At 67.0% G+C, this 455,211-nt stretch carries 403 protein-coding genes, 7 tRNA genes, 5 pseudogenes and 2 riboswitches (2 of these 417 running past the window's edge); of the genes and pseudogenes, 227 read left to right on the top strand and 188 right to left on the bottom strand.

Features of this window, described 5'->3' with window-relative positions:
- From tig to ACWPN8_RS10725, 7 genes are all read left to right on the top strand, one after another.
- Positions 1–896, top strand: the 3' portion of a protein-coding gene (gene tig / locus ACWPN8_RS10755) for a trigger factor (RefSeq protein WP_109449221.1). The gene continues 448 nt to the left of window position 1, outside the view; only the last 896 of its 1,344 coding nucleotides appear in the window; its start codon lies beyond the left edge, outside the window; its stop codon occupies positions 894–896.
- A gap of 112 nt (positions 897–1,008) precedes the next feature.
- Positions 1,009–1,635 (top strand): ATP-dependent Clp endopeptidase proteolytic subunit ClpP, encoded by a 627-nt coding sequence (gene clpP / locus ACWPN8_RS10750; protein WP_098739527.1) that lies wholly within the window; start codon positions 1,009–1,011, stop codon positions 1,633–1,635.
- A 286-nt stretch (positions 1,636–1,921) separates the two neighbouring features.
- On the top strand, positions 1,922–3,184 hold the full coding sequence (gene clpX, locus ACWPN8_RS10745; RefSeq protein WP_012974526.1) for an ATP-dependent Clp protease ATP-binding subunit ClpX: 1,263 nt from the start codon (positions 1,922–1,924) through the stop codon (positions 3,182–3,184).
- A gap of 331 nt (positions 3,185–3,515) precedes the next feature.
- On the top strand, positions 3,516–5,543 hold the full coding sequence (locus ACWPN8_RS10740) for a methyl-accepting chemotaxis protein (RefSeq protein ID WP_492240764.1): 2,028 nt from the start codon (positions 3,516–3,518) through the stop codon (positions 5,541–5,543).
- A gap of 206 nt (positions 5,544–5,749) precedes the next feature.
- Positions 5,750–8,164 (top strand): endopeptidase La, encoded by a 2,415-nt coding sequence (gene lon / locus ACWPN8_RS10735; RefSeq protein WP_492240763.1) that lies wholly within the window; start codon positions 5,750–5,752, stop codon positions 8,162–8,164.
- Positions 8,165–8,362: 198 nt separating this feature from the next.
- Entirely contained in the window at positions 8,363–8,635 is a 273-nt protein-coding gene (locus ACWPN8_RS10730) for an HU family DNA-binding protein (RefSeq protein WP_012974523.1), read from the top strand.
- Between the two features lie 103 nt (positions 8,636–8,738).
- Positions 8,739–8,813 (top strand) — tRNA-Val (locus tag ACWPN8_RS10725).
- Positions 8,814–8,911: 98 nt separating this feature from the next.
- Here the strand turns inward: ACWPN8_RS10725 and ACWPN8_RS10720 are convergent.
- On the bottom strand, positions 8,912–9,814 hold the full coding sequence (locus ACWPN8_RS10720) for a DMT family transporter (protein WP_492240762.1): 903 nt from the start codon (positions 9,812–9,814) through the stop codon (positions 8,912–8,914).
- 215 nt (positions 9,815–10,029) lie between these two features.
- Here ACWPN8_RS10720 and ACWPN8_RS10715 point away from each other — a divergent pair, with 215 nt between their 5' ends.
- The 4 genes from ACWPN8_RS10715 to ACWPN8_RS10700 all read left to right on the top strand — a co-directional run bounded on the left by ACWPN8_RS10715 (position 10,030) and on the right by ACWPN8_RS10700 (position 12,472).
- Complete coding sequence (locus ACWPN8_RS10715) at positions 10,030–11,043, top strand: helix-turn-helix transcriptional regulator (RefSeq protein WP_492240761.1); 1,014 nt, start codon at positions 10,030–10,032, stop codon at positions 11,041–11,043.
- 10 nt (positions 11,044–11,053) lie between these two features.
- Positions 11,054–11,524: a glycine-rich domain-containing protein gene (locus ACWPN8_RS10710; protein ID WP_492240760.1), complete on the top strand. Its 471-nt coding sequence runs from the start codon at positions 11,054–11,056 to the stop codon at positions 11,522–11,524.
- A gap of 97 nt (positions 11,525–11,621) precedes the next feature.
- Positions 11,622–12,152, top strand: a complete 531-nt coding sequence (locus ACWPN8_RS10705) for a hypothetical protein (protein ID WP_492240759.1) — start codon at positions 11,622–11,624, stop codon at positions 12,150–12,152.
- The gene (locus ACWPN8_RS10700; RefSeq protein WP_492240758.1) at positions 12,152–12,472 is read left to right on the top strand and encodes a response regulator transcription factor; all 321 of its coding nucleotides are present in this window, start codon (positions 12,152–12,154) and stop codon (positions 12,470–12,472) included. Before ACWPN8_RS10705 ends, ACWPN8_RS10700 begins: the two co-directional genes overlap by 1 nt.
- Positions 12,473–12,712: 240 nt before the next feature.
- Here the strand turns inward: ACWPN8_RS10700 and ACWPN8_RS10695 are convergent, their stop codons facing one another.
- On the bottom strand, positions 12,713–14,977 hold the full coding sequence (locus ACWPN8_RS10695) for a DNA topoisomerase (protein WP_109449238.1): 2,265 nt from the start codon (positions 14,975–14,977) through the stop codon (positions 12,713–12,715).
- Between the two features lie 87 nt (positions 14,978–15,064).
- Between ACWPN8_RS10695 and ACWPN8_RS10690 the strand changes: the two genes are divergently transcribed.
- From ACWPN8_RS10690 to ACWPN8_RS10650, 9 genes are all read left to right on the top strand, one after another.
- The gene (locus ACWPN8_RS10690; protein WP_247873139.1) at positions 15,065–15,838 is read left to right on the top strand and encodes a trypsin-like serine peptidase; all 774 of its coding nucleotides are present in this window, start codon (positions 15,065–15,067) and stop codon (positions 15,836–15,838) included.
- A gap of 95 nt (positions 15,839–15,933) precedes the next feature.
- Complete coding sequence (locus ACWPN8_RS10685; RefSeq protein ID WP_063634880.1) at positions 15,934–16,281, top strand: RidA family protein; 348 nt, start codon at positions 15,934–15,936, stop codon at positions 16,279–16,281.
- A 229-nt stretch (positions 16,282–16,510) separates the two neighbouring features.
- Positions 16,511–18,652 carry an elongation factor G gene (gene fusA, locus ACWPN8_RS10680; RefSeq protein WP_492240757.1) on the top strand — a complete coding sequence of 714 codons (2,142 nt, stop codon included), beginning with the start codon at positions 16,511–16,513 and terminating at the stop codon, positions 18,650–18,652.
- Between the two features lie 362 nt (positions 18,653–19,014).
- Positions 19,015–19,491 (top strand): tetratricopeptide repeat protein, encoded by a 477-nt coding sequence (locus ACWPN8_RS10675; RefSeq protein WP_492240756.1) that lies wholly within the window; start codon positions 19,015–19,017, stop codon positions 19,489–19,491.
- Between the two features lie 282 nt (positions 19,492–19,773).
- Positions 19,774–20,142, top strand: a complete 369-nt coding sequence (gene rpsM, locus ACWPN8_RS10670; RefSeq protein ID WP_012974491.1) for a 30S ribosomal protein S13 — start codon at positions 19,774–19,776, stop codon at positions 20,140–20,142.
- A gap of 15 nt (positions 20,143–20,157) precedes the next feature.
- On the top strand, positions 20,158–20,556 hold the full coding sequence (gene rpsK / locus ACWPN8_RS10665; RefSeq protein WP_012974490.1) for a 30S ribosomal protein S11: 399 nt from the start codon (positions 20,158–20,160) through the stop codon (positions 20,554–20,556).
- A 135-nt stretch (positions 20,557–20,691) separates the two neighbouring features.
- Positions 20,692–21,708 carry a DNA-directed RNA polymerase subunit alpha gene (locus tag ACWPN8_RS10660; protein ID WP_098739536.1) on the top strand — a complete coding sequence of 339 codons (1,017 nt, stop codon included), beginning with the start codon at positions 20,692–20,694 and terminating at the stop codon, positions 21,706–21,708.
- Positions 21,709–21,869: 161 nt separating this feature from the next.
- On the top strand, positions 21,870–22,298 hold the full coding sequence (gene rplQ, locus ACWPN8_RS10655; protein WP_109049822.1) for a 50S ribosomal protein L17: 429 nt from the start codon (positions 21,870–21,872) through the stop codon (positions 22,296–22,298).
- A gap of 151 nt (positions 22,299–22,449) precedes the next feature.
- Positions 22,450–23,028: a YqaA family protein gene (locus tag ACWPN8_RS10650; protein WP_098739538.1), complete on the top strand. Its 579-nt coding sequence runs from the start codon at positions 22,450–22,452 to the stop codon at positions 23,026–23,028.
- A gap of 28 nt (positions 23,029–23,056) precedes the next feature.
- On the opposite strand, the gene ACWPN8_RS10645 is transcribed toward ACWPN8_RS10650, so the two are convergent.
- Positions 23,057–23,329, bottom strand: coding sequence for a hypothetical protein (locus ACWPN8_RS10645; RefSeq protein ID WP_146208067.1), 273 nt, complete (start codon positions 23,327–23,329; stop codon positions 23,057–23,059).
- A gap of 124 nt (positions 23,330–23,453) precedes the next feature.
- Between ACWPN8_RS10645 and ACWPN8_RS10640 the strand changes: the two genes are divergently transcribed.
- Both ACWPN8_RS10640 and ACWPN8_RS10635 read left to right on the top strand, forming a co-directional pair.
- Positions 23,454–23,819, top strand: coding sequence for a hypothetical protein (locus ACWPN8_RS10640; RefSeq protein ID WP_146208068.1), 366 nt, complete (start codon positions 23,454–23,456; stop codon positions 23,817–23,819).
- 10 nt (positions 23,820–23,829) lie between these two features.
- Positions 23,830–25,149, top strand: coding sequence for a replication-associated recombination protein A (locus ACWPN8_RS10635; protein ID WP_492240755.1), 1,320 nt, complete (start codon positions 23,830–23,832; stop codon positions 25,147–25,149).
- A gap of 73 nt (positions 25,150–25,222) precedes the next feature.
- Here ACWPN8_RS10635 and ACWPN8_RS10630 read toward each other — a convergent pair whose 3' ends face one another.
- Together ACWPN8_RS10630 and ACWPN8_RS10625 are read right to left on the bottom strand one after the other, a co-directional pair.
- Positions 25,223–25,450: a hypothetical protein gene (locus ACWPN8_RS10630; RefSeq protein ID WP_109449252.1), complete on the bottom strand. Its 228-nt coding sequence runs from the start codon at positions 25,448–25,450 to the stop codon at positions 25,223–25,225.
- A 176-nt stretch (positions 25,451–25,626) separates the two neighbouring features.
- Positions 25,627–26,484, bottom strand: a complete 858-nt coding sequence (locus ACWPN8_RS10625; RefSeq protein ID WP_109453023.1) for a cell envelope integrity EipB family protein — start codon at positions 26,482–26,484, stop codon at positions 25,627–25,629.
- Positions 26,485–26,592: 108 nt separating this feature from the next.
- On the opposite strand from ACWPN8_RS10625, the gene ACWPN8_RS10620 reads away from it, so the two are divergent.
- From ACWPN8_RS10620 to ACWPN8_RS10580, 9 genes are all read left to right on the top strand, one after another.
- Positions 26,593–27,621 (top strand): 2-hydroxyacid dehydrogenase, encoded by a 1,029-nt coding sequence (locus ACWPN8_RS10620; RefSeq protein WP_492240754.1) that lies wholly within the window; start codon positions 26,593–26,595, stop codon positions 27,619–27,621.
- A gap of 297 nt (positions 27,622–27,918) precedes the next feature.
- The gene (locus ACWPN8_RS10615; RefSeq protein WP_109449254.1) at positions 27,919–28,635 is read left to right on the top strand and encodes a GGDEF domain-containing protein; all 717 of its coding nucleotides are present in this window, start codon (positions 27,919–27,921) and stop codon (positions 28,633–28,635) included.
- Between the two features lie 301 nt (positions 28,636–28,936).
- The gene (locus ACWPN8_RS10610) at positions 28,937–29,344 is read left to right on the top strand and encodes a response regulator (protein ID WP_098739544.1); all 408 of its coding nucleotides are present in this window, start codon (positions 28,937–28,939) and stop codon (positions 29,342–29,344) included.
- A gap of 41 nt (positions 29,345–29,385) precedes the next feature.
- Positions 29,386–30,780: a PleD family two-component system response regulator gene (locus tag ACWPN8_RS10605; protein ID WP_109449256.1), complete on the top strand. Its 1,395-nt coding sequence runs from the start codon at positions 29,386–29,388 to the stop codon at positions 30,778–30,780.
- A 106-nt stretch (positions 30,781–30,886) separates the two neighbouring features.
- Positions 30,887–31,552 carry a phosphatase PAP2 family protein gene (locus ACWPN8_RS10600; RefSeq protein WP_174472255.1) on the top strand — a complete coding sequence of 222 codons (666 nt, stop codon included), beginning with the start codon at positions 30,887–30,889 and terminating at the stop codon, positions 31,550–31,552.
- Between the two features lie 204 nt (positions 31,553–31,756).
- Positions 31,757–35,275: a DEAD/DEAH box helicase gene (locus tag ACWPN8_RS10595; RefSeq protein ID WP_492240753.1), complete on the top strand. Its 3,519-nt coding sequence runs from the start codon at positions 31,757–31,759 to the stop codon at positions 35,273–35,275.
- A gap of 224 nt (positions 35,276–35,499) precedes the next feature.
- Entirely contained in the window at positions 35,500–36,306 is an 807-nt protein-coding gene (locus tag ACWPN8_RS10590) for an enoyl-CoA hydratase (protein WP_492240752.1), read from the top strand.
- Positions 36,303–36,824: a CoA-binding protein gene (locus tag ACWPN8_RS10585; RefSeq protein WP_492240751.1), complete on the top strand. Its 522-nt coding sequence runs from the start codon at positions 36,303–36,305 to the stop codon at positions 36,822–36,824. The genes ACWPN8_RS10590 and ACWPN8_RS10585 overlap by 4 nt, the downstream gene beginning before the upstream one ends.
- 21 nt (positions 36,825–36,845) lie before the next feature.
- Entirely contained in the window at positions 36,846–38,141 is a 1,296-nt protein-coding gene (locus tag ACWPN8_RS10580) for an O-acetylhomoserine aminocarboxypropyltransferase (protein WP_492240750.1), read from the top strand.
- A gap of 21 nt (positions 38,142–38,162) precedes the next feature.
- On the opposite strand, the gene ACWPN8_RS10575 is transcribed toward ACWPN8_RS10580, so the two are convergent.
- From ACWPN8_RS10575 to dprA, 8 genes are all read right to left on the bottom strand, one after another.
- Positions 38,163–39,404, bottom strand: a complete 1,242-nt coding sequence (locus tag ACWPN8_RS10575) for an MFS transporter (RefSeq protein ID WP_492240749.1) — start codon at positions 39,402–39,404, stop codon at positions 38,163–38,165.
- Positions 39,405–39,537: 133 nt separating this feature from the next.
- Complete coding sequence (gene arfB, locus ACWPN8_RS10570) at positions 39,538–39,957, bottom strand: alternative ribosome rescue aminoacyl-tRNA hydrolase ArfB (protein ID WP_109049835.1); 420 nt, start codon at positions 39,955–39,957, stop codon at positions 39,538–39,540.
- Positions 39,954–40,850, bottom strand: coding sequence for a 16S rRNA (adenine(1518)-N(6)/adenine(1519)-N(6))-dimethyltransferase RsmA (rsmA, locus tag ACWPN8_RS10565; RefSeq protein WP_492240748.1), 897 nt, complete (start codon positions 40,848–40,850; stop codon positions 39,954–39,956). The genes arfB and rsmA overlap by 4 nt, the downstream gene beginning before the upstream one ends.
- A gap of 68 nt (positions 40,851–40,918) precedes the next feature.
- Positions 40,919–41,227: an AzlD family protein gene (locus tag ACWPN8_RS10560; RefSeq protein WP_492240747.1), complete on the bottom strand. Its 309-nt coding sequence runs from the start codon at positions 41,225–41,227 to the stop codon at positions 40,919–40,921.
- Positions 41,220–41,942 carry an AzlC family ABC transporter permease gene (locus ACWPN8_RS10555; RefSeq protein WP_492240746.1) on the bottom strand — a complete coding sequence of 241 codons (723 nt, stop codon included), beginning with the start codon at positions 41,940–41,942 and terminating at the stop codon, positions 41,220–41,222. Before ACWPN8_RS10555 ends, ACWPN8_RS10560 begins: the two co-directional genes overlap by 8 nt.
- Before the next feature lie 22 nt (positions 41,943–41,964).
- Complete coding sequence (locus ACWPN8_RS10550) at positions 41,965–42,831, bottom strand: helix-turn-helix domain-containing protein (RefSeq protein ID WP_492240744.1); 867 nt, start codon at positions 42,829–42,831, stop codon at positions 41,965–41,967.
- A gap of 217 nt (positions 42,832–43,048) precedes the next feature.
- The gene (gene topA, locus ACWPN8_RS10545) at positions 43,049–45,853 is read right to left on the bottom strand and encodes a type I DNA topoisomerase (protein WP_492240743.1); all 2,805 of its coding nucleotides are present in this window, start codon (positions 45,851–45,853) and stop codon (positions 43,049–43,051) included.
- Positions 45,854–45,899: 46 nt separating this feature from the next.
- On the bottom strand, positions 45,900–47,036 hold the full coding sequence (dprA, locus tag ACWPN8_RS10540) for a DNA-processing protein DprA (RefSeq protein WP_492240742.1): 1,137 nt from the start codon (positions 47,034–47,036) through the stop codon (positions 45,900–45,902).
- 384 nt (positions 47,037–47,420) lie between these two features.
- On the opposite strand from dprA, the gene ACWPN8_RS10535 reads away from it, so the two are divergent.
- Positions 47,421–48,899 carry a methyl-accepting chemotaxis protein gene (locus ACWPN8_RS10535; protein WP_492240740.1) on the top strand — a complete coding sequence of 493 codons (1,479 nt, stop codon included), beginning with the start codon at positions 47,421–47,423 and terminating at the stop codon, positions 48,897–48,899.
- A 68-nt stretch (positions 48,900–48,967) separates the two neighbouring features.
- Here the strand turns inward: ACWPN8_RS10535 and ACWPN8_RS10530 are convergent, their stop codons facing one another.
- Complete coding sequence (locus ACWPN8_RS10530; RefSeq protein ID WP_109096881.1) at positions 48,968–49,765, bottom strand: oxepin-CoA hydrolase, alternative type; 798 nt, start codon at positions 49,763–49,765, stop codon at positions 48,968–48,970.
- Positions 49,766–50,060: 295 nt separating this feature from the next.
- On the opposite strand from ACWPN8_RS10530, the gene ACWPN8_RS10525 reads away from it, so the two are divergent.
- Positions 50,061–50,687: a rhomboid family intramembrane serine protease gene (locus tag ACWPN8_RS10525; protein WP_492240739.1), complete on the top strand. Its 627-nt coding sequence runs from the start codon at positions 50,061–50,063 to the stop codon at positions 50,685–50,687.
- A 75-nt stretch (positions 50,688–50,762) separates the two neighbouring features.
- A complete protein-coding gene (locus ACWPN8_RS10520; RefSeq protein WP_109096879.1) occupies positions 50,763–51,650 on the top strand; it encodes an S-methyl-5'-thioadenosine phosphorylase in 888 nt (295 codons plus the stop codon).
- Between the two features lie 83 nt (positions 51,651–51,733).
- Here the strand turns inward: ACWPN8_RS10520 and ACWPN8_RS10515 are convergent, their stop codons facing one another.
- Positions 51,734–51,880, bottom strand: a complete 147-nt coding sequence (locus ACWPN8_RS10515; protein ID WP_158285369.1) for a hypothetical protein — start codon at positions 51,878–51,880, stop codon at positions 51,734–51,736.
- Between the two features lie 506 nt (positions 51,881–52,386).
- Here ACWPN8_RS10515 and ACWPN8_RS10510 point away from each other — a divergent pair.
- Positions 52,387–53,475 carry a TRAP transporter substrate-binding protein gene (locus ACWPN8_RS10510; RefSeq protein ID WP_109096878.1) on the top strand — a complete coding sequence of 363 codons (1,089 nt, stop codon included), beginning with the start codon at positions 52,387–52,389 and terminating at the stop codon, positions 53,473–53,475.
- An 85-nt stretch (positions 53,476–53,560) separates the two neighbouring features.
- Here the strand turns inward: ACWPN8_RS10510 and ACWPN8_RS10505 are convergent, their stop codons facing one another.
- A complete protein-coding gene (locus ACWPN8_RS10505; RefSeq protein WP_109452562.1) occupies positions 53,561–54,004 on the bottom strand; it encodes a MaoC family dehydratase in 444 nt (147 codons plus the stop codon).
- Between the two features lie 122 nt (positions 54,005–54,126).
- On the opposite strand from ACWPN8_RS10505, the gene ACWPN8_RS10500 reads away from it, so the two are divergent.
- Positions 54,127–54,714: a TetR/AcrR family transcriptional regulator gene (locus ACWPN8_RS10500; protein ID WP_492240738.1), complete on the top strand. Its 588-nt coding sequence runs from the start codon at positions 54,127–54,129 to the stop codon at positions 54,712–54,714.
- Positions 54,715–54,797: 83 nt separating this feature from the next.
- Here the strand turns inward: ACWPN8_RS10500 and sciP are convergent, their stop codons facing one another.
- From sciP to ACWPN8_RS10470, 6 genes are all read right to left on the bottom strand, one after another.
- Positions 54,798–55,124 (bottom strand): CtrA inhibitor SciP, encoded by a 327-nt coding sequence (sciP, locus tag ACWPN8_RS10495; RefSeq protein ID WP_492240737.1) that lies wholly within the window; start codon positions 55,122–55,124, stop codon positions 54,798–54,800.
- A gap of 189 nt (positions 55,125–55,313) precedes the next feature.
- A complete protein-coding gene (locus tag ACWPN8_RS10490; RefSeq protein WP_109096875.1) occupies positions 55,314–56,066 on the bottom strand; it encodes a flagellar hook assembly protein FlgD in 753 nt (250 codons plus the stop codon).
- A gap of 77 nt (positions 56,067–56,143) precedes the next feature.
- Entirely contained in the window at positions 56,144–58,030 is a 1,887-nt protein-coding gene (locus tag ACWPN8_RS10485) for a flagellar hook-length control protein FliK (RefSeq protein WP_492240736.1), read from the bottom strand.
- A gap of 271 nt (positions 58,031–58,301) precedes the next feature.
- Positions 58,302–58,811, bottom strand: coding sequence for a flagellar basal-body protein (locus tag ACWPN8_RS10480; protein ID WP_492240735.1), 510 nt, complete (start codon positions 58,809–58,811; stop codon positions 58,302–58,304).
- A complete protein-coding gene (locus ACWPN8_RS10475; protein WP_455177929.1) occupies positions 58,804–59,187 on the bottom strand; it encodes a rod-binding protein in 384 nt (127 codons plus the stop codon). Before ACWPN8_RS10475 ends, ACWPN8_RS10480 begins: the two co-directional genes overlap by 8 nt.
- Positions 59,188–59,192: 5 nt before the next feature.
- Positions 59,193–60,335: a flagellar basal body P-ring protein FlgI gene (locus ACWPN8_RS10470; protein ID WP_109096872.1), complete on the bottom strand. Its 1,143-nt coding sequence runs from the start codon at positions 60,333–60,335 to the stop codon at positions 59,193–59,195.
- A gap of 230 nt (positions 60,336–60,565) precedes the next feature.
- Here ACWPN8_RS10470 and ACWPN8_RS10465 point away from each other — a divergent pair, with 230 nt between their 5' ends.
- The 3 genes from ACWPN8_RS10465 to ACWPN8_RS10455 all read left to right on the top strand — a co-directional run bounded on the left by ACWPN8_RS10465 (position 60,566) and on the right by ACWPN8_RS10455 (position 62,163).
- Positions 60,566–60,991 carry a flagellar assembly protein FliX gene (locus ACWPN8_RS10465; protein ID WP_109096871.1) on the top strand — a complete coding sequence of 142 codons (426 nt, stop codon included), beginning with the start codon at positions 60,566–60,568 and terminating at the stop codon, positions 60,989–60,991.
- Between the two features lie 273 nt (positions 60,992–61,264).
- The gene (gene dksA / locus ACWPN8_RS10460; protein ID WP_012974451.1) at positions 61,265–61,684 is read left to right on the top strand and encodes an RNA polymerase-binding protein DksA; all 420 of its coding nucleotides are present in this window, start codon (positions 61,265–61,267) and stop codon (positions 61,682–61,684) included.
- Positions 61,685–61,944: 260 nt separating this feature from the next.
- Positions 61,945–62,163, top strand: coding sequence for a DUF6494 family protein (locus ACWPN8_RS10455; RefSeq protein WP_109096870.1), 219 nt, complete (start codon positions 61,945–61,947; stop codon positions 62,161–62,163).
- On the opposite strand, the gene ACWPN8_RS10450 is transcribed toward ACWPN8_RS10455, so the two are convergent.
- On the bottom strand, positions 62,126–63,235 hold the full coding sequence (locus ACWPN8_RS10450; RefSeq protein WP_492240734.1) for an ATP-grasp domain-containing protein: 1,110 nt from the start codon (positions 63,233–63,235) through the stop codon (positions 62,126–62,128). The two genes, ACWPN8_RS10455 and ACWPN8_RS10450, sit on opposite strands and share 38 nt — an antisense overlap.
- A gap of 276 nt (positions 63,236–63,511) precedes the next feature.
- Here ACWPN8_RS10450 and ACWPN8_RS10445 point away from each other — a divergent pair, with 276 nt between their 5' ends.
- The 3 genes from ACWPN8_RS10445 to ACWPN8_RS10435 all read left to right on the top strand — a co-directional run bounded on the left by ACWPN8_RS10445 (position 63,512) and on the right by ACWPN8_RS10435 (position 64,269).
- Positions 63,512–63,664, top strand: coding sequence for a DUF1289 domain-containing protein (locus tag ACWPN8_RS10445; RefSeq protein ID WP_492240733.1), 153 nt, complete (start codon positions 63,512–63,514; stop codon positions 63,662–63,664).
- Positions 63,665–63,748: 84 nt separating this feature from the next.
- Entirely contained in the window at positions 63,749–63,913 is a 165-nt protein-coding gene (locus ACWPN8_RS10440; RefSeq protein ID WP_158285367.1) for a hypothetical protein, read from the top strand.
- 164 nt (positions 63,914–64,077) lie between these two features.
- The gene (locus ACWPN8_RS10435) at positions 64,078–64,269 is read left to right on the top strand and encodes a hypothetical protein (RefSeq protein WP_492240732.1); all 192 of its coding nucleotides are present in this window, start codon (positions 64,078–64,080) and stop codon (positions 64,267–64,269) included.
- A gap of 196 nt (positions 64,270–64,465) precedes the next feature.
- On the opposite strand, the gene flgH is transcribed toward ACWPN8_RS10435, so the two are convergent.
- Genes flgH through flgF form a run of 4 tightly spaced genes read right to left on the bottom strand, consistent with a single transcriptional unit; the run spans position 64,466 to position 67,629 of the window.
- Positions 64,466–65,230 (bottom strand): flagellar basal body L-ring protein FlgH, encoded by a 765-nt coding sequence (flgH, locus tag ACWPN8_RS10430; protein ID WP_109096866.1) that lies wholly within the window; start codon positions 65,228–65,230, stop codon positions 64,466–64,468.
- A 13-nt stretch (positions 65,231–65,243) separates the two neighbouring features.
- Complete coding sequence (gene flgA / locus ACWPN8_RS10425; RefSeq protein WP_492240731.1) at positions 65,244–66,035, bottom strand: flagellar basal body P-ring formation chaperone FlgA; 792 nt, start codon at positions 66,033–66,035, stop codon at positions 65,244–65,246.
- Between the two features lie 54 nt (positions 66,036–66,089).
- Complete coding sequence (gene flgG, locus ACWPN8_RS10420; RefSeq protein ID WP_042700394.1) at positions 66,090–66,875, bottom strand: flagellar basal-body rod protein FlgG; 786 nt, start codon at positions 66,873–66,875, stop codon at positions 66,090–66,092.
- A gap of 31 nt (positions 66,876–66,906) precedes the next feature.
- Complete coding sequence (gene flgF, locus ACWPN8_RS10415; RefSeq protein ID WP_098739578.1) at positions 66,907–67,629, bottom strand: flagellar basal-body rod protein FlgF; 723 nt, start codon at positions 67,627–67,629, stop codon at positions 66,907–66,909.
- A 539-nt stretch (positions 67,630–68,168) separates the two neighbouring features.
- Here flgF and ACWPN8_RS10410 point away from each other — a divergent pair.
- Genes ACWPN8_RS10410 through ACWPN8_RS10395 form a run of 4 tightly spaced genes read left to right on the top strand, consistent with a single transcriptional unit; the run spans position 68,169 to position 71,485 of the window.
- Positions 68,169–68,723, top strand: a complete 555-nt coding sequence (locus ACWPN8_RS10410; protein ID WP_492240730.1) for a flagellar basal body-associated FliL family protein — start codon at positions 68,169–68,171, stop codon at positions 68,721–68,723.
- 28 nt (positions 68,724–68,751) lie between these two features.
- Entirely contained in the window at positions 68,752–69,825 is a 1,074-nt protein-coding gene (gene fliM, locus ACWPN8_RS10405; RefSeq protein ID WP_085089732.1) for a flagellar motor switch protein FliM, read from the top strand.
- Positions 69,822–70,490: a DUF6468 domain-containing protein gene (locus ACWPN8_RS10400; RefSeq protein WP_109096864.1), complete on the top strand. Its 669-nt coding sequence runs from the start codon at positions 69,822–69,824 to the stop codon at positions 70,488–70,490. Before fliM ends, ACWPN8_RS10400 begins: the two co-directional genes overlap by 4 nt.
- A complete protein-coding gene (locus ACWPN8_RS10395) occupies positions 70,487–71,485 on the top strand; it encodes a MotE family protein (RefSeq protein ID WP_492240729.1) in 999 nt (332 codons plus the stop codon). The genes ACWPN8_RS10400 and ACWPN8_RS10395 overlap by 4 nt, the downstream gene beginning before the upstream one ends.
- A gap of 56 nt (positions 71,486–71,541) precedes the next feature.
- Here the strand turns inward: ACWPN8_RS10395 and parC are convergent, their stop codons facing one another.
- Positions 71,542–73,767: a DNA topoisomerase IV subunit A gene (parC, locus tag ACWPN8_RS10390; protein WP_492240728.1), complete on the bottom strand. Its 2,226-nt coding sequence runs from the start codon at positions 73,765–73,767 to the stop codon at positions 71,542–71,544.
- 20 nt (positions 73,768–73,787) lie between these two features.
- The gene (gene recO / locus ACWPN8_RS10385; RefSeq protein WP_492240727.1) at positions 73,788–74,510 is read right to left on the bottom strand and encodes a DNA repair protein RecO; all 723 of its coding nucleotides are present in this window, start codon (positions 74,508–74,510) and stop codon (positions 73,788–73,790) included.
- 255 nt (positions 74,511–74,765) lie between these two features.
- Between recO and ACWPN8_RS10380 the strand changes: the two genes are divergently transcribed.
- Positions 74,766–77,243, top strand: coding sequence for a sensor domain-containing protein (locus tag ACWPN8_RS10380; protein WP_492240726.1), 2,478 nt, complete (start codon positions 74,766–74,768; stop codon positions 77,241–77,243).
- Between the two features lie 36 nt (positions 77,244–77,279).
- Positions 77,280–77,663: a hypothetical protein gene (locus ACWPN8_RS10375; protein ID WP_109096859.1), complete on the top strand. Its 384-nt coding sequence runs from the start codon at positions 77,280–77,282 to the stop codon at positions 77,661–77,663.
- A 39-nt stretch (positions 77,664–77,702) separates the two neighbouring features.
- Here the strand turns inward: ACWPN8_RS10375 and ACWPN8_RS10370 are convergent, their stop codons facing one another.
- From ACWPN8_RS10370 to ACWPN8_RS10360, 3 genes are read right to left on the bottom strand one after another with little or no spacing between them, the layout of a single operon-like run.
- Positions 77,703–78,515 (bottom strand): SGNH/GDSL hydrolase family protein, encoded by an 813-nt coding sequence (locus tag ACWPN8_RS10370; RefSeq protein ID WP_492240725.1) that lies wholly within the window; start codon positions 78,513–78,515, stop codon positions 77,703–77,705.
- Positions 78,512–79,330, bottom strand: a complete 819-nt coding sequence (locus ACWPN8_RS10365) for an SGNH/GDSL hydrolase family protein (protein WP_146208019.1) — start codon at positions 79,328–79,330, stop codon at positions 78,512–78,514. Before ACWPN8_RS10365 ends, ACWPN8_RS10370 begins: the two co-directional genes overlap by 4 nt.
- Positions 79,331–79,337: 7 nt before the next feature.
- Positions 79,338–80,510 carry an OpgC family protein gene (locus tag ACWPN8_RS10360; protein WP_492240724.1) on the bottom strand — a complete coding sequence of 391 codons (1,173 nt, stop codon included), beginning with the start codon at positions 80,508–80,510 and terminating at the stop codon, positions 79,338–79,340.
- Between the two features lie 610 nt (positions 80,511–81,120).
- Between ACWPN8_RS10360 and ACWPN8_RS10355 the strand changes: the two genes are divergently transcribed.
- Positions 81,121–82,218 (top strand): TRAP transporter substrate-binding protein, encoded by a 1,098-nt coding sequence (locus ACWPN8_RS10355; RefSeq protein ID WP_109047810.1) that lies wholly within the window; start codon positions 81,121–81,123, stop codon positions 82,216–82,218.
- A 45-nt stretch (positions 82,219–82,263) separates the two neighbouring features.
- Here ACWPN8_RS10355 and ACWPN8_RS10350 read toward each other — a convergent pair whose 3' ends face one another.
- The 12 genes from ACWPN8_RS10350 to abc-f all read right to left on the bottom strand — a co-directional run bounded on the left by ACWPN8_RS10350 (position 82,264) and on the right by abc-f (position 94,267).
- Positions 82,264–83,073 carry an MBL fold metallo-hydrolase gene (locus ACWPN8_RS10350; protein ID WP_492240723.1) on the bottom strand — a complete coding sequence of 270 codons (810 nt, stop codon included), beginning with the start codon at positions 83,071–83,073 and terminating at the stop codon, positions 82,264–82,266.
- Positions 83,070–83,864, bottom strand: a complete 795-nt coding sequence (locus ACWPN8_RS10345) for a TatD family hydrolase (protein ID WP_492240722.1) — start codon at positions 83,862–83,864, stop codon at positions 83,070–83,072. Before ACWPN8_RS10345 ends, ACWPN8_RS10350 begins: the two co-directional genes overlap by 4 nt.
- Positions 83,865–83,873: 9 nt before the next feature.
- A complete protein-coding gene (metG, locus tag ACWPN8_RS10340) occupies positions 83,874–85,424 on the bottom strand; it encodes a methionine--tRNA ligase (protein WP_492240721.1) in 1,551 nt (516 codons plus the stop codon).
- 51 nt (positions 85,425–85,475) lie between these two features.
- Positions 85,476–86,594 (bottom strand): DNA polymerase III subunit delta', encoded by a 1,119-nt coding sequence (locus ACWPN8_RS10335; RefSeq protein WP_492240720.1) that lies wholly within the window; start codon positions 86,592–86,594, stop codon positions 85,476–85,478.
- A complete protein-coding gene (tmk, locus tag ACWPN8_RS10330) occupies positions 86,591–87,274 on the bottom strand; it encodes a dTMP kinase (protein ID WP_109452556.1) in 684 nt (227 codons plus the stop codon). The genes ACWPN8_RS10335 and tmk overlap by 4 nt, the downstream gene beginning before the upstream one ends.
- An 11-nt stretch (positions 87,275–87,285) precedes the next feature.
- On the bottom strand, positions 87,286–88,488 hold the full coding sequence (locus tag ACWPN8_RS10325) for a D-alanyl-D-alanine carboxypeptidase family protein (RefSeq protein WP_492240719.1): 1,203 nt from the start codon (positions 88,486–88,488) through the stop codon (positions 87,286–87,288).
- Between the two features lie 86 nt (positions 88,489–88,574).
- Positions 88,575–89,549: a septal ring lytic transglycosylase RlpA family protein gene (locus tag ACWPN8_RS10320; protein ID WP_109096851.1), complete on the bottom strand. Its 975-nt coding sequence runs from the start codon at positions 89,547–89,549 to the stop codon at positions 88,575–88,577.
- Positions 89,550–89,703: 154 nt separating this feature from the next.
- Complete coding sequence (locus tag ACWPN8_RS10315) at positions 89,704–90,510, bottom strand: YdcF family protein (RefSeq protein WP_492240717.1); 807 nt, start codon at positions 90,508–90,510, stop codon at positions 89,704–89,706.
- Between the two features lie 70 nt (positions 90,511–90,580).
- A complete protein-coding gene (locus ACWPN8_RS10310; RefSeq protein ID WP_109096849.1) occupies positions 90,581–90,973 on the bottom strand; it encodes a VOC family protein in 393 nt (130 codons plus the stop codon).
- 42 nt (positions 90,974–91,015) lie between these two features.
- The gene (locus tag ACWPN8_RS10305; protein ID WP_492240715.1) at positions 91,016–91,603 is read right to left on the bottom strand and encodes a class I SAM-dependent methyltransferase; all 588 of its coding nucleotides are present in this window, start codon (positions 91,601–91,603) and stop codon (positions 91,016–91,018) included.
- Positions 91,604–91,655: 52 nt separating this feature from the next.
- Entirely contained in the window at positions 91,656–92,375 is a 720-nt protein-coding gene (locus ACWPN8_RS10300; RefSeq protein ID WP_247872889.1) for an exopolysaccharide biosynthesis protein, read from the bottom strand.
- A complete protein-coding gene (abc-f, locus tag ACWPN8_RS10295) occupies positions 92,372–94,267 on the bottom strand; it encodes a ribosomal protection-like ABC-F family protein (protein WP_109096847.1) in 1,896 nt (631 codons plus the stop codon). The genes ACWPN8_RS10300 and abc-f overlap by 4 nt, the downstream gene beginning before the upstream one ends.
- A gap of 280 nt (positions 94,268–94,547) precedes the next feature.
- Between abc-f and betB the strand changes: the two genes are divergently transcribed.
- The 5 genes from betB (at position 94,548) to ACWPN8_RS10270 (ending at position 100,216) form a co-directional block, all read left to right on the top strand.
- Positions 94,548–96,017 carry a betaine-aldehyde dehydrogenase gene (gene betB, locus ACWPN8_RS10290; protein ID WP_109096846.1) on the top strand — a complete coding sequence of 490 codons (1,470 nt, stop codon included), beginning with the start codon at positions 94,548–94,550 and terminating at the stop codon, positions 96,015–96,017.
- A gap of 107 nt (positions 96,018–96,124) precedes the next feature.
- Positions 96,125–97,837 (top strand): choline dehydrogenase, encoded by a 1,713-nt coding sequence (betA, locus tag ACWPN8_RS10285; protein WP_492241386.1) that lies wholly within the window; start codon positions 96,125–96,127, stop codon positions 97,835–97,837.
- 59 nt (positions 97,838–97,896) lie between these two features.
- Positions 97,897–98,904, top strand: coding sequence for a choline ABC transporter substrate-binding protein (locus tag ACWPN8_RS10280; protein WP_492240713.1), 1,008 nt, complete (start codon positions 97,897–97,899; stop codon positions 98,902–98,904).
- Positions 98,905–99,123: 219 nt separating this feature from the next.
- Positions 99,124–99,546 carry a nucleoside-diphosphate kinase gene (gene ndk / locus ACWPN8_RS10275; protein WP_012974418.1) on the top strand — a complete coding sequence of 141 codons (423 nt, stop codon included), beginning with the start codon at positions 99,124–99,126 and terminating at the stop codon, positions 99,544–99,546.
- 157 nt (positions 99,547–99,703) lie between these two features.
- Positions 99,704–100,216, top strand: coding sequence for a hypothetical protein (locus tag ACWPN8_RS10270; RefSeq protein WP_109096844.1), 513 nt, complete (start codon positions 99,704–99,706; stop codon positions 100,214–100,216).
- Positions 100,217–100,218: 2 nt separating this feature from the next.
- On the opposite strand, the gene ACWPN8_RS10265 is transcribed toward ACWPN8_RS10270, so the two are convergent.
- Positions 100,219–100,521 (bottom strand): cupin domain-containing protein, encoded by a 303-nt coding sequence (locus ACWPN8_RS10265; RefSeq protein ID WP_199237541.1) that lies wholly within the window; start codon positions 100,519–100,521, stop codon positions 100,219–100,221.
- Positions 100,522–100,804: 283 nt separating this feature from the next.
- On the opposite strand from ACWPN8_RS10265, the gene ACWPN8_RS10260 reads away from it, so the two are divergent.
- On the top strand, positions 100,805–103,396 hold the full coding sequence (locus ACWPN8_RS10260) for a response regulator (RefSeq protein WP_492240711.1): 2,592 nt from the start codon (positions 100,805–100,807) through the stop codon (positions 103,394–103,396).
- Between the two features lie 8 nt (positions 103,397–103,404).
- The gene (locus ACWPN8_RS10255; protein WP_109096842.1) at positions 103,405–105,291 is read left to right on the top strand and encodes a response regulator; all 1,887 of its coding nucleotides are present in this window, start codon (positions 103,405–103,407) and stop codon (positions 105,289–105,291) included.
- A 15-nt stretch (positions 105,292–105,306) separates the two neighbouring features.
- Here ACWPN8_RS10255 and ACWPN8_RS10250 read toward each other — a convergent pair whose 3' ends face one another.
- A complete protein-coding gene (locus ACWPN8_RS10250; protein WP_492240710.1) occupies positions 105,307–105,714 on the bottom strand; it encodes an RcnB family protein in 408 nt (135 codons plus the stop codon).
- A 184-nt stretch (positions 105,715–105,898) separates the two neighbouring features.
- On the opposite strand from ACWPN8_RS10250, the gene ACWPN8_RS10245 reads away from it, so the two are divergent.
- Positions 105,899–106,081, top strand: a complete 183-nt coding sequence (locus tag ACWPN8_RS10245; RefSeq protein ID WP_492240709.1) for a hypothetical protein — start codon at positions 105,899–105,901, stop codon at positions 106,079–106,081.
- A gap of 60 nt (positions 106,082–106,141) precedes the next feature.
- Here the strand turns inward: ACWPN8_RS10245 and ACWPN8_RS10240 are convergent, their stop codons facing one another.
- On the bottom strand, positions 106,142–106,327 hold the full coding sequence (locus ACWPN8_RS10240) for a hypothetical protein (RefSeq protein WP_143273396.1): 186 nt from the start codon (positions 106,325–106,327) through the stop codon (positions 106,142–106,144).
- A 379-nt stretch (positions 106,328–106,706) separates the two neighbouring features.
- Positions 106,707–107,138: an ATP-binding protein gene (locus ACWPN8_RS10235; RefSeq protein ID WP_492240708.1), complete on the bottom strand. Its 432-nt coding sequence runs from the start codon at positions 107,136–107,138 to the stop codon at positions 106,707–106,709.
- 258 nt (positions 107,139–107,396) lie between these two features.
- Here ACWPN8_RS10235 and ACWPN8_RS10230 point away from each other — a divergent pair, with 258 nt between their 5' ends.
- From ACWPN8_RS10230 to ACWPN8_RS10195, 8 genes are all read left to right on the top strand, one after another.
- On the top strand, positions 107,397–108,179 hold the full coding sequence (locus ACWPN8_RS10230) for a tetratricopeptide repeat protein (protein ID WP_492240707.1): 783 nt from the start codon (positions 107,397–107,399) through the stop codon (positions 108,177–108,179).
- Between the two features lie 242 nt (positions 108,180–108,421).
- Entirely contained in the window at positions 108,422–109,456 is a 1,035-nt protein-coding gene (locus tag ACWPN8_RS10225) for an ABC transporter substrate-binding protein (protein ID WP_492240706.1), read from the top strand.
- Between the two features lie 272 nt (positions 109,457–109,728).
- On the top strand, positions 109,729–110,067 hold the full coding sequence (locus ACWPN8_RS10220) for an STAS domain-containing protein (RefSeq protein WP_492240704.1): 339 nt from the start codon (positions 109,729–109,731) through the stop codon (positions 110,065–110,067).
- A 71-nt stretch (positions 110,068–110,138) separates the two neighbouring features.
- Entirely contained in the window at positions 110,139–110,540 is a 402-nt protein-coding gene (locus tag ACWPN8_RS10215; RefSeq protein ID WP_098739611.1) for a response regulator, read from the top strand.
- Positions 110,541–110,807: 267 nt separating this feature from the next.
- Positions 110,808–112,226 (top strand): BON domain-containing protein, encoded by a 1,419-nt coding sequence (locus tag ACWPN8_RS10210; protein WP_492240703.1) that lies wholly within the window; start codon positions 110,808–110,810, stop codon positions 112,224–112,226.
- 241 nt (positions 112,227–112,467) lie between these two features.
- On the top strand, positions 112,468–113,076 hold the full coding sequence (locus ACWPN8_RS10205; protein ID WP_098739613.1) for a TetR/AcrR family transcriptional regulator: 609 nt from the start codon (positions 112,468–112,470) through the stop codon (positions 113,074–113,076).
- A gap of 42 nt (positions 113,077–113,118) precedes the next feature.
- Positions 113,119–114,453, top strand: coding sequence for an efflux RND transporter periplasmic adaptor subunit (locus tag ACWPN8_RS10200; protein WP_492240701.1), 1,335 nt, complete (start codon positions 113,119–113,121; stop codon positions 114,451–114,453).
- Positions 114,450–117,569, top strand: coding sequence for an efflux RND transporter permease subunit (locus ACWPN8_RS10195; RefSeq protein WP_492240699.1), 3,120 nt, complete (start codon positions 114,450–114,452; stop codon positions 117,567–117,569). Before ACWPN8_RS10200 ends, ACWPN8_RS10195 begins: the two co-directional genes overlap by 4 nt.
- A gap of 42 nt (positions 117,570–117,611) precedes the next feature.
- On the opposite strand, the gene ACWPN8_RS10190 is transcribed toward ACWPN8_RS10195, so the two are convergent.
- The gene (locus tag ACWPN8_RS10190; RefSeq protein ID WP_492240698.1) at positions 117,612–118,037 is read right to left on the bottom strand and encodes a hypothetical protein; all 426 of its coding nucleotides are present in this window, start codon (positions 118,035–118,037) and stop codon (positions 117,612–117,614) included.
- A gap of 393 nt (positions 118,038–118,430) precedes the next feature.
- Here ACWPN8_RS10190 and ACWPN8_RS10185 point away from each other — a divergent pair, with 393 nt between their 5' ends.
- The gene (locus tag ACWPN8_RS10185; RefSeq protein ID WP_492240697.1) at positions 118,431–120,320 is read left to right on the top strand and encodes a PAS-domain containing protein; all 1,890 of its coding nucleotides are present in this window, start codon (positions 118,431–118,433) and stop codon (positions 120,318–120,320) included.
- Between the two features lie 396 nt (positions 120,321–120,716).
- Positions 120,717–122,246: a sensor domain-containing diguanylate cyclase gene (locus ACWPN8_RS10180; protein ID WP_492240696.1), complete on the top strand. Its 1,530-nt coding sequence runs from the start codon at positions 120,717–120,719 to the stop codon at positions 122,244–122,246.
- A gap of 13 nt (positions 122,247–122,259) precedes the next feature.
- Here ACWPN8_RS10180 and ACWPN8_RS10175 read toward each other — a convergent pair whose 3' ends face one another.
- The 4 genes from ACWPN8_RS10175 to ACWPN8_RS10160 all read right to left on the bottom strand — a co-directional run bounded on the left by ACWPN8_RS10175 (position 122,260) and on the right by ACWPN8_RS10160 (position 131,570).
- Positions 122,260–124,311 (bottom strand): ATP-binding protein, encoded by a 2,052-nt coding sequence (locus tag ACWPN8_RS10175; protein ID WP_492240695.1) that lies wholly within the window; start codon positions 124,309–124,311, stop codon positions 122,260–122,262.
- 360 nt (positions 124,312–124,671) lie between these two features.
- Complete coding sequence (locus tag ACWPN8_RS10170) at positions 124,672–126,363, bottom strand: methyl-accepting chemotaxis protein (RefSeq protein WP_492240693.1); 1,692 nt, start codon at positions 126,361–126,363, stop codon at positions 124,672–124,674.
- Between the two features lie 364 nt (positions 126,364–126,727).
- Positions 126,728–130,231, bottom strand: a complete 3,504-nt coding sequence (locus tag ACWPN8_RS10165) for an indolepyruvate ferredoxin oxidoreductase family protein (protein WP_492240692.1) — start codon at positions 130,229–130,231, stop codon at positions 126,728–126,730.
- A 259-nt stretch (positions 130,232–130,490) separates the two neighbouring features.
- A complete protein-coding gene (locus ACWPN8_RS10160) occupies positions 130,491–131,570 on the bottom strand; it encodes a response regulator (protein ID WP_492240690.1) in 1,080 nt (359 codons plus the stop codon).
- Positions 131,571–131,931: 361 nt separating this feature from the next.
- Between ACWPN8_RS10160 and ACWPN8_RS10155 the strand changes: the two genes are divergently transcribed.
- Complete coding sequence (locus tag ACWPN8_RS10155) at positions 131,932–132,486, top strand: hypothetical protein (protein WP_492240689.1); 555 nt, start codon at positions 131,932–131,934, stop codon at positions 132,484–132,486.
- A gap of 27 nt (positions 132,487–132,513) precedes the next feature.
- Here ACWPN8_RS10155 and ACWPN8_RS10150 read toward each other — a convergent pair whose 3' ends face one another.
- Positions 132,514–133,794, bottom strand: coding sequence for a lytic murein transglycosylase (locus ACWPN8_RS10150; RefSeq protein WP_492240688.1), 1,281 nt, complete (start codon positions 133,792–133,794; stop codon positions 132,514–132,516).
- A 359-nt stretch (positions 133,795–134,153) separates the two neighbouring features.
- Between ACWPN8_RS10150 and ACWPN8_RS10145 the strand changes: the two genes are divergently transcribed.
- On the top strand, positions 134,154–135,251 hold the full coding sequence (locus ACWPN8_RS10145) for a glycosyltransferase family protein (protein ID WP_492240687.1): 1,098 nt from the start codon (positions 134,154–134,156) through the stop codon (positions 135,249–135,251).
- A gap of 111 nt (positions 135,252–135,362) precedes the next feature.
- Positions 135,363–135,872, top strand: a complete 510-nt coding sequence (locus ACWPN8_RS10140) for a GNAT family N-acetyltransferase (protein ID WP_492240686.1) — start codon at positions 135,363–135,365, stop codon at positions 135,870–135,872.
- Positions 135,873–135,882: 10 nt separating this feature from the next.
- Here the strand turns inward: ACWPN8_RS10140 and ACWPN8_RS10135 are convergent, their stop codons facing one another.
- Both ACWPN8_RS10135 and ACWPN8_RS10130 read right to left on the bottom strand, forming a co-directional pair.
- Entirely contained in the window at positions 135,883–136,098 is a 216-nt protein-coding gene (locus ACWPN8_RS10135; protein ID WP_109048389.1) for a hypothetical protein, read from the bottom strand.
- A gap of 364 nt (positions 136,099–136,462) precedes the next feature.
- A complete protein-coding gene (locus ACWPN8_RS10130) occupies positions 136,463–136,711 on the bottom strand; it encodes a hypothetical protein (RefSeq protein ID WP_492240685.1) in 249 nt (82 codons plus the stop codon).
- 268 nt (positions 136,712–136,979) lie between these two features.
- Between ACWPN8_RS10130 and fumC the strand changes: the two genes are divergently transcribed.
- The 4 genes from fumC (at position 136,980) to ACWPN8_RS10110 (ending at position 139,837) form a co-directional block, all read left to right on the top strand.
- Positions 136,980–138,371, top strand: a complete 1,392-nt coding sequence (gene fumC, locus ACWPN8_RS10125; protein WP_492240684.1) for a class II fumarate hydratase — start codon at positions 136,980–136,982, stop codon at positions 138,369–138,371.
- 89 nt (positions 138,372–138,460) lie between these two features.
- On the top strand, positions 138,461–138,667 hold the full coding sequence (locus ACWPN8_RS10120) for a ribbon-helix-helix domain-containing protein (RefSeq protein ID WP_109096824.1): 207 nt from the start codon (positions 138,461–138,463) through the stop codon (positions 138,665–138,667).
- A gap of 94 nt (positions 138,668–138,761) precedes the next feature.
- Positions 138,762–139,484 (top strand): DUF599 domain-containing protein, encoded by a 723-nt coding sequence (locus ACWPN8_RS10115; RefSeq protein WP_492240683.1) that lies wholly within the window; start codon positions 138,762–138,764, stop codon positions 139,482–139,484.
- Between the two features lie 137 nt (positions 139,485–139,621).
- Positions 139,622–139,837, top strand: coding sequence for a hypothetical protein (locus ACWPN8_RS10110; protein WP_492240682.1), 216 nt, complete (start codon positions 139,622–139,624; stop codon positions 139,835–139,837).
- Between the two features lie 47 nt (positions 139,838–139,884).
- On the opposite strand, the gene ACWPN8_RS10105 is transcribed toward ACWPN8_RS10110, so the two are convergent.
- The 4 genes from ACWPN8_RS10105 to purE all read right to left on the bottom strand — a co-directional run bounded on the left by ACWPN8_RS10105 (position 139,885) and on the right by purE (position 145,423).
- Positions 139,885–141,636, bottom strand: a complete 1,752-nt coding sequence (locus ACWPN8_RS10105; RefSeq protein ID WP_492240681.1) for an EAL domain-containing protein — start codon at positions 141,634–141,636, stop codon at positions 139,885–139,887.
- A gap of 333 nt (positions 141,637–141,969) precedes the next feature.
- Positions 141,970–143,160, bottom strand: coding sequence for an acyltransferase family protein (locus ACWPN8_RS10100; protein ID WP_492240680.1), 1,191 nt, complete (start codon positions 143,158–143,160; stop codon positions 141,970–141,972).
- 555 nt (positions 143,161–143,715) lie between these two features.
- On the bottom strand, positions 143,716–144,840 hold the full coding sequence (locus ACWPN8_RS10095; protein ID WP_492240679.1) for a 5-(carboxyamino)imidazole ribonucleotide synthase: 1,125 nt from the start codon (positions 144,838–144,840) through the stop codon (positions 143,716–143,718).
- Between the two features lie 46 nt (positions 144,841–144,886).
- Positions 144,887–145,423 (bottom strand): 5-(carboxyamino)imidazole ribonucleotide mutase, encoded by a 537-nt coding sequence (gene purE, locus ACWPN8_RS10090; RefSeq protein WP_492240678.1) that lies wholly within the window; start codon positions 145,421–145,423, stop codon positions 144,887–144,889.
- A gap of 216 nt (positions 145,424–145,639) precedes the next feature.
- Between purE and ACWPN8_RS10085 the strand changes: the two genes are divergently transcribed.
- Positions 145,640–146,104 carry a group III truncated hemoglobin gene (locus tag ACWPN8_RS10085; protein WP_247872882.1) on the top strand — a complete coding sequence of 155 codons (465 nt, stop codon included), beginning with the start codon at positions 145,640–145,642 and terminating at the stop codon, positions 146,102–146,104.
- Positions 146,105–146,141: 37 nt separating this feature from the next.
- Here ACWPN8_RS10085 and ACWPN8_RS10080 read toward each other — a convergent pair whose 3' ends face one another.
- Positions 146,142–146,342, bottom strand: coding sequence for a YdcH family protein (locus ACWPN8_RS10080; RefSeq protein ID WP_085089646.1), 201 nt, complete (start codon positions 146,340–146,342; stop codon positions 146,142–146,144).
- A gap of 273 nt (positions 146,343–146,615) precedes the next feature.
- On the opposite strand from ACWPN8_RS10080, the gene ACWPN8_RS10075 reads away from it, so the two are divergent.
- Both ACWPN8_RS10075 and ACWPN8_RS10070 read left to right on the top strand, forming a co-directional pair.
- A complete protein-coding gene (locus ACWPN8_RS10075; protein WP_109096817.1) occupies positions 146,616–147,710 on the top strand; it encodes an ATP-dependent 6-phosphofructokinase in 1,095 nt (364 codons plus the stop codon).
- A 20-nt stretch (positions 147,711–147,730) separates the two neighbouring features.
- Positions 147,731–148,177: a TIGR02444 family protein gene (locus ACWPN8_RS10070; RefSeq protein ID WP_492240677.1), complete on the top strand. Its 447-nt coding sequence runs from the start codon at positions 147,731–147,733 to the stop codon at positions 148,175–148,177.
- A 1-nt stretch (position 148,178) separates the two neighbouring features.
- Here the strand turns inward: ACWPN8_RS10070 and ACWPN8_RS10065 are convergent, their stop codons facing one another.
- Positions 148,179–148,592, bottom strand: a complete 414-nt coding sequence (locus tag ACWPN8_RS10065; RefSeq protein WP_109452534.1) for a hypothetical protein — start codon at positions 148,590–148,592, stop codon at positions 148,179–148,181.
- Positions 148,593–148,775: 183 nt separating this feature from the next.
- Between ACWPN8_RS10065 and ACWPN8_RS10060 the strand changes: the two genes are divergently transcribed.
- Positions 148,776–150,551, top strand: a complete 1,776-nt coding sequence (locus ACWPN8_RS10060) for a tetratricopeptide repeat protein (protein WP_492240676.1) — start codon at positions 148,776–148,778, stop codon at positions 150,549–150,551.
- Here the strand turns inward: ACWPN8_RS10060 and ACWPN8_RS10055 are convergent.
- The 5 genes from ACWPN8_RS10055 to ACWPN8_RS10035 all read right to left on the bottom strand — a co-directional run bounded on the left by ACWPN8_RS10055 (position 150,527) and on the right by ACWPN8_RS10035 (position 154,297).
- Positions 150,527–150,787: a hypothetical protein gene (locus tag ACWPN8_RS10055; protein ID WP_098739639.1), complete on the bottom strand. Its 261-nt coding sequence runs from the start codon at positions 150,785–150,787 to the stop codon at positions 150,527–150,529. The genes ACWPN8_RS10060 and ACWPN8_RS10055 overlap by 25 nt on opposite strands.
- Before the next feature lie 131 nt (positions 150,788–150,918).
- Positions 150,919–151,599: a carbonic anhydrase gene (locus ACWPN8_RS10050; RefSeq protein ID WP_109452532.1), complete on the bottom strand. Its 681-nt coding sequence runs from the start codon at positions 151,597–151,599 to the stop codon at positions 150,919–150,921.
- A 135-nt stretch (positions 151,600–151,734) separates the two neighbouring features.
- Positions 151,735–152,316 (bottom strand): UbiX family flavin prenyltransferase, encoded by a 582-nt coding sequence (locus ACWPN8_RS10045; RefSeq protein ID WP_492240675.1) that lies wholly within the window; start codon positions 152,314–152,316, stop codon positions 151,735–151,737.
- Positions 152,317–152,380: 64 nt separating this feature from the next.
- On the bottom strand, positions 152,381–152,995 hold the full coding sequence (locus tag ACWPN8_RS10040; RefSeq protein ID WP_109452530.1) for a DUF1013 domain-containing protein: 615 nt from the start codon (positions 152,993–152,995) through the stop codon (positions 152,381–152,383).
- Positions 152,996–153,280: 285 nt separating this feature from the next.
- On the bottom strand, positions 153,281–154,297 hold the full coding sequence (locus ACWPN8_RS10035) for an NAD(P)H-quinone oxidoreductase (protein WP_109096814.1): 1,017 nt from the start codon (positions 154,295–154,297) through the stop codon (positions 153,281–153,283).
- Positions 154,298–154,417: 120 nt separating this feature from the next.
- Here ACWPN8_RS10035 and ACWPN8_RS10030 point away from each other — a divergent pair, with 120 nt between their 5' ends.
- Entirely contained in the window at positions 154,418–154,615 is a 198-nt protein-coding gene (locus ACWPN8_RS10030; protein ID WP_109096813.1) for a DUF1192 family protein, read from the top strand.
- Between the two features lie 63 nt (positions 154,616–154,678).
- Here ACWPN8_RS10030 and ACWPN8_RS10025 read toward each other — a convergent pair whose 3' ends face one another.
- Together ACWPN8_RS10025 and ACWPN8_RS10020 are read right to left on the bottom strand one after the other, a co-directional pair.
- On the bottom strand, positions 154,679–155,491 hold the full coding sequence (locus ACWPN8_RS10025) for a DUF2189 domain-containing protein (protein ID WP_109096812.1): 813 nt from the start codon (positions 155,489–155,491) through the stop codon (positions 154,679–154,681).
- 177 nt (positions 155,492–155,668) lie between these two features.
- Positions 155,669–155,851, bottom strand: coding sequence for a DUF4169 family protein (locus tag ACWPN8_RS10020; protein WP_109096811.1), 183 nt, complete (start codon positions 155,849–155,851; stop codon positions 155,669–155,671).
- Positions 155,852–156,127: 276 nt separating this feature from the next.
- Between ACWPN8_RS10020 and ACWPN8_RS10015 the strand changes: the two genes are divergently transcribed.
- The 10 genes from ACWPN8_RS10015 (at position 156,128) to ACWPN8_RS09970 (ending at position 166,105) form a co-directional block, all read left to right on the top strand.
- Positions 156,128–159,406, top strand: a complete 3,279-nt coding sequence (locus tag ACWPN8_RS10015; protein ID WP_492240674.1) for an AsmA family protein — start codon at positions 156,128–156,130, stop codon at positions 159,404–159,406.
- 115 nt (positions 159,407–159,521) lie between these two features.
- On the top strand, positions 159,522–159,899 hold the full coding sequence (locus ACWPN8_RS10010) for an accessory factor UbiK family protein (RefSeq protein ID WP_492240673.1): 378 nt from the start codon (positions 159,522–159,524) through the stop codon (positions 159,897–159,899).
- 223 nt (positions 159,900–160,122) lie between these two features.
- A complete protein-coding gene (locus ACWPN8_RS10005) occupies positions 160,123–160,626 on the top strand; it encodes a type III secretion system chaperone family protein (RefSeq protein WP_098739647.1) in 504 nt (167 codons plus the stop codon).
- Positions 160,627–160,681: 55 nt separating this feature from the next.
- Positions 160,682–161,506 (top strand): pyrroline-5-carboxylate reductase, encoded by an 825-nt coding sequence (proC, locus tag ACWPN8_RS10000; protein WP_492240672.1) that lies wholly within the window; start codon positions 160,682–160,684, stop codon positions 161,504–161,506.
- Between the two features lie 11 nt (positions 161,507–161,517).
- Complete coding sequence (locus ACWPN8_RS09995; protein ID WP_492240671.1) at positions 161,518–161,877, top strand: YbaK/EbsC family protein; 360 nt, start codon at positions 161,518–161,520, stop codon at positions 161,875–161,877.
- Positions 161,867–162,001 carry a hypothetical protein gene (locus tag ACWPN8_RS09990; protein WP_492240670.1) on the top strand — a complete coding sequence of 45 codons (135 nt, stop codon included), beginning with the start codon at positions 161,867–161,869 and terminating at the stop codon, positions 161,999–162,001. The genes ACWPN8_RS09995 and ACWPN8_RS09990 overlap by 11 nt, the downstream gene beginning before the upstream one ends.
- Positions 162,002–162,079: 78 nt before the next feature.
- Positions 162,080–162,778 (top strand): TetR family transcriptional regulator, encoded by a 699-nt coding sequence (locus tag ACWPN8_RS09985; protein ID WP_109096806.1) that lies wholly within the window; start codon positions 162,080–162,082, stop codon positions 162,776–162,778.
- Positions 162,779–162,951: 173 nt separating this feature from the next.
- Positions 162,952–163,386 carry a phasin family protein gene (locus ACWPN8_RS09980; protein WP_109096805.1) on the top strand — a complete coding sequence of 145 codons (435 nt, stop codon included), beginning with the start codon at positions 162,952–162,954 and terminating at the stop codon, positions 163,384–163,386.
- Positions 163,387–163,570: 184 nt separating this feature from the next.
- Positions 163,571–163,906, top strand: a complete 336-nt coding sequence (locus ACWPN8_RS09975) for a tRNA-binding protein (RefSeq protein WP_109452528.1) — start codon at positions 163,571–163,573, stop codon at positions 163,904–163,906.
- Between the two features lie 252 nt (positions 163,907–164,158).
- A complete protein-coding gene (locus ACWPN8_RS09970) occupies positions 164,159–166,105 on the top strand; it encodes a methyl-accepting chemotaxis protein (protein WP_492240669.1) in 1,947 nt (648 codons plus the stop codon).
- A 97-nt stretch (positions 166,106–166,202) separates the two neighbouring features.
- Here the strand turns inward: ACWPN8_RS09970 and ACWPN8_RS09965 are convergent, their stop codons facing one another.
- Positions 166,203–166,940 carry a response regulator transcription factor gene (locus tag ACWPN8_RS09965; RefSeq protein ID WP_247872880.1) on the bottom strand — a complete coding sequence of 246 codons (738 nt, stop codon included), beginning with the start codon at positions 166,938–166,940 and terminating at the stop codon, positions 166,203–166,205.
- Positions 166,941–167,891: 951 nt separating this feature from the next.
- Here ACWPN8_RS09965 and ACWPN8_RS09960 point away from each other — a divergent pair.
- From ACWPN8_RS09960 to ACWPN8_RS09935, 6 genes are all read left to right on the top strand, one after another.
- Entirely contained in the window at positions 167,892–168,533 is a 642-nt protein-coding gene (locus ACWPN8_RS09960; protein WP_109096802.1) for a response regulator transcription factor, read from the top strand.
- Positions 168,534–168,845: 312 nt separating this feature from the next.
- Complete coding sequence (locus ACWPN8_RS09955; RefSeq protein ID WP_492240668.1) at positions 168,846–169,490, top strand: tetratricopeptide repeat protein; 645 nt, start codon at positions 168,846–168,848, stop codon at positions 169,488–169,490.
- Positions 169,491–169,498: 8 nt separating this feature from the next.
- Positions 169,499–170,881: an outer membrane protein assembly factor BamB family protein gene (locus ACWPN8_RS09950; protein WP_492240667.1), complete on the top strand. Its 1,383-nt coding sequence runs from the start codon at positions 169,499–169,501 to the stop codon at positions 170,879–170,881.
- Positions 170,882–170,922: 41 nt separating this feature from the next.
- Positions 170,923–172,317, top strand: a complete 1,395-nt coding sequence (gene der, locus ACWPN8_RS09945; protein ID WP_109096799.1) for a ribosome biogenesis GTPase Der — start codon at positions 170,923–170,925, stop codon at positions 172,315–172,317.
- Between the two features lie 471 nt (positions 172,318–172,788).
- Positions 172,789–173,811, top strand: coding sequence for a Fe(3+) ABC transporter substrate-binding protein (locus ACWPN8_RS09940; protein WP_492240666.1), 1,023 nt, complete (start codon positions 172,789–172,791; stop codon positions 173,809–173,811).
- A gap of 1 nt (position 173,812) precedes the next feature.
- Positions 173,813–174,895, top strand: a complete 1,083-nt coding sequence (locus ACWPN8_RS09935) for an ABC transporter ATP-binding protein (protein WP_492240665.1) — start codon at positions 173,813–173,815, stop codon at positions 174,893–174,895.
- Between the two features lie 21 nt (positions 174,896–174,916).
- Here the strand turns inward: ACWPN8_RS09935 and ACWPN8_RS09930 are convergent, their stop codons facing one another.
- On the bottom strand, positions 174,917–176,704 hold the full coding sequence (locus tag ACWPN8_RS09930; protein ID WP_492240664.1) for an ABC transporter ATP-binding protein: 1,788 nt from the start codon (positions 176,702–176,704) through the stop codon (positions 174,917–174,919).
- Positions 176,705–176,881: 177 nt separating this feature from the next.
- Here ACWPN8_RS09930 and ACWPN8_RS09925 point away from each other — a divergent pair, with 177 nt between their 5' ends.
- Positions 176,882–177,919, top strand: coding sequence for a patatin-like phospholipase family protein (locus ACWPN8_RS09925; protein ID WP_492240663.1), 1,038 nt, complete (start codon positions 176,882–176,884; stop codon positions 177,917–177,919).
- Between the two features lie 19 nt (positions 177,920–177,938).
- Here the strand turns inward: ACWPN8_RS09925 and ACWPN8_RS09920 are convergent, their stop codons facing one another.
- Entirely contained in the window at positions 177,939–178,121 is a 183-nt protein-coding gene (locus ACWPN8_RS09920) for a hypothetical protein (RefSeq protein ID WP_085089555.1), read from the bottom strand.
- 170 nt (positions 178,122–178,291) lie between these two features.
- Between ACWPN8_RS09920 and ACWPN8_RS09915 the strand changes: the two genes are divergently transcribed.
- Positions 178,292–178,789 carry an RT0821/Lpp0805 family surface protein gene (locus tag ACWPN8_RS09915; protein ID WP_492240662.1) on the top strand — a complete coding sequence of 166 codons (498 nt, stop codon included), beginning with the start codon at positions 178,292–178,294 and terminating at the stop codon, positions 178,787–178,789.
- Positions 178,790–178,908: 119 nt separating this feature from the next.
- Positions 178,909–180,798, top strand: coding sequence for a potassium/proton antiporter (locus tag ACWPN8_RS09910; protein ID WP_492240661.1), 1,890 nt, complete (start codon positions 178,909–178,911; stop codon positions 180,796–180,798).
- 3 nt (positions 180,799–180,801) lie between these two features.
- Here the strand turns inward: ACWPN8_RS09910 and ACWPN8_RS09905 are convergent, their stop codons facing one another.
- Both ACWPN8_RS09905 and typA read right to left on the bottom strand, forming a co-directional pair.
- Positions 180,802–182,475, bottom strand: coding sequence for an ABC transporter permease (locus ACWPN8_RS09905; protein WP_492240660.1), 1,674 nt, complete (start codon positions 182,473–182,475; stop codon positions 180,802–180,804).
- A 112-nt stretch (positions 182,476–182,587) separates the two neighbouring features.
- Positions 182,588–184,414, bottom strand: a complete 1,827-nt coding sequence (gene typA, locus ACWPN8_RS09900) for a translational GTPase TypA (protein ID WP_109096791.1) — start codon at positions 184,412–184,414, stop codon at positions 182,588–182,590.
- A gap of 193 nt (positions 184,415–184,607) precedes the next feature.
- Between typA and ACWPN8_RS09895 the strand changes: the two genes are divergently transcribed.
- Positions 184,608–186,656: an autotransporter assembly complex protein TamA gene (locus ACWPN8_RS09895; protein WP_247872879.1), complete on the top strand. Its 2,049-nt coding sequence runs from the start codon at positions 184,608–184,610 to the stop codon at positions 186,654–186,656.
- A 98-nt stretch (positions 186,657–186,754) separates the two neighbouring features.
- On the opposite strand, the gene ACWPN8_RS09890 is transcribed toward ACWPN8_RS09895, so the two are convergent.
- A complete protein-coding gene (locus ACWPN8_RS09890; RefSeq protein WP_492240659.1) occupies positions 186,755–186,991 on the bottom strand; it encodes a hypothetical protein in 237 nt (78 codons plus the stop codon).
- 19 nt (positions 186,992–187,010) lie between these two features.
- On the opposite strand from ACWPN8_RS09890, the gene ACWPN8_RS09885 reads away from it, so the two are divergent.
- Positions 187,011–191,069, top strand: a complete 4,059-nt coding sequence (locus ACWPN8_RS09885; protein ID WP_492240658.1) for a translocation/assembly module TamB domain-containing protein — start codon at positions 187,011–187,013, stop codon at positions 191,067–191,069.
- Between the two features lie 15 nt (positions 191,070–191,084).
- Here the strand turns inward: ACWPN8_RS09885 and ACWPN8_RS09880 are convergent, their stop codons facing one another.
- The 4 genes from ACWPN8_RS09880 to ACWPN8_RS09865 form a co-directional block, all read right to left on the bottom strand.
- A complete protein-coding gene (locus ACWPN8_RS09880; protein WP_492240657.1) occupies positions 191,085–191,936 on the bottom strand; it encodes a methyltransferase domain-containing protein in 852 nt (283 codons plus the stop codon).
- On the bottom strand, positions 191,933–192,244 hold the full coding sequence (locus ACWPN8_RS09875) for a hypothetical protein (RefSeq protein ID WP_492240656.1): 312 nt from the start codon (positions 192,242–192,244) through the stop codon (positions 191,933–191,935). Before ACWPN8_RS09875 ends, ACWPN8_RS09880 begins: the two co-directional genes overlap by 4 nt.
- Positions 192,245–192,370: 126 nt before the next feature.
- Complete coding sequence (locus ACWPN8_RS09870) at positions 192,371–192,706, bottom strand: hypothetical protein (RefSeq protein ID WP_109096787.1); 336 nt, start codon at positions 192,704–192,706, stop codon at positions 192,371–192,373.
- 201 nt (positions 192,707–192,907) lie between these two features.
- The gene (locus ACWPN8_RS09865; protein ID WP_492240655.1) at positions 192,908–193,834 is read right to left on the bottom strand and encodes a lytic transglycosylase domain-containing protein; all 927 of its coding nucleotides are present in this window, start codon (positions 193,832–193,834) and stop codon (positions 192,908–192,910) included.
- Positions 193,835–194,500: 666 nt separating this feature from the next.
- On the opposite strand from ACWPN8_RS09865, the gene ACWPN8_RS09860 reads away from it, so the two are divergent.
- Entirely contained in the window at positions 194,501–195,316 is an 816-nt protein-coding gene (locus ACWPN8_RS09860) for an RNA polymerase sigma factor (protein WP_492240654.1), read from the top strand.
- Between the two features lie 356 nt (positions 195,317–195,672).
- On the opposite strand, the gene ACWPN8_RS09855 is transcribed toward ACWPN8_RS09860, so the two are convergent.
- Positions 195,673–195,837, bottom strand: coding sequence for a DUF1328 domain-containing protein (locus tag ACWPN8_RS09855; RefSeq protein ID WP_042689062.1), 165 nt, complete (start codon positions 195,835–195,837; stop codon positions 195,673–195,675).
- A 344-nt stretch (positions 195,838–196,181) separates the two neighbouring features.
- Here ACWPN8_RS09855 and ACWPN8_RS09850 point away from each other — a divergent pair, with 344 nt between their 5' ends.
- Positions 196,182–196,601 carry a hypothetical protein gene (locus tag ACWPN8_RS09850; RefSeq protein ID WP_492240653.1) on the top strand — a complete coding sequence of 140 codons (420 nt, stop codon included), beginning with the start codon at positions 196,182–196,184 and terminating at the stop codon, positions 196,599–196,601.
- Position 196,602: 1 nt separating this feature from the next.
- On the opposite strand, the gene ACWPN8_RS09845 is transcribed toward ACWPN8_RS09850, so the two are convergent.
- Both ACWPN8_RS09845 and ACWPN8_RS09840 read right to left on the bottom strand, forming a co-directional pair.
- The gene (locus tag ACWPN8_RS09845; RefSeq protein WP_492240652.1) at positions 196,603–198,642 is read right to left on the bottom strand and encodes a YjbH domain-containing protein; all 2,040 of its coding nucleotides are present in this window, start codon (positions 198,640–198,642) and stop codon (positions 196,603–196,605) included.
- 120 nt (positions 198,643–198,762) lie between these two features.
- Positions 198,763–199,182 (bottom strand): OsmC family protein, encoded by a 420-nt coding sequence (locus ACWPN8_RS09840; protein WP_492240651.1) that lies wholly within the window; start codon positions 199,180–199,182, stop codon positions 198,763–198,765.
- Between the two features lie 163 nt (positions 199,183–199,345).
- Here ACWPN8_RS09840 and ACWPN8_RS09835 point away from each other — a divergent pair, with 163 nt between their 5' ends.
- Entirely contained in the window at positions 199,346–200,368 is a 1,023-nt protein-coding gene (locus tag ACWPN8_RS09835) for a cation diffusion facilitator family transporter (protein ID WP_492240650.1), read from the top strand.
- A gap of 4 nt (positions 200,369–200,372) precedes the next feature.
- Here the strand turns inward: ACWPN8_RS09835 and ACWPN8_RS09830 are convergent, their stop codons facing one another.
- The 3 genes from ACWPN8_RS09830 to murJ all read right to left on the bottom strand — a co-directional run bounded on the left by ACWPN8_RS09830 (position 200,373) and on the right by murJ (position 203,962).
- A complete protein-coding gene (locus tag ACWPN8_RS09830) occupies positions 200,373–200,888 on the bottom strand; it encodes a phasin family protein (protein WP_109096783.1) in 516 nt (171 codons plus the stop codon).
- 84 nt (positions 200,889–200,972) lie between these two features.
- Complete coding sequence (gene metZ, locus ACWPN8_RS09825) at positions 200,973–202,181, bottom strand: O-succinylhomoserine sulfhydrylase (protein WP_109096782.1); 1,209 nt, start codon at positions 202,179–202,181, stop codon at positions 200,973–200,975.
- An 80-nt stretch (positions 202,182–202,261) separates the two neighbouring features.
- Positions 202,262–202,341, bottom strand: a riboswitch (SAM riboswitch).
- A 34-nt stretch (positions 202,342–202,375) separates the two neighbouring features.
- Positions 202,376–203,962, bottom strand: coding sequence for a murein biosynthesis integral membrane protein MurJ (murJ, locus tag ACWPN8_RS09820; protein WP_492240649.1), 1,587 nt, complete (start codon positions 203,960–203,962; stop codon positions 202,376–202,378).
- Between the two features lie 301 nt (positions 203,963–204,263).
- Here murJ and ACWPN8_RS09815 point away from each other — a divergent pair, with 301 nt between their 5' ends.
- Positions 204,264–206,753, top strand: a complete 2,490-nt coding sequence (locus ACWPN8_RS09815) for a hybrid sensor histidine kinase/response regulator (protein ID WP_492240648.1) — start codon at positions 204,264–204,266, stop codon at positions 206,751–206,753.
- 23 nt (positions 206,754–206,776) lie between these two features.
- On the opposite strand, the gene ACWPN8_RS09810 is transcribed toward ACWPN8_RS09815, so the two are convergent.
- From ACWPN8_RS09810 to ACWPN8_RS09780, 7 genes are all read right to left on the bottom strand, one after another.
- Positions 206,777–208,732, bottom strand: a complete 1,956-nt coding sequence (locus ACWPN8_RS09810) for a PAS domain-containing sensor histidine kinase (protein WP_492240647.1) — start codon at positions 208,730–208,732, stop codon at positions 206,777–206,779.
- Between the two features lie 107 nt (positions 208,733–208,839).
- The gene (locus ACWPN8_RS09805; RefSeq protein WP_492240646.1) at positions 208,840–209,730 is read right to left on the bottom strand and encodes a VOC family protein; all 891 of its coding nucleotides are present in this window, start codon (positions 209,728–209,730) and stop codon (positions 208,840–208,842) included.
- A 108-nt stretch (positions 209,731–209,838) separates the two neighbouring features.
- Positions 209,839–210,786, bottom strand: coding sequence for an electron transfer flavoprotein subunit alpha/FixB family protein (locus ACWPN8_RS09800; RefSeq protein WP_492240645.1), 948 nt, complete (start codon positions 210,784–210,786; stop codon positions 209,839–209,841).
- 16 nt (positions 210,787–210,802) lie between these two features.
- Complete coding sequence (locus ACWPN8_RS09795) at positions 210,803–211,552, bottom strand: electron transfer flavoprotein subunit beta/FixA family protein (RefSeq protein ID WP_492240644.1); 750 nt, start codon at positions 211,550–211,552, stop codon at positions 210,803–210,805.
- Positions 211,553–211,591: 39 nt separating this feature from the next.
- The gene (locus ACWPN8_RS09790) at positions 211,592–212,122 is read right to left on the bottom strand and encodes a thioesterase family protein (protein ID WP_492240643.1); all 531 of its coding nucleotides are present in this window, start codon (positions 212,120–212,122) and stop codon (positions 211,592–211,594) included.
- Between the two features lie 135 nt (positions 212,123–212,257).
- On the bottom strand, positions 212,258–212,650 hold the full coding sequence (locus ACWPN8_RS09785) for a MerR family transcriptional regulator (protein ID WP_109445348.1): 393 nt from the start codon (positions 212,648–212,650) through the stop codon (positions 212,258–212,260).
- Between the two features lie 126 nt (positions 212,651–212,776).
- Positions 212,777–214,522 (bottom strand): long-chain-fatty-acid--CoA ligase, encoded by a 1,746-nt coding sequence (locus ACWPN8_RS09780; RefSeq protein WP_492240642.1) that lies wholly within the window; start codon positions 214,520–214,522, stop codon positions 212,777–212,779.
- Between the two features lie 170 nt (positions 214,523–214,692).
- On the opposite strand from ACWPN8_RS09780, the gene ACWPN8_RS09775 reads away from it, so the two are divergent.
- Genes ACWPN8_RS09775 through ACWPN8_RS09765 form a run of 3 tightly spaced genes read left to right on the top strand, consistent with a single transcriptional unit; the run spans position 214,693 to position 216,007 of the window.
- Positions 214,693–214,995: an SCP2 sterol-binding domain-containing protein gene (locus tag ACWPN8_RS09775; protein ID WP_174471972.1), complete on the top strand. Its 303-nt coding sequence runs from the start codon at positions 214,693–214,695 to the stop codon at positions 214,993–214,995.
- 46 nt (positions 214,996–215,041) lie between these two features.
- Positions 215,042–215,701, top strand: coding sequence for a DUF6134 family protein (locus ACWPN8_RS09770; RefSeq protein ID WP_492240641.1), 660 nt, complete (start codon positions 215,042–215,044; stop codon positions 215,699–215,701).
- Between the two features lie 21 nt (positions 215,702–215,722).
- Complete coding sequence (locus ACWPN8_RS09765) at positions 215,723–216,007, top strand: DUF1488 family protein (protein WP_492240640.1); 285 nt, start codon at positions 215,723–215,725, stop codon at positions 216,005–216,007.
- Between the two features lie 24 nt (positions 216,008–216,031).
- On the opposite strand, the gene ACWPN8_RS09760 is transcribed toward ACWPN8_RS09765, so the two are convergent.
- Positions 216,032–216,523 (bottom strand): flavin reductase family protein, encoded by a 492-nt coding sequence (locus ACWPN8_RS09760; protein ID WP_109445343.1) that lies wholly within the window; start codon positions 216,521–216,523, stop codon positions 216,032–216,034.
- Between the two features lie 344 nt (positions 216,524–216,867).
- Here ACWPN8_RS09760 and ACWPN8_RS09755 point away from each other — a divergent pair, with 344 nt between their 5' ends.
- The 4 genes from ACWPN8_RS09755 to ACWPN8_RS09740 all read left to right on the top strand — a co-directional run bounded on the left by ACWPN8_RS09755 (position 216,868) and on the right by ACWPN8_RS09740 (position 221,460).
- Positions 216,868–218,004 carry a flagellar motor protein MotB gene (locus ACWPN8_RS09755; protein ID WP_109445342.1) on the top strand — a complete coding sequence of 379 codons (1,137 nt, stop codon included), beginning with the start codon at positions 216,868–216,870 and terminating at the stop codon, positions 218,002–218,004.
- A 288-nt stretch (positions 218,005–218,292) separates the two neighbouring features.
- Positions 218,293–219,675 (top strand): circularly permuted type 2 ATP-grasp protein, encoded by a 1,383-nt coding sequence (locus tag ACWPN8_RS09750; RefSeq protein ID WP_247872903.1) that lies wholly within the window; start codon positions 218,293–218,295, stop codon positions 219,673–219,675.
- A complete protein-coding gene (locus ACWPN8_RS09745; RefSeq protein WP_109445340.1) occupies positions 219,672–220,649 on the top strand; it encodes an alpha-E domain-containing protein in 978 nt (325 codons plus the stop codon). Before ACWPN8_RS09750 ends, ACWPN8_RS09745 begins: the two co-directional genes overlap by 4 nt.
- A gap of 70 nt (positions 220,650–220,719) precedes the next feature.
- A complete protein-coding gene (locus ACWPN8_RS09740) occupies positions 220,720–221,460 on the top strand; it encodes an arginyltransferase (RefSeq protein WP_492240639.1) in 741 nt (246 codons plus the stop codon).
- Between the two features lie 59 nt (positions 221,461–221,519).
- Here ACWPN8_RS09740 and ACWPN8_RS09735 read toward each other — a convergent pair whose 3' ends face one another.
- Positions 221,520–223,211, bottom strand: coding sequence for a methyl-accepting chemotaxis protein (locus ACWPN8_RS09735; protein ID WP_492240638.1), 1,692 nt, complete (start codon positions 223,209–223,211; stop codon positions 221,520–221,522).
- 511 nt (positions 223,212–223,722) lie between these two features.
- Here ACWPN8_RS09735 and ACWPN8_RS09730 point away from each other — a divergent pair.
- Complete coding sequence (locus tag ACWPN8_RS09730; protein WP_109446418.1) at positions 223,723–224,262, top strand: TRAP transporter small permease subunit; 540 nt, start codon at positions 223,723–223,725, stop codon at positions 224,260–224,262.
- Between the two features lie 20 nt (positions 224,263–224,282).
- Entirely contained in the window at positions 224,283–225,794 is a 1,512-nt protein-coding gene (locus ACWPN8_RS09725; RefSeq protein ID WP_109446416.1) for a TRAP transporter large permease, read from the top strand.
- Between the two features lie 101 nt (positions 225,795–225,895).
- On the opposite strand, the gene ACWPN8_RS09720 is transcribed toward ACWPN8_RS09725, so the two are convergent.
- From ACWPN8_RS09720 to metC, 4 genes are all read right to left on the bottom strand, one after another.
- A complete protein-coding gene (locus ACWPN8_RS09720) occupies positions 225,896–226,381 on the bottom strand; it encodes a PRC-barrel domain-containing protein (protein WP_109446414.1) in 486 nt (161 codons plus the stop codon).
- Positions 226,382–226,519: 138 nt separating this feature from the next.
- On the bottom strand, positions 226,520–227,203 hold the full coding sequence (locus tag ACWPN8_RS09715; protein WP_109446412.1) for a calcium-binding protein: 684 nt from the start codon (positions 227,201–227,203) through the stop codon (positions 226,520–226,522).
- Positions 227,204–227,779: 576 nt separating this feature from the next.
- Positions 227,780–228,214, bottom strand: a complete 435-nt coding sequence (gene hisI, locus ACWPN8_RS09710; protein ID WP_109446411.1) for a phosphoribosyl-AMP cyclohydrolase — start codon at positions 228,212–228,214, stop codon at positions 227,780–227,782.
- A 30-nt stretch (positions 228,215–228,244) separates the two neighbouring features.
- Positions 228,245–229,423, bottom strand: coding sequence for a cystathionine beta-lyase (metC, locus tag ACWPN8_RS09705; protein ID WP_109446409.1), 1,179 nt, complete (start codon positions 229,421–229,423; stop codon positions 228,245–228,247).
- Between the two features lie 403 nt (positions 229,424–229,826).
- Between metC and ACWPN8_RS09700 the strand changes: the two genes are divergently transcribed.
- The 5 genes from ACWPN8_RS09700 to ACWPN8_RS09680 all read left to right on the top strand — a co-directional run bounded on the left by ACWPN8_RS09700 (position 229,827) and on the right by ACWPN8_RS09680 (position 235,437).
- Positions 229,827–230,846: an amino acid ABC transporter substrate-binding protein gene (locus ACWPN8_RS09700; RefSeq protein WP_109047534.1), complete on the top strand. Its 1,020-nt coding sequence runs from the start codon at positions 229,827–229,829 to the stop codon at positions 230,844–230,846.
- A 215-nt stretch (positions 230,847–231,061) separates the two neighbouring features.
- Entirely contained in the window at positions 231,062–232,261 is a 1,200-nt protein-coding gene (locus ACWPN8_RS09695) for an amino acid ABC transporter permease (RefSeq protein ID WP_109446407.1), read from the top strand.
- 5 nt (positions 232,262–232,266) lie between these two features.
- Entirely contained in the window at positions 232,267–233,373 is a 1,107-nt protein-coding gene (locus tag ACWPN8_RS09690) for an amino acid ABC transporter permease (protein ID WP_098739766.1), read from the top strand.
- A gap of 30 nt (positions 233,374–233,403) precedes the next feature.
- On the top strand, positions 233,404–234,189 hold the full coding sequence (locus ACWPN8_RS09685; RefSeq protein ID WP_098739765.1) for an amino acid ABC transporter ATP-binding protein: 786 nt from the start codon (positions 233,404–233,406) through the stop codon (positions 234,187–234,189).
- Between the two features lie 162 nt (positions 234,190–234,351).
- Positions 234,352–235,437, top strand: a complete 1,086-nt coding sequence (locus ACWPN8_RS09680; RefSeq protein ID WP_492240637.1) for a pyridoxal phosphate-dependent aminotransferase — start codon at positions 234,352–234,354, stop codon at positions 235,435–235,437.
- A gap of 319 nt (positions 235,438–235,756) precedes the next feature.
- Here the strand turns inward: ACWPN8_RS09680 and ACWPN8_RS09675 are convergent, their stop codons facing one another.
- The 8 genes from ACWPN8_RS09675 to ACWPN8_RS09640 form a co-directional block, all read right to left on the bottom strand.
- Entirely contained in the window at positions 235,757–235,999 is a 243-nt protein-coding gene (locus ACWPN8_RS09675; protein ID WP_246307237.1) for a hypothetical protein, read from the bottom strand.
- Positions 236,000–236,145: 146 nt separating this feature from the next.
- Positions 236,146–236,763, bottom strand: a complete 618-nt coding sequence (locus tag ACWPN8_RS09670) for a GNAT family N-acetyltransferase (RefSeq protein ID WP_492240636.1) — start codon at positions 236,761–236,763, stop codon at positions 236,146–236,148.
- Positions 236,739–237,173, bottom strand: a complete 435-nt coding sequence (locus ACWPN8_RS09665; protein WP_492240635.1) for a GNAT family acetyltransferase — start codon at positions 237,171–237,173, stop codon at positions 236,739–236,741. The genes ACWPN8_RS09670 and ACWPN8_RS09665 overlap by 25 nt, the downstream gene beginning before the upstream one ends.
- Positions 237,170–238,057 carry a rhodanese-like domain-containing protein gene (locus ACWPN8_RS09660; protein ID WP_492240634.1) on the bottom strand — a complete coding sequence of 296 codons (888 nt, stop codon included), beginning with the start codon at positions 238,055–238,057 and terminating at the stop codon, positions 237,170–237,172. The genes ACWPN8_RS09665 and ACWPN8_RS09660 overlap by 4 nt, the downstream gene beginning before the upstream one ends.
- 52 nt (positions 238,058–238,109) lie before the next feature.
- Complete coding sequence (locus tag ACWPN8_RS09655) at positions 238,110–238,817, bottom strand: alanyl-tRNA editing protein (protein WP_109446395.1); 708 nt, start codon at positions 238,815–238,817, stop codon at positions 238,110–238,112.
- Positions 238,818–238,834: 17 nt separating this feature from the next.
- Complete coding sequence (locus tag ACWPN8_RS09650; protein WP_109446393.1) at positions 238,835–239,836, bottom strand: cysteine synthase A; 1,002 nt, start codon at positions 239,834–239,836, stop codon at positions 238,835–238,837.
- A gap of 152 nt (positions 239,837–239,988) precedes the next feature.
- On the bottom strand, positions 239,989–240,600 hold the full coding sequence (locus ACWPN8_RS09645) for an NUDIX domain-containing protein (protein WP_492240633.1): 612 nt from the start codon (positions 240,598–240,600) through the stop codon (positions 239,989–239,991).
- A 112-nt stretch (positions 240,601–240,712) separates the two neighbouring features.
- Positions 240,713–241,741 carry a S1C family serine protease gene (locus ACWPN8_RS09640; protein WP_492240632.1) on the bottom strand — a complete coding sequence of 343 codons (1,029 nt, stop codon included), beginning with the start codon at positions 241,739–241,741 and terminating at the stop codon, positions 240,713–240,715.
- Positions 241,742–241,968: 227 nt separating this feature from the next.
- Here ACWPN8_RS09640 and ACWPN8_RS09635 point away from each other — a divergent pair, with 227 nt between their 5' ends.
- Positions 241,969–242,148: a hypothetical protein gene (locus tag ACWPN8_RS09635; RefSeq protein ID WP_098739756.1), complete on the top strand. Its 180-nt coding sequence runs from the start codon at positions 241,969–241,971 to the stop codon at positions 242,146–242,148.
- Between the two features lie 69 nt (positions 242,149–242,217).
- On the top strand, positions 242,218–242,460 hold the full coding sequence (locus tag ACWPN8_RS09630) for a hypothetical protein (protein ID WP_492240631.1): 243 nt from the start codon (positions 242,218–242,220) through the stop codon (positions 242,458–242,460).
- A gap of 35 nt (positions 242,461–242,495) precedes the next feature.
- Here the strand turns inward: ACWPN8_RS09630 and ACWPN8_RS09625 are convergent, their stop codons facing one another.
- The 3 genes from ACWPN8_RS09625 to ACWPN8_RS09615 form a co-directional block, all read right to left on the bottom strand.
- The gene (locus tag ACWPN8_RS09625) at positions 242,496–242,747 is read right to left on the bottom strand and encodes a hypothetical protein (RefSeq protein WP_109446383.1); all 252 of its coding nucleotides are present in this window, start codon (positions 242,745–242,747) and stop codon (positions 242,496–242,498) included.
- Between the two features lie 263 nt (positions 242,748–243,010).
- Positions 243,011–243,086, bottom strand: a tRNA-Asn gene (locus tag ACWPN8_RS09620).
- 231 nt (positions 243,087–243,317) lie between these two features.
- A tRNA-Cys gene (locus ACWPN8_RS09615) sits at positions 243,318–243,391 on the bottom strand.
- A gap of 306 nt (positions 243,392–243,697) precedes the next feature.
- Here ACWPN8_RS09615 and ACWPN8_RS09610 point away from each other — a divergent pair.
- From ACWPN8_RS09610 to ACWPN8_RS09590, 5 genes and pseudogenes are all read left to right on the top strand, one after another.
- The gene (locus tag ACWPN8_RS09610) at positions 243,698–244,354 is read left to right on the top strand and encodes a protein-L-isoaspartate O-methyltransferase family protein (RefSeq protein WP_492240630.1); all 657 of its coding nucleotides are present in this window, start codon (positions 243,698–243,700) and stop codon (positions 244,352–244,354) included.
- A 102-nt stretch (positions 244,355–244,456) separates the two neighbouring features.
- On the top strand, positions 244,457–244,783 hold the full coding sequence (locus ACWPN8_RS09605; protein ID WP_492240629.1) for a rhodanese-like domain-containing protein: 327 nt from the start codon (positions 244,457–244,459) through the stop codon (positions 244,781–244,783).
- A gap of 2 nt (positions 244,784–244,785) precedes the next feature.
- Positions 244,786–246,189, top strand: coding sequence for a TolC family outer membrane protein (locus tag ACWPN8_RS09600; protein WP_109446377.1), 1,404 nt, complete (start codon positions 244,786–244,788; stop codon positions 246,187–246,189).
- A 96-nt stretch (positions 246,190–246,285) separates the two neighbouring features.
- Positions 246,286–246,978 carry a DUF2497 domain-containing protein gene (locus ACWPN8_RS09595; protein WP_109446375.1) on the top strand — a complete coding sequence of 231 codons (693 nt, stop codon included), beginning with the start codon at positions 246,286–246,288 and terminating at the stop codon, positions 246,976–246,978.
- A gap of 66 nt (positions 246,979–247,044) precedes the next feature.
- Positions 247,045–249,694, top strand: a pseudogene (locus ACWPN8_RS09590) (valine--tRNA ligase).
- Positions 249,695–249,741: 47 nt separating this feature from the next.
- Here the strand turns inward: ACWPN8_RS09590 and ACWPN8_RS09585 are convergent.
- The 3 genes from ACWPN8_RS09585 to purM form a co-directional block, all read right to left on the bottom strand.
- Positions 249,742–249,885 carry an aa3-type cytochrome c oxidase subunit IV gene (locus tag ACWPN8_RS09585; protein WP_109051686.1) on the bottom strand — a complete coding sequence of 48 codons (144 nt, stop codon included), beginning with the start codon at positions 249,883–249,885 and terminating at the stop codon, positions 249,742–249,744.
- A gap of 124 nt (positions 249,886–250,009) precedes the next feature.
- Positions 250,010–250,663, bottom strand: a complete 654-nt coding sequence (purN, locus tag ACWPN8_RS09580) for a phosphoribosylglycinamide formyltransferase (RefSeq protein ID WP_109446371.1) — start codon at positions 250,661–250,663, stop codon at positions 250,010–250,012.
- Positions 250,664–250,685: 22 nt separating this feature from the next.
- Positions 250,686–251,747 carry a phosphoribosylformylglycinamidine cyclo-ligase gene (purM, locus tag ACWPN8_RS09575; protein WP_492240628.1) on the bottom strand — a complete coding sequence of 354 codons (1,062 nt, stop codon included), beginning with the start codon at positions 251,745–251,747 and terminating at the stop codon, positions 250,686–250,688.
- Positions 251,748–251,844: 97 nt separating this feature from the next.
- Here purM and ACWPN8_RS09570 point away from each other — a divergent pair, with 97 nt between their 5' ends.
- The 7 genes from ACWPN8_RS09570 to ACWPN8_RS09540 all read left to right on the top strand — a co-directional run bounded on the left by ACWPN8_RS09570 (position 251,845) and on the right by ACWPN8_RS09540 (position 259,202).
- Positions 251,845–253,215 carry a DUF2066 domain-containing protein gene (locus tag ACWPN8_RS09570; protein WP_492240627.1) on the top strand — a complete coding sequence of 457 codons (1,371 nt, stop codon included), beginning with the start codon at positions 251,845–251,847 and terminating at the stop codon, positions 253,213–253,215.
- On the top strand, positions 253,212–253,772 hold the full coding sequence (locus tag ACWPN8_RS09565) for a CDP-alcohol phosphatidyltransferase family protein (protein ID WP_109446365.1): 561 nt from the start codon (positions 253,212–253,214) through the stop codon (positions 253,770–253,772). Before ACWPN8_RS09570 ends, ACWPN8_RS09565 begins: the two co-directional genes overlap by 4 nt.
- Positions 253,769–254,836, top strand: coding sequence for an AI-2E family transporter (locus ACWPN8_RS09560; RefSeq protein ID WP_492240626.1), 1,068 nt, complete (start codon positions 253,769–253,771; stop codon positions 254,834–254,836). Before ACWPN8_RS09565 ends, ACWPN8_RS09560 begins: the two co-directional genes overlap by 4 nt.
- Before the next feature lie 13 nt (positions 254,837–254,849).
- Positions 254,850–255,572 carry an HdaA/DnaA family protein gene (locus tag ACWPN8_RS09555; RefSeq protein ID WP_492240625.1) on the top strand — a complete coding sequence of 241 codons (723 nt, stop codon included), beginning with the start codon at positions 254,850–254,852 and terminating at the stop codon, positions 255,570–255,572.
- Between the two features lie 23 nt (positions 255,573–255,595).
- The gene (locus ACWPN8_RS09550; protein ID WP_109446359.1) at positions 255,596–256,375 is read left to right on the top strand and encodes an SDR family oxidoreductase; all 780 of its coding nucleotides are present in this window, start codon (positions 255,596–255,598) and stop codon (positions 256,373–256,375) included.
- Between the two features lie 223 nt (positions 256,376–256,598).
- Complete coding sequence (locus ACWPN8_RS09545) at positions 256,599–257,081, top strand: MarR family winged helix-turn-helix transcriptional regulator (RefSeq protein ID WP_492240624.1); 483 nt, start codon at positions 256,599–256,601, stop codon at positions 257,079–257,081.
- Between the two features lie 705 nt (positions 257,082–257,786).
- Positions 257,787–259,202 (top strand): ATP-binding protein, encoded by a 1,416-nt coding sequence (locus ACWPN8_RS09540; RefSeq protein ID WP_492240623.1) that lies wholly within the window; start codon positions 257,787–257,789, stop codon positions 259,200–259,202.
- Positions 259,203–259,310: 108 nt separating this feature from the next.
- Here the strand turns inward: ACWPN8_RS09540 and hutG are convergent, their stop codons facing one another.
- Positions 259,311–260,135, bottom strand: a complete 825-nt coding sequence (gene hutG, locus ACWPN8_RS09535) for an N-formylglutamate deformylase (RefSeq protein WP_109446355.1) — start codon at positions 260,133–260,135, stop codon at positions 259,311–259,313.
- Positions 260,136–260,515: 380 nt separating this feature from the next.
- On the opposite strand from hutG, the gene ACWPN8_RS09530 reads away from it, so the two are divergent.
- From ACWPN8_RS09530 to ACWPN8_RS09510, 5 genes are read left to right on the top strand one after another with little or no spacing between them, the layout of a single operon-like run.
- Entirely contained in the window at positions 260,516–261,019 is a 504-nt protein-coding gene (locus ACWPN8_RS09530) for a hypothetical protein (protein ID WP_492240622.1), read from the top strand.
- 31 nt (positions 261,020–261,050) lie between these two features.
- Entirely contained in the window at positions 261,051–262,289 is a 1,239-nt protein-coding gene (locus ACWPN8_RS09525) for a hypothetical protein (RefSeq protein WP_492240621.1), read from the top strand.
- Between the two features lie 28 nt (positions 262,290–262,317).
- Positions 262,318–263,589, top strand: a complete 1,272-nt coding sequence (locus ACWPN8_RS09520; RefSeq protein ID WP_492240620.1) for a glycosyltransferase family 4 protein — start codon at positions 262,318–262,320, stop codon at positions 263,587–263,589.
- Positions 263,582–264,583: a hypothetical protein gene (locus ACWPN8_RS09515; RefSeq protein ID WP_492240619.1), complete on the top strand. Its 1,002-nt coding sequence runs from the start codon at positions 263,582–263,584 to the stop codon at positions 264,581–264,583. The genes ACWPN8_RS09520 and ACWPN8_RS09515 overlap by 8 nt, the downstream gene beginning before the upstream one ends.
- 26 nt (positions 264,584–264,609) lie before the next feature.
- The gene (locus tag ACWPN8_RS09510) at positions 264,610–265,644 is read left to right on the top strand and encodes a glycosyltransferase family 2 protein (protein ID WP_492240618.1); all 1,035 of its coding nucleotides are present in this window, start codon (positions 264,610–264,612) and stop codon (positions 265,642–265,644) included.
- On the opposite strand, the gene ACWPN8_RS09505 is transcribed toward ACWPN8_RS09510, so the two are convergent.
- The 3 genes from ACWPN8_RS09505 to ACWPN8_RS09495 form a co-directional block, all read right to left on the bottom strand.
- On the bottom strand, positions 265,554–266,021 hold the full coding sequence (locus ACWPN8_RS09505) for a helix-turn-helix domain-containing protein (RefSeq protein WP_492240617.1): 468 nt from the start codon (positions 266,019–266,021) through the stop codon (positions 265,554–265,556). The genes ACWPN8_RS09510 and ACWPN8_RS09505 overlap by 91 nt on opposite strands.
- 134 nt (positions 266,022–266,155) lie before the next feature.
- Entirely contained in the window at positions 266,156–266,950 is a 795-nt protein-coding gene (locus ACWPN8_RS09500) for a glycosyltransferase (protein WP_109446345.1), read from the bottom strand.
- Positions 266,947–269,697: a polysaccharide biosynthesis/export family protein gene (locus tag ACWPN8_RS09495; protein ID WP_492240616.1), complete on the bottom strand. Its 2,751-nt coding sequence runs from the start codon at positions 269,695–269,697 to the stop codon at positions 266,947–266,949. Before ACWPN8_RS09495 ends, ACWPN8_RS09500 begins: the two co-directional genes overlap by 4 nt.
- 307 nt (positions 269,698–270,004) lie before the next feature.
- Between ACWPN8_RS09495 and ACWPN8_RS09490 the strand changes: the two are divergent.
- A pseudogene (locus ACWPN8_RS09490) lies at positions 270,005–271,122 on the top strand (histone deacetylase family protein).
- An 89-nt stretch (positions 271,123–271,211) separates the two neighbouring features.
- Positions 271,212–271,808 (top strand): putative metalloprotease CJM1_0395 family protein, encoded by a 597-nt coding sequence (locus ACWPN8_RS09485; RefSeq protein WP_492240615.1) that lies wholly within the window; start codon positions 271,212–271,214, stop codon positions 271,806–271,808.
- 50 nt (positions 271,809–271,858) lie between these two features.
- Here the strand turns inward: ACWPN8_RS09485 and aguB are convergent, their stop codons facing one another.
- The gene (gene aguB, locus ACWPN8_RS09480) at positions 271,859–272,767 is read right to left on the bottom strand and encodes an N-carbamoylputrescine amidase (RefSeq protein WP_492240614.1); all 909 of its coding nucleotides are present in this window, start codon (positions 272,765–272,767) and stop codon (positions 271,859–271,861) included.
- A 535-nt stretch (positions 272,768–273,302) separates the two neighbouring features.
- On the opposite strand from aguB, the gene ACWPN8_RS09475 reads away from it, so the two are divergent.
- On the top strand, positions 273,303–273,836 hold the full coding sequence (locus ACWPN8_RS09475) for a MarR family winged helix-turn-helix transcriptional regulator (RefSeq protein ID WP_109446337.1): 534 nt from the start codon (positions 273,303–273,305) through the stop codon (positions 273,834–273,836).
- 99 nt (positions 273,837–273,935) lie between these two features.
- On the opposite strand, the gene ACWPN8_RS09470 is transcribed toward ACWPN8_RS09475, so the two are convergent.
- On the bottom strand, positions 273,936–275,249 hold the full coding sequence (locus tag ACWPN8_RS09470; RefSeq protein ID WP_492240613.1) for a pentapeptide repeat-containing protein: 1,314 nt from the start codon (positions 275,247–275,249) through the stop codon (positions 273,936–273,938).
- 188 nt (positions 275,250–275,437) lie between these two features.
- On the opposite strand from ACWPN8_RS09470, the gene phoU reads away from it, so the two are divergent.
- Positions 275,438–276,157 carry a phosphate signaling complex protein PhoU gene (phoU, locus tag ACWPN8_RS09465; RefSeq protein WP_109452707.1) on the top strand — a complete coding sequence of 240 codons (720 nt, stop codon included), beginning with the start codon at positions 275,438–275,440 and terminating at the stop codon, positions 276,155–276,157.
- Between the two features lie 290 nt (positions 276,158–276,447).
- Complete coding sequence (locus tag ACWPN8_RS09460) at positions 276,448–278,685, top strand: anthranilate synthase (RefSeq protein WP_492240612.1); 2,238 nt, start codon at positions 276,448–276,450, stop codon at positions 278,683–278,685.
- A 52-nt stretch (positions 278,686–278,737) separates the two neighbouring features.
- Here ACWPN8_RS09460 and ACWPN8_RS09455 read toward each other — a convergent pair whose 3' ends face one another.
- Positions 278,738–278,986 carry a DUF2312 domain-containing protein gene (locus ACWPN8_RS09455; protein WP_012973951.1) on the bottom strand — a complete coding sequence of 83 codons (249 nt, stop codon included), beginning with the start codon at positions 278,984–278,986 and terminating at the stop codon, positions 278,738–278,740.
- Between the two features lie 385 nt (positions 278,987–279,371).
- On the opposite strand from ACWPN8_RS09455, the gene ACWPN8_RS09450 reads away from it, so the two are divergent.
- The 8 genes from ACWPN8_RS09450 (at position 279,372) to ACWPN8_RS09415 (ending at position 285,798) form a co-directional block, all read left to right on the top strand.
- The gene (locus ACWPN8_RS09450) at positions 279,372–280,520 is read left to right on the top strand and encodes a Re/Si-specific NAD(P)(+) transhydrogenase subunit alpha (RefSeq protein WP_492240611.1); all 1,149 of its coding nucleotides are present in this window, start codon (positions 279,372–279,374) and stop codon (positions 280,518–280,520) included.
- A 26-nt stretch (positions 280,521–280,546) separates the two neighbouring features.
- Positions 280,547–280,966, top strand: coding sequence for an NAD(P) transhydrogenase subunit alpha part 2 (locus tag ACWPN8_RS09445; protein WP_045582195.1), 420 nt, complete (start codon positions 280,547–280,549; stop codon positions 280,964–280,966).
- A 4-nt stretch (positions 280,967–280,970) separates the two neighbouring features.
- Positions 280,971–282,365: an NAD(P)(+) transhydrogenase (Re/Si-specific) subunit beta gene (locus ACWPN8_RS09440; protein ID WP_492240610.1), complete on the top strand. Its 1,395-nt coding sequence runs from the start codon at positions 280,971–280,973 to the stop codon at positions 282,363–282,365.
- Between the two features lie 99 nt (positions 282,366–282,464).
- Entirely contained in the window at positions 282,465–282,752 is a 288-nt protein-coding gene (locus ACWPN8_RS09435; RefSeq protein ID WP_109096623.1) for a DUF1330 domain-containing protein, read from the top strand.
- 155 nt (positions 282,753–282,907) lie between these two features.
- Positions 282,908–283,036 carry a hypothetical protein gene (locus ACWPN8_RS09430; protein WP_282188102.1) on the top strand — a complete coding sequence of 43 codons (129 nt, stop codon included), beginning with the start codon at positions 282,908–282,910 and terminating at the stop codon, positions 283,034–283,036.
- 183 nt (positions 283,037–283,219) lie between these two features.
- A complete protein-coding gene (locus ACWPN8_RS09425; protein WP_492240609.1) occupies positions 283,220–284,260 on the top strand; it encodes an ABC transporter substrate-binding protein in 1,041 nt (346 codons plus the stop codon).
- A 30-nt stretch (positions 284,261–284,290) separates the two neighbouring features.
- Positions 284,291–285,043 carry an ABC transporter permease gene (locus ACWPN8_RS09420; protein ID WP_492240608.1) on the top strand — a complete coding sequence of 251 codons (753 nt, stop codon included), beginning with the start codon at positions 284,291–284,293 and terminating at the stop codon, positions 285,041–285,043.
- Entirely contained in the window at positions 285,031–285,798 is a 768-nt protein-coding gene (locus ACWPN8_RS09415) for an ABC transporter ATP-binding protein (protein ID WP_109096620.1), read from the top strand. The genes ACWPN8_RS09420 and ACWPN8_RS09415 overlap by 13 nt, the downstream gene beginning before the upstream one ends.
- A gap of 12 nt (positions 285,799–285,810) precedes the next feature.
- Here ACWPN8_RS09415 and ACWPN8_RS09410 read toward each other — a convergent pair whose 3' ends face one another.
- The 3 genes from ACWPN8_RS09410 to ACWPN8_RS09400 form a co-directional block, all read right to left on the bottom strand.
- Positions 285,811–287,025 carry a threonine ammonia-lyase gene (locus ACWPN8_RS09410; RefSeq protein ID WP_492240607.1) on the bottom strand — a complete coding sequence of 405 codons (1,215 nt, stop codon included), beginning with the start codon at positions 287,023–287,025 and terminating at the stop codon, positions 285,811–285,813.
- The gene (locus ACWPN8_RS09405) at positions 287,022–289,853 is read right to left on the bottom strand and encodes a penicillin acylase family protein (RefSeq protein ID WP_492240606.1); all 2,832 of its coding nucleotides are present in this window, start codon (positions 289,851–289,853) and stop codon (positions 287,022–287,024) included. The genes ACWPN8_RS09410 and ACWPN8_RS09405 overlap by 4 nt, the downstream gene beginning before the upstream one ends.
- Before the next feature lie 167 nt (positions 289,854–290,020).
- The gene (locus tag ACWPN8_RS09400) at positions 290,021–292,348 is read right to left on the bottom strand and encodes a hybrid sensor histidine kinase/response regulator (protein WP_492240605.1); all 2,328 of its coding nucleotides are present in this window, start codon (positions 292,346–292,348) and stop codon (positions 290,021–290,023) included.
- Positions 292,349–292,547: 199 nt separating this feature from the next.
- On the opposite strand from ACWPN8_RS09400, the gene ACWPN8_RS09395 reads away from it, so the two are divergent.
- Complete coding sequence (locus ACWPN8_RS09395) at positions 292,548–293,159, top strand: hypothetical protein (RefSeq protein ID WP_492240604.1); 612 nt, start codon at positions 292,548–292,550, stop codon at positions 293,157–293,159.
- 4 nt (positions 293,160–293,163) lie between these two features.
- On the opposite strand, the gene cbiB is transcribed toward ACWPN8_RS09395, so the two are convergent.
- On the bottom strand, positions 293,164–294,126 hold the full coding sequence (cbiB, locus tag ACWPN8_RS09390) for an adenosylcobinamide-phosphate synthase CbiB (RefSeq protein ID WP_492240603.1): 963 nt from the start codon (positions 294,124–294,126) through the stop codon (positions 293,164–293,166).
- A 65-nt stretch (positions 294,127–294,191) separates the two neighbouring features.
- Here cbiB and cobD point away from each other — a divergent pair, with 65 nt between their 5' ends.
- From cobD to ACWPN8_RS09370, 4 genes are all read left to right on the top strand, one after another.
- Positions 294,192–295,310, top strand: coding sequence for a threonine-phosphate decarboxylase CobD (gene cobD, locus ACWPN8_RS09385; RefSeq protein WP_492240602.1), 1,119 nt, complete (start codon positions 294,192–294,194; stop codon positions 295,308–295,310).
- 310 nt (positions 295,311–295,620) lie between these two features.
- A complete protein-coding gene (locus ACWPN8_RS09380) occupies positions 295,621–296,901 on the top strand; it encodes a GGDEF domain-containing protein (RefSeq protein ID WP_492240601.1) in 1,281 nt (426 codons plus the stop codon).
- Positions 296,902–297,002: 101 nt separating this feature from the next.
- Positions 297,003–297,308 carry an STAS domain-containing protein gene (locus ACWPN8_RS09375; protein WP_109096612.1) on the top strand — a complete coding sequence of 102 codons (306 nt, stop codon included), beginning with the start codon at positions 297,003–297,005 and terminating at the stop codon, positions 297,306–297,308.
- A gap of 3 nt (positions 297,309–297,311) precedes the next feature.
- Entirely contained in the window at positions 297,312–298,508 is a 1,197-nt protein-coding gene (locus ACWPN8_RS09370; RefSeq protein ID WP_492240600.1) for a PP2C family protein-serine/threonine phosphatase, read from the top strand.
- Here the strand turns inward: ACWPN8_RS09370 and ACWPN8_RS09365 are convergent.
- The 3 genes and pseudogenes from ACWPN8_RS09365 to ACWPN8_RS09355 all read right to left on the bottom strand — a co-directional run.
- Positions 298,471–299,439 carry a response regulator gene (locus ACWPN8_RS09365; RefSeq protein ID WP_492240599.1) on the bottom strand — a complete coding sequence of 323 codons (969 nt, stop codon included), beginning with the start codon at positions 299,437–299,439 and terminating at the stop codon, positions 298,471–298,473. The genes ACWPN8_RS09370 and ACWPN8_RS09365 overlap by 38 nt on opposite strands.
- Before the next feature lie 73 nt (positions 299,440–299,512).
- Positions 299,513–301,549, bottom strand: coding sequence for a response regulator (locus ACWPN8_RS09360; RefSeq protein WP_492240598.1), 2,037 nt, complete (start codon positions 301,547–301,549; stop codon positions 299,513–299,515).
- A gap of 148 nt (positions 301,550–301,697) precedes the next feature.
- A pseudogene (locus ACWPN8_RS09355) lies at positions 301,698–302,420 on the bottom strand (PAS domain-containing protein); the annotation flags it as partial.
- A gap of 952 nt (positions 302,421–303,372) precedes the next feature.
- Here ACWPN8_RS09355 and ACWPN8_RS09350 point away from each other — a divergent pair.
- A complete protein-coding gene (locus ACWPN8_RS09350) occupies positions 303,373–304,182 on the top strand; it encodes a substrate-binding periplasmic protein (protein WP_492240597.1) in 810 nt (269 codons plus the stop codon).
- 118 nt (positions 304,183–304,300) lie between these two features.
- A complete protein-coding gene (locus ACWPN8_RS09345; protein WP_492240596.1) occupies positions 304,301–304,927 on the top strand; it encodes a glutathione S-transferase family protein in 627 nt (208 codons plus the stop codon).
- Between the two features lie 61 nt (positions 304,928–304,988).
- Here ACWPN8_RS09345 and ACWPN8_RS09340 read toward each other — a convergent pair whose 3' ends face one another.
- From ACWPN8_RS09340 to ACWPN8_RS09330, 3 genes are read right to left on the bottom strand one after another with little or no spacing between them, the layout of a single operon-like run.
- A complete protein-coding gene (locus ACWPN8_RS09340) occupies positions 304,989–305,315 on the bottom strand; it encodes a DUF1244 domain-containing protein (RefSeq protein ID WP_109096608.1) in 327 nt (108 codons plus the stop codon).
- Positions 305,316–305,347: 32 nt separating this feature from the next.
- Positions 305,348–306,598, bottom strand: coding sequence for a DUF2478 domain-containing protein (locus ACWPN8_RS09335; protein WP_109096607.1), 1,251 nt, complete (start codon positions 306,596–306,598; stop codon positions 305,348–305,350).
- 48 nt (positions 306,599–306,646) lie between these two features.
- Positions 306,647–306,889 (bottom strand): sulfurtransferase TusA family protein, encoded by a 243-nt coding sequence (locus tag ACWPN8_RS09330; RefSeq protein ID WP_109096606.1) that lies wholly within the window; start codon positions 306,887–306,889, stop codon positions 306,647–306,649.
- Between the two features lie 206 nt (positions 306,890–307,095).
- On the opposite strand from ACWPN8_RS09330, the gene ACWPN8_RS09325 reads away from it, so the two are divergent.
- On the top strand, positions 307,096–308,136 hold the full coding sequence (locus tag ACWPN8_RS09325) for an SDR family oxidoreductase (RefSeq protein ID WP_492240595.1): 1,041 nt from the start codon (positions 307,096–307,098) through the stop codon (positions 308,134–308,136).
- Between the two features lie 107 nt (positions 308,137–308,243).
- Entirely contained in the window at positions 308,244–309,494 is a 1,251-nt protein-coding gene (locus ACWPN8_RS09320) for an Hsp70 family protein (RefSeq protein WP_492240594.1), read from the top strand.
- Positions 309,495–309,533: 39 nt separating this feature from the next.
- On the opposite strand, the gene apbC is transcribed toward ACWPN8_RS09320, so the two are convergent.
- Entirely contained in the window at positions 309,534–310,706 is a 1,173-nt protein-coding gene (apbC, locus tag ACWPN8_RS09315) for an iron-sulfur cluster carrier protein ApbC (protein WP_492240593.1), read from the bottom strand.
- A 172-nt stretch (positions 310,707–310,878) separates the two neighbouring features.
- Here apbC and hflK point away from each other — a divergent pair.
- From hflK to ACWPN8_RS09300, 3 genes and pseudogenes are all read left to right on the top strand, one after another.
- Positions 310,879–311,919, top strand: a pseudogene (gene hflK, locus ACWPN8_RS09310) (FtsH protease activity modulator HflK); the annotation flags it as partial.
- A 213-nt stretch (positions 311,920–312,132) separates the two neighbouring features.
- Complete coding sequence (hflC, locus tag ACWPN8_RS09305; protein ID WP_492241385.1) at positions 312,133–313,068, top strand: protease modulator HflC; 936 nt, start codon at positions 312,133–312,135, stop codon at positions 313,066–313,068.
- Between the two features lie 200 nt (positions 313,069–313,268).
- A complete protein-coding gene (locus ACWPN8_RS09300; protein ID WP_247872838.1) occupies positions 313,269–314,918 on the top strand; it encodes a DegQ family serine endoprotease in 1,650 nt (549 codons plus the stop codon).
- 89 nt (positions 314,919–315,007) lie between these two features.
- Here ACWPN8_RS09300 and ACWPN8_RS09295 read toward each other — a convergent pair whose 3' ends face one another.
- On the bottom strand, positions 315,008–315,181 hold the full coding sequence (locus ACWPN8_RS09295) for a hypothetical protein (protein WP_492240592.1): 174 nt from the start codon (positions 315,179–315,181) through the stop codon (positions 315,008–315,010).
- A 524-nt stretch (positions 315,182–315,705) separates the two neighbouring features.
- Between ACWPN8_RS09295 and ACWPN8_RS09290 the strand changes: the two genes are divergently transcribed.
- Entirely contained in the window at positions 315,706–316,395 is a 690-nt protein-coding gene (locus tag ACWPN8_RS09290; protein WP_098739703.1) for a LuxR C-terminal-related transcriptional regulator, read from the top strand.
- 147 nt (positions 316,396–316,542) lie between these two features.
- Here ACWPN8_RS09290 and ACWPN8_RS09285 read toward each other — a convergent pair whose 3' ends face one another.
- Together ACWPN8_RS09285 and ACWPN8_RS09280 are read right to left on the bottom strand one after the other, a co-directional pair.
- Positions 316,543–317,955 (bottom strand): ATP-binding protein, encoded by a 1,413-nt coding sequence (locus ACWPN8_RS09285; protein ID WP_109449136.1) that lies wholly within the window; start codon positions 317,953–317,955, stop codon positions 316,543–316,545.
- Positions 317,952–318,653, bottom strand: coding sequence for a response regulator (locus tag ACWPN8_RS09280; protein ID WP_492240591.1), 702 nt, complete (start codon positions 318,651–318,653; stop codon positions 317,952–317,954). Before ACWPN8_RS09280 ends, ACWPN8_RS09285 begins: the two co-directional genes overlap by 4 nt.
- Positions 318,654–318,821: 168 nt before the next feature.
- On the opposite strand from ACWPN8_RS09280, the gene ACWPN8_RS09275 reads away from it, so the two are divergent.
- Positions 318,822–319,112 (top strand): hypothetical protein, encoded by a 291-nt coding sequence (locus tag ACWPN8_RS09275; RefSeq protein WP_247873134.1) that lies wholly within the window; start codon positions 318,822–318,824, stop codon positions 319,110–319,112.
- 21 nt (positions 319,113–319,133) lie between these two features.
- Here ACWPN8_RS09275 and ACWPN8_RS09270 read toward each other — a convergent pair whose 3' ends face one another.
- Positions 319,134–319,646 carry a MarR family winged helix-turn-helix transcriptional regulator gene (locus tag ACWPN8_RS09270; RefSeq protein ID WP_098739700.1) on the bottom strand — a complete coding sequence of 171 codons (513 nt, stop codon included), beginning with the start codon at positions 319,644–319,646 and terminating at the stop codon, positions 319,134–319,136.
- A gap of 113 nt (positions 319,647–319,759) precedes the next feature.
- Positions 319,760–320,716 (bottom strand): iron exporter MbfA, encoded by a 957-nt coding sequence (gene mbfA, locus ACWPN8_RS09265; RefSeq protein ID WP_492240590.1) that lies wholly within the window; start codon positions 320,714–320,716, stop codon positions 319,760–319,762.
- A 304-nt stretch (positions 320,717–321,020) separates the two neighbouring features.
- Between mbfA and tpiA the strand changes: the two genes are divergently transcribed.
- The 10 genes from tpiA (at position 321,021) to ACWPN8_RS09215 (ending at position 332,124) form a co-directional block, all read left to right on the top strand.
- Positions 321,021–321,776, top strand: a complete 756-nt coding sequence (gene tpiA / locus ACWPN8_RS09260; protein ID WP_492240589.1) for a triose-phosphate isomerase — start codon at positions 321,021–321,023, stop codon at positions 321,774–321,776.
- A gap of 188 nt (positions 321,777–321,964) precedes the next feature.
- Entirely contained in the window at positions 321,965–322,297 is a 333-nt protein-coding gene (gene secG / locus ACWPN8_RS09255; RefSeq protein ID WP_109449130.1) for a preprotein translocase subunit SecG, read from the top strand.
- Between the two features lie 222 nt (positions 322,298–322,519).
- Entirely contained in the window at positions 322,520–324,151 is a 1,632-nt protein-coding gene (gene pyrG / locus ACWPN8_RS09250; protein WP_109449128.1) for a CTP synthase, read from the top strand.
- A gap of 166 nt (positions 324,152–324,317) precedes the next feature.
- Entirely contained in the window at positions 324,318–326,147 is a 1,830-nt protein-coding gene (locus ACWPN8_RS09245; protein WP_492240588.1) for an autotransporter domain-containing protein, read from the top strand.
- 73 nt (positions 326,148–326,220) lie between these two features.
- Positions 326,221–326,916, top strand: a complete 696-nt coding sequence (locus ACWPN8_RS09240) for a dienelactone hydrolase family protein (RefSeq protein WP_109449124.1) — start codon at positions 326,221–326,223, stop codon at positions 326,914–326,916.
- A gap of 127 nt (positions 326,917–327,043) precedes the next feature.
- Positions 327,044–327,871 (top strand): 3-deoxy-8-phosphooctulonate synthase, encoded by an 828-nt coding sequence (kdsA, locus tag ACWPN8_RS09235; RefSeq protein ID WP_109449122.1) that lies wholly within the window; start codon positions 327,044–327,046, stop codon positions 327,869–327,871.
- Between the two features lie 114 nt (positions 327,872–327,985).
- On the top strand, positions 327,986–328,429 hold the full coding sequence (locus ACWPN8_RS09230; RefSeq protein WP_247873133.1) for a DUF192 domain-containing protein: 444 nt from the start codon (positions 327,986–327,988) through the stop codon (positions 328,427–328,429).
- A 98-nt stretch (positions 328,430–328,527) separates the two neighbouring features.
- The gene (locus tag ACWPN8_RS09225; protein ID WP_492240587.1) at positions 328,528–330,162 is read left to right on the top strand and encodes an efflux RND transporter periplasmic adaptor subunit; all 1,635 of its coding nucleotides are present in this window, start codon (positions 328,528–328,530) and stop codon (positions 330,160–330,162) included.
- Positions 330,163–330,181: 19 nt separating this feature from the next.
- Complete coding sequence (locus ACWPN8_RS09220) at positions 330,182–330,895, top strand: ABC transporter ATP-binding protein (protein ID WP_492240586.1); 714 nt, start codon at positions 330,182–330,184, stop codon at positions 330,893–330,895.
- Positions 330,892–332,124: an ABC transporter permease gene (locus ACWPN8_RS09215; RefSeq protein WP_492240585.1), complete on the top strand. Its 1,233-nt coding sequence runs from the start codon at positions 330,892–330,894 to the stop codon at positions 332,122–332,124. The genes ACWPN8_RS09220 and ACWPN8_RS09215 overlap by 4 nt, the downstream gene beginning before the upstream one ends.
- Here ACWPN8_RS09215 and ACWPN8_RS09210 read toward each other — a convergent pair.
- On the bottom strand, positions 332,093–332,497 hold the full coding sequence (locus tag ACWPN8_RS09210) for a hypothetical protein (RefSeq protein ID WP_492240584.1): 405 nt from the start codon (positions 332,495–332,497) through the stop codon (positions 332,093–332,095). The two genes, ACWPN8_RS09215 and ACWPN8_RS09210, sit on opposite strands and share 32 nt — an antisense overlap.
- A 154-nt stretch (positions 332,498–332,651) precedes the next feature.
- On the opposite strand from ACWPN8_RS09210, the gene ACWPN8_RS09205 reads away from it, so the two are divergent.
- From ACWPN8_RS09205 to ACWPN8_RS09195, 3 genes are all read left to right on the top strand, one after another.
- Positions 332,652–332,729, top strand: a tRNA-Pro gene (locus ACWPN8_RS09205).
- 75 nt (positions 332,730–332,804) lie between these two features.
- On the top strand, positions 332,805–333,101 hold the full coding sequence (locus tag ACWPN8_RS09200) for an ETC complex I subunit (RefSeq protein ID WP_492240583.1): 297 nt from the start codon (positions 332,805–332,807) through the stop codon (positions 333,099–333,101).
- A gap of 64 nt (positions 333,102–333,165) precedes the next feature.
- Positions 333,166–333,242: transfer RNA gene (locus ACWPN8_RS09195), tRNA-Arg, on the top strand.
- A 76-nt stretch (positions 333,243–333,318) separates the two neighbouring features.
- On the opposite strand, the gene ACWPN8_RS09190 is transcribed toward ACWPN8_RS09195, so the two are convergent.
- From ACWPN8_RS09190 to ACWPN8_RS09170, 5 genes are all read right to left on the bottom strand, one after another.
- Positions 333,319–335,010 carry a methyl-accepting chemotaxis protein gene (locus tag ACWPN8_RS09190; RefSeq protein ID WP_492240582.1) on the bottom strand — a complete coding sequence of 564 codons (1,692 nt, stop codon included), beginning with the start codon at positions 335,008–335,010 and terminating at the stop codon, positions 333,319–333,321.
- Positions 335,011–335,218: 208 nt separating this feature from the next.
- Positions 335,219–335,294 (bottom strand) — tRNA-Lys (locus ACWPN8_RS09185).
- Positions 335,295–335,422: 128 nt separating this feature from the next.
- The gene (coaD, locus tag ACWPN8_RS09180; RefSeq protein ID WP_109446331.1) at positions 335,423–336,001 is read right to left on the bottom strand and encodes a pantetheine-phosphate adenylyltransferase; all 579 of its coding nucleotides are present in this window, start codon (positions 335,999–336,001) and stop codon (positions 335,423–335,425) included.
- A 23-nt stretch (positions 336,002–336,024) separates the two neighbouring features.
- Positions 336,025–338,826, bottom strand: coding sequence for a DNA gyrase subunit A (gyrA, locus tag ACWPN8_RS09175; protein ID WP_492240581.1), 2,802 nt, complete (start codon positions 338,824–338,826; stop codon positions 336,025–336,027).
- A 137-nt stretch (positions 338,827–338,963) separates the two neighbouring features.
- Positions 338,964–340,322: an MATE family efflux transporter gene (locus tag ACWPN8_RS09170; protein WP_492240580.1), complete on the bottom strand. Its 1,359-nt coding sequence runs from the start codon at positions 340,320–340,322 to the stop codon at positions 338,964–338,966.
- A 304-nt stretch (positions 340,323–340,626) separates the two neighbouring features.
- On the opposite strand from ACWPN8_RS09170, the gene ACWPN8_RS09165 reads away from it, so the two are divergent.
- Both ACWPN8_RS09165 and ACWPN8_RS09160 read left to right on the top strand, forming a co-directional pair.
- Positions 340,627–340,812, top strand: a complete 186-nt coding sequence (locus tag ACWPN8_RS09165) for an entericidin A/B family lipoprotein (RefSeq protein ID WP_098739779.1) — start codon at positions 340,627–340,629, stop codon at positions 340,810–340,812.
- Positions 340,813–340,863: 51 nt separating this feature from the next.
- A complete protein-coding gene (locus tag ACWPN8_RS09160; RefSeq protein ID WP_014247578.1) occupies positions 340,864–341,052 on the top strand; it encodes a hypothetical protein in 189 nt (62 codons plus the stop codon).
- Positions 341,053–341,123: 71 nt separating this feature from the next.
- Here ACWPN8_RS09160 and ACWPN8_RS09155 read toward each other — a convergent pair whose 3' ends face one another.
- Complete coding sequence (locus ACWPN8_RS09155) at positions 341,124–343,109, bottom strand: lytic transglycosylase domain-containing protein (RefSeq protein ID WP_492240579.1); 1,986 nt, start codon at positions 343,107–343,109, stop codon at positions 341,124–341,126.
- A gap of 36 nt (positions 343,110–343,145) precedes the next feature.
- Between ACWPN8_RS09155 and dapA the strand changes: the two genes are divergently transcribed.
- The 3 genes from dapA to ACWPN8_RS09140 are packed head-to-tail and all read left to right on the top strand — an operon-like array spanning position 343,146 to position 345,552.
- Positions 343,146–344,021: a 4-hydroxy-tetrahydrodipicolinate synthase gene (gene dapA, locus ACWPN8_RS09150; protein WP_174472517.1), complete on the top strand. Its 876-nt coding sequence runs from the start codon at positions 343,146–343,148 to the stop codon at positions 344,019–344,021.
- 30 nt (positions 344,022–344,051) lie between these two features.
- Positions 344,052–344,525 (top strand): SsrA-binding protein SmpB, encoded by a 474-nt coding sequence (smpB, locus tag ACWPN8_RS09145; protein ID WP_042704640.1) that lies wholly within the window; start codon positions 344,052–344,054, stop codon positions 344,523–344,525.
- 4 nt (positions 344,526–344,529) lie between these two features.
- On the top strand, positions 344,530–345,552 hold the full coding sequence (locus ACWPN8_RS09140) for a class I SAM-dependent methyltransferase (protein ID WP_492240578.1): 1,023 nt from the start codon (positions 344,530–344,532) through the stop codon (positions 345,550–345,552).
- Between the two features lie 58 nt (positions 345,553–345,610).
- On the opposite strand, the gene ACWPN8_RS09135 is transcribed toward ACWPN8_RS09140, so the two are convergent.
- Positions 345,611–346,594, bottom strand: coding sequence for an aldo/keto reductase (locus tag ACWPN8_RS09135; RefSeq protein ID WP_492240577.1), 984 nt, complete (start codon positions 346,592–346,594; stop codon positions 345,611–345,613).
- A gap of 95 nt (positions 346,595–346,689) precedes the next feature.
- On the opposite strand from ACWPN8_RS09135, the gene ACWPN8_RS09130 reads away from it, so the two are divergent.
- Positions 346,690–347,340, top strand: coding sequence for a TetR/AcrR family transcriptional regulator (locus ACWPN8_RS09130; protein WP_109446317.1), 651 nt, complete (start codon positions 346,690–346,692; stop codon positions 347,338–347,340).
- Here ACWPN8_RS09130 and ACWPN8_RS09125 read toward each other — a convergent pair.
- The 5 genes from ACWPN8_RS09125 to ACWPN8_RS09105 form a co-directional block, all read right to left on the bottom strand.
- Positions 347,312–348,172 carry a helix-turn-helix transcriptional regulator gene (locus ACWPN8_RS09125; RefSeq protein ID WP_492240576.1) on the bottom strand — a complete coding sequence of 287 codons (861 nt, stop codon included), beginning with the start codon at positions 348,170–348,172 and terminating at the stop codon, positions 347,312–347,314. The two genes, ACWPN8_RS09130 and ACWPN8_RS09125, sit on opposite strands and share 29 nt — an antisense overlap.
- Positions 348,173–348,224: 52 nt before the next feature.
- The gene (locus ACWPN8_RS09120) at positions 348,225–348,782 is read right to left on the bottom strand and encodes a YbhB/YbcL family Raf kinase inhibitor-like protein (protein ID WP_492240575.1); all 558 of its coding nucleotides are present in this window, start codon (positions 348,780–348,782) and stop codon (positions 348,225–348,227) included.
- Positions 348,783–348,872: 90 nt separating this feature from the next.
- On the bottom strand, positions 348,873–349,877 hold the full coding sequence (gene hemB / locus ACWPN8_RS09115) for a porphobilinogen synthase (RefSeq protein WP_492240574.1): 1,005 nt from the start codon (positions 349,875–349,877) through the stop codon (positions 348,873–348,875).
- Positions 349,878–349,993: 116 nt separating this feature from the next.
- On the bottom strand, positions 349,994–350,920 hold the full coding sequence (locus tag ACWPN8_RS09110) for a metallophosphoesterase family protein (RefSeq protein WP_492240573.1): 927 nt from the start codon (positions 350,918–350,920) through the stop codon (positions 349,994–349,996).
- 19 nt (positions 350,921–350,939) lie between these two features.
- Complete coding sequence (locus ACWPN8_RS09105) at positions 350,940–351,833, bottom strand: diacylglycerol/lipid kinase family protein (protein ID WP_492240572.1); 894 nt, start codon at positions 351,831–351,833, stop codon at positions 350,940–350,942.
- Positions 351,834–352,140: 307 nt separating this feature from the next.
- On the opposite strand from ACWPN8_RS09105, the gene ACWPN8_RS09100 reads away from it, so the two are divergent.
- The 7 genes from ACWPN8_RS09100 to ACWPN8_RS09070 all read left to right on the top strand — a co-directional run bounded on the left by ACWPN8_RS09100 (position 352,141) and on the right by ACWPN8_RS09070 (position 359,831).
- Positions 352,141–353,202 carry an enoyl-CoA hydratase/isomerase family protein gene (locus ACWPN8_RS09100; RefSeq protein WP_492240571.1) on the top strand — a complete coding sequence of 354 codons (1,062 nt, stop codon included), beginning with the start codon at positions 352,141–352,143 and terminating at the stop codon, positions 353,200–353,202.
- Between the two features lie 257 nt (positions 353,203–353,459).
- Complete coding sequence (locus ACWPN8_RS09095) at positions 353,460–353,933, top strand: MarR family winged helix-turn-helix transcriptional regulator (protein ID WP_045580172.1); 474 nt, start codon at positions 353,460–353,462, stop codon at positions 353,931–353,933.
- Between the two features lie 244 nt (positions 353,934–354,177).
- Entirely contained in the window at positions 354,178–355,470 is a 1,293-nt protein-coding gene (locus tag ACWPN8_RS09090) for a cation:proton antiporter (RefSeq protein WP_492240570.1), read from the top strand.
- 224 nt (positions 355,471–355,694) lie between these two features.
- The gene (locus tag ACWPN8_RS09085) at positions 355,695–356,924 is read left to right on the top strand and encodes an ABC transporter substrate-binding protein (RefSeq protein ID WP_492240569.1); all 1,230 of its coding nucleotides are present in this window, start codon (positions 355,695–355,697) and stop codon (positions 356,922–356,924) included.
- Positions 356,925–357,043: 119 nt separating this feature from the next.
- Complete coding sequence (locus ACWPN8_RS09080) at positions 357,044–357,931, top strand: branched-chain amino acid ABC transporter permease (protein WP_109452701.1); 888 nt, start codon at positions 357,044–357,046, stop codon at positions 357,929–357,931.
- Positions 357,932–357,935: 4 nt separating this feature from the next.
- The gene (locus ACWPN8_RS09075) at positions 357,936–358,931 is read left to right on the top strand and encodes a branched-chain amino acid ABC transporter permease (RefSeq protein WP_109446298.1); all 996 of its coding nucleotides are present in this window, start codon (positions 357,936–357,938) and stop codon (positions 358,929–358,931) included.
- 237 nt (positions 358,932–359,168) lie between these two features.
- Positions 359,169–359,831 carry a phasin family protein gene (locus ACWPN8_RS09070; RefSeq protein WP_109446296.1) on the top strand — a complete coding sequence of 221 codons (663 nt, stop codon included), beginning with the start codon at positions 359,169–359,171 and terminating at the stop codon, positions 359,829–359,831.
- Between the two features lie 124 nt (positions 359,832–359,955).
- Here ACWPN8_RS09070 and ACWPN8_RS09065 read toward each other — a convergent pair whose 3' ends face one another.
- Positions 359,956–360,798, bottom strand: coding sequence for a 23S rRNA (adenine(2030)-N(6))-methyltransferase RlmJ (locus ACWPN8_RS09065; protein WP_109446294.1), 843 nt, complete (start codon positions 360,796–360,798; stop codon positions 359,956–359,958).
- Positions 360,799–360,883: 85 nt separating this feature from the next.
- Positions 360,884–361,495 (bottom strand): lytic transglycosylase domain-containing protein, encoded by a 612-nt coding sequence (locus ACWPN8_RS09060; RefSeq protein WP_247872968.1) that lies wholly within the window; start codon positions 361,493–361,495, stop codon positions 360,884–360,886.
- A gap of 666 nt (positions 361,496–362,161) precedes the next feature.
- Between ACWPN8_RS09060 and ACWPN8_RS09055 the strand changes: the two genes are divergently transcribed.
- Positions 362,162–363,508, top strand: a complete 1,347-nt coding sequence (locus ACWPN8_RS09055) for a tetratricopeptide repeat protein (protein ID WP_492240568.1) — start codon at positions 362,162–362,164, stop codon at positions 363,506–363,508.
- Positions 363,509–363,554: 46 nt separating this feature from the next.
- Here the strand turns inward: ACWPN8_RS09055 and ACWPN8_RS09050 are convergent, their stop codons facing one another.
- Both ACWPN8_RS09050 and ACWPN8_RS09045 read right to left on the bottom strand, forming a co-directional pair.
- On the bottom strand, positions 363,555–365,042 hold the full coding sequence (locus ACWPN8_RS09050; protein WP_492240567.1) for a hypothetical protein: 1,488 nt from the start codon (positions 365,040–365,042) through the stop codon (positions 363,555–363,557).
- A gap of 109 nt (positions 365,043–365,151) precedes the next feature.
- Positions 365,152–365,361, bottom strand: a complete 210-nt coding sequence (locus ACWPN8_RS09045) for an anti-sigma factor family protein (protein WP_247872967.1) — start codon at positions 365,359–365,361, stop codon at positions 365,152–365,154.
- 365 nt (positions 365,362–365,726) lie between these two features.
- Between ACWPN8_RS09045 and ACWPN8_RS09040 the strand changes: the two genes are divergently transcribed.
- A complete protein-coding gene (locus ACWPN8_RS09040; RefSeq protein WP_492240566.1) occupies positions 365,727–366,587 on the top strand; it encodes an SDR family oxidoreductase in 861 nt (286 codons plus the stop codon).
- A gap of 180 nt (positions 366,588–366,767) precedes the next feature.
- On the opposite strand, the gene ACWPN8_RS09035 is transcribed toward ACWPN8_RS09040, so the two are convergent.
- On the bottom strand, positions 366,768–367,241 hold the full coding sequence (locus ACWPN8_RS09035) for a sigma-70 family RNA polymerase sigma factor (RefSeq protein ID WP_085089358.1): 474 nt from the start codon (positions 367,239–367,241) through the stop codon (positions 366,768–366,770).
- Positions 367,242–367,722: 481 nt separating this feature from the next.
- Positions 367,723–368,262, bottom strand: a complete 540-nt coding sequence (locus ACWPN8_RS09030) for a GNAT family N-acetyltransferase (RefSeq protein WP_492240565.1) — start codon at positions 368,260–368,262, stop codon at positions 367,723–367,725.
- Between the two features lie 178 nt (positions 368,263–368,440).
- Here ACWPN8_RS09030 and ACWPN8_RS09025 point away from each other — a divergent pair, with 178 nt between their 5' ends.
- The 6 genes from ACWPN8_RS09025 to ACWPN8_RS09000 all read left to right on the top strand — a co-directional run bounded on the left by ACWPN8_RS09025 (position 368,441) and on the right by ACWPN8_RS09000 (position 377,002).
- Complete coding sequence (locus tag ACWPN8_RS09025) at positions 368,441–370,939, top strand: glycogen/starch/alpha-glucan phosphorylase (RefSeq protein WP_492240564.1); 2,499 nt, start codon at positions 368,441–368,443, stop codon at positions 370,937–370,939.
- 287 nt (positions 370,940–371,226) lie between these two features.
- Complete coding sequence (locus ACWPN8_RS09020) at positions 371,227–372,267, top strand: aspartate-semialdehyde dehydrogenase (RefSeq protein ID WP_492240563.1); 1,041 nt, start codon at positions 371,227–371,229, stop codon at positions 372,265–372,267.
- 160 nt (positions 372,268–372,427) lie between these two features.
- The gene (locus tag ACWPN8_RS09015) at positions 372,428–374,035 is read left to right on the top strand and encodes a peptide chain release factor 3 (protein WP_109051546.1); all 1,608 of its coding nucleotides are present in this window, start codon (positions 372,428–372,430) and stop codon (positions 374,033–374,035) included.
- A 194-nt stretch (positions 374,036–374,229) separates the two neighbouring features.
- Complete coding sequence (locus ACWPN8_RS09010) at positions 374,230–375,801, top strand: sensor histidine kinase (RefSeq protein ID WP_492240562.1); 1,572 nt, start codon at positions 374,230–374,232, stop codon at positions 375,799–375,801.
- Entirely contained in the window at positions 375,794–376,201 is a 408-nt protein-coding gene (locus ACWPN8_RS09005) for a response regulator (protein WP_492240561.1), read from the top strand. The genes ACWPN8_RS09010 and ACWPN8_RS09005 overlap by 8 nt, the downstream gene beginning before the upstream one ends.
- A 43-nt stretch (positions 376,202–376,244) precedes the next feature.
- Positions 376,245–377,002, top strand: a protein-coding gene (locus ACWPN8_RS09000; RefSeq protein WP_492241372.1) for an IS5 family transposase whose coding sequence is annotated in 2 segments (ribosomal slippage) — positions 376,245–376,569 and positions 376,569–377,002 — 759 coding nt in all. Because the reading frame shifts where the segments join, the coding sequence is not laid out codon by codon here.
- A gap of 36 nt (positions 377,003–377,038) precedes the next feature.
- On the opposite strand, the gene ACWPN8_RS08995 is transcribed toward ACWPN8_RS09000, so the two are convergent.
- The 3 genes from ACWPN8_RS08995 to ACWPN8_RS08985 form a co-directional block, all read right to left on the bottom strand.
- The gene (locus ACWPN8_RS08995; protein ID WP_492240560.1) at positions 377,039–377,971 is read right to left on the bottom strand and encodes a transglutaminase family protein; all 933 of its coding nucleotides are present in this window, start codon (positions 377,969–377,971) and stop codon (positions 377,039–377,041) included.
- Positions 377,972–377,975: 4 nt separating this feature from the next.
- Positions 377,976–380,534, bottom strand: coding sequence for a circularly permuted type 2 ATP-grasp protein (locus ACWPN8_RS08990; RefSeq protein WP_109446268.1), 2,559 nt, complete (start codon positions 380,532–380,534; stop codon positions 377,976–377,978).
- A 292-nt stretch (positions 380,535–380,826) separates the two neighbouring features.
- The gene (locus ACWPN8_RS08985; RefSeq protein WP_492240559.1) at positions 380,827–384,180 is read right to left on the bottom strand and encodes a transglutaminase family protein; all 3,354 of its coding nucleotides are present in this window, start codon (positions 384,178–384,180) and stop codon (positions 380,827–380,829) included.
- Between the two features lie 291 nt (positions 384,181–384,471).
- Between ACWPN8_RS08985 and ACWPN8_RS08980 the strand changes: the two genes are divergently transcribed.
- On the top strand, positions 384,472–385,359 hold the full coding sequence (locus tag ACWPN8_RS08980; protein ID WP_492240558.1) for a hypothetical protein: 888 nt from the start codon (positions 384,472–384,474) through the stop codon (positions 385,357–385,359).
- A 31-nt stretch (positions 385,360–385,390) separates the two neighbouring features.
- Positions 385,391–386,248, top strand: a complete 858-nt coding sequence (locus ACWPN8_RS08975) for a lysozyme inhibitor LprI family protein (protein WP_492240557.1) — start codon at positions 385,391–385,393, stop codon at positions 386,246–386,248.
- Here the strand turns inward: ACWPN8_RS08975 and ACWPN8_RS08970 are convergent.
- Entirely contained in the window at positions 386,245–387,141 is an 897-nt protein-coding gene (locus tag ACWPN8_RS08970; RefSeq protein ID WP_492240556.1) for an aldose 1-epimerase, read from the bottom strand. The two genes, ACWPN8_RS08975 and ACWPN8_RS08970, sit on opposite strands and share 4 nt — an antisense overlap.
- 298 nt (positions 387,142–387,439) lie before the next feature.
- On the opposite strand from ACWPN8_RS08970, the gene ACWPN8_RS08965 reads away from it, so the two are divergent.
- The gene (locus ACWPN8_RS08965) at positions 387,440–390,127 is read left to right on the top strand and encodes a serine/threonine-protein kinase (protein WP_492240555.1); all 2,688 of its coding nucleotides are present in this window, start codon (positions 387,440–387,442) and stop codon (positions 390,125–390,127) included.
- Between the two features lie 87 nt (positions 390,128–390,214).
- Here the strand turns inward: ACWPN8_RS08965 and ACWPN8_RS08960 are convergent, their stop codons facing one another.
- Positions 390,215–390,784 (bottom strand): peptidylprolyl isomerase, encoded by a 570-nt coding sequence (locus ACWPN8_RS08960; RefSeq protein WP_109446258.1) that lies wholly within the window; start codon positions 390,782–390,784, stop codon positions 390,215–390,217.
- Positions 390,785–390,980: 196 nt separating this feature from the next.
- Here ACWPN8_RS08960 and ACWPN8_RS08955 point away from each other — a divergent pair, with 196 nt between their 5' ends.
- The 4 genes from ACWPN8_RS08955 to ACWPN8_RS08940 are packed head-to-tail and all read left to right on the top strand — an operon-like array spanning position 390,981 to position 395,375.
- A complete protein-coding gene (locus tag ACWPN8_RS08955; RefSeq protein ID WP_492240554.1) occupies positions 390,981–392,690 on the top strand; it encodes an intermembrane phospholipid transport YdbH family protein in 1,710 nt (569 codons plus the stop codon).
- An 8-nt stretch (positions 392,691–392,698) separates the two neighbouring features.
- Positions 392,699–392,947 (top strand): YnbE family lipoprotein, encoded by a 249-nt coding sequence (locus ACWPN8_RS08950; protein ID WP_109446254.1) that lies wholly within the window; start codon positions 392,699–392,701, stop codon positions 392,945–392,947.
- Positions 392,947–393,315: a YdbL family probable chaperone protein gene (locus ACWPN8_RS08945; RefSeq protein ID WP_109446252.1), complete on the top strand. Its 369-nt coding sequence runs from the start codon at positions 392,947–392,949 to the stop codon at positions 393,313–393,315. The genes ACWPN8_RS08950 and ACWPN8_RS08945 overlap by 1 nt, the downstream gene beginning before the upstream one ends.
- Positions 393,312–395,375: an O-linked N-acetylglucosamine transferase, SPINDLY family protein gene (locus ACWPN8_RS08940; RefSeq protein WP_492240553.1), complete on the top strand. Its 2,064-nt coding sequence runs from the start codon at positions 393,312–393,314 to the stop codon at positions 395,373–395,375. Before ACWPN8_RS08945 ends, ACWPN8_RS08940 begins: the two co-directional genes overlap by 4 nt.
- Here ACWPN8_RS08940 and ACWPN8_RS08935 read toward each other — a convergent pair.
- The 6 genes from ACWPN8_RS08935 to ACWPN8_RS08910 form a co-directional block, all read right to left on the bottom strand.
- The gene (locus ACWPN8_RS08935) at positions 395,366–396,091 is read right to left on the bottom strand and encodes a hypothetical protein (protein ID WP_109446250.1); all 726 of its coding nucleotides are present in this window, start codon (positions 396,089–396,091) and stop codon (positions 395,366–395,368) included. The two genes, ACWPN8_RS08940 and ACWPN8_RS08935, sit on opposite strands and share 10 nt — an antisense overlap.
- A 107-nt stretch (positions 396,092–396,198) precedes the next feature.
- Positions 396,199–398,595 carry an LPS-assembly protein LptD gene (locus ACWPN8_RS08930; RefSeq protein WP_492240552.1) on the bottom strand — a complete coding sequence of 799 codons (2,397 nt, stop codon included), beginning with the start codon at positions 398,593–398,595 and terminating at the stop codon, positions 396,199–396,201.
- A 155-nt stretch (positions 398,596–398,750) separates the two neighbouring features.
- The gene (locus ACWPN8_RS08925; RefSeq protein ID WP_109446246.1) at positions 398,751–400,172 is read right to left on the bottom strand and encodes a homospermidine synthase; all 1,422 of its coding nucleotides are present in this window, start codon (positions 400,170–400,172) and stop codon (positions 398,751–398,753) included.
- Between the two features lie 143 nt (positions 400,173–400,315).
- Positions 400,316–401,599, bottom strand: a complete 1,284-nt coding sequence (locus ACWPN8_RS08920; RefSeq protein ID WP_492240551.1) for a type III PLP-dependent enzyme — start codon at positions 401,597–401,599, stop codon at positions 400,316–400,318.
- Between the two features lie 436 nt (positions 401,600–402,035).
- Positions 402,036–402,599, bottom strand: coding sequence for a 1,2-dihydroxy-3-keto-5-methylthiopentene dioxygenase (locus ACWPN8_RS08915; RefSeq protein WP_492240550.1), 564 nt, complete (start codon positions 402,597–402,599; stop codon positions 402,036–402,038).
- Between the two features lie 120 nt (positions 402,600–402,719).
- Entirely contained in the window at positions 402,720–403,928 is a 1,209-nt protein-coding gene (locus tag ACWPN8_RS08910; protein WP_109446240.1) for an MFS transporter, read from the bottom strand.
- Positions 403,929–404,167: 239 nt separating this feature from the next.
- On the opposite strand from ACWPN8_RS08910, the pseudogene serS reads away from it, so the two are divergent.
- From serS to ACWPN8_RS08890, 4 genes and pseudogenes are all read left to right on the top strand, one after another.
- Positions 404,168–405,440, top strand: a pseudogene (gene serS, locus ACWPN8_RS08905) (serine--tRNA ligase).
- Positions 405,440–406,222 (top strand): 5'/3'-nucleotidase SurE, encoded by a 783-nt coding sequence (gene surE / locus ACWPN8_RS08900; protein WP_109446236.1) that lies wholly within the window; start codon positions 405,440–405,442, stop codon positions 406,220–406,222. The pseudogene serS and the gene surE overlap by 1 nt, the downstream one beginning before the upstream one ends.
- Positions 406,219–406,872 carry a protein-L-isoaspartate(D-aspartate) O-methyltransferase gene (locus tag ACWPN8_RS08895; protein ID WP_109446234.1) on the top strand — a complete coding sequence of 218 codons (654 nt, stop codon included), beginning with the start codon at positions 406,219–406,221 and terminating at the stop codon, positions 406,870–406,872. The genes surE and ACWPN8_RS08895 overlap by 4 nt, the downstream gene beginning before the upstream one ends.
- Positions 406,869–408,116: a peptidoglycan DD-metalloendopeptidase family protein gene (locus tag ACWPN8_RS08890; RefSeq protein ID WP_492240549.1), complete on the top strand. Its 1,248-nt coding sequence runs from the start codon at positions 406,869–406,871 to the stop codon at positions 408,114–408,116. The genes ACWPN8_RS08895 and ACWPN8_RS08890 overlap by 4 nt, the downstream gene beginning before the upstream one ends.
- Here the strand turns inward: ACWPN8_RS08890 and ACWPN8_RS08885 are convergent.
- On the bottom strand, positions 408,073–408,954 hold the full coding sequence (locus tag ACWPN8_RS08885) for an ATP-binding protein (RefSeq protein WP_492240548.1): 882 nt from the start codon (positions 408,952–408,954) through the stop codon (positions 408,073–408,075). The genes ACWPN8_RS08890 and ACWPN8_RS08885 overlap by 44 nt on opposite strands.
- Before the next feature lie 225 nt (positions 408,955–409,179).
- On the opposite strand from ACWPN8_RS08885, the gene yajC reads away from it, so the two are divergent.
- The 4 genes from yajC to ACWPN8_RS08865 all read left to right on the top strand — a co-directional run bounded on the left by yajC (position 409,180) and on the right by ACWPN8_RS08865 (position 412,705).
- Positions 409,180–409,605: a preprotein translocase subunit YajC gene (yajC, locus tag ACWPN8_RS08880; protein WP_109446228.1), complete on the top strand. Its 426-nt coding sequence runs from the start codon at positions 409,180–409,182 to the stop codon at positions 409,603–409,605.
- Between the two features lie 125 nt (positions 409,606–409,730).
- Positions 409,731–411,329: a protein translocase subunit SecD gene (gene secD / locus ACWPN8_RS08875; RefSeq protein WP_109446226.1), complete on the top strand. Its 1,599-nt coding sequence runs from the start codon at positions 409,731–409,733 to the stop codon at positions 411,327–411,329.
- An 11-nt stretch (positions 411,330–411,340) separates the two neighbouring features.
- On the top strand, positions 411,341–412,297 hold the full coding sequence (gene secF / locus ACWPN8_RS08870; RefSeq protein WP_395459685.1) for a protein translocase subunit SecF: 957 nt from the start codon (positions 411,341–411,343) through the stop codon (positions 412,295–412,297).
- 30 nt (positions 412,298–412,327) lie between these two features.
- Positions 412,328–412,705, top strand: a complete 378-nt coding sequence (locus tag ACWPN8_RS08865; protein ID WP_109446222.1) for an Mth938-like domain-containing protein — start codon at positions 412,328–412,330, stop codon at positions 412,703–412,705.
- Between the two features lie 76 nt (positions 412,706–412,781).
- Here ACWPN8_RS08865 and ACWPN8_RS08860 read toward each other — a convergent pair whose 3' ends face one another.
- The 4 genes from ACWPN8_RS08860 to ACWPN8_RS08845 all read right to left on the bottom strand — a co-directional run bounded on the left by ACWPN8_RS08860 (position 412,782) and on the right by ACWPN8_RS08845 (position 416,650).
- Positions 412,782–413,375 carry a superoxide dismutase gene (locus ACWPN8_RS08860; protein WP_109446220.1) on the bottom strand — a complete coding sequence of 198 codons (594 nt, stop codon included), beginning with the start codon at positions 413,373–413,375 and terminating at the stop codon, positions 412,782–412,784.
- Between the two features lie 5 nt (positions 413,376–413,380).
- Positions 413,381–414,769, bottom strand: a complete 1,389-nt coding sequence (gene hpnE, locus ACWPN8_RS08855; RefSeq protein ID WP_492240547.1) for a hydroxysqualene dehydroxylase HpnE — start codon at positions 414,767–414,769, stop codon at positions 413,381–413,383.
- Complete coding sequence (hpnD, locus tag ACWPN8_RS08850) at positions 414,769–415,707, bottom strand: presqualene diphosphate synthase HpnD (protein ID WP_492240546.1); 939 nt, start codon at positions 415,705–415,707, stop codon at positions 414,769–414,771. Before hpnD ends, hpnE begins: the two co-directional genes overlap by 1 nt.
- Positions 415,708–415,777: 70 nt before the next feature.
- Entirely contained in the window at positions 415,778–416,650 is an 873-nt protein-coding gene (locus tag ACWPN8_RS08845) for a squalene/phytoene synthase family protein (RefSeq protein WP_492240545.1), read from the bottom strand.
- A 123-nt stretch (positions 416,651–416,773) separates the two neighbouring features.
- Here ACWPN8_RS08845 and ACWPN8_RS08840 point away from each other — a divergent pair, with 123 nt between their 5' ends.
- Positions 416,774–417,628: a phytoene/squalene synthase family protein gene (locus ACWPN8_RS08840; RefSeq protein WP_492240544.1), complete on the top strand. Its 855-nt coding sequence runs from the start codon at positions 416,774–416,776 to the stop codon at positions 417,626–417,628.
- Between the two features lie 27 nt (positions 417,629–417,655).
- Here the strand turns inward: ACWPN8_RS08840 and trmFO are convergent, their stop codons facing one another.
- The 5 genes from trmFO to ACWPN8_RS08815 form a co-directional block, all read right to left on the bottom strand.
- Positions 417,656–418,999, bottom strand: coding sequence for a methylenetetrahydrofolate--tRNA-(uracil(54)-C(5))-methyltransferase (FADH(2)-oxidizing) TrmFO (gene trmFO, locus ACWPN8_RS08835; RefSeq protein WP_492240543.1), 1,344 nt, complete (start codon positions 418,997–418,999; stop codon positions 417,656–417,658).
- Positions 419,000–419,204: 205 nt separating this feature from the next.
- Entirely contained in the window at positions 419,205–419,402 is a 198-nt protein-coding gene (locus ACWPN8_RS08830) for a hypothetical protein (protein ID WP_109446208.1), read from the bottom strand.
- Positions 419,403–419,464: 62 nt separating this feature from the next.
- Positions 419,465–422,332 carry an excinuclease ABC subunit UvrA gene (gene uvrA / locus ACWPN8_RS08825; protein WP_492240542.1) on the bottom strand — a complete coding sequence of 956 codons (2,868 nt, stop codon included), beginning with the start codon at positions 422,330–422,332 and terminating at the stop codon, positions 419,465–419,467.
- Between the two features lie 168 nt (positions 422,333–422,500).
- Complete coding sequence (locus ACWPN8_RS08820) at positions 422,501–424,117, bottom strand: CYTH and CHAD domain-containing protein (protein WP_492240541.1); 1,617 nt, start codon at positions 424,115–424,117, stop codon at positions 422,501–422,503.
- A 101-nt stretch (positions 424,118–424,218) separates the two neighbouring features.
- Positions 424,219–424,737, bottom strand: coding sequence for a SixA phosphatase family protein (locus ACWPN8_RS08815; protein WP_109446202.1), 519 nt, complete (start codon positions 424,735–424,737; stop codon positions 424,219–424,221).
- A 195-nt stretch (positions 424,738–424,932) separates the two neighbouring features.
- Here ACWPN8_RS08815 and ACWPN8_RS08810 point away from each other — a divergent pair, with 195 nt between their 5' ends.
- Both ACWPN8_RS08810 and ACWPN8_RS08805 read left to right on the top strand, forming a co-directional pair.
- Positions 424,933–427,080, top strand: coding sequence for an RNA degradosome polyphosphate kinase (locus ACWPN8_RS08810; protein WP_109446200.1), 2,148 nt, complete (start codon positions 424,933–424,935; stop codon positions 427,078–427,080).
- Between the two features lie 23 nt (positions 427,081–427,103).
- Positions 427,104–428,687 (top strand): Ppx/GppA phosphatase family protein, encoded by a 1,584-nt coding sequence (locus ACWPN8_RS08805; RefSeq protein ID WP_492240540.1) that lies wholly within the window; start codon positions 427,104–427,106, stop codon positions 428,685–428,687.
- A gap of 61 nt (positions 428,688–428,748) precedes the next feature.
- On the opposite strand, the gene ACWPN8_RS08800 is transcribed toward ACWPN8_RS08805, so the two are convergent.
- Complete coding sequence (locus ACWPN8_RS08800; RefSeq protein ID WP_492240539.1) at positions 428,749–429,513, bottom strand: SDR family oxidoreductase; 765 nt, start codon at positions 429,511–429,513, stop codon at positions 428,749–428,751.
- 502 nt (positions 429,514–430,015) lie between these two features.
- Here ACWPN8_RS08800 and ACWPN8_RS08795 point away from each other — a divergent pair.
- Complete coding sequence (locus ACWPN8_RS08795) at positions 430,016–431,230, top strand: DUF2252 family protein (protein ID WP_109446194.1); 1,215 nt, start codon at positions 430,016–430,018, stop codon at positions 431,228–431,230.
- Here ACWPN8_RS08795 and ACWPN8_RS08790 read toward each other — a convergent pair.
- The 3 genes from ACWPN8_RS08790 to ACWPN8_RS08780 all read right to left on the bottom strand — a co-directional run bounded on the left by ACWPN8_RS08790 (position 431,206) and on the right by ACWPN8_RS08780 (position 433,818).
- Positions 431,206–432,465 carry a CCA tRNA nucleotidyltransferase gene (locus ACWPN8_RS08790; RefSeq protein WP_492240538.1) on the bottom strand — a complete coding sequence of 420 codons (1,260 nt, stop codon included), beginning with the start codon at positions 432,463–432,465 and terminating at the stop codon, positions 431,206–431,208. The two genes, ACWPN8_RS08795 and ACWPN8_RS08790, sit on opposite strands and share 25 nt — an antisense overlap.
- An 85-nt stretch (positions 432,466–432,550) precedes the next feature.
- The gene (locus tag ACWPN8_RS08785; protein WP_109446190.1) at positions 432,551–433,189 is read right to left on the bottom strand and encodes a CoA pyrophosphatase; all 639 of its coding nucleotides are present in this window, start codon (positions 433,187–433,189) and stop codon (positions 432,551–432,553) included.
- Between the two features lie 32 nt (positions 433,190–433,221).
- Positions 433,222–433,818: a DUF1285 domain-containing protein gene (locus ACWPN8_RS08780; RefSeq protein WP_247872961.1), complete on the bottom strand. Its 597-nt coding sequence runs from the start codon at positions 433,816–433,818 to the stop codon at positions 433,222–433,224.
- 295 nt (positions 433,819–434,113) lie between these two features.
- On the opposite strand from ACWPN8_RS08780, the gene ACWPN8_RS08775 reads away from it, so the two are divergent.
- From ACWPN8_RS08775 to ACWPN8_RS08755, 5 genes are all read left to right on the top strand, one after another.
- Positions 434,114–435,079 (top strand): AAA family ATPase, encoded by a 966-nt coding sequence (locus ACWPN8_RS08775; protein ID WP_492241384.1) that lies wholly within the window; start codon positions 434,114–434,116, stop codon positions 435,077–435,079.
- Positions 435,080–435,099: 20 nt separating this feature from the next.
- Complete coding sequence (locus ACWPN8_RS08770) at positions 435,100–436,029, top strand: DUF58 domain-containing protein (RefSeq protein WP_109446186.1); 930 nt, start codon at positions 435,100–435,102, stop codon at positions 436,027–436,029.
- A 48-nt stretch (positions 436,030–436,077) separates the two neighbouring features.
- Positions 436,078–438,801, top strand: coding sequence for a DUF4159 domain-containing protein (locus tag ACWPN8_RS08765; RefSeq protein WP_492240537.1), 2,724 nt, complete (start codon positions 436,078–436,080; stop codon positions 438,799–438,801).
- Positions 438,801–440,906 (top strand): hypothetical protein, encoded by a 2,106-nt coding sequence (locus ACWPN8_RS08760; RefSeq protein WP_492240536.1) that lies wholly within the window; start codon positions 438,801–438,803, stop codon positions 440,904–440,906. Before ACWPN8_RS08765 ends, ACWPN8_RS08760 begins: the two co-directional genes overlap by 1 nt.
- Positions 440,907–441,025: 119 nt before the next feature.
- Positions 441,026–441,100, top strand: a tRNA-Gln gene (locus tag ACWPN8_RS08755).
- Positions 441,101–441,255: 155 nt separating this feature from the next.
- Here the strand turns inward: ACWPN8_RS08755 and ACWPN8_RS08750 are convergent.
- Both ACWPN8_RS08750 and ACWPN8_RS08745 read right to left on the bottom strand, forming a co-directional pair.
- Positions 441,256–442,515: a calcium-binding protein gene (locus tag ACWPN8_RS08750; protein ID WP_492240535.1), complete on the bottom strand. Its 1,260-nt coding sequence runs from the start codon at positions 442,513–442,515 to the stop codon at positions 441,256–441,258.
- A 157-nt stretch (positions 442,516–442,672) separates the two neighbouring features.
- Positions 442,673–443,524 (bottom strand): helix-turn-helix transcriptional regulator, encoded by an 852-nt coding sequence (locus ACWPN8_RS08745; RefSeq protein WP_492240534.1) that lies wholly within the window; start codon positions 443,522–443,524, stop codon positions 442,673–442,675.
- Between the two features lie 99 nt (positions 443,525–443,623).
- Between ACWPN8_RS08745 and ACWPN8_RS08740 the strand changes: the two genes are divergently transcribed.
- A complete protein-coding gene (locus tag ACWPN8_RS08740) occupies positions 443,624–444,388 on the top strand; it encodes a class I SAM-dependent methyltransferase (protein WP_492240533.1) in 765 nt (254 codons plus the stop codon).
- A 9-nt stretch (positions 444,389–444,397) separates the two neighbouring features.
- On the opposite strand, the gene ACWPN8_RS08735 is transcribed toward ACWPN8_RS08740, so the two are convergent.
- Positions 444,398–445,591, bottom strand: coding sequence for an MFS transporter (locus ACWPN8_RS08735; protein ID WP_492240532.1), 1,194 nt, complete (start codon positions 445,589–445,591; stop codon positions 444,398–444,400).
- A gap of 130 nt (positions 445,592–445,721) precedes the next feature.
- Between ACWPN8_RS08735 and ACWPN8_RS08730 the strand changes: the two genes are divergently transcribed.
- A complete protein-coding gene (locus tag ACWPN8_RS08730) occupies positions 445,722–446,624 on the top strand; it encodes a LysR family transcriptional regulator (RefSeq protein WP_109446172.1) in 903 nt (300 codons plus the stop codon).
- 90 nt (positions 446,625–446,714) lie between these two features.
- Here ACWPN8_RS08730 and ACWPN8_RS08725 read toward each other — a convergent pair whose 3' ends face one another.
- From ACWPN8_RS08725 to ACWPN8_RS08715, 3 genes are all read right to left on the bottom strand, one after another.
- On the bottom strand, positions 446,715–447,215 hold the full coding sequence (locus tag ACWPN8_RS08725) for a single-stranded DNA-binding protein (protein WP_423316209.1): 501 nt from the start codon (positions 447,213–447,215) through the stop codon (positions 446,715–446,717).
- Positions 447,216–447,535: 320 nt separating this feature from the next.
- Positions 447,536–447,964 (bottom strand): response regulator, encoded by a 429-nt coding sequence (locus tag ACWPN8_RS08720; RefSeq protein WP_109446168.1) that lies wholly within the window; start codon positions 447,962–447,964, stop codon positions 447,536–447,538.
- Positions 447,965–448,176: 212 nt separating this feature from the next.
- Positions 448,177–448,956, bottom strand: a complete 780-nt coding sequence (locus ACWPN8_RS08715) for a hypothetical protein (protein WP_492240531.1) — start codon at positions 448,954–448,956, stop codon at positions 448,177–448,179.
- A gap of 378 nt (positions 448,957–449,334) precedes the next feature.
- Here ACWPN8_RS08715 and ACWPN8_RS08710 point away from each other — a divergent pair, with 378 nt between their 5' ends.
- Positions 449,335–450,981: a hypothetical protein gene (locus ACWPN8_RS08710; RefSeq protein ID WP_492240530.1), complete on the top strand. Its 1,647-nt coding sequence runs from the start codon at positions 449,335–449,337 to the stop codon at positions 450,979–450,981.
- A 108-nt stretch (positions 450,982–451,089) separates the two neighbouring features.
- Here ACWPN8_RS08710 and ACWPN8_RS08705 read toward each other — a convergent pair whose 3' ends face one another.
- From ACWPN8_RS08705 to ACWPN8_RS08695, 3 genes are all read right to left on the bottom strand, one after another.
- Positions 451,090–451,644: a hypothetical protein gene (locus ACWPN8_RS08705; RefSeq protein WP_492240529.1), complete on the bottom strand. Its 555-nt coding sequence runs from the start codon at positions 451,642–451,644 to the stop codon at positions 451,090–451,092.
- Entirely contained in the window at positions 451,641–452,264 is a 624-nt protein-coding gene (locus ACWPN8_RS08700; protein WP_492240528.1) for a hypothetical protein, read from the bottom strand. Before ACWPN8_RS08700 ends, ACWPN8_RS08705 begins: the two co-directional genes overlap by 4 nt.
- A gap of 182 nt (positions 452,265–452,446) precedes the next feature.
- Positions 452,447–453,574 (bottom strand): acetoin utilization protein AcuC, encoded by a 1,128-nt coding sequence (locus ACWPN8_RS08695; protein ID WP_492240527.1) that lies wholly within the window; start codon positions 453,572–453,574, stop codon positions 452,447–452,449.
- 235 nt (positions 453,575–453,809) lie between these two features.
- Positions 453,810–453,916, top strand: a riboswitch (TPP riboswitch).
- A 47-nt stretch (positions 453,917–453,963) separates the two neighbouring features.
- Between ACWPN8_RS08695 and ACWPN8_RS08690 the strand changes: the two genes are divergently transcribed.
- Positions 453,964–454,695, top strand: coding sequence for an ABC transporter ATP-binding protein (locus ACWPN8_RS08690; RefSeq protein ID WP_492240526.1), 732 nt, complete (start codon positions 453,964–453,966; stop codon positions 454,693–454,695).
- Positions 454,692–455,211, top strand: the 5' portion of a protein-coding gene (locus ACWPN8_RS08685; RefSeq protein WP_492240525.1) for an ABC transporter permease. The gene runs 248 nt beyond the window's last position; 520 of the gene's 768 nt are visible here — the first part of the coding sequence; it begins with the start codon at positions 454,692–454,694; its stop codon lies off the right edge, out of view. Before ACWPN8_RS08690 ends, ACWPN8_RS08685 begins: the two co-directional genes overlap by 4 nt.

Here is a 455,211-nt window from a genome sequence, read left to right as displayed (position 1 = left end):
CCCAGGCCCCGGTCACCGAGGACCGCGCTGCCGAGACCGGCGACATCGCCGTGATCGACTTCGCCGGCACGGTCGACGGCGAGGCGCTGGAAGGCATGGACGGCAAGGACTACCCGCTGGAGCTGGGTGCCGGCCGCTTCGTTCCGGGCTTCGAGGAGCAGCTGGTCGGCGTCAAGGCCGGCGAGCACCGCACCGTCAACGTCACCTTCCCGGAAGACTACCCGCACGAGCGCCTGAAGGGTGCTGCGACCGTCTTCGAGGTCGACGTGAAGGAGCTGCGCAAGAACGTCCCGGCCGAGGTCAATGACGAACTCGCCAAGGAGTTCGGCATGGAGAGCCTGGAGAAGATGCGCGAAGCCATCCGCGACCGCATCAAGGGCGAGTATAACGGCCTGTCGCGCCTGCGCGTGAAGCGCCAGTTGCTCGACAAGCTGGCCGAGGCCCATTCCTTCGAGGTGCCGGCCGGCATGGTCGACATCGAGTTCGAGGGCATCTGGGCTCGCCTGCAGGAAGAGCTGAAGAACGGCACCGCCGGCGAGGACGCCGACAAGTCCGAGGACGAGCTGAAGGCCGAGTACCGCTCGATCGCCGAGCGCCGCGTCCGCCTGGGTCTGCTGCTGTCGGAAGTCGGCCGCCGCAACAACATCCAGGTCACCCAGGACGAGGTGAACCGTGCCCTGATCAACGAAGCCCGCCGCTTCCCCGGTCAGGAGCGTCAGGTGTTCGAGTTCTTCAAGCAGAACCAGCAGGCGCTCGAGAACCTCCGCGCCCCGATCTTCGAGGACAAGGTCGTCGACCACATCCTGGATCAGGCCAAGGTCACCGAGAAGACCGTCAGCGTCGAAGAGCTGACGAAGGACGAGGACGAGGCCGGCAACGAGTCTGCGGCCGCCTAACTCCCCAAAAGGAGTGGGGGCGGACTACCATCCGCCCCCAAAGGTTCCTATATGTGGTTCCGTGCCGGCAACGATCACCGGTTCAGCCAACTGCGGGGGCAGGGAAGAACACATGTACGACTTCGAGCCGAAGATGAATGCTCTGGTCCCGATGGTCATCGAACAGACCAACCGGGGTGAGCGCGCGTACGACATCTATTCGCGCCTGCTGAAGGAGCGGATCATCTTCCTGATCGGCGGAGTGAACGACGCCGTCGCCAGCCTGATCTGCTCGCAGCTGCTGTTCCTTGAGTCGGAAAATCCGAACAAGGACATCGCGATCTACATCAATTCGCCGGGCGGCTACGTATCGGCCGGCCTCGCCATCTACGACACCATGCAGTACATCCGTCCGCAGGTGTCGACGGTGTGCATGGGCCAGGCTGCCTCGATGGGCTCGCTTCTGCTGGCCGCCGGCGCGCCGGGCAAGCGCTTCTCGCTGCCCAACAGCCGCATCATGATCCACCAGCCGTCTGGCGGTGCCCAGGGCCAAGCCTCGGACATCGAAATCCAGGCCCAGGAAATCCTGAAGCTGCGCTCGCGTCTGAACGACATCTACGTCAAGCACACCGGGCAGGACCTCGACACCATCGAGACCGCCATGGAGCGCGACAAGTTCATGTCGCCGGAAGAGGCGAAGGCCTTCGGTCTGATCGACGAGGTGGTGGAGAAGCGCCCGGGCGTCGACCACCATTCGTGAGCCGCGGGTCCTCGGCCCTCCCAACAAAGGGTTGATCGGGTCGTGACGCTGTTGTTGAATGGCGGTGACGCGATCCGGTCATGGAGCGGTTCCGATAAGGAACCGGTCCCGAATGGGGAGAGTCTCGCAAGGGACCCGGCTATGCGGATCGTGATGCGTCGCCAAAACGGCGCATGACCTTGTCGCGGACGCCGTCCGCGATAACCTGAGTAGGACCGGCGTCGGGGGGCGCCGCGAACGGGCATGGCCCCAGGGGCCACGCCTCCCGCGAGATGACGGAGTACCGATGAGCAAGTCCAGCAGCGGCGATTCGAAGAATACGCTCTACTGCTCCTTCTGCGGCAAGAGCCAGCACGAGGTCCGCAAGCTGATTGCCGGTCCGACGGTGTTCATCTGCGATGAATGCGTCGAACTGTGCATGGACATCATTCGCGAGGAGAACAAGACGACCCTCGTGAAGTCCCGCGACGGGGTTCCGACTCCGCGCGACATTCATGCGGTGCTCGACGATTACGTCATCGGACAGTCCTACGCCAAGCGCGTGCTGTCGGTGGCGGTGCACAACCACTACAAGCGCCTCGCCCACGGGACGAAGCACAACGACGTCGAACTGGCGAAGTCGAACATCCTGCTGATCGGCCCGACCGGCTGCGGCAAGACGCTGCTGGCCCAGACGCTGGCCCGCATCATCGACGTTCCCTTCACCATGGCCGACGCCACGACGCTGACCGAAGCCGGTTACGTCGGCGAGGACGTCGAGAACATCATCCTCAAGCTGCTCCAGGCCGCCGACTACAATGTCGAGCGGGCGCAGCGCGGCATCGTCTACATCGACGAGGTCGACAAGATCAGCCGCAAGTCCGACAACCCGTCGATCACCCGTGACGTGTCGGGCGAGGGCGTGCAGCAGGCCCTGCTGAAGATCATGGAGGGCACCGTCGCCTCCGTGCCGCCGCAGGGCGGGCGCAAGCATCCGCAGCAGGAATTCCTGCAGGTCGACACCAGCAACATCCTGTTCATCTGCGGCGGCGCTTTTGCCGGCCTGGACAAGATCATCGCCCAGCGCGGCAAGGGCACCAGCATCGGCTTCGGCGCCGATGTGCGCTCCGCCGACGAGCGCGCCACCGGTGAGATCCTGCACGAGGTCGAGCCCGAGGATCTGCTGAAGTTCGGCCTGATCCCGGAATTCATCGGCCGTCTGCCGGTTCTGGCCACCCTGTCCGATCTGGACGAGGCGGCGCTGGTCGAGATCCTCAGCAAGCCGAAGAACGCCCTGGTCAAGCAGTACCAGCGCCTGTTCGAGATGGAGGACGTCCATCTGGAGTTCTCCGAGGACGCCATGCGCGCCATCGCCCACAAGGCGATTGCCCGCAAGACCGGCGCTCGCGGCCTGCGGTCGATCATGGAAGCCATCCTGCTCGATCCGATGTTCGATCTGCCGGGCCTGACCGGCATCGAGAGCATCCTGGTCAACAAGGAAGTGGTCGAAGGGCGGGCCAAGCCGCTTTACGTCCATGCGGAACGGCGCAGCGAAGCGCCTGGTGCATAACCGTCTGGGTTTTCCCGGTGCGGAAATCTAAAAAAGGGACGCTTCGGCGTCCCTTTTTCTTTTTCCGATTGTCGCCGCGGATCCCAATAAAACCATTCTCTGCATTGGTCTTATCGGATGTAAACCGTTGGAAAAGAGAATAACTTCAACAAATTTAACGAATATAAAAAGATAACGCCGTAATGTCGGTGCAGAGACATTGGGTAGGGTGGATGATCTGCCTTCATTCCGGGCTTGGCATCACCGCTATCCATTGTTTACGCACGAATATTGCGGTGAGCGGGAAATGAAAATACGCAGTTTCCTTTACGTTTGCTTGGCGTGCGTCGGAGTGGTCGCTTCGGTTCCGGCCACTTGGCTTGCGGTGCAGGAAATCAACTCGGCCGGCCGGGCATCCGCTGCCAGGGACGTGGTGGACGTGCTGGGCGCCGCCACCGCTGTGAACGAGGCGATGGCGCTCGAGCGCGGCGTCGTCAACCTGCCGCTGACGGCAGGAACGGCGATCGACGACGGTGGCCGGGACTCCCTCAAGAAAGCCCGTGCACAGTCCGACACTGCGCTCGCCCGCTACGTTGCCGCCGCCAAGGCGCTGGGCGACCCGAAGTCCGCCGACGAGACCGCCGCCCTGGGCAACAGTCTGGCGACCGTCCGCGCCCAGGTCGACGGCTGGCTGGTGAAGGACCGGTCCGGTCGCCCGACGGACGCCTCGGCGCAGTTCTTCGCCGGCATGGTCAAGGTCACGAGCCAGATCGGGGTGACGATGAACCGACTCGGCCATCGCTTGAACGACCTTGATGCCACCGTCGGCGACCGGGCCGACATCGCGGTTCGCGCCGCCCAATTGCGGGAGATGGCCGGCCAGCAGTCGGTCCTCTATCTGCGCGCACTGGGAACCGGCAAGCCGATGACCCCTGAGGCCGAAGCGGAGGCGATGACGCTGGAGGGGCGGATCTCGGCCAATTGGGAGTCGGTCGAGGACGATATCGTCACCGGCGAGATGGAGCCGGCCCTGCGGATGGCGCTGGAGACTGCCCGAAAAGGCTACATTCAGGGTTTCGGCGGCTTCAAGACCCGCGTTCTGACCGCATCGCGGGCGGGCAGGCCCTATGATTTGGACGGTGCGGAATGGCGCCGCTCGGCCTCGCCCCTGCTGCAGGACCTGCTGGTGATCCGCGACGCCGGCTTCGCCGTCGGGCGGGAACTGGCCGACAGCCATCAGGCCTCGGCTCTGCGTCATTTGATGCTGGCGGCTGGAATCATCGTCGCCGGGCTCGGCGCATTGCTGGGTGTGGCGGTTGCGATCACGCGCCGGGCCTCGCGCCCCATCGTCGAACTGGCCCGGATCGTCGGTGCGATTGCCGGCGGCCGGCGTGACCTCGACGTCCTCCACCGGAACCGCTCGGATGAAATCGGCGAGATGGCCGCGGCAATCGACGTGCTGCAAACCAGCGCCCGCGGGGCCGACGACGCCGAAGCCCGCCGCCGGACGGAACTGGAGCAGCGCGAGGAGAACCGGCGCGCCATGGAACGGGCGACCCAGGATTTCGTGGCGCAGCTCGAATCTGTGGTCGGACATCTGTCCGCCACGGCGGACTCCGTGCGCAGCAACTCCGAACGCCTGTCGTCCGCTGCGGAAAGCGCCTCGTCCCTCTCGTCCTCCGTGGCATCCGCCTCGGAACTGGCCAACGGCAACATCCAGACGGTCGCGGCCGCTGCGGAGCAGCTGCAATCCTCCATCGGGGAGATCAGCCGCCGGATCGACGACGCGTCCCGGATCGCCCAGGATGCGGTGCGCGAGGCCGGCAGCACGGCCGGGATCGTCGCGACCTTGGCCGACCGTGCCGCCGGCATCGGCTCGGTGGTCGATATGATCAGCTCCATCGCCTCCCAGACCAACCTTCTGGCGCTGAACGCCACCATCGAGGCCGCCCGTGCCGGTGAAGCCGGCAAGGGATTCGCCGTCGTCGCCAGCGAAGTGAAGAATCTGGCCGGCCAGACCGCGAAGGCCACCGACGACATCCAGCTTCGCGTCGGGGAGATTCGCGACGTCAGCGGCAGTGCGGTGACCGCCATCGACGCCATCAGCCGCACCGTCGCCGCGATCAGCGAGGCGGCGTCGGCCGTCGCCGCCGCGGTGGAGCAGCAGAATGCCGCCACCCGCGAGATCGCCCGGAACATCCAGGCGGCCGCCCAGGGCACCGTGGAGGTGTCCGGCAGCATCGGACAGGTCGCTTCCACCGCCGAAAGCACGCGCGTCGCGTCCGGAGAGCTGCTGACCGCATCGCGCGGCCTGTCGCATGAGGCCGGAACCCTGCGTACGACCGTCGATGGCTATGTGAACCGCCTCAAAACCGCTTGATCCGGCAAAAACGGGGAGGGAAGCGGCGGTTTCCTGCCAGGTTGCGGCTTGGAAACCGCCCTTGGGGGTTGTCAGCCCCTTGAAGGCCGCAGGGCCGTGTGCCACGTTAGTCGGGTGCCGTAGGCGATCTCCGCGCTCAACCCGAGGCGGGGGCTGTGTCAGGCCCATTCCGGGCTGGCGGCGATCCATTCATTGAGGCCCTGCCCATGATCGAACTCTCCCGTGGTGCCCTCTACCCGGTCCTGCCGCTGCGCGACATCGTGGTCTTCCCCCACATGATCGTGCCGCTGTTCGTCGGGCGCGAGAAGTCCGTGCGCGCGTTGGAAGACGTGATGAAGGATGACAAGCAGATCCTGCTCGTCACCCAGAAGAACGCTGCGCAGGACGATCCGACTCCGGCCGACATCTACAGCGTCGGCACCGTCGGCACCGTGTTGCAGCTGCTCAAGCTGCCGGACGGGACCGTCAAGGTGCTGGTGGAAGGCGGCCAGCGGGCCGCCATCACCAAGTTCGCCGACAATGAGGAGTTCTTCCAGGCCCAGGCCGAGCTGGTCGAGGAAAAGACCGGCGAGAACCAGGAGCTGGAGGCGCTGAGCCGCGCCGTCGTCTCCCAGTTCGAGCAGTACATCAAGCTGAACAAGAAGATCCCGCCGGAAGTGCTGGTCTCGATCAACCAGATCGAGGAAGCCGGCAAGCTGGCCGACACCGTCGCGTCGCATCTGGCGCTGAAGATTCCGGAAAAGCAGCAGCTGCTGGAATGCGCCACCGTGTCGGAGCGTCTGGAGCGGGTCTATGCCTTCATGGAAGGCGAGATCGGCGTGCTGCAGGTGGAAAAGCGCATCCGCAACCGCGTCAAGCGGCAGATGGAGAAGACTCAGCGCGAATACTACCTGAACGAGCAGCTGAAGGCGATCCAGAAGGAACTCGGCGAGACCGAGGACGGCCGCGACGAATCGGCGGAGCTGGAAGAGAAGATCAACAAGACCCGCTTCTCCAAGGAAGCCCGCGAGAAGGCGCTCGCCGAGCTGAAGAAGCTGCGGTCGATGAGCCCGATGTCGGCCGAGGCCACCGTGGTCCGCAACTACCTGGATTGGATGCTGTCCATTCCGTGGAAGAAGCGCACCAAGGTGAAGCGTGACCTGAAGCTGGCCCAAAAGGTGCTGGACGACGATCATTACGGTCTGGAGAAGGTCAAGGAGCGCATCCTCGAGTATCTCGCCGTCCAGAACCGCATGAACAAGGTCAAGGGACCGATCCTCTGCCTCGTCGGACCGCCCGGCGTCGGCAAGACCTCGCTCGGCAAGTCGATCGGCAAGGCCACCGGCCGCAACTTCGTCCGCATGTCGCTGGGCGGCGTTCGTGACGAGGCCGAGGTCCGCGGCCACCGCCGCACCTATATCGGTTCCATGCCCGGCAAGGTCATCCAGGGCATGAAGAAGGCGAAGTCGTCGAACCCGCTCTTCCTGCTCGACGAGATCGACAAGCTCGGCGCCGACTGGCGCGGCGACCCGTCGTCGGCCCTGCTGGAGGTCCTGGATCCGGAGCAGAACGGCACCTTCAACGACCATTACCTGGAGGTCGACTACGACCTGTCCGACGTGATGTTCGTCTGCACGGCCAACACGATGCGCATGCCGCAGCCGCTGCTGGACCGCATGGAGATCATCCGCGTCGCCGGTTACACCGAGGACGAGAAGGTCGAGATCTCCAAGCGCCACCTGATCGAGAAGCAGATCGAGGCGAACGGCCTGAAGAAGGGCGAGTTCACCATCTCCGATGACGCGCTGCGCGATCTGGTTCGCTACTACACGCGGGAAGCCGGTGTCCGTTCGCTGGAACGCGAGATCGCCAACCTTTGCCGCAAGGCGGTGAAGGAGATCCTGCTGAAGAGCGGCGGCAACGCCAAGGTCGCGGTCACCCGCCGCAACCTCGACAAGTATGCCGGCGTCCGCCGTTTCCATTATGGCGAGGCGGAGCTGGAGGATCTGGTGGGCGTCACCACCGGTCTGGCCTGGACCGAAGTCGGCGGCGAGCTGCTGTCGATCGAGGCCGTGGGCCTGCCCGGCAAGGGCCGCGTCACCACCACCGGCAAGCTGGGCGACGTGATGAAGGAATTGGTCCAGGCGGCCGAGAGCTACGTCAAGTCGCGCGCCACCGCCTTCGGCATCAAGCCGACGCTGTTCGAGAAGAAGGACATCCATGTCCACGTTCCCGAAGGCGCCACGCCGAAGGACGGCCCGTCGGCCGGTGTCGCCATGGCCACCTCCATCGTCTCGGTGCTGACCGGCATTCCGGTGCGCAAGGATGTGGCGATGACCGGCGAGATCACGCTGCGCGGCCGGGTGCTGCCGATCGGCGGCCTGAAGGAGAAGCTGCTGGCCGCCCTGCGCGGCGGCATCAAGCATGTGCTGATCCCGAAGGACAACGAGAAGGATCTTGCCGACATCCCGGACAACGTGAAGCGCGGGTTGGAGATCATGCCCGTCGGCACGGTGGACGAGGTGCTGCGCAACGCGCTCGTCCGTCCGCTGGAGCCCATCGAGTGGACCGAGCCGGAGGTCGAGGCGGCCGCGGCGAAGGCTCAGGAGAAGGGTGCCGACGGCGAGGCTCTGCGTCACTGATCCGGGACCGGCGGTCGCGATCCGATCGTGACCGCCGCCCTCGGGCGTGACTTTTGGGACAAGAGCCGCTTTGCCGCCCGTCGGGAATTGACGGGCGGCAAGCGCTGTGCTTATCCTTTGCTTCCAAAAAGTCGTGGACGAAAAGTCCTGGGGCGGCTTTTGTCTTTCAGTATTTGCTGAATTTCGAAGGGGGATTGCGTGAACAAGAACGATCTCGTGGCGCATGTTGCCGAAGCGTCCGGTTTGTCCAAGACCGACGCCACGAAGGCCGTCGACGCCGTGTTCGACAGCATTGCCGAATCCTTGAAGAACGGTGATGAGGTCCGTCTGGTCGGCTTCGGCACTTTCGCGGTCGCTGAGCGTCCCGCGACCGAAGGCCGCAATCCGCGCACCGGCGAGAAGATCGACATCCCGGCGTCCAAGCAGCCGAAGTTCAAGGCCGGCAAAACTCTGAAGGACGCCTTGAACTAAGCGCTTATCAGCGCTTGAAGTTTTTGGCCCGCTCAGGGCATAGTGCGGCCGGCCGGGCACCACCCGGCCGGCTTGCCTTTGAGTGCGAAGGCTTGTCCGGTTCGGGCGATTAGCTCAGCGGTAGAGCGTCTCGTTTACACCGAGAATGTCGGGGGTTCGATCCCCTCATCGCCCACCAATTTTTTCAATGACTTAGCGGTAATTCCAAGGCCCCTCCGAGGGGCCTTTGCCGTATCTAGGTGACAACTAGGTGGATCACCGCGAGATACATGAATGTCATGCTTTCGCGAGCTGCTCAACCGGACGGCGGAGGCCTGCGGCTTTCTCGGGGGTGATTGTCACTATCAGAGCCGCCAGCAGGACGAAGATCCCGCCGACCCCCGCCAGGACCCCCGGCACCTCGCCGAACAGAAGCCAGCCCATTATGGCCCCGACCGGCACGCCAAGCAGATCCAGAGGCGCCAGCACGCCGACGGGAGCCAGAGCGAAAGCGCGAGCGGCGAAAAGCTGCGCACCGGCGGCGCATAGCCCCAGTATTACAAGAGCCGGCCAGTCTGTGAGAGGCGGCGTCACCCATGACGGCAGGGCGACCGGCAGTGTGCCGATGACGGCGGCGGCGCTGTAGATCAGGACGATCAGTGGCGCCGAGTTGGTGCGGGTGAGCCTGCGGACGGTTGTCTGCGATCCGGCGGAGGCGACGGCGGCGGTCAGGGCGGCCAGGATACCCAAGCGCGAGTCAGGGGCTTGTATCTCCGGCCAGGACGATAGAAGGACGCCCGCGAAGCCCAGCACGACGGCGCTCCACACCAGTGGTCCCGATCTTTCCCCCAACATCCACCGACCGGCGATGGGCATCATCAACGTCCGGCTGATGTAGAGAACCATCGCCAGTGCCAATGGGAGAACGGTCACGGCATAGAGCAGGCCAAAGATCGCAATCACCCCCAACAGGCAGCGTATGGCATGTCCCGGCAGATCCCGCGCCATTTTGAGGTTGGCCAGAAGCCGCCATGTTCCGGCCACCATGACCGCGGCGACCAGAGACCGTATGAACGTCATTTCTATGGCCGGCAGCTTCGTTCCAAGCAGCTTCGCCGCAGCGCTGCCGGCACAGAATGCGACAACAGAGCCCACAGCCCATAAAGCGGCAGCGACACTGCCATTCGTCGCGATTCGCATGCCTGAAAACCTCATTTCACACCAAACGCGCATTGCCGGGTATGCAATTACCTGTTGCGGTACTGTTTGCCGCTTTCTACCCGTTGCGCGGCAGCAACAGTTCTGGTGTACAAGTCCCGAAAATTGCCGCTCGGTGGCAAAATTGCCATTTTGATGGTGCCACCCGTGAGTAGCGTTGGCAATGTGGATTTGCCACTTGAGAACTCCGGAATCCCATGGCCACAACCGAGATCCCGACAGAGCTTTGCGAATTGATTAGAACCGCTGCCGATGTTCGGGGAGCGATCCTGATTTATGAGCGTAACGTCGTCGTGTTCGCGAATTCGGAGGCTCGGGAGCTGCATCACCAGCACGACTGGTCCACACTCATCACGTTCGACGACATTTTTCAAGTCGGCGTCGAGCGCGGCCGGATCACCGAGCCGGCCATCCTTGCCGACCCGGAAGCACACCTCGCCTACGCAAAGATGGCGCGGGCGAGAGAACTGAGCTTCCAATTTCGCCGCAACTACGACGGCGTTCCGTATGACCGGTATCACACCGGGCTGAGCGCCGAGTGGAACGCACAGATCTGGGTGCCGGTTCGACCTTCCGTGTATGACGTCGACGACTCGTCCACGCCGAGTCTGCAAGCGCTTTCGATGCGCAACCGGGCTCAGGCGACGATGGCGGCGTTGCTGGAGCGGATGGGGGTGGCTGCGGCGGTCGTAACCGCCGATGCCCGGCTGATTGACAGCTCTTCGCTCATGGTGCGCCGTCTGCGCATCGGCGATGTGCTGGAGCGCGGACTTGGCAATCGGCTGACCTGCGGGGATGCGCAAAGTGCGGTGCGCCTGCACCAGGCCATCGCGTCGGTGGCGGCTGGCCACGGCGGTGAGGCCCTCGTCCCGATCTGCGACGGCGTCGCCGTCCAACTCGTCGCGGTGATGCCTGCGCGAGCGGGGCAGGCCATCGTCGTCATGCAGGACCTCGCCCGGCCGGAGCCTCTGCAGGAAATACTGATCTCCGCCTTCGGTTTGACGAAGACGCAGGCCGAGGTCGCCGTGCGTGTCGCGGCTGGGGAGTGCGCCGAGCAGATCGCGGTGGCGCTCGATCGGAAGCTGGGTACGGTCCGGCGGCAAATCGCCACGTCGAAGGAAAAGATTGCCGTCGGAGGACAACAGGATATCGCCCGTGTCGTAACACGGGCGGCAACGTTATTCGGTGGCATTCCGCCATTGAATTCATAGAGGAAGCAATATGGCGAACCTTGAATATGTGAAGAACTACGATTTCTCGCGCGTGATTGCTCACATGGTGCGTGATGGTCTTTCGGAGAACGAAGCGGCGCAGTCGGCCGATCACCTGCGGGCCTTCATGGTTCTGAATGCCATGCACCTCGACGCACCGACCTGCCTGGTGGCCTGGGAAGGCATGGAGCCGGCATGGCATGCCTTCATCCTCGATACCCGCGCCTATGCATCGTTCTGCGAGCGGGCTTTCGGGCGCATGCTTCACCACTGGCCGGATGCCTATGGCACTGACGAATTCCGTGCCGGCTGGTCGAAGACTGTCGAACTGGCTGCCAAGCATTTCGGAATCTTCCTGGATCGTGACCCGGAAGCCCGTGAAGCCAACCGTGGCAAGCAGTGGAACATGGCTGCGCTCTGCAACCGTCCCTTGGAGCAGGGCGAAGACCCCGAGGATCCCATCATCCGACAGGTCGCCTGATCGCGGCTGACGGGCGCCCGCTTGCGCCAACAAGCGGGCGCCCTCTCCGGGTCGGTCAGCCAGCCCAGACGATCAACCGAAGCCCTAGGAAGCAACGATGATCAACCGCCAGCATACCGCCGTAGGCGGCGGGTGCAAGGGTAAGAGCATGCCCGAAGCACAATTGCCGTATATCGATCACCTATCCATCGACCAGCTTCGACGGCGAGCGGCTGATGATCGGGCAGACGCGCTGGCGTTGATCGGCGGCTCCTCGCCCGGAACCCTTTCTATGCTGTTGGAAGATGCCGAGCGATGCGAGGCGAGGGCGACCATGCTCGAACAGCGGTGCAGCGACTCCATCCCCGGCGGCCCGGGTGACCTGACGATCGAAGTTGCCATCGCTCAGTTGATGCATGCGGCGCGTGGCCGCGTGGTCGGTGATCGCGCGGGGCGCCCGGGATCGCCCATCACCGCGATAAAGGCCGACATCCTGCGCAACGTGGAGCGCGGCACCGCTTATGCCTTTGTCGCCCATTGCGCCGACTCCACACGCTTCCGCCTGCAGTCCACCCCTCAGCCGACGCTGGAGGCTGCCTACGTCGCGGCCGTCCGCTCCCTGACATCCATGGCGGTGAGGCAATGCTGATGCCCTGCATCGAGCTTTCCACGCGGCTGCGCGCACCGGTCGGTACGGCCCTGGAGGCGGACGTGGGGGCGTCGCAATCCCGCGGACGGGATATGATGGCACGTCTTGGTCGGCTGACGGCGCGCGAGGTCGACGTGCTGGTGCGCCTCGTTGCCGGAAAAAGCTCCAAAGCCATCGCGGCCGATCTCGGCATCAGTTTCAAGACGGTGGAGTGCCATCGCGCCCGCGTCATGGAAAAGCTCGGATGTTCCGGTCTCTTCGAACTTGGCCGCGCCTGGGAGGCCGCCGTGTGGAGCAGCGGCCATAAGGTCCCGCGATAACGGCCGCGCTGCGAAGGCGCCGGGTGGGCGCCCCCTTGTTGCGGTCACTCTTCGCCGCAGGGGGTCGGCTGGTCCCTCATGCCGAAACAGCCTTGCCTGGCATCGTACGGGAACTGGTACTGCCGCAGGACATGGCGGCCGGTGTTGATGAAGGGTGCCCTCTTGAGGGGACGGCAATCTGGCTGAAACCACGCAAATCCAGCTGATCGCACAACCGTTCACGCGGCTATCAATAGGCGGTCAGCGGGCGTGCTGATCCAGGAAGCCGCGGCATTGATCGAAATCGCGCAGGCACGGGTCGGGCAGGGCGATGCCCTTGCGCTCGGCGAGACTGCGGGCGAAGGCGACCATGCGCTCGGTCGGTTCGCGCCGACGCCGGGCGTCGGAGTTGGGCGCGTCGGCAACCGGAGTGCTTTCCGAAATGGCGGCAGCCGGCGGGGCACTGCCATCGGCCTTTGCCTTGCGGGTGCGCCGCGGCTTCGGCGCCACAGCCTCTCCGTCGGTGGATGCCGTTGCCTTGCGCGTCCGTCGACGCACCGGCTTCGCTGCATCACCGGGTGCCGTAGGAACGCCGCGGACCGTCTTCCCCCTTGCGGTCGTGCCGCGGCGGGAGAATCGTGCCTTCGGGGCAGGCAGGCCGAGGTCGAGCGCGGTGCCGCGTTGTCCGACCAGCGCACCGATCAGCCGGTCGGCCTCGCTGGCGATGGCGTCGATCACGCGGCGGAAATCGGCGCGTCCGGTTACCACCTCGTCCAGCTTCATTTCCCACAGTGCTGTGGTGCCGGGATCGACCAGGGTCGGGGCGGCGGCGCGCAAGGTCTCGAACAGATGCAGGCCGGCCGGGGTCGGCACCAGCCATTTGCCGTCCGCCCCCAGCAGGTTCTGCTTGCGCAGACCCTTGATCACCTCGGCGCGGGTGGCCGGGGTGCCGATGCCCTTGGCCTCTTTCAACCGGTCGCGCAGAGCCGGGTCCTCGACGAACCTCCAGGCATTCTGCATGGCATCGACCAGCGTGCCTTCGTTGTAGCGTGGCGGCGCCTGGGTGCGCTTGGCCTCCACCTTGGGATCGCTGAGCGTCGCCGGTTCGCCGTCGGTCAGCGGCGGCAAGGTCTGTTCGGTCTCCTCCTCCGGCTTGCCGTCGGATTCGGCCGAACCGAAGGCGGCCTTCCAGCCCAGCTTCAGCGGGATGCGGCCGACGGCGCGGAAGGCGACCGGCTTGATGCCTCCGGGCGTCGGCACCGGCACCGGCATGGTCACGCTGGTCTGGCGATACTCGTAATCCGGCATCACCGCCGCAAGGTATGACCGGCAGATCAGCGCAAACAGCCGCTTCTCGTCATCGGTCAGCCGGAAGAGCCGCGATTCCAAATCGTCCAGCACATTGACATTGGGGATCACCGCATGGTGCGACACACCTTCCAGCGCCTTGTCGCAGAAATGGCCGGACTTGCCCTTGCGGATCACCGGGCGCCGAATATCCATGTGGTTGTCCAGATGCGCGAAGCCGCGCAGCCGGGTCAGCGCCCCGACGATGGCGGGCACATCGGCGATCTGGTTTTCCGACAGGTATCGCGCCTCGGCGCGCGGATAGGTGATGAGCTTCTTGCCGTCGCCGTCATACAGTTCCTGCGCCACTGCCAGCGTACGGTCGGCGGTCCAGCCCCAGCGCTGGCCACAGGTCTTCTGCAGCGACGGAAGGTCGTAGAGCTTGGGCGGTGCCTGCCGTTTCTCCTCCACCGTGACCGTCAACGGTCCGCGGTGGGTGTCGGCGGCACGCGCGATGGCCTCGGCGGCGGCGCGGTCCTTGATGCGGTCCTTCGGCGCCGGGGCATGGCGCATCTGGAAGCTGCCCTCGGCCACGGTGGCTGTCGCCACCACCTCGAAATAATCCTCCGGCTTGAAGTTGCGGATCTCCAGCTCGCGCAGGCAGACGATGGCCAGCGTCGGGGTCTTGACCCGGCCGATGCCGATGACGCCGCGGGTGCCGGGGGCCAGCAGGGTCTTGGTCGCCGTGCGGGTCAGCGACAGGTTGTAAATTTGGTCGGCCTGCTGGCGCGCCACCGCGGCCTCGTAGAGCGGCCGCATGCTGTCGTTCGGCTTCAGCGTGGCGAAGGCGTCGCGCAGGGTCTTGGGATCCTGGGCTGTGAAAAGCGCGCGCCGCACCTTGCCGCGATAGCCGACATGCTCCAGGATTTCCTGGCCGATCAATTGGCCTTCGCGGTCGCAGTCGGTGGCGAGGATCACCTCGTCGCAGCCGCGCAGCGCGGCGGTGATCGCCTGCAGCTTCGCCGCCTTGTTGCCGCCCTGGTCGGGCCGGGTCGGATAAAGACCGTCCGGCTTCAGCAGGGTCGACGACCAGCGCTTCCAGGCCGGGTCGACCTCGTCAGGCTCGGCAAGGCGCAGCAGATGGCCCTCGGCCGGCAGGATGCGGCCGTAGCGGTCGCCCAGGGCCGCGCGCAGGTCCTTCGCCTGGCTGGATTTCTCGGTGATGATCAGCGTCGCCATGCGCCGGAGGATACGGGATTGAAGGAAACGGAGCAAGAACATGCGCGCGGTCGGCGTGGCTTTCGGCACGGTGCTGTTGCCGCGGCCTTGGCCGGTCTGGCGATGCTGGCCGGCGTGCCTGCAGCCCATGCGGAGCGGCCGCTGCTGCCCGGCGTTGGCCCGGGCGACCGGCGGGTACCGGTCGACGCGGCCGCCGATCCCTGGCGCAGCGTGGTGCGGGTGCAGACCAACCTGGCCGGACGCTGCACCGGGGCGCTGGTCGGCCGGCGCACGGTGGTGACCGCCGGCCATTGCCTGTTCAATCCGCGTACCCGGCGCTTCCTCCAGGCGTCGTCGCTGCATGTCCTCTTCGGCTATGACCGCGGCGCATTCACCCGCCATGTCACGGTGGCGCGGGTGGCGACCGACCCGGCTTACGACCCGGCTGCGGCGGCGCCGATGCTCGCCGGCGACTGGGCGGTGCTGACCCTGGCGGAACCGGCGCCGGACCAGGTGCCGCCGCTCCCCGTCAGCGAGGCGCCGCTGCGGCCCGGCACGCCGCTGATGCTCGGCGGTTACAGCCAGGATCGGGCGCAGATCCTGATGGCCGACAGCGCCTGCCATCTGCTGGGGGAAAGCGGCGGGCTTCTTGTGCACGACTGCGATGCCACGCGCGGGACCAGCGGCGGGCCGCTGCTGGTGCGGACGGTGCGCGGCGCCGGGGCGAACGGCGGGGCAAGCGACGCGGCGAATGGCGGGGGGTGGGCGGTCGCTGGAGTCGGCGTCGCCGCCGGAAACGCACCGGCCGTGCGCAATTTTGCGGTCCCGTCGGCGCGTTTCGCCGCACTTTTGGCGAAGGATACCGCCGCGGGTCAGCCCTGAGCGGCGGAGGCGCATTTTTTTCTTCGCGCGCGGCCCCGAATGGCATAGACGTACCCGCATCTTTTTCAGCCCCCGGAACCCGGAGTCTTTCCGTCATGTCGATCCAGCGCTTCCACACCGGACCGCGCATGAGCCAGATGGTCGTCCACAAGGACACGGTCTATCTCGCCGGTCAGGTCGCCGACGAGCCGACGCCCGACGTCGAGCGTCAGACCATCCAGATCCTGGCCCAGATCGACGCCCTGCTGGCGGAAGCGGGCAGCGACAAGAGCAAGCTGTTGTCGACCACCATCTATCTGGCCGACATCGCCAGCTTCGGCGCGATGAACAAGGCTTGGGACGCCTGGGTCGATCCGGCGAATCCGCCGGCCCGCGCCACGGTGGAAGCCAAGCTGGCCGCACCCCAGTATCTCGTTGAAATTCAGGTCACCGCTGCTAAATAAGGCGGCGGAAACGGGGCGACCCGGCAGCCTCGGTTGGGGTGTGCCGGCGTGGCCCGAACGCTGTGAGGGCCGCGCGCTTCAATATTCCGACAAATTGCTTGTCGGTTTACGGAATGTTAATGACGCCTTAACAGATCGCCCGTAAAACCCCGACCAACCTCTGCCGCCGAAGCGGACGACCCCTGACGGTCGCGCTTCGGTTGTCGCGTTACTGCAATGGAACCGCAACATGCCGCGCCAAACGCCACTGTCTGACATTCGGAACATCGGCATCATCGCCCACGTCGACGCGGGCAAGACGACGACCACCGAGCGCATTCTGTACTACACCGGTCGCAAGCACACGATCATCGACGTCCACGAGACGAAGGATTTGAAGACGTCGACGACGACCGACTACATGGAGCAGGAGCAGAAGCGCGGCATCACCATCCAGTCGGCCGCGGTTTCGACCTTCTGGCGCGAGAAGAAGATCAACGTCATCGACACCCCGGGCCACGTGGATTTCACCATTGAGGTGAACCGCTCGCTCCGCGTGCTCGACGGCGCGGTGGTGGTGTTCGACGGCGTCGCCGGCGTGGAGCCGCAGTCGGAGACCAACTGGCGTCTGGCCGACAACTACAACGTGCCGCGCATCTGCTACGTCAACAAGATGGATCGTTCGGGCGCGAACTTCCAGCGTTGCGTCAGCATGATCAAGAGCCGCCTGAACGCGCGTCCGGTCTGCATCCAGGTTCCGCTCGGCTCGGAAGACAATTTCCGCGGCATGGTCGATCTGGTCGAGATGAAGGCCTATGTCTGGTTCTCGGACGACAAGGATGCCAAGTGGGAGATCTGGGAGATCACTGACGATCTCGCCCAGAAGCTCAACCTGAGCGTCAAGGAAGACCTCGACAACATCGCCAGCATCCCGGCGCTGCGCGCCGAGTTGGTCGACACTGCGCTCGAGCAGGACGACGCGGCGATGGAAGCCTATCTGGAGAGCGGTGAGGAGCCGTCGGCCGACGTGCTGCGCGCCTGCCTGCGCAAGGGCACCATCACCAGCGCCTTCACGCCGGTGCTCTGCGGCTCGTCCTACAAGAACAAGGGCGTCTGCCAGGTTCTGGACGCGGTCGTCGATCTGCTGCCGGCCCCGACCGACGTCGAGGCGATCAAGACGGTGGACGAGGACGGCAACCCGAACGGCGAGCGTCTCAGCTCCGACGACGCGCCCTTCTCGGCGCTGGCCTTCAAGGTGCTGAACGACACCTACGGCTCGATGACCTTCGTGCGCGTCTACTCGGGCGTGCTGACCAAGGGCATGTCGATCCTGAACTCGACCCGCGGCAAGCGCGAGAAGATCGGCCGCATGGTCGAGATGTACGCGAAGGACGCCAACCCGATCGAGGAAGCCCGCGCCGGCGACATCATCGCGCTCGTCTCCCTGCAGGAGACCGAGACCGGTGACACGCTGTGCGACGCCTCCGCGCCGGTCATCCTGGAGCGCATGCGCTTCCCGGACCCCGTCATCAGCGTCTCGGTCGAGCCGAAGACCAAGGGCGAGCAGGAGAAGTTCTCGATCGCGCTCGGCAAGATGGTCCGCGCCGATCCGTCGCTCCGCCTGGAGACCGACCGTGAAACCGGCCAGACCATCCTGCGCGGCATGGGCGAGCTGCACCTGGAAGTGACGCTCGACCGCATGCGCACGGAGTTCGGCGTGGAAGGCAACATGGGCAAGCCCCAGGTCGCCTACCGCGAGACGATCACCAAGCCGGTCGAATACACCTACACCCACAAGAAGCAGACCGGCGGTTCGGGCCAGTTCGCCGAGGTGAAGATCGTCTTCGCGCCGCGCGAGCGGGGCGAGGGCTTCGAGTTCCTCGACGAGACCGTCGGCGGCACGGTTCCGCGCGAATATGTGCCCTCGGTCAAGAAGGGTCTGGAGATGCAGAAGGAAGACGGCGTCCTCGCCGGCTACCCGACTGTGGACTTCAGCGCCCGCCTGGTGGACGGCAAGTACCACGACGTCAACTCGAACGCCCTGACGTTCGAAATCGCCGCCAAGGCCTGCTTCCGCGAGGCTCTGCCGAAGGCCGGCCCGATCCTGCTCGAGCCGGTCATGAAGGTCGAGATCGTCACCCCCGACGACTACCTGGGCGACGTCATCGGCGACGTGAACCGTCGTCGCGGCACCGTCCTGGGCCAGCTGGAGCGTGGGTCGAACATCGCCGTCGAGGCCAATGTCCCGCTGAACGAAATGTTCGGCTACATCGGCCAGCTGCGCGGCATGACCTCGGGCCGTGCGTCCTACACGATGGAGTTCAGCCACTACGAGCCGGTGCCGCGCAACGTCACCGACGAAATCGTGGCCGGCCGCAACAAGGCCGCCTGATCGCTTGGCTCCGACTTTTCGGGGCTGGCAATCGGGAGACATCCGGTAAAGCAGACGGCCGGCGGAGCAATCCGCCGGCCGTTCGCCGTTTCAAGGGGCGGAGGATGGAAACAGGGGCATAAGGCCTTCCGTTCCAGGCCGACCCTTCGCCTGCACCGACGGCATAAGGGACATAGGTCGGCAGCCTAACGCGCCGGGGCGGCGGCCAATGACCAATTCATTATCGTTTTGCAACCAAAAAATAGTTGGCAGTTTGTCGAATCCGTGCCCAAATTTGGAGCATGACGATTCGACGCTTCTTTTCCTTGACTGTGCTTTTGACGCTGACCCTCGGGGTACCGGCCGGGGCAGGGCAGGGGAACATGCGTCTGGACAGTCTTTTCCAGGCTTTGAACACCACCACCGACGCGACCTATGCCGAATTGGTGGAGGAGCATATCTGGGACTTCTGGCTCGATCATCCCGACCCGGTGATGGTGCGCGACATGCGTGCCGGGGTGAACAGCCTGAACGGCGACGACTATGATTCGGCCCTGCACGCCTTCGACGCCGTGGTCGCCCGCGACCCGTCCTATGCGGAAGGGTGGAACAAGCGCGCCGCCACCCACTACATGCTGGGCGACTACCGCGGCGCCATGTTGGACCTGCATCACGCGCTGTCGCTGGAGCCCCGCCATTTCGGAGCGCTGGTGGAGTTGGGGCTGGTGTATCTGGCGTTGGGCGATGAGAAGCCTGCTTTGCGCGCCTTCGACGCGGCGCTGAAGATCAATCCGCATCTGACGCGGGTTCGGGCGCAGGCCGATGCGATCCGCAATCGCCGGGCGGGAACCGATCTGTAGAACGACCGGGTCCGCCATCCGTCATTCCTGGTGCCGCTGCAAGCCCATCGCGGCTGCCGTTGATGCACGGGGCTGCGCCGCATGACGGGGTGTCCGGACGTTGCCCGCAATCGGTCTTGACAAGTTCCAGGGTTTTCCTATAGTCGCACCCTCTCGCCGCCCTGCGTGGGTGGCGGGTAACATTGTGCGTTCCCGGCCCCGGCCTTGTGTCGGGCGGGATTTGCTCGGTGTGTAGGCGGCCCGACGGGCTGCCGTTGAGATATCGAGACTGAGGAGAGTAGCGTGGCGCGTATTGCTGGCGTCAACATCCCCGCGCAGAAGCGCGTGGAGATCGGGTTGACCTACATCCATGGCATCGGCCCCTTCAAGGCCAAGGAAATCTGCGCGAAGCTGGAAATCCCGGCCGAGCGTCGCGTGAACGAGCTGACGGACGACGAAGTCCTGAAGATCCGCGAGACCATCGACGCCGACTACCGCGTCGAGGGCGATCTTCGTCGCGAAGTCGCCATGAACATCAAGCGTCTGATGGATCTGGGCTGCTACCGTGGCCTGCGTCACCGCAAGGGCCTGCCGGTCCGCGGCCAGCGCACCCACACGAACGCCCGCACCCGCAAGGGTCCGGCCAAGCCGATCGCCGGCAAGAAGAAGTAAGAGGACGAACGCAAAATGGCCAAGCCCTCCGCCGCTTCTCAGCGCCTGCGTCGTCGCGAGCGCAAGAACATCACCGCCGGCGTCGCTCATGTGAACGCCTCGTTCAACAACACGATGATCACCATCACCGACGCGCAGGGTAACACCATTGCCTGGTCGTCGTCGGGCACCATGGGCTTCAAGGGTTCGCGCAAGTCGACGCCCTACGCTGCCCAGGTCGCCGCCGAGGACGCTGGCCGCAAGGCCCAGGAACACGGCATGAAGACCCTGGAAGTCGAAGTGAAGGGTCCGGGTTCGGGGCGTGAGTCCGCGCTCCGCGCCCTGCAGTCGATCGGCTTCCAGATTACGTCGATCCGCGACGTCACGCCGATCCCGCACAACGGCGTTCGCCCGCCGAAGAAGCGTCGCGTCTGATTTAGTTCTGTTTCCGCACCCGCGGGGAACGACCGTTCCGGGACAGGGGGCCGCAGCCATCGCGGCCCCCTCAGCATGGGAACGGCTCGGGCCCCGCGGGTTCGTGTTCACCCGATGGCATCTTGAGGTCTATCCGTGCTTCAGAAGAACTGGCAGGAACTGATTAAGCCGAGCAAGCTGGACATCCAGCCCGGTGACGACGCCGACCGCTTCGCGACCGTGGTCGCCGAGCCGCTGGAGCGCGGCTTCGGTCTGACGCTCGGCAACGCGCTGCGCCGCATCCTGCTCTCCTCTCTGCAGGGTGCCGCCGTCACGTCGATCCACATCGACGGCGTGCTGCACGAGTTCTCGTCCATCCCCGGCGTCCGCGAGGACGTGACCGACATCGTCCTGAACATCAAGACGATGGGTCTGCGCATGGGCGGCGACGGCCCGAAGCGCATGCGCCTGCGTGCCGAAGGCCCGGGCGAGGTCAAGGCCGGCATGATCGAGACCGGTCCCGACATCCAGGTCATGGATCCGGAACTGATCATCTGCACGCTGGACAACGGCGCGCGGCTGAACATGGAACTGACGGTCGAGACCGGCAAGGGCTACGTCCCGGCCAGCCAGAACCGTCCGGAAGACGCGCCCATCGGCCTGATTCCGATCGACGCCCTGTTCTCGCCCGTGCGCAAGGTGTCCTACAAGGTCGACAATGCCCGCGTCGGGCAGGTCACCGACTATGACCGCCTGTCGATGACGGTGGAGACCAACGGTTCGGTCAAGCCGGACGACGCGGTGGCTCTCGCCGCCCGCATCCTGCAGGACCAGTTGCAGCTGTTCATCAACTTCGAGGAGCCGACGCACGCCGTCTCCGAGGAGAAGCACGAGGAGGTTCCGTTCAACAAGAACCTGCTCCGCAAGGTGGACGAGCTGGAACTGTCGGTCCGTTCGGCCAACTGCCTCAAGAACGACAACATCGTCTACATCGGCGATCTGGTGCAGAAGACGGAGGCGGAAATGCTCCGCACCCCGAACTTCGGCCGCAAGTCGCTGAACGAGATCAAGGAAGTGCTGTCCCAGATGGGCCTGCACCTCGGTATGGAAATCCCGAACTGGCCGCCGGAGAACATCGAAGAGCTGGCCAAGCGTCTGGAAGAGCCGTACTAAGCATCTCAGCATTTTGCCGCGCCCCGTCCGCCTCCGGGCGGGAGGGGCGCATTCCCCAGGGCCGCCACGGCCCGACCCGGCTGCCGTACCAGCATTACGACTGGGCGGCGGGGTTCACGATCGGCTCCCCGAGGGGGGCCATGCCATGAAGGAGGACCGCCATGCGTCACGGCGTTTCGGGACGTAAGTTCAGCAAGACCAGCAGCCACCGCAAGGCCATGTTCTCGAACATGGCGAACGCGGTGATCAAGCACGAGCAGATCACCACCACCCTGCCGAAGGCGAAGGACCTGCGTCCGATCGTCGACAAGCTGATCACGCTCGGCAAGAAGGGTGGCCTGGCCAACCGTCGTCTGGCTTTCGCCCAGCTGCGCGACAACGAGACGGTGACCAAGCTGTTCACCGTCCTGGCCGACCGCTACAAGGACCGTCAGGGTGGCTACAGCCGCGTCCTGAAGGCCGGCTTCCGCTACGGCGACGCCGCCGACATGGCGGTGTTCGAGCTGGTCGAGCGTGACGTTTCGGCCAAGGGTCAGAACTCCGGCCCGACGCAGGACGTCGCCGAGGCCGAAGGCGAGACCGCCGAGTAACATGACCGGCAATCGCGCCGGTCTCACGCCCTGTGCGGCATCGGGTCCCAGGGCCCCGTATCGCACAGGACGGGATCGCCGATATCGGTGATATATTAAGCCCTTCCTCCGGTTCGCCGGAGGAAGGGTTTTCTCATTTGTGGCCGGTCAAATGTTGCGTTCTCTTTACACACGCCTCCAGCGCCTGTCCGCCCGCGACGATGCCGTCTGGTGGATGTCGGCGATTTCCTTTGCCGAAAGCTCTTTCTTCCCATTGCCGCCGGACGTGATGCTGGTGCCGATGTGTCTGGAGAAGCCGAAGAGGCTGTGGTTCTACACCAACATCTGCGCCTTTGCGTCGCTGCTCGGCGGAATGCTGGGCTATGCGCTCGGCTTCTATCTGTTCGAGAGCGTCGGGCGGATGATCATCGACTTCTACAATGCGCAGGAGTCTTTCCAGCATTTCCAGGAGATGTTCTCCGAGTTCGGCCCCTGGTTCCTGATCCTGAAGGGGGTGACGCCGATCCCCTACAAGCTGCTGACGATCACCGCCGGCTTCGCCCATCTCGACCTGACGGTCTTCATCCTCTGTTCCATCGTCGCGCGCTTTTCCCGATTCTACATGATCGCCATCCTGCTGCACTTCTACGGTCCGCAGGTTCAGCACATCATCGAAAAGCGCCTGATGCTGGTGGCCACCGTCCTGCTGGTCGTGGTGGTCGGCGGCCTCCTCAGCTTCAAGTTCGTCTAACCGGGCCCTCCAGATCAGTCCAGGCCGATCAATCCGGCATGCCCTGGTCCTGGCGGTCCCGCCGGGACGGCGGCAGGGCGTCGCGGTCGGCACGGTCGCGGCGCACGATCAGCACGATGGCGACCGCCACGAACAGACCGCCCAGCAGCGGCACGATCATCTCGCCCATGCCGATGTTGGGCAGGGCCAGCACGCGCGAGGCCAGCATGACGAGGCCGAGGACGAGCAGCGCAAGCAGCAGCCGCAAGGACCGGTGGCGCGGCCGGTTGCGTGTCGGTCTGCCGTCCGATTCCGGTGTCATTTCAGTCATTCCCTTCTTGATGCCGATATCGGCATAGTGGGGACCGAATGGGGGATGGTCCAGAGGGGTGTGGCATTCCGTCATGCCAAAGGCCATTTCCACAACAAGAACAATAGGAGCCGTCGTGGCTATGTTCCGTCCGGTCCGTCTCGTTGCCCCGCTTGTGGCCGTGGCCCTGCTCGGTCTGTCGGCCTGCGCCGATCCGGCCTCGCGCCCCGCCGCCGGCCCGGCGCCCACCGTCACCGTGGTCCCGGGACCGTCCACCCCGCGTGCCGGCGCCGACGACCAGTCGCTGCGGATCGACGGGGGCACCGGTGCCGGTGCGTCCTGCCAAGCCCAGTGCGAGCGCAGCCACAATTCCTGCATGGATTCGGTCGCGGCCCGCAACCAGGGTGGCATCGACCGCACCGACTCGACTCCCTTCAGCCCGACCGACAATTGCAGCTATCAGTTGAGGCAGTGCTACCAGCGCTGCACCTCGGTGCGCTGAGGCGGCGGTCATGGCAAAACGCGGCGAGTCGGGCGGGGATGCCGGGCTGTTCTCGGCGGCGGCTCCCCGTCCGCTCGCCGACCGGCTGCGCCCGCGCACGCTGGACGAGGTCGTCGGGCAGGACCATCTGCTGAAGCCCGAGGGACCGCTGGGCCGCATGGTCGCGGCGCGGCGGCTGGCCTCCATGATCCTGTGGGGGCCGCCCGGCTGCGGCAAGACCACCATCGCCCGCCTGCTAGCCCACAGCACCGACCTGCATTTCGAGCCGCTGTCGGCGGTGTTCTCCGGCGTCGCCGATCTGCGCAAGGTCTTCGACGCCGCGCGGGCCCGCCGGGTGGCGGGGCAAGGGACGCTGCTGTTCATCGACGAGATCCATCGCTTCAACCGGTCGCAGCAGGATGGCTTCCTGCCCTTCGTCGAGGACGGCACCGTCACGCTGGTCGGCGCCACCACCGAGAACCCGTCCTTCGAGCTGAACGCCGCCTTGCTGTCGCGGGCACAGGTGTTTGTGCTCAACCGGCTGGACGACACCGCGCTGGAGAAGCTGCTGGCGCGGGCCGAGGTCGAGATGGGCCGGCCGCTGCCGCTGGACGCCGACGCGCGGGCCGCGGTGAAGGCGATGGCCGATGGCGACGGCCGTTTCTGCTTGAACCTGTGCGAGGAACTGTTCGCGTTGCCGGGCGAGACAATGCTCGACACCAACGCGCTCGCCGCCACCATCCAGCGCCGCGCCCCGCTCTACGACAAGTCGCAGGAAGGGCACTACAACCTCATCAGCGCCCTGCACAAGTCGCTGCGCGGATCCGACACCGACGCTGCGCTTTACTGGTACAGCCGCATGCTGGACGGTGGGGAGGACCCGCGCTACATCGCGCGGCGTCTGACCCGCTTCGCGGTGGAGGATATCGGGCTGGCCGACCCCAACGCCCTGACCCAGGCGGTTGCCGCGTGGGAGGCCTATGAACGGCTGGGCAGCCCAGAGGGCGAACTGGCCCTGGCACAGCTGGTCATCTATCTGGGGACGGCGCCGAAGTCGAACGCCGGCTATACCGCCTACAAGGCGTCGGTGCGGGCGGCGAAGGAGACCGGCTCGCTGATGCCGCCCAAGCATATCCTGAACGCGCCGACCAAGCTGATGAAGACCATCGGCTACGGCAAGGGGTACGAGTACGACCACGACACGGCGGAAGGCTTTTCCGGCCAGAATTATTTTCCCGACGGGATGGCGCGGCGCGAGTTCTACCAGCCGGTGGAGCGCGGTTTCGAGCGCGATCTGCGCAAGCGGCTGGACTATTGGGCCAAGCTGCGCGACCGGCGGGGAGAGGAATAGGCAAAGCGATTTCGCCCCGTCCTACGCCGACGCGCGGGACAGGGCGAATGACTTGCCCGAAAACAAGTGGTTCTTACGCCGCCATCCCATCGGCCGGGGCCGAGGCGATCAGGCGGTAATGGCTGGTGTCGGCGAGGACCGAACAGCTCAGGGTCTTCGAGACGCCCTCGTCCTCGGTGCTGACGACGCGGGCGTGGGGGATGCCCAGCAGGTTGACCGTTGCCGTCACCCGCCAACCGCGGCCGGCGGCGCTGCCGACCGGTTGGAAAACCTGCCCGATCTGGACATGCTTCTTGCTCATGACGGAAAACCCTCGGACGGCCGGTCGCCCATGGAGGCGCCGGCCTGTTGCGCAAAATTCAACCGACAGTTAAACGCAGCAACAAGTCGCGATCAACAGGGAAACCGTCGAATATCCCATAGGCCGGTAAATGCTGGGTGAAATGTCACGGCCGGCCCCCTCGGCCGACCGGCTTCTCAGCACCCCGATTTCGGCAGAGCCTCGATCTTTTCCAGCACGGCGTTGACGGTGAAATCGCCATAGTCGATCTGCATGGACTCGGCGATGCCGTTTTCCAGCAGATGCAGGCTCATCTCATATTCCGGCTGGGCCGAATCGCTCTGCACCGGGAAAAAGGCCATACGGACCGGCCAGGCCTTGCCCACCTTCAGCAACGGATCCTTGGCCGAATCCTTCGGCGCACCGGGCTTGCCGACGACGGTCGACACCTCGGTCGGGCCCTCCGCGTCGGAGCCGTCGAAGATTGTGCGGGTGAAGAAGGGCTCCTTGCGTTCGGCATGATCCAGGATCGCCAGCGTGTGGGCGGTCGGGAACATGGTTCCGGCCGGCAACTCCATCTCCTGCGGATCGGGCTTGGTGAACTGGGCGCTGCCGCCGCCGCCTTCGCCCAGGTTCGCCTCGCCGCGCACCTCCTCGTCGACCTCGCCGTTCACCAGCTTGCGGACGTTGAAGCGGTAGCGCAGGCCGTTCTTCGCCTCCCACGTCGTGTAGTTGGTGTTCATCGCCATGTCCTCGCCCTCGCTGTAGACGAAGCGCAGCTGAAAGCGCTGCTCCGTCGTCCAGCCGTCGCAGGCGTCGGCCCATTCGAACATCATGCGGCCGCGGACGTCGCTGACCTTCGAGCCGTTGCGTGCCGACCCCAGCGACATGGCGTAGATCGCCCGGTGGGGCTGGATCTTGGCCGCCACCGCCGCCAGCGAGGTCGCGGCCGGCTGAGCCAGGGCAGGGGAGGCCGCGAGAAGCGCACCGGCGGAAACGGCGGCTGCGAAGACCGCACCAACGGTTGCCGGGAGGGCAGAGAGACGGTCGAGCAAGACGGGATCCACAGGTGATTGACGGCTCTTGGTGGAGTATGGGTGTTTTTGCCGCGGTCCGAAAGGCCCGCCACCCGAATGTCCTATCAATGGAAGGGAACCGCCGGAATGACAAGCCCTGCCGAGGTGCAGCCCGTGACGCAGTCGGACAGTCCCGTCTCCCGCTCCGCTGGGCGCCCCGTGCTGCTGCTGACCCGCCGCCTTCCCGACGCGGTGGAGGCGCGGGCGTCGCGCGACTACCGGGCGGTGCTCAATCCGGAGGACCGCGCCTTCAGCGGCGAGGAGATCGCCGCCCGCGCCGCGGAGGCCGGGGCCGATGCCGTGCTCTGCTGTGCCGGCGACCGGCTGGATGCCGCCGCCATCGCCGCCCTGCCGCAGAGCGTTCGGGTGCTGGCGACCTTCTCGGTCGGGACCGACCACATCGACCTGGAGGCGGCGCGCGCCCGCGGCCTGACCGTCACCAACACGCCGGACGTGCTGACCGACGCCACCGCCGACATCGCCCTGCTTTTGCTGCTGGGGGCGGCGCGGCGCGCCTCGGAGGGCGAGCGGATGATCCGCGCCAATGCCTGGACCGGCTGGACACCGACCCAGCTGATGGGCACCCATGTCGGGGCCAAGCGGCTTGGCATCGTCGGCATGGGCCGCATCGGACAGGCGGTGGCGGCCCGCGCCCGCGCCTTCGGCATGGCCATCCATTACAGCAACCGCCGCCGCTTGGCCCCGGAGCTGGAACTGGGCGCCATCTATCATGCCGATTCCGAGGCGATGCTGCCGGTGTGCGATGTCCTGTCGCTTCATTTCCCGGCCACGGCGGAAACCCGACATTGGCTGAACGCCGACCGGATCGAGCGGCTGCCGCCCGGCGCCATCCTGATCAACACCGCGCGCGGCAGCGTGGTGGATGACGGCGCGGTGATCGACGCGCTGAAGCGTGGGCGCCTCGCGGCGGCCGGGCTCGACGTGTTCGAGAACGAGCCGAACCTGCATCCCGGCTACCGCGACCTGGCGAACGCCTTCCTACTGCCGCATCTGGGCAGCGCCACGGTGGAGACGCGGAACGCCATGGGGTTCAAGGCGCTGGACAATGTCGACGCGGTGACGGCCGGCCGGCCGGCGCCGGACCGGGTGGTGTGAAGGGAGGGTGGAGCCTTTTGCCGGTCGCCCTCCGCTGCCTGCCCTCCACTGGCTGCGATATCCTGCCAGCGATCCTTTGCCCGGCACTCCCGGCAGGGATTTCCTCCCCCGAACGATTGGAGTGGGCAGAAGATTCCGGTCTGGTGGGAAAGAGGCTCCACCCCTGCCGAATGATCCACCGGCGCAATCCGCCGGAAATGCATAAAATGCTTGGTATCTCCGGGGTGCGACGGGTTGGCACGGGGGTTGCTTGGAGAAAGGCGAAGTGTTCCGACCTTCATCTGAGGAGCCGACCCCATGAACGCCATCGTCGCCGCCCTGGACCTGAAGCATCATGCCGCCGACCGTTTCGACGTGCCGGCAGGCTGGTCACCGGTCGCGCTGGCCTCGCGCGTCGGGCTTCTGCGGGGGACAGAGCGCCAGACGCTGGACGAGACGATCGCGTTGCTCGCCGAGGCAAAGGAGACGATCGTCGAGTTGCAGGAGCGCATCGCCTACCTGGAAAGCCTGACGATGACGGACGAGCTGACCGGCCTCTTGAACCGGCGTGGCTTCTACAGCCACTTCCGGCGCGAACTGGCCTCGGCCCGGCGCACCGGCACCGCCGGCGGGCTGCTGGTCATGATCGACCTGGATGGCTTCAAGGCCATCAACGACACCCATGGCCATGTCGCCGGCGACGCCTATCTGCGGCAGGTGGCCCGCATGATCGTCGGCAATGTCCGGCAGGAGGATGTCGTCGCCCGGCTGGGTGGCGACGAGTTCGCCGTGCTGCTGACCAACACCGACACCGCCAACGGCCTCGCCCGCGCCCGCCAGCTGGCCGCCATCGCCGATGCCACCCATGTGGAGTGGGGTGGCCAGAGCCTGCCGGTCCGCTTCTCCGTCGGCACCCAGCCCTATGGCGCCGAGGACAGCGAGGACGAAGTGATGCGCCGCGCCGACGCCATGATGTATGGCGCCAAGGGAGCCCGCCGCCGCGACGCCAAGCGCAAGGCGAAGCGGGCGGCCTGAGAAGGCCGGCGCTGCCCGTCATTGCCGTTCCGGACAATCGAGACCGCCCGCGTCCGCCGCGGGCGGTTTTCCGTTTCCCGACAGGGTGATCGCAGTCCGATAAGGGATGCCGGCGAGCGGTTCGGTAACGACTATTTAACCGTCGCGACCTAATCAGAAAGGGGGTATACCGGATCTGCGGTCCCGCAACCGCGACTTCGGCCCGCCGGCCGGGGGGAGCGCGTCCGCGGTGCGCACGGTGCGGCATCGGACCGCGTGAACGGGACAGCGTGAACGCGGGGGTCACACCCAGGGAGGATGCATGCCAGCGGAGCCGTGCGGACCATTGGAGACCGGTGGTAAGCCGACCAAGACCGTCCTCATCGTCGAGGACAACGAGCTGAACATGAAGCTCTTTCATGACCTGCTCGAGGCCCACGGCTATGGCACGCTGCAGACCCGCGAAGGCATGGAGGCGATGCGTCTGGCCCGCCTGCATCGTCCCGACCTGATCCTGATGGACATCCAGCTTCCCGAAGTGTCGGGGCTGGAGGTCACCCGCTGGATCAAGGACGATCCGGAGTTGAAGAGCATTCCGGTCGTCGCCGTCACAGCCTTCGCCATGAAGGGCGACGAAGAGAAAATCCGTCAGGGCGGCTGCGAGGATTATGTGGCGAAGCCCATCTCGGTCGTGAAATTTCTTGAAACGGTCAAGAAGTTTCTCGGGTAAGTCGCTTTCATCTGTACCAATTCTGCAGGATTTCCCTTCCGATGTCCGCGCGTGTCCTTGTTGTCGATGACGTTTTGCCCAACGTGAAGCTGCTCGCGGCAAAGCTGACGCGCGAATACTTCAATGTGCTGACCGCCTTCAACGGACCCGACGCGCTGGAGATGGTGCGGACGGAATCGCCCGACATCGTCCTGCTGGACGTCATGATGCCAGGCATGGACGGGTTCGAGGTCTGCGAGAAGATCCGTTCCGACCCCGCCACCATGCACATCCCGGTGGTGATGGTCACGGCGCTGTCCGACATAGCCGACCGCGTCCGCGGGCTTGAGGCGGGAGCCGACGATTTCCTGACCAAGCCGGTGAACGACATCGCGCTGTTCGCGCGCGTCCGCTCGCTGGTGCGGCTGAAGATGATGATGGACGAGTGGCGCCTGCGCGAAACCACGTCGGGCCAGTTCGGGGTCATCGAGCGCAGCGGCACCATGCTGAGCGAGTCCTTCGAGCGCGCAAGCGTGCTGGTGCTGGAGGATTCCGCGCTCGACCTCGAAAAGATCACGGACACGCTGGAGCGCGACCACAACACGGTGACCTCCGCCGACACCTGCGCCAAGGCGTTGGAACGGGCGCTGGGCAGCCCGCTCGATCTGGTGGTGGTCAGCCTGACCCTGCTGAACGAGGACGGGCTGCGGCTCTGTTCGCAGCTGCGCTCGCACGAACGCACCCGGCAGGTGCCGATCCTGCTGATGGTCGACGACGGCGACCTTGGGCAGGTGGCGAAGGGGCTGGAACTCGGCGCCAACGATTACGTCATCAAGCCGGTCGACCGGAACGAACTGCTGGCCCGCGCCCGCACCCAGATCCGGCGCAAGCGCTATCAGGAACGGCTGCGCTCCAATTACGAGCAGAGCCTGTCGATGGCGCTGACCGACAGCCTGACCGGCGTCTTCAACCGCCGCTACGTCAACGCCCATCTGCCCCGGCTGCTGGAGCGCGCCATCGACAGCCACAAGCCGGTGTCGGTGCTGATGTTCGACATCGACCATTTCAAGGTGGTCAACGACACCTACGGCCACGCCATCGGCGACGAGGTGCTCCGCGAGGTTTCCGCACGCGCCAGCCGCAACCTGCGCACCTTCGACCTCGTCGCCCGGCTGGGCGGCGAGGAATTCATCGTCATCCTGCCGGACACCGACGGCGAAGCGGCGCTGATCGTCGCCGAGCGCCTGCGCTCGCGCATCGCCGACTTCCCCTTCGCCGTCTCGGCCGACCGCGGCGAAATCAACGTGACGGTGTCGATCGGCATCTCCATCGGCGGCCGGCTGGGCGATACCGCCGAGGGTCTGGTCCGCCGGGCCGACGAGGCGCTGTACGAGGCCAAGCGCTCTGGCCGCAACTGCGTGATCGCCGACGCCCGCGCCGACCAGCTGGAAGGTTGAGGGGCGGACCCAGGCGTCCGCACCCCTTTTTCGTCCCCTTGCTGTCCCTGCTGCGCCGCACCATGTGGCAAAGCCGTTCCTTTCCACCGGCATCATTGGGGATCCGATGCTCGCCACCGCCAGCGGCGCCATCACCCATCTGGGCAGCAGCAGCCTCCTCGTTCCACTGTCCGCCCTCTATGCGACCGCGCTGTGGCGGCACCACTCGGCGCCGCTGGCGCTGCGCTGGCTGCTGGCCCTGGCGCTCTGCCTTGGCGCGATGGTCGTGCTGAAGCTGATCGGGCATGGCTGCGGCCTGCCGGACTTTCCGCTGTTCCCCTCGCTGTTCGCCGGTGACCGCTTCATCAGCCCCAGCGGCCATGCTGCCTTTTCCGCCGTCTTCTACGGGTCGGTGTCGGCACTGGCCGCGCGCAATGCTGAATCGCGCTGGCTGCGCATCGGTCTGCCGCTGGCGGCGGTGGCGCTGGTGCTGGCCATCGGGGCCTCGCGCGTCGCCGTCTCTGCCCATTCCGGGGCGGAGGTGGTGGCCGGGCTGACCATCGGCGGGCTGTCGGCCCTGCTGTTCCTGTGGAGCAGCCGCAAGGACGGCGCCCCGCGGCTGCGTCCCTCTCCCTGGCTGGCGGGTGCGATGGTGCTCGGGCTCGCCCTGCTGGTCCATGCCGGCGACCCGTCCTTCGTCGAAGGGACCATCCGCTGGGCCGCCCATCAGCTCGGCAGCGGGGCCGGCCTGTGCGAGCTGGCCGGCCGCGTGTTTCCCGGCAGCCGCGGATAACTCACCAACCGGGGTGAAGCCGGCGGCGTCCTGTGTTATGACGGACGGCCGCGCACGGTCCCGGCAACACGGCGCCGTTCACGTCACTGCTCAAGCCAAAGGCTTGCGCTGCGCTGCGTAAGATCCTATACCGACGCCCCGTTTCCGTTCCGTTCCGTTTTCGCGCCCAACCCATCCAAACTGCCCTGGTCACCCCCGCACCGCATGTCGCTCTTCGATGCCTTGCCGCGTGGCCCTTCGTCGGGTGGCGCCGCCGTCCCCTTCGGTCAGGATGACCTGACGCGCGTCTTCGATGCCAAGACGCTGCAGCGCGGCCGCACGCTGATGATGACGGGTGCGGTGGCGCTGGGTGCGCCCGGCAGCGACCGGATCGAGGCGGAGGTCAGCGACCTCGGCCGCCGGCTGTCGGTGACGGTGACCCCGGTTCAGGGCAAGCGCGGCGTGGTGCTCGACCGCACCTGTTCCTGTGGCCGCAACGCCTGCGCCCATATGGCGGCGGCGGCGATGCTGGCGCTGGAAAGCCGTCCGGAATGGCGCCGCGCCTCCCTGTTCGACGTGGCCGACGTGAAGGCGCCGCTCGCCCCGCCGCCGCCACCTCCGGTTCCGCTCGCGTCCCCGCCGGCCGCTGCGGCCACCGTACAGCCATCGGCGCCGTCTCCCGCATCGCCTCCTGTGCCGCCGGCTGCTCCCAAGCCCCCGCTCACCCTGGTCCGTCCGCCGGTTCCGCCGCCGGTCCGCAGCGTGACGCCACCCCCACCGCCACCTCCGGCCCCGAAGCCGGAGCCGGTGCGCAGCCTGCGCTGGACGCTGGAGCCGGGGCAGGGCGATGTGGCCTGCTACATCCTGGCGGAGTTCGTGGCGGAGGGGGAGGCCGACGGCAGCCCCGCCACCCCGCGCGACGTGCTGGCCAAGGCGCCGCGCTCGCTGGACGGCGATGCCGACCGCGCCATCGCCCGGCTACTCGGCGGCGGCGGTACGGAGCGCACCCCCGTCGCCAAGAGCCGGGGCGAGGCGGTGGACCGCCTGCTGCGCCGTCTGCTCTCCACCGGCCGCCTGCGCTGGCGCGACGGCACCCCGCTGGCCGAGGCGCCGGGCCGCACCGTCCGCACCTTCCGCGACCCGGCCACGCGCAAGCTGCGCCCGACCGGTCTGCCTGAGCGCAGCGTGCTGGTGAAGGGCCAGTCCTACTGGTGCGTCGACAGCGCCACCGGCACCGTCTTCCCGGTCGATCTCCAGGTGGTGGAGGTGCCGAAGGCCAAGCCGGTACCGCCCGCCCCGCCGCCGCCGCCGGTGCCGTCGAAGGCCACCCCGTCGCGCCTGTTCGGTCCGTCGCGCGGTGGTGTCGCGTCGATGCCGCGCATCGCTCCGCCACCTCCGTCCATTTCCACGCCCAGCTTCCGCGACAGCGGCATTCCCGGCGTGCGCAGCGGAGCGGCGGATGCCGCGGCCATCGTCGAGCGCTCCCCCCGCATCATCGCCCGCCTTGGCCGCGTGGTGACGCCGGCCGATGGGCTGGTCGACGTGCTGCGCCTGTCCTTCGACTATGGCGAGCCCGGCAATGCGGTGGAGATCGAGCCCGACGACCAGCGCCAGTTCGCCCGCTACGAGGATGAGTTCAACGAGGTCACCTTCGTCCGCCGCGACAAGGCCGACGAGCAGGCGGCGCTGGACCGGCTGTCCGGCCTCGGATTCGCCCAGGCGCGCATCGAGCCGCCGAAAGGCGCCTTGAACGCCCGCGGCTCCCGCGTCCACTGGCTGACCGGCCGGGACGTCGAGGAGCGCTGGCAGCATTTCCTGACCAACGAGGTCCCCGCCCTGACCAAGGCCGGCTGGATCATGGAGGTCGGCGCCGATTTCGGCACCAAGGTGATCGAACCGGGCGCCGAGGTCGAGGTCGCCGTGCGCGATGCCGGCGATGGCTGGTTCGACCTGGATGTCGGTGTCGAGATCGACGGCGAGCGCCAGCCGCTGCTGCCGATCCTGGCCCGGCTGGTGGAGAAGGGCGGCCTGTCGACCACCCGCATCATCGACGGCCGCGCCCACATCGTTCTCGACGATGGCAACGTGCTGGCCCTGCCGGCGGAGCGGATCGAGCGGCTGCTCAGCGTGCTGGAAGCGATGCTGGACAGCGGGCGCAGCAGCGGCGACCGGCTGAAGGTGCCGCTGGCCGAGGCCGATTCGCTGCTGGACATCGACGACCTGATCGCCCGGCGCGGCGACGAGACGGCGCAGATCGACGGCTATCTCCAGCGCCTGCGCGCCGACGAGATGCCGGGCGACATGACCCCGCCGCCGGGCTTCAAGGGCGAGCTGCGCGACTACCAGCGCGGCGGCCTTGCCTGGATGCAGAGCCTGCGCGCCAACAACGTCGCCGGCATCCTGGCCGACGACATGGGTCTCGGCAAGACCGCCCAGACACTGGCCCACATCGCCATGGAAGAGCATGAGGGCCGGCTGACCGAGCCCTGCCTGGTGGTGGTGCCGACCAGCCTCGTGCCGAACTGGGTGGCGGAATCGGAGCGCTTCACCCCGCATCTGCGCGTCGTCGTGCTGCATGGCATCGACCGTCACGGCAAGCTGTCGGAAATCGACCGCGCCCACATTGTGGTGACCACCTATGGCGTGGTGGCGCGCGACGTCGATCTGCTGAAGCGGCTGACTTGGCACATGATCGTGCTGGACGAGGCGCAGGCGATCAAGAACCCCGACGGCAAGGCGACCCGCGCCGTGGCGGCGCTGCCGGCGCGGCATCGGCTCTGCCTGTCCGGCACGCCGGTGGAGAACAATCTGGGCGAGCTGTGGAGCCAGTTCGCCTTCCTGATGCCGGGCCTGCTGGGCGACCGCAAGGAGTTCGGCAAGCGCTACCGCGTGCCCATCGAGAAGCGCGGCGACAACACCCGCGCCAACCTGCTGATGCGCCGCATCCGCCCATTCCTGCTCCGCCGCACCAAGGAGGCGGTGGCGAAGGAGCTGCCGCCGAAGACCGAGGTGGTGGTGCGCATCGACCTGGAACGCGACCAGCGCGACCTCTACGAGACCATCCGCTTGTCGGTGAACGAGACGGTGCGTGCGGCGCTGGCCGCCAGCGGCAAGGGGCTGGGGCAGAACGCCATCGCGGTGATCGACGCGCTTTTGAAGCTGCGTCAAGTCTGCTGCGACCCGCGCCTGCTGAAATCCATCGCGGCGCTGGGCGGCAAGGCACGGCCGAGCGCCAAGCTGCACGCCCTGACCGAGATGGTGAAGGAGATGGTGCCGGAAGGCCGGCGCATCCTGATCTTCTCGCAGTTCACCACCATGCTCGACCTGATCAAGCTGGAGCTGGAGAAGGCCGCCATTCCCTATGTCGAGCTGACCGGCCGCACGCTGGACCGCGCCGAACCGGTGAACCGCTTCCAGAACCGGGAGGTCCCGGTCTTCCTGATCAGCCTCAAGGCCGGTGGCCGCGGCCTGAACCTGACCGCCGCCGACACGGTGATCCACTACGATCCCTGGTGGAACCCAGCCGCCGAGGATCAGGCGACCGACCGCGCCTATCGCATCGGCCAGGACAAGCCGGTCTTCGTCTACAAGCTGATCGCCGCCAACACGGTAGAGGAGCGCATTCTCGACCTCCAGCGCCGCAAGGGCAGCCTGTCCGACGCCACCATCGAGGGCAAGGGACTGGTCAGCGCACTGGATGGCGGCGACATCGACTATCTGCTCGGTGACGGCGACGAGGAGTAGTGGGTATTCGCTTTCCCGCCGGTATGTGTTGCTTCCGAAAACCTACTTCATAAGAAGACTTCAAAAGTTTTCTACAGAGATCCTTGTTGAAATCCTCTGCAGCATGTCGTCTCATCCTCCCTGCCTTGCAGGTTCCCCGTGTTGCCTGCAGGCTTGGCGCGTTAAGCTGCCCGCGGTGCGCAACCGAAATCCGGAAGCCGAAGACGCACGGGAGGACAACAACCATGAGCGCCGCAGTCACCACCCACGATCCCCATGCTCCGCTGGTCCTGCGCGAGGACCGCGACGGGGTCGCCACGCTGACGCTGAACCGGCCGAAGGCGCGCAATGCGCTGTCGGTCGGGCTGATGGCGGCGTTGCAGGATGCGCTAGACGCCATCGACGAGGATCGCTCCGTACGCGCCGTGGTGCTGGCCGGGGCCGGCGGGGCCTTCTGCGCCGGGCACGACCTGAAGGAGATGCGCGCCGCCCCGTCGCGTGACCTGTACGAGGCGCTGTTCACCCAGTGCTCGCGCCTGATGCTGACGATCAACCGCATCCGCCAGCCGGTGATCGCCAAGGTGCGCGGCGTGGCGACCGCCGCCGGCTGCCAGTTGGTGGCGACCTGCGATCTGGCCTATTGCGAGGAGGGCGCGCGCTTCGCGACTCCGGGCGTCAACATTGGGCTGTTCTGCTCGACGCCGATGGTGGCGCTGACCCGCGCTGTCGGGCGCAAGGCGGCGATGGAGATGCTGCTGCTGGGCGACCTGATTGATGCCGAGGAAGCGGAGCGCATCGGCCTCGTCAACCGCGCGGTGCCGGCCGACCAGCTGGACGAGGTGGTGGCCGGCGTCGCCGCCAAGATCGCGTCGAAGTCGCCCCTGACTCTCGCCACCGGCAAGGAGGCCTTCTATCGCCAGATCGATCTGGACGCGGGAAGCGCCTATGCCTACGCCGCCAAGGTGATGACCGAGAACATGATGGCGCAGGATGCCGCCGAGGGCATCGACGCCTTCCTCGGCAAGCGCACGCCGGTCTGGTGCGGGCAATGAGCGAATCCAGGATTACCGAGCCGGCCGACTACACCGACGCCTTCCTGCGCGGCGTCCTGGAAAGCGCGAAGAGCATCGCGGTGGTCGGCGCCAGTGCCGATCCGGTGAAGGCCAGCTTCTTCGTGATGAAGTACCTGCGCGACAAGGGCTACACCGTCATCCCGGTCAATCCGAAGATGGCGGGACAGACCATCCTCGGCTTGGCCGTCCATGCAAGCCTCAAGGATCTGCCGGAGCCGCCGGACATGGTGGACATCTTCCGCAACTCCGTTGCCGCCGGCGGGGTGACGGACGAGGCGATTGCCGCCGGGGCCAAGGTGGTGTGGATGCAGCTTGGCGTGCGCAACGACGAGGCGGCGGCACGGGCCCAGGCCGCCGGCCTGACCGTGGTGATGGACCGTTGCCCCAAGATGGAAATCCAGCGCCTCTATGGCGAGATCGGCCGGATCGGGGTCAATTCCAACGTGCTGGTGACGCGCCGCAGGGCGCCGACGAAATCGTTCAAAAAACTGATCTGAAAAAATGGGGGAATCACACAGATGACTGAGCAGAAGAGCTTCGGCTTCGAGACCCGCGCCATCCATGCCGGCGCCGCTCCCGACCCGGCGACCGGTGCCCGCCAGACGCCGATCTACCAGACCACCAGCTTCGTCTTCGAGAATGTCGACGATGCCGCCTCGCTGTTCAACCTGCAGAAGGTCGGCTTCATCTATTCCCGCCTGACCAACCCGACGGTGGCGGTGCTGGAAGAGCGTCTCGCCAATCTGGAAGGCGGCGCCGGCGCCACCGCGACCTCGTCGGGCCATGCCGCGCAGTTGCTGGCCCTGTTCCCGCTGATGGCGCCGGGCGACCACATCGTCGCCTCGAAGAAGCTCTATGGCGGCTCGCTGAACCAGCTCGGCATCAGCTTCCCGCGCGCCTTCGGCTGGCAGCCCAGCTTCGTCGACACCGATACGGTGGACAACGTCAAGGCGGCGCTGACCGAGAAGACCAAGGCGATCTTCGTCGAAAGCCTTGCCAACCCCGGCGGCGTGGTGACCGATATCGAGGCCATCGCCAGGATCGCCGACGAGGCCGGCATCCCGCTGATCGTCGACAACACGCTGGCGACTCCTTACCTGATCAACCCGATCCAGTGGGGCGCCACGCTGGTGGTGCATTCGACCACCAAGTTCCTGTCCGGCAACGGCACCTCGGTCGGCGGCGTGGTGGTGGACAGCGGCAAGTTCGACTGGAGCAAGTCCGGCAAGTTCCCGGCGCTGAGCGAGCCCGACCCCGGCTATCACGGCCTGCGCTTCCACGAGACCTTCGGCCATCTCGCCTTCACCATCCACGGCCATGCCGTTGGCCTGCGCGACCTCGGGCCGAGCCAGGCGCCGATGAACGCCTTCCTGACGCTGAACGGCATCGAGACGCTGCCGCTGCGCATGCAGCGCCATGCCGACAGCGCGCTGAAGGTGGCGCAGTTCCTGGAAAGCCATCCGGCGGTCGGCTGGGTCAGCTATGCCGGGCTGGAGTCGTCGAAGTACCGTGCGCTTGCGCAGAAGTACCTGCCGCGCGGCGCCGGTGCGGTGCTGACCTTCGGCGTCAAGGGAGGCTTCGAGGCCGGTGTGAAGGTGGTGGAGAGCGTCGAGCTGTTCAGCCACCTCGCCAACATCGGCGATGCCCGCTCGCTGATCATCCACCCGTCCTCGACCACCCACCGCCAGCTGTCGGCGGAGGCCCAGGCCTCGGCCGGCGCCGGTCCTGACGTGATCCGCCTGTCCATCGGGCTGGAGACGCCGGAGGACATCATCGCCGACCTCGATCGGGCGCTGAACAAGACGCTGGCGTAACCGGTCAAGTCCGGCGGCGGGTCACTCCGCCGCCGGCACCGGCTCCGCCACCGGTTCGGCCTTGCGGCGGTCGTCCGGCAGCAGCAGGGCTGCGGCGAAGGCCATGGCGGCCAGCACCGACAGGGTCAGATAGAGCATGGTGAAGTCGCCGGTACGCTCATAGACCCAGGCGACGAGCTGGACGGCCAGCGGGCCGGCGCCGAAGGACAGGATGTATTTTGCGCCATAGGCAAGCCCGCGGTGCTTGTCCGGGGTGTAGCGGGCCAGCAGCATGTTCTCCGCCGGGATCTGCGTCTGCGAGGCGATGACCACGAAGGCGGCGGCGGCCACCAGCGGCAGCTCGGCCAGGACGGCCACCGCGGCCATCAGCGGAATCTGGGCCAGCAGGCAAAGGACATAGACCCGCTTCAGCGAATGCCGGTCGGCCAGCACGCCGCCGATCATCTGCGGCAGGGCGGAGATCAGGTAGACCGCCGTCACCAGCCCGCCGACCCCCAGCGTGCCGCTGCCGAGCCAGCCGCCCAGCCGCGCCTCGAACAGCTTGGGCAGCACCACCTGCATGGCGTTGAAGATCAGCCCGGCGCAGACCATGGTCAGCGACAGCACGAAGAAGGCGCGCACAACGTCGCCGCGCGACGGCTTGGGCTGCGGCTTCACGTCGGCATGGCGGTCCTGAACCACGCCGGTCATCATCAGCAGGGCCAGCACGACGCCGAGCACGAGGCAGATCGCGCCGGGGATGATGAAGGCCATGCGCCAGTTCAGCCATTGCGTCAGGCTGCCGGCGACCACCGCGGCGGTGGCGACGCCGAAGGTCCCGAACAGGCCGAGCCAGCCCATCGCCTTGCCGCGGTTCTCGGCGTTCGCCATCATCCAGGCCATGCCGACGGGGTGGTAGATCGACGCCCCCAGCCCCAGCAGGGCCAGCGACCACATCAGCATCTCCGGCCCGTCCGACAGCCCGGCCAGCACCGCCCCGCCGCCGGTCATCAGGTAGAAGACGGCGATCATGCCGGCCGAACTCCAGCGGTCGCCCAGCCAGCCGGCCAGCGGCGCCCCGAGCCCGATCATGAAGGCGCCCAGCGTCCACAGCCGGATCAGCTCGTCATAGGACAGCTTCCACTCGGTCTCCAGCGCCAGCACGATGGTCAGGAACAGAGCCGAGACGATGTGCATCAGCGAATGCCCGACCCAGGCGAAGCCGACGGACAGCCGGGCCGAAGTCGGCGACGGCAGGGCGGCGCTGGCGGATGGATGACTCATCGAACGTCTCCGGCCCCGGATTTGTCCTCGCGGGGGAATGTTTTACAGGCAAGCGAAAGGCAAGGCTGGCACGGGATGGTTGAACCGTCCAATGCGCCTGTCTCATGGCGGGCATGCCGGGTGAGTGTCCGGCTCAGTCCTGCACGTTCCCGCGCATCTTCTTCACCTCCGACCGCTTGGCCTTGCCTTCCAGCCGCCGCTCCTTGGAACCCTTGGTCGGCTTGGTTGGGCGGCGGGGCGGCGGGGGAGGGGCAGCGGCTTCGCGGATCAGGTCGATCAGGCGCTCGCGCGCGTCCTCGCGGTTGCGCATCTGCGAGCGGTGACGGTCGGCCACCAGGATCAGCACGCCGTCCTGGGTCAGGCGCGATCCGGCCAGCCGCTCCAGCCGGTAGCGCACCGGATCGGGCAGGTTGGGGGAGTGGCGCACGTCGAAGCGCAGTTGGACCGCCGTCTCGGTCTTGTTGACGTGCTGGCCGCCGGGGCCGGAGGCGCGGACGAACTCCTCCTGCAACTCGCTTTCGTCCAGGCTGATGCGGGGGTTGACCCGGATCATGCCGGGCTCTCAAGTGGGTTGCGGGCGCGGAAGGCGCGGGCCAGCGCGGCGAAGCCGGCAACGTCGATCTCCTCTGCCCGTGCGGTCGGGGTGATGCCGGTCTCCTCCAGCAGCGCTTCGGCATTGCCCAGCGACTTCAGGCTCTGGCGCAGCATCTTGCGGCGCTGGCCGAAGGCGGCCGCGGTGACCTGCTCCAGGGCGCGCCAGTCGGCCGGCTCCGGGTTGGCGCGCGGAGTCAGGTGGACGACCGTCGATTCGACCTTGGGCGGCGGGGTGAAGGCGCGCGGCGGCAGGTTGAACAGCACGCGGGCGTCGGACCGCCATTGCGTGATCACCGACAGCCGGCCATAGGCCTTGCTGCCCGGCTTCGCCACCAGCCGGTCGGCGACCTCCTTCTGGAACATCAGCGTCAGGCTGACATAGGCCTCGATCCGCGCCAGCCAGCCGAGCAGGAGCGGAGTGGCGACATTGTAGGGCAGGTTGGCGACGATGGCGCGCGGGGCCGGTGCCAGATCCTCCGGATCGACCGTCAGGGCGTCGGCCTCGACGATGGTCAGGCGGCCCTGCGCGGCCTCGATGACGTCGGCCAGGGCTTCGATGAAGCGGCGGTCGCGTTCGATGGCGATGACCTTCACGGCATTGGTCGCCAGCAGCGCGCGGGTCAGGCCGCCGGGACCGGGACCGACCTCGATGGCAGTGGTGCCGGCCGGCAGGTTGGCCGAGCGTGCGATCCGCCCCGTCAGGTTCAGGTCGAGCAGGAAATTCTGCCCGAGCGACTTGCGCGCCTCCAGCCCGAAGCGCGCGATCACGTCGCGCAGCGGCGGCAGGGCGTGCGGGTCGAAAGCTGCCGGAGCGGGGGCGGGAGCGGCGGGGGCGGAGATCGGGTCGGTCATCCCCGATTTATAGGCAACCCCCGCGCGCTTCACCAGACGGCAGTTTGCAACAGGGGCCCATTGGGAGATCACATCAGGCGGCGCAGCACCACCACGGCCACCACGCCGGCCGCCACCGCGACCACCATCGGCACGCGCCGGGCGATCAGGCAGACGAAGGCGGCGGCCAGCGCGTCGGATGGGCGCGACAGGGCGGCCGGCGCCACAAGGGCGACCAGCACCGCGCCGGGCGTCGCCTCCAGCGCCGCATTCGCCGCCGGACCCAGCCGCACCCGCGCGATCAGCCACGGCCCGCCGATCCGCGTCATCCAGGTGACCAGCGCTCCTGCCAGCACGATGGCGAAGACGCTCCAGTCCAGGTTCAGGGCCTCAGGCATTGCGGGTCCTCCCTTGCCCCTTCGCTTGGAGGGCCGCAACCGCCCCGCCGGCCAGGGCGCCGGCCAGGATGTGCCAGGTTCCGCCGGTGGACAGCGCATGGACGGCCAGCGCCGCAGCGGCACTCGCCAGCCAGGGCGGCAGCGATCCGATACCGCGCCAGAACCCGGCCAGCAGGCAGAGGAAGACGGCGATGAAGGTGAAATCCAATCCCCAGGCGGTGGGGTCGGCGATCAGCGCGCCGGCCAGCGTCCCGGCCACCGTGCTGGACAGCCACGCAAGATAGAGCGTCGCCGCCACACCGTACCAATAGGCCAGCGACAACTCCGGTCCGCGGCGCAGCGCCAGCGCCCACTGCTCGTCGGTCATGAAGAACAGCGCCAGCCCCGCCCGTGCCCGGGGCACGCCGCGGAAGCGCGGCTCCAGCGTCGCCCCCATCAGCAGGTGGCGCAGATTGACCAGCAGGATGGCGCCGACCACCGCCAGCCCGGCGCTGCCCTTGTCCAAAAGCTCGACCGCGACGAACTGGGAACTGCCGGCGAAGACCAGGGCGCTCATCAGCCCCATGTCCAGCGCCGACAGGCCGGCCTTGGCGGCGAGGCTGCCCAGGAGGAAGCCGAAGGGAATGGCGCCCGCCACGATGGGCAGGCTATGGACGACACCCGACGCGAAGTCCTGCCGCGGGGATGCCGGTACGGCGAAGCTGCCCGTGCTCATGTCTGTGCTCATAGGGAGGAAGCTAGGCTGCGGCGGCGGGCGCGTCTTGGATCGGATTGCTGCCGCGCCGGTATTGGCCGGGGGAGACGCCGACCCGTCCCTTGAACACCCGGTTGAAATGCGCCTGATCGCAGAAACCGCAGGCCAGTGCCACGTCTGCCAGCGGCAATTGCCCCGCCAGCAGCCGCTTGGCCTGGGCGACCCGCCGGTCGGTCAGATAGCCGTGCGGGGTCGTGCCCACCGCAGCCCGGAAGACACGCAGCAGATGGAAGCGGCTGAGCCCGGCCGCCTCCGCCAGATCGGCCAGTTCGACCGCGCTGTCGAGATGGGCATCCAGATATTCCCGCGCGCGGCGGACCGCCGCCGGTTCCCGCCCCGCCTCGCGCGGCCGCGCCGTCAGATCGCCATGGCGCAACGCCAATGCTGTAAAGGCGCGCAGCGCGTCGGTGTCGGTGCGCAACGGTTCGCGGTACGGCCCCTCCAACCCATGGTGCAGGCCGCGCAGGATCTGGAACAACTCCGGGTCGTCCAGTTCCATGGCGGAGAAATGCGGCGCCGCAGGCCGGCCCAGCGCGTCGGCCATCGCCTGTTCAAACAGCGTCACCGAGGGATAGAACATGCGGTAGGCATAGCCGTCCGCCGCCGGGCGGCCGTCATGCAGGATCTCGGGATCCAGCACCACCACCTGTCCGGCCCGCGCCACCCGTTCGGTGCCGCGGCAGCGGTAAAGCTCGGTCCCGGCGGTGATCACGCCGACCACATAGGTCTCGTGCGTGTGCGGGGCGTAGCTGTGGCGCTGGAAGCGGGCGTTCAGGCATTCCATGCCGTCGAAACGCGCCTCCCGCCACAGCCGGGCGAAGTCGCCGCCGCCGGCTGCTGTCCGGTTCAATGAAGGATCTAACGCGGATTGCTGGTCCATGCCGCAGTCTAACAGGCGGGCGCCCCGGTCGTCTTGGACAGGATTGCTGGCAGGCGCCTCATGCGGGTGGCGCGTTACACACTGTTACACAGCGTCAGCTTGGCCGATATCGTCCGGTTACAGTCGCGCGCGATCATCCCCCTCTTCCCGATGGGAGGAGGGGGAACTGCCAGGGTGGCGAAGGCGGTTAGGACGCCTTCGCGGTCTTCTTCTTCGGCGCGGCGGCTTCGGCGGGTGCATCCTTCGCAGCCTTGGCCTTGGTCGCCTTCTTGGCGGCCGGCTTCTTGGCCGCAGCCTTCGCCGGTGCCTTCGCCTTGGCTGGCTTCTCCGTCTCGGCGCCGTCGGCCTTGGCCGGCTCGGCGTCCTTGGCCGCCTTTCCGCCCTTCTTGGCGGCATCCTTGGCGACCTTGGCGTCGATCAGTTCCAGCGCCTGCTCCAGCGTCACGCTGTCCGGCTCGGTCCCCTTGGGGATCGAGGCGTAGACGCTGGCGTGCTTCACATAAGGCCCGAAGCGGCCCGACCCCATGGTGATCGGCTTGCCGGTCTTCGGGTGGTCACCCAGCGTCTTGGCCGGGGCCGACGCCTTCTTGGCAGCGCCGGCCAGCAGGTCGACGGCGCGGTTGATGCCGATGGTCAGCACGTCGTCGTCGGGCGTCAGCGACTTATAGACGCTGCCATGCTTCAGGTAGGGACCGAAGCGGCCAATGCCGGCGCTGATCTCCTCGGCCGTTTCCGGATGGTTGCCGATGACGCGCGGCAGGGCCAGCAGCTTCAGCGCGGTGTCGAGATCGACGTCGGCCGCGGCCATGCCCTTGGGCAGCGACACCCGCTTGGGCTTCGGCGCCTCGTCCTTCTTCTTTTTCTTCGCCTTCGGCTTCTTGCCGTCCGCCGCAGGCTCCTCTGCGGGCGGCTCCTCCACCGGCGGGGCAGCGGCGGCGGGCGCCGGGCCGAGCTGGATGTAGGCGCCGTAGGGACCGCGGCGCACCGTCACCGGCAGGCCGGTCTCCGGATCGTTGCCCAGCTCGCGCGGGCCTTCCTGCGCCTCGCCGTTCTCGTCGTTGGCGACGGCCAGCGGCCGGGTGTAGCGGCATTCCGGATAGCGCGAGCAGCCGATGAAGGCGCCCATCTTGCCCAGCTTCAGCCCCAGCCGGCCCTCGCGGCAGACCGGGCAGACGCGCGGGTCATGGCCGTCCTCGGTGGCGGCCGGGAAGAAATGGGCGCCCAGCTCGTTGTCGAGCGTGGTCAGCACCTGGGTGATCGTCAGGTCCTTGGTGCCGTTCACCGCCACGTCGAAGGCGGTCCAGAAATCGCGCAGGACGGTCTTCCAGTCGATCTTGCCGTCGGAGATCTCGTCCAGCTGGTTCTCCAGCTCCGCCGTGAAGTTGTACTCCACATAGCGGTGGAAGAAGTTCTCCAGGAAGGCGGTGACCAGCCGGCCGCGGTCCTCAGGGATGAAGCGCCGTTTGTCCAGCCGCACGTAATTGCGGTCCTGCAGCACCTGGAGGATCGAGGCATAGGTGGACGGGCGGCCGATCCCCAGCTCCTCCAGCTTCTTGACGAGGCTGGCTTCGGAATAGCGCGGCGGCGGCTGGGTGAAGTGCTGTTCCGGGTCGATGTCGCCGCGGGAGAGATCATCGCCCTGGTCCATGGCCGGCAGCCGGCGTTCCTGCTGGTCATCCTCGGCCGCGTCGTCACGGTCCTCCTGATAGACCTTCAGGAAGCCGTCGAACACGACGATGGAGCCGGTGGCGCGCAGCACCACGTCCTTGGACGGGCTGGCGATGTCGACCGCCACCTGGTCCAGCACGGCACTTTCCATCTGGCTGGCCAGCGTGCGCTTCCAGATCAGTTCATAGAGCCGCAGCTCGTCACTTTCCAGATAGCCGGCCACCGAGTCGGGGCGGCGGTGCAGGTCGGTCGGCCGGATGGCCTCGTGGGCCTCCTGGGCGTTCTTGGCGGCGGTCTTGTAGACGCGCGGCTGGGCCGGGACGTAGCGCTCGCCATACTGCGTGCCGATCAGGCCGCGGGCGCCGTCGATGGCCTCCTGCGACAGGCTGACGCCGTCGGTTCGCATATAGGTGATGAGGCCGACCGTCTCGCCGCCGATGTCCACGCCTTCATACAGCTTCTGCGCCGTGCGCATGGTGCGGGTGGCGCCGAAGCCCAGCTTGCGCGAGGCCTCCTGCTGCAAAGTGGAGGTGGTGAAGGGCGGCGACGGGTTGCGGCGGCTCTGCTTGCGCTCCACCGTCGAGACGGCGAAGGCCTGCGGACGGATCCGCGCCACCGCGGCCTCGGCGGCCTCGCGGTTGGGCAGGGCGAACTTGTCGAGGCGCTTGCCGTCCAGCTGGGTCAGCGACGCGGTGAAGGCAGAGCCGGCCGGCGTGGTGAAGCCCACTGCGATCGACCAGTACTCCTGCGGCCTGAAGACCTCGATCTCCGACTCGCGCTCGCAGATCAGGCGCAGCGCCACCGACTGCACGCGGCCGGCGGACTTGGAGCCCGGCAGCTTGCGCCACAGCACCGGCGACAGGGTGAAGCCGACCAGATAGTCCAGGGCGCGGCGCGCCAGATAGGCGTCGACCAGCTCCTGCGACACGGCGCGGGGGTTGGCCATGGCGGTCTGGACGGCCGACTTGGTGATCTCGTTGAAGGTGACGCGCTGGACGTCGCGGTTGTCGGACAGGTGCTTTTCGCGAAGGAGTTCGGACAGATGCCAGGCGATGGCCTCTCCCTCGCGATCCGGATCGGTTGCGAGGTAGATGCGGTCGGCCGACTTCACCGCCTTGGCGATTTCGTCGATGTGGCGCTTTGAGCGGTCGCCCAGCTCCCATTCCATCGCGAAGTCTTCGTCCGGGCGCACCGAGCCGTCCCGGGCCGGTAGGTCGCGGACATGGCCGAAGCTGGCGATGACGGTGTAGTCGTCGCCCAGATACTTGTTGATGGTCTTCGCCTTGGCCGGCGATTCGACGATGACGACGTTGCTGCCCGGCAAGAAACCAGCCCTTCGCGTATGCCCACTCAAACCAAGGCGGCGCCGATCAGGCGAGAGAGACCTGATGACCGGGAAGACGCTGGACTCGGCCGGCAAGCTCAAGTTCCAGAACCACGGTCAGCACCACCGGAGCGGACAATTGGCACCCGCGAACGAGTTCGTCAATGGTGACGGGCGAGGGGCCGAGGTTTTCCAGCACCACGGCACGCGCCTTGGCAAGGTCGGATTCGTCGGGTTCCATCGCTCGGCCATGGGTGAGGGCGGGTGCGCTGAACAGGTTGGGCTGCCGTTCGGCCAGCGTCGGCGGGCGCAGGGTTTCGATGGCGCGCAGCACGTCGTCGGTGCGCTCCACCAGCGTGGCGCCCTGGCGCAGCAGGTTGTTGGTGCCATGGCAGCGGGGGTCGAGCGGGGAGCCCGGCACCGCCATCACCTCGCGTCCCTGCTCCAGCGCCATCCGCGCGGTGATCAGCGAGCCGGAGCGCAAGGCCGCCTCCACCACCAGCACCCCCAGCGACAGGCCGGAGATCAGGCGGTTGCGGCGGGGGAAGTGGCGGGCCTGCGGCTGGGTGCCGATGGCGCTTTCCGCCACCGCCACGCCCTGCGCCAGGATGTCGCGGTACAGCCCCTCATTCTCCGGCGGATAGACGACGTCGATGCCGCCTGCCAGCACCGCGGCTGTGCCGCTGGCCAGCGAACCGGCATGGGCTGCGGTGTCGATGCCGCGGGCCAGGCCGGAGACCACCAGCAGCCCGGCCGCCCCAAGCTCCCGCGCCAGAGACTCGGCGAATTTCTTGCCGTTCAGCGAGGCGTTCCGCGCTCCGACGATGGCGACCGCGCGCCGTTGCAGCAAATGGGCATGCCCCATGATCGAGATCACCGGCGGCGCGTCGTCCACCGCGGCCAGGGGTTCCGGGTAGTCCGGTTCGCAGGCGCAGAGCAGCCGGGCACCGAAGCGGCGGTTGGCCTGCATCTCCCGCTCCGCCTCCGCCTTGGCGGCGATGCGCAGCGGCTTGGCCCGCCCGCCGCGCCGCGCCAGATCCGGCAGCATGTCGAGCGCCTTGGCAGCGCTGCCATACTGGTCCAGCAGGCGGTGAAACGTGATCGGCCCGACATTCTCCGTCCGGATGAGGCGGATCCAGTCGAGCCGTTCGGCATCGGTCAAAGGGCGGCGCGGTTGTGTCATGCGGCAAACATTTACAACCTGCTATCGGCTCGTTCAACATACATTCGCGTTATTTCGCCCTGAATTCGATGTTTGTGCTCCTGCATGGGTCGGCAGAGCCGTGTCTGCGGGAATGCCATCGGTCTGGGGTAGCGGCGCGCCGTTGCGAAACAATCTTATTCTGGTGCGGCAACGAAATTCCATCCGCCAAGTTGGAACCAAGATATTAGCTTTAATTCATCTTTGAGATCTATGCAAAAAGTCTATGGTTACTCGCGTTACATGGCATCTGGATGCTTCATGGATCATGAAAATTGTCACAACCTGACAGATTTATTCTTATGGAAACCTCTGCGGTTATCGCTATTATTCGCATACATAATAGAGTACTCACGTGGGGGAGCGATGTTCGGACGGGGAAAGCAAACTCTTGCGCTCAAGCGCAAGATGGCGGCGCTCGATGCGCTGCGCGCCAAGGTGATGGTGGCGGATGCCGATCTGACCATCGTCCATGTCAACCCCGCGGTGGTCGGGCTGCTGCGCCAGGCGGAGGGCGATCTGCGCAAGGAGTTGCCGCGCCTGGACGTCAGTCGCCTGGTCGGCAGCAACATCGACGTCTTCCACAAGAACCCCAGCCATCAACGCGGCATGCTGGCGGCGCTGACCAAGCCGCACAGCGCCACCATCAAGGTCGGCGGGCACCAGTTCGACCTGCTGGTCTCGCCGCTGACCGAGGACGGCCAGCGCATCGGTTTCGTCGTCGAATGGGCCGATGCCAAGGATCGGCTGCAAAACCTCGACTATGCCGCGCAGATGACGGCGATCAACCGGTCGCAGGCGGTGATCGAGTTCACCACCGAAGGCATCATCACCAAGGCCAACGACAATTTCCTGAAGGTGATGGGCTATCGCCTGGACGAGGTCGTCGGCAAGAACCACAGCATGTTCGTCGAAACCGCCTACCGCGACAGTGCGGACTACGCCCGTTTCTGGGAAACGTTGCGGCGGGGCGAATTTCAGGCGGCGCAGTACAAGCGGATCGCCAAATCCGGCAAGCCGGTGTGGATCGAGGGCGCCTACAACCCGATTCTCGACGAAACGGGGCGGGTGGTCAAAGTGGTCAAGTTCGCCGTCGACGTGACCGCGCAGGTCTCGTTGCTGAACAACCTAAAGATCATGATCGATAAGAATTTCGGTGAGGTCGATCAGGCGCTCCGCCTGTCGATGGAGGAGGCGGACTCGGCCAGCCACGCCGCCGGCTCCACCTCGGCCAGTGTCCAGGCGGTGGCCGCGAGCGCTGAGGAACTGGTCGCCTCCATTGCCGAGATTTCCCAGAGCATGACCCGCGCCCGCGCGGCGACCGACGGCGCCTTCGACCGCACGGTGACGGTGGCGGAAAGCACCGACCGGCTGGCGGCGGCGGCCCAGGCGATGAACGGCATCGTCGGGATGATCAACAGCATCGCCGGCCAGATCAACCTGCTGGCGCTGAACGCCACCATCGAAGCGGCCCGCGCCGGAGAGGCGGGCAAGGGGTTCGCCGTCGTGGCCTCCGAGGTGAAGAACCTCGCCAACCAGGCCGGCAAGGCGACCGAGCAGATCTCCGCCGAGATCGAAGGCATCCAGTCGACCTCGACCGAAGTCGCCACCGCCTTGAGCGCCATCCGCGAGGCCGTCGCGGTGGTGCGGGAGCATGTGACCGGCACGGCGTCGGCGGTCGAGGAGCAGAGCGCCGTCACGCAGAACATGTCGTCCAACATGCAGAGCGCGTCGGCCGCCGTTGGGACAGTGACCTCCAACGTCGCCGCCATCTCCACCGCGGTCAGCCAGGTGGCCGGCGCGGTCGAACGGACCAAGGAGGCGGCGCACGTTCTCGTGCGGTGATGCACGGGTGCGCCGATGGATACGAAGACCGGGCGCCGCATCCCACGGCGCCCGGCTGTTCGTATCCATCAGCGCCTGTGGAATGTCGGCGGCCGCTTCTCGAAGAACGCGGTGATGCCCTCCTTCGCCTCGCCATGGTGCAGGGCTTCGACGAACAGGTCGCTTTCGCGGGCAAGCTGGGTGGCGAAGCTGCCATAGGCCAGTTCCATCAGCTTCTTGGCCCGGCCCATCGCGCCGCTCGGCCCTTCGGCGATGGTTCCGGCCCAGGCGATTGCCCCGGCCAGCGCCTGTCCGGGGGCGGTGACGCGGTTGACCACGCCGGCCGCATGCAGACGCGCGGCGTCGACCGGGCCGCCGGTCAGCATCAATTCCGCATAAAGCTGCGGCGGCAGCGCGCGGGCGAGGGAGGCGGAGGCGCCGCCGTCGGCGGTCAACCCGACCTTGACATAGGCGGTCAGGAACTGCGCGTCCTCCGCCGCGACAATCAGGTCGCAGGCCAGCGCCAGCGAGAAGCCGGCACCGGCCGCCGGACCCTCGACTGCGGCGACGATGGGCTTCGGGCATTCGCGCATGGCGCGGACCCAGCCGTGAAAGCGCTCGATGCCGTCCCGGTTCTCCGACCGTGACCGGCTGCCATGGTGATAGAGGTTGTTGAGATGCCCGCCCGAGCTGAAGGCTCCACCGGCGCCGGTCAGCACGATGGCGCCGATGCCGGGGTCGTGTGTCGCCTCATCCAGCGCATCGCGGCCGGCGGACATCATCTTCAAGCCAAGCGCGTTGCGGGTGCCGGCGTCGCTCATGGTCAGCACCATGACTCGGCCCTGGCGTTCCACAGTCATGCTGCCGGTATCCTGACGTTCGTTCATGGTCGTTTCTTCCCCGGTTGTCGTTGTCCGGCAGACCGATCCTCGCCGGATGGTGGAATGACTGTGCCAGCCCGCGAGCGGCGCTCCAATCCGTCCGACCGGTATAGGAGCGTCCCCGATGCCGTGGGAAACCGCTGTTTTTCCGAAATACCCCTTCCTACATTGGGGTGAGACCTATCGCCGCGCAAAGCCATGACGGCGTCGGAATGCGGCACCTGATCTTGCGGGGGGGCAGGGCATGGCGCTGGCGGCGGACCGGCATGGCCGGGGCGGGAAAGGGGGGCCGATCGCCGCCATGGCCGTTCCGCCTTATGCCAACCGCACCATGATCCTCGCCTGCGTGCTGGCCTTCGTCCTGCGGTTGCCGCCGGAATCCTTCGCCTTCGTCCCCGCCTATTTCTTCGGAACGGTCGAACTGGCCGGGCCGCTGCCCACCGGAGCGTTGTGGCGCGGGCTGTTCGGCCATGTGCTGGTTCACGGCGACCTGACGCATCTGCTGTCCAACATGGCGGTGCTGTGGCTGCTGGGCGATGCGGTGGAGCGGCAGGTCGGTCATCTCCGCTATCTTCTGCTGTTCCTCGCCGGAACGGTGGCGGCTGCGCTGACGGAGGGGCTGTTGACCGCCGACCGGATGGCGCCGCTGATCGGCGCGAGCGGGGCGATCTGCGCGCTGATGGGGGCCTTCCTGTGGATGCGTCCGCGCGCGGGCCTGCTGTCGCGGCGCCTGCCACGGCGGCTGGTGCAGGGGGCGATCCTGGTCTTCGCGCTGCTGAACGCAGCGATGACACTTGTGCCGCTGAGCGCCGAGTCCCCGCTGGCCGAGGTCGGCTGGGGTGCTCACGCCGGCGGACTGGCTGCGGGGCTGCTTCTGGGCGCTGTGCTGATCCTGCCCGGGCGAAGCCGGGTGATCGGCGGACTTTAGAAAGTGCCTTGAGCGGTTGCATTCGACGCCGGTCACCGAAATACTCGCGCGATCTTCAGCGGGAGACGGCGGTTCATGAGCGACGGCAAGAGTGGCGAGACTGTTCTGGGCGTGATCGGCGGCAGCGGCCTGTACGACATCGACGGGCTGGAGAACACCCGCTGGGTCAAGGTGACGACCCCCTTCGGCGAGCCGTCCGACGAACTGCTGACCGGCGAACTGGCGGGCCGGAAGCTGGTCTTCCTGCCGCGCCACGGCCGCGGCCACCGCATCCCGCCGTCGGAACTGAACTTCCGCGCCAACATCCATGCGCTGAAACAGCTGGGCGTGACCGAGATCCTGTCGGTGTCGGCGGTCGGCTCGCTGAAGGAGCATCTGCCACCCGGCACCTTCGTGGTGATCGACCAGTTCATCGACCGCACCTTCGCCCGCGACAAGACCTTCTTCGGCAGCGGGCTAGTCGCCCATGTGGCGCTGGGCCATCCGGTCTGCGGGCGGCTGGGCGACCTGATCGAGGAGGCGCTGGCCGAGCTGGACATTCCGCACCAGCGGCGCGGCACCTACATGGTGATGGAGGGGCCGCAATTCTCCACAGTCGCCGAATCGAACCTCTACCGCAGTTGGGGCTGTGACGTCATCGGCATGACCAACATGCCGGAGGCCAAGCTCGCCCGCGAGGCGGAGATGTGCTACGCGACCGTCGCCATGGTCACCGATTACGATTGCTGGCACGAGGGGCACGACCATGTCTCGGTCGATGCGGTGATCCGCGTGGTGGTCGCCAATGCCGGCAAGGCCCGCTCCCTGGTGGCGGCGCTGGCACCGAAGGTGGCGCGGCGCGAGGGGCCATGCGTCCAGGGCTGCCACACGGCGCTCGATAACGCCATCATGACGGCTCCCGGCCACCGCGATCCGGCGATGCTGGAAAAGCTGTCGCTGATCGTGAAGCGCACGCTGGGCTGAGCGGTTGCCGGGGGGGGGGGTGAAAAGGCACTATTTTTTGGAACGGGCGTACCGGGGCCGTAACCCCCGGCACGGCCGCCCGATCAGCGGTTCAGGTGCTCAAGCAGCAGCTTGACCACCTGCAACAGCAGGATCAGGAGAGTGAGGATTTTGTCCATCCTCTTGCCCTCCGTCAGTGCGGCGCGGGCGGTGGCCGTTCCGCCGCCCCGACCGCCGCGCAAACATGCCAAGCATTACCATCGGCTGGATCCGGAAGTTGCATGTGAATGCATTTGTTCGCCCTTATGGGTGGGCGAACGCCGTCGGCGGAACCGTTGGCATCGCAAGGTCGTCACGGCCAAGCCCATGAACGAAAGTAGGGGTGGGTGCCGTTTCGCCTGTCGAATATATCATCGGTACATGTAACCATTCAGGCAACGACAAGACGGTTCCGCGGTTGATCGATACGGCTGATGGCTGCTCGCCAGAGCGGATACAGGATTGCCATGCCATCCCGCGATGCATTGCTTTGAAAAATCCCGGATAGAGCGATGACCACTTGGCGCCGCTCCAGTCGCGTGAGCGCACTGTATTTTTTACGCGACGAAATAAAACCGGAATGGAAGCTATGCAATTTAACGAATTGTCGGGTAGACGTTGCGATTTCTAGGATTGTTCGGACACCATAGTGTCTTCTGTTCGGCAAGTGGCGTCATCGCTCAACCGGCGCCATGGCCATAACGATGAGGAAACGTTCATGAAGCGTCGTTCCTTCCTGACCTCCGCCGGTGTCGGCGTCGCCGCCAGCACGCTTGCGGCCCCGGCCATCGCGCAGAGCCAGCCGGAGATTCATTGGCGTCTGGCGTCCAGCTTCCCCAAAAGCCTGGACACCATCTACGGTGCCGCCGACACCATTGCCGCCCGCGTTGCCGCCGCGACCGACGGGAAATTCACCATCCGCCCCTTCGCCGCCGGTGAGATCGTTCCCGGTCTGCAGGTGCTGGACGCGGTGCAGAACGGCACGGTCGAGTGCGGCCACACCGCCAGCTATTACTATGTCGGCAAGGATCCGACTTTCACCTTCGACGCGACGGTGCCCTTCGGCCTGAACGCCCGCCAGCAGAATGCCTGGATCTACAATGGCGGCGGCATGGCCCTGCTGCGCGAGTTCTTCGACGGCTATGGTGTCATGAACTTCCCGGCCGGCAACACCGGCGTGCAGATGGGCGGCTGGTTCCGCAAGGAGATCAAGACCGTCGAGGATCTGAAGGGCCTGAAGTTCCGCATCGGCGGCTTCGCCGGGCAGGTGCTGGCCAAGCTGGGCACGGTGCCGCAGCAGATCGCCGGCGGCGACATCTACCCGTCGCTGGAAAAGGGCACCATCGATGCCGCCGAGTGGATCGGACCCTACGACGACGAGAAGCTCGGCTTCAACAAGGTCGCCAAGTACTACTACTATCCGGGCTGGTGGGAAGGCGGGCTGAACGTCTCGCTGCTGGTCAACAAGCAGCAGTGGGACCAGCTGCCCAAGCAGTACAAGGCCGTTCTGGAAGCCGCCTGCTTCGAGGCCAACCTGACCATGAACGCCAAGTACGACGCGGAAAACCCGGCGGCTCTGCGCCGTCTGGTCGCCGGCGGCGCTCAGTTGCGGCCCTTCCCGCGCGAGGTGATGGAAGCCTGCTACAAGGCGGCGACCGAACTGTATGAAGAGACTGCCAAGACCAACCCGAAGTTTGCCAAGATCTACGAGCCGTGGAAGAAGTTCCGCGACGACGAATATCTGTGGTTCCGGGTGGCCGAGAACTCCTTCGACAACTTCGCCTTCACCGCCGGTCTGAAGCGCTGACGGTCAGTGTTGACGGCATAGGTTGACGTTTGCAGCCCCCGCATCCTGTCCCGGATGCGGGGGCTTTCTTTTACGCCTGTTCCCGTCAGGCCGGACGGCCGGGGGCCAGCAGGTTGGCGATCATGGTCTGCACCACCTCGCCGTTCTGGTTGAGGGTGGTGGTCTTCACCCGCAGCACGCCCTGGTCGGGCCGCTTGGCGGAACGCCGGGCCTCCAGAACTTCCATCTCAATGCGCAGCACGTCGCCGGGACGGGTCGGGCGCGGCCAGCTGATCTGGTCAACCCCCATGCCGATATAGCCGCCGGCCAACTCGGCGTTGCTTCCCACGATCATCCGCATCGTCATCCCGGCGGTGTGCCAGCCGCTGGCAGCCAGTCCGCGGAACAGCGTGTCCTTCGCCGCCTCGGCGTCCAGGTGGAATGGCTGCGGATCGAACTTTTCGGCATAGGCGACGATTTCCGCCGCATCGACCGTGACCGGTCCGCCAGTGAAGCGGTCGCCCACCGCGACATCCTCGAAATAGCGCATCCCCCGGAACTCCATTCTTGATGATACAGACCTGTCTCTTCATTGCGATGGTAGAGACAGGTCTGTATCATTGTCAATGCCGGGCTTGGACCCGGCCGTTGTGAACGGGTGGGGGTTGGCGGATGGGTGGAGTCGAAGGCGAGAGGAGGCCGGCGCGCGAACGGATTCTCGACACCGCGGCAGAGCTGTTCTATCGCGAGGGCATCCGCGCGGTCGGCATCGACACGATCATCGCCCGGTCCGGCGTCGCGAAGATGAGCCTTTATCGGAATTTCGCATCGAAGGACGATCTGGTCTGCGCCTATCTGGAGCGCAGCATGGTCCAGCACGCCGCTTGGTGGGACCGGGTGACTGCGCGCCACCCTGGCGATTCGCGCGCCCAGATGAAGGCGATCTTCATGGCGCTCGGCCATTGGATCGATCATCCGAAATTCCAGGGCTGTCCCTTCACGACCGCTGCCGCCGAACTTCGTGATCCCGCCAACCCCGCACGGGCGCTGGCGCTGGCGCATAAGCGCATGGTCCGCGACCGCCTGCATGCGATGGCGGTCGCGGCGGGCGCCGATGATCCGGACCGGCTGTGCGGTCAGTTGCAGCTTCTGATGGAAGGCGCCTATGCCGCCGGCCGCGCGCTGGATCTGGGGCCGGGCAACGAGGCGGTGGCGAGTGCGGCTGCGGCCCTGATCGATGGGGCCTGCGCGGAGAAATAATCACCCGAGGCTTGGCGATACATCTAACGCAAGAAAGCGCCGCAGGACGGACCCACGGCGCTTCCTCAAGCCGGCACGTTGCGTCAGTCGGCGCCGATGCGGTCGCGCACCGCCTGGCCGGGACGATAGTCCTGCAATCGGGTGGCGCGCAGGCCGCGCATCCCGTGGCTGTCGATCAGCCTCTGCCAGGACAGGAACTCCTCCACCGACAGCGTGTAGCGGCGGCAGGCTTCCTCCAGGCTTATCAGGCCCGAACGGACGCCAGCGACCACTTCCGCCTTGCGGCGCATCACCCAACGCTTGGTGTCGGGCGGGGGAAGGTCGTTTTCGGTCATGGGACGCCCCTCAGGACCAATGACCGATGCACCGGCTGCTGAGTTGTCGCCGATGTCGAATTCGATGAGTGCCATGCGCGGACGCTCCAACCCAAACTGTGGATTCCACGATTTCGGGGTACTGTATGCGCCGGCACTTAACAAATGCCTAAACGAAAGGGTTAACTTTTTATCGGGTGGTAGTTGCTCACCCGAACGGACAGGGCGGTCGCGGCGGCCCATCCGTCCAGGCTTGCGGCAATCGGTCGGTACAACGGATCCGGGTCAGTAGACGGTGGTCAGCTTCGATAGCGGGACTTCGCTGGCGCCGATGTTCAGCACCGTCTCGCCGTCCTTGTTGTTGCCGATACCGGCGACCGTGCCGAAGGTGTAGGTGGTGGTCTTGATAGTGTCGTTCTTGTTCTCGGACACCGGCGCCACGTTCATGCGATAGGTGCCGGGCTGCACCGCGCGGCCGTTGTTGTCCTTGAAGTCCCAACTGACGGCATGCTTGGTGCCGGCGGTGGTTTCGCCGGGCATCGAGCGGATGATGTTGCCGTTGGAGTCCAGGATGTCGACGCGCACCGACTTGGCCGAGGTCGCCAGCTCATAGCCCAGCGGCGCCTGCGTCATGCCCTGCGAGTACTGGAAATTGTCGCCCTCGAAGGCGACGGTCCGGCCGAGATAGGCGAGGTTGGTCGAAGCGGTGCCGGCCGACTGCAACTGCACCAGCTTGTCCAGGCGGCTGTTGGTGCCGATGTTCTGCTCGACGTTGGCGAAATCGACCAGCTGCTTGGTCATGTCGTTGGTGTCGAGCGGCTTCAGCGGATCCTGGTTCTTCATCTGCGTGGTCAGCATGGTGAGGAACGTCTGGAAATTGTCGCCCAGCCCCTTGGTGGCCGATGCCGTCTTTTCCGCATCGGTCTGCGGCGTCTTGGAGGTTTCGGTCGCCGTCTTCGACCCTTTGGAAAGACCACCCGAATAGGTGCCGTACTGGTTCACGGTCGGGGTGTTGGTGGTGTTGGTGGTCGTGGTCATGGCGGTCGTCCTTTATGGCCCTGTCGGCCGGAATCTCTGATGCGACGGTGGGATGCGGCCGGGTCGGCCGGCCCCGCTCAGGCGCGGATGTCGACGCGCCCGTCGCCGAGCGTCGCGGTGTAGACGGCTCCATCGGACCCGTCATCGTCGCCGCCACCGCCGAAGCCGTGGCCGCGCTTGCCCGATCCGGTCCCCTTGCCGTCGCCCCGGCCCTCGCCTGCGAAGGGATTGCCTTCGCCGCGCAGGCTGAAGTTCAGGCTGTTGGCGTCCGTCTGCAATCCAGCGTCTTGCAAAGCGCGTTCCAACCCGCGGCTGTCGCGTTGCAGAAGTTCGAGCGTCTGTGCCTTTTCCACCGCAACCATCGCATTGACCCGGCCATCGGCGCCGATGTCCAGCTTGATGTCGATCCGGCCCAGTTCGGCCGGATGCAGGTTGATGGTTAACTGGTCGACCTCGTCGGCGACGCTCTTCTTGATGTGGACGGCGATCTGGTCATGCACGCCCATCGGCATGCCGGCGCCGCGCGACGGACGCAGGGTCGCGGTGGCGGCCTGCGGCTGGTCGAGGCCGGGAATGCCGGCATGGATCCCTTCCATCGCGGCGAGCGCCGGATGGGTGTGCGGGCTGGCGGCGGAAGCGCCGGTCGCGGCGGTTCCGTCAATGCCTCCGATACCCTCCAGGGCTTTGGCGGCGGTGCCGGTCGCGGCTGCCGCGACTGTTTCCGCCACCGGCATGGCCGGCGCTGTGGGTGGGGTCGGCTGCTGCATCGCGGTCTGCGCCTGGGGCTGGGCATCGTTCCGGCTGCCGCCCTCGGTTCCGGTATGCTTGCCGGATTGCCTGGCATCGCCGACCTTCGCCTTGGCGGCGGCCAGCAGATCGGCGAAGCGGTCGGGCAGGGCGGTGTCGTCGGTCGGCAGGGCCTCGGCGTCGGGCCGTGCGCCGGGCTCGGCCTGGGTTGCATCCGCGGTTTGGGCGGCATCGCCGCCGACTGCGGCGGTCTTGCCGCCGGCTTTCGCCGCGGCTTCCGCACCCGCCTGACCGGCCGCCGAGGCACCTGTGGCAGCGGCCTGCGCCTGGGCAAGCTGGGCTGCGAGCTGGGCGGTGGGATCGACAGGCGCGGCCGATCCGGTTGCAGGGGTGTCGGCACCGCCGGCCGCGTCGTCGGTGCTGTCCGGTGCCTTCGTCTGTCCGGCCGGCATCAGGCCGGCAAGGATCAGGTCGCTCGCCTGCGGGATCGGTTGCTGCGCCATGGGCTGGACAGGCGGCAGCGGCTGGTCGGTGGGCTGGTCGGTGGGCTGTCCCTCGGCGGCGTCATCCGACATGTCCTCACCGCCGGCGTCGGCCATGGTTTCACCCTGTGCCGCGGCGTCGGCCGAGGCGGACTCATCGGTCGCGGCGGCGTCCTTGGCATCGGCGGTACTGGTGGCTGTCGCCGCATCTGCCTTGTCCGCTCCCGCCTTATCTGCATTGACCTTATCCGGGCTGCCGGAGGCCTTGTCGGTCCTGGACAGGTCTTTGGCCGGCCTCTCGGCCTTGGCCGGGCGGTGGTCCTCCTGGCGGGCCTGCACCTTCGGGTCGTCGTTCTTGCCGGCCTTCGGCTCGGCCGCGCGCGTCGCATCGGCGGCATCCTGCCGACGCCGGGTTTCAGCGGTCCGGTCGCGGGTCAGGTCGGGCTTCGGCTCCGTGCGCACCGGCTGCCGGCGCTGGGCCTCTGCGGCGCGGGCGTCCCTGGCATCCTTTGCAGCCTCCTTGGCGGCGTCCTTCGCCGCTTCCTTCGCCGCGTCTTTTGCGGAGTCGCGGGCTGCCGCGTCGGCCTGCTCGCGCTTGCGCGCCGCGGCATCGGTCAGCATGCGGTCCATCATCTTGGAGAACAGGTCGTTCTTCGTCCCAGTCCCCTGCGTCTGCTGGGACTGGCTGAGACCGTCGAACAAGGACGCGGCGATTTTGTTCGATTGGACTTCCATGGAAGGGCCTCTCAGGGACGGCGGAACGCACCGACGGCGATGCGCTGGGACCAATGCAACGGACGGGCCAACCTCGGCTCCCCGTCATCGGGCCTGCCGGCGTAGGATTGGGACGGCAGTTCCCGCCGCATCGCACGGTCAAGACCGGCAAATTCCGCCGGGTGCGGGGCCTTTCTTGCCGCAGGCTGCGGGCACAAAAAGAAAAAGGCCGCCCCGTGGAGAGAGGTGGCCGTCCGAAAAGCTCGGCAGTCATGGATGGAGGCTGATCGGATCAGAGCCGGGTATTCAGCGCCGCCGAGGTGCGCGGCCCGCTGGGCGGCGCGGAGTAACCGCGGCCGCCACCCATGTGGGCGGCATAGGCGGTGGTCGGCGCCTTCTGCTGGCGGGTGATGACGGTCACCACGGTGTCGACCATCACCTTCTGCGCCTCGCCACCGATGCGCAGGGCCTCGGCATTGTCGGCGGTGGCCGCATAAAGCCTGCCGGTGGCGTCCTTCAGCGACGTCTTCAACTCCTGCGGCAGGGCGACCAACCCCTCGCGGTCGACGCGCAGCATGCGGCTGATCTCCTCATAGACCAGGGTCATCGGCTGCTTGTCCTTGACGACCTGCGCCAGTTCCTTGGCCGGGCGGCGGGCGCGGACGGCGGCGGCCTCGCGTTCCAGCAGGGCGGTCAGGCGGCCCATCAGCTCGATCAGCGCGACCGCGCGTTCCTGGGCGTTCTTCGGCAGGTTGGCGGCCGGCTTGGGCTGCTGGGGGAAACGAACGTCGACCTTATCCATGGCTGGCCTCCTGGGCGCGAAGAAGCTCTCCGTAAACCTGATTGGCGATGCCGAAGCCGCCGCGCTGGGTGATCTGCTTGCCGAACTGCTCGATCAGCATCGGGCGGAACATCTCTTCCCCGCGCCCGCCGCCGAAGGTCTCGTCGGTGCCGATCCCCTCGAACATCGGGCCCAGCATCTGCGAGACGAACTGGCTCTCGAACTCGTTGGCGGACTTGCGGATCTGGGCAAGCTTTGCCGGGTCGATCTTGGCCTCGAGATCGGAAATCTTTGCCAGGGTGCGCACGCCGAACCCGGCGGCCTGGGCGCGCTCCACCAGCGACGAGGCGGGCGGTGCGCTGCGCGCGGCCGAAGCGGTGGAAAGGGCGGGGCTCATGGACATCAGATCACCTCGATCTCGGCTTGCAGGGCTCCGGCGGCCTTGATCGACTGGAGAATGGCGATCATGTCCCGCGGTCCCACTCCAAGCGCATTCAAGGATTGTACCAACTCCTGCAAGGTCACCCCGGAATTCATCACGGCGAGGCGGTTGTTGGACTGGTCGTCGACCTGGATATCGGTGCGCGGCACCACCGCGGTCTGCCCCTGGCTGAACGGGCCGGGTTGGCTGACCTGCGGGGTTTCGGTGATGCGGATGGTCAGGTTGCCCTGGGCGATGGCGACGGTGGAGATGCGGACATTCTCGCCCATCACGATCACCCCGGATTTCTCGTCCACCACCACGCGGGCGACCTGATCGGGGGTGATGCGCAGCTGCTCGATCTCCGTCACCAGCCCCACCACGTCGCCGCGGCGCGAGTCCGGTACGTTGATGAGGACGGAGGCCGGATCAGTCGCCTGGGCGCGGTTGCCGCGCAGCTGGATGTTGATGGCGGTCGCCACCCGCTGGGCGGTGGTGAAGTCGGGATTGCGCAGGGAGAGGCGCAGCACCGGCAGCTCGGCCAGCGAGAACTGGATCTCGCGCTCCACGATGGCGCCGGAGGAGATGCGGCCGGAGGTCGGCACGCCGCGGGTGACGCTGGCTCCCTGGCCCTGGGCGGTGAAGCCCGACACGGCGATCGGCCCCTGCGCCACGGCATAGACCTCGCCGTCGGCGCCCATCATCGGGGTGACCAGCAAGGTGCCGCCCAGCAGGCTCTTGCTGTCGCCCATCGCCGACACGGTGACGTCGATGCGCGTGCCCTGCGCCGCATAGGCGCCCAGCGTCGCCGTCACCATCACCGCCGCCACGTTCTTGGTGCGCAGGTTGGTGCCGCGGGTGTTGACGCCCATCCGTTCCAGCATGCCGGTCAGGCTCTGCTCGGTGAAGGGGGAGTTGTTCAGGCTGTCGCCGGTGCCGTTCAGGCCCACCACCAGTCCGTAACCGATCAGCATGTTGTCGCGCACGCCTTCGACATCGACGATGTCCTTGATACGGGCGGATGCGGCCAGTGCCGGTGCGGCCGGAATGCCGAACGCCAGCAGGGCGGTCAGCACGGCCAGGACGGCACGGCGGCGCAGAAGGCGAAAGGCGGTGGGGATCATGACGCGGACACTCCTGAACTCGTGCCCATCCCTATACAAACGCCGTGCCAGAGACCGTAAGCGGCGGCTTTCGGTGCCTGTCCTGAAAAACGCCCGGACTATGGCGCCTTTCGGTCACAGCCGGCCGGCAATTTTTGCCCGATTGCGGCAAGCCTTGACCGGATGTTAAGGTTGATCCATCTACTGTGTGCGCGTTTACGAATCCTTTACTGCAAACGGTTGCACGGATCATGAAAGTCGAAGGCTCCGGAAACATACGCGGCGGTGGGTCTGTCCGCCGCACCGGCAAGGCCGAAGGCTCGTCCGGCGCGGCCTTCTCCAAGCAATTGGTGGGAGAGACCGGCTCGGCCCACGGCGTCAGCGGCACCGCCGCCTCCGCCGGTGTTTCGGGCGTGCTGGCCTTGCAGGAGGTTGACGTCACCGACGACGCCACCGCGCGCGCGTCCCGCGGCAAGATGCGGGCGGAGGAGATGCTTGACCGTCTGGAGGAAATCCAGCACGGGCTGCTGTCCGGCACGCTGTCGGTGCAGAAGCTGGCCGATCTGGCGAAGGTGGTGCAGACGCGCCGTGCCCAGGTCGACGATCCGGGGCTGGCCGAAATCCTCGACGAGATCGACCTGCGCGCCCAGGTCGAACTGGCGAAGCTGACCTCCTGAATTGACCGGTCGCTTTTGCGGCCGCTTCAAGCGTTGATTCGGGCGCGAGCGCCTGTGGGGCGGGGAGCCGCCGATGAGAGAGCCATGCGGTGGCCGGATTCGCCCGTGCATGGCCGCCAGCAGGTGGCGGCGAATCTGCAACGCTGACAAATCTTTTTTATTCCAAGGGCTTGTTTGGTCGTTGCGGGGGCGAACCAATGGGTTGCGGTCGTGCCGTGGCGTGCCTATACTCCGCGCCGCCCGGATCACCCCTTTTTCGCTGGATGCTTTCGGATGACGTCGCCGCTTCTGCCCCAGAACTATTCCCCGTCGGAAGACGAGGAGTTCATGAACCCGATCATGCGGGAGTATTTCCGCCAGAAGCTGCTGCGCTGGCGCGCGGAACTGCTGGCGGAATCCACCGGCACGTTGAACAGCCTCCAGGAAGGCGGTATCCAGGAACCGGATATCGCCGACCGCGCCTCGGCCGAGACCGACCGTGCGCTGGAGCTGCGGACGCGTGATCGCGAACGCAAACTGATCTCCAAGATCGACGCCGCGCTGGAGCGTCTGGTCGACGGCAGCTACGGCTATTGCGAGGAGACGGGCGATCCCATCTCCGTTCGCCGGCTCGATGCCCGACCGATCGCGACGCTGAGCCTTGAAGCCCAGGAGCGTCACGAGCGGATGGAACGGACCCAGCGCGACGACTGACGCCGCGCCGTTTTCCGGTCCCGCAGACGATCAGCACAGTGCCGCTCACCGGGGGCAGGGCGGTGCGTCGCGTCGGCACTGCATGGGACGGATGGCACCGAACGGATGGAAAGCGCAGGTCCCGACCGGCGCTTTCGTCGTTTCTGGCCTGTTGCCGCCGCCTTGCATCCGTTGGCATCAGGGCCGGCGATGGAACCAAGCCGTCCTCACGGGGTTCGGAACGTCATTCGAAACGACGGTTCCCAGCCGGGAGGGCAGCCATGGACAACGAGACCCTAAACCTCGACCTGCGTAAGTTCCTGAAGCAGGTCGGCGTCACCTCGCAGCGGGAGATCGAGCTTGCGGTCGGCCGCGCGCTGGCCGAAGGCCGGCTGGACGGGGTGAAGTCTCTGTCGGCCCGCATGGTGCTGACGGTCGATGGTATCGACTTGACGCACGAAGTTACGGGTGAGCTGTCGCTTGAACAGCCGCCGGAGTGATGGCCCGGGTGCCATGGAGATGCGGGGTAACGGTCAGGATCGCGGCGGTCAGCCGGCGTTCGGTCCATGGCACATCGTGGTGGGCCGAGGTCAGGTAGGGACTGTTGGGATCGCGGACCCATTCGCTCGGGAACAGCGCAACCTGCCGGCCTGAGGTTCGGCCGAGGACCGCGTCATAGGGTTCCCCAGCCAGGGCGCAGGCCATCGCCCGGCACAGGTCGCTGCCGGCCAGGTTGCCGAGATGGGTTGTCTGGGTCGGCCGGGCATTGAACTCCAGGAAAACCGGCGGGCCGCCATCGTCCGGTAGAATGGCGTCGATGCCGCCGAATCCGGAATAGCCCGTCATGTCCACCATCCGGCGGGCCATGTCGATCAGCCCGGAATGGGGGGTCAGTTCGATCACGGATGCCGGGCCGAAGGGGGCCGGCTCATGACGCAGGACCGTGTAGGCAAAGGCTTCCAGCATTTTCCCGCCCAGCGCGCAGAATGATACCGACGCTGCGCGTCCGCGCAAGAATTCCTGTGCGACCGCCTGCTGGTCCGGGTGTTCCGCCGACCGGCTTGCCGCCAGGGCCATCGCCTGTTTGGTGGAGGATGCGAAAAACACCCCGCGGCCGGCCGAACTGCCGTCGTATTTCAGCAGAAGCGGTTCGCCAAGCCCGGCCAGATCGGCCGCAGCGGTACGCTGCGGATCGACGGCGACCTGACGCGGTGTCCGGATGCCCGCCGCCGCCGCCATTTCAACACAGCGAGACCGCTTCTCTTCCCAGGAGTCGTCGCTGCACCAAGCCTGGACGAACCGCAGATTGCGGGCGTCGGCGCTGTCCACCTTTACCCGTTCCTGCAACCGTCCCGCCAAGCCGAGCACGCGGACGGCGGATTCCTCGCAGCCGATGACGATGTCGGCCCGGAACTGTGCCGCCGCCCGCGCGGCGATCACGGTCAGGTCGTCTGCTGCCAATTCGGAAGAGAAGCAATGCCGGCCGTCGATCTGGTCGCAGAACTCGAGCAGGGAGTTCTTCGGGCAGATGACGAACACACGAAACCCTGCCGCCTTCAACGCGGCAGGCATTCTCGCGGTACCGTAACGATACATCGCGCAGGACACCAGCAATGCCGTGGGCATGCACACCTTCGCGTGGGAGAAAACAGGATGGTGGTTTAAAGCCTGATCGTTTTATCGGCAATCGACACTGCTGCCGACATCGTACATTGTCTCAACAGGCATGCGAGGAATGGGAAACCCCCTGTTTTGGCAGCCGCTGTCCTAGAACCGGACCGCTTGAGGCAAAGCAGCCTTTCGGTTAGGGATGGCCGCTGAGCGCCAATCCCGAAGGAAGCCAGTTCCATGAGCGACGATCCCGACTGCCTGGGCATGTGCGCCATCGACGGCGATGTCTGTACCGGTTGCGGCCGCACGCTGGATCAGATCAACGCCGCCCTGGAGCGCGCCGATGCCGATGCCGATGCCGATGCCAAGCCCGAGTCTCCCGCTGGCTGAGGCGGTCGGACCAGTCCGCGACGATCTTCCGACTTTGCTGTTGTCCTCGTCATCGCCAGACGAGACTCATTGAGGAGCAGCATCATGGTCGACCAGCCGAACCAGCGACCCGCCGACGCCGCCCGCGACGACCAACCGCAGAAGCCCGCCGATGCCAACAAGGAGGGGGGCGGCACGATCAGCAGCGAGACCGTGAAGGCGCAGGAGGAAGCCGCCAAGGACCGTGCCCGCGAAGGCGGCTACCAATAAGCGGACGACCGGCGATGAGACGGCCCGGCTCCCGATGAGGGGCCGGGCCGTTTCGTTTGACGGTGTCGCGCCGGAAACGTGATGCACGCAACAGCGGGCGGTTTGAGTGGAGCCTATGGTCATCCTCGACCGGCCGATCATGGCCGGGATGAGGGAGACGACCCATGACGAGCGGCCTCACCCTGTCCCAGAGCGCTACCAACGCGGCGGACCTGATCGACTGTGTCGCCCAGCGCGAGGCTTACCGCCGCGCCACCGAACTCATCGGTCCGGCTTTGGCGCGGGTCGGCGGCAACATGGCCATCGGCACGATGGATGGATTCACTGCGGGATCGCCGCGGTCGCTGGAAGGCTGAAGCGGCGCAGCGCATCGGCTTTGCAGGAAATGGCGGCCCGGCAACATCGGCCCGGCACAACCCTCCGGCCGGCAGCAATTTCCCATCCGGCAGCAGCGCATCGCAGGGACCGCGGCGGTTCCTGACGCACCCCAGGGCCACGGAGGGGTGCCTCCCGCCATGGCCCTCGGATGCGTCGCCGTTACCCCGACAATCCTCAGAACGGCATGATGATGTCGTACAGCTGCTGGCCGTAGCGCGGCTGCTGGACGTCGCTGATCTGGCCGCGGCCGCCGTAGGAAATGCGGGCTTCGGCGATCTTCTCGTAGCTGATGGTGTTCTGCGCGGTGATGTCCTCGGGACGGATCACGCCATGGATCTGCAGGTCGCGCAGCTCGTAGTTCACGCGGACCTCCTGGTGGCCCTGGATGACCAGATTGCCGTTGGGCAGGGTCTGGGTCACCAGCGCCGCCACCTTCAGCTCGATCTTCTCGTTGCGGTCGACCGAGCCCTTGCCGTCGTTGTTGGTGTCGCTCGACAAATCCACCAGGCTGGCGGCCGAGGCGCCGGCCGGCAGGACGCGGCTCAGTGTGGCGCCTTCCAGGCCGAACAGGCTCGGCATGCCGGCCTTTTCGGTGTTGGCGCGCGACCGCTTGCTCTCGTTCGACAGCTTGGCCTGATCGGCGATGGAAATGTTGATGGTCAGGATGTCGCCGACCTTGGCCGCACGCTGGTCCTTGAAGAAGGCCTTGGCACCGGTCCGCCACAGCGAGTTCGGGTTGCGCTCCGTCGGCAGCGGGGTCGGCATCGGCAGGCTGACCGGCTGGTAGCCGGTGCGGGCCTGCGGGTCCTGGATGCCGCTCATCTCGGGAGCCTTGCCGATGTCGGCGATGCGCGACGCGGCGCCGCAGGCGGTCAGCGAGGTGGCAGCGGTGGCGATCATCGCGAGGCGGATCAGGCGGGCGGTCAGGGTGGCGGACATTGGAGCTTTCTCCTTACTGCGCGATGATGCCGGGCTTTGCCACGGCGACGACGTTGGGGCCCGCGACCGTCGCTTCGACGATGCGGTTGGATTGGGTGTTCACGACGCGGATGACCTCGCCCTTGCCGCCGTCCTGCAGGGCCTTGCCCTGGGTCGTCAGCGTCATCGACTGGGTGGTCAGGGTGATGGTGACCATCGAGCCCTTGTCGACCATGCGCGGCGATTGCAGATCGCGCAGGCGGACGGGCTGGTTCGTCGACACGCCGCGCTTCGGCGTCATGCCGATCAGCTGCGCGTCGGTGGCGGCGGTGTCGCTGGTGGTCTGGTCGGCGCGCACATCCTGCCAGTCGATGTCGCCCGGGCCGATGACGTCGCCGGGGATGATCCGGCGCGACAGCACCGGGATTTGCACGACGCCGAAGGCGCGGCCCGACACCGGCAGGCGGACCTGGCTGCCGGTCACCACGATCTCGGCGGCGAAACGGCCCTGGACCGGGCTGTAATAGAGGTTCTCCACCGCCAGCCCGCCGGCGCCCTGGGGGGCGCGCAGCTCCACCGCGCGGCTGTCCAGCTCCATCTGCAGCCGGCCGGCGGTGATGACCCGCGACAGCGCATCCGACAGGACCGCTTCCACATGCGGCATCCCGTACACCACGTCGGGCGCCAGTCCCTGACCGGCCGAAGCCGGAGCCATCGCCGAGGCTGCGTCGGCCGGCCCGATGCCGAACCCCATGACCGGACCGGTCAGCAGGGCGGCACCGAGGAGCAGGGCGGGCAGGCGGCGGGTGGCGAGGGGGCGGATCATGGCGGTGGTTCCCGATGTGGAGGCTGAAGCGAGGCGCCGGCGATGTCGGCGGCGTTACTTCATCTGGCTGGCCTGCTGCATCATCTCGTCGGTGGTCTTGATGACCTTGGAGTTCATCTCGTAGGCGCGCTGTGCGGTGATCAGGGTGGTGATCTCCTGCACGACGTTGACGTTGGAGGTCTCCAGCGCACCCTGGGTGACGCGGCCGAAGCCGGGAGCGCCGGGGTTGCCGGTCACCGCCTGGCCGGACGCGCCGGACTCCATGAACAGGTTGTCGCCGGTGGCTTCCAGGCCGGCGGCGTTGGCGAAGGTGGCGAGCTGGATCTGGCCGACATTCTGGGTGGCGGTCTGGCCGTCCAGTTTGATCAGCACCTCGCCCGACGAGTTGATGGAGATGTCCACCGCGTTGGTCGGGACGGTGATGTTCGGCTGGATCGGATAGCCGTCGGCGGTGACGATCATGCCTTCCGGCGACAGCTTGAAGTTGCCGGCGCGGGTGTAGGCGGTGTCGCCGCTGGGCAGCGTCACCTGGAAGTAGCCCGAGCCGTTGATCGCAACGTCCAGCTTGTTGTCGGTGATGTTCAGGTTGCCCTGTTCCAGCACGCGGGCCACCGCGGCGACACGCACGCCGGCACCAACCTGCACGCCGGTCGGCACCACGGTGCCGGCATCCGACGAGGTCGAGCCGATGCGGCGGAAGTTCTGGTACAGCAGGTCCTGGAACTCGGCCCGCTGCTTCTTGTAGCCGGTGGTGGTCGAGTTGGCGATGTTGTTGGAGATCGTCTCGACGTTGAGCTGCTGGGCGATCATGCCGGTGGCGCCGATGGCGAGGCTGCGCATTCTGGTCTTCTCCTCTCGTCGTCGGTCTGGATCAGGCGGTGCGGCCCAGACGCTGAAGCATCGTGCGGATGCGCTCGTGTTCGTTGTCCATCATCTTCTGAGCGGACATGTACTGACGCTGGATGTCGATCATCTGCGTCATCTCGACCACGGGCTTCACGTTGGAACCTTCTAGCAAGCCCTGTGCCACTTTCGTCTCGACCGGGGCCGGCTGCGGCTGCTCGTCGGTGACGTACAGGCCGTTGCCGACCTCGGTCATCAGCTGCTCGGTCTTGAAGGTGACGATGTTCAGCTTGGCGACCGGGCCCAGCTCGGTGGCGACGGTGCCGTCGCCGCTGACCTTCACGTCGCTGGTGCCGGCCGGAATGGTGATGGGCTGGCCGTTGTTGGACAGCACCGGCAAGCCGCCGGCATCCACCAGCTGGCGCTGGTCGTTCAGGCGGAAATTGCCGGCGCGGGTGTAGCGCGGGCCGCTGGCGGTATCGACGGTGAAGTAGCCCTGGCCGGTCAGCGCCAGATCCAGCGGGTTGCCGGTCTGCGTCATCGGGCCGTTGGACAGGTCGCGCACCACCGCGCGGTCCTGGACGAAGCTGACCTTCTCGTGCAGGCCGGGCTTTTCCAGATATTCGGTGAACAGCATCCGCTGGTTCTTGTAGCCGGTCGTGTTCATGTTCGCGATGTTGTTCGACGTAACGTCCAGCTGGCGTTGCAGCGCCATCTGGCGCGACAGGGCGACGTAGATCGAATTTTCCATCTTGCGGCCTCTTCACCTTGCGAACGGATCGAACGACAGCGTCCGACCGGCGAAAGGGGTATTGCAGGCGCCGTGCCAATTTCGCCGAAGCCTTGGAATCTGCGGAATACGGACAAGGGGGAAGCGTTCCCGCCGGGTGGGGTAGGGGATGCCGGGCAGAATCTGCCGGGGGGAAGGCGTTCCTTGCCGGGTGTCGCCGGGCAAGACTCTCCCGTTCCCGCCGCACGATGGGGCGGCGGGGCGATAGTGGGGCGGGCCTGCAATCCCAAGGGCAATACCAATGGGGACGGCGGGCTGCCGGGGGCGGACTCCGGGCGCGGCTGCGCTCCGACCGGAAGGCGGATGCACTGCGGGCGCGGATCGCCGGGCAGTCCCAATCAAGAACCGTGCCGAAATGGTGACAGATGGGGGAAACCTGCCCGTCCGGGGCGGTCCATTCCCCACTCGAAAGGAGTTATTAACTATCCCAAAAGTAGCTTTGAGCCTGTCAGGCGGCGCATGCCTGAGCCGTTGCGTACCTCGAACGATCCCAGGATGTCATGGCTGCCGAAACCGATGCCGGTGAATTGACCGACGGCCTGCCCCGGAAGAAATTCAGCGGCAAGAAGCTGGTGCTGTTCGTCGTTCTGCCCCTGGTCCTGCTGATCGGTGCCGGTGCCGGCGTTTACTTCTCCGGTCTGCTCGACGGGCTGCTGGGCAAGGAGAAGCCGGCGGAGGAGGGGGAGCATGCCGCGTCTGCGGAAGGCGAACATGGGGCCGAGGCCGGCAAGGGCGACGCCGCCCATGCCTCCCCGATCTTCTATGACCTGCCGGACATGCTGGTGAACCTGAACACCGGCAACAAGCGTCCGGCCTTCCTGAAGATCAAGATCTCCATCCAGCTGTCGAAGCCGGAGGATGTCGGGGCGGTGGAGCATGTGCTGCCGCGCATCATCGACAATTTCCAGGTCTACCTGCGCGAGCTGCGCCTGGAGGATCTGCGCGGGTCGGCCGGCATGTACCGGCTGCGCCAGGAACTGCTTCTGCGCATCACCGCCGCCGCGTTCCCGGTGAAGGTGAAGGACGTGCTGTTCAAGGAAATGCTGGTCCAGTGAGGGCCCGGTCAGGTGGGGATAGGGGCCGATGAGCGACACCGGTGAACTGAGCGAAGAAGAACGGCTTGCCGCCGAATGGGCCGCATTGGCCGAGGACAGCGGCGATGTCGGCGACATGGGCGGCGGCGGGTCGACCCGCGTCCTGAACCAGGACGAGATCGACAGCCTGCTGGGCTTCGACCAGGGTGGCGCCGGCGACGGCGACAACTCCGGCATCATGGCGCTGGTCAACTCGGCGCTGGTCAACTACGAACGCCTGCCCATGCTGGAGGTGGTCTTCGACCGCCTCGTCCGCATGATGTCCACCAGCCTCCGCAACTTCACCTCCGACAACGTCGAGGTCAGCCTCGACCAGATTTCCTCGGTGCGTTTCGGCGATTACCTGAACTCCATCCCGCTGCCGGCGATGCTGTCGGTGTTCAAGGCGGAGGAGTGGGACAATTATGGCCTGATGGTCGTCGACTCCGCGCTGATCTATTCCATCGTCGACGTGCTGCTCGGCGGCCGGCGCGGCACGGCGGCGATGCGCATCGAAGGCCGTCCCTACACCACCATCGAACGCAACCTCGTGGAACGCATGGTCCATGTGGTGCTGTCCGACCTGTCCGCCGCCTTCGATCCGCTGTCACCCGTCACCTTCCGCTTCGACCGGCTGGAAACCAACCCGCGCTTCGCCACCATCGCGCGTCCCGCCAACGCCGCCGTGCTGGTCAAGCTGCGCATCGACATGGAGGATCGCGGCGGCCGGCTGGAGCTGATGATCCCCTACGCGACGCTGGAGCCGGTGCGTGAGCTGCTGCTTCAGATGTTCATGGGCGAGAAGTTCGGCCGTGACTCGATCTGGGAAACCCACTTGGCTTCCGAGCTGATGGTGACGGACGTCGATCTGTCGGCCGTGCTGGACGAGGTGACGATGACGCTGCACGACGTGCTGAACTGGCGCGTCGGCACCCGCATCCTGCTGAACGCCACCCCCGACGGCGCGATAGAACTGCGCTGCGGCGACGTGTCGATGTTCCAGGGGCGGATGGGGCGCAAGGGCGGGCACATCGCCGTCCGCCTGGAAAAGGAACTGCCCAAGCAGGAGGTCATGAGGTTATGAGTCCGCTGGTCTCCATCATCATCGACGTCGTGATGGTCGGCCTGCTGGCCGCCACCATCGCCTATGCGATCATCCTGAACCGGCAGATCATCGCGCTGCGCGAGAGCCGCGGCGAGATGGCCGAACTGATCCAGGGCCTGAACGACGCGATGGGGCGGGCAGAGACCGGCGTGCGCACGCTGAAGAAGGCGGCGGGCGACACCGGCGAGGATCTCCAGCGCACGGTGATCAAGGCACAGGCCCTGCGTGATGAGCTGCAATTCATGATCGAGGCGGGCGACACGCTGGCCAACCGGCTGGGCGGCGTCGGCGAGCGTGACGGCGGTCGCGATGGCGGTCGCCGCGACAGCGGGCGTGATGGCGGCCGTTCCGTGGCGGTTGCCCCGGTTCTAGCCGCGCGCAGCCCGGCAAAGGCGCCGCTGGTGGCGCCGCGTCCTGCCCTGCGCAGCCTGCCGGTCGAGGATGACCACGACCATGACGACCACGCCCCGCCGCCGCCTCGGCTGGACGCGCCGCCGCGCCGGGCCGCCGCCCGCGCCGAACCGCCGGCCGAGGCACGCGAGCCCATCGCCCGTGACCCCATTACTCGTGACGGGGAGAGCCTGTCGCGGGCCGAACGCGAACTGCTTCAGGCTATCGAGAACGCCGGCAAGGGGCTTGGATGACCATGCGCACCAGTGACGGCAGGCCCGCTGCGGCGGGCGGCGAACCCAAGGTCGTGATCCGCCCGGCTGGCGCCGCCCCGACCGGCGTCCGCACCTCTCCCACGCTGGCCGCCCAACAGGCCCAGCAGGCGCAACTGCCGGCCGTCCGCTCTGCGGCGGGAAAGGTGCCGGCGAAGAAGGGCAAGGCGAAGGCCAAGGCGCGCAAGCCGGCGACGCCGCGGGTGCCTTTGACCCAGCGGCTGAGGGCGCGGATGCGCGGCGCCCGTTTCCGTCTGCTGCCGCTGACCATCTTCGTCGCGGTGCTGATGCTGGGCGTGCGGGTCGGCGATCTGTGGCGCCTCGCCACCCATGACGCCCGCCTGCCCGACTTCCCGGTCAGCCTTGCCCAGGGGCCGCAGGGCTCCACCCCGGCGACGCCGCCCATCCAGATGGCGGCTGGGCAGACGGCGGCCGGGCAGACTCCCGCCGCGACCACCAAGCCGGCCGGCAAGGACGCTCCCCCGGCTCCCGGCGGCTCCAGCGGTCCGGCCAACGCACCGGCGGCCAATGCGCCGCTGGCACCGCTCGGTCCTATCGACAATCAGGAACTGCTCCAGCATTTCGCCGAACGCCGCGCCGAGATCGAGCGCCGCACCAAGGAGATGGAGCAGCGTGAGGCCTTGCTGGCTGCTGCCGAGAAGCGGATCGACCAGAAGGTGGCGGAAATGGAGAAGACCCGTTCCGACATCCAGAAGCTGATGGCCCAGGGCGACGAGAAGCAGTCGGCCCAGCTGGAAAGCCTGGTGAAGATCTACGAGACGATGAAGCCGAAGGAAGCCGCCCGCATCTTCGAGGAACTCGACATGCCGGTGCTGCTGGGCGTCATCCAGAAGATGAAGGAACAGAAGACCGCGCCGATCCTGGCCGCCATGGATCCGGTGAAGGCCAAGGAGGTCACCTCGGCCCTGGTCGAACGCCGCGTGCCGCTGACGGCGACGGTCACGACGCCGAAGTAAAAACAAAGACGCCCTCTCCCGCGGTGGGAGAGGGCGCTTTTTTCCAGTTACAGCTCTTACAGGAACCGGTTGTTCTTGGGGAAGCCGTTCGGCGGCATCTTGCCCTGGCCGGCGCGGTCGCCCATCCAGCCGGTCAGGTCGCTGACGGTGAAGTTGCGCTCGCCGTTCTTCCAGCTCAGTCCCTCGGCCAGCGTGAAGGTCTTCACGTCGGCGACGCTGGCGTCCTTGTACTTCTGAAGCTGGACGCCCTTGCCGCGGGTCATCACCGGCACCTGCTCCAGCGGGAAGACCAGCATCTTCCTATTGTTGCCGATGATGGCGAGCGTATCGCCGCTCACCGGCTGGCAGATGCGGGCGGACTTGCCGTCCTCCAGGTTCAGCACCTGCTTGCCGGCGCGGGTCTGCGCCAGCACCTCAGCCTCCTCGACGCGGAAGCCGCGGCCATCCTCCGACACCACCAGCAGGGTGCGGCCGGGCTGGTGGCGGAACAGGTCGACGATGTCGACGTCGTTGCCGAGGTCGATCATCAGCCGGACCGGCTCGCCGAAGCCGCGGCCGCGCGGCAGCTTGTCGACGCCGATGGTGAAGAACTTGCCGTTGCTGGCGAAGACCAGAAGCTTGTCAGTCGTCTCGCACCGCTCGATGAAGCCGCGCGCGTCGCCGTCCTTGTACTTCACATCCTCCGCCTCGGCGTCGGTCAGGTGGCCGCGCACCGTGCGGATCCAGCCCTTGGCCGAGCAAATCACGGTCACCGGCTCGCGTTCCACCAGCGCGTCCAGCGGCACCTCGATCACCGTCGGCGCGTCGGCCACGTCGGTGCGCCGCTTGCCGAGCGCGCCGGCGCCGAACTTCTTCTTGATCTCGGCCACGCCCTCGGCGATCCGCTTCCAGCGCAGGGTCTCGTCGCCCAGCAGCTCCAGCAGGCCATTCTTCTCGGTGGTCAGCGCCTCGTGCTCGCGCCGGATCTCCATCTCCTCCAGCTTGCGCAGGTTGCGCAGGCGCATGTTGAGGATGGCGTCGGCCTGCACGTCGGTCAGGGTGAAGGCGCGGATCAGCTCCTGCTTCGGCTCGTCCTCCTCGCGGATGATGCGGATGACCTCGTCGAGGTTCAGGTACGCGGCGAGATAGCCGCCGAGAACCTCGAGGCGATGGTCGATCTGCTTCAGCCGGTGGTTGGAGCGGCGGACCAGCACCTCGTGCCGGTGGTCGAGGAAGGCCTGGAGCACCTCGCGCAGGTTCATCACCCGCGGCACATGGTCGGCGCCCAGCACATTCATGTTCATCGAGAAGCGGATTTCCAGGTCGGTGGCCTGGAACAGCGAGGCCATCAGCACCTCGGGATCCACGTTGCGGGTCTTTGGCACCAGGACGAGACGCACGTCCTCCGCCGATTCGTCGCGCACGTCGTCCAGCAGGATCAGCTTCTTGGCCAGCAGCAGCTCGGCGATCTTCTCGACCAGCCGCGCCTTCTGCACCTGATAGGGCATTTCGGTGACGACGATCTGCCAGGTGCCCTGGGCGAGCTTCTCCACCTCCCAGCGGGCGCGCAGGCGGAAGGCACCGCGGCCGGTGCGGTAGGCCTCGATCACATTCTGCGGCGACTCGACCAGTACGCCGCCGGTGGGGAAATCCGGGCCGGGCATGAAGCCGACCAGCGTCTCGATGCTGGCGTCGCGGTGCTTGATCAGGTGGCGCAGCGCGTCGCAGATCTCGCCGACATTGTGCGGCGGGATGTTGGTGGCCATGCCGACGGCGATGCCGCTCGACCCGTTGGCCAGAAGGTTGGGGAAGTTGGCGGGCAGCACCGCCGGCTCGTCGCCGTCGCCGTCATAGGTCGGGCGGAAATCGACGGCGTCCTCGTCGATGCCCTCCAGCAGCGCCTTGGCGACCTCGGTCAGGCGGGCTTCGGTGTATCGCATCGCCGCGGCGTTATCGCCGTCGATGTTGCCGAAATTGCCCTGGCCGTCGACCAGCGGGTAGCGGACGGAGAAGTCCTGCGCCAGCCGCACCAGCGCGTCGTAGACGGAGGTGTCGCCGTGCGGATGGAACTTGCCGATCACGTCGCCGACGACGCGGGCCGATTTCTTGGGCGGCGTCGTCGGTTCCAGCCGGAGCTGGCTCATAGCGAACAGCAGGCGTCTGTGCACCGGCTTCAGCCCGTCGCGCACGTCGGGCAGCGAGCGGGACATGATGGTGGACAGCGCGTAGCTGAGATACCGCTCGCCGAGCGCGTCGGCCAGCGGCTTTTCCAGGATTTCGGAGGCGGGATTTTGCGGCTTCATGATGATGGGGTCTAGCAGTTTCAGGCCGAACGCGCTACCGCGTTCGCGTAACGTTCTCTTAAGCGTTCACGCGCGGGCGGCAGCGGCCCGTTCAGCACGTGGCGTTCCAGGAAATGAGCGGTCAGGCGCAGCCCGTCGGCCACAGCCGCCGGCCCGCCGCCGCCGCGCCCGGCCAGGAAATCGGGCAGGGGAAGCAGACGGTCGCGGTAGGGCTCTCCCACCGATGCGGTCACGGCGCGGCCGGTGCGCGGACTGACATAGGCGAGATAGTCGTTGGCCCCCGACACCGCACAGCGGTCGAGGTCGAGGCCGAATCCAAGCTCGGCCAGCAGTCCGATCTCCCACCGTACATAGGTCTCCGCCCAGGCCGGCCCGTCCAGCAGGCCGAACAGGGCGAGCAGCCCGTCGAACAGGGCAGGGTGCGCCTCCCGCTCCGGCAGCGCCGCCTCCACCAGCGCGCAGGCGCTGATCAGGGCGGCCAGCGCCTGGGCATCGTCGAAGAAATTGGCGGCATAGCCCTTCACCGACTCCAGCGTGAAATGGCCGAGATGCTCAGGCAGCCGGCCGCGCCAGCGGGCATGGACCAGCGTTCCCGGTTCCAGCGTGCCGCGCTGGCGCACCGAGCGTCCGCCCATAACCATCCCGGCATGGCGGCCGTGTTCGCGCGTCAGCAAAGTCGCGACGGCGGACCCTTCCCCCTGGGGACGGGAGGACAGAACGATTCCCTGATCGGACCAATCCATCGGTGCCGGTTTCGGAAGAAGTGGCGAGCTATCCTAATATAGGAAAAAATTTCGCGGAAGGAACCCTCGGCAACCGCGATAACGGCGTGCTTGGAGCATTTATGGTTTCTTCACCAAAAAGCCCATACCATCGGACCCTCAACGGTGGGAGGCCCCACCAATCGCTGACCGCCGACGGGTCCGACGAGGGGTCTTGAACACCAACATCGACCGATATCTGCTGGCGGAAAAGGCCGGAACCGAAGGCGTCTGGGATTGGGACCTGCGCAGCGACACGCTGTACCTCTCCCCCGCTTCAAGGATTTCCTCGGGCTGCCGCAGGGCGATCCCAGCCGCGAGTCCAACCGGCCGAACGACTGGCTTTCGCTGGTCCATCCGGAGGACGTCGACTGGCTGCATGCCTCGTTCGAGGCGCAGATGGTCGGGCTGTCCGTCCCCTTCCAGATCGAACACCGCGTCCGCCGCGCCGATGCGTCCGCTGCGGCAAAGCCGCATTGGCGCTGGCTGGTCTGCCGCGGCATGGCGGTGATGGACAATTCGGGCGAGCCGATCCGGCTGGTCGGGTCGGTCGCCGACATCACCGACCGCAAGCATGCCGAACAGGAGCTGCGCCGCAGCGAGGAACGCTACGCGCTCGCCGCCGCGGCCAGCAATGACGGGCTCTATGACTGGGATCTGGTCACCGACCGCGTCTATTACTCGCCGCGATGGGCCTCGCTTCTCGGGCTCTCGCCGGCGGATCTGACCGACGAGCCGCAGGAGTGGCTGGGCCGCATCCTGGCGGCCGACCGCGCCATCCTGACCGATGCGATGGCCTCCCTCGGCCGGGCAGGGCCAGAATCGGAAAGCGAGGCGGAAGCGGCCTTCCAAGTCGAATACCGCATGCGCAACGCCGCCGGGGCGATCCGCTGGATGGCCTGCCGCGGCATCGCCGTTCTGGACGCCGCGGGCAAGCCGATCCGCCTCGTCGGCAGCCAGGCCGACGTGACCGACCGCAAGACCGCCGAGCAGCGCCTGCGCCAGAGCGAGGAGCGCTACGCCCTCGCCGCGGCAGGGGCCGCCGACGGGCTGTGGGACTGGCACATCGACAGCGGCGAGGTCTACTACTCGCCGCGCTGGAAGGCGATGCTCGGCTTCGAGGAGGCGGAGATCGCCGGCTCCGTCGACGAATGGTTCAGCCGGGTCATGCCGGGCGACCTCGACGGGCTGCGCACCGCGATCGGCCTGCACCTGGTCGGCGAGCGCCCGCACCTGCAGCAGGAGTTCCGCATCCGCGGCAAGGGTGGCCAGGAGATGTGGATGCTGGTGCGCGGGCTGGCCGTCCGCAATGACAAAGGCTTTGCCGTCCGCATGGCCGGCTCGATGACCGACATCACGGCGCGCAAGAAGGCCGAACAGCAAATCCTGTTCAACGCCGTCCACGACAGCATGACCGGCCTGCCGAACCGCACGCTTCTGCTGGACCGCATCGGGCAGGCGCTCGACCGCAACCGCCGTGCCGGCTCCCGTCCCTTCGCCACGATCATCATCGACCTCGACCGTTTCAAGGCGATCAACGACGCGCTCGGCACCAGCGCCGGCGACCGCATGCTGCGCATCGTCGCCGAGCGGCTGGACGTCAGCCGCCGCGTCGGCGATACGCTGGCCCGCCTGTCCGCCGACGAGTTCGCCGTGCTGGTGGACGAGATGGACGATGCCGGTGACGCGCTGGAGGCGGCGGAGCGGATGGCCCGCGCCATCTCCCGCCCGGTGACGCTGGCCGAGGGGCATGACGTGGTGCTGACCGCCTCCATCGGCGTGGCCCTGAGCCAGACCGGCTACGAGCGGGCGGAGGACATGCTGCGCGACGCCAGCCTCGCCATGTACCGCGCCAAGAGCGGCGGGCGGGCGCGCATCGACGTGTTCGACGCCAACCTGCGCCGGCAGGCGATGGCCGCGATGCGCATGGAGGCCGACCTGCGCGCCGCGCTGGAACAGGGGCAGCTCTGCCTGCATTACCAGCCCATCGTCCTGCTGGAGAGTGGTGCCATCGCCGGTTTCGAGGCGCTGATGCGCTGGAACCATCCAGACCGCGGCCTGGTGTCTCCGCTGGAGTTCATCCCGCTGGCCGAGGAGACCGGGCTGATCGCGCCGATGGGCCGCTGGGCGCTGGGAGAGGCGGTGCGGCAGCTGGCGGCGTGGCAGGCGCGCTTTCCCAGGCCCGTGCCGCTGTTCATGAGCGTCAACGTCTCAACCCGCCAGTTCCGTGACGACGACATCGTCGGCGCCGTTCGCGATCTGCTGGACGCGGTGGCGATCCCGCCCTCCAGCCTGAAGCTGGAGCTGACCGAGAGCCTGCTGGTCCAGGATCCGGACGAATGCCGGATGCTGATGCAGAGCCTGCGCGACATGGACGTTCGGCTGTCGATTGACGATTTCGGCACCGGCTATTCGTCGCTGGCCTATCTGCACAAGCTGCCGGTGGATGTGCTGAAGATCGACCGCAGCTTCGTCCGCGCGGTGTCGACGGGGGAGGGCAACGCCGCCATCGTCCAGGTCATTGCCGGCCTTGCCACCATTTTGCGGCTGGATTGCGTGGCGGAAGGGGTGGAAACGGCGGACGAAGCGGTGTATTTGCGCGGTCTGTGCCAATACGCCCAAGGCTACCACTTCGCCCGTCCCGCCCTGCCGGACTCGGTGGAGCGGCTTCTGGCCGCCGAGGATGAGCACGTCGCCCTGCCAGCACCGGCGTAGAGCCGCTGCGAGCCGTCGTTATTTGGAGTTTGCCTGATGTCCGACCGCACCTGCGGTGAATGCACCCTGTGCTGCAAGCTGATGGGCGTGCCCGAGCTGAAGAAGCCCTCCGCCAAGTGGTGCGCGTCCTGCGACCAGGGCAAGGGCTGTTCGATCTACGAGGAGCGGCCGCAATCCTGCCGGAACTTCCAGTGCTTCTGGCTGATGGACGAGAATTTCCCCGACGAGTTCCGCCCCGACCGCATCCATGCGCTGGCCGCCTTCAACGACGTGAAGGATAGCTGCGTCCTGCATGTCGACCCTGCAAAGCCGCGCGCCATGGGCAGCCCCGAGGTGCAGGCGCTGACCGATGCGCTGCTGAAGGTCTACTCGAAGGTGTTTTTCCTCTGCGGCAAGGAAAGCGCGATGATGCAGCGCTGAAGGGGGAGCGCTGCAGGGCGGAGGTCCGCCCCGCTTCGGTTACCGCTGAAGCCCGCTGTTGTGGACGCTCACCGCGTCCTCGATCCCGACCGCCAGCATGCGGGCGACGCAGTCGTATCCGGCGTCGTTCCCATGGACGCCGTCCGGCCCGATCAGATCGGCCATGGTCATCCCGCGAGTCTCCACCAGAGACTTCATCACATCGAAGCGGTGGAAGAGCCCGACGCGGTTGTCGCTGGCGATCCCGGCGATGCGGGTCAGCATCGGGGCGACGCCGGTCTTTTCCAGCATCTTCGGGGAATATTGCAGGTCCATCAGCACCACCTCGACCCCGGCGGCGCGCAGTTGCGCCACCCCCTGGCGGACCGACTGCTCGCTCAAGGACTGGTCGCCGTCGCGCAGCACCGTGTTCGCCCCCACCTGCCAGATCACCAGATCGGGCTTGGCGCCCAGCGCGTCGGCCTCGATCCGCTTTTCGGTCTGGTCGTCGGTCTCACCGTTGATGCCGCGGTTCAGCACCACGATGTCGGCGTTGCGGAACCGCTCGCTCAGGTAATGGTCGAGCCGGGCCGGATAGGCCATGTCCGGCGCACTCGCCCCTGCCCCGGCGGTGGAGGAGGAGCCGATGGCGACGATGCGGATCGGCGCTCCCGTCGCGATGCGCTGCGACAGCTGCGTCAGCGGGATCGTCAGGGCGGACTCGCTCCGCGGAAGCTGGCAGTTGGCGGGGGCCGCGGACTCAGCCGCCTGGGCCGGACCGGGGACGGCCAGGTTGGCGGCGGCCAAGCTGGTGGCGGTCAGAGTGGCGATCAGCGACAGCATGCGGACGGCGGACGGCAGGACAGACCTCAATTGCTCGCTCCGGTGCGCCGGCCGATCGACAGAGGGTCGATCATCGTCGCGACGCTTTGTGCCAGCAATTGTCCGATGCATTGGTGAACGAATTCATAAGAACGCCGTTTCGCCTCGTCCGATTCGTCGGCGAAATCGACCCGGCCGTCCTCCACCCAATGCCGCATGATGTCGTAGCGGGGAAAGTGGAAAACGTCGGAACTCTGGGACAGCCAGGACATGTAGGATACGTAGGGTGTGAAATCGATCAGCTGCGCGGTGTGCATGCTGTATTGCATGTCCATGATGACGATGTCGGCACCGCGGCGCTGGACCTCGGCGATGCCTGACTGGAGCGCAGTGCCGAAACTCTCCAGATCCAGGCTGCGCATGGCGTCGACCGTGCCGGTCTGCCAGACGACCAGCGCCGGCCTCTGGTTCTCCACCGCCTGGGTCAGTGGGGCGACCATCGCCGGGGCCGCCTCGCCGGGCAGGCTCAGCACGGCGGTGCTGACCTCGCGGCCGGGCAGGCGGCGCTTCAATTCGCCTTCAAGCCGGGCGGGATAGCCGGGGATGCCGGGCTTGGGCGGGGATTTCGCGGAATGGACGACCAGGACCGACAAAGGCCGGCCGGCGGCAAGCTGCGCCGAGACCCGCGGCAGCACGCCGCCGGGAGCGAGGATTGACTCCGGCACGGCACAGGCGGGATCGACGGACGGTGCGGCGGATTGGCCAGCCAGAGTGCGATCGGGCGAAACGAACAGCGCTGCCGCCAGCAGGATCGCCGTGACGGTCAGCAATCGCCGTCCCCGCCCTTGCCCCTGCCTTCTCGCCATGCACCCCTCATGTGCCCATCTTCGTCGTGGCGGCAACCCGGTGGCGCCGCGCCCGCTCCGCCGACTGGTACCAGTTCAGGAAGCGCGCCATCAGCACCATCATGGCGATGCCCAGCACCGTAACAAGGAACTGGGCGGAAAGCGAGCCGCTGACATGGACCAGCACCGTCTGGCCGGCGAAGGACAACAGCACGCCCAGGCAGAACACATGCAGCGACTGCTTCCCGCAGGCGAGCACCGGGGCGGCCAGCGATCCCCGCAGCCAGGACGCCCCAGCCGGCACGAGCCACAGCACCAGATAGGCCAGCGCGAAGAAATGCAGCAGGCGCAGCGGATCGAGGTCGGTCTTGCTGATGGGATAGAGGATCTCGGTCAGCCACACCGGGATCAGCGCATGCAGCGGGGCGAATTTCCAGGACAGCGTCAGGAACAGGCCGGCCAGCAGGACCGCACCGGCGGCGACCGCCACCGGACGGCGGAAGCGGGTCAGCACCGTCCGAAGATCCGGTTGGAACTGCAGCGACGCGCCCAGCACGAACAGGAACTGCCAGGTGAAGGGGTTGAAGTACCAAACGCCGCCGTCCGGGTAGGTCGGCAGGTTCCACCCCCATTGCCGCGCTGCCAGATAGAGCGCCGCCGATCCCGCCAGCACCCCCAGCGGCCGGCGGCGCAGCGCCGGCAGGAGAAGCGCCATCGCCAGCAGAAGCACGATGTAGAGCGGCAGCACATCCAAGTTCGCCGGCCGGAATTTCAGCAGGATGGCCTGGGTCAGGGCGGTGACCGGGTCCTGGAAATAGCCAGCGATGCCCATCTCCTCCGCGAAAAGCGGGCTGTCGAAGGCGCGGGCGGTGTAGGCGATCTGCGCGGTGTAGGCGAAGAACAGGATGATGTAGGTGGCGTACAGCGTCCAGCAGCGGTGCAGCACCTGTGCCGCCGCCATCGGCATTCCCTGCCGGTCCAGCGTGCGGCCATAGACCAGGGCGGCGGTGTAGCCGGAGATGAAGACGAAGATCTCCGTGGCGTCGCTCAGCCCGAAATTCCGCGGCGTCGCCCACGAGATCTGGTTGGCCGGAATGTGGTTCACGAAGATGAACCACAGGGCCAGACCGCGGAAGAAGTCCAGCCGGAGGTCGCGTGCCGCCGTCTCGTTCCCGCTCTGCGCCGCAGTTCCTTCCCTCATGGCCGCGCCTTTCATGGCCGTTCTACCCGCAAGTGTCTGCTCCGCCCTCATCAACAATTCAGCCGGGCCCGGTTCCCGGGGCGCGCCTTGCAAAAGATGGGGGTGCGGCCGCCGGAGTCGAGACATTAAGTGCCGAGCGGGTCGGGAATGGGATAGCGCCATTGTCGGGGCCGATGGTTGAATGGAACCCGCGGCTTCGCGCCGCAGCCTTAAACCTCTGAAATACAGACCTCAATTCCCGTTCGCACTTGATCCGGACCGTTTGCTTCCTGCATAATCCGGACAGCAAAAGAAAGCTGGGGCGGATCGGCCGGAAGGCCGGCGGCAAACCCGGATGGACGGGAGGAAACGCACACCAACGACGGGAAGCCGCGGGACTGGACGGGGGCGCTTTGCGCCGGGGTCCGCCGGTTCCGCGGTTCCCCGCGGTGCGCTGTCCGGGCTGGTCGAGCGTGCATCCCACTCATTCCCGCTTTCCCCGCTCACCCGGTTTCGTCCTGTCCCGTGAGGGACCGGGCCTTGACGGGTGCGGCCCGGCCGCCCCCAGCGCGGGGTGTCCGCCGGTCCGGCGACAAGAACACATAACGAGAATGGACAAGGGAGCTTCCGGATGAAACGTCGTGCATTTCTGACCTCCGCCGGTGTGGGCGTCGCCGCCAGCACGCTTGCCGCCCCCGCCATCGCCCAGTCCGCGCCCGAGATCAAGTGGCGCTGCGCCTCCAGCTTCCCCAAGAGCCTCGACACCATCTATGGCGGTGCTGAGTTCGTGGCGAAGCGCGTGGCCGAGCTGACGGACGGCAAGTTCCAGATCCGCGTCTTCGCGGCTGGCGAAATCGTTCCGGCGCTCCAGGTTCTGGACGCGGTGAAGGACAACACCATCGAGTGCGGCCACACCGTTTCCTACTATTATGTCGGCAAGGATCCGACCTTCGCCTTCGATGCGGCGATGCCGTTCGGCCTGAACGCCCGCCAGCAGAACGCCTGGATGACCCATGGCGGCGGCAAGGAGCTGATGGCGGAGTTCTTCGCCGGCCACAATCTCGTCTCCATCGGCGCCGGCAACACCGGGACCCAGATGGGCGGCTGGTTCCGCAAGGAAATCAAGACGGTCGAGGATCTGAAGGGCCTGAAGTTCCGCATCGGCGGCTATGCCGGCACCATCATGGCCAAGCTCGGCGTCGTGCCGCAGCAGATCGGCGGCGGCGACATCTATCCGGCGCTGGAAAAGGGCACTATCGACGGCGCCGAGTTCGTCGGCCCCTATGACGACGAGAAGCTCGGCTTCCAGAAGGTCGCCAAATACTACTACTATCCCGGCTGGTGGGAAGGCGGCCCGCAGGTCTCCATGCTGTTCGGCAAGGAGAAGTTCGAATCGCTGCCGCCCACCTACAAGGCGGCTCTGCAGGCGGCCTGCGCCGACGCGACGCTGGACATGCTGGGCAAGTACGACGTCCAGAACATGACCGCGCTGAAGCGCCTGGTCGCCAGCGGCACCCAGCTGCGTCCCTTCCCGAACGAGGTGATGCAGGCCTGCTATCAGGCCGCCATCGAGGTGTACGAGGACGAAGCGGCGAAGAACGAGAAGTTCCGCAAGATCTACGACGCGTGGAAGAAGTTCCGCGAGGAAGAGTATCTGTGGTTCCGCGTCGCCGAATACAGCTTCGACCGCTTCGTCTATGCGGCCCCGCCGCTTGAGAAGAAGAAGTAAGCATCGCTGGGAGGGGGTGAATTTCCGCCCCCTCCCGTGCGAGACCTAGACCTCGATCACCAGCCCATCATATGCCGGCTCGACCCCCTCCGGCAGAATCCGCCGCAGGCTGTCATAGTCCATCGTGTTGTCCATGTGGGTCAGATAGGCCCGCCGCGGCTGCACTCGCTCGATCCACTCCAGCGTCAGCGCCAGATGCGCGTGCACCGGATGCGGCGGCTCGATCCGCCCGCAATCGACCATCCAGGTGTCCACGCCGGCCAGCGCGTCAAAGGCCCGGTCGTCCAGCCGCACCACGTCGGTCGAATAGGCGAAGCTGCCGAACCGGTAGCCGACCGTCCGCATATAGCCGTGGTCCTGCTCGAACGGCGTGATCTCCATCCCTCTGACGCTGAACGGCCCGTCGATCCGGTGACTGTTCAACACCGGCCGGTAGAAGGGATAGCCCTCCGGCAGAGGATCGAAGCAGTAGGGGAAGCGGACCTCGATGTCGCGCAGATGCTCGTCCCAGCCATAGGCGTCGATCGGCGCATGCATGTTGCGGCAGATCTCGCGCAGCTCGTCGATGCCGTGGCAATGGTCGGCATGCTGGTGCGTCCACAGCACGGCGTCCAGCCGCGCACAGCCGCTGTCGAGCAACTGCTGCCGCAGGTCGGGGGAGGTATCGACCAACACCGAAACGCCGTCCCGCTCGACCAGAACCGACGGGCGCATGCGCCGGTTCTTCGGATTGGCGGGGTCGCAACGGCCCCACTGGCCGCCGGGCACACCGGCGATCACCGGCACGCCGCGCGATCCGCCGCAGCCAAGGACGGTTACGCGCGCAGCACCGGGTGATGCGCCGGCTTCGCTCATGCAGCGGCCGTGTGCTGGGCGGCCTTGGCGAACAGGCGGAAGAAGTTGTCGGTGGTGACGCGGGCCAGTTCCTCCGCCGACACGCCCTTCACCTCCGCCACGCAGGCCGCGGTGTGGGCGACATAGGCCGGCTCGTTGCGCTTGCCGCGGAAGGGGATCGGCGCCAGATAGGGCGCGTCCGTCTCCACCAGGATGCGGTCGAGCGGCACGTCCTTCACGATGGCGCGCAGTTCTTCCGACTTCTTGAAGGTGACGATCCCCGACAGCGACAGGGTGAAGCCGTACTCCACCGCCTCCTCCGCCAGCGCCCGGCCGGAGCTGAAGCAGTGCAGCAGCCCCTTCACCGGCTGGCCGGCCGCTTCCTCCTTGACGATGCGCATGGTGTCGTCGTCGGCGTCGCGGGTGTGGATGATCAGCGGCAGGCCGGTCTCCAGGCTGGCGCGGATGTGCCGGCGGAAACACTCCTGCTGCTGGTCGCGCGGGCTCTTGTCGTAGAAATAGTCGAGCCCGGTTTCGCCCAGCCCGATCACCTTGGGATGGCGCGACAGCTCGACCAACTTGTCGACGGTGGTGATGGCGAACTCTTCCGCCGCCTGGTGGGGATGGACCCCCACCGTGCAGAGGATGTCGTCATAGCGTTCCGCCACCGCCAGGATGCGGTCGAAGCGGCTGATGTAGGTGCAGATGGTGACCATCCGCCCGATGCCGGCCTGCCGGGCGCGGTCGACGACCGCGTCCAGCTCTTCGGCGAAATCGGGAAAGTCGAGATGGCAATGGCTGTCGACAAGCATCAGGGGAACTCAGGCCTTCGGTTCTTCGACGTAACGCGGGAAGACGCCCTGCGGCGTCGGCAACGGCGTGCCGGCTGCCAGCGCCCCCGACGGACCCAGCGTGCCGAAGCCGCGCGCATCCGGACCCAGCGCCAGCAGGTCGAGGATCTTGGCGGAGGCGTCGGGCATCACCGGCTGGGTCAGGATCGCCAGATGGCGGATCGTCTCGGCCAGCACATAGAGCACGGTCGCCATGCGCGCCGGGTCGGTCTTCTTCAACGCCCACGGGGCCTGTTCGTCGACATAGCGGTTGGCGTCGCCGACCACGGCCCAGATGGCGTCGAGCGCCTTGTGGAAGGCCTGCGCCCTGATTTCCGCCCGGACGATGTCGAGCATGCCATAAGCGGCACCGAGCAGGACGTTGTCGGCCTCGGTGAACGCACCCGGCGTCGGCACGGCGGCGGCGCAGTTCTTGCCGATCATCGACAGGACGCGCTGCACCAGATTGCCGTAATCGTTGGCGAGGTTGCCGTTGATCCGGTTGACCATCTGCTTGTGCGAGAAGTCGCCGTCATTGCCGAACGGCACTTCGCGCAGCAGGAAATAGCGGGTCTGGTCGAGGCCATAGGTGTTGACCAGCGAGTCCGGGGCGATGACGTTGCCCAAGGACTTCGACATCTTCTGGCCTTCGATGGTCCACCAGCCATGGGCGAACACGCGGCGGGGCGGCTGCAGGCCGGCGGCCATCAGGAAGGCCGGCCAGTAGACGGCGTGGAAGCGCAGGATGTCCTTGCCGACCATGTGCAGGTCGGCCGGCCAGTATTTGGCATAGTCGCCGGTGGTGTCGGGATAGCCGACGGCGGTGATGTAGTTCGCCAGCGCGTCGAGCCAGACATACATGATGTGGGCGTCGTCGCCCGGCACCGGGATGCCCCACTTGAAGGTGGTGCGGCTGACCGACAGGTCCTTCAGGCCGGACTTGACGAAGGACATCACCTCGTTGCGCTTGCCGGCCGGCGCGATGAAATCCGGGTTCTGCTCGTAGAACTCGAGCAGCCGGTCCTGCCAAGCCGAGAGCTTGAAGAAGTAGGACGGCTCCTCGACCCATTCGCACTCGGCGCCGGTCGGGGCGATCTTCTTGCCCTCGGCATTGGTGGTCAGCTCGTCTTCGCCGTAGAAGGCCTCGTCGCGGACCGAATACCAGCCGGCGTAGGAGCCGAGATAGATCTCGCCGCGATCCTTCAGAACCGTCCACAGTGCCTGCACCGACTTGACGTGGCGCGGCTCGGTGGTGCGGATGAAGTCGTCGTTGGAATAGTTCATCAGCGAGACGAGATCGCGGAAGTTCTGCGACACCCGGTCGGTGAACTCCTGCGGCGCTATGCCGGCCTTCTCCGCCGACTTCTCCACCTTCTGGCCGTGCTCGTCGGTGCCGGTCAGAAACTTCACGTCATAGCCGTCGAGGCGCATGAACCGGGCAAGGACGTCGCAGGCAAGCGTCGTGTAGGCGTGGCCGATGTGCGGCACGTCGTTCACGTAATAGATCGGCGTCGTCAGGTAGAAGGTCTTCGGCCCGGCCATTTGCGGCACTTTCTTTCAAGTCAGGGTCAACCGGCAGGTTCTGAAATAACGCTAGGCGGCTGCCGCTTCCAGCGCCGACAGGGCGTTCAGGACCACCTGCTTGCGGTCCAGGTTTGCGGATTCCGCGCGCGCGAAAAGACGCTGAACCTTTTCCCACACCTCCACCCAACGTTCAAGACCGCGGGCGTTCGCCAATCGGGTCATCAGGGCGGCTTCGCCCGGCACCACTTCCGCCGGCCAGGAGCCGCGGGCGAGCGAGCGGGCGAAGCGGGCCAGCCACCAGACCAGCAGCTCGGTCGCCGTCTCGAACATCCCGTCATCCTGTTTGCGGGTCAGCTTGTCGCCGAAGGCGTGCGCCGCGACGATGTCGATGCGCGGCAGGTCCGACAGCAGCCCGATCATCTCGCGGTAGAGCGCAAGGCCACCGGCATCGGCAAGGTCGATGGCGCGGCCGACGCTGCCCTCCGACAGGCGGGCCAGCGCCGGGCGGTCGTCGGCGGCGATGTCGGGCCGGTGCTGGCCCAGCAGGTCGATCACCGTGTCTTCGGCCAGCGGCTTCAGCGTCAGCTTGCGGCAGCGCGAGCGGATGGTCGGCAGCATGCCGCCGGGATTGTCGCTGACCAGCAGCAGCAGGGCGCCGGGCGGCGGCTCCTCCAGGATCTTCAGGATCGCGTTCAGGCCGCTGAGATTCATGCGGTCGGCGCCGTCGATCACCGCGACGCGCCAGCCGCCTTCCGCCGAGGTGCGGCGCAGGAAGGGGCCGATCTTACGCACGTCGTCGACGGCGATGTCACGCTTCAGCCGGCCCTTTTTCTCGTCGCGCTGGCGTTCGATGGTCAGCATGTCGGCATGGCCGCCCGACGCCACCCGGCGGAACACCGGATGGTCGAGACCGATGTGAAGCGAGGTGACCGGGGCGCTTCCGCCGAAGAGGCTGTCGCCGGGCGGATCCTGGGCCAGGACGAAGCGGGCGAAGCGGAAGGCCAGCGTCGCCTTGCCGATGCCCGGCGTGCCGCCGATCAGCCAGGCGTGCGGCAGCCGGCCGGAGTTCCACGCCTCAAGCAGCAGCCGCTCCGCCTCCTCATGCCCGACGAGATCCGGGTTGCGCCGCGGGGCGAGCGCCTCTTCCGCGGCAGGGCCTGCCGGAGCCGGGGTGCGCGCCTTGCTCACGACGCCAGCCCTTGGGCCAGTCCCAGGCGGGTGGCGACGGTGTCCCGGATGCGTGCCTGCACGGTATCGAGGTCGGCATCGGCATCGATCACCGCACAGCGCTCCGGTTCCCGCCGCGCGATGTCGAGGAAGCCGTCACGCAGCCGCTGGTGGAAGCCGACGTCCATCCGCTCATAGCGGTCCTCGCCGCCATGGCGCGCCACGGCACGGCGGAGGCCGGTCTCCACCTTGATGTCGAGGATCAGCGTCAGGTCGGGACGGAAGCCGCCGAGCGCCGCCGTCTGCAAGGTCTCGATCAGATCGCGCCCCAGCCCCAGCCCATAGCCCTGATAGGCCATGGTGCTGTCGAAGAAGCGGTCGCACAGCACCCAATGCCCGGCCTCCAGCGCCGGCCACACCGTGCGCTCCAGATGGTCGCGGCGGGCGGCGGTGTGCAACAGCGCCTCGGTGGTGGCACTCCAGCGGCCGGTCTCGCCGGTCACCAGCAGCCCGCGGATCTCCTCCGCACCCGGCGATCCGCCCGGCTCGCGCGTCGGCACCAGCTCGACGCCGCGGACGCGGAGGGAGTCCCGCAAGGTCTCGGCCAGCCGGCGTAGCTGCGTCGACTTGCCGGCCCCTTCGCCGCCTTCCAGCGTGATGAAGCGGCCGCGCTTGGCGGAGGGGGCCGGAGCGGTCGGCATCGTCGTCACGGTCACAGGCTGTTGCCGAACACGAGATACTTGGCGGCGGCGAAGGCGCGGCCGAAGATGCCGGCCTTCGGCACATCCTGGGCGGCCACCACCGGCACCTCCTTGCCCGGGAAGCCGGGGGCGGAGATCACCAGCTTGCCCACCGTGTCGCCCTTCTTGATCGGCGCGGCGACCGGGGCGTTGCTGACCAGCGACACCTTCATGCCGGGGCGGTCGGCGCGGGCCATGGTGACGCTCAGGTTCTGCGGCACGGCGACCGGCACCATGTCCTGCTCGCCCAGCCAGACCGGCACCTGCTCGATGGTCTCGCCGCCCTTGTAGAGGGTGTAGGAGGCGAATTCGCGGAAGCCCCACTCGATCAGCCGGGCCGATTCGTCGGCGCGCGCCTGCATGCTGGGCAGGCCGTTGACCACCAGCAGCAGCCGGCGCCCCTCGCGTTCGCCCGACGCCGTCAGGCCGTAGCCGCCTGCATCGGTGTGGCCGGTCTTCAGCCCGTCGACGTTCATGTTGCGGTAGAGCAGCGGGTTGCGGTTGCCCTGGGTGATGCCGTGATACCTGAACTCCCGGATCGAATCGTACTTGTAGAATTCGGGGAAGTCCTTGATCAGCCGTTCGGCCAGGATCGCAAGATCGCGGGCGGTCATGTAGTGGTTGGGGTCGGGCCAGCCGGTGGCATTGGCGAAGTTGCTGCTCTTCAGCCCCAGCTCCTTCGCGCGCTTGGTCGCCTGTTCGGCGAAGGACTGCTCCGACCCGGCCAGCCCCTCGGCCAGCACGATGCAGGCGTCGTTGCCGGACTGGACGATCATGCCCTTCAGAAGGTCGTCGACCTTGATGTTGTTGTGAAGCTCCACGAACATCTTGGAGCCCTGCATCCGCCAGGCCCGCTCGCTGACCGGCAGGGTGCTCTCCAGCGTCAGGCGGCCGCCCTTGATCGCCTCGAACACCATGTAGGCGGTCATGATCTTGCTCATCGACGAGGGCGCCATGCGTTCGTCGGCGTTCTTCTCGAACAGCACGGTATCAGAGGTCAGATCGACCAGGATCGCCTGCTTGGCGATGGTGTCGAGGGTCGCGGCCTGGACCGGGACCGCGGTGAAGCCGGCGCCAATCGTGGCCCCGGCCATCGCTATTCCGGCCGCCATTCCGATCGAGGCAGCAACGGAACGGCCGAAAACGGCACACAGGGGGACGACAACAGCGTTCATGGCAACAATCCTCCAAGGGCACTCGGTACAGGCATAGGGTCGCTGGCGCTCATAGGGAACGCCGGGGGTGAAGTCGGGTGGCCGGATCAATCCACCACGATTTTGGCCTCCGTAAGGCCGGCCTGGATGATCTGGTTCAACAGGGTATCCGCCCTGTCGACGCTGTCCAGCGGTCCGACGCGGACACGGTGCAGGGTCAGGCCGGCTGTCCGCGTCTGGCTGACGCTGGCGCGCTGGCCGATGGAGGACAGGCGGGCGCGGGCCTTCGCCACATTCTCCTCGCTGCCGAAGGCGCCGACCTGCACATAGATCGCCTCATGCGCCTTCACCGGCAATTGAGCCACCACCGGGGCCGGCACGAAGCGGCCCTCGGCCATGCTGCCGGCGACGGTGGCCGGCGGCGGAACGGGAGCGCCGACCACCGGCGCACGGGGAGTGCCGGCGGAGGGGGAGAGGGAGGCGGCCAGCGCCGTGGACTGTCCGCTCACCTCGATCCGGCCGCGCGGAGCGGCCTTCGGCGGCGGGCCGTCGACCTCGGCCAGCAGCGGGGCGGGCGTGCCCTGGCGCGCGGCGGCGGCGATTGCCCGGCTTTCCTCCGCCAGGATCTGCACGCGCACCTTGGCGGTGCCGGGACCGTCGAAGCCCAGCAACTGGGCGCCGCGCCGCGACATGTCGATGATGCGGCCGTTGGCGTAAGGGCCGCGGTCGTTGACCCGCACCACGATGGACCGGCCGTTGTCGAGGTTGGTGACGCGCACCAGGCTCGGCATCGGCAGCGTCTTGTGAGCGGCGGTCAATTCGTTCTGGTCGTAGATCTCGCCGTTGGCGGTGTTCTTCTCATGGAAGCCGGGGCCGTACCACGAGGCGATGCCGGTCTCGTCGTAGCTGAAATCTTCCTTGGGATAATACCAGACGCCGTTGATCTGATAAGGCTTTCCCACCTTGTAGATGCCGCTGGTCGGAAGGCCCGGGCCGGTGCCGGCGGGCTTCTGCGCGCAGGCGGCGAGCGCTGTCACGCCGACCAGCACGACGACCCTGCTCACCCCGCGCCAGCGACGCATCCGCCAATTTCCTTCTTTCCCCAACCCGGCCCGACCGCCAGGGCGGCGGCACTCTAGCGGAGTGGCACCGCCGCGCCAATGGCTCGAACGCGGCGGCGGTACGATGACACAGCCCGGACTCCGGCCCGACTTGCGCCGGGCGGGTGCCGAACCGTCAGGGGCCGGGGAACAGGCTGTCGGTGCGGCCCATCAGCCAATAGGCGGTCAGCCCGATCCATTCCCGCACCGCGTCGTCGAGGATCACCAGATTCTGTCCGAACTCGAAGCGCAGCCAGGGTGTGGCGTCATGCTTGGTGCGGTAATCGACGGGGTAGGGGATCACCTCCCACCCGACGGCGCGGAAGATGCCGACCGACCGCGGCATGTGCATGGCCGACGTGACGAGGATCCAGCGTTCGCCCGGCGCCGGCTTGACCATCTCCTTGCTGAAGACCGCATTCTCCCAGGTATTGCGGGACTGATCCTCGTAGAGCACGCGGTCGGCGGGGATGCCGGCCTGGAGCAGGGCGGCGCGGGCGGTGACGTCCTCCTTCAGGTCCGGCGCCAGCAGCCGGCCCGATCCGCCGGTGAAGACTGCCTTGGCCTCCGGATGGCGGCGAACGAGGTCGGCGAAGCCCAGGATCCGCTCGGCCGCGTCGTTCAGCGACGGGTCGCTGCGGTCGGCGGTGATCGGCGGATTGAGGGCGCCGCCCAGCATGACGATGCCGTCGACCCGCCCCTCCGGCTCCGCCCGCGGGAAGCGGTTCTCCAGCGGCAGGGCGACCAGCGCACCGAGACCGGTGTACATCACCAGCAGAAGCAGCACCGCCGCCAGCGTGACCAGCCGTCGTCCGGCGCGCTGCCAGCGCCGCGTCCGCAGCATCAGCGCGCCCAGCGCCACCGCCAGCACCAGGGCATTGCCGGGCGCGAAGACGCCCCACAGCAGCTTCGACAGGATGAAGGACATCGCCGGCAGGCTCATGATGGTGGACGGGAGGGCGGACCATAAGCGCGGCGGCCGGGGCGGGGCAACCGCGCCGGCCCCGCTGCCGTCAGCCGCCGACCGGCGTGCACAGCTCCACCAACGTGCCGTCGGGGCAGCGGAGGAAGGACACCGTCTGGCCCCACGGCATGGCTTTCGGCGGCGCCAGTTCGGTGGCGCCGGCGGCCAGCGCCGTGGCGTGCGCCGCCTCCACGTCGCCGGTGACCAGCGCGATCTCGACGCCCAGCGGCTTCTCGCTGGCGCTGGCGAACACATAGCCGGCCGGGTGGTGCGACAGCGCCAGTTCCTGGCTGGCGAAGGACAGGGTGGTGGAGCCGGTGTCCAGCTCACCGTAATCCCCCGTCTCGGCAAGGAAGCGCCGGCTCAGGCCGAAGGCCTTCTCGAAGAAGGCCAGCGACGCCGCGACGTCGGGAACATAGAGGATCGTGTAGCCGAACTTCATGGAGGCTCTCGCTGGTTGTGGGTTGCCGGGCGGAGGACCCTATCACTCTCCGGCGCGGCGGTATCCCCATACCGATGCCGGCGGCAGATTTTGCAAAGTGAAGCCCAGCCGCTCCCCGGTCAGCCCCAGCGCCTTGCGGTTCAGCGGCGAGTGCGGCATGAAGCTGTAGAGCAGGAAGCGCCCGCCCGGCCGCAGGATGCGGAAGGTGGCATCCAGCACCTCGCGCTGGAACTCCAGCGGGAAGGTGATCATCGGAATGCCGATCACCACCGTGCCGATCTTGCCGCACAGCGCCTCGCCCAGCAGTTCCGGCGCCTTGCGGCAATCGTCGGCGATGACGGTGACGGCGGGGCAGCGGACGCGCAGATGGCGGGCGAGGTCGGGGTCGATCTCGAAGCTGTAGAGCCTGTCGGGCGGGATGCCGGCCTCCAGCATCGCTGCGGTGATCGGGCCGGTACCGCCGCCGAACTCAACCACCGCTTCGTCCGGCTCGCGCCGGATCTCGCGGATGATTCGGCGGCGCAGGGCCTGGGAGGAGGGGGCGACCGACCCCATTGCCCAGGGATCGGCCAGCCAGCGGCGGAAGAACAGCCAGGATTCGGAAAGCGTGGCGGGTGCCGTTTCGGTCATGGGGCCTCCCTGGATCGGGACGGCCTGCACCCATGGTTCCGATGCAGCCGTCCTAATGCAGAGTTGCTGCCAGAAGTTGGTGACCTGCGTATGACAGGCTGCTCGCCACCAGGGTCAAAAATACCAGCGCCGCGGCGGTCAGCCCGAGCCCGATGCCGATGGCGCCGCCGTCGCGCTCGATCAGCCCCAGCGAGATCAGCACCAGCGCGAAGCCCGGCAGCCAGCCGGTCAGCGGCAGCGGCACGATGCAGGTCAGCGTCAGGATGAACAGCAGAAGCCCGAACCAGCGCTCCTGGTCGATGCGGGCGAGGCGGTGCAGCCGCGGTTTCAGCATCCGCTCGATCCACACCAGCCGCGGCATGGCGGCGTCCAGCGTCCGCGCCGCCAGCCTGGTGCCGATGGAGCGGCGCAGCAGCCAGTCCGGCAGCCCGGCCCCGCGCCGGCCGAAGGCCATCTGCGCGGTGTAGAGCACGATGGGCAGGTCGAACAGGCAGGAGACGCCGAGCGGCACCGGGGCGATGGTGGGCAGCGACAGCGCCAGCAGGATGGTGCCGAGCGAGCGGTCGCCCAGCGCCCGGATCAGGTCGCCCAGCGTGACCCGTCCCGCCGGCAGATTGGCACGGAAGCGGGCCAGCACGTCCGACGTGCGCTCCTCCTCCTCCCCATCGCAGACGGTGGGCAGGGCAATCGTGCCGTCACGCTCCATCCCGGACCGCTCCATTTCCGCCTGGGCGTTGCCGTCGGAGTTGTCGATGTGCCTGTGGGCGTTCAAACGCCGGCCTCCGCCGCGGCGCTCTCGTAGAGTTCGAGCGCCTCCAGCCAGGTCTCCTCGGCGGTCGCCAGCTTCTTCTCCACCGTGCCAAGCTCGATCTGCAGCTTGGTCAGCTTGTCGGACGGGCCGGTGTAGAGCGCCGGGTCGGACATCTTCGCCTCGATCTTGCGCTTCTCCTCGGCAAGCTTGGTCACCAGCGCCTCGGCGTCGGTCGCCTTGCGCTTCAGCGGGGCGAGAGCAGTCCGCGCCTCGGCGGCGGCGCGGCGCTGGTCCTTCTTGTTCGGCCCGGTGTCGCGATCCGTGCCCGCCTTGGCAACAGCCCGCTCCGCCTTGGCACGGTCGAGCAGATAGCGGCGGTAGTCGTCCAGATCGCCGTCATAGGCCTGCACGGTGCCGTCGGCGACCAGCAGCAGCCGGTCCACCGTCATCTCGATCAGATGGGGATCGTGGCTGATGACGATGACGGCACCGGGGAAATCGTTGATCGCCTCGATCAGGGCTTCGCGGCTGTCGATGTCCAGATGGTTGGTCGGTTCGTCCAGCATCAGGATGTGCGGGACTTCCCGGCTCATCAGCGCCAGCAGAAGCCGCGCCTTCTCGCCGCCGGACAGGCTGGCGATCTTGGTCTCCGCCTTCACCTGGGGGAAGCCGAAGCGGCCGAGATGGGCACGCACCTTTTCCTCCAGCGCCAGCGGCATGATGCGCTGGGTCTGCTGGATCGGCGTCAGCGACAGGTCCAGCTCCTCGGCCTGATGCTGGGCGAAATAGCCGATGCGCAGCTTGGACGGCCGCCGCATCTCGCCGGCCATCGGCTGGAGCCGGTTGGCCAGCAGCTTGACCAGCGTCGACTTGCCGTTGCCGTTGGCACCCAGCAGGCCGATGCGATCCTCCATGTCGATGCGCAGGTTGACCCGCCGCAGGATCACCTTCTCGCCATAGCCGATGCTGACCCCTTCCAGCGCGATCAGCGGCGGCGCCAGCTCGTCCGGGGCGGGGAAGTTGAAGACGACCTCGGGATCGTCCTCCATCAGCGTGATCGACTGCATCTTCTCCAGCAGCTTCAGGCGGCTTTGCGCCTGACGGGCCTTGCTGGCCTTGAAGCGGAAGCGGTCGACATAGGCCATCATGTGCTTGCGCCGCGCATCCTGCTTGGCCGCCATCGAGGCCAGCCGTTCCTGGTTGGCGCGGCGCTGCGCCAGGAACTGGTCGTAGTTTCCGCTGTAGGTGACGAGCTTGCCCTGGTCGATGTGGATCGTCGTGTTCGGCACCGCGTTCAGCAGCTCGCGGTCGTGGCTGACCAGCAGGATGGTGTGCGGGTAGTTCTTCAGATAGCCCTCGAGCCAGATGGTCGCTTCGAGGTCGAGGTGGTTGGTCGGCTCGTCCAGCAGCAGCAGGTCGGGGCGGGAGAACAGCACGCCGGCCAGCGCCACGCGCATGCGCCAGCCGCCGGAGAAGTCGGAGCAGGGCCGTTGCTGCGCCTCGGCGTCGAAGCCCAGGCCGGACAGCACCTGCGCGGCGCGCGACGGGGCGGAATGCGCCTCGATGTCGGCGAGTCGGGCGTGGATTTCGCCGATGCGCATCGGGTCGGTCGCCGTCTCGGCTTCCGCCAGCAGGGCGGTGCGTTCGGTGTCGGCCGCCAGCACGGCGTCGATCAGGGTGGTCGGCCCGCTGGGGGCCTCCTGCGCCACCATGCCCATCCGCATGCCGGCCGGCAGGGTGATGGCGCCGGCATCCGTTTGCAGCTGTCCCGAGATCAGCTTCAGCAGGGTCGATTTCCCGGTGCCGTTGCGTCCCACCAGCGCCACGCGGTGTCCCTTGGACACCACCGCCGTCGCATGGTCGAACAACACTCGGCCGCCGAAGCGGAAGGTCAGGTCATTGATGTGCAGCATAGCGCGCGAGGATGTAGCACGAGGGGCCGCCGATTTGAAGCGGGGCAGGGCGAATGGCGCGCGAATGGCACGGCTTTGTCCCGCGCAGGGCGGCGCGTTCCGACCTGCTTCGGCCTGGTGCCGGCCATCCGGTTTGTTTGAACACGACCAATTCAAGGAACGGAATCGCCACCGGCTCTTTTTTAATTGAACGTTCAATCAATAAAAATCACGCTGCATCGGGCAATCGAATTGCTGCGATCCACTGCACCTTCGGGATCTCGGATCAGGGAGACGCGACATGACGCGGTTCGGACGTCTGGCCCATCACATCCATGGTCGTCCCGTCGAGGACGGGGCGGCTGAACGCTTCGCCACCGTCAACCCGGCGACCGGGGAGGTGCTGGCCGAGGTCGCGCAGGCGACTTCCGCGGACGTGGACCGCGCTGTCGACAGCGCCCGCGCCGGGCAGTCGGTGTGGGCGGCGATGACGGCGATGGAGCGGGCGCGGGTGCTGCGCCGGGCGGTATCCCTGCTGCGCGAGCGCAACGACGCGCTGGCCGAGATCGAGACGCTCGACACCGGCAAGCCTCTGAGCGAGACCCGCGCGGTCGACATCGTCACCGGGGCCGACGTGCTGGAATATTACGCCGGCCTCGCCCCGGCGCTGGAGGGGCGGCAGATCCCGCTGCGTCCCAGTTCCTTCGTCTACACCCGGCGCGAGCCGCTGGGGGTGGTGGCCGGGATCGGTGCCTGGAACTACCCGATCCAGATCGCGCTGTGGAAATCGGCACCGGCGCTGGCCGCCGGCAACGCCATGATCTTCAAGCCGAGCGAGGTCACGCCGCTGACCGCCCTGCATCTGGCGGCGATCTACAGCGAGGCCGGGCTGCCCGACGGCGTGTTCAACGTCGTCCAGGGCGACGGCCGGGTCGGCGCCCTGCTGGCCGCCCATCCCGGCATCGAGAAGCTGTCCTTCACCGGCGGGGTGGAGACCGGCAAGCGGGTGATGGCGGCGGCCGGCGGCTCGACCCTGAAGGAGGTGACGATGGAGCTTGGCGGCAAATCGCCGCTGATCGTGTTCGCCGATGCCGACCTCGACCGCGCCGCCGACATCGCCATGATGGCCAACTTCTACAGCTCCGGCCAGGTCTGCACCAACGGCACCCGCGTCTTCGTCCACCGCAGCATCGCGGCGGCGTTCGAGGAGCGGCTGCTGGCCCGCGTGCGCCGCATCCGCATGGGCGATCCGCTGGAACTCGCCACCAATTTCGGCCCGCTCGCCAGCTTCCCCCACCGCGACAAGGTGCTGCGCTATATCGAGGCCGGCAAGGCGGAGGGGGCGCGGCTGCTGGCCGGCGGCGGGGTTCCGGACGGCGCCGTCTTTGCACGCGGCGCCTATGTGGCTCCAACCGTCTTCACCGATTGCCACGACGGCATGACCATCGTGCGCGAGGAGATCTTCGGCCCGGTCCTGTCGATCCTGACCTTCGACGAGGAGGAGGAGGTCATCCGGCGGGCCAACGCCACCAGCTACGGCCTCGCCGCCGGGCTGGTCACCAACGATCTGGCCCGCGCCCACCGGGTGATCCACCGGCTGGAGGCCGGCATCTGCTGGATCAACGCCTGGGGCGAATCGCCGCCGGAGATGCCGGTCGGCGGCTACAAGCAGTCGGGCGTCGGCCGCGAGAACGGGGTCGAAACGCTCGACCATTACACCCGCCTCAAGTCGGTCCAGGTCGAGTTGGGACCCTACGCCTCGGTGTTCTGAGACCGTCTTTCACGGAAGCCCGCTTTTTATAGAAGGGGTGTTCGATGTCGAACCAACCGACCTCCGGGGCCGCTGCGCCGGAGAACGGCACCGCCATGCCCGATGCCATGCCCTCCATCGCCTCTGCGGTGCGCGAGTATGACTACATCATCGTCGGCGCCGGGTCGGCGGGCAACGTGCTGGCCTGCCGCCTGACCGAGGATGCCGGCGTCAGCGTCCTGCTGCTGGAGGCGGGCGGGCCCGATCACCGGCTGGACTACCGCACCCAGATGCCGGCGGCGCTGGCCTTCCCGCTCCAGGGCCGCCGCTACAATTGGGCCTACGAGACCGAACCCGAACCGCACATGGACAACCGCCGGATGGAGTGCGGGCGCGGCAAGGGGCTGGGCGGGTCGTCGCTGATCAACGGCATGTGCTACATCCGCGGCAATGCGCTGGACTATGACGGCTGGGCCGGGCTGCCGGGTCTGGAGGACTGGAGCTATCTCGACTGCCTGCCCTATTTCCGCAAGGCGGAGACGCGCGACGTCGGCCCCAACGCCTACCATGGCGGCGACGGTCCGCTGTTCGTCACCACCGCCAAGCCCGGCGTCAACCCGCTGTATGAGGCAATGGTGGAGGCCGGGGCGCAGGCCGGCTATGGCCGTACCGACGACCTGAACGGCTACCGCCAGGAGGGCTTCGGCCCGATGGACCGGACGGTGACGGCGCAGGGGCGGCGGTGCAGCACGGCCCGTGGCTATCTCGACCGGGCGCGGGGACGGCCGGGGCTGACCATCGTCACCCACGCGCTGACCGACCGCATCCTGTTCGACGGACGGCGTGCTGTCGGAGTCGCCTATCTGCGCAACGGCACGCCGGTCACGGTGCGGGTGCGGCGGGAAGTGCTGCTATGCGCCGGGGCCATCGCCTCGCCGGCGATCCTGCAACGGTCGGGCGTCGGGCCGTCGCCGCTGCTGCGCGAGCTGGGGGTGGAGACGGTGATCGACCTGCCGGGCGTCGGCGGCGATCTCCAGGACCATCTGGAGATGTACATCCAGTATCACTGCCGCCAGCCGGTGTCGCTCTACCCGGCGCTGAAATGGTGGAACCAGCCGGCCATCGGCGCCGAATGGCTGTTCCTGGGCACCGGCATCGGCGCCAGCAACCAGTTCGAGGCCGGCGGCTTCATCCGCACCGGCGACGATGTGCCCTGGCCCAACATCCAGTACCATTTCCTCCCCGTCGCCATCAGCTACAACGGCACCAACGCGGTGGAGGCGCACGGCTTCCAGGCCCATGTCGGCTCCATGCGTTCGCCCAGCAAGGGGCGCGTCCATGCCCGCTCGCGCGATCCGGGGCAGGCGCCCAGCATCCTGTTCAACTACATGGCCGACCCGCAGGACTGGCAGGAGTTCCGCGCCGGCATCCGTATCACCCGCGACATCATGCGGCAGCGCGCCCTGGCGCCCTATCGCGGCGAGGAGATCAGCCCCGGCGCCGATTGCGTCACCGACGCCGACCTCGACGCCTTCGTCCGTCATCACGCCGAGACCGCCTATCACCCCTGCGGCACCTGCCGGATGGGGACCGACGATGGCGCGGTGGTGGACGGGCAGGGCCGGGTGCATGGGCTGGAAGGGTTGCGTGTCATCGACGCCTCGATCATGCCGCGCATCGTCACCGGCAACCTGAACGCGCCCACCATCATGATGGCGGAGAAGCTGGCCGACGCGGTGCGCGGCCGACCGCCGCTGCCGCGCGCCGACGTGCCCTATTACGTCGCAGAGGCCGCCATGACGCAGAAGGAGATTCGGAAGGACCAGCGGCTGCGGGCCTGAGACCCGCGCGCCCCACGACAAAGACGGCAACGATAACCACAAGCAAGGAGAACAGGGACATGGCCAAGACATTCGGTAAATTCTCTGCCGGTAAATTCTCCGCCGCCAAATTCTCCACATTTGCCGTCGGCCTGATGCTGGCGGCCGGGTCCGCCACCCTGACGGCGGGGACGGCACAGGCCGCCGATCCGGCATCCTGCAAGGCGGTGCGTTTCGGCGACGTGGGATGGACCGACATCGCGGCGACGACGGCGCTCGCCTCCGTCACGCTCGACGCGCTGGGCTACAAGCCGACCACCAGCGTCTCGTCGGTGCCGGTCGTCTATCTCGGGTTGAAGACCAAATCGCTGGACGTCTTCCTCGGCAACTGGATGCCCACCATGGAGACCTTCATCAAGCCGGTGCTGGAGGACGGCTCGGTCGAGGTGACGCGCGTCAACCTGGAGGGCGCCAAATATACGCTGGCGGTTCCCACCTACGCCGCCGAGGCCGGGCTGAGGAGCTTCAAGGATCTGGCGAAGTACAAGGACAAGCTGGACGGCAAGATCTATGGCATCGAGGCCGGCAACGACGGCAACCTGATCATCGACAAGATGCTGAAAGCCGACGCCTTCGGGCTGAAGGACTTCAAGATGGTGGAGTCCAGCGAGGCCGGCATGCTGGCCGAGGTCAAGCGCGCGGTGCGGGCCAAGAAGTGGATCGCCTTCCTGGGCTGGGCGCCGCATCCGATGAACAAGACGATGGACATCACCTATCTGTCCGACGGCGACGACTGGTTCGGCCCGAATTACGGTGGTGCCACCGTCAGCACCAATGTGCGCAAGGGCTATGCCGCCGACTGTCCGAACATCGGCAAGTTCCTGTCCAATCTGGTCTTCACCGTGGACATGGAGAATGCGGTGATGGACGGCATCATGAACGGCGGCCGCAAGCCGGAAGCGGTGGCGACCGATTACTTGAAGAAGAATCCCGGCATTCTGAAGACCTGGCTGTCCGGCGTCACCACGCTGGACGGCAAGGACGGTCTGGCCGCCGCGCAGGCCAAGCTGGGGGCTGCCAAGTCCTGACCTGACGCCTGCATTTCCAAAGCCTCCTCGACTCCGGCCGCGTTGGGATGCCATCGCGGCCGTATTTTTGCGGGGATGGGGGAACCCGGCCCCAAACGAACGCCTTGCCGCGCCGTAAAAGCGCCTCTATAAAGCCGCCCATCCGGCGCCCCGGTCATCCGGCGGCGCCTGCGTGTTTTTCAATCGGCGAAAAGCCCCATTCCCGCAGGAGTCACCACCATGGCCGTCGAACGGACCCTCTCGATCATCAAGCCCGATGCCACCCGCCGCAATCTGACCGGCAAGATCAACGCCAAGTTCGAAGACGGCGGCCTGCGCATTGTTGCCCAGAAGCGCGTCCAGCTGTCGAAGGCCCAGGCCGAGCAGTTCTACGGCGTGCACCGCGAGCGTCCGTTCTTCGGCGATCTGGTCTCCTTCATGATCTCCGGCCCGGTGGTCCTGCAGGTCCTGGAAGGCGAGAACGCCATCGCCCGCAACCGCGAGATCATGGGCGCCACCAACCCGGCCAACGCCGCCGAGGGCACCATCCGCAAGGAGTTCGCCGAGTCGATCGAGGCCAACTCGGTCCACGGTTCGGACGCCCCGGAGACCGCCGCCCAGGAGATCGCCTTCTTCTTCGCCGGCATCGAGCTGGTGGGCTGATCTTTCGGGCCTGACTTCCCGTCAGGCTTGGCGAAAGGGCCGCTCCCGCGAGGGGGCGGCCTTTTTTGCGTTTTGCGTCAGGCTCTGGCAGTATCGGGAGCCGTGAACCTTTTGCCCCGCCGATTGCCGGGGTCGATCCCGACAGGAGTTGCCCGCGATGGAATCCCAATCCGCAAAGCCGATCATCGCGGCGCTGCTGCAACCGCTGCCGGTGCTGACCCAGCCGCAGGCCCGCAACGACCTGTCCGACGAGTCCGTGGTGCAGCTGCTGGTCCGCCAGTTCATCGACCTCAGCCTGGACGCGTTCAATCAGGTTCTCCAGGGCAATCTCGACCAGGACGAGGCGGTCGACGGCATCAACCGTCAGGCCATCGCGCTCAACTCCGTCTTCCTCGGCACCAGCGGCTTCGATAGCGTCATCGCCCATCCCTGGAATTCGCCGGACCAGCTCGGCGCCTTCCTGAAGGACGTGGTGGCGCTGGAGTATCCCGAAGACGATTGCGTCCGCGCCATGCTGATCCATCTGGCGACCCAGCTGATGCACGCGCTGCGCCTGCCCGACGAGGAGCGCAACGAGGAGGTCGAAGCGCTGACGCTCGACGCCGCCGACCTGCTGCTGGGCCGGGCGCCGGAAGACGACGACGAGATCGACATCGATATCGGCGTCTGACCTCACCCCGCCGGGTTCAAAGTCACCTCGATCAGGACGGTATCCTCGACGAAATCGGCGCTGTGCCAGGCGCCGGGGTCGAAACGGATGACCATGCCCGGCCGCAGATCCACCGGTCCCGCTTCGCAGGTCAGCAGGGCGCGGCCCTCCACGACGATGACGAACTGTTCTTGCGGGTGGTTGTGGCGGGGGGCGGCCGTGCCGGCCTTGATGACGATGTGCTTCAGCGATGCGCCGGTGCCGGGAAGGCTGCGGCGCTCCACCCCTTCGGCGGTCTGGGCCGGAAGGTTGCTCCACGTAATCACGTCTGCCTTCGGGGGCCCCTCGGGAGTGGTCCCAGTCGTCATGGGCGGCATGGCATGGTCCTCTTGAAACCGGCCGGCTTTGGAACGGCAACCGGTTTTTACGTGTTTTGCGGCCTCCCGGATCTCCTCTCCTTCGCCGCTACCGCTTCAGGCCGTCGTGGCTGTACGAAAGCTTAGCTACTAAACCTGCTGTTAACGCCTGACAGCCTAAGACGGGACGATCCGGTGATGATGTCACCGGACAACTACTCTTCCGCCACCCTTTCGGACCGACGGAGGCCCCGTGGACGTTGCAGGCACCGACCGACCGCATCCCACCGGGGGTGCCGCCAGACCGGTGTCCGGTCCGTCGGGTCTTTCCGCCTCGTTTCCCGGCCTGCTGGCCGGGCTGACCGGCATCGGCGCCCTGGCCGCGCTGTCTGCGGGCGGGCAGGTCGGCTGGCCGGTCGCCGCCGCGCTGGCCGCCGCCGGCGGTCTGGCCCTGTGGAGCGCCCGGCGTGCCGGAGCCACCGCCACCGCTCTGGCACGCTCCGACGCCGCTCTGCGTCGCGCAACGGACGAGCTGGAGGTGCTGCGCGACCGCTTCCGCGACTTCTCCGCCGTGACGCCCGGCTGGTTCTGGGAAACCGGGTCGGACCATCGCTATCTCTCGCTGTCGGGCGGGCTTACCACGCTGCTCGGCTGCGATCCGCGGACGGTGTTCGGCGATTCCCTTCTCGACCTCGGGCTTCTGGTCACCGACGAGGCGACCTGGGCGGAATACCGTACCGACATCGAGGCCGGCCGGTCCTTCCGCGATCTCGAGGTGAGCTTTGAGGGGGTGGATGGGCGCGACCTCGTGCTGCGGCTCAGCGCCGTACCGGTGCGCGGGGCCGACGGGCGCTTCCGCGGCTATCGCGGCTGCGGTGTCGATGCCACCGCCGAGACACTGGCTCTGGTGGAGGCGCGCTTCATGCAGGCGGTGGTGCATGACGCCATCGACAGCGTGTCGGAAGGATTCGTGCTGTTCAGCGCCGACGGCCGGCTGCTGATCTGCAACGAGCAGTATCGCCGCGCCTATCCCACCATCGCCGACATGCTGACCCCCGGCCGCAGCTTCTCCGAGATTCTGCACGCCGCCGCCGAGCGTGGCGGCTACGAGGGCGGCGGCGACATCGGCGCCTGGGTGGAGCAGCGGCTGACCCGTCATCTCCAGCACTCCACCCCGGTCGACGGCCGGCTGTCCGACGGGCGCTGGTACCGCATCAGCGAGCATGCCACCGGCACCGGCGGCGTGGTGAAGATCCTGATGGACATCACCGAGTTGAAGACGCGGGAAGAGGAGCTGGCCGGCCAGACCGCCCGGTTGGAACAGACCGTCGGCGCCCTGCGCGAGAGCGAGCTGCGCTACCGCCAGCTCGTCGAGCTGGCCCCCTACGGCATCGTCATCTGGGACCGCGCCGCCATCCGCTTCGCCAACGGGGCCGCCGCGGCGATCCTCGGCACCGCGGCATATGCGCTGGAAGGCCAATTGCTGGCCGGATTTCTGGAAAACGATGGGACGGGGGGCGAGGCGCTGGCCGCGACGCTCGCCGCCGCTGCCGAGGGGGAGGAGCGCCGGCTGGAATGCGACGCCCTGCGCCCGACCGGCGAACGCCGCCGGCTGGAGGTCGCGGCCAGTCAGGCCGTCTATGGCGGCGGGCCGGCGGTGCTGCTGGTGCTGAACGACATCACCGACCGCCGCCGGGTGGAGGGCGAGCTTCAGCGCGCCCAGAAGATGGAGGCGGTGGGGCGCATGGCCGGTGGCATCGCCCATGAATTCAACAACATGCTGACCGCCATCGGCGGCTTCGCCCGGCTGGCGGAGCGCAATCCGGCCGATCCCGACCGCGTTCTGACCTGCGTGCAGGAGATCGCCAAGGCGTCCGAGCGGGCGGCGGCGCTGACTGCGCAGCTCTTGGACTTCTCCCATCGCCGGGTGACCGACGAGCGCGAGGTGGTCGCCGTCGCTCCGCTGGTGCGCGACCTGCGCGTCTTCCTGAAACCCCTGCTCAGCGCCGGCATCGACGTGACGATTTCGGCCGATGACGAAAGCGCGCACGCGCTGGTCAACCCGGTGACGCTGAACCAGGCTCTGCTGAACCTCGCGCTCAACGGGCGCGATGCCATGCCCCATGGCGGAACCCTGACCATCGCCCTGGCAGTGGAGACGCCGGACGACGCCTTCTTTGCGCGTCACCGCGGCCTGAAGCCGGGCCGCTACGTCGCGATCCGCGTCAGCGATCAGGGGACGGGCGTGCCGGCGGAGATCCGCGACCGTGTCTGGGAGCCCTTCTTCACCACCAAGGAACCGGGGAAGGGCACAGGACTCGGCCTGTGGATGGTCTACGGCACGGCGCAGCAGTCAGGCGGCTCGGTCGAACTGGAGGGCGAGGAGGGGCAGGGTGCCACCTTCGCGCTCTATCTGCCCGCCATCGAACCGCCGGCATCGCCGGTTGGGCTCGACCCCCTGCAGGTCGCGGAGGGGGAGGGCGCGGTCATCCTGCTGGTCGATGACGAGGACTCGGTGCGCCGCTACCTCCGCCTCGTGCTGGAGGAGGCCGGCTGCACGGTGGTGGAGGCATCCGACGGGCAGGAGGCGCTGACCCGCTATGACGAGGCCGGCGGTCTGTTCGATGCGGTGGTCAGCGACGTGTCGATGCCGCGGATGAACGGGCTGGAGCTTGCCCGCGAATTGGAGACCCGCAACCAGCTTCTGCCCATCCTGTTCCTGACCGGCTACGCCTCGCGCGAGACGGCGGCCGGGCTGACGGCGCAGGAGGGGCGGCAGATCGTGATGAAGCCGGTGGCGCCCGAGCGGCTGCTCGGCGCGCTCCGCGACCTGCTGGCCCTGTGAGGGCGGAGATGGAGGAGTCCCGCCACGACATCCCCGCTGCGGAACCGGTCCTGGAGGAGGCGGAGGGTTCGGCCCCTGCCGCCTGCCGCGAGCCGGCCGACTTCTACACGCCGGCCGGCCGGGACGGAGTTGGCCGCTTCTGCCGCCGCTTCCTCGACGAGAACGCGCTGACCGCCACGGAGCTGCTGCACCACCCGCGCCACCAGACCGGGCTGTCCAACACCGCCACCTTCGTCGCCATCCTGACGCAGGCCGAGCGGGCGATGGACCGGAAGGGCGGCATGACGCCGCTGGTCAACGAGATCGCCCGGCTGACGCGCGAGCGGGTGAAGGAACATCCGCCGCCCGATTTCCTGTCCGCCGATTATCCCGGCACGGCGGCGGAACTGCTGTCCGTCGGCGGCTTCCTCGGCCGTTTCCTTCTCGACGCCGCCGTCACCCAGCATATCGCCGTCTGCCGCAACTTCGCCGAGAAGGCTGAGGCGCTGCTGAACCTCGCCGAGACCACCGAGCATCCCGACGCGCTGGCGCCGGTGGAGCGGCTGCTGGGAGAGATCCTGCTGAGCGACGCCGGCACCGCGTCCTGTGCGCGGGATGCGCCCTTCACCACCCTGATCGACCTGATCGTGACGCTGATCGCCACCGACCGGCCAATGGCGGACGACGCCCCATCGGTGTTCCGCCGGCTGGATGCGGTGATGCGCCGGGTGCCGATGCCGGGCCTGCGCGACGCGCTGGCCGCCGCCTTCCGCCGCGAGATGGCCAAGCCCGCCTGCTTCACCATCGCCAGCGCCGGCGACATGTTCGGCATCGAGGCGGTGCAGCGCGAGATTCTGGCGCTGAGCGACCTGTCCGCCCGCCTGCGCGACCGCGAGGGCGCCTATGTCGGCGGTGCGCGGACGGAGGCGGCGCTGCAACGCCGCACCGCCCTGCTGGTCAACGAGGACACGGTCCCGGAGATCACCCGTGGCCGCAACTTCGTGCAGAAGCTGCGCATCCTGTTCGTGCTCCAGAAGATGCCGCTGTCACCCACCGCAGCCAAGGCGGTGGCCGATTACCTGAAGAGCTTCTTCGACAGCCGCGACTTCGCCGGCCGGCTGCTGGACTGCTGGAAGGACCGGAACGAGAAGCTGAAGGGGCTTGCGGAGGTTCAGCGCCTCGTGCTGTCCAGCGCCTTCCCCGACGAGGAGCGCGAGTATCTCGGCGGCCAGCTCGACGACATCCAGAACGCCTTCCTGCGCACCCAGCGCGTGCTGACCCCGCTGATCCAGGCCAAGGACGATCCGCCGGCCGACACCGTTCTCGACATCGTCCGGCTGGCCGGGGAGGGGGCCTTCTGCTCCGGCAAGAGCCGGCTGGCGGTGGCCCGCGTGCTCTACCGCCATTGCCACCGGCCGCGCTTCGTCCGCCATGTGCTTCTGAACGCGCCGGGGCCGAAGGAACGGCTGGCGCGTGCCAACTGGCTGCGGCAGGCGCTGGGCATGGTCGGCGTGCCCTTCATCGACCTGTCCTCCCACCGCGTCCTGGTGGTGGATGACGAGGCCGGGCCGCGAGCCTTCGTCACCTCCGTCCTCCAGGAACTGGGCATCGGCCACATCGTCACCGCCGCCGACGGCCAGGAGGCGCTGGAGCGCTTCCAGGCCGACGGTGCGGCCTATGACCTGATCGTCTGCGACTGGATGATGCCGCGGCTGAGCGGCCTCGACCTGCTGAAGCAGGTGCGCGAGACCCGCGGCGACCTGCCTTTCCTGATGGTCACGGCGCTGGCGACGCTGGATGCGGTGAAGAAGGCGCTTGCCCATCAGGTCAGCGGCTACATCGCCAAGCCCTTCACGCCCGACCAGCTGGAGGAGAAGATCTTCCTGGTCCTGGCGCAGAAGGGTTTTGGCGATTAGGGGCGAGTGCTCCGGTCAGCGGAACAGGCCGGGCATGATCTCCACGATGATGCCGCTGGCGGAAACGACCAGCACGGCATCATGGTTGGCGCGGACCCAGCGATGGCCCCGCGGCGGGCGGTGCAGGTGATAGGCGGCGGGGCGTGCGATCACATGACGGGGCGCGCGCCACTCCTGCGGCAGACGCTCGCCGGCCCGCCAGCCATATGCCTTCGGCGGACCGGGGCGATGGACCGGCTGACGGCCGGGGTGCTCGTACCGCGGGCCATGATCGTACCCGCGGGGCTGCTGCGGCTGCGGGTACTGGTGGCCGGCCGGGCGGTCGTCCGGGCCGGGCTGCCATCCCTGGGCCATTGCGGGCGTTCCGGTCGCCGCGGTTACGGCGAGGATAACGGCGGCCACGGCGAGCAGGGTCTTTTTCATGCTGTCCATCCTATCGCGTCCGGCGCTCCCCGGTCTCGGCCGGGGGCGTCCATGGCGATCAGGATGGCTGACCTTCGTTGCCGGCCTGTGTCCGGCGGTGATGGATTCGGTAACAGAGTGTATCCGGGACGAATGTCGGCAGCCGCCTGTTGTGATGGAACCATCCGACGGAAGGAGCGATCCCATGGCAGACCGGAAACCCGACAGCGGCAAGATCTTGTCCAACGAGCCCGACCGCGACATCGCCGACCCGCTCGAGGCGGCCAGGGAGGTGTCCGATACCGGCAAGCCGATCACCCCCGATACCGAATTGGCCAAGCACATCGACCGTCCGGCGGAGAAGGGCAAGGCCGGGAAAACGAGCTGAGGGAACGGGTTGGCGGAGTGGAGACCGGTCCCTCTCCCTTCCCGGGAGAGGGGCTTTCCGTCACCGCAGCTCCAGCCCCGCCTGCTTGAAGGCTCGGGCGAGCGCGTCGACGATGGCCGGGTCGACTTCACCCGTGCCGTAATCGAGGTTCATCACGGCGTACCACGGAACGCCAGCCTTGTTCGCCAGCATCCGTGTCGACCAGCCAAGGCGCAGCCGTGCCTCTTGGCACTGCGTCCCTGTCATGATGCGTCGACTCCACACGTTAGCGTCCGCCTTCCATGCTCCTGCCCCGGTCCGCATCGGCTTACCCGAACGGTCGGTCCCGGCCGCAACCTGGGGCTATCCACAATAGTGCAAGAATTTGATCCCCTTGTCATGTGTCGGTTTGTTGCAGAGCGAAACGCTCTGCTTTGCCGGATTGTCATGGAAGGCAACTCGCCGGCATTTGATGAAAAGCGTGTAAGGTTCGCCAATCCATCTATATGCCCCCGACAACATTGGGGACTTGGCGATCAGGGCGTTGCCCGGATCGGAGTCCCAGGCGGATAAGGCTTCCATGAAGTTTTTTTGAAACGGGACTGTTCCCAGGCTGCCCTTCTCGGTTGCGCTCCGCCGCCGGCCGTCAGGCGATGCGCTTGGCGAGCACCGTCAGGTTAAGGCCGCCTTCCCGCCGGTGGCTGGCGCGGTCCATCAATTTGCCGACCAGAAAAACGCCCAGCCCGCCGATCCGCCGGCTCTCCAGATCGCCGCCTAGGTCCGGCGAAGGGGCCTCGGCGAAGGGATCGAAGGCGTCGGCATCGTCCTCCACCTCAGCCCGCAGTTCCAGCCCATCGGTTTCCAGCCGCACACGGATTCCATGCCCGCCGCCACCGCCGCGGCCATGCGAAACAATGTTGGTGACGAGTTCATCGAGGCAGAGCGTGAAGCGGAAGGCGAGGTCAGGGGACAACCGGTTGCGCGCGATGAAGCTTTCCACCGCGGCGGCCAGCCGGCCGAGTTCCGACAGGTCGCTGCGCAGGACCATCTCCAGGCGGTTCGCCGCTGCACCATCCATCCGCTCCGCCTCCCGGCCCCACTTTTTCCCCTATGCCTCCGGGTATCGCGGGGGCGCGAAGGGATGGTCATTCTTAACCGATGGCGTCGGCGTGACAATTCCTCGACCGCCGGCTGGGGAGGTTGAACGGGCGGCGGCAGGGGGACAAACTCGGGTGAAGGGGTTCGGCCACAACGCTGCGGCGACCGGAATAAAGCCGGTTCGCGCGGTGTTGGTGGAACGGAACCCCGGGGGACAATCGACGAAGGTGCCGGCGCCATGTCCATGCTTGCCACACCCATGCTTGCCACGCCCACGCTCTGGACCCGGATGAAGGCCGAACTGGGCGACAGCGACGCGCAATACCGGCTGGCGGAGGCCGTGCGGACGGCCGATGTCGCCGCTTCGGTTATCTGGTACCGCCGGGCCGCCCGCCAGGGCCATGTCGCGGCGCAGACCATGCTTGCCTTCCTGCTCGCCAACGGCATCGGCGTACCGCCCGACCCGCGCCGGGCGGTCTCCTGGTATCGCCGCGCCGCCGCCAAGGGCGATGTCGGCGCGCAGAACAATCTGGGCTACATGCACGAACATGGCGCCGGCGTGCCCTGCGATCCGGCCAAGGCGGCACTGTGGTACCGGCTTGCCGCGCTCCAGCACTCCGCTCCCGCCCAGGTCAACCTCGCCCTGCTGCTGCTCGACGGCCGCGGAATTGACCGTGACGAGACCGAAGCGGTTCGCTGGCTGCGTGCCGCCGCCGAACAGGGGCACCCAGCCGCGCAATACCGCCTTGGCCTGTGTCTGCGTGAGGGAGTCGGCGCCGCCCGCGATCCGGCCGAAGCTGCCCTTTGGCTTCAGGCGGCGGCAGCGGCCGGTGACCGCGACGCGCTGTTGGCACTGGCCGAACTGCGGCAAACCGTCCTCCCCGACCTGCGCCCGGACATGTCCCAGGACTTGGACGCCGCGGAGGATGAGGACGATGCGGCACCATGGCGGCCGGAACAGCGCCGCATGCAGGAAATCCCCATGCGGAACGCCCATGCCGACGCGATGCCGCCCGGCTGAGGCCGTCAGGATGGCCGCCGATCTGATATATTAGAATAATCTGGGAAACCGCTTGCAAGCTCCGCCGGAATCGCGGTTCATCTGAGGGGTAGCGCCCTGCGAAGGGACGCCGGGCGGATGACGATGGAGCTTCGGTCGGCTCGTGGCTGATGCATCGGCGTTTCATGACGGCGGCGTGCCATGAGGCCGGACGGCGCGCCCGGCAGGGCCGCTCCCGCGGTCCGGCCGCAGGAGGCATGACCATGAGGCGTTTCGGAGACGAATTTCACGGCATCCGCCGCCGCTCTCTCCTGGGCCTTGCCGCCGGCGGTCTGCTGCTGCCGGCCTTTCCCCTCGCGGCGGCGGTGCCGGCCTTCCGCATCACCATGGTTCTTGGCCGGGGCGAGAGCGACAACGAATACGGCTTCAAGGACTATCTGGACCGCCATGGGCTGAAGGTCGATTATACCATCCGCGACACCGGCGGCGATCCCGCCCGCCTGCCGGCCATCGTGGAGGAGATCAAGGACACCCGCCCCGATCTGGTCTACAGCTTCGGCACGCCCCAGACCCGTGGCATCGTCGGTCCCTTCGACGATGCCGATCCGCGCCGCCACGTCACCGATATTCCGGTGGTCTTCACTTTCGTCGCCGCACCGGTGGACGCGAAGATCGTGCCCGACCTCGGCCGGCCGGGGCGCAACGTCACCGGCACCATCCACATCGCACCCATCGCAGTGCAGTTGAGCACCATTCTTGCCTATCGCCCGATCAGGCGGCTGGGCATCGTCTACAACCCGCAGGAACGCAATTCCGTCCTCACCATCGAGGGGCTGCGCGCGGAGATGGCGTTGCGCGGGTTGGACCTGGTGGAGGAACCGGTGCCGCTGAACGACCGTGGCGAGCCGGTCGCTGCCGCCGTTCCCGATGCGCTGGCCCGGGTGGCGGGCCGCGGGGCGGAGGTGCTGTATATCGGCCCCGACACCTTCATCGCCTTTCACAACCGCTCTGTCGTCGCGGCCGAAGCGCTGCGCCTGCGGCTGCCGACCTTCTCGGCGACCGAACTGATCGTGCGCACCGACAAGGCGATGCTGGCGCTGGCCAACAGCGCCTACGGCATCGGCCACTTCACCGCCTTCAAGGCGGCGCAGATTCTGATCGACCAGACCGACCCGGCGGACATCCCGGTGGAAACGCTGAAGCGCTTCTCCGTCATCATCAACATGGCCACCGCGCGGGCTCTCGACTGTTACCCACCCATCGGCCTGCTGAACTTCGCCGAAATCATCGAGTCATGAGCGTCCCACCTCCCGCAGCCCCGCCATATGACGCCATTTCCCTGGATGGCGGTGCGGCGCGCGGTGGCTGCCGTCCGCCTGCTGGACCCGGAGGACTGGGACCTGCTCGCCCACATCTTTCGCAAGACGGCCTTGGTCGCCTATGACGCGCTGGGCCTGCCGATGGCGGAGAGGCGCGATAAGTGCGGTTCCTGCTGCGCTGCGAAGGCATCGTCGGCACTCCGCCGACATGCTATAACCGGAGGCCTGGAAGGATATGGCGGGAGCCGGGTATGCACATTGCCGAGCGAACGGAAAATGGCGTCATTGTGTTGCACCCGGTCGGACGTATCGATAGCGGCAGCACAGGCGAATTTGAACGCGTTCTGATGTCCGTTATCGGCGATGAGGGCACGCGGATTGTTGTCGATATGGCCCAGCTTGCCTACATCAGTTCGGCCGGGCTTCGCTCCCTGCTGGTCGCCGCCAAGGCGGCCCGGGCGAAGCGCGGCTCGATCGTCCTGTCCGCGATGGCGCCGAATATCCGCGAGATGTTCGATGTCAGCGGATTTTCGTCCCTGTTCCAGATCCATGCCGATGCGGCTGCGGCCGTTGCGGCAGTGGGTGGGTGAGGGGCGCGCGCAGACTTCCGCCGGCCGCGGCCGGCTTTTCGATAAGGCGGTTCCCAAAAGGAGCCGGGTGCATGATGGGAAGTGCCAATCGCCCCAACATCCTGGTCGTCGAGGATTCGCCGGCCGTGCGGCTGTCCGTCGCCGGATATCTCGAGGGGCGCGGTTTCGACGTTACGGAAGCGGAGAACGGGCGGGCGGCGATCCGCGCCCTCGACCGCCGCAGTTTCGACCTGATCGTCACCGACGTGCTGATGCCGGAGGTGGACGGGATCGAACTGATCAAGGCTGCCCGCAGCACCCAGCCGGACGTGAAGATCCTCGCCATGTCCGGCGGTGCGCCCAACATGCCGGCCGGCTATCTGCTGAAGATGACCCGCATGTTCAATGCGGATGAGATCATATACAAACCTTTCCTCAACGAGGAGTTGGGGGCCGCGGTTGCCCGTCTGCTCGACCAGTCGCTGCCAAATTAAGCAGATTGAAGTCTTTGCCCAATAAAAGGGCGCAAAAGAAAACGGCTTCGGTGCATGAAGCGCCGAAGCCGTAAGTGATGCGTGGAACCAACCGTGCTCCCCTCCGCAAGCCCCGTGCCAGAACTCTCCCTTTTCCCTGTGATCGGCCACTGAATTTCCGGAACGCCGTTTGACCGCCCCTGTTGTTCGGGACAGACGGGCGTGGCGACGCCATGCGTGACGCCGCCCCGCCCATTCAAGAATCCTGAAAAGAGGGAGCCGACCACGATGGCGCAGTACGAGAATCGGTGGCGTGGCGAGGGCCGCGACTGGCGCGACGAGGACCGTGAACCCAACCGGCACCGCGATTGGGGCGAGGGGCCGAGCCGCACCGGCATCTATGGTCAGGACCGGAGCCGTGAACAGGAAGGGGACTGGAACCGCGCCCAGGGCGGGGAAGACAGCCGACAGCGCGAGAGCATGTATCGCACCCAGGCCCACCGCCATCAGGACGAGCAGGGCCGTGACTACCGCGACGCCGGCTATGGCGGACGTGTCGGCAACGAATCGGGCGGTTACGGCCGCGATTCCCATTACGAAGACAACCGCCGCGACAATTCCCGCGAGATGGAGCGGGTCTATGATCGCAACTTCGGCGGCGGGCGCGACATGAGCCGCGGCGGCTATGAGGCCGGCTATGGCGGCCGGTCGGGCTCCGGCGGCTATGGCGGTTATGCCGGGGCCGGCAACGCCGGAACCGAAGGCAACTACACCAGCCGTGATGTCGGCAGCGCCGATTACCGCGACCGCGATTATGGCGTCCGCCCCTATGGCGAGCGGAATTACGGCGGCCGCAGCTCCGAAAGCAGCGACCAGCGCTACCGCGATTATGGATCCCGCCCTTACGGTCCCCAATCCAGCGGTTATGGCGGCGGTTACGACTCCGGCCGGGACCGTGGCGATTGGAACCGCGGCGACTGGAGCCGGCGCGATCTCGGCGGCAGTTCCGCCACCAGCTATGGCGCAGGCTATGAGCGCGACAATTACCGCAGTCGCTCCCGGGGCGAACAGCGCGGCTTCTGGGAACAGGCCGGCGACGAGATCGCCTCCTGGTTCGGCGATGACGACGCGGAACGCCGCCGGCACGAGGACCAAGCGCGTGCCTCCCAGCATCGCGGCCGTGGCCCGCGGGGCTACAGCCGGTCCGACGAGCGTGTGCGCGAGGATGTCAGCGACCGGCTGACCGACGATGCCTACATCGACGCCTCCGACATCGAGGTGGCGGTCAGTGGCGGCGAGGTGACGCTGACCGGCATGGTCCCCGACCGCAACACCAAGCGCCGGGCAGAAGATGTTGCCGAGTCCGTCTCCGGCGTGTCGCATGTGCAGAACAACCTGCGCGTCCGTGTTCAGGCCGGAAGCCAGGGTGGTTCCAACTGGGGCAGTTCGACCGGCGCCGGCGCCTCGGCGATGGCGAATGCCGGTGGCACCGGCTCAACCCCCGGCGGCACCTCGTCGTCGATGGGCGGGACGACAGGCGGCCTCCAGGGTTCCGACACCACCAGCGCCGGCACTGCTGCCGGCGTCGGCGCCGGAACCAGCGGCGGCCCGGCCGGCGCATCGGCGGGCACCGGTTCGATGGCAGGCTCGACCACCGGCGTGACCGGCTCGACCGGCATCGGCCGCACCCCCACCACGCGGAGCTGACGCCTCCCGTCACCGCTTTGGATTGAATGGGCGCGAAGCCCGGCCTCCCAGGTAATTCCCCCCTGGGCAGGTCGGGCTTCGCGCTTTTTTACGGTCTCGGGGCCGTCAATCCGCCCGATCCGGTCATGGAAAGGAAACAGTTCCACCACATGACGCCGAATTCATTTTTATTGGAAACAGGTTCCTTGACACTCTAAGGATCTCGACTATCGTCAGTTTTTGAAACCCGTGAGTTCCATTCATGCCTCTTGATGCGGAAGAGATACCCGACTGGCGCGCTCGGCGGCGCGAGGTGATCCTCAATGCCGCGGCGGAGCTTTTCGCCGGCCGCGATTATGCCTCGGTCCAGGTGGAAGAGGTGGCGAAACGGGCGGGCGTGGGCAAGGCCACGCTCTATCGCTACTTCCCCTCCAAGGAAGAGCTTTATCTGGAATCGCTGGAACGCGCGCTTGGCGGGCTGGAGCACAAGCTGAACGCCGAACTGGCGCCGCAGCAGGTGCCGGCGTCGGTCCGGCTGTCCGCCATGGTCTCGGCCCTGGTCGACACCTTGAGCGAGCAGTTGCAGACGCTGAAGCTGCTGGGCGGCGACCAGTCCGATCTGGCCGACCGCACCCGGCGCATCCTGCGCCGCCGCAGCCAGCGCACCGCCACCGCGTTGCAGCAGGTGCTGGCCGACGGCATGGCGTCCGGCGAGTTCCGCAAGATCGACCTGGAGGTCGTGCCGCTGCTGATCATCGGCATGGTCCGCGGCGGCATCATGCAGCTGGGCGAACGCCCGCGTGAGGCGCTGGAGCGCTCCGTCATCGATATCCTGATGTCCGGCATCACCAATCTGCCCCCCTTTATCTAAGCCTGTGCCGGCCCCTGGCTCCGGCGTTTGGAGTCCCATCGGATGAGACGGTTTTTCCTGGTCCTGCTGCTGGCCGCTGTGATCGGCGGCGGCGGGTACTATTGGTATGCGACCCACAATGCCGGGGCGGATGGCAGGACGGCTGCGGACGGCCAGAAGCCGCAAGCCAAGGGGGCGGCTCCGGCCGGTGCCGGCCGGGCGGTTCCCGTGGTGACGCAGACGGTGGCGGCTCAGGCGGTGCCCGAACAGATCGTCACCATCGGCAGCGTCCAGCCCATCGCCGCCATCGCCATCAAGGCCCGCGTCGACAGCGCGGTAGAAACCGTCAACTTCACCGAAGGGCAGGAGGTGAAGACCGGCGATACGCTCTTCACCCTGGACAGCCGGTCGCTCGACGCCCAGCTGCGTCAGGCCCAGGCCAATCTGGAGCGCGACCGCGCCAATCTGGAAAAGGCCAAGGGCGACGTGAAGCGCTATGCGGAGCTGGTGCGGACCAGCGCCATCTCCCGCACCACCTATGACGCCGCGGTCGCCACCGCCGACGCGCTGGAGGGGACGGTCAAGGCCGACCTCGCGGCGATCGAGGCGGCGAAGGTCTCGCTCAGCTTCACCCGAATCGCCGCCCCGATGGACGGCCGCACCGGCACCGTCGCCGCCAAGGTCGGCACCATGGTCCGCGCCGCCGACACCAACCCGCTGGTCACCCTGACACAGCTGCGCCCGATCAACGTCTCCTTCAACGTCCCGGAAAAGCATCTGCCGGCGATCCGCGCCGCGATGGCCAGCGGCTCGCTTCCCGTGACCGCCACCATCGCCGGCGGCCATGGCCAAAATCCGGGGGGCGATAAGGCGGAAGGCAAGCTGTCCTTCGTCGACAGCCAGGTCGACCAGCAAACCGGCACCATCCTGGTGAAGGGCGAGTTTCCGAACGCCGACACCCGCCTGTGGCCCGGCCAGTTCGTCGACACCGTCCTGACGCTGCGCGTTGAGCAGAACGCCCTGACCGTCGCCGACCTTGCCGTCCAGACCGGGCAGAAGGGCCGCTTCGTCTATGTCGTCAAGGCCGACGAAACGGTCGAGGTCCGCCCGGTCACCGTCGAGCGCAGCCATGGCGGCCTCAGCGTCGTCGCCTCCGGCCTGAAGGCGGGCGAGCGGGTGGTGGTCGATGGCCAGTCGCGCCTGTTCCCCGGCGCGAAGATCACCGAGAAGGCCGGCGGCAAGCCCGCCGCCCCAGCCGGCTCTCCTGGCGGCGGCGAGACCGCCGAGGGCGGACGCCAGCAGGGTTCCGCCACCCAGGACGCCGCCCGCAGCACGGCAACCAACGGGGCGGCCAGCGGCCAGTCCGCCGAGGGCAAGAGCACCGGGGGTGCCACGTGAACCTCTCCGAACTCTGCATCCGCCGTCCGGTGATGACCATTCTCCTGACGGCGGCCCTGGTTCTCAGCGGTCTGGCGGCCTACCGCCAGCTGCCCACCGCGGCGCTGCCGCGGGTCGATTTCCCGGTGGTCAGCGTCACCGCCACCCTGCCGGGCGCCTCGCCGGAGACCATGGCGGCGTCGGTCGCCAGCCCGCTGGAGCGCGAGTTCTCGACAATCGCCGGCATCGACACCATCACGTCGAACAGCACGCTCGGCAACACCAGCATCACCATCCAGTTCGTGCTGGAACGCGACATCGACGCGGCGGCGGCAGACGTGCAGGCGGCCATCGCCCGCACCCAGCGCCGACTGCCGGCGGAGATGACGACCCCGCCCAGCTACCGCAAGGTCAACCCGGCCGACCAGCCGATCCTGTTCCTGTCGCTGAACTCGCCGACCCTGCCGCTGGCGCAGCTGAACGACATCGCCGAAACGCTGATCCAGCCCAAGGTCGCCACCCTGCCGGGCGTCGCCCAGGTGCAGATCTACGGCTCGCAGAAATACGCGGTGCGGGTGCAGGTCAACCCCAACGCCCTGGCCCTGCGCGGCATCGGCATCGACGAGTTGCAGAAGGCGCTGGCCGCCGCCAACGCCAACACGCCGGTCGGCACCCTGACCGGCCAGCAGCAGCAGCTGGTCATCGCCGCCAACCCGCAGCTTCCCGACGCCGCCGCCTTCCGCCAGCTGATCGTCGCCTACCGGAACAGCGCGCCCGTCCGCCTGGGCGACGTGGCGCAGGTGCTGGACAGCGTCGAGAACGACCGCACCGCCAGCTGGCTGAACGGCACCCGCAGCATCATGCTGGCGGTCCAGCGCCAGCCCGACGCCAACACCGTCGACGTGGTCGACCGCGTGCGCGAACTGGTGCCGGTCTTCCAGACCCAGCTTCCCGCCGCCGCCGCCATCCAGGTGGTCAACGACCGCTCCGAATCGATCCGTCAGGCGGTGGAGGACGTGCAGTTCACGCTGGGCCTGACCATCGTGCTGGTCGTCATGGTGATCTTCCTGTTCCTGCGCCGGCTGTCGGCGACGCTGATCCCGGCGCTGGCCGTGCCGATCTCGCTGATCGCGACGGCCGGCGGCATGCATCTGCTGGGCTTCTCAGTCGACAACATCTCGCTGATGGCGCTGACGCTGGCGGTCGGCCTCGTGGTCGACGACGCCATCGTCATGATGGAGAACATCGTCCGCTACGTCGAAGAGGGAATGAAGCCGTTCGAGGCCGCCATCAAGGGCTCGCGCGAGATCGGCTTCACCATCCTGTCGATCACCCTGTCGCTGGTCGCGGTCTTCATCCCGATCCTGCTGATGGGCGGCGTGGTCGGGCGGCTGTTCCACGAGTTCGCCCTGGTCGTCACCATGTCCATCGGCGCCTCGGCCTTCGTGTCGCTGACGCTGACGCCGATGATGTGCTCGCGCTTCCTCACCCATGCCCATGACCAGAAGGAGGGCTGGTTCGGCCGCATGCTGGAGGGCGGCTTCTCCGCGGTGCTGAACGGCTATGCCCGCACGCTGCGCTGGACCCTGCGCCACCGCCCGCTGATGGGGCTGGTGATGATCGGCACCGTCATCGGCACGGCGCTGCTCTACCAGGCGATCCCGAAGGGCTTCTTCCCGACCGAGGACATCGGCCAGATCCAGGTGACGACCGAGGCGCGGGCTGACATTGCCTTCCCGTCGATGGCGGAGCGGCAGCAGCAGGTCGCCGCCATCATCAAGGCCAATCCGGCGGTTGTCGACGTCATCTCCTCCGTCGGCGTCGGCGGCAGCACTGGCAACCAGGGCCGCATGTTCATCACCCTGAAACCGCGTGACGAGCGTCCGTCGGCGACCGAGGTGATCCAGCAGATTCGTCGGCAGGTCAACGGCATCCCCGGCATGGCGGTCTACATGCAGCCGGTGCAGAACCTGCGCATCGGCGGCCGCGCGTCGAAGAGCCTCTACCAGTACACAATCCAGGGCCTCGACCTCGACGAGTTGTACCAGTGGTCGGGCCGTCTGGAACAGACGCTGCGCGGCATCCCCATCCTGCAGGACGTGACCAGCGACCTTCAGCTCAACAACCCGCAGGCCTACGTCCACATCGACCGCGAGAAGGCGGCGACGCTGGGCCTCGGCGTCGATCAGGTGCGCTCGACCCTGTACAGCGCCTTCGGCCAGCGGCAGGTCTCGACCATCTATACCCCCAGCAACGACTATCAGGTGCTGATCGAACTGGAGCCGAAATACCAGGGCGACGACAGTTCGCTGTCGCGCATCTATGTCCGCTCCACCACCACCAGCAAGCTGGTTCCGCTCGACGCCTTCGCGCGGGTGGAGCGCACCGCCGGCCCGCTGGCAGTGGCGCACCAGGGACAGCTTCCGGCCGTCACCCTGTCCTTCAACCTGGCGCCCGGCGCCTCGCTGGGGCAGGCGGTCGACCTGATCCGCGCGTCGGAGCGGGAGATGGGGCTGCCGCCCACCATCACCACCGGCTTCGCCGGCACCGCCCAGGTGTTCCAGGATGCCCAGGCCGGTCAGGCGCTGCTGCTCTCCGCGGCGGTGCTGGTGATCTACATCGTGCTGGGCGTGCTGTACGAGAGCTTCATCCACCCGCTGACCATCCTGTCCGGCCTGCCGTCGGCGGCCATCGGCGCGCTGGCCACGCTGATGCTGTTCGATGTCGAACTCAGCGTCATCGCCATCATCGGCATCCTGATGCTGATCGGCATCGTTAAGAAGAACGCGATCATGATGATCGACTTCGCGGTGGATGCCCGGCGCAACGGCATGTCGGCGCGCGACGCCATCGAGCAGGCCTGCCTGCTGCGCTTCCGCCCGATCATCATGACGACGATGGCGGCGATCATGGGCACCCTGCCCATCGCCATCGCCCATGGCGCGGCAGCGGAACTACGCCAGCCGCTGGGGCTCGCCGTCGTCGGCGGGCTGTGCGTGTCGCAGGTTCTGACGCTCTACATCACGCCGTCGCTCTACCTCTACATGGAGGATTTCGGTCACTTCATGAGCAACCTGTTCCGCGGCCGCAAGGCGGACATTCCCCATGGCCCGATGCCGGCGGGCGGCGACGACTGAGGGGCGCGTGGATTTCCCTCTCCCGCCTTGGGAGAGGGGCGTTCACACCGCGATCTGGGTGACCATCGGCGTGTTGACCCCGGCATCGGCGCGGCGGTAGGCGTCGATGGCTTCGGACCAGGGTTCGATGGTCAGGCCGCTGCCCATGGCCTCCTGATGGATGCTCTGGGCGACATAGCCGGCGTTGGGAAGAGCGTTCAGCGGAACCGGGCCGCCATTGACCGGGCTGGATTCCTCCGCCGCACCGCCGATGGCAAACCCACCGGACGAACCGGCAGCCTTCCGCGCCCGTGTCGCCGTCGACTCTCCGTCGGCGCGGCCGCTGCCCTGCAGGGCGTCGCCGGTCGCCTCGGTGCCCTCTTTGCCGCGCTTGCGTTCCTCATCACCAGAGACGCGCCGGATCGGCTGGACCGCCGCAGCATCGCTCGCCAGCATCTGACGCAGCTTCGCAAGGCCCGAACTGGGCATCGCGCTGGTCGGTGCGGGAAGGGCGGCCAATCCGGACAAGGGGCGGTTACCTCACGGGAGCAGGAAACGCGGGGTGAGCGGAATGCAGGGCGGCATAGTATCGCTCATCGGACGATCTTGCACAAACCTGTCGCCACCCGAAACAGGCTAGTGCGGCAAAGGTTCCGAAATACTTAAAATGTCCCATAAATGTTGCGTGGTTGTGATGCGGTGATGCAGACGAAGGCTCGGCAGGATGGGCCGTGGCTGTTACAGTGGGACGTTCGATTGTGGACACGCGTAACGATGGATGGCGCGCCGACCTTGCCAGCCCGGATCCCCGACCTCCCGACGAACCATTCACCTGCGGTTGATTTGCCCGGACAGGAACCCGTTGCCGGCGACGATCTTGCGGTGCTTGCGCTGGACCAGATGGACCAGGGCGTGATGCTGGTCGATCCCGACCTCCGGGTTCGCGTGATCAACCCCCGGCTCTACGAGATGTTCGACGTGCCGACGGGCTATATGCCGGGCGACGACTATGCCCGCATGGTCCATTACCTCGCCCGCCGCGGCGAGTATGGACCGGGCGACCCCGATGTCCTCGCGGCCGGTCATCTTGAACGGACGCGCCGGGCCGATCCGCCGCTCTATGAGCATCGCCGCCCCGACGGCCGCGTGCTGGAGGTGCGGACCCGCCGGACCTCCGCCGGCGGATTCGTCCGCACCTATTCCGACGTGACCGAGCGCCGCCGGGCGGAGGATGACCTTGCGACGCAGCGCCACATGCTGCGTCTGACGCTGGAGAATATGGGGCAGGGCATCGTCCTGCTGGACCGCGACCTGCACTACATTGCCTGGAACCGCCATGCGCTGGACATCCTCGGCGTGTCGGAGGAGGTGATGTGCGGCAAGCCGGCGCTGTCCGACATCGTGCGCCATCAGATCGCTTCGGGTCTGGTCGCCATGCCGGTGGGAGCCCCCGATTTCGGCCACGATCTGGACGCCAAGACCCGCTATCTGATGGACCGTCTGGGGCGGCCTGAGCAGGAGTTCGTCTATGCCCGCCCCCAGGGTGACGGCCGCTTCATCGAGGTGCGGGTGGTGCCGTTGCCGGACGGCGGGCAGGTGCGGACCTTCACCGACATCACCGACCGCGTCATCGCCGATGAGGCGCTGCGCCAGAGCCGCGAAATCCTGACCGGGGTGATTGACGCCATCCCGGCGCTGATCGACGTGAAGGATCGCGACGGCACGGTCCGGCTGACCAACCGTTTCTACCGCGAGACCTACGGTCCCGCCGCCGCCCCGCCTCCCGGCCCTGCGAGCGAGCGTGCAACGGCGCTCGACCGGCTGGTGGTGGACAGCAGCCAGGGCGTTCCTTTCCACGAGGACCGCGCCCCCGACGGCGACGGCGCGATGCGCGATTGGCTGACCACCAAGATGCCGCTGACCGACGAGGGGGGCGAGGTCACCCACATCGTCACGGTGGCGCTGGACATCACCGCGCGCAAGCGGGCGGAGGCCGAACTGCGCGATGCCCAGGCCAGCCTGATCCAGGCGGAGAAGCTGTCTTCGCTGGCCCAACTGGTCGCCGGCGTCGCGCATGAGGTGAACACGCCCATCGGCGTCACCCTGACCGCCATTTCCCATCTGGGCGAGGAGGTCGGCCGCATCCGCGCCCTGTTCGAGGAGAACCGCATCCGCCGCAGCGATTTCCAGGATTTCCTGGACGTCGCCTGGGAATCGACGCGGATGATCCTGTCGAACGTCGAGCGCGCCACCGGCCTGATCCAGAGCTTCAAGCAGGTCGCCTCCGACCAGGCGAGCGGCGAGCGCCGCCCCTTCGACCTCGCCGCCTATGTCGACGAGGTGCTGCTGAGCCTGAGGCCCCGCCTGCGCCGGACCCGCGTGACGGTCGACCTCGACATTCCCGCCGGCCTGATCGTCGACGGCTATCCCGGCTCCTTCGCGCAGGTGCTGTCGAACCTGATCATCAATGCCCTGGTCCATGCCTATGACGAGGGCGAGACCGGCCGCATCCTGCTCACCGCCCGCGAACAGCCGTCCGGCTGGATCGAGATGCATTATGCCGACGACGGCAAGGGCATCCCCGCCGAGAACCGCCCCCGCATTTTCGAGCCCTTCTTCACCACCAAGCGCGGCATGGGCGCCAGCGGGCTGGGCCTCAGCATCTGCGCCAACATCATGACCGGCACGATGCGCGGCAGCATCTCGCTGGAGGATGACGGCGGGACGGGAACGCGGTTCGTGCTGCGTTTTCCGGTGCGGTTCGACGGTTAGCCCGTTCTCTGATTTTGCGGACGGCCGCTGTTGAGGAAATTCAGGCAGCGACGTGCTTCCTATGCCGGTCGGATGCTTGGAAGAACTGAAGCGCGACGTTCGCGAGGTTGAAATTCATTAAAGAACAATGATCTGATTTCAGTCTTTGGATGTAGATGCAGGGCATGGCCGGGTGGAAAATTACCTGCATCGAAAAACAAAAAATTCAAAGCATGAATGAAAATGTATCCAGAGTATGTTTTCATGAGAATTATATAAATAAAATTGGTGACCTCCCTTATTGAAACGCACCTGATTCCATAAATATTAATAAGATGTGATTGATTGATTTTCTAGAGAGGAAAAATCTTGCCGGCGAGAGGGAAAGCTCGTTTCCATCTGAGGGTATGGATCTCCGTGATTGCGATTGCCTTCGTTTTTTCGGCGTCATCTTTGTGTATTATCACCTTCGACAATGTCAGGGATTACCGGAATCTTGATCAGAAGATGGCTGAGAGCAACGTCCTCATGACGTCGAAGGCGTATAGTGAGTATGTGCTCAGGATCATCCAGAAAATCGATCAGACATCTCAGATAATATTAAGCGAATATAGAGAGGGGCATGCTCCTCTGGATTCGATCGTAAAGAGCGCATCTTCCATCATTATGCCAGAATATCTATTTCAGGTTTCGGTAGTGAACAAAAACGGGTTCCTGATATTTTCAAACTTGAGTAAAGTTACCGAGCCGATTGACTTGTCTGACAGAGAGCATTTTCGGATCCATCTGGAGGACAAGCGCGACTTTCTGTACATTAGCAAGCCGGTTCTCGGGCGTGTGTCCCGTAAATGGTCGATCCAATTCACCCGCAAGATCATCAACAAACAAGGGGAATTCGATGGGGTGATCGTTCTGTCCGTCGATCCTTCCTATCTCGCGAATTTTTCAAACAGCGTCCTGCTCGGAGAAAGAGACGCGATCGGCTTGTCGCGGTACGACGGAGCGATCCTGTCCAGGGTGGTTGGGGGAATCTACCAGGAGCAATATTTCGGCACCGTGATCGGTTCGCGCCCTTACATGAGCGCACTTGCTCCCGACGCCGGCGTGTACGAGGCAGAAAGTCCCGTCGACGGGGTTCAGCGCTTCGTAGGCTACCAGAAGCTTCGCGACTATGGATTGGTCGCCGTCGCACTTTTCGATAAGGAAGCGGCATTCGCCCGGTCGGATCAAGCGCTGTCGACCGCCTATCTGATCGTCGGCGCCGGGACGTTCCTGTTGGCGCTGGCGTCCCTGGCGTCCGCCTTGGCGATACGCGCGGTCCTGCATGAATATGTAATCGAGCAGACGATGAACGCCGAATTGCGGACTGCCCATGATGAATTGGCGGTTGCGCACGCGTGCCTGAAAATGAGGGAAGAGGAACTGGTTGTCCTGTCTGAAACCGATCCGCTTTGCCGAATCGCCAATCGACGCCGTTTCATGACCGTAGCCGATGCCGAATTGATCCGGCATCGGCGTTACAGGAGAATTTTCAGCCTGCTGATTCTTGATGTCGATCACTTCAAGGCAATCAACGACACGCATGGCCATGGTGTCGGCGATGCGGTGCTCGTGGCCCTTGCCAATACAATCAAGACGCGTCTGCGCGAGACGGACACATTCGCCCGGATCGGTGGCGAGGAGTTTGCCGTCTTTCTTCCCGAAACCGATGTGAACGGGGCTCTCTCCCTGGCCGAAGACATGCGGCAGGCGGTATCGAGGACATGCATCGATGCAGGGGAGGGGCGGACGGTCTCGTTAACGGTCAGCATTGGAATCGCCTGCTCACACAGAGACTCGGCTTCGGTGAGCGATATCTTGAACAATGCCGACCATGCGCTTTACGCCGCAAAGCGCGGTGGTCGCAATCGCTCCATGGTTGAGGGAAACCACACGCTTCCGGTTTGACTGTCCGGCAGCCTCACCCCGCGATCAGTTCCCGGATCCGCGCCGCCAGCACATCCATGGCGAAGGGCTTGGTCAGCACCGACATGCCGGGTTCGAGCTGGCCGTTGTTCAGCAGCGCGTTCTCGGCGAAGCCGGTGATGAACAGCGTCTTCAGCTTCGGGCGGCCGACGCGGGCGAGATCGATCATCTGGCGGCCGTTCATGCCGCCGGGCAGGCCGACATCGGTCACCACCAGATCGATGCGCGCGCCCGATTGCAGAACCCGCAGGCCGGCTGCACCGTCCGCCGCCTCGATTGCCGCATAACCCAGGTCGCTCAACAGGTCCATCACCATCAGGCGCAGGCTCGGCTCGTCGTCCACCACCAGAACGGTCTCGCCCTGCCGTGCCGGCAGGGTCGTGGCCGGCTCCTCGCGCATCTCCTCCTCTTCCGCTTCGCCGCGGTGGCGGGGCAGATACAGGCACACCATGGTGCCCTCGCCGACCTCCGAATAGATCTTCACATGCCCGCCCGACTGCTTGGCGAAACCATAGATCATCGACAGACCCAGCCCGGTCCCCTGGCCGATGGGCTTGGTGGTGAAGAAGGGGTCGAAGGCCTTCTCGATCACGTCCGGCGTCATGCCGGTACCGTTGTCCGACACGCAGAGCGAGACATACTGGCCGGGCTGCATGTCCTGCTGCCGCGCCCCTTCATGGTCGATCCAGCGGTTGCCGGTCTCGATGGTGATCCGGCCGCCCTTCGGCATGGCGTCGCGCGCGTTGATGCAGAGGTTCAGCAGCGAGTTTTCCAATTGGGAGGGATCGACCATCGTCGCCCACAGCCCGGACATGCCGACCATCTCCACCTGGATGCCCGGTCCCACCGTGCGCTGGACGAGATCCAGCATGCCGCCGACCAGCCGGTTCATGTTGACCGCCTTCGGTGCCAGGGTCTGCTGGCGGGAGAAGGCGAGCAGCCGGTGGGTCAGCGCCGCCGCACGCCGCACCGCGCCCTGGGCGGCGATGATGAACTTGTCCAGCTCGTTTACGCGGCCCTGATCGACGCGGGCGGCAATGCGTTCCAGGGCGCCCGAGATGCCGGCCAGCAAGTTGTTGAAGTCGTGCGCCAACCCGCCGGTCAGCTGTCCGACCGCTTCCATCTTCTGCGACTGGCGCAGCTGCTCCTCGGCGCGCATCAGTTCGGCGGTGCGTTCGGCGACGCGCTGTTCCAGCGTTTCGTTCAGCGCGCGCAGCGCCGCCGTCGCCCTGTCGCGCTCGGCCTCAACCGCGCGGCGCTCCTCGACGTCCAGCAGCACGCCGGGGAAACTCAATGGCGTGCCGTCGGGCCCGTGCTCGACCCGTCCGTTCGCCTCGATCCAGTAATAGTTCCCGTCCGACCGCTTGACCCGATACTGATGGGCATAGGCGCCGCCGCGGGCGATGACCTCCTGGATGGCAGCGAGCAGCCCCGGCTTGTCGTCCGGGTGGACGCTGGTGACCACCTGCTCCAGGCTGAGCCCGTCGCGGCCCAGCGAGGGGTCGAGACCGAAGGATTCGGCGAACGGCTTGTCCACTGTGAAACGATTGGCGGGCAGGTCCCAATTCCAGGTGCCGATGATGGCGCCGGCCGCCAGTGCCAGCTGGACGCGCTGCACATTCTCCCGCGCCAGCGCCTCGCTGACGCGCAACGCCTCTTCCGCGTGGCGCCGCGCGGTGATGTTGCGGAACAGGACGGAGACCTGGCGCAGGCTGGCCGGTTCCAGCCTTGCCGCCGACACCTCGATGTAACGATCCACCAGTGCAAAATGGCGCTCGAATCGGATGGGCTCGCCGGTGCGCAGGACATTGCCGTACAGCTCGATCCAGCCATCCGCCTCGGCCGGCGCCAGATCGCGCACCGCCATGCCGACGATGTTGCGGATGCCGGTCTGGCGTTCGTACCCGTCGTTGGCCTCGATGTGGATGTAATCGGTGAGGTTGCCGTCGGCATCCTCGCTGAACTCGATGATGCAGAACCCGTCGTCCAGAGCGTTGAACAGAGCGCGATACCGGTCCTCGCTCCGGTCCGACAGCTCAGACGTCAACCGATGTTCCGCCACTCGACTCTCCCTCGTCCCGCCGGACCCACAAGCTCCGGCGCCCTGTTCTATCGGCCGGCAGGCGCTCGAGAGCAATTCGACGTAATAAATATGCGAAAAGGATAATCCCCCGGCAGACTATGGGTTGGGACAGATGCCCCATGCAATGGCGCAGTCTCCGGGAAAAAACTGCTCAGGGATATGCAACCGCAGAGGCATTGGGCGGCCGCTCCGACCGTTCCATTTCCCGAAGCGGAAGGGCAGCCGAAGCTGCCCTTTTTTCAAGACTGGAAGTTCGCGTTTTTACTCACCTGTCCCATCGGCGGTGGAGGATGCGGGCACATTCTCCCGTCCTCTGCAATGCCCTCACGCCGCGCGGATACCGGCCAGGAAGCGTTCGACCTCGATCTTCATCTGTTCGGATTGCCGCGACAGTTGGCCCGCGGCCCCCAGCACCTGGGTCGCCGCACTGCCGGTCTGGGTGGCGCCCTGGCTGACCTCGGCGATGTTCGCCGTCACCACCTCGGTTCCCCGCGCCGCCTCCTGGACGTTGCGGGCGATCTCGCCGGTCGCGGCCCCCTGTTCCTCGATGGCCGACGCGATGGAGGTGGCGATATCGTTGATCGTGGTGATGGTGCCGCCGATCCCGGTGATGGCGTTTGCGGCTTCGCCGGTCGCCTGCTGCATCGCCTGGATCTGGCCGGCAATCTCTTCCGTCGCCTTGGCGGTCTGGGTGGCGAGATTCTTTACTTCGCTGGCCACCACGGCGAAGCCCTTGCCGGCCTCGCCGGCACGGGCCGCCTCGATGGTGGCGTTCAGTGCCAGAAGGTTGGTCTGGCTGGCGATGTCGGTGATCAGCTTCACCACGTCGCCGATGCGCTGGGCCGCCTCGACCAGCCCCTGGACCTGCCGGTTGGTCGCGTCCGCCTCGCTGACCGCCTGGGCAGCGATGGTGGTGGAGCGCGAAACCTGCGCGCTGATTTCCGAGATCGACGCCGTCAGTTCGTCGGTCGCCGACGCCACCGTCTGCACGTTGACCGAGGCCTGCTCCGCGGCGGCGGCCGTGCTGGCGGCCTGGCTGTTGGTCTGTTCGGCGGTGTGAGACATGCTCTGTGCAGTGGCGTCCAGTTCAGTGGCGGCGGCGCTCACGGTGCGCAGGATGCCCGACATGCTGCTGTCGAAGCCGGCGACCAGCCGTTCCACCGCGGCGGTGCGCCGCTCCTTGTCCAGCCGTTCCGCCTCCTCGGCCGCCGCCATGCGGGCACGGTCAAGCGCGTTCTGGCGGAAGACCTCGACAGCGCGGGCCATGCCGCCGATCTCGTCGTCACGGTCCTTGCCGGCCACCTCGACCGACAGGTCGCCATCCGCGAGGCGGGACATCGTCCCGGTGATGCCGGTGATCGGCTTGACGATGCCGGAGCGCGACACGGCGACGCTGACCACGACCGCCAGGCCGATGCCGCCGATGCCGACGACAAGCATCAGGGTGATCATGTGGGTGCTGAAGGCGTCGAGTTCGTCGTTCGCCTGCTGGATGCTGTCGATGTTCCGCTGTGCCGCCGCCTCCAGGGACTTGCCCAGCGCGGTGCGGCTGGCCCGGCTTTCCGGTGTGTCGCCGTGCTTCTGCGCCGCCTCCGGAGAGACTTCGACGCCGAGCCGGGCGACCTCGTTGCGGATGGCGACGAACTCGTTGGCGCTGGCCACCATCTTCTGGAAGTCGGCCTTGCGGTCGGGCGTCAGCAGACGTTCCCACTCCGCCATCCGCTTGCCGATCGATTCAGTCGACTCCCTGATCCCCTTGCTGAACAGCTGGGCGTCGTCCTTCGACTTGACGGCATAGAGGCCGCGGCTGTCCATCACCGTCTTGTAGATCAGGCTGCTGACCTGTTCGGCGAGCAGCGCCCGCTGCGAGCGGATCTGGATGTCATCGACCCTGCCGCCGAAGGTCTGGATCGCGAGGAAGCCGATGGTGCCGATTACGGACGCGATCAACGCCATCAAGATGACGATGGCGGAGATTTTGCGGCTGATGCTGATGCGGGTTAGCAGGGTGCCCATGGGCCGGCTCGTTTTTGGCGGGAGGAATATTCCCCTCACCATACTGTAGTATGCCTTTGAGCTTATCGAGCCAAGTTGCAGCGAATTCGGTCGGAAATCGCCTTGCAGCAGCGAATTCCGTCCGGGAATTTCAGAAGTATTTAATGGCTATGCCGCATTTCGTCACTTCAACCCGAAACCCGTGACGTTTCTGAAATGGGGTTGCGACGCTACTCGCATTTCCAACATTAGCAGATACTGCGGCTTTCGCTATGAGACTTTGGTCGTGGCTGACGGGTTGGTAGGTAAAGCATTGTGCGGAGAAGCCCAATCGCTTGGGCTTCTCCAAACTTCATTTGTTTGCCTGCACCGCCTCAGGACTGCCTCACTCTGCCGCCAGCGGCTGCGGGGCGGCGACCGGGGCGCGGAAGTCGGCCAGCAGCTTGGCCTCCTTCGCCTTCGCCGCCGTGACGTTGCGGGCCTTCACCGGGCCGTAGCCACGCATCTCCATCGGCACCCTGGCGATCTCCACCGCCAGATCCAGCTTCTCGCGGGTCAGGCCGTTCAGCAGCTCGCCCACCACCGCCTCATAGTCGGCGATCAGCTGGCGTTCCTGGCGCCGCTCGGCGGTGCGGCCGAACGGGTCGAGCCGGGTGCCGCGCAGACGCTTGCCCTTGGCCAGCAGGCGCAGGACCGGCAGCATCCACGGACCGAAGCTCTTCTTCTTCGGTTCGCCGCCGTCCTCTCCGGTCTCGCCCATCGCCGGCGGGGCCATGTGGAAGGTCAGTTTCCAGTCGCCTTCGAACATGCGCTGGACATTCTCGACGAAGCCGCTGTCGGTGTAGAGCCGCGCCACCTCATACTCGTCCTTGTAGGCCATCAGCTTGAAGTGGGCGCGTGCGACCGCCTCCGTCAGCGCGGTGGAGCCGGGCACCTTCTGCTGCTCGGTCCGGCGGGTCCAATCGACCAGCGCGTGGTAGCGGGCGGCATAGGCGGCGTCCTGGTAATCGACCAGGAAGCGGTGGCGGCGCTCGATCACCTCGTCCAGGCTGCCGGACTGGCGGCGCTGATCGAGCAGCAGCGACTGCACGGCCTGCGCCACCTCCTGAGGCTTCGCAGCGGCTTCCACCGACGCCAGATCGACGGCGGCGCGGCGGCCCCATTGGAAGGCGTCGAGGTTCAGCTTCACCGCCACGCCGTTCAGCTCGATGGCTTTGATGATCGACTCCTCGCTCAGCGGGATCAGACCCTTCTGCCAAGCATAGCCCATCAGGAACGGGTTGGCGTAGAGGCTGTCGCCCAGCAACGCCGTGGCGAGCTTGGTCGCGTCGAAGGCATCGACATTGGCTTCGCCGCCGCAGGCCTTGCGGATGTCGCCGACCAGATCGCGGACCGGGATCACCATGTCCGGTTTCTTGATGAAGTCGGCGGTGATGCTGTCATGGGTGTTGATGACGGCGCGGGTGCGTCCGGCGGTCATCTTCGACAGGCCGTCGCCTGCCGCCGCGACGATCAGGTCGCAGCCCAGCACCGCGTCGGCCCCGCCGGCGGCGATGCGGACGGAGTGGATGTCCTCCGGCGTGTTGGCGATGCGGATGTGGCTGGTGACCGCACCGCCCTTCTGCGCCAGCCCGGTCATGTCGAGCACGCCGACGCCCTTGCCCTCGATATGCGCGGCCATACCCAGAAGCGCGCCGATGGTGACGACGCCGGTGCCGCCGACCCCGGTGACATACAGGCTCCAGGTCTTGTCGAAGGCCGGGACGGCGGGGGCGGGCAGGGCTGTGGCGTCGGCCGACTTCGCTGCGGCCGGCTTCGGCTTGCGCAAGGACCCGCCTTCCACCGTCACGAAGCTGGGGCAGAAGCCCTTGGTGCAGGAGTAATCCTTGTTGCAGCTCGACTGGTCGATCTGGCGCTTGCGGCCGAACTCGGTCTCCTGCGGGATCACCGACACGCAGGACGACTTGGCGGAGCAGTCGCCGCAGCCTTCGCAGACCAGCTCGTTGATCACCACGCGCTTGGCCGGGTCGACCATCTTGCCGCGCTTGCGGCGGCGGCGCTTCTCGGTGGCGCAGGTCTGGTCATAGATCAGGATGCTGACGCCAGGGACCTCGCGCATCTCCTTCTGCACGCGGTCGAGATCGTCGCGATGCTCGACGGTGGTGAATTGCGGCAGGCCGTTGCCGATGCCGTACTTCTCCGGCTCGTCGCTGACGACGGTGATGCGCTGCACGCCTTCCGCCCGCAGGACGTTGGCGATTGACTGCACCGTCAGCGTGCCGTCGAAGGGCTGGCCGCCGGTCATGGCGACCGCGTCGTTGAACAGAATCTTGTAGGTGATGTTCACCTTGGCGGCGATGGCCTGCCGGATCGCCAGGATGCCGGAATGGAAATAGGTACCGTCGCCGAGATTGGCGAAGATGTGCTTCTCGTCGGTGAAAGCGGCCTGGCCGACCCACGGCACGCCCTCGCCGCCCATCTGGGTGAAGGTGTCGGTCGAGCGGTCGAGCCACGTTGCCATGTAATGGCAGCCGATGCCGCCCAGCGCCCGGCTGCCCTCCGGCACGACGGTGGAGGTGTTGTGCGGGCAGCCGGAGCAGAAGGTCGGCTTGCGCACCACGCGCGCCACATGGGCCTTCTGCTTCTCCTGCGCGTCGAGGAAGGCGATGCGGCGGGCGAGGTTCTCGTTCTCGATGAAGCGCTGCAGGCGGCGGCCGATCACCACGGCGATCTGCGCCGGCGTCAGCTCGCCGGCGCTCGGCAGGATCCATTCGCCCTGCTCGTCGAACTTGCCGACCACCTTGGGGCGGACGTCGGGGTTCCAGTTGTAGAGCTGTTCCTTCAACTGGTTCTCGATGACCGCACGCTTCTCCTCGACCACGACGATCTCTTCCAGACCCTCGGCGAAGTGGCGGACGCCGTCGCGCTCCAGCGGCCAGGGCATGCCGACCTTGTAGACGGTGATGCCCCAGTCGGCCGCCATCTCCTCGGTGATGCCAAGCTCGTCGAAGGCCTGACGGACATCGAGATAGCTCTTGCCGGTGGTGACGATGCCGAAGCGCGGACGCGGGCTCTCCATCACCACCCGGTCCAGCTTGTTGGCACGCGCGAACGCCAGGGCGGCGTACAGCTTGTGCTTCATCAGCCGGTATTCCTGCTCCAGCGGCGGGTCGGGCCAGCGGATGTTCAGGCCGCCCGGCGGCATCGGGAAGTCGGCAGGGACGATGGGGGAGACGCGGTGCGGGTCGATGTAGACCGACGCCGAGGTGTCCACCGTCTCGGCGATGGTCTTCATCGCGATCCAGCAACCGGAATAGCGGCTCATCTGCCAGCCGATCAGGCCGTAATCCAGGATCTCCTGCACCCCCGACGGGTTCAGCACCGGGATCATCGAGTGCATGTAGGCGTGTTCGGACTGGTGCGGGAAGGTGGAGGACTTGCAGTTGTGGTCGTCGCCGGTCAGCACCAGCACGCCGCCGTGGCGGGAGGTGCCGGCGGCGTTGGCATGCTTGAACACGTCGCCCGACCGGTCGACGCCGGGGCCCTTGCCGTACCACATGGCGAAGACGCCGTCATACTTGGCGCCCTTGAACATGCCGACCTGCTGGCTGCCCCAGACCGCGGTGGCGCCCAGCTCCTCGTTCACGCCGGGCTGGAACTGGATGTGGTTCTTTTCCAGGAATTTGCGGGCGTTCCACAGATTCTGGTCGAAGCCGCCCAGCGGCGAGCCGCGATAGCCGGAAATGAAGCAGCCGGTGTTCAGCCCGGCGGCAAGGTCGCGCTGGCGCTGCATCATCGGCAGGCGCACCAGCGCCTGGGTGCCGGTGAGGTAAACACGCCCCTGTTCGAGCGCGTACTTGTCTTCGAGAGACACTGTTGCGAGCGCCATTCTTCATTTCCTCCCATCGGTCGGCAGCCTGGCAAACTCCTGGACGGAGTGCTGGGGAACCGATTTGTTCGCTGGGCAAAAAGGTAATGAAGGCTGTCTTATATCGCAACGGCTGCGGCCGGCCGTCCTGCAAAAAGCAAGGAACGGCGCGGCAACCGCCGGTCTTCCGTAACGGAGCGTATGGAATGCCCTGCCTTGCGGAAATTCCCTCTCCGTCCCTCTCTCGCCCAGATCGTCACCAGACGATATGGGAAGGGACTCAGCGCCCCGTCAGGGGGGACTTGCCCGGAGGGGTCGGGCTGCCGCCTTCCGGCCAATTGCCGAAGTCGCTCTGGCCTCGGGCCGCCAGCGTGCGGACGCTGGCCCGCAGGGTGCGGATCAGGCAAAGCGCCACCGCCATCGACTGGGCGCCGCCGTCCGAACCCGCCAGCCAGCGCAGGGCCGCGGCATGGGCCTGGAGCGCATCGACATAGCCTTCGATGTCCGGTTCCACCCAGGTGACGCAGGTGGACAGCGACGCGACGACCGAGGACGCGGCGGAATCTCCGGCTGTGGCGATCTGCACATCCGACAGGGCATGGCGCAGCCGGCTGCCGATCGGGTCGGGCCGCTCGATTGCCGCCTCCAGCTTGTCGAGCGCCAGCAGCATCCGCATCCGCTTGGGGTCGTCGCTGCGCATGGTGGCGGCGCCACGGTCGGGCGGCATGGCGGAGGCCGGAACCGCAGTCGGCGGTACCGGGGTCGGCGGCACCGGGTTCGTCGGTGTCGTGGGTGGCGTTGCGGGAGGGGGCAGATGCGCCATCCCGCTCGCCGCCGGGCGCGGCGTGGCCGGCCGCGGGGAAGGCAGGCTGGTGGTCGACGGGCTGCCCTGACCGGCCGGGTTGGCCGCCGGACGGGCGGCATCGCGTCCCGGCTCGGCAGTTCCCGTCCGGAGGGAGCCGTCGCGACGGTTCAGCACCGCGTCGATGCGGCGGGCCAGGGTCGCGGCCGGCACCGGCTTCGCCAGCACGGAATCGGCGCCGGCATCCCAGGCGCTGCGCACGGTGGCGAGGTCGGCGTTGGCGGTCAGCACGATGATCGGCATGCCGGGCCGCAGGCTGCCCGGAGACTGTCGGATCCACTGGACCAGCTGCGCGCCACCGACCGGTTCCATCACCCAGTCCGTCACCATCAGGTCGTAGACCTCGCGGCGCAGCGCGTCCTTGGCCTCCTGCCCGTTGCCGACCGCGGTGATCTGGCCGACGCCCCACAGCCCCAGCATGTCCTTCAACGCCCGCTGCAACAGCGGGTTGTCGTCGACAATCAGGATCTTGATGGGGGAGGCGGGACGCTTCGTCATGGAGTGGTTCCGATGATGCGGCTGTGTCTGTCCCGATATCCGCCTCGACGGCCCGCTTTTCATGGAGGGGGACGGGTAAGCGCCCAATGAGACAGCCCATGCACCGTTGGGTGGGCCGGGTTATCCCCGCCGCAGTTCGAATGGGTAGCCCGCGCGGTCGGACACCTCTTTCGATACCGGACGGGTGAGATCGGCACATATCAGAAATCTCTGATGGTGATGGACGCACGCTTCCGCCGCTCCTATGATTTCCCTGTCGGGTTTCAAAATGGGGCGTGCGATGAGCGGCGGATGCGGTGGTGGATCCTGTGGCGGTGGAACATCCCGTCTTTCCGGCGGATCGGGTGATCTGAAGCACACCATGCGGATGGCGATGGTGGTGAACGGGCTGCTCGGCGCCCTGCTGCTCGCCTCCGCCAACGCGACGCAGGCGGTCACCCTGTGGGGTGCGGCCCTGCTGGTGCTGAACCATGCCGCCGGTCATGCGGTGACGCTGGTCGGGCTCGGGCGCCGGCCGGACTGGCATGCGCGCCTGTCGATGCTGCACGGGGCGGCGATGGGTGTTGCGGCGGTTGCGCTGGTGGTAACGGCCGGGCGCAGCATCGCCGGCATGGCGATCCCCGACGTGCCGCTCGCCAGTCTGGCCCTGCTGCTGGCCATCGGCGTGACGGTGGCGACCGCGACCCTGCTGTTCGCCGGCCGGCGCGGCAGGCTGAGCCTGCGGGCGATCTGGCTGTGTTCGCGCAAGGATGTCCTGCCGCTCGGCGCCGGCCTCTTGGGGCTGGCGGCAAGCTGGCTGCTGCTGGACGGAGCGCCCGACGCGCTGGTCGGCGCCGGGATTGCAGCGTTCCTGCTGCCGGCCGCCTGGGGCCTGCTGCGCGGCGGCATGGGGGGCGAGGGGGTAGCTGGACAATAGCCTCAGCCACCCGTCACGGCCTTATCCTCACGACCGCTGGCGCAGCCGCTCCAGCAGGGCCTTGGTGGCGAAGCCGTCCGGGATCTCGCCGACAGACGCCTGGAAGCGCCGCACCGCGTTGCGGGTGTTCGCCCCGACAATGCCGTCGGCGGCACCCGGCTCCAGCCCTAGCGATGCAAGCCGCTGTTGCAGGTCGATGCGCTCGTCGCGGCTCAGCGCCTGTTCCTCGCGCGGCCAGGGGCCGCGGACGCCGGGCTTGCCGGTCATGCGGTCGGCCAGCATGGCGACGGCCAGCGAATAGCTGGTCGACGGGTTGTAGCGCATGATCGCGCGGAAATTGTCCCGCACAAGGAAGGCAGGGCCGCGATGCCCGGCCAGCACCAGGATCGCCGCCGATCCCTCGCCGCCCAGATCGCCGCCGTCCAGCGGACGCACACCCAACCGGCGCCATTCCGACAGCGGCTTGGTGATGCTCAGCTCCGCCTGATCGTAAGCGAAGCCGTCGGGCAGCCGCACCTCCTGTCCCCAGGACTCTCCCTGCCGCCAGCCATTCGCCAGCACGAACTTGGCGGTGGAGGCCAGCACGTCGGGCATGCTGCCCCAGATGTCGCGGTGGCCGTCGCCATCCTCGTCCACCGCGTTGCGCAGGAAGACGGTCGGCATGAACTGGGTCTGGCCCATGGCGCCGGCCCAGGAACCGGTCATCCGCTCCGGCGCGATGTCGCCGGAGTCGAGGATGCGCAGGGCTGCCAGCAGCTCCGACCGGAAATAGGCGGCGCGGCGGCCTTCAAAGGCCAGCGTCGTCAGCGCGTCGATGACCGAGAAGTTGCCGGTCGACTTGCCGAAGTCCAATTCCACCCCCCAGAAGGCGACCAGGATCTCTCCCGGAACGCCGGTGCGGCGGGTGATGCGGGAAAGCAACGCCGCATGCTCCTGCAACTTCTGACGGCCGTCCTGGACGCGCTTTTCATTCACGGCGCTGTCCAAATACTGCCACACTTGCCGGGTGAACTCGGGCTGTGCGCCATCCAGCTCTACGACTCGGTCGGACAGCTTCACCCGCTGGAAAGCGCGGTCGAAGGTCTGCGGACGGATGCCCTGGCCCAGCGCCTCGGCACGAAGCGCCGCCAGCCATTCGGGGAAGGAGGCGGGCTGCTGCGCCACGGGCTGGACGGCCGCCGTCGCGGTACCGGACGCCGAGGTTGCGGCTCCGGTTGCGACCGGTGCGGTGGCACCGGTGCTCTGGCAGCCGGCCATCAGCAGCGTGGCGAGAAGGAGGCGGGCGGGATGACGGAACGGAAGTCGCATGCGCTCGACCGTGATCGGAGGGGAAACCGGGCCGTGACCCTAAGGCCCCCGGCCGCAAGGCTCAACCGTCAAATGGGCAGCCCTATCGGGGAAACGCCTATTGCGAGGGGTATACGCTTGCAGGGCCGCCGGACCGGTCCATATCAAATTTCAATGCAACGCTTTCGCAAATCCCGTCCGGCAAAGCCCTGTCTCCAGGCGCCGAACCCGGCCGGATTTGTCCAGGTTGAGTTCGTCTTGGGCAGGGCTGCCGGGACGGGACCGGAAGCCGGAACACCACCTTCTCCAATCGCGTTGATCCGGGAGCGCTTCCATCGGGAAGCGGCTTCCCGCCGCGGAACGCCAAGGGTGCCGAAGCCATGAAAATCGTGATCCTCGGCTTGACCAACGGGGGCTTGACCAACAGAGGCTTGACCAGCGGGTACCGCCAGGATGGCGGGCACAGCATGCGCTGGCGCGCGCTGATCCATGGGTTGGCGATCCGCGGCCATCGCGTCGTCGCGGTTGAGCGCACCGGCCCCGGCCCCTCCGTCCCCTGGACCATTCCCGGCGGCGAGGTGCTGTCCTACGGCGCCTGGGACGAGGTGGCGGTGGCGGCTGCGGCCCAGGCCGACGATGCCGGCGTGGCGCTGGTGGTGGCGCAGGGGCCGGACGCCCGTACCGCCGCCGACCTCGTCCGCCAGTCCAGGACCCCGCGCCGCGTGCTCTACGATCCGGAGGCTGCGGTCAGCCTGACGGCGCTGGAGGCGGGAGAGGCGGTGGAGCATCTGCCGGCCGACGGGCTGGCCGGCTTCGACATGGTGCTCGCCTCCTGCGGCGGGCCGGCGCTGGACCGTTATCGTGCCAAGGCGGGGGCGGAGTCGGTGGCGCCGCTCTACCCCTGGGTCGTGCCGGAGGAGGACAAGCCCGGCGACTTCAAGCGAGAGTATCTGGCCGATCTCTGCTGCATCGTCGGCGGGCCGGACGGCATCCGCGAGGGTCTGGACAAATTCTTCATCGACCCGGCCCAACGGCTGACCCGCCGGCGCTTCGCACTGGTCGGTGCCGATCTGCCCGACGGGGTGCCGCGCACCACCAACATCCTGACCTTCCCCGATCTCGACCCGGTGCGTCATGCCGATGTGCTGGCTTCGGCCAGCCTCGCGCTGACGCTGGCCCGCGACGACGAGCGACGGATCGGCTGGTGCCCGTCGCCCCGGCTGTTCCTGGCCGCCGCCTGCGGGGCCGCCATCGTCGCCGACCGGTGGGAGGGGTTGGACAGCTTCTTCGAGCCCGGCCGTGAGATTCTGGTGGCGGCGCAGACCGACGACGTGACCACGGCGATGATGCTGCCGCGCAACCACCTGACCGACCTCGGCCGCCGGGCGCGCAAGCGGGTGCTGGCCGAACACAGCGCCGAACGGCGTGTGCAGGAACTGCGCAGCATCCTGGACCTTAAGGGCGGCGGCGACGATTGACGGCTTCCGGTTTATCGGGAGTGCGAAAATGCGGGGAGCGGGCTATGGTCCGCTCCCCGTTTCGTTTTGCGCCCAATGCCATTTGGCAAATTTTCAGGGAGCCCGCCTCCGATGCCGCCTTCGTTGCCGACCGTCACCATCCGCCCCGCCGTCGAGGAGGATTGCACGACCATCCTGCGCTTCGTCCGCGAACTGGCGGAGTTCGAGCGCGAGGCCGATGCGGTCAAGGCGACCGAGGAGGATTTCCGCCGAGACGGCTGGGGGCCGCAGCCGGTGTTCGAGGCGCTGATCGCCGAGTTGGACGGCGCGCCGGTCGGCTTCGCGCTGGCCTTCCGCAACTTCTCCACCTGGGAGGGGCGGCCCGGTCTCTATGTCGAGGATCTCTATGTCACGCCGGACGCCCGGCGCTACGGCGTCGGCCGCAAGCTGCTGGCCGCCGTGGCGAAAAGCGCGGTGGAGCGCGGCTACCGCCGGGTGGATCTCAGCGTTCTGGACTGGAACCCGGCTCGTGGATTCTACGACCGGGTCGGCTTCCGCCAGATGAGGGAATGGCTTCCCTACCGCCTGACCGGGGAGGCCCTGTCCAACCTCGCAGCGGAAGACGGTGCCAGGGAAGATTGAAAGGCGGGGATCAGACGGCGCGGTTCAGAGCGGACGCGCCGATGATCTCGGCATAATCGGCACGCTCGCTGCGCAGGTTCGATAGAAGATCGACCAAGCTGTCGCGGACGAAGGCATCGTCCTGTTCGACGATGGTGTCTTGCGTCAGTCGAATGAATTGGTCGAGAAGCGCGATATGGGCCGCGGAGGAGGAGGTGATCTTCTTCGAGTTGACGGCGCCGATCATGTAAATCTCCCTAGGCCTGAGCGTTCCCGATGGCCCTATCAAGCCATTGAGTGAGTTAAAGACTTCCTAACGGGACTATGCGGCAGGTAGTATCTTCGGGGGTACTTCCGATCTATGGTCGCGTTATCTAAGGCAGCCCCGAAGAGTTACCTCAAAACGTCTATGACGCCGTCTGAAGTCCTGCTGCAATGATCCCCGTCGGATGCCCCGGCGGGTAGCATGCATGATGACAACACGCACCGCTATGTCCGGTTGCTCAGACCGCCCGAGGGAATTGGAGGGAGGGACCACCAAAGGGTGCAGTCCCGCCCATCCGGTTGGACAGTCACAACCCCCTGAAAATGCTAATTCCCGAAAAAGTCGATCAGGCGGCGCGGCGTGTGGCGGTGCGGTCGCGGGCGTCGGCGCGCGCCATGGCGCGGGCGATCAGATCGCCGAAAAGCCCGCCGATGGGCTCCTCCAGCATCACGGCCCGGCCGGTCGGCATCGGGCCTTCCATCAGCAGGGAGCCTTCCTCGCCGGGGCCGAGAACCCGCCAGCCGCGGCTCTTCATCTCCGCAACGCGCGTCCGGGCAATGAAGGCGCGGATATGGTCGTGTGCCAGATCGTCCATCCTGTTCCCCCAATCGCTGTCGACAGCCGCTGGTCCTGCGGCGGATCGTTAAAGAAAGCGTACGGAAGAACGGCGAACGCAACAAGAACAAATTCGAGTGAACAGCGAGGATTTCCGCCGAGTCGCTCAAGCTCCCGCTTTGAACGTGTCCCTGGCCTGCGCAGTCCCGGCCCTTGCCGTTCCGGTGTCCACCGCAAAGATCAGGCGGGGCGGGGGCAGTTGCAACCCGTTCCACCCGTGAAAAGCGGCGATCAGGAAAGGTCCGACCATGAGCGGTGTCCGCACCGAAACCGACAGCTTCGGCCCCATAGACGTTCCGGCCGACCGTTACTGGGGCGCTCAGACCCAGCGCTCGCTTCAGAATTTCCGCATCGGCGGGGAGCGCATGCCGGTGCCGCTGGTGCGCGCATTGGGCATCCAGAAGCGTGCCTCCGCCGCCGCCAACATGAAGCTGGGCGTGCTCGATCCGAAACTCGGCGCCGCCATCATGGAGGCGGCGGACGAGGTGATCGACGGCCGGCTGGCCGATCACTTCCCGCTGGTGGTCTGGCAGACCGGGTCCGGCACCCAGACCAACATGAACGCCAACGAGGTGATCGCCAACCGCGCCATCGAGCGGCTGGGCGGCACCATGGGAGCGAAGACCCCGATCCATCCCAACGACCATGTCAACATGGGGCAGTCGTCGAACGACAGCTTCCCCACCGCCATGCACATCGCGGCGGCCGACGAGATCGTGCACAGCCTGATCCCGGCGCTGGAGCATCTGCGCACGGCGCTCGACGCCAAGGCCGACGCCTTCCAGGACATCGTCAAGATCGGTCGCACCCATCTCCAGGATGCCACGCCGCTGACGCTGGGGCAGGAGTTCTCCGGCTATGCCGCCCAGATCTCCTACGGCATCGGCCGGGTGAAGGGCGCGCTGCCGCAGCTCTACCGGCTGGCCCAGGGCGGCACCGCGGTCGGCACCGGCCTGAATGCCAAGCCGGGCTTCGCCGAAGCCTTCGCCAAGGAGGTGGCGGCCTTCACCGGCCTTCCCTTCGTCACCGCAGAGAACAAGTTCGAGGCGCTGGCAACCCACAATTCGCTGGTCGACGTGCACGGCCACCTGAACACGCTGGCAGTGTCTCTGATGAAGATCGCCAACGACATCCGCCTCCTGGGATCCGGTCCGCGCTCGGGCATCGGCGAGCTGTCGCTGCCGGAGAACGAGCCGGGATCCTCCATCATGCCGGGCAAGGTCAACCCGACCCAGTCGGAGGCGATGACGATGGTCTGTGCCCAGGTTATGGGCAACCACACCACCGTGACCGTCGCCGGCGCCACCGGCCATTTCGAGCTGAACGTGTTCAAGCCGGTGATCGCCTTCAACGTCCTGCAGTCGATCCGCCTGCTGGCCGACGCCGCGACCAGCTTCACCGACAATTGCGTGGTGGGAATCGAGGCCAACCGCGAGCGCATCGCCAAGCTGGTGTCGGACAGCCTGATGCTGGTGACGGCGCTGAACCCGCACATCGGCTATGACAATGCGGCGAAGATCGCCAAGAAGGCCCACAAGGAAGGGACAAGTCTAAAGGAGGCCGGGCGGGAACTCGGACTCCTGACGGATGAGCAATTCGATCAATGGGTTCGCCCCGAACGGATGGTTGGTCCAGGCTAAGCTTGGGGTTAGGGTGGGGGTGAGTTATCCCGGCCGCGCCGGCCTTCCTCTGACCACCCCCATCTCCCACTGCGATGCGTTGAGTGACCATGAAGAAGCGTTCGGTCCTGATCGCCGGCCATCCCACCAGCGTCTCCCTCGAGGAAGAGTTCTGGGACTCCCTGAAATCGGTGGCGCAGTCCCGCGGCCTGTCGGTCAATGCCCTGATCGAGGAGATCGACCAGACCCGGACCGGCAACCTGTCTAGCGCCATCCGTGTCCACGTGCTGAAAGCGGTGCAGGCGCGCGGGGAGTAGGGGGGCCTCTCGGATACCCGCAGGTGGACACCCGCCCATTGCCGGCGTACACGGGTGCCTGCTCCCCCCGTCACCTTGCCAAGACCCCGCCGCCATGCCGCCAGACGTCACCACGCTCGACATCGTCGCCTTCGTCTGGTTCATCGGCTCCTGGGTCGGCTTCACCGTCACCCAGGACCATCTGCTGTCCAACCGCAACGTTGTGAACCGGCATCTGCGGATCGTGCGCCGCCACTGGATCGAGCGGATGCTGGAGCGCGACAACCGCATCATGGACGCGCAGCTGTTCGGCCATACCATGCACAGCTGCACCTTCTTCGCCTCCACCAACATGCTGGTGTTGGCCGGGTTGATCGGCACCTTCGGTGCGGCGGAGCGGGCGCAGCAGGTGATTTCGGACCTGTCCTTCGCCGTCCCGACCTCGCACCAGATGTTCGAGATCAAGATGCTGCTGATGGTGGTGATCTTCACCTTCGGCTTCTTCAAGTTCACCTGGGCGCTGCGCCAGTACAATTACTGCTGCGCCCTGATCGGCTCCGCGCCGATGCCGCCGGTGCCGCCGCAGGACCGCCGGGAGATCGCCCGGACCATCAGCGAGGCGCTGACCCTGGCCATCGTCGCGCTGAACGGGGGCATCCGCGCCTATTACTTCGCATTGGCGGCCCTGGTCTGGATCATCGGCCCGATTCCGCTGATCGCCGCGTCCAGCGGCGTCGTTTTCGTTCTCACCCGCCGGCAGGCGTTTTCCGCAACCGAGAAGGTCATCCGCGTGCAGACCCAATGGTTGGAGAGAAACGAGTCAAGCAAAGCAAAATAACGAATAAAATCCAACACGTTATCTTGTACATGCGACCAAACGTCCTCTACCTGGCGGCGAGTTGCGGCGGCTAAGGTCGGGTCATTGAGGAGCGCACGACAGCTTGCCGGTGCGACGCAGCGAACAAGGGAACGACGATGGACGCCGATACTGCAGTGACCATTATGGAAGCCCTGGACCAGGCGGAAGCCTTGCTGAACCGTGTGCATCTGCGCGACGGTTATGCCGGCCGCGACACGCTGGCGCGCAACCGGGAGCTTCTGAACGCGGCCCGTCATCGGCTCGACCAAGTCCACAGCATCGAGGAAATGGGCGTGTTCAGCGGCTTCAGCCGGTCGGCGGTTCTCGCCTGAGGCCGGACCGGCGGTCCGGCAGGTCCGCGCCCGCCAGTCCCTCCGCCTCAGCCCTTCAGCAGCACCTTGCCGCCGCCGCGCACCTTCGACCAGTCCTTGGCGAAATAGGCGAAGTCGCTCGACGGCCGGCTGAACAGGAAGCCCTGGGCAAAGGACACGCCCAAGCCGTTCAGCAGCTCGGCGTGCACCGTCTCCTCCACCTGCTCGCCGATCAGCTCCAGTCCCAGCTGGCGGCAGACATCGACCATGCTGCGCAGCATTGCCATGTCGCGCGGGCTGTTCACGGCGCCGCGGACGAACTTGCCGTCGATCTTTGCATAGTCGGCCTGGATGCCGTACAGCGACTGGAAGCTGGTGGAGCCGGCGCCGACATCGTCCAGGCAGATGCGGAAGCCGCTTTCGCGCAGCTTCTGCAACACCTCGTTCAGCTTGGCGATGTCGGTGACGACGACGGTTTCCGTCACTTCGATGAGCAGCTTCGAGGCCAGATCGCCGTATGGGGCGACGACCGACTGGAACTGCTTGAAGAAGATCGGGCTCATCAGCGTCTTGGCCGACAGGTTGATCGCCACATCGGGCAGCTTCGGTTCCTTGCGGAATTGCTGCAGCGTGTCCAGCACCGTGCGGGTCAGCAGCAGGTCGAAGTCGTAGATCAGCCCGACATCCTCGGCGAAGGTGATGAAGTCGGCCGGCGAACTCATCCCCTCGACCCGGGTCAGCGCCTCCAGATGGTGGACGGCACCGGTGCCGATGTCGACGATCGGCTGGTAAACGACGACGAAGTCGCGGTTGTCGATGGTGGCCCGCAGCTGCCCGATCCGCTCCACCGCCCCAGCCATCAGGCGGTTGGCACCATCCTCCAGGCTGGAGATGGTGAACTCGCCGCCTTGCGCAGAGGCGAAGGCCTGCACGGTGTAGACCAGCGCGCGGGCGGCATCCGCGGCGTCCAGCCGGTCGTCGGCCATGTCCAGCGTCCAGGACCGGATGCCGCCGGGTAGGGCACCGCCCGCCGCCTCGATGATCTGGGCGATGTGGCCCTGGACCTCGCGCCCGTCGATGTCGGCGGCATGCACGATGCCGTAGCGGTCGCCGGTCAGCTGTCCGGCACTGTCGCCGTCGGCGGAGATGCCGCGCAGATAGGCATCGATGCCCTCGCGCACCTCCGCCGCCGCTCCCTCCGGCATCGAGTCCACCATCGCCTGCAAGCCTTCGACCAGCAGCAGGGTCAGCCCCTGCTCCAGTCCCCGTTCGCGCGCAGCGTGGATGCGCTCCTCCAGGATGCCGGCGAAGCCGCACTGGTCGAGCAGTTCACCCTGGGCCGCCGTCACCGACCCACTGCCGCCGTTGCCACGGGCCGGAGCGGTCAGCAGCACGGTGAGGAACAGGGAACCGGGACAGGAATCGAGCCGGCAGCCGCCGAGCAGTGCCGGGAACTGCTGACCGTCGAAGGCCTGGAACATCACGCGCGATGGCTTGATCCGCGCCTTTTCGCGGATGCGGTCGAACAGGACATGGACGTATTTGCGGTCGCCGGGGGCCACCACCTCCATCAGGTTGCTGCCGACCAGCCCGCCGACCTCGCCCCTGGTCAGCCGGCAGCGGGCGCCGGCGGAAAACAGGATGTTGCCGTGGGGGTCCGATTCGATCAGCAGATCGGCGGCGGCGAAGGCAAAACCGACGAAGCGGTCGCGGTCGCGGCTGGACTGTGGACGGCGATGGCCGGCCGCACCGGAGGCCGGGGTGACGGCCGGTCCGATCGGGGGAGGGGAGCGACCTGCGCTTTCCTGCGACAAGGGCATCGTCATCCGACTACAAATTACATCAAAGTTTAGAGAGTTTCTTCCTGAATGCAACAGAGAGTAACCAATATTGATACGAGATAAAAGCCGCATCGATGGGAAATGACCTTCGTCCGGCTCGAACGCGGCAATTTGAGACATCTATTTCGTAAATGCAAAATACCCGAAGTAACTTTGCCGGATGCTCATGACTGCGATTGGCAACGTCACCAAGAAATTGACTGAATCGTTCCGGTGTCGAAATGATATTTGTCGATGGCGTCAGGCATGAACAGGCGACCCCATCGGGTCTTTGATCCAGAGTCGCCTCGTCATGCAACATGGTTAAGCAGGTCAGGCAACTTCCACCGTCGCCGGCCGGACCGCAGGCTTGCGCCGCTTCAGCAGCAAGGCGTTGAAGCTGGATTGTCCGGGTATCTCCACGAAGCGGTGGGTCAGGCTGGCGACCGCGACCACCGTCCCCAGATAGGCGAGCGCCAGAAGATCCATCATCCAGGTGGCACCGAAGAAGATCAGCCGGTCTTCAGCGCCGTCGGCCGCCTGTTCGATGAACATCGGCTGGCCCGACAGCCTCTGCATTGCGACCGCCGCCTTCTCGTACAGCGCGATGACCAGCGCATGCACCATGTAGACGGAATAGGAGCGGGCGCCCAGCCATTGGAAAGGCCGCATCGCCAGCAGCCGGGAAATCACCCCGCCTTCAAAGGCGAACACCCAAACGACCAAACCGAACAGCAGGGGGGAGGCATAGGACAGGGCATTCCCGCGCGCCGTTGCAACGAAGACGATCACCGCGGCAAGGCTGAGCCCCTCGCTCAGTCCGGCTATCGGCGACCCGGCTGTCGGGCACCGCAACGACAGCCTGGACAGTCCGGTGCCGCGGGCCGCCTGGAACAGCCGATACGCCACGTGGCCGGTGAAGAAACCATAGAGGCAGCGGAAATATCCAAAGTCGAAGCTGGTGTCTATGTATTGGTCGGACCATCCCATGACCACGAAGGCTCCGGCTGCCGACAGCGCCACCGCCGACATCGTCACCAGCCATGTGCGGCGGGCCAGCAGGCAGAGCGCTGCGAAGGTGACGTAAGCGAGGAACTCGGCGCTGATCGACCAGCTCGGAATGTTCCAGGTCAACCCGTCCTCGATGCCTAGGGAATGCACAAGGAACAGGTTGCTGAGAATGGAGGAAGGCGCGAAGCGGGCGGTGAAGGCAGCCGTCTCGCCGCTGACCGCCAATGCCTTCACGATCTCCAGCGGAATGAAGGCGATCAGGGTGGCGGCATGCAGCGGCCAGACCCGGCCAAGGCGTCTGACCAGAAAATTCCTGCCGTCCGCGGTCGAGTTTAAGCGGTGGATATACGCGTGGGTGATGACGAAACCGCTGAGGACAAAAAAGAAATCCACAAACAAATAACTACCGCGAACGAACGGAACGAGGTAGAAATGTCCTGAAGCGTTGAAGTGAAATAATGCGACGAACACGGCGCATAAGCCGCGCCAGCCGTCGAGAACTGGAAAGCGCATTTCGGATCTCCAGATTGGCGTATTGTCTCAACCATTTCACGCTGGCTGCCGATATTTTTGCTGCAAAAGGTGATATTTGCTTGGCGATGGGGATTATTCGCCCGATTACCGTTGGCTGAACGTAAATGTCGGAACCGCAACCAAAAAGCGGAAATCAGGCTTATTCCGAACGCCAGCCGGTGATTACCTCCGAAAGGTTGTGGCGATGGAATGCCCGCTTCCTGAGGACCGCGGATTTGTCCGGCCGCGGGCGGCCCTACCCGTTGTGAGCGGCACCATATCTGGCTGGAGCCTGAAACACCGTTTGATTGTCTTGGAAGCGGTACGCTGCTTGCGCCTTCAGGTTGCGCTCTTTCGGCCTTGAGCCGGGCAGGCTCAACCGCCATTCTCCAGCCGTCCCGTCGCGGCCGAGAAACCGGTGATGTCCATCCGCCGGCGCAGCGCGTGCAGTGGCTGCACGTCGGTGGCGACGGGACCGAGCCTCCGTCCAAATAGAAAAGGCCCCGCCGACCGTGCCGGTCGCGGGGCCTTTCGGCTTCTGCCACGGTGCCGGCGTCAGCGCCGTGGGAACAGCCGGTTGACGTGGCCCATCTTGCGGCCGGGCCGGGCTTCCGCCTTGCCGTACAGGTGCAGCCGGGCGCCGGGCTCGGCCAGCAATTCCGGCCAGCTCAGCACGTCGTCGCCGATCAGGTTGGTCATCTCGGCATCGGCCACCCGCTCCACCGAGCCCAGCGGCAGGCCACAGACGGCGCGGACGAGCTGTTCGAACTGGCAGGTGGCGCAGGCGTCCATGGTCCAGTGGCCGGAATTGTGCGGGCGCGGCGCCATCTCGTTGACCAGCACGGCGCCATCGGCGGTGACGAACATCTCCACCGCCAGCACACCGACCAGATCCAGGGCCTCGGCGATGCGCCGCGCGATGCGGTCGGCCTCCGCCGCGGTTGCCGCCGACACCTTTTCCGGCGCGGCGGGTGCTATGGTGACGTCGAGGATGCCGTCCTTGTGCCGGTTCTCCACCGCCGGATAGGCGACCATCGCGCCGTCGGCGCCGCGGGCGACGATCACCGACACTTCGCAGGCGAAGGTGACAAAGCCCTCGACGATGCCCTCCACGCCGGGTTTGCCGCCGCCGATGCTAGCCCAGGCGGCAGCCGGATCGCTGCCGCTGTCCAGCCGGGCCTGGCCCTTGCCGTCATAGCCGAGCCGCGTCGATTTCAGCACGCAGCGCGGACCGACTTCGGCCACCGCGCGGGCGACCTCCTCGGCGCTGTTGGCGGCGCGCCAGGGAGCGGTGGCGATGCCCAGCGCGTTGACGAAGCTCTTTTCCGCGATGCGATCCTGCGCCACCGACAGCACGTTCGGGCCTGGGTTCAGGTTGGTGAAGCGGCGCAGATGCTCGGCCGTGGCGACCGGCACATTCTCCCACTCCAGCGTCACCGCATCGACCGAGCGGGCGAAGCGCTCCAGCGCCTCCAGATCGTCCCAGCCGGCGACGGTCGCGGCGGCGCTGACCTGCGCCGCCGGGCTGTCGGACGCGTCGGGGGCGTAGACATGGGTCTTGTAGCCCAGACGTGCCGCGGCCAGCGCCGTCATCCGGCCGAGCTGTCCGGCACCCAGCATGCCGATGGTGGAGCCGGGGGCGAGGCGGGGCAGGGGAGTGCCGGATGGGGTGCCGGTCATGACGGTGAGGCTTTCAAGTTGTCCGGGCCAGTGATCAGGCCAGTTATCAGGCAGGATCGTCGACGGGGGCTTCGGCGACCGCGGCGGTCTGGCGGGCGCGCCAACCGTCCAGCGCGTCGGCCACCGCCGGGTCCATCAATGCTATGACAGAGCCGGCCAGCAAGGCGGCGTTGATGGCGCCGGCCTTGCCGATGGCCAGCGTGCCGACCGGCACGCCGCCCGGCATCTGCACGATGGACAGCAGGCTGTCCATGCCCTTCAGCGCGTGGCTTTCGACCGGCACGCCCAAGACCGGCAGCGGCGTCATCGACGCGGCCATGCCCGGCAGATGGGCGGCGCCACCGGCCCCGGCGATCACCACCTTCAGCCCGCGCGCCTTGGCGGTGGTGGCGTATTCCACCAGCCGGTGCGGGGTGCGGTGGGCGGAAACGATGCGGACCTCGTGCGGGACGCCCAGCGCCGCCAGCGTGTCGGCGGCGTGTTTCATCGTCGTCCAGTCGGACTGGCTGCCCATGATGATGCCGACCAGCGGCTGGACGCCGGCAGCCGAAGCGGTGCTGTTGGGGGAGTGGTCGGCGGTCACGGCCTGGCGCTTTCCTCAAGGTCCGGAAAGCGGCGCATTATAGGAAGAGTCGGGCTTCTGTCCAGAGGCGGCGCCGTTCCTCAGCGCCTGCGTGCCACGAATCCCACCCTGCGGCTGCGACATTCCGGCCCTTCCGGCGGAACATGGTTCCACTTTATGGTGCCGCCTTATATGGACCGGATAGACCCTGCTCAATTCACTCGGCGGACCCATCGCATGACCGACCCCGTTTCCGGCGAAGACCTCGGCGACACCCAGCGCAAGGAACACCGCGACATCCGCACCGCCATGGCGGAGGAACGGATGGCCGCCGTCGGCATCGACGAGGCGTCGATCGAGACGCTGGTGCGGACCTTCTACGGCAAGATCATGAAGGACGAGGAGCTTGGCCCGATCTTTGGCCGTGCCATCACCGATTGGGAGCCGCACCTGCGCAAGATGATGGATTTCTGGTCGTCCATCGCCCTGCTGACCCAGCGCTACGACGGGCGTCCGATGCCGGTCCACATCTCGCTGGGGCTGGAGCCGCCGCATTTTGAACGCTGGCTGGGCCTGTTCCGCCAGACCGCCCACGAGGTCCTGCCGGCCGAAGGCGCCAATTTCCTGATCGGCAAGGCCGAGAACATCGCCCGCAGCTTCCAGATGGGCATCCAGTTCTTCACCGTGCCCAAGAAGGGGTGACGAGGTTCTCCCTCTCCCGTCCTGGGAGAGGGAATGATTAAGCGATGATGTCCGGCAGCAGCCGGCTCTCTAGGACCATGATCTGGTCCTTCAGCATCAGCTTGCGCTTCTTCAGCCGTTGCATCTGCAACTGGTCGTAGGGCGCACGTTCGACCAGCCGGGCGATGACATCGTCCAGGTCGCGGTGCTCGCTGCGCAAGCTCGCCAGCTTTTCCTTCAAAATCTCTTGCTCGTTCATCGCGCCCGTTAGGAATGGCCGTTGCCCCGGGTGGGTCGGGGGTGCTCTTGCGGGTGACCCTTTGGCTGGGCGGGCCGGACTATACCAGATTTCCGGCGGTACCGCACCGCCAAACCGCTGGCTCGGACCTTTGGCATGCCTGAAGTAGTTGCGGATGGGTGCCGCGGGCGCAATGCCCCCTTTGCGGATGCGGGCAACGATTGCGGGAAAGTTCTGATCCGGTAACATGGTGGTCCATTTCAATGAACAGGCGAACGGGACGGGAAACCCTCAATGACTGCCCCTAATAAAGCCGGCAAGCGCATCGGCATCCTGACCAGCGGCGGCGATTGCGCCGGGCTGAACGCGGTCATCCGTGCGGTGGTCCACCGCGCCACCGGCTATGGCTGGCAGGTGCTGGGCATCAAGGAAGGCACCCAAGGCCTTCTCCAGCGCCCGGTGCAGTACCAGACGCTCGATCTCGGCTCTGTCGACGGCCACATGATGCGCCAGGGTGGCACCATCCTGGGCACGACCAACCGCGGCGACCCCTTCGCCTATCCGATGCCCGACGGCACGCTGAAGGACCGTTCCGACGAGATCATTGGCGGCTACCGCGAACTCGGGCTGGACGCGCTGATCGGCATCGGCGGCGACGGCAGCTTCGCCATCCTGCACAAGCTGGCGCAGAAGGGCGGCTTCCCGATGGTGGGCGTGCCCAAGACCATTGACAACGACCTGGGCAAGACCGAGGTGTCGGTCGGTTACGACACCGCCGTCGCCGTGGCGGTGGAGGCGCTGGACCGCCTGCAGCCGACCGCGGCCAGCCACCACCGCGTGATGGTGCTGGAGGTGATGGGCCGCGATGCCGGACACATCGCGCTGGCGGCCGGCATCGCCGGCGGGGCCGACGTGATCCTGATCCCGGAGATCCCCTATTCCATCGAAAGCATCGCCGCCAAGATCCAGAGCGTGCGCGACTCCGGCCGCAACTTCGCCCTGGTCGTGGTGTCGGAAGCGGTGAAGACGCTGGAAGGCACCGGGGTCAAGAAGATCCTTCAGGGCGGTGAGAAGCGCTATGGCGGCATCGGCGACTATATCGGCGAGAAGATCGCCGACGCCACCGGGGCTGAAACCCGCGTCACCGTGCTGGGCCACGTCCAGCGCGGCAGCATGCCCAGCCCGCGCGACCGCCTGATCGCGTCGGCCTTCGGCGTCCATGCCGTCGATCTGATCGCGGAGGGCAAGTTCAACCGCATGGTCGCCTGGTCCAACCGCGGCGTCATCGACGTGCCGATCACCGAGGCGATCGAGCATTATTCCTGCGTCGAGCTGGACGGCGCGCTGGTGAAGACGGCCCGCGGCCTGAACATCAGCTTCGGCGACTGATCCTTGTGGCGATGGGCGGAATGTCCGCAAATCCCTTCTGGGACTTTTCCCTGGCCGTCTATGGGCGGCCGGGGGTACCGGCCTGCTGCCTGTCCCTTCAGGACCGGCGCGGGGTCGACGTGAATGTGCTGCTGTTCGCCGCCTGGGCCGGCCTGGAGTGCGGCATCCGCCTGTCGGCCGAGGAGTTGGTTCGCCTCGACGAGGCGGTCGCCGGCTGGCGCGACGAGGTGGTGCGTCCGCTCCGCGCCCTGCGCCGCCGTGCCAAAGCGGAGGACGAGGTCTTCTACCGGCGCATGAAGGCCGCGGAACTGGAGGCCGAGCGGGTCCAGCAGGACCGATTGTTCGCCACGGCGGGCTTCATCCCGCAACCGGGCGGCGGCGTTGAGCTTGCCGCCGCCAACATGGCGCTGCTGGTGCCCGGCGGCGACCCGGCATTGGATGACCTGCTGGGAATGCTGGGGGACTGATCTAACGGTTCAGGATCAGTTCGTTCGGATCGCGCACGGTGTTGGACACCAGCACCGGCTTGCCGGCATAGAAGGCGCTGCACCGCTTGCCGCTGACCAGGCGGGTCAGCGCCGCCTCCCATTCGCGTCCCTTCGGTCCGATGATGCGCAGCTTCAACTGGTCAATCAACGGGAACACCTTGAACTGCTCGATCTCCAGCGGTTCGGGGCTGGTGGTGGTGAAGGCATCCTGCTTCAGGGTCAGTGTCTTGCCGTTGATTTCCAGCGTCACATCCTGGGCCCATGGGCAGCCGTTCGGCTTGGCGCCCTCATTGGCCTGCGCGGCGGCGATCCCGAAACAGACGGTCAGGGCGGCGGCGAGAGTAACCCGGCGGAGGCCGGAGTGGCAGAGTGCCCGGATTGGGCGGGTGGTCATGATCCGCTCCTCGAAGAACGGCGCGGACAATAACGATGGGTCAGCATCATGACAATCCAGGGAAAAACCCAATTCTGTGACCGTTTGCGACGATTTCAGACGTAGGCCCGGCTGGACCGGCCGGGTGCCGGAAGGGCATGATCCGGATCCCGGTAGCAAGCCCGTCATCTTATAAGAGACCCGATGGTTACTTTGTCACAGGCTCTGCTGATCGCGCTGGACCACCATCAGGCGGGCCGCGTGGCGGAGGCGGAGGACATCTACCGCCGAATCCTCGGCGCCGACCCCGAATATGCCGACGCCATGCAGCTTCTGGGGGTGCTCGCCGCGCAGACTGGCCGTCAGGCGGCGGCGCACCGGTGCCTGCGCCTTGCCGTGGCGCTGCGTCCCGACGGGGCCGGCGGGCTGTCGAACCTCGCCGGAGTCGAGCAGTCCGCCGGCGCCCTCGACGCCGCCGTGCGGCACTATGGCCGGGCGCTGCGCCTGATGCCGGACCTCGCCGATGCCCATGCCAGCCGCGCCGGCGCGTTGCGCCGGCTGGGACAGGTGCCGGCCGCGCTGACGGCCGCCGGCCTTGCGCTGGCCCTGGCGCCCGATCATGCCGATGCGCTGGCGAACCGGGCCGCCGCCTTGCTGTCCTGCGGCGATGCAAGGGCGGCCGAACGCTGTGCCCGCCGCTCGTTGGGCCTGAACGCCCGGTCTGCTGTTGCACTTGCGACCCTTGCCGCCGCCCTGGCAGTCCAACGTCGGCGGATGGAGGCCGAGTCCGCCGCCCGTGACTCGCTGACCATTGACCGCACTGCCGCCGAGCCGTGGGAGGTGTTGGGCGCCGTCCTGGCCAAGCTCGCCCGCTTCCCGGAGTCGCTGGAGGCCTTCGCCGCGGCGGAGAGCCTGAGACCGGGCCCGTCGGTCCATGCGGCGCGGGGCATCGCCCTGGTCGCCATGGCCCGCCCGGCGCAGGCTGCCGTCGAGTTCGAGCGTGCGCTGGCCGACCGGCCGGAGGATGTCGGTCTGCACTGGAATCTCGGCTTCGCCCGGCTGATGGCCGGCGATTACCGGGGCGGCTGGCCAGAGTTCGACTGGCGCCGCCGTGACGCCCATGCCGATCCGCCCTGGCGGCCGTTCCCTCAGCCGCTGTGGCAGGGCGAGCCGCTGAACGGCCGCAGCATCCTGCTCTATGCCGAGCAGGGGCTGGGCGACACGCTGCAGTTCCTGCGCTATGTCCCGCTGGTGGCGGCCCGCGGCGGCCGGGTGGTGCTGGAGGTGCAGCGGCCGTTGATGCCCCTGATGGCCGGGCTTGAGGGGGCGGCGGAGATCATCGCGCGTGGCGATCCGCTGCCGCCTTTCGATCTCGAATCTCCGCTGATGAGCCTGCCGCGCGCCTTCGCCACCGATCTCGACAGCGTGCCCGCCGACACCCCCTACCTGCGCCCTGACCCGGCGCGGATCGCCCGTTGGCGGGAGCGGCTGGGGCGGCGGGACGGGCTGCGCGTCGGCGTCGTCTGGGCCGGCAACCCGCGCTTCCCCGGCGACGAGGAGCGCTCGCCGAGGCTCGCCGGACTGCGCGGCCTGTTCGATGTGCCGGGCTGCCGGTTCTATGGATTGCAGATGGGGCCGGGACGCGCCGGCCTTGCCGAGAGCGTCCTGCCGGACAGCTTCACCGATCTGGGGACCGCCATCTCGGACTTCGCCGACACCGCGGCGATCATGGCGAACCTGGATCTGGTGGTGTCGTCCTGCACCGGGCCGGCCCATCTCGCCGGCGCGCTGGGCGTGCCGCTGTGGGTGGCGCTGCCCTTCTCGGCGGACTGGCGCTGGCTGACCGGCCGTGACGACAGCCCCTGGTATCCGACAGCCCGCCTGTTCCGGCAGCCGGCGCCCGGCGACTGGCCTGCGGTCGCCAGGCGCATGGCCGCCGAGCTGGCGGCGCTGGCTCAGCGCTTCAGGCCGTTGCCGTAGCGGGAGCAGTCGTAATCGTCGGTCCCGGCCTCGGCGTGGCCGCCGTTGGAGGTGTTGTAGCGCGGGTCGTCGCAGCGGCCGTTGCGGGCGTAGGAGTCGGAATTTCCCGATCCGAACAGCCCGCCGCCGCCGCTGTTGCCGAACAGTCCACCGCCACTGTTGCTGCTGGTCTGGTTGCAGGCGGCGAGCGCCAGCGGCACGGCGGCGACGATCACGAAGCGGAGCGCGGTCTTCATGGCAGTCCCTTTCCCTTATGAGGATTGCGAAGGAGAGTTTTTCCTTCGCCCTCAACAGGGCAGGGGGCCAGCAAATCCCGTGCCGGCGCTCGGGTTAACGCTTCCTGGCCTGAAACGGCTCGCCGAGCCGCTCACTCGACCGGCTGGAACAGTCGGGTGACGGGATGGATCGCCCACATCTCGCCCGACTCGATGTCGAACCACCAGCCATGGATGTTCAGCGTGCCGGCCTCCACCCCTTCGCGCACGAAGGGGAAGGTCATCAGGTTCTCGACCGACGCGCGCACTGCGGCGCGTTCGATCACCGCCGGGGTGTTCTGCAGCTTCTCCGCATCGGCGCGCGCCTGTTCGGAGCCTTCCGGCCCGACATAGGGGTCGAGCGCGGAGCCGGCGATGGACACCCAGGGAGAGACGAAATCATCCTCCGCCTTCTGCCCGGCGCGCAGCCGGATCAGGCCCTGGATGCCGCCGCACTTGGCATGGCCCAGCACGATGATCTCCGACACCTTCAGCGCCTTGACCGCATATTCGATGGCGGCCGAGGTGCCGTGATAGGCGCCGTCGGGCTGGTAGGGCGGGACGAGGTTGGCGACGTTGCGCACGACGAACATCTCGCCGGGTTCGGCCATCGTCAGCAGCGCCGGGTCGACGCGGCTGTCGGAGCAACCGATCAGAAGGACCTCCGGGTGCTGCCCTTCGGTCGCCAGTTGCCGCATGCTGTCGGGGCGCCGCTCATAATAGCGGGCGCGGAATGCCTTGATGCCGGCCAGAAGCTGGCGGATGGGCTCGGACGGTTTGCTGCTGAAGGGCATAATGGGCTTTTCCCCTTTGGCGCCGGCCGGCGGCGATGCCGGTTCCGCGTCGTGGTGCATCGACAGCGGTATAACGGCATTGTGCCCGCGCTCCAAGCCACCTGTTGGGCGACCGCCGCGGGTCAGGTGTCTCAGCTATTCCTCGCCCCAGCGCCGCAGGTTGCCGGCGTCCAGCCCGAACAGGTCGAGCACCCGGCCAACGGAATGGTCGACCAGATCGTCGATGCCCTGCGGCTTGGCGTAGAAGGCCGGGACAGGTGGCGCGATCACCGCCCCCATTTCGGCCAGCGCGGTCATGGTGCGCAGGTGACCGAGATGCAGCGGCGTCTCCCGAACCATCAGCACCAGCCGGCGCCGTTCCTTCAGCGCCACATCCGCCGCCCGCGTCAGCAGGGTGGAGGTGACGCCGCTGGCGATCTCGCTCATCGTCCGGACGGAGCAGGGGGCGACCACCATGCCCAGCGTGCGGAAGCTGCCGCTGGACACGGCCGCGCCGATGTCGGCGGCGGCATAGCTGACATCGGCCAGCGCCCGCAGCTCGGCCACCTTCATGGCGGTTTCGTGCGCCAGCGTGACCTCGGCCGACCGGCTGACCACCAGATGCGATTCGACGCCGATCCGCCGCAGCGTCTGCAGCATGCGGATGCCGTAGATCACTCCCGACGCGCCGCTGATGCCGACGACGAGCCGGGGCGGCGGGATGGTGGGATCGGTCATGGCCGGATTCCAAGCTCTCTTCAAGCGGTATTCCCTCTCCCGCCCGGGGAGAGGGACACCCCCCTCAGTGCGCGTCTTCCTGTTCGGAATAGCGGTCGTCCTCGCGACCTTCGCCGTAGAAGTCCTCGGCGGCATCCTCCGGCGCGCGCGGCACGCCGCCGCGGCGGATCGCCAGGGCCAGCGCCTCTTCCAGCTCGCGCTGGGAGCAGAGGCCCAGCATCACCGGGCCGCGCGGCTTGATGTTGGCGACGTTCCAGTGGGTGCGGTCGCGCACCGCGGCGATGGTCGGCTTGGTGGTGCCGATCAGGCGGCAAACCTGGGCATCCGACAGCTCCGGATGGTGCTTCAGAAGCCAGGCGATGGCGTCGGGCTTGTCGCCGCGCTTGGTGATCGGGGTGTAGCGCGGACCCTTGGAGCGGGAGGCGACCTGCGGCAGGTCGGCGACCAGAAGCTTCAGGCGCAGATCCTGATTCTTCTCGCAGCGCTCGATCTCCTGCTTGGTCAGCTGGCCGTTGGCGATGGGGTCCAGCCCCACCATGCCGACCGCGACCTCGCCGTCGGCGATGGCCTGGACTTCCAGCGAATGCATGCCGCAGAAGGCGGCGATCTGCTCGAAGGACAAGGACGTGTTCTCGACCAGCCAGACGGCTGTCGCTTTCGGCATCAAGGGCAGAGCCATCATCCCTCCTGACAAACTTCTTTACCGGCCGCACCCGCTGGCGGGTGGTGCGGCCGGCCGTTCTAACTGGTTATGCGGCGCGGGGGCGGCTTCGCGACCCGGCTTCGCGACTCCGGGGGCGGCCGCCCCATTCTCGTCACCACGATATAGGGCGAATACCGGTCCGCGTAAGCATGCTTGCGCAGGCGCACCGGGAAATCCCGGCCGCCCGCTCGCCTCTGCTAACCTGTCTTGGCAGCGGATGGCAAGCCCGACGGCGCCGCAGCGGCGAAGAAAAGCGCAAAATCAGGCGGCGTCCGGTCCCACCGTCAGCACGATCTTGCCGATATGCGCGCTGCTTTCCATCAGCCGGTGCGCCTCGTCCGCCTGGTCCAGCGGGAATGTGGCGTGGATCTGCGGCTTGATGCCGCCGGTCTCCAGCAGCGGCCAGACATGCTCGCGGAGCGCCGTGGCGATGCGGCCCTTCTCCGCCACCGGGCGGGCGCGCAGCGTCGATCCGGTCAGCGTCAGCCGCTTGGTCATCACCGGCGCCATGTTCAGCGACACCTTCGCCCCCTGCAGGAAGGCGATGGAAACGTGACGGCCGTCCACCGCCATGATGTCGATGTCGCGGGCGATGTAGTCGCCGCCGACCATGTCCAGAACGACATCGACGCCGCGACCGCCGGTCGCTTCGCGGATGACCGCGACGAAATCCTCGGTCTTGTAGTTGATGGCGCGGTCGGCCCCCAACTCCTCGCAGGCGCGGCACTTGTCGTCGCTGCCGGCGGTGGTGAACACCGTCGCGCCGAAGGCTTTGGCCAGCTGGATGGCGGTCGTGCCGATGCCGCTCGATCCACCATGGATCAGCAGGGTCTCGCCACGCTTCAGGGCACCGCGCTCGAACACGTTGGTCCAGACGGTGAAGAAGGTTTCAGGGACTGCCGCCGCCTCGACCATCGACAGCGGGCTTGGGACGGGCAGGGCCTGCACCGCCGGCACCACGCAATATTCGGCATAGCCGCCGCCGGCAACCAGCGCGCAGACCCTGTCGCCGCTGGCCCAGCTCTCCACCCCGTCGCCGATGGCGATCACCGTGCCGGACAGTTCCAGCCCCGGCAGGTCGGATGCACCCGGCGGCGGGTCGTAGCGGCCCTGGCGCTGCAGCGTGTCTGGGCGGTTCACGCCGGCTGCGGCGACTTCCACCAGGATTTCGCCGGGGCCGGGCACCGGGGCGGGCCGGCGGGCGGGGCGCAGAACCTCCGGCCCGCCGGGCTGGGTGATCTCGACGCAGCGCATGCTGTCGGGCAAGCTTAGACCCATGGCGGTCGTCCCTTCCGTTTTTGTCTGTTTGGCAATGTCAGGCCCGAAAGGTAGATTTGCGCAACCGGCCTGACAAGCCGGACCAAGAGCTGAGAACACGGCAGGGGGAGGGGCCCGATCATGGCCATCGACGAGCGTTTCGAGGATCTGGAGCCGCGCAAGGCCAAGCCGGCACCCAAGGACCTGACCGTGATGGGCGTGGCCGAGATCGAGGCCTACATCGCCGCGCTGGAAGCGGAAATCACCCGGGCCCGCGCGGCCATCGCCGCCAAGCAGGCGCAGAAATCCGCGGCCGAGGCCTTCTTCAAGAAGGGGTGAAAAAAGCCCCTCTCCCGCCGGGGGAGAGGGGCTTTGCCTGCTTGCGGAGAGGGTTGCCCCACTTTACCGCCCGATGCCGACCAGATCGCGGTAGCAATGCCAGGAGGCATGCCCGACGACCGGCAGGGCGATGGCCAGCCCGAGGAAGCCGGTGACCATCCCGGCGCTCATGAACAAGGCGATCAGGAAGCCCCAGGCGATCATCGCTTTGGCGTTGGCACGCACCACCGCGATGCTGGTTGCCATGGCGGTGAAGACGTCGGTCTCGCGGTCCAGCAGCATCGGCACCGACACTACGGCGATGGAGAACACCGCCGTCGCGATGATCCCGCCGAACACTGTTCCGGTCAGCAGGAAGGGGATGGTCTCCGCCGAGAAGAAGATGCGGTCGACCAGCTGGTCCAGCGCCGGCGGTTCGCCGGAGAAGAACAGGGCGAAGATCAGGAAGGCGACACGGATCCAGGCCAGCAGCGCCAGCATCAGCACCATGCCGATCCCGGCGATCTGGACCCCGTTGCGGCGATAGGCGGCGACAACCTTGCCGAAGGTCGGCCGTTCCCCCAGTTCCAGCAGGCGGCTGGTCTCATAGAGCCCGACGGCGAACAGCGGCCCGACCAGCATGAAGCCCGCCGCCATCGGCAGCAGCAGATATTCCATGTCCAGCGTCGCCAGCCCGACCACCAGCACCAGGCTGGAGATCACCGCCAGAGCGCCGTAGGCGAAGCTGATGCCGGGGGCGGCCATCATGTCCTGCCAAGCCGACGCCAGCCAGACCCAGGGCCGGTCCATCTCGACCGAGCGGATCGCCGGCAGCCAGTTGGGGGTTTGCGTCTGAGGCGTCTGCACCGAACCGCGAAAAGACGTCATGTCGACCATGAAGACGGCCCTCCCCATCACCCTAGGAAAGCGCCCGCCGGCGCCCATGACCGGCACTGTCACACAGCCGCCCTGATAGTCGCAATAGGGAACTATCGGCATATCCAATAGTAACAAAAAAGCGGAGGTTATTCCCACTCCCCAGCTTGGTCTTTACCGCGCTTTCGGCTTATGCGGTCAGTCCTCCCCATCCAGCTTATGCCCATCCAAAGCCTGAGTGCGTCGCTCGGCATCCTTGCGGTCGCGCTCCTTCTCCGCCTTGGTGCGGCCGAATCGGGCCCGATTCGCCTCCGCTTCCCTGGTGCGTTCCGCCTTGTCGCGGGTCTTGCGGAAACGGTTGAGGTTGACCACGTCGCCCATGGCACGGTCTCCGGTGGCTGTTTTCAGGGGGTTCGGCGCCGCACGGCCGATTCCGGCGGGCGGCGGGACGAAAAAACTTTGCGAAAAATCCGGGCAGATCCCGACTTGGCCGTGGGATTGCCCAAATTGCTTGTTTCTTCTGCGGGCGCTAGCTTACCGAAGGATGGCGCGCACCGGAAGCGGACGGTGCGGTGGGTGGGGGAACTGGTCTTTGTATAGACGTGGCAAAGGGGCGCGGCCGACGACAGGGCCGGTCGCAGGGAAGGCGGAAACCCGGTGAAGAAGATCCTGATCGCTGCACTGGCCGGACTGGCGGTTACGGCCGGTCTGCTGCTGGCGGCGCCGAGCCTCATCGACTGGAACGCCTACAAGGGCATCATCGCCGAACGGGTGTCGCAGGCGACCGGCCGGCAGGTGGAGTTGCGGGGCGACGTCGGCTTCACCCTGCTGCCGTCGCCGGCGCTGACGGTGCGCGACGCCCGGCTCGCCAACGCCGCCGGCGCCGCCGAACCTGACATGGTGCGCCTGAAGAAGCTCGACGCCCGGGTGGCGCTCGGCCCGCTGCTGGGCGGCCGCATCCAGGTCGAAAGCATCGCTTTGGTCGAACCTATCTTCGTGGTCGAGGTGCTGAAGGACGGCCGCATCAACTGGGACCTGTCCACCGCCGGTACCCGCGGCGGCGACGGGCTGGGGGCGGCCGAGGGGCTGGTCTCCGCCGTCAGCTTCGATCAGGTGCTGATCGACAACGGCACGATCATCTACCGTGACGACCGCAACGGCCGGACCGAGACGGTGGCGGGCCTCAGCGCCCGCATCGCCGCCGGCAGCCTGAACGGCCCTTTCCAGATTCAGGGCGATTTTCGCCTGCGCGGCCTGCCCCTGCATGGCGAGGCGACCGCCGGCCGCTTCACCGAAGGAGCGGCGGTGCCGGTGCGCGCCACCCTGTCGATGCCGCACACCGACGCCACCCTGCGCTTCGCCGGCATTCTGACCGGCGGCGGCAACAGCGGGGGCAGTGGCGGAGGCGGGTCGAAGGTCCAGGGCGATCTGCGCGCCGAGGGCAGCGACTTCGCCAAGCTGATCGACTCCCAGAAATCCTCCTGGGCTCCGGCGGCGCTGGCCCAGCCCTTCAGCCTGCGCTCGACGGTGGAAGCGGGGACCAGCCTCGCCACCTTCTCCGGGCTGGAAGCGCAGCTTGGCGACACGCGCGCCACCGGCAACGCAACGCTCCGCGCCGGCGATCCAGCCAAGCGCGAGGAGCCGCGCACCGAACTGACCCTCGCCGTCAACCGCCTCGACCTCGATGCCTGGCTGGCCCAGGGCGCGCGCAACGGCGGCAAAACCGCCTCCACCCCATCCGCCGCGTCCGGCACCGCGAACTCGTCCGGCGCCGCCAAGGCACCGGCCCTGTCCGTCGTGCTGCCGGCCGGGGTGGAGGCCAAGCTGGACGTCGCCGTCGATGCCATCGCCTACAACCGCGGCGTGGTGCGCCAGGGCCGGATCGAGGCCAGCCTGTCCGGTGGCCGGCTGAACATCGACCGGATCAGCGCGCTGCTGCCCGGCGGCTCCGACTTCGTCGCGGCGGGAGAGGTGACGACGCCGGGGGGGCAGCCGACGCTGGACGTGCGGATGGAGGCGAACGCCGACAACCTGCGCGCCCTGCTGGACTGGGCGAAGCTCGACCTGCATGGCGTTCCGGCCGACCGGCTGCGCCGCGCCTCGCTGTCGGGCCGTCTCCAGGGCCATGCCGACCGCTTCGAGCTGTCGGGCCTCGATTTCCGCTTCGACAGCAGCCGCCTCAGCGGTGCCATCGCCTATGTCGACCGCGGCCGTCCCGCCTTCGGCGCCCGGCTGGAACTCGACCGCCTCAATCTGGACGGCTACCTGCCGGCCGATCCCGCGACCGCCCAGGCGCCCTCGCTGGCGCCCTCCCAGACCGCTGCCCAGCCGACCAATCGCGCCGTCGGCCCGCGCAATGGGAGCGCAAACGGCTCTGCCGGTTCCGCCCAGACGCCGCAGCGCATGATCGGCATTGCCGACGCCAACCTCGACCTGCGGGTCGGGCAGCTGACGGTGGGCGGACTGCCGGTGCAGGGGCTGCGCCTCGACGCCACGGTCGCCTCCGGCGCCCTGACGGTGCGCGAGGCCAAGGTGGACGACATCGCCGGTCTCCAGGCCCGCATCGACGGCCAGGTCGCCAGCCTGATCCCGTTGCGCGGCGTGAACCTCGCCCTGACGGCCGACGCCAAGTCGCTGGGCGGCCTGCCCAGCGCCGTGTCCTGGCCGCGCGGCCTGCCGGTGCCGGAGCGGCTGGGCGCCGTCAGCGCCAAGGCGCGGCTGGCCGGCGACGGCGAGCGGCTGGCGGTGGAGGCCTCGGCCGGCATGCTCGGCGGCACGCTGGAGGCCGGCGGCGTTCTGCTCGGGCTGGACCGCACGCCCAGCGCCGACCTCAAGCTCCGCCTCACCCATCCGGAGATGGGGCGGATCGCCGCCCTGTTCACTGACACCGGGCTGGCCCGTGCCTATGGCCCGCTCGATCTTTACGGCGAGTTGTCGGGTTCGGCGGCGTCTCCTGCCCTGAACAACCTCCAGGGGCTGGTCGCCGGCGTGCCCCTGCGCGGCAAGCTGGTGCTGGACCACAAGGCTGAACGCCCTGCCTTCCAGGCCGACATCCAGACCGGCGACCTCGACCTCGACCGGCTGCGCAACGCCCCGCTGGTCGGCGACGGTGCCGGGCGTCCCGCCAACGCCGCTGCCGATCCCGCCGCAACGCCGGCAGACCCGCTGTCCAACCTCGCCTGGATGCAGTCGCTGGACGGCCGCCTCGGCTTGACCTCCACCTCCCTGACGGTGGGCGGGCAGCGCATCGCCCAGCCGGCGCTGCGGGCAACCCTGTCCAAGGGCGTCGCGACCCTGGAACAGCTGGACGGCGAGTGGCAGGGCGGCCAGATCGGTCTCAGCGGCCGTCTCGCCACCGCGGCCGGGCAGGCGCCCAAGCTCGACGCCGATCTCACCGTCATCAAGGCCGACACGGGCAATGCGCTGTCCGGCCTTTCCGGGCTCGGCCTCAGTGGCGGCACCGTCGACCTCGACGTGACCCTGTCGGGCAGCGGCCATGGCGACGCGCTGCTGCGCAGCCTGACCGGCCGCGGCCGGGCGGTGGCGTCGGGTGGCGTGCTGCGCGGCGTCGACCTTGCGGCGTTGCGCAGCCGCCTTGCCGGGGTGGAACGCACGCAGGAGGTGCTGACCGCGGTCGCCGGTGCGCTCCAGGGTGGGGAAACGAAGCTCGACCGGCTCGACGCCCGTTTCGCCATCGACAACGGGGTGATCCGCACCGAGGACGCCCGTCTGACCACCGCGCCGGCCGACGGCACGCTGGCCGGCACCGTCTCGCTGGCCGAGGAGCAGGTGGATCTGGGTTTAACCCTGAAGGTAAAGACGGACGGCGACCTGCCGCCGCTCACCCTGCGCATGACCGGCCCCTGGGCTGCCCCGACCCAGACCCTGGACCTGAAGGCGCTGCGCGACCGCTTCAACGCGGCGCCTGCGAAATGACGGCCGGCGCGAGTAATGCCCCAGCGAAATTGACGGCCTGCCCACACGGCCAAGGGCGTTGAAGTCGCCGCGTGCGGCGTCCATAATGAACGAACGGTAACCGGAAGTCAGAGCGATGCAGGTGGACAACAGGATTTTGGACGATCTCGCCCGTGTGGCGGGTGGCGCGCTCGGCGCCTTTTCGTCCTTGCGCGAAGAGGCCGAAGGCCAGCTCCGTGCCCAGCTCGAACGTATTCTGTCGCGGATGGACGTCGTCAGCCGCGAGGAATACGAGGCTGTCCGCGCCATGGCCGCCAAGGCCCGCGAGGAGCAGGAGGTGATGGCCGAGCGGCTGGCCGCCCTTGAGGCGACCGTAGCATCGCTGAGCGCCGCGAAGGCACCGCTGCCGGTCGCCGTCGAGGCCGCCGGTGTCCCTGCCGTGGTCGAGGCCGATCCGGCCGGTGTCACGCCGGAAGAGGGCAAGCCCGGCAGCAAGGCCACCCCGGCCGCCTGAGCGTCGCCGCCGCCGTCCGCATACCCGACGCCCCCTCCCGTCGTCCCTGTCCGCGCCGCGTCCCGCGGCCGGATGGGTGTGCGCCGGCGCCAGTCTCGCCCTCGATTCAGCCCGTTTTTTCATCATCTTGGGGTATTGGCCCGGACCGCGCGCTATCGTCGGCGCGTCTCTTCGGTCCGGGTGAACGGTACCGCCCATAGCGCCTTCACAGGAGGACGCGGACATGTCGGCAGTCGCCGTAGAGACCACCACTTCCGCCCACAATCCGCTCGACGTGGTCGAGGAAATCGTCACTGCCAACGAATGGCCCTTCGACCGCGCCACCGACGACGAGCTGGTCGTCGAGATCGGCGGGCGCTGGTGCGATTACCGGCTCTATTTCGTCTGGCAGCCGGACGTTGCCGCGATGCAGTTCTCCTGCCAGTTCGACATGAAGGTCCAGGCCGCCCGCCGCACCGCCGTCGCCGAGCTACTGGCCGAGGTCAACGGCCGCATGTGGCTGGGCCATTTCGACGTCTGCTCGGAGGAGCATACGCCGATGTTCCGCCAGACCATGCTGCTGCGCGGGGCGCGCGGCGCTGCGGTGGAGCAGCTGGAGGATCTGGTGGAGATCGCCCTGTCGGAATGCGAGCGCTTCTATCCCGCCTTCCAGTTCGTGATCTGGGGCGGAAAGTCGGCGTCGGAGGCGGTGTCCGCCGCCATTCTCGACACCATGGGCGAAGCGTGACAAGACAAGAAGCCTGGGCGGGAAAGCCCTGGCGAACCGGAGAGGGGCAGGGGTCATGACGGCGGAATCGGGTGCGTCGCTGCTGTTGGTCGGCTGCGGGAAGATGGGTGGGGCGATGCTGGACGGCTGGCTCGCCGCCGGGATCGCGTCGCGCGTCGTGGTGGTCGACCGCGCCGGCCTGCCGCAATCGGTGGCGGGCGACACCCGTGTCACCCTGGCATCCGCCGCTGACGCCTTGCCGGACGGCTTCATTCCCGATGTGGTCGTCCTGGCGGTGAAGCCGCAGGTGATGGAGGATGCGCTGCCGTCCTACCGCGCCCTGGTCGGCCCCGGCACGGTCTTCCTGTCGGTCGCCGCCGGCAAGACCATCGCATATTTCGAACGGCTGCTGGGGGAGGAGGCGGTCGTCGTCCGCTCCATGCCCAACACGCCGGCCGCCATCGGCCGCGGCATGACCGTCGCCGTCGCCAATGCCCGGGTCAGTACCGGCCAGCGCGCCCTGTCCGACCGCCTGCTGCGGGCCGTCGGCGATGTCGCCTGGGTGGAGGACGAGGGGCTGCTGGATCCCGTCACCGCCGTGTCGGGCAGCGGCCCGGCCTATGTCTTCTTCCTAGTCGAGGCGATGGCCAAGGCCGGCGAGGCCGCCGGACTGCCGGCCGATCTGGCGATGCGGCTGGCCCGCGCCACCGTGTCGGGTGCCGGCGCCCTGCTCGACGCCTCGCCGCAGCAGGAGGCCGCCGATCTGCGCAAGGCGGTGACCAGCCCGAACGGCACCACACAGGCCGCGTTGGAGGTGCTGATGGCGCCGGAGGGCGTGCAGCCGGTGATGACCGCCGCCATCGCTGCCGCCGCCCGGCGGTCGCGCGAACTGGCCGGTTGAGAGGCGCGGCCATGACGGCGCTCAGCCCGTCCGCCGCCCGCGTCCAGGCCCTGCTCGACAGCATCGGCCTCGGCCATCGCGTGGTCGAGCATGAAGGCAGCACCCGCACGTCGGAGGATGCCGCCAACGCCGTCGGCTGCACGGTGGCGCAGATCGCCAAATCGCTGATCTTCCGCACGAAGGAGACCGGTCGCCCGGTTCTGATCGTCGCCAGCGGCGCCAACCGGGTGGACGAGAAGGCGGTCGGCCGGCTGATCGGCGAGAAGATCGAGCGTGCCGATCCGGAGTTCGTCCGCGAGTTCGACCGGCTTCGCCATCGGCGGCGTTCCGCCCATCGGCCATGCCGTGCCGCCGCTGGTGATGATCGATGACGACCTGCTGCGGCTGGAAATCATCTGGGCAGCAGCCGGTACGCCCAATGCAGTTTTCCGCCTGACCCCCGCCGATCTGGTCAGCATGACCGGTGGCCGGGTGGAAGCTGTCCGCAAGGCATGATTGAACGGTTGGACGGGTGACGTTCGCCCGTCCACGCACCACCTTATAAGGCAATCCCTGTCGCCTGGAGGTGGTGCCATGTCCGACATGTCGTCCGACAAGCCTGAAGACAACAGCTTCCGCTCCGATCCAACAGTCGATCTGGCGGACTCCGATGCGCTCGACCGCTCTGTTGCGGCGGCGGCGATGGGGCTGGCGGCCGAGAAGGGCTGGCGGCGCGTCGGCCTGCTGGAGGTCGCGCATACCGCCGGCATCCCGCTGTCCCGATTCCATCATCGCTATCGTGGGCGCTCCGACGTGCTGGCGGCGGTATCGCGCGTCGCCGACGCCACCGTTCTGGCCGGCGACACTCCCGTCGATCCGACCGAATCGGCCCGCGACCGCTTGTTCGACGTGATGATGCGCCGCTTCGACGCGCTTCGTCCGTACCGTGAGGGTTTGCGGTCCGTCGTGCGCGACCTGCCGGCCGATCCGGCGGCGGCACTTGCCTTCACCTGCACCTTCGGCCGCTCCATGGCCTGGATGCTGCGTGCGGCGGGGATCGATCCCGACCGGCGTGGCGGGGCGGCACTCGTGGCCGGCCTCGGCACCGTCCATGCCCGCGTCATGCGGGTGTTTCTCGACGACGACACCGCCGACCTCTCGCGCACCATGGCGGCGCTGGACAACGCCCTGCGCGGGGCGGAACGCTGGGGCGCGACCTTCTGCCGCTGGACCAAGCGGCCCGGGCCGCTCGGCAAGCAAGCGGGAACAGAGTCTATGGCATCAGGCATTTAGCAACGGTGCGGCGATCCGAGGCGGGGAGTTTTTCCCGCCAAGGTTATGCTGCGGCGCAAAAAAGCGGATTGACTAACTTTTCGGCACTCTGCATAGTCTGCTTCTGTAATGTTGCGACGCAACATGCCCGTATTCAGATGCGGGCAGCAAACACCGATGCTGGGATGAGAAACATGGCCAAGATCAGCGGTAACCCCTTCCTCGAATTCGATCCGTCCAAGCTGATGGGCGACCTGAAGGTTCCGGGTGTGGACGTCGAGTCCATCATCGCCAGCCAGCGTCGCAACATCGAGGCGGTTACCGCCGCCAACCAGCTCGCCTTCGAAGGCTTCCAGGCCATCGTCCGCCGTCAGGCCGAGGTTCTGCGCACCGTCGCCGAGGACGTGAACCGCGCCGTCGGCGAGCTGACGGCTGCCGGTACCCCGGAAGAGAAGGCCGCCAAGCAGGCCGATCTGGTGAAGGCCGCTTTCGAGAAGTCTCTGTCGAACATTCGCGAGCTGAGCGAGATGATCGCCAAGTCGAACACCGAAGCCGCTGAGATCCTGACCAAGCGCGTCTCGGACAGCCTGGACGAGGTCAAGGCCGCCATCGCCAAGGCGAAGGCCTGATCCTTTCCGGTCAGCCGGATTTCCACGAAGAGGGGTCGCCATCGGCGGCCCCTTTTTCGTTCGCGGCGTAAGTCTCGGTCGGCCTCCGCTTTGGTTTGATGGAGGCCGCGTGCGCTTGCCCATTCCGATGCCGGCCCTGGCGCGCTACCCTGGCGCGGATTGCCAGAACCGCATCGGACCCGTCATGACCATCAGCTACGACGATTTCGCCAAGGTCGACATCCGCGTCGGCACCGTCCGCGCCGTCGAAGCCTTTCCTGAGGCGCGCAAGCCGGCCTACAAGCTGACCATCGATTTCGGCGGCGAGATCGGCACCAAGCGCAGTTCGGCCCAGATCACCAGCCACTATCAAGCCAATGCCCTGGTCGGCCGGCAGGTGCTGGCCGTGGTGAACTTTCCGCCCAAACGCATCGGCCCCTTCACCAGCGAAGTGCTGTGCCTCGGCCTGCCCGATGCCGAGGGTGCAGTGGTTCTGGTCGGCCCGGATCACGCGGTGCCGGACGGAGCCCGGCTGTTCTGAAACCGGTTAAGTCATTTTTGCAAAGCATGTGGGTTAGAAAGAACCGAACGGCGGCGGCTCGCAGATATATGACATAATCGTGACAGGCGAAGTGCTGCATTTGATTTAAATCATATGACGCCAATCCAATTCCGGATGACATGCTGCACGTGACTGTGAACCAGCATTTGCAACATGATCATCCGGTGGTTGGTAATGATGAACGTCATGCGCTCCTTCGTCGGCCGGCTTTCGATTTCCACGAAAGTCACCGTGTTGAATCTTGTCGGCATGCTGGTCCTCAGCACTGCGATCCTGTTCGCCATCGGACAGGTGATCGTCCGCGATCTGGAACGGCAGGCGATCGAGATGCAGCGTCTCAGCATGGACATCGCCTGGTCGTCGTTGCAGGAGCGCGGCGGCCGATTCTCCGTCGCGGACGGGAAGCTGCTGCTGGACGGTGTCGTGATGAACGACAACAATCTGGTGGTCGACAAAATCAAGCGCATCACCGGCGGCACCGCCACGCTGTTCCTGGGCGACCGCCGGATTGCCACCAACGTCACCGCCGCCGATGGCAGCCGTGCCGTCGGCACGACGCTGGCGCAGGGGCCGGCCTACGATTCGGTGCTGCGCCGGGGGACCCCTTTCCGCGGCATGGTCGAGATCCTGGGCGAGCCCTACTATGCCGCCTATGATCCGATCAAGGATGCGTCCGGCAACCCGGTCGGCATCCTCTATGTCGGCATCAAGAAGGCGGAGGTTTTCAAGACCTTTGACGACAGCATGCGCTTCGCCACCATGCTTGTGGTGATGTGCGCCGTCGTGCTGGCTGTTCCGGGCTATCTGGTGTCGCGCCGACTGCTGCGTCCGCTGGGCCAGCTCAGCCATGTGATGACCGCCCTGTCGTCGGGCGACCTGACCGCCACGGTGGCGGGCGCCGACCGGCTGGACGAGATCGGTGCCATGTCGCGCTCGGTCCTGGTCTTCCGTGACGGCATGGCCGAGGCCGAGCGCCTGCGCGCCGAACAGGAGCGCCAGCGCGTCGAAGGGGAGGCACAGAAGCGCAGGGCCCTGCAGTCGATGGCCGATACGGTGGAGTCGGAAAGCCGCCATGCGGTGGAGCGGGTCGCCGCCCGCACCCAGGAGATGGACCACAATGCCGGCGCCATGGCGAAGTCGGCCGGGCTGGTCGGCGCCAACGCCCAGAACGTCGCCGCCGCCGCGGCCCAGGCGCTCAGCAACGCCCAGGCGGTGTCGTCGGCCGCCGAGCAGCTTTCCGCCTCCATCGAGGAGATCGGCACCCAGGTCGGCCATGCGGCCGGGGTCACCCGCGCCGCCGTCGCCGCCAGCGACCGGACCGAGGCCACCATCGAGTCGCTGTCTTCGGCCGTCGGCCGCATCGGTGATGTGGCCGAACTGATCCAGGGCATCGCCGCCCAGACCAACCTGCTGGCGCTGAACGCCACCATCGAGGCGGCGCGGGCAGGGGAGGCGGGCAAGGGCTTCGCCGTCGTGGCGGGAGAGGTAAAGAATCTCGCCAACCAGACCTCTCGGTCGACCGAGGAGATCTCGCGCCTGATCGCCGAGATCCAGTCGGTCACTGCCCGCAGCGTTGAGGAGGTGCGCGACATCAGCCGCACCATCGGCGAGATCGACGCCATTTCCGGCACGGTCGCCGCCGCGGTGGAGCAGCAGGCGTCCGCCACTCAGGAGATTTCGCGCAACGTCGCCCAGACCGCCGGTGCCGCAACCGATGTGTCGACCCGCATCGACGAGGTGTCGCGCGAGGCCAAGGTGACGGAGGAGCGGGCCGACGTGCTGCGCGCCGGCGCGTCGGAGGTGACCCACAGCATCGACGAGCTGATGCATGTGCTGGTCCGCGCCGTGCGCACGGCGACCGACGATGTCGATCGCCGCAGCCTGCCGCGCTACCGCGTCGAGGCGCCCTGCACCGTGGAGGCGCCGGAGGGCCGTTTGACCGTCAGGCTGCTGGACATCTCCCGCCATGGTGCTGCGCTTGCCGAGGCCGATGCGGTCGGCACACGCGGCACCCTACTATTCGACAGCCTGGGCGTGGCCTTGCCCTTCGAGGCTTTCAACCGTGAGGAGGGGGTGGTGCGCATCCGCTTCCGGCTGTCGGAGATCGACCGGCAGGCCTTCGATGCCCGCTTCGACCGCTTCGAAGGGGCGATGGCCGGGCGCCGCCTGACGGCCTGATGCCGGCTGTCCGGATGGGTCGCGCCCGGGGAGCGGTGACGGACCGCGCGGATCCCTGACGGCACCGGCGCGGTTCCGATCTCAGTTTCGGGGGCAGTCAGGCCCCGGCCCGGCGGACGGCGGCGTGGACGTGCGGCGGGGTCATGCCGGTCCGCGCCTGCTCGAGGGCGGCTTGCTGACGGGCGGCGAAGACGCCCGCCTCCGTGCGGTTGCGGAAATGCAGCTTGGACAGCACGCTGCGCACCATCGACTTGATGACCGCTTCCGAAAGGTCCAGCGCGTTGGCGATGGTCCGGTTGTTCATGCCCTCGCCCAGCAGGCGCAGAGTCTCGAATTCCGGATCGGACAGGCGCGGCAGTAGCGTCAGCCGGATCTCGTCCACGCCCAGGCGCGACAGGAACTGCTTGGGCATCAGGCAATGGCCTTCCAGCCCGAGGTCCAGCAATTCGTTGATGCGGTCGACGTTGAGATCCTCGAACACCCAGGCGTCGGCGAAGGCCAGGATATGGGCGGCGTCCAGCAGCTCGCGGGAAGACAGCACGACGACGATCCGTGAGCGGCGCGACAGCCGCAGATAGACCATCGGTTCATTCTCGCGCAGCGCCGTGAACTGCTGCAACCCGATCAGGATCGCATCCGGCGTCAGTGCGCTCTGGGTCAGCTCCCCGATGTCGTGCAGGACCGTGACGCGATGGCGGCCGCCCCGGTCGAGCTGCTGGACCACGTTCTCGGTCAGCGCGTTGTTGTCGAGGATCAGGCAGACATGCATGGGAGTCACCGCGTTGCGGGTCTGGTGAGATGCTTTCTCATGGGCGTACTCATGGTGTGTGTGCATGGGTCAGCTCTGTCTGGAGGAGGCATCCACGGCCGGCCCGGCTCAGGGCATTGCCGCCTGCGTCTAAGGGTTGATGAGGAACCGGCCGGTTGGCCCAGGCACGTCATGGATTGGGTCACGTCGTTGGGGAATATTGCAGGGATGAAAGTATTTGCGTGCGGACTGCACACTCCCTCCTTGTCGGGGTTCGGGAAGTCCTGTTCGCACCGCGTGATTTAGAAATGATTGGTGCTCTTCGTAAATCAGGCGATGGATGATCAGCCAAGATCGCTTCCCGTCTCCTTGTTGGTCGTCTCAGGTTTCGAAACGGTAACACCTATGGAATGATGTGTGCTGGCCGGGTCACACGGGAATGCGCGTTGGTACAGGCATCCTTCAGGACTATCCTTTCGGTTTCGCAACCGCTTTTTCCTCCTCTATTGCGTGCTCGAATTGGGATTAGCCGCATCCCTGCCACACGAACGCCGCAAAGATGGCAAGGTTCCAGATAAATTCCCGTCGATAATGGAGAGAGCGGGTCTCTGTTTGAATGAACCCGTCCGGATCGAATGAATCCAATGGATGTGCGCGATAACTCTATTCGCAGACGCAATAGACTCTATGACCTTAGGCAGAGCCGTTTCTTGTGGGTCGCATGACGAACGGTGCCTCGAAGGAAGGTGGCGGCTTCGAATGACCTATGGCCCTTGTCGGGATACAGCGCCCCTTCCGATCGTGGTATCAGATACTCAACACAGAGAAGAACAGCCCCACAACGGCAGACAGCCTTCCGGCCGATGCCCGAAGGGGATGCAGCAAAAATCGGCCACCAAGCCGTGCAGGCGGAATGAAATCGGTTACCCGGGTGCCGCGGGGGCGCACCGGGCCGAGATTGACAACAAGCCCTGACGGGCGGTCGTCCGCAAAGCGGACGGCACCGGCAAGGGCCGGCGAGCGAGGATGACGGGGACCATGAAGATTCTGATCGGGGACGACCATCTGCTGTTCCGCGAAGGCCTGCGGCGTCTGTTGGAACAACTGCAGGGCGATGCCAGCTTCGTGGAAGCCGGCACCTTCGACGAGGTTCTGCAGCAGTGCCGCACCAGCGGCACCTTCGACATCATCCTGATGGATCTGCATATGCCGAACTGGCCGGGCTTCGACGGCCTGCGCGAGATCCAGGCTCTGCAGCCGGGTGTGCCGGTGGTTGTGATCTCCGCGTCGGAAGCGCTGGGCGACATCCGCGGCGCGCTCGACCATGGCGCGACCGGCTACATCCCGAAGTCGAGCAGCGTGAAGGTCATGATGGGTGCCCTGAACCTCGTGTTCTCGGGCGGCATCTACCTGCCGCCTGGCGCCTTGACCGCCAGCATGGACGCCGCCCCGCGCCGCCGGACCGTCGACATGTCCGACCGCAACGCCGGCTACGGCCTGACCCAGCGCCAGCGCGAAGTGCTGGAATGCCTGCGCCTCGGCAAGTCGAACAAGCAGATCGCCTATGAGCTGGGCCTGTCGGAAGGCACGGTGAAGATCCACGTCACCGCCATCTTCAAGTCGCTGGGCGTCAAGAACCGCACCCAGGCCGTCATCGCCGCCGCCGCCATGTCGGCGTAAGCCGTCAAGATCAGGTCGGCGTAGGCCGCACCGAAGCGTTCCAATGGGAATCGACCGGTCCGGGGCACGTCCGGATCGTGGGACTGGGCTGCGGGGCATCGCCTTCGCGGCCCATTTTCTTTTGCCTGCGACCTCATCCCCGGCCCGCGAGACAGCCTGCCTCTTGACCGGGCGGGTTGCCCGATGCTATCCGCCCCTCTTGATCTCGTGGAATCGTCCGTCCGGCTTGCCGTCCGGCAGGGTTCCGCCTGACCCGCGCCGCCATCCGGGCCGTGCGCGAAGCCGCCACCGCAAGGACGCCACCGCAGCGCCATGAGCGATATTTTCCGCGAAGTCGACGAGGATCTGCGCCGGGACCGCGCGGAGCACCTGTTCAAAAAGTATGGCGGCGCCATGATCGCCGCGGCCGTCCTGGTCGTCGCCGGCACCGGCGGCTACAGCTTCTGGCGCCATTGGCAGGCACAGAAGAAGCAGGAGCAGACCGCCGCCCTCGTCACCGCCATCTCGCAGAGCGGCCAGGGGCCGGAGAAGGGTATCGACGCGCTTGCCGCGTTCGCCGGTTCCGCCGATCCCAGCCTCGCCGCCATCGCCCAGTTCAACGCCGCGGCGCTGATGATCCGTCAGGGCAAGGGCGCCGATGCCGCGACCGTCTATGACGGCATCGCCGGCAACGCCTCCGTGCCTGCCCAGTACCGCGACCTCGCCACCCTGATGGGGGTGATGCAGCGTGCCGACAGCGGCGACCCGGCGCAGCTGACCGCGAAGCTGCAGCCGCTGACCGCCGACACCAGCCCCTGGCGCTTCTCGGCGCGCGAGCTGACGGCGATGCTGGCCGCCCGTGCCGGCGACACCGAGAAGGCGCGCACGCTCTACAAGCAACTGGCGGATGACCAGCAGGCCCCGTCGGGCGTGCGCGGCCGCGCCGCCGATCTCGCCTCCCTCTACGGCAAGGGCTGACCCGCGCCATGAAGACCAAGACCGAGAAGACCAAGACCGAGAAGACCGCGATGGCCGGTTCGATCCGCCGCGCCGCGCTGCTCTCGGCATCGCTGCTGACCGTCCTGCTCGCCGGCTGCGATACCATCGACAGCTGGATGGGCAAAACGCCCGATCCTCCCCTGCCGGGCAAGCGGGTCGCCGTGCTCCAGCGCGAGCGGAAGGTGGAACCGGACGCTCAGCTCGCCGCCACCGCCGTCACCGTGCCGCCGCCGGTCGCCAATGCGGCCTGGGCGCAGCCGGGCGGCACATCGGACCATGTGCTGGGCAATCTCGCCTTGTCGGCCAGCCCGTCCGACGCCTGGCGCGCCGATATCGGCGCCGGGTCCAGCAGCTCGCGCGCTCTGCTCGGCACGCCGGTGATCGCCGACGGCCGCATCTTCGCGATGGATGCCGATTCGCACGTCACCGCGCTGAACGAGCGCAGCGGCCAGTCGCTGTGGCGCTTCGACACCCGTCCGGAGAACGAGCGCGGCGGTGCCACCGGCGGCGGCGTCGCCTATGCCGACGGCCGCGTCTACGCCGCCACCGGCTTCGCCGAGGTGCTGGCCTTCGACGCCGGCAGCGGCAAGGTGCTGTGGCGCAAGCGCATCGCCGGCCCGGTCCGCGGTGCGCCGACGGTTGCTGGCGGCCGTGTACTTGTCATCACGCTGGACAACCAAACCATCGCGCTGTCCACCGATGATGGTGCGGTGCAGTGGTCGCAGCAGGGCATCCTGGAGACCGCCGGCCTGCTCGGCGCCGCCAGCCCGGCCGCGACCGGCACACTGGTCGTCTCCCCCTATTCCTCGGGCGAGCTGTTCGGCCTGCGTCCGGAAAACGGCCGTGTCGCCTGGCAGGACAGCCTCGCCAACATCCGCCGCACCGGTGCGCTGAGCAATCTGGCCGACATCCGCGGCCTGCCAGTGGTCGACCGCGGCGCCGTCTATGCCATCGGCCATTCCGGCCGCATGGTCGCCATCGACGAGCGCATCGGCGCCCGCATCTGGGAAACGGAGATCGGCGGCGTCCGAACCCCCTGGCTGGCCGGCGATTACCTGTTCACCGTCACCAACGACCAGGAAGTTGTCGCTGTGGCCCGCCAGAACGGCAAGGTCCGTTGGGTGGCGCCGCTCGCCCGCTTCAAGGATCCGGAGGACAGGTCCGGTCCGATCGTCTGGTCCGGCCCGGTGATGGCGGGCGGCCGCCTGTGGGTCGCCGGTTCCAACGGCCAGCTGCTCGGCCTGTCGCCGTCCGACGGCAAGGTCGAGGTGACCCGTTCGCTGCCCACCGGTTCCTACTTGTCTCCGGTCGTTGCCAACAACACTCTCTATGTGCTGTGCGACAACGGAACGCTCGTCGCGTTCCGCTGATCGCGGATTTCCTCCGTCTGTTGTGAAAGGCCTTTGGCCCCATGTCGTTCACCGTGGTCCTCGTCGGTCGGCCGAATGTCGGCAAATCGACCCTCTTCAACCGTCTGGCCGGCAAGAAGCTGGCCCTGGTGGACGATACGCCGGGCGTCACCCGTGACTGGCGCTCGGCCCCGGCCCATGTCGGCGGCTTGTCCTTCACGGTGGTCGATACCGCCGGTCTGGAGGATGTGACCGACGACAGCCTGGAGGCGCGTATGCGCCGCCAGACCGAGCAGGCCCTGGCCCGTGCCGATGTCGCGCTGTTCATCATCGACGCCCGCGCCGGCATCACCCCGCTGGACCGCCATTTCGCCAAGCTGCTGCGCCGGGGCAAGACCCCGGTGCTGCTGGTCGCCAACAAGACCGAGGGCAAGGCCAGCCAGCCCGGCATGTTCGAATCCTACGAACTCGGCCTGGGCGATCCGATCCCGCTGTCCGCCGAGCATGGCGAGGGCATGGCCGATCTGGTCGAGGCCCTGCTGCCCTACGCTCCGCCGGAGGAGTCCGACGAGGCCGAGGATGCCGATGACGGCTTCGACCCCTCCATCCCCATCGGCGACCAGCCCGAGCCGGAGGAGGATCGCAGCAAGCCGATCCAGATCGCCATCGTCGGCCGTCCGAACGTCGGCAAGTCGACGCTTCTGAACAGCCTGCTCGGCGAGGAACGCGTGCTGACCGGTCCCGAAGCCGGCATGACCCGCGACGCCATCGCCGTCGACTGGGAGTGGCGCGACCGGCGCTTCAAGCTGGTCGATACCGCCGGCATGCGCCGCCGCGCCCGCGTCGACGAGAAGGTGGAAAAGCTGGCGGTCGCCGACAGCCTGCGCGTCATCCGCATGGCGAATGTCGTGGTGCTGGTCGTCGATGCCGCCGCCATCCTCGACAAGCAGGACCTGACCATCGCCCGGCTGGTGATCTCCGAGGGCCGCGCCCTGGTGATCGCCGTCAACAAGTGGGATGCGGTCGAGGACCGCGCCATGGCGCTGCGTCAGGTCGAGGACAAGCTTGAGGCAGCGCTCGGCTACATCAAGGGCGTGAAGGTCGTCACCATCTCGGCGCTGAAGGGCCACAAGCTCGACACGCTGCTGGACGGTGTGCTGGAGACCTATACGGTCTGGAACCGCCGCATTCCGACCGCCCAGCTGAACCGCTGGATCGAGGGCGTTCTGGACCACCATCCGCCGCCCCTGGTGGAAGGCCGCCGGGTGAAGATCCGTTACGTCACCCAGGTGAAGACGCGTCCGCCGACCTTCGCACTCTTCGTCAACAAGCCGCTGGACCTGCCGGAAAGCTACCAGCGTTACCTGACGACGCATCTGCGCGAGAGCTTCGACATGCCCGGTGTGCCGGTGCGCCTGCTGCTGCGCAAGGGCAAGAATCCGTACGCGGACGATTGATCCCGATGTTCCCTTTTTCCCGATGGGAAGAGGGCTACGACCAGCACTGGTAAAGTTGTGGAGCGCGATCTGATACGGTCACGCTCCACACAAAGTGTCGCGATGACCTGCGTCCGCCTGTAGGGCGGCATTACATGGTGTCGATGGGAAGCGTCCCCGTTGATTGGGCAGGCGCTGGTATCCGCCCAGTCCCGGCTACCCAAAGGCGATTGTCCGCCGGCCTGCTCCTGAAATTTGGACGCCGCCGCCTCAATCGCCCGATCCAACCCCTTCATTGCGGTCGCCAGGCCGTCCGGGCCTCGCCATCGATCATCGCTACAATTGATTTGATAGCGGCCCTCAGTGATGGGGGGGCCGGCATCGCGCCATGCGATTGCCCGTCCCCAGGATAAATCCCGTCTCGACAGCGAAGCCTGCAACTGATATCCATTCTCATGAAATTGAGAGCCATTCGCAGTCCGGGAGTGATGGATGTTCATCGATAAGATCGCTGGGGTCGCTTTTGCCGTCGGTGCCTTGACCGCCTTTTCCGTGCAAGCGCAGGAAGTCAATGTCTACAATTCCCGACATTACAATACCGACCGCGCGATCTATGAAACCTTCACCAAGTCGACCGGCATCAAGGTCAACATTATTGAAGGCAACCACGACGAACTGATCCAGCGCATGAAGTCGGAAGGCGCCAGCAGCCCGGCCGATCTGTTCATCACCGTCGATGCCGGCCGTCTGGCCGCTGCCGCCAAGGAAGGGCTGCTCGGCTCCGTCACCTCGCCTCAGCTCGATGCGATCAAGGTCCCGGCCAACCTGCGCGACCCGAACGGCGCCTGGTGGGGCCTGTCCAGCCGCGCCCGCATCGTCGTCTATGCCCGTGACCGGGTGAAGCCGGAGCAGATCAAGGACTACGAGGATCTCGCCAAGCCGGAATGGAAGCACCGCGTGCTGACCCGCAGCGGCACCCATCCCTACAGCCTGGCCCTGACCGCCTCGATGATCGAAGCGCTGGGCGAGGAGAAGACGGAGGAGTGGGTGAAGGGCCTCGTCGCCAACCTCGCCCGCCCGCCGCAGGGCGGCGACACCGACCAGATCAAGGCGGTCGCGGTCGGCGAAGGCGATCTCGCCATCGCCAACACCTATTATGTCGGCAAGATGATCACCTCGGCCAAGCAGGAGGACCGTGAGGTCGCGTCCAAGATCGGCGTGATCTTCCCCAACCAGGGCAACCGCGGCACCCATGTGAACCTCAGCGGCGCCGGCGTGGTGAAGACCTCCAAGAACCAGGAGAACGCCCGCAAGCTGCTGGAATATCTGCTGAGCCCGGAGGCCCAGCGCCAGTTCGCCGACGGCAACATGGAATATCCGGTCAACCCGGCGGTTCAGCCGCATCCGGAACTGGTGAAACTCGGCAGCTTCAAGGCGGCTGAGGTGAACGCCGCCTCCTTCGCCGCCCACACGCCGCAGGCGCTGCGCATCATGGACCGTGCCGGCTGGAAGTAAGATGACAGAAGCCCTTTCCCCGTCCGCCCTGTCCCCCTCGGTCGTCCTCTCCGGCATCACCCACCGTTACGGTCGCGCCGACAGCGGCGTGACGGCGGTCGACGGCGTCTCGCTGTCGGTCGCCCCGCGCGAGGTGGTGTGCATCGTCGGCCCGTCCGGTTGCGGCAAGTCGACCTTGCTGCGCCTGATCAGTGGGCTCGAGGCGGTTCAGAAGGGCGAGATCGCGGTGGACGGGCAGGTGCTCGCCACCGCGGGCCGGTCGCTGCCGCCGGAAAAGCGGCCGGTCGGCATGATGTTCCAGGACTTCGCGCTGTTCCCGCACCTGACGGTGGCGGGCAACATCGCCTTCGGCCAGACCGACCGGCCGCGCGCCGAACGGCGCCGCCGGGTGGACGAGTTGCTGGAGACCATGGCGCTGACCCGCTATGCCGACGCCTACCCGCACACCCTGTCGGGCGGCCAGCAGCAGCGGGTCGCGCTGGCCCGCGCCATGGCGCGCGACCCCAAGGTCCTGCTGCTGGACGAGCCGTTCTCCGCACTGGACGAGCAGCTTCGCCGGTCGGTGCGGGAGGAGGTGGTGCGGATCATCCGCGCCAGCGGCATCGCCACCGTCGTCGTCACCCACGACCCGGAAGAGGCGATGGAGATGGGCAACCGCGTCGTGGTGATGGAGGCCGGGCGCATCGTCCAGGCCGACACGCCGGTGACCCTCTATCAGCGCCCGGCCAACAGCTTCGTCGCCCGCCTGTTCGGCGAAGTGAACCGTTTCGAAGCGACGGTGCGCGACGGGCAGATCGTCACACCGCTCGGCCGGATCATGGCCCCCGGCCTGCCCGGTGGAACGAAGGTCGAGGTCGCCTGCCGGGTCGAGGATCTGGAACTGCTTCCACCGGGCACCCGGCCCGACGCCGTTCCGGTGCGGGTGCGCCATTCCAGCTTCCTCGGGCCGGCGACGCGGGTGTGCCTGGATCTGGCCGGATCGGAGATCCATGCGCGCCTGCCCGGCCATGTCGACGTGCGGGCCGGCGAGGAATTGTCCGCCGCGATGGCCGCCGAGCGGGCGATGGTGTTTCCGGCAGGGTAACGGGGATGTGGGCGGGAGGCCTCAGGCCCCCGCCCGCACCTCGTCCTCGCCGAATTGCAGCCGGCACAGCCGGGCATAGGCCCCGTCGGCGGCCAGCAGCGCCTCGTGCGGGCCCTGTTCGATGATGCGGCCGCCTTCCATCACCACGATCCGGTCGGCATTGCGCACCGTCGCCAGACGGTGGGCGATCACCAGCGTCGTGCGCCCCTCCGTCAGACGTTCAAGCGCCGCCTGCACCAGACGTTCCAATTCGCTGTCCAGCGCGCTGGTCGCCTCGTCCAGCAGCAGGATCGGCGCGTCCTTCAGGAAGGCGCGGGCCAGCGCCAGACGCTGGCGCTCGCCGCCCGACAGCTTCACGCCGCGGTCGCCGATCACCGTGTCATAGCCCTCCGGCAGCTTCGACACGAAGTCGTGCGCGGCGGCTGCCTTGGCGGCGGCGATCACGTCATCCATCCCGGCATCGAGCCGGCCGAAGCAGATGTTCGCCCGCACCGTGTCGTTGAACAGGACCGTGTCCTGGCTGACGATGGACACGGCACCGCGCAGGCTGCGCAGGGTGGCGCCGCGGACATCCTGGCCATCGATCAGCACCTCGCCCCCCGTCACGTCGTAGAGGCGGGGGATCAGGTTGAAGACAGTCGATTTGCCGGCGCCGCTGCGCCCGACCAGCGCCACCGTGCTGCCGGCCGGCACGTCGAGGTCGATCCCCTTCAGCGTGTCGGCCCCGGCCTCGTAGGAGAAGCGGACGCCGCGGAGCGCAACGGCGCCCGTGGAGACGGAGAGCGGCTTGGCGCCCGGCTGCTCGACGATGGTCGGCTGCTGGTCCAGCAGCTCGAAGATGCGCTGGGCGGCGGCAAGCCCTTCCTGCAACGCGGCGTTCAGCGTGCCGATGGCGCGCACCGGCTGGGCCGCCATCAGCAGCGCGCCGACGAAGCCGGAGAAGGCGCCGACCGAGCCTTCGCCCATCGTCATGCGATAGCCGGCGAAGGCGATCACGCCGGCCACCGCGACGCCGCCCAGCACCTCCATCATCGGGTCGATGCGCGACCGGGCGCGCACCGCCTTCATCGTCAGCAGATAGTTCTCGTGGAAGGCGCGGCCGGCGCGGGCGCGCTCATAGTCTTCGAGGTTGTAGGTCTTGACCATGCGCGCGCCCGACAGGCTTTCGGTCAGCAGCGAGGTCATGTCGCCCATCTGCGCCTGGGTGTCGCGGGAGACACGGCGCAGGCGCTTGCCGATCCGCACGATGGGAACGGCGGCAATGGGATAGATGATGAAGACGATCAGCGACAGCAGCCAGTCGAGATAGAACATCGACCCGACGAGCGCGATCACCGTCAGGATGTCACGCACCAGCCCGGTCAGCGTCCGGGTCAGCGCATTGCGGATCAGATCGACGTCGTTGATGAAGCGCGAGGTCAGCGACCCGGTGGGCGTGGCGTGAAGCTGCGCCATGTCGGCGGTTTGCAGGTGCGTGAACATCGCCAGCCGGACGTCGGCGATGATGCGCTGGACGATGTCGCTGGTCACCACCGTCTGGGAATAGAGCGACACGCCCTTGATGATCGTCACCGCCACGATGGCGAGCGGGATCACCAGCAGCATGCCGCGGTCCTGGGCGGAGAACATGGCATAGGACCGGTCGATCAGCAGCGGATAGGCGCCGGTGGTCGCCGCCACCACCGCCATCAGTACGAAGGACATCAGCAGCTTGCCGCGATAGGGGCGCACCCATTCGCGCCACATCCGGGCCGCCAGCCGTTCGGTCGCCGCATCCAGGCGCAGGGGCTTGCCGCTCTTGTTCGTCACGGTCGCATCCGATCATCTTGTCCGATGGGGATGGCTTAGCCCATGGGCTTCGGCTTTGTCCACCGGTCGACGTGCCGCCGCCGGTGCTGGTCACAGGCTTCCTTTACCGATTCCGTACGAGGATGCTGACGATCGGGGCGGCGAACATCGGTGCCGCCGGGGATGGGGGGAAGGCCAATGCCGAATGGAACCAGCCTGAATGGCGGCATCAATGGCGTCAACACTGCCGGTAACAATGGTGGCGGGAGCGCGCGGCGTCCGCGCATCGGTCTTGCGCTGGGCGGCGGCGTGGCGCGCGGTTGGGCGCATATCGGGGTGCTGCGGGCGCTGAAGCGCTATGGCATCGAGGCCGACATCGTCTGCGGTTCCTCGGTCGGGGCGCTTGTGGGCGGCGTCCATCTGGCGGGAAAGCTCGACACGCTGGAAGAGTGGGTGCGCACGCTGACCCGGATGAAGATCGTCGGCTATCTGGATCTGCGGCTGCGCCAGAGCGGCGGACTGATCAGCGGCGACCGGCTGCTGGCCGAATTGCGCCTGCATCTGGGCGACGTGCGGATCGAGGAACTGCCATGCCCCTATGCCGCCGTCACCACCGATCTGGTGACCGGCCACGAGGTGTGGCTGCAACGCGGCGAACTGGTCGACGCCATGCGGGCGTCCTTCTCGCTGCCGGGGGTGTTTCCGCCGGCGTCCATCGACGGGCGCTGGATGATCGACGGTGCGCTGGTCAACCCGGTGCCGGTGTCGGCCTGCCGGGCGCTGGGCGCGCAGATGGTGATCGCCGTCAATCTGGCCGGCGATATCCTCGGCAAGGCGCGCAAGCCCGGATCGAGCGTGCCGACCGCCGCAGGATTCGACCTGTTGCGGCTGGTCGAGGACGAGACGCCGGACCATCGCGCGCCGAGCGGCATCGGCGCCCTGACGCGTCGGATCTTCCGCCGCGACTATGAGGGGCCGAGCCTGTTCGGCGTGATGGTCTCGTCGCTCAGCATCGTCACCGACCGCATCACCCGGTCACGGCTTGCCGGCGATCCGCCGGACGTGCACATCGTGCCGCGGCTGGGTCACATCGGGCTGACCGAGTTCGACCGGGCCGACGATTGCATCCGCGAGGGTGAGGCGGCAGTGGAGCGCGTCTTGCCGGAACTGCACGACGCGCTCGCCGTCTTCGCCACCGGTCCGCGCGAATCGACGCGTGCACCGGTGCGCGACTGAGGCCTTTTGGCGGCCAGTCTTAGTGATCGATGGCGGTGCCCAGCGCCGCACCGCCCAGACCGCCGATCACGGCGCCGCGGGTACCGTCCACGGCGTATCCGCCGGCCGCACCGGCCGCACCGCCGACCACGCCGCCAGTCGAGCAGGCGGTGACGGAAAGGAGCGCGAACACCGCACCGATCAGACGCAAACGGGACATCATACTACCCTCCACGTGTTGACTGTTCGGTCTCTAAACACGCGAAAACGCATTTTGCTTCCATCGCCCCCTGATCTTTTGGTCCTGCTTCTTTGGGGGAACTTCTTCTCTCCATAAGCGTTGACCGGACTTTAACCGTGAAACGTTGATACGGGGGAACCACCATGCGGACCATGACCAACAGGTTGCGCGTCACGGCCATCGCCGCGGTCGCGGCTCTGTCGCTCGGCGCCTGCCAGACCGGCAACAACAGCGGCGGCGGCATCGGCGGGATGAACACGTCGGAGACCGTCGGCACGCTGGGTGGCGCCGTCGCCGGCGGCCTGCTCGGCTCGCGCTTCGGCGGCGGCGCGGGCAAGCTGGCGACGACGGCCATCGGCACGCTGGTCGGCGCCTATGCCGGCCAGCAGCTGGCCCGGCACTTCAGTCCTGCCGACCAGAACCGCGCGTCGGACGCGGAGGAGCGCGCGGTCGCCAACAACCAGACCATCACCTGGAACAACCCGCAGTCCGGCAACAGCGGCACCATCCAGCCGGTGAGGACCTATCAGGGCACCGACGGCCAGACCTGCCGCGACTACAATCATACGGTCGTTATCGAGGGCAGGACCGAGGTCGCGCGCGGCACGGCCTGCCGTCAGGCTGACGGAAGCTGGAGACTGGTATCGTAAGCGTACAGCCTATCCGAATGACCGCCTCCGGGTCCTACTCCTTGCGGATGTGGGGAGTTGCCGTCAAAATCAAGGAGTTCCGCCGGATGGCGGCCCAATAAGAACGGCGTGCGGGGCTTATGGAGGCGGTCAGCTACATCATCCTCATCGGATCGACCCTGCTGATCGTCAGTGTGCTGACCAGCTATCTTGCTTTGCGGGTCGGTGCGCCGCTGCTGCTGATCTTCCTCGGCATCGGCCTGCTGGCCGGCGAGGATGGGATCGGCCACATCTCCTTCAACGATGCCGGCTCCGCCTTCCTGATCGGATCGATGGCGCTGGCCGTGATCCTATTCGAAAGTGGGTTCGATACCAAGCTCGCCAGCTACAAGGCCGCAGCTTGGCCGGCGATGACGCTGGCGACGGTCGGGGTGGCGGTGACCACCGGCGTGGTGGGGATCGCCGCCCATTACCTGATGGGGCTGGCCTGGGGGGAGGCGCTGCTGGTCGGGGCGGCGTGCAGTTCCACCGATGCGGCGGCGGTCTTCTTCCTGCTGCGCGTCGGCGGCATCACGCTCCGCGACCGCGTCCGCTCCACCCTGGAAATCGAATCGGGCAGCAACGACCCGGTCGCCATCATGGTGACCATCCTGCTGGTGGAGGCGGCGACCCACGGTCTGGCGTCCCCCATCGCCATCGTCGGCGAACTGGTGCTGGCCTTTTCGCTGGGCGGGGTGATGGGGCTGGCCGGCGGCTGGCTGCTGGTGACCTTCATCAACAAGGCGAATTTCGAAGCCGGGCTGAATCCGGTGGTGACGCTGACCTTCGCCCTGTTCATCTTCGCCGTCACCAACGTCATGGGCGGCAGCGGCTATCTCGCCGTCTATGCCGCCGGGCTCTATGCCGGCAACGTCAAGCTGCGCGGTGCGCTTGAGCTGCGGCGTTTCCATGCCGGGCTGACCTGGCTCAGCCAGATCGTCATGTTCGTGATGCTGGGGCTGCTCGCCACGCCGCGGGAATTCGCCGGGATGATCCTGCCGGCGCTGGGTGTGGCCTTCGTCCTGATCGTCGTCGCCCGCCCTGCCGCGGTGTGGATGTGCCTGCTGCCCTTCCGCTTCTCGGTGCGGGAGACCAGCTTCATCGCCTGGGTCGGCTTGCGCGGTGCGGTATCGCTCCTGCTGGCGCTGGTGCCGGTGCTGGGCGGGCTGGAGAACGGGCAGTTGATCTTCAATACCGCCTTCATCGTCGTGGTGGTGTCGCTGCTGGTGCAGGGCTCGACCATCGGCACGATGGCGCGGGCGCTGGAACTGATCGTTCCCCCGCGCCGCGGCCCGGTGGAGCGCGTGGAACTGGAGCTTCCCGGCAATGCCGACCAGGAGCTGGTGGCCTACACCGTCCACGCCAAGAGCCCGGCGGCCAGGGGGCAGCGCATGCCGCGCTGGGCCAGGCCGTCGCTGGTCATCCGCTCGGGTGCCGTGGTGCCACTGCACAAGGCGAAGCCGTTGCAGCCCGGCGACCATGTTTATCTCTTCACGCCGCAGCATCGGCTGACCCTGATCGACAGGCTCTATGGCGGCAGCCGGGCGCTCGACCAGAACGACCGGGAATTCTACGGCGATCTGGTGCTGAGCCCGGACGCGACCGTAGAGCAGATCGCCGAGATGTACGGGCTGCCGCTGTCGCTGCCCAACGCTCGGTTGACGCTGAGCGACTTGCTGCGCAACGAGTTCGGCGGTTCCTGCGAGTTGGGCGACCGGGTACGCATGGGCGGCGTCGAGCTGATCGTGCGCGACATGGAGGACAACATCATCACCTCCGTCGGCTTGGCGCTGGAGCCGGCCCGCGTGACCAGCCGCCGCCGGCCGCTCTATCAGCGGCTCATCGATATCGGCGGGCGGCTGCGCGGCTGGTGGAACGAGCAGTCCTTTCGCCGCTGGAAGGAACGCGAAAAGCAGCGGGCGTGCCGGACGGGCATCCCGGCGGCGGAGGCTCGTCACGAAGAGCGGGTGGAAAGCCGCACGGAGGTCTGACGGTCAGTCGCGGTGCCCAGGCCGCGACGCCGCGATGGTGCGGCTGAGATAGATGACCGGGGCGAGGCCGACCAGAACGATCACCAGGGCGGGCAGGGCGGCATCGTCCAAACGCTCCGTTGAGGCCATGCGGAAGGCCTCGATCGCCAGCGTGTCGAAGTTGAAGGGCCGCAGGATCATCGTCGCCGGCAGCTCCTTCGTGATGTCGACGAAGACCAGCATGGCGGCGCTCAGCAGGCTGGGGCGCAGCAGCGGCAGATGGACCCGGCGCAACACCTGCAACGGCGTGTGCCCGAGCGAGCGCGCCGCCCCTTCCAGATTCGGGCCGATCTTGGCGAAGCCCGACTCCAGCGGCCCATAGGCGACGACGAAGAAGCGGATCAGGTAGCCGTAGAGGATGCCGGCGATGGTGGTGCCGAGGATCGCCCCCATCGGCCAACCGGTCCAGTCGCGCGTCAGACCGACGGTGATGAGGATGCCGACGGCGATCACCGTGCCCGGCGTGGCATAGCCGAGCGAAGCGAGGCGTGCGGCGCCGGTGGCGAAGCCGCTGCGGTCATGGCGCACGCCATGGATCACCATCAGCGCCACCGCGACGACCAGAGCCGCGCCGCTGGCGCCCAGGATGAAGGTGTTCACGGTCAGGTCGGTGAAGCGGGCAAGCGTCAGTTCGATGCCGCCGCGCAGGATCATGCGGATCAGCACGGCACCCGGCAGCAGGAAGCCGAACAGCACCGGCGTCAGGCAAACGATCCACGCCACCGTTGTGCCGCGGGCCGACAGGCGCGGGGCGGGCAGGGCGCGGTAGCGGCCGGTGGTCTGGTGGAAGCGCATCTTGCCGCGCGACAGCCGTTCCAGCCCGACCAGCGCCAGCACCACCAGCAGCAGGACGGCCGCCAACTGCGCCGCCGCGGCCGGATCGCCCAGCGCGAACCATGTGCGGTAGATGCCGACGGTGAAGGTGTCGATGCCGAAATAGCGGACCGCACCGAAGTCGGCCAGCGTCTCCATCAGCGCATAGCCGACCCCGGCCACCAGCGCCGGCCGGGCCAGCGGCAATGCGACGCGGCGGAAGGCGCCGAAGGCAGTGCAGCCCAGCGTGCGACTGGCCTCCAGCACGCAGACCGACTGTTCGAGGAAGGCGGCGCGGGTCAGGACATAGACGTAAGGATACAGCACCGACGACAGCACCAGCCCCGCACCCCAGGCGGTGTGGATGTCCGGGAACCAATAGTCGCCGCGCCGCCAGCCGAAACTGGCGCGCAGGAAGGACTGCAACGGTCCGGCAAATTGCAGGAAGTCGGTGTAGGTGTAGGCCAGCACATAGGCCGGCATGGCGAGCGGCAGCAGCAGCAGCCATTGCAGGACCCCGCGTCCGCGGAAGTCGTGCATGGTGACGGTCCAGGCGCAGGCCACGCCGGTCACCAGCGTGACGATCCCGACGATGCCCAGCAGGATCACCGTGTTGAAGATATAGCCGGGAAGCACCGTCCGCGCCATGTGACCCCACAGATCGGTGGAGACGCCGGCGGACTGGACGAAGACGGCAAGGATCGGCAGGGCGATCAGCAGCGCGAGGATCAGGGCGAACAGCCCCGTCGTGCCGATGCGTGCCCAGAGATGGCGGGGTGAGAAGGACGGGGAGCCGGGGGACTTCGCGTCTGTCGCCATCGCCATGCGGAAACATCCTCGCATCGGTTCAAAAAATCAGGGTGCAAAAAGAAGACGGCGCCTGCTCCCTGTCAGGGGGCAAGCGCCGCCGGTACTCTAACCTATATGCGAACGGTTATCAGCTGGCTTCGGCGGCGCGCGAGTGGCGCTTGCGCTCGTTCGGATCGAGGTAGCGCTTGCGCAGGCGGATCGACTTCGGCGTCACTTCCACCAGCTCGTCGTCGGAGATGTAGGACAGCGCCTTTTCCAGGGTCATCTGGATCGGCGGGGTCAGGCGGACAGCCTCGTCCTTGCTGGTGGTGCGGATGTTCGTCAGCTGCTTGCCCTTGATGACATTGACCTCAAGGTCGTTGCCGCGGGTGTGCTCGCCGATAATCATGCCCTGATAGACCGGCACGCCCGGATCGATCAGCATCGGGCCGCGATCTTCCAGGTTCCACAGGGCGTAAGCCACCGCGGTGCCGTCGCTGTTGGAGATCAGGACACCGGTGCGGCGAGCCGCAATGGCGCCCTTGAACGGGGCGTAGCCATGGAACAGGCGGTTCATGATGCCGGTGCCGCGGGTGTCGGTCAGGAACTCGCCCTGATAACCGATCAGGCCGCGCGACGGCGCATGGAAGACGATGCGGGTCTTGTTGCCGCCCGACGGGCGCATCTCGATCAGGTCGGCCTTGCGCTCCGACATCTTCTGGACGACGGTGCCCGAGAACTCCTCGTCGACGTCGACGACGACTTCCTCAATCGGCTCCAGGCGCTGGCCGTTCAGCGGATCGGTCTTGAACAGCACGCGCGGACGGCTGATCGCCAGCTCGTAGCCCTCGCGGCGCATCGTCTCGATCAGGATGCCCAGCTGCAGTTCGCCGCGGCCGGCCACCTCGAAGGCGTCGCCGCCCTCGGTGTCGGAGATGCGCAGCGCCACGTTGCCTTCGGCCTCGCGGAACAGGCGGTCGCGGATCATGCGGCTGGTGACCTTGTCACCCTCGCGGCCGGCCAGCGGGCTGTCGTTGACCGAGAAGGTCATCGCCAGGGTCGGCGGGTCGATTGGCTGGGCCGACAGCGGCTCGGCTACTTCAGGCGCGCAGATGGTGTCGGCAACCGTGGTGTTGGTCATGCCGGCCAGAGCGACGATGTCGCCGGCATGCGCCTCGTCCACCGGAACGCGCTCCAGGCCGCGGAAGGCCAGCACCTTGCTGATGCGGGCGTTCTCGATCAGCTTGCCGTCGCGGCTCATCGACTTGACGGCCATGTTGACCTTGACCGAACCGGTCAGGATGCGGCCGGTCAGGATGCGGCCCAGATACGGGTTCGCTTCCAGCGTGGTCGCCAGCATGCTGAAGGGCAGGTCTTCCTCGACCTTCGGGGCCGGGACATGGTCGCGGATCAGCTCGAACAGCGGGGTCAGCGTCTCGCGGGCGCCGTTCTCCAGATCCGTGGTCGCCCAGCCGTTGCGGCCCGAGGCGAACAGGGTCGGGAAGTCCAGCTGCTCGTTCGAGGCGTCGAGCGAGGCGAACAGGTCGAACACCTCGTCATGCACCTCGTGCGGACGGCCGTCGGGACGGTCCACCTTGTTGATGACGACGATGGGACGCAGGCCGAGCTTCAGGGCCTTGCCCAGCACGAACTTGGTCTGCGGCAGCGGGCCTTCGGCCGCGTCGCAGAGCAGGACGACGCCGTCGACCATGGAGAGGATGCGCTCCACCTCGCCGCCGAAATCGGCGTGGCCCGGGGTGTCGACGATGTTGATGCGCAGGTCGTTCCACAGAACGGACGTGCACTTGGCCAGGATGGTGATGCCGCGCTCACGCTCCAGGTCGTTGGAGTCCATGGCGCGTTCGGCGACCTGCTGGTTCTCGCGGAACGAGCCGGCCTGCTTGAGGAGCTGATCGACCAGCGTGGTCTTGCCGTGGTCGACGTGGGCGATGATAGCGACGTTACGGAGATTCATGGAGCCTTCGGTCTCGCAAGGGCACCCCCGACACGCAGCAGCGTCATGCCACAAACAACAAAAAGGCCCGCCGAAAGAAATCGGTGGGCGCTGTCGGGGAAACTGTTGCGGCGCAATATATGGATCCGTGGCAAAAACGCAAGCGTTGTACCCTTTGGTCTAGGGCGAATTTCCGGGATGGAGCCATGCGTCAATGGCCCTTACATTGGGGACGATGATCCGCTTCGCTTCCGCTTCCCGCCGCCGCGCGGCCGCTGCAACGAGGATTGCAGCCGCTCCGCTCAAGGCCCCGATCGCCGCACCGTTGGTCGCCGCCCTGCTGATGCTGGGCCCGGCCGACGCCGGCTATGCCCAGGATTCGCCGCCCGACAGCGTCCCCGGCGCCGTGCCCGCGGCGCCGCCTGAGGGTGCCCTGCCGGACGCCGTGCCGCCGGACGAGGAGGTGAGGCCGGCTGGCATCGCCTATGAGGTGGAGATCACGGGCGTCGAGGATGAGGGGTTGCGCGGCACGCTGCGCGACGCCTCGACCCTGGTGGAGCTGAAGGACGACCATCCGCCCTCGCTCATCGGGCTGGAGCGGCGGGCCGACAGCGACCGCGACCGTCTGCAGACGGCGCTGCGCTCCGCCGGCTATTATGACGCCAAGCTGGACATCCGCATCGACGATCCGGCGGCGGGCACCCTGCCTGCGGGCGGACAGGCTCCCCCGGTCAAGGTCACGGTCGCGGTGACGCCGGGGCCGCTCTATCACATAAAGTCGGTGACGGTGCGCGGCGCGGCCAACGCCACGGGTGCTTCTACCCTGCCGAAGGAGGTCGCGACCGACGATCTCGGCCTCGTCGCCGGTGCCCCCGCAATCGCGCAGAAAGTGCTGGACGCCGAATCGGAACTGGTCGGCCGGCTGAGCAAGCGCGGCTATGCCTTCGCCAAGGTGCCCGACCGCGAGGTGGTGGTCGACCATTCCGACCGCACGATGGATGTCACCTACAGCGTCGATCCCGGTCCGCTCACCCGTTATGGCGCCACCCGCGTCGAAGGGCTGGAGAAGGTCGACGAGGATCTGGTGCGCGGGCGTCTCGCCTGGAAGGAGGGGCAGGTCTACGACCCCGGAGCCACCGACCGGGCGCGTCAGGACATCGCCGCCCTCCAGGTCTTCGACACCGTGCGGGTGCGGATGGCGGACGAGCCGGGGCCGGACGGCGTGACGCCGGTCATCGTCTCGGTCAGTGAGCGCAAGCGCCGCTTCATCGGCGGCGGCGTCACCTATTCGACGCAGGACGGGGTGGGCGCCAACGCCTATTGGGGCCACCGCAACCTGTTCGGCGGGGCGGAGCAGCTTCGCGTCGGCGTCGATGTCGGCCGCGTCGCCGGCTCAAGCGGCGGTACGTCGAGCAAAGGCAACGACCTGCCGGACCTGCGCTTCAGCGTCAACTTCCGCAAGCCCGACTTCCTGGCGGTGAAGCAGTCGCTGGTGGTCAATTTCGCCGTGGTGAACGACCAGCCGCCGGCCTACAGCCGCGTCGCGTCCGAACTGACGGTGAAGCTGGAGCGGCCTTTAACCGACCAGCTGACCGTCAGCTATGGCGTGGCCGGCGAGCGCGGCCGGGTGCGGACGGAGGACACCACCTATCAGACCTCCTTCATCGGCGTGCCGCTGGGGGCGGCCTGGAACGGCACCGACAATCTGCTGAACCCGACCTCCGGCCAGCGGGCGTCGTTGCAGGTGACGCCCTGGTTCCCGGTGGGCGGCGACACCAAGTCGCCCTTCACCTCGATATTGCTGAACGGCTCCACCTACTACGATCTCGGCAAGGATGGGCGCTATGTCGCCGCGGGCCGGATCGGTCTGGGCAGCATCCTCGGCACGTCGCTGAGCGACATTCCGCCGGATCACCGCTTCTATGCCGGCGGCGGCGGTTCGGTGCGCGGCTACGGTTTCCAGAAGGCGGGGCCGCGCGACCGCTACGACGATCCGGTCGGCGGCCGGTCGCTGTTCGAGGTCGGGGCGGAACTGCGCATCAAGGTGACGGAGAGCATCGGCGTGGTGCCCTTCGTCGATGCCGGCACCGTCTATGACAAGGCCTATCCCGACTTCAGCGAGCCGTTGCGCGTCGGCGCCGGACTGGGGCTGCGCTACTACACCGACTTCGGCCCGCTGCGCGTCGATGTCGGCGTTCCGCTCAATCCCGCCAGCGGCGATTCGCGCTGGCAGCTGTATCTCAGCCTGGGTCAGGCGTTCTGATGGCGCATTTTCGTCCCAATCCTTTGGGACGATGAGCGTTTATTGCGGTTGAGACGAAGATGGTGCTGGTGAAAGGGCATGGTGTGACGGCGGTTCGCTTATTCTTGGTCGGTCTGACGATCCTTGCCGGCCTGCTGGCCGGCTCGCAGCCCGCTCGGGCCTTCTCGCTGTTCGCCGGCGATACCGCCCGCGACTGGCTGGTCGAGAAGATCGAGGGTGCCGTAGAATCGCCGGACATGCATCTGAAGCTGGGCGCCATCGAAGGCAGCATCCCCACCGATTTCACCATTGCGACCGTCACGCTGTCCGACAGCCAGGGAGTTCTGGCTGACCATCGACAGGCTGCATGTGGTGATGTCGCCGTCCGCCCTGTTCCTGCGCAGCGCCAGGATCGACGCGCTGGAGGCGGCGTCCGTGGTGGTGACCCGCGCGCCGGTCAGCACCCAGCCGGCCGCACCGTCCGATCCCAACGCCCCGCTGCTGCCCAGCCTGCCTGTCGACATCGATCTGAAGAAGCTGGTGGTGGAGCGGCTGGAGCTGGCGCCGGCGCTGCTTGGCGAGCCGGCGGTGCTGCGCATCGCCGGGGCTTTGGCTCTGGAGCACAGTGGCGGAGCGCTGAACACCAACCTGTCCGTGGCGCGCATCGACGACAAGCCGGGCAAGGCCGATCTGGTCGCCGTCTTCGACCCCGGCAAGAACACGCTGAACCTGTCGGTCGATGCGTCCGAACCCGCAGGCGGCGTCATGGCCCGTGCGCTGTCGATTCCCGGCCTGCCGCCGGTCGAACTGACGCTGAAGGGTGACGGCACGCTGGACGATTGGGCGGGCAAGCTGACCGCCATGGCTGGCGAGGCGGCATCGCCCACCGGCACGCTGAATGCCGATGCGACCATCAAGAAGGGGCCGGAAGGGCATGCACTGACGCTGGCGGCCGGCGGCAACGTCGCGCCGCTGATCGCCGGGCTGACCGGCGATACGGTGGTGCCGCTGATCGGCCCCAGCCCGACGCTGAACGCGACCGTCCTGCGGGCGCCGTCCGGGGCCATCAGCCTGCGTCCGCTGGCGCTGACCGTCGCCGCGGCGAACGCGACGGTGAACGGCGATGTCGCCGCCGATTACAAGAACCTGAACCTGCGCTGGACCTTGCAGGCCGGGCCGGACTCCACCCTGCATCCGCTGGTGCCGCTGTCCTGGCGCGAAGGCGTGGTGGAAGGCTCGGCGGAAGGGGCGCTGAGTGCGCTGAACGTCGCGGTGAACGCCACCTTGCGCGACCTTGCTGCCGACGATCCGGCGCTGTCCCGCCTGACCGGACCGGAGACGACTCTGGTTGCCAAGGCACAGCTCGACACCGGCAGCGGCCGGATCGGCTTGGAGACGCTGGCGGTGACCGCTGCGGCGGCACGGGCCGAAGCGAAAGGTACCGTCGGCGGCTGGGGCCAGACGGTCGACCTGACGCTGGGCGCGAACGCCGACGACCTCGCCCCGCTGTCGGGCCTCGCCGGCCGGCCGCTGGCCGGTGCGGTGGCGCTGTCGGGGCCGGTGAAGCGCGGGGCAGATGGCACGCTGACCGCCGAGTTGACCGGCAGCCTCGACCGGCTGTCCACCGGCACGCCTGCCGATGCGGTGCTGGGCGACAAGGCGACGCTGGCGCTGGCCGCCAGGATGGAGCCGGACGGCGCCATGCGCCTGACCGACCTGACGGTCGATGGCCGCAACGGCAAGCTGACCGGCAACGCGGCGCTGGCCGACAACAAGGTCGATGCCCGCACCACCCTGACCGTGGCGAAGCTGGAGCCGCTGGGCGGCGCGCTCGGCACACCCATGGAGGGAGCGGCGACTCTGGAGGCGACCGCCCGCGGCCCGCTCGACGCCATCGAGGCGCAGGCGACGCTGACCGCCCGCGACCTCGTGGTGCAGGGGCGCCGGCTGGGCGCCACGGAGGTCAAGGCGACCGCCGCCGGACTGCCGGCAACGCCGAACGGCACGGTTTCGGCGCGGACCAACCTGGACAAGACGCCGCTGTCGGTGGACGGGCGCTATGCCTTGCGGGAGCAGACGCTGCGGCTTGACGGGCTGACCGTCGCCAACGGGAACAACCGCATCACCGGACAGGCGCAGGTGGCGCTCGACACGCTGCTCGCGACCGGGCGGCTGGAGGGCAAGCTGCCCAACCTGAACGGCCTGTCGGCTTTGGCTGGCATGCCGCTGGGCGGCGGGGCGAGCTTCACCCTGGCGCTGGACGGCAAGGGCGGCAAGCAGGCGGCCAACCTGACCGCCGACGCCAGCGATCTGCGGGTCGAGGGGGAAGGCGGACCACTGCTCACCGCCCGCCGGCTGACGGCCAAGGCCGATGTGGCCGATGCGCTCGGCACCCCGAGCGGCAAGGCACGGGTGGAGATGACCGACGGCAATGCCGCCGGCACCGAGCTGCGCAGCGTCACGGCCTCTCTCGATGGGTCGCTGGCGAAGGCCGGCTTCCAGGCCAATGCCGCCGGAGCGGGCGCCCAGCCCGTTGCGCTCGATCTTGCCGGCAATCTGACGCGGGAAGGGCAGGTGACGCGTATCCGGCTCGACCGCCTGCAGGCGCGCTATGCCGGAGAGGATCTGCGGACCACCGCCCCGGCGACCATCCTGCTGGCCGACCGCCGGTATGAGGTGAAGGAGCTGCGGCTGTCGTCGGGCAATGCCCGGCTGGCCGCCGACCTCGGCCTGAACGGCGACCGGCTGAGCGGCGAGCTGACCATCGACCGCCTGCCGCTCGCCCTGGCGAAGCTGGCGAGCCCGACGCTGGCGCTGGACGGCGTCGCCAACGCGCGGGCGTCGCTGGGCGGCACCCTGCGCAACCCGCGCGCCGACGCCACCCTGCGGGTCAGCGGGTTGAAAGCGCAGCAGACGACGCAGGCCGGGCTTCCGGGCATCGACGCGACGCTGGACGCCCAATGGCGCGACCGCCGGCTGTCGCTGAACAGCCGGATCGCCATGCCGAAGAATGCCGGCACGCTGACCGCCAGCGCCGCGCTTCCGTTGGTGATGAACCCCGACAGCTATGCCGTCAGCGTGCCGTCCAATGGGGCGCTTGAGGCGACGGTGAACGGCACGGTGGATCTGTCGCTGGCGAACGACCTGCTCGCCGCCTCCGGCGACCGGGCGCGCGGATCGCTGCAGCTCGACGTGCGGGCCGGCGGGACGGTGGGCAAGCCGTCGCTTGGCGGGTCGGTGGTGCTGGCGAACGGACGCTACGAGAACCGGGCATCGGGTGCGGTGATCACCAACATCGAGGCGAGGCTGGTCGGCGACGGTGACGTCTTCACCATCCAGAGCTTCCGCGGCCGGACGCGCAACGGTGGTGCGATCAGCGCCAGCGGTGTCATCCGTCCGGGTGCTCCCGCCGACCGCCAGCTCGACATCGCGGTCCAGGCCGACAATGCCCGGCTGGTGGAGATCGATCTGGTGACTGCGGAGATCGGGGCGAACCTGACCCTGACCGGCGGCTTCGCCAACGCCCGGCTGGCGGGGCCGCTGGACATCCGCCGCGCCGAGATCCAAGTGCCCGACCGCATGCCGGCAAACGTCGTCGACCTGAAGGTGACGGAGGTCGGCAAGGGCCGTCGCGCCCGTGGGACCACCCAGGTGTCCACCGCCGGCGGCACCCGCCGCGTGCCCCAGCCGGCGGAAGCGCCGCCGGCCGCGACACCCTTTGTCCTGGCGCTGGACATGACGGTGAACGCGCCGAACCAGATCTTCGTCCGCGGCCGTGGGCTGGACGCGGAGCTTGCCGGCAATCTGCGCGTCAAGGGAACGGCTGCGGCGCCGGAGGTGACCGGCCGCTTCAACATCCTCAAAGGCAGCCTGAACCTGCTGGCCAAGAATTTCGAGTTCAAGCGCGGCATCTTCGACTTCGACGGGACCCAGCCCATCGACCCGCGGCTCGACCTGCTGGCCGAGGCGACCGCCAACGGCATCACCGCCGACGTGGTGGTCAGCGGCACCGCCCGCCAGCCGAAGATCGAGCTGACCTCGCCCCAGGGACTGCCGCAGGACGAGGTGCTGGCCGGCGTGCTCTTCGGCAAGTCGGTGGGCGATCTGAGCGCGGCGGAGGCGGTGCAGCTTGCCCAGTCCGCGGCGGCGCTGGCGGGAGTCGGCGGCGGAGGCGGCGGCATCCTGGACAAGGTGCGCCGCGGCCTGGGCGTCGACCGGCTGGACTTCACCCAGGGTGAGAACGGCAAGGGCGGAGCGGTGCAGGCCGGCCGCTATGTCAGCGACCGCGTCTATGTCGGTGTCGAGCAGGGAATCGGCGCCAACCAGAGCCGGGCGAAGGTCGAGGTCGACATCACCAAGAACCTCAAGGGCACGGCATCCGTCGGCGCCAACTCCGAGACGAAGTTCGGCGTGGTCTACGAGAAGGATTACTGACGGGAGGGGGCGGCGCTAACCCGCCACCCCGACCACGATCCGCGCATGCGACGGCACCGGCACGATGCCGTCCACCGCCCTGGCGTCGAAGCGACGGGCGATGTCGGTCTCCAGCGCATTTCGCTGCTCCGCAGTCAATCCGCCGAGCCGGTGGCCGAAGCTCATGTCGAGGGCGGCACGCCAGAAGGGCTGGCTGGCCGGCGCCTTGCGCACCGGGGTCAGCTCTGTTTCCGATGTCTCTGCAAAGCCGGCGGCGCGCATCAGGTCGGACAGAAGGTCCGGTGCCGCGAAGCGGAACAGCGGATCCAGGCTGCCATCGTCGCCGAGATGGTCGGCCACCGCGTCGCCGATCTCCGCGAACAGGCCGTTCCCGGCGCGCGTTCCCCACACCATGAAGGCCGCCTTGCCACCGGGACGCAGGACACGCCGCACCTCGCGCAGGGCAGAGTCCACCGCCGGCACGAACATGATGCCGAAGCGGCAGGTTACTCCGTCGAAAGCGGCGTCGGCGAAGGGCAGGGTGGTAATGTCGGCGGCGGTGAAGGCGGGTGCCGGCCCCTCCACGCTCCGGGCGCGGCGGACGGCGCCGGCCATCATGCCTGGCACCAGATCGCTTCCGACCACCAACCCATCGGCACCGGCCCGGCGCGCGGCGCTCAAGGCGGGCTCCCCCGCACCCGACGCAAGGTCGAGCAGGCGGTTCCCCTCGACCAGCCCCGCCGCATCGAGCAGCGAGCGGTTCAGCTTGTCGGCCAGATCGGCCATCGGATCGGCCCAGCGGTCCCAGGCATCGGCACTGGCGGCCCAGCGGTCGCGCTCGCGACCGGCATCAGGCATGGCGGCATCGGGACGGGTGGTTGCGGTCAATGGAGAAGCCTCGCCGTGCCGGCCACACGCTGGACCGTGTCGGCATCGCTCAACCGCTCGCCCAGGGCCGACAGCTCGTCGGACAGCTTGCGGTTTGCGTCGGTCAATTGTTGGATGCGGGTCTGCGCCGCCTGCTGCTGCTGGGACAGGGTCGCCACCGTCTCCGTCAGCTTGCGGATTTGCTGGGACTGGCGGGCCGCCGCCTCGTTCTGGCTGCGGCGGATCGATCCGACGGCCACCAGCACGACAAGGCTGACGGTCACGCCGGCCGCGATGGCGACGATGCTGATCCCGGTGAACCAGTCCATGGGCGCAAAGCTTCCGCCCATTTCACCCGATGGTCAAGCAGTCTGACAATCCATGGACGCAACGGACCCGGCGCCGAGCTGGCGCCGGGTCCGCTGTCGAAGAAACAACCGGGGAGGCAGCTGCGGTCAGCCGACGGAGCCGGTGACCGGGCGTTCCGCCTTCATGCGCAGTTCCTTCAGGTGATCGCCGAAGGCGCGCAGGACCGGCATGATCCGCTGGGTCTGGTCGGCGGTGACGTGGGCATCCGTCTTCAGCACGATGGTCGGCGCCTCGGCCATCAGGCGCTTGGCGCGCATCGGACCGACCTTGTCGTCGAGGAACATGGCCATGCCCATCAGGATGCCCAGCGTGACGTCGTCCGGAGCCTTGGGCAGGGCCAGGACTTCATGAAGCTCGTTCAGCAGGGTGTAGGCGACGATGGAGGTGCGTTCGATGGTGTCGACGTCGGCGGCCATGGGCATCGGGCAGGTCCTCGGGAAACGTTCGGATGAAACGTTGCGGGTGAGACACTGGCGGGTGACGCGGGAAGGCGTCCCGAAGGGCGCCAGCGCTTGCGAAATCCGTCGTTCCCCGAGGGTAATCGTCAGTTTATAACCAAAGTGTTAACCAAGCGCTGCCCGAGTCGCCCGAGTCGCATTTTTCCGAGTCGCAATCTTCCGTTCTCATCGTTTTCCGCTGCTGCGCGCCTTGGTCGAAAGCGACAGCTCGGCCACTTCCTCTCGCGCGCTGCTGACGAGGCCGGCCGACTGTACGATGTCGCGGTTGAATGGGTGATAGGTCTGTGCGTAGATCCCGCGGATCTTGGTCACGTAATCCTGCGTCTCGCGGTAGGGCGGGATGCCCTTGTATTGCAGCACGGCGCCTTCTCCGGCGTTGTAGCCCGCCAGCGCATAGGCGACGTTGCCGTTGAAGTAGGCCAGCAGCCAGCGCAGGTACTTCATGCCGCCGCGCATGTTCTGTTCCGCATTGAACGGGTCGGACACGCCGAAGCGCTCCGCCGTCTCCGGGATCAGCTGCATCAGCCCCTGGGCGTTCTTGTTCGAGACGACATCGACGCGATAGCCGGATTCCACCGCGATGACGGCGAGTACCAGATCGGGATCGAGGCCGTAGGTCGGCGCCATCTTCTGAACCATCGCGCGGATTTCCGCCGGCGGCTTGCGGATGATGCCCCAGCGCAGATTGGGCGGCTCGCAGCGGTCGGGCGTCTTCACCGTGCCTCCGGCGCTTCCGACCAGACGTTCCGCCTGCTCGTTGCCCAGTGCCGCGGCCTTGCGCAGCCAGGCACGGCCGAGGTCGGCGTCCTTGGACACGCCGCCCAGGCCGGCCATGTGCATGCGCCCGGCCATCAGCGCGGCATCGGAGTAATCCTGGCGGGCAGCCCGGCAATAGAGCGATAAGGCCAGCCGCGGATCGGCCTTCACCCCGTCGGCACGTTCGTAATGCTGTGCCAGTTCATACTGGGCACGCGCGCTGCCCTTGTTGGCCAACGCCTCCAGGGCGGCGACCGTTTTCTCTGCAATCCCGGCGCTGGCCGGTGCCGAGGCCAGCAGGCAAGGCAGGAGTACTGCTGCGGCAAGTGCCGACATGCGCGCACCGCGGGGTCGCCGGCTGGCATTGCCCTGCAGGGGAGATGAAGCGCGAAACGCGGACGGTGTACCGCAAAGGTTCGTGTGGTCTTCCACCGGACCCCCCTGTATGATTTTCTTCGAGCTTTCGGAGACCATCAAAAGGTCAAAAGCAGAGTTTTCAGGGAGGACGCTGCCGCACCCAATTGGCCGGGTGCCAGGCATAGCGGCATAAGCCGAAACGGAAGGGCGGCTGCCGGAGAATACATCACCGTAAGAGGTTGATGTGGCGCCGCCAATAAAAAATACATAGGCCGATCGACTGCTGTCGGTCGGTCTTTTTCTTTTCGCGTTGGTCATGCGTCCTCCAATCGAATTGGAGAAATAACGAACGACCATGTTTTAAGCCAATGCCCTAACGGTGATTGGTGTGGGATAGCGGGGGTACTCTAGGGGTTAGCTGTCTCCATTGTATGACCCATTAGCCTTTTTCCCAACTGGCAGCTCCTTTGTGCGCTCATTAAGTACGGATCGGGCCAGATAATCGGCTGCGAATTCGACGACCCCGGACGACGGAGACCATCCATTGTCCGGGGCCGTCGCGCCGGAGGCCCCGGCAAAGCCATCCGCATGAAGACGCGGAGAGCAGCCGTGGCGAACGGCATTGAAGGAGGCATCGTTTCACCGATGGCGAACCACGTCGCGACCACCTTGAGCCACCGACAGCTGGTCCCGGCCGGGCCGGTGCCCTTCGGCGCCGAGGCCGTTGGCCGGACCCGTTCGGACCGCCTGCCGACATATCTTGACCAAAACACAGCCGATGCCGGGATGGAGACCCATTTGACTGCCCATGCGGAGGCCGAGATGGCCGAAGCCAACACCGAAATCGACGAAGCCCCGGCCGATGTCGATACCGATGTTGATCGTGCCGACACCGCCGACACGGTTGTCCAGGCCGCCGCGGAGGACGATTTCCGCCCCGACCCCAACGCACCGCCCGACCCGGCGGTGATCCGCCAGATCGAGGAGGAAATCCCGCGCCTGCGCCGCTTCGCCCGTGCGATGGTGCGCGACGCCACCCTGGCCGACGATCTGGTGCAGGAATGCCTTGAACGCGCCCTGTCGCGCCTGCATCTGTGGCGCCCCGGCACCAACCTGCGGGCTTGGCTGTTCACCATCCTGCGCAACCTGCACATCAACGGTGTGCGCCGCCGCCAGCCGGTCGTCGATATCGATGCGGAGGCGCAGGCCGCGATCGGTGCCGCCCCGGGATCGCAGTTTGTGCGGATGGAGCTGCGCGACCTCCGCCGGGCGCTGGCCCTGCTGCCGAACGAGCAGCGCGAGGTGGTTCTGCTGATCGGGCTGGAAGGGATCTCCTACAACGAGGCGGCCGACATCCTGGGCATTTCCATCGGCACGGTAAAGTCGCGCCTGTCGCGCGGCCGCCGCGCCCTCCGCCTGCTGATGGAAGGGGAAAGCCCGTCGGACGCGGCTGACGCCTGATTGCCCGACGCCTGATTGCCCAACGCGTGATCGTGGCGGGCGCGTCTTCGTCAACTTCCGGCATGTGTTGATTTCTGCGGGGCGCCCGGTGGCCGGGCGTCCCGTTTCCATGTCTGTCCGTCTTCTGTCCGTCGCAGTCGGCCGTGGATGGAAGACCGCAAGCAAAAAAGAACGGCGGCGCCCTTACGGACGCCGCCGGAGGCGGGGACGATCGAGACGATGTCGGGGCATAGCTGCACCGACGGCATCTCTGGAGGAGAAAGTCTTGCAGCCTCAGGAGATACTGCGATCAACCGGCCGGCCCGAAGGAGGTTCCGTACCGCGGGAACCTTAGGCCGGCCGGTTCGGCAGCCTGTCTAACGTCGCCGGACCAGACCCATGATCAGGCTGATGGCGAACAGGACCAGGAACAGGAAGAACAGGATTTGCGCGATACCGGAACTGGCCGACGCAATTCCACCGAACCCGAGCGCGCCGGCGATCAGCGCGATGACGAAGAAAACGAGAGCCCAATAGAGCATCATACCCTCCCTCGCTCGGCCGAATAGTCACCAAGGACCGCCGGCGTCACGCATGAGACAAGTCGTGGCCGCATCCGCCGTCCCGTCGTCTCCATCTCCTGGCCTCTGCTTGGGCATGCAAGTCGGGGCGGGGTGAAGGTAAGCAGAGCCGGTGCGGCGGCATTCGAAGATCAGAACAACGCCGTAGGCACGATGTTCCCTGTATCTGATCGGCCGGAGTATCGTAGCGCCGCAGGGCTGGTGCGGACTGGCATTTATGCAACAACGGGGCTGTCTGCGCGTTTCCGTTTGATGAGAGGTCCGGCACCCGCCGGCCATGGGGGACGACAACGAGCGAGGACCCGATGAAGACCGGATTGATCCTGGCGGCAATGGCCGCCTCAGTCGCTATGGTTCCGGTGGCGATGGCGCAGCAGACCTATTCGCAAAGCTATTCCACCTATTCGAGCCAGAACCATTCGGGCAGCACCGGCAGCGATCTTTCCAGCCTGACCGGCTCCGCGGGAGGAAGCTCATCCGATCTCGCCGGACGCCGCGGCCGGGGACAGAAGCCGATCGAACTGCAACAGACGACGCTGCTCAACCAGCTCAGTGCCGCCGGCTATGTCTCGGTGCGCGACTTCCGCAAGGACGGGGACCGCTATGTCGCCAACGCAATGACCCCGCAGGGGCAATGGACGACGGTGGTGCTCGACCCGCGCAACTCTTCGACAACGCCGGCCGCCAATCCAGTCGTAACACCGGGCAGCAAGCCGATCCGTTGATCTAGTTGAGCAGTCGCGCCCATGTGCCGGCGAGGCGGCCGACGCCTCCCGGCACACGGAGATCGTAGAGCGGCAGCGGCTGTTGCAGGCGTTGCCCGGCATCGCGGCCCAGCGTACGCACCGCCGTCTCCACCGTGCCGCCGACCGGAAGCCAGCCTGAAGCGGCGATGGGCACCACCAGCGCCAATCCCCAATCCATCCTTCCGCCGAACCGGCTTTGCGCGCCGTCCGGCCCTTCTGTCCAGGTGGCATGGGCTTTCAGGCCGATGCCGCCGTCGAAGCGGCGCATCACCTCCACCGTGCCACCCCAGTCGCCGCCGAGATAGCGGCCGAGCCGAAGCGCGGTCGTGGTGTCGGCCCCCGGCGATTCCCAATAGACGCTGGCATGGCCGGTGCCGCGGGCGTCGGTGCGGTCGAAGCCGAGCAGGCTGTCCGGCCGCCGCTTCCACACATGGTTGAGGTCGAGGCCCAGCGCCCAGCGGGCGGCGAGCGGCTGCACCAGCGCCTCGGCACCGATGCCGGCATACATCTCCTCCAGATGGCCGGCGGACAGCCGGGTGGTCAGTCCATCCGCCGGGCGGGCGAGCCAAGCCCCATAGGCATGGTCGAGCGACATCCGACGGTCGGCGTAACGCGGCAGATCGCTGCGCACGGGCTGTTCCGCCGGCAGGGCATTGGTGTCCAGCAGTTGCAGATCGCTCGGCGCGTTGATGCGCAGCCCGCCGCCCAGCACCAGCCCGCGCATCGGCTCCGCCCGCAGCATCACGTCCGTGTGGGTGCGTTGGGCCAATGGCGTTCCCAGCTCCGCCAGATCGAAGGTGGCGACGAGCCGGGTCGAGAGATCGAGGGAGGGGTGCCAGTCGGGCGGCGGTTCGGCTGCCGGGGCAAGTTGCGTGGTTTGCCAGATCTCCTCGGCGCTGCCGCGATGGTTTGCGGCCCGTTCCAGGTCGCGGCGGAACAAGGTCACGGCCGCCGCGTCGAGACCTATGGCGCCGGTGACGATGCGGAGCCGTTCGACTCCGGGCGGAGCGAGATCGGCAAGCAGGCGGGCGGCATCGCCGACCTCGCGTGCCAACGGCATCCGTCCGCTCCCGGCCGGGTCGAGCCACAGGGTCGCCAGCTCTCCCTCGATCCGGGCCGAGCGGACGGGAAGGCCCCGGCTGCGGGCCACCAGGGCGATGGCATCGGCGGACAAGGCCGAGCCGGCGGAGGGGCGCGGGCCGATGGTAGGGGGAGGGCGGTCGGGTTTGTCGGCATCCACCGCCGGATCGAAGCGGACCGACAGCCGCAGCATCAAGCGGCGTCCCTGCTCGTAGGCCGCGCCCAGATCGGCCCAGGATGTGGGACGCCAGGACAGGCCCACGCTGTAGCGGCTGCCGGGATCGAAGCCCGGTTCATCCTGCCGCTGGGCGCGGAAGTGGTCGCCGGAGGATTCCAGCTTCAGGCTCAGACCGTCGACCGGCAAATGCCACTCGGCACCGCCGAACAGCGCCACCCGCTCGCCGCTGAACCATACCTTGGGGCCGCGGGTTATCGGCCAGGCGGAGGGGTCGCGGTCACGGCGGAACCGGCCGCCCAGAAAACGCAGCGGGTTGCGCAGCTGGCCGGCCTCTCCCAGCGTCCCCCAACCCATGCCCAGCGTCAGGTCCACATCCCACCAGCGGCGCGACAGGGCGAGGTATTCGCCGGCGAAGCGGCCCTTGCCCGGCAGGTCCAACCCCGAGCCGGTGACGTCGCGTCCGCCGACCACGACTGCCGGCCCATGCTCATCCTCCCGCCGCAGGCGGAGTTTCAGGTCCAGGCCGGGTTCGCTGAGGCCGTAATAGCCGGGATAAGCGCTATTGCGGCCGGTGACCTCCAACCAGGGCAGCAGCTGGGCCGAGATCGAGTAATGGCGATGCAGATCGCCGAGCGCGGTCAACCCGCCGCTCATCGACCCGTCGGGCGCCATCCGGGCGTTCGGCATCTGCAACAGCCCGATCCCACCCCAGTCGGACAGGCTGACCCCTGTCTCTCCGGCGAAAGCGGGGGAGGTGAGCATTGGAAGAAGGAAAGCGATAAGGAAGGGGCGCACGCGATGATCGCGAAAGTTCGGAGCAGGTGCCCGATCCTTCGCGAGTCATGCGTATGGATGCAACTGAAAAGCTATGGAGTCGCCTCCTTACGGCGCCTCTACCACGTCGAAGTCGTGGGTGATGGCCGCGGTCTGGCCCAGCATGATGGAAGCCGAGCAGTATTTTTCCGCCGACAGGGCGATGGCGCGCTCGACCTTCGCCGGATCCAGCTTGCGGCCGGTCACGGTGAAGTGGACGTGAATCTTGGTGAAGACCTTCGGGTCGGTTTCCGCCCGCTCCGCCTCGATGGCGGCGACGCAGTCGGTGATCTGCTGGCGGCCCTTTTCCAGGATCATTACCACGTCGAAGCAGGTGCAGCCGCCCATGCCGATCAGCAGCATTTCCATCGGCCGGATGCCGGCGTTGCGGCCACCGGCTTCGACGGCGCCATCCATCACCACGGCATGGCCGCTGCCGGATTCGCCGACGAACATCTTGCCGTCCACCCAGGTGACGCGCGCCTTCATGACCATTTCCTTCGTTCACTGTTGATCGTGAGTGACCGCGCGAAGCTAGGCGCCGCGATGGATCTGCGCAAGAGGCGCACTGCGCCGTTCCGTGCAAGGGGGCGTGCCTTCCATGTCGGGCTTGTCCAAGGGACCATGAGCGCCCAAACTCCGGTGCGCTGCGATGCACAATCCGACGACGGGACCCATCATCATGCCGCACGGCCATTCCTATGGCGGTTCGACCAACCTCGACCATGATCATGCAGGGCATGACAACCCCGATCACGGCCATTCCGATCACGGCCATGCCGGCCATCAACACCATCACGGGCCGGTGCGCTACGACCGCTCTTTCGCTCTGGGGGCGCTGCTGAACATCGGCTTCGTGGTGGTGGAAGCGGTCTATGGGCTGATCGCCAACTCCACCGCCCTGATCGCCGACGCCGGGCACAATCTCAGCGACGTGATGGGACTGCTCCTGGCCTGGGGAGCGGTGTGGCTCGGGCGGCGAATTCCGCAGGGACGCTATACTTACGGCTTCGGCAACGCCTCGATCCTGGCATCGCTGCTGAATGCCATGATCCTGCTGATCGCCGTCGGCGCCATCCTGCTGGAGGCGGTCAACCGCCTTGCCGATCCGGAACCGGTCGGAGAAACGACGGTGATGGTGGTTGCGGCGGTCGGAATCGTCATCAATGGCTGGACCGCCTGGCTGTTCATGGGCGGGCAGAAGCACGACATCAATCTGCGCGGCGCCTATCTGCACATGGCGGCCGACGCGGCGGTGTCGCTGGGCGTGGTGGTGGCGGCGCTGCTAATCCGCTTCACCGGCTGGCTGTGGCTGGATCCGGTAACCAGCATCCTCATCGCCCTGGTCATCGTTGGCGGCACCTGGGGATTGCTGCGTGATTCGGTGCGCTTGGCGATGGGCGCGGTGCCGGACGGCGTCGACCGGACGGGGGTGGAGCGCTATCTGGCCGGACTGCCCGGCGTCACCGCCGTGCATGACCTGCACATATGGCCGATCAGCACGACCGAAACCGCCCTGACCGCCCATCTCGTCCGTCCAGGCATTGGGCAGGACGACGCGCTGCTGCTGGGCATCTCGACGGTGCTGAAGGACCGCTTCGGCATCGGCCACGCTACCATCCAGGTGGAGCATGACGGCAGCTGTTGCCGTCTTGCTCCCGCGGACGTGGTTTGATCGGTCAGGCCTGTTCGCGGGCAAGGCGGCGGGCGTTGGCGCGCACCTTGCGATAAGCGGGGTTCATGCCGGCGGCGGCGAGGGAGGCCGTCGCCTCGATCAGGCGCAGGTTGGCATGGATGCCGGCATCGACGACATCCGCCAGCAGGCGCTGCTGGACATCGATGATCTCTACCGGGTTCTTGCAACTGGCGAGGCCGCCGATGGTGGTGGCGGCTGCCTGGGTCTGCTTGGTGATCATGGTGATCCAGGCCTGTCCGAACTCGCCGATGCCGGTGGCGACGGCGTGGAAGGCTTCCACTGCCGCCTCCACCTTTTCAGCACCCATGCGGATGAATTCCGGATTGGCGAAGTCGATGGGGTTCGACAGCGCCGCGGTCATCATCGCGGTGCGGTATCCGATGGTCTGCGCCGCCGCGACGCCCATTTCGCCACCGCGAAGGCCGGTCTTGGTGAGCTGGCCCGCCACCGCCATCAGCCTGTCGGTGGGGTGGCCATTGCCGGCATTCTCTCGTGACATGGGCGTCGCCTCTCTGAAGAAATAGTTGCCGGAACCTGACTGCAGGGTCAACGCTGCACTGCAACATAAGTTCCGGCACGATCTTTACGCCTCGGCGAGCGCGCGGTCGAGATCTTCCATGATGTCCTGGGGATCCTCTAGACCAACGGACAGGCGCAGCAGGCCGGGTTCGATCCGGGCGGCGGCCTTCTCCTCATCCGTAAGCTTGCAATGGGTGGTGGTGGCGGGATGGGTGATCAGGCTCTTCGAATCGCCCAGATTGTTGGAGATCATCACCATGCGCAGGCCGTTCAGCGTGTTGAACGCCTCGGTCTTGCCACCCTTGAGGAAGACCGACAGCATGTTGCCGCCGCCGGTCATCTGCTTGCGCACCAGATCGTATTGCGGGTGGCTGGGCAGCAGCGGGTACAGCACCTGGGCCACCTTCGGGTGGCTTTCCAGGAACTCCGCGACCTGGAGCCCGGCGGCCGACTGGGCATGGACGCGCAGCTCCAGCGTCTCCATCCCCTTCAGCAGCAGCCAGGAATTGAAGGGGGAGATGGTCGGCCCGGTGTTGCGCAGGAAGGGATGGATGACCTCCGAGGCGTATTTCTTGTCCTTGGCCAGGATGACGCCGCCCAGGCAGCGGCCTTGGCCGTCGATGTGCTTGGTCGCCGAATAGATGATGACGTCGGCGCCGAAGTCGAACGGACGCTGGAGCACCGGCGTGGCGAAGGCATTGTCGACGACGACCACCGCGCCCGCCTTATGGGCGAGATCGCAGACCGCCCGGAGATCGACGACCTCGAGCCCGGGGTTGGACGGGGTTTCCAGGAAGACCGCCTTGGCCGGCTTCGACAGCGCCTCTTCCCACTCCGCCAGGTTGGTGCCGTCGACGAACACCGTTTCGATGCCGTAGCGGCTACACAGATCCTTCAGGATCCAGTAGCAGGAGATGAAGAGCGCCCGCGGAGCCACCACCCGGTCGCCGGTGCGCAGGCCGCTCATCAGGGCACCATGCACCGCGGCCATGCCGCTGGCGGTGGCATAGGCCCATTCCGCACCCTCATATTCGGCCAGCCGGTCCTCGAACATCGCCGAGGTCGGGTTGCGGAATCGGGAATAGACGTGGCGCGCGCCGTCGTTGGCGAAGGCGTTCTCCGCCTCTTCCGCCGAGCCGTAGACGAAGCCGGAGGTCTGGTACAGCGCCTCGCAGGTTTCGTCGAACTGCGAGCGGCGGATGCCGCCATGGACCAGCTTGGAGCGGGGGCGCAGCCCCGTGACGTTCGGATTGCGATGATCGGTGCGCGACATTCCGCGACTCTCCCCTGATGATCGCCGGTGGGGCAAGGCCGGCCGCAAACAAAAAAAGCCCCGACCGATCGGGTCGAGGCGCGGACGCGGCTCGGACCTTTTTAGCGGGTTGTTTTACGTGGCCCGCAAGCCGGTCGACCAAATCACCACGTGGATCCGCTTGTACGACTGCCTATGACCGTCGTCAAGAGGGGCTAGCCATGACGTGCCGTCTCCTCTGCCCCTTGTGGGGAGGAGGATTTCGACAGCATACTTTTAACGTCTCCCGGATTGGCCCCGCCCAGCAGCGTCGCCAGCGCGCCGAAAGCCGCAGCGCCGCCAGAGACGAGCAAGGCCAGCGCCAGGAACCGCACTGCGGTGGAAGGCGCGTCCAGCCAGGGGGCCAGCACATGCCCGCCCGCCAGAAGGGCGGCCCCCATGCCGGCCGCAGCCGCCGCGATCCGGGGCGCGCGGCGCTTCAGGCGCTCATCCAGGTCGAACAGGCTGCGCTTGCGCATCGCCGCCACCAGCAGGGCGACATCCAGCCAGGCCGTCAGCCCGGTGGACAGCGCGATTCCGACATGGCCCAGCCAGGGCATCAGAACCAGAGCCAGCAGGGCGGTCGCCACCGTCACGATGACGGCGACGCGCACCGGGGTGACCGTGTCGTGGCGGGCGAAGAAGGCGGCGTTCAGCGACTTCACGATCACATAGGCCGGGATGCCGATGGCATAGGCGGCGAGCGCCATCGCCGTGGCGTGCGCCTCCTCCGGACCGAAGGCGCCGCGCTGGAACAGGACGGCGACGATGGGCGTCCCCGCCACGCCGAGTGCCACCGCGGCCGGGAGGCCGAGCAGCAGGCTGAACTCCAGCGCGCGGCTTAGGTAATGGCGGACCATCCGCTCGTCCCCGGCGGCGACATGGCGGGCCAGCACCGGCAGAAGGGCGGTGCCGATGGCGATGCCGATGACGCCCAGCGGCATCTGGTTCAGCCGGTCGGCATAATAGAGGAACGACACCGCGCCCGACGGCAGCAGCGAGGCGAGCACGATGTTCAGGAACAGGTTGATCTGCATGACCCCGGCACCGATGGCGCCCGGGCCGATCAGCCGGAACAGCCGCCGCATCCCCTCCGTCATCCGCGGCGGGCGCAGCGTCAGCACCACCCCGGCCTTGGCGCAGGCCCAGGCCATCCAGGCGACCTGGACCACCCCCGACAGCGTCACCGCCGCCGCCATGGCGGTGCCGGGTTCCAGACCCAGCCGCGGGGCGATCAGCAGGGCGGCCACCAGCGTCAGGTTGAAGGCGATGGGCGCCGCGGCGAACGGTCCGAAACGGTCGAGCGCATTCAGAACCCCGCCCAGCAGAGCCACCAGCGAGATCAGCGCCAGGTAGGGAAAGGTCAGCCGCGCCATATCAACCGCCAGGGCGAACTTGGCCGGTTCGTCGACGAAGCCGGGGGCGAGCCCGTGCATCAACCAGGGCATGGCGACGATGGCCGCCAGCGTGAAGGGCAGCAGCATGGCCAGCAACATTGCCAGCGCTTCCTCCGCGAAACGGATGGCGGCGCTGCGCCCGCGGGTCTGAAGCTCAGCGGCGAACAGCGGGACGAAGGCGACGCCGAAGGCGCCCTCCGCGAACAGTCGGCGGAACAGGTTGGGCAGCTTCAGCGCGACGAAGAAGGCGTCGGCCACCGGGCCGGCGCCCAGCACCGCCGCGGTCAAAATGTCGCGTGCGAAGCCGGCCAGCCGGCTCAACAGGGTCAGTCCGCCGACGGTGGCGATGGCGCGTGCGAAGCTCATCGCGGCGGTATAGCCGGCTGCGGCAGCGCGGCAAAGCCAGCTTTTCGGCGCGGTTGGCGCCGCCGGGCATGCCCAGCGCCCCAGCGGTCCGGTGCGCCGGAGCGTGTCTCGGAACGCTGTAGACGAGAGAAATTGGGGGGTGGCCTGCATGGGTGGAGCAACTGTCCACCGGTGCCACCTTGCCGGTTACGGCGTTGCGTCGGCATCTGCGTTGCGGCATGCTTGCGTCCGCCTGCCGCGGGCGTCCGCTTTCCTGGCGATGGACACGGCCGGCGGACGATCCACTGCGTTCGGGGTATACGTGAAGCGGGCGCTCTGGCTTTTTTCCGGTTTCGGCGGGCGTCTGGTCCTGCCCGCCATGGCGGTTGCGCTGGCCATCGCCGCCCTGTGGTGGATTCTGCTCGACCGCCTCCATCGGGAAGAGCGTTTGCTCGACCTGACCGCCCATGAGAAGACCGCCGTCGTGGCCCGTCTGGTGGAGGAGCATGCGGTCTCCACCTTCCGCCGCGTCGACGACCTGCTGCTGGACCTGATCGCCAACACCGAGCGCAACCGCTCCATGCGCCTGGATTCCCGGCGGGCCTTTGAAGAGGGCCTGGTGGTCGGGGTTCGCGTCTATGACACTTCGGGCCTGCTGACCATGGGCGGGGGGCGGGCCACCTTCCAGGGTGCCATCACCGACCGCGACGAGTTCCGCATCGCCCGCGACGCCGCGCCGCGCGGGCTGGTGATCGGCATGCCCTACGCATCGTCCGAAACGCAGGATCCGCTGATCCCGGTTTCGCGCCGGCTGGAGAATGCCGACGGCACATTCGCCGGGATTGCGGTCGCCGACATTCCGGTCGAATCCTTCGCCCGCTACTACCGCGTGCTCGGCTTGCCGGCCGACGGTGCGGCGACGCTGCTGCGGACGGACGGCGTCATCATCGCCCGCAACGCGGGGGCCACCAGCGTCACGGGGCGGGGAACCACCAACACAGAACTGTGGCAGGCGATCAGGCAGCAACCCGTCGGCCACATCCGCATGGTCAGTCCGGTCGACGGGGTGGAGCGGATCACCGCCTTCCGGTCGGCGCCCGACTATCCGGTGGTCGCCATCGTCGGTGAATCGGTGGAGACCGTGTTCGGTCCCTGGCGCGACAATGCCCGCCTCTACATCGGCTGGGCGGTCGCCACCACGGTGGTGATCCTGCTGTTCGTCATCGCCTTCATTGTCGAGTTGCAATGGCGCCGCCACACCGACCGGGCGCTGCGCGTGCGCAACCGGGCGCTGGCCTGGAGCAACGACGGCATCATGATCGCCGACGCTACCCAGCCGGGCATGCCCATCGTCTATGTCAATCCGGCGCTCGAACAGTTGCTGGGTGCGCCGATTTCCGCCCTGATGGGCAGCGGCGCCCTGACCGCGCTGGAACGGGCGACCAGGGACCGTGCTGCCTTGCAGCCCTTGCGCGACGCCATCGTCGTCGGACGCGATGCGCGGGTGGAACTGACCCGGTCCGACCCGGACGGGGAGGGGGCGGACCCGAAAGGGCCGCGCTGCCTGGAGCTGAGCGCGTCGCCGGTCCGCGATCATGACAACCGGCTGGTCAGCCTGATCGCCACCGTCCGCGACATCTCCGAACACAAGCGTGCCCAGGCGGCGCTGACCGATGCGAGGCGGGAGGCCGACCGGGCGAATGTCGCCAAGTCCAAGTTCCTGGCCGCCGCCAGCCACGATCTGCGCCAGCCGGTGCAGTCGCTGATGCTGCTGATGGAGGTGCTGTCGAGCCGCGTCAGCGACCCGATGACCCGCAATGTCCTGGGCACGATGGAGCGGGCGCTCGGCGCCTTGAAGATGCTGCTCGACGGACTGCTGGACGTCTCCCGGCTGGAGGCGGGCGCGGTGGTGCCGGAGGTCGAGGTCTTCGCGCTGGCGGAGGTGATGGACCGCGTCGCCGCCAACAGCCGGCCGGTCGCCGTCCAGAAGGGACTGCTCCTGCACATCGTGCCGAGCAGCATCCATGTGCGCAGCGACCCGATGCTGCTCGGCCGCATCCTGCAGAATCTGGTGGAAAACGCCCTGCGCTACACCGACAGGGGCCGCATCCTGATCGGCTGCCGCCGCCGCGGCCACATGCTGCGCATAGAGGTGTGGGACACCGGCATCGGCATTCCCGCCGACCAACAGGAGGACATCTTCCAGGAGTTCGTGCAGGTCGGCAACGCCAGCCGCAACCGCGACCAGGGGCTGGGACTTGGGCTGGCGGTGGTGCGGCGGCTGTCGGTCATGCTGGGCCATCAGGTGACGGTGCGGTCGACACCCGGAGAAGGGTCGGTCTTTGCGGTCGAGCTTCCCGTTGCCGATCCCCCGGCGGCGAAACCGGCCCCCGCTCCATGCTCTCCCTGTCCGGCTTTCGCCACGACGGTGCTGGTGATCGAGGATGACATGATCGTCCGTGAAGGGCTGCGGGCCATGCTGGCCGAGTGGGGCTATGGCGTCATGGCGGCCGAATCCTGCGCCGAGGCCCTGGACCTCGCCAACCGCGGGCCGGCGCCCGACCTGATCGTCGCCGATTACCGCCTGCGCGACGGCCGCACCGGAACGGAGGCCATCCGCGAGGTGCGGCTGGCCTTGGGCCGCATCCTGCCGGGCATCCTCGTCACCGGCGACACCGCCCCCGCCCGCGCGCAGGAGGCGGAGGCCGGCAATTTCCGCGTGATGCACAAGCCGGTGATCGCCGCGGATCTGCGCCGCGCGGTGGCCGAGGCGCTGGAACCGCTGCGGCGCGAACGCCAGACCGTCGCCTGACCGGCGGCGGGCGGCAGCCGGGATCAGCCGAGATCCGGTGCCTGTCGCGGCACCCGCAGGGTGAAGACGGCGCCGTGGCTGGGGCTGTTGCGGACGCTCAACTGGCCGCCGAGCGTCTGTGTCGCCAGATTGTAGGCGATGTGCAGTCCCAGCCCGACGCATCCGGCATGGCGCGCGGTGGTGAAGAAGGGGTCGAATATCCGGGGCAGGTCTGCTTCCAGGATCCCTTGCCCGTCATCGCTGTGAACCACCTCGATCCAGTCGTCGCCGTCGGCATGGATGTCGATGGTGATACGTCCGCTCTGCTCCGGCCGGAAGGCATGCGTCAGCGAATTGCGCACCAGATGTGTCAGCACGCGGGCGAAGGCGCCGGGGAAGCTTTCCAGTTGCAGCGCCTCCGGACAGGCCAGCTCCACCCGGTGGCCGGAGGAGCCGATCTGTGTGTGCAGGCTCAGCAGCACGTCCTCGGTGTATTCGCGCAGGTAGAAGGTGCGGCGCTCGTCTCCGGTCTGGTCGGCCGCCACCTGCTTGAACATGTGGACCAGCGCGGCGATGCGTTCGGTGTTGCCGACCAGCAGTTGCCCGGCCTCCTGCGCCACCTCCAGGAAGCCGGCCAGGGCCGAGCGGGTCAGGGCGCTGGCGGCGAACTGGCGCTTCACGTCCTCCGCCCGGCTCAGCAGGTGGGAGGCGGTGGTCAGCGCCACGCCGACCGGCCCGTTCACTTCGTGCGCCACGCCGGCGACGAGTTGGCCGAGGGATGCCATCTTCTCGGTCTGGACCAGACTGTCCTGGGCGGCCTGCAACTCGCGATAGGCCTGCTCCACCCGGTCCTTGGCCGCGCGCAGGGCGTCGGCGGCCCGCGCCCGCTCCGTGGTGTCCAGCATGACGCCGAACAGGTGGGTCAGGCGCCCGTCCAGATCGAAGCGCGGTGCGCAGGAGGAGGAGACGTAGCGGATTTCTCCCGCCGGATCGATCACCCGGTATTCGACATAGACGCGGCGCGAGTTGCCGATCACGCTTTCCAGCATGTTGCCGAAGGACATGCGGTCGTCGGGATGCAGGATGCCCAGCAGATTGTCGAAGGTCGGCTCGAACCGGTCCGCATCCTGGCCGTAGATGCCGAAGGCCTCGCGGTTCCACACCAGAGTGCCGTTGTGGATGCCATACTCCCAATAGCCGAGATGGCCGGTGCGGTAGGCCTCCTCCAGGCGCAGCTTGGCGGCCTCGAGCTGGGCCGCGGCCTCCGCCCGCTCGGTGCTGTCCATAAGCACGCCGAAGACATGGGTCAGCCGCTGCTGCGCATCCAGCCGCGGCGCGCAGGAGGCGGAGACGTAGCGGACGCGGCCGTCACGGTCGTGGACGCGGTATTCGACATAGACGCGCTGGGGATTGCCGACCACACTTTCCAGCATGTTGCCGAAGCGCGGCCGGTCGTCGGGGTGCAGGATGCCCAGCAGGCCGTCGAATCCCCCGGCGAAGCGGTCGCGCTCATGGCCCAGCACCGCCAGCCCGGCGTTGCTCAGCACCAGTTCGCCGGACTGGATGCCGTATTCCCAGTAGCCGAGCTTGGCGGTGTGACAGGCCTCTTCGAGATTCTCGGTTGCCAGCTCCAGTCCGCGGGCGGTGCGGCGCTGCTCGGTGACGTCCTCCACCGTCGCGATCCAGGGCGGACCGCCGACGCGGACCAGCAGGTCGCGGGGCTCGCCGCCAGCTGACTGGACGCTGACGTCCCGCTCGTCGCCGGGGACGGCATCGGAAAGGTCGGCGGTGAAGGCATCGGTGTTACCGTAGCGGTCGAGAAAGCGGCGATTGCCGCTCAGCCGCCCGTCGGGCTCGCGGAGCAGGGCGGCGACGGGCAGGGCATCGAAAAGCGGGAGCACGGAGGATGATGCGGAGGATGGGCCGGGCGTCGCCGGTACGGAACCGGTCTCCTGCTCCGGAGCCCCCGTCACGTCCATCGCCTGACCCGCTGTCGTCATGTGCATCTCCACAGTCCGCGCCCGATCCATGGGCGCAACTGTCGGCGGACACTACACAAGCAATTCAGCGGGACCTATGCCCAATTCGGCGCAAATCGTCGCGAATTTCAGGGTATCAGGCTGTCGAGGTCGAAGCCCTGGGCGAAGGCGATCATGGCGCCGCAGGCGCTGCCCGATCCGACCCGCATCACGCCCTCTCCGACCACCGTCGGGAACTTGCTTTTCTGCAACGCCTGCTGGGCCTTCACCGGATCGGCGACGCGCACGACGAAGCCGGCGAAGAAGGGCAGGGTGGCCGTGGCGAAGGCGGGATCGGCGGTCCAGGCCCAATGCAGGCGGTCGGGCGTGGCGACCAGAACGGGCACCTGACCGTCACCGGACCCGGCCGGCACCACCATGCGGGCGGAGCCGCGGACGGTGACGGTGCCGCCCAGCAGTGTGGCATAGGTCGCGGCGACCGCATCGGGATCGGCGGCGGCGATGACCAGCGCCTCCAGCCCGGTGGCGCTGTTGGCATGCTCCAGCTGGTCGGGACGCCAGACCAGATCGGGCGTGTGGTGCTGGCATAGGAAGATTCGGCCGGCCGGGGTCGTGGCCGGGTCGATCTGGGTGATGGTGAAGGTTGCATCGCGGCTGCCGCCCGGCAACTCCACCGGCCGGCCGAAATCGACGGGATCCGACACCGGGAAGCCGGCGGCGGTCAGCGGCCCGACGGCGGCGCGGGCGTCCGGCGTCTTCAGTGCAATGGCGGCGATGCCCTCGCGCTGACGCAGGAAGGCGGAGTAATGGGCGTTGACCGGCCTCTGTTCCTCGATGCCTAGCAACTCCAGATAGGTGCCGGTCGGGAACAGGATGGTGTGGTTGGCCGACTTCAACTGGGTGTGGTGGCCGCGCGGCGTCACGGTGAAGCCAAGCCGGGCGTAGGCGTCGCGCGCCGCGTCCAGGTCGCGGGTCGCGATGACCAGATGGTCCAGTCCGGTGATGCCGTCGATGCTCATGGCGTCCTGCCGCTGTCGGGTTTCTCTTCCGCCAGCGATAGAACAGCCGGCCCGCCGCGGCAAGCGCGAAGCGGCCGGGCTTCCCGAGCGGAAGGCCCGGCCCTTCGGTCACAGCGCTTGCTGGAGCTCCGGCACGGCCTTGAAGAGGTCCGCGACGAGGCCGTAATCGGCGACCTGGAAGATGGGCGCTTCCTCATCCTTGTTGATCGCGACGATGACCTTGCTGTCCTTCATGCCGGCCAGATGCTGGATCGCACCCGAGATGCCGACGGCGATGTACAGCTCCGGCGCCACGATCTTGCCGGTTTGCCCGACCTGATAGTCGTTCGGCACGAAACCCGCGTCCACGGCGGCGCGCGACGCACCGACCGCGGCACCCAGCTTGTCGGCCAGGGCCTCCAGCAGCGGGAAGTTCTCGCCCGACTGCATGCCGCGCCCGCCCGACACCACCACGCGGGCGGCGGTCAGCTCCGGACGCTCCGACTTGGTCAGCTCGGCCGAGACGAAGCTCGACAGCCCGGCGGCACCGGCACCCGCGATCTGCTCGACGGCGGCCGAACCGCCTTCGGATGCTGCGGTCTCGAAGGCGGTGGTGCGGACGGTGATCACCTTGACCGCATCGGCCGACTGCACGGTGGCAATCGCGTTGCCGGCGTAGATCGGCCGCTCGAACGTATCGGCGGAGACCACGGCGGTGATGTCGGAGATGGCGGCGACGTCCAGCAGTGCGGCGACGCGCGGCAGGAGGTTCTTGCCGACCGAGGTGGCGCCGGCCAGCACATGGCCGTAGCCAGTCTTGGTAACCGACACCACCAGCGGGGCGACGTCTTCCGGCAGCTGATGCTCGTAGGCGGCATCGTCGGCCAGCAGCACCTTGGCGACGCCGGCCACCTTCGATGCTGCCTCGGCGGGACCTCGCGCGCCCTTGCCGGCGACCAGGATATGGACATCGCCCCCGATCCCCTTGGAGATCTGGCCGGCGGCGGTGACGGCGTTCAGCGTGGCGGGCTTCAGCGAGACGCCGTCGTGGTCAGCGATGACGAGAATGTTGGCCATGGTCAGTTCATTCCCCTCAGATCACGCGGGCTTCGGTCTTGAGCTTGTCGACCAGCGTGGCGACGTCCGGTACCTTGATGCCGGCCTGACGCTTCGGCGGCTCGGCGACCTTCACCGTCTTCAGCCGCGGCGTGACGTCGACGCCCAGGCTGTCCGGCGTGACGGTCTCCAGCGGCTTCTTCTTCGCCTTCATGATGTTCGGCAGCGAGGCATAGCGCGGCTCGTTCAGGCGCAAATCGGCGGTGACCACCGCCGGCAGCTTGAGATTCACCGTCTCCAGCCCGCCGTCGATCTCGCGCGTCACGGCGACCGTGCCGTCACCGGCGGCGATCTTCGAGGCGAAGGTGCCCTGGCCCCAGCCGAGCAGCGCCGCCAGCATCTGGCCGGTCTGGTTGCAGTCGTCGTCGATGGCCTGCTTGCCGAGGATGACGAGGCTGGGGGCCTCCTTCTCGACCAGCGCCTTGAGGACCTTGGCGACGGCCAGCGGTTCGGTCGTCACGTCGGTCTGCACCAGGATGGCGCGGTCGGCACCCATGGCCAGCGCCGTGCGCAGCGTCTCCTGGGCCTGGGCCGGGCCGATGGACACCACCACGATCTCGGTCGCCTTGCCGGCTTCCTTGAGACGAACCGCCTCTTCGACGGCGATCTCGTCGAAGGGGTTCATCGAAAACTTCACGTTCGACGTCTCGACGCCGGACTGGTCGGTCTTCACCCGGATCTTGACGTTGTAGTCGACGACCCGCTTCACGGGCACCAGCACCTTCATGATGACGTGTCTCCTCTCGGATGGTGTTCTTGTTAAGGCTCATGCAACAGCGGACAGGACCTGTCCGCGCAAAGCCGCGACCGCATCGGGGAACGGCGGGGAGGCCGCCGTGGTGCCGAGTGCGGCCAGCACCTCGGCCGGGGCGACCACGCCGGTCGCGTCGACGAAAGCACCCTGGACGACGGCCAGCGCCGCCAGCCCGCCCCGCGTTTCCATGCGGTGTTCGATGAAGATGTATTTGTCGTCCCAGCACAGAACCCGGCTGACCAGGGTGAAGCGCTGGAACGGACGCAGCGAGCGGCGGTAGCGGATGGTCGCTCCGCCCAGCACCGGCTGCCAGCGGTTGCGCAGGATCGCCGGCCCCAGCCCGACCCGGATCATCAGGTCGGTGCGGCCCAGATCCATCACGCTGAAATAGCGCGCGTTGGTCATGTGCAGGTTGATGTCGAGGTCGGTCGGCCAGACCCGGAAGCGCAGCGCCGACGGATCCAGCAGCCCGGCGCGGCGGCCGCGCCATGCGGCGACAATGGCGGCGACGACAACCGTCAGCAGGCGGAAGATCAGGTTCATCCCCCGTCTCCCGTCCCGCCATTCGTCGCGCCCTTCACCCCGAGGGCATCGCAGGCCGCCCGCAGCCATTGCTGTCCCATCATGCTCCGATCCCCCTCATAGGGCCGACCGGAGCGCCTGGGGGCGCCCGGCCGGTCAGCTGTCCTTCACGGCGGACTTCTGCTCCGCCAGGGTGTTGTTGACCTGCTCTTCGATGTCGCGCAGTTCCTGCACGGTGGTTTCCAAGTCCTCGCGCTGCTGGGCGAGGTCCTTCAGCCGTTTCTGCACGCGCTTCAACAGGTTCTTCTGTTGCTCGACCCCGCCATTGACGTTGTAGAGGTCGAGATATTCGCGGATTTCCGCCAGCGAGAAGCCCAGGCGCTTGCCCCGCAGGATGAGCTTCAGCCTGGCGCGGTCGCGCTTCGTATAGACCCGGTTGTTGCCGACGCGGTTGGGCGCCAGCAGTCCCTTGACCTCGTAAAAGCGCAGGGCCCGCGGAGTGATGCCCAGCTCCTCCGCAAGCTGGTTGACCGTGTAGAGCTGTTCCATCCCTGGGAAGGCCTTTTTGTTCGTGTTCGGCACAGTGCGCCTTCCGTTTGGTAGCACAGCTGCCGTCGCGTGATAAGGCTTCCCTTTACGTCCATGTCATGGTGGCAACGCAGCTGGAAGTTGGGGTCATGCTCCGTTCGACAGGGCCTGTTGAGCCTCGGCGATCAGCTCCTTCTTCGACAGCTTGCCGACGGCGGTCTTGGGCAGCTCGTCGCGGAACTCGATGGCCGTCGGCATCTCGATGCGGGAGATCTTGTCGCGCAGGAAGTCGCGCAGCGCCTCAACCGTCATGCTGGCGCCCGGCTTCAACTGCACGAAGGCTTTCGGCGTCTGGCCGCGATAATCGTCGGGAAGGCCGATGACGCAGGCGGCAACGACGTCGGGATGCTGGTAGATCGCTTCCTCGATCACGCGCGGATAGACGTTGTAGCCGCTGCAGATGATCAGGTCCTTCAAGCGGTCGAGCAGGAAGACGTAGCCGTCCTCATCCATCGTCCCGACATCGCCGGTCAGCAGGAAGCCGTCGATCACGGTGCGGTCGCTCTCCTCCGCCCGGCCCCAATAGCCGGCCATCACGTTGGGGCCGGCAATCGCCACCTGGCCCTTCTCGCCGATGCCGAGCCTGCGGGTCGGGTCTTCCAGATCGCGGATCTCGATGGAGATGCCGGGCAGCGGCAGGCCGATGGACCCTTCCTTGTTGACGCCGCTCAGCGGGTTGGCGGCGCAGACCGGCGAGGCTTCCGACAGGCCGTAGCCTTCGATCAGCACGCAGCCGGTCGCCGTCTCGAACTGGCGCTTCAGTTCCATCGGCAGCGGCGCGCCGCCGGAGATGCAGTAGCGGATCGAGGTCATCGGATAGCGGGCGACCTGCGGGTGGCCCAGCAGCGCCTTGTACATGGTGGGCACGCCGGGGACGAGAGTCGGCTTGCGCTTGGCGATGGTCTTCAGGACCTGCTCGGTCTCGAACCGCGGCAGCATGATCAGTTCCGCACCGCAGGCCAGCCCCATGTTCAGCACCACCGTCATGGCGAAGACATGGAAGAAGGGCAGCACGGCGAGCATGCGCTCCTGGCCCAGCGCCACGGTGGGGAACCAGGCCTGCACCTGCCTGGCGTTGGACAGCAGGTTGTGGTGGGTCAGCATCGCGCCCTTCGGCACGCCGGTGGTGCCGCCGGTGTATTGCAGCACGGCGACGTCGCGCAGCCCGTCGATGCGCACCGGACGCAGTTTGCCGTCATTGGCCAGCAGGCTGTTGAAGTCGACATGGCGGTCGTCGCGCGGCACGGCGGCAAGTTCGCCGCGCTTCAGCACGCTGAACAGCGCCTTCTTCACCGCCGGCAGGATGGTCGCCATGCGGCAGACGACGATGCGCTTCATCGGCGTGCGCGCCAGCATCGCGGCGACGCGCGGGTAGATCTGCTTCAGGTCCAGCGTCACCATGATCTCGGTCTGCGAGTTGGTGATCTGGTGCTCCAGTTCCCGCTCGACATAGAGCGGGTTGTAGTTGACGACGGTCCCGCCGGCCTTCAGCACCGCAAAATAGGAGATGACGTAGGTCGGGCAGTTCGGCAGGCACAGGCCCACCCGCACCCCCGGCCCGACGCCGAGATCCTGGAAGCCGCGGGCGGCGCGGTTCACCAGATCCAGAACCTCGGCATAGCTGTAGCGGCGGCCCAGGAAGTCCAGGCAGGGACGATCAGCATAGCGCCCGGCCGCCTCTTCGAACAGCATGTGCAGCGGCATCGGCGTGAACTGCTGGTCCCAGGCGATCCCGTTCGGATAGTGCGTCAGCCAGGGATGGGCGGCATCATCGGCGGCAACGTCTACGGCTGCGGTGGGCAGGTTGGCGCTCTGCGCAAGCGGCTCGGGCATGGTTCGCTCCCCTTGGCGGTGGCGCGTTCCGGATCGCCTGGCAGCCTGCACCAAAAGGCGGCAAACGGGGCGTCGGGCGTCTGAAACGCTTTCGTTATGACGTTGACGTAAACGTAATGCGCGCCTACTGTCAAGGCCAGTCCTACGAACAATCCTGAGGGCACGCTTTCATGGTCGACGACATTCTGCAGGAACTGCGCAGCCGCAGCGGCGATCTGCGCTCGCTCAACGCCTCGGTCCGCTTCCTGCTGGGCAAGGAGGGCGAGGTGATCCGGGTCGATGGCCGTGCCAGCCCGATCAGCATCAGCCGCGAGGATGCCGAGGCCGACTGCACCATCCGCATCTCGCCGGAGAACCTGCAGAAGCTGATCAACGGCAAGCTGAACCCGATGCTGGCCTTCACCATGGGCAAGCTGAAGGTCGAGGGCTCGATGGGCGTCGCGATGAAGCTGGCGCAGTTGCTGGACGACTGAGCAGGCCGGAAGAGCCGCCAGAAAGACCAACCGGGAGGAAACCCACATGACGACGACGCGCACGAAATGCGCCACCCTGTCGGCTGCCCTGATGGCGGCCACCTTGCTGACCGGCCTGCCAGGCTCCGCCTGCGCGCAGGGTGCGGCACGCACGCTGAATTACCAGATCCTGATGGGCGAGGATCCCATCGGCAGCGAGCAGGTGAAGATCGAGCCCCAGGGGGGCGACCGCACCAGGGTCACCGTCACCGCCACCACGCGGGTGAAGGTGCTGTTCATCAACTTCCGCTACGACCACAAGCGGGAGGAGATGTGGAAGGGCGCGGTGCTCGAATCGATGACCGCCACCACCGACGATGACGGCACGCCGCACAAGATCGAGATGGCGCGCGATGCCGGCGGCTATCGCCTGACGGTGGACGGCAAGGTCCAGCAGGTGCCGGCCGGCGTCCTGCCGCTGACCCTGTGGACGCCGGATGTGCTGAAGCACAGGGAGTTGCTGTCGGTGATCGATGCGGCGCCCTACAAGGTGGCGGCGCGCAAGGTCGGGGCGGAGACGGTGGAAGCCGGCGGCAAGGCGCTGGAGGCCGCCCATCACCGCATCGAGGGCGATGTGGAACGCGATCTTTGGTATGCGGCGGACGGCACGCTGCTGAAGACCCGCTTCAAACGCAGCGGCTATGATATCACCTATGTCCTGAAGTGATTCACGCCGATTGAGGACCCGATGCCCATCTTCCTGTTTCCCGACGACCCCATCTGGAACGAGGAGGCCGACGCCGTGGAATTTGCGGTGCAGGTCGGGGAGTATCAGGGCCGGGTCTTCGTCACCCGCCGCACCTTGCAGGGCATCGTCGGCCACACGCCCAAGCCGGACGAGGCGGTTCAGCAGGTCTGCATGAACCGTCCGCTGTTCGAGCGGGCGACGGAGCAGCGGATCATGTCCCGCGCGCTCGACCCCGATGCCAACATCCACCTCACCGGCCGCGACCTGCACCGCGCGGCGGGGTAGGTCGCGGCCGGCTGAGAAACGCGCTCAGCCCAGGCGGGCGTAGCGGCCGCGGAAATACAGCAGCGGGTCGCCGCTGTCGCGCGAGGTCAGCTTGCGGACGCGGCCCAGCACGATGACATGGTCGCCGCCGTCCAGCAGATGCTCGCGGTCGCATTCCAGCGTGGCGAGGCAGCCGGTCAGCAGGCGCACGCCGCCGCGGCCGGTGGTCGTCTCCAGGCCGGTCCAGCGCTCCTGCAGGTCGCGGCGGGAGAAGCGGTTGGACAGCTCCTCCTGATCGGCGGCCAGGATGTTCACCGCGAAATGCGGAGCGAGCTTGAATGCCTCGAAGGACATCGCGGCGCGGCCCAGGCAGAACTGCACCAGCGGCGGGTCGAGCGACACGGACGAGAAGGAATTCACCGTGACCCCCAGCGGCAGCCCGTCGGGCGCGATGGTCGTGATGACGGCGATCCCGGTCGCGAAGCAGCCGAGGGCGGAACGGAACGCAAGGGGATCGATCGGCTGGTCGGTGATCATGACGTCCTGTCGTGTGGGCCTGGATGGGGCAGGGTGGAGGAGCAGCGTGGGCAGGAGGGCCGGCGTGGGGCACACGCCTCCGGTGGCGGTGAAGGTGACACACAAGGTAGGAAATACCGGGAATTAATCCAGCACGTCACCCGGTGCAAGCCGCATCTCCACCTCACCTCCGTTGCATCTCCACGGCATCTCCGGCCCCGACAACGTCGTTAAACGGATCTTAATGAAACCCGGTCAGGGTTCTGCCGCAGTGGCCGGCCGCTGCTTTCACCGCGGCGCCGCGCCCAGAAATCGCATACGGGAAATCGGCCTTCGGGCTGTGAACCATTCGCCACGGCCAGGGCATGAGCGGGAATTCCGGCGGCGACGAGCGGCCGATCATCATCAAGAAGAAGAAGGGCGGGCACGGCGGCCACCATGGTGGCGCGTGGAAGGTGGCCTATGCCGACTTCGTCACCGCGATGATGGCCTTCTTCCTGCTGCTGTGGCTGCTGAACGTCACCACCTCGGATCAGCGCAAGGGCATCGCCGACTATTTCTCGCCGGTCTCGGTCAGCCGCGAGCAGTCCGGCTCCGGCGGCATGCTGGGCGGCAAGACCATAACCGTGCCTGGGGCGCAGGTCTCTCCCAGCTCGCCGATGTCGGCGGACGTGCCGGTGTCCGGGCCGCCGGGCTATTCGGCGCAGCAGACCGAGGATGCCGACGACCCGACCGAATCGACCTCCGGCCCCGGCCAGGGCACCGGTCCCGGCAAGTCGGCCAGCGGTGCGGCACCCGACGCCGACGTCGCCGACCAGAAGCCGAACGAAACCCGCGCCGAATTCCAGAAGCGGATGGAGGAGATGGCCAAGCAGTTGGGCATCCCCGGCCAGAAGCCCGGCGAAAAGCTGTCCGACTTCGGAGAGCGGGTGAAGGAGGCGATGGACAGCCTCCAGGGCGCCGCCAAGGAGGCCCGCCAGTTCCAGCAGGCCGCCACGGAGATCCGGCAGGCCATCCAGTCGGTGCCGGAACTGGAACCACTGGCGCAGAACCTGATGATAGACCAGACCCCGGAGGGGCTGCGCATCCAGATCGTCGATCAGGACCGCGTGTCGATGTTCCCCGGCGGTTCCGGCCAGATGTACCCACAGACCCGCCAGCTGGTGCAGCAGGTGGCGAAGGCGCTGTCCAAGCTGCCCAACAAGCTGTCGATCAGCGGCCATACCGACAGTTCGCCGTTCCCCGCCGGCTCCGGCCGCGACAACTGGGATTTGTCGACCGAGCGGGCAAACGCCACCCGCCGCGCCTTGCTGGCCGGCGGCATCGATCCGACGCGAATCCAGGACGTCGTCGGCAAGGCCGACCGCGACCCGCTTGTCGCCGATCAGCCCAACAGCCCGCGCAACCGGCGCATCACCATGGTCCTGCTGCGCGAGACCCAGGCGGCGCCTTCGGCCGGCGGCCAGTCCGGCGGCGGCGGTGCCCCCACCAAAGCACGATAAGACTTCTGCACCGCCGGTACTTTGGCGCTAATTTCCGGAAGCGTTCGCGTCCGAATTCTTGCTTTGTCACTGCGTCGCACAACGGTACGCGCGTTTGCCCTGTTCAAAGCGCGCGGCGATGCGTCATACTTCCTGCACAATGCGACATGGCCGGGGCGATGCCGCCCGGCCCGCGATGATCGGTCAGATACAAGCGCGGGGGAGTCTGTGAGCGTACCCGAGGGCAAACCGTCCGACCTGTTGTCATCATACAATCCTGGCCTGTACTTCGACGAGTTGTTCGGAGCCATGGATTTGCCGGCCGAACATACGGCGCTCATCCGCCAAAGGCTGGCCGCACTCGATTTCGATGAACTGCGCCGCCGCGCGCAGGATGCGGAGCGGGAGCTTTACAATCTCGGCATCACATTCATCGTCTATTCCGACAAGGACGCCGTCGACCGCATCCTGCCGTTCGACGTCATCCCGCGGGTGATCTCCGCACCGGAATGGAAGCATCTGGAGGCGGGCGTCAAGCAGCGGGTCACCGCGCTGAACCTGTTCCTGCACGATATCTATCACGACCAGAAGATCCTGAAGGACGGGGTGATCCCCCGGGATCTGGTCGAAGGGAACCATAATTTCCGCCCGCAGATGATCGGGCTGGACGTTCCCTTCAACACCTACATCCACATCATGGGCACCGATCTGGTGCGCGACCGCCACGGCACCTTCCGCGTGCTGGAGGACAACGGCCGCGTTCCGTCCGGCGTCTCCTATGTCGTGGAGAACCGCCACATGATGCAGCGGGTCTTCCCCGACCTGATGCAGGACATCGGCATCCGGCCGGTGGACAATTACGGCCACAAGCTGCTGGACGCCATGGTGGAGATCGCGCCGGTCGACGATCCGCAGGTGGTCCTGCTGTCGCCGGGCACCTACAACTCCGCCTATTTCGAGCATATCTTCCTGGCGCGCGAGATGGGTGTGCCGCTGGTCGAGGGCCGCGACCTCGTGGTCGACAACGACCGCGTCTTCATGAAGACGACCAACGGCCTGGCCCCGGTCCATTCGATCTACCGCCGGCTGGACGATGCCTTCCTCGATCCCAAGGCCTTCAACCCCGACAGCCTGCTGGGCGTGCCCGGCATCCTGGAGGCCTACCGCAAGGGCAACGTCGCGCTGGCGAACGCTATCGGCACCGGCGTCGCCGACGACAAGGCGGTCTACTGCTACGTGCCGCGGATGATCAAATATTACCTGGACCAGGATCCGATCATCCCCAACGTCGACACCCGCATCTGCCGCGAGCCGGATGCCCTGCAATACACGCTCGACAATCTGGCCGATCTGGTGGTGAAGCCGGTGGGCGAGGCCGGTGGCTACGGCATCACCATCGGCCCGCGCGCCAGCAGGGCGGAACTGGAGGATTGCCGGGCCAAGCTGCTGGCCGATCCGTCCAACTACATCAGCCAGCCGGTCGTCGACCTGTCGGTGTGCCCGACCGTCTGCGACGACGCCATCGAACCGCGCCACGTCGATCTCCGCCCCTTCGCCATCACCGGCAAGAGCAGCTGGGTCCTGCCCGGCGGCCTGTCGCGCGTGGCGTTGAAGAAGGGCACGCTGATCGTCAATTCGTCCCAGGGCGGCGGCTCGAAGGACACCTGGGTTCTGGAAGGTGGTGCGGCATGAACCTGCTGTCCCGTTACGCCGAGTGCATTTTCTGGATGGCCCGTTACATGGAGCGGGCCGAGAATCTCGCTCGCATCCTCGACGTGCACGAGACCTTCGCGCGCGACACCCGCGGGGCCACCAACTGGTTCTCCATCGTCCAGCTGAACGCCGACGAGAAGGACTTCTTCAGCCGCCATGACCGCCCAACGGCGGAGGCGGTGATCCACTATTACATGTTCGATCCGCAGAACCGGAATTCGCTGCTGTCGATGCTGCGGATGGCCCGGGAGAACGCGCGGACGCTGCGCCCCTGGATCTCGACGGAGATGTGGACGCAGATCAACGTGTTCCACAACAAGCTGCTGGAGATGTCGGTCAAGGACGTGGCGACACAGAACCTGTCCAAGGTCTGCACCTGGATCAAGGAAGAGTGCCAGACCCACACCGGCATCACCGAGGGCACCTTCTACCGCGACCAGGGCTGGTACTTCTATCAGATGGGCAAGTATATCGAGCGGGCGGACCAGACAACGCGCCTGCTCGACATCAAGTACCACACACTGCTTCCGTCGCCGGTGGAGGTCGGTTCCACCCTGGACGTCAGCCAGTGGACGACGGTCCTGCGCTGCACCGCCGGCTATCACGCCTTCCGCCGGGTCTATCCCCGCGGCATGTCGCCGGCCACCGTCGCCGGCTTCATGCTGTTCAACGAGGGGTTCCCGCGCTCGGTGGTGATGTGCGTGCGGCAGATCGACGGCGTGCTGACGCGGATGCGCTCGCGCTACGATCTGCGCGGCGGGTCGGCGGCGATGGAGCGGGTGGACGAGTTGCTGGCCGCCCTGCTGTCCCGTCCGATCGATGCGGTGCTGCGCGACGGGCTGCACGAGTACCTCGACTGGATACAGCTGCAGCTGAGCGTCGTCACCACGGAGATCGCGCAAGCCTTCTTCGGCGTCCAGCCTCCTCTGGCAGTTCAGAGCCAGTCGCAGTAAGCTCGGGTCCGGCGGGGGAGCTTCGCGCTCCTCCGCCTCCTCGTCACCGTCGTGGTGGTTGTCGCTCAGAATGTCGGTCATCCAGCCGCCGCAGCGTCCATTGCAGCAATTCTTCCGGTCGGGGCCGATGCCCTGCCCCTATCTGCCCGGACGTGTGGAGCGCAAGCTGTTCACCCGCCTGATCGGTCCCTATGCGACCGAGGTGAACTCCACCCTGTCGCGGGCCGGCTTTCGCCGCAGCCACGACATCATCTATCGCCCGGTCTGCCCCAACTGCCAAGCCTGCGTGCCGGTGCGCGTGCCGGTCTCGGATTTCGTGCCGACGCGGTCGCAGCGCCGGGTGCTGAAGCTGAATGACGGGGTGACGCTGAGCGAAAGGCCGGCCTACGCCACGTCGGAGCAGTACCGGCTGTTCTCTCTGTACCAGAATTCCCGGCATGGCAACTCGGACATGGCCCGCATGGCGATGGGCGATTTCGCCGCCATGGTCGACGAGGGCAGGGCGGACACCAACCTGCTGGAGGCGCGCGACGAGCGTGGACAGCTGGTTGGCTGCATGCTGACCGATCGGCTGTCGGACGGCTATTCTGCGGTCTACAGCTTCTACGACGCGGCCCAGGATCGCCGCAGCCTGGGCACCTTCCTGATCCTGGGCCTGATCGAACGGGCGCGGCTGGCTGGCATGCCCTATGTCTACCTGGGTTATTGGATCGCCCACAGCCGCAAGATGGCCTACAAGGCGAAGTTCCACCCGCTGGAATGCCTGGGTGAGGATGGCTGGCGCCGAGTTCGACATCGTGCCCGACGGTGACGCGGAGTAAGGACATCGCCGGCGTCCGTTTCGGCGGCGATGTCCTTTGACACCTGCCGTCAGGCGGCCTTGATGTCGCTCAGGAACTTTTCGACATCCCGGCGCATCAGTTCCGCCTGCTGGGACAGGTCACCGGCGGCGCTCAGCACCTGACCGGCAGCGTCGCCGGCCTCGCCTGCCGCCTGCGTCACCTGAACGATGCTTCCAGTCACTTCCTGCGTCCCGGCTGCGGCCTGCTGGACGTTGCGGGAGATCTCGTTGGTCGCGGCACCCTGCTCCTCGATGGCGGCAGCGATGGCGGTGGTGATGTCGTTGATGCTGCCGATGGTGCCGCCGATGCCGGTGATCGCCGTCACGACACCCTGCGTCGTCTGCTGGATGGCGCCGATCTGGCTGGCGATCTCCTCCGTCGCCTTGGCGGTCTGGCCGGCAAGGCTCTTCACCTCGCTTGCAACCACCGCAAAGCCCTTGCCGGCTTCACCGGCCCGTGCTGCCTCGATGGTGGCGTTCAAGGCGAGCAGGTTGGTCTGACTTGCGATGTCGGTGATCAGGCCGACCACCTCGCCGATCTTCTGCGCGGCTTCGGCGAGGCTGCGGACCGCGTCGCTGGTTTGGCCGGCTTCGCTCACCGCCTTGCCGGCGATGTCGGCGGAGCGGGCGATCTGGGTGCCGATCTCGCGGATGGAACTGGCCATCTCTTCGGTGGCGGTGGCGACGGTCTGGACATTGGCGCTGGTCTGTTCAGCGGCCGACGCCACGACGGTGGCCTGGGTGCTGGTCTGCTGCGCCATCGCCGACATGCTGTGCGCGGTGGCGTCCAGTTCGGAAGCGGCCGCTGCCACGGTGCGCAAAGCGGTGGACGACGAGTTCTCAAAGCCGGTGAGCAATTGCTCGATGGCTTGGGCGCGGCGTGTCTTGGCCTGCTGTTCGGCGGCTTCGACGGCAGCGAGGCGGTCGGCCTCGACCATGTTGTCCTTGAACACCTGGACCGCGCGTGCCATGGCGCCCAACTCGTCGCCACGACCGGTCCCGTCGATGGAAACTGTCATGTCGCGGTCGGCAAGGCGCCCCATCATCGACGTGATCTCCTGAATCGGGCGGATCACCGTGCTGACTATCATCCAGGCCACGCCTGCGCAGATGACAACGACCAGCACAAGGATGCCGGTGACCCACAGCTTGCTGGTTTGGTAGACCTGTTCACCGCGGTCGGCCGCACGTTTGCCTTCCGCTGTGTTGAAGTCCATCAGAGACTGAAGAATATCTTTGGAGGTCCGGAACTCATCCCGCGACGAACCACGATATATGGCGCCGGCACCATCATTGTCGTTCTTGCGCGACAACGGCAGAAGCTGCTCCCGGCTGATTTTCATGTAGGTTTGATAGCTCGTGACGAATTTCTGGTAGGTCTCGGTTTCCCAGCCCGGTGTCAAAAGCTTTTGGTAGTCCATCCGCCGCTGTTCGATCCTGTCGGCGATTTCCAGAAGCGCCTTATCCTCACTCCTAATATCGTCATCGGTGGATGCGATCAGATGAGCGCCTTCCAATGTGCGATAGTAGTCAAAGGTTGTGTAAAGTCTGGAAATTGCTGAGACCGATGGCAGCCAATTGTCGCGTACATCAGCGGCTTCTTCGTTGATTGTCGAGAGCTTGGTCAAAGAAAAGACGCCGAGACCAGCCGTGCATAGCAGAAGGATTAGGATCGCAAGAATCGTCCGTGACTTAACTGAAATGTTCGAAATCAATGCCATGGCTGGTGCTCCTGATCTGAGGTTTCTCTCGACCTTCATTTCGTCCGAATAAGAGGGTCTGGTTCGCCTGGATTCTCAACCCTTACGGAAGTGAGGCGTGTGCGCTCGCCTTCTCCGCAAATTGAGCAAAAGGCGCGCCACAAGGCATTGCAATGCCTGTGGATCAAATATTGTTTGAATCCAATATTCTATCTGCTTCCCTTGATCACGGGATGCGTCTTGGATTATCGCGATTTGGCAATATGCGGATTGCATTTTGCAAAACGCCTGCGGTTTCCGTGCCTTGGACACGGTCCGGCCCCAACTTGGAAGACAGAGATCTACGGGATTATACGTAGCTCCAACGTAGCCCTTGCCGCTGGAGGGCGGGAAAGGAATAGTCCCTTCAAATCCTATCTTTTGATATACCCTCCGAACGAGAGAGGGTTGCGACCTGCCGTGCCTATGCGGCTGCAACAAAAGCAAAAGGGGACGGCGAAGGCCGCGCCCCCGCAACAGGGAGGTTTCTCCTTTGAGAGGTCTGCTCAGACTAAGCGGGCTGATCGATGCCGTGAACGAAGGCATCGGAAAGCTCGCCTACTGGCTTGTGCTGGTCGCCGTGGTGGTCAGCTCGGTCAACGCGGTCATCCGCTATGCCTTCAACATCAGCTCCAATGCCTGGCTGGAGCTGCAATGGTACCTGTTCGCGGCGGTGTTCCTGCTGTGCGCCGGCTACACCTTCCTGCGCAACGAACACATTCGCATCGACATCGTGCTGGGGCGTTTCTCCCGCCGCGTCCAGGCCTGGGTCGACATCTTCGGCATCCTGGTCTTCATGTTCCCGATGACGATCCTGATCCTGAAGCTGTCGCTTCCGATGTTCTGGGACAGCTTCCACACCAACGAAATGTCGAGCGATGCCGGCGGCCTGATCCGCTGGCCCGCGAAGCTTTTGATCCCGGTCGGCTTCTTCCTGCTCACCGCACAGGGTGTGTCGGAACTGATCAAGCGCATCGCCTTCCTCACCGGCCATCGTGACGAGCCCGGCGAGAAGATGCACAGCCATTCCTAAGGACCGGGAGCGCCCCCCAGATGGTAGAGTTCATATCCGCCAATTTGGCGCCGGTCATGTTCGGCGCCCTGGTGATTTTCCTGTTGATGGGATTTCCGGTCGCCTTCGCCCTGGCGGCCAACGGTCTGGTGTTCGGCCTGATCGGCATTGAGCTGGGTCTGCTGACCCCGGCGCTGATGCAGGCGCTGCCGGAACGCGTGTTCGGCATCATGCGCAACGACACGCTGCTGGCGATTCCCTTCTTCACCTTCATGGGCCTGATTCTGGAGCGATCCGGGATGGCCGAGGATCTGCTCGACACCATCGGGCAACTGTTCGGTCCGATCCGCGGCGGACTGGCCTATGCGGTGATCTTCGTCGGCGCGCTGCTGGCGGCGACCACCGGCGTGGTCGCGGCCTCGGTCATCTCCATGGGTCTGATCTCGCTGCCGATCATGCTGCGCTACGGCTATGACCGCCGGATCGCGTCGGGCGTCATTGCGGCGTCGGGCACGCTGGCCCAGATCATTCCGCCGTCGCTGGTGCTGATCGTGCTGGCCGACCAGCTTGGCCGGTCGGTCGGCGACATGTATGCCGGCGCCCTGATCCCCGGCCTGGTGCTGACCGCGCTCTATGCCGGCTACATCCTGCTGACCAGCATCATCAAGCCGGAGATGGTTCCGGCCCTGCCGCCGGAAGCCCGTACGCTGCGCGGCGGCAAGCTGCTGCTGCGGGTTATCACCTCGCTGGTTCCGCCGCTGGTTCTGATCTTCCTGGTGCTGGGCACCATCTTCATCGGCATCGCCACCCCGACGGAGGGCGGCGCCATGGGGGCCGCCGGCGCCATCCTGCTGGCGCTGGCCAAGCGGCAACTCGGCTGGGACCTGATGCGTCAGGCGATGGACGCGACTGCCAAGCTGTCGTCCTTCGTGGTGTTCATCCTGATCGGCTCGACCGTGTTCGGCCTGGTGTTCCGTGCCGTCAACGGCGACCTCTGGGTGGAGCATCTGCTGATCGGCCTGCCGGGCGGCGAGCTGGGCTTCCTGATCGTCTGCAACATCCTGGTCTTCGTCCTGGCCTTCTTCCTCGATTTCTTCGAGCTGGCCTTCATCATCGTCCCCCTGCTGGGACCGGTGGCGGACAAGCTTGGCATCGACCTGATCTGGTTCGGTGTCCTGCTGGGCGTCAACATGCAGACCAGCTTCATGCATCCGCCCTTCGGCTTCGCGCTGTTCTTCCTGCGGTCGGTGGCGCCGAAGATGGACTACATCGACAAGGTCACCGGCAGGAAGATCGGGAAGATCACCACCGGCCAGATCTACTGGGGTGCGGTGCCCTTCGTGATCATCCAGATCATCATGGTCGGTCTCGTCATCGGCTTCCCGCAGTTGGTCGATGCCGGCCGCGACAAGGGACCGGTGATCAACCTGAACGACGTGAAGATCGAGATTCCGGCCTTCGACAATCAGGATGTGGCTCCGCCCTTCGGCGCTCCTGGCCAATCGGAGCAGAGCCCGGCGGACGACATCATGAAGCAGCTTCAGGGCAAGTAGTGGGAAGCGTCGCAAAAGCCAGACAGTGAAATCTGGGCAGCAAAAGGGGGGCCGGTTCGTCCGGCCCCCTTTCTTATTGTGCGTTTCCGATTGGGAAAGGGTCAGCGCGTCGGGGTCGTCGCCCCGGCCCAGTTGGTCGGGGCGGTGCCGGCGGGCAGAACCACCCCGGCGTTGCCGAGCGACACCATGCGGTCGCTTCCCGCGGTGGGAGGCAGCGCTGCGAACTGTTCCGCCGTCATGCCGGTGAGGATCACCGCCTGACGGTTGCGGGCATAGCGCAGATTGTCGCTGGCGACCGTCACCTTGTGCTCGTTCGGGAAACGGGGGGCGCCGACGGTGATGATCGCCTGCTCTACCCGGTTTGTCGGCCCGATCACGAGGTCTGTGACGTTGCCGAGGATGCGGCGGCCATCCGGCGTCTGCACGGTCAGCCCGACCAGTTCCACCGGAGGCTGGGTCGCGACCTCTGCCGACGGGACGCCGCCCATGTCGGAACTGGCGCAGGCACCCAACGCCAGAACCGGCAGGAGAGCCAGGGCCGGCAGGGCGGGGAAGAGTGTGCGCAGGGAAAGGCGGCGGTGGTCCATCGTTCTTGGCCTTTTTGCTGACGGCGCGGAAGTGTCCGCTCCCACAACAACACGAGCGTGGCCGGAGGTCCCCCGCGCCGACGGGGTGACCCCATCGCCCACGGGAGACCTCCTTCCGGACAGGGGGAGCCGGACAGGTCAGGTGAAGATGAAATCGTGGCCGGCGGTCAGCCCGACCTGATCGACGGTCAGAGACGAGCCGTCAGCGAAGGTGAAGGTCGATTGGAAGCCGCTCGAGGTCAGCGACATCTGGCCCGCGGTGTAGCCATGGAATTCAATCTGGTCGATCCCCCGCTCGAAGTAACTGATGGTGTCGTGGCCAAAGCCGCCGGTCGCCTGCTCCATCAGGAAGCGGTCGACCTGGCCGTCGGTGTAGCTGACCATCGTGTCGTCGCCGGTGCCCGGTCGGAACAGGTCGGCACCGCCGTCGCGATAGCTGTCATACAGCGTGTCGTTGCCGGCGCCGCCGATCATGGTGTCGTCGCCGCGCATCCCCTTCAGGATGTCGTCGCCGGTGCCGCCGTCCAGCCAGTCGTTGCCGTCACCGCCGAACAGCTGGTCGTTGCCGGCATCGCCCCACATCGAATCGTTGCCGGCCTCGTTGCCGCCATAGGGATCGCCGAGCCAGTCGTTGCCGTCTCCGCCATGCAGCTGGTCGTTGCCCAGGCCGCCGATCAGCGAGTCATTTCCCCGTTCGCCATACAGCTGGTCGTTTCCGCCGGCGCCGTTGATACGGTCGTCGCCATCCAGACCGTCGAGACGGTCATCAAAGGCGGTGCCGGTCATGGTGTCGTTGTTCGAAGTCCCCCAGAACTGGCGCATGGCGTCTCTCCATCAGTGCCGTTAACGTGCTGTTAACGATTAACCAGATGTTAACCATGGGCCCCGGGCGGTCGAAAAGCGATAAAGGGGCAATACAAAGGGGGTTGGATGAGATGACACAGATAATTGAAACTTGATCGAATTAAAGAAATGAACTGTTTCTTCATTCGTTGTTTTTGTGGCCGAAAGCAGGATCTTTCTGTGACTGAATAAAGACTTTCTCTCCCATATGGACAGGTTTTGAGCTGCGGAACGGCACAGGTTCGGCTGACGAAGGCGATGCAGAGGGAGGAGAGGCGATAGGCCACCGACCGAACGGGCTGTCGGAACGGATCGTCCGAAAGAGGATCCTTGGCGCAAACGCGCCAGTCGCCGTCCGAAGTTTCGGATGCAGCCCTCATGGCAAAAAATAACCGGGCGTCCAAAGGAGCGCCCGGTGCAGTCATATACAGGGAGGGTTAGAGACAAGAAGGTGTGTATACCCTTCGGCAGGGGTGTCGCCTTGATGTGGATCAACAATCGCACCCGCCGTGGCGAATCGGCTTCCTTCCAGGCCCTCCCTTCAAAGCGGGTCTCTCAGCCGTGGCTGTGCGAATGACCGCCATAGAGGATGGAAGGATCGGTTTCTACCGCCTGGATCGTCTCCAGCTTTCCGTCTCGCCAAGCACGATAGAAGCAGCTGCGCCGGCCGGTGTGGCAGGCGACGCCGTCCTGCTCGACGATCAGCAGCAGGGTGTCGCCGTCGCAATCCACCCGGAAATCCTTCAGCCGCTGCACCTGTCCGGAGGTCTCTCCCTTGCGCCACAGCCCGCCGCGCGACCGCGACCAGTAGCAGACGCGGCCGGTTGACAGGGTCTCGACCACCGCATCGCGGTTCATCCAGGCCATCATCAGGATCTCGCCGCTGCCCTCGGCCTGGGCGATGGCTGGCACCAACCCATCGTCGGTGAAGCGGATGGCGGCCAGCACCTCTTCAAAGGGGCCGGACCCGGTCGACGGTGTATCCGTCATGGCAAATCACTCCTCAACTGTCCGCCGCGCTCAAAGGGCGGCGGCCATCCGCCGGAAGCCGGCCTCAAGATCGCGGATCAGGTCGTCGGGGCTCTCAAGCCCGGCGTGCAGGCGCAGAACCTGGCCCGGATCGGTCCAACGGGTGGCGGAACGCACCGCCGCCGGCCGCGTCGGCAGGATCAGGCTCTCGAAGCCGCCCCAGCTGTAGCCCATGCCGAACAGCTCCATCCCGTCCAGCATCGCCGCCAGCGCCTTGCGCGGCACCTGATTGACGATCACCGAGAACAGTCCACTGGAGCCGGTGAAGTCGCGCTTCCACAGCTCGTGACCGGGAAATTCGGGACGGGCGGGATGCAGCACCCGCGTTACCTCCGGCCGGGCCGCCAGCCAGTCGGCGAGCGCCAGCGCGCTCTCCTGATGCTGGCGCATGCGCACCGACAGGGTGCGCAGGCCGCGCAGGCCGAGATAGAGGTCGTCCGGCCCGCCGCAGACGCCGAAGCGGGTGGCGGTCTTCTTCACCGCGGTCCAGCTTTCCTCGTCGCGGCAGGTGACGACACCCAGCATCGCATCGGCATGGCCGACCATGTACTTCGTCGCGGCATGGATCGACAGATCGACGCCATGGTCGAAAGGGCGGAAGAACAGCGGGGTCGCCCAGGTGTTGTCGATCATCACCGTGGCGCCGACCGTCTTGGCGGCGGCGGCAATGGCCGGAACGTCCTGCACCTCGAAGGTCAGGGAGCCCGGCGATTCGAGGAAGACCACGCTGGTGTTGGGCCGCAGCAGGGCGGAAATGCCGGCGCCGATGCAGGGATCGTAGAATTCCACATCCACGCCATAGGGGATCAGTGTCTCCTTGGCGAAGCGGCGGGTCGGGCCATAGGCGCTGTCGGTGATCAGCACATGGTCGCCGGCCTTGGTGAAGGCGGACAGCGCGATGGCGATGGCGGCGAGGCCGGAGCCGGTATTCACCGACCTGTAGCCGCCTTCCAGCTCGGCCGCGGCCTCCTCGAAGGCGAAGGTGGTGGGCGTGCCCATGCGACCGTAATGCACGCCTTCCAGCGTGTTGCGGTCGCTTTCCTCCAGCGCGTCCAAGGTCGGGAACAGCACGGTCGAGCAATGATAGACCGGCGGGTTGACGATGCCGTGGTTGTTCCGCGGGTCGCGGCCGGCATGCACGAGAATCGTGTCCTTGGTGACGTCCTTCATCGACTGTCCGTTTGGCTGGAGCGGCAATCCGTCCCGTCCGAGTCCGCCGTTGCCGGGAGAACCCCGGGGCGGGCGGGGAGGGCGCGGCCGAACATTGTGTCACCCCGGACGCCCAGCCGCCATCGCGGATTGCGCGCAACGGCCGTCATCGGACGGGATGTTCTGGTAACACCACCAATGCACAGAGGATTCGACAAGCCGGATCAAGTTGATACACTCTTGTCCCACGCGCATGGCTGCGTCGCGATCCTCACAGGACGGCTCCAATGGGGATCGGTCCGCCGGATTGTCAGGCGGATCGGTCCGGCAGGGTCGTTCCGGTTGGATTATGGAGCCGGCGTGACCAAGCGCGTCATCAGACCGCTCAAAGCGAAGAACGCAAGAACAGGGTGGAGTTCATAATATGAAGTCAGGGTTCCTGGCCGCCGCCGCAGCGGCCGTGGTCGTTTCCGCCAGCGCCGTTGCCGGTGCTGCCACGCTGGACACCGTCAAGCAGCGCGGTTTCGTGCAGTGCGGCGTGAACGCCGGCCTTCCGGGCTTCGGCAACCCCGACAGCGCCGGCAACTGGACCGGCCTGGACGTCGATTACTGCCGTGCCGTCGCCGTCGCCATCTTCGGCGATGCCAACAAGGTCAAGTTTACCCCGCTGTCCGCCCAGCAGCGCTTCCCCGCCATCCAGTCGGGCGAAGTCGACCTGCTTTCGCGCAACACCACCGCCACGCTGACCCGTGACACCTCGGTCGGCCTGAACTTCGCCCCCGTCACCTATTACGACGGCCAGGGCTTCATGGTTCCGAAGAAGCTGGGCGTGAAGAGCGCCAAGGAGCTGAACGGCGCCACCGTCTGCGTCCAGTCCGGCACCACGACCGAACTGAACCTCGCGGACTATTTCCGCGCCAACAACATGACCTACAACCCGGTCGTCATCGAGTCGAACGACGAGGTGAACGCCGCCTACTTCGCCGGCCGCTGCGACGTGCTGACGACCGACGTGTCCGGCCTGGCCGGTACCCGCGCCGGCGTCGCCCCGGTTCCCGACGACCACGTCATCCTGCCGGAAGTCATCTCCAAGGAGCCGCTGGCCCCGGCCGTGCGCCATGGCGACGACCAGTGGTTCGACATCGTGAAGTGGACCGTCTTCGCCACCATCCAGGCGGAAGAGTTCGGCATCACCTCCAAGAATGTCGACGAGTTCACCAACTCGAAGAACCCGGACATCCAGCGCTTCCTCGGCACCTCGCCGGGCATGGGCAAGGCCCTGGGCCTGGATGAGAAGTGGGCCTACAACGTCGTGAAGAAAGTCGGCAACTATGCCGAGATCTTCGACCGCAACGTCGGCCCGGGCACCCCGCTGAAGCTGGAGCGCGGCCTGAACGCGCTGTGGACCAAGGGCGGCCTGATGTACGCGCAGCCGTTCCGGTAAGGCACGTCACCGTCTGAAGGCCGCTCGCAGCCCTTTGCCGGGGGCGGCCTTCCGGTTCTTTTGGGAGCGGTCGCGAAAGGCGCCAGCGAAGCGCCTGCGCAGGGGGCCGCATTTGGGAGACATGTCGCATCCCCTACGGTGTGGGAAATGCCCGGAAGAACGTCCGGGACCGCGTGGGCACCGTGTGGGGCGCGATGGTTGGGGGAGAGTAGTCCGTGGCGACCGAGACCCGGACCACCCAAGGCGCTCCGCCGCCGGGTGGCGTATCGTTTTCCCTCAGCGACCCGACGTTCCGTGCCATCGTCTACCAGATCCTGGTGGTCGGCGCGGTCGTCCTGGTCGGCTGGTTCCTGATTTCAAACACGCTCGACAACCTCGCGCGGCGCTCGATCGCGACCGGGTACCATTTCCTGGAGCGTGAAGCGGCCTTCGGCATCGGCGAGTCGCTGATCGACTATTCGCCGAAGGACACCTATGGCCGGGCCTTTCTGGTCGGCGTGCTGAACACGCTGAAGGTGTCGATCATCGGCGTCATCCTGGCGACGATCATCGGCACGATCATCGGCGTCGCCCGCCTGTCCAGCAACTGGCTGATCGCCAAGCTGGCCTCGACCTATGTCGAGATCATCCGCAACATCCCGCCGCTGCTGCAGCTGTTCTTCTGGTACGCGCTGGTGTCCGACGGCCTGCCGCCGGTGCGCCAGGCGCTGAACCCGATTCCGGGCGTCTTCCTGTCGCAGCGCGGTCTGCGCGTGCCGGTGCCCGCGCCCGATCCGGTCTGGACCAACATGGGCATCGCCCTGCTGGTCGGCATCGTCGCCGCGTGGGGCGTGTCGCGCTGGGCCAGGGCACGGCAGGCGCGCACCGGGCAGCCGTTCCCGGCGGGCTGGGCCGGCCTCGGCCTGATCATCGGCCTGCCCATCCTGACCTGGCTCGCCGGCGGCGCGCCGCTCGCGATGGACGTCCCGAAGCTGGCAGGCTTCAACTTCACCGGCGGCGCCTCCATCTCTCCGGAATTCTTCGCCATCCTGACCGGCCTGACGCTCTACACTGCGGCCTTCATCGCCGAGGTGGTGCGCAGCGGCATCAAGGCGGTCAACTGGGGCCAGACCGAGGCGGCGCGTGCCCTCGGCCTGCCGGGCAGCCCGACGCTGCGTCTGGTGATCCTGCCCCAGGCGCTGCGCGTGATCGTGCCGCCGCTGACCAGCCAGTATCTGAACCTGACGAAGAACAGTTCGCTGGCGCTGGCCATCGGCTATCCGGATCTGGTGTCCATCGCCAACACGACGCTGAACCAGACCGGCCAGGCGATCGAAGGCGTGACGATGATCATGGGCACCTATCTGGTCATCAGCCTCAGCATCTCGATCTTCATGAACTGGTACAACAAGCGCATCGCGCTGGTGGAGCGGTAACGGCCATGACCGACAACGTGCAAAGCGTCGGCCTGCCGGACGAACGTCCGCCGGCCAACACCGTCGGCCCGATTGCGTGGCTGCGCAACAACCTGTTCAACAGCTGGTACAACGCCATCCTGACCATTCTGGTCCTGGGGCTGCTGGCGTCGGCGATCCCGCCCTTCATGAACTGGCTGCTGTTCCGCGCCCACGGCTTCGACGCGACATCGACCGTCTGCCGTCAGGATGCCGGCGGCGCCTGCTGGGGCTTCATCAGCGAGAAGCTGCGCTTCATCATGTTCGGCATGTTCCCGTGGGAACAGCAGTGGCGGCCGCTGGTGACCATCGCCGTCTTCATCGCCCTGCTGGTGGCCAGCTGTGACCGCCGCTTCTGGAAGCCGTGGTTCGGGCTGGTCTGGGCCGCCGGGCTGGCGCTGGTGGCGGTCCTGATGTGGGGCGGCGTCTTTGGCCTGACCTATGTCGAGAACACGCTGTGGGGCGGCCTGCCGCTGACCATCATCCTGTCGGTAATCGGTCTGGCCGTGGCCTTCCCGGTGTCGATCCTGCTGGCGCTGGGCCGGCGGTCGAACATGCCGGCGGTCAAGGTGCTGTGCGTCACCTACATCGAGCTGATCCGCGGCGTGCCGCTGATCAGCCTGCTGTTCATGGCGTCGGTGATGCTGCCGCTGTTCCTGCCGAACGGCGTGTCCATCGACAAGCTGCTGCGTGCGCAGATCGCCTTCATCATGTTCGCCGCCGCCTATATGGCGGAAGCGATCCGCGGCGGCCTGCAGGCGATCCCGAAGGGGCAGTATGAGGCGGCGGACGGGCTGGGCCTCGGCTATTGGCAGAAGATGCGCAAGATCATCCTGCCGCAGGCGCTGGCCGTCGCCATCCCGCCGCTGGTGAACACCTTCATCAGCTTCTTCAAGGACACCTCGCTGGTCATCATCATCGGCCTGTACGATCTGCTCGGCACGGCGAAGGCCGCGCTGTCCGATCCGTCCTGGCGCGGTTTCTACCGCGAGGCCTATCTGTTCATCGGCGTGATCTACTGGATCTTCTGCTTCAGCATGTCGAAGTACAGCCAGAAGCTCGAACGCGATCTCAATCGCGGCCACCGCCGCTGATCCTCGCCGTCAAGGGAGACACGAGAACCCATGTCCCAGGCCATGTCCCAGGCAGCTAAGCCGAAGCACGCCCTCAGCGGCGAGGAAATCATCCGCTGCACGGGCGTCAACAAGTGGTACGGCGAGTTCCACGTCCTGAAGAACATCAACCTCAGCGTCCAGAAGGGCGAACGCATCGTCGTCTGCGGCCCGTCCGGGTCGGGCAAATCGACGATGATCCGCTGCCTGAACCGGCTTGAGGAGCATCAGAAGGGCACGATCGTCATCGACGGGATCGAGCTGACCAACAACCTCAAGAACATCGAGCTGGTCCGCCGCGAAGTCGGCATGGTGTTCCAGCACTTCAACCTGTTCCCACACCTGACCGTGCTGGAGAACTGCACGCTGGCGCCGATCTGGGTCCGCAAGATGCCGAAGGCCGAAGCGGAAGAGCGGGCGATGAGCTACCTGAAGCGGGTGCGCATCGCCGAGCAGGCCAAGAAGTATCCCGGCCAGCTGTCGGGCGGCCAGCAGCAGCGCGTCGCCATCGCGCGGTCGCTGTGCATGAGCCCGAAGGTGATGCTGTTCGACGAGCCGACCTCCGCGCTTGACCCCGAAATGGTCAAGGAGGTGCTGGACGTCATGATCGGCCTGGCCGAGGACGGCATGACCATGCTGTGCGTGACGCACGAGATGGGCTTCGCCAAGTCGGTCGCCGACCGCGTGATCTTCATGGATCGCGGCGAGATCGTGGAGCAGGACACGCCGGACGCGTTCTTCTCCAATCCGAAATCGGACCGCACGCGCCTCTTCCTCAGCCAAATTCTAAACCACTGAGACGGTCGGCAGGCCGGCGGTTCCGTTCGGCCTGCCATCCGGAAACAAAACACCTCGACTTAGGGTGCGCGGCGCAATGTCCTGTGGCGTCGCGCACCGGTTTGCGGTTCAATCGGTCGCCTGACGTGCTGTTCGACCGATCCGCTACCGGAGACCGAGGTTATGGACCTGCTCAGCCCCCGTCCCAGCGTTGGCCAGATCAAGCCGTACCGTCCCGCTCGCCCTCCACGCGACGGCCGCCGGTGGATCGACCTCTCGCTGACCCACAATCCGCTAGGCCCGAGCCCGCTGGCGTTGGACGCCTATTGCGAGGCGGCGACCCGCATCCACTGTTATCCCGACTGGGACCAGGAACCGCTGCGCCACGCCATTGCGCGCCGCCATTCCATCGATTTCGATCACGTCGTCTGCACCGCCGGATCGGAGGAACTGATCCATCTGGTAGCACAGGCCTTCGCCGGGCCCGGTGACGAGGTGCTGTGCCACGAACGTGGCTATCGCGGCTTCCTCAAGGCGATTCGCGCCGCCGGCGCCACCGCGGTCATCGCGGCGGAGCGCGACATGGTGGTGGATGTCGAGGCGCTGATCGACCGCGCCAGCGAGCGCACCAAGATCTGCTTCCTCGCCAACCCGAACAACCCGACCGGCACCTACATCCCGGCCGACGCGGTGCAGCGGCTGCGCGCCGGGCTGCCGTCGCACACGCTGCTGGTTCTGGATTCGGCCTATGCCGATTACTGCCGCCTGCCGGACTACAGCGACGGGACCGAGATCGTCGAGAATTGCGACAACGTCATGCTGATCCGCACCTTCTCCAAGATGCATGGCTTGGCGGGCTTGCGGGTCGGCTGGGGTTATGGTCCGGCGACGGTGATCGAGGCGGTGAACGCCATCCGCGGCACCTTCAACGTCTCGCTGCCCGCTCAGCTGACCGCCGCCGCCGCGCTGAGCGACGCCGGGCATGAAGAGGCGACCTTCGCCCACAATGCGCAATGGCTGCCCTGGTTGTCGCGCGAACTGGAACGGGTGGGCTTGCGCGTCTATCCCAGCGTCTGCAATTTTGTGCTGGCCCGCGTGCCGACCGATCCGTCGCTGGGCACCCAGGCGGTCATCGACCATCTCGCCCACCGCGGCATCCTGGTGAAGGCAGTGACCGAATATGGTCTGTCGGACTGCCTGCGCATCACCGTCGGCCGCGAGGAGGAGAACAAGGCGCTGGTGGTGGCGCTGGCGGAGATTCTCGGCTGAGCACAGCGGCGGACGATGCGGGTGGCTTACAAAAAAATTCAGGGATTTTGATTCAGATCAACGAACGACCTATGCGTTTCGACATAAGGTCCCTCTTGTCTCTAAACCTCCCTGTATCACTGAGCCGGAGCATCCGCATGGATGGCTCCGGCTTTTTCTTTTTCGGCCGGAAGTTTCAGTCAGGGTCCGGGAAAGTGCCGGTCGGTTGACCTGCATCAACGCAGGACGGGGTGATCGGGCGTAGACCTGTGGCTGTCTCTAACCCTCCCTGTTTCACAGGAGGCTCCGGTTCCGGTGCCTCCTGTTTTTTTGTCCGGATTCAGGAAGGCGGGCGCGAGCGGTTCCAGCGCATGACCAGCCCGATCAGCGACAGCGGCACCACCACGACCGCACCGATCAGGATGTAGGGCAGGGCCCAACTCCCGGCTTCGATGACCAGTGCTGCGATGTCCTGCACCGTCTGCCAGCTGTTCGTCAGGATGCTGGCCGGATCGATGCGCAGGAACGACAGCACGAAGCCGACGATGAAGCACAACACCAGCGTCCGAATGATCCAACCCATCAAGGCCCCACCTCACGCTCGTCATGGCGGAGCTTCCGCCTGTCTGAAGGAACGCGCCGGTCCGTCACGGGGTTCCGGCGTTCCGCGGTAGATGGGGCGCGTTGGTCGGGGTGGTCAAGGGGAGAGGTGTGCCGGCTTCCCCGGCCTCACCCCGCCAGCGGAATATGATCCCCCGTGCTGCGCGGCAGCACACCGTCCAGCCGCGGGTCGCGAACCTCGCGGGCGACATGGCGGGTGGGGACGAAACCCATGCTCTGGTAGAGCGGCAGGGCCTTTGGATGGTCGAAGGTGCAGGTGTTGACGACCAGCTTCGTCGCGCCGCCGTCCCACGCCTTGCGGATGATGGTGTCGAGCAGCCAGGGGCCCAGCTTGTGGCCGATGAAGTCGGGGATCAGCCCGAAATAGGCGAGGTCGGTTTCCTGTGTCCGCCGGTCCAGTTCGCCGTAACCGGCCGGCGTGCCGTCGACATACAGCACCCACACCTCCACCCGCGGGTCGAGGATCGAGCGCTCCAGCTCCTTGCGCGGCATGCGGCGGCGTTCGTGCCACAGCCAGGGCTCGCCCACCGTGTCGTAGAGATAGCGGTAGAAGGACCAGCTCGGCGGATTGGAGCGCACCAGCGTGAGGTTGCCGGACGGCTGGCGCACCGGCGCATGGGCCGGCGGCGCCGTCATCTCCAGATAGGTGACGATCACCGGCAGATGGCCCGGCCGGCTGGCGGCGGGCACGGCGGGGCGGGTCAGGGAGAAGGGTTGGTCAGCCATTTCTGCATCATCGTGACGGGCGATCTGGCATAGCCCAACCTCTCATAGAAGGCCAGCACCCGTTGGTTGGTCTCGCGGACGAGCAGCTGGACCTTGGGCATGCCGGCCGCGGCCAGCCAACCCTCCGCCTCCGCAACCATCCGGCGACCGAGTCCCCGGCCCTGCAACGCCGGATCGACGGCGACGTAATAGATCCAGCCGCGATGCCCGTCCTGCCCAACCATGGCGGTGGCGACGATCCGCCCGCTCTCGATGGCGGCCAGCACCGTCGAACTGCTCTTCGACAGTGCCAGCGCGAAATCGGCTGCCGGGTCGTTCCACGGCACCACGAGGCCGCAGGCCGTCCATAGCGCGACGACGGCGTCGCGATCCTCCGCTGCGCAGGACCTGACAGTGATAGACCCGCTCACGGCTGCCGCGGCCCCGTCTCCAGAGGCAGATCCTCCCGCAGACCCCATTCGGCCCAGGAGCCGTCATAGATCGCCACGTCCGGCTTGCCGGCGGTGGCGAGCCCCAACGCGATGACGCAGGCGGTGATGCCGCTGCCGCAGGAGGCGACCACCGGACGGTCGAGGTCCAGCCCCGCTGCGCGCGCCTTCTGCACGATGATCTCCGGTGGCAGCAGGGTCTTGCTGTCGGCGTCGATCAGGTCGGTGTGGGGCAGGTTAAAGCTGCCGGGAATGCGGCCGCTGCGCCGTCCGGGCCAGGGTTCGGCCACTGCACCTTCGAATCGCGGCTGGGCACGGGCGTCGGCGACCTGATCGGCCTGTGCATCGATGTTGGCGAGCACCTGATCGGCGCTGCGGATCAGGTCCGGCCGCTTGTGCGCCGTGAAGACTACCGGCTGGACCGCAGCGGCTTCGCCCGATTCGGCCGGGCGGTTTTCCGCCAGCCATTTCGGCAGGCCGCCGTCCAGAACCGCCACCCGGTCGAAACCGAACAGGCGGAACAGCCACCAGACACGCGCCGCGGCGGTCGCCATGCCGGCGCTGTCATAGACGACGACGCTGTCGCCGTCGCCGATGCCCAGCGCGCCGATCTTCGCGGCGAAGCTCTCCTCGTCCGGGACCATGTGGGGCATGGGGGCGGTGTTCGGCGCCGCCACCTCATCGACGTCGCACAGACGCGCGCCCGGGATATGGGACGCCGCGAACTCCGCCCGGATATCGCGCTTCAGGGCCGGCATGTGCCAGGACCCGTCGAGAACCTTCAGGCCCTGCCGGCCGAGATTGCGGGCCAGCCAGTCGGTGGAGATGACGGGGCCGGTCAGCGCTTCAACAATGCTGTCGCTCATGCTGCGCGTCCTTGAAGAGGGGGCTGTCGGGCAACGGATCGGCGAAATGGGCTCAATCCTTCAGCGCGATGACGACGCGCCGGTTCTGCTTGCCCTTGTTTTCGATCTTCGTCACCTCGATTCCGCCGATCTCGCCGGTGCGGGCGACATGGGTGCCGCCGCAGGGCTGCAAATCGACGCCCTCCACATCCAGCAGGCGCACCCGGCCGCTGCCGGTCGGCGGCTTCACCGACATGGTGCGGACCAGGTCCGGCTGCGCCGCCATCTCATCGTCGGTGATCCAGCGGGTGCCGACGGGAGTGTCGGCGGCGATCAGCCGGTTCACAGCCTCGGTGATGGCGTCCTTGTCCAGCGCTTCGGCGGGGACGTTGAAGTCCAGCCGGCTCTTGTCCGCGCCGATCTGCCCGCCGGTGACCGAGCCCGGCACCACCGCGCACAGCAGGTGCAGGGCAGTGTGCATGCGCATGTGGCGGTGGCGGCGCTCCCAATCGATCTCCGCCTCCACCGCGGTGCCGGGGCCGGGCAGCTCCTGCCCGTCTTCCGGCACATGGATGACGTCGTCGGGACCGCCGTCGCCCTTCACCGTGTCCTTGATGCGGACTTCGAAACCGTCGAAACGCAGGACGCCGGTATCGCCCGGCTGGCCGCCGCCGGTCGGATAGAAGACGGTGCGGTCGAGCCGGATGCCACGCTCGTCCACCGTCGTAACGGTGGCGACGCAGTTGCGGGCGTAGGCGTCCTCACGGAAAAGCGCGTCCATATCCCCCTCGAAGAGAGTCAGGCCAGCCAGTCTGGCACAGGAAGATTCTTCTCACGGAGGAAGTCAGGATTGAAGAGCTTCGATTGGTAACGCTGACCCCCGTCGCACAGGATGGTCACCACCGTGTGGCCGGGGCCGAGGTCGCGCGCCACCCGCATGGCCGCGGCGATGTTGATGCCCGATGAGCCGCCCAGCACCAGACCCTGGGTCTTGATCAGGTCGAAGACGATCGGCAGCGCCTCCTCGTCGGGGATCTGCACGGCATCGTCGATCGGCGCGTCTTCCAGGTTGGCGGTGATGCGGCCCTGGCCGATGCCCTCGGTGATGGAACTGCCTTCCGACTTCAGCTCACCGTTGGTGTAGTAGCTGAACAGGGCGGCGCCCATCGGGTCGGCCAGCGTGATGCGGATGTTCGGGTTCCGCTCCTTCAGGGCCAGCGCGATGCCGGCCAGCGTGCCGCCGCTTCCCACCGCACAGGTGAAGGCGTCGAGCTTGCCGCCGGTCTGGTCCCAGATTTCCGGTCCGGTGGTGGTGCGGTGACCCTCGCGGTTGGCGGTGTTGTCGAACTGGTTGGCCCAGACGACGCCGTTCGGCTCGGTCTTCGCCAACTCCTCGGCCAGACGGCCGGAATAGCGGACGTAATTGTCGGGGTTGGAATAGGGGACTGCCGGGACCAGCCGCAGGTCGGCGCCGATCAGGCGCAACATGTCCTTCTTTTCCTGACTCTGCGTTTCCGGCATCACGATGACGGTGCGATAGCCGAGCGCATTGCCGACCAGCGCCAGCCCGATGCCGGTGTTGCCCGCCGTGCCCTCGACGATGGTGCCGCCGGGTCGCAGCAGCCCGCGCTCTTCCGCGTCGCGGACGATGGCGAGAGCGGCACGGTCCTTCACCGACCCGCCGGGGTTCAGGAACTCCGCCTTGCCCAGGATTTCGCAGCCCGTCGCCTTCGATGGCCCTTCCAGGCGAATCAGCGGCGTGTTGCCGATGGCGCCGATGAAGCCGTTGCGGATGTCCAAGGCGAGTACTCCCAAAGTCAGGTGTGGATTGCTGCCGATACTATCAGGGCACAGGGCTTCGCTTTCAAGGCGAGGAGTGTGAAATGCTGCATTGAACGAGATATGTGCGTGAATTAAGCGGTGGAGCCTGGGAGCCTAGAACGCCCCGCGCCCTACCCCTGACCCAGCCAGCGCTTGCGCAGGGATTCGCGGTGGCGGGCGAGCCAGCCGATGGCGATGATGGCGACGGAATTGCGCAGACGGTTCTCGTCCATCAGGCGGATCGCCTCGTCGGCCGGCAGGGCCATGATGCGGATGTCCTCATGTTCCTCCTCCAGGCCGCCGGTCGCGGCGAGGTTGCGGCTGTCGACCCGGCCGCAGAAGACGGTGACGACCTCGGTGAAGGCGCCCGGGCTGACGTAATAATCGCAGAGCTGCTCGATCTCCCGGATGGCGCAGCCGGCCTCCTCCATCGATTCGCGGCGCGCAACCTCCTCCGGGCTCTCGCCTTCGCCGACCATGCCGGCGACGATCTCGGTCATCCAGGCCGGGCCGCCGGCCGCGGCGGAGCCGACGCGGAACTGCTCGATCATCACCACGCTGTCGAGATCGGGATCGTAGAGCAGGACGCCCACCGCGGCCCCGCGGTCGCACACCTCGCGCGGGGGCAGCACGTCGGTCCAGGTGCCGTCGAACTTCTTGTGGCGCAGGCGGTAGACGTCAATGGTCAGAAAGCCCTTGTAGGGGGTCTTCTTGTCGAGGATCTCGATGTCGGGATGGTTCATGATCGGCGTGGGTCCATGGATGGCTGTTTCCCACAAGGTGCTACGCCGGCACGCCATCCACAAGCACCCGGGAAGGCACCCGGCCCTTGGTGGGGCAGCTCAGGGGCAGGCATCACAGGGTCGGGTTCAGCCTGAGGAACCGCACGCGGTCGGCCGAGGTCACCGGAACCGGGGTCAGGGTGGAACCGCGCATCACCTCGAGCGGAACGACGATGCCGGCCGGCCCCAGCCCCCAGAGCTTGCGGTAGAAATCCGCCAGTCCATTGAAGCGCTGCCCGCCGACGCCGACGATCCAATCGCCGGTGCGCAGGCCGGCCAACTCGGCCGGGCTGCGAGGCGAAACCTTTTCCACCAGCAACCGCCCCATCTCTTCGCGCAGGGTGACACCCAGCCAGGGACGGGCGGGCTCCTGCCGTCGTCCGTAAGCCAGAAGGTCGGCCAGAATCGGCTCAAGCGCCGATACCGGCACGAACATGTTGCCGGGCAGGCTGCGCCCCTCCACCGCCTCCGCCACCAGCAGCGATCCGATGCCGACGAGCCGGCCGTCGCGATTGACCAGGGCGGCGCCGTTGAAGGCGCGGATCGGCGGGAAGGTGAACAGCGCCTCGTCCAGCAGATATTCCCAATAGCCGGCGAACTCCCGCTTTCCGACCACCTTCACGGCGGTGGCTCCGCGATTGCCGCCGCCGCTGAGCGCCAGCAGGGTATCCCCCTCCTTCACCGCGCCCGGACCGGCCAGCCGCAGCCAGGGGGCCGAAAACCCCATCTCCGCCCGCAGCAGCCCGAAGCCGCTGACGGGGTCGTAGGCCACCATGTTGGCGGGATAGCTGCGTCCGTCGGCGGCAATGACCTGAATCTGCGACGCCTCCATCACCGTATAGCCGATGGTCAGGATCAGGCCGGAACCGTCGATGACGACCCCGCTGCCCTCGCGGTCGGTGCCCAGGGTGCGGGCGCTCTGGCTGTCCGCCGGCACGGTCGCGGTGATGCCGACGACGGAACGGACGACACGTTCCGGGTCGAGCTGCGCGGACTCCGCCGCTTCGGCCGGGGAAATGCCGGGGACGGCCAATTGCAGGCCGATCAGGAAAAGGACGGTCGCCGCCAGACGCGGCACAACCGGTGTTGAGACGACCCGCATGACGCCGCACTCCCGCGCAAGGCAGGGCCAAGGGCACCCCCGGCGCCGCGCGGCCCTGTCCGTCGCGACTCGGGTGACACAAGCATGACATTGCGTTCGAGTCGCGGCTCATCAAGCCGTCATCGCACGGTCGTCCACCACAAGCGCGACCATGGTGATGGAAACATACCGCCGTCGGTCGCTGTTGTCTTGTCCGGGTCCCGCAATCAACGGGGAAAGGAGACAACATGCCCATCGAAAGCGAACAGGAGCTGGAACAGGCCGTCCAGGAGTTCCAGCGCCTGAGCGATGCACCGGAGGGGTCCGAGGAGGGACGCCGCCGCAGCGTTCTGGACGCGGACATCAAGTCGTACTACGCCAGATGCGCAGACACGATGCGGCCTGCCAAGCCGCCCTCCACCGGCTGACGGAGGGCGAAGCGGGCCCGAATGGCCGACCGACCTGAAGCCGGCCATCATTAAGGAGAGCGGTCCGCGATGAAGCAACTCGACACCTGCTACACCTGCCGCTTCTGGGAGGGGCAGGGGCTCCGCCAGCGCGGGCCGAAGGGAACCTGCCGGCGCTATCCGCCGGTGGTGACCCCGCGAAGTCCGGAAGGCGACTTCCCGATCACCCTGTCCACCGACTGGTGCGGGGAATGGAAGCGGGTGGCGGTTGCCGCGGTGGGGGGCGACCCATCGGAGTCCGACGACAGCATCTATGACGATCTGGTGGAGTAGGGCGCCTCGATGACCGGTGCCTTGCTCCCGAGCGTTCAGCGCGGATTTGGCGGGATCACCAGAACCGGGGTGTTCTCGTAGGCCTGCGGATTGCGGTCGGCGGCAGGCCCGGTCCAATCGGCGCTGAAAGCCAGCAGGGCGACCAGCACGGCAACCAGGAACAGCAGCATTGCCGTGACGCAGTCAATTGTCCGGACCGGACGCTCGTCGGATTCCGACGAGCGGTTGCCGGTGCTGCCGACCGGAGGGGCGGTGCGGAAATGTTCGGATTGGAATGGCAGAAGCACGGCGGTCCTCCATCGGCTGGAGACGCCCGGCCCAAGGCTCGGCCCGGATTGTTATCAAGTCTAACCCTGTGCAGACGCGCGCGGCATTTCGCTTCCGGCAGGGCAGGATCGTCTTTTGGGACTAGTTCATGCCGTGGCGGGGCACCGTCAGTCCTAGCCCAACTGCTTTAAACCGAATTCGGTTACTTAAGGGCCACAGTCAAGCTGCAAGAGTGTAGAAAGACAAAAAGGCCGGATGCGTGTGGCATCCGGCCTTTTCGATCTGGCTCCCGGTGCTGGACTCGAACCAGCGACAAGCGGATTAACAGTCCGCTGCTCTACCAACTGAGCTAACCGGGATCGGTGACTGACCTTTCGGCCGCCGCCGTTGTTGGCGTGGCGGGTGTATAGCCGAACCATTCGGACCTGCCAAGCCAATTCCGACAGAAAAGTGAATTTTCTTTCGGCGGCGGGCAAAGGGGTGGCCGACGGCCATTCTGCAAAGGAAAACAAGGCCCAAACGCAAAAAGCCCCGCTGGGAGCGGGGCTGCGTTCGACTGTTCCGGTCGTAATCTATACTGCTGTCAGGTATGGAGGCACGGGCGGGAATCGAACCCACGTACACGGATTTGCAGTCCGCTGCATCACCACTCTGCCACCGCGCCATCCTGACCGGCACCGGCGCGCCGTTTCCGGTGCGCCCTCGGTGTGGAGCGGTGGTATAGCGGCCTGGAACGGAGCGGTCAAGGCGAATGGTGACGATTTTTGAACATCGTCGATCGGACCGGCATGACCGCTCCTTAGTCGACGTCCCGGCCTGCCGTTTTCCCGGCCTTCGGCAAAGCCCGCCCGCCTATCGCTCGTGACGTTGTGTTCGCCAAGCCTTTGCGGCTATATACCGCCATGGCAGAAAGCCGTTCGCTGTGCGGCTTGGTGCCGGTGTCGTCACAACACATCAATAAGCGACCGCCATGACCGATTTCGCCGCCGCACGCTATTTCATGGTCGAGGGACGAATCCGCCCCAACAAGGTGACGGATCAACGTCTCGTCGATGTCCTGTCTGAGCTTCCGCGCGAAGCCTTCGTTCCTTCGTCGGCGCGCGGCGTCGCTTATGTCGACGACGATCTCCCCATCGGCAAGGGCCGCTTCCTGCTGGAACCGATGGTCTTCGCCCGTATGCTGCAGGCTGCTGCCGTGCAGGAAACCGACCGCGTGCTCGACGTCGGGGCCGCAGGCGGCTATTCCACCGCGGTGCTGGGGCGGCTCGCCTCGTCGGTGGTCGGCCTGGATTGCGACGAAGAGCTGACCGCGGCCGCGGCCGCGGCGCTGGCCGGGCAGGGGATCGCCAATGCCAAGACCGTCACCGGTCCGCTGGCGGAGGGGTACGCCCAAAACGCCCCTTACGACGTGATCGTCCTCGAGGGTACCGTTCCGGAGGTGCCGGCTTCGCTGACCGACCAGCTGGCGGAAGGCGGGCGTCTGGTCGCCATCGTCCAGGGCAAGGGCAGCGTCGGCGAGGTCCGGCTGTTCCAGCGCACCGCCGGCGTGGTGTCCAGCCGCATCCTGTTCGAGGCCCAGCCGCATGCCCTGCCGGGCTTTGAAAAGAAGGCCTCCTTCGTGTTCTGACCGGATTCGCCGGTTGGAGTGGTCTTGAACTGAACCGTGCAGTTTACCTCTGCGCGGTTCTGCGCTACCGTCGCCGTCGCCCTTGCACGAAAGTGAGCAACCATGGCCGCACCGTTTGAGATCGAGGTGGAAGAACTGGACCGCCGCCGCCAGGCCGGCGACGAACCGGTCGTCCTCGACGTGCGCGAACCGTGGGAGTTTGCGCTGTGCGCCATCGACGGCAGCCTGCACATCCCGATGAACGGGCTTCCCGGTCGGGTGGACGAGCTGCCGAAGGACCGCGATGTCGTCGTCGTGTGTCACCACGGTGGCCGCAGCGCGCAGGTCACCATGTGGCTGCGTTCCAGGGGCTTCGACCGCGCCATCAACCTGGATGGCGGTGTCGATGCCTGGGCGCGCCGAATCGACCCGAACATGAAGGTCTACTGAACATGACCGTGCGAAGCCGTTTTGCGCGCCGCTGGCTGCTGGCTACGGCCCTGACCCTGACCGCTACGATGGGCACAGCAGTGACCGGCGGTGGTACGGCCCAGGCCCAGTCCCTCGAACAGGCCCTCGCCCAGGCCTATGCCAACAACCCGACGATCGGCGCCCAGCGCGCCCGCCTGCGCGCCGTCGACGAAGGCGTGCCCCAGGCGCTGTCCGGCTACCGTCCGACCGCCCGCGTGACCGCCGGCATCTCCCGCTCGATGGGCGAGAGCAAGTTCGACGGCGGTTCGACCGGCTCGGAAGCCAACGCCAAGAGCGTCGGCGTCACCGCCACCCAGCCGATCTACGACGCCACCGTCGCCCCGGCCGTCCGCCGCGCCGAGCGGCTGGTCGAGGCGCAGCGCGCCACCCTGATCGCCTCGGAACAGTCGGTTCTGCTGGCCGCCGCCCAGGCCTATCTGGACATCGTCCAGAACCAGGCCATCCTGCAGTTGCAGACAAACAACGAGCAGGTGCTGCGCCGCCAGCTGGACGCCGCCCGTGACCGCTTCCGCGTCGGTGAATACACCCGCACCGACGTCAGCCAGTCCGAGTCGCGCCTGTCGGCCGCCATCGCCTCCAAGATTTCGGCCGAAGGCACGCTGCGCGCCTCCCGCGCCACCTACGAACGTCTGGTCGGCGCCGCTCCCGGCGAGCTGAAGGCGCCGAAGCCAGCCTTCCGCCTGCCGAAGAACCTGGACGAGCTGGTCGAGCTTGCCCGTGCCAACAACCCGAACGTCCTGTCCGCCTCCTACACCGAGGCGGCGCAGCGCGAGGCGGTGGACCAGCAGTACGGCCGCCTGCTGCCGTCGGTTAATCTCTCGGCCAGCGGCACCCGCACATACGATCCGGGCCGCTCTTCCGGCATCGACCTGAACCGCTCCGACAGTGCGCAGGTCACCGCCCAGGTGACCATCCCGCTCTATCAGGCCGGCCAGCCGGAAGCCCTGGTCCGCGAGGCCAAGCAGACCGCCAACCAGGCCCGCCTGCAGATCGAGGAGTCCCGCCGCCAGGTGACCGAATCGGCGGTCAGCGCCTGGCAGGCCCTGCAGACGGCCCGCGCCAGCATCGAGTCCTACTCGGCGCAGATCAAGGCGGCCCAGATCGCCCTGGAAGGCGTCCGTCAGGAGGCGCAGGTCGGCTCGCGCACCGTGCTCGACGTGCTGAACCAGGAACAGGAACTGCTGAACGCCCGCGTCTTCCTTGTCCGTGCCCAGCACGACGAAATGGTCGCGGCCTTCAATGTACTGGCATCCAGCGGACAGTTGACGGCGGACCGGCTGAACCTGCCGGTTCAGAAATACGACCCGACCGCGAATTACGACAAGACGCGGGGCAAGTGGTTCGGAACTTCGGTGACCGAATGAATGCAGCGGCCCGCGAAAGCGGGCCGTTTTTGTATTATGGCTTTTTTGCCAGCCCTGCCCTAGGTTTGGGGCAGGTTGACGTCTCGGGTTGCCAAGATGAGCGATAAGGGCCAGCAAGAACCTTCGATGGAGGAAATCCTCGCCTCCATCAGGCGGATCATTTCCGAGGACGGCGAGCCTGCCAAATCGGAAACTCAGGCGCCTTCGCCGCCTCCACCTCCGCCGCCCCCTCCGCCGCCGCCCCCGCCACCCCCGATGGTGGAGGAGGACGACGACGTTCTGGAACTGACCCAGATGGTGGAGGATGAACCGGACGAGCGGCCCGACTTCGGCCAGCCCGATCCCGACCCCTGGCCGGAGGAACCGGCCTTTCCGGAGCCGTCACCTCCCCCTCCGCCCTCGCCGCGCTGGGAAGAGCCGGAGCCCGAACCGATGCCGCCGCCGCGTCCTGCCGCCCGGCGGCCGATGCCGGCCTTCGACGATTTCGAGGATGACGAGCCGCCGCCCCCGCCGCGTCCGCGCCGCCGCGCGGTCGATCCGGATGCCGGGCTGATCTCCCGCCGGACGGCGGAGGATGCCTCGCACCACCTGACCCATCTGGCGCGCGAGTTGGGCGACGACCTGTCCATCGGCCCGATGCCCATCGGCATCCGCACGGTGGAAGAGGTGGTGCGCGAACTGCTGAAGCCGCTGTTGAAGGAGTGGCTGGACGAGAATCTGCCGACGGTGGTCGAGCGGCTGGTCCAGCAGGAGATCGACCGCATGATCCGGCGGTCACAGAAGTTCTGATCCTGTCTTTCCGAGACCCGCTTTTTTGAGCCCTGGTTGAGACGTTTCTAGCGAAAGTTCGTGGTGATGTTGGAAAAGACGTACCGGCCCGCCGAGGTCGAGGAGAAGCACTACCGCCTGTGGGAGGAGTCTGGCGCCTTTGCCGCCCAGCCGCAGGGGAACGGCAAGCCCTACACCATCATGATGCCGCCGCCGAACGTCACCGGCAGCCTGCACATGGGCCATGCGCTGACCTTCACCATCCAGGACGTGCTGACCCGCTACAACCGCATGCGCGGCCGCGACGCCCTGTGGCAGCCCGGCACCGACCATGCAGGCATCGCCACCCAGATGGTGGTCGAGCGCAATCTGGCGAAGGACGGCAAGACCCGCCACGATTTCGGCCGTGATGCCTTCATCGACAAGGTTTGGGAGTGGAAGGCCGAATCGGGCGGGACCATCACCCGCCAGCTGCGCCGCCTGGGTGCCTCGCCCGACTGGCCGCGCGAACGCTTCACCATGGACGAGGGGCTGAGCCGCGCCGTCCGCAAGGTGTTCGTCGAACTGCACCGCCAGGGCCTGATCTACAAGGACAAGCGGCTGGTCAACTGGGACCCGAAGCTGCACACCGCCATCTCCGACCTCGAGGTCGAGCAGAAGGAGATCAAGGGCAACCTCTGGCACTTCCGCTACCCCATCGACGGGGAAGAGGGCCGCTTCATCGTGGTCGCCACCACCCGTCCGGAAACCATGCTGGGCGACACCGGCGTGGCGGTGCATCCGGAGGATGAGCGCTACAAGGACCTGATCGGCAAGATGGTCCGCCTGCCGCTGGTCGGCCGCCTGATCCCCATCGTCGGCGACGAGTATGCCGATCCGGAGACCGGTTCGGGTGCCGTGAAGATCACGCCGGCCCACGACTTCAACGACTTCGAGGTCGGCAAGCGCTGTGGGCTCGAGCAGATCAACATCATGGATCGCGATGCCCGGCTGAACGACAACGTTCCCGAGGCCTATCGCGGGCTGGATCGCTACGAGGCGCGCAAAAAAATCGTCGCCGAGCTGGAAGCCCTTGAGCTTCTGGAGAAGATTGAGCCGCACACCCACATGGTCCCGCACGGCGACCGCTCCGGCGTCGCCATCGAGCCGTGGCTCACCGATCAGTGGTATGTCGATGCCGCGACCCTGGCGAAGCCCGCCATCGAGGCGGTGGAGACCGGCAAGACGGTGTTCGTGCCCAAGCAGTGGGAGAACACCTATTTCGAATGGATGCGCAACATCCAGCCCTGGTGCATCAGCCGCCAGATCTGGTGGGGCCATCAGATTCCGGCCTGGTACGGTCCGGACGGCACCTTCTTCGTCGAGGAGACCGAGGAGGAGGCGCGCGCTGCCGCGAAGATCCATTACGGCAGCGATGTCGAACTGACGCGCGACGCCGACGTGCTCGACACGTGGTTCTCGTCGGCGCTGTGGCCTTTCTCGACGCTCGGCTGGCCGGACCAGAACGCCGGAGCTGGACCGCTACTACCCGACCGACGTGCTGGTGACCGGCTTCGACATCATCTTCTTCTGGGTCGCCCGGATGATGATGATGGGCCTGCACTTCATGAAGGACGTGCCCTTCCGCACCGTCTACATCCACGCCCTTGTCCGTGACGAGAAGGGCCAGAAGATGTCGAAGTCGAAGGGCAACGTCATCGACCCGCTGGAGATCATCGACCAGTACGGCACCGATGCGCTGCGCTTCACCCTGTCGGCGATGGCAGCCCAAGGCCGCGACATCAAGCTGGCGGTGAACCGGGTCGAGGGCTACCGCAACTTCGCCACCAAGCTGTGGAACGCTGCCCGCTATTGCCAGATGAACGGCTGCGATCCGGTCGCCGGCTACAAGCCGGTCGGTCTGACCCAGACGGTCAACCGTTGGATCGTCGGCGCGCTGGCCGATGCGGCGAAGAAGGTTGCCGAATCGATCGACGCCTACAAGTTCAACGAGGCCGCCGGTGCCGCCTACCAGTTCACCTGGGGCACCTTCTGCGACTGGTACATGGAGTTCACCAAGCCGATCCTCGCCGGCACCGACGAAGCGGCGAAGGCGGAAACGCGGGCGACCACCGCCTGGGTGCTCGACCAGATCCTGCACATCCTGCATCCGCTGATGCCCTTCATCACCGAAGAGCTGTGGGAGCAGCTGTCGCCGGCGCGTGCCAACCGGCTGATCTCGGCTGAATGGCCGGAGTTCGCCGCCGACAGCGTCGATCCGGCGTCGCGCGACGAGATGGATTGGGTTGTGCGCCTGATCACCTCGGTCCGCTCCATGCGGTCGGAGATGAACGTCCCGCCGGCTGCGCAGATCGAGCTGAAGCTGAAGGATCCGAACGCGGTTAGCCTGAAGCGGCTGGACACCCACCGCGACCTGATCCTGCGCATGGCCCGCCTGTCGAGCGTCGAGCCGCTCCAGGGCGATGTTCCGAAGAGCAGCGTCCAGGCGGTGCTGGACGAGACGACGCTGGTTCTGCCGCTGGAAGGCATCGTCGATCTCGACAAGGAGAAGGCGCGCCTGTCCAAGGAGATCGACAAGCTGACCGGCGAGATCAAGAAGATCGACACCAAGCTGTCGAACGAGCAATTCGTGGCCAAGGCTCCGGAAGAGGTGATCGAGGAGCAGCGCGACCGCCGCGAGGCCGCCGATCAGGCCCGCGACAAGCTGCAGAAGGCGCTGGAGATGCTGGCCGGCTGATGTGTGGGGGAAGGGGGCTTGTTACAGGCCCCCTTCCCATCCGTCCGCTACAGCGTGAAGATCGCCAGCAGCACGAGCACCGCGATGACCCCGGCGATGCTGAGCTTCATGAACTTGGTGAAGGCGATCCAGGTCGCCTGATGTGAGCGGACGGTCTCCGCACTGACCGGGTTGGGACTCACGGCCGCCATATCGATCAACCCTCCAACAGTTTCTTTTGCCCGCAAATTTTGACGCGGACGCACAGAAACGCAACAGATTCCGAGTGGAACCGTCAACCATGCCGGATGGGTGGTGATCGGAAAGGACAGGGTCCTAAAGCGGCGGGTTCACCAAGGCCGCAAGGTCCGGAACCGGACCGTCGATCCGCACCAGATCGCCATCAACTCGGGCACGGCCCGCGGCGATCAGACGGACGGCATGCGGATAGAGCCTGTGTTCCGACAAAAGGACTCGGTCGGCCAGGCTGTGGCCGTCGTCGCCGGGCAGGACCGGCACCGCCGCCTGGGCGATGATCGGGCCCTCGTCCATTTCCGGACGCACGTAATGCACGGTGCAGCCATGGAAGCGGACGCCGGCGGCCAGCGCCCGCTCATGGGTGTCCAAGCCCTTGAAGGAGGGCAGCAGGGACGGGTGGATGTTGATGAGCGCGTTGTGCCATTGCCCGACGAACCAGGGCGATAGCAGGCGCATGAAGCCGGCAAGGCAGACCAGTTCGACGCCGGCCTCGCGAAGAGCGGCATCCATCGCCGCCTCGAAGGCCGGCTTGTCGCCGGGATAGCGGCGGTGGTCGACCACCGCGGTGGCGATCCCGGCGCCGGATGCACGCTCAAGGCCGAACGCTTCGGCCTTGTTGGACAGCACCAGCGCGATCTCGGCCGGGAATTCCGGCGCAGCGCAGGCGTCGATCAACGCCTGCAGATTGCTGCCGCGCCCCGAGATCAGGACGCCGAGCTTCAACTTGCTCATCAACGAATCCTTGAGGCGTCCCTTAGGCGGTCCAGGCCGCGTCCATGCCAGTGACGGTCACGCGGGCATCGCCGTCCTTCAGGGCGGTGACGGTGCCGACGGTGAAGACCGTCTCGCCGCCCTCGCGCAGGATGTCGATGGCCTCGGCCGCTTTGTCAGCCGGAACCACGACGACCATGCCGAGGCCGACGTTGAAGGTGCGCGCCATCTCGTACGGGGCGATGCCGCCGGTCTTCATCAGCCAGGAGAAGACGGGGGGCAGGGTCCAGGTCGAGGCGTCGAGAACGACACCCAGCCCGTCCGGCAGGACGCGCGGAATGTTCTCGATCAGGCCGCCGCCGGTGATGTGGGCCATGGCACGGACCGTGCCGGCGCGCACCGCCTTCAGCGTGCTCTTCACATAGATGCGGGTCGGCGTCAGCAGCGCTTCGCCCAACGTCTTCGACGCGTCCCACGGGCAGGCGGAGTTGTAGCCGAGGCCCGATTTCTCGACCAGCTTGCGCACCAGCGAATAGCCGTTGGAATGCACGCCGGTGGAGGCGAGGCCGAGAACCACGTCTCCCGCCTGCACGGCGGAACCGGTCAGGGCGTGTTGGCGTTCCACCGCACCGACGGAGAATCCGGCGAGGTCGTAATCGCCCTCGGAATACATGCCGGGCATCTCGGCGGTCTCGCCGCCGACCAGCGCGCAGCCGGCCTGACGGCAGCCTTCGGCGATGCCGGCGACGATGTCGCGGCCGGCCGCCACGTCGAGCTTGCCGGTGGCATAGTAATCCAGGAACAGCAGCGGCTCGGCGCCCTGCACCACCAGATCGTTGACGCACATGGCGACGAGATCGATGCCGACCGTGTCGTGACGGTTGGCGAGAATCGCCACCTTCAGCTTGGTGCCGACGCCGTCGGTCGTCGCGACCAGAAGCGGATCCTGGTAGCCGGCGGCGCGCAGATCGAACAGCGCGCCGAAACCGCCCAGGCCCGCGTCGGAGCCTGAACGCGCGGTGGAGCGGGCAAGCGGCTTGATCGCTTCGACAAGCGCGTTGCCCGCATCGATGTCCACACCGGCCTGCTTGTAGGCGTCGGACATGTTATAGGACTGGGTGCTGATGGTATCCTCGCTTGGGCTGAGCTATATACCGGGCCTTGGGCTCGGGCCGAACATACTCGAATCGGAAGGCTTTGCAATGCTCCACCGCCGCCGCGCGCCGCTCCTCGCCGGTCTTGCTGCCATGTCCACCGCTCTGGTCGTGACGATGACCGGGCCGGCCGGGGCGCAGACCGGTTCCCCGCCGCCGGCCGCCGCTTCCGCTGCCGCCGCTCCGTCCGCTGCAGACCCCTTCGCGGTGTCCGGCGTCCGGGTCGACATCAACGGCAGCAACCCGACCACCGTACGCGATCAGGCGATCCGCGAGGCGCAGGCCAAGGCCTGGGTGGAGCTGTACCGCCGGCTCGTTCCCGGCGGCGGCAATCCTCCGCGCCTGTCCGACGGCGAGATCGCCAAGCTGGTCCAGGGCTTCGAGATCGACGAGGAGAAGGTGTCGGCCAGCCGCTATGTCGGCGCCATCACCGTGCGGTTCCGGCCCAATGCAGTGCGCGACGCCCTCGGCCAGAGCGGCGGTGCCGCCCAGTATGTGGAGCCGCCGTCGCGGCCCTTCGTCATCCTGCCGGTGACGCTGACCGACGGGCGCACCATCCTGTGGCAGGATCGCACCCCCTGGCGCGCGGCCTGGGAGGCGCGGCAGCCCGCCGCATCGCTGGTGCCGCTGGTGGTACCGGACGGCGAGCTGTCAGATGCCCAGGCGATCAGCGGCGAGGACGCTGTCGCCGGCAACGCCGACGCGCTCGCCCGCATCGCCCAGGCCTACAAGGCGGGCGGAGTGGTGGTCGCCCGAACCGATCTTCCGGCCAACGGCCCCGATCCGGCCCGCGGCCTGACGGTTGACGTCACCCGCTACGGGGTGGACGGGACGCGCGAGAGCCAGACGGTTCAGGTCAAGGGCGGCGGAACTGCCGACGAACTGCTGAACCGCGCCGTCGCATCGGTCGGATCCCAGGTGGATGAGTCGTGGAAGCGCGAGCACACCACCGCCACCGGTCCCGAGCAGAACACCCTCGTCCGCGTGCCGCTGACCGCGGTGAACGACTGGGTGGAAACGCGCAAGCGCCTGTCCGCCGTCAATGCGGTGACCCGCAACACCCTGATGTCGATGACCCGCAGCGAGGCGCTGATCACCCTGACCTATCGCGGTGCGCCCGAGCAGCTGGCCCAGGCGCTTGCCCGCCAGGATCTGGGCTTCGCGCATGCCGCGCCTCCCGTCGCAACCCCGGTTGCCGCCGGCTATCCCGGTGCTCCGGTGCCGTCGGCTGACTGGCAATTGACGCTGCTGCCGCGCGGGTCGGGTGCCGCGTCGGCCGGTGCCGTTCCGTCCTCCGCCGCGCCGATGGCCTCCCCGACGTCGCTGGCGCCGTCGGCGCCGATGGATGCGGGTGCCGTGGGCACGATGGGCGCCCCGCCGCGCAACCTGGGAACGCTGCCGGCGAAGAGCGCACCGTGAGCGTACCCAACATCATCACCTTCCTGCGCATCGTGGCGGTTCCGGCCGCGATGTACATGATCCTCACCGGCAGGATGGAGTGGGCCTTCGCCCTCTTCGTCGCCGCGGGTCTGTCCGATGCGCTGGACGGCGCCATCGCCCGCATGTTCCGCGCGCGTACGGTGCTGGGCGGCTATCTCGATCCGCTGGCCGACAAGGCGCTGATCGTCGGGGTCTACATCGCCCTGGCCTGGGTCGGCACCATCCCCTTGTGGCTGGCGATGATGGTTGTGTTCCGCGACATCATGATCATCGGCGGCGTCATCCTGCTGTTCACGCTGAAGGAGACGCTGGCGATGCAGCCGCTCTACATCAGCAAGGTGAACACGGTGGTGCAGATCGCGCTGGCCGCCGCCGTGCTGGCGCCGCCGGCGCTGGGGCTGCCGGACATCCATCTGAATGGCTGGGAGCTGGTCGATGTGCTGGTGTATGTCTGCACGGTGACGACGGTGCTGTCCGGCGTGATGTACGCACGGCGTGGAGCCCTGCTGTTCAACCGGCTCGGCGGCGTTCCGTGACGCCGGCGAAGCAGCTCCGCTTCTGGCTGGTCGGGCTGGGGCTGTTCGTGCTGGCGCTGTGGCTGCTGGCCGACATGCTGCTTCCCTTCGTGGTCGGGCTGGCCATCGCCTATCTGCTCGACCCGGCAGTCGACCGTCTGGAGGCGGCACGGCTGCCGCGTTGGCTCGGCACCACGCTGGTGCTGCTGGGTTTCGTGCTGGTCATGGTGCTGATGGCGCTGCTCCTGTTGCCGCTGGTGCAGGGGCAGGTCTCCCACCTGCTGGAAGTGCTGCCGAACTATGCGACGCTGGCGAAGGAGCGGTTGATCCCGGCGCTGAACCGCTTCATCCACCGCCTGCCGGCCGACGATGTCGAGCGGCTTCGTGCCGCCGCCGGCAACTACGCGGGTGAATTGGCGGGGCTGGTCGGCCGCGTCGTCACCCGCATCCTGTCGGGCGGGCTGGCGCTGTTCGACATCGTCACCCTGATGTTCATCACCCCCGTCGTCGCCTTCTATATGATGCGCGACTGGGACCTGATGGTGGGGAAGGTCAATTCGTGGCTGCCGCGCCAACATGCCGAGACGGTGCGCGAGCAGGCCCGTGAGGTGAACGTCACCCTGTCAGGCTTCGTGCGCGGGCAGGCGACTGTCTGCGTCGTGCTCGGCGTCTTCTATGCGCTGGCGCTGTCGGCGGCAGGGCTGGATTTCGGACTGGTGATCGGTCTGATGGCCGGGCTCTTGTCCTTCATCCCTTATGTCGGCACCCTGTTCGGCTTCGTCGCCAGCACTGGCCTTGCCCTGCTGCAGTTCGACGAGTTCTGGCGCGTCGCCATTGTCATCGGCATCTTCCTGTTCGGGCAGGCGGTGGAAGGCAATGTCCTGACGCCGAAGCTGGTGGGCGACAAGGTCGGGCTGCATGCGGTGTGGGTGATGTTCGCCCTGCTGGCCGGCGGCAGCCTGTTCGGATTCGTCGGCGTGCTGCTGGCGGTTCCGGTCGCCGCGGTGATCGGCGTGTTGACCCGCTTCGCCTTGCGCCAGTATCTCTCGAGCCCGTACTACCGCGGCACCGACGCGGAACGCTGATGGGTGTGTCCGCATGAGCTTGCCGGCGCAGATACCGCTCGATCTAGGGCACCGGACGGCGATGGGCTGCGAGGATTTCCTTGTCGCACCCAGCAACGCCGATGCTGTGGCGTGGCTGGACCGCTGGCCATCCTGGCCCGCCCCGGCACTGACGCTGTACGGACCCGCGGGTTGCGGCAAGACCCACCTGTCACAGGTCTGGCGCGCCCGCAGCCATGCCCTGGTGACCCGCGGCGATGCCCTCGATACGGCTGTCGTCCCGTCCCTGCTGGTGCCTGCCAACGCCGTGGTCGTCGAGGATGCCGACATGGTCGCCGGCCGACCGGAGCGGGAAGAGGCATTGTTCCACCTGTACAACCTCGCCCGTGAACAACAGGGCCATCTTCTGCTTCTGTCGCGCAAGGCGCCGTCGCGTTGGCGGACGACGCTTCCCGACCTGCGGTCGCGCATCAAGGGCGCGCCGGCGGTCGAGGTCCGGGCGCCCGACGACGCGCTGCTCGCCGCGGTGTTGGTCAAGCTGTTCGCCGACCGCCAGTTGCGGCCGGGGATGGAAGTCGTCACTTATCTGCTGGCACGGATGGAGCGGTCGCTCGATTTTGCCCGCCGTCTGGTGGCGGCGCTGGACCATGCGTCGCTGGCCGCCCATCGTGGCGTGACCGTGCCTTTGGCGCGGGAAGTCCTTTCGGACCTGCAACGGATGGAACCGCAACGATCCGGTTCCAAAACGACCCTCTGACACCGACAAGGGAAGAGACGATCATGGATTTGGGTATCGCCGGCCGCCGCGCCATCGTCTGCGCCGCCAGCAAGGGGCTGGGCCGCGCCTGCGCCTTCGCGCTGGCCCGCGAGGGCGTGCATGTCACCCTGACCGCCCGCAGTGCCGATGCGCTGGAGGCGACCGCCGAGGAGATCCGCAAGGCGACCGGCGTTACGGTCACCACCGCCGCCGGAGACATCTCGACGGAGGAGGGGCGGGCCGCGGCGCTCGCCGCCTGCCCGGAGCCGGACATCCTGATCAACAATGCCGGCGGTCCGCCGCCCGGCGACTTTCATGACTGGGACCGCGAGGACTGGATCCGCGCGCTGGACGCCAACATGCTGACGCCGATCTTCCTGATCAAGGCGACGGTGGACGGCATGATGTCCCGGGGGTTCGGCCGGATCGTCAACATTACCTCGGCCGCCGTCAAGGCGCCGATCCCGATTCTGGGCCTGTCGAACGGTGCCCGCACCGGCCTGACCGGCTTCGTCGCCGGCCTGTCGCGCCAGACGGTGAAGCACAACGTCACCATCAACAACTTGCTGCCCGGTCCCTTTGAAACCGACCGCCTGCGCAAGACGATGGAAGGCGGTGCGAAGGCCGGCGGACGCAGCATCGACGAAGAGATGGAACTGCGGCGCAAGTCGAATCCCTCCGGCCGATTCGGCGATCCGGAGGAATTCGGGGCTGCCTGTGCCTTTCTTTGTGCCGCAAGCTCCGGTTTCATGACCGGACAGAACATCCTTCTGGATGGTGGAGCCTTCCCCGGCACGATGTAACCTGCGGTATTGGAAGACGGGACGCCGCCGCGTCTCAAGTTTGTCTCTCCAATTCGCAATAAAATCCGCCCATCGTCACAGGCCATTAAGAAACGGCGACGGGAAGGGGAGCTCGAGCATCGGCTCGGGCGCCGCTTCCCCGGTCCGCCGGTCGGCAAAACGCGGCAGTGCCGCGGCGACCGGACAACGGCTTTTGCGAGCCACTGGCACAGGAACGATGAGCATGCAGCAGAGTGTGGCGGCCCCCGCGGTCTACACCGACCTTGGCCGCGTCATGGAAAGCATCACCCGGCGCTTCCTCGACGTGCTTCGGATGGAACTGGCCCGCATCGGTGTGACCGACCTCAGCCCGACACAGGCGCTGATGCTGCTGCACATAGGCACCGAGGAGCTGTCGGTCCGCGACCTGCTGGAGCGCGGCTACTATCTGGGCTCCAACGCGTCTTACAATCTGAAGCATCTGGTGGAGGCGGGCTATGTCGACCGCAGCCCGTCCCAGCGCGACCGGCGGGCCGCCCGGCTCAAGCTCTCCGCCCAGGGGCTGGCCGCCTGCGAAGCGCTGAAGAAGCTGGAAGCGACGCGCGCAGATACGCTGCTGCGCACCGACAGCGACGGTGCCGACTTCGAAACCACCTATCGCACGCTGCGCAGGCTGGAGCGCGCTTGGACCGATCTGATCCGCTACGACGATGCCGATCCGGGCTGACAAATTCCTGCATTCGACACGTAACTTTCTAACCACCTGTCCGTTCGATCTGTGTCCGGAATGGAACATTGGAGTCCGTAACGGGAACATAGGCAGAACTAGCCGGTTGCCGTTCTTCGTCCGTTCTGATAGCTCTATTGGAACAAGACGCGAACAACGGAGGTTGGCATGTCGGTTCTGGCTTTCCTGCGCGAATGCATGACCCTCGCCTTTTTCCTGGCGGTGCTCTACGGCTGGGCCACGGTCGGGCCAATTCTGATCGGCTGAGGTTGGCCGGGATGCGCCCGTGGGTTTCGGGGGCGCATCCCTTCGGAAGAGGTCCCCAAAGGGGGAATGCCGCGTCGGTATTATATCCGAAATCCCAGCCCACCCCGGCCGGCGCAGCGCTTACATCGGGAACACGCGGACCCGTCCCCGGCCCATTCGAGAAGCCGAAAGGGGGGCGGTTCCGCGAACGCCGACAACGCGTGGGGATTGGGACGGATGCGGAATTTCTTTCGAAAGCGTCGTTCGGCCGCTGTGGCCGACGAGCGCATGCCGGCCGCCGGTGGCGGCCTTGGATCTAACCCGCTGACCGGCGGACCGGGCATGGGCGGTCCCGGCGTTGCGGGGCCTGGGATGGGCAATGCCGGGGCCGGTGGCCTCTCCAACGGACCGGGATTTGCCCGGCCCGGTGGGGCTCACCTGCGTCCGGTGGACGGAAACATGGGTGGCGGCATCGGCACCGGCATCGGTGCCCGTGCCGGATTCGACACGATGCGCGGTCCGGCCGCGCCGCGGCTGCCCGACATCATCGACAACGAGGCCACCGGCGACCGCCGCGGCCACATGTTCCCGCAGCCGGGCGGCAGGGATGCCGAGGGCGAGCACGACCTGCCGCGCTTTACGATGTCCGTCAACGGCGGCTATCGCGGCGGCATGGGCGCCAATGCGCCGGCCATGCTGAAGGGCCTGACGCCGGAGCTGAACGGCCTTCTGCGCGAAGCCTTCACGCCGACCCGGCCGAAGCAACAACTGAACGGTCTGTTCATCGGCCGCAACGACACGCTGCGCCGCATCATCTCGGCCATCGAAGAGGAGCGGGCGCACGTCATCCTCTATGGCGACCGCGGCCGCGGAAAGACCTCCGTCGCCAACGCGATCGAAAAGATCGCGGGGCAGGCAGGCTATCTGTCGCTGAAGCTGACCTGCAGCGGAGAACTGAGTTTCGAGGACATCTTCAGGCACTTCCTGAAGAAAATCCCGTCGACCTACTACCGTTCCGCGCTCGACAATCCGTTCGCGGCGCGGCGCAACTTCGCCAGCCTGAACGAGCTGCTGCCGGACGGCACCTTCAGCGTCACCGAGCTGAACGAGGTTCTGTCGGGCATCCACGCCACCCATGTGCTGCTGATCCTGGACGAGTACGACCGCGTCCAGGACGAGGATTTCCGCAACAAGCTGGCGGAGCTGTTCAAAAACCTGACCGACAGCTCGATCCCGGTCACCCTGCTGGTGGTCGGCGTCGCCGAGAATCTCGACCAGCTGCTGGGTAAGCATCCGTCGATCCAGCGCTCGCTTGTTCCGGTTCATCTGCCGCTGATGACCGATCAGGAGATCGGCCGCCTGATCCAGGCCGGTGCGCAGAATGCCGGCATCGAGTTCGCCCCCGACGTCGTGCGGCGGATCGCCGAGTTCGTGCGCGGCCTGCCGTACTACGCCCAGCTTCTCGGCCTGCATGCGGCGCGCAGCGCCGTCAGCCGCGGAAGCAAGCTGGTGGAGCGGCCGGATCTGGCCTATGCCGTCGCCCGCTGCCTGCAGGAAGCCGAGCGCGGCATTGTCGAAAGCTATGCCCGTGCGCTGGCTGCCGACCGCCGGGCCGAGCTGGAGGATGCATTGCTGGCTGCGGCGCTGTGTCCGGCCGATGCCTATGGCGTGTTCGATCCCAAGGACTTGGCTGGTGACAGCGGAGAATTGCCGAGCGCCTCGACGCTCGACCTGCTGAAGCGCCTGACGCGTGAGGACCATGGCGGCGTCCTGGCCCCGGTGGTCGAGCCAGGAATGGAGCGCTACCGCTTCCGCAACCAGATGATGCGCCAATATGTCCTGATGCGTCAGGCCAGCGAGCGCGGCCAGATCTGATCCATCCCCGATCAGGCCGTCCTTCGGCCCTTCCCCGGCGACGGGGGAGGGCCACTCTTTCATGGTGGACCCTTTTGCATGGCGGGTCTTTTGGCAGGCGGTGGGGCGTTACAGGAACGCCGCCCGCCGCTGGCCGCTGGCCTTCTGCCACGCCCACTCGACCACGACGCTCAGCAGACGCTCAAGCGACGGCTTCACCTCTGCCGCCAGTGTCGGGCGGAAGTGATAAGGGGAGGCCTCGTCCATATAGGTCGACTGGGTCAGTTCGAGCTGGATGGCGTGGATGTTCTCTTCCGGCTGGCCATAGCTGCGGATGATGAAACCGCCGCGCAGACGGCCGTTCAGCGCGGCTGAATAGCGCTCCGATGCCGAAAGCACGTTCATCAGCCGGACGACCAGCGGCTGGGCGGCGCTGCTGCCCTCGCCGGTGCCGAGGTTGAAGTCGGGCAGGGTGCCGTCGAAGAAGCGTGGAACCGCGCTGCGCACCGAATGGGCGTCGAACAGGATCGCCACGCCATAGCGGTCGCGCAAGGCGCGCAGCTCGCTGCGCATCTGCTCATGATACGGACGCCAATAGGCGCCGACCCGCCGGTCGATCTCCGCACGGCCGGGTTCCAGTCCCGGTCGATAGATCGGTGCGCGGTCGAACGTCGTCAGGGGACAGATTTCGGTGGGATCCTGCCCCGGATGCGGCACGACGCCGTCGGGATCGCGGTTGAGGTCCACCACATAGCGCGAGCAGAGCGCCGTCAGGAAACCGATTCCGAGTGCGGGTGCGAAGTGGTACAACCGGTCCAGATGACGGTCGACGTCGGGCTGCGCCAGTCCCTCCGGCGTCATCGTTGCGGCGATGTCCGGCGGAATCATGGTCCCGACATGCGGAATGCTGAGCAGGACCGGGGTTTCGCCCGGCTGGAAGCGGAAGGTTTCCATGGCTCGTCTCGTCATCGGAACGGCTTGCGCCACACTGTGTGCAGTGCGGCAGGGCCAGCGGTGGGACTATGACGGGCGGTGCCGCACCCCGTCAAACAGATTGCGTTTTTTTGAAAGAGTTGGGATGCCGGTGCGGTGGAAACCTATCCTTACGCGTTCCATTTCCTGCTGCGCCCGGCAGAATTGCCGGTTGACCTTGAGCTGCGCTTGCCGGAGACTTTCGCGCAATCGGCGACCGCCCGGCAGAAGGCGTCGCCCCGCACCGGACAAAGCTGTTCCTCGGATAGTTCCCAGGCGACCGGACAAAAGACTTCGACAACATACGGCGCCCCGATTTCGCAGCCCCGGTGACGAAGCAACGCAGCAGGGGAGAAGCGACCATGACCACCGCCACCCGTCTTGGCACGGCCATGCCCGGCCGGCGCCAGTTTTTGTTGCCGCTTGCGCTTGCCCCCATTGCCGGCTGGGCCGTTTGGGCTGCCGGGACGCCGGAGGCGCCGAGCCATCCCGCCAGTCCCTTCCATCTGCCGCTGGACAAGTCAACCGCGATCTGGCGCGACCTGGGCGCCGTGCGGATGGGCGGTCTGGCCGGCGATCCGCAATTTCCGGTGAAGGTATCGGCGTTGGACGGCCGTCCGGTCACCGTGCGCGGTTTCATGGTGCCGCTGACCGACGGAGCCAGCCACAACCGCTTCATTCTGTCCGCCAATCCGATGGGCTGTCCCGCCTGCGAAAGCCCCGGACCGGCGACCATGATGCATGTCCACACATCCATCGCCCTGCCGGCGACGCGGGAACCGCTGACCCTGACCGGAACATTGCGGCTGCGCCCGCAGGAGGGATTGTTCTATCGTCTGGACCGTGCCGAGCAGCGCTGGGCCTGACCCAGGCGGCCGATTTCCGCGAGGGGCGGCCATGACGGTGGCCGCCGCACGGATGGGCGCGCTGTCGATGGCGGCAGCCCTGCTTCTGTATGGCGGCCTCAGCGTGCCGGCGCCGCCGGCACTGCGAGGGGCGGAACTGTCCATCGGCCTTCTGATCCTGCTGTCGATCGGTTGGAAATGGCCGCTGGCGGTGGCGAGCGGCCATGCGCTGCGGACGCCCCCCGGCGCTGGATGGATGTCGTCCGGCATGGAATGGATGCCGGTGGCAGTTGCGGCATTCGCCTGGCTGCTGTGGGTGCCGCTGCTGCGCGGGGCGGCGCTGGGGTCGGACCCGGTCGATATCCTTCGCGACGTCGTGCCCCTCTTGTACCTGTTTCTTCCCGTGCTTCTGGTGCCGGCGTTGCGCGCCGCGGGGCGGACCGCCGTGCGGGCCTTGATCGGTGGGCTTGCCATTGCCGGCCTGCTGCTGGCCTTGCGCTGGTGGCGGCAGGCGGATTGGGGTTTCGGCGCCATCGGACAGCGGGCAATGGCCGATGGTGGCGCCTATCTGCTCAATGCGCCTGCGGTGCTGTTCGCCGCCGTGGTGCTGCCGGCTACGGCCTTGTCGCTGGTCGGCATCGGCGGCCGGTTCCGCTGGTGGCTTGCCGCGATCCCCGGTGCCGTCGGCGGGGCTCTCTGCCTTTCCGCGCTGGCCGGAGCGGTCCACCGCACCGCGCTGGGACTGGCGCTGCTGTCGCTGGCGCTGATCGCCCTGTGGTGGGCACGGCGGCAGGCGTGGCTGGCCCTGCCTCTGCTGATCGGTCTGGGGTTGGCGGTCGCCGTCGGTGGGGATGCATTGTTCGGTGCGTGGCAGCAGGCGGCGGAGAAGACGCGGCTGACCGGAATCAATGCCCGGTGGGAAGAGGCGGCGGCGGTGATCGAGCATGCCGTCGCCTCTCCCTGGGTGCTGCTGTTCGGCGACGGCTGGGGCGCGCGGATCGCCAACCCGGCGGTCGGCGGCTGGCGGGTCAGCTATACCCACACGCTGGCGAGCTACAGCCTGCTGAAGACCGGACTGTGCGGCATGATGGCGCTGGCGGCCTATCTTGGCGCGCTGGTCAGGCCCTGGTGCGGTCTGCTGGCTGCCGATCCGCCGCTGGCCCTGGCGGTGGTGCCTCCGCTGGCGATGGCGCTCTGCCTCCACACCAGCTTCAAGTACCTCGACACCGGCGTCATCCTGACGCTGATGCTTTTGGCGGCCGAGTGCAGGAAGGGGTTGTCTGATCCGTAGAGGATCTTCATACTTTCGCGTGTAATTCATGCTTCGGTGCGCCGTGCCGCTCGACCAACCGTCCATCATTTTCGTCAACCGGGTGTTCCCGCCTGACCGCGGGGCGACCGGCCGTTGCCTGTCGGATTTGTCCGCGCGGATCGCGGCTGCCGGCTGGCGGGTGACGGTGGTGACGGATGGCGAGCAGGGCAGCGTTGAGGTGCCGAACCGCGCCGTTCCGGACGGGGTCACGCTTGTCCGCACCGGCCGCGGGGTAAGGAAGGGTGAGCGGCCCGACACGCGCGCCTATCTCGATTCGCTTTGCCAACTCACGGCTCGGGCTCTGCGCCTGCCGCGCCACGACCTCGTCGTCACGATGACCGATCCGCCGATGCTGGCGCTGGCCGGTCCGGTTCTGGCTGCGCGCCATGGTGCGGCGTCGCTGCACTGGTGCCAGGATCTTTACCCGGACCTTCTTCCGGTGCTGGGCGTGCGGATGCCGGAACTGCTCCTCCGCGTCGCCGGGGATGGCATGGCGCGGGCATTGCGGCGGCAGGATGGGGTGATCGCGATCGGCCGCTGCATGCGCGAACGCATCGTCGCATCCGGCGTGGCTGCGGATCGCGTGACCCTGTTGCCGAACTGGCCCGATCCGGCAATCCGTCCCCTGGAGAAGGCCGGCAACAGCCTCCGCCGCTCACTGGGTTTGACGGAGGGGGACGGACGCTTTCTGGTGGCCTATTCCGGAACGTTGGGCCTTGCCCATCCGATGGACGGCGTGCTGGAGGCGGCGGCCCGGCTGCAGCACAGCGATCCATCCGTGATTTTCCTGCTGGTCGGCGAGGGCAGGGGATTCGCCGCGGTGGAAGAGGCCGCACGCCTCACGGGTTTGCGCAACCTGCACCGGCTTCCCTGGCAGCCCGCCGACCGGCTGGCGGAGTGTCTGTCCGCCGCCGACCTGCATCTGGTGGCGATGGACCCGGCGGCGCAGGGGCTTCTGGTGCCGAGCAAGCTGGCCGGGGTGCAGGCGGCCGGCCGGCCTTGCCTCTTCCTGGGACCAGAGGGAAGCGAGGCAGCGGCCCATATGGATGGATGCGGCATGGTGATCGACCCGTTCGATGGGGTCGCCATTGCCGAAGCCGTGCGCGCCTATGCCGCCGCCCCCGACCGCTGCACAGCGGAGGGGGCGTGCGCTGCCAGAAGGGCTGAAGCCTGGAGCGCCGACCGTGCCGCCGCGGCCTTCGTCGGGTTGGCCCAACGTCTGGTCGAGGCACGCCGCGCCGTCCGGCCCCTGTTGGGGAGGCCGTTGCCCCATGCCTGACGGCGTCATCGCCCCGCGTCACACCCAGCCTCGGCCGCATGCGATGACGCTCGCTCTGCCGATGGCCGGAGGGGAGGGTGATTTTCGCGGCTTCGTTCGCACCCTGCGGACCGGCTGGTGCTGGTTGCTCGGCGGTTGGTTGGGCGGTCTGGCGCTGGCGGTGGCGGCTCTGTGGCTGGTGGCGCCGGCTTACACCGCGGCAATGGTGATCGGACCGACGGCCCGGGTCGGCTCCGCCGCGATGGGGGCACGGGTGCCGACGCTCAACGGCCGTGACTCCGCCGGTGTTGCCGAGCCGGGGGCGGGAGATGAATCGCTGTCCGACTTCGCCCGCTATCTTGAGCTGTTCGGTTCGGGACCGGTGGCCGACCGTCTGGCTGCGGACCCGGCCATCCTGCGCGCCCTGTTTGCCGAGCGCTGGGACGCGGAGGCGGAGCGTTGGAGTCCGCCACCCGGACTGTTCCCGACGCTGAAGCGGGCATTGCTGGCGATGGTCGGCCGCGAGGATTGGGTTGAGCCGGACGGCGACCGCGTGGCGCGCGCCCTGCGTGATCGGCTGGTTGTCGACATGCTGCGGTCGGGTCCGATGCGGCGGATCACCTTCCGCCATCCCGACCGGGCGATTGCAGTGGAGTTGCTCGGGCGGATTGCCGCGGCCACCGACGCCCATCTGCGGGCGGAGGCGGCGCGGCGCAGTGCCGCCCAGATCGCCCATATCAAGCTTCGTCTCGGCGCCGTCACCGTGGCGGAACACCGGCAGGCGCTGAGCGACCTGCTGCTGGACCAGGAGCGGGTGGCGATGATGATCGGCGTCGATCTGCCCTTTGCCGCCGACATGATCCAGCCGCCGGCTGCCTCCACCCTGCCGGACTGGCCGAACCCGGCCGTGGTGATTCCGCTGGCCGGACTGGTCGGGCTTGTCGCCGCCGGATTCGCCCTGTCCGTCTCCCACGCCCTGCGGGAACGGACGACGGGGGTGGAGGCGGCGCCATGAGGATTTCCACCATGCCTGCGCCCGCCATGACCGCCATCCCGGTCTCCGTGGTGGTGATGACGCGCAACGAGGCTGCGAACCTGCCGCAGTGCCTGCCGCCGCTCGCCCGATTCGCCGAGTGTTTCGTGGTCGACAGCGGCAGCGATGACGGCACGCCGGACATCGCACGGTCACATGGCGCCCGCCTGATCCCCTTCCGCTGGAATGGCCGCTATCCCAAGAAGAAGCAGTGGTGCCTGGATACTCTGCCATTCGCCCATGACTGGGTTCTGTTCGTCGACGCCGACGAGCGGCTGACGGCGGAGCTGGTTGAGGAGATCGCCCGGCTGATGGCGGCTGGCCCTGCCTGCGCAGCATACTGGATCGACGGCAGGCCGGTCGTCCGCGGCCGGCGGCTGCGTTTCGGCTGCTGGAATCGCAAGCTTGCTCTGCTGGACCGTCGGCGCGCGCGCTTTCCCGATCAACCCGACCTGGATATCGCCGCGATGTGGGAGGTCGAGGGGCATTACCAGCCGCAGGTGTCCGGAACGACCGGCCGGCTTCGCCACCCGATGGACCATGAGGATGCCAAGCCGCTCTCGGCCTGGTTCGACCGCCACAACCGGTATTCCGACTGGGAGGCGGCGATTCGTGCCGACGGCCGGATGGAGCGGCTGATAACGGGTGAACCGGATGGCGGCTCCAGTGCCCCTCATAGCCTCCGCGCCCTTCTTGGCCGGCGTATGCAGAAGCGGCTTTTCCAGCGCCTGCCGGGCCGGCCGCTCTTGGCATTTCTGCATGCCTATGTGCTGCGCCTTGGCGTCCTCGATGGCGCAGCCGGGCTCGACCACGCGCTGGCGCGCGCGTTCTACTATTGGCAGGTCGGGCTCAAGATGCGGTCGGCGGCAATGGGACCGGGAGCGTTCGACCGTTTCCCGTCCATCCGCGCCGCTTCCGAGCCTGTCCGGACTGTCCGTCCGGCGGGCGACCCTTATTCTTCGAGCAGCGCGATCCGGTCGCCACCCAGCGCCTTCAGCAGGTCGAAGGTCCGCTTGCGCACGCCCGGATCCTCGATCCGGTAATAGGCGCGCACCAGTTCCAGCGTCTCGCGGCGGGCCATCAATTCGAACTCGTCCGTCTCGCTCATCGCTTCGGACGGAACTTCCGCGGCAATCTGGTCGGGCGACGGCATGTCGTCGAAGAAGTAGCTGACCGGCACACCGAGAACCTGGGAGAGGTTGTAAAGGCGGCTGGCGCTGATGCGGTTCGACCCACGCTCGTATTTCTGGAGCTGCTGGAAGGTGATCCCAACCGCTTCGCCCAGCTTTTCCTGGCTCAGGCCAAGCAGGGTCCGGCGAAGCCGCAAGCGGGCTCCGACATGGATGTCGATGGGGTTGGGACCTTCGCCGCGGCGCGACAGGGTGTGGGCGGGGGCGAGTTTGGTCTTGGTCGCGCTCATAAGTCGTACCTCAAAAGGAAAGCCAGAGGGAAGGCGCCGCGGGAATGCTTAGTTCAGAAAGTAAATTCTATGCAACCATTTGTGCGTATCAACGGTCCGTTTGGGTGGAAGGGGGAGGAAGAGTGCGAAAGACATTAAGTTTCAGGGCATCGGAAACGTAATTTCGCGTATAGAGCGGGAAGATGGTGGCGCAATGCCAGTGCAACTCGTTGAGCCAGGACGATCATTGCCGCGTGTGCGGCCCCATGGCCGAAATGCCGTTGTCGAATCGCTGTCTGCTCATGCCTGCCAGCGGTTGCGTCGCGCTGCGACAGGCCGCCGGCCGCGAACAGGCAGACCGGCCAGTGCAGCCGTTCGGCCCGTCCGCGCTTCAGCACCGACAAGGTGAAGTCATAATCGGCCGCGATCCGGTACCCGGAGTCGAAGCGCAGCCCTGCCAGTGCCGACACGGAGTAGATCATCGCCTGATGGTGGGTGAACATGCCCAGCGATGCCCAACGGTGGGAGCGGGCACGCTTCAGCAGGATACGTCCGTCACCCAGCCGCTCCAGCGCATCGCCATAGAGAAGGGCGCAGTCGGGATGCCGGGCAATCGCTTGCAAAAGCCGGATGCCGCTGTCCGGCTCCGCCAGCCGGTCGCCGGCATTCAGGAACAGCACATGGCTGCACCCCAGCCGGCCCGCGGCGGCGAGCGCATCGTTCATCGCATCGTACAGCCCCGAGTCGCGGGCTGAGCGCCACCACAGCGGGACATCGGCATGGTCCGCCAGCCACTCTGCCGTTCCATCGGTGGAGGCGCCATCGGCGACCAGCCAGACGATGCCGGGACCGAGCTGCCCGCGCAGGCTGTCATAGGTGTCGGCCAGTCCGGCGCGGTCGTTGCGGACCACGGTCAGCATGGCGAGTCGGAGCGGGGCGGGCGCCGTCATCGCGTGATCACCGAAATCGAGGCCGCCGTGATCGCCAATTGGCTCAGGATGTTGCCGATGGCCTTGGTGGCGTCCAGCCCGTCGAAGGGGCGGGGGTCGCGCGGCACCACCAGGATCGACCCGGGCGGGATAACGTCCACCCGATGGTTCCAGGAGGACAGCGCCAGCGGCCGTGCCCGTCCGTCCGGCAGAACCAGGAAGCTGCGACCGGTGTCGGCATCGCGGGTCGGGCCGCCCGCCTCGTTCAGGTAATCCTCGGCACCCTTGCCGCTGACGAACTGTGCCGCGGTCGGGTGAAGAACCTCGCCCGACACCGCCACGGTCAGCGGTCGTTTCGGGATCACGATCCGGTCATCGGGTTCCAGCAGCGGGTCGAGAGCCGGGCGGCTGCGCAGGACAGCCGGGTCCGCTTCCACCACCACGCGGCCGAGCGGTTCGGCTGCACGGAGCTGGGCGGCGAGCTGGCGGGCCAGTGCGACATTCTCCGCCTTCACCGGCTCGCCCTTCTCCACCTCCAGCGCCAGCGCGCGCTCCAGTTCACGCGCTTGCAGCTGGAACTGCTCCCTCTCGCGGCGGCGTTCGCTCTCGCGGGTCAGCACGGCCCCAGCCGGATAGGCATCGTCGATCAGGCCGCCGGCCCGCGCGATCAGGGAGGACAGCGTCTCACCGCGGCCGATGTCGTAGCGGCCGGGACGGCGCACCGCCCCTTCGATGGCGACCGCGCGGGCCTCCAGCGCCTGCGGGCGCGGGTTGATCCGCAGCGCATCTCCAGGGCCGATCCTGCGGGCGCCGTCGCGGGTCAGGTCGATGGCGCTACGCGTGCCGTTGGCGGCCGTCAGTTCCGCCACCGTGGGGTCGGCGTCGGTGGAGAGCCCGCCTGCCGCCGCGACCAAGGCCGCCAGCGGCGTGAGGTCGGCGACCGGATAGCCGCCGGGATCGCGCACGGCGCCACGCAGCTGGACGGTCCGCTCGCCAATCACCGCGACGATGGCCGGATCGAGTACCGCCGCCAGCATCGGCGGTTCGGACTCGTCGTCCGCCTTGCCGTCCGTCCTCAATTCGGCGGGCTTCACCAAGCCGCGGATGTCGTCGGCGGCGAACAGGTGAATGCGGTCTCCGTCGCTCATGGCACGGTCGGCGCGTCCGGCAGCCACCTCCTGTGGGGAGAAGGGCAGATAGACGCGGGTCAAGGTCCGCCGGTCATAGCGTTCGACGATGCCGAGCAGCGGATACACGTCCCGCTTCAGCGCCTTGCCCTCCGCCAGCGCCTGACGCAGCGTGGCACCGGCCGGCAAACGGCGGGTGCCGGGCCGGCGGACATGGCCGAGCAGCTCATAGTGAGGCGCTTCCGATTCGACGATGGTCTCGCGCGCGCCGGCGCTCTCCGGCCCATCGGCCACGGGATAGAAACCGGGCCGCGGCGCACCGGTAAGCCGCAGAACGGAATGGCGCAGGGCCAGCGGCAGCAGGTCCGGCACCGTTGCGAACAGGGGCGGGCAGGGTGTGCGGGAACCGGTCAGCGTGGCGGCGGCGCGCGCCTGCGGACCGGTGGCGAGGGGACCGGCCGGCTCCGCCGCCAGGATGCGGGCCAGCGCCACCAGACCGGGACAGGCATCCGGCGGCGGCTGGCGTTCGCCGCGCAGCAGAGCCAGCACCGCCTCCGACGTCAGGAAATCGACGTCGGCAGTCCCCAGGACATAGAGCGTGTCGCCGTCCGAAAGCTGTCGGCGGTCGCGTCCGTTCAGAACGGCCGACAGGTCGACCGGCCGCAGGCTGCGCGCCGCCGTCGTTGGGGCAGTGCTCTCCAGGGCGGCGAAGGGAAAATAGGCCGATGGGCCCAGGTCCGCACGGGAAAGCAGTCCGGGCAAGGATTTAACCCGGGTGAGCGCACGGGGGCCGGGACGCAGGACATGTCCGTCGAGCCGAACCTCGCCGCGGCGGTCTTCCCGTTCCGGCACGATCAACAGCAGGTCGCCGTCACCGAACCGCTTGGCGTCGGCGTCGGCGATCTCCTCCGCCGTTTCCTCGCCCGACGGCCCGATGCCGAATCGCACAAGCCGGCCGCGGCCGGGCCGCAGCGCGCCACCGGCAAGGTCGCGCATCTCCGACGCCGACAAGGGGCCGCCACCCGGCGGCAATTCATAAATGCCCGGCCGCTTCACCGGTCCGGCAATTGCGACGGTGGCGCCGAGCGGCGGGACGAACAGGCGGTCGCCGTCACGCACCGGCATATCCGCATTGCCGGTCGCACCGGCGATTTGCAGGGCATAGAGGTCGACCATGACCGCACCGCCGGACCGCATCAGCCTGACCGCGCGCAGGCTGCCGCCGCGATCCACGCCGCCGGCGGCCGACAGCGCATCGAGCACGGTGGCGAAGGCGCTGATCTCCTGCCGGCCGGGGCGGCGGACGGCGCCGGTGACCAGCACGCCGATCCGCCGCACCTCCGCCAGCGACGCGAAGGCATCGGTGCTGGGCCAGGTGGCGGCGACGGTGGCGGACAGGTCACGTCGCAGGACGTCCAGCGTCAGGCCGGCAGCCGTCAGCGGCCGCAGGTCGTCCACCACCAGCTGGCCGTTTCGGTCGACGGTGAAGCGTTTGCTGAAGGATTTCTGCCCGCGCAGGGTGACCAGGACGGTGTCGCCGGTGTTCAGGACATAGTCGCCCTGGATGGCGCCGGGCGCGGCCTCGGCCGTCGAATCCGCATCGGTTGCAGAAGCAAACAGGTCATAGCCGAATTGGCGCAACGGTTCTCCCGCACGTATGGAGAAGGCCGCCTCCAGGGGGGAGTCCGTCGATGCCGGCTGAGGACGCGGCAATAGTGGATCGCTCCGCGCAGGCCCGGCGGCCGACACGGCGCACGCCCACAGAATCAACGCCGACCCGGGCGCAATTCGGGCGAATATCCTGCACGCAGCAGCCAACATGGATGTCCAACAACCCCAGCAATCACCCGCACAGCGCGAGTGATCGACGCTGAACACTATCGCGTGCAATAGGCCGAATGGCAATGGCCTGCGTCCGGGGCGCCATGCAAAAGGGTGGCATCCATGGATGGCGGGGCGGCGCTATGATGAGGCCGCCTTCCGCCGGTCCGAACCTTTCCGGGGCGGCGAAACAGTCAAGAAAGTCAACGGCGTGATCGTCATCCACAGCGAAGAGCACCGGCTGCAGGCCGGCCGGTCCGAACTCAACGACGGCCAACTCGTTCCCTGTTACGAGAAGCCCGCGCGTGCCGACATCGTCCGGGCGCGGATTGAGGCGGTCGGGCTGGGGCCGGTCGTGGAGCCCACCCGTCACGGCATCGACCCGCTGGAACGGGTGCATGACGCCGGCTACCTCGGCTTTCTCCGGACCGCCTGGGACGATTGGGTGGCGGAGCATGGTGCCGACATCGACGCGCTGCCGCTGAACTGGGTGGCGCCGGGAATGTCGCGGCGGCGGGTGCCCCGGTCCATCGACGGGCGGCTCGGCTTCTACTCTTTCGATGCGGGGACGCCGATCACCGCGGGCACGTGGCGGGCCGCGACATCCGCAGCCGACAGCGCACTGACAGGCGCCGACCGGCTGCGGGCCGGTGACCGCAGCGCCTTTGCGCTGTGCCGTCCCCCGGCCACCATGCCGGCCACGCCTTCTACGGCGGCTATTGCTTCCTGAACAACGCGGCCATCGCGGCGCAATCCCTGCGTGACGGCGGGGCTGCGCGCGTGGCGGTGCTGGACGTCGATTATCACCATGGCAACGGCACCCAGGAGATCTTCTGGGAGCGCGGCGATGTGCTGTTCTTGTCGATCCATGCCGATCCGGCCGACGAGTTCCCCTATTTCTGCGGTCATGCCGATGAGACCGGGGCAGGCGCCGGGGAAGGTGCCAACCTGAACCTGACGCTGCCCTGGGGGACCGACTGGAACGGCTACGCCCAGGCGCTGGCCGTCGCGGCGGCATGCATCCGCGAGTTCGGCGCCGACGCGCTGGTGCTGTCGCTGGGTGCGGACACCTATGGCGGCGACCCGATTTCCCGCTTCCGCCTGTTGTCGGAGGATTTCCTGCGCATGGGCGCCGCCATCGCCGGAATCGGCCTGCCGACCCTGTTCGTGCTGGAAGGCGGCTATGCCGTCGACGATCTGGGCGTCAATGTCGCCAATGTCCTGACCGGCTTCGAGCAGAACTGAGGCAGCGGGACGGCTGCGGGGATGGTCATACCGTTGCCGGTGCGGACGAATCGTCCTAAATTGATGGGAAGTTCGGCATCTGAGTGAGGATGCGGGCGGTGGCTGCCGACCTTTCCATCTCCAGCCCGTCGATCGGACCCTATTCCACCCCGCGCAGCGTACCGCTGCGGCGGGATGGGAAGGGCGCATCCGGTGCTCAAGCATCCGGCACTCAGGATGGCGAGAGCGGCTCCGCCGACAGCGTCACCCTGTCCGACGCAGCCCGGCAGCAGGTCCAGAAACTCAAGCAGGCCGACACCAGCGTCCGCCAGCATGAGGCGGCGCATCAGGCGGCAGGCGGTGCCCATGCCGGCGGCGCCTCCTTCACCTTCACCCGCGGTCCGGACGGCAAGAACTACGCCACCGCGGGCGAGGTGCCGATCGATGTCAGCGCCGAATCGGAACCGGCGGCCACCGTCGCCAAGATGGAGCAGGTCAAGGCCGCGGCGCTCGCTCCGGCCGATCCCTCGCCTCAGGATTTGCGAGTCGCTGCACAGGCCGATGCGGCGAAGCTGCAAGCCCAATCGGAACAGCGCCAGCAAGGTGGCGATACGGCATCCGCACGCGCTGCCGCCGCCTATGGCGCGGTACAGGGGCTCGGCAATGCCGGACGCAATTCGGGAACGGCGAGGGGGCTGACGGTCTGACGCCGCTGCGGCCGGTGCCGGTCGCCAGTGTCAGCTCCCCTCTCGACCGGTCAGCGACGCGGGTTCGTTTCGCCGTCCAGCGTCAGCAGGGCGCCATACAGCTCTGGCCGGCGGTCGCGGAAGACGCCCCAGGAGGCACGCTGCGCCGCGATGCGGTCGAGGTCGAAGCTGGCGGTCAGGACCGTCCGGCTCTCGCGGTCGGCCTGCGCCACGATCTCCCCCTGCGGGCCAGCGATGAAGGACGAGCCATAGAAGGTCAGCGCGCAGCTTTCCCCCTGCTCAACCCCGACTCGGTTGGAGGCCACGAGCGGCATCAGGTTGGCGCCGGCATGGCCCTGCATCACCCTGGTCCAATGGCCCTGGCTGTCGATGGAGGAGTCCTGCGGTTCCGATCCGATGGCGGTGGGGTAGAGCAGGATCTCCGCCCCTTTCAGCGCCATGACACGCGCCGTCTCCGGGAACCATTGGTCCCAGCAGATGGCGCAGCCGACCGTGGCGTAGCGGGTCTTGAACACCTGGATGCCGCTGTCGCCGGGGCTGAAATAGAACTTTTCCTGATAGCCGGGACCGTCGGGAATGTGGGACTTGCGATAGATGCCCAGCAGGCTGCCGTCGGCATCGACCATGGCCATCGAGTTGTAATAGGCGTTGCGGGCCCTCTCGAAGAAGCTGATGGGGATGACCACCGACAGCTCCCGCGCAAGGGCTTGCATCCGTTCGATCACCGGGTGACCGTCGGCCGGCGCAGCCAGTTCGAACAACGATTGCTTCTGGTCCTTGCAGAAATAGGGGGTCTCGAACAGCTCCTGCGGCAGGATGATCTGCGCGCCCATGGCGGCAGCCTCGCGAATCAGCGATTCGACGCCATCGACGTTGGCGGCACGGTCCCAGCTGCAGGCCATCTGGGTGGCGGCGACGGTGACGGTACGGGACGAAGGGGCGGTTGGCGAAGCGGTCATTGCGGGCTCACGGCTCCTGTAACGGGCGGTTCGGGGCTTGTGTGACCAAAGGTCGCGGCAGTTGCAAGTGGTCGGAAGGAAATTATCAACAATTTAGCGAAATATTCATTTAACGCTCTGGTGCTGTACGAATTGCCAAATAAAAACGATCCAATTGGCAATGATCATATCGATCATCATATGCGGATATGGTGTCTACCGACGGCACCAAAAAGATGGACGTGACACAAGTCGGCCATGCGAAGAGTCGGTGAATGTGTTCTGCTTACTCCGCCGGTGATTTGGATGACCAAAACCGACATATCATTGCATGCCGGTGACAGGTGGCTGCGCAATTGATTTGCGCTTTGCACACAACACGTTATGATTGGATGACGCAGCCATGCCCACTCGTGTCAAGGTGGTGTTACCAGACAGGCATGGACCCGGTGGATGCACTGCGGCGGCGTCGCCTCGACAGGCGGCTGTCCGTCCAATGCAGCCGGCGGGCTGGGGTGGCTGTGGGCACGGGAACGACGGCAGAGAGATTGTCGGTATGGAGGCGTCTGTCAAGGGGTGGGAGTCGGAACGCCCCGGCGAGTCGGAAGACGCGGCCGGTTCGGCCGACGGTGCTTTATCGTTCGTCGTCCGGGACGTGAATCGCGCCTTCGCCCGCGCCCTCCAGACACGCATCGCGCGGTCGGGGGTCAGCATGGGGCAATGGTTCTTTCTGCGTGCCCTGTGGGAAGAGGACGGATTGACCCAGCGGGAGCTAAGTCACCGCGTGGGCATGATGGAGCCGACCACGGTCACCGCGGTCAACGTGATGGAGAGCCAGGGGCTGGTTCAGCGCGTGCGCAACAGCCATGACCGCCGCAAGATGAACGTCTTTCTGACCGACAAGGGCCGGGCCCTGCGTCAGACCATGATGCCCAGCGCGTCGGAGATCGCCCAGATCGCCATCGACGGCATTGCGCCGGCAGATCTGGACCTGACTCTGGAGGTTCTGCGCCGTGTCGGCGCCAACCTCAACGCCGCCTGTGCGGCTGCCCGTGACGGCGAAGACGGCGGCGGACGGGACGAGAGGTAGCGCTCGGCCGCTTCGGACCTCCGCTCCCTCCGTCCCGTTTCAGTCGATCTCGGAACACCTGCCCGGAGCGGCCGTCCTTTCGATCAGCCGCCTCTCGGGTCAATCGTCGTCCGGGTCCGGTGGCGGCGGCAGGCTGGCACCCGTCAGGTTGGCACCGGTGAATTTCGCGTCGCGGATGTTGGCGTCGCTCAGGATCGCCCCGGTCAGGTTGGCGTTGCTGAAATCGCAGTCGGACAGATTGGCCCCGCGCAGATTGGTACGGACGCAGGAACTGCCGGTCAGCTTTGCACCGGTCAGGTTCGCCGCCCACAGGCGACCGGTCGGCTGGCCATCCGGTCCCTTTATATCGACCCAGCCGACTCCTGCCCCGTCCAGCCGGATCCCGGTCATGTTGGCGCCGCGCAGATTGGCGCCGTCCAGGATCGCTCCGCTGAAATCGGCGCCGTCCAGCACCGCTTCGGAGATGTCGCACATGATCAGCAGCGCCTCGCGCATCTTGGCGCCGCTGAGATTGGCCCGCTTCAGATTGGCGCCCGACAGGTTGACCCCCGTCAGGTCGATGTGGCTGAGGTCGGCAGCGGTCAGGTCGGCCCTGGCGCCCATTGTCCCATTGGTGTTGATCCAGGTGTAATGGCTGTGCAGCGCTTGCTGGATCTGGACCGAGAAATTATCGGCCGACCGCGCCAGATTGGCGCCGGTGGTGTCGGCTCCGGCCAGATCGGCACCCTCCAGCTTCGCCCCCTGGAGGTCGGCGTTGCGCAGGTTGGCTCCGGCCAGCATGGCGCCGGTCAGGTTGGCGTCGCGCAGCACCGCTCCCTGCAAATTCACGCCCGACAGGTTGCTGCCGCGCAGGTCGGCGCGGGCGAGATTGCAGCTTTTCATGCTGGCGCGCATCAGCGTGGCGCCGGTCAGCAGCGCACCCTCGCAATCGGCGCCATTCATCGACACGTCGGTCAGGTCGGCGCCCGACAGGTTGGCGTTGTTCAGGGACGCATCGTCGAAATCCGTGCCCGACAGGTCGGAGCGGACGAAATCGAGCCCCTTGCCATTCTTGCCGCCATGTCCGCCATACAGCAGGGCGCCGCCGCGCAGGTCGGCCTCCTTGAGGATCGCGCGCTTCAGCTTGGCACCACGCATATGGGCGCCGCGCAGGTCGGCGCGATAGAGGTTGCAGCCCGACAGGTCGGCCTTCGTCAGGTGCGCGGCGAACAGGTCGGCGGTGCTGAGATTGGCGTTCGACAGGTCGCAATGGGACAGGTTGGCGCCGGACAGCTTGCCCTGGGCCAGATTGACCCCGGACAGGTTCGACCCTTCCATGTTCGCCATGGTCAGGTTGGCGCGCGAACCGCCCGACTTGCTCTTCAGCCAGCGCTCGTGCTTTTCCAGCACGGCAACCAACTCGTGCGGTGTCATCGATCCTGTCCGGTCTGCATGGTTGCGTGGTCCATCGATAGACCAGTGTTCCGAAATAATCTATGCCAAAGGTTAATGCCGCTTCCAGTGCTGCGGTGGCTTGGCGTCGACGGCGTCAGGCCCCATCTGCGGGGCGCCGGGCGCGGAAACGCCGGTCGCAGCCAAGTGAGAACAAGGAGTTGGGGATTATGTCGGGTGGACACACGCTTGCTGCTTTCGATACCGAACTGGCGGCGCTGCGCAGCGCCATCGACCGCATGGGCATACTGGTGGAGCGGCAGGTCGGGCTGGCGCTCGATTCGCTGGCCGGCCCCGATGCCGATATCGCCGGCGAAGTGCTGAAAGGCGACGCCGAGATCGACCGGCTGGAGGCGGAGGTGGAGGCGATGACCGTCCGTCTGCTGGCCCTCCGCCAGCCGATGGCGAAGGATCTGCGCGAGATCGTCGCCGCTTTGAAGATCGCCTCCAACCTTGAGCGCATGGGCGATTTCGCCGGCTCGGTCGCCAAGCGCGCGGTCACGCTGTCGACCCTGCCGGTGGCTCCGCCGGTTGCCTCGCTGGTCCGCATGGGGCGGATGGTGCAGGCGATGATCGGCGACATGCGCCGCGCCTATACCGAACAGAATCCGGAGCTTGCCACCTCCGTCCGTGACCGCGACGGGGAGGTGGACGCCGCCTACACCGCGCTGTTCCGCGAGTTCCTGACCTACATGATGGAGACGCCGGCGCAGATCACCGGCTGCACCCACCTGCTGTTCGCCGCCAAGTCGATCGAGCGCATCGGCGACCATGCCACCAACGTGGCGGAGAACATCAGCTTCCTGGTCAAGGGCCGTCTGCCGTCGGACGAGCGCCGCAAGGAGGACCTCAGCAGCTACGCCGTCGCCCCGCCGCAGGATCGGGTGTGACAGGGAACGCTTGAAAGGGAGCACTTGACAGGCAGCCCGCCCTGTGTTGCGGTTGCGGTCATGAACATGTCCTCGCCCCTCCTGTCGCAGCATTGGTGGTGGCCCGTCTCCAACGGGCCGGCCTGGCGACGCGCGTGAGCGTGGATTGAAAACAAAAGGCCGCCCGGTGCATCCGGAGCGGCCTTTTTTCCTGACCCGTCACAGCGGGTCGCCCAGCGGAAGAACGGACAGGCAGGCGGAAGCACCGGGTGGCGTCACCGAAAAGACGCCCGAACCGGAGCACCGCCGTCATGATCCCGTCCCACCTGTTCCTTGCCGATCCTGCCTTCCTCGATCCGTTCGCGGCCACGACCGGTGGTGGCCTCGGCCTGCACCGCACCGCCGAGCCGGTGGTGCCGGCCGAGGCGGTCGATGCGCTGGTCACTGCGCTCGACGAGCGGCGCGGGCTGCTGCTGTCCGGCGGGGTGGAGGCGCCCGGCCGCTACCGGCGCCAGGCGCTGGGCTTCGTCGATCCGCCGCTGTCGGTGACCGCCCGCGGCCGGACCGTGCGCATCGATGCGTTGAATCCGCGTGGGCGCCTGCTGCTGCCGGCCGTGGCCGGGGCGTTGGACGGGCATGAGGCGCTCGTCGGGCTGGAGATCACTGCCGGCCGGGTCACCGCCCTGGTGCGCCGTCCGGCCGGGGTCTTTGCCGAGGAGGAGCGCAGTCGCCAGCCTTCCGTTTTCAGCGTGCTGCGGGCGCTGATGGCACTGTTCGCCTGCCCGGACGAGCCGTTCCTGGGGCTTTATGGTGCCTTCGGCTACGATCTCGCTTTCCAGTTCGAGCCGATCCGCCGCCGGCTGGTACGGCCGGACGACCAGCGCGACCTTGTGCTGTATCTGCCCGACCGGCTGCTGGTGGTCGACCATGCCGCCGGGGTGGCGCGCCGCTTCGCCTACGAGTTCGTGGTGGACGGCGTCTCGACTGAGGGTGTCGCGGGTGGCGGGAGGGCCCATGGCTACCGACCCGACACCAACGCCGCCGCGGAGTGCGACCATGCCCCCGGCGAGTACCAGCAGGTGGTGCGGGCGGCCAAGGAGGCCTTCAACCTCGGCGACCTGTTCGAGGTGGTCCCCGGCCAGACCTTCGCCGAACCCTGCGCCGACAGCCCCGCCACGATCTTCCGCCGTCTGCGCACTGCCAACCCCGCCCCCTACGAGGCGTTGATTAACCTCGGCGACGGCGAGTTCCTGGTCGCCGCCAGCCCGGAAATGTATGTGCGTGTCGGCCAGGGGCGGGTGGAGACCTGTCCGATCTCCGGCACTGTGGCACGCGGAAGCAATGCGCTGACCGACGCGACGCAGATCCTGACGCTGCTGAACTCGGCCAAGGATGCGGCGGAGCTGACCATGTGCACCGACGTCGACCGCAACGACAAGGCGCGGGTGTGCGAACCCGGCTCCGTCCGCGTGATCGGCCGGCGGATGATCGAGCTGTATTCCCGCCTGATCCACACCGTCGATCATGTGGAAGGGCGGCTGCGCGAGGGTTTCGACGCGCTGGATGCCTTCCTCACCCACACCTGGGCGGTGACGGTGACCGGTGCGCCCAAGCGCTGGGCCATGCAGTTCCTGGAGGATACCGAACATTCGCCGCGCCGCTGGTACGGCGGGGCGTTCGGACGCATCGGCTTCGACGGCGGGATGGACACCGGGCTGACCCTGCGCACCATCCGCATGAAGGACGGGGTTGCCTTCGTCCGCGCCGGCGCCACCCTGCTGTCCGACAGCGATCCGGATGCCGAGGACGCCGAGTGCCGGCTGAAGGCGTCGGCCTTCCTCGACGCGGTGCGCGGTGCCGGCCCCCGGCTGTCGGTGGTTGAGAGCGGTGTCCGGTGGAGCGGGCAAGGGAGTGGCGAGGGCAAGCGGGTGCTGCTGGTCGATCATGACGACAGCTTCGTCCATACGCTGGCCGACTATTTCCGGCAGACCGGCGCCAGCGTCACGACGCTGCGTCACACCCACGCGCGTGCCGCCCTGCGCAACGATCCGCCCGACCTGCTGGTGCTGTCGCCGGGACCGGGGCGGCCGGCCGATTTCGATGTCGGCGGCAGCGTGCAGGCAGCGCTCGATCTCGGTGTGCCGGTGTTCGGCGTCTGCCTGGGACTGCAGGGCATGGTCGAGCATTTCGGTGCGACGCTGGACCGCCTGCCGGAGCCGATGCATGGCAAGGCTTCAAGCTTGCGTCATCAGGGGAGCGGGCTCTTCGACGGGCTGCCGCAGGGGATGCGGGCCGGCCGGTATCATTCGCTGGTGGCGCGGCGCGACAGCCTGCCGCCGGACCTGCGGGTGACGGCGGAGACGGAGGACGGGACGGTGATGGCGATCGAGCACCGGTCGCTGCCGCTGGCTGCCGTGCAGTTCCACCCCGAATCGATCCTGACTTTGGATGGTGCTGGCGGCGGGGCCGGTCTGGCGTTGATCGCCAACGTCATGGGGACGTTGGCGGGGCGTGCCGGCGAGGCGCTTGAACGCGAAGCGGCGGCCTGATGGGGCCGCCGCTTCGGTAAATCCTGTGGCTTGGGCGAGTGGCGGAAACCCGTCACTCCACCATGCCCAGCGCTTCCTTGTAGAGTTCGAGGATGGCTTCCTGCTCCTGGCGGTCGGCCTTGTCCATCTTCCGCAGGCGAATGATCTGCCGGATGATCTTGGTGTCGAAACCGGTGCCCTTCGCCTCGGCGTAGACTTCCTTGATGTCTTCCTGCAGACCGCGCTTTTCCTCTTCGAGACGCTCGATGCGCTCGACAAAGGACTTCAGGCGATCCGCCGCGATGCCGCCGACGTCGGACATGGCAAAACCTCAAACGATGGGGGTGTTCGTGAACGGGGCGGGACAATATCGGCGGGCGGGGAGAATGGCAAGCCGGCGATGTGCCGCGCCGGTGCACGGCAGGGGCACGGCTGCGTCATCGCGTCGCGGCAATTCCTTCGTACAAGCGAAAGCGTCGCCGGAATTTGAACAGCCCGTGGCTGATTTGTCTGTTCCGATGAAACAATCGTACGATAGGCCTACGCAGCCATTCCCTTTGTTGCGGCGCACCCAATAGGCTGGTATTACCATCGGTGGGTTCGGCTTCACAAAGTCACATGGATCCGGCATGTATGCGCGTCGTCTGTGCCGATAACCCATGGGGGATGCCGGGATCGGCGTATTTGAGGCAGGGGAGTTTTATCTAATGAAAGTCGCCATTCCAAAGGAGCGACGTGCGGGCGAACTTCGCGTGGCCGCCTCACCGGAAACGGTGAAGAAACTGAAGGGGTTGGGACTGGACGTGGTGGTGGAGAGCGGGGCCGGTCTCGGCTCCAGCATCACCGACGCAGCCTTTGAGGCGGCGGGGGCCGTCATCGCCGCCGACCAGGCTTCGGCGCTGGCCGATGCCGACATCGTGCTGAAGGTCCAGCGCCCTCTGATCGCTGCGGAAGGTGGTGAGGACGAACTGGCGCTGATCCGCAAGGGCGCGCTGCTGTTCGCCATCCTCAATCCCTACAACAGCCGCGACCATGTGAAGGCCTACGCCGATGCCGGCGTGAACGCCTTCGCCATGGAGTTCATGCCGCGCATCACCCGTGCCCAGGTCATGGACGTGCTGTCCTCCCAGGCCAACCTCGCCGGCTACAAGGCCGTCGTCGATGCCGCCTCGGAATATGGCCGCGCCTTTCCGATGATGATGACCGCCGCCGGCACCGTGCCGCCGGCGAGAGCCTTCATCATGGGCGTCGGTGTCGCCGGCCTCCAGGCCATCGCCACCGCCAAGCGCCTCGGCGCCATCGTCTCGGCCACCGACGTGCGCCCGGCGGTGAAGGAGCAGGTTCAGTCGCTGGGCGGCAGCTTCGTCGCAGTGGAGAACGACGAGTTCAAGCAGGCCGAGACCGCCGGCGGCTATGCCAAGGAGATGTCCGACGACTACAAGCGCCAGCAGGCAGCCCTGGTCGCCGAGCACATCAAGAAGCAGGACCTCGTCATCACCACAGCACTGATCCCCGGCCGCAAGGCGCCGATCCTGGTGACGGCGGAGCATGTGGCGTCGATGAAGCCGGGCTCGGTGATCGTCGATCTGGCGGTGGAGCAGGGCGGCAACGTCGAGGGCGCCAAGCTGGGCGAGGTGGTGACCACGGCCAACGGCGTGAAGATCGTCGGCCACGCCAACTATGCCAGCCGCATCGCCGAGAGCGCGTCGCTGCTCTACGCCAAGAACCTGCTGGCGCTGCTGACGTCGCTGCACGGCAAGGACACTGGCATCGTCGTCAACTGGGACGACGAGATCGTCAAGGCCATCGCGCTGACCCGCGACGGCGCCGTCGTTCACCCCGCCTTCGCCGGCTGACCGGGCGCCCGAGGAGACTTACCGCAATGGATCAGACCCAACTGTCCGCCCGTATTGCCGAGCTGAAGGCGAACCTCGCGGCGCTCGGCCAGCAGGCCGACCAACTGGCCGCCCAGGTCGCGCACGCGGCGCAGCCCGCCGCGGAGGCCGCCGGCGGTCATGGCAGCTTCTTCGTCACCGGCCTGACGGTGCTCGTGCTGGCCTGCTTCGTCGGCTACTACGTCGTCTGGCGCGTCACCCCGGCCCTGCATTCGCCGCTGATGGCCGTCACCAACGCCGTGTCGTCGGTCATCATCGTCGGCGCGCTCGTCGCCGCCGGCCCGGCCGGCTTCGGCTTCTCCAAGGTCCTGGGATTCCTCGCCGTCATCCTGGCGTCCGTCAATATCTTCGGCGGCTTCCTGGTGACCCAGCGCATGCTCTCCATGTTCAAGAAGAAGGGCAAGTAAGACCATGGAAACCTTGTCCGCCCTTCTCTATCTCGTCGCCTCCATCTGCTTCATCATGGCGCTGCGCGGGCTCTCCAGCCCGGAGACCTCGCGCCAGGGCAACATCTACGGCATGGTCGGCATGACCATCGCCATCCTGACCACGCTGGCCTCGCCCATCGTCCAGTCCTACTGGATGATCGTGCTCGGCATCGCCATCGGCGGCGCCATCGGTTACGTCGTCGCCAAGAAGATCGAGATGACGGCGCTGCCGCAGCTCGTCGCCGCCTTCCACTCGCTGGTCGGCCTCGCCGCGGTGTTCGTTGCGCTCGCCGCCTTCTACTCGCCGGAGGCCTACGGCATCGGCCTGCGCGGCGCCATCGCCAAGGGCTCGCTGATCGAGATGGCGCTCGGCACCGCGGTCGGTGCGATCACCTTCACCGGCTCCATCGTCGCCTTCGCCAAGCTCCAGGGGCTGGTCACCGGCAAGCCGCTGGTCTTCCCGATGCAGCACCCGCTCAATGCGGCGCTGGGCGTGCTGACCGTCATCCTGATCATTTGGCTGGTACAGTCGAACGCCGATGTCGCGATGTGGCTGATCGTCGTCGTGGCGCTGGCGCTGGGCTTCCTGCTGATCCTGCCGATCGGTGGCGCCGACATGCCGGTGGTCATCTCGATGCTGAACAGCTATTCGGGCTGGGCGGCCTGCGGCATCGGCTTCACGCTGCAGAACAACCTGCTGATCATCACCGGCGCGCTGGTCGGTTCCTCGGGCGCGATCCTGTCCTACATCATGTGCAAGGGCATGAACCGCTCGATCTTCAACGTCATCCTCGGCGGCTTCGGCGGCGAGAGTGCCGCGGCCGGCGGTCCTGCCAAGGGCCCGCAGGGTTCGGTCAAGGCCGGCTCGGCCGAAGATGCCGCCTACATCATGAAGAACGCCCAGTCGGTCATCATCGTCCCCGGCTACGGCATGGCGGTGGCCCAGGCCCAGCATGCGCTCCGCGAGATGGCCGATGTGCTGAAGCACGAGGGCGTCGACGTGAAGTACGCCATCCACCCGGTGGCGGGCCGCATGCCCGGTCACATGAACGTGCTGCTGGCCGAGGCCAACGTGCCGTACGACGAGGTGTTCGAGCTGGAGGACATCAACCGTGACTTCGGCACGGCGGATGTCGCCTTCGTCATCGGCGCCAACGACGTGACCAACCCGGCCGCCAAGACCGATCCGACCAGCCCGATCTACGGCATGCCGATCCTGGACGTGGAGAAGGCCAAGACGGTGTTCTTCATCAAGCGCGGCATGGCCGCCGGCTATGCCGGTGTCGAGAACGAGCTGTTCTTCCGCCCCAACACCATGATGCTGTTCGGCGACGCCAAGAAAGTCACCGAAGAGGTGGTGAAGGCGATGGAAGCCTGACCGGCACATCAAGCGGTTGACCGGAACGGGCGCGGGAGGCGAGGCTTCCCGCGCCCGTTCCTTTTGGGCTCAAAGACCATCAATGAGGGTGTGGAACCGATGACCGCCTACATCATCGCCGACGTGCGTGTGACCGATCCGGTCGCTTATGAGGTCTACAAGTCGCTGACCCCCGACGCGATCGCCAAGAACGGCGGACGCTTCCTCAGCCGTGGCGGCGAGACGGCGGTGCTGGAAGGTGGGTGGCAGCCCAACCGCATCGTCATCCTCGAATTCCCCGACGTGGCGGCTGCCAAGGCCTTTTACGACAGCCCGGAATACCGCAAGGCCCGCGAGGCCCGGCGCGATGCCGCCGATTTCAAGATGATCGTGGTGGAGGGGCTGTAACCTGCACCCTGTAGCCATCAGGGAAGCCGTTACCAAGCGTTACACAGAACCGTCCGCGGGACACATCGCCGCAACACGGCACCGCTAACGCTTACCGTCACCGAAAGCCGGCGGCTGCCTTACGCCGGCTTCCTCATAGTGACGGAAACCCGACCATGGATGACGACGATCTCTGCGACCCGCTCGATTCGCACATCACGCTCTGGACGCGCATCGCCATGGCGATCCTGATGGTGGGAGTCTCGCTCTGCGGCGTGTCGCTCTACCTGCTGACCGAGACCTGAAGCCGAACCGCCAGCGCCGCGCCGAACCCACATTTTCCGCGGTTCCAGGCGGTTTCGGCCCAAGGATAATACGATGATAACGTGTTAAATTGCTAATTCCCTTTTCCTGTTATGTGAAAATCTCTCTTCCCCATTCGGGCAACCGTGCTAAATAGCTTCGGAACCTTAGCCGAGGACGATCCGATGCTCCGCTTGACCCGTCGCTCCACCCTTGCCGCCCTGGTCGCCCTCGCGTCGGCTGCCGCGTCGACCGCTGCCGTCATGCCGGGCACCGCACACGCCGCCGACCCGGTGAAGCTGGAAATCGGCTATATTCCCATTCTCGCAGCGTCGCCGCTGTTCATCATCGATGGGCAGGGCTGGGCCAAGGATGCCGGGATTGCGCTGAAGCTGACCCGCTTCGAATCCGGCCCGCACGCGATCCAGGCAATGGCCGCCGGCCAGATCGACCTGCTCTATGCCGGTGTCGCTCCCGTGCTGGTCGCCCGCACCAAGGGTGCCGACATCTCGGTCATCGCCAATTCAGCGGTGGAAGAGATGGTGGTCGCCGCCCGCGGCCCCTTCGCCAAGGCGGTGGGCACCACGCCGACCGCGGAGTCCTTCAAGAAATTCGCCGCCGACACCGGCCGCAAGCCGAAGATCGGCACCCAGCCGCCGGGCTCGGTTCCCGATACCGTGCTGAAGCACTGGCTGTTCAAGGTGGTGAAGGTCGATCCCGCCGATGTCGAGCTGGTGCCGATGGGCATCGAGAAGACGCAGCAGGCCCTGCTGGCCGGTGCGCTCGACGCCGCCACCATCCGCGAGCCGACGGTGACCGTCACCCAGCAGATGGATCCGAACGTCATGCTGGTCGCCACCGGCGCGCAGATGTTCCCGGACCAGCCCGGCACCGTGGTTTCCGCACGCGCCGAGGTGCTGAAGAAGAATCCCGACGCCATCAAGGCGCTGGTCAAGGCCCACATCCGCGCGGTCGAACTGATCGCCAGGGATCCGGCCGGTTCCGCCAAGATCGTGAACAATTATCTCGGCAAGGGCCTGATGGAGCCGGCGACGCTGGAAGCCGCCTTCAAGGGGCCGGGGTCGAAGTTCGTCGCCGATCCGCACACGGTCGTCCCGGCGGTCGAACAGATGATGGCCTACACCAAGGAGATCGGTTCGGCTTCCGAAACCGTTCCGGTGGCCGAGGCCTTCGACTTCAGCTTCTACGACGCTGCCGTCAAGTAAGGCGGCCGTGTGAGGGACATCGACAAGCCGATGAAGACCTATAACAAGATCGCCCTGTCGGCGCTGGGCGTCGTCGTCTTCCTGCTGGCGTGGGAAGCGGTGGCGCGCAGCGGCGTCGTGCCGGCCCGGCTGCTGCCGTCGCCGAGCGCGGTGCCTGCCGCCTTCCTGGCCGAGTTCAAGAGCGGTACCTGGCAGGCGATGGTGCTGGCCAGCCTGTCGCACTATCTGGTCGGCTTGTCGCTGGGCACCTTCCTCGGCGTGTCGTTCGGCACTGCCGCTGCGCTGTGGGGCAAGTGGGACGCCTTCCAGGCCTGGGTCGTGCGCATGCTGCGCCCGATCCCGGCCATTGCCTGGATTCCCTTCGCCATCATCTGGTTCGGCGTCAGCGAGGGGGCGGCGTCCTTCCTGATCGCGCTGACGGTGTTCTGGATCAACTACTACGCCAGCTACGCCGCGGTGCGCGGGGTAGACAAGGACCTGATCGAGCTTGGCTATGCCTTCGGCCAGGGCGGGCTGATCCCGCGCCTGTTCAAGATTATCCTGCCGGGCGCCCTGCCGGGCGTCCTGTCCGGCCTGCGTGCCGGGCTGGGGCAGGGCTGGATGACCGTGGTCGCGGCCGAACTGTTCGGCATCTCCGGCCTCGGCATGCGGATGATGGAGGCGTCGGGCCTGCTGGCGACCCACATCGTCGTGCTCTACATGGTCACCATCGCGCTGCTCTACGGCGTGTCTGATTTCCTGTTCATGCAAGTTCAGTCGCGGGTGCTCTCATGGCAGCGGTGACCCTCTCCAAGACCGCAACCGCCTCCGTCATCGACCTCGAGGACGTGTCCATCGGCTACGGCAAGGATGCGCCGCCGGTTCTGGTCGACGTCAACCTGTCGGTCGAGCGCGGCAGCTTCGTCGCCATCGTCGGCCCGTCCGGTGTCGGCAAGTCGACCCTGTTGCGCGTCGTCGCCGGGCTGCACACTGCGCGCAGCGGCGGCGTCACGATCCACCAGGACCAGCGCCCCGGCCATCGACCGGTCGGGCTGGTGTTCCAGGACTCGCGTCTGCTGCCCTGGCGTCGGGTGATCCGCAATGTGGAATTCGGGCTGGAAGGCCTGCCGGTCAGCCGCGACGAGCGGCGGCACCGGGCGGAAGCCGCGTTGAAGCTCGTGCGGCTCGACGGCTATGCCCGCCGCTGGCCCTATGAGCTGTCGGGCGGCCAGCGCCAGCGCATCGGCATCGCCCGTGCCATGGCGGTCGACCCGGACATCCTGCTGATGGACGAGCCGTTCGGCGCGCTCGACGCCATCACCCGCCACAATTTGCAGGACGAGCTTCGCCGCATCCATCAGGAGACGGGCAAGACGGTTCTGTTCGTCACCCACGATCTGGAAGAGGCGGTGCATCTGGCCGACCGCATCATCGTGCTGGGCGGCACCCCGGCCCGCGTGGTGCGCGACGTGCGCAACAGCGCCGGCCGGGATGGGGCGGTGTTCCGCGATCAGGTGGAGCAACTGCGCTCCGAGATCGCCGACAATTACAGCATCTGACGGGGTGGGGACTTACCCCACCTCCATCATCAGGCTGGTCGGATAGCCGGCGTCCTTCATCCGGGCGATCAGCGCGTCGACATGCGTCTGGTTGCGGGTTTCAAGCACCACATCCACCTCTGCCATCTTCACCGGCACATTGTGGAACAGGCGCTGGTGGTGGACCTCGACGATGTTGGCGCCGGCCTCGCCCAGCAGGCGGGTGACGCGGGCGAGCGCGCCGGGGGCGTCGGTGATGCCGATGCGCAGGCGGACGATGCGGCCCTCATAGACCAGCCCGCGCATCAGCACCTGCGCCATGATGCGGGAGTTGATGTTGCCGCCCGACAGCACGATGCCGACCCTGCGGCCGCGGTAGCGCTGCGGATCCTCCAGAACCGCGGCGAGCGCCGCCGCCCCGGCTCCCTCGGCGACCAGCTTCTGCACGGTGGCGAGGCGGTAGACCGCTTCCTCCAGCCGGGCCTCTCCCACCTCCACCACGTCGTCGACCAGGGCGCGGATGATCGGCAGGGTCAGGGCGCCGGGCGCCTTCACCGCGATGCCTTCCGCCACGGTCGCCCCGCCGCAGGTGATCGGCTGGCCAGCCAGCGCCTGACGCACCGCCGGGTAGAGGCTGCACTGCACCCCGACGATCTCCAGATCCGGCCGCAGCGCCTTGGCCGCCGTCGCCATGCCGGAGATCAGCCCGCCGCCGCCGATGGGCACCACCAGCACGTCGAGGTCCGGCACATCCTCCAGCAGTTCCAGCGCCGCAGTGCCCTGGCCGGCGGCCACCAGCGGGTCGTCATAGGGATGGACGAAGGTCAGTCCGTCGCGCGCCGCCAGGTCATGGGCGAAGGCGGCTGCCTCGCTCAGCGTCTCGCCATGCAGTTCGACGGTGGCGCCCAGATTCTCGGTCCGCTCCACCTTGGTGAAGGGGGTGAAGGCCGGCATGACGATGGTCGAGCGGATGCCCAGCCGCGTCGCGTGGCAGGCCACCGCCTGGGCGTGGTTGCCGGCGGACATGGCGATGACGCCGGCGCGGCGCTCCGCCTCGCCCAGCGACAGCAGCTTGTTCAACGCACCCCGCTCCTTGAAGGAGCTGGTGGCATGCTGGTTCTCCAGCTTCACGTGCATCCGGCAATCCGCCATGTCCCCCAGGCGGGAAGCCGGAACCGTGGGCGTTCGCGGCAGGTGTCCCGCGATGCGCGCCGCCGCGGCGCGCACGTCCTCCAGCGTGATGGTCATTTCGTGTTTGTCCCGGTGTTGCGTGGTGTGAGTGTCAGCACCTCCGCCCCTGCCGAGACCAGCGTGCCACGGTCGCCGGCCATACGCAACGAACCGCCATCGCGCCACAGGGTCACCAGATCGCCCCAGTGGCGGGACCAGATATTGCCGGACTGGCCGGTGGCGATCACGAACCGGGAATTGTCGAGGTCAGCCAGATCGTAGACCGCGCGGAACCCGGCGCCCTGGACATGGCGGAACGGGTTGGCGGGGTCGCGGATGGTGGTCGATCCGCGGTTGACGGTGAAGAAATCGCCGTCGGTCTCCACCGACAGGTCGGCCTTGCCGCCGATCAGCGGCAGGCGGCTCAGCATGCGGTGGACCAGCGCGACGGTGTGGTCGTCGCCCCAGCGCCAGCTCTTCATGCTGGACCCATGGCGTTCGGCCAGCGCCTTGACCGCCGTTTCCAGCGAGCGTCCGATCACGTCGGCGCAGCTTTCCTTCTGCGGCGTGGTAACGTCGTCGCACCATTCCGGCCGGTTGTTCAGGACATGGCGCAACGCCTCCGGCCGCAGGTCCCAGTAGGAGGCGAAGTCGGCACCCAACTCGTCGGCGAAGACCGCACGGACCAGTTCCCGCAGCCACATGTCGAAGATCAGCGGTTCCGGCCGGTTACGGTCGATCCGGCCGTCCCAACCGCGCAGCAGGGCCGCCGCGTCGCTGGCGAGGCCGGGCGGCGTCGGGTATTTCAGCAGGTCCGGCAGGAAGTCGCGGGCGGGCAGGGAGACGATGTCCATCTGCTGGCGCGCCACATCCTCGACCGAATGGCGCCCACCGCCCAGCATCTCGACGATGCGCTTGGCGCGCGAGGGATCCGGCCATTCGGTGGCGAGGCGATAGGGATAGTCGCGCCCGACCACCGCGTTGTTGGCGTTGACGAACTGGCCGGTCGGAGGGTTTACCGCCTGCGGCAGGGCGTAATAGGGCAGGAAGCCGGTCCAGTCATACTCGCCGGTCCAGCCGGGAACCGGCACGCGGCCATCGCCCTTGCGGCGGATCGGCACCCGGCCGGGGGTGATGAAGCCGACCTCTCCGCTCACGTCGGCATAGACGACGTTCTGCTGCGGGGCGACATGCAGGCGCAGGGCGTCGCGCACGCCCTCCGCCGATCCGGCATGGTTCAGGCGGTAGAGCGCCTCCGCACTGGTATCGTCGTCGGCAAGACCGGGGAAGGACAGCGCCAGCACCGGACCGGGCGCCTTGCCGTCAAGGGACGGGGCGTCCAGATCGGAGATGATGGGGCCATGCCGCGTGCTGCGGACGGTCAGCGTCTGCGACGCCTCGCCTGCGATGCCGATGGTCTCGGCACGCGTCTCGAAGGGTTGGGTGCCGTCGGGGGTCAGGTAGCGCGCCGGGTCCTGCGGGTCGGGCTTTTCGACGAACAGGTCCTGGGTGTCGCTGTGGGTGGTGGTGAAGCCCCAGGCGACCTTGCCGTTGTGGCCGAGGATGGTCAGCGGCACGCCCGGCACGGTGGCGCCGGTGACGGTGAAGTCCGGCGTCACGATGCGGGCGAGATACCAGAGGATCGGCGCCTCCAGCCCCAGATGCGGATCGTTGGCGAGGATCGGCTTGCCGGTCGTGGTGCGGGCACCGGTCAGGACCCATTCGTTCGACGCGGTGTCGAAGCCCATCTGCGGCAGGGCCGCCAGGGTGCGGCGCACCGTTTCCCGCAGATCCATGCCGCGCAGGTCGCTCGCCAGCGTGGTGGGAGACCCGGGAACGTCCGACGGAAACAGATCATCGACCTGTTGCGGCGACAACCGTTCCAGAATGCGGGAGCGGAACAGCTCGTCGCGGTAGTTGGCCGACAGTTGCAGCGCCATCAGCTTGGCCCAAACCAGGCTGTCGGCGACAGTCCAGGGCTCCGGCGTGTGGCGCAACAGTTGGAATTCGACCGGCAACGCCTCCGACCGGGTGGCGAGATAGGCGTTCACGCCCTCGGCATAGGCGTCGAAGGCGGTGCGGGCGTCGGGCGACAGGGTGGCGGCCATCGCCTCCTCCGCACGGCGGACGCCCAGCGTGCGCATCAGCCGGTCGGTGCGGAGCGCGAAGTCGCCGTACTTTGTGCCGATCAGCTCGGCCAGCCGGCCGGCCCCGGCCCGGCGCATCGTCTCCATCTGCCACAAGCGGTCCTGGGCGTGGGCATAGCCCAGCGCGCGGTAAGCATCGCGCTCGGTCGCGGCGAAGATATGGACCACACCCTGCTTGTCCCGCACGACCTCGGCCGGTGCGCCGTTGCCGGGGATGGCGACCGCGCCGCTGGTCTGTGGCTGCTGGGCCCGCATCCACACATAGGTGCCGAGCAGACCCGCCGGCGGCAGCAGCACGAGCACGCCGGCGACGGCAGCGACCTTGCCCCAGCGACCGCGCGGCAGGCGCAGGCGTGGGCGCCGGGAGTTGCGAGGGGGCGGCACCGGTTGCGGATGCACGCCGTAGGGCGGCACCGGCTGCTGAGGATAGGGCTGGCCGGGCGGCTGCGCAGCCATCGGATGGGCTGCGGGGGGATAGCTACCCGGCGGATAAGTGCCGGGTGGGTAAGCGTTCGGTGGATAAGCGCTGGGCGGATAGACCGGCTGTTGCGGCGCCTGCGGGTAGGGGGCGCCTGGATAGGGCGTGCCTGGATACTGGACGGGTTGCTGCGTCTGGTGGGACGGCGGTGGATAACCGTCATAGGGCGGAGCGGCAGGCGGGGCAACGGGCGGGGCCGGGCGGGACATCGCACGCGCCAGGGCGGCGCGGAGTTGGAAAGCGCAGGTCTCGCCGGCGCGGATCAGGGAACGGCGCAGCATCACGGTCCGTGGGAGAGAAAGGGGGGCGGCAACGGGCGGGGGCTGCCGGGAGGCTCGGTCGGCGGCGGATGCTAGTCTTCCGGCCGCCGGCCCGTCCAGGGTTGCTTCGGTGGAGTCGGGCGCTTTTTAGCACCGCCGCCGCCGATTCGGGTGGACGATCTGCCGCCCTATGCGGCGGTGTTCAGGATCTCGCGCAGCATCGGGGCGGAGACTGGCTTGTGGATCAGCCGGTGGCCGCTGCGCTGGACCTCGGCGATGCGGGCGGGATCGGTGTCGCCGGTCAGCACAACGGCGGGAACGCGCACGCCGCAGACGCCGTAGATGTCGCGGATCGCCTCCACCCCCGTCCGTCCTTCGCGCAGGCGATAGTCGGCGACGATCATCGCCGGCTGCCGGCCGAGATTCAGCAGCGAGGCGATGGCCTCGTCGGCGGACACCGCGGCGACCACCTCGTATCCCCATTCCTCCAGCATCGCCCGCATGCTCAGCAGGATGATGGTGTCGTCGTCGACGACCACGATCAGCCCCTTGGCGTCCGGCAATTCCGCGGGGACGCGCACCGGCTTCGGGATTGGGCGCGGAACCGCTGTCGGCACATCGAGGAAGAAGCCGCTGCCGCGTCCCGGTGCGGATTGCACCGTCACCCCATGCTCCAGCAGCCCGGCCAGCCGCCGAACGATGGCGAGCCCCAGCCCAAGGCCCTTGCGGCGGTCGCGCTCGGGATTGGCGAGCTGGGTGAACTCCTGGAAGATGTCCTGGGTCTTGTCGGCGGGGATGCCGATGCCCTGGTCCAGCACCGCCAGCCGCAACGTGCCGCCACGGTGACGGCAGCCGACCAGGATGTCGCCATGTTCTGTGTAGCGGATGGCGTTCTCGATCAGGTTGCGCAGGATGCGTTCCAGCAGGGCGGGATCGCTGCGGGTCCAGGCGGACGTCGGGACATGGCGCAGCGTCAGGCCCGCCTCGGCGGCGCGGATGCGGTATTCCTCCGCCAGCCGCTCCAGCAGGGGGCCGAGCGCGAAGTCGGTGACGCTGGGCTTCACCACCCCGGCATCGAGGCGGGAGACATCCAGCAGGCTGTCCAGCATCACCCGCAGCCCGTTCAGCGAATTGGTCATGCTGGCCAGCAGGGGGGCGGCCGGATGATCCTCCAGCTTGTCCGACAGGGCATGGGCGAAGAAGAACAGCGATTGCAGCGGCTGGCGCAGGTCGTGGCTGGCGGCGGCCAGGAACTTGGTCTTGGCGCGGTCGGCGCGTTGGGCATCGTCGCGGGCCTGCAAGGCCTCGACCCTCGCGGCCTCCGCCTCGTCGCGGGCGCGCAGGATCGCGTCCTCCGATGCTCTGCGGGCGGTGATGTCGCGCATGATACCGGTGTACATGCGCCGCTTGCCGACCTTCCATTCGCCGACCGAAAGGTCGAGCGGGAAGGTGGTGCCGTCCTTGCGCAACCCGTCCACCTCGCGGCCGATCCCGACGATCCGCCGCTCGCCCGTTCGGCGGTAGCGGTCGAGATATCCGTCATGGGCGCTGCGGTAGGGCTCCGGCATCAGCATGCTGATGTTGCGCCCGATCACCTCCTCGGCCCGGTAGCCGAAGGTCTTCTCCGCCGCGTGGTTGAAGGACTCCACGATGCCCTGGTCGTCGATCAGGACGATGGGGTCCACCGCGGTGTCGACGATGGCACGGTAGCGCGCTTCCTGCTCCGCCGACCGCTCGGCCTGCTGCCGGCGGTCGAGCAGCGACGACAGCATCGCCAGCGACAGCAGAAGCAGCGTCCCCATCCCGGTCATGATCGCCAGCAGGGACGAGGAGAGCGCGATGCCATGACCGGAGTGGGACGCCGCATGGGGAAGGGCGGCGCGGCTGGCGTCAGCACTTCCGATTGCGGCGGCGCTCAGCTCCGTGATCGGCTCCATCCCGGCGGCCGCCATGCCGGTATAGTGCATCGTCACCACCCCCAGCCCCAGCAGGACGGCACCGGCGGCGCGCTGGAGCGGGCGGCTGGTCCGGAAGGCCAGCCACAGGGCCGCGGTCGATGCGGCGATGGCGACGATCACCGAAACAGCGACCAGAACCACGTCATAGGACAGGTCCATGTCCATGCGCATTCCCGCCATTCCCACATAATGCATGCTGACGATGCCGAGCCCGGTCAGGGTGCCCGCAATCGGCAATTTAAAATAGTTGTTGCCACGGTTGCGCGCTACCGCAAACAGGCCGGCTCCCGAAACGCCGACGGCCAGCAGGAAGGACAGTGCGGTCAGTCCGGCATCATAGCCGATGGGCACGTCGCTGCGGTAGGCGAGCATGCCGATGAAATGCATCGACCAAATTCCGGCACCGAGCGCCAGCGCCGCACCGGCCAATCGCCGTTTGTCGCCCGGACCGTTTCCGGTCGTGTTCCCCAGGGCCGACGCGAGGGATCGGCCTGCCGTACCGCTGCGGGAGTGATGGGCGAGGTCCAGCGCCACATAACCGCCGAACACGGCGATCACATAGGATAACGCGACGAGGAGGGGGTCATAATGGCCGGGCACGGTCGATTCGGCTGTTGTATGGGGTCGTTCGGGGAAGGAGCGGACTCGATTGTGCGTTTACAGAACCAATTTGGATGAAGGTGCCAGTCCCTTCCCACGAACGAAAGGCTCGCCTTCGTGGTAGAAGGGACCTAAGACCTCCGGCGGAATATTTCCAATGAACAGCACTCCCCCTCCCGGGGCGCAGAACCGTCCTGCCTCCCCCGAACCGCCGCCGCCATTGCCGCCGCCATCGCCGCCGTCATCGCCGCCGCGCCGGCTGCTGTCCCGCCTGCTGCGTCCGGTCGCGACACTGTTCGCGATCGCGTATTTCCTGCTGGACGCATTGGCCTATTGGGTGGTGCGTCCGGTCGCCCGCCGGATCGCGCGGCTGCCGCCGTTCGCGCGATTCGGAGAATGGGTGGCGGGGCTTGGACCTTATCCGTCGCTGGTCCTCGTGCTTGTGCCTTTGGCTCTGCTGGAGCCGGCGAAGCCGGTCGGCGCCTGGCTGTTCGCGACGGGCCGCCCCATGGCCGGCGCCGCCGTGATTATCGGGGCGGAACTGGTCAAGATCACCCTGGTGGAGCGGCTGTTCCACATCGCCAAGCCGAAGCTGCTGACCATCGGCTGGTTCGCCTGGGGCTATGTGCGGGTAACGGCCTGGCTCACCTGGCTGAAGGAGACCGCTCCCGCCCGCGCCGCGCGCCGGCTGCTGATCGCAGTCCGTCAGTTCGCGCGCCGGGTCGGCCGGCGCCTGTCCTTGATGGTGCGGCGGGCGGGGCGGGGATGACCGGTCACCCCAGCACGGCCAGCACCAGCGCCCCGGCGATCAGCAGCACGCAGGCGCGGCGGTAGAGCGCCAGCGCCCGGCCGATGTCGTCCGGCGTGGCGGCGGTCCGTCCCGCGCCGAGCCAGACATCCTCGATTCGGGTGTCGCCATAGACCCGGGGCCCGCCCAGCCGCAGGTCGAGCGCGCCAGCCATCGCCGCCTCCGGCCAGCCGGCGTTGGGAGAGCGGTGACGGTGGGCATCCTGCCTCACCGACGCCAAGGCCTGCCGCGCATCCGTCCCTCCCGTCATCCAGGCGGCACCGACCAGCAGAAGGGCGGTCAGGCGCGATCCCGGCAGGTTGACCAGATCGTCCAGCCGCGCCGCTGCCCAGCCGAAGGCTTCGTGCCGCGGGGTGCGGTGGCCGATCATGCTGTCCGCCGTGTTGATCGTCTTGTAGAGCGCCAGACCCGGCAACCCGCCGACCAGCAGCCAGAAAGCCGGCGCCACCACCCCGTCGGAAAAATTCTCGGCAAGGCTTTCGATGGCGGCACGGGCGACGGCGGGTTCGTCCAGCGTGGCCGGGTTGCGGCCGACGATCATCGCCACCGCCTTGCGCGCGCCCTCCAGCCCGGCGGTGCGGAACCCCTTGGCGACCGCCGCCACATGGTCGTGCAGGCTTCGCTGGGCCAGCAGGGTGGACGCCAGCGCCGCCTCAACCAGCCAGCCGAAGGGCAGGAGCCGGCAGGCCCAGGCCACCGCCACCGCGACTCCGCCGACCGTCAGCAGAAGCACCAGCACGGCCAGGACGCCGAACGCCTTGCGGCGGTCGAAGCCGTCGGTCTCACGGTTGAGTGCGCCGTCCAACTGGGCGATAAGCGCTCCGATCCATACGACCGGGTGACGGATGCGGGCGTAGAGTGGGTCGGGATAGCCGACCGCCGCCTCGACGATCAGCGCGGTGGCGAGCAGGAAAGGATGCAGCGGCACGGCAGGGACGTTCCAGGATTGGGGCGGCCCGCTGGCCGCGCGACGGGGAAATGAGGAGCGCGATCATGGCCGAAGACAGCCCGGCGACCAAGCCGCACATGGCGGACCCGCTTGGGTCGGACCTGCCTGTGGCGGACCCGTGGAGGCAGGGTGACGCGACCGAAGGCGTCCTTCTGCATGGTGGCGACCTGGACGGTGCCCGTGCCGCCTTTCCCGGTGCGCTGCTGCCGTGGGTCGACCTGTCCACCGGCATCAACCCCTGGCCCTATCCGCTGCCGCCGGTGCCGCAGGACGCCTGGACCCGGCTGCCCGGCCGCGGCGAGGAGGCGGCATTGCGTGCGGCGGCGGCCGATTGCTATGGCGTGCCATCGGCGGAGCTGGTTGCCGCGGCCTCCGGTTCGCAAGCGCTGATCCAGTTGTTGCCGCGGCTGCGTGCACCGGGCAGCGTGGCGGTGCTGGGACCCACCTATGCCGAGCATGCCCGTTGCTGGGCGCTGGCCGGCCACGATGTGCGGATGGCGGCGGACGTGGTTGAGGCCGACGTGCTGGTCGTCGTCAACCCCAACAACCCCGATGGCCGGCGCTGGCCTGTCGTCCGGCTGCTGGAGCTTGCCGCGGCGCAGGCCGCGCGCGGCGGCTGGCTGGTGGTGGACGAGGCCTTCGCCGATATGCGGCCCGAAGACAGTGCCGCCGCGCATGCCGGCCGGCCGGGACTGGTCATCCTGCGCTCCTTCGGCAAGTTCTTCGGGCTGGCGGGGCTGCGCCTCGGCATAGCGCTGGCCCCGATCGATCTGGCGGCGGCAATGCGCGAGTCCATCGGACCCTGGGCGGTGTCCGGTCCGGGATTGAACATCGCCACCGCGGCTCTCGCCGACCGCGGCTGGATCGCTGCCACGCGCGACCGCCTGACCGCTGCCGCCGCGCAGTTGGACCGGCTGCTGGCGGCAGCCGGATTGCAGGTGGCCGGCGGGACGGAGCTGTTCCGTCTTGTCGAGGACGATCGGGCACCGGCGCTCTATCGGGCATTGGGCGAGGCCGGGATCCTGGTGCGCCGGTTCGAGCACCGGCCGGATTGGCTGCGCTTCGGACTGCCGGGAGACGATGCGGCATGGAGTCGTCTTGATGGCGCACTTGTCCGGAAACAAGTTTGGGCGATGCAACCTTGTAAAATGTCCGCGTCTTGAACAATCGCCGAAAATTTTATACACTCAACCGTTCTTAGAAGTCCGGCCCTTCCAGTTCGACCTTGTCGGAAACCACCGGCGCTGCGAGGAATCAAAAGTCAATGAGACACTCTCGGCCATGCCGGTTCCGGGTTGCATGGCAATGATCTCAGGCCGTGATGCGCATGACGGACGCGATGCCGCGTTGTCGATCCTCGACCGCCTTCCGGTCGGGGTTTGCGTTGTTGCGGCTTCGGGGATCATTCATCACGCGAATCCGGCGCTCCATGCGCTGTTGGCCTGCGAACCGGGCGGGTTGCCGGGACGTAGCTTGTGCGAGTTCGGGCTGGACAGCTGCGATGGCGGCGGTCCGGTCGCCGATCCGGCGCGGGCGCACCGGGTGCTGCGGAACGACGGATCCGTCTGCCGGGTGACGGTGGCGGATGCGCCCTGGACCGCGCTTCCATCCGGCACGAAGGCCGAAGGAGGGGCGGAAAGCCTGCGGCTGGTGACGGTGACGGACGTCGATGCGGTGTATCGGCAGGCCATCCTTGCGGACGAGGATGCATCGCAGGCCGGGAGTCCGGCTGCCGGAACGTTGCGGGACTATGGCGGCAATGTCCGGTACGAGGCACCGGTCCTTGTGGCGGAGGGGGCGACCCGCTTCCCGGCCAAGGACGCCTTCCGTGACGAGTCGGGTATTGCCGGTGTCACCCGGGAATTGAATGACCTGCATCCGAACGAGGAACGGCTTGAAGCCATCCTCGAACAGAGCCCCATCGGCGTTTCGGTGTCCCGCCGCGACGACGGCTGCATCATCTTCGTCAACACCCGCTTCGCCGAATTGATCGGCCTGCCGCGCGAGAGGCTGATCGGCAGCCGCGCCCGTGATTACTACCTCGACAGCCACCAGCGCCTGCGCGTGCTGGAGAGGCTGCGCGGCGGCGGCGGCGTCACCAACATGGAGGTTCAGTTCAGGCGGGCCGACGGGTCGCCCTTCTGGACCCTGTTCACGGTCAATCAGGCGGTGATCCAGGGCACGGCGGTCAATCTGGCCTGGATCTACGACTACACCGAACGCCGCAGCATGGAAGAGGCGCTGCGCGACATGGCGTCGCGCGATCCGCTGACCGGAATTTTCAACCGGCGGTCCTTCATGGACATGGCCCGCGCCCAACTGGCCCGCGCCCATCGCTTCCACGAACCGCTGTCGGTCTTCGTCCTCGACGTCGACCATTTCAAGCGCATCAACGACAGCTTCGGCCATGCTACCGGCGACGATGCGCTGCGCATGGTGGCGGCCGGCTGTCAGGCCATCCTGCGGGAATACGACATCCTCGGCCGGCTGGGCGGGGAGGAGTTCGTGGTGGTCCTGCCCGGTGCGACCGCCGATGAAAGCCGTGTGGTGGCCGAACGGGTGCGCCGCCATCTGGCCCGCATGCCGATCGAGGCGCCGGACGGCACCTTCCGCCTGACGGTCAGCATCGGCATCGCCGGGCTGGAGGGGGCGACCGACACGCTGGAGCGGGCGATCCATCGTGCCGACCTCGCGCTTTATCGCGCCAAGCATCTCGGCCGCAACCTTGTGGCGGTGTTCGAGCCTGGAATGTAGCCTGAAGGCTGGTTCCTGTTCTGCGTTATGCTATCCTTGATCGCGGAGACGCGCCGATGCCCGGGCCGTCGGGTTGACGGCTGGCAAGGTGGGATGCGGCGATGGACTACACGGTGCATGACAGCGGCACCCTGCGCGAACTGGAGATGCGCGGGCAGATCACCTTCGAAGCCGACACCGATTTCCGGACGATCCTCGGGGAGTGGGAGACGGCAGGCATCGCGGATTGCGTCCTCAACCTGTCCGCCGTCGATTACATGGATTCCGCCGGGCTGGGGCTTCTGGTGATGGCGAACAACGCTGCCAGACAGGCCGGCATTACCTTCCGCCTGAAGCATCCGCGCGGTCAGGTCCGCGACCTGATCGAGATTTCCGAGTTCCACACCATCATCCCCTGCGAGTTCTAACCGGTGAGCGGCGGTCCGCCGGTCGTCATCGGCCACCCTCGTCCATCCGCCGCCGGGCCGCTGCGTGATGTCCTGGGCCGGCTGGGGGTTCGCCGCGTCGCCGTGGTGGATGGCGACGGGCTGGCGCAGGCCGTCGCCGAAGCCACGGCCGATCCCCCTCAGCTTCTCCTTCTGCATGCCGGGCTGCCAGGATTCGGCCCCGATCTCCTGGTGGGATTGCGGGAGATGGCGCAACTGCGCGACGTGCCCATCCTCGTCCTCGGCCGCTTTGCCAGCGGCTCCCGCCGGGCGGAGCTGATGCGGGCAGGGGCGACCGACCTGCTGGCGCGTCCGCTGACTTTGGCAGAACTGGCCGCCCGCCTGTCGGTGCATTTGGAAAGGCGTCGCCTCGACCGCTCCCTTCAGGAGGTTATCCGCAGCCTGCACGCCTACCATCACGGCGCCATGCAGCGGATGGCGCTGGCGCGGCAGATGCAGTTGGGACTGCTGCCCGCTGCCGCTGCCTGCCGGTCGCTGGAAGGGCGCTATGGCATCGCGATGGACAGCCACTTCGAATCGAGTTCGGAGTTGGGCGGCGATCTGTGGGGCGCGCGTCCACTCGATGACCGGCGCTTCGCCCTGTTCCTGTGCGACTTCACCGGCCACGGGGTGGCGGCCGCGCTGAACACCTTCCGGCTGCACACGCTGCTGGCCCGCACCGACCTGCCGGCCGACGATCCGGCCGAGACGCTGCGCACGCTGAACGGTTTGCTGGTCGGGCTTTTGCCGGAGGCGCAGTTCGCCGCGATGATCTATGCCGTGGTCGATGTCAGTGCCGACCGGCTGGTCTACGCCACCGCCGGCGCGCCGAAACCGCTGGTCCGCCAGAGGGACGGTGGGTTGGAGGTGGGGCCGAGTTGCGGTTTGCCCTTGGGCTTGGCGGGCGGGGCGCGGTACCGCAACCACAGCCTGGATTTCCCGCCCGGCTCGACCCTGCTGCTGTTCAGCGACGCGCTGTACGAGGCGCGTGGCTGGGACGGCGAAATGTTTGGCTATGGCGGCGTGACCGATCTGGTGCGGGGGCTCGGTGACGATGAGCTGGAGCGGCCGCTGGACCTTATGCTCGACCGCTATTTCGCGACCGTGCCCCGGCTGCTGGCCGACGATCTGACGGTGCTGTGGATCAGTCGGAGCGTCCGTCCGCGGTCCGGCCCAGATTGACGATGCCGACCACGCGGTTGCCGTTGCCGACATAGGTGAGCTGGTCGAAACCGACCATGCGGGCCAGCGCGATGCCGCGGCCGTGGGTGGCATCCGACTGCGAGGCATCGACCGACAGGTAGCGGTTGAAATCGAAGCCCGACCCCATGTCGGTGACGGTGAAAATCACGCGGCTGTCGGTGCGCTCGACATGCAAGGTGGCGTATTTTTCGCGATGTTCGGCCGCGGCCAGCCGCGCCTCGATCTCGCGCGCCAGCATGCCGCTGGCCTTCAGCCGCCCCTTCGCCTCGAAGCCGATGCCGAGGTTGCCGTGCTCCACTGCGTTCACCAGTATCTCCGACAGGCCGAAGGTCAGGCTGTGAGCGGTGGCGGCGACCGACGATAGGGTGATGGCCAGATTCTGCGCCTCCTGCGGGGTGCGGAAGCGGAAGCGCCCGTCGCGCAGCAGACCGATGGCGTCGGAGCGTGACCGCAGGTCTCCTTGCAGGCTCTTCAGCCTTCCGGTCGTCTCCTCCGCCGCACGGACGACGGAGCGCAGCAGGGCACCGTCATAGGGCTTGATCAGGTAGTAAAAGACGCCGGCACGGATTGCCGCTGCGATTTCGGAACTGCTGTCGGAGATGGTCTGGACGATGACGGGGATGTCGGCCAGATGCGGCTCGCGCTTCATCCGCTCATACAGTTCCAGCCCATCGCCGTCGGACAGCCGGCGGTCGAGCAGCACGACATGGATGGTCGATCCGCTGGCCGACAGGATCTCCCAGGCCTGCGCCTTCGTCTCCGCCTCCAGCGTTCGATAGCCGATGCGGGACAGATAGCCGGCGACGATGGCGCGGGTCATTTCCTCGTCATCGACGACCAGAGCGGTGACGGCATCGGCCATGGTCGGCGTGTACTCCAGCGGTTCGGGGCACGATTGGGGAAATTTCATGGCATTTTACCGAAACCGCCGCAATCGTACAATCACCGGCGGCACTGCGTCGCAGCATTACCAGTTGTGGATATCAATCGTCAGTCGCAACAAGCGCCACAGCTGCTTTCCGTGCCGCCGACAGTTCGTCGGCGACGCGTTCGCCGGCGGTGGCGGTCAGGGCATCGAGGTCGCCACGGCGGGCGGCGTCGACCAGGATGTGAGCGGTCCCCGCCAGCCGGTCGAAGCCGACATTTGCGGCCGAGCCCTTCAGGATGTGCGCCTCCCGCTCGATGCCGGTACGGTCGCTTCGTGCAATGGCCGCGCGCAGCAGATCGAGGTGCTGCGGGCTGTCGCCGAAGAAGGTTTCGAGAAGCAGGGCAAAGCCGTCCTTGCCCAGCGCGTCGCGCAGTTCTTCGATCTTCTCGGTGTTGACGGTGGCGGGTCCGGGGGTCGCCTTAGGTGGCGATGCGGCTGGGCCCCCGCCGTCGCTCTTGTCGTCCTCCGACGGAGGGATGAAGCGGGCGATGGTGTCCAGCAGCTTGCGGGCGTTGATCGGCTTGGACAGATAGTCATCCATGCCGGCCTCCAGACAGATGGCGGCATCGCCCTGCATGGCGTTGGCGGTCAGCGCCACGACGGGAATCCGGGCCACCGCTCCGGACAGCCGGCGGATCCGCCGCGTCGCCGTCAGCCCGTCCATCACCGGCATCTGCACGTCCATCAGGACGAGGTCGTAGGGCCGGGCGGTCACCGCCTCCACCGCCTCCTCGCCGTTGGACACCGCTTCCGCGCTGACCCCGGCCCGGCGCAGCAGGGCCAGCGTCAGCTGCTGATTGACCGGATTGTCTTCCGCCACCAGAACGCGGACGCGCGGCGTCGGTTGGCCGTTGGAGACCGGCTCGATTCTTGCGGCGGTCGGCGGCACCGCTGCCGTGCTGTCGCTCGGACGCGGAATGACGGTCCCGGCGGCCGGACCGCTCCCCGGCGCAGCATCGGGCCAGGACGCAGGCGGGGCGCCAGCCAGCGACAGCGCGGGCCGTTCCAGCAGGCGGGCGAGACATTGGCAGAGGGTGCTGAAACGGATCGGCTTGGGCAGGTGGGTGTCCACCGGCGCGCGTTCCTGCTCCTGCCCCTCCAGCCTTTGCGAGGAGGCGAGCGCCAGCCGGATGCCGGCCAGTTCCGGGATGGCGCGGATACGCCGTGCCACGTCCGGTCCGGTCAGGCCGGGCATGCGGTGATCGAGGATCGCCGCGTCGAAGGGCGTGCCGAGACGGGCGGCGGCGACCAGCCGGTCGAGCGCCTGCTCTCCGCTCTCCGCCGTCTCGACGACGATGCCGAAGCCGTCGATCTGCCGGGTCAGCAGGTCGCGGTTGACGGCGATGTCATCGACCAGCAGAAGGCGCCGCCCGGCCCAATTGCCGATGGGGGACGGCGGATGGGCGCTGCCGACACTGCGTTTCAACGGGACGGACACCCAGAAGACGCTTCCCGTCCCCGGCTCGCTGTCCACGCCGATCCGACCGCCCATCAACTCGGCCAACCGCTTGCAGATCGCCAGCCCCAGGCCGGTGCCGCCATGGCGCCGCGCGGGAGACGAATCGACCTGGGTGAACATGGCGAACAGGCGCGGCCGCTCCTCCTCCGGGATGCCGATGCCGGTATCGCGCACCTCGAACCGGACACGGACGCCGTCTTCCGCCTTGCCGGAATCGGGACCGTCCGCGTCCTGCCGCTCGTCGGGCTCCTCGCTCAACAGGATGGTGACGCTGCCGGAATCGGTGAATTTCACAGCGTTGCCGGCAAGGTTCAACAGGATCTGCCTCAGCCGCCCGGCATCGCCCAGCAGGGGACCGCGCAGCCCCGGCGGCACGAAGCTGGCAAGGTCCAGTCCCTTGGCCGCGGCGCGCGGCGCCAGAATCTCCGCGACGCTCTCGACCATCGGCACCAGTTCAAACTCTCCAACCTCCAAATCCAGCCGGCCGGCGTCGATCTTCGAGAAGTCGAGGATGTCGTTGATGATGACCAGCAGCGATTCGGCGGAATCGCGGATCGTCTCGGCATATGTGCGCTGTTCGGCCTCCATCGGCGTATCGAGCAGCAGCCCGGCCATGCCGATCACCCCGTTCATCGGGGTGCGGATTCTCGTGACTCATCGTCGCGAGGAATTCCATCTTGATGCGCTGGCCGTCCTCCGCCCGCTCCTTGGCGTCGCGCAACGTGTGCTCCAGCCGCTTCTCCTCGGTCAGGTCGCGCAGGATTGCGGCATAAAGCGGGCCAGCGGCGGTCTTCACCAAGGCCATGGAGTAGGCCAGCGGGAAGCCTTCCGTCCGATCCCCGGCTTCGTCGGCCGCCACCCGCAGCGCCATGATCTCGCCGCGGGTGGCGAGATCCATGGTGCGGCGGCCGCGCGCGATCTCTTCCAGCATGCGGGAAACGTCGGCCCGCCTGTCCGCCGGCAGGAAATCCACCACCAGCCGACCGACAAGCTCGCCCGGTGCGCAGCGGAAGATGGCATGGGCGGCCGGGTTAGCCGCTTCGATCACACCGTCCGGCCGCGCGGTGACGATGCCCTCCGCCGCGGTATCGACGATGGCGGACAGGCGGGCATTGGTCTCTTCCAGCTCCTTGCCCTGTTCGCGCTGTGCCGCAAGGGAGCGCGCCAGCAGCAGCCCGAACAGGCCGAGCAGCAGGATCATGCCGCCGGACAGCAGCGATGCCATCCGCAGATTGTCGCGCCAGGGAGCCAGAACCGTGTCCGTGCGCACGCTGACGGTCAGGATCAGCGGCCAGACCGGTGTCGTCCGGTAGGCGACGATTCGCGTTCCCGGGCCGGCGTCGACATCCGCCCCGGAGTGGCGGAACACGCCATATTCCGCCTGCGGCAGATAATGGCGGAACAGCGGGGTGGCGGCGAAGGATTTGGCGATCTCGGTCCCGGTCTGCGGCTGGACCGTCAGCAGCGTACCGTCATAGCGGTACAGCGCGATCCGGTCGCCCATTCCCGCGCCCGCGCCACCCTGCACAGCCCGGTACAGGCCCTGGAAGTAATCCGGATTGACGGTGGCGACGACGACCGCCTGGAGCGTGCCGTCTGCCTCGCGCAGGGCGCGGCTCATGGGCAGCAGCCAGCGGCCGGACCGTTCGCCTGCCGGCGTGCGGTCGATCAGGCTGCGTCCCGGGCGTGGATCGCCGATCACCAGCCCGTTGCCCTGGGCGGCCGCCTGCTGGTGGAACACGTCCAGTTCAGTCAGGTAGGTGGCGGCGGGGTAAGCACCTTCGGTGGTGGCGACGATCCGGCCGGTGCGGTCGAGCAGGGTCAGCCCGCGCAGGTGGGGCGACCGGCGCAGCCGGTCCGTCAGCATGGCCGTCAGGTCGGGACCGGGTGCGCCGTCCTCCCCCGTCCAGTTGGCGTCCGACAGCGAATCGACGATGGAGGACAGGGTCACATCGACCGATTGCACCGTGCGGGTGGTCGAGACCTCCAGCGCCGCGGCAAGGCTGGTGAGGCTGGCCTCGGCCGAGTCGAGAGCTGTCTGGCGCGCTGTGATCAACTGCTGGCCCTGGTTGATCAGCAGGGCGAAAACCGCAAGAAGGGCGAAGGCGATGATTCCGCCCCGCTTTTCGAAGAGACCCTTCAGATCCGCTTTGACTGGGGACGGGGACAGGACGTTCGTTCCGGACGGTCAGAAGTGGTGGAGCGACCAAGCCGCAGGTTGCATGGGTCCGAGCCCGTCCGTCATCTGCGGTCCGCGACCGGATCGCAGTCGGATCAATGCGCTGGGCCCAACCTCTTGGTCGAAGTTTGCGCCTGGGACAATAGCAGCTACCCACACCCGACGCCAAGCATCCGCTGCCGTCGTGAACCGGTCGATGCTAAGATACCGCCGCGGTTTTGCGGCCTTGCTTCCAGGTCGCAAAGAACAGCGATGGTTGGTTAACGAAAGGTGTGACATGGCGACGCGGGGCCTTTGGGCGGTCAGCTTCTCAATTCTGTCGATTCTGTCGGTCGGAATCGTGTCACCGACCATGGCGGTGGACGGGAGACTTCAGAAAATTGCAGAACAAAAGCAACTTCGTGTCTGCTCCTGGCCCGATTACTATGCGATCTCGTTCCGGAATCCACGCACCGGCGCGCTTGAGGGGCTGGATGCGGAGTTGGCGCAGGAATTCGCCAAGGATATGGGCGTTCGCCTGACGGTGGTGGAAAGCAGCTTTCCCCGCTTCATCGAGGATTTGCTGGCCGACCGCTGCGACATCGGCATGTTCGCCATCGGCGCCACTCCGGCACGGGCGCAGCATGTCGCCTTCAGCCAACCCTATCTGCGCAGCGGCATCTATGCGGTGACCACCCAGACCAACGGCGGCATCCAGCGGTGGGAGGATCTCGACCGCACCGGCAATGTCGTGGCGGTGCAAAAGGACACCTACATGGACGGCTATGCCCGCTCCGCCATGAAGGCTGCGCGAATCGTCGCCGTGACCCGCGCGCAGGAACGGGAGGAGGAGGTGCAGTCCGGCCGTGCCGATGCTTTCCTGACCGATTATCCCTATGGACAGCGCATGCTGGCCTTCCACCCCTGGGCGCGGCTGATCGTGCCGGACGTGCCGGTGCAGCCGACCCCTTACGCCTATGCGGTGGCGCCGGGCGATGCAGGCTGGCTGGACCGGGTCAACGCCTTCGTTGCCGCGATCAAGGCGGATGGTCGGCTGGAGAGCATCGCCGCCCGCTACAAACTGACCCCGATCGTGGCGCGGGACTGAACCGCGTTGAACGAATGCGGTATCGGGACAAATCCGGTATAGGATGGATGCGGATATTCAGCCAGCGGCCCATCCATCGTCAGGGCCATCGTCAGGGCCATCATCAAGGAAACAATCGATGATTCTGATCGGACAGTATGACTCGCCCTTCGTGCGCCGCGTCGCCGTCGCCTTGCGACTCTACGGCATGGCGTACGAGCATCGGCCCTGGTCGGTCTTTTCCGACGCGGCGGAGGTCGCGCGCTTCAACCCGCTGAAACGGGTGCCGACGCTGGTGCTGGCGGATGGGGAGGTGCTGATCGAAAGCGGTGCCATCCTCGATCATCTGGACGAGATCGCCGGACCGGACCGCGCGCTCATCGCCCGCCAGGGGCCGGAGCGCCGGCGGTCGCTGAAGCTCTCAGCGCTGGCGACGGGATTGGCCGACAAGGCGGTCAGTCTCGTCTACGAACGCGTCCTGCACAAGGAACGGTCCGATCTGTGGATGGAGCGCTGCACCGGCCAGATCGGTGCCGTCCTCGACGTGCTGGAGGCCGACCGCGCCGCCGCCGCCGGTCCCTGGTGGTTCGGCGACCGCATCGGCCATGCCGACATCGCCGCCGGCTGCGCCCTGCGCTTCGTCGGCGAAGCCCACCCGGCCGTGTTCGACCGCTCCCGCTGGCCGGCGCTCGCCGCCCACTCCCACGCCTGCGAGGCGATGGCGGAGTTCAAGGCGGTGGTGCAGCCTTTTTCGGTGAACGCCTGAGGCGTTGCCCCCTTCTCCGTGCATCGGCGCGGGAAGGGGGCATGGTGAAGGATATGGGGACTTACCGGTGGCCGCTGATCTCGGCGTGCAGCGGCTTGGTATCCTCGAACGCCTTCTGCTGTTCGGGCGAGGCTTCCTTCTGGTGCTTCTGCTTCCATTCGGAATAGGGCATGCCGTAGACGGCGATGCGGGCATCCTCGTCGGACAGCTCGACACCGCGCTCCTTGGCAGCCGCCGCATACCACTTGGACAGGCAGTTGCGGCAGAAGCCGGCGAGGTTCATCAGGTCGATGTTCTGCACGTCGGTGCGCTTGCGCAGATGTTCGACCAGACCGCGGAAGGCGGCGGCTTCCAGTTCGATGCGGGTCTGGTGGTCCAGATCGGCCATGGGATCTCAACTCCTCCGGTATTCTTGTTCAGTTAAGAGTGGGGTGGCCGGTGCAGCGTGACCATCCGGCCATGGGGATGAAAATCGCGCGAACCGCCGCCGCCGGCGATGGTGCGCACCACCGCCTCGCGGTCGATGGCGACGAAACCGGCCAGCGATCGGATCCCGTAATCGAACAGGCGCGGGGTCAGCGGCGTTCCGGGGCCGACCATCGCCACCTCCGCTCCCGCCGAAACCCGCAGCAGGCGGGGCAGGGTGCGGTTGGCGAAGGCCGACGCCGTGATGGCCACCGCATCGGCGCCCGGCAGCAGCCAGTCGCAGGCAGCCTCGGGGTATTCGCCCTCCTGCGGGTTCATGTCGATCACCTTGGCTCGGGGCAGGCGGCGGGCAAGCTGCGGGAAGCCGCCGATCACCACGACCCGGCCCTCGACCGAGGCGAACAGGTCCAGCCCGTTGCCGGGGACGCCGGTCACGTCTGGCCGGTTGTAATGCGCGTTCAGTGCGGCGACGCCGACGGCGATCTCCAGCGGATCCCAGGACTGAGCGGCCATGGCGGCGAGGTCGCGCAGGCCCCGCCCGGTCCAGCGCTGCGCATTGTCCTCTGCAGCGCCCGCTGCTGCGCCCTTTGCCGCCGGCGCCTGCCTTGCGGCGACGCCGAGGCCATCGGCGGTTTCCACCACCACCCATTTGTCGCCGGTGACGACGCGGCGGACGTCGGCATCGGCGACGCCCTGCACCAGATCCTGGTACATCCGCTGCGGTCCCCACCAGCGCCACAGCGCATCGGCCACCGGGGAGAGCAGGTCGCAGAAGCCGCCGGTCGCGGTCTGCCATTCGTTGAGATAGCGGCTGCCGACGCTGGTCAGCACGGGAATGCCCTCGGCGATGGCGGCCAGCAGCTCGTCCGACAGCCCGTCGCCATGCGATTCCAGCCCGGCGAACTTGTTGACCACCAGCAGGTCGACACCCGACGCGACGGCATTGCGGATCGCTTGGCTGGCCTCCGCCACGCCGGTCGGATCGACGCGGCAGGATTGCGATTCCCGGCCCAGCTTCTGGGTGATGTCATAGGCGTGGCCGGTGGCGACATCGACCAGTTCCATCCGCTCGGCGCAATCGTCGCCCGGCCCGTGGTTGCGCTGGACCAGCCCGCCGACGCGGAATCCGCGCCGCTTCAACTCCGCCGAAAAGCCGTCCAGCAGCGTGTCGACGCCATGGGAGCCGGGCCCATGGATGACGGCGCCGGGACGCAGGGGCGGCAGAATGGCGGGGGGAAGCGGCATCTGGGCATGGACCTTTCGCGGGACGGCGGACGGGCGGCGAGGGACGCCTCAGACGCCGCGGCGGATGCGGTAGACGAAGACCGTCTTGTGGATTTCGTCGGGCTGGGTTTCATGCGACAGCAAAGCGTTGTCGGTCGTGTTGCAGAAATGCTTGAAGTCGATGACGGAGGCCGGGTCGGTCGCGTAGACCACCAGCTCCTCCCCGGCGGCCATTCCGTTCAGCAGGGCGCGGGTGCGCAGGATGGGCAACGGGCAATGCAGCCCCTTCACGTCAAGCTCTCTCGCCGGCACCGCGCCCGCTCCACACTGGTTGAGGACGAAATCCTTAACAAGGACATGTGACTGTAGCCGGTTCGCCTCCGCATCTCCACACCGGCAGCGGGGAATTCGCATGCGCTGCGGTCGACCCACGTCCGAAATTTTCCGGCCCCGGCGCTGTTGTACGGCGCAACAGCAAGGAATTTGCCCTGAGAAACTTTGATGAAAGGACGGCGGTCATGGCGAAGCGGCCGGGCAGCGTTATGAGCGACAAGGTGGTTGTCATCACGGGCGCCTCCAGCGGCATCGGCCGGGCGACCGCGCTGGAGTTCGCCAGCCAGGGGGCAGCCGTGATCCTGGCCGCCCGGCGGATGGCGGCCCTGCACGAGGTGGCGGAGGAGTGCATCGAAGCCGGCGGCCGGGCCATGGTGGTGCCGACCGACGTGACCGACCAGCGCGCGATGCAGGCTCTCGCCGACCGTGCCATCCAGGCCTTCGGCGGCATCGACGTCTGGGTGAACAATGCCGGCGTCATCGCCTTCGGCCGTTTCGAGGACATCCCCGACGAAGTGTTCGAGCAGGTGGTGCGCACCGACTTCTTCGGCATGGTCCATGGCTGCCGCGCCGTGCTGCCCCATTTCCTCGACCGCGGGGAGGGCATCGTCATCAACACCGCGTCGATGGTGTCCAACATCGGCCAGCGCTATGCCACCCCCTACACCGCGGCGAAATTCGCCGTGCGCGGCTTCTCCGAATCCCTGCGGCAGGAACTGGTGGACGAGCCTGACATCCATGTCTGCATGGTCATGCCGGCCTCCATCGACACCCCGCTGTGGCAGCATGCCGCCAACTACACCGGCCGGGCAATCAAGCCGCTGAACCCGATCCATCCGCCGGAGGAGGTCGCCGCGGCCATCCTGTCGCTGGCGGCCAATCCCCAGCGCGAGCTGTTCGTCGGCGCCGAGGGGCGTCTCGCCGCCGTCGGCAACGCCATGGCGCCGCAGATGACCGAGCGGGCGCTCGCTCACACCATCGAGCGCGACATGTTCGAGAACCGCTCCGCCCCCGACACGGCTGGCGGCGTGCTGGCGGCCATGCCCGAATTTCAGGGCGCAAGCGGCGGCTGGATGGAGCGGCAGCCGGAGCGCGGCAGGGGGAGAGGCCGGGGCAGGGTGGAGGGGCAGGGGCATGCCTTCTCCTGGACCAACCTGACCCTGTTCCTGTTGCCGGTGGTGCTGGCCAGCCGTCCTCTGGCGGGCAGGGCGATGCGCCAGATGTGACGATCGATCGGCAGGGTGCTTGATCCGGCGGTCGGGAGCCGTTATACGCTCGCCCCTTTTCCGGTGCGGCGGCTGGCCGCACCGGTCATCCGGGCAGGAGGCGGGACATGACGGCGTGCGGGCTCGATTTCGGCACCTCGAACACGACGCTGGGCGTGCAGGATGCGGACGGCTTCCGGCTGCTGGCGCTGGACGGTACGCGGACGACCCTGCCGACCGCGGTGTTCTTCGACTTTGAACATGATCGCACCACCATCGGACAGGCCGCCATCGACGGCTATGTGTCCGGCGTGGAGGGGCGTCTGATGCGGTCGATCAAGTCGATGCTCGGCACCGACCTGATCGATGCCGACACGGCACTCCGCAAGGGCCGCATCAGCTTCCGCGCGGTGATCGGCACCTTCCTCGATCTGGTGAAGAAGCGGGCGGAGGAGGCGCTGGGCGGCGAGTTGGGCGACGTCGTGGTCGGCCGCCCGGTCCATTTCGTCGATGGCGACCCGGCCGGCGATGCCGCGGCGGAAGAGACGCTGGGCCAGATCGCGCGGGCCGCCGGCTTCCGCAACGTCTCCTTCCAGTTCGAGCCCATCGCCGCCGCCCTCGATTACGAGCAGCAGGTGGCAGGCGAGGAACTGGCGCTGATCGCCGACATCGGCGGCGGCACCTCCGACTTCTCGGTCGTGCGCATCGGGCCGGAGCGGCGCGGCAAGGCCGACCGGGCCGGCGACATCCTGGCCAACGACGGCATCCGCGTCGGCGGCACCGATTTCGACCGCGACCTCAGCCTCGCCACCGCCATGCCGGAGCTGGGGCTGGGCAGCGCCATGAAGCGTGCCGGGCTGCTGGCGCCGAAGAGCATCTATTTCGACCTTGCGACCTGGTCGAAGATCAACTTCCTTTACACCGCCAAGGCGATGGCCGAACTGGAGCGCCTGCATCGCGATTCCGCCGAGCCGGAGAAGATCGGGCGCCTGATCGGCGTGGTCGAACATCGCCAGGGCCATGCGTTGGCGATGGCAGTGGAGCGTACCAAGATCGCCCTGTCCGACCATGAGGCGACGCAGCTGGCGCTGGATTGGGGCGACGGCGATCTGTCGCTGGCAGTGGACCGTCCGGCGCTGAACCGCGCCACCGGCTCGTTGGCGGCGCGCATCGGCACGCGCATCCGCGACTGTCTGGCCGACGCGGGCGTGACCGCCGACCGCATCGACGCGGTGTTCCTGACCGGCGGCTCCACGCTTCTGCCCCAGGTGCGCGCGGCGATCCTGGCCGAGGCGCCGGGGGCACGGGTGGTGGAGGGCAACATCTTCGGCTCCGTCGGCCTGGGGCTGACGGTGGAGGCGTTGCGGCGCTACGGATGAACGGGACAGGGTGGGAGGCGACCCCCCACCCCTGACCGGTCACTGCACGACGATGCGCGGTGCCGCACGGCCGCCGGTGCCGCCGCCGATCTTCTCCCACAGGCGCGTCGCGATCCGGCGATAGGCCTGGGCATGCTCGGAGTCCGGCTGCGACACCACGATGGGCTGGCCCTGGTCGGAGGTCTCGCGGATCGACAGGTGAAGCGGGATTTCGCCGAGGAACTCCATGCCCAGATCGTCGGCTTCCTTGCGGGCGCCGCCGTGGCTGAAGATGTCGGTGCGGTGGCCGCAGTTGGGGCAGCAGAAATAGCTCATGTTCTCGATGATGCCCAGCACGGGTACATCGACGCGGCGGAACATGTTCAGCCCCTTGCGGGCGTCCAGCAAGGCTATGTCCTGCGGGGTGGAGACGATCACCGCACCCGCCAGCGGAACCTGCTGGGCCATGGTCAGCTGGGCATCGCCGGTGCCGGGCGGCATGTCAACCACCAGCACGTCGAGCGTGCCCCAGTTCACGTCGCGCAGCATCTGCTGCAACGCGCTCATCACCATCGGCCCGCGCCAGATCATCGGCGTGTCCTCGGCGACCAGGAAGCCCATGGACATCACCTTGATGCCGAAATTCTCCATCGGCTCCAGCCGCTTGCCGTCGGGGCTGTTCGGCCGGCCGGCAATGCCCATCATGCGCGGCATCGACGGGCCGTAGATGTCGGCGTCGAGCAGGCCGACCTTCAGCCCGTTCGCCGCCAGCGCCAGCGCCAGATTGGCCGAGGTGGTCGATTTGCCGACGCCGCCCTTGCCGGACGCCACCGCGACAATGGCCTTCACGCCGGGGACCAGCGGCTTCTGCGGATCGTTCTGCGGGGCACCCTGCGGTGCCCCTCCATGGGAATGACCATGGGAGTGGCTGTGCTGCCCACCATGCGAATGCGTGTGGCTCTGTGCCGCACCCTGCGGCGCCGCGCGATGGGCGGTCAGTACCGCGGTGACCGAAAGGACGCCGGGCAAAGCATCGACCGCTTTCTCGGCGGCATGGCGCAGGGGCTCGGCCTGCGCGCCGCGCTTGGGGTCCACTTCGATGGAAAAAGCGACATGCCCGTCGCGCACCACGAGGCCCGACAACATGCCCAAACTGACGATGTCGCCGCCCCGGTCCGGGTCGATGACGGTCTTCAGCGCCTGCATGACTTGAGCTTCGCTGATCTGCGCCATGGTTGAAAACTCCGCTGTCTTCCCGATATTGGCGGATATCCGTTGGTGGAATCCTTGCCGAAGGGTATGGGGGACTATAGGACCGACGGACGAGATCGGTAAAGGGATGCGCGGGCCTTAAGCCATTGCGCTTCCACATGATGGGACGAATTGCAGAGGGGGACTGAGTTGGATGCCGTGGAACAATCAAGGTGGGGGCGGAGGTGGCGGCCCCTGGGGTCCCCCGCCGGGCAACAATGGCCCGGGCAACCCGTGGGGCCGTCCCCAGGGCGGAGGAAATGGCGGCGGTGGCGGTGGCCCGCAGCCTCCCGACCTTGAGGATCTTCTGCGGCGGAGCCAGGACCGCCTGCGGCGTGCCATGCCCGGCGGCTTCGGCAGCGGCCGCGGCGTGGCGCTGGTCGCCGGCGTGCTCGGCCTGATCTGGCTCGCCAGCGGCATCTACCGCGTCGAGGCGGACGAGCAGGGCGTGGTCATGCGCTTCGGCGAGTGGACCCGCACCGAACAGCCCGGCCTGCGCTATCGCCTGCCGTCGCCGATCGAGACGGTGCTGCTGCCCAAGGTGACGCGCGTCAACCGCATCGAGGTCGGTTACCGGTCCTCCGTCGGCGGCGGTCGCAACGACCGCGACGTGCCGGACGAGTCGCTGATGCTGACCGGCGACGAGAACATCGTCGACATCGACTTCACGGTGTTCTGGGTCATCAAGGACGCCGGCAACTTCCTGTTCAAGATCCGCGAGCCGGAAGTGACGGTGAAGAAGGCCGCCGAGAGCGCCATGCGCGAAGTCATCGGCCGCACCGACCTGCAGCCCGCTTTGACCGAGGCCCGCCAGCAGATCGAAACCTCGACCCGCCAGCTTCTCCAGACCATGCTGGACGAGTATCAGGCCGGCATCGAGATCACCCAGGTACAGTTGCAGAAGGCCGACCCGCCGCAGCCGGTCATCGACGCGTTCAACGACGTGCAGCGTGCCCGTGCCGACCGCGAACGCGCCCGCAACGAGGCGGAAGCCTACCGCAACGACATCATCCCGCGCGCCCGCGGCGAGGCGGAGCGGCTGGTGCAGGAGGCCTCGGCCTACCGCGAGCAGGTTGTCAGCCTGGCGCAGGGCGACGCCGACCGCTTCCGCAAGGTTTACGAGGCCTATGCGCTGAGCAAGGACGTCACCTCCAAGCGCATGTATCTGGAGACCATGGAGGAGATCTTCCGCGGCCGGAACAAGATCATCATCGAGGGTTCGGCGCAGAACGTCGTGCCCTACCTGCCGCTGAACCAGTTGGCCCCGAACGCTACGCCGGCTCCGCAGCAGCAGGCGCCGCGCCAGGCCCCGTCCAGCCAGGGGGGGCGCGCTCCGGCACGCAGACGCAGCCGCTGTCCGCGCTGCCCCAGAATCCGTCAATGTCCGGCCAGTGAGGAGGATCGCATCATGAAACGCACCCTCGCCATCGCCGGTATCGCCATCGTCGCCCTCGGCGTCGTCGCGTCGTCCGCCCTGTTCACCGTCAACGAGGCCCAGCAGGCGCTCGTCCTGCAGTTCGGCGAGCCGCGCCGGGTGATCCAGGATCCGGGCCTTAAGATGAAGATCCCCTTCATCCAGGAGGTCCGGCTGCTCGACCGCCGCGTCCTCGACCTCGACCCGCCGGTGGAGCAGGTCATCCTGGCCGACCAGAAGCGCCTGGATGTCGATGCCTTCGCCCGCTACCGCATCCACGATCCGCTGCGCTTCTACCAGACCGCCGGGACCGAGGCGGTGGCAGAAACCCGCCTGAACTCCATCGTCAACTCCGCCCTGCGCCGCGTGCTCGGCAACGTCACGGTGCTGGCCGTCCTGTCGGACGAGCGTGCCCGCATCATGACGGACATCAAGGGGCAGGTGAACGACGAGGCCAAGCGCTTCGGCATCGAGATCGTCGATGTCCGCATCCGCCGCGCCGATCTGCCGGAAGAGACGAGCCAGTCGATCTTCGCCCGCATGCGCTCCGAACGCGAACGCGAAGCGTCCGAGGCCCGCGCCCAGGGCCAGGAACAGTCGCAGCAGATCAAGTCGCGCGCCGAACGCGAACGCACGGTCATCATCGCCGAGGCCCAGCGCGATGCGCAGATCCTGCGCGGTGAAGGCGACAACAGCGCATTGAAGCTGATCGCCGAGGCGACCTCGCAGGACCCCGCCTTCTACGGCTTCTACCGGTCGCTCGAAGCCTATCGGAAGTCGCTGAACGGCAACGACACCACCATGGTGCTGTCGCCGACCGGCGAATTCTTCCGTTACTTCAACGGCGCCGGCCCGCAGGTCGGCGGTGGTGCCCCGGCACCTGCTGCCGCACCGGCTCCGGCCCCTGCTCCGGCCGCTCCGGCGCAGTAACGCCGCGCGACAGGGTCGAAACGGCTTGCGGCCGGACCGGGGTTTCTCCCGGTCCGGCCGCAGTGCTGTCGGGCCGGGCGAGCCACTGGACCGACGGTCCGCAGCAAGAGTTCAAAAGAAAACTCAGGCCTTAAGTTTTCCACTGGTGCCGACTGGACCGGCACGCCATCTTGCGGCCATACTCTTGGCCCAACACATATATGGCCCAGAACTGGGCGGCCGCTCCCGTCCATGGAATTGGCCGGACGTCTGGTAGGGAGAGCACGTTGATTCGCATACCCAACTTCGAACCCGCCACGCGCGGCGCCGTGGCCGAGGCCCGGCCTCGCAAGGCGGGCGTCCGGCCGCTGGTCGCAGCCATCGTCTGGGGCATGACGTCGGTCATGGCCGGCGGCGCCGTGATGGGCGGCATCGCTGCCGCTCCGGCCCAGGCTCAAGCTGCAACGCCGAACCGCAATGCGCCGGGCAGCTTCGCCGATCTGGCGGAAAAGCTGCTGCCGGCGGTCGTCAACATCTCCACCAGCCAGAACGCGCCGCAGCGTCCGCAGGGCCAGCGGCCGGAGATTCCGCAGTTCCCGCCGGGCTCGCCCTTCGAGGATTTCTTCAAGGACTTCTTCGACCGCCAGCAGCAGCAGGACCAGCCGCAACGCAAGGCGACGTCGCTCGGTTCCGGCTTCATCATCGACGCCAAGAACGGCTATGTGGTCACCAACAACCACGTCGTTCAGGACGCCGACGAGATCACCGTCATCCTGCAGGACGACACCAACATCAAGGCGGAACTGGTCGGCAAGGACAGCAAGACCGATCTCGCCCTGCTGAAGATCAAGACCAGCCATCCGCTGGTCGCCGTTCCCTTCGGCGACAGCGACGCCATGCGCGTCGGCGACTGGGTGTTGGCCATCGGCAATCCGTTCGGCCTGGGCGGGTCGGTCACCGCCGGCATCATCTCGGCGCGCCAGCGCAACATCGACGCCGGCCCGTACGACGATTTCCTCCAGACCGACGCCTCGATCAACCGCGGCAATTCCGGCGGCCCGATGTTCAACCTGAACGGCGAGGTCATCGGCATCAACACCGCCATCTTCTCGCCGTCGGGCGGGTCGGTCGGCATCGGCTTCGCCATTCCGTCCAACCTCGCCAAGCAGGTGGTGGCGCAGCTGAAGGATTACGGCAAGACCCGCCGCGGCTGGCTGGGTGTGCGCATCCAGGCGGTCACGCCGGAGATCGCCGAAAGCCTGGGCCTGCCCGGCCACAAGGGCGCTCTGGTCGCCTCCGTCACCCCCGACGGCCCGGCCGCCAAGGGCGGCATCCAGGCCGGCGACGTCGTGACCAAGTTCGACGGCCGCGAAATCGACGAGATGCGCCGCCTGCCGCGCGTCGTCGCCGAAACCTCCATCGACAAGGCTGTTCCGGTCGAAGTCTGGCGCAAGGGCAAGTCGCAGACCGTCCAGGTCAAGGTCGGCGAGCTTGAGGCCGCGGAGGAGCAGGGTCTGCTCGCCGCCGGTCCGGACGAGAAGCAGCAGCCGAAGGACAAGGCCCCGGCCCAGAAGCCGACCGAATCCCTTGGCATGAAGCTGACCGCCATCACCCCGGAGCTGCGCCAGCAGTACGAGATCAAGCCCGACATGAAGGGCGTGGTCATCACCGACGTGGCGGGCAACTCCACCGCGGCGGAAAAGGGTCTGCGCGCCGGCGACGTCATCATCGAGGTCGGCCAGGAAGAGGTCCGCAAGCCCGAGGACGTGACCGCCAAGGTCCAGAAGGCCAAGGAGCAGAGCAAGAAGTCGGTGCTGCTGCTGGTCGACCGAAAGGGCGACCTGCGCTTCGTGGCGATCCCGCTCAGCTGATCGGCTGCGGGCAACAAAAGGGCGCCGGCGGGAAACCGCCGGCGCCCTTTTCGTTTGTGGACCGTCGGAGAAGGGGCTGGCGATGTGCCCTATGCTCCGTCCAGCAGCATCGCCAGGGCGACGGCGCCGGCGAGCAGGGCGCACAGGGTGGCGACGATGGCGAGGCTGCGCAGGTACTGGCGGAACTCGCCCTGTTTCCAGGCACTGCGTCCCAGCAGCACCAGATAGCCCGCCATGGCGGCGGCGATGATCTGCCAGCCCATCCTGTCCTCATCCTCTCTCCGCCGGGTGGCGGAAGCCGGCGGAAATGCGCATGCGCGACCGGGCAGGGTCAAGGCTACGACGATGGCGGCGGCATCTTCTATGCCGAAAGTACGGATGCTCCATCCGGGGTATCTGTTGGCGTCATCCTCTCGGCAGAGAGCGGAGCAACCCGGTGTGAGAATTTTGCGGCATTGATTGCTTAGGAGATACGCTCATACGCAAATAAGTGGTGGTTAACAAAACAGTTAATTCCTTTGCGCATAACAATGTTCGCTGCTGTGATATCTTTGGATCCGGAAATCTTGGAGAGGCTTTGCGCATATGCCCAATGCGTTCTTCTTTTAACTCCGGAGAGTGGTACCGTAGGACACGACACGGGGGTAACCTCCCCCTAAATAACGGCCTGCCGAAGCTATCGAGGGGTAATCGCCGAATTGCCAATGCGTCGGGACCTTCCTCTGTACAACGGCCTTCACCCTGGCCACGACGTCATGACGATCGACCAAAATTGCGGGAGCGGACGATGGACTCAGTGCGCGCTTTTCTTATCGACTCGAACAAGCTGTTTCGCGAGGGGCTGAAGCGCCTGCTCGACGATTCGCCCTTCCAGATCGTCGCCGAGGCGGGAAACCTGCGGGAGGCGCTGGGTTCGGTTGAGAACGGCATTCGGCCCCAGCTGGTCCTTCTTGACCTGCAGAATGGCGGCGACGAGGAAGCCGACGGCATGCGCCGCCTGCGCGCTCTGCTGCCGGAAACCCGGCTGGTCATTCTGACCAGCGACCTGTGCACCCGCCGCCTGGCGAACGCGCTGGAAGCCGGTGCCGACGGCTATCTGATGAAGGATTTGTCGTCCGACGCACTGGCCCAGTCGCTGAAGCTGGTGATGATGGGCGAGAAGGTGTTCCCGACCCATCTGGCGGCTCTGCTGATCTCCGGCCGCGTCAACGGCAACGGCACCGAGATGCCGGTGTCGCGCAAGGGCTTGTCGCAGCGCGAAGTGCAGATCCTGCGCTGCCTGCTCAACGGCGACAGCAACAAGATGATTGCCAATCATCTGAACATCACGGAAGCCACCGTGAAGGTTCACCTGAAGAGCCTGCTGCGCAAGATCAACGCCTCCAACCGCACCCAGGCCGCCATCTGGGCGCTGAACAACGGCATCGGCGGCGAGCTTGCCGGCGCCAATGTCGTCGCGGCGGCGGCGAACCAGTAACCACGCGCTCGTCCATTGCCCCCGTTCCCACCTTTCCTGCCTGCGCATTACTGCACGTAGGGAGGGTGGGGGACGAGGCAGTCATTGCATGACATGAATTGCCCGCCTGAATGAAGGCGGGCTTTTTCATGGAAACACCCCATCGCATCAGATCGGCAGCCGGATCACCGCGCGCAGGCCGCCGTAAGGGCTGTCGTCCAGCGTGATGTCGCCGCCGTGGCTGCGCGCCACGTCTCGCGCGATGGTCAGCCCCAGGCCGGATCCGCCGGTGTCGAGGTTGCGGCTGCTGTCGACGCGGAAGAAGGGCTTGAACACGTCGTCGCGCAGATAGGCGGGAATGCCGGGGCCGTCGTCGTCCACGGTGATTTCGATCACGCCATCCTTCCGGTCCGCCTTGACCCAGGCGCTGCCGGCATGGCGGCCGGCATTCACCAGCAGGTTGGCGATGCAGCGTCGGACCGCATTGGGCCGCAGCGGGAGGGACAGTCCCTCCGGTGCGGTCAGCGTCACCTCGGTTCCTTCGCGCCGGGCACCGGCGGCGACCTCGTTCAGCAGGCGGGTCAGGTCGGTCGGCTGCACCGCCTCGGTCCCCTCGCCGCGGGCGAAGGCGAGGTAGCCCTCGATCATCTCCTCCATCTCGGCGACGTCGGCCTTCAACTCCTCCACCTCGGGGTCGAGGTCGGGATCCTCGATCATGTCGAGCGCCAGCTTCATCCGGGTCAGCGGCGTGCGCAGGTCGTGGCTGACGCCGGCCAGCATCTCGGTGCGCTGGTTGATCTGCCGCTGGATGCGCTCGCGCATCAGCAGGAAGGCGGATGCAGCCTGCCGTACCTCCGTCGCCCCTTCCATCTTGAAGTTCGAGACGTCGCGGCCCTTGCCCAGCGCATCGGCGGCGATTGCCAGCCGCTTGATCGGCCTGATCTGGTTGCGCATGAACAGGATGGCAACGGCGAACAGCACGATGGCCGATCCGACCATCCAAAGGATGAAGATGTAGCTGGTGGGCGTGAACAGCCGGCGCTCCGGCGACATCACCGACAGCACGCCGTCGGCCATCTGCACCCGGATCTCGTACCATTCATGGGCAACGCGGGTGTTGATGGTGAAGGGACGGCCGACCCGGTCCTCCAGCGCCTTGCCCAGCGTACGTTCCAGCAGGCCGCCGAGCAGGCCGCTCTGCTGGCGGCGCTGCTCCGGCAGGATCTGGCTAGGCTCCAGGGTGACGATCAGGTCGGTGGTGCGGGCGGCGGTGGCCAGCGTCCAGTCGCGACCCTCCGGCGTCGGGTCGTGTTCCAGCACGGCGATGACGGTGGCGATGTCGCCGGCGACCGCATAGGCAAGCCGGTTCGTCACCGTGTCCCAATGGCGGTCATAGAAGATCCAGGTCGCCACCGCCTGGGCCAATATCACCGGCGTGACGATGATCAGCAGGGACCGGCCGAACAGGGTGCGCGGCAGGAACCTCTTCAGAAACGGTGTACGCCGCCGCCGCTCGGCCCGGCGGGCCGCCGCCCGCCTAGCCGCAGCATTGTCGGCTCCGGCCTGTCCGCTCGCGGTCACGGATCGGGCCTCAGCACATACCCCTCGCCGCGGACAGTGTGGAGGTAACGCGGCTCGCGCGGGTCGGCCTCGATCTTGCGGCGCAAACGCGTGACCTGGACGTCGACGGTGCGGGCATTGCCGGCGACCTTGCTGCGTTCGGTCAGTTCGTCGCGCGTGAAGGTGATGCCGGGCGAGGTGGCGAGGATGCGCAGCAGGCTGGCCTCCGCCGTGGTCAGGCGGATCACCTCGTCGCCCTGGCGCAACTCGTCCCGGTCGGGCATGTAGGTGAGGGGACCGAGCCGGACCGGAGCAGCTGGCGGCGCCGTCGGTTCTGGCGGGCGTGCCGCCTGCCGGCGCAGGATGGAGTTGATGCGCAGCAGCAGCTCGCGCGGGTTGAAGGGCTTGGCGAGATAGTCGTCGGCTCCGGCCTCCAGTCCGGCGATGCGGTCGTCCGGCTCGTCCCGCGCGGTCAGCAGCAGGATCGGCAGGTCCCGCTCGCGCCGGAGCGATTCGGTCAGCGACAGCCCCGATTCGCCCGGCATCATGATGTCGAGCACCAGCAGGTCGAAGGCCAGCCCGCCCAGCTGTGCCCGCGCGTCGGCGGCGTCGCGGGCGGTGCTGACCAGAAAGCCGTTGCCGGCGAGGTATTTGCGCAAGAGTTCGCGCAGGCGGGTGTCGTCGTCGACGACCAGGATGTGGGGCTGATCTTCGGTCATGGCCGGACTATAACGCGGCTCCCCGCAATCGACATAGAGGCGCCTGCGGAACATATCTTGGGTATGCATGGCGGGCAGTCGTGTAAGCGCTTGGCCGTTTTGGCCTTGATCCGTGTTAATCTCCATGTGCCCTCCGCTGAGGGCCGAGAGACACGAGGAGCGATCACGATGGCCGACCACAACAGGTCCAACGACCCCCGGGACCTGGACGCCCAAGACCTCGCCGACATGACCCGTGCCTTCCTGGCAAAGGGCGGGAATATCGTTCAATGCCCACCGGGCGCTTCCGAAAACGTGGTTTACCGCAAGGGTGGTTTCCGCCGCCGCAATCCCAACGAGGCGAAGACGGCCGCTGAAAAGCCGGCCGACGGCGCAACCGAAGCCAAGCCGACCGAGGCAACCCCGGCGGAGGCCCAAACCGCAGCTCCGGTGGAGACCATCGAATCGAAAGCCGGCTGATCCGCTTCGACGTTTTCCGGATCAGCGTTTGACGGCAAGACGGGCAGGGGGAACGGGCGGCGCGAATTTTGCCCGGTCCTCCTCGTCCAGCATGCCCATCATCACCTTGCGGAACCCCTCCACCGCCTCGGCGCCCGCCATGCGATAGGCGCGGGCGATGCGCTGGCGTTGGGTTTCGGACAGCTGGCGCTCCAGCTCCACGCCCTTTTCCGTCAACTCCAGCAGCCGCTGCCTTCGGTCGCGGGCACCGGTCTGCTGGTCGATGAAGCCCTGGCGGACCAGTTCGCCCAGCACGCGCGACAGGCTCTGCTTGGTGATCTTCAGGATCGCCAGCAGTTCCGACACCGTGATCTTCGGATAACGGCCGACGAAGTAGATCACGCGGTGATGCGCGCGGCCGAAGCCGATCTCGGCCAGAATTTCGTCCGGCTCGGCGGTGAATTCGCGATAGGCGTAGAAAAGCAGCTCCATCCCGGTTCGGAGTTCCTCCTCACGGAGAAAGAGCTGGTTCACACCCGCTTTAAGGTCAGCCATGGCGACGCGGTCGGTTCGATTTGTTCTAATTAGGACAGCAACTCAGACATAAACAATCGTGCGTCCGGTTACAAGAACAAGCTCGTTCCCGAAAACGGCTTTTCCTCCCGCACTCAGGCGCTGCCGATCAGGATGCCGGTGCCGAAGACGAGCAGCCCGCCGACCACCACCTGGAAGGCGGCGGACAACAGCGGCGTGTCCATATAACGGTTGCGGATCCAGGCGATGACGGCCAGTTCCACCGCCACCACGGCGATGGCGACGGCGGTCGCCGTCCAGAAATGCGGGATCAGATAGGGCAGGGCGTGGCCGAGCCCGCCAAGCGTGGTCATGGCGCCGCAGACCAGCCCGCGCAGCCAGGGGCTGCCGCGCCCGGTCAGCGACCCGTTGTCGGACAGTGCCTCGGCGAACCCCATTGAGATCCCGGCGCCGATGGAGGCGGCGAGGCCGACCAGAAAGGTCTCGTGGCTGCTTTGGGTGGCGAAGGCGGCGGCGAACAGCGGGGCCAGCGTGGACACCGACCCGTCCATCAGCCCGGCGAGACCCGGTTGCACGATCTGCAGGAGGAACAGACGCCGTTCCGATTCGTGCTCCTGCTCCCGCACCTGGGGCGAGACGTATTTCGCCTCCAGCCGCTCGGCCTTGGCCTCGTGCCGCCGTTCCTCTTCCGCCAGGTCGCCCAGAAGCTGGCGGATTGCGGTGTCCTGCGACCGTTCGGCGGCGCGGGTGTAGAAGCGCTTGGTTTCCGCCTCCATCAGTTCGGCCTGCCGCCGCACGGTGTCGAGTCCCAGCGGGCGGGTCAGCCAGACCGGCTTGCGCTCGACGAAGCCCTTCACGTCCTGGCGGCGGATCAGCGGGATGTGGTCGCCGAATTGTCCCTGGAACAGTTCAAGCAGCCGATGACGGTGCCCGCTTTCCTCCGACGCCATCGCGCGGAACAGCTTCGCCGTGTCCGGGTATTTGTCGGCAAGACCGTGGGCGAACTCGTCGTAGATGCGGCTGTCCTCCTCCTCCAGCGCGATGGCGAGTGCCAGCAGTTCCTTTTCCGTCAGGTCCGAGAAGTTTTTCATCGTGGTCAGGCCTTCGCCGCGGGGAGTTGGTGCGCTGCAAATGATGCTATTCCGGAAAGGGGCATCCGCAACATGGCACTTCGTATGGTGCGGCTCCGCCGAGGATGTGATCCGGCCTTGCCGGAGGGCGTCTGGCCGGCCTCTGCCGGGGACTGCTACAAGATGTCTCTTATGGCTTTCGGGGGGAGATGTGCCGGTCGGGTGAGTGGAAATTCCGCGGCGGGCTTGCTATGGGCTTTGACCACGAGAGGCCAAGAACGTTCCACAAGTTCCCATATAAAGCCGAGACAAGAAGGAAACGACCATGACCGCCAACCGGAAGCTGATCGCCGGAAACTGGAAGATGAACGGGTTGAAGGCCGACGGGCTGGACCTCGCCTCCGACCTCGCCGGGCGGCTGAAGGGCGCCGGGCCGGTCGCTTTCGACATGCTGGTCTGCCCGCCCTTTCCGCTGCTGTTCCCGGTGGGCGAGGCGATCGCCGACAGCCCGCTGGCGCTGGGCGGTCAGGATTGCGCGCCGAAGACGTCCGGCGCCCACACCGGCGACGTCGCGCCGACCATGCTGAAGGACGCCGGCTGCCGCTTCGTCATCCTCGGCCATTCGGAGCGCCGCGCCGACCATGGCGAGAGCGACGCCGTGGTGAACGCCAAGGCGGTGGCCGCCCACAAGGAGGGCCTCGTCGCCATCATCTGCGTCGGCGAGACCGAAGCTCAGCGCGATGCCGGCCAAGCCAACGCCGTGGTGTCGGGGCAACTGTCCGGCTCCATCCCCGCCGATGCGACGGCCGACAACACTGTCATCGCCTATGAGCCGGTCTGGGCCATCGGCACCGGCAAGACCGCGACTCCGGACGACGTGAAGGCGATGCACGCCCATATCCGCGCCGAGCTGGACGGCAAGATCGCGGAGTCCGCCAAGGTCCGCATCCTCTATGGCGGTTCGGTCAAGCCGGGGAACGCGGCGGAACTGATGGCGGTGGAGAATGTCGATGGCGCCCTGGTCGGCGGTGCATCGCTGAAGGCCGACGATTTCTGGGCCATCGGCACCGCCTGCCGCTGACGCCGGACTTCGCTGGCGGCATGGCGCGCAAGCGGTGTCAGCCATGCCGCCAACGGATAAGGCTCAGGTATTTTGGCGCTGGCATATCGCGCGATGGCGCGGTACAAACAATGGGCGCGCGCCACGGGCCCTTAAGACGGCCTGTGGCGCGCTATTCGATTTTTGGGATGGTGTGGGGTGAGCATCGCATGGAATCGGTGATTCTGGTCATTCACCTGCTGATCGCCGTCGGGCTGGTCGGTGTGATCCTGATCCAGCGGTCGGAAGGCGGCGGGCTCGGCATCGGCGGCGGCACGATGGGCGGCATGATGAGCACCCGCGGCACGGCCAACCTGCTGACGCGGACCACCGGCATTCTGGCGGGCTGCTTCTTCGCCACCAGCATCGTGCTGGCGATCCTGGCCGGCGGTCATTCGCGGCCGGCGTCGATCATCGACACGCTGCCGGCGAGCCCGGCGGCTTCGACGGCCCCGGCCCAGCCGGCCGCTCCGGCCCAACCTGCGCCGCCGGTGTCCCAGTAACGGGACAGTTCCCAGCGCACGGGTGCGAAGCGGACAGCGAGGCGGCCTCCCCGAAGCCGCCTCTTTCTTTTGAGGGCTGATTGCGGCTGGCGCCGCTGCGGCTCTCCGGGGACTGGAACATTCGCCTCCATCGGGGGGCGTGAAAACTCCGCCCCCTAAGGGGACATGGCAAATCCGTCCCCTCAGGGGACATGGAACAGCTCTCAAGCTCTTCGGACGGACATGACTCGCTACATCTTCATCACCGGTGGCGTCGTTTCTTCGCTGGGCAAAGGTCTGGCATCGGCGGCGCTTGGGGCGCTTCTCCAGACCCGCGGCTACAAGGTGCGGCTGCGCAAGCTGGACCCGTACCTGAACGTCGATCCCGGCACGATGAGCCCGTATCAGCACGGCGAGGTCTTCGTGACCGACGACGGGGCCGAGACGGACCTTGACCTCGGCCATTACGAGCGCTTCACCGGCGTGTCTGCCCGCAAGGGCGACAACATCACCACCGGCCGCATCTACTCCACCGTGATCGCGAAGGAACGTCGCGGCGATTACCTGGGCGGCACCGTCCAAGTCATTCCGCACATCACCGACGAGATCAAGGAGTTCATCCGCGCCGACGCCACCGACGAGGACTTCGTCCTCATCGAGATCGGCGGCACGGTGGGCGATATCGAGTCGCTGCCCTTCCTGGAGGCGATCCGCCAGTTCGGCAACGAGGTCGGCCAGGAGAATGTGCTCTACATCCACCTGACGCTGCTGCCCTACATCCCGACCGCCGGCGAGCTGAAGACCAAGCCGACCCAGCATTCGGTCAAAGAACTGCTGAGCGTCGGCATCCAGGCCAACATCCTGCTGTGCCGTGCCGACCGTCCAATTCCGGAGAACGAGCGCAAGAAGATCGCGCTGTTCTGCAACATCCGTCCGGAGCGGGTGATCGCGGCGCTCGACGTCGACTCGATCTACCAGGTGCCGATCAGCTACCACGAGGAAGGCTTCGACACCCAGGTCCTGAGCTATTTCGGCCTGCCGACCGACAAGGAGCCGGACCTGTCGCGCTGGACCCGCATCATGGACCGGGTGCGCAAGCCGCAGGGCGAGGTCACCATTGCGGTAGTCGGCAAGTACATCAGCCTGCTCGACAGCTACAAGTCGCTGGCCGAGGCGCTGACCCATGGTGGCATCGCCAACAACGTCAAGGTCAACCTCGACTGGATCGATTCGGAGATCTTCGAGGATGACGACGCGGCGGTGAAGCGGCTGGAAAACGTCCACGGCATCCTGGTGCCGGGCGGTTTCGGCTCCCGTGGCACGGAAGGCAAGATCCGGGCTGCCCAGTTTGCGCGTGAGCGCAAGGTGCCGTACTTCGGCATTTGCTTCGGCATGCAGATGGCGGTGATCGAAGCCGCCCGCAACATGGCGAAGATCGAGGATGCCGGCTCCACCGAGTTGGGCAAGCCGGGCAATCCGGTCGTCGGGCTGATGACGGAGTGGATGCGCGGCAACACGCTGGAACGCCGTGCCGAAGTAGGCGATCTGGGCGGCACCATGCGTCTGGGCGCCTATCCGGCCAAGCTGCTGGACGGCAGCAAGGTCGCCGAGGTCTACGGCACCACCGATATCTCCGAACGGCACCGTCACCGCTATGAGGTGAACGTGTACTACAAGGAGCGTCTGGAGCGCTGCGGCATGCGGTTCAGCGGCCTGTCGCCGGACGGGGAACTGCCGGAGATCGTCGAGATCCCCGACCATCCCTGGTTCATCGGCGTGCAGTTCCACCCGGAACTGAAGTCCAAGCCGTTCGAGCCGCACCCGCTGTTCACCGCCTTCATCAAGGCGGCCATCGATCAGAGCCGGCTGGTCTGACCGTTTCAGATCGACCGTCCTCAGTTACGGAAAGCCCCGTCCTCACAGGCGGGGCTTTTTGCTGCCGGCAACCTTCCCTATACGTCATGTTTCTTGCGCGTTCGGTACCCTTGTGCGACGATCGTCTGAAAATCGGACAATCAAACAATATGATCGGGGAAGGGCTATGAACCGCGTCAGGATCGCCGCGCTCGCCACCTGTCTGACCGCGGTCGCCGCGGTTCCGGCCGTTGCGGCGGATTACTCCTCCACCATCTTCTTCGGCGACAGCCTGACCGACAGCGGCGCGTTCCAGTCGCTCCTGCCCGTCGGCGGCAAGTTCACCACCAACCCGGGGCCGGTGTGGGCGGAGACCGTCGCCGGGACGCTCGGGACCTCAGCCACCACGGCGGCGCGGGGCGGCACCGACTATGCGGTCGGCGGCGCGCGGGTGAATACCTCGGTCGGCTTTCCAGCGACCGGCCCGACGGCGCTCGCCCCCAGCGTGGCGACACAGATCTCCGGCTATCTGGCCTCCAGCGGCGGCCGGGCCGATCCGAATGCGCTCTACACCGTCTGGGGTGGAGCGAACGACATCTTCACGGCACTCACCAACCCCGCCACCGCACAGGCGACGGCGACGCAGGCCGCCGGCGATCTGGTGACGCAGGTGGCGCGTCTGCGCGCCGCCGGGGCGCGCACGATCTTGGTACCGACGGTGCCGGACATTGGATCGACGCCGTTCGGGCGGGCGCAGGGCTCAGCCGCGGCGGCACAGATCACGCAGCTGGTCAGTGGCTATAACCAGCTGGTCACGCTGGGGCTGGCGAATGCCGGCGTATCGGTCATTCCCATCGACACCTATTCCCTGCTGCGGGCGGCGGTGGCCGATCCGGCGGCCTACGGCTTCACCAATGTGACCGGCACCGCCTGCACCACCAGCAGTTCGCTGCTCTGCACCTCCGGGACGCTGGCGGCGCCCAACGCGGCGCAGACCTATCTGTTCGCCGATGGTGTCCATCCGACCACCGCCGGGCATCGCGCGGTATCGGACTTTGTGCTGAACGCGCTGACCGCTCCCGGCAATGTCGCCCAGCTCGCCGAATTGCCGATCCACACCCGCGACCGGCTGACCTCGACCATCCTGGCCCAGGCGGCGACCAGCCTGTGGAGCCGCAAGCCCGGCACCAGTGGCGCCTGGATCAGCGGCGGGGTCGGCCGGCTGACCAGCGATCGCACTGGCGACCCTGGGGCCGGCGGTCAGGCGGAGGTGCGCGGCACGCCGCTGTCGGTCAGCGTCGGCATCGATAAGCGCTTCACCGAGAATCTTCTGCTCGGCGTGGCCGGCACGGCGTCGCATTACCGCGGCAGCTTCTCCACCGGCGGCGATTACAAGCAGCGGGAGTATGTGCTGAGCGGCTACGGCGTCTACCGCATGGGCGGTGCCTTCGTGAACGGCGTCGGCTCCATCGGCTTCGCCGACTACGACCTGCGCCGTGGCGTCAGCATCAACGGCACCGACCATTCCACCAGCGGCAACACCGAGGGCATCAACGCCTCCATCGGTGCCGAGGGCGGTTACGAGTTCATGACCGGCGGGCTGACCCATGGTCCGGTGCTGGGCCTGCGATACCAGCATGTCGAGGTCGAGGGATTCAGTGAGGACAACAGCCTGTTCGGCTTCACCTACCGCTCGCAGACCCGCAATTCGCTGGTCGGCAGCATCGGCTATCAGGCGGCCTACGATTTCGGCAGCGTCCTGCCCTATGCCAAGGTGACGCTGAACCGGGAGTTCAAGGACGACCAGCGCTCCATCACGGTGGAAAGCCGCAGCATTTCCACGCTGGCCTATGATGTGGCGGTGGCGAAGCCGGACCGCAGCTATGTCGACCTGACGGCGGGCGCCTCCTTCAAGCTGGCGGAGTCGGTGACCGGCACGCTGGGCCTGAATGCCAGGCTGGGCGAGGAGAACCGCCGCGATTACGGCGGCTTCGTCGGCGTCAGCGTCGGTTTCTGACGAAAGACAGGTGACCGGGGACAAGTCCGCTCCATATCAGGGGCGGATTTGCCAACGGGAGGATAGCAGCGCCATGTCAGACGTGATGATCGATGCCGCCGATGGTGGCCGTTTCTCAGCCTATGTCGCCAAGCCCACGGTGGCCCCCGCCGGCGGGCTTGTCGTGATTCAGGAAATCTTCGGCGTCAACGCGGTGATGCGCGAGATGTGCGACTGGTACGCCTCGCAGGGCTTCCTGGCGGTGTGCCCGGACCTGTTCTGGCGCCAGAAGCCGGGCGTGCAACTGACCGACAAGACGCAAGAGGAGTGGAACCAGGCCTTCGCCCTGCTGAACGGCATGGATCAGGACAAGGCGGTGGACGACCTCAAAGCAGCGCTGGCCTGGGTGCGCGGGCAGGATGGCTGCACCGGCAAGGCCGGCAGCGTCGGCTACTGCCTGGGCGGCCGGCTTGCCTTCATGATGGCGACGCGGTCGGACGCCGATGCCAATGTCGGCTATTACGGCGTCGGGCTGGAGGGGCTACTGGGTGAGGCCGACAAGATCGCCAAGCCGCTGCTGCTGCACATCGCCGAGAACGACAAGTTCTCCAGCCCCGAGAAGCGCGACGCGGTGGTCGCCGGGGTGAAGGACAACACGTGGGTGACCGCCAAGGTCTATCCGGGCATGGACCATGCCTTTGCCCGGCCGGGCGGCGAGCATTACGACCGGGATGCGGCCGACGAGGCGAACCGGCTGACGGTGGAGTTCTTCCGGACGCATCTGGCCTGACGCCAGCGCCGTTGACCGATTTCCTGAATAGTGGGATGCAAGGGTCTTCCGACCCTTGCCCGAACCCCTGTCGGGTGAGCGCGGGAGGGCGGCGCCCTCTCGCCTCGATTTGTTTTGGAGCACTCCGATGACCACGCCGCGCGCCGTTCAGGTCGGCGACCTGACCATTGCCAACGACCGTCCCTTCGTCCTGATCGCCGGCCCCTGCCAGATGGAAAGCCGCGACCATGCGATGGAGACCGCGTCCGCGCTGGTGGAGATGACCCGCGCGCTGGGCATGGGGCTGATCTACAAGTCGAGCTTTGACAAGGCCAACCGCACCTCCATCACCACCGCGCGCGGTCTGGGCATGGACAAGGCCCTGCCGATCTTCGCGGAAATCCGCGAGCGGTTCGGCTGCCCGGTCATCACCGACGTGCATGAATCGACCCAGTGCGCCCCGGTCGCCGAGGCGGTGGACGTGCTGCAGATCCCGGCCTTCCTCTGCCGCCAGACCGACCTGCTGATCGCCGCGGCGGAGACCGGCCGTGCGGTGAACGTCAAGAAGGGCCAGTTCCTGGCGCCGTGGGACATGAAGAACGTCGCCGCCAAGCTGGTCGCGTCCGGCAACGAGCGCGTGCTGCTGTGCGAGCGCGGCGCCAGCTTCGGCTACAACACGCTGGTGTCGGACATGCGATCGCTGCCGATCATGGCGGAGACCGGCTTCCCGGTGGTGTTCGACGCCACCCATTCCGTCCAGCAGCCGGGCGGGCAGGGCACCACTTCGGGCGGCCAGCGGGAATTCGTGCCGGTCCTGGCCCGTGCCGCCATCGCCGTCGGCGTCGCCGCCGTCTTCATGGAGACGCACGAGAACCCCGACTGCGCCCCCAGCGACGGCCCCAACATGGTCCCGCTTAAGGATATGCCGGCGCTGCTGGCGAAGCTCCAGGCCTTCGACCGTCTGGCGAAGTCCTAAACAGGCTTAATTTGGCTGGGGCGGGGCGCCGTGCTTCACTGGCGCCTCTCCCGCATCCACGGGTCGGGTCAGCCTTCGGGGACATGCATGATGGTCGGTCGGAGTTTTCGGGGTGTGATTGCCGCACTCCTGCTGCTGGTGGTCGCTTTTCCGGCCCTGGCATTGGAGAGCTTCCAGAAATCCAAGCTGACCGTCGAGACGGCCGGCGGCGGCAAGTTCCGCTTCGATATCGAGCTGGCGCTGACACCGGGCCAGCAGGCGCAGGGGCTGATGTTCCGCCAGTCGATGGCCGCCGATGCCGGCATGCTGTTCATATACGATCGGGTGCAGCCCGCCAGCTTCTGGATGAAGAACACCCTGATCCCGCTCGACATGCTGTTCATCGCCGCCGACGGCCGCATCGTGAACATCCATGAGCGGGCGGTGCCGGAATCGTTGGACTCCGTCAACTCCGACGGTCCGGTCAAGGCGATCCTGGAGCTGAACGGCGGCATGGCCTCGCGGCTCGGCATCCGTCCCGGCGACCGGGTGGTCTCGCCGGACATCGCCAAGCCTTGAGGCCAAAGCCCCGCCGTTGAAAGAGGGCTCGCAGCCCATGACTTTCGCGTAAACTCCCCCAGATTCATCGCGTGGGTGGCGCGGTGCGGAGGGGCGCAATGGGCAGGCGGGCGGCGATTTTTCTCGGACTGGCGCTCAGCGCCGCGGCCGGCCTGTCCGCCTATGTCGTGCTGGCGCGGGCCGAGCCCAGTCCCTCATATCGTCTGGCGCGGGTCGAGCAAGGCCCGCTGGTCAGTGCCATCACCGCCACCGGCACCATGAGCGCCCTGGTGACGGTGGAGGTCAGCTCCCAACTTTCCGGCCAGATCGCCGAGCTTTATGCCGATTTCAACAGCCGGGTCACCAGCGGGCAGATCCTTGCCCGGCTGAACGGCGACCAGCTTGCCGCGCGGCTGGCCCAGGCCGGTGCCGATGTCGATTCCGCCAAGGCCGCGCTGATCCAGCAGCAGGCCCTGCTCGACAAGGCACGGGCCGATCTTGCCAATGCGGAGGCCAGCATCGCCAATGCCGATGCGCAGATCGTCCGCGCCGACCTTGCCCAGCGCGATGCGGAGCGTGATCTGCGTCGGCGGCGTGACCTGCAGGGCCGTGGCGTGGTCGCCGCCGCCGATCTGGAAAAGGCGGAAACCGCAGCCCACAGCGCCCAGGCCCAGCTGATCGCCGCCCGCGCGCAGAAGCGGCAGGCGGAAGCGGCGGCGGCATCAGCCGAAGCATCGCTGGCGGTTGCCGCCGCCCAGGTGGATGTCGCCCGTGCCCAGGTGGCCCAGCGCGAGGCGGCCTTGCAGCTGGTCCGTGTCGATTTGAACCGCTCGGTCATCCGCTCGCCCATCGACGGCGTGGTGGTGAACCGGGCGGTCAGCACCGGCCAGACGGTGGCGGCCAGCCTGTCGGCGCCCACCCTGTTCACCATCGCCCAGGATCTGCGGCAGATGGAGGTGCTTGCCAACATCGACGAGGCGGACATCGGCCGGGTCCGCGAAGGCATGGCGGTGCGCTTCACCGTCAACGCCTTCCCCGGCGACAGCTTCACCGGCCGGGTGGCGCAGGTGCGGCTGGCGCCGAAGGAGGATCAGACCGTCGTCACCTACATCGTCGTCATCACGGTGGAGAATCCGGAGCTGCGCCTGCTGCCCGGCATGACCGCCAACCTGCGCATCACCGTGGACGAGCGGCCATCAGCGGTGAAACTGCCGAATGCCGCCCTGCGCTTTCGTCCGCCGGGCGTCGATTCTTCCGCCGAGGCGCCGGCACCGACCACCGGCGGCCTGAATGGCGGGCGCGGCGCCGCGGCGCTGGAGGCTTCCGCCAAACGGGTGACGGACGGGCTGAAGCTGGACGAGACCAAGCGGCGCGACATCGCCGCCCTGGTCGCCGAGGCCCGCGAGCGCTTCGCGGCGCTGGATGCGGACGGCGGCGATCCGGAACGCCGCAGGGTGGAGGCCAACGCCATCCGCACCGCGACGCTCGAGCGGATGGCCGGACTGCTCGACCCGGCGCAGCGCGACCGCTTCGAGTCGCTGGTCGATCCCGGCAGGGCAGCCGAAGCGACGCGGACCGTCTGGGTGCCCAGCCCCGGCAATGGGAGCCCTGTCGGGGTGCCGGTTCGGCTTGGCATCGGCGACGGCAGCTTCACCGAGGTGGTGTCCGGCGATCTGCGGGCGGGGCAGGAGGTCATCACCGGTATCCTCGCCGCCGACCGCGACACCCGCCGGGGACCGCGCCTTGGCTTCTGAACCGGCCGAGCCTGAGGCCGTGCCTCTGATCGCGGTCGAGCGCCTGACCCGCCATTACCGCATGGGGCCGCAGATCGTCCATGCGCTGGACGATGTCTCCGTCGTCATCCAGCGTGGCGAGTTCGTTGCGGTGATGGGGCCGTCGGGGTCCGGCAAATCCACCTTCATGAACCTGCTGGGCTGCCTGGATCGTCCGGATTCGGGCACCTACCGGCTGGATCGTCAGGAGGTGGCGGGCCAAGAGGGCGCCGGACTATCTTCCGACGCGCTGGCGGCGGTGCGGAACCGCAGCATCGGCTTCGTCTTCCAATCCTTCAACCTGCTGCCGCGCCAGACGGCGCTCGACAACGTCATGCTGCCGATGGTCTACGCCGGCGTCGGCCACGCCCAGCGGGTCGAGCGGGCGCTCGCCGCCCTGGAGGCGGTCGGGCTGCGCGAGCGGGCAAGGCACCGGCCGACCCAGCTCTCCGGCGGGCAGCAGCAGCGTGTCGCCATCGCCCGCGCGCTGGTCAACGACCCTCTGCTGCTGCTGGCCGACGAGCCGACAGGCGCGCTCGACACTTCCACCAGCCTGGAGATCATCGGCCTGTTCCAGCGTCTGAACCGGCGCGGCATCACAATCGTGCTGGTGACGCATGAGCCGGAGGTGGCGCGCTTCGCGTCCCGAGTCCTGCATTTCCGTGACGGCCGGCTGATCGGCGACCTGAACCAGACGCCGGAGGTCGCGGCATGACCGCCTGGGATGCCTTGCGTGCAGCACTCGATTCGCTGCGGGCCAATCCATTGCGCAGCGCGCTGACCATGCTGGGCATCGTCATCGGCGTGGCCGCCGTGATCGCCATGGTCGCGGTGGGGGCCGGTGCGCGCGATCAGGTGCTGCGCCAGATCGCCAGCCTGGGCACCAACCTGATCATGGTGGGGCAGGGCAGCATCGCCCGCGGCGGGGTCAAGCTGGGGGCCGGCACCGCCTCTTCCCTGACGGAGGACGATGCGCTGGCGGTGCTGGCGGATATCCCCGGGGTGGTGGTGACGGCGCCGTCGGTGCGCTGGGGATTGCAGATCGTCGCCGGCAACCAGAATTGGGGTACCGTGCTGTTCGGCATCACGCCCGACTATATGGATGCCCGCGACTGGAGTGTCGCGGCGGGGCGCGGCCTGTCGGACGAGGATGTGGCGCAGGCCAACAAGGTGGTGGTACTGGGCCAGACGGTGGTGCGCACCCTGTTCGGCGGCGGCGACCCCATCGGGGAGCCGGTGCGGGTCTTTTCCACCCCGCTGACCGTCGTCGGCGTGCTGGCGGAGAAAGGGCAGAACACGCAAGGCCAGGACCAGGACGATGTCATCTTCGTGCCGCTGTCCACCGCCAAGCGCAACATTCCGGGCATGGCGAAAAGCAACCCGCGCTTCATCCACACCATGGTGGTGAAGATGCGCGACGGCACCGACATGGCCGGGGCCCAAGCGCAGATCCGAGACCTGCTGCGCCAGCGTCACCGGCTGGTTGCCGGTCAGGACGACGATTTCTGGATGCGCGACCTGTCGGAGGTGTCGGCGACCCGCGATGCCTCGTCACGCGCCCTGTCCTTCCTGCTGGCCGCCGTGGCGGCGGTCTCGCTGCTGGTCGGCGGTATCGGCATCATGAACATCATGCTGGTGTCGGTGACCGAGCGCACGCGGGAGATCGGGCTGCGGCTTGCCATCGGGGCGCGGCGGCGCGACATCCTGGTGCAGTTCCTGATCGAATTGACCACCCTGTCGCTGATCGGCGCCGCAGTCGGCGTGGCGCTCGGCATCGGCACCGCCATGGGCGTCGCGACTCTGGCCGGATGGCCGACGCTGATCCAGATCGACTCCGTCATCCTGGCGGTGGTGGTCAGCGGCATCGTCGGCGTGTTCTTCGGCCTGTACCCCGCCCGACGGGCTGCCCGCCTCAACCCGATCGAGGCGTTGCGGCACGAATAGCCGCGAGGTCGGCCTCAACTTCGCCCTTCAATATGACCAGCGGCACCGTGCTGCGTGCCAGCCACAACGCCAGCCGGCCGACCCAGCCCACCTCCCGCGGAACCGCCAGCAGCGCCGGTTGCCGCTCCGCCACCATGCGCGCCAGGGCGAGCGGGGATGTGGCGGCATGGCGCTTGGCAAGGTCGATCTGCCCGACGGCGGGGTCCAGTTCCGCGCGGAGCGGTCCGCCGCCCATCGGCGCCACCACATCCACCGCCGCACCCATTCGCAGCAGTTCGTGGGCGAGGTCGATGGCGGAGCGGCGGTGCGGCCGGTCGGCAAGGTCCGGCACGAACAGGATGATGGCGAGCGGTGCGAGGGTGAGTGACGGCAACGAAACGGATCCGGAACGGTGTTGACGACAGGCTGTTGAGCGACCGAATGCCGCACTGAACGACCAACAAGGCAGGCGGGATGGAAAAGACCGCGAAAGCAGTGCCCGTCCGCTTGCCGTGGGCGTGGCGTTCGTGTATCTCACAACGCGGCGACGGGGCGTAGCGCAGTCTGGTCAGCGCGCCAGTTTTGGGTACTGGAGGCCCCCGGTTCGAATCCGGGCGCCCCGACCATCGCCAGAGGACAAATCCGCGTCCAAGCCATGGTGCCAGGACGCAACGGCAGGCATTTGGGGAGACGAGCGAGCCATGAACGTCCGGATCTATCAGCCGAGCAAGACGGCCATGCAATCCGGCCGGGCCAAGACTCACCGTTGGATGCTGGATTACGAGATCGAGACGCCGCGCCGTCCGGAGCCGCTGATGGGCTGGACCAGCTCGGGCGATACGCTGAACCAGGTGCGCTTGTCCTTCGAGACGAAGGAAGAGGCCATTGCGTTCGCGAAGCGTGAGGGCTGGAGCTATACCGTCCAGGAGGCTGCTGTCCGCCGCGTCCGTCCGCGCAATTACGCCGACAACTTCCGCACCGACCGTCCGCGCTTCTGATCGACAGCGCGAAGTCGGCGTCGGTTCGAGTTGCCACTGGCAAGCGGCTGGAAAACCGGGATAAGGCCCCATAGCTCAGTTGGATAGAGCAGCCGCCTTCTAAGCGGCAGGTCGCTGGTTCGAATCCAGCTGGGGTCGCCATCTCGGCAGTCTGTTGCAGAACAAGAAAAGCCCCGCTCAAGCGGGGCTTTTTTGATTGGGGTTGCGAGGCCGGCGGTCAGGCGGCCTTGATGTCTCCCAGGAAGGATTCGACATCCCGGCGCATCAGTTCTGCCTGCCGGGACAACTCGCCGGCAGCGGTCAGCACCTGACCGGCGGCGTTGCCGGCCTCGCCTGCCGCCTGCGTCACCTGAACGATGCTTCCAGTCACTTCCTGCGTCCCGGCTGCGGCCTGCTGGACGTTGCGGGAGATTTCGTTGGTGGCGGCACTCTGCTCCTCGATGGCGGCAGCGATGGCGGTGGTGATGTCGTTGATGCTGCCGATGGTGCCGCCGATGCCGGTGATCGCCGTCACGACCCCCTGCGTCGTCTGCTGGATGGCGCCGATCTGGCTGGCGATCTCCTCCGTCGCCTTGGCGGTCTGGCCGGCAAGGCTCTTCACCTCGCTTGCGACCACCGCAAAGCCCTTGCCGGCCTCTCCCGCCCGTGCCGCTTCAATGGTGGCGTTCAGAGCGAGCAGGTTGGTCTGACTTGCGATGTCGGTGATCAGGCCGACGACCTCGCCGATCTTCTGCGCTGCTTCTGCGAGGCTGCGGACCGCGTCACTTGTTTGGGAGGCCTCGTTCACCGCCTTGCCGGCGATGTCGGCGGAGCGGGCGATCTGGGTGCCGATCTCGCGGATCGAACTGGCCATCTCCTCGGTGGCGGTGGCGACGGTCTGGACATTGGCGCTGGTCTGTTCAGCGGCCGACGCCACGACGGTGGCCTGGGTGCTGGTCTGCTGCGCCATCGCCGACATGCTGTGCGCGGTGGCGTCCAGTTCGGAAGCGGCCGCTGCCACGGTGCGCAAAGCGGTGGTCGACGAATTCTCAAAGCCGGTGAGCAATTGCTCGATGGCTTGGGCGCGGCGTGTCTTGGCCTGCTGTTCGGCGGCTTCGACGGCAGCGAGGCGGTCGGCCTCGATCATGTTGTCCTTGAACACCTGGACCGCGCGGGCCATGGAGCCCAACTCGTCCTGGCGGGCCGTTCCGGGGATCTCGGTGGTCATCTCCCGGTTCGCCAACCGGCCCATGGTGCCGGTCAGCGTGTGGAGCGGCTTCACGACCGCGGTGAGGATCAGCAGGGCAGCACCGACGCCGGTCATAGCCGCCACGAGGATTGCAGCGATGATCCAGTTGCGGGAGACGTCGTAAATCTTGGCGCCGTTGTCCGCAGCCTTCACTCCCTCGACCCGGTTGAAGTTCACCAGCTCTTCCAGAATCGCCACGGCAGTGCGGAATTCCTGCCGCGACTCACCGATAAACAGTCCGGAGATCGCAACCGTGTCGTTCTTGCGCGCAAGAGGGCGCAACCTGTCCCGACTGATGGTGAAATACCGATTGAACGAATCGACAAGCTTTCGATAGGTCTCGGTTTCCCAGCCCGGTGTCAGCATGCTCTCATACACTGAGCGCTTTTGTTCGATCAATCGGATGACTTTTTCCAGGCTTTCCTCTTCCTTGCGGATCTCGGACTCGTCCTGTACCGCAATCAAGGCGCCTTCACCGGTCCGGTAGGAATAGAAGGTCGAATAGAGATCGGAGACGGCGACGACCGAAGGCAACCAATTGTCGCGTATCTCCGCCGCTTCGTCATTCACCGATGACATGCGGTTGATCGCAAACAGACCAAGCAGCGCAGTGCCGATCAAGAGCACCAAGAAGGCCGCAATCACCTTCGTCCGGACAGATGCGTTCACCAACCGATCCATGGCTGAACCCTTTAATCTCTAATCATTGTGAGTCTTAATAGAATCACAAGGAGATTAAATTGGGGCTTACCCTTATCGATTTCCTTTCATGGCCTATGAAGGGAAACGCTGGAAGGGGGATCGAATTTTTCCGATGCGCGGCTCAAAATGCCACGTTTATGTGGCTTGAGAGAAATCGGTGATCGCGCATGATGAAAATTTCAAGGGGTGGTGATCCGGGTGGGATTCGAACCCACGGCCACATGATTAAAAGTCACGTGCTCTACCAACTGAGCTACCGGATCATCCAGCGCGGCGGTGGGAAACTGGCCCCCGCCGGAAGTGGGCGCACCATAGAAAGACGCGCCTGAAAGGTCAACCACGGGCTTGATGGAAAATGCAGGATTTTGCATCAAGCCCGTGGTCGTAAGGTTCAGGTCTGGCTGGTCGTCGGAACCGTGCCGTTGCCGGCCTCCAGAGCGAAGCGTTCGGCCAGCCGTTCGGCGACACGGGCAGATACGAAGTGGCGGATGTCGCCGCCCAGGCGCCCGATCTCCTTGACGAAGCGCGAGGAGATGAACTGGTGCTTCTCCGACGACATCAGGAAGATCGTCTCGACCTTCGGGTTCAGCCGGGCATTCATGCCCGCCATCTGGAATTCATATTCGAAGTCCGAGACGGCGCGCAGGCCGCGGATGATGACGCGGGCGTTCATCTCGATGGCGAAATGCATCAGCAGATTGTCGAACGCCCGCACCTCGATGCTGGCCCCGCCGGCATTCAGCGCGGCCACATCCTCGCGAACCATGGCGACCCGCTCGTCCGTGGAATAGAGCGGCCCTTTGCCGGCATTCCGGGCGACGCCGATGATCAGGTGGTCGACCTGTCGGGCGGCGCGCTGAATGATGTCCATGTGACCGTTGGTGATCGGATCGAAGGTGCCCGGATAGACACCGATTCGATGACCCTTGCTGATCTCGGCCTTGCTGGTCTCGGTCTGGCTGGTCGCCATGGGTTCCCCTTTAGGCCCGTCCGTTATTCGTTCGGCCCGGAAGCGTCGCCAGCATCGCCGACCGACCCGACCGAACCGTTGGCGTCACCGCCGTCCTCGACCCCAGTCTCCCCGACGCCGTTCTCACCCACGCCATTCTCGCCTTCTTCCTCGGCGATGGTGGCGACGGACACCACACGCTCGTCCGCCCCCACGCGGAACAGCGTGACGCCCAGCGTCTTGCGGCCTGCCACCCGCACATCGTGCAGCGGCATGCGGATCACTTGGCCGCCGTTGGTGACCATCATCACCTGATGGTTCGATTCGACGGGGAAGGCGGCGACGATGGAGCCGTTACGCTCGCCCATCTCCATGTTCCAGATGCCCTGGCCCCCGCGTCCGGCGGTGCGATACTCGTAGGACGAGCTGCGCTTGCCATAGCCGCGGTCGGAGACGGTGAGAATATACTGTTCCTTTTGTTTCAAATCCTCGTACCGCTCCTGCGACAGGGTGACGCTGTCGGTCGGCACCTCATCGGCTTCCGGAGCGGCCTCGCCCTCCATCTCCAGCCCTTCGTCGCGCTTCATCTTGAAAAAGGCGGCGCGTTCCTCGGGCGTGGCGTCGACATGGGCCAGGATCGACAGCGACACCACCTCGTCCCCGTCGGCCAGCTTGATGCCGCGCACGCCGGTGGAGGTGCGGCCGGCGAAGACGCGCACGTCGTCGACCGGGAATCGGATGCACTTGCCGCCGCGGGTCGCCAGCAGGATGTCGTCGGTTTCCGAACAGGTGTGGACACCGATCAGCCGCTCGCCCTCTTCCTCCAGCTTCATGGCGATCAGGCCGTTGGAGCGGATGTTGGCGAAGTCGGACATACGGTTGCGGCGCACGTTGCCCTTCGACGTGGCGAAGACGACGTGCAGGTCGGACCAGGCGGCCTCGTCCTCCGGCAACGGCAGGACGGTGGTGATGGTCTCGCCGTCGATCAGTGGCAGCAGGTTGACGAAGGCCTTGCCGCGCGCCTGCGGGTTGCCCAGCGGCAGCCGGTAGACCTTCAGCTTGTAGACCATGCCGCGGTTCGAGAAGAGCAGCAGCGGCGTGTGGGTGTTGGCGACGAACAGGTCGCTGACCGCATCTTCCGCCTTCATCGACATGCCGGAACGGCCCTTGCCGCCGCGCTTCTGCGCCCGATAGGTCGACAGCGGTACCCGCTTCACATAGCCGGACTGGCTGACGGTGACGACCATGTCCTCGCGCTGGATCAGGTCCTCGATGTCGGCCTCGAATTCCAGATCCTGGATTTCGGTGCGGCGCGGGGTGCCGAACCGCTCCTTCATCTCGACCAGTTCGTCGCGCAGGATCCCCATCAGCTTCGGCCGGTTGGCGAGCGTGGCGAGGAAATCGGCGATCTGGTCGGTGACGTCGGTCAGCTCGGCGCCGATCTTGTCGCGCTCCAGCCCGGTCAGGCGGTGCAGGCGCAGGTCGAGAATGGCGCGGGCCTGGACTTCCGACAGCCGGTAGGTGCCCTGTTCGCTGACGCCGCGGCCCGGTTCGTCGATCAGTTCGATCAGCGGGCCGACGTCATGGACCGGCCACTCGCGGTTCATCATCTCCTCGCGCGCCCAGACCGGGTCGGGGGCGCTGCGGATCAGCTCGATCATCGCATCCAGGTTGGCGACGGCAACCGCCAGACCGACCAAGGTGTGCGCCCGCTCGCGGGCCTTGCCCAGCAGGAACTCCGTCCGGCGGGTGATGACCTGCTCACGGAAGCGGACGAAGGCGGTGATGATCTGCAACAGATGCATCAGCTCCGGACGTCCGCCGTTCAGCGCCAGCATGTTGACGCCGAAGGAGGTCTGGAGCTGGGTGTGGCGGAACAGCTGCGCCAGCACGACGTCTGGTACCGCGTCGCGCTTCAGCTCGACCACCACGCGGACGCCGTCGCGGTCGGATTCGTCGCGCAGGTCGGCGATGCCCTCGATGATCTTTTCGTTCACGACCTCGCCGATGCGCTCCATCAGCTTGGCCTTGTTGACCTGATAGGGGATCTCGGTCGCGACGATGGCGGTGCGGTCCTTGCGCACCTCCTCGAAATGGGTCTTGGCGCGCAGGATGATCGAGCCGCGCCCGGTCTGCAGCGCCGCCCGGCTGCCCGAGCGGCCGAGGATCAGGCCGCCCGTCGGGAAGTCGGGGCCGGGCACATGCTCCATCAGCTCTTCGAGCGTGACGTCGGGATTGTCGATGTAGGCGCAGCAGGCGTCGATCACCTCACCCAGATTGTGGGTCGGGATGTTGGTCGCCATGCCGACGGCGATGCCGCCGGCGCCGTTCACCAGCAGGTTCGGGAAGCGGGCCGGGACGACGGTGGGCTCACGGCCCGAATCGTCGTAGCTGGCCTGGAAGTCGATGGTGTCCTTGTCGATGTCGTCCAGCAGGGCTTCCGCCGCCTTGGCCAGACGCGCCTCGGTGTAGCGCATCGCCGCCGGCGGATCGCCGTCCATCGAACCGAAATTGCCCTGGCCGTCGATCAGCGGCAGGCGCATCGAGAAGTCCTGCGCCATGCGGACCATGGCGTCGTAGATCGCGCTGTCGCCGTGCGGATGGTATTTACCCATCACGTCGCCGACGATGCGCGCCGACTTCTTATAGGGCTTGGTCGAGTCGTACCCGCCCTCCTTCATCGCGTAGAGGATGCGCCGGTGCACCGGCTTCAGCCCGTCGCGGACGTCGGGCAGGGCACGGCTCACGATCACGCTCATCGCGTAGTCGAGATACGATTTCCGCATCTCGTCTTCGATGTTGATCGGCGCGATGTCGGAGGCGGGAGGAAGGGGCGTATTGCTCAAGCAGGACACTCATTCTTCGTATGCGCCGCCGCTTGACGAATCCGCGGCAGTCACTGGCCTTGCGGGCCGAAGGTTTTGCCCAGGAAATATAGCAACTCTCGCAATTGCACACAACGATTCGGGGCTGAAAAGCCGGCTCAGCCCCGGCTCAGATACGCGAATCGGAGCGAGAGGATGGTGACCGATACCAGACTGGCGATCAGGATTCCCTCGAACAGCCCGTGGGCACCGTGGCCGAGACCGAAGACCAGGAAGGCCGACACCGGAATCATCACCACCGCGTAGGAGAAGAAGTGCAGCGCCGTCGGGATCCAGGCGTCGTGCCGGCCGCGCAGCGCGTTCGCCATCACCGTCTGCCCACCGTCGGCGATCAGGATCCAGGCGGTGAAGGAGATCAGCGGCACCACCGCTTCCAGCAACTGCGGATCGTTGGAGTAGATGGCCCCCAGCGCGTCGGGCACGCTGCGATAGAGAATGCCGACGCAGGCCAGGATGGCGCTGGTGACGCCGAGGCCGGTCCAGCCGGCCAGCGCCATGTCGCTGCGGTCGCCGCGGCCATAGGCGACGCCGACCCGCACCGCGGTGGCCGAGGCAAGTCCGACCGCCGCCATGAAGGGCAGGGCGGTCAGGTTCAGCCCGACCGTGTAGGCACCGAGCGCCAGCGGGGAGATCATGCCGGCGAACAGGCCGAGCCCACCGAAAGCCCCGCTCTCCACCCCGATGCTGAGCCCGGCGGCATAGCCGAGGTGACGCTGGCGCGCGGCTCCGCTCCACCAGTCGGCGACTGGCCGGCGGACCTGCCAGCGGTCATGGTCGCGCATCCACCAGACATAGGCGACGAGCCCCAGCCCCATGGCCCAGCGCACGATGGTGGTCGCCCAGGCGGAGCCGACCGCGCCCAGCGGCTCCAGCCCGACATGGCCCCACACCAGCACCCAGGCCAGTGCCGCATTGACGATGTTGCCGATCACCATGGCGACCATGCCCGGCCATGGGCGTTTGATGCCCTCCAGGAAGAATCCGGTGGTGATGTAGAGCATCATGCCCGGCGCGCCAAGGCCCAGAACCGCCAACACATGGGCGCCGCCGGCGGACATCTCCGCGGTCTGGCCGCCGGCCTGGAAGAGCGGAACACCCAGCAGCGAGACCAGGGCGAACAGCACTCCCAGCAGCAGTGCATAGGGGACCGACCGCCGCCATGCCCGCCCACAGTCTGCATCGCTGCCGGCGCCGAAGGCGTGGGCGGTGATCATCACGGTGCCCATCAGCAGCCCGACCCCGGTGCCGACCATGATGTTGCCGGGCAGGTGGGCCAGCCCGTAATAGGCCAGTTCCTGGGCGGAGAAACGGCCGACGATGGCGGTGTCGACCGCCATCATCACCATCAGTCCGGCTCGGGAAACGATGACCGGCGCCGCCAGCCGCAGCAGTTCGCCGATGTGGGCGGCAAGGCGCGCGCGCAACGGCTCCGGGGCGGGCAGGGTGGCGGTGCTCATGACGAAACCTGTGGTGGAAGATGGTGGTGTCGCGGCCTGAGCCATGCCGCCGGACCGTAAGGCTTGACCGGAAAGCGGGCAGACTGCGCAAAAGCTGGTCATCTTGCCCGGTGGGCGTACCGCGTCAAGGTTTTCGGTCGCCTCGAAAGGACGGTTGCATTCACTGCATGGCGGCGAGGTGGGGTGCGGAACCAAGCCGCTGTCATTGCGTTGTCAGAAACAGAGACCAACGACGCCCCGGCCATCGCCCAATCGCAATCGCTCATCCCCTTCTCCCAGCCCCATCCCAGACCGGAGAGACACCATGCAGCACGCCAAGAACCGCCGGCAGCGCGCCACCGCCCGCGCCATCCCGTTCCCCGCGCGCGAGATGGTGATCCTGACTTTCCTTATGGCTCTGGCAGCCATGCTGACCGGCTGCAACACGGTCGAGGGCGCTGGGCAGGACGTCCAGGCCGGAGGCCGGGCGATTGAACGGACCGTCGACTGACGCGTTATCCCAGGGCCACCCCCTGGACCACCCTCGCGAAGGAGTTCCCGTATGAGCGAACCGCAGAAGCCGTCCACCCCCGGCGAGATTCCGCCGCCGTCCAACCCGAACCCGCCGCAGCCCGACCGTCCGACGACGCCCGATCCCTATCCGGTGCCCGACAACCCCGGCATCCTGCCGGAAGTCCCTCCGCCGGCCGACGAGCCGATGCCGGGCATGCCGAACCCGACGACGGCGTGACGGTGTCGCTGTAATGTAAAAGGTCCGGGGGAGGGGGCTTGTCGCCGCTCCCCTCCCCGAACGAAACCTGCCTACCGCCGCAAATCCTTGTCCAGGTTCGGCTCGGCCCGGTCGCCGTTCAGGCGGGCACGATAGACCTGCACGGCCTCCAGCACGCGCTGGACATAGTTGCGGGTTTCGGAGATCGGAATCAGTTCGATCCAATCGACCACGTCGATGGTCTCCGTGCGGGGATCGCCATAGGTCTGCAGCCACTGGCGCACCCGGTTCGGACCGGCGTTGTAGCCGGCGATGGCCAGCACCCACGATCCGTTGAAGCGGTCGATCAGCTCGGCCAGATAGGCCGACCCCAGCGTGACGTTGTAGCCAGGGTCGGAGGTCAGCCGCGCGTTGGTGTGCTTCAGCCCCAGCTTCCCCGCCACCAGCTGCGCCGTCGTCGGCATCAGCTGCATCAACCCGCGCGCACCGGCGGACGAGACGATGGTGGGGTTGAAGGTGCTTTCCTGCCGGATGATGCCGTGGATCAGTGCCAGTTCCGGTGCGGCCGGACGGGCATCGATCATCGGATAGCCGGCCTCGACCAGGAACACCTCGTTCTGGGCAGCGTCCTTGGCGGCGGCAACGGCCAGATCGCGCCGGCCGACGTCGCTGGCCAGCCGGGCGGTGAGCACGTAATCGGCAGGCGTCTTGGCGTCTAGGCTCAGTCGGCGGACGAACCCGGTCACCTGATCGGAGGCGTTGCCGCCGATCTCCGCCAGCAGGCGGGCAACGCGCACCACCTCGCGCCTGTTGAAGGCGGCCGTCTCGGCGCTCGACACGGTCGGTGGCGTCGGCAGGGTTACGGCACCCCCGGAGACATGGCGGAAGGCCAACTGGCCGTAGAAGGTGGTGGGGTAGGTCGCCGCCTTGGCGTACCAGTCGCGTGCCGGCCCGGTCTGGCCCAGCGCCTCCGCGGCACGGCCGCACCAGTAGGCGCCGCGCGCCTTGCTGATCGGCGCGGTGACGGAGCGGTACAGCTTGTGGAAGTGGGTGAACGCTTCCGACGGCTTGTCGAGGAAGCGGAGCGCCAGGAAGCCCGACAGGAACTCCGCATCGGCGAAGGAACTGCCCTCGCTCATCCCGTTGGCGCTGACCAGCCGGTAGGCGAGGTTGTAGTCGCCGCGCTCCATGGCCCGGCGGGCCAGCAGATGCCGTTCCGACCACCAGGATTGCGGACGGCCCATGTCGGTGCCGGCCTGGGCGATGATTTCCAGCGCGCCGGCATCATCGCCCTTGCGCCGCAAATAGCGGGCACGGTCAAACATCAGGCCCGGGTCGTTGAGCAGGCTGGGCGGCACGCGCGACAGGATCGCCTCGGCGCCCGCACTGTCGCCGTCCAGCGCGATGCGCGCCTCGATCAGCGCGTCATAGGCTTCGTCGAAGAAGGGCAGCATCCGGCGGACCGGAGCCTCCTGCTTGGCCCAGAGCAGCCGGTCGATGCGCGCCTTATGGTCCTGCTGGCGCAGATAAGGCGTGTAATGGGAGAGGAAGGTGGCCTCCTCGTCCGCCGTGAAGGTGGCGTCGGCCCACTGCTTGCGGATCAGGGTGGTCGCACGCTCCACGCTGCCGGTCGCGATCAGCGCGTCGGCATAGCGGACGAAGCCGTCGTTGGTCTGCGGCGGGCTCTGGCGAAACCACTCCACCACGTCGGCCGGCGGGATGTCGGGCATCGCCATTTCCGCCTGACGGCGCAGCGCCGCCATGTTCGGCCAGTCCGGGTTCTCGCGGATGAAGGCGGCGATGTCGGTGAAGCTGCCGCCGCCCGGGTTGGCGAGCGCGATCCAGCGCAGAACCTTCGCCGGTAACGGGTCTTGCGCGCTCGACGCCGAGGCTAGCGCTTCCGAAAGACGCTCGTCATTCGCGAGCCTGAAGGCCTCGCGGTAGATCGCGATGTCCTGCGGGCTCAGCGCCGCGGCGGGAAGGGCGCCGGGAAGCGCCGCGAAAAGGGTGAGGAGACCCGCGAAAACAGAGGTTCGGGCGCTCTTGCCGAGGGCGGCGGGGAGGGATAATGTGCGCAACTCTTTTTTCCAGCTAAGCCGACTGAGGAGGCAGCCATGTTCCACGGTTCCATCGTCGCCCTTCTGACTCCGTTCAAGGGCGGGAAAGTGGACGAGAAGGCCTTCCAGTCCTTCGTGGAGTGGCAGGTCGCGCAGGGCACGCACGGTCTTGTGCCCTGCGGCACCACCGGCGAGTCGCCGACCCTGTCCCATGAAGAACACAACCGCGTCGTGGAGCTGTGCATCGAGGCGGCCGGCGGCAAGGTTCCGGTGATGGCCGGAACCGGTTCCAACTCGACCGACGAAGCCATCGCCCTGACCCGCCATGCCAAGCAGGCTGGCGCGCAGGCGGCGCTCGTGGTCACGCCCTACTACAACAAGCCGTCTCAAGAGGGTCTGTACCAGCATTTCAAGGCGATCCATGACGCGGCGGATTTGCCGATCTTCATTTACAACATTCCGGGCCGCAGTGTCGTGGATATGTCTGTGGCGACGATGGCGCGGCTTGCAAAGCTGCCCAACATCGTCGGTGTGAAGGACGCGACCGCCGATCTGTCCCGCCCGTCCCGCCTGCTGCAGGAGGTCGGTCCCGACTTCATCCAGCTGTCGGGCGAAGATGCCACGGCTCTGGCCTTCAACGCGCAGGGTGGGGTGGGGTGCATCTCCGTCACCGCGAACATCGCGCCCGCGCTGTGCTCCGCCATGCAGACCGCCTGGGCCAAGGGCGACCTGAAGGAGGCCTTCCGCCTGCGCGACGTGCTGTCGCCGGTCCACGATTCGATGTTCGTCGAGACCAGCCCGGCGCCGGTCAAGTTCGCCGCCAGCCTGCTCGGCCTCGGCAGCGACGAGGTGCGCCTGCCGCTGGTTCCGGCGACCGAGACCGCCCGTACCGCCGTGCGTGGAGCCATGACCAAAGCCGGCCTGTTGTCCTGAGTGACGGAACAGGCCGTATAGGAGAGAGATTTGGCGACGCGCGAGGAAGCAAAAAAATATGCGGCGCAGAACCGCCGCGCGCGGTTCGACTTCTTCATCGATGATGTCCTCGAAGCCGGGATCATGTTGACCGGGTCGGAGGTGAAGTCGTTGCGCGGCGGCCGCGCCAGTGTGAACGAGGCCTATGCCGGTCTGAAGGGCGGGGAGCTGTACCTGTTCAACGCGTACATCCCCGAATATCTCCAGGCCGGCCGCATCGATCAGCACGAGCCGAAGCGGCCGCGCAAGCTGCTGGTCCGTCGCCGCGAGCTGGACAAGCTCGCGGCCGGGATCAAGCAGAAGGGCGTCACGCTGGTGCCGATGTCGGTCTATTTCAACGACCGCGGCTATGCCAAGGTCGAGATCGGCCTCGCCACCGGCAAGAAGAAACATGACAAGCGCGAGAGCGAGAAGGAACGCAGTTGGCAGCGCGACAAGGCGCGGCTGATGCGCGACAAGGGTTGATACGGTGGCACGCCTCGACAATCGGGCCACGGACCGCGACTCCACCGTCGCCGCCGTGGCCGCCGAAGCCCTGTCCGAAATCCGGCCGCAGGGCCGGATTCTCGTCGCCTTCGACAGTGACGGCGCCATCGCCGACGCACTCCGTGATGGCGGTGCGGACGTGGTGGTGTGGAACCGTCTCGCCACAGGCGGGCAGGCTGCCACGCCCTGGCCGGCGGAGGGGCCGTTCAACGGCGCCGTTCTGCGCCTGCCGCGCGGCTGGGCCGGATTCGAGATGGCGCTTCATGCGCTCGCCTCTCGCCTTGCCCCCGGTGCCCCGCTGTGGATCGCCGGCGGCAACGACGAAGGCGTGACCAGTGCCGCGAAGCATCTGGACGGGCTGGCGGAAGAGCCGGAAACGCTGATCATCAAGCGGCGCGCCCGGCTGCTGCTGACCCGGCGCACCGATGCACCGGCCAAAGGGGCCCTGGAGGATTGGCGGCAGACCGTCACCCTCACTCTGCCCGACCGGACGCTGGAGCTGGTGTCCTATCCGGGCCTGTTCGCCCACGGCCATCTGGATGCCGGCACCGAATGCCTGCTGAAGGTGCTGCCGGAGGTGGCGGCCGGCACCCGCGTGCTGGATTTCGGCTGCGGCGCCGGGGTGATCGCACGGGCCGTGCGTGAGCAGCAGCCTGACGCGCCGCTGACCCTGCTGGACATCGACGCGGTGGCCCTGCACGCCGCCCGTCAGAATGTGCCGGACGCCGAACTGGTGCTGAGCGACGGCTTGGCCGGGCTGGGCGCCCGCGAACGTTTCGGCCTGATCCTGTCCAACCCGCCGCTCCACCGCGGCAAGGACGAGGATTTCGGCATGCTCGACGCGCTGGTGGCGGGGACGAAGCAGTATCTGAAGCTGCGCGGCACCCTGGTGGCGGTGACACAACGGACTGCCGGCGTCGGCAAGCTGTTCAAGGCGGCGTTCGGCCACAGCGACATGTTGATGGAGACCACACAGTTCCAAGTGTGGTCGGGAACGCCGAAGTAGGACATGTGGACATGGGAGGCGGCAGACGATGCCTCCTCCCATCTTCCGTCATCGCGTCCTACACATTCACGCCGCGCATCCCTTCAGCTGTATAGCGGTCCCCTGCCGCCACTCCCGGAGGCAGCGCATCGCTCAGCGCCTTGACCTCCGCAACGGTCAGCGTCACCGCTGCGGCGCCGACATTTTCCTCCAGATATTTGATCCGCTTGGTGCCTGGAATCGGCAAAATGTCTGGCCCCTGGGCCAGCAGCCATGCCAGCGCCACTTGTCCCGGGGTGCAGCCCTTCTGTGCCGCCAGTGCCTTCACCTGCTCGACCAGCGCCAGATTGCGGTCGAAATTGTCTCCAGCAAAGCGTGGTGCCACGCGGCGGAAATCGTTCTCGGCAAACTGGTCGGGACTGCTGACCGCACCGGTTAACATGCCGCGGCCGAGCGGTGCGTAGGCGACCAGCGAGACGCCCAACTCGCGGCAGGTCGGCAGCACCCCAGCCTCCACATCGCGGGTCCACAGCGAATATTCGCTCTGCACCGCGGCAATGGGATGGACGGCGTGTGCGCGGCGCAGGGTGGCCGCGGACACCTCCGACAGGCCGAGCGCGCGGACCTTGCCCGCCTTGACCAGATCGGCCATGGCGCCGACCGTCTCTTCCACCGGAATGTCCGGGTTGATGCGGTGCGCATAATAGAGGTCGATGGTCTCCACCCCCAGCCGCTTCAGCGAAGCATCGCAGGCCTGGGCCACATAAGCCGCGCTGGTATCGACCCGGCGGGCATACTCGCCGGGCTGGCGGACGATGCCGAACTTGGTGGCGAGCGTCACCCGGTCGCGCTTGCCGGCCAGGAAACGGGCGAGCAGCGTTTCATTGTGTCCACTGCCATACATGTCGGCGGTGTCGTAGTGGGTGACGCCAAGCTCCAATGCCCGGTCCAGCGTGGTGAGCGACTGGGCATCGTCGGTCGGGCCATAAAACTCCGACATGCCCATGCAACCGAGGCCGATTTCGGAAACCGAGAGAATGCCACCGATGTTGCGCTGTTTCATCGCTTTACCCCTCCCGTGCCGCGGCCGGGCGGATTACCCTGGAAGCCTGCGGCAACAACTACACTACACTGTGCAGTGTACTTTGAGGGTGGGGAATGTCAACGTCTCAGGCGGGGGGGGCCGCGCGCGGTTCGGTCAAACGGGATGCGGTGGTGGAAGCGGCGACACGCGCTTTCCTCACACATGGCTACGAGGCTTCGTCGATGGACGCCATCGCCGCTGACGCCAATGTGTCGAAACGTACCGTTTACAACCACTTTCCCGGCAAGCGGGAGCTGTTCCAGGCCGTTGTATCGGAACTCTACGAGGGGTTCCGCAGCGAGGACGGACAAAGCCTGCTGCGCCACGACCAACCGCCGGAGAAGGCATTGCCGGCTTTCCTGCGCTCCTTGCTGGTGCATACCGGCCGGCCGGAGGTGCGTGGCCTCCTGCGCCTGGTGATCGCCGAGCACCAGCGCTTTCCCGAGCTGTCGCAGGACTATCTGGAGGGCGGCAAGAGCCAGGCCTATGCACTGCTCGACGACTATATCGCCGCCCAGCATGCCCGCGGCCGATTGAACGCGCCGGATCCGCATGTGGTGGCGACCCAGTTGCTGGGCGGCATGAAGGAGGTTCTGTTCTGGCCGACCATGCTGGGCCTGCCGGTCACCGCCGACCCGGAGACGGTGATCGCCGATTCGGTCGCAGCCCTGATCCGCGCCTACGGTGCTGCGCCGATCAGCGTCCCCGCAGGTTCGACGGATTGACGCCCATCGCTTCCCTAATGCGGCGGGCGAAGTGGGAGCGGTTGGCATAACCGCAGGCCTCCGCCGCTTCCTGCACGCTCAGTCCCTCGCTTTGCAGCAGGTCGCGGGCATGGGCAACCCGTTCTTCCGTCAGGATGCTGCGGACCGAACACCCCTCATCGCTCAAGCGGCGGCGCAGCGTGCCGGTGCTGAGGTTGAGCGCCCCGGCCACACGCTCCGCGGTCCAGGGAATGTCAGGCTGGGTCCGCAGCAACTGGCGCACCGCGTCGGTGGTCCCGGTCGGCGCCACCGGTCCCAGCCACCAGACACCATCCTCCAGCAAGGCCAGCAACACCTCCATGCAGCGATGCTCCGCCAGCTTGGGCGAGAGTGGCGGGTCGGCGGTGAGACCGGCGGCGGCATGGTGGATGGCGTCGGTCAGGGATGGCGTCAGGATGACATGCCAATCGCCGGGCCGGCTGCGCTGCGTCAGCCCGTCCGTGCCATGGGCACGCAGAAGGCGCCGGACCATCTCCGCCGGGAACTCCAGCACCAGCGCACGGTAACGTCCGCCGTAGCTGGGATCGTTCACCACCGCCCCGGACCAGCCCGGCGGCAGCAGCATGGCGCTGCCGGCCGGGAAGCGGTGGGTTGCGCCGGATTGGTCGGTCAGTTCCTTGGTGCCTTCCAGCACCGCGATCAGGGCGGTGCGCTCGATTTGCACCTCGGCCAGACGCTCACGGTCGTGGGCGATGAAGGCCCACAGTTCCGGCTGGTGTGGCCGATCGCCGCCGCCGGGACGGAGATCGCGGGCGGCGAAGCGGGACAGGCGGGCGAGCAGATCGGGACCCATGGCATTCATCCTTCGGCCTCGGCCGAGTTCTAGGGCCGGTCGGCTTGGGCGATCAACGGCCGTAACGGGCCGTCAGCGTCGCCTTGCCCAAACTGGCGGCGTTCAGGTTGAAGCCGACCATGGCGCCCGATGCGTCGGCGGGCAGGGGCAGGCTGTCGACCTTCAGCGCATGGACGGTGACGACATAGCGGTGCGGCTTGTCGCCCTGCGGCGGGCAGGGACCACCGTAGCCGGAGATGCCGAAGTCGGTGCGGCTCTGCATGGCACCGGCGGGCAGGTTCGGCTTGGCAGCATCGCCGGCACCGGCCGGTAGGCCACGGCTGTCGGGCGGCAGATTGAACACCAGCCAATGCCACCAGCCACTGCCGGTCGGCGCATCCGGATCGTAGATGGTGACGGCCAGGCTGCGCGTGCCGGCCGGCGGCGCCGTCCAGCTCAAGGCCGGCGACTGGTTGCCGCCGGTACAGCCGAATCCGGCGAAGACATTGCGCTCGGGGATCAGCGACTTGTCGGTGAAGTCGGGGCTGTGCAGGTCGAATGCCGCGGCGGGCGATGCGGCCAGCAGCAGGGCGGCCAGCAGAGCCATGCGGGCGGGAAATTTGGCGGTCATCGGGCATCTCCGTCGTTCGGGATGCCCTGACGATAAAGGGCCGCGGATCACTCCGCGGCCCCGAACGGCTCAAAGACGATCCCGACCTGCTCAGCCCTGCTTGAGCAGCCTCGCCGCATCCACCGCGCCATAGGTGAGGATGGCATCGCATCCGGCGCGCTTGAAACCCATCAGCGTTTCCAGCAGAGCCTTGTCGTAGTTCAGCCAGCCGTTGCCCGACGCGGCGCGCAGCATCGCGTATTCGCCCGACACGTGGTAGGCGAAGGTCGGAACCGCGAACTGGTCCTTCACACGCCGGATGACGTCGAGATAAGGCAGGCCCGGCTTCACCATCACCATGTCCGCACCCTCCTGCAGGTCGCAGGCGACCTCGCGCAGGGCCTCGTCGGTGTTGGCGGGGTCCATCTGGTAGGTGGTCTTGTCGCCCTTCAGGAAGCCGCCGGAATTCACCGCGTCGCGGAACGGGCCATAGAAGGCGGAGGCATATTTGGCGGCGTAGGAGCAGACGCGGGTCAGCTGATACCCCTCCGCATCCAGCGTGTCGCGGATGGCGCCGATGCGGCCGTCCATCATGTCGGACGGGGCGACGATGTCGACACCGGCCTCGGCCTGCGACAGGGCCTGACGGATCAGAACCTCGACCGTTTCGTCATTCTGGATGTAACCGTTCCGCAGGAGGCCGTCATGCCCATGCGTCGTGTAGGGGTCCAGCGCCACGTCGCCCAGGATGCCGACATCGGGGGCGGCGGCCTTCACCGCGCGGATGGCGCGGTTCATCAGATTCTTGGGATTGTAGGCTTCCGCCGCATCCTCCGACTTGCCCTCCGAACCGACGACCGGAAACAGCGCAATGCAGGGAATGCCCAGCGCACCGGCTTCCACCACTGCCTCGCACAGCAGGTCGATGGTCAGGCGCTCCACGCCGGGCATTGAGGCGACCGGCTCCCGCCGGTTCTCGCCTTCGATCACGAAGACCGGCCAGATCAGGTCGTCGGCGGTCAGCGTGTTCTCGGCGACCAGACGGCGGGTCCAGGCATCGGCGCGGTTGCGGCGCAGTCGGGTGCGCGGGAAGGCGGCGGGCAGGGTGATCGGCATCGGGAGAACCACGCACTTAGAACGAGTGCGGCGATCCTACGCCTTCCCTCATAGTGAACTCAAGCCGCGGGGGCCGTTCCAGTCCCTGGGGACCGGGCATGAGCCTTGCGCAGGGTTCATGCCCCGCCATGGGCTTCGCCGCCTGCCTGTCGCGCAACCGACTCCCATTGCGCCGCCATCGGATCGGCAACGGCGGAATCGTCGGCGCCGACCGGGCGGAAACCGGTGTCCTGTGTCTGTAGAGCCCAGCGATTGCCTTCCTTGCGGTAACTGGACACCAGTCCGCCGGTAAAGGCCGCGCCCTCCCAGGACCGCACTTCGAACGTCACATTGGGATGGGCGACGGTGATCAGGTTATAGGCGTTCGCCTCGTTCCGCAGACGGGTCGAGGTGGCGGTGGAGGCCTGCGCAACCAGGATGGACCGGGCGACCTGGGTGTGAAAACTCATGATGTCGCCGGAATAGGCCTTGTGCAGATGCCCGGCCAGCAGCAAGTCGACACCGCAGCTTTCCAACGCCGGCAGCGCCAGCTTGTGGCGACCGACCAGCTGGGTCTTGGGCAGGTCGGGCGGCGGCAGGAAGGGATGGTGAGTGAACAGCACCTTGAACATCCTGTCCGGCATTCCGCAGAATACCTCGCGGACCCGCGCGATCTGCCGCTTGTTCATCCTCCCTTCGGAAAAATCCATGATCACGGGGCGGGCGGTGTTGATGCCCAGCACCGCGATCTCGTCGTCGATGTGCAGCGGACTGAAGTCGCTGGTGATGTAGCGCCGGTAATGGCCGAACGGGTCGGTGAAGCGCTTGAACACATTGTAAACCGGGATGTCATGATTGCCCGGTACGGCCATGTAGGGAAACGGCAATTTCTGCAGGAAGGCCCGCGCCTCCTCGAAATGGCGCGGCTTGGCCCGTTGGACGAAGTCGCCTGAAATGACGATCAGGTCGGGAGCCTGCATGGTCAGGTCGGCCAGCAGGCCATCGACAACGCGCGGATCGATCCGCCCGAAATGCAGGTCGGAAATGTGAGCGAGCCGTTTCACGCCATCCTCATCCTTTCTCTCAGCCGGGCGCCAGAACCTTCAGTGCACCGGGGAGAATCCGATAATGCAGCGGGGTGTGCAGTTTCCGGATCTCACCATCGTTGACCATCTTCAGGTGGTGCCTGCGGCTGTGGACCGTGAGGCTGGTGACCGCATAGGTCTCCAGCCCTTCGTCCTGCTTCCACGAACCCGCAACCAGACGTCCCATCAACCGCAACATTGCAAAGGCGTTCCGTTCGCGGGCCACATAAACCCCGAGTTTTCCGGCATCGAGCGCCTGGCGGGAGAGGACCAGCCCGAACCCGTCGTCATAGACATTGTTGGAAACCACCAGAATCGGCGTGCGCATCCGCCGCGGACCCTCGCCCCACTCCAGCCGCACATCCAGCATCGGAAGGCGGTACAGCGTCTTCGCCAGGGCCACGGCGGCACCGGGCCATTTCAGCAGCCGGTGCTGCTTGCGCTGGCGCTCACGTTCCTGGACCACCTGCGGATAGAAGCCCAGAACCGAACTGTTGAGGTAGGGCTCTCCGTTCACCTCGGCAATGTCGATGGCGCGGACTCGCCCCGCGGCCAGTGCCTCCGCCGCATCCTCCAGTTCCAGCGGAACATGAAGATCACGAGCCAATAGATTGAGAGTGCCCAGCGGAATCACGCCCAGCGTCTTGCCCTTCGGGAGTGCCAGCTTCGCCGCGCTGTGCAGCGTGCCGTCGCCGCCGCCGACCACAACGGCCTCGGCATCGGAGTCCAGCACCCGTTGGATCGTATCGGTGCATTGCGCGCCGTCGACGGTATGGAGGTCTACGGTCGCACCATGCCGTTCGAACGCCGTGCGGATCGCCGCCTCGGCGCGGTCGATAGGCCGATCGACCAGTGAGCCCGCCTGCCGGTTCAGGACGATTCCGATCTTCATGGCGCACCCGGCAGGCTGTTGAGCGGCATCGGCATCTAACCTTCCCTGAGAAGTCGAATGGTGTCTCGTCTTCAGATGAGAGCGTGAGCGCAACGGTCCAAGAGCGGTGATGTTCCTGATTGGCTGTGCCGGACCGTCACGGGCGAACATCCGGATCCGTATGGTGGGTTTGACAGCGCCGCCCGCTCCCGTATCATCGCTGTTGGCCAACGCTGCCGTCCTGACGCGCAAAAGGATGCACGGCAGGGATGGCGCAGGAGGCCCGCCACCGCCCGATTCGTAACGATAATTGAGAAAATACAAGACGATGAGCGACGCTGCTGAGATTCTGTTCGAACGTCGGGGCGCCATCGGCCTCGTCACGCTCAACCGGCCCAAGGCGCTGAATGCGCTGACGCTGGGCATGATCAGGCTGTTCGATCCGCAGTTGCGGGCCTGGAACGCCGATCCGGAGGTCAAGGCCGTCGTGATTCGCGGTGCCGGCGAAAAGGCCTTCTGCGCCGGCGGCGACGTCGTCAGCCTGTATGAGGCTGGCAAGGCCGCCAGGGAGGGGCGTGGCGACACCGGGCCGGTCCGCGCCTTCTTCAGCGAGGAATATGTGCTGAACCGGCTGATCAAGCGCCTGTCCAAGCCCTATGTCGCGCTGATCGACGGCATCTCGATGGGCGGCGGCGTCGGACTGTCGGTGCACGGCACCCACCGCATCGTCACCGAGCGCACCCTGTTCGCCATGCCGGAGACCGGCATCGGCCTCTATCCCGACGTCGGCGGCACCTATTTCCTGCCGCGCCTGCCGGGGCAGGTCGGCATCTGGCTGGGGCTGACCGGCGACCGTCTGAAGGCGGCCGACCTGCTTGCCATCGGTGCCGCCGACGCCTTCGTGCCGAGCGCCCGGATCGACGCGCTGATCGACGATCTGGCGGCAGGAGTCCCTGCCGACGAAGCCGTCGCCGCCCACCGGGGCGAAGCGGGCGATGCGGCTGTGAGCGGCATCCGCGCGGCGGTCGACCGCTGCTACGCCTTCGACAGCGTCGAAGCCATCGTCAAGGCACTGGAAGCCGAGGGAACCGAGTGGGCGGCCGGTCAGATCGCCATCCTGCGCCGGGTGTCGCCGACCAGCCTGAAGGTGACGCTGGCTGCCCTGCGCCGTGGCGCCAAATTGGATTTTGAAGGCTGCATGGTGCAGGAACTGCGCCTCAGCCTCGCCTGCCTGGCCGGCGACGATTTCTATGAGGGCATCCGCGCCGTCCTGGTCGACAAGGACAAGAACCCGAAATGGAAGCCGGCCGAACTGACCGATGTGGGTCCGTCGGATGTCGAGCGTCACTTCGCCGAACCGTCGGGCGGCGATCTCGTGTTCCGGGACTGACCATAGGCGATGTCGAAGGGATGAAGGTCACGCACCGATTGCGTGGTCTTCCCCTTTTTGCTTATGCGGGACCTGCCGCCCGGTAGAAAGCCTTTCGCCGGGGGCACTCTGCGAAAGGGGCCTGTACAGACGGGTTGTGCCAGACTTTTTCTGGAATTATTAAGATGATTGCCGACGAATGATCGGTTAATCTCGCCTTAAGGTCCCGGTATCGTCCTTGCGCGGGGAACGGCCGGTTAGAGCCAAAGGAGACCGCGGTGCGCAAACCTTATTATGAGAGCATTCTGTTGATCGAGCGGCTTCACCGCCACTTTCTTGAAGTGCTCAAGACTGAGTTGGACAGGCTCGGCATCCAGGACATCAACAACGTCCAGAGCCTGATCCTGTACAACATCGGCGAAGACGAGATGACGGTCGGCGAACTGACCGCGCGCGGTTACTATCTGGGCTCCAACGTCTCCTATAACGTCAAGAAGATGGTCGAGAACGGCTATCTCGGCCAGGAACGCTCCCCGCACGACCGCCGTTCGGTCCGTGTCCGCCTGTCGGAGAAGGGCCTGGATCTGCGCGAGAAGATCAGCGTCATGTTTGAACGTCATCTGACCGCCCTGGAAAAGGCCGGCTTCAGCGACGAGGAACTGACCAAGGCGAACGAGACCCTGCGCAAGCTGGAACGGTTCTGGTCGGCCTCGCTCGACTACAGCGGCTTTCCGATGACCTCGGCGGCCTGACCGGCCGATTTTGCGACGGCCCCCGCGGTTCCGGCTCCCGCGGGCGGCATCGGGTTCAAGCTTCCCATTGCGGCCTTACAGTCGGGGCAGGGAAGCGAGACCGATTGAGCCGGCACCTTCACCGTCCATTCCGCAAGCCTTCTTGCGTGTGAGCTGAACCCATTCGCGACTTCATGCGTTGTCGTGGATTGGCCTTGGCGCGGCCCTCTTGCCGTGCCGGAGCGATCATGGCAATGGGCGGCGCATGTCTTACACGGTCATGTTGGTGGGGCTGGGATTCCTGATCCTGCTGGTGGCGTGGCTGCCGATGGTCCTGAGGGAATTGCCGCTTTCCCTGCCGATCATCTGCGTCGGTTTGGGCTTTCTGGTCTTCGGAACGCTGGAACTGGAAAACCCCGAGCCGCTGGCCTTTCCGGAAGCGACCGAGCGGCTGACGGAACTGATCGTCATCATTTCCCTAATGGGTGCGGGGCTGAAGCTGGACCGCCGCATCGGTTGGCGGCGCTGGATCATCACGTGGCGCCTGCTGGGCATCACCATGCCCTTGTCGATTCTCATGATCGCCCTGATCGGCTGGTACTGGCTCGATTTTCCACTCCCGGCCTCGATTCTGCTGGGGGCGGCTTTGGCGCCGACCGATCCGGTCCTCGCCTCCGACATCCAGGTCGGCCCGCCGAAATCAGGGGAGGAGGACGAGATCCGGTTCAGCCTGACGTCCGAAGCCGGGCTGAATGACGGTCTGGCCTTTCCCTTCGTCCATCTCGCCATCGGCGTGGCTCTGCTCAACGGGAACCCGCCCTGGAACCTGCTGGAACATTGGGTGCTGCTGGATGTGATCTGGAAGCTGATTGCCGGAGTCGGTGTCGGTTGGCTGGTCGGGCGGTTCCTCGGCTATGTCACTTTTCGGGTGCCGAACCGTGCCAACCTGTCACGGACCGGTGACGGGTTCGTATCGCTCGGCATCACGCTGATCGCCTATGGCCTGACGGAGCTGGCCAGCGGATACGGTTTCGTCGCCGTCTTCGTCGCCGCGCTCGCCCTGCGCGACGCGGAGCGCAACAGTGAATATCACGAGCGCCTGCACGACTTCGTCGAGCAGACCGAGCGACTTATGATGATGATCATGCTGGTGCTGTTCGGCGGGACGATTGCGCATGGCCTGATCGACGCCCTGTCCTGGAGCGCCGTGGGTGCGGCGGTGGTCATCCTGCTTCTGGTGCGTCCGGTGGCAGGGGTGGTCGGGCTGACAGGCGTGGAGATGCCGGTCGGCGAGAAGCTGGCCATCGGTTTCTTCGGCATCCGCGGCATGGGCAGCATCTATTACATCGCCTATGCGCTGAACGCTGCGGAATTCGATGTGCCGAACGCGCTGTGGGCGATCACCGGGTTGATCGTGCTGCTCTCGATTCTCGTTCACGGCACCACGGTGACGCCGATCATGCAGCGGATCGACCGCCGCCGGCAGTCCGCCGAACCGTCGCCGGACGCCTCCATACACCGCCGAATGGAAAAAGCGGGTGTTTCGGCCGATCCTTGATGAAAATTGTTTGTGAAGCTGAAATTCAGCTTTCCGTACAAGACGATGCCCCTGCATAGTGGACGGGAATGGACGGCGCGCACGGTCTGACGGTTTCCGATGAAACCAAATGGACAGGCCGGAACGACCGTCCGGGACCCGCCGGACAAAAAGATCCGAGCGATCCAATCCGGACGGGCGCCCGCACTATGCGCAATGCAACGCTGAGGGGGAGGAATTCACGCATGATCGCACGTCTTCTGGCCGGTGCCGCCCTTGCTGCCCTGACGATCGGTGTCGCGTCCACCGGGCCTGCCTTGGCCCAGCAGGGCAAGCTGTCCGGTGACATGGTCAAGATCGGTGTGCTGAATGACCGTTCGGGCCTCTATGCCGACCTCGGCGGTGAGGGATCGGTCATTGCCGCCCGCATGGCGGCGGAGGAGTTCGGCAACAAGATTCTCGGAAAGCCCATCGAGATCATCTCTGCCGACCACCAGAACAAGCCGGACATCGGTGCCAACCTCGCCCGCCAATGGATCGACCAGGACGGCGTCGATGTGATCGTCGACGTGCCCAATTCCGGCGTGGCACTGGCCGTACAGGAAGTGACCAAGGAGAAGAAGAAGATCTTCCTGATGGAAGGTCCTGCCACTTCGCGTCTGACCGGCGACGCCTGTTCCCCCACCGGCTTCCACTGGCCCTACGACACCCACGCTCTGGCCGTCGGCACCGGTCAGGCGATGGTGAAGGAAGGCGGCGACAGCTGGTTCTTCATCACCGCCGATTACGCCTTCGGCCATCAGCTGGAGGCCGACACCTCGGTCGAGGTGAAGAAGGCGGGCGGCAAGGTGGTCGGTTCGGTGAAGGCGCCGCTGAACTCCGCCGACTTCTCCTCCTTCCTGCTCCAGGCGCAGGCGTCGGGCGCCAAGATCGTCGGCCTCGCCAATGCCGGCGGCGACACCATCACCTCGATCAAGCAGGCGTCGGAGTTCGGCCTGACTCAGGGCGGCCAGCAGAAGCTTGCCGGCCTGCTGATCTTCCTGTCCGACGTGCACGCGCTGGGGCTTCAGGTCGCCCAGGATCTGGTGCTGACCACCGGCTTCTATTGGGACCGCGACGACGAATCGCGCGCCTGGTCCAAGAAGTTCTTCGACCGCTACGGCAAGATGCCGACGATGGTGCAGGCCGGCAGCTATTCCGCCGTCCGTCATTATCTGAAAGCCATCGAGGCCGCAGGGACCGACGACGGCCCGGCCGTCGCCGCCAAGATGAAGGAGATGCCGGTCAACGACATGTTCGCCAAGAACGGCACCATCCTGCCGAACGGCCGCATGGTCCACGATATGTATCTGGCCCGCGTGAAGAAGCCGTCCGAATCGAAGGGTGCTTGGGACTATTACCAGATCCTGCGCACCATCCCCGGCAAGGAAGCCTTCGCAAGCTTCGAGGAGAGCGGCTGCAAGCTGCCGAAATGACGGTGCCGAACTGATGGCCGGCCGGTACAAAGCCATGACGTGACGGAGCGGGATCCCCGCCGCGGCGGTCCTGGGGGACCGGTTCGGCGGGGATGCCGTTGGGGAGAGCGACGCTCATGATGGGAACGATTTTCGGCATTCCGCCCCAGGCGCTGTTCGGCCAGCTTCTGCTGGGGTTGATCAACGGATCGTTTTACGCGCTGCTCAGCCTTGGGCTGGCGGTGATCTTCGGCATGTTGAACGTCATCAACTTCGCCCATGGCGCGCTTTATATGATGGGCGCTTTCGTCGCGTGGCTGCTGCTGACCCAGCTTGGCATCGGTTACTGGTGGGCGCTGCTGCTGGCGCCGCTTGTCGTCGGGCTGTTCGGGGTGGTTCTGGAAAAAACGCTGCTGTCGCGGCTTTACAAGCTGGACCATCTCTACGGCCTGCTGCTGACCTTCGGGCTGGCGCTGATCGTCGAGGGCGCGTTCCGCCACCAGTATGGCGTCTCGGGGCAGCCTTACCCTATCCCCGACGCGCTGAAGGGCGGGCAGAATCTCGGCTTCATGTTCCTGCCCAACTATCGCGGCTGGGTGGTCGTCGCCTCCCTGATTGTCTGTATCAGCACCTGGATCGCCATCGAGAAGACGAAGCTGGGCGCCTATCTGCGCGCGGCGACGGAAAATCCGGTGCTGGTCCAGGCCTTCGGCATCAATGTCCCGCGGATGATCACGCTGACCTACGCCTTCGGCGTGGCGTTGGCCGGGCTTGCCGGCGTGCTGGCGGCGCCGATCTACCAAGTGTCACCGCTGATGGGATCGAACCTGATCATCGTGGTCTTCGCCGTGGTGGTGATCGGCGGCATGGGGTCGATCCTGGGTGCCGTGCTGACCGGTTATGGGCTTGGCCTGCTGGAGGGGCTGACCAAGGTGTTCTACCCGGAGGCCTCCAACATCGTGGTCTTCGTCATCATGGCGGTGGTGCTGATGATCAAGCCAGCCGGCTTGTTCGGACGGGAGAGGTGAGCGCATGAGCCTTCATTCGCAAAGCGGCGTCCAGGCATCCGGGAAGGCCGTGCATGCGCCGGCTGCAGGGTCGACGCTGGCGCGGGTCGGCGCCCTTGCCGTGCTGGTGGCGCTGCTGGCGGTTCCCTTTCTGCTCTATCCCGTCTTCCTGATGAAGGTGCTGTGTTTCGCCCTGTTCGCCTGTGCCTTCAACCTGCTGATCGGCTTCGGCGGTCTGCTCAGCTTCGGTCACGCCGCCTTCTTCGGAAGCGCCGCCTATGTCACAGCCCATACGGTAAAGGTGTGGGGACTGTCGCCGGAACTGGGGATTCTGCTTGGCACCGCGGCCTCGGCGTTCCTCGGCATCCTGTTCGGCAGCATCGCGATCCGTCGCCAGGGCATCTATTTCGCCATGATCACGCTGGCGCTGAGCCAGATGGTGTTCTTCCTCGCCCTGCAATTGCCCTTTACCCATGGCGAGGATGGCATCCAGGCGGTTCCGCGCGGCGTGCTGTTCGAAGTCTTCGACCTGAACAACCCGCTGGCGATGTACTATACGGTGCTGGGCGTTTTCCTGATCGGCTTTGCCATCATCTGGCGGACCGTGCATTCGCCCTTCGGGCAGGTGCTGAAGGCGATCCGCGAAAACGAACCGCGCGCGATTTCCCTGGGCTACCGCACCGAGCGTTACAAGCTGATGGCCTTCGTCCTGTCGGCGACGCTGGCCGGGCTGGCCGGTGGCACCAAGGCGATTGTGTTCCAATTGGCGACGCTGACCGACGTCACGTGGCAGATGTCGGGCGAGGTGGTGCTGATGACGCTGCTGGGCGGCATGGGCACGCTGACCGGGCCGGTGATCGGAGCTGCTCTGGTGGTGACACTGGAGAATTATCTGGCGGCGACAAGCCTTCCCGTGCCGGTGGTGATCGGTTGCATCTTCGTCGTTTGCGTGCTGGTCTTCCGCCGCGGCATTGCCGGGGAAATTCAGGCGCGGTTTGGAAAGCAGAGCCGCTCCGGATAACGGCGCTGATTAAGATGGATCAAATCGAATAAGAACTGTTTCACACAAAAGACAGTTCGATTTCAAAATATCGCATACCTCGAAAGAAAGTGTGCGGCGATATTATTTTGCGTCCTGGAACGTTCTGTTTTCCTGGTGTTATAGGAATGAACTCGTTCGGCGGTGCAGCATAAATGGCCGACGCGAGATATGGGACGAAGCGTCATCCCGGACGAAAATATTCGAGGAGCATCCCGCATGGCTATGGACAAGGACACCACACCCGGTGTGCGCGACACCGCCGATCTGGCGAGGGGCGCGCTCGACGATCTGACGCGCGCCGGCGAGACCACCACCCGCCGCGCCGCCGATGCCGCGCGCTCGATCGGTGGAGCCGCGACGGAAACGGGAGTCCACGCTGCCGATGCCGGTCTGGATGCCGGACAGAGGGCGATGGATGCCGGGGCCGACATGACCCGCCGTGGCGCGGAAGCCGCCAGGTCGGCGATGGGTTCCGCCACCGATGCCGCCGGCCGTACGTCGGAGCAGTTCCAGCGCGCTCTGGGCCTGTCCAAGGAAGCCCAGGGCGAGGTCGCGAGCCAAACTCGTGAGACCATGGACGTCATGGCCCAGTGCAGCAGCGTGCTGGCCGACGGTCTCCAAAATGCCTGGCGTGAATGGATGGGGTTGGCCCAGGAGGTCGCTTCCCGCAACGCGGAGGGCATGAACGCCCTGATGCGCAGCCGGAGCGTCCCCGATTTCTACGCCGCGCAGAGCCGCATGCTGAAGGACAACATGCAACTGGTCCTCAGCCGCAGCGTGAAAATCTCCGAATTGTCGGCCAACACCGCCAACACCGCCATCGGCAAGCTGAATGCCCGACTGGAAGGTGCGGCACAGCAGGCGGAGCGCCGGTTCTGACCACCGCGCCGCCGATGACGGCACGTCATCGATAACGAACGGTCTCCATCCTGACTGAACCCCGGCCCGACAAGACCGGGGTTTTTTCTGCGCTTGGACCGGCTTTCCCCCGAATTGGCTTTCCTTACGACGCCTCGGGCGTCAGCCAGCTGACCGCCGTGCCGCCGCCGGTGGAAGGCAGGGCGTCGTGCAGGGCCGGCAGCATCGCCTTGAGCGTCTCGTCGAGTTGCCAGGGCGGATTGACGATCAGGAGACCGGAGCCGTTCAGCCGAAGATGGGTGTCTTCGGGGTGCCAGGTCAGTTCGGCGATCAGCACTTTCGGAATGCCGGTCTTCTCCACCGCATCCTGGAACCGCCAGACAGCCGCGCGTTCCTTGATCGGATACCACAGGGCGAAGATGCCGGTGGACCAGCGGCGGTGCGCCAGCGCCAGCCCTTCCGCCATGCGGGCGAACTCGTCTGGCTGCTCGAAGGGCGGGTCGATCAGGACCAGCCCGCGCTTTTCCTTGGGCGGAAGATGGGCCTTCAGCGCTGCGTAGGCATCCGACTGATGGACGGCGACGGCGCGGTCTCCGGCGAATTCGGCCTTCAGTGTGTGGGCGTCGTCAGGGTGCAGCTCCACCAGCACCATGCGGTCCTGCGGGCGCAGGGCCGCGCGGGCGACGCGGGGGGAACCGGGGTACCAGCGCAGAGCCCCGTCCGGGTTCAGCGCCTGCACGGCGCCGAGATAGGGTGCCAGGGCAGGGTGCGGAAGGGAATGGCCGAACAGCCGGCCAATGCCCTCGTCGCTCTCCGCCGTCTTGCGGGCCGCTTCGGACGTCAGGTCGTAGCGGCCGATCCCGGCGTGAGTGTCGAGCACGCAGAAAGGCGCCGGCTTGGCGCGCAGATGATCCAGGATCAGCGCCAGGACGGCGTGCTTCATCACGTCGGCCGGGTTGCCGGCGTGGAAGATATGGCGGTAGTTCATGCGTCGGGGTTTACCCGATCCGACAGCGCCGCGCCAGCGCTCTCACGGCTGCCTTCACGCAGCACGGCTATCGGTTGGTCGGCTGTCAGTTGATGGCCGCGACCTGCTGGGCATTGCGGAAGCTGCGGCGGGTGCGCGGGGCGACACTGACGGGATCGCTGTCTTCACAACGGGAGGAGGCGAGCAGCTTGGCGCTCTGCGTGTCCAGTTCGGACAGGCTCTGCCAGATCTTGCAGACATAAGCCTGGGCGCGGCGGCCCGAGCTGCCGTTGTAGCGGGTCAGCGCGGTCTTCCAGTTGCCTTCCTCGCCGTGGAAGCGGACGAGAAGCTGGCCGGCGTAAAACACGTTGTCACGCGGCTCGACGATCTTTTCCAGCGGCTGGAACTCGCCTCGGTGAGACGCGACCGAAAGCTGCATGCAACCGACATAGGTGTTGCTGCGAAGCTGGCCGCGATGGTCGCGCAGGTGGCGGGCAGCGTCGCTGACGTTGCGGGCATAATAGGGGCGACCCTGGACGCTCATCGCGAAGGGGTGGGGCGCGCCGTCCTGGCCGCTCTCAATCAGGGCGATGGCGACCAGCATGCCGGACGGAATGCCCAGCTTCTGCTCGGCTTCCACTGCGTGGGTGACGCAGCTTTCCTTCGACTGGGTCGCGCTTTGGGCCTGGGCCGTGCCGGAAACGGTCAGGACAGCCATGGAAGCCGTCAGCAGTCCCGCAGCCAGTGCGAAGCGTCCACACCCTGTGGCGCCTACGCGCTGATTTCGTCCCCGCATCCCAAACCTCCTTCTGCTGTCGCCCCGTGTTCTACGGCGGCTGTTTGACCCCCCGCGCGGGGCCGTTGTTCCGGTCACCGAGTCGCTTACGGCGACCGCCTCCTACCCAGATGTTCAGCGCCTCCCAATTGGGCGCCGGGGCCACACTTCCAAAAATTTGATCCATCGTCAACCCGCTTGCACCCTGGTAATACCACAGCTTTCGTCCGGCAGATGTCACGCCGGGCTCCGAAACGGACGGCTTAGGCCCTTCGACATGGGTAATAAGCCATTGAATTGCCACATTTCCCGGCGATAACGATAGGGTTAGCCAAGCTGGGTCCGCTATCCTTTTGAACAGGGTCCGCAAATAGGGCTACTGCGACCGCGTGTCGCCGGAATCACACTTCGGAAGGATTTTCGTTCCCCCCTTGCGCAGCGCAGCATGTTGCGGCAGTAAACTCCGCCGCCTTATTTCCCGGGACTCGGATGCCTGGGGATTGGCGGAGCCGCAGCGTCGCCCGGGACGGCCCGATGGCGGGCGGAGGCGGGTTCTCCGGGCCGGCGGCATCTCCCTGGCCGAAGCCCGACACCAGAGGACATTCATCCGTGTCAGCGGATCCCTCCTTCGGCGACGAGCCGCAAATCTACAATCTCGATCAAATGTTCCGGGATGGATATGACCGGCTCTATGCCGGGGATCATGCCGGTGCCGGGCTGGCATTCCGTACCACCGTCATTGTCGACCCCGCCAACGGCGAAGCATGGTCCGCACTGGCCGAAGCCGAAGGCGGACATGGTCCGGCGGGGCAGGCCGCAGCCTGTTTCCGGCGCGCCGTCACGCTTGAGCCGGGGAACTGGGGATGGCGGTCGATGCTTGCCGATGCGCTGCGGCAGTGCGGCGAAATCAATGCTGCACATGCGCTTTTCCACAGTCTGGCGGCGGAGCGCAGCGATTCGGCGCAGGTCCGACTCGGGCTCGGCCGCTGCCTCGCTGAACTTGGCCGGTCAGACGAGGCGTTGGAGGAGTTCCGGGAGGCAGTGGCTCTGCGCCCCAACGACCGCGATGCCGTGCTGGCACTGGCCGACGCACTGACCGCTTCCGGCGATGCACTGGCGGCGGTCGAACTGCTTCAGCCGCTCGCCCGCCGGTACGAGGGCGATCCGGCTGTCCATCATGCGTTGGGGCGCAGCTGGCTTGTCCTTCGTGAACCGGTGAAGGCCCTGGATGCCCTCCGTCACGCCCGGGACCGCGCGGAGGGGGAAGAGGCGGCGGCGATCGAACGGTCGATCGCCGCCCTGGAAGCCGGGGAGGGAGCCGACCTGTCGGCCGCCTATGTCCGCGCCCTGTTCGACCGCTATGCCGACCGCTTCGATCAGGATCTGGTCGGCAAGCTCGGTTATGCGGCGCCGGACCTGCTGCGCTCTGCGGTCGACCGGGCGATGCCCGGGGCCGCGGCATTGCGGATTCTCGATCTCGGCTGTGGCACCGGGCTGGCGGGGGTGACCTTCAAACCGCTTGCCGCACATCTGGCCGGGGTCGATCTGTCGCCGAGGATGGTCGAGAAGGCGCGCCAGCGCATGCTCTATGATGAGTTGAGTGTCGGCGACGTGGTGGAGGCGATGGAGCGGACGCCCGGCGGCTGGGACCTGCTGGTCGCCGCCGATGTCCTTGTCTATATCGGCGATCTCGCAGCCGTCTTCGCCGCGGCGGCCCGCGCTTTGGCGCCGGGAGGCCGTTTCGCCGCGACCGTGGAGCGTCTGGCCGACGAAGCGGCGGTCGATCCCTTTGTCCTCGGCGCCACCCGGCGGTATGCCCATGCCGAGGGCTATGTCCGGGAAACTGCGGGCATGGCCGGGTTCACGATCCGCCTGATGGAGTCCTGCACTCCGCGCCGGGAGAAAGGCGTGCCGGTTCCCGGCCTGCTGTTCGTGGTGGAGCGGGCGGCGCCGTAGGAGAGGCGCCGCAAACCTCGACATTCTCTTTGGCGGATGCCCCTAATCAGATGGCTTGGGTGTACCGGCCGCCATCGCCGGGCAGGCACCAGCGGACATGCAGCTGACCCTTCGAATCGAAGCTGCATGCGATCCATCCGGCCCCCCGCAGCAGGCGTCGCCCGTTTTCCGCAAAGGGCGGCATCTCGAATCGGTGGGCCGGCAGGGGATGGTCGGGGCGGATCGCCAGTGGTTCCGCAAGCCGCGAGCGCCAGCCGACCGGCCGGCCGGTTGCGGTGAATGTGGGGGTAAAGAGCTGCCACATCTCCAGCCCGCCACCGCGCAGCACGCCCCGCGCTCCCGCTCCGTCTGCAAGGCCACGCGATGCGACGGTGATTCGGCAGCCACTTCGCCGGGAAAAATCGCCCAGGGTGCGCAGCATCCGCTCCCAATCGGCATGGCGTCCGGTCGACGACAAACGGTCTCCCAGCCGGTCGCCAAGTCGGTTGCGCATCCGGTCCGGGATTGCGCTTCCCAGGCGGTCGAGCAAGGCGGCGGCTGGAGACAAAAGCGGCCCACCGCTGACCAGGATCAGATGCCGGCATCCGGCGAAGCGGTCGAGCCAATCGGGCAGCAGGCTCCAGTCCCGTTCGGACAGCAGGCGCCGGCTGTTGCGGTCGGTCCACAGATCGAGGGCAAGAAGGCCGGCTTCGCCCAGGACGAAGCCCTGCGCCAGCGTTCCGCAGGCGGACCCCCACAGGCAATCCGGCGGGTTGTCCGCCACCGACCCGGTCTGGAACAGCTGGACCTGACGCCGCACCGCCATCAGCAACGGACGCAGGCTGCGCGATGTGGAGTCGCCCTCATCCCGGCCGCTCCAGGCGCCCGCCAGCAGACGGCCGAGATCGGCGCCATCCCACATCATCACCGACGGAATGGAGGCCAGCGCCGACGCCGCGGCGGCACCGCTCCAGACCCGAAGCATCCGGTCGAAGCCGGCGGTCATCAGCTCCTCCGCCACACCGGGCAGGGCGGGGCCGAGCCGTCGGGAGGCATCCGTCAGCAATCCCCGGGCCTGGGCGGAGGCTGACATCACCGCGTCGCCATCGATCTGCCCGCCTGCCTGAACCAACAGGTGATAGCGGTCGGCGGTATGCCGGGAGATCAGGTCCGGCCAGAGAGCGGTCGGCGCATTGGCGTCGGGACCGGCATCTTCACTCGTTCCGCTTCCGTAAAGAATAGCGAGGCGGGGAAATGAATGACGGCCCGGAACGATCACGTTCCAGCGGGGACCGCCAGGGAAACCGTATGTGACATCGGTGTCGCGCATGCCGCGGGGAACGGCGAAGTCGAAGCGCCAGACTTGGCGGCGGCGCCAGACCATCAGGTGACGCGGCGGGACGGGCAGGGTGACACCGTCCACCCGCAGATCGTCGGGCTCGACATCCCCATCCAGAACGAACAGCGCCGACAGCCACCAGCGGTCGCGCTGTTCTCCACGGAAGTACAGGATTGGGCCGAGCAGGATGCTCGGCTCCGCTCGTCTGGGCGCCATGCTTCATCCGTCCGAACCGGCCCCTCCCCCAAAGATGGGCCTGCCGCATGCAATAGCGCAATGTGCTGCCGGACGGAGAGAAAATAACGCGGGGCGCGCCGGAGGGCCGTCAGCCGTTCCGCTTGCGCAGCAGCTCCAGCATTCGGGAGGGCACCTCTTCGCTCAGGACTGGGTCGTAAAGGCGATGAAGCTCCTCGACATGCTGGCGATGCTGAGCGAGCAGCGCCTTGGCGTCGGGATCGCTCTCGACCACGCTCTCGAATTCGGCACGCTCCCGGTCGTCCAGGGCGCCGTCCAGATAGGCGTTTATATCGGTCATCGTTACACGCTTCATCTCTGTCGTTCCCGGATGGGTCGCCGGGGTTCTCCCCTGGGACACGATCAACCGTGACACGTCCGGTGGCTCCACCGCTGGCGGACGGTTCGGCCGAAAGGACCCCTATCCCATCTTATGGGCATGATCCTCCGCCATACCAGTCCGACAAACGGCGCGATCATTGCTCACTTTCGAGGCGAGCAATCCGGCACTGCCATCCTCTTTCGCGTCGCCCGGCCAAGTAACAAGGCAATGTCGCCGATTGTTCCGGCGCTCTTCTGTGAGGAACGCCGTGCATTGGGGTTTGTTGTGAATGTGCAACTCATCCCATCCATACCCGAACGGCTTGCCAACCAAGGAGAATCCCTATGGCTCAACAGGAAAGCAGGCAGCCGCCCCAGCATCAGGACACCCGGCCCGGCCATCAAGGTCCCATGGTACCGCAGCCCTCCGAAACCCGGCCCGGCTATCGCGGCAGTGGCAAGCTGCGTGACAAGGTTGCGCTGATCACCGGCGGCGACAGCGGCATCGGACGGGCCATCGCCGTGCTGTACGCCCGTGAGGGTGCGAAGGTCGGCATCCTGTACCTGAACGAGGATGACGACGCCCGTGAGACCCGCCGGCTGGTCGAAGCCGAAGGTCAACCCTGCACCATCCTGAGCGGCGACGTCGGCGACGAGGAGATCTGCCGCAAGGCGGTGGAGCAGCTTGTCGGCGAGCATGGCCGCATCGACATCGTCATCAACAACGCGGCCGAACAGCATCCGCAGAAATCGATCGAGAACATCACCGCCGAACAGCTGGAGCGCACCTTCCGCACCAACATCTTCGGCCAATTCCATATGGTGAAGGCCGCGCTGCCGCACATGCGCGAGGGAGGCTGCATCATCAACACCACGTCGGTCACGGCCTACAAGGGCAGTCCGGAGTTGCTGGACTACTCCGCGACCAAGGGGGCCATCGTCGCCTTCACCCGGTCGCTGTCGATGTCGCTGGCCGACCGCGGCATCCGCGTCAACGCGGTGGCGCCCGGTCCGATCTGGACCCCGCTGATCCCATCCACCTTCGACGAGGAGAAGGTGGAGAAGTTCGGCAGCAACGTGCCGATGAAGCGCGCCGGCCAACCGGACGAGGTGGCGCCGGCTTATGTGTTCCTGGCGTCCGATGACTCTTCTTATATGTCCGGTCAGGTGCTGCACCCGAATGGCGGCACCGTTGTGAATGGCTGACGGACAGCAGGTGGAAGGCCTCGACGCCAGCGGCACCGGAGCTTCCCCCTGGTCATCCGACGCTGTCGGTGTCTCCAGGCCCCGGCGGGTATACGCGAACGCCCCCCGCAGGGGACTGCGGAGGGCGTTCATGACCGATTTGGCGCTGACGTGGCGCCGACGTGGAGGATTTCCGGTGGATCAGGCGGTCATCAGGTTGTTCAACCGTTCCCGCGCCCGGCACAGGCGCGAGCGGATGGTGCCGATCGACACATTCAGCGTCTCCGCCGCTTCCTGATAAGGACGCCCTTCGATGGCGACCAGCTTGACGACCTTGCGCTGGCTGGGGGTGAGGGAGGAAAAAGCGCGGTCGACATCGCGGAAAACCAACCTCGACATCTGCGCCGCATCGACCGACATGGCGCCGTCCCACAGCTCCACCTTCGTCACATGGCGGTCGCGCTGCAGGTTGTTGAAGTGCAGGTTCTTCAGCATGGTGGTCAGCCATGCCTGCATGTTGGTGCCGGGTTCGAAACGATGCTGGCGCGACAAGGCGCGGGCCAAGCAGTCCTGCAGCAGGTCCTCTGCGGCGTTGGCGTCACGGGTCAGTTTGCAGGCATAGCGCTGCAGGTTCGGCATGCAGCGGATCAGTTCGTTCTCGAACGAGTACGCCATGGTCTTTCCTTCCTCCACGGTCTGTGTGCGTCTCCCGCCGGCCTGGTCGGCGGCGGCACCCGTCGCGGTCAGGCGGGGCGCGGAGCGGGGACGGCGTTGGGCTTTCCGGCGCGCACGGGCGGCGGCGCCGGTTCGAAGGGCTGACAGTGCTTTTTCGATCTTGAGCGTTCAGGGTGCGGGCGTTCAGGGCATCCTGGGGATGGTCTCCCGGCTGCCCAGGGGCCGGCCCGTCATCCGGCGCGGGTCGGCTGCCCCTGCGGGGTGTTGCGGAACGATCCGGTCGGCGGTGGCGTCATTGAGGCGGTCCCGTTGTTGCCCGTCGTTGATCGTGTCGGGAGCTAAACGCACCGTGCGCCGGGGATGTTCCACCGCAGGATTCGGAAAGAGTGACATCGGTGGCAGAATCCAGCGATTCCGGTCCAGGTTCAGCTTGCCGGGCTTACCACCATCGAATGCGGATGCCGGTGCGACCCTGCAACAGTCAGTGGCCGGGACTCAGCAGCTTTTCCAAGCGCAGCGCCGCCATTCCGTCCTCGTAATAATCCGGATAGACGGAGAAACGGCGGTAGCCGGCGGCAGTATAGAGGGCGATTGCCGCAGCATTGTCCGCCCGCACCTCCAGCCTCATGCCGCGGCAGCCATGGTTGGCGGTGGCTTTCTCCAGGGCGGCGAGCAGGCTGCGGCCGAGTCCCTGCCCGCGTTTGTCGGGGGCCACGGCGAAGGAGGTCAGCCGGGCGAAGGGCGTCCCGGCGTGGAAACCGACAACACCATAGGCACTGGGCCCATAGTCACCGGGCTGATGGGCAAGCGACGCTTCCTGCACCTTCGGTACTTGGCGGTATGCCACAAGCACCATACCTTTTGCTTGCCGGATCGCGTAACGGAAGTTGCGCTGCGTCATCCGGTCGGTCGCGAAGCTCTGCTCCTCGATCGCCAGCAGCGCAGGAATATCGGCCATTTCGGCGCGGCGGATGCCGATGCATGCTGCATCGCAGTGGACAGGATCGGATTCGTGACGCATCGTTGGTGGGAAATAGGGGAGGGGATGACAACCTACTCCCTTTTACCACAGCGAAACGACGGTATGCTCCATCTGGGAAAGCTTTGCTTAACCAACAGGGCAGACACTTCCCCCATATACGGAGCGCCGTCCTTCCAGCCGCCCGCTCCTATTGGCCTTTCACGCAGAAAGTCAGGACATGGACGCTCGGTTCAAATCTCGCGACATCGAACGCCGCAGCCTTGATGTCGATGGCCTCAAACGGTCGTTCCTGGAATGGCTGGTTTATTCGGTCGGCAAGGATGCCCGCGCCGCCACGCGCCGCGACTGGTTCCACACCGTGGCGCTGGCCGTGCGCGACCGCGTCGTCGACCGCTGGATGGACACGACCCGCAGCTATTACCATGAAGACGCCAAGCGCGTTTATTACCTTTCCCTGGAATTCCTGATCGGGCGCCTGCTGACCAACAGCCTGTCGAACCTGGGAATCGTGGACGAGTGCCGTCAGGCGCTCGACCGCCTCGGCCTGTCGATGGAGGATGTGGTCGACGCCGAGCCGGATGCGGCGCTCGGCAACGGCGGCCTCGGCCGCCTGGCCGCCTGTTTCCTCGACAGCATGGCCTCGCAGGGCCTGCCGGGCTACGGCTACGGCATCCGCTACGAGTTCGGCCTGTTCGAGCAGCGCTTCGAGAACGGCTGGCAGGTCGAATATCCCGAACAGTGGCTGCAATTCGGCAACCCTTGGGAATTTGCCCGTCCGGAGGTGCTGTATCCGGTCCAGTTCTACGGCCGCGTCGAGGAGTTCCGCGACAGCGTCGGCGAGCGCGCCTACCGCTGGGTCGATGCCGACCGCGTGCTGGCGATGGCCTATGACACGCCGGTCGTCGGGTTCGGCGGCGAGACGATCAACACGCTGCGCCTGTGGTCGGCCCGCGCCACCCGCGACTTCAACTTCGGCCACTTCAACGACGGCGCCTATATGAAGGCGGTCGAGCAGAAGATCCTGTCGGAGAATCTCAGCCGCGTCCTCTATCCCAACGATGCGACGGAGACCGGCAAGGAACTGCGGCTGAAGCAGGAGTATTTCTTCACCTCCGCGTCCTTGCAGGACATCCTGCGCCGTTATCTGCAGCACCACACCACCTTCGAGAACCTGCCCAACAAGGCGGCGATCCAGCTGAACGACACCCACCCGGCCATTGGCATCGCCGAACTGATGCGCCTGCTGGTCGATCAGCACGCCCTGCGCTGGGACGACGCGTGGGAGATCACCCGCGCCACCTTTGCCTACACCAACCACACGCTGCTGCCCGAGGCGCTGGAAGCCTGGCCGGTGCGGATGATCGAGCGGGTGCTGCCGCGCCACATGCAGATCATCTACGAGATCAACGCCAAGTTCCTGAACCGCACCAAGGCCAAGGCCGCAGGCGACAACGCCAAGCTGTCGCGCCTGTCGCTGATCGATGAGCGCGGCGAGCGCCGCGTCCGCATGGGCAACCTGGCCTTCCTCGGTTCGCACAAGGTCAACGGCGTGTCGGCCCTGCACACCGATCTGATGAAGCAGACGGTGTTCGCCGACTTCCACGAGGAATTCCCGGACCGCATCAACAACAAGACCAACGGCATCACCCCGCGCCGCTGGCTGAAGCAGGCCAACCCGGCCCTGTCGGAGCTGATCACCACCCGCATCGGCGAGGGCTGGATCTCCGACCTGTCGCAGATCGCGGCACTGCGCGAGAAGGCCGACGACATGGTGTTCCGCGAGGAATTCCGCCGGGCCAAGCGCAAGAACAAGAAGCGTCTGGCCGCCTACATCGCCCGCCAGACCGGCGAGGAGGTGCTGGTCGACAGCATCTTCGACGTGCAGGTCAAGCGCATGCACGAGTACAAGCGCCAGCTGCTGAACGTGCTGCACACCATCGCGCTTTACAACGAGATGCGCGACAATCCGACGGTCAGCTGGGTTCCAGTGACCAAGGTGTTCGCCGGCAAGGCGGCGCCGTCCTATCACATGGCCAAGCTGATCATCAAACTGATCAACGACGTCGCCAAGGTGGTGAACCACGACCCATCGGTGCACGACAACCTGAAGGTCGTGCTGCTGCCGAACTACAACGTCACCGCAGCGGAAATCATCATCCCGGCCGCCGACCTGTCGGAGCAGATATCCACCGCCGGCATGGAGGCGTCGGGCACCGGCAACATGAAGCTGGCCCTGAACGGCGCGCTGACCATCGGCACGCTGGACGGCGCCAACGTCGAGATCCGCGAGCATGTAGGGGCGGACAACATCTTCATCTTCGGCATGACCGCGGATGAGGTGAACGACCTGCGCGCCAGCGGCGGCTTCAACCCGCGCGAGGTGATCGCGTCGAACCCCAGCCTGAAGCGGGCGCTCGACATGATCTCGACCGGCGCCTTCTCGCCGGACGACCGCAACCGCTACCACCCCATCGTCCAGGCGCTGACCGACGGCGGCGACCATTTCCTGGTGACGGCGGACTTCGCCGACTATTGCCGGGCGCAGGACGCGGCGATGCAGCTGTACCGCGACCCGGAGGAATGGACCCGCAAGGCCATCCTGAACACCGCCAGCATGGGCTGGTTCTCGTCCGACCGTACGGTCAACGAGTATGCCGGAGAGGTCTGGGACGTACACCCGGTCAAGCCGAGCCATGACGGCGAGGGCTTCCGGTAAAGCCGGTAATTTCTGAAAGGGCGAACGCGCAGGCGCTTTACAATGCCTGCGCGTTCGGATAAGAAGGCGTCATGAACCGCAAGGCCATCACCACCACTACGACCAAAAAAGCGACTCGCTTCGGCGGGCAGCGTCGTGGTGCGTGCTGATCGGATCGACCAGCGTTTCTTCCACGAGGCAGGCCCCGCCGGACAACGGACGGGGCCTCGTCGTATCCGGGGTCCGCTGTCCGAACGACCGATAGGCCGGTCCGATCAACAGTGCGATAGACAGGACGGAACCCCGCCATGAGCAGCAGCAACGCCTCCGCTTCTTCCAAGTCCCTCCGCGTCGCCGTGGTCGGCGCCACCGGCGCCGTCGGCCGCGAGATGGTCAAGGTCCTTCACGACCGCAACTTCCCTGTCGCCGAACTCGGCCTGTTCGCCTCCGAGCGGTCCGCCGGCAAGGTTCAGGACACCCCCTATGGCGCCCTGACCCTGACGGCTTTCGATGCCGCGGTGGTGAAGGGGTACGACGTTGTCCTGCTGGCTGTGTCGGGCGATTTCGCCAAGGCGCATGCCAAGGATCTGGCCTCGGCCGGCGCGCTGGTGATCGACAACAGCTCCGCCTTCCGCTACGACGCCGACATCCCGCTGATCGTTCCGGAAATCAACGCCCACGTCTTCCGCGAGGCGTACGCCGCCGGGTCGCGCCTGATCGCCAACCCGAACTGCACCACGGCCATCGCCGTCGTGGCGCTCGGTCCGCTGCACAAGGCCTTCGGCATCAAGCGCGCCATCGTCTCCACCTATCAGGCGACCAGCGGCGCCGGCGCCGAGGGCATGGCCGAGCTGGAAGAGCAGACGCGCAACCAGCTGGACGGCAAGCCGGTCACCAACAGCGTGTTCCGCCACCCGATCCCCTTCAACCTGATCCCCCAGATCGACGCCTTCCAGGAGAACGGCTACACGAAGGAGGAGATGAAGGTGACGTGGGAGACGCGGAAGATCATGGAGGTTCCGGATCTGCCGCTCAGCTGCACCGCCGTCCGCATCCCGACCTACCGCGCCCATTCCGAGGCCATCACGCTGGAGACCATCCAGCCGGTCACGCCCGACGCCGCGCGTGCCGTCCTGGCCGATGCCGCCGGCGTGAAGGTGGTGGACGATCCGGCCAACGGCGCCTACCCGATGCCGCTGAACGCCACCGGCCAGTATGACGTCGAGGTCGGCCGCATCCGCACCAACATCGTCTTCGGCGACCATGGCCTGGACCTGTTCGTCTGCGGCGACCAGCTGCTGAAGGGCGCCGCCCTGAACGCGGTGCAGATCGCCGAGCTGGCGCTGTAAGGCGACCGGCCAAGGTCGATCCCAGGGGCCGATCCCAAGGCTCTGGAATCCCAGGGCAGTCACTGCTATGTAATGCGACGGGGGCCGATGGGCGTGTTTCGCCTGCCGGCCCTTTCGCCGTTCGTACCGTATAACGCCTTCAAGTCACGGGATTCTGCGCATGTCCGAACTTCAGGACGCCGTCTCCCGCCGTCGGACCTTCGCCATCATCGCGCACCCCGACGCCGGTAAGACCACGCTCACGGAAAAGCTGCTGCTGTTCGGCGGTGCCATCCAGATGGCCGGTGCCGTCAAGGCGCGCGGCGAGCAGCGGCGCGCCAAGTCGGACTGGATGAAGGTGGAGCGCGAGCGCGGCATCTCGGTGACCGCCTCCGTCATGACATTCGATTTCGACGGGCGTACATTCAACCTGCTCGACACGCCGGGCCACGAGGACTTCTCGGAGGACACCTACCGCACGCTGACCGCGGTCGACAGTGCGGTGATGGTGATCGACGGCGCGAAGGGCATCGAGGCGCAGACGCTGAAGCTGTTCGAGGTCTGCCGTCTGCGCGACGTGCCGATCATGACCTTCTGCAACAAGATGGACCGCGAGGCGCGCGATCCCTTCGACCTGATCTCGGAGATCGAGAGCGCGCTAGCGCTGGAGGTCACGCCGGCAAGCTGGCCCATCGGCATGGGCCGCGATTTCCTGGGCTGCTACGACCTGATCCGCGACCGGCTGATCCTGATGGACCGCAGCAAGGGCGACGAGATCGACGAGGGCATCGAGTGCAACGGCCTGGACGATCCCCGTCTGGACGAACTGCTTCCCGCCCACGCCGTCGCCAAGCTGCGCGAAGAGGTGGAGATGGCGCGCGGCCTGATGCCGGCCTTCGATCTGGAGGCTTATCGCGCCGGCCATCTGACTCCGATCTATTTCGGCTCCGCCATCAATAATTTCGGCGTGCGCGAGCTGCTGTCGGGCCTGGCGGAGAATGCCCCGCCGCCGCGCCCGCAGCCCGCCGATCCGCGCACCGTCGAGCCGGACGAGGAGAAGGTCACCGGCTTCGTGTTCAAGGTCCAGGCCAACATGGACCCGAACCATCGCGACCGCATTGCTTTCGTCCGTCTCTGCTCCGGCCGTTACAAGCGCGGTGCCAAGCTGAAGCACATCCGCTCCGGCAAGCTGATGGCGGTGAACAACGCCGTCCTGTTCCTTGCCCGCGACCGCGAGGTTGCGGAGGAGGCTTGGCCCGGCGACATCATGGGCATCCCCAACCATGGCAGCCTTCGCATCGGCGATACGCTGACCGAGGGCGAGGATTTGCGCTTCACCGGCGTGCCGAGCTTCGCGCCGGAACTGTTGCAGCGTGTCCGCCCCGACGATCCGATGCGGGTGAAGCACCTGCGCAAGGCGCTGGAGCATTTCGCCGAAGAGGGCGCGTCGCAGGTGTTCAAGCCGTTGACCGGCGCCGACTGGGTCGTCGGTGTCGTCGGCCAGCTGCAGTTCGAGGTTCTGGCCTCGCGCATCGAGGCGGAGTACGGCATCGCCGCTCGATTCGAGGGTGCCGGGCTGGACGCCGCCCGCTGGGTCGAGACCGACGACAAGGTTCAGCTGGAAAAGTTCATCGAGCTGAACCGCTCGGCCCTGGCCGAGGACCATGACGGCGCGCTGGTGTTCCTCGCCCGCAACGCCTGGCACCTGAACCGCGCACAGGAGGATTTCCCGGCGCTGCGCTTCCTGAAGACACGCGAGCAGAACCGCAAGGTCCACACCGCCGCGTGACGCGAACGCCCGCTCACGTGGCCTTGGCCGCGGAGCGGGCGTCCTTTCAGTAGAGAAATCTCAAAGACCCACCCTAGCGGATTGACGGCTTGACGGAGTTGGTCCGGTGGCGGAACGTGTGCCGATGTGTCAGATGGTTTCGACGCATAATCAACGTCCTCCGTCGGACGGGCACCGTTGGGAAAGAGGCGGACATGGCCGTGGGATTGGAAGAGCTTCTGGACACCGGCGGTTTCGTTCCCCATGGGGTCTGCCTGCTCTGGCGCCCCGACATCCTGATGCTGCATGTCGCGTCGGATGTACTGATCGGCCTGTCCTATTTCTCGATTCCGGTGGCCCTGATCTATTTCGTGATGCGCCGCCGCGACGTGGCCTTCGGCTGGATGGCGCTGCTGTTTGCGCTGTTCATCATCGCCTGCGGCACCACCCATTTCCTGTCGGTCTGGACCTTGTGGACACCCGACTATGTGCTCGAAGGTCTGGTGAAGCTGATTACCGCCTTCGCGTCGCTGGCGACGGCGGCGGCGCTCTGGTGGTTGATGCCGCGCCTGCTGGCCCTGCCCAGCCCGCGGGAGCTTGAGGCCAGCAACCGCGCGCTGGCGCTGGAGGTGGCGACCCGGCGCGAAATGGAGGCCCGCTATTCGGGCTTCTTCAACAACCTGGGCGAGGCGCTGTTCATCGTCCAGGTTCTTCCCGACGGTGACTTCGCCTATGAAGCCATCAACCCGGCATTGGCGCGGATCGGCGGATTGGACCCCGAACAGATGCGCGATCGCCGTGTCCGGGATGCGGTGAAGCCGGAACTGGCCGATCTGGTCATTCCCCGCTACACCTCCTGCCGCGACAGCGGCAAAGCCATCGATTACGAAGAGACGCTGGACATGCCGGCCGGCCAGCGCGTCTTCCACACCATGCTGGTGCCGGTCAAGGACGCCGCCGGCCGGGTCGTCCAGATCCTCGGCAGCGGCCGCGACGTGACCGAACGCAAGCGCTTGCAGGAAGAGGTGATCCAAACCTCCAAGCTGGCGACGCTGGGCACGCTGGCTGCCGGCATGGCGCACGAGATGAGCCAGCCGTTGAACATCATCCGTCTGTGGACGGAAAACACCCTGGCCCGGCTGCATGACAATCTGCTCGAACCCGCTCGCGCGGAGAAGGCGTTGAAGCTGGTGATCGAGCAGACCGAGCGCATGGGCAAGCTGATCGACCATGTCCGCACCTTTGGCCGGCGGGACGGCGGCAGCATGCGCTCCTTCCATCCCGCCGACTGCGTTCAGAGTGCGGTCGAGCTTGTCCGCCATCAATATCGTCAGGAAGACATCGAGATCGTCGAGAAAGGCTGGGCGGCGCAACTGGCGGTATCCGGACGGCCACTTGAATTGGAGCAGGTGATCCTCAACCTGTTTTCGAACGCGCGCGATGCGATCATCGCGCTTCGTGCAACGGGTGGAGCAGCGGGACGCATCATGGTGGCGGTCGGCGACGATCCCAACGGGCATAGCGTGGTCATCCAGGTGACCGACGATGGCGGTGGGATCGATCCCGCGGTGCTGCCACAGATATTCGATCCCTTCTTCACCACCAAGGAGGTCGGCAAGGGATCCGGCCTGGGGCTGTCGATCGGCTATGGAATCATCGACAGCATGGGTGGGCGGATCGAAGCGCGCAACGTCGATCTGGAGGGGGGAGGCCGCGGCGTCCGCTTCACCATCACGCTGCCGAGCCAGCCGGTCTCCTCAGTCGACAGGGAGTTCTCGCATGCCTGATCGGTTCCATATCCTGATCGCGGAGGACGAGGTGCTGGCAGCCATGGCGCTGGAGGACTTCCTGTCCTTCAAGGGCTTCCGGGTGACCGTCGCCGCCAATGGGGCGGAGGCGCTGGAGCGCTTTGCCAGCGAGCGGATCCACGCGCTGGTGACCGACCTGCGCATGCCGCGCATGGATGGCGAGACGCTGATCCGGGAAATCCGTGAACGCGACACCACCCTGCCGGTGGTGGTGATGACCGGCTACCTGACGGAGGACAGCGACCTGAAGCAGGAGCGCTGGAAGCCGTTGGAGATCTTCAGCAAGCCGGTCAACCCGCGCACCATCTGCACCACGCTGCACCGTATGCTGGGCATACCGCTAGGCCCAATCGACATTCATGGTTCCCATCGGGACTGAGTTGTGATTCATGGGTTTCCGCTATTTTGAGGCGGAGCTGTCGATGGGGATCAAACGCTACGAACTGACGGATTCCCAATGGGCACGGATTTCAGGATTGCTGCCCGGCAAGGTTGGCGATCCCGGCCGCTCGGGTGGCGATAATCGTCTGTTCGTCAATGGCTGCCTGTGGGTTCTCCGTTCCGGCGCCCACTGGTGCGATCTGCCTGAACGATATGGCAAGTGGAAGACGGTCCACCGCCGTTTCAGCCGCTGGTGCCACGCCGGGGTCTGGGAGCGGGTGTTCGAGGCGCTGACTGCCGACCGGGATAACCAGTACCTGATGATCGATAGCACGATCGTGCGTGCGCATCAGCAGGCGGCGAGCGGAAAAGGGGGGCCAAGGATCAGGCGCTGGGGCGTTCCCGAGGAGGATTGACCACCAAGATCCACATGCTGGCCGATGCGCTCGGCCGACCTCTGCGCTTGATTGTCACCGCCGGACAGGTCGGCGACATCACTCAGGCCGAAGCCTTGTTGGAAGGGCAGTCCGGCGCCGCTGTCCTCGCCGACAAAGCCTATGACAGCAATGCCTTGCGGGAGACGATTGCCGCCATGAATGCCAAAGCCGTCATCCCCTCCAACCGCTCTCGCAAGCTCATCATTCCTCATGATGCCGAAGCCTACAGACATCGAAACCGCATCGAGCGATGTTTCAACCGCCTCAAGCACTTCAGGCGATTCGCCACTCGCTACGACCGCAGGAAAATACACTTCAATGGCTTTCTCAGCCTCGCAAGCATCTCAATTTGGCTGAGGTGATTGTCGATCCGACCTAGAGGCCTGAGGCGTTTCCCTTCAGTCTTCCAGCGGTTCGACGTCCACGCTGACGGTCAGGCCATGCCCGGCGCCGCCAAGCAGGACGCCGCGGGCCGGGCTGACATCGTCGTAATCGCGTCCCCAGGCCATCGTGATGAAGTCGCGGTTGGCGACGCAGGCATTGGTCGGGCAGATGTCGAGCCAGCCGGCGCTTGCCCCGCACCAGACAGAGGCCCAGGCATGGCTGACGTCCGCGCCCACCAGCCGCGGCTGGCCGGGCGGGGGCAGGGTGCGCAAATAACCCGAGACATAGCGCGCCGGCAATCCGATGGCGCGGGCGCAGCCGACGGCGATATGGGCGAAGTCCTGGCAGACGCCGCGGCGGTTGCGCATCACGGCCGCCAGCGGAGTCGCGACCGTCGTGGCCGTGGGATCGAAGGCGAACTCATGGTTGATGCGGTTCATCAGGCTGATGGCCGCCGCGACCGCCGGACGGGCCGGCGTGAAGCTGCCCCGGACATAATCCAGCAGTTCGGGGCTGGAAGCGACCAGCGCGCTGTCGAAGCAGTATTGCGTGATCTCCGCGCCGTCGTCCGGCCCGGTCAGGCCACGCAGGCTGTCGCGCACATGCTCCCACGCTGGCGAATCGTCGGGCACCAATGCGGGCGGATCGAACACTTCCACCTCGCTTTCGGCGATGACGGAGAAAGTCCGGTGCGGCTCCTGCACGGCGACGTAGGTGACGGTGTTGCCGAAATAATCGACCCGCTCCGTCCGCACGGCCGGGACCGGGTCGATGGTCATCAGGCTGCGCCGGATACGCTGGCGCGGGTGCGGCCGGGCGGTCAGGTGCAGCAGATGGTGGGAGATCGGCACATCCTCGCCATAGTCGTAGGCTGTGGCATGGCGCAGGCGATAGCGGGTGGAAAGACCGCTGCTGCCGGAAGCGGGAGCGGAGGGCGGAGGCGTCATCGCGTCAGGCCGATCTTGCGAAGGCATGGCTGAAATAGGCGTGAGCCAGGAAATTCGACACGTCCGGCAGCGTCATCGCCAACGTGTCCAGCAGCGTGCGCAGCGCCTCGCTGGAGGCCATGGCGTCGGTGCGTTCCAGGCTGTTGCGCGCGGCGGCGACGATGGCCAGCGCGCCGCCGGTCGGGTCCGTCCCGGTGCCGACGCCCTGGCTGGGCAGCGCCCGCATGTGCCGGTCGAGTGCCGCCAGCTGGAACGCCAGCGCGCGGGGATTGGCTTCTTCGCCCAACAGCAGGTCCAGCACAGGCGTGCGCAGCACGCTGGTCAGGTGGCGGGCGCGATAGGTCATCACGCTCTCGCCCAACTCCAGCAGCACCGACAGGGTGGCGGCCTGCATTGGCTCGTCCTGGCGGTCGAGATCGGCGACATGGACCCCGCGCATCAGCGCGACCATATGCAGCGACCGCTCGATCCGCCGGCCGATGTCGAGGAAGCGCCAGCCGGCCCCCCGCGTCATGCTATCCTGTTCAAGGCCGGAGAAGGCGGCCAGCATGATCATCGCGTCGTCCAGCCGCAGTAGCAGCGAGGCCGCGTCCATGCGTCCCTTCGGCTGCTGGGTCTGGCGGTCGATTGCCGACACCACCCGCCACATGTCCATCGACAGACGGTCGCGCACCGAATAGGCGGTGCGGTGCAGCCTCAGAACCTGGGCGCGCAGGCTGTTCGGATGGTCCGGGTCCGTCACCGCCGCGTGCAGCGCGTCGCGCAGGCCGCGGCTGGTGCCGCTTTCCGTCACCCGCGCCAGTTCCGCGGGGATCATGCCGAGCGAGCCGAGCAGGTCGAGCAGCGGGCGTTGCTGCAAGGTGGCGCCCGGCATGTTGCTGTCGATCAGACGGCTTTGCGTCGCGCGCAGCAGGCGCAGCGCCCCCTCCGCCCGTTCGGCATAGCGGCCGAGCCAATAGAGGCCATCGGCGACGCGGCTGGGCAAGTCGTTGGCGGACGGTCGCGCACCGCTTGCCGTCGGCTCCATTGCCAGCGCCGACGGACGAGGTTGGTTGGCTGCCACGTCGGCACGCCGCGGCGCCAGGATCCAGGTATCCTTGCTGCCGCCGCCGCTCTGCATCGACACGACCAGCCGTCCCGATTCGCTGGACACGCGGGTCAGGCCGCCGGGCATCACCGCATAGCCGCCGCTGGGGGTGGCGCAGAGGAAGACGCGCAGCACCAGCGGGCGCGGCTGGAGCCGGCCATCCTGCCAGACCGGGGCGGTGGAGAGCGCCATCTGCTCCTGCGCCACGAAATACCAGGGGCGGCGCTTGATCCGCTCGGTCAGGGCGGAGCGTTCGGCGGCCGACAGCTGGGCGCCGAAGATCGGCTCGAAGGACAGCGATGGGAAAGCCGGCTTGATCACCAGGCCGTCGAGATGGTCGATGACGTAGGCGCGTTCCGCATCGTTGCCGCACCACCAGCTGGCGACGCCGGGCAACCGCAGCTCTTCCCCCAGCAGATGGCGGCACAGCGTTGGCAGCGACGATTTCATCGCCATCGATTCCATCAGGCCGGAGCCGAGCGCATTGGCCATCACGACGGTGCCGGCCCGAACCGCCTCGATCAGCCCGGCGACGCCGAGCGAACTGTCGGCGCGCATCTCCAGCGGGTCGGCGAAATCGGCGTCGAGCCGGCGCAGGATCACGTCCACCTGCTCCAGCCCGGACAAAGTCTTCAGATAGACCGTCCGGTCGCGCACCGTCAGGTCCGCCCCTTCCACCAGGGTCAGGCCGAGATAGCGGGCGAGATAGACATGCTCGAAGTAGGTTTCGTTGTAGGGGCCGGGGGTCAGCAGCACCACGCGCGGCAACCGCCCAGCGGCGCTGGTCCGCGGCGCGATGGAGAAAAGCGTTTCCTTGAAGGTGTCGAAGAATCCGCTCAGCCGCTCCACCTGGCAATGGCGGAAGCTGTCGGGCAGGACCTTGGCGATCACCGCGCGGTTTTCCAGCGCATAGCCGCTGCCGCTCGGTGCCTGGGTACGGTCGGACAGCACCCACCAGCGACCGTCGGGTGCACGGGCGAGGTCGACGGCGTAGAAATGCAGATGGACGTCGTTCGGAACCCGGATGCCATGGACCGCGCGGCGGAAGCCGGGGTCGGCATGGATTACCGACGGCGGCAGCCGGCCATAGCGGGTCAGCGTCTGCGGTCCATAGATGTCGGTCAGGATGGCGTTCAGCAGCGACGCCCGCTGGATCAGCCCCGATTCGATGGCCTTCCATTCATGGGCCGGCAGCAGAAGCGGCATCATGTCGAGCGGCCAGGGCCGCTCCATCCCGTTGGGATCGCCGTAGATGTTGTAGGTGACGCCGTTCTGGTGCAGAAGCCGCCGCGCTTCCTCCCAGCGTTGCGCCATCTGTTCGGAATCGAGCGGCCCCAGCGAACTCATGAAGGTCTGCCAGTGCGGCCGCAGCCGGCCCTGGCCGTTCACCATCTCGTCATAGACCTGTCCGGAACCATAGCCGATGGCATCGGCCTCGCCGAACAGCGATCCCTGGGTGAAAGGGACCGGCGGCATCCCGGACGGGACCACGGATGCCGGCGCGCGGAATGGCTGATCGGGCTGGGACAAGGTCTGACTGGTGCGTATTGCCTATGAAGGAAGCAACAGTCTGAACGTCCCAGCCCGTCGATGCAAGGCCGGTGGGCCGGGGATCCATCCGAAAGAGGAAAGATTCCGTGGCGATCCCGTCATTGATGGATGATCGCAGGCCGATGTCCTGAAACGAAAAAACCGGAGCGCCGCGCAATGCGACGCTCCGGCTTGCCGGAAATTGCAGACCGATCCGACGCCGTCGGGTCGTCGGGACTCAGCCCCGCCGCAGATCCAGCGTCATCGGGAATTGCGGGTTGCGTTCCTCCGCCGGGCTGTCCATCGGGCCGGGGGTGTGGCCGAAGGGGAAGAAGCGGGCCAGACGGCGCCCCTCCGCCTCGTTGGCATTGACCGGGAAGGTCTCGTAGTTGCGTCCGCCCGGATGCATGACGTGATAGGTGCAGCCGCCGATGGACCGGCCGGCCCAGCTGTCCAGGATGTCGAAGATCAGCGGGGTATGGACCGGGATCGTCGGATGCAGACAGGAGGGCGGTTGCCACGCGCGGTACCGCACGCCGCCGACGAACTCGCCCTCCACCCCGGTCGGGATCAGCGGCACGCGCCGGCCGTTGCAGGTGATGACATGGCGGGCGTCGATCAGGCCGGTGACGCGGACCTGCACCCGCTCCACCGAGCTGTCGACATAGCGCACCGTGCCGCCGCCGCCCGGTTCCTCGCCCAGGACGTGCCAGGGCTCCAGCGCCATGCGCAGTTCCATGGTGATGCCGCGCTGGTTGACATGTCCGTAGACCGGGAAGCGGAAGTTGAAGTGCGGCGCGAACCAGCTGTCCTCCAGCGGATAGCCATGGTCGCGCAGATCCAGAAGCACGTCGGCCATGTCCTGCTGGAGGAAGTGCGGCAGCATGAAGCGATCGTGCAGGTCGGTGCCCCAGCGCACCAGACGGCCTTTGTAGGGGTGCTTCCAGAAGCGTGCGACCAGCGCCCGCATCAGAAGCTGCTGGGTCAGGCTCATCTCCGCATGCGGCGGCATCTCGAAGGCGCGGAACTCGACAAGGCCGAGGCGGCCGGTGGAGCTGTCAGGCGAATAGAGCTTGTCGATGCAGAACTCCGCCCGGTGGGTGTTGCCCTGCACGTCGACCAGCAGGTTGCGCAGCACCCGGTCGACCAGCCAGGGCGGGCAATTGCCGCTCGCCGCCGCCTGATCGATCTGGTTGAAGGCGATCTCCAGCTCATAGAGCTGGTCGTCGCGCGCCTCGTCCACCCGCGGCGCCTGGCTGGTCGGGCCGATGAACAGGCCGGAGAAGACGTAGGACAGGGCAGGGTGGTTCTGCCAGTAGGTGATCAGGCTGCGCAGCAGGTCGGGGCGGCGCAGGAAGGGGCTGTCGGCCGCGGTGGCGCCGCCCATCACCACATGGTTGCCGCCGCCGGTGCCGCAATGGCGCCCGTCGATCATGAACTTCTCTGCACCCAGGCGGGACTGGCGCGCATCCTCGTACAGGGTGACGGTGTTGCGCACCAGATCGTCCCAGCTGTGGGCCGGGTGGATGTTCACCTCGATCACACCGGGGTCCGGGGTGACGGCCAGCGAGTTCAGCCGCGGGTCCTTCGGCGGCTGGTAACCCTCGATGACCACCGGCATGTCCAACTCGACCGCCGTCGCCTCGATCTCCGCCAGCATCGCCAGATAGTCTTCCAGCGTGCTCATCGGCGGCATGAACAGGTGCAGGCGCCCGTTGCGAGCCTCGCAGCTCAGGGCGGTGCGCACCACCCACCAGGCCGACTTGCCGTCCTCCGGCAGTTCGTCGCGGATTTCCGCCATGATGCGCTGGCGTTGCGCGATCCGCTTGTCGGTATGGACGCCGCGGTCGGATTCCTGAACGGCGCCGCGGATCTCCTGCCGGCGCTGCACCGGATGCGGCGGCAAGGGGCCGCGATCCTCGAACGGGTCGGTTTCCCAGGCATAGGGATAGTCGGTCTTGGACACCCAGGGCAGGGACCCCAGCGGCAGGCGGTAGCCGACCGGGCTGTCGCCGGGGATCAGCAGCAGCTTTTCCTGGCGCAGCGGCCATGTGCTGGAGAGCCAGACCGGGCCCTGCTGGGTCATGCGCCGGTTGATCGGCAGGACGAAGCCAACCGGCTCCGCCAAGCCGCGGGTGAAGACATGCGCCAGCCGCTCTCGCTCCTCCTTGTCCTCCAGCCTGCTGTTCAGTGGATCGACATTGATGGGAAGCTGCGATTCCTTGCGCAGGTAGTGCCAGGGATCCTCATAGGCGCCGAGCACGAGGTTCGGGTCGAGGCCCAGCCGCTTTGCCAGCGCCATCAGGAAGACGCCGGCATCCTGCGCCGTGTGGCCGTAATCGGTGTCCTCGCGCGCCAGCAGGTCGCTGTTCGCCCACAGCGCCTCGCCGTCGCGGCGCCAATAGACGGTCATCGCCCAGCGCGGCAGCGATTCGCCGGGATACCATTTGCCCTGGCCGAAATGCAGGAGGCCCCCGGGGGCGAAGCGCGCCATCAGCCGATGGATCAGGTCGGCGGCCATCCTGCGCTTTTGCGGACCGAGCGCCGTCGTGTTCCACTCGGCGCCGTCCATGTCGTCGATGGACACGAAGGTCGGCTCGCCGCCCATGGTCAGGCGGACATCCTCGGCCTTCAGAACCTCGTCGACGCGGTGGCCCAGCGCCTCGATGGCCGCCCATTGATGGGGGCTGTAGGGCTTGGTGACGCGCGGCGCCTCGTAGATGCGGGTGACCGACATCTCATGGCCGAACTCGACCTCCGCCTCGTCGACGAGGCCGGAGATGGGGGCGGCGGAAGACGCATCGGGGGTGCAGGCCAGCGGGATGTGCCCTTCGCCCGCCAGCAGGCCGGAGGTGGGATCGAGCCCGACCCAGCCGGCGCCGGGGAGGAACACCTCCACCCAGGCATGCAGGTCGGTGAAGTCGCTTTCCGGACCGGACGGGCCGTCCAGCGCCTTCTGGTCGGCGGTCAGCTGGATCAGGTAGCCGGAGACGAAGCGGGTGGCCAGCCCCAGGTGACGCAGAATCTGCACCAGCAGCCATGCCGAATCGCGGCAGGACCCGGTGCGCTTGGTCAGCGTTTCCTCACAGCTCTGGATGCCGGGCTCCAGCCGGATGACGTAGCCGATGTCCTGCTGAAGCCGCTGGTTCACCGCCACCAGGAAGTCGATAGTCGGCGTCTTGTCCCGCGGGATGTCCGTCAGGTAGGCGGCCAGCTCGGGACCCGGCACCTCCGTCTCCAGATAGGGGCGCAACTCGCGCTGCAGCCAGTCCTCGTAGGCGAAGGGGATGTGGCTCGCCTTCTCCTCAAGGAAAAAGTCGAACGGGTTGATCGCGGCGATCTCGGCGACGAGATCGACTTCGACAACGAACTCGCGGGTCTTTTCCGGGAAAACGAATCGGGCCTGGAAATTCGATTGCGGGTCCTGCTGCCAGTTCAGGAAATGCTGCTTGGGCGTGACCTTCAGGGAATAGCTGAGGATCGGTGTCCGGCAATGGGGCGCCGGGCGCAGCCGGATGATCTGAGGGCCGAGGGAGACCGGCCGGTCGTAGCGATAGATCGTCTTGTGGTTCAGCGCGACGTGGATCGCCATTGAAAACCCCGCCTCATGCCTGTTCGATGATGTTCGCGCCATGGTTAGGTCCAGGGTCGCCACCGCAACGGTAACACCGATAAATCCGCCCCGACAGGGTGCCCCGGCGCCGACCCTACCGCAGTTGCGAAAAAGTCACGAAGTTGCCTGTGACGCGCGCTGCGGCTTTCTTCCGTTCGCGTTACCCTTTATATCCTAAGCGAACGGGCTGGCGTTGCGGCGGGGATTCGCGTCTGGATGGTGTCGGTGGCGGCTTTTTCATCAACGGGCAGCAACCGGGGGTCCGGCGGTATGGGCGACGCAGGCTTGGGCGGCGCCGGGCGGGGCGTCGTCACCGGCAAATACTTCAACTTCAAGCCGCTGCCTCCTCCGGCCGACATCCTCGGCAACCCGCTGGTCGTACCCAACCTGCCGACGCACAAGCTGCCGAAGGAGACCTTCGGCAGCCGGGTGAAGCGGTTTCTTGCCCGGATGAATCTGGGAAGCCAGTCGGCGGAGACCCGCCTACGCTGGAAACTGTACGACACCATCCAGGCGACGATGGCGTCGCTGTCGCCCGCCGTCACGCTGGTTGCGGAGAAGCGGGCGCCGGCAAAGAGCAAGACGCTGTCGGTTCCCATCGTCGTCGTGCGCCACCCCTATCATCTGCGCCATGTGTTCGAGATGCTGCCGAACATCCCCGACACCCATGCGGCGGAACGGCGTTTTCTCGAGTTGCTGATGACCCGTGCGCTGAAGCGCTACGGTGAGCAGATGGCGCTGATCAAAGGCAGCCCCTTCTCCTTCGAGCATGAGGCGCGAGAATACTTTTTCGCCGGCTTCCGGCTGGAAAAGCAGATCAAGAAGGTCAACAGTCCCGACGAGCGCTTCGCCGCGTTGCAAGCCATCCACACCAGCTATTTCCACGGACGCAATTACTACTATTTCGCTCTGCTGCGGCGGGAAAAGCTGGCGCCCGACAACAAGCTGTTCATGCTGTTCGCCCGAGCCGTCTATTTCATGGCCCGAGTCGACTGGAATGGCGAGCTGCTGGACAAGCCCAACCCGCGCATGCTGCCCAGCCGCGACGACATGCTGTTTTTCGTGGAGCGTGACAAGTCGGTCGTGACGCGCTATCGCACCGACCAGGATTTCCAGCGTCAGGTCAAGGCCGTGCTGGAGGCTTTCCCCGCTTCGTGACGTCCCGTTTCCCCATCCAAGGTTTCCTGCGATGCGCGCCCTGTCCCTGGTTGGCGGTTTTCTGGCTGCCGGCTCCCTGCTCTCGGTCATGACCGCGGTCCCCGCCCTTTCGGCTTCGGCGGATACCCCGTCGCCCGAAGCGGCGGCGCCGGCTGCGCCCGGCTGCGAAACGGCGGAGACGCCGGTGGCGCAGCTGACCTGTCGCGATCCGAAGCTTGCGGAGGCCAGTGCGGCGATGGACGCCGCGCTGGCGGCGCTGGGGGCCACCACCGACGACACCGGGCGTGCGGCAATTGCGGACGCCCAGACCGTCTGGCGGGCGCGCCGGGACGAGGCCTGTCAGGTGACCGCGGCCGATCTTGCCGACTCGAAGGCCGGCAAGACCCGCAGCGACTGCCTGTTGCGCGTTCTTCGCCAGCGCACGGCCGCGCTGGAGACGGAGCGGCAGGCGCGCTCGCATCCGGTCGGCGACCTGCCGCTGTCCGTCGCCGGTGCCGCCGCCCGCCGGTTCGACCCACCCGAGCCGCACCTCCCGCCCTTCAGCCGCAAGGTGGCGCTGTCGACACTCACCGGGCGCTGGGCCAAGGCCGATCCGACCGACCGCGCCGCCATCGACGATTGCCGCAGCTCCTATCTGGAGATCGGGGCAGATCGCGGCCTGCACGCGGTGGATGCGCGGCTGCCGCAGTTTCCGCTGAACGGTACGCTGGCGACCGACGGCGATCCGCTCCGGGGGGTGGCACTCCTGCCCGCCGGTCCGGCGGAAGGCACACCGGCACCCCTGGCGACCTTGCGTCTGTTGCCGGCCGATTCGCCGCGCCTCGACCGGCTGGTCCTGCGCATGCAGCCGCCGGCGACCTTCGCCGCAGAATTCGTGCGCTGCCGCTAAAGCCGCGACAGCAGGAAGCGGACGGTCAGGGACAGCCGTTCGCCCGGCGGCAGGGCGATGACGCCGGCATCGGGCTCCTGCGGATGATTCAGCGCATCGGTCATGTGGGTGACCGGCTCCAGGCACAGGTAAGGCTCTTCCGCCGGAACATAGACGATCAGGTGGGCGGCCGGCCCGTCGGCGAGCATGGTCAGGCGCAGCCGCTCCTGCGGGCGGTCGAGCGTCGCCGAACCGCTCCAACCGGTGAAGCCATTGTCCAGCGCCACACGGTCCATCGTCACGCCGTGGCGGAAATCCCAGGCCGGGGGCAGCGGGCGCTTGCGGCAGGGCAGGATGGTCTCGTCATTCTCCCACACGCCATTCACATCGGCGGTCACCCGGCTGCCCGGCGTCTTGACGAAATAGGGGTGCAGCCCCAGTCCGGCCGGCATGTCGCTGTCGGCCTCGTTGATGAGATCCAAGGTGACGGTCAAGCCCTCGCCGTCCAGCGCCACCGTTTGCGCCGCGCGATAGCTCCAGGGCCAATCGTCCGCCCGGTGGGTGAAGCCCATCCGCAAGGCATCGTCGGTCACAGCCTCGACACTCCACGGGGTGGACCAGCCATGGCCGTGGATGCGGTGCGGCGATCCGGGATCGGTCGCCAGTCTCACCTCGCGCCCCTGGAAGACGAACCGGCCGCCGCCGATGCGGTTGGAAAAGGGAACCAGGGGAAAACAGGCCATGTCGGGGGCGAAATCGCCGGCCAGCGCCTGGTCGGACGCCCGACGGAACAGCTCTACCGGACCATCGGCGGTGGACAGGCTCCAACTCGCCAGCGAGCCACCGCAGTGGGGGGCCGCCGTGAGAGTCATCGGCCCGTGTCGCAACGCGATGATGGTGCCGTTCCGGATCATGCGTTTCCCCCATCGTCAGCGTTCCATTTTTTATCGCACATGCGAAGAGCGAAGGGAACGGCCCCCGCAGTCAACGGCCAGCATGGCGCAATGCTGACACAACTCTTGTGTTTTTGATGAAAAATGCAGGTATCGTACACCCGTCATTTACACTCGCTGCGCAACCATGCTTCCCGGGCGGTATGTTCCGGCGGTGTGCCCTGACCGGCGCGGCGCGCCGGTTCGATCGACAACGCAGGCGCGGCGCTGTTGTTGCGTCCCGGCTGCAACCATCCGCCATCTGATGGAAAGGCCCTGAGTGTCCAGTCCCCAGCTCAGCCGCGCAACGCCGACACCCCAGCCGGCCATGGCCATGCTCGATGAGGCGGAGCTGTGCGGCGCGCTGGCGGATTACCATGCGCTGCCGGCGCGTCTGGTGATCGGGGTGGCGATGCGGTCGTATCTGGACCCGCTGCTTCTGACGCCGACGGAGCTGATCCATCTCGCCAAGCCACTGAAATCCTGCCTGGAGCAGGGCTCCCTGGTCGAGGCGGCCATCACCAGGATCGCGACGATCCAGGCACGCTCGCCGGGGCAGGATCTTCAGGTTCGCCGCCGCGCCATCCGTGCCGCGGTGGACGAGAGCTGGGCAAAAGCCCGGGTCGCCCAGGTTGCCTTCGCCGCCATGCCGCGCGGCCGCACCTCCGTCGACTGGCTGCTGTCCCAGGGGAGCAAGACACCAACCGGCGATGCGGATTATGACCTGCGCGTCGCCATCGGCCTGGAGCTTGTCGAGCTCAAGAGCTGGAACGGCAAGTTGGACCGGCTGCTGGAACTGCACCAGCGGGATCGGGATGAACGGCTGGCCGCGGCGGTCGATGGGGTGATCGGCGACATCCTGGCCTCGTCCGCGGCGGGTGCGGAGCTGTTCGGCTCCAACCTGCTGCCCGGCGCGCTGTTGGGAACCCTGTGCGACCTGCTGTTCGGCCGGATCGGCATGGAAGCCATCGGACCGAACCGCGTCGGCGTGCTGAACGCCCTGTTCCGCCAGAACAAGCTTCCCCAGGCGAAGGCCGCGGTGCTCGACCGCATCCGCCGCCAGTTGAAGGCGCCCCAGCCGCTGGGACGTGGCGCCTTCGATCAGGAGGCGGAGATGCTGAAGACGCTGGTCGGCCATCTGCTGACCCGCGACGGGCTGATCGGCGGCGCGGCGATGGCCGATGCATTGACTGTACGCTATTCGCGCCGGCTGGAGCAGGGGGGAGCCAGCGCCTATCGCCGGTCGATCGTCGGGCTTGGCGAGGGGCAATCGGACCTGATCTGCCGCATCCATTACCTGACCCGCGTCGCCGCGGTCTCCGCCGCCGAACGGCATGCCGACGAGATCCTCGCCTCGCTGGAGGCCGCCGTCTGCAACGAGCTGCTGATCGAGAACATGCTGGTGCAGACGCCCGACACGGCTCTGCTGGAGCGGGACTTCCTCCGTGCTCTGGCGGCGATCCGCTCCGCTCCGCTGCCGGCCGACACCTGCGAGCGGATCGCCGCAAGGGCCGAACGGGCGGTGGACGATTATGTGAAGACCGGCCAGCTCGCCGTCCGCCTGAGGCAGGTGGAACCGGTCCTGCGCCGCCGTACCGTCCGGCTGGCGGAGGTCGCCTGCTCCGGTCTGATCCGCGAGGACGGGGCGCTGCCGCTGATCCGCCAGCACATCCTCGAGATCGTCCGCCAACCGCAGTTCCAGGCCGAACTTGCCCAGCCGGAGAGCGAAGTCGCCCAGGCCGAGGTCCGGCGTCTGTTGGAACTGCTGGACCGGCTGCGCCAGTTGGCGACCTCGCCCGCCCCGCCTCCCGTTCTGCCGCCTTTTCCTCAGGCGGCGGTGCAGCACACCGTGGAGGTGCCACAGCTTCCGGCCCCCGCGCTTCTCCCAAAAGGCATGCGCGGCGCCGAGACAATCCTTCACCCGGTCAGCCAGCAGCCGACAGGCACAGCGGTGTCGAAGCCGGCCTCCTCCGGCAGGCCCGGCCTGTGCCCAAGCTGCTACACGGCACAAGGAAGCCCCCCAAAAGGTGCCCAAGGAAGTGTCGGCACCTGCGCCGCCTGCGGTTTCCCCGAAAAGTCCGACAACCGGCCGGGCGTGCATCTTGTGCCCGGCACGCTGCTGCATGGCCGCTACCGGGCCGGGAGGGTGCTGGGGCAGGGCGGATTCGGCGCCACCTATCTGGGCTGGGACGACCGGTTGCAGGTGAAGGTGGCGATCAAGGAATATTATCCGGCCAACCTGATCGCCCGGGTTCCCAACGCCGCCGCGGTCTCCCCCTTCTCGGACGAACATGCGGAGACCTTCGCCGCCGGTCTGGAGAAGTTTCTGGAGGAGGCGCGGACGCTCGCCCGGCTGCGCGACGTGCGCGAGATCGTTGGCGTCCAGGATTTCTTCGAGGAGAACGGCACCGCCTATCTGGTCATGGAGCTGCTGGAGGGCCGCACCATGAAGAAGTATCTGGTCGACAGCGGCGGACGCATCGACGTGAAGCGGACCCTGGCCGTGGTGATGCCGATCGCCAAGGCCTTGCAGGCCATCCACGACCAGGGGCTGATCCATCGCGACATCAGCCCGGACAACATCTTCCTGACCAATGGCGGCGACCGCAAGCTGCTGGACTTCGGTGCCGCGCGTCAGACCGCCCGTCCGGGGGCCGGCATGACCGTGATCCTCAAGCCGGGCTATGCCCCGCCGGAGCAATATTCCAATGAGGGGCGGCAAGGCCCCTGGTCCGACGTCTATGCGCTTTGCGCCACCATCTATCTGGCGCTGACCGGCCGTACGCCGCCCGACGCCACTGCCCGTTTCATGAACGACAGGGTGCCGAAGCCGTCGGAACTGGGCGTGGCGCTGGCGCCCGGATTCGAGAAGGTGCTTCTGTCGGGGCTGTCCATGCGCTGGCAGAACCGGCCGCAATCGATGAAGGATTTGCTTCGGGCCATGACCAACGCGCTGTCCGGCGGCTGAGGCCGGACTCCGGGTTCGGAATCGGCGCGCAAGAAAAAGGGGACCGGCGAACCGGTCCCCTTTTTCTGATCGGCTGATCCGGCGACGTTATTTCGCGTCGGCAGCGACCTGCATCTTGATGATCTTGTCCGGGTTCGAGACCTGACCGTTGCGGGCCTGATCGCCCTTCTTGATCATGTCGACGAACTCCATGCCCTCGACCACCCGGCCCCAGACGGTGTACTGGCGGTCCAGGAACTGGGACGGGGCGAAGCAGATGAAGAACTGGCTGTCGGCGCTGTTCGGATCCTGCGCACGGGCCATCGACAGGGTGCCGCGGATGTGCGGGGTGCTGGAGAACTCGGCCTTCAGCTTCTGCCCGGAGCCGCCCATGCCGGTGCCGGTCGGATCGCCGGTCTGGGCCATGAAGCCGTCGATGACGCGGTGGAAGACGACGCCGTTGTAGAAGCCCTGGCGGGTCAGTTCCTTGATGCGGGCGACGTGGTTCGGCGCCAGGTCGGGCCGCAGTTCGATCACCACGCGACCGTCCTTCAGGTCGAGGTAAATGGTGTTTTCCGGATCCAAGGCCTTCGCCTCCCCTTGAGAAACTGTAAAGAACGAGACTGTGAAGATTGTGGCGAACAGAGCCGCCAGCAATGCGCGGGTCCACCGCTTCATGCGAAACACTCCGATGAGCCGAAATCCGCGCCCCGGACCATAGGGGAAAAGCGGCGGAATGCAAAGCCGCGCTGGCGGGGAGTTCGACCGGTCGGCCAATCGATAGACGGGCCGGTCGGTCTGACACCCGAAAGATCCGCCAAAGGTCACGGATGACGGCCGCTCGTCCGGGTGTTCATCCGGGCGTGGACGTGGCATGCCGGTCCTGACGAGCAGACGGGAAGGGGCAGGAACATTGAGGCTGGGGAGGGCGATAGCGGGGACGGTGGCGGTGGCGGTGACGCTTGGCGTCGTCGGGCTGGGCGGGGTGATCCTGGCCGGACCGGCGCTGATCGGCGCCACCGCGACCGAAGTGCTGCGTGGGACCGGCTTCACCGGTGCCAGTGTGACCGTCACCGGACTGCGCATCGCCGACGGGTGGCAGGGGCTGCGGCTCGAAATCACCGGCGACAGCGGCCCGCTCGAAGCGGCGGCCAAGGCGCTGGATTTGCCGATGTCGGGACGGCTGGTCCTGTTCGGCGCGCTGGTAGTCGGGACGGATGGCGGCGCCGTGACCGTGACCCCCGACGGTTGCCTGCCGGCCAAGGCGGACGGACTGACGGTTTCCGGCCAGCGTCTCGACCTGCCGCAGGGAGCGACGCTGTGCGCCGCGCGGAAGGGTGAGCTTCTGCGCTGGGCGCCCGGTTCCATGACCGTCGCGGCAGAGTTGCAAGCGCCGCGCCTCGACATGCCGACGAGCAGTCTGCGGGCCGAGCAGGTCGTGCTGCGGCTGGGGCAGGACGGCACCGGACGGCGGGCGGATGGCACCGTCGTACGGCTGACCAATACGGCCAAGCCGGCGCCCGTCGTGCCTCTGGCCGTCACCATGCAGGCGGTTCAGGCGGGGGAAGCTCCGTGGACCATCGACGGCACCGCCAAGGGCGCAAACGGCCTTCTCACGGTTACGCTTAACGGTACCTATGACCAGACCGCCGGCACCGGGCGGCTGGAGGCGGTGGCGAAGCCGATCCGACTCGCCGGGAACGGACCCGGTCTCGTCGCCATTTCGCCGTTGGGCGCGACCTTCCTGGAGAAAGCGTCCGGCACGCTGTCCGGGAAGGCCACGCTTTCCCTGACCCCCAAGGGCTTGACCACGGCCGGTCAAGCGGTGGTCAAGGGCTTGGCCGGCGCCGCCGGTCCGGTGACGGTTGCCGGTGTCAGCGGTACGGTCGCCCTGTCCAGCCTGTCGCCCCCGGTGATCCCGGACGGACAGAAGCTGTCCATCGGCCTGCTGGATGTCGGCATTCCGCTGACCGATGGGACGCTTCTGTTCGGTTATGGCCGTGACGGGCGTCTCGATGTCGACCGGGCCGAGTGGCGTTGGGCCGGCGGCACGCTCCATGCCGACCCGTTCGAACTGTCACCCGACAAGCCGAAGGGAACTGTCACCCTGCATGCCGACGGCATCGATGCGGCAAAGCTGCTGGAGTTGATCGCCGTGGATGGGCTGGAGGCAAGCGGCAAGCTGGCCGGCACCCTCCCTGTGGTCCTTGCCGGCGATACCGTCACGTTGAACGGCGGTGTCCTCGAATCGGCGGGCCCCGGCACGCTGCGTTACGACCCCGCCCAGCCGCCATCCGGCCTGAAGGGGGAGAAAGGCAGCCCGACCGCCATGCTGATGGGCGCCCTGACCGACTTCCATTACGAAACCCTGCGGATCACCATCGACGGGCAGGCCGGCGGCGAACTCAGCGCCGGCTTTTCCCTGCGCGGGGCCAACCCGTCATTCTACGATGGCTATCCGGTTGCGCTTAACCTTAAGCTGTCCGGCGCGCTCGACCGGATTCTGCGCCAGAACCTCGACGTCTACCGGATTCCCGACACAGTGCGGGAGCGGATGACCGGCTCCGACCAGAAGGACCACTGATCGCCACCATGGTTACCAGACTTTCCCACATCGGCCTGACGGCCGCCCTGCTGATCTCCACCGCCGTTGCCGCCTGCGCCCCGACGGTGAAGATCGAGGCGCCCGACAAGCCCATCGAGATCAACCTGAATGTCCGGATCGAGCAGGAGGTGCGGGTCAAGCTGGAGCGCGACGTCGACGACGCGATCCGCAACGACCCCGCCCTGTTCGGCCTTCCCACCGATACCGCGCCTTCTTCGACGAAGGGGAAGAAGTGATGACGAGAAGCCCCCTCAGCCGCCGGCATTTCAACCGGCTTGCCCTCTCCACACTCGCCGCCGGCCTGCTGGCGGTCGCGATGCCGCAACTGGTGCTGGCCCAGGATGCGCTGGCCGCCGCCAAAGCCGCCGGTCAGCTGGGCGAACGCCCGGACGGGATGGTCGGCGTGGTTCCGGGCGCGCCTGCTTCCGCTCAGGCGCTGGCCCAGCAGGTGAACGCCCAGCGCCTCGCCCGCTATCAGGAGATCGCCAAGGGCAACGGCACGGCGCTGGACAAGGTCCAGGCGGTTGCCGGCCAGCAGTTGATCGAGCGCACTCCGGCCGGACAATTCGTGATGACCGCCGCGGGCGAGTGGCAGCGCAAGTGACCTCGCCGCCGCCGACCCTGAAGGAGGCCGGAAAGGAAAGCGGCAAGGGCGCCATCGGCGATCTGCGCCGCCGCCTTGCCGGCAAGGCGGGCGACGCGGCGTTGCTGTCGGCCCTGTTCGCCGCACTCGACACGCTGGGGCAGGCCGGCACGCCCGAGGAGGCGGTCGCCCGCTCCAACCTCGGCGAGGCGTTGCGGCGTCAGGGCCGCCTTGCGGAGGCGGAGGCGCATCACCGCAAGGCGCTGGATTGGCTTCCCGATTTCGGCGGCAACCATTACAATTGGGGCGTGACCCTGCAGGCGCTCGGCCGTCCGGCGGAGGCCGCCGCGGCCTATGGCGAAGCCGCCCGGCTGATGCCCGGCTTCGCACCGGCGCCGTGCAACCAGGGTGTGCTCCTGCGCGAGCTTGGCCGGCTGGACGAGGCGGAAGCGGCTCTGCGCCGGGCGTTGGAACTTGACCATAAGCTGGTGCCGGCCCGGCTGGCCCTGGCCGCCCTGCACCGCGACCGCGGCGACCTGGAGCGCGCCGCCGCCGGTTTCCGTACCTGCCTGTGCCTGCGGCCCGATCTGGCAGAGGGACAGGCCAACCTTGCCCTTGCGTTGAAGGAGCGCGGCCAGCGCGGCGGTCCGGTGGAGGACGCGCCAGCAAGCATCGTCGGCTTCGACCGCGCGCTGCGCATCGGCCTGCCCGATGCCGGTGGCGTTCTGGCGCAGCTGGTGCAGCAACGCCGCCATCTCTGCCGCTGGGATGGGCTGCCGGCATTGTCCGCCCGGCTGGTCGATCTGGTGCGGGAGGGGCGGACGCAGCAGGCACACCCCTGGATCTTCCTGGGGGAAGGGGCAGGGCCGGCGCTGGAGCGTGCCTGTGCCGAGCGTTATTCCGGCTGGAAGACGCGGGGCATCCGGCCCGGCTTCCCGAAGCGCACCGACCGCGGTGCAAAGCTGCGGATCGGCTATCTGTCCGCCGATTTCCACGAGCACGCCACCGCCGTGCTGATCGCCGAGCTGATCGAACGGCACGACCGCGACCGCTTCGAGATCATTGGCTGCTCCCACGGCCCCAACGACGGCGGGCCGTTGCGCAGGCGGCTGGTCGCCGCATTCGACCGCCTTCTCGACCTGTCGGCCCTGACCGACGAGGCGGCAGCCCGGCTGATCCATGAGGCAGGCATCGACATTCTGGTCGATCTGAAAGGCCACACCCAGAATGCCCGTCCGGGGATTGCGGCATACCGGCCGGCACCGGTGCAGGCGCAGTGGCTCGGCTATCCGGGCACGCTGGGCAGCACGGCCATCGATTACGTCATCGCCGACCCGGTGGTGGCGCCAGCCGATCATCAGCGCTTCTACAGCGAGCGCATCGTCCATCTGCCCGACAGCTACCAGCCGAACGACCGGCACCGCGCCATCGGGCCGATGCCAAGCCGCGCCGACTGCGGGCTGCCGGCCGAGGCCGTTGTTTTCTGCGCCTTCAATGCGTCCTACAAGATCGGGCCGGACCTGTTCGGTCGCTGGTGCCGGATTCTGCAACGCGTGCCGGGATCGGTCCTGTGGCTGCTCGACGGGCCGGCCGAGGTCGCCGCCAACCTGCGGGGTGTTGCTGAGGACCGCGGTGTCGCGCCGGAACGCCTGGTCTTCGCCCCGCGCCTTCCGGGACCGGCGCATCTCGCGCGCCACCGGCTGGCTGACCTGTTCCTCGATTCAGCCCCAGTCGGTGCCCATACCACGGCGAGCGACGCGCTGTGGGCCGGGCTGCCGGTGCTGACGGCCCCCGGCCGGTCCTTTGCCGGGCGGGTTGCCGCCAGCCTGCTGCACGCGGCCGGTTTGCCCGAACTGGCTGTGGCGGATTGGGACGCCTATGAAGCGACGGCGCAGCGACTGGCGGTGCAGCCTGCCGAACTGGCCACTCTCAAGCTGCGGCTGGAGCGGGCTCGCGCCACCGCTCCCCTATTCGACACCGACCGGTTCGCCCGTTCCATCGAATCGGCTTTCACGACCATGTGGGACATCCACGCGGCGGGAGAGCCGCCGCGCGGATTCGCCGTTCCGCCTCAGGGATAGGCGCAGCGGTCGGCGGTCACCTCGACGAAGGAGCGCTGGGCCGCGGCGATGGTGAAGCGGTATTCGCTGTTGTCGACCACCAGGGACTGGTGCAGAGGCAGGACGCCGCTGACCGTGGTGCCCTTGCCACCCATGCCGGCGATGCGGATCGTTACCGGCTGGCCGGGATCGAACCAGCTTTCAGCATTGCCTTGCGGGTTGTGCGCCGATTGCCCCTCGCCGGTGACCGTGACGGTGCCGTTGCCGAAGGTGACGCCGCGTGCGCCGCCCTTCAGCAGCGGGGTGCTCAGCGTGAAGCGCTTGGTGTCGGTCGGCTGGCAGTTGCGCGGAACCTGGGCCTGCGAGATGACGAAGGCGAGGCGGTTGGCGTCCAGTCCGCTTTTCAGCCGCTCCCCCACCAGCTGGCTCAGCTTGGCGAGATCGCCGGTCGGCACCTCGCGCTGAAGGCGGCCTTCCAGTTCGGCCGCGCGCGCCTCGGCGGTGCGGGCGGCATGCTGCATCTGGCTGGCCAGCAGCTCCAGCTCCGCCTTCTGGCGCGACAGCGTGGCGATCTCCTCGCGCAGGGTCACGTCGCGGCCCTTCAGCTGCTCGATTCCCATCTGGTAGGAGAAAAGCCCGACCCCCAGCACGAGTGCCGCCAGCAGCATGAACTTGATCACGCCGGCCCGCATGCGTTTGCGGTACCGTCTTTCGTAGTCGTAACGTCCCAGGGTCATGATTTCGATCGTGGCGGGCTGTCTCGTCGGACCTCAATGGCTAATGGCAACGGCCAGGGGATGCAACCCCCTGGCCGTTGGTTTGTGCCGTCTTTTCCCGAAGGCGACTACTGGTTGGCCGACCCGCCGCCCAGGAAGCCTGCGTTGATGCCCGGGCTCTTGAACTCGCCGACATTCTTGAAGACCAGACGGAAGAAGATGGTGTTGCCGTCCTTCTCGCCGGTGGTGCTGATCGTGTAGTCGCGCCGGGCGATGGTCTGGAACAGCAGGCATTCGTCGCCATAGGTCAGCACGGCGAGGCTGGAGCGCGGACCCGGCTGCGGTTCCATCGCCTGGGTGTGGGCGATGCCGATGTTCCAGCGATCGGTGAACTGCGACGAAACGCCAAAGTTCGCCTGCTCCACCCGGTTGCGGGTGACCGCGTTGCGGGATGTCGTCTGGTCGACGTAGGTGTAGGAGGTCGACAGCCGCAGCAGCGGCACGCCGGCCGAGGCGTTCAGCGAGTGACGGCGCGGACGGAAGGTCTCGTGATCGACGCGGAAGCCGTAATTGACGTCCAGCCAGTCGGCGGGCTGCAGATCCAGGCGGCCGACATAATCGGACACCCGCTCCTCCAGGCCCGAATCGCCGGAGAAACCGGCGCTGCTGTCGCTCAGGCGAATGCTCTGGCCCAGGAACAGGCTGGCCGATCCCTGGGTGTAGCCGTAGATCGCTCCGCGCAAGCCGTAGGTGAAGCGCATGCCGTCGTCCAGCCGGTCGATGCCGGTGAATTGGTTGGGCTGCAGCAGGTTCACATCGTCGAACTCGACGTCCAGGCTGTCTTCGTTCGGGAAGAGCCGGCCGTTCGGCAGCTTCGGCGCAAAGGTCAACTGGCCGATGGGCTCCACCAGCTGGGACGAGCTTTCGCCGTAGCGGACGAACGGATAGCGGACGGTGGCCTGCCCCTGCGGGAAGAAGCGGAAGCGGCTGATATTGTCGTCGCCGCGGACCGTCGGGTCGTTGTAGTTGAACTGCTGCGCCTTGTAGCCGGCGACCAGCACGCTGCCCGACAGGGTCGTCACGAAACCGGCGTTGGAGACGATGTTGCGCTCCCACCCCGGCTGGACCATGACGCGCTGGGTGTCGGGGCCGGCATTCCTGAAGCGCGACACCGCCAGCAAGCTCGTATCGAACGACCAGCGGCCCCCCAGCAGGCTGCCCGGCTCGCCCAGCGCGTTGTACTGCGCATAGGGCAGGGTGACCGGCTCCGGGATCGGGTTCCCGTAGCGCATGTCCTGGAAGCTGTAGCCGGTGATCGCCGCATAGTTCCGGCCATGGAAACCTTCGACGAAGGCCTTGCTGGTCAGGTAATCCTCGCGGAAATCGTAATAGCGCCGCAGGAAGGTCGGGTCGCTGGCCCGCTTGATGTCGAAGCCGGCGCGCCACGTCTCGTCGATGTCGAACAGGCCGCGCGCCGCGACATAGCCACGGGTGCGCGTTTCCTTCGGCACGATGGTGGTGTTGGCCACGTCGCCGCGGGTGATGGCGCCTTCCAGCTCCAGCCGTCCGCTCTCGAACCGCTTGCGGTATTGGCCGCCCAGCAGCGGCCCCTGCTGCGAGTAGTAATGCAGGTCGAAGGTGGCGTCCTGGTCCGGCGCGATGTCCCAGTAATAGTGGGTCTTGAGGATCGCGCCGAGATTGGAGTTGTTGCCGAAGGACGGCGTCAGGAACCCGCTCTTGCGGTCGACGGACGGATCGGGGTGCGACAGATAGGGCGTGTAGGCGACGGGGATGCCGAAGATCTCCATCGTCGCGTCGCGGTAGCGGACCTCGTGCTCCTCGTTGTCGTGCACGATGCGCACGGCGCGGATCTGCCACAGCGGCGGACGGGTGGGGTCTTCCTTGCACAGGTCGCAAGGGCTGTAGACGCCGCGGTTGACGCGCGTCAGGCGGCCCTCACGCCGCTCGCCCTCGTTGCCGGCCATGCGGCCATTGTCGGTCATCAGGACGCGGATGTTCTCGATGAACACGTCCTTCAGATCGTCGGTCAGCTCGGCGTAATCGGCGAAGACGATGTCGCCCGACGGCTCTACCAGCCGGATCTTGCCGGTTGCGGTGACGACCTTGGTCTTCTGGTTGTAGGTGATCTTGTCGGCGTGGACGCTGCGCTTGCCCTGGGCCAGCTCGACATTGCCGCTGGCGGTGACGACGCTGTTCACCTCGTCGAAGGTGACCTGATCGGCCGTCAGCAGGACAGGGTCCTGTTTGGATTCGGTGCCGGTCGCGCCGGCCTGGGCCGGAGCGGCAGGCTTGCTGCCCGGAAGCGGTCCGTCGGCCGGCTTGGGAGTCGGCTTCGGAGTCAGCGCCTGCTTGGCCGGAGTCTGGGCATTGGCCGACTCCGGGAGGGCGAGATCCACGGCGGCGACCCCACACGCCACCATCAGCCCGACGATGCCGGAGCGCAGAATGGGGTTGGCGACGGTCGGAGCTTTGGCGCGGGCGCGCCGGGAGACGTGCTTGGGCATGTCGGAACGATTGGGGGAAGCGAAAGCCCAAGTCAACGGTTTCAAGACCCTTGCGCGGGCAATGTCACCGTGTCGCCGTCCCCCCTGTGGCAGCGCTGCCGCAGCCGGTGCGCCTGAACTGACGGCTGCGGCTGCGGCGCTTCATCCAAGCTCTCTCAATTCACCCGGAAGTTCTTGAACTGCCAGGGATCGTCCTCGTCGATGTCTTCCGGGAACAGGACGTTGCGGTCCTGCAGCGGAGTCCAGTCGCCATAGGCGCCGACAACCTCGCCGAGATAGGGGGTGGCGATGTCCAGCACCCGGCGGAAGTCGACTTCGTCCGGTTCCACCAACCCCCGATTCGGGTTCTCCAGCGTCCAGACGATGCCGCCGAGAACGGTGGAGGTCACCTGCATCGAGGTGGCGTTGTTGTAGGGCGCCAGCGAGCGCGCCGTGTCGATGTCCAGCCGCGAGCCGTACCAGTAGGCGCCCTTGGGATGGCCCATCAGCAGGACACCCAGCTCGTCCATGCCGCCGGTGATCTCATGCATCATCAGCCGCTGCTCAGCCTGCATGTTGTAGTTCTTGCCGGCCAGCTCATGCAGCGACATCACCCCGTCGTCGCAAGGGTGATAGGCATAGTGGCAGGTCGGCCGGTAGACGACGCGGTCGCCGTCGCGCACGGTGAAATAGTCGGAGATCGAGATCGCCTCGCTGTGGGTGATGAGAAAGCCGTGGAACGGCCCCTCCAGCGGGGTCCAGGTGCGCACGCGGGTCGCAGCACCGGGGCGCATCAGGTAGATGGCGGCGTCGCAGCCGAATTCGTGCCGGCGGCCGTCGGGCGGCAAGTCCTTCTCGTGCGTGCCCCAGCCCAGCTCGGCCGGTTGGCAGCCTTCGCTGACGAAACCGTCGATCGACCAGGTGTTGACGAACTCGCCGATCTGCTTGGGCTGGTTCGACACCTGGGTGTCGCGCTCGGCCACATGGATGGTCTTGATGCCAAGCCTCTGCGCCAGCCGGCCCCAGCCGTCGCGGTCGGTCGGGACATCGGTTTCCACGCCGGTGTCGGCGGCGATGTTCAGCAGCGCCTGCTTGACGAAATGCGACACCAGACCCGGATTCGCCCCATGGGTGATCAACGCGGTCGGGCCGCCCTCGTAACGGCCGCGCAGCGCCAGCGCCGATTCGCGCAGCGCATAGTTGGAGCGCAGCGACGGTGACAGGCTGGAATCGGTGTAGCCACCCGCCCACGGTTCGGTGCAGGTGTCGGTGTAGAAGGCGCCGACCCGCTGGCAGAACTCGATCAACGCAAGCGACGAGACGTCGACCGACAGGTTGACCAGGAAATCGCCCTTGTCGATCAGCGGCTTCAGAACCTGGAAGAAATTGTCGTTGTCGAGCGGGTTGTTGTGGAAGGCGACGCCGTAAAGCTCCGCTTCCTCGCGCCCGCGCTCCTCGGCGGTGACGATGGTGATCCGGTCGGCCGTAAGTCCGTCGATGTGACGGAGAAGCAGCGGCAAGACACCCTGGCCAATCGAACCGAATCCAACGATGACCATGCGGCCTGTGAACGTGCAGAGCTTCGTGTCCAGGGCCATGATTTTTTGTCTCCCCGAGGTAGTTTAGGCCGACGACATAAGCCGGCGCTCCCGCCCACTTCGGAGAAGCGGAAACGGGACGCGCCGGGCGACTGAATGTTACGGATGTCTTTACGCTTTATCCACAGAAACCGGCTTCGCGTTCAGGCAGCGCAGGAGCGAAGCTCGTAACCGGGAGTGGCGAGCAGGGGGGCGTCCGACACCTCGACGACGCGTGCCTGGTCGAAGCCGTTGAAGGCCGTGCGCAGGCAGGAGCCATAGGCGCCGAGCTGGCCAAGCTCGATCCAGTCCCCGGCCTTGACGTCGGCCGGCAGGTGGAAGGGACCGGCCATCTTGTCGGCACTGTCGCAGGTTGGGCCGTAGAAGCTGAAGGCCTCGTCCCCGGCATCGGTCATGGCTTCGAACGGGCGGATCAGCCGCGCCGGGAAGCGGAAGCCGGGCACGCCGGCGTCCGACAGCGCGCCATAGACGCCGTCATTGATGAACAGCTCGCTGCCGCGCCGCTTCACCACCTGAACGACCAGCGAGACGCCGGGGGCAACCAGCGCGCGGCCGGGCTCGCACCACAGGCGGCAGTGCGCCGGCAGGTCGATGGCGGCAACGCCGCGGGCGATGGCGGCCATGAAGTCGCCGAGCGGCGGCGGGGTGACTCCCGGATAGGACACGGGGAAGCCGCCGCCGACATCCAGAACGTCGAGGTCGACGCCGCTCTCGGCGATGACATAGCCGGCCAGCGCGATGGCGCGCTCGTAGGCCGACGGATCCAGCATCTGCGAGCCGACATGGAAGGACAGCCCGAGCTTCGGAGCCACGGCGCGGGCGGCACGCAGCAGCTCCACCGCATCGGTGATGGCGGCGCCGAACTTGCCCGACAGGTCGTAGACCGCGTTGCCCTTCGGCAGCGACAGCCGCACGACGAGGCCGAGGTCGCCTGCGCAGTCCGTCTCCTCCAGGATCTTGTCCAGCTCTTCCCGGCTGTCGAGGACGAAGTCGCGGACGCCATACTGGTGATAGGCGTTGCGGATCGCCTGACGGCCCTTGACCGGGTGCATGTAATGCAGGACGGCGTCCGGGAACATCTGGCGGATCAGGCGGATCTCGCCGGGGGAGGCGACATCGAAATGGCGCACGCCACAGGCCCACAGTGCACGCAGCACCGCCGGCTCGGGGTTGCACTTCACGGCATAGAGCACGTCGCCGCCACGGCCGACGGCCTCGGTCGCACCGGCGAATGCCTTCAGGAAGCTGTCGGCGGTGTCGGCCAGCACGCCGGGGCGGATGCAGTGCATAGGCTCTTCCGGGCGGTGCAGGGCGACGGCCTGCGTCACGGTCGAACGGCGGCCGGTGGACAGCGAAACGGCGCTGCTGTCGTTCAGGCCGACGCGGCGGAGCGGGGTGACGGCGGAACGGGAACGCAGGAAACCCATGGCGCACTCCTATCCCCGGACGGCGGCATGCAGGCCGGTCCGGTGAGCAGACGGCGATCCCCGGCCGCGTCACGAGCTGCCCAGCACAAGACTGGGCGCAGGTGGCGCAGCGGAATCGCCGATTGATCGGATTTGGGAAGGGGGGAGACGGAAAAAGCCGGTGCGAGCAGCGGCCCCGGGCTGTGAAGCTCCAGGCAACAGCGCGTCGTTTACCGGCTAAAGGGCTACCGTCTCACAGCCCCACCGTGGGCAGCGTACATACTGACCTCCCTCTCGGGACCGACCCACTGGAATGGTCGGTTCTGCCAAAAAGGACGCGGTACGTCGTAGCATAACCACAGAGGGCCATAGGCACGTGCGGGTGCGTCGTGCCGATTGATTTACGCTTTTCCGCCCGTGATTCAAGTGAATTTTTTGAGGCGGGAATAGGGCGGATTCAGGCCGCCGGCACAGCGTCCGGCTCGAAGGGCGGGAAGCGCGCGGCAATGGCGTCGCCGGTAAGGGCGGCCACCCAGCCATCGGGACGGCCGAAGAACCGGATCGTGGTGAAGCGCGGCGTCGGCCCCATGTCGAACCAGTGCGGCGTGCCGGCGGGAATGCTCAGCAGGTCGCCGGCCTCGCACACCACGCGGAAGACGCGGGCCTTCAGGTGGATATAGAAGGCGCCGGCACCCTCGACGAAGAAGCGCGCCTCGTCCTCCCCATGGGTGTGTTCATCGAGGAATTTGGCACGCAGTGCGGCGATGCCGCCCGTCTGCGGGGTGACGCGGACGACATCCGCCCTGAGGAAACGGCGCGCCTGCTTCAACCGCTCGATGGGGACGGCATAGGCTTGCAGCACGGCTTGTTCATCGCTGTCGTCGGGCAGGGAGGTATCGGCATTCCAGCGTTCATAGAGAATACCGGCATGGGCGAGATGAGCCGCGATCAGGGCCGCATCGGCGGTGCGGAGTTCCGGCCGGTGGGCATCGCTTTCCAGATATACCGTCAGATCGCTCACCGCGCGCACTCCCGCCGAATGGACGCGTACAACGTGAAGTTCCGGCCGACGCAGCGCAATAAGCCGAATCGCAGCAGCGACCGTTCGCCGCGCATCGACGGTAGCGCCGCAGCTCGACCGTCAGCGGCCGCGTTGCAGGCCGACCGTCACCGCCACCGCGACCGCCAGCAATAGGCCGACGAAGGCCGCCACCCCCGTCCAGCCATAGCCGTGCCAGAACAATCCGCCGAGCGTCCCGGCGAGCGTCGAGCCTAGATAATAGCAGAACAGATAGATGGAGGAGGCTTGGCCGCGCGCCACCGCGGCGCGGCGGCCGATCCAGGCCGACACGATGGAATGGGCGCCGAAGAAGGCGAAGGTGAACAGGGCGATGCCGAAGGCGATGGCGAACAGGCTGTCGATCTCCATCAGCGCCAGCCCGGCCACCATCAGGGCAACGGCCGCCGCCAGCGTGCGGTTCGACCCGAATCGGCCAGACCAGCCGCCGAACAGAGGGGAACTGACGACGCCGAAGCTGTAGACCAGGAACACCGCGCCGACGATGGCCGGGCGCAGGTCGAACGGCGGCTCGCTCAGGCGGAAGCCGATATAGTTGAAGATGGTGACGAAGCCGCCCATCAGCAGGAAGCCGAGCGAGAAGAGCCCGAGCAGAGACGGATCGGTCAGCAATCCGCGCCATGCCCGCATCAGGGCCGGCAGCCCGGCGGCGCGGCGGACGAAGTGCCGCGACGGCGGCAGGGCGAACCAGACCGTGACGGCTGCTGCAACCGCCAGCGCACCGACAATCCCGACCGCCAGCCGCCAACTGCCGAGGTCGGTGACGATGGCGGTCAGCACCCGGCCCGACATGCCGCCGATGGCCGTCCCGCCGATATAGAGCCCCATGGCGACGCCCGCCGATTTCGGATCGACCTCTTCGGAGACATAGGCCATCGCCACCGCCGGCAGGCCGCTGAGCGCCAGCCCCTCCAGCGCCCGCACCGCCAGGAAACCATGCCAGCCCGGCATCAGCGCGCCGACAATCCCGAGAATGCCGGCGCCGAGCAGTGCTGCGACCATCACCGGCTTGCGGCCGATGCCGTCGGAAATGGCGCCGGCCACCAGCAGCGCCACCGCCAGGATACCGGTGGTCAGGGAGAGCGACAGGCTCGACTCCGCCGGTGTCACCCCGAACTCCCGCACGAAGTCGGGCAGCAGCGGCTGGACGCAATAGAGCGTGGCGAAGGTGGAGAAGCCGGCGACGAACAGGATGCGGCTGGCACGGCGATAGGCGGGCGTTCCGGCCTGTAGATAGGGGGCCTCGCCACCGGTCTCGATCTCGTCGCGCACGCGCTCGGCTCCTGCTTCGATCCTTCGCCGCTGGTTGCGGCGCAATATGGACATTGCCCTGCCGTGCCTGCCCATTCCAACCATTGCCGGGGCGCAGCCGCCATGCCGTCCGCGCAAGTCGCCTTGGAGGCCGCCTTCATATCCGTATCAGGGGAGGTGCTGAGATGGCCTCGCACTGGACCTTGGCGGGGTCGCGCCGTATAACCAGTGCCCCACACAATTCGTTGATTGTTCGAGCCATGCACGACCTTCGCGCCATCCGTGAGAATCCCGAAGCCTTCGACCGCGGCCTTGGCCGTCGTGGACTGGCGCCGATGTCGTCCTCCGTGCTCGACCTCGACGGCCGCCGCCGCGCCGCGCAGACCCAGATGCAGGAGATGCAGGCCCGTCGGAACGAGGCGGCGAAGGAAGTCGGCCTCGCCAAGCGCGAAGGGCGCGATGCCCAACCGATCCTCGACGAGATGGCGACCCTGAAGGACCGCCTGCCCCAGGTGGAGGAGGAGGAACGCGCGCTCGGCGCCGAACTCGACGCCATCCTGGCCGGCATCCCCAACATCCCGGCCGACGACGTGCCGGACGGACCCGACGAGACCGCCAACGTCGAGGTCCGCCGTTGGGGCACGCCGGCCGACATCGCCAATCCCAAGCAGCATTACGAGCTGGGCGAGGCGCTGGGCCTGATGGATTTCGAGGCGGCGGCCCGCATGTCCGGCGCCCGCTTCACCGTGCTGAAGGGCGGGCTGGCCCGTCTGGAGCGCGCGCTCGCCGACTTCATGCTGGACATCCACACCGGCGAGCACGGCTTCACCGAGATCGCGCCGCCGCTGATGGTGCGCGACACCGCCCTGTTCGGCACCGGCCAGTTGCCGAAGTTCGAGGAGGATTCTGTTCAAGACCACCTCGTCCGACCATTACCTGATCCCGACCAGCGAGGTGCCGCTGACCAATCTGGTCAACGACCAGATCGTCGCGTCGGAGGAGCTGCCGCTGCGCTACACCGCGCTGACCCCCTGCTTCCGGGCGGAAGCCGGATCGGCCGGGCGCGACACCCGCGGGATGATCCGCCAGCACCAGTTCTGGAAGGTGGAGATGGTCGCCATCACCGCCCCGGAACAGTCGGAGGACGAGCATCAGCGCATGACCCGCTGTGCCGAGACGATCCTGGAGCGGCTGGGCCTGCCTTACCGCACCATCGTGCTGTGCACCGGCGACATGGGCTTCTCCTCGCGCAAGACCTATGACGTCGAGGTGTGGCTGCCGGGCCAGAACGCCTACCGCGAGATCTCCAGCATTTCCAATTGCGGCGATTTCCAGGCCCGGCGGATGAAAGCCCGTTGCCGGGCCAAGGGCGAGAAGCAAACTCAATTCGTGCACACCCTCAATGGATCGGGTGTGGCGGTCGGGCGCTGCCTGATCGCGGTTCTGGAGAATTACCAGCAGCCCGACGGTTCGATCCTGGTTCCTGAAGCGCTCCGCCCCTACATGCGCGGAGTGGAGAGGATTTCCATCTGATGTTCGACCTGCCGCTCGACCTGTCCCGCACGCGGATCCTCGTCACCAACGACGACGGCATCCATGCCCAGGGATTGAAGGTCCTGGAAGCCATCGCGCGCGAACTGTCCGACGACGTCTGGGTCGTGGCGCCGGAGATGGAGCAGTCGGCGGCCAGCCATTCGCTGACCATCAACCGGCCGCTGCGCCTGCGCAAACTGGATGATCGCCGCTTCACCGTCGACGGCACGCCGACCGACTGCGTGCTGCTGGCGGTCAACCATGTGATGAAGGACGCCCGTCCGACGCTGGTCCTGTCCGGCGTCAACCAGGGCTCCAACATCGGCGAGGACGTGACCTATTCCGGCACCATCGCCGCGGCGATGGAGGCGACGCTGCTGAACGTGCCGGCCATCGCCATGAGCCAGCATTACGAGCCGGGCCAGCCGATCGACTGGTCCGCCGCCGCCGCCCATGGCGCCGACGTGGTGCGCAAGGCGGTGACGGTGGCCTGGCCGAAGAACGTGCTGCTGAACGTCAACTTCCCGGCCCGCCCGGCCGCGGAAGTGACCGGCATCCAGGTGGTGCGCCACGGCAAGCGCAAGATCGGCGACGAGCTGTTCGAGCGTGTCGACCCGCGTGGCAAGCCCTATATCTGGATCGGCACGCTGCGCGGCGAAGCCGACGTGGCGGACGACACCGACATCCATGTGGTCTTCAACGGCGGCATCTCGGTGACGCCCGTCTATCTCGACCTCACCCATACGCCGACGTTGCAGACGTTGAGGCAGGCCTTCGTGTGACATACAACCCGCGCAAGATCCGCTTGCTGATGGCCCTTCGCGGGGCCGGCGTCACCGACACACGGGTGTTGGCGGCCATCGAGCGGATCCCGCGCGAGCTGTTCGTCCCGGAGGCTTTCCAGGACAGGGCGTGGGAGGACACGGCGCTGCCGATCGATCAGGGCCAGACCATCAGCCAGCCGCTGGTGGTCGGCCTGATGACCCAGGCGCTGGAACTGCTCCCGCGACATCTTGTCCTGGAGGTCGGCACCGGCTCCGGCTATCAGGCGGCGGTGCTGTCGCGGCTCTGCCGCCGGGTCTTCACCATCGAGCGGCTGAAGCCGCTTCTGCGTGAGGCCGAGGGGCGGTTCAGGGCGCTCGACATCGGCACCATCACCACGCGGCTCGGCGACGGGACGCGGGGCTGGCCGGAGCAGGCGCCCTTCGCCCGTATACTGGTCACAGCCGCGGGCGGGCCGGAGCCGCCAAAAGACTTGACGGATCAACTCGCCATTGATGGTGTCTTGGTCATTCCGTTGGGGACCGATCACCGCGACCAGAGGGTCGTGCGTTTCCGGCGCTCCGAAGCTGGCCTTATCCGGGAGGACCTGTGGCCCGTCCGTTTCGTTCCGCTGCTGTCCGACCCGCCGCAATCGGTCCGTTCCGCATGAAACCCGCATTTTCCAAGCGCGTCCTGCCCGCCCTGGTCCTGTCCACCGCCGTCCTGGCGCTCGGCGCCTGCGAGCGGGTGGGGGGGCTTGCCCCCTTCACCACGGTTTCCGAGGTGCCGGATTCGGCCGGTGGCGCCATCAGCGTGCAGAAGGGCGACAGCGCCTATAGCCTGTCGCGCCGCTACAATGTTCCGCTGCGCGACCTGATCGAGGCCAACAGGCTGGCTCCGCCCTACCGGCTGGAGGTCGGCCAGCGGCTGGTGCTGCCGACCTCGCGTCAATACATCGTGCAGAAGGGTGACAGCCTCTACAGCATCTCCCGGATGCACAATGTAGACGTCAGCGAACTGAGCCGTCTGAACAACCTGACCCCGCCCTATGCGGTGCAGGTCGGCCAGCCCCTGCGCCTGCCGGGCAGCAACGACAGCAATGGAACCATGGTCGCTTCCGGCGGTGCCGTTCCGCTGACGCCGCAGGGCTCGCCTGCCGGTCGCGGGTCGGTACAAGCGGCGGAGCTTCCGCCGCCCGGCGCGTCCTCCTCCGGCAGCATCGCCGCAACGCCGCTGCCGCCGCCGTCCAAGCCTGGGGCCGCGTCGGAACCGGCCGCGGCGCCTCCTGCCGCAACCGGCGACGCCGCCTATCAGCCGGGCCAGGCGCCGACCATGCTGCGTCCGCCCGGCAGCAAGCCGGCGGCAACGCCGATTCCGGCACCAGCCCCACAAGCCGCTCCGCCTGCCGCCGCTCCGCAGCAGGAGGTTGCCGCAGCCGCGCCGCCCAAGCCGGAACCGAAGGCCGAGGTCGGCGCCCCGCCACCGCGCGGCGGCGCCCGCTTCCTGTGGCCGGTGAAGGGCAAGCTGCTCTCCGGCTATGGGCCGAAGCCGGACGGGCTGCACAATGACGGGCTGAACATCGCCGCCCCGAAGGGCACCGCCGTGGTCGCCGCCGACAACGGTGTTGTCGCCTATGCCGGCAACGAGCTGCGCGGCTTCGGCAACCTGCTGCTGCTGAAGCATTCCGACGGCTGGATCACCGCCTACGCCCACCTCGACAAGATCGAGGTGGAGCGCGGCGCCTCGGTGAAGCGGGGGCAGGTGATCGCCCGGGTCGGCCAGACCGGCGGCGTGTCCTCGCCCCAGCTGCATTTCGAGCTGCGCAAGGGCAGCCAGGCCGTCGACCCGAGCGACCAGATGGACCGCAAGGTCAGCGAAGGGGCTTCCCGAGGCGGCCAGCCAAGTCCTGGATGAACTGCCAGGCGACCCGGCCCGACCGGCTTCCGCGCGTGACCGACCATTCGACGGCCTCGGCGCGCAGGCGGTCTTCCGGGATCTCCAGGCCGAAATGGCGGACATAGCCCTCGATCATCGCGAAGTAGGTGTCCTGGTCGCAGTTGTGGAAGCCGAGCCACAGACCGAAGCGGTCCGACAGCGACACCTTCTCCTCGACCGCTTCCGCCGGGTTGATGGCGGTCGACCGCTCGTTCTCGATCATGTCACGCGGCATCAGGTGCCGGCGGTTGGAGGTGGCGTAGAACACCACATTGTCCGGCCGCCCCTCGATGCCGCCGTCCAGCACCGCCTTCAGCGACTTGTAATGGGCGTCGTCATGGTCGAAGGACAGGTCGTCGCAGAACAGGATGAAGCGGCGTGCCTCGCCCTTCAGCCGGCTCAGCAGGCGGGGCAGAGTGGGAATGTCCTCGCGGTGGATTTCCACCAGCGCCAGTTCGCCCGGCCGCTCTGTGCAGATGGCGGCGTGGGCGGCCTTGACCAGCGAGCTTTTGCCGGTGCCGCGGGCCCCCCATAGCAGGGCGTTGTTGGCCGGCAGGCCGGCGGCGAAGCGGCGGGTGTTGTCCAGCAGGATCTCCCGCTGCCGCTCGATGCCCTGAAGAAGCATGATGTCGACGCGGTTGACCACCGGAACCCCTTCCAGGCGGTCGGGATCGGGATGCCAGACGAAGGCGTCCGCCGCACCGAAGTCCAGCGGCCGGTCCGGCGGCGGGGCGAGACGTTCCAGCGCCTCGGCGATGCGGGTCAGCAAAGGGACGAGCGCCTGATCGGCACCGGACTTTTCGATGGATTGCGACATAATTTTCCGGAAATTTTTTCTGGATGTTCCATGGAAAGTGGGTGCCCGCGCAGCCATCTTTCCGACGCCTTCGCACCGTAACACAGCAAGGCAAGCACACAAGCTGTGGTGCGCCCGCGGATTGTGGCGCATCACCATTGCATCCCGGTCATGGGCGGCTATAGTCGCGGCGTCCCGGCGGAACGCCGATCCGGTGCCGAGACCAAACCTGTAAGGAGCTTCCAGATGTTCGTTTCGACGGCTTATGCACAGACGGCGGCCCCGGCTGGCGGCGGCGGTGACATGCTCGTCCAGTTCGCGCCGCTGATCCTGATCTTCGTCGTCTTCTACTTCCTGCTGATCCGTCCGCAGCAGAAAAAGATGAAAGAGCATAAGGCGATGCTGTCGGCCATCCGCCGCGGCGACCGCGTCGTGACCGGCGGCGGCATCATCGGCATCGTCACCAAGGTCGGCACCGACGACGAGATCACCGTCGAGATCGCGGAGAATGTGCGCGTGCGCTGCCTGCGCTCGACCGTCAATCTGGTGCTCGCCAAGACCGAGCCGGCCGGCAAGTCCGGTGGCGACGCCGCTCCGGCCGCCGAGGGTGAAGTCAAGCCGGCCGACACCACCGCCGCCGGCGGGATCGGCAAGCTGTTCGGCCGCAAGTAAGCCGTAGCCGGGCCCCTCTTCCACGGGTCGGCCCGAAGGCGCTTCCCGTCCGGTCCGGCCGCTCGCCCCGTCGACGGGGCGGGCCGGTCGCCCGGACCGGGTGTCTGATCGGATTCGAGTGACGCATGCTCTATTTTTCGCGCTGGAAGATTTACCTGATCCTGGCGACCTGCATCGCCGGGTTCATCCTGATGCTGCCCAACTTCATGGGCCGCGACACGCTGGCGGCGCTGCCGTCCTGGTACGCCAACACCCGGGTGTCGCTGGGTCTCGACCTGCGCGGCGGATCGCATCTGTTGCTTGAAGTCGACATGGCCACCGTCATCCGCGACCGCGTGGAAGGTCTGGTGGACGGCGCACGGCAGCAGCTGCGCACCGCCAATGTCGGCTACACCGCGCTGAACGCCGGCGAGCGCGCCGTCACCGTCCAGCTGCGCGACCCGGCCCAGGCTGAGGAAGCCGTGAAGGCCCTGCGCCAGCTCTCCAGCCCGGTGGGCCGCACGGCTCTGGGTGGTGGGCAGCCGGACCTTGACGTGACCGTCAACGGCGGCACGGTGACCGTGGCGCTGAGCGAGGTCGCGCTGCGCGACCGCGCCACCCAGGCCATCGAGCAGTCGATCGAGATCGTCCGCCGCCGCATCGACGAGACCGGCGTGAACGAGCCGACCATCGCCCGCCAGGGCAACGACCGCATCCTGGTCCAGTTGCCCGGCGTCGAGGATCCCGACCGCATCAAGCGGCTGCTCGGCACCACCGCCAAGATGACCTTCCGCCTGGTCGACGTGAACGCCGATCCCAGCACCGGCCGCGCCCCTCCGGGATCCGAGATCCTGCCGTCGACCGAGGGCGACCGCTACCAGTCCAAATACGTCATCCGCAAGAAGGTCGAGGTCGACGGCGCCACGCTGCAGAACGCGTCGGCCGGCACCAACCCGCAGACCGGCGAATGGGTGGTGAACTTCGAGTTCAACACCGCCGGCGCCAACCGGTTCGCCGAGGTGACCAAGCAGAATGTCGGCCGACCCTTCGCCATCGTGCTCGACAACAAGGTCATCAGCGCCCCGGTGATCCGCGAGCCGATCACCGGTGGCCGCGGCCAGATCAGCGGCAACTTCACCGCCGCCAACGCCAACGACCTCGCCGTCCTGCTGCGTGCTGGCGCTCTGCCGGCCCCGCTGAAGGTGATCGAGGAGCGGACCGTCGGTCCCGACCTGGGCGCCGATTCGATCCGTGCCGGCCTGACTGCCGTCGTCGTCGGTTTCGTGATGGTCTGCGTCTATATGATCGCCTGCTACGGGCTGTTCGGCGCCTTCGCCTGCTCGGCGCTGTTCATCAACCTCGTGCTGACGCTCGCGGCGCTGTCGCTGCTGCAGGCCACGTTGACGCTGCCGGGCATTGCCGGCGTGCTGCTGTCGCTCGGCCTGGCGGTCGATGCCAACATCCTGATCAACGAGCGCATCCGCGAGGAGACGAAGAAGGGCCGCGGGGTCTTCGCCTCGATGGAGGCCGGCTTCAGCCGCGCCTACAGCACCATCGTCGACAGCAACCTGACGACGGCCATCAAGATGGCGCTGCTGTTCGTCTTCGGCACCGGCACCATCAAGGGCTTCGCCGTCACCATCACCTTCGGCATCCTCATCTCCATGTTCACCGCCACGGTGCTTGTGCGCCTGATGATGGTGACGTGGCTGCGCCGGACGCGTCCGGCCGTGTTGCCGGTCTGAGAGGTCATCCGATGTTCCATCTCCGCCTCGTCCCCGACAACACCAAGATCCCCTTCATGAACGGCCGCATCGCCGGCCTCGTCGTGTCGGCGATCCTGTCCATCGCGTCCGTCATCCTGTTCTTCCACCCCGGCCTGAATTACGGCATCGACTTCCGTGGCGGCATCGTCATCGAGGCCCGCACGCCGCAGGCCGCCGACTTCGCCTCGCTGCGCCACACGCTGTCCGGCCTCGGCATGGGGCAGGTGGCATTGCAGGAGTTCGGGTCGCCTCAGGACGTGCTGATCCGTCTCGAGCGGCAGCCCGGCGATGACGCCGCCCAGCAGGTCGCTGCCGACAAGGTGCGCAACACGCTGGCCCAGTCCATCCCCGGCACCCAGGTCCGCCGTGTCGAAGCGGTCGGCGCGTCGGTCAGCGGCGAGCTGTTCGCCAACGGCATGCTGGCGCTGGGCCTCGCCATGCTGGCGATGCTGGTCTACATCTGGTTCCGCTTTGAATGGCAGTTCGGCTTCGGCGCGGTGGTGACGCTGATCCTCGACATCACCAAGATCGTCGGCTTCTACGCCATCACCGATATCCAGTTCAACCTGACGGCCGTGGCGGCGATCCTGACCGTCATGGGCTATTCGGTGAACGACAAGGTCGTCGTTTATGACCGCATGCGCGAGAATCTGCGCATCTACAAGAAGATGCCGCTGCGCGACCTGATCGACATGTCGATCAACGAGACGCTGAACCGCACCGTCGGCACCTCCGTCTGCACCCTGCTGTCGATCATTCCGCTGGCACTGTTCGGCGGCGAGGCGTTGCAGGACTTCGGCATCGTGCTGATTTTCGGCGTTATCCTTGCGACCAGCTCGTCGGTGTTCATTGCCGCCCCCATCTTGCTGTTCCTCGGCGAGAACCGCCTGCGGCGCGGTTCTCCCGACGCCGCTTCGGCGGGCAACACCCCGGCGACCACACCGTAACGCCGGACGTTTGGGGAAGGAGAGGGCAGCATGGCCGACATCATGCCGATGATCCCGTCGGACCGTCAGGTCATCGACGGCTACGGTCCGGGACAGTTCTGCATTTCCGGCCAGTGGCGCGTCGGCTCGGTGATTGTCCTGCCGGACCGCACCCTGGCATGGGACGCGACCGACGTCGCCTCCCTGTCGGTGGGCGACTTCGCTCCGGTGCTGGCGGCTGAGCCGAAGGTGGAGATCCTGCTGCTCGGCACCGGCGGCACCATGCGCATGATCCCGAAGGCGCTGCGTCTCGAACTGCGCGAGCAGGGCGTCGTGGTGGAGCTGATGGACAGCCGTGCGGTGTGCCGGACCTACAATGTCCTGCTGGCTGAGGGCCGGCGGGTGGCGGCGGCGATGCTGCCGGTTTAAGGCCGGTCATCCTCTCCAGAAACGACAAAGGCGCCCTTTCGGGCGCCTTTGCTTTTTCATCCCTCGACAGGGAACCTTACGCAGCCAACTGCTCGGCGGCGAAGTCCCAGTTGGCGAGATTGTCGATGACCGCCTTCACGAAGTCGGCGCGGCGGTTCTGGAAATCGACGTAATAGGCATGCTCCCACACGTCGATGGTGAACAGCGGCTTCTGGCCGTGAGCCAGCGGGGTGTCGGCGTTCCCGGTCTTGCCGACCTTCAGCTTGCCGCCGTCCAGGTACAGCCAGGCCCAGCCCGAGCCGAACTGGGTCAGGGCGGCCTGGGTCAGCTCTTCCTTGAACTTCTCGACGCTGCCGAAGTCGGCGACGATGCGCTGCTCCAGGGCCGCCGGCATCTTGCCGCCGTCCTTCTTCAGGCACTGCCAGAAGAAGGTGTGGTTCCACACCTGGGCGGCGTTGTTGAAGATGCCGACCTTGGACGAATCGCCGGCAGAGGCCTTGATGACCTCCTCCAGGCTGGCGTCGGCCAGCGGGGTGTCCTTGGTCAGGTTGTTCAGGTTGGTGACGTAGGTCTGGTGGTGCTTGTCATGGTGCAGGTGCAGGGTCTCCGACGAGATATACGGAGCCAGAGCGTCGTACGCATACGGAAGCGGCGGAAGTTCGAACGCCATTTGATTTACCCTCTCTTCTTTGATTGTCCTTCCGGGCCGGGCCTTGCGAGCACGGCACCTCCGTCCGTCCAAATAGGCCGATGACGGAAGCTTGTGAAGGCCGGAAACACTCTCGAACGTCGTATAGGGTTATTTCCATTCGACAAAGTCGCCTCCGCCGCCCGGTTTCCCGAGCGCACGGCGGCTTCCAAGGTGGCGGGAAGTCCCGTTTCCGTCCAGTCGCCGGCCAGCGTCAGGTTGCTCCGCCGCGTGCGCGTCACCGGTCGACGCGTCACCGATTCGGGAGACTGGTCGGGGGTCGCCCGCCGCTCCTTCACCACGCGGAAGGGCGGAATCGGGCCCCCGAGTCGCGGTGCCGGGCAAAGGTGGGGAGCGATCTCCGCCCACAGCCGGCCGGCGATCTCCCCGGCCGGAAGATCGGCCAGCGCATCCGCATCGCTGACGGTGACCGACAGCAGGTCATCGCGGGCGAACAGCCATTCCGCGGTCCCGCCGACCAGCCCGACGAAGGGCAGGCCGCCCGGCAGCCGCACCGGCCCATCGAGCTGGAAATGCAGATTGACGATGGCTGGCCCCGGCGGCGGCACGGTCAACCCCGGAACCAGTCGTTCCGCCACCCAGGCCGGTGCCGCGACGATCATGCTGTCGAGCGGTCCGAGCGTCACGGCGCTGCCAGCGGCGGCAAATCCGCTCACGCGGTGCTGATCGAAGGTCAGCCCATCGACCCGGGCGCCGAGATGCAGCGCCGCACCGGCCGACCGCAAGCGCGCCAGGGCCGGCTCGACGAAGGCGGCGGACAGGCCGCGAGGCGCCAGAACCGGCCGGCAGGCGGCCTCACCGCGCAGCAGCGTCTCCCGCAGCACCGCGCCGAACAGGCGGGCCGAGATGCGCTCCATCGGCCCGTTCAGCGCAGACACCGCCAGAGGGCGCCACAGCGGCTCGAACAGCGCTCCACCGGGAGGAAGGCGGTCGGCGACGGAGTGCGCTCGCCCGGCCGTCAGGCAGCGCAGGGCGGCGAGATAGTCGAGCGGCCGGCTGCCCGGCACCCGGCGCGCCGGGTCGAACAGCCACAGCCCTCCCGGGCGCAGGGTCCAGGCGGCGCCGTCGCGCAGATCGAGGAAGGGAAAGGCCGCCGGCCGCAGTTCCTCCAGCGCATCCGTTCCACCGGTCCGCCGGGCGTAGTCGAGCAAAGCCCGGTTGCCGCTGAGCACCATATGGTTGCCGTTGTCGATCAGCCGGCCAAGCGTCGCGTCATGGAAGCTCCGGCAGCGGCCGCCGGCCTGCGGTGCCTGATCGTAGAGCGCCACGCATCGCCCCGCCTCCACCAGCCGGACAGCGGCTGCCAGCCCGGCGAGCCCGGCGCCGATGACATGGACGGTTCCGGTGCCGCTCATCAGCCGGCCGGAGGGATGCCGAGCATGCAACGCACCGCCACCCAGGCGCTTTCCCGCCGGCCGACGCGGACTCGAGCCTTCAGGTCGCGCCAGCCGGCCGCCCGCAGGCGCTTCAGCAGGCGGTGGTACAGCACCATCATGGCGGTTGCGGCCCACAGTGACCCGCGCGCCTGCCCGGCAATGGCGGAGCGTGCCTCGGCGAAGCGGGCTTCCGCGAGATCGGCCAGCGCCTCACAAGCTTTTGGCAGGGCGGGGTGGGCCAACACCGTCTCCGGGTCGGTGGCGTCGATCCCGGCGGCCCGCAGCAGTTCGCGCGGCAGGTACAGCCGGTGCAATTCCGCATCCTCGGCCAGATCGCGCAGGATGTTGGTGAGTTGCAGGGCTTCGCCCAGCGCCAGGGCAAAGCGCTCCGTGTCTGGGTCGGCACGGTCGAAGACACGGATCGCCAGCATGCCGACGGCGCCGGCGACGCGCCGGCAATAGAGCCGCAGAGTGTCGAGATCGGGCGCCTGGAAGCCGCCGGCCTCCTCGCCGGCAACATCCATCGCCATGCCGTCGATCAGCGCCTCAAGCTCGGCCCGCGGCAGTCCGTAGCGCTCGATGGCGCCTTTCAGCGCAGCGGTCAGAGGGCTGCCGGGGACGCCGCCGACATAAAGGTCGCGGATGTCGCGCCGCCAGGAGTCAAGGGCGGCCCGCTTGTCGGCAGGCTCGCCCGGTTCGTCGGCAATGTCGTCGATCCTGCGGCAGAAGGCATAAATGGCGAACATCGCCGCCCTCTTGGAGGCGGGCAGCAGACGCATCGGCCAATAGAAGGTGCTGCCCGACTTGGCGGTGACGGACGTCGCCGTATCGGACACCTTCCTATCCGGCGCATTCCTGTCCGGCGACGTCGTGGATACCGGTTCCAGCGGGGCCGTCTCCAGCGGCGGAGGGGTCATCTGTAGCATCCTGGGCATTGCACGTCGTGACGTGCCTGACGGTGCACGTCGCGACGTGTGGCCCCGGAGTTTATGCGGCGGAGAAGCTCCGCGCCAGCCCCCGCGCCACGGCGGCCAGCTTGTGGTGGGCACCCAGCGTCACCCGCGTCTTCATCGGGTCGCGGGACTTCAGGCGCCGTGACAGCAATTCGGCGAGGCTGAGGATCACCGCCGCCTCCATGCGGAGGCCGCGATGCTGGATCAGGCCGGGCAGGGCAGCGGCGCGTTCCAGCAGGCGGTCGGTATGCTCCAGCGCCTGATCGAAGATGGCGCGCATGCGCGCGTCGCTCTCACCCTCCACAAGGCGCTCGACGCTGATTCCCGCCTCGTCGAACCAGGCCAGCGGGATGTAGCAGCGCCCGAGCTGCGTCCAGTCCTCCCGTGCATCCTGGAGATGGTTCAGCACCTGCAGGGCGGAGCAGAGCGCGTCGGACGCCGGCCCGGCGGCCACACCCTCGCCATGCAGCTCCAGCAGGTAGCGGCCGACCGGATTGGCCGAGAAGCGGCAGTAGAGAAGCAGGTCGCTCCAGCTGTGGCAGCGGGCACCGACCGAATCGCGGCGAAAGGCGCGCAGAATTTGGCGGGCATGGCGGTCGCTGACGCCGGTCTTCTGCAGGCTCTCCCGCAGATCGGTGGCCGGCTTCAGATAGGCATGCTTGGCCTGGCCCGAGGTCAGCGCCCGTTCAAGCGCCTCCAGGTAAGCCAGCTTGGTCTCCGGTTCGAGATCCGCATCATCGGCGATGTCGTCGGCCAAGCGCACGAAGCGGTAGAAGGCGATCACATGCGGACGCAGGTGCTTCGGTATCAGCCGGGACGCGACGGGGAAATTCTCTCCCGATTCGTCCTTGCGTGCGACCGGACCGGTCTTGCGGGGTTTCGTCGGGGCGATGTTGAAATCCGTCATGGGATCCCTGCCTGCTGCGCGTCGGGGCTGGCGGTGCGACCGTGTGTGCTTCATATAGGCGTAGCAACAGGCTTTGGCCCGTCCTTCCATCGCTCCTCCCCTCTTTTTCCAATCGGGCATCCCATGGTGAAGGCTGCGACCGACCTGTCCTATTGCGGACGGGAGGTTCGGAAATATGACAACGACCACTTTTTGGCAGGTCTGTTCACCCCCGCCGACAGGCGCGAGGCGACGTTCGCACTCTACGCCTTCAACCTTGAGATCGCGAAGACGCGCGAGGTGGTCAGTGAACCGATCCTTGGCCAGATGAGACTTCAATTCTGGCGCGACGGGATCGAAGCCGTCTATGAGGATGGACCCGTACCCCGGCATGAGGTGATGGAGCCCCTGGCGCAGGCGGCGCGCGGGCTGGGATTGAGCCGTGCCCTGTTCGACCGGCTGGTCGACGCCCGGGAAGCCGATCTGGACGACACGCCGCCGGCCGACCTGACCTGTCTGGTCAATTATGCCGAAGTGACCGGGGCGCCGCTGGTCCAGTTGGCGCTGGAGATCCTGGGCGCGCGGGATGCGGCGGCGATGGCGGCCGGGCGCCATGTCGGCATCGCCTATGCCCTGTCCGGCATCCTGCGCGCGGTGCCGTTCCTGGCGCGTCAGCACCGTCTGCGCCTGCCGGACGATTTGATGCAGCGCCATGGTGCCAAAGCTGAGGATCTGTTCGCCGGACGCTCGACGCCGGAATTGCGGCCGGTGGTGGGCGAGATCGCCGATGTGGCGCGCGGGCATCTGGCCGAGGCCCGCAAGCTGCGCCGCGAATTGCCGAAGGCCGCGGTTCCGGCGCTGCTACCGGCGACGCTGGCCGACCTGCATCTGGGCGTGATCGCGCGCGAGGGCAACGACGTGTTCGCCCCGCGCGTCCTGTTGGCCAATCCATTCCGTCAGCTTCGGATGGGCTGGGCGGCGATGCGCGGGCGCTACTGACGCCCGGGCATCGCGGAAACCCGCCGGTCAGCCGTGCAGCCAGCCGTCAAGGTCGGCCATCGCCCGGCGGGTGTAGGCCAGCTTGCGGTCGCGGCCGCGGATCTTGTCGTCCACCGGCGGGAACAGGCCGAAATTGACGTTCATCGGCTGGTAGGTTTCCGCCTCCGCCCCGCCGGTGATGTGGCCGAGGATGGCGCCGAGCGCCGTGGTCACCGGGGGAGCGCTGATCTCTTGCCCCAGACGCTCCGCCGCGGCGAAACGGCCGGCGAGCAGGCCGACCGCCGCACTCTCCACATAGCCTTCGCAGCCGGTGACCTGACCGGCGAAGCGCAGGCGCGGCAGCGACTTCAGCCGCAGGGCGCCGTCCAGGATGCGCGGACTGTTCAGGAAGGTGTTGCGGTGCATGCCGCCGAGCCGGGCGAACTCGGCATTCTCCAGGCCGGGGATCATGCGGAAGATGCGGGCCTGTTCGGCATGGCGCAGCTTGGTCTGGAAGCCGACGAGGTTGTACAGCGTGCCCAGCGCATTGTCCTGGCGCAGCTGGACCACCGCATAGGGGCGGCGTTCCGGCTTGTGCGGGTTGGTCAGGCCGACCGGCTTCATCGGGCCGTAGCGCAGGGTATCGACGCCGCGCTCCGCCATCACCTCGATCGGCAGGCAGCCTTCAAAGTAGGGAGTGTTCTTCTCCCACTCCTTGAAGTCGAGCTTCTCGCCCTCGATCAGCGCGGCGATGAAGGCGCGGTACTCGTCCTTCTCGAAGGCGCAATTGATGTAGTCCTTGCCGGTGCCGCCGGGACCGGGCTTGTCGTAGCGCGACTGGAACCATGCCTTGGACAGGTCCACACTCTCCAGATAGACGATGGGGGCGATGGCGTCGAAGAAGGCCAGCGACTCCTCGCCGGTCTGGTCGCGCACCGCCTCTGCAAGGGCGGGGGAGGTGAGGGGGCCGGTGGCGACGATGACGCTGTCCCACTCCTCCGGCGGCAGGCCGGCAACTTCCTCGCGCTGGATGGTGATCAGCGGATGGGTGGAGACGGCTTCCGTCACCGCATCGGCAAAGCCGTCGCGGTCCATGGCCAGCGCGCCGCCGGCCGGCACCTTGTGCGCGTCGGCGCAGCGCAGGATCAGCGAGCCGCAGCGCCGCATCTCCTCATGCAGCAGCCCGACCGCATTGTATTCGGCATCGTCCGACCGGAAGGAGTTGGAACAGACCAGCTCCGCAAGCTTGTCGGTATCATGGGCCTCGGTCTTGCGGACTGGCCGCATCTCGTGCAGCACGACGGGCACGCCGCGGGAGGCGAGCTGCCAAGCGGCTTCCGAGCCGGCGAGACCGCCGCCGATGACATGGACGGGGCGAAGGGTGTCGGTCATAGAAGCGATTTTCCAAACAGAAGACTGCGGATGATTGACGCGCAATCTAGGCTGTCCGCTTCCAAAACGACAGTCCTCAAACGGCTGCCGTCAGACACAGATCAGCCGGCCTTCACGGGGAAGGCCGGCTGCAAGTCGATCAGGAGTCAGTCAGAACATCGAGCCAAGCGGAACAGTGAGCCTGGGGCGTCAACCAAGCAGTGGCTCACTCGCTCTTCGTCGTCGTGCTGCGTTCGACGGTGGTGGAGCCGGTCGGAGCCGGCGCCACGGTGGTCGAGCCATAGCTGGGGGTCGTCGTCGTCGTGGTGGTCGTGCTGGTGGTGGATTTGTCGGACCCGCAGGCCGCCAGCAGCAGGGCCGCACCAAGGGCGGCCCCCACACCGGTCAGAAGCGTCTTGCTCATGCCCCTCGTCTCCCATGCAGTGCGAAGTCTGCCTGCAAGAACAAGGCGCAGCTTGCGTTTGTTCACGCCCTCTTTCGGGTTGCCGATTTCCGCACCGCCGGCTTCGCCTTTAGGTAGGGGGCGAGATAGCGGCCGGTATAGCTGCGCTCGACCTTGGCGACTTCCTCCGGCGTGCCCTCGGCGACGATCTCGCCGCCGCCGGTCCCGCCCTCCGGCCCCAGGTCGATGATCCAGTCGGCGGTCTTGATAACCTCCAGATTGTGCTCGATAACCAGCACCGTGTTGCCCTGGTCGACCAGCGCGTGCAGCACCTCCATCAGCTTTTCGACGTCGGCGAAATGCAGGCCGGTGGTCGGTTCGTCGAGGATGTACAGCGTGCGGCCGGTGGCGCGGCGGCTCAATTCCTTGGACAGCTTGACGCGCTGCGCCTCGCCGCCCGACAGGGTGGTTGCCGCCTGCCCGATGTGGATGTAGCCAAGGCCGACGCGTTCCAGCGTGTCCAGCTTGTCGCGGATGCCGGGAACCGCCTTGAAGAACTCCTTGCCCTCCTCGACCGTCATGTCCAGCACGTCGGCGATGGTCTTGTCGCGGTAGGTGACTTCCAGCGTCTCGCGGTTGTAGCGCTTGCCGTGGCAGACATCGCAGGTGACATAGACGTCGGGCAGGAAGTGCATCTCGATCTTGATGACACCGTCGCCCTGGCAGGCCTCGCAGCGCCCGCCCTTGACGTTGAAGGAGAAGCGGCCCGGACCGTAGCCGCGCGCCTTTGCCTCCGGCAGTCCGGCAAACCAGTCGCGCATCGGCGTGAAGGCCCCGGTATAGGTCGCCGGGTTGGAGCGCGGGGTGCGGCCGATCGGCGACTGGTCGATGTCGATGACCTTGTCCAGATGCTCCAGCCCAAGCACGGCGTCATGTTCGGCCGGATGCTCGCGGGCGCCCATCAGCTTGCGCGCGACCGCCTTGTACAGCGTCTCGATGATCAGCGTGGACTTGCCGCCGCCGGACACGCCGGTCACGCAGGTGAAGGTGCCGAGCGGAATTTTGGTCGAGACGTTCTGCAAATTGTTGGCCCGCGCGCCCTGCACCTCCAGGAACTGGCCGGGATGGCCGGGCCGGCGGGTGTCGGGCACCGGAACGAAGCGGGTGCCGTTCAGATACTGGGCGGTGATGCTGTCGGGGTTCTTCTGAACCTCCTCCGGTGTCCCCTGCGCGATGACCGAACCGCCATGCTGGCCGGCGCCGGGTCCCATGTCGACCAGATAGTCGGCGCTGCGGATCGCATCCTCGTCATGTTCGACGACGACCACGGTGTTGCCGATGTCGCGCAGGCGCTTCAGGGTCTCCAGCAGCCGGTCATTGTCGCGCTGGTGCAGGCCGATGGACGGTTCGTCCAGCACATACAGTACGCCGGTCAGGCCGGAGCCGATCTGCGAGGCGAGCCGGATCCGCTGGCTCTCGCCGCCCGACAGCGTGCCCGACCCGCGGCTGAGCGTCAGGTACTCAAGCCCCACCGCATTGAGGAAACCGAGGCGCTCGTTGATCTCCTTGAGGATTCGGTAGGCGATCTCGCGGTCTTTCGGGCGCAGATGCTCGTTCAGTTCGCTGAACCAGGCACCGGCGCCGGCGATGGACAGTTCCGCCGCTTCGGAAATGTTGCGGCCGCGGATCTTGACCGCCAGCGCCTCCGGCTTCAGGCGGGCGCCCTTGCAAACCTCGCAGGGCTGGGAGGACTGGTATTTCGACAGCTCGTCGCGCGTCCAGGCGCTGTCGGTCTCGCGGAAACGCCGCTCCAGATTGTTGACGATGCCTTCGAACGCCTTGTTGGTCTCATAGCGCCGCAGGCCGTCGTCATAGGTCATGGTGATGGCCGACCCGTCCGAGCCGAACAGGATCGTCTTGCGCACCTTCTCCGGCAGATCCTGCCAGGGCGTTGTCATCGACGCATCGAAATGCTCGCAGATGCTCTCGAGCGTCTGGTCATAGTATTTGGAGGTGGACCCAGCCCACGGCGCGATGGCTCCCTTGGACAGCGACAGCCGCTCGTCCGGGACCACCAGCATCGGGTCGAAATAGATCTTGCTGCCCAGCCCGTCGCAAGCCGGGCAAGCGCCGAACGGGTTGTTGAAGGAGAACAGCCGCGGCTCGATCTCCGGAATGGTGAAGCCGCTGACCGGGCAGGCGAATTTCTGCGAGAAGACGGTCTGCTCGTTGGTCTCGGCATTCTCGACCCAGACGATGCCGTCGGCCAGCCCCAGCGCGGTCTCCAGCGAATTGGCCAGACGGTTGCCCAGCCCCTCGCGGACCACGATGCGGTCGACCACCACCTCGATGTCGTGCTTCAGCTTCTTGTTGAGCGCCGGCACCTCGTCGATCTCGTACATGGTCCCGTCGACCCGCACGCGCTGGAAGCCGCGCTTGCGCAGGTCCTGGATTTCCTTCTTGTACTCGCCCTTGCGGCCGCGGACGAAGGGCGCCAGCAGCAGCAGGCGCGTGCCCTCCGGCATCGCCATGATGCGGTCGACCATCTGGCTGACCGTCTGGCTTTCGATCGGCAGGCCGGTGGCCGGCGAATAGGGGATGCCGACGCGCGCCCAGAGCAGGCGCATATAGTCGTAGATTTCCGTCACCGTGCCGACGGTGGAGCGCGGATTCTTGGAGGTCGTCTTCTGTTCGATGGAGATGGCCGGCGACAGGCCCTCGATGGAATCGACGTCCGGCTTCTGCATCAGCTCGAGGAACTGGCGCGCGTAGGCCGACAGGCTCTCCACATAGCGCCGCTGCCCCTCGGCATAGATCGTGTCGAAGGCGAGCGACGACTTGCCCGATCCCGACAGGCCGGTGATGACGATCAGCTCGTCGCGCGGCAGATCCACATCGACGTTCTTCAGGTTATGTTCCCGCGCGCCGCGGACGCTGATGTACTTGTTCATGGAGTGTTCTTTTACCCGAAGCTTTTCCGGATGGAAAGCGGCAAGGCGCCGCGACGCATGACGAAAATCGGCCGGCAGAGGAAATGGCTCAATTGGCCCCCTCCCGCCGGTCGGCTGACGATATATGCGCCAGGCGCGGTATTGCCACCGGCGCCCCGCGCGGGTCGGTCATGACCAGAAGGGCGGAACGGCCCGGAACCGCTTCCACAGCTCGGGCAGAGCCTTGCGCCGCTTTTCGGATTGGCGCTCGATCCAGGCGGCGACCGCGCCGACCGTCTTCGGGTCGGCGCCGGACAGCGATGCGAGCATGCGGGTGCCGGTGACGGCGTCCTGATCGGCGTCCAGCGCCGCCTGCAACTGTTCCAGCGCCGCGAAGAAGGGCAGGGTGGCCGCCTCTGGATACAGTCCCCGGAAGAAATCGGCGGTATAGCGCAGCGTGCGCAGCCGCCGGCGCAGCTTGTCGCGCCCCTTGGCATCCTCCGGCGGTTTCGCCGCTTTGCCGAGCTTTGCCATGCGGGCAGACAGCCAGCCGCCGGCAAGCGTGGTGACCGGCGCCGACAGCATGGCCCGCCGGTCGCCCTCCGCCTCCGACATCCAAAGGCCATGCTCCAGCCACGCGGCGAGGCCGAGGACCGTGGTGGTGCAGCCGGGCGCCAGAATCGCCGCCATCGCTTCGCGTGCCGGACCGGCACCGGCGGAGCGGGCCAGCGATTCCAGCCGTCCCAACTCCGCACGGTCGATGCCCGGAGCCGCCGTCGGGTCGGCAAGGAGGGGAGCGAGGACGCCGGACATCAGCACGTCCCAGCCGCGTGCCGGTCCCAGCCGCTTGGCGAGCCCGCGGCTTTCCTCGACCAGCCGGTCGGCCTCCGGCGCGGCGATCAGCGGAGCGAAGAGGCGGTGGGCGGTGCGCAGCCGGCGAAGAGCCACGCGCATGCGATGCAGCCCCTCCACGTCGCCGCCGGCCAGCGCGCAGGACTCGTTGGCCAGGAACTGGCGCAGCGCCTGACGCAGAATGTGGCGATAGGCTTCCGCCACGGTGGTCAGCGGCGACAGGCCGAGCGGTTCGGCTTCCGCCGGTCCCGGCGCCCTGCCGGTGACCATCCGCAGGCCGGCCTCCGCCTTGCTTTCGGTGCCGATGCGCATGGGAATGGCAGCCTGCAGCATCAGCGCCAGATCGAACAGGCTGGCGACCTTGCCGGCTTTCAGCTCCAGTTCCACTTCGCTGATCGGCAGGGAGTTGCCGCCGGCATAGACGCCGCCGTCATCGACGGCCAGCTCGACCGCGGTCAGCGGATCGGGGCGCAGCAGCAGGGTGGTGCGCCGGAAATCGGTGATGAACAGGCAATCCAGCGCATCGAGCGCCGCCGACGGCACCAGCCCGGCGACGCTGGGATCCGTCAACGCGCCGACATCGACGGCCTCGCCGGCGACGACCCATTCCCACTCCCGCCGCACGGCGACGGCGGCCGAATCGCCGGGGCTGGCGCTGTTGACCGTCTTCAGGGTCTGGAGGAAACGGTCCCCCTCCTGCCGCACGCGCAACGCCACCCCGTTGGCGGCGAGCTTGAAGTCGGGCGTGTCGAAATAGGCGGTTCGCAGCCTTTGGGTCGCTGCCGGACCGTCGGCAATCGCCAACAGCCCCGGCAGCGCCGCCACCCGCGCCAGATCCGCCGTCGCCGCATGCAGCTTCAACTCCACCTCGCGGAACGTCGAGGCGGCCGGCTGGGCGTCGGGGCCGGACTGCGGGCTGACGGGCGGTGCCGTGGGCGGGCTGACGGGGGTCAAGGGTCGGCTTCCTCCCGAATCCGGCCGGGGCGCGGCCTTGCGGCCGAACCGGCCTGGAGCGTATCAGGTGGATCCGTGGATACCCCAACCGCCGCCGCAGGTTAAGAGAGTTTACGCGGCTGCACAAAATCCGCCAGCCTGCCGGCGCCCATCTCCAGGTCGGCCCAATGCAGCGTCTCGAAGACCAGAACGGCGCAGGCGCCGGTCGGGAATTTGTCGGCCAGATCGTGGCGGAGGCCATGATCGCCGCTGCCGGTCAGGGCGTTCGCCAGTTCGTGCAGGTCGGGATTGTGCGCCACCAGCATCAGCCCGGTCGCGGAATCGGGTGCGTCGCGCAGGCGCTCCAGCAGCGTGTGGGCGCCGCACAGATACAGGCCGCGTTCATGCTCCACCGGCGGATAGGGTGCACCCATCGCCGTCATCACCCGCTTGCGCGTCTCCACGGCCCGCACGGCGGTGGAACAGAGCACGAGGTCGATGTGCGCGTTGTGCTTGGCCAGATAGGCGCCGACCAGGGTGGCCGCCTTTTCTCCGCGGGCGTTCAACGGGCGGTCATGGTCGCCCAGCGACGGATCGTCCCAGGAGGATTTGGCATGGCGCAGCAGAAACAGCGTCTTCATGGCGGAAATCGACCGGCAGGGGAGGGGCGAGGGGTGGGGCAGGGCGAAGCGGGAAGAAGTCGCAGTGTTTAACCAAATGGGAGTCCTGAAACCGTAACGCATATGGGATACTCTGTCTGCCCACCATATAACCGTCGTCGGCATGGTTCAAAGCCAAGCGCCGGCGTTCGGGATTTCACGATTTCAGAGGTCGACGTGACGCATCTCCAGGAACTCGATTCGGTCGGTATCGAGCCAAACGCCCCGGAACGCTTCATCAATCGGGAGCTTTCGTGGCTGGCCTTCAACCAGCGCGTCCTGGACGAGGCGGCCAACCCGAATCACCCGCTTCTGGAGCGACTGCGCTTCCTGTCGATCTCCGCCAGCAACCTCGACGAATTCTACATGGTCCGCGTTGCCGGCCTGAAAGGGCAGGTCGCCGCCGGCGTGAAAACGCCCAGCCCTGAGAATCTGACGCCCGCCCAGCAGCTGGTCGCGGTGAAGCAGCGCATCGCCGCCCTGATGGAGAGCCAGCAGGCCACGTGGCGTTCGCTGAAAGGTGAACTGCGTGGTGCCGGCATCTCGGTCGTCGATCCGGCCGACCTCAGCGAAGGCGAACTGGACTGGCTGGAAGCCAAGTTCCTGGACGATATCTTCCCGATCCTGACGCCCATTGCCGTCGATCCGGCCCACCCCTTCCCGTTCCTGCCGAATTTGGGCTTTTCGCTGGCGCTCCAGCTGCACGACCCGGTCAAGGGCCGGCACATCGACGCGCTGGTGCCGCTGCCGACCCAGCTTGAGCGGTTCCTGCGCCTGCCGGGATCGGACATCCGCTTCATCCAGCTGGAAAAGGTGGTGATGCAGTTCATCGACCGCCTGTTCCCTCCGTTCCAGGTCAAGGCGCATGGCGTTTTCCGCGTGCTGCGCGACAGCGAGATCGAAATCGAGGAAGAGGCGGAAGACCTTGTCCGCACCTTTGAAAGCGCGCTGAAGCGCCGCCGCCGCGGCAGCGTCATCCGGCTCGCCACCGACAGCGGCATGGCGGCCGACCTGCGTGAGTTCCTGCGGCATGAACTGAACGTCGCGTCGGACGACGTCTTCATCCTGGACGGGCTGATCGGCCTGACCGACACCAAGCTGCTGATCGTCGACGAGCGGCCGGACCTGGTCTTCCGTCCCTTCAACGCCCGCTTCCCTGAACGGATCCGCGATTTCGGCGGCGACTGCTTCGCGGCGATCCGCCACAAGGACATTGTCGTCCACCACCCGTACGAGTCGTTCGACGTGGTGGTGCAGTTCATCCGGCAGGCGGCGCGCGACCCGCAGGTGGTGGCGATCAAGCAGACGCTCTACCGCACCAGCAAGGACAGCCCCATCGTCGCCGCGCTGATCGAGGCGGCGGAGGCCGGCAAGTCGGTCACGGCTCTGGTCGAGCTGAAGGCCCGCTTCGACGAGGAGGCGAACATCCGTTGGGCGCGCGATCTTGAACGTGCCGGCGCCCAGGTCGTCTACGGCTTCGTCGATCTGAAGACCCACGCCAAGGTGTCGCTGGTGGTGCGGCGCGAGAAGAAGGCGCTGCGCAGCTACGTCCATTTCGGCACCGGCAATTACCACCCGATCACCGCCAAGGTCTACACCGACCTCTCCTTCTTCACCTGCGACCCGGCGCTGTGCCACGACGCCGCCGTGATGTTCAACTTCATGACCGGCTACGCCACGCCGAAGGTGCTGGAGAAGATCGCCATAGCGCCGATCACGCTGCGCCAGCGGCTTTCGGACCTGATCGAGGCGGAGATCGCCCATGCCGCCGCCGGGCGTCCGGCGTCCATCTGGGTGAAGCTGAACTCCCTGGTCGATCCTGTCATCATCGACAAGCTGTACAAGGCCTCGCAGGCGGGCGTGCAGATCGACATGATCATCCGCGGCATCTGCTGCCTGCGGCCAGGGGTGAAGGGGCTGTCGGAAAACATCCGGGTGCGCAGCATCGTCGGCCGCTTCCTTGAGCATGGCCGCGTCATCTGCTTCGGCAACGGCCATCCCATGCCGAGCAACCAGGCCAAGATCTTCATCTCCTCCGCCGACTGGATGACCCGCAACCTGGACCGCCGCATCGAGACGCTGGTGCCGATCGAGAATCCGACGGTGCACGAACAGGTGCTCGACCAGATCATGGTCGCCAACATGAAGGACGACGCGAGCACCTGGAAGCTGGGGCCCGATGGCGTGTACCATCGCATCAAGGCTGGCCCCGATGCGTTCAGTGCCCATAATTACTTCATGACCAACCCCAGCCTGTCCGGCCGGGGCAGCGCGCTCAGCAATAAGCGCACGCCGCCGCGGCTGATGCTGCACACGGTGTCCTGAGGGCGGGTGACGGGAGTGAGAGTATGAGCATGGAGAAACGCGCCGCCGCCAATTTCGGCGAGCTGGGGCAGGCGGGTGTCGGATCTTTTGGCGTCGGCGCTTCGGGCGTTGCGACCGCCGGTGAGCGCGTCGGAGAGCGGGTGGGCGTGATCGACATCGGGTCGAACTCCATCCGTCTCGTCGTCTATGATGGGCTGACCCGCTCGCCGCTTGCCCTGTTCAACGAGAAGGTGCTGTGCGGTCTGGGGCGCGGCGTCGAGAAGGCCGGCGTGCTGAACCCCGACGGTGTCGCCCAGGGGCTGGCGGCGCTGGAGCGGTTTGCGACCCTGGCCCAGGGCATGCGCGTCGGCCGGCTCGACGTGATCGCCACCGCCGCCGTGCGCGATGCCCGCGACGGTGCCGCCTTCGTCGATGCCATCCGGCGCCGGGCCGGCCTGACCGTCCGCGTCATCAGTGGCGAGGAGGAGGCGCGGCTGTCGGCCATGGGCGTGCTGTCGGGCACCCCCGGCGCGGACGGTCTCGTCGGCGATCTCGGCGGCGGCAGCCTGGAGTTGGTGACGCTCGACCGCGGGGTGATCGGCAAGCAGGTGACGCTGCCGCTCGGCCCGCTGCGGCTGATGGAGGTCGGCTCGACCAAGGGCGGCCCGGCCAAGCTGATCGACCAGCATCTGGAATCGCTGCCCTGGCTGCCGGCGATGAAGGGACGGCCCTTCTACCCGGTCGGCGGCAGCTGGCGCGCCATCGCCAAGCTGCATATGGAGCAGTCCGGCCACCCGCTGCACATCATCCACCACTACACCATTCCATCCGCCGACGCGCGGGAGTTCACCGGCCTGATCGGCCGGCAGAGCCGCTCGTCGCTGGAGAAGATGGCGGGATCGCGCCGCCGGCTCGACACGCTGCCTCTCGCCGGGCTGGTGCTGGAACGGCTGCTGCGCATCGCCCAACCGTCGAAGCTGGTCTTCTCCGCCTACGGCCTGCGCGAAGGGCATCTCTATTCTCTGCTCTCGCCGGAGGGGCAGCGTGAGGATCCGCTGATGGCGTCGGCCGCCGATTGGGCGCGGCGTTTCGTGCGGATGGGCGATCCGGCCCTGCTGATGTCCTGGACCGCCGGGCTTTTCGCCGGCGAGGACGACAACGCCATCCGGCTGCGCCATGCCGCCTGCCTGCTGAGCGACGTCGGCTGGGCCGACCATCCCGACTACCGGGCGGAGCATGCCTTCCTGCGCGTGCTGCGTTATCCGTTTCCGGCGCTGGACCATGACGAGCGTGCCTTCCTCGCGCTTGCCGCCCATGCCCGCTATGCCGGCACCATCGATATGCCGCTGACCGCGCCGGTGCGGACGCTGGTGAGCGAAGGGCAGGGCATGAAGGCGCTGGTGCTGGGGCTGGCCCTGCGCCTTGCCCACACGCTGTCGGGCGGCGCCACGGCCTTGCTGGAGCGGACGAGCCTGAAGGTCGGCGATGGCCGTATCGTGCTGACCCTGCCCGACGACGGCAGCGTCCCGGCCGGCGAAGCGGTCCAGCGCCGCATCGATGCGTTGGCCAAGGCGATGAATCTCAAGGGCGACGTGGTCCAGCCGCTGCGGCCTCAGGCGGCGGAATAGGGCAGGAGGGATAGGGCAGGGCCGGACGCCGGTGAATGGCGTGCGGCCCTGCCCGTTCGTGTCAGGTCCGGGTGATCGACACGCCTCCGTCTACCAGCAGCGCGGTTCCTGTGGTGAAACTGGACGCGTCCGACGCCAGATAGAGCGCCGACTGTGCGATTTCCCGCGGCGTCGCGAGGCGTTTCAGGGCGTGAAGCCCCTGCACGAAGGCCAGCGCCTCCGGTGTGTTCGACACCGCCCGTCCCATCGGCGTATCGGTACCACCCGGCAGCAGGGCGTTGGCGCGGATGCCTTGCGGCCCGTATTCCGCCGCGATCACCTGCGTCAGGCCGATCAATCCGGCCTTGCTGGCGGCATAGGCGGCCATTCCGGGAAAGCCGACGGTGTGGCCGACAAAGGTCGAGGTGAAGATCAGCGATCCGCCGCCGCGGGAGAGCATCGCCGGAATCTGGTGCTTGGCAGCATGGAAGGCGCTGGTCAGGTTGGTATCGATCACCTCGTGCCACATCTCAGCCGTCATATCGGGAAGCGGAACCTGCATGCCGGTGGTGCCGGCATTGTTGAAAGCGACGTCCAGTCCGCCGAACCGGCGGATGGCGGTTTGGACGGCATCGCGTGCGACGTCGGCATCCGCGACGGTGCCGGCCACGGCGACGGCATCGCCGCCTTTGCCCCGAATCTCATCCGCCAACCGTTCCAACTCGTCACGCCGCCGTGCCACCAGAACGAGTTGCGCGCCGTGCTCGGCGAACAGCAGCGCCGCCTCGCGCCCGATCCCGGAACTGGCGCCCGTGACGATTGCAATCTTTCCGTCCAGCTGTTTCATTGCCATTCTCCCATGTGATGAACGGCCCGAAAGTCGCGAAACCGGTCAGGTTAAGGCTATCCGATTCTTGCTTTCGAATTCGCAAGACCGAAGCGGACGGTTGCGGAATTGTTTTCCATAACCTAACTTATGTGTCTTTGTTCTGTAGGCGCAATGTGAAACTGTCAGTCCCTCGCAACATAGAACTGTCAGTTTTCCGTCGGGTTTGCGACGGCTGGGAGGCTGGCGATAGGCTGGATCACGATGAGCGAACGGGACTTGCAACGCGTCGAGGTTCTCGGCGATGTGCTGAGCGGTCGCCGCGGGGTCGGGTCGGCGGCTTCGGTTTTGGGTTTGAGCGAGCGGCTCTAAACGGTCGTAACATTAGTCGCTCGCATGGGACGCTCTCCCGAACATGCCCCGTAAGCATGCATGGCTGGGTCGTTGTGGGTTGACCGGTTGCGGCATGGCGGATGACCGATGCGTTGCCCATTTCCGTCGTCGCAACTTCGGATCCGGATGGATGATGTCGTCGAAAAACCAGCCCACCCCGCCCGATCAGCGCCAAGCGGTCCTGTCCCAGCGCCGAAATCTCAAGATGGCCGAATCCGCTCACGCCTATGTGCGTGGCAGCACCGTGAAATTCTACGAATGGCTGGAGCAGTCCAGCGGCAAGGTCCCCGACGGTCCGCCGGTCTGGATCTGCGGCGATTGCCATGTCGGCAACCTCGGGCCGGTCGCCAATGCCAAGGGCCGGATCGGCATCCAGATTCGCGATGTCGACCAGACGGTGGTCGGCAACCCCGCCCATGACCTGATCCGGCTCGGCCTGTCGCTCGCCACCGCGGCACGCGGGTCCGACCTGCCCGGCGTCACCACGGCGCTGATGCTGGAACGGATGATCGAGGGCTACATGATGACCCTCGACGGCGAGCTGGGTGGCGATGCGGTGCGGAAGAGGCCATCGGTCGTCCGCCTGGGCATGCGTCAGGCCATCGGCCGCACCTGGAAGCATCTGGCCCGGGACCGCATCAAGGACATCCGGCCGACCATCCCGCTCGGCAAGCGGTTCTGGCCGCTGACCGACGAGGAGCGCGCCGCCGTCGAGGAGCTGTTCGCAAAGGATCAGGTCCGCCGCCTGGTGACCGCCCTGCATTCCCGCGACGACAACGACCGGATCGAGCTTCTGGATGCGGCCTATTGGGTGAAGGGCTGCAGTTCGCTCGGCCGGTTGCGGATCGCGGTGCTTCTCGGCGTCGGCGAGGGGCATTACGACGAGGGCGGCCTCAGCCTGATCGACATCAAGGAGGCGGTCCAGGCCGCAGCACCGCGTGCCGCCAAGAACGGCATGCCGCGCGACAATGCAGAACGCGTGGTGACCGGCGCGCAGAATCTCTCGCCCTATCTCGGCGACCGCATGCGCCCTGCCCGCCTGCTCGACCGCGCCGTCTTCCTGCGCGAACTGCTGCCGCAGGACATCAAGCTCGACTTCGATCATCTGACGCGCGAGGAAGCGACCCGTGTCGCCTTCTATCTGGCCGCCGTGGTCGGCAAGGCGCATGCCCGCCAGATGGACGAGGCGACGCGCAAGTCATGGCGCGGTGAACTGGCCCGCAACCGGACCAAGAGCCTGGATGCGCCGTCCTGGCTGTGGTCCAGCATCGTTGACCTAGTCGTCGGTCACGAAGCGGCCTATCTGGAGCATTGCCGCCGCTACGCCGAACGGCCCGACGCCTGATCGGGAAGGCGACGCGCCATCTCCAGGCAGGCGTCGCGACCCGGCTGGAAATCCTCGGCGATCCACCAGGCCTCGACGCGCTTCAGCGTTTGGCCGACCAGCGGGCCGCGTGGAACGCCAAGCTCCAGCAGGTCGCGACCGGCAATCGGCAGCTTCAAGCCCGGCAGGTCTTCGGCCACCGCAAGGGCCTTGCGCAACGCGCCCAGGTCCAGCGGACCGTCATGGCTGGCGGCGGCGATCAGCAGCAGGTCGCCGAACAGTTCCGCATCGTTGACGCGGTACAGCGCCTGACGCAGGGCCTTGCGGTCGTCCGCCGGCGCCACAGCGACCGGCGGCTCGACCAGGGCCAGCAGGCGGTCCCGTTCGTGGTTGGACAGGCGCAGAGCGTCGGCAGCCCTGAGCGCGCCCGGCCGGTCGCTGTCCAGCACGGCGGCCAGACGGCGGGTGGGGTCGGGAGTCACCCCAAGATCGCGTTCCACCGCGATCAGCCGCTCCAGCCGGTCCGTGTCCATCGCCTCCGGCAGCAGATGGACCATGATCCCCTGCCCCATCATCAACCGCCAGACCGAAGCGGCGCAGGGGGCGGTCAGCAGGCGGAACAGCTCTCCCCGCACCCGCTCGCCCGACAGCGCCGGCAAGCGCGGCGCCAGATCGCGGCAGGCGGCCAGTGCCTCGGCATCCGGCTCGCCGCGGCCGTAATGGGCGTGGAAGCGGAAGAAACGCAGCAGGCGCAGCACATCCTCCTCGATCCGCCGGTGGGCTTCGCCTACGAAGCGCACACGTCCGGCGGCGAGATCGGCCAGACCGCCGAACGGGTCGAACATCGCGCCGTCCGGCGTGCAGCTCAGCGCGTTCATGGTCAGGTCGCGGCGGGCGGCGTCCTCGATCCAGTCGTCGGTGAATTCGACACGGGCATGGCGGCCGAAGGTCTCCACGTCGCGTCGCAGCGTCGTGATCTCATAGGGCTTGCCGCCGCACAGCGCGGTGACGGTGCCATGGGCGAGGCCGGTCGGGATGACGCGGATCCCCGCTGCCTCCAGCAGTTCCATGACCCGTTCGGGCGGCGCATGGGTGGCGATGTCGATGTCCTTCACCGGCCGGCCGAGCCACGCATCGCGCACGCAGCCGCCGACGAATCGCGCGTCGGCACCGCCCGAGGCCAGGGCAGCGAACAGCGCAAGGCTTTCGGGGGCGGTCATCCAGGGCTGGGGCGACAGGCGAGCGGCAACGGTCATGGCGCGCGACGCTATCCGATTCCCGGCCCCCATTCCACCGCTGTCGGGTTCCGGGCCTTTTGATTGGCCTTCGGGTTCGGAGGCGTCAATCCGCCCCCTCCCCCGTTTTGCCGGCGGCGGCACCCAGCACGTCGCGCAGGTTCACCAGCATGCCCGCGGTCGCCCCCCAGATATAGCGCTGCGGGTAAGGGAAGGCGTAGAACCAGCGCGGCTTGCCCAGGAACTCGCGGCTGTGGCGCTGCGGGTTCGACGGGTCGAGGATGAAGGACAGCGGCACCTCGAACACCTCCGCCACCTCGGTCGGGTCGGGCGTCAGGATGAAGGGCGGCGTCACCACCCCCACCACCGGCGTCACCCGGAATCCAGTGCGCGTGACGTAAGTGTCCAGCCGGCCGACGATCTCGATCCGGCCGCGCTCCAGCCCGATCTCCTCCGCCGTTTCGCGCAGCGCGGTTTCCTCCGGAGTGCCGTCCTCCGGTTCCATCCGCCCGCCGGGGAAGCTGATCTGGCCGGCATGGGCACTCAGCGTCGCGGTGCGCTGGGTGAAGATGACGGTCAGTTCCTCCGGCCGGTCGACCAGCGGAACCAGCACCGCCGCCTCGCGCAGGGTGGAGGGCGGGCCCATTTCCGGATTGAGGTCGTGGTCGCCCCGGATTTTGGCGGCGTGCTTCGGCGCCATCCGGTTCGACCGGACGGCACTTTCCACCGCCGCATCGGTGCTCATCGCCGGCAAACGTCGGCGGACTTCCTCCAGGCTCAGTCGCCAGGCAGCCTGCCCAGCGTGAAGAAGACCTTGTTGCTCCATAGACCCACCTCGGACTCGCCGGTTTCGGTGCGGCGCGTCTCGCTGCGCTCCACCATGTCGTAGAACACGGGGCGCAGGATTCTCGCCTCAAGCCGGCTTCTGATTTCGATGTAGGGTGCCGGCTCCCCGGTTTCAGGGTTCACGGCGACGCGGATCGGATGTTCGGGGCCAGCCTCCACCCAATGATCGAGGTTGCTGCGGAAGGACAGGACCTGATCGGCCCCGCTGCCCGCCACGGTCATCTCCACCGCGACGAAGGGAGCGTCGTCCACGACGATCCGGCCGCGCTCGACAGGCGTGATCAGCCAGTAATCGCCGTCGTCGTCGCGCCTCAGGACGGTGGAGAACAGCTTCGCCAGTTCGATCCGGCGGATGGGATCGCCATTGTGGAACCAGGTGCCGTCGCGCGCAATGCGGATGTCGTACTGCTCCAGCGTCGGCGTCCGTCCCAGCGCCACCGGCAAGCCGGACGGCAGGTCCGGCGCCGTCTCCGAACCGGTTTGCCCATCTGAGCGCTTGTCATTCGCCATCGCGTTACCGACTTTCATGGAATTGGGAACCGTTTTGTCCCCGGACATGCGCATTTTCGCCACACTCGGCCGCTAGGTCCACTCCAATGGTCCTGGCGCCACCACCCGTCCGGCGGCACATCCGCCGGCGGGATTCGGAAAATGGGTGTCGACAAGGTGCCGGAACAGGGCCAACCATGCGGATCCCGTGTTTCGCGTCGCGGAATCCTGCGACCATGACACCGATCGGCCCACCATCGGGGAGCAGCAGACCTTGAGCGCACAGGACATCCTGAGGGGGCAGCCTCCCGTGCCGGAGGACCCGCAACGGCTGATGGAAGAGATCGAGGCGCTGGGCGACCGCCTTGCCTCCGTCCGCGACCGCATCGGCCGCGTGATCTTCGGCCAGCAGGAGGTGATCGACCGCACGCTAGTCACGCTGCTGGCCGGCGGCCATGTCCTGCTGATCGGCGTTCCCGGCCTTGCCAAGACGCGGCTGGTGGAAACGCTGGGCACCGTGCTGGGCCTCGCCGAAAAGCGAATCCAGTGCACGCCCGACCTGATGCCCGCCGACATCCTGGGCTCCGAAGTGCTGGAGGAGGGCGACAACGGACGCCGGTCCTTCCGCTTCCTGCCCGGTCCGGTGTTCAGCCAGCTGCTGATGGCCGACGAGATCAACCGTGCCAGCCCGCGCACCCAGTCGGCCCTGCTCCAGGCGATGCAGGAGCACCGGGTGTCGGTCGCCGGCCAGTACCACCCCCTGCCCCAGCCCTTTCATGTTCTGGCCACCCAAAATCCGCTGGAGCAGGAAGGCACCTATCCGCTGCCGGAAGCCCAGCTCGACCGCTTCCTGATGCAGATCGACGTCGATTATCCCGACCGCGAGGCCGAACGGCGGATGATGATCGCCACCACCGGCTCGACCGACGAGCGCGCTGTGACGGTGCTGTCCGCCGCCGATCTGCAGACGGCACAGCGCCTCGTCCGCCGCGTGCCGGTCGGCGAAGGGGTGGTGGACGGCATCCTCGACCTCGTCCGCCGTGGCCGGCCGGAGACGTCGGAACTGATGGAGGTGCGCCAGCATGTCGCCTGGGGCCCCGGCCCGCGCGCCAGCCAGTCGCTGATGCTCGCCGCCCGTGCCCGTGCGGTGCTGGACGGCCGCCTGTCGCCGTCGCTGGACGATGTGGTGGCGCTGGCCAAGCCGATCCTGAAGCACCGCATGGCGCTGAACTTCGCAGCGCGGGCCGACGGGGTGACGCTGGACGACGTCATCGACCGCCTCTGCGCGCCCCTGGCCTGACCCCTCGAAGCGGAGCCGCAATGCCGCGAAGCCCAACCTCCCCGCAGAAGAACCAGCCGTCGGGTCAGCTGTCGAACACCCTGTTGGCGCGGCATCGCGCGGAGGAGTTGGCATCCGCCCTGCCCCCGCTTCTGGTCGCGGCGGAACGGGTGGCGGCGACCGTTGCCCAGGGGGTGCACGGCCGCCGCCGTGTCGGTCTGGGCGAGACCTTCTGGCAGTTCCGTCGCTATCAGCCGGGCGATGCGCCGTCGATGATCGACTGGCGCCAGTCGGCCAAGACGCAGCCGGTCTATGTCCGCGAAAATGAATGGGAGGCGGCGCAGAGCGTCTGGCTGTGGCGCGACCGCTCCGCCTCCATGGATTTCCGCTCCGCTGCCGGGCTGCCGACCAAGCGGGAGCGCGCCGATCTTCTGACGCTCGCCACCGCCGTGCTGCTGGCCCGTGGCGGCGAGCGGGTGGCCCTGCTGAACAGCGGGGTGCGGCCCGACCACGGCAAGACCGCCATCGACCGCATCGCCCGTCTGATGACCGACCCGCGCGCCGCTGCCGCACCCGACCCTTTGCCGCGGGTGGAGCCCCTGCCCCGCCATGCGCAGACGGTTCTGTTCGGCGACCTGCTGTCCCCCCTGCCGGAGATCCACGCCATCGTCGCCGGCCTCACCGGCCGGGGCCTGCGCGGCCATCTGGTCCAGATCCTCGATCCGGCGGAAGAGACGCTGCCCTATGACGGCCGTGTCGATTTTCACGGCCTGGAGGGCGAACAAAATCTGCTGGTTCCCCGTGTCGAGGCCGTCCGCGACGCCTATCGCGAGCGTCTGAAGGCACAGCAGGACGGGCTGGCGGCGCTTGCCCGCACCGCCGGCTGGAGTTTCGCCGTTCATCGCACCGACCGTTCGCCGCAATCCGCGCTGCTCACCCTCTGGGGTGCGATGGCGATGGAGGCGGTGTGACGCGCCGGTCTACCCTTTCTCGCCCCTCCCCCTCGTGAAGACGCGCCAATGCTGGGTCTCGGACCGATCGCCTTCGCCGCCCCCTGGGTCTTGACCGCACTGGCAGCCCTGCCGGTCCTCTGGTGGCTGCTGCGAGTGACGCCGCCGGCCCCGCGTGCGATCCAGTTTTCCGCCATCCGTCTGCTGCGCGACCTGACCGCGCGGGAGGAGACGCCGGCCCGGACGCCGTGGTGGCTGCTGCTTCTGCGGCTGATCGTGGCGGCGCTGATCATCCTGGCCCTGGCCGGTCCATTGCTGAACCCGCGGGCGGCACTGCCCGGCGGCGGGCCGCTGCTGCTGGTGGTGGACAATGGTTGGGCCGCCGGACGTGACTGGCCGACCCGCAAGCGCACGATGGACGAATTGATCGCCCAGGCCGACCGCCAGCAGCGGCCGGTGATCCTGCTGCCCACCGCCCCGGCCGCCGACGGACAGCCGATCCATGCAAGCGCCGTACTGCCGGCACCCGAAGCGCGCCGCGTGGCCCAAGCGATGGCCCCCCTGCCCTGGCCGACCGACCGTGCCGCGGCGCTGGAGGCCCTGAAGGCGGTGGCGACACAGGCCAACGGGCGCGGTTCCATCCATGCGGTGTGGCTCAGCGACGGCGTCGGCGACAAACAGGCCGCCGCTCTCGCCGCCGGATTGCAGCGGCTGGGCTCCGCCGATGTCCTCGACGATTCCGCCGAACATCCCCCCCACCTGCTGCTGCCGCCCTCCAGCGAGGGCACGGCACTGACCGCCCGAATCGTCCGCGCCGATCCGTCCAAGCCGGAGCCGGTGACCGTCCGCCTCGCCGCCGCCGACGGCCGGCTGCTGACCCGCCAGACCGTCACCTTCGAGCCGGGCCAGAAGATGCGGGAGGTGCGGCTGGACGTGCCGACCGAGCTGCGCAACGACGCCGCCAGCCTGCGGGTCGAAGGCGACACCACCGCCGGCGCCACCGTCCTGCTGGACGAGCGCTGGCGCCGCCGCCCCGTCGGTCTCGCATCCGGCCGGGCGGAGGGGGAAAGCCAGCCGCTGCTGTCCGATCTCTATTATCTCGAACGCGCGCTGTCGCCCTACAACGAGGTGCGGCGCGGCGAGACGCTGGATCTGCTGAAGCGCGATCTGGCTGTGCTGATCCTGTCCGACATCGGCGCCCTGACCGGGACCGAGGTTCAGGACATCGAGGATTGGGTGAAGAAGGGCGGCGTGCTGGTCCGCTTCGCCGGTCCGCGTCTGGCCCAACATGCCGACACGCTGGTGCCGGAGCGGCTGCGCATCGGCGACCGCGCGCTGGGCGGTGCCCTGTCCTGGTCCGAGCCGGCAAAACTCCAGCCCTTCCCACCGAAATCGCCCTTCGAGGGGTTGACCATTCCGCCCGATGTCCAGGTGAACCGGCAGGTGCTCGCCGAACCCGCCCTGGATCTGGCGGACCGCACCTGGGCGCGGCTGGCCGACGGCACGCCACTGGTCACCTCGCAGAAGCGCGGCGACGGCTGGATCGTGCTGGTCCACACCACCGCCAGCCCGGACTGGTCGAACCTGCCGCTGTCGGGCCTGTTCGTCGACATGCTGCGCCGGCTGGTGGCACTCAGCGGCGGCGTGACGGGGACGGCGGCCACCGCCTCGCTCGATCCCGTCGAGGTGCTGGACGGCACCGGCCGGCTGGTCCCGCCGCCGCCCACCGCCTTCCCCATCCCCGGCAACGCCACAGCCGATGTCATTGGACCGCGCCATCCGCCGGGATTCTATGGCACTGACGACGCCCGGCGTGCGCTGAACCTGTCCGCCGCCGTCACCGCCATCGACCCGCTGCCGCCGATGCCGGCCGGTATCGGCCGCGACGGCTATGGCGGCCGCGGCGAGGTTCCGCTGAAGCCGTCGCTGCTGGCGGCGGCCCTGGCCCTGCTGTCCATCGACCTGCTGATCGCGCTGGCCCTGCGCGGCCTGCTGCGCCCGCCCAGCCTGCGGCGCGGGGCCGGCGGCGCGGCGGCCGGCCTGCTGCTGGCACTCGCCCTGTCTTCGGCACCGCAGCCCGCCCGCGCGCTCGATCAGGACAAGGCGGTCAAGGTGACGGCGGAGACCTACCTCGCCTATGTCCAGACCGGCGACAGCAGCGTCGACGACACCGCCCGCGCCGGGCTTGAGGGGCTGGTCAGCGTGCTCGGCCTGCGCACCGCCGTCGAAGCGGCCGGAGCGGTCGGCGTCAACCCCGAACAGGACGAGCTGGCCTTCTATCCCCTGCTCTACTGGCCGGTGTCGGATCGGCAGAAAGCCCTGTCCGATCAGGCGCGCCAGCGGGTGAACGAGTATATGCGCAGCGGCGGCACCATCCTGTTCGACACCCGCGATCAGGCGCCGGGAGGCGGCCCGGCCGTTTTGCAACAGCTGGTGCAGGGCCTGGACATCCCGCCGCTCGCCCCGGTGCCGCAGGATCATGTGCTGCGCAAGTCCTTCTACCTGCTGACCGACTTTCCCGGACGCTATGCCGGCGGGCAGTTGTGGATCGAAGCACGCGAGGGGCCGGCGAATGACGGCGTGTCGTCCGTCGTTATCGGCGGCAACGACTGGGCCTCGGCCTGGGCGGTCGGCCGCAACGGCCAGCCGATGTTCGCGGTCATCCCCGGCGGCGAGCGTCAGCGCGAAATCGCCTATCGCTTCGGCGTCAACCTCGTGATGTACGCGCTGACCGGCAACTACAAGGCCGATCAGGTCCATGTGCCCGCCATCCTGGAAAGGCTCGGCCAGTGATGCCCGTCGATCTGCTCTCCGGACTTTCGGTGGCGCTGGCGCCGCTGCTGCCCTGGCCGGTGCTGGGCGTTCTTTTCGGATTTTCCCTGCTTGTGGTGCTGATCGCCGCACTGCGCCGGGCCCGCGGCATATGGCTGCGCCTGCTGGCGGTGGCGGTGCTGGCCCTGGCATTGATCAATCCCTCGCTTGTCCAGGAGAAGCGCGACCCGATCAAGGATGTCGCCATCGTGGTGATCGACGATTCGCCGAGCCAGGCGATCGGCGACCGCCGCGCCCGCACCGAACGGGCGGCGGAACAGCTGACCGAGCGGCTGAAACGCTTCAACGACCTTGAGGTGCGCGTCGTCCGCAGCGCCGAGGGCGGCGAGACCGGCGGCACCATCAACGAGACCCATCTGTTCGATGCGTTGAACCGTGCCATGGCCGATGTGCCGCGCCGCCGCATGGCCGGTGCCGTCTTCATCACCGACGGTCAGGTGCATGACGTTCCGCAGGTGCCGGGCAAACTGGCCGACATCGGCCCGATCCACACGCTGCTGACCGGCGACCGCGATGAGGGCGACCGCCGCATCGCCATCGTGCAGGCGCCGAACTACGGCCTTGTCGGCAAGCCGGTCGAATTGACCATCCGTGTCGACGACATGCCCGGCCGCCAGTCCGCCGACGCTGCGGTCACGTTGCGCCAGGACGGCGGCGCCCCCAGCACCATCCGCGTGCCGGTCGGCCGCGACGTGCGCGTCGACCTGCCGATCACCCATGGCGGCCAGAATGTCCTGGAACTGGAGGTCGAGCCGGCGAAGCAGGAGCTGACCCTCGCCAACAACCGCGCGGCGGTGGTGGTGAACGGTGTGCGCGACCGGCTGCGCGTGCTGCTGGTTTCCGGCGAACCCCATGCCGGCGAGCGCACATGGCGCAATCTGCTGAAGGCCGATCCGGCCGTCGATCTGGTCCATTTCACCATCCTGCGCCCGCCGGAGAAGCAGGACGGCACGCCGATCCGTGAGTTGTCGCTGATCGCCTTCCCGATCCGCGAGCTGTTCGAGGTGAAGCTGGACGAGTTCGACCTGATCATCTTCGACCGCTACCGCCGCCGTGGCGTGCTGCCGCAGATGTATCTGGAGAACATCGCCGACTATGTCCGCAAGGGCGGCGCCCTGCTGGAAACCTCCGGCCAGGGCTATGCCGGGCCGCTGTCTCTGTACCGTACGCCGCTGGGATCGATCCTGCCGGCGGCGCCCAGCGGCCAGACGGTGGACAGCCCGTTCCTGCCGACCGTCACCGATGTCGGCCGCCGCCATCCGGTGACCGCCGGACTGCCCGGCGACCGGCTGGACGCGGCGCCGAGCTGGGGCCGCTGGTTCCATCAGGTGGATGTGACGCCCAACAGCGGCACGGTGGTGATGCAGGGTGCCGGCAACCGCCCGCTTCTGGTGCTGGACCGCGTCGGCAAGGGTCGGGTGGCGCAGCTCGCTTCCGACCAGATCTGGCTGTGGAGCCGCGGCTTCGAGGGCGGCGGTCCGCAGGCGGAGCTTCTGCGCCGTCTCGCCCACTGGCTGATGAAGGAGCCGGAGCTGGAGGAGAACGACCTGCGCGCCCATGTGGACGGCAACCGCATCACGGTCGAACGCCGGTCCCTGACTCCAGATCCGCGTTCCGTCACCATCACCGATCCGTCCGACCGGACCAGCACGCTGCAGTTGACCGACGACCGCACCGGCCGGGCCGTCGCCACCGTGACCGCCGCAGCCCCTGGCATCTACCGCATCTCCGATGGGGATCGGACGACGCTGGCGGTGGTAGGCGCGGTGAATACGCCGGAACTGGCCGATGTGCGGTCAACCGGCGACCGCATGCAGCCGGTGGCGGAGGCGACCGGCGGCGGCATCCACTGGGTGACCGACACCGACACCGGCGCCAATCCCGGCATCGATGTGCGCCGCACCCAGCCCGACCGCAGCCAGACCGGGTCCGGCTGGATCGGCCTGCGCGCCAACGGCGACTATACGGTCACCGGCGTGACCGACGTGCCGCTGCTGCCCGTTGGTGCGGTGCTGGCCCTGGTGCTGGGTGGGCTGCTGATGGCATGGCGCAGGGAGGGCCGCTGAGCGCCGTCGCGGAGGGCCGATTGACCGCGAAAATTTTCTGAAAACAGCCTGTTGCGTTCGGCCGGGCTTCCGATTAAGGTGCCGCTCCTTCCGGCGATACGAGAGATCGCCGCGCCGGTTGGGGCGTCGCCAAGTGGTAAGGCAGCGGTTTTTGGTACCGCCATCCGCAGGTTCGAATCCTGCCGCCCCAGCCAACTCTCCCAATTTTTAAATCAGTAAACTTTAAGCCCGCCCTTCGGCGGGTTTTCGCGTTTCCGGCGGCCGGACCAGCACCGCCCCCTTTCGAGATCGGCACTGGCCACGAGGTACGGAACGCGAGGCGTTCCGTACCTCCCGAGCCAATCTTTCCTTAAAGAGCGGCGGCCAGCGAAGCCGAAGCCTGTTCGGACGCCAGGAACTGCGCCGAACGGCTGGTGGATGTCGTCAACGGTGCGGCAGACCGTCCCTCACGGTACCCCGACGTCACATAATGCGTCGCGGCGCCGAGTTCGCTGGTGCCATACATCCACCGAAGGTCCGAGTACCGCGCAAGATAGGCAGACGCGTTGAAACTCGTCGACCTGCCTTCAAGCCGTCCTGCGGTGGCATAGTGGAGCGCCGCAGCTGTCGTGTTGGTTCCAAATACCTGGATGAGATCCGGATTGGCGGCGATGTAGCTCATCGCGTTGAAGCTGGTGCTGCGACCCTCCAGACGTCCGGCATTGATATAATGCTGGGTGGCGGCGACAGTGTTCGCACCGAATGCGGCGGCCAGATCGGGATTAGCCGCAAGGTAGCCTGCGGCATCGAATGTCGTCGAGCGGCGCTCGCGGATGCCGGCGCTCAGATAATGGCTCAGCACCGGCGCGGTGTTTCCGCCAAATGCTGCCGCAAGGTCGGGATTGGCCGCAAGGTAGGACAGCGGATCGAACGCGGAAACGCTTGAGGTTGCAACCGTCCGGTCAGTAAATCGGATGAATTCGACCCCGATCAACTGATCGTAACCGCTGGAGTCGTAGACATAGACCGACCCGCCATAGCTGAAGCCGGTGCTGGACGTCGTGCTCCCGCTGCGCTGGACGGTGTCGGTACCGGCCCCACCGTCTATGATGTTGTTGCCGGACCCGCCATCCAAAAGATCCGATCCGCCGCCACCGAGAATGGTGTCGTTCCCCGCATAACCCCGCAATGTATCATTGAACTCCGAGCCGAACATCGTGTCGGCACCGGACAGGATCGAGGAGCGTGCGGTGCTGCTCCCGCCGCTCGACAGCCATCCGAGGAAGGTCGTCGCGGGCACCGCCAGATTATCGACCGTATAGGTCGGCGTGCCGTTCGACAGGGAGCGTATGGTGGAGATCGTTCCCCCCACCACATTGGTACCGGTCGAATTGTAGGCGAAATTTCCATAGAACTCGGTGACTGCACCACCGCCGTAATTCGCTGCAATATAAGTGCTGTTTGCACCCGATATCTGCGCAAACAGAAGATCGGCGATATAGATATTGTCGGTGTTAACCCCGGTCGCACCACCCGCGATAAAGCGTGCCATAGGCCTTCCCCTGATTTTTGTTACGTTCGCCTTCAGCTTGATGCGTTTTATTCGTATGATGATTTCAAGGTCGCTCAAGCTGAACGAAAACAGCCTCAGGGTAGCACAACCTCAGGGTACGAAAAACATGCAACTGCATTTTTCTGCAATGGCTTGCGGCAGAAAATTGCGACCCGTTCTCCCGGACCGCTCGTGAACCGGTGCCAAACGGCGCAGGGCAGTCGGATCGGCAGCCCTACTCCTGGATCTCCGCGAACTCGTTCGTGGAAGGCTCGACCAGCATCACCAAGGTGAATGCGGACCGGTCACCCGGACGCAGGGTCACCTGCTCCAACGTCAGGGCGCCATCCAGCGGATGATTGAATTGGCGCAGGCCTCCTTCGCGCTCCAGAACACTCTGGTCTTCCCACAACCGGGCGAACAGCGGGCTGGCCTGCCGCAGTTCCTCGACCAGTTGCCGAAGCGTCGGGTCGTCCGGGTGCCGGGCCGTTTCGGCACGAAACTCCGCCAGCAGCCGGCGGCAACGATTCTCCCAATCCTGAATGAAATCGCGGGCCGACGGGTCGAGGAAGACATAGCGCAACAGATTGGTTTCGACGCTGCCCAGCCAACCGGAGAAAAGCCGCTCCGCCCGGGAATTCCAACCGACGGCGCTCCAACACCGGTCGAGAAGATAGGCTGGCGCGGTCATCGCCGCCAGCGCCGCAAGCAGCGACGCCGGGGGGCCGTCCGCCTGCCCCGCTCTCGGCATGTCCGGGTCGCGCTTGCGGGTCAGTTCAAACAGATAGGCCCGTTCAGCCGGGGTCAGGTGCAGCGCATTCGACAGACGCGCCAATGCCGCGGGAGAAACCGAAACGTCGCGGCCCTGTTCCAGCCATGTGTACCAGGTCGGACTGATGCCGCAGAGCTGCGCCAGTTCCTCCCGCCTCAGGCCGGGCGTCCTACGGCGGGCGGAACCGGCTCGAACGCCGGCCTCTGCCGGAGTCAGTCGTTCGCGGTGACGCCGCAGAAAGGAGGCAAGCAGGCGGCGGCGGTCGGCCATTGGATCGGCGGGAGCCTGACCGGTGGGGGCGGATGTGCGGATCATGGTGGCAGTGCTTATACCAGGATAACCACCTGCCTTGTACCCGGTTACGAATGGCGCAACGCTCGCCAAATCAGCCACCGAATTACAAGGAAGCCCTCGATGACCCGGAATCACCATGGCGTTGTTGCCGAGAATTACGGTCCACGGGCCGATGCCTATGTGTCCAGCGCAGTTCATGCCGGTGGCGCCGACCTGGACCAGATCGAGCAGGCCTTGCAGGGCCGATCCGATGCGCGGGTTCTGGACCTGGGCTGCGGCGGCGGCCATGTCAGCTACCGCGCCGCTCCCTATGTGGCGGAGGTCGTGGCCGTCGACCTGACGCCGGAGATGCTGGAGGTGGTCGCCCGCACCGCCACGGAGCGCGGCCTGTCCAACATCGCCACCCGGCAGGCGCCCGCCGAACGGCTGCCCTTCGAGGATGGCCGGTTCGACGTCGTGCTCTGCCGCTTCACCGCCCATCATTGGCGTGATTTCGAGGCCGGACTGCGGGAGGCGCGGCGGGTGCTGGCACCGGGTGGGATTGCGGTCTTCATCGACTGCATCGCTCCGGCCGCCGCCATGCTGGACACCCACTTGCAGGTGGTCGAGGTGCTGCGCGACCCGTCGCATGTCCGCAACTATACGGCGGCTGAATGGATGGCGGCGTTGGCGCGGGCGGGCTTCGCCGTCCGGTCGCTGACGCCGCGTCGCCTGCGCATGGAGTTCCCGGTGTGGACCGCCCGCACCCGCACCCCGGACCTCCACGCCCAGGCCATCCGCTCGCTCCAGCGCAGTGCGGCGGCAGAGGTCCGCTCCCATTTCGACATCACCGATGACGGCAGCTTCCTGCTCGACACGCTGACGCTGGAGGCGGACCCGGTTTGACAGGCCGGTTCAGCAGGTCGCCGGAACAGTCGCCCGGCGGTCGGTCTCCCGCCTGTCGAGCGCACCGCTCGCCAGCGTCAGGACGAGACCGCCCAGAACGAACAGCCCACCGACCCAGGGCGTGGCGCCGAGACCGAGCGGGGAGGAAACAACCTGCCCACCGAAGAAGGCGCCAGCCGCGATGCCCAGGTTGAAGGCGGCGATGTTCAGCGCCGACGCGACATCGACCGCCTCCGGCGCGTGACGCTGCGCCAGCTGAACGACATAAAGCTGAAGGCCCGGGACATTGGCGAAGGCCAACGCCCCCATGCCGGCCAGCGTGACCAGCGCCGGAACCTTGGCGTCCGCAGTGAAGGTGAAGACGATCAGAACCAGAGCCTGCAAGGCGAACAGCCAGGCGAGCGCCCGGACCGGCCGACGGTTGGCGAGCCGGCCGCCGACGACATTGCCGACCGCGATGGCGGCACCGTACAGAACCAGGACGAGGCTGACGGTCGAGTTCGAGAAGCCGGTGATCGTCTCGAGGATCGGCGCCAGGAAGGTGAAGGCGACGAAGGTGCCGCCATAGCCGAGTGCGGTGATGGCGAAGGCCAGCAGAAGCCGCGGCTTCGTCAATACGCCCAACTGCGTGCCCAGTCCGGCGGCCGGCGGCTGGCTGAGCCGTGCCGGCACCAGCGCCGCGACGCCCAGCCCGCCGACGACGCCAAGCGCCGACACCGCCAGGAAGGTGGCGCGCCAGCCGAAGGTCTGTCCAATCCAAGTGCCCAGCGGCACGCCGGTGACGATGGCGATGGTCAGGCCGGAGAACATCATGGCGATGGCCGAGGCGCGCCGGTCCTCCGGCACCAGATCGGCGGCAATGGTCGAACCGACCGAAAAGAAGACGCCATGGGCGAAGGCGCTCAGCACCCGTGCCACCAGCAGCGTCTCGTAATTGGGGCTGATGCCGGCCAGCAGGTTACCGGCGACGAACACCCCCATCAATCCGAGCAGCAGCGGTTTGCGCGGCACCCGGCCGGTCAGCGCGGTCAGGATGGGCGCGCCGAACGTGACGCCCAGCGCATAGACGCTGACCACCATGCCGGCCAGCGGCAGGCTGACGTCCAGGTCGCTCGCCACGGTGGGGAGCAGGCCGACGATCACGAACTCCGTTGTCCCGATCGCATAGGCGCTGATCGCCAGCGCCAGCAGTGCAAGTGGCATTTCCAAGGTCTCCATTCCAAGAAGGACTGTGCTGGGGAGACGATGTGCGCCATAAGGTCAGGAAGGGGAATACCAGCCCAGTTCGCATGATTTTGTCATTCAGGGATAAGGCAAGGATGGAGATGCCGGAATGAGCGATCCGCGCGCCTGGGAAATGCGGGTTTTCCTGCGGGTTGCCGCCCAGGGCAGCTTCAGCGCCGCCGGGCGCGATGTCGGCATGACGCCGTCATCCACGGCGAAGCTGGTCGGTCGGTTGGAGGAACGGCTGGGAGTGCGGCTGGTCGAACGTTCTACCAGGAAGCTGCGCCTGACCGCCGAGGGAGAACTGTATCGGGAGCGGGCACAGACGCTGCTGGGAGAGCTGGACGCGCTGGATGCGGAGATTGCTGGCGGCGCCCGCGCGCCGACCGGCCTGATCCGCGCCAACGCCTCGGTGCCGTTCGGCCAGCACTGCCTGCTGCCGCTGCTGCCCGAGTTCCTGCGCGACCATCCCGGCATCACGATGGACGTGACGATGACCGACGAGGTGGTGGATCTCTATGCCGCCCGTGTCGATGTCGCCTTCCGTGCCGGCCCCTTGAGCGATTCGGCGCTTCTGGCCCAGCGGCTGGGCGTCGTCCGGCGCAGGATCGTCGCCTCCCCCGCTTATCTGGACCGCAAAGGCGTACCGATGACCGCCGCGGATCTGGAGGCGCATGACTGTCTGGGCTTCAACTTCCGCCGTGCCGCCGCGGTCTGGCCGCTGAAGTCCGGCGGACGGCTGGTGGACCGCGAGGTGCCGACCCGCATCCTGGCCAACAATGGCGAGACGGTTCGCCATATGGCGTTGCTGGGGTTGGGGCTGGCGCGGCTCGCCGAATACCACGTCAGAGACGATTTGCGCGAGGGACGGCTGGTCGCGGTGCTGGACGACACGCTGGTCGACACCGAGGAAATCCACGCCGTCTATACCGGCCGCGACCGTGCGCCACGCCGTGTCCGGGCCTTTCTCGACCATATGGCCCCGCGCTTGCGCGCGATGCTGGCCGGCTGACTTGCCGAACTGACTTGCCGGATGCCGAAAAAGAAATCGGCCGGATGACTGGCATCCGGCCGATGGAACGCACCGCTTCGGCGGATTGCGTCAGAACGGGATCTCGTCGTCGAGATCCTCGTGACGGGGCGGAGCGCCACCGCCGCCACGGTTGCCGCCCGAGGAGCCGCCGCCGTAATTGCCACCACCACCGCTGCCGCCGCCATAGCCGCCGCCGCTTCCGCCGCCACGCGATTCGTAGCCGCCACCGCCGCCGCCGAAGCTGCCGCCGCCACCCTCTTCACGGGCGCCGCCGGTGAAGTCGATTTCGGCCACGCGCACCGACAGGCCGGCGCCGCGGGTGCCATCACGCTTCTCATACTCGCGCAGGGTCACTTCGCCCGAAACGACGACGCTCTTGCCCTTGGTCAGGTGCTGAGCCAGCGACTCGGCGCGGCGACCCCATATCGAGCAATCGACCCATTGAGTCGTCTTGCGCTCGCCAAAGCCGACATCGTTGGCGACGCGGAAACCCAGCACCTTTTCGCCGCTCTGGGTCGTGCGCAATTCGCCGTCCGCGCCCAGGCGTCCCGTAAACGTCCAAACATTCATCGCTCGTTGCTCCTAAGCGCGAGTGTCCCAGCATCCATGCCGACCCGTCAGGATGCCCGGCGGAGGCACCCAGATGCCGAGGGTTCCCATTCGCAGGGCCGGCTGTTCAATGGCGACCATCCCCCCGGTCCCGCGCAACGAAGCACGAGGGACCGACGCCGGTCAACCGCCGTCGGAAATGCTCCGGCGATGTTCGGACCGGCGCACTCGCCCTGCCGCTCCGCACCAGAACACTCCATGAACAAATATAGCAGAGGAACAGGCGCGGGAAAACCGAATCCTTCGGCTTAGCGCAGGAAACCCGGCAGTCGACGCTGTGATCAGCGCAGGCGGCGCGCCGCCAGATCCAGGGCGATCTTCAGCTGTGCATGCGAAAAGGGCCTGTGCACCACGCCCAGCGGATAGGTTTCGGTGATGCGCGCCATGGTGCCATGGTCGCTGTTGCCCGACAGGAAGATGGACCGCAATCCGTGGTCCAGATTCAGCCGGCGCGCCACTGCGATGCCGTCCCCGCCGCCGAGATGCGCATCGGTCATTGCAAGGTCCGGCCGTTCGCGCAGTGCCAGTTCGACCGCCTCACACTCTGTCCGGGCAATGCCGCAGACGGTGTGCCCCAAATCCGCCATCGCCACCGACAGGGCGTCGGCGATGGCGGGGTCATGCTCCACCAGAATGACGCGCAACGGCTGCCCTGGCGTACGGGTGCGGTGGGGCAGATGCTGCTTGGCGATGGCGTCGACCCGGAGCATGCGACCGACCTCGGACTTTGCAACTGTTGCGCGGTATGCGGCAAATCTTGGTAAAATTTCGTTTACCGATACGCCGTTTGTACTAGAACCTCCCCGAATTTGCAAGCTCAATCGTTCAGAATCTGACCTTTCGCGTGGAGCGCAGAAGGGGGCGAGGGCGCCGCGAATTGCAGCGCGTCCGACGCCTGTCAGAATCGGGCTTTTAGCCGATGTCAGCGTCCGGCCGGACCCAGCCAGTCGATTCCACCCTTGGGTCTTTGGCCAGCGTTGGCGGTGGCCCGCACCGTTGCCGCACGGGATGGCGGCGGTGGTGGCGCCGGTTCTCTGGCAAGCCAGGGTGCCTGCCCTTCGGCCGGTCGGGCAAGCGCCGGGGCCGACGACGGAGAGGCTGGGCTGGATGGCTTTACCGCCGCAGCCTGCGGCAGGGCCGGTTCCAGGGGGCCGGGAGATGGAGACGCTTGCGAAGCCGGCGGAGCCAGAGCCGGCCGGGACGGCCGGACCGGCAAATCGGCCACCGGCAAATCGGCCGGACGCGGCGGCGCGCCAACGGCCTGAAGCGGTTCGTCGTTCCGCTCCAGCCCATCATCGCCGCCCCGGCCGCCGGACATTCCTTCGTCGGACATTCCCTCTTCGGCCGCCTTCCCCCAGGCCATCGCGGCAGGCTGTCGCAGGCGGGGAGCGTCGGCGGCTCCCAACCAGGACGGACGCTCGTCGTCAGACAACGGGCCGGTTTGGGTGTTCAATTGCCGGGCCTGCTCGCGAATTTCCAGCAGGGTGGTGACCGCCAGTTGCAGCAGCGGCGCCAGCACCATCGGGTCGGCCATTTCCTCGGCGGTGAGCGCGGCAAAACGGTCGCGTACCGTCTCCACGGCCTGCTCCACGCCATCACGCAGGGCGCCGGCCTCGTGGGCCAGCCGCTCCAGATCCTCGCGCAATGCAGAGATTTCGCACGCTTGCCGCAACTCGTGAAAGCCGATGCCCGCCCCCGGCAAGGGTGCGGATCGCCGGTCGCGTGACGAACCAAAATCGTGAGGCATCCTGGCCTTACCCCGGTTCCAAGCCCAGCCCGATGAAGACGTCCGATCCGTCGGAAACGGCGGCGCCCACCCTTATGGCAACCCGCGCAACCGGCAGGCGGTTCCAAAAGCCAACGTCATGGCGCCATTTGCCGGAGCGTCGGCGAAGTTGCCCGGCGTCACCGATGGGTTCACGATCGGGCAACACTGTTTAGCGCCGTTGATGTCGTTTGGAAACCGTTTGCGCGTGATGGCCGCTTGTACTATTTTTTCGGCCCCAGGGGAATGGATTCCTTGCGATCCAACATCCAGGCGCTTCCCCGTCGCCATTTCATCTTGCCGGAATCCCATACGGTGTCGATCGACCGCTCGGAACTTGAACGGCTCCTTGCCGATCGCCCGGCTGGCAACCGCAGCGCCATGCAGGCGGTGCGCGAAAGCTATGCCGACATCGGGCTGATGCGCGAGCGCGGCCTGTCCTGGGCCGAGATCTCCGATCTGCTGGCCAAGCTGGGGGTGACTGCCCGCGACAACCAGCCGATCTCTCCCGTTACCCTGCGCTCCGCCTTCTTCCTCGTCGGAAACGAAGGACGCGGCGAGGCCGCCGGCGACCATGGCGCCGCAGCCCTTCCCGCCGAAACCCTGGCAGCCGTGCATGAAGCCGCCCTGTCCGCCGGCCTGAAGGACGAAGCGGCAGATGCGGATGAGCACGGCCCGGATGAGGATGGCCCCGAGAAGGAAGACGGGAAGGATGGCGGGAGCGATTCCGCCGTCGAGCCCGTGACGGAGGCTGCCGACTCCGATGCGGAACTGCTGACCGAGACGACAGATCCTGATAGCGAGCTTGACGGCGAGGATGCCCGGGCGAACGCTGTCGCGGATGAGCCGCCAACTCAGGAAGAGCCTGCGCCCGCCGAAGAGGGCAAACCGGCCCCGAAGGCAGTCGAGGAACCCTCACAACCCGCCTCCCCTGCCCTGGACCTTCTCGCACCGGCGACCGCCGTTGCCGAAGACCGGCCGGCGGAGGACGAGACCGGAACCGGGGAGGATGAAACGCCTCCCGAACCCGCAATGACCAGGCCGGAACCGCAGCCGGCTTCCCATCAGACGTCCACGGCGGTTGCGCCGGGCACCGGCTCTCCTGTATTCCCGCCGATGCCTGCCACGATGACCCAAGACGACTCAACAAACGCATACTGGAAAGGCGATCGCATGCTGGGCACGATCTTCGTCCTCAATGACCGCGGCGGCGTCGGCAAGACGCTGCTGTCCCATCACCTGATGGCGACCGCCATGCTGGAAGGCCTGCAGCTGAAGGTCGTCGAGTACGAGGTGAACGAGCGTCTCGCCCGCCTGTTCGGCCCGGACGTGGTCGAACACCGCCGCATCACCCAGGACTTCATGAACATGATGGGCTCGGGCGACGGCTTCTACGAGTTCTGGGACCTGATCGGGCCGGAATTGCAGCGCGGTGGCCGCCTGTACGACTTCGGCGGCAACATCTCGCAGTGGTTCTTCAATTGGGCCGAGGTGTCGGGCTTCGACTATTACGTTGGCGAAGGCGAACGGCTGACCTTCATGGTCCCGGTGACCGTCGACCTCGCCTCGCTGTCCACCGGCATGACGACGCTGGAGCGGGTGGCGACCATCGCCCCGAAGGCCAAGCGCGTCCTTGTGGAAAACGGCTTCTCCGGCCCGTTCTCCCAGCTGGAGGACAGCCAGTATGCCCGCCGCAAGGCGGAGATGGTGGAACGCGAGGGCCTGCAGGTGATCTCCATGCAGCCCTGCACCGCCCCGGCCTGGGCGCGCCTGACCGGCCACCGGCTGGATCAGGTGGCGACGATGACCCGCGAGGATCTGGTGAAGCTGGGCATGACCCCGCCGGTCGCCTCCCGTTCGCTGATCATCATCCATGAATGGCTGCGCAACATGCGCCAGTCGCTGTCGCCCTACCTGCACGACGCCTTCCGCCAGACCCCGGCCACCGCCAAGGCGCGCTGACGTCCGGGTTCGGAGTAGACCGAGCAGCGCAAAGGCCCTTCTTCCGCGACCGGAAGAAGGGCCTTTTGCTTTTTCCGAAGACTGGGCGGTGCTTGTTTCCGCCGTGCTCTAAGCCGCGCTTTGGGCCGGGCTGGCGTTGTAGAGATCGTCCTTCACCGGGGCCACCGACCGCACCTGATAGCCGGGCCGGGCGCTGAAGCGGCGGTTGGCACGTTCGCCGGCCTCGCGGTCCGACTCCGCCCAGACCAGATACTGGCGCCCACGTGCCCATTCGACGGCCAACGGGTGGGCGGCATCGATCTCGCCGATCTGCTGGTTCACCACGGTGACCAGCCATTCCTTGTCGCCGGGATTGCGCCGGTCGGTCAGGATCAGGATTTGGGGGCGACGCTTCGACTGCGCTTCGGTCAGGCGCTGTTGCACCTCCACCTGCTTCTTGCACAGTTCCACCATCTCCCGGGTCAGCTCCTCGATCTCGGCATGGAGAGTCTCCTCCTCCCGATGCAGGCGGTGGATGGTGGCATCCAGCTTGTCGAGGTTGTTGCGGACACCGCGGACGCGCTGGCGCGCCTGCGAGACCCGCTGCTCGACGCTCATCAAGATGTTGCCGAGCCAGGCGCCGATGGCGACGATGGCCAGGACGATGATGAAGTTGATCATCATGTGGCGGCACCCGCCTTCGCCCGGGCGGTTGCGGGCGGCGTCGGCACCCCCTTGCCGGCGGCCCTGCCTCCGGCCATCCCACCGGCCCGCGCATCGCCGCGCATGAACGTCTTCTGGAAACCCATTTTGAACGGAAAGGCCACGTCGCACATCTGCTTGGCCTCGTCGAAGCTCGACGCCCAGACCTCGGCCACGTTCGTGCAGCGCCAGATGGGGTTGACCTGCGCCCGCTCGCCGGCGGCGCGGGCAGCGGCCGATGCCTTTTCCTGCGTCACCGTCGCGACGAATTTCATCAGTCCGGCCTGCGGGTCGCCGACCTCATGCACGAACATCGGCGGCTGGTCCGACAGGTCCCGAACCTGTTTTTCCGCCTTGCGGATATCGCTTTCCAGCCGGTTGCGGTCGGAAGACTGGCTGTTCCGACGCTGGACCAGATGGTTCACCCGGTTTTGAAGCTCCTGCGCCTCGGCATGAAGGACGTAGATGCGGTTCTCGATCTGGTCCAGGCCGTTGCTCTTTTCCATGATGTTCGGCAGGAAATCCTTCAGCATCATGGCGACCGGGACGGCAGCCAGCATGATGATGACGATGGCGATCAGGAACAGCGTGGTGTTCGACATCCGCCCGCCCGTTCTCCTACCGCAAATCCCGCCGAAGCCCGCATCACCCGATGCGGAAGCTGCACCGGCGCAGCAGAAGTAAGAATCAACGAACAATCCGACCCCGTCAACGAATCGTCACAGGTTGGTTCGAATTTCGTCGGAATGAGTTGGTCGGCTGCGGGGCAGGACACCTCCACCCTTCAGGACATTGCAATCTCCACCACCCGCTTCACAGCATCCCGCACCGGACCGGGACGCCGTTCGTCGCCCAGCGTGGTGAACCAATGTTCCGGCGGGTTGCGGCCGGCGGCACGGTTCCAGGTCAGGGCGCGCAGCACCGCCTCCGCCTCCGCGGTCGGACGCACGGCGGGATCGATGTCGTTCATCACCGCCCAGATCCCGGCCCAGCAACGCCCGACCGACCACGGGTTATAGCCGCCTCCTCCGACCACCAGCACCCGCGGCGCCAGGGGAAGCAGCGCCGCGACGGCGTCCCACAGGGCAAGGTTGGACAGCTCCAGCCGGCTCAACGGATCCTCGGCCAAGGCATCGGCGCCGGTCTGGATCACCATCGCCTGCGGTCGGAAGGCACGGGCGAGAGGCAGGACCGCCGCCTCCATCACATGCTCCATCTCGCTGTCGTTGAAGCCCGGCGGGACCGGCAGGTTGCGAGCCATGCCGCCGGCGCGGTCCTCCACCTTGCCGGTGTAGGGCCAACGTCCGTCCTCGTGGATGGACACGGTCAGCACCCGGTCGTCGTCGGCGAAGGCTTCCTCCACCCCATCGCCATGATGGGCGTCGAGATCGACATAGAGGACCCGCTCCAGCCCATGGTCCAGCAATTCCAGAATGCCCAGTACCGGCGCGTTGAAATAGCAAAAGCCGCTTGCCCGGTCCCGCCGCGCATGATGCGTCCCGGCGGCCGGCGCATAGACCAGACCGGCGGGCCGGTCGCCGAGAATCCTGGCCGCCTGCAACGCCGATCCGCTGCTGTGGGCCGGCCGCCGGTACATCTCGGCGAAAATGGGATTCTCCAGCTTGCCGAGATTGTGGCGGGCGGCGGTCGCCTCGTCGACCCGCTGCTCGGCCTCCGCCCTCTTCAGCGCGGCGATGTAGTCGGATGTGTGGAAGCGCGCCAGTTCGCGTTCGCTCGCCACATGGGTGTCGAGATAGACCTCGTCCGGCAGCCAGCCCATGGCGCGGCTGAGGTCGATGGCGGTCGACACGCGCGGAATCGCCAGCGGATGCTTCGGCCCATAGGTCGAGCCGCGGTAGATTTCCCCGCCGATGAACAACGGTGTGCGGAAGGGCGTGGTCAGGACGGGCACTCCTAATCAGGTTTCTCCAGATCGGGCAACAGGCCCGGCCTGGAGAAACCTGCGGACTTTATGGTTTTGCAGGTTTCCCGAGCCCGCCCGCCTGTGGGCGGAGTTCGGAAAACCTGCTTAGATGCCCGTCAGAAACTAGGCGCTGCGGCGGTGCGGTCAAGCAGCCCGCTTCCGCATCCCGGAAGCTGCATCCGGCAATGCTTGCGGTCACGGATCGTCCGCGCCTATAGTCGCCGCCTTCACTGGGGGGAGCCGATGGGCGGCTGAGAGGTCCTGTTGCGGGACGACCCCTGGAACCTGATCCGGTTCATGCCGGCGTAGGGATCAGTGATGCGGGACCGCACCCTCTCCATCTCCGCCAGTCCACGATGCATGCCCGCGTGCCTGCGATGACGCCGCTTTCGGTGACCATCTCGCGCGCGCGGCTGACCTATGGCGGCACACTGCTGTTCTCCGAGCTGACGCTGGAGCTGCCGGCCGGGCGGACCACCTGCCTGCTGGGGCCGAGCGGCGTCGGCAAGACCACGCTCCTGCGCATCCTCGCCGGCTTGGCCGAGCCGGAGCCGCCGACCGAGGTGGTCACCGGCGACTGGCAGCCGCTGGCCGGCCGGATCGCCTACATGGCGCAGCAGGACCTGCTGCTGCCCTGGCTGACCGTGCTCGACAATGTCCTGCTGGGCGACCGGCTGCGCCATCGCCGTCCCGACCCGGCACGGGTGGAGCAGGCCCGTGCGCTGCTGGACCGCGTCGGTTTGGCGGGGCGCGAGCGCGACCGTCCGGCCGCCCTGTCCGGCGGGCAGAAGCAGCGCGTGGCGCTGGCCCGCACCCTGATGGAGGACAGACCGCTGGTCCTGATGGACGAGCCCTTCTCCGCGCTCGACGCCATCACCCGGCTGCGTTTGCAGGAAACCGCGGCGGAGACGCTGGCCGGCCGCACCGTCCTGATGGTCACCCACGACCCGCTGGAGGCGCTGCGCATCGGCGACCGACTGCATGTGATGACCGGCCGGCCGGCCATCATGGGACCGGCGCTGGAGCCCTCCGGCCCGGTGCCGCGCCGCGTCGACGATCAGGACCTGCTGGCGCATCAGGCCGAACTGTTGCGGAGGCTGGCGGAATGAAGGCGCTGCTGCGCGGCGCGATCACCCTGCTGGTGCTGGTCGCCGGCTGGCAGGCGCTGGTCTGGGCCACCGGGCTGCCGCGCTACCTGCTGCCCGGTCCGCTGGCGGTGGCGGACGCCATGCAGCGGCAGGCTCCCCTGCTGTTGACCCATGGCCTGACCACGCTGGCCGAGATTCTGATCGGGCTCGTGGCCGGCGTCGTGCTGGGCGGGGTTAGCGCTTTGCTGCTCGCGCGGTTCCGCACGGCGCGGCGCTGGCTGATGCCGCTGCTTCTGGTCAGTCAGGCCATCCCGGTCTTCGCACTGGCGCCGCTGCTGGTGCTGTGGCTCGGCTACGGCATGGCGTCCAAGATCGCCATGGCGGTGCTGGTCATCTATTTCCCGGTGACGACCGCGCTGTTCGACGGGCTGCGGCGCACCGATCCCGGCTGGCTCGACCTTGCCCGCACCATGGGCGCCTCGCCCGCCGCGATCCTGTGGAGCATCCGCCTGCCGGCCGCCCTGCCCGCCTTCTGGT

The organism is Azospirillum sp. UENF 112521, from assembly GCF_058780665.1.
Note: the sequence above shows the minus strand (reverse complement) of the source record. Positions and strands in the feature narration are given on the sequence as shown.

Coding starts and splice junctions, on each gene's coding strand:
- ACWPN8_RS09585 (WP_109051686.1), bottom strand. CDS start 249,885: ATGGCGGCCGTGAGTCCCAACCCGGTCAGTGCGGAGACCGTCCGCTCA.
- ACWPN8_RS08920 (WP_492240551.1), bottom strand. CDS start 401,599: ATGGGTTTCCTGCGTTCCCGTTCCGCCGTCACCCCGCTCCGCCGCGTC.
- ACWPN8_RS08995 (WP_492240560.1), bottom strand. CDS start 377,971: ATGACGCCTCCGCCCTCCGCTCCCGCTTCCGGCAGCAGCGGTCTTTCC.
- ACWPN8_RS10165 (WP_492240692.1), bottom strand. CDS start 130,231: ATGGCGCTCGCAACAGTGTCTCTCGAAGACAAGTACGCGCTCGAACAG.
- ACWPN8_RS09920 (WP_085089555.1), bottom strand. CDS start 178,121: ATGATGTCCCGTTTGCGTCTGATCGGTGCGGTGTTCGCGCTCCTTTCC.
- ACWPN8_RS10035 (WP_109096814.1), bottom strand. CDS start 154,297: ATGGGTCTAAGCTTGCCCGACAGCATGCGCTGCGTCGAGATCACCCAG.
- ACWPN8_RS08840 (WP_492240544.1), top strand. CDS start 416,774: ATGGTGAAGGCTGCGACCGACCTGTCCTATTGCGGACGGGAGGTTCGG.
- ACWPN8_RS08890 (WP_492240549.1), top strand. CDS start 406,869: ATGAAACCCGCATTTTCCAAGCGCGTCCTGCCCGCCCTGGTCCTGTCC.
- ACWPN8_RS10170 (WP_492240693.1), bottom strand. CDS start 126,363: ATGGGCACCCTGCTAACCCGCATCAGCATCAGCCGCAAAATCTCCGCC.
- ACWPN8_RS10065 (WP_109452534.1), bottom strand. CDS start 148,592: ATGACCACCCGCCCAATCCGGGCACTCTGCCACTCCGGCCTCCGCCGG.
- ACWPN8_RS10280 (WP_492240713.1), top strand. CDS start 97,897: ATGGCCAAGACATTCGGTAAATTCTCTGCCGGTAAATTCTCCGCCGCC.
- rsmA (WP_492240748.1), bottom strand. CDS start 40,850: ATGACCGACCCGATCTCCGCCCCCGCCGCTCCCGCCCCCGCTCCGGCA.
- ACWPN8_RS10140 (WP_492240686.1), top strand. CDS start 135,363: ATGCCGCCTTCGTTGCCGACCGTCACCATCCGCCCCGCCGTCGAGGAG.
- ACWPN8_RS09090 (WP_492240570.1), top strand. CDS start 354,178: ATGTCTTACACGGTCATGTTGGTGGGGCTGGGATTCCTGATCCTGCTG.
- ACWPN8_RS09610 (WP_492240630.1), top strand. CDS start 243,698: ATGACCGATTTCGCCGCCGCACGCTATTTCATGGTCGAGGGACGAATC.
- ACWPN8_RS10360 (WP_492240724.1), bottom strand. CDS start 80,510: ATGAGGGAAGGAACTGCGGCGCAGAGCGGGAACGAGACGGCGGCACGC.
- ACWPN8_RS10200 (WP_492240701.1), top strand. CDS start 113,119: ATGAGACGGTTTTTCCTGGTCCTGCTGCTGGCCGCTGTGATCGGCGGC.
- ACWPN8_RS08730 (WP_109446172.1), top strand. CDS start 445,722: ATGAGCGATCCGCGCGCCTGGGAAATGCGGGTTTTCCTGCGGGTTGCC.
- ACWPN8_RS09360 (WP_492240598.1), bottom strand. CDS start 301,549: ATGAACGGGGTGATCGGCATGGCCGGGCTGCTGCTCGATACGCCGATG.
- trmFO (WP_492240543.1), bottom strand. CDS start 418,999: ATGACCGACACCCTTCGCCCCGTCCATGTCATCGGCGGCGGTCTCGCC.
- ACWPN8_RS08960 (WP_109446258.1), bottom strand. CDS start 390,784: ATGAAGCGGTGGACCCGCGCATTGCTGGCGGCTCTGTTCGCCACAATC.
- ACWPN8_RS09165 (WP_098739779.1), top strand. CDS start 340,627: ATGCAGCACGCCAAGAACCGCCGGCAGCGCGCCACCGCCCGCGCCATC.
- clpP (WP_098739527.1), top strand. CDS start 1,009: ATGTACGACTTCGAGCCGAAGATGAATGCTCTGGTCCCGATGGTCATC.
- ACWPN8_RS08860 (WP_109446220.1), bottom strand. CDS start 413,375: ATGGCGTTCGAACTTCCGCCGCTTCCGTATGCGTACGACGCTCTGGCT.
- ACWPN8_RS09120 (WP_492240575.1), bottom strand. CDS start 348,782: ATGACCGCCAAATTTCCCGCCCGCATGGCTCTGCTGGCCGCCCTGCTG.
- tmk (WP_109452556.1), bottom strand. CDS start 87,274: ATGCCGACCGCTCCGGCCCCCTCCGCCAAGCGCGGCCGCTTCATCACG.
- ACWPN8_RS09030 (WP_492240565.1), bottom strand. CDS start 368,262: ATGCGTCACGAATCCGATCCTGTCCACTGCGATGCAGCATGCATCGGC.
- ACWPN8_RS10225 (WP_492240706.1), top strand. CDS start 108,422: ATGAGGCGTTTCGGAGACGAATTTCACGGCATCCGCCGCCGCTCTCTC.
- aguB (WP_492240614.1), bottom strand. CDS start 272,767: ATGACCGCTTCGCCAACCGCCCCTTCGTCCCGTACCGTCACCGTCGCC.
- ACWPN8_RS09505 (WP_492240617.1), bottom strand. CDS start 266,021: ATGAGCGCGACCAAGACCAAACTCGCCCCCGCCCACACCCTGTCGCGC.
- ACWPN8_RS09840 (WP_492240651.1), bottom strand. CDS start 199,182: ATGAAGGCGCGCGTCACCTGGGTGGACGGCAAGATGTTCGTCGGCGAA.
- ACWPN8_RS09555 (WP_492240625.1), top strand. CDS start 254,850: ATGAGCTTGCCGGCGCAGATACCGCTCGATCTAGGGCACCGGACGGCG.
- ACWPN8_RS10080 (WP_085089646.1), bottom strand. CDS start 146,342: ATGAACGAGCAAGAGATTTTGAAGGAAAAGCTGGCGAGCTTGCGCAGC.
- hisI (WP_109446411.1), bottom strand. CDS start 228,214: ATGACGGATACACCGTCGACCGGGTCCGGCCCCTTTGAAGAGGTGCTG.
- ACWPN8_RS09800 (WP_492240645.1), bottom strand. CDS start 210,786: ATGGCCAACATTCTCGTCATCGCTGACCACGACGGCGTCTCGCTGAAG.
- ACWPN8_RS10190 (WP_492240698.1), bottom strand. CDS start 118,037: ATGCCCAGTTCGGGCCTTGCGAAGCTGCGTCAGATGCTGGCGAGCGAT.
- coaD (WP_109446331.1), bottom strand. CDS start 336,001: ATGGCGACCAGCCAGACCGAGACCAGCAAGGCCGAGATCAGCAAGGGT.
- ACWPN8_RS10240 (WP_143273396.1), bottom strand. CDS start 106,327: ATGACAGGGACGCAGTGCCAAGAGGCACGGCTGCGCCTTGGCTGGTCG.
- apbC (WP_492240593.1), bottom strand. CDS start 310,706: ATGGCGCAGATCAGCGAAGCTCAAGTCATGCAGGCGCTGAAGACCGTC.
- ACWPN8_RS10635 (WP_492240755.1), top strand. CDS start 23,830: ATGGCAAAACGCGGCGAGTCGGGCGGGGATGCCGGGCTGTTCTCGGCG.
- ACWPN8_RS10150 (WP_492240688.1), bottom strand. CDS start 133,794: ATGCGACTTCCGTTCCGTCATCCCGCCCGCCTCCTTCTCGCCACGCTG.
- ACWPN8_RS08885 (WP_492240548.1), bottom strand. CDS start 408,954: ATGTCGCAATCCATCGAAAAGTCCGGTGCCGATCAGGCGCTCGTCCCT.
- ACWPN8_RS09715 (WP_109446412.1), bottom strand. CDS start 227,203: ATGCGCCAGTTCTGGGGGACTTCGAACAACGACACCATGACCGGCACC.
- ACWPN8_RS10375 (WP_109096859.1), top strand. CDS start 77,280: ATGTCCGACCGCACCTGCGGTGAATGCACCCTGTGCTGCAAGCTGATG.
- ACWPN8_RS10605 (WP_109449256.1), top strand. CDS start 29,386: ATGTCCGCGCGTGTCCTTGTTGTCGATGACGTTTTGCCCAACGTGAAG.
- rplQ (WP_109049822.1), top strand. CDS start 21,870: ATGCGTCACGGCGTTTCGGGACGTAAGTTCAGCAAGACCAGCAGCCAC.
- ACWPN8_RS08740 (WP_492240533.1), top strand. CDS start 443,624: ATGACCCGGAATCACCATGGCGTTGTTGCCGAGAATTACGGTCCACGG.
- ACWPN8_RS09630 (WP_492240631.1), top strand. CDS start 242,218: ATGAAGCAACTCGACACCTGCTACACCTGCCGCTTCTGGGAGGGGCAG.
- purN (WP_109446371.1), bottom strand. CDS start 250,663: ATGAGCAAGTTGAAGCTCGGCGTCCTGATCTCGGGGCGCGGCAGCAAT.
- ACWPN8_RS09830 (WP_109096783.1), bottom strand. CDS start 200,888: ATGTCACGAGAGAATGCCGGCAATGGCCACCCCACCGACAGGCTGATG.
- ACWPN8_RS09690 (WP_098739766.1), top strand. CDS start 232,267: ATGACCGACAACGTGCAAAGCGTCGGCCTGCCGGACGAACGTCCGCCG.
- ACWPN8_RS09450 (WP_492240611.1), top strand. CDS start 279,372: ATGAAAGTCGCCATTCCAAAGGAGCGACGTGCGGGCGAACTTCGCGTG.
- der (WP_109096799.1), top strand. CDS start 170,923: ATGTCGTTCACCGTGGTCCTCGTCGGTCGGCCGAATGTCGGCAAATCG.
- ACWPN8_RS10050 (WP_109452532.1), bottom strand. CDS start 151,599: ATGCCCTTCAGCAGCAAACCGTCCGAGCCCATCCGCCAGCTTCTGGCC.
- ACWPN8_RS10320 (WP_109096851.1), bottom strand. CDS start 89,549: ATGCGTCGCTGGCGCGGGGTGAGCAGGGTCGTCGTGCTGGTCGGCGTG.
- ACWPN8_RS09525 (WP_492240621.1), top strand. CDS start 261,051: ATGACGGTGGCCGCCGCACGGATGGGCGCGCTGTCGATGGCGGCAGCC.
- ACWPN8_RS09170 (WP_492240580.1), bottom strand. CDS start 340,322: ATGAGCACCGCCACCCTGCCCGCCCCGGAGCCGTTGCGCGCGCGCCTT.
- ACWPN8_RS09925 (WP_492240663.1), top strand. CDS start 176,882: ATGCCGAATGGAACCAGCCTGAATGGCGGCATCAATGGCGTCAACACT.
- ACWPN8_RS09060 (WP_247872968.1), bottom strand. CDS start 361,495: ATGGCTGTCCTGACCGTTTCCGGCACGGCCCAGGCCCAAAGCGCGACC.
- ACWPN8_RS10710 (WP_492240760.1), top strand. CDS start 11,054: ATGGCGAACCTTGAATATGTGAAGAACTACGATTTCTCGCGCGTGATT.
- flgG (WP_042700394.1), bottom strand. CDS start 66,875: ATGCGCAGCCTCGCCATCGGCGCCACCGGCATGATCGCCCAGCAGCTC.
- murJ (WP_492240649.1), bottom strand. CDS start 203,962: ATGAGCTTCGCACGCGCCATCGCCACCGTCGGCGGACTGACCCTGTTG.
- ACWPN8_RS08845 (WP_492240545.1), bottom strand. CDS start 416,650: ATGACGGATTTCAACATCGCCCCGACGAAACCCCGCAAGACCGGTCCG.
- ACWPN8_RS09980 (WP_109096805.1), top strand. CDS start 162,952: ATGGCCAAGATCAGCGGTAACCCCTTCCTCGAATTCGATCCGTCCAAG.
- ACWPN8_RS08760 (WP_492240536.1), top strand. CDS start 438,801: ATGCCCGTCGATCTGCTCTCCGGACTTTCGGTGGCGCTGGCGCCGCTG.
- ACWPN8_RS09965 (WP_247872880.1), bottom strand. CDS start 166,940: ATGCACACACACCATGAGTACGCCCATGAGAAAGCATCTCACCAGACC.
- ACWPN8_RS08945 (WP_109446252.1), top strand. CDS start 392,947: ATGACGAGAAGCCCCCTCAGCCGCCGGCATTTCAACCGGCTTGCCCTC.
- ACWPN8_RS10120 (WP_109096824.1), top strand. CDS start 138,461: ATGAAGAAGCGTTCGGTCCTGATCGCCGGCCATCCCACCAGCGTCTCC.
- hutG (WP_109446355.1), bottom strand. CDS start 260,135: ATGGAAACCTTCCGCTTCCAGCCGGGCGAAACCCCGGTCCTGCTCAGC.
- ACWPN8_RS10695 (WP_109449238.1), bottom strand. CDS start 14,977: ATGGCGACGCTGATCATCACCGAGAAATCCAGCCAGGCGAAGGACCTG.
- ACWPN8_RS08925 (WP_109446246.1), bottom strand. CDS start 400,172: ATGGCCCTGGACACGAAGCTCTGCACGTTCACAGGCCGCATGGTCATC.
- ACWPN8_RS09270 (WP_098739700.1), bottom strand. CDS start 319,646: ATGGCTGACCTTAAAGCGGGTGTGAACCAGCTCTTTCTCCGTGAGGAG.
- ACWPN8_RS10110 (WP_492240682.1), top strand. CDS start 139,622: ATGGACGCCGATACTGCAGTGACCATTATGGAAGCCCTGGACCAGGCG.
- ACWPN8_RS08735 (WP_492240532.1), bottom strand. CDS start 445,591: ATGCCACTTGCACTGCTGGCGCTGGCGATCAGCGCCTATGCGATCGGG.
- ACWPN8_RS09035 (WP_085089358.1), bottom strand. CDS start 367,241: ATGGCGTACTCGTTCGAGAACGAACTGATCCGCTGCATGCCGAACCTG.
- ACWPN8_RS09835 (WP_492240650.1), top strand. CDS start 199,346: ATGCACAATCCGACGACGGGACCCATCATCATGCCGCACGGCCATTCC.
- ACWPN8_RS09510 (WP_492240618.1), top strand. CDS start 264,610: ATGACCGCCATCCCGGTCTCCGTGGTGGTGATGACGCGCAACGAGGCT.
- mbfA (WP_492240590.1), bottom strand. CDS start 320,716: ATGAAAAACTTCTCGGACCTGACGGAAAAGGAACTGCTGGCACTCGCC.
- ACWPN8_RS09365 (WP_492240599.1), bottom strand. CDS start 299,439: ATGAAATTTCCCCAATCGTGCCCCGAACCGCTGGAGTACACGCCGACC.
- ACWPN8_RS09515 (WP_492240619.1), top strand. CDS start 263,582: ATGCCTGACGGCGTCATCGCCCCGCGTCACACCCAGCCTCGGCCGCAT.
- ACWPN8_RS10210 (WP_492240703.1), top strand. CDS start 110,808: ATGGCGCAGTACGAGAATCGGTGGCGTGGCGAGGGCCGCGACTGGCGC.
- ACWPN8_RS08935 (WP_109446250.1), bottom strand. CDS start 396,091: ATGACCCTGGGACGTTACGACTACGAAAGACGGTACCGCAAACGCATG.
- ACWPN8_RS08700 (WP_492240528.1), bottom strand. CDS start 452,264: ATGTCGAACACCACGCTGTTCCTGATCGCCATCGTCATCATCATGCTG.
- ACWPN8_RS09045 (WP_247872967.1), bottom strand. CDS start 365,361: ATGACCGATATAAACGCCTATCTGGACGGCGCCCTGGACGACCGGGAG.
- ACWPN8_RS10345 (WP_492240722.1), bottom strand. CDS start 83,864: ATGCTTGTCGACAGCCATTGCCATCTCGACTTTCCCGATTTCGCCGAA.
- ACWPN8_RS10005 (WP_098739647.1), top strand. CDS start 160,123: ATGTCGGCAGTCGCCGTAGAGACCACCACTTCCGCCCACAATCCGCTC.
- typA (WP_109096791.1), bottom strand. CDS start 184,414: ATGAATCTCCGTAACGTCGCTATCATCGCCCACGTCGACCACGGCAAG.
- ACWPN8_RS08800 (WP_492240539.1), bottom strand. CDS start 429,513: ATGAAACAGCTGGACGGAAAGATTGCAATCGTCACGGGCGCCAGTTCC.
- ACWPN8_RS10010 (WP_492240673.1), top strand. CDS start 159,522: ATGCAGGTGGACAACAGGATTTTGGACGATCTCGCCCGTGTGGCGGGT.
- ACWPN8_RS10055 (WP_098739639.1), bottom strand. CDS start 150,787: ATGAAGACCGCGCTCCGCTTCGTGATCGTCGCCGCCGTGCCGCTGGCG.
- ACWPN8_RS09905 (WP_492240660.1), bottom strand. CDS start 182,475: ATGGCGATGGCGACAGACGCGAAGTCCCCCGGCTCCCCGTCCTTCTCA.
- ACWPN8_RS09760 (WP_109445343.1), bottom strand. CDS start 216,523: ATGATCACCGACCAGCCGATCGATCCCCTTGCGTTCCGTTCCGCCCTC.
- ACWPN8_RS08955 (WP_492240554.1), top strand. CDS start 390,981: ATGCCGGTCCTGACGAGCAGACGGGAAGGGGCAGGAACATTGAGGCTG.
- ACWPN8_RS10630 (WP_109449252.1), bottom strand. CDS start 25,450: ATGAGCAAGAAGCATGTCCAGATCGGGCAGGTTTTCCAACCGGTCGGC.
- hflC (WP_492241385.1), top strand. CDS start 312,133: ATGAAACGCACCCTCGCCATCGCCGGTATCGCCATCGTCGCCCTCGGC.
- ACWPN8_RS10085 (WP_247872882.1), top strand. CDS start 145,640: ATGACCGACCCCGTTTCCGGCGAAGACCTCGGCGACACCCAGCGCAAG.
- ACWPN8_RS10450 (WP_492240734.1), bottom strand. CDS start 63,235: ATGCCTGCCGCGTTGAAGGCGGCAGGGTTTCGTGTGTTCGTCATCTGC.
- ACWPN8_RS09395 (WP_492240604.1), top strand. CDS start 292,548: ATGAACAGCACTCCCCCTCCCGGGGCGCAGAACCGTCCTGCCTCCCCC.
- ACWPN8_RS09340 (WP_109096608.1), bottom strand. CDS start 305,315: ATGGCCGATCTGGACCACCAGACCCGCATCGAACTGGAAGCCGCCGCC.
- recO (WP_492240727.1), bottom strand. CDS start 74,510: ATGGATTGGTCCGATCAGGGAATCGTTCTGTCCTCCCGTCCCCAGGGG.
- ACWPN8_RS10305 (WP_492240715.1), bottom strand. CDS start 91,603: ATGACCGAAACGGCACCCGCCACGCTTTCCGAATCCTGGCTGTTCTTC.
- ACWPN8_RS09420 (WP_492240608.1), top strand. CDS start 284,291: ATGAAGACCTATAACAAGATCGCCCTGTCGGCGCTGGGCGTCGTCGTC.
- ACWPN8_RS09130 (WP_109446317.1), top strand. CDS start 346,690: ATGTCAACGTCTCAGGCGGGGGGGGCCGCGCGCGGTTCGGTCAAACGG.
- ACWPN8_RS10575 (WP_492240749.1), bottom strand. CDS start 39,404: ATGAGTCATCCATCCGCCAGCGCCGCCCTGCCGTCGCCGACTTCGGCC.
- ACWPN8_RS08745 (WP_492240534.1), bottom strand. CDS start 443,524: ATGATCCGCACATCCGCCCCCACCGGTCAGGCTCCCGCCGATCCAATG.
- ACWPN8_RS09635 (WP_098739756.1), top strand. CDS start 241,969: ATGCCCATCGAAAGCGAACAGGAGCTGGAACAGGCCGTCCAGGAGTTC.
- ACWPN8_RS09780 (WP_492240642.1), bottom strand. CDS start 214,522: ATGCCCGAGCCGCTTGCGCAGAGCGCCAACCTGCCCACCGCAGCCGTA.
- fusA (WP_492240757.1), top strand. CDS start 16,511: ATGCCGCGCCAAACGCCACTGTCTGACATTCGGAACATCGGCATCATC.
- ACWPN8_RS08815 (WP_109446202.1), bottom strand. CDS start 424,737: ATGAAGACGCTGTTTCTGCTGCGCCATGCCAAATCCTCCTGGGACGAT.
- purM (WP_492240628.1), bottom strand. CDS start 251,747: ATGTCCGACGCCTACAAGCAGGCCGGTGTGGACATCGATGCGGGCAAC.
- ACWPN8_RS10155 (WP_492240689.1), top strand. CDS start 131,932: ATGCGGATGGCGATGGTGGTGAACGGGCTGCTCGGCGCCCTGCTGCTC.
- ACWPN8_RS10350 (WP_492240723.1), bottom strand. CDS start 83,073: ATGAGCGAAGCCGGCGCATCACCCGGTGCTGCGCGCGTAACCGTCCTT.
- ACWPN8_RS09520 (WP_492240620.1), top strand. CDS start 262,318: ATGCTTCGGTGCGCCGTGCCGCTCGACCAACCGTCCATCATTTTCGTC.
- ACWPN8_RS10410 (WP_492240730.1), top strand. CDS start 68,169: ATGGCTGCCGAAACCGATGCCGGTGAATTGACCGACGGCCTGCCCCGG.
- ACWPN8_RS10560 (WP_492240747.1), bottom strand. CDS start 41,227: ATGCCTGAGGCCCTGAACCTGGACTGGAGCGTCTTCGCCATCGTGCTG.
- ACWPN8_RS10585 (WP_492240751.1), top strand. CDS start 36,303: ATGAGCGAATCCAGGATTACCGAGCCGGCCGACTACACCGACGCCTTC.
- ACWPN8_RS09875 (WP_492240656.1), bottom strand. CDS start 192,244: ATGGACTGGTTCACCGGGATCAGCATCGTCGCCATCGCGGCCGGCGTG.
- ACWPN8_RS08865 (WP_109446222.1), top strand. CDS start 412,328: ATGGCCGACATCATGCCGATGATCCCGTCGGACCGTCAGGTCATCGAC.
- ACWPN8_RS10215 (WP_098739611.1), top strand. CDS start 110,139: ATGATGGGAAGTGCCAATCGCCCCAACATCCTGGTCGTCGAGGATTCG.
- ACWPN8_RS09935 (WP_492240665.1), top strand. CDS start 173,813: ATGACAGAAGCCCTTTCCCCGTCCGCCCTGTCCCCCTCGGTCGTCCTC.
- ACWPN8_RS09915 (WP_492240662.1), top strand. CDS start 178,292: ATGACCAACAGGTTGCGCGTCACGGCCATCGCCGCGGTCGCGGCTCTG.
- ACWPN8_RS10700 (WP_492240758.1), top strand. CDS start 12,152: ATGCCCTGCATCGAGCTTTCCACGCGGCTGCGCGCACCGGTCGGTACG.
- ACWPN8_RS10595 (WP_492240753.1), top strand. CDS start 31,757: ATGTCGCTCTTCGATGCCTTGCCGCGTGGCCCTTCGTCGGGTGGCGCC.
- ACWPN8_RS10600 (WP_174472255.1), top strand. CDS start 30,887: ATGCTCGCCACCGCCAGCGGCGCCATCACCCATCTGGGCAGCAGCAGC.
- sciP (WP_492240737.1), bottom strand. CDS start 55,124: ATGGCACTCATCGAATTCGACATCGGCGACAACTCAGCAGCCGGTGCA.
- ACWPN8_RS09080 (WP_109452701.1), top strand. CDS start 357,044: ATGGGAACGATTTTCGGCATTCCGCCCCAGGCGCTGTTCGGCCAGCTT.
- ACWPN8_RS10400 (WP_109096864.1), top strand. CDS start 69,822: ATGAGTCCGCTGGTCTCCATCATCATCGACGTCGTGATGGTCGGCCTG.
- yajC (WP_109446228.1), top strand. CDS start 409,180: ATGTTCGTTTCGACGGCTTATGCACAGACGGCGGCCCCGGCTGGCGGC.
- ACWPN8_RS09960 (WP_109096802.1), top strand. CDS start 167,892: ATGAAGATTCTGATCGGGGACGACCATCTGCTGTTCCGCGAAGGCCTG.
- ACWPN8_RS09070 (WP_109446296.1), top strand. CDS start 359,169: ATGGCTATGGACAAGGACACCACACCCGGTGTGCGCGACACCGCCGAT.
- ACWPN8_RS09300 (WP_247872838.1), top strand. CDS start 313,269: ATGGCCCAGAACTGGGCGGCCGCTCCCGTCCATGGAATTGGCCGGACG.
- ACWPN8_RS10030 (WP_109096813.1), top strand. CDS start 154,418: ATGGCCATCGACGAGCGTTTCGAGGATCTGGAGCCGCGCAAGGCCAAG.
- ACWPN8_RS08690 (WP_492240526.1), top strand. CDS start 453,964: ATGACGCCGCTTTCGGTGACCATCTCGCGCGCGCGGCTGACCTATGGC.
- ACWPN8_RS10325 (WP_492240719.1), bottom strand. CDS start 88,488: ATGAACGCTGTTGTCGTCCCCCTGTGTGCCGTTTTCGGCCGTTCCGTT.
- ACWPN8_RS08725 (WP_423316209.1), bottom strand. CDS start 447,215: ATGAATGTTTGGACGTTTACGGGACGCCTGGGCGCGGACGGCGAATTG.
- ACWPN8_RS09605 (WP_492240629.1), top strand. CDS start 244,457: ATGGCCGCACCGTTTGAGATCGAGGTGGAAGAACTGGACCGCCGCCGC.
- ACWPN8_RS09685 (WP_098739765.1), top strand. CDS start 233,404: ATGTCCCAGGCCATGTCCCAGGCAGCTAAGCCGAAGCACGCCCTCAGC.
- ACWPN8_RS08795 (WP_109446194.1), top strand. CDS start 430,016: ATGATGTCGTCGAAAAACCAGCCCACCCCGCCCGATCAGCGCCAAGCG.
- ACWPN8_RS10205 (WP_098739613.1), top strand. CDS start 112,468: ATGCCTCTTGATGCGGAAGAGATACCCGACTGGCGCGCTCGGCGGCGC.
- ACWPN8_RS09530 (WP_492240622.1), top strand. CDS start 260,516: ATGACCACCGCCACCCGTCTTGGCACGGCCATGCCCGGCCGGCGCCAG.
- ACWPN8_RS09425 (WP_492240609.1), top strand. CDS start 283,220: ATGCTCCGCTTGACCCGTCGCTCCACCCTTGCCGCCCTGGTCGCCCTC.
- ACWPN8_RS08930 (WP_492240552.1), bottom strand. CDS start 398,595: ATGCCCAAGCACGTCTCCCGGCGCGCCCGCGCCAAAGCTCCGACCGTC.
- ACWPN8_RS09785 (WP_109445348.1), bottom strand. CDS start 212,650: ATGGAACAGCTCTACACGGTCAACCAGCTTGCGGAGGAGCTGGGCATC.
- ACWPN8_RS10505 (WP_109452562.1), bottom strand. CDS start 54,004: ATGCGCTATTTCGAGGATGTCGCGGTGGGCGACCGCTTCACTGGCGGA.
- ACWPN8_RS09405 (WP_492240606.1), bottom strand. CDS start 289,853: ATGCTGCGCCGTTCCCTGATCCGCGCCGGCGAGACCTGCGCTTTCCAA.
- ACWPN8_RS09600 (WP_109446377.1), top strand. CDS start 244,786: ATGACCGTGCGAAGCCGTTTTGCGCGCCGCTGGCTGCTGGCTACGGCC.
- ACWPN8_RS08780 (WP_247872961.1), bottom strand. CDS start 433,818: ATGAAAGTCGGTAACGCGATGGCGAATGACAAGCGCTCAGATGGGCAA.
- surE (WP_109446236.1), top strand. CDS start 405,440: ATGTTCGACCTGCCGCTCGACCTGTCCCGCACGCGGATCCTCGTCACC.
- ACWPN8_RS09745 (WP_109445340.1), top strand. CDS start 219,672: ATGAACCTGCTGTCCCGTTACGCCGAGTGCATTTTCTGGATGGCCCGT.
- ACWPN8_RS09550 (WP_109446359.1), top strand. CDS start 255,596: ATGGATTTGGGTATCGCCGGCCGCCGCGCCATCGTCTGCGCCGCCAGC.
- proC (WP_492240672.1), top strand. CDS start 160,682: ATGACGGCGGAATCGGGTGCGTCGCTGCTGTTGGTCGGCTGCGGGAAG.
- ACWPN8_RS10705 (WP_492240759.1), top strand. CDS start 11,622: ATGATCAACCGCCAGCATACCGCCGTAGGCGGCGGGTGCAAGGGTAAG.
- ACWPN8_RS10720 (WP_492240762.1), bottom strand. CDS start 9,814: ATGCGAATCGCGACGAATGGCAGTGTCGCTGCCGCTTTATGGGCTGTG.
- fumC (WP_492240684.1), top strand. CDS start 136,980: ATGAGCGGTGTCCGCACCGAAACCGACAGCTTCGGCCCCATAGACGTT.
- ACWPN8_RS10525 (WP_492240739.1), top strand. CDS start 50,061: ATGGCCGTTCCGCCTTATGCCAACCGCACCATGATCCTCGCCTGCGTG.
- ACWPN8_RS10045 (WP_492240675.1), bottom strand. CDS start 152,316: ATGACCGATCCCACCATCCCGCCGCCCCGGCTCGTCGTCGGCATCAGC.
- ACWPN8_RS09500 (WP_109446345.1), bottom strand. CDS start 266,950: ATGACGGCGCCCGCCCCGCTCCGACTCGCCATGCTGACCGTGGTCCGC.
- ACWPN8_RS09775 (WP_174471972.1), top strand. CDS start 214,693: ATGGTCGACGACATTCTGCAGGAACTGCGCAGCCGCAGCGGCGATCTG.
- ACWPN8_RS09725 (WP_109446416.1), top strand. CDS start 224,283: ATGGTAGAGTTCATATCCGCCAATTTGGCGCCGGTCATGTTCGGCGCC.
- ACWPN8_RS10355 (WP_109047810.1), top strand. CDS start 81,121: ATGAAACGTCGTGCATTTCTGACCTCCGCCGGTGTGGGCGTCGCCGCC.
- ACWPN8_RS09765 (WP_492240640.1), top strand. CDS start 215,723: ATGCCCATCTTCCTGTTTCCCGACGACCCCATCTGGAACGAGGAGGCC.
- ACWPN8_RS10095 (WP_492240679.1), bottom strand. CDS start 144,840: ATGACCGGCACCCCATCCGGCACTCCCCTGCCCCGCCTCGCCCCCGGC.
- flgH (WP_109096866.1), bottom strand. CDS start 65,230: ATGTCCGCCACCCTGACCGCCCGCCTGATCCGCCTCGCGATGATCGCC.
- ACWPN8_RS10685 (WP_063634880.1), top strand. CDS start 15,934: ATGTCGATCCAGCGCTTCCACACCGGACCGCGCATGAGCCAGATGGTC.
- ACWPN8_RS09025 (WP_492240564.1), top strand. CDS start 368,441: ATGGACGCTCGGTTCAAATCTCGCGACATCGAACGCCGCAGCCTTGAT.
- ACWPN8_RS09740 (WP_492240639.1), top strand. CDS start 220,720: ATGTCGGTCATCCAGCCGCCGCAGCGTCCATTGCAGCAATTCTTCCGG.
- ACWPN8_RS09015 (WP_109051546.1), top strand. CDS start 372,428: ATGTCCGAACTTCAGGACGCCGTCTCCCGCCGTCGGACCTTCGCCATC.
- rpsK (WP_012974490.1), top strand. CDS start 20,158: ATGGCCAAGCCCTCCGCCGCTTCTCAGCGCCTGCGTCGTCGCGAGCGC.
- ACWPN8_RS09430 (WP_282188102.1), top strand. CDS start 282,908: ATGGATGACGACGATCTCTGCGACCCGCTCGATTCGCACATCACGCTC.
- ACWPN8_RS10070 (WP_492240677.1), top strand. CDS start 147,731: ATGTCCGCAAATCCCTTCTGGGACTTTTCCCTGGCCGTCTATGGGCGG.
- ACWPN8_RS08990 (WP_109446268.1), bottom strand. CDS start 380,534: ATGCCGCCGGTCCCTTTCACCCAGGGATCGCTGTTCGGCGAGGCCGAT.
- ACWPN8_RS09990 (WP_492240670.1), top strand. CDS start 161,867: ATGATCGATGACGACCTGCTGCGGCTGGAAATCATCTGGGCAGCAGCC.
- ACWPN8_RS09885 (WP_492240658.1), top strand. CDS start 187,011: ATGTCGCCGTCCGCCCTGTTCCTGCGCAGCGCCAGGATCGACGCGCTG.
- flgA (WP_492240731.1), bottom strand. CDS start 66,035: ATGATCCGCCCCCTCGCCACCCGCCGCCTGCCCGCCCTGCTCCTCGGT.
- ACWPN8_RS09445 (WP_045582195.1), top strand. CDS start 280,547: ATGGATCAGACCCAACTGTCCGCCCGTATTGCCGAGCTGAAGGCGAAC.
- kdsA (WP_109449122.1), top strand. CDS start 327,044: ATGACCACGCCGCGCGCCGTTCAGGTCGGCGACCTGACCATTGCCAAC.
- abc-f (WP_109096847.1), bottom strand. CDS start 94,267: ATGCTGCACATCAATGACCTGACCTTCCGCTTCGGCGGCCGAGTGTTG.
- ACWPN8_RS09440 (WP_492240610.1), top strand. CDS start 280,971: ATGGAAACCTTGTCCGCCCTTCTCTATCTCGTCGCCTCCATCTGCTTC.
- ACWPN8_RS09975 (WP_109452528.1), top strand. CDS start 163,571: ATGACCATCAGCTACGACGATTTCGCCAAGGTCGACATCCGCGTCGGC.
- ACWPN8_RS10160 (WP_492240690.1), bottom strand. CDS start 131,570: ATGACGAAGCGTCCCGCCTCCCCCATCAAGATCCTGATTGTCGACGAC.
- ACWPN8_RS09795 (WP_492240644.1), bottom strand. CDS start 211,552: ATGAAGGTGCTGGTGCCCGTGAAGCGGGTCGTCGACTACAACGTCAAG.
- clpX (WP_012974526.1), top strand. CDS start 1,922: ATGAGCAAGTCCAGCAGCGGCGATTCGAAGAATACGCTCTACTGCTCC.
- ACWPN8_RS10440 (WP_158285367.1), top strand. CDS start 63,749: ATGGTCGACCAGCCGAACCAGCGACCCGCCGACGCCGCCCGCGACGAC.
- ACWPN8_RS09460 (WP_492240612.1), top strand. CDS start 276,448: ATGATCCCGTCCCACCTGTTCCTTGCCGATCCTGCCTTCCTCGATCCG.
- hpnE (WP_492240547.1), bottom strand. CDS start 414,769: ATGAGCGGCACCGGAACCGTCCATGTCATCGGCGCCGGGCTCGCCGGG.
- ACWPN8_RS10245 (WP_492240709.1), top strand. CDS start 105,899: ATGGCAGACCGGAAACCCGACAGCGGCAAGATCTTGTCCAACGAGCCC.
- ACWPN8_RS10645 (WP_146208067.1), bottom strand. CDS start 23,329: ATGACACCGGAATCGGACGGCAGACCGACACGCAACCGGCCGCGCCAC.
- ACWPN8_RS10555 (WP_492240746.1), bottom strand. CDS start 41,942: ATGAGCACGGGCAGCTTCGCCGTACCGGCATCCCCGCGGCAGGACTTC.
- ACWPN8_RS09215 (WP_492240585.1), top strand. CDS start 330,892: ATGACCGCCTGGGATGCCTTGCGTGCAGCACTCGATTCGCTGCGGGCC.
- arfB (WP_109049835.1), bottom strand. CDS start 39,957: ATGATCCGGGTCAACCCCCGCATCAGCCTGGACGAAAGCGAGTTGCAG.
- ACWPN8_RS10650 (WP_098739538.1), top strand. CDS start 22,450: ATGTTGCGTTCTCTTTACACACGCCTCCAGCGCCTGTCCGCCCGCGAC.
- ACWPN8_RS09295 (WP_492240592.1), bottom strand. CDS start 315,181: ATGGGCTGGCAGATCATCGCCGCCGCCATGGCGGGCTATCTGGTGCTG.
- dprA (WP_492240742.1), bottom strand. CDS start 47,036: ATGACACAACCGCGCCGCCCTTTGACCGATGCCGAACGGCTCGACTGG.
- ACWPN8_RS09410 (WP_492240607.1), bottom strand. CDS start 287,025: ATGACCATCACGCTGGAGGACGTGCGCGCCGCGGCGGCGCGCATCGCG.
- ACWPN8_RS09160 (WP_014247578.1), top strand. CDS start 340,864: ATGAGCGAACCGCAGAAGCCGTCCACCCCCGGCGAGATTCCGCCGCCG.
- ACWPN8_RS09770 (WP_492240641.1), top strand. CDS start 215,042: ATGACGACGACGCGCACGAAATGCGCCACCCTGTCGGCTGCCCTGATG.
- secG (WP_109449130.1), top strand. CDS start 321,965: ATGGAATCGGTGATTCTGGTCATTCACCTGCTGATCGCCGTCGGGCTG.
- ACWPN8_RS09335 (WP_109096607.1), bottom strand. CDS start 306,598: ATGCCGCTTCCCCCCGCCATTCTGCCGCCCCTGCGTCCCGGCGCCGTC.
- ACWPN8_RS09375 (WP_109096612.1), top strand. CDS start 297,003: ATGGACTACACGGTGCATGACAGCGGCACCCTGCGCGAACTGGAGATG.
- ACWPN8_RS09415 (WP_109096620.1), top strand. CDS start 285,031: ATGGCAGCGGTGACCCTCTCCAAGACCGCAACCGCCTCCGTCATCGAC.
- ACWPN8_RS08985 (WP_492240559.1), bottom strand. CDS start 384,180: ATGGCGATCCACGTCGCGCTGAACCACAAGACGATCTATCGCTACGAC.
- flgF (WP_098739578.1), bottom strand. CDS start 67,629: ATGGAAAATTCGATCTACGTCGCCCTGTCGCGCCAGATGGCGCTGCAA.
- ACWPN8_RS09855 (WP_042689062.1), bottom strand. CDS start 195,837: ATGCTCTATTGGGCTCTCGTTTTCTTCGTCATCGCGCTGATCGCCGGC.
- ACWPN8_RS09850 (WP_492240653.1), top strand. CDS start 196,182: ATGAAGACCGGATTGATCCTGGCGGCAATGGCCGCCTCAGTCGCTATG.
- ACWPN8_RS10075 (WP_109096817.1), top strand. CDS start 146,616: ATGACTGCCCCTAATAAAGCCGGCAAGCGCATCGGCATCCTGACCAGC.
- ACWPN8_RS09100 (WP_492240571.1), top strand. CDS start 352,141: ATGAGCGACGCTGCTGAGATTCTGTTCGAACGTCGGGGCGCCATCGGC.
- betB (WP_109096846.1), top strand. CDS start 94,548: ATGACGCGGTTCGGACGTCTGGCCCATCACATCCATGGTCGTCCCGTC.
- ACWPN8_RS09010 (WP_492240562.1), top strand. CDS start 374,230: ATGGCCGTGGGATTGGAAGAGCTTCTGGACACCGGCGGTTTCGTTCCC.
- ACWPN8_RS10480 (WP_492240735.1), bottom strand. CDS start 58,811: ATGGATAAGGTCGACGTTCGTTTCCCCCAGCAGCCCAAGCCGGCCGCC.
- ACWPN8_RS10675 (WP_492240756.1), top strand. CDS start 19,015: ATGCGTCTGGACAGTCTTTTCCAGGCTTTGAACACCACCACCGACGCG.
- hemB (WP_492240574.1), bottom strand. CDS start 349,877: ATGCCGATCACCCTGCCCGCCGCCTTCCCGCGCACCCGACTGCGCCGC.
- metC (WP_109446409.1), bottom strand. CDS start 229,423: ATGAAGGACGTCACCAAGGACACGATTCTCGTGCATGCCGGCCGCGAC.
- ACWPN8_RS09810 (WP_492240647.1), bottom strand. CDS start 208,732: ATGACGACAGCGGGTCAGGCGATGGACGTGACGGGGGCTCCGGAGCAG.
- ACWPN8_RS09950 (WP_492240667.1), top strand. CDS start 169,499: ATGAAGACCAAGACCGAGAAGACCAAGACCGAGAAGACCGCGATGGCC.
- ACWPN8_RS10490 (WP_109096875.1), bottom strand. CDS start 56,066: ATGACCACGACCACCAACACCACCAACACCCCGACCGTGAACCAGTAC.
- ACWPN8_RS10475 (WP_455177929.1), bottom strand. CDS start 59,187: ATGAGCCCCGCCCTTTCCACCGCTTCGGCCGCGCGCAGCGCACCGCCC.
- ACWPN8_RS09485 (WP_492240615.1), top strand. CDS start 271,212: ATGCGGGCGGTGGCTGCCGACCTTTCCATCTCCAGCCCGTCGATCGGA.
- ACWPN8_RS09755 (WP_109445342.1), top strand. CDS start 216,868: ATGAGCGGGAATTCCGGCGGCGACGAGCGGCCGATCATCATCAAGAAG.
- ACWPN8_RS08770 (WP_109446186.1), top strand. CDS start 435,100: ATGCCGCGAAGCCCAACCTCCCCGCAGAAGAACCAGCCGTCGGGTCAG.
- ACWPN8_RS09545 (WP_492240624.1), top strand. CDS start 256,599: ATGCAGCAGAGTGTGGCGGCCCCCGCGGTCTACACCGACCTTGGCCGC.
- ACWPN8_RS09190 (WP_492240582.1), bottom strand. CDS start 335,010: ATGGATCGGTTGGTGAACGCATCTGTCCGGACGAAGGTGATTGCGGCC.
- ACWPN8_RS08705 (WP_492240529.1), bottom strand. CDS start 451,644: ATGATGATCAACTTCATCATCGTCCTGGCCATCGTCGCCATCGGCGCC.
- secF (WP_395459685.1), top strand. CDS start 411,341: ATGTTCCATCTCCGCCTCGTCCCCGACAACACCAAGATCCCCTTCATG.
- ACWPN8_RS09890 (WP_492240659.1), bottom strand. CDS start 186,991: ATGGTCAGCCAGAACTCCCTGGCTGTCGGACAGCGTGACGGTCGCAAT.
- ACWPN8_RS10500 (WP_492240738.1), top strand. CDS start 54,127: ATGGGTGGAGTCGAAGGCGAGAGGAGGCCGGCGCGCGAACGGATTCTC.
- ACWPN8_RS09050 (WP_492240567.1), bottom strand. CDS start 365,042: ATGGCGCCCAGACGAGCGGAGCCGAGCATCCTGCTCGGCCCAATCCTG.
- uvrA (WP_492240542.1), bottom strand. CDS start 422,332: ATGAACAAGTACATCAGCGTCCGCGGCGCGCGGGAACATAACCTGAAG.
- ACWPN8_RS10510 (WP_109096878.1), top strand. CDS start 52,387: ATGAAGCGTCGTTCCTTCCTGACCTCCGCCGGTGTCGGCGTCGCCGCC.
- ACWPN8_RS09005 (WP_492240561.1), top strand. CDS start 375,794: ATGCCTGATCGGTTCCATATCCTGATCGCGGAGGACGAGGTGCTGGCA.
- ACWPN8_RS08790 (WP_492240538.1), bottom strand. CDS start 432,465: ATGACCGTTGCCGCTCGCCTGTCGCCCCAGCCCTGGATGACCGCCCCC.
- ACWPN8_RS09275 (WP_247873134.1), top strand. CDS start 318,822: ATGGCCGACCACAACAGGTCCAACGACCCCCGGGACCTGGACGCCCAA.
- ACWPN8_RS09245 (WP_492240588.1), top strand. CDS start 324,318: ATGAACCGCGTCAGGATCGCCGCGCTCGCCACCTGTCTGACCGCGGTC.
- ACWPN8_RS09040 (WP_492240566.1), top strand. CDS start 365,727: ATGGCTCAACAGGAAAGCAGGCAGCCGCCCCAGCATCAGGACACCCGG.
- ACWPN8_RS10445 (WP_492240733.1), top strand. CDS start 63,512: ATGAGCGACGATCCCGACTGCCTGGGCATGTGCGCCATCGACGGCGAT.
- ACWPN8_RS09700 (WP_109047534.1), top strand. CDS start 229,827: ATGAAGTCAGGGTTCCTGGCCGCCGCCGCAGCGGCCGTGGTCGTTTCC.
- ACWPN8_RS09680 (WP_492240637.1), top strand. CDS start 234,352: ATGGACCTGCTCAGCCCCCGTCCCAGCGTTGGCCAGATCAAGCCGTAC.
- ACWPN8_RS08950 (WP_109446254.1), top strand. CDS start 392,699: ATGGTTACCAGACTTTCCCACATCGGCCTGACGGCCGCCCTGCTGATC.
- ACWPN8_RS09995 (WP_492240671.1), top strand. CDS start 161,518: ATGACGGCGCTCAGCCCGTCCGCCGCCCGCGTCCAGGCCCTGCTCGAC.
- ACWPN8_RS10250 (WP_492240710.1), bottom strand. CDS start 105,714: ATGAAAAAGACCCTGCTCGCCGTGGCCGCCGTTATCCTCGCCGTAACC.
- ACWPN8_RS09065 (WP_109446294.1), bottom strand. CDS start 360,798: ATGAACTACCGCCATATCTTCCACGCCGGCAACCCGGCCGACGTGATG.
- ACWPN8_RS10580 (WP_492240750.1), top strand. CDS start 36,846: ATGACTGAGCAGAAGAGCTTCGGCTTCGAGACCCGCGCCATCCATGCC.
- ACWPN8_RS09200 (WP_492240583.1), top strand. CDS start 332,805: ATGAACGTCCGGATCTATCAGCCGAGCAAGACGGCCATGCAATCCGGC.
- ACWPN8_RS09475 (WP_109446337.1), top strand. CDS start 273,303: ATGGAGGCGTCTGTCAAGGGGTGGGAGTCGGAACGCCCCGGCGAGTCG.
- ACWPN8_RS08975 (WP_492240557.1), top strand. CDS start 385,391: ATGCGCGCCCTGTCCCTGGTTGGCGGTTTTCTGGCTGCCGGCTCCCTG.
- ACWPN8_RS10105 (WP_492240681.1), bottom strand. CDS start 141,636: ATGCCCTTGTCGCAGGAAAGCGCAGGTCGCTCCCCTCCCCCGATCGGA.
- dksA (WP_012974451.1), top strand. CDS start 61,265: ATGACGTCGCCGCTTCTGCCCCAGAACTATTCCCCGTCGGAAGACGAG.
- ACWPN8_RS09280 (WP_492240591.1), bottom strand. CDS start 318,653: ATGACCGAAGATCAGCCCCACATCCTGGTCGTCGACGACGACACCCGC.
- ndk (WP_012974418.1), top strand. CDS start 99,124: ATGGCCGTCGAACGGACCCTCTCGATCATCAAGCCCGATGCCACCCGC.
- ACWPN8_RS10315 (WP_492240717.1), bottom strand. CDS start 90,510: ATGAGCCTGCCGGCGATGTCCTTCATCCTGTCGAAGCTGCTGTGGGGC.
- ACWPN8_RS09240 (WP_109449124.1), top strand. CDS start 326,221: ATGTCAGACGTGATGATCGATGCCGCCGATGGTGGCCGTTTCTCAGCC.
- ACWPN8_RS09735 (WP_492240638.1), bottom strand. CDS start 223,211: ATGGCATTGATTTCGAACATTTCAGTTAAGTCACGGACGATTCTTGCG.
- ACWPN8_RS09350 (WP_492240597.1), top strand. CDS start 303,373: ATGGCGACGCGGGGCCTTTGGGCGGTCAGCTTCTCAATTCTGTCGATT.
- ACWPN8_RS10610 (WP_098739544.1), top strand. CDS start 28,937: ATGCCAGCGGAGCCGTGCGGACCATTGGAGACCGGTGGTAAGCCGACC.
- ACWPN8_RS08720 (WP_109446168.1), bottom strand. CDS start 447,964: ATGCTCCGGGTCGACGCCATCGCCAAGCAGCATCTGCCCCACCGCACC.
- ACWPN8_RS10060 (WP_492240676.1), top strand. CDS start 148,776: ATGGTTACTTTGTCACAGGCTCTGCTGATCGCGCTGGACCACCATCAG.
- ACWPN8_RS10025 (WP_109096812.1), bottom strand. CDS start 155,491: ATGGTCGACATGACGTCTTTTCGCGGTTCGGTGCAGACGCCTCAGACG.
- ACWPN8_RS08970 (WP_492240556.1), bottom strand. CDS start 387,141: ATGATCCGGAACGGCACCATCATCGCGTTGCGACACGGGCCGATGACT.
- ACWPN8_RS10230 (WP_492240707.1), top strand. CDS start 107,397: ATGTCCATGCTTGCCACACCCATGCTTGCCACGCCCACGCTCTGGACC.
- ACWPN8_RS09075 (WP_109446298.1), top strand. CDS start 357,936: ATGAGCCTTCATTCGCAAAGCGGCGTCCAGGCATCCGGGAAGGCCGTG.
- ACWPN8_RS09910 (WP_492240661.1), top strand. CDS start 178,909: ATGGAGGCGGTCAGCTACATCATCCTCATCGGATCGACCCTGCTGATC.
- ACWPN8_RS09790 (WP_492240643.1), bottom strand. CDS start 212,122: ATGAACCTGATCTTCCGCCTGCTGACGGTTGTCGTCGCCGCCATTGTC.
- ACWPN8_RS10220 (WP_492240704.1), top strand. CDS start 109,729: ATGCACATTGCCGAGCGAACGGAAAATGGCGTCATTGTGTTGCACCCG.
- ACWPN8_RS09570 (WP_492240627.1), top strand. CDS start 251,845: ATGCTCCACCGCCGCCGCGCGCCGCTCCTCGCCGGTCTTGCTGCCATG.
- ACWPN8_RS09085 (WP_492240569.1), top strand. CDS start 355,695: ATGATCGCACGTCTTCTGGCCGGTGCCGCCCTTGCTGCCCTGACGATC.
- ACWPN8_RS08830 (WP_109446208.1), bottom strand. CDS start 419,402: ATGAGCAAGACGCTTCTGACCGGTGTGGGGGCCGCCCTTGGTGCGGCC.
- ACWPN8_RS08785 (WP_109446190.1), bottom strand. CDS start 433,189: ATGAGCACCGATGCGGCGGTGGAAAGTGCCGTCCGGTCGAACCGGATG.
- ACWPN8_RS10115 (WP_492240683.1), top strand. CDS start 138,762: ATGCCGCCAGACGTCACCACGCTCGACATCGTCGCCTTCGTCTGGTTC.
- ACWPN8_RS10135 (WP_109048389.1), bottom strand. CDS start 136,098: ATGATCGGCGCCGTCAACTCGAAGAAGATCACCTCCTCCTCCGCGGCC.
- ACWPN8_RS09895 (WP_247872879.1), top strand. CDS start 184,608: ATGGCCCTTACATTGGGGACGATGATCCGCTTCGCTTCCGCTTCCCGC.
- ACWPN8_RS09720 (WP_109446414.1), bottom strand. CDS start 226,381: ATGGACCACCGCCGCCTTTCCCTGCGCACACTCTTCCCCGCCCTGCCG.
- hpnD (WP_492240546.1), bottom strand. CDS start 415,707: ATGACCCCTCCGCCGCTGGAGACGGCCCCGCTGGAACCGGTATCCACG.
- ACWPN8_RS10020 (WP_109096811.1), bottom strand. CDS start 155,851: ATGGGCGACGTGGTCAACCTCAACCGTTTCCGCAAGACCCGCGACAAG.
- ACWPN8_RS10130 (WP_492240685.1), bottom strand. CDS start 136,711: ATGGACGATCTGGCACACGACCATATCCGCGCCTTCATTGCCCGGACG.
- ACWPN8_RS09540 (WP_492240623.1), top strand. CDS start 257,787: ATGGGTGGCGGCATCGGCACCGGCATCGGTGCCCGTGCCGGATTCGAC.
- ACWPN8_RS10535 (WP_492240740.1), top strand. CDS start 47,421: ATGTTCGGACGGGGAAAGCAAACTCTTGCGCTCAAGCGCAAGATGGCG.
- ACWPN8_RS09020 (WP_492240563.1), top strand. CDS start 371,227: ATGAGCAGCAGCAACGCCTCCGCTTCTTCCAAGTCCCTCCGCGTCGCC.
- ACWPN8_RS09470 (WP_492240613.1), bottom strand. CDS start 275,249: ATGACACCGCACGAGTTGGTTGCCGTGCTGGAAAAGCACGAGCGCTGG.
- ACWPN8_RS09870 (WP_109096787.1), bottom strand. CDS start 192,706: ATGCCCATGGCCGCCGACGTCGACACCATCGAACGCACCTCCATCGTC.
- ACWPN8_RS09670 (WP_492240636.1), bottom strand. CDS start 236,763: ATGGCTGACCAACCCTTCTCCCTGACCCGCCCCGCCGTGCCCGCCGCC.
- ACWPN8_RS10270 (WP_109096844.1), top strand. CDS start 99,704: ATGGAATCCCAATCCGCAAAGCCGATCATCGCGGCGCTGCTGCAACCG.
- ACWPN8_RS08980 (WP_492240558.1), top strand. CDS start 384,472: ATGGGCGACGCAGGCTTGGGCGGCGCCGGGCGGGGCGTCGTCACCGGC.
- ACWPN8_RS09645 (WP_492240633.1), bottom strand. CDS start 240,600: ATGAACCATCCCGACATCGAGATCCTCGACAAGAAGACCCCCTACAAG.
- ACWPN8_RS10715 (WP_492240761.1), top strand. CDS start 10,030: ATGGCCACAACCGAGATCCCGACAGAGCTTTGCGAATTGATTAGAACC.
- dapA (WP_174472517.1), top strand. CDS start 343,146: ATGTTCCACGGTTCCATCGTCGCCCTTCTGACTCCGTTCAAGGGCGGG.
- ACWPN8_RS09865 (WP_492240655.1), bottom strand. CDS start 193,834: ATGTCGGCACTTGCCGCAGCAGTACTCCTGCCTTGCCTGCTGGCCTCG.
- ACWPN8_RS09750 (WP_247872903.1), top strand. CDS start 218,293: ATGGATTTGCCGGCCGAACATACGGCGCTCATCCGCCAAAGGCTGGCC.
- ACWPN8_RS10365 (WP_146208019.1), bottom strand. CDS start 79,330: ATGGCGAGAAGGCAGGGGCAAGGGCGGGGACGGCGATTGCTGACCGTC.
- ACWPN8_RS10485 (WP_492240736.1), bottom strand. CDS start 58,030: ATGGAAGTCCAATCGAACAAAATCGCCGCGTCCTTGTTCGACGGTCTC.
- parC (WP_492240728.1), bottom strand. CDS start 73,767: ATGAAGCCGCAAAATCCCGCCTCCGAAATCCTGGAAAAGCCGCTGGCC.
- ACWPN8_RS10620 (WP_492240754.1), top strand. CDS start 26,593: ATGACAAGCCCTGCCGAGGTGCAGCCCGTGACGCAGTCGGACAGTCCC.
- metG (WP_492240721.1), bottom strand. CDS start 85,424: ATGGCCGGGCCGAAGACCTTCTACCTGACGACGCCGATCTATTACGTG.
- cobD (WP_492240602.1), top strand. CDS start 294,192: ATGGCCGAAGACAGCCCGGCGACCAAGCCGCACATGGCGGACCCGCTT.
- ACWPN8_RS09320 (WP_492240594.1), top strand. CDS start 308,244: ATGACGGCGTGCGGGCTCGATTTCGGCACCTCGAACACGACGCTGGGC.
- ACWPN8_RS09655 (WP_109446395.1), bottom strand. CDS start 238,817: ATGGACGCGCTTTTCCGTGAGGACGCCTACGCCCGCAACTGCGTCGCC.
- ACWPN8_RS10145 (WP_492240687.1), top strand. CDS start 134,154: ATGAAAATCGTGATCCTCGGCTTGACCAACGGGGGCTTGACCAACAGA.
- metZ (WP_109096782.1), bottom strand. CDS start 202,181: ATGTCGCGCACCGATCATCGCAATCCGAACGTCACGGGGCTGCGCCCC.
- ACWPN8_RS10590 (WP_492240752.1), top strand. CDS start 35,500: ATGAGCGCCGCAGTCACCACCCACGATCCCCATGCTCCGCTGGTCCTG.
- ACWPN8_RS10470 (WP_109096872.1), bottom strand. CDS start 60,335: ATGATCCCCACCGCCTTTCGCCTTCTGCGCCGCCGTGCCGTCCTGGCC.
- betA (WP_492241386.1), top strand. CDS start 96,125: ATGCCCTCCATCGCCTCTGCGGTGCGCGAGTATGACTACATCATCGTC.
- ACWPN8_RS09290 (WP_098739703.1), top strand. CDS start 315,706: ATGGACTCAGTGCGCGCTTTTCTTATCGACTCGAACAAGCTGTTTCGC.
- ACWPN8_RS09860 (WP_492240654.1), top strand. CDS start 194,501: ATGGCGAACCACGTCGCGACCACCTTGAGCCACCGACAGCTGGTCCCG.
- ACWPN8_RS10455 (WP_109096870.1), top strand. CDS start 61,945: ATGGACAACGAGACCCTAAACCTCGACCTGCGTAAGTTCCTGAAGCAG.
- secD (WP_109446226.1), top strand. CDS start 409,731: ATGCTCTATTTTTCGCGCTGGAAGATTTACCTGATCCTGGCGACCTGC.
- ACWPN8_RS10040 (WP_109452530.1), bottom strand. CDS start 152,995: ATGGCTCTGCCCTTGATGCCGAAAGCGACAGCCGTCTGGCTGGTCGAG.
- ACWPN8_RS09985 (WP_109096806.1), top strand. CDS start 162,080: ATGTCCGACATGTCGTCCGACAAGCCTGAAGACAACAGCTTCCGCTCC.
- ACWPN8_RS08765 (WP_492240537.1), top strand. CDS start 436,078: ATGCTGGGTCTCGGACCGATCGCCTTCGCCGCCCCCTGGGTCTTGACC.
- ACWPN8_RS10100 (WP_492240680.1), bottom strand. CDS start 143,160: ATGCGCTTTCCAGTTCTCGACGGCTGGCGCGGCTTATGCGCCGTGTTC.
- ACWPN8_RS09125 (WP_492240576.1), bottom strand. CDS start 348,172: ATGGGTCCCGATCTGCTCGCCCGCCTGTCCCGCTTCGCCGCCCGCGAT.
- ACWPN8_RS10530 (WP_109096881.1), bottom strand. CDS start 49,765: ATGAACGAACGTCAGGATACCGGCAGCATGACTGTGGAACGCCAGGGC.
- ACWPN8_RS09675 (WP_246307237.1), bottom strand. CDS start 235,999: ATGGGTTGGATCATTCGGACGCTGGTGTTGTGCTTCATCGTCGGCTTC.
- ACWPN8_RS09435 (WP_109096623.1), top strand. CDS start 282,465: ATGACCGCCTACATCATCGCCGACGTGCGTGTGACCGATCCGGTCGCT.
- ACWPN8_RS10255 (WP_109096842.1), top strand. CDS start 103,405: ATGGAGGAGTCCCGCCACGACATCCCCGCTGCGGAACCGGTCCTGGAG.
- ACWPN8_RS10435 (WP_492240732.1), top strand. CDS start 64,078: ATGACGAGCGGCCTCACCCTGTCCCAGAGCGCTACCAACGCGGCGGAC.
- ACWPN8_RS09455 (WP_012973951.1), bottom strand. CDS start 278,986: ATGTCCGACGTCGGCGGCATCGCGGCGGATCGCCTGAAGTCCTTTGTC.
- tpiA (WP_492240589.1), top strand. CDS start 321,021: ATGACCGCCAACCGGAAGCTGATCGCCGGAAACTGGAAGATGAACGGG.
- ACWPN8_RS09345 (WP_492240596.1), top strand. CDS start 304,301: ATGATTCTGATCGGACAGTATGACTCGCCCTTCGTGCGCCGCGTCGCC.
- ACWPN8_RS09955 (WP_492240668.1), top strand. CDS start 168,846: ATGAGCGATATTTTCCGCGAAGTCGACGAGGATCTGCGCCGGGACCGC.
- ACWPN8_RS09940 (WP_492240666.1), top strand. CDS start 172,789: ATGTTCATCGATAAGATCGCTGGGGTCGCTTTTGCCGTCGGTGCCTTG.
- ACWPN8_RS09660 (WP_492240634.1), bottom strand. CDS start 238,057: ATGAGCGACAGCATTGTTGAAGCGCTGACCGGCCCCGTCATCTCCACC.
- ACWPN8_RS09135 (WP_492240577.1), bottom strand. CDS start 346,594: ATGAAACAGCGCAACATCGGTGGCATTCTCTCGGTTTCCGAAATCGGC.
- ACWPN8_RS08775 (WP_492241384.1), top strand. CDS start 434,114: ATGGAAGAGATCGAGGCGCTGGGCGACCGCCTTGCCTCCGTCCGCGAC.
- ACWPN8_RS10235 (WP_492240708.1), bottom strand. CDS start 107,138: ATGGATGGTGCAGCGGCGAACCGCCTGGAGATGGTCCTGCGCAGCGAC.
- ACWPN8_RS09845 (WP_492240652.1), bottom strand. CDS start 198,642: ATGCTCACCTCCCCCGCTTTCGCCGGAGAGACAGGGGTCAGCCTGTCC.
- ACWPN8_RS09595 (WP_109446375.1), top strand. CDS start 246,286: ATGAGCGATAAGGGCCAGCAAGAACCTTCGATGGAGGAAATCCTCGCC.
- ACWPN8_RS10615 (WP_109449254.1), top strand. CDS start 27,919: ATGAACGCCATCGTCGCCGCCCTGGACCTGAAGCATCATGCCGCCGAC.
- pyrG (WP_109449128.1), top strand. CDS start 322,520: ATGACTCGCTACATCTTCATCACCGGTGGCGTCGTTTCTTCGCTGGGC.
- ACWPN8_RS10395 (WP_492240729.1), top strand. CDS start 70,487: ATGACCATGCGCACCAGTGACGGCAGGCCCGCTGCGGCGGGCGGCGAA.
- ACWPN8_RS10520 (WP_109096879.1), top strand. CDS start 50,763: ATGAGCGACGGCAAGAGTGGCGAGACTGTTCTGGGCGTGATCGGCGGC.
- phoU (WP_109452707.1), top strand. CDS start 275,438: ATGTCGGGTGGACACACGCTTGCTGCTTTCGATACCGAACTGGCGGCG.
- ACWPN8_RS09105 (WP_492240572.1), bottom strand. CDS start 351,833: ATGAAGATCGGAATCGTCCTGAACCGGCAGGCGGGCTCACTGGTCGAT.
- lon (WP_492240763.1), top strand. CDS start 5,750: ATGATCGAACTCTCCCGTGGTGCCCTCTACCCGGTCCTGCCGCTGCGC.
- ACWPN8_RS09805 (WP_492240646.1), bottom strand. CDS start 209,730: ATGAGCATCGACGGCATCACCGGACTGGACCATCTGGTCATCGCGACC.
- ACWPN8_RS09325 (WP_492240595.1), top strand. CDS start 307,096: ATGGCGAAGCGGCCGGGCAGCGTTATGAGCGACAAGGTGGTTGTCATC.
- ACWPN8_RS08805 (WP_492240540.1), top strand. CDS start 427,104: ATGAGCATGGAGAAACGCGCCGCCGCCAATTTCGGCGAGCTGGGGCAG.
- ACWPN8_RS09640 (WP_492240632.1), bottom strand. CDS start 241,741: ATGCGGGTCGTCTCAACACCGGTTGTGCCGCGTCTGGCGGCGACCGTC.
- ACWPN8_RS10465 (WP_109096871.1), top strand. CDS start 60,566: ATGAAAGTCGAAGGCTCCGGAAACATACGCGGCGGTGGGTCTGTCCGC.
- ACWPN8_RS09225 (WP_492240587.1), top strand. CDS start 328,528: ATGGGCAGGCGGGCGGCGATTTTTCTCGGACTGGCGCTCAGCGCCGCG.
- ACWPN8_RS10310 (WP_109096849.1), bottom strand. CDS start 90,973: ATGAAGTTCGGCTACACGATCCTCTATGTTCCCGACGTCGCGGCGTCG.
- fliM (WP_085089732.1), top strand. CDS start 68,752: ATGAGCGACACCGGTGAACTGAGCGAAGAAGAACGGCTTGCCGCCGAA.